Origin of the sequence: Streptomyces sp. NBC_00104, assembly GCF_045160825.1 — a bacterium.
In the GTDB taxonomy this organism is placed as follows: domain Bacteria; phylum Actinomycetota; class Actinomycetes; order Streptomycetales; family Streptomycetaceae; genus Streptomyces.
Window position 1 is genome coordinate 2,360,045 of sequence record NZ_CP108215.1, and the last position, 461,373, is coordinate 2,821,417.

Annotated in this window: 386 protein-coding genes, 1 tRNA gene, 3 rRNA genes, 11 pseudogenes and 1 riboswitch (2 of these 402 only partly in view); of the genes and pseudogenes, 165 read left to right on the top strand and 236 right to left on the bottom strand. The window is 70.7% G+C overall.

The features are described 5' to 3' along the window. The 3 genes and pseudogenes from OG272_RS10215 to OG272_RS10225 form a co-directional block, all read right to left on the bottom strand. Positions 1 to 1,163: the 5' portion of a hypothetical protein gene (locus OG272_RS10215; RefSeq protein ID WP_405893125.1), read on the bottom strand. The gene continues 541 nt to the left of window position 1, outside the view; only the first 1,163 of its 1,704 coding nucleotides appear in the window; its start codon is at positions 1,161 to 1,163; its stop codon lies beyond the left edge, outside the window. Next, positions 1,163 to 2,620 (bottom strand): site-specific integrase, encoded by a 1,458-nt coding sequence (locus OG272_RS10220; RefSeq protein ID WP_405893126.1) that lies wholly within the window; start codon positions 2,618 to 2,620, stop codon positions 1,163 to 1,165. Before OG272_RS10220 ends, OG272_RS10215 begins: the two co-directional genes overlap by 1 nt. A 110-nt stretch (positions 2,621 to 2,730) precedes the next feature. Next, a pseudogene (locus OG272_RS10225) lies at positions 2,731 to 4,500 on the bottom strand (PHP domain-containing protein); the annotation flags it as partial. 184 nt (positions 4,501 to 4,684) lie between these two features. Here OG272_RS10225 and OG272_RS10230 point away from each other — a divergent pair. Continuing rightward, on the top strand, positions 4,685 to 5,776 hold the full coding sequence (locus tag OG272_RS10230) for a DUF3533 domain-containing protein (protein ID WP_327730416.1): 1,092 nt from the start codon (positions 4,685 to 4,687) through the stop codon (positions 5,774 to 5,776). A 74-nt stretch (positions 5,777 to 5,850) separates the two neighbouring features. On the opposite strand, the gene OG272_RS10235 is transcribed toward OG272_RS10230, so the two are convergent. From OG272_RS10235 to OG272_RS10265, 7 genes and pseudogenes are all read right to left on the bottom strand, one after another. After that, positions 5,851 to 6,930, bottom strand: a complete 1,080-nt coding sequence (locus OG272_RS10235; RefSeq protein WP_327730415.1) for a S1 family peptidase — start codon at positions 6,928 to 6,930, stop codon at positions 5,851 to 5,853. Positions 6,931 to 7,437: 507 nt separating this feature from the next. Next, positions 7,438 to 8,307 (bottom strand): slipin family protein, encoded by an 870-nt coding sequence (locus tag OG272_RS10240; protein ID WP_326585889.1) that lies wholly within the window; start codon positions 8,305 to 8,307, stop codon positions 7,438 to 7,440. Positions 8,308 to 8,553: 246 nt separating this feature from the next. Next, positions 8,554 to 9,456 (bottom strand): S1 family peptidase, encoded by a 903-nt coding sequence (locus OG272_RS10245; RefSeq protein WP_326583849.1) that lies wholly within the window; start codon positions 9,454 to 9,456, stop codon positions 8,554 to 8,556. 463 nt (positions 9,457 to 9,919) lie between these two features. Continuing rightward, positions 9,920 to 10,125: pseudogene (locus OG272_RS10250) on the bottom strand (hypothetical protein); the annotation flags it as partial. A gap of 128 nt (positions 10,126 to 10,253) precedes the next feature. Continuing rightward, positions 10,254 to 11,360, bottom strand: a complete 1,107-nt coding sequence (locus OG272_RS10255; RefSeq protein ID WP_327730414.1) for an LLM class flavin-dependent oxidoreductase — start codon at positions 11,358 to 11,360, stop codon at positions 10,254 to 10,256. 389 nt (positions 11,361 to 11,749) lie between these two features. Then, entirely contained in the window at positions 11,750 to 13,516 is a 1,767-nt protein-coding gene (locus OG272_RS10260; RefSeq protein ID WP_405896005.1) for an FAD/NAD(P)-binding protein, read from the bottom strand. 471 nt (positions 13,517 to 13,987) lie between these two features. Then, positions 13,988 to 15,196, bottom strand: coding sequence for a DUF5685 family protein (locus OG272_RS10265; RefSeq protein ID WP_405893127.1), 1,209 nt, complete (start codon positions 15,194 to 15,196; stop codon positions 13,988 to 13,990). Positions 15,197 to 15,499: 303 nt separating this feature from the next. Between OG272_RS10265 and OG272_RS10270 the strand changes: the two genes are divergently transcribed. Next, positions 15,500 to 15,943: a cell division protein SepF gene (locus tag OG272_RS10270; protein ID WP_326583845.1), complete on the top strand. Its 444-nt coding sequence runs from the start codon at positions 15,500 to 15,502 to the stop codon at positions 15,941 to 15,943. A 61-nt stretch (positions 15,944 to 16,004) separates the two neighbouring features. On the opposite strand, the gene OG272_RS10275 is transcribed toward OG272_RS10270, so the two are convergent. Both OG272_RS10275 and OG272_RS10280 read right to left on the bottom strand, forming a co-directional pair. Then, positions 16,005 to 17,174: an acyl-CoA dehydrogenase family protein gene (locus OG272_RS10275; RefSeq protein ID WP_328222667.1), complete on the bottom strand. Its 1,170-nt coding sequence runs from the start codon at positions 17,172 to 17,174 to the stop codon at positions 16,005 to 16,007. A 229-nt stretch (positions 17,175 to 17,403) separates the two neighbouring features. Next, a complete protein-coding gene (locus tag OG272_RS10280) occupies positions 17,404 to 19,014 on the bottom strand; it encodes an MFS transporter (RefSeq protein WP_326583843.1) in 1,611 nt (536 codons plus the stop codon). A 325-nt stretch (positions 19,015 to 19,339) separates the two neighbouring features. On the opposite strand from OG272_RS10280, the gene OG272_RS10285 reads away from it, so the two are divergent. Continuing rightward, entirely contained in the window at positions 19,340 to 20,533 is a 1,194-nt protein-coding gene (locus tag OG272_RS10285; RefSeq protein WP_405893128.1) for a glycosyltransferase family 39 protein, read from the top strand. A 237-nt stretch (positions 20,534 to 20,770) separates the two neighbouring features. Next, positions 20,771 to 21,811: a phosphatase PAP2 family protein gene (locus OG272_RS10290; protein WP_326583841.1), complete on the top strand. Its 1,041-nt coding sequence runs from the start codon at positions 20,771 to 20,773 to the stop codon at positions 21,809 to 21,811. 106 nt (positions 21,812 to 21,917) lie between these two features. On the opposite strand, the gene OG272_RS10295 is transcribed toward OG272_RS10290, so the two are convergent. After that, positions 21,918 to 22,133, bottom strand: a complete 216-nt coding sequence (locus OG272_RS10295) for an I78 family peptidase inhibitor (RefSeq protein ID WP_326583840.1) — start codon at positions 22,131 to 22,133, stop codon at positions 21,918 to 21,920. Positions 22,134 to 22,514: 381 nt separating this feature from the next. Here OG272_RS10295 and ctaD point away from each other — a divergent pair, with 381 nt between their 5' ends. Then, complete coding sequence (gene ctaD, locus OG272_RS10300) at positions 22,515 to 24,245, top strand: cytochrome c oxidase subunit I (protein WP_327730409.1); 1,731 nt, start codon at positions 22,515 to 22,517, stop codon at positions 24,243 to 24,245. Here ctaD and OG272_RS10305 read toward each other — a convergent pair. The 5 genes from OG272_RS10305 to OG272_RS10325 form a co-directional block, all read right to left on the bottom strand. Beyond that, positions 24,154 to 25,164 (bottom strand): YafY family protein, encoded by a 1,011-nt coding sequence (locus tag OG272_RS10305; RefSeq protein ID WP_326583838.1) that lies wholly within the window; start codon positions 25,162 to 25,164, stop codon positions 24,154 to 24,156. The genes ctaD and OG272_RS10305 overlap by 92 nt on opposite strands. A gap of 106 nt (positions 25,165 to 25,270) precedes the next feature. Continuing rightward, a complete protein-coding gene (locus OG272_RS10310) occupies positions 25,271 to 26,104 on the bottom strand; it encodes a hypothetical protein (RefSeq protein WP_327732294.1) in 834 nt (277 codons plus the stop codon). After that, complete coding sequence (locus tag OG272_RS10315) at positions 26,104 to 27,366, bottom strand: glycosyltransferase family 4 protein (protein WP_327730408.1); 1,263 nt, start codon at positions 27,364 to 27,366, stop codon at positions 26,104 to 26,106. The genes OG272_RS10310 and OG272_RS10315 overlap by 1 nt, the downstream gene beginning before the upstream one ends. Before the next feature lie 172 nt (positions 27,367 to 27,538). Continuing rightward, entirely contained in the window at positions 27,539 to 28,831 is a 1,293-nt protein-coding gene (locus OG272_RS10320) for an ABC transporter substrate-binding protein (RefSeq protein WP_327730407.1), read from the bottom strand. Then, positions 28,806 to 29,393 (bottom strand): hypothetical protein, encoded by a 588-nt coding sequence (locus tag OG272_RS10325; RefSeq protein WP_328222668.1) that lies wholly within the window; start codon positions 29,391 to 29,393, stop codon positions 28,806 to 28,808. Before OG272_RS10325 ends, OG272_RS10320 begins: the two co-directional genes overlap by 26 nt. Before the next feature lie 132 nt (positions 29,394 to 29,525). On the opposite strand from OG272_RS10325, the gene OG272_RS10330 reads away from it, so the two are divergent. From OG272_RS10330 to OG272_RS10340, 3 genes are read left to right on the top strand one after another with little or no spacing between them, the layout of a single operon-like run. Continuing rightward, positions 29,526 to 30,023: a hypothetical protein gene (locus OG272_RS10330; protein WP_326583833.1), complete on the top strand. Its 498-nt coding sequence runs from the start codon at positions 29,526 to 29,528 to the stop codon at positions 30,021 to 30,023. Then, complete coding sequence (locus OG272_RS10335; RefSeq protein ID WP_405893129.1) at positions 30,023 to 33,163, top strand: ABC transporter permease subunit; 3,141 nt, start codon at positions 30,023 to 30,025, stop codon at positions 33,161 to 33,163. Before OG272_RS10330 ends, OG272_RS10335 begins: the two co-directional genes overlap by 1 nt. Continuing rightward, positions 33,160 to 33,801 carry an ATP-binding cassette domain-containing protein gene (locus tag OG272_RS10340; protein ID WP_326583831.1) on the top strand — a complete coding sequence of 214 codons (642 nt, stop codon included), beginning with the start codon at positions 33,160 to 33,162 and terminating at the stop codon, positions 33,799 to 33,801. The genes OG272_RS10335 and OG272_RS10340 overlap by 4 nt, the downstream gene beginning before the upstream one ends. Before the next feature lie 159 nt (positions 33,802 to 33,960). On the opposite strand, the gene OG272_RS10345 is transcribed toward OG272_RS10340, so the two are convergent. Further along, positions 33,961 to 34,689 carry a transglycosylase family protein gene (locus OG272_RS10345; RefSeq protein WP_327730404.1) on the bottom strand — a complete coding sequence of 243 codons (729 nt, stop codon included), beginning with the start codon at positions 34,687 to 34,689 and terminating at the stop codon, positions 33,961 to 33,963. A 538-nt stretch (positions 34,690 to 35,227) separates the two neighbouring features. Between OG272_RS10345 and OG272_RS10350 the strand changes: the two genes are divergently transcribed. Together OG272_RS10350 and OG272_RS10355 are read left to right on the top strand one after the other, a co-directional pair. Continuing rightward, positions 35,228 to 35,998: a hypothetical protein gene (locus OG272_RS10350; RefSeq protein WP_326583829.1), complete on the top strand. Its 771-nt coding sequence runs from the start codon at positions 35,228 to 35,230 to the stop codon at positions 35,996 to 35,998. Between the two features lie 178 nt (positions 35,999 to 36,176). After that, the gene (locus tag OG272_RS10355) at positions 36,177 to 36,596 is read left to right on the top strand and encodes a hypothetical protein (RefSeq protein ID WP_327730403.1); all 420 of its coding nucleotides are present in this window, start codon (positions 36,177 to 36,179) and stop codon (positions 36,594 to 36,596) included. A 113-nt stretch (positions 36,597 to 36,709) separates the two neighbouring features. On the opposite strand, the gene der is transcribed toward OG272_RS10355, so the two are convergent. The 5 genes from der to aroH form a co-directional block, all read right to left on the bottom strand. Further along, positions 36,710 to 38,170, bottom strand: a complete 1,461-nt coding sequence (gene der / locus OG272_RS10360; RefSeq protein ID WP_326583827.1) for a ribosome biogenesis GTPase Der — start codon at positions 38,168 to 38,170, stop codon at positions 36,710 to 36,712. Positions 38,171 to 38,278: 108 nt separating this feature from the next. Continuing rightward, positions 38,279 to 39,013: a lysophospholipid acyltransferase family protein gene (locus tag OG272_RS10365; protein WP_405893130.1), complete on the bottom strand. Its 735-nt coding sequence runs from the start codon at positions 39,011 to 39,013 to the stop codon at positions 38,279 to 38,281. Beyond that, on the bottom strand, positions 38,971 to 39,648 hold the full coding sequence (gene cmk / locus OG272_RS10370; protein WP_327730402.1) for a (d)CMP kinase: 678 nt from the start codon (positions 39,646 to 39,648) through the stop codon (positions 38,971 to 38,973). The genes OG272_RS10365 and cmk overlap by 43 nt, the downstream gene beginning before the upstream one ends. Positions 39,649 to 39,942: 294 nt before the next feature. Further along, the gene (locus OG272_RS10375; protein ID WP_327730401.1) at positions 39,943 to 41,028 is read right to left on the bottom strand and encodes a prephenate dehydrogenase; all 1,086 of its coding nucleotides are present in this window, start codon (positions 41,026 to 41,028) and stop codon (positions 39,943 to 39,945) included. Next, a complete protein-coding gene (gene aroH / locus OG272_RS10380) occupies positions 41,025 to 41,387 on the bottom strand; it encodes a chorismate mutase (protein ID WP_327730400.1) in 363 nt (120 codons plus the stop codon). Before aroH ends, OG272_RS10375 begins: the two co-directional genes overlap by 4 nt. Before the next feature lie 299 nt (positions 41,388 to 41,686). Between aroH and OG272_RS10385 the strand changes: the two genes are divergently transcribed. The 4 genes from OG272_RS10385 to OG272_RS10400 all read left to right on the top strand — a co-directional run bounded on the left by OG272_RS10385 (position 41,687) and on the right by OG272_RS10400 (position 44,360). Next, positions 41,687 to 42,343, top strand: coding sequence for a hypothetical protein (locus OG272_RS10385; protein ID WP_328222669.1), 657 nt, complete (start codon positions 41,687 to 41,689; stop codon positions 42,341 to 42,343). A 127-nt stretch (positions 42,344 to 42,470) separates the two neighbouring features. After that, positions 42,471 to 43,061, top strand: a complete 591-nt coding sequence (locus OG272_RS10390; protein WP_326583821.1) for a DUF6529 family protein — start codon at positions 42,471 to 42,473, stop codon at positions 43,059 to 43,061. Continuing rightward, the gene (locus OG272_RS10395; RefSeq protein WP_326583820.1) at positions 43,058 to 43,504 is read left to right on the top strand and encodes a Rieske (2Fe-2S) protein; all 447 of its coding nucleotides are present in this window, start codon (positions 43,058 to 43,060) and stop codon (positions 43,502 to 43,504) included. Before OG272_RS10390 ends, OG272_RS10395 begins: the two co-directional genes overlap by 4 nt. 22 nt (positions 43,505 to 43,526) lie before the next feature. After that, positions 43,527 to 44,360 carry a DNA polymerase beta superfamily protein gene (locus OG272_RS10400; RefSeq protein WP_405893131.1) on the top strand — a complete coding sequence of 278 codons (834 nt, stop codon included), beginning with the start codon at positions 43,527 to 43,529 and terminating at the stop codon, positions 44,358 to 44,360. Here the strand turns inward: OG272_RS10400 and OG272_RS10405 are convergent. From OG272_RS10405 to OG272_RS10460, 12 genes are all read right to left on the bottom strand, one after another. Continuing rightward, complete coding sequence (locus OG272_RS10405; protein ID WP_405893132.1) at positions 44,277 to 45,038, bottom strand: DNA polymerase beta superfamily protein; 762 nt, start codon at positions 45,036 to 45,038, stop codon at positions 44,277 to 44,279. The two genes, OG272_RS10400 and OG272_RS10405, sit on opposite strands and share 84 nt — an antisense overlap. Before the next feature lie 3 nt (positions 45,039 to 45,041). Next, entirely contained in the window at positions 45,042 to 46,064 is a 1,023-nt protein-coding gene (locus OG272_RS10410; protein ID WP_327730394.1) for an ADP-ribosylglycohydrolase family protein, read from the bottom strand. After that, a complete protein-coding gene (locus OG272_RS10415; protein WP_326583816.1) occupies positions 46,064 to 46,789 on the bottom strand; it encodes an NUDIX domain-containing protein in 726 nt (241 codons plus the stop codon). The genes OG272_RS10410 and OG272_RS10415 overlap by 1 nt, the downstream gene beginning before the upstream one ends. 177 nt (positions 46,790 to 46,966) lie before the next feature. Continuing rightward, complete coding sequence (locus OG272_RS10420) at positions 46,967 to 48,088, bottom strand: pseudouridine synthase (protein ID WP_326583815.1); 1,122 nt, start codon at positions 48,086 to 48,088, stop codon at positions 46,967 to 46,969. Next, positions 48,088 to 48,744, bottom strand: coding sequence for an SMC-Scp complex subunit ScpB (gene scpB / locus OG272_RS10425; RefSeq protein WP_326583814.1), 657 nt, complete (start codon positions 48,742 to 48,744; stop codon positions 48,088 to 48,090). The genes OG272_RS10420 and scpB overlap by 1 nt, the downstream gene beginning before the upstream one ends. Further along, positions 48,741 to 49,877, bottom strand: coding sequence for a segregation/condensation protein A (locus OG272_RS10430; RefSeq protein ID WP_326583813.1), 1,137 nt, complete (start codon positions 49,875 to 49,877; stop codon positions 48,741 to 48,743). Before OG272_RS10430 ends, scpB begins: the two co-directional genes overlap by 4 nt. Positions 49,878 to 49,895: 18 nt before the next feature. Then, complete coding sequence (locus OG272_RS10435; protein ID WP_326583812.1) at positions 49,896 to 50,471, bottom strand: hypothetical protein; 576 nt, start codon at positions 50,469 to 50,471, stop codon at positions 49,896 to 49,898. Continuing rightward, complete coding sequence (locus OG272_RS10440) at positions 50,456 to 51,583, bottom strand: ParA family protein (protein WP_326583811.1); 1,128 nt, start codon at positions 51,581 to 51,583, stop codon at positions 50,456 to 50,458. The genes OG272_RS10435 and OG272_RS10440 overlap by 16 nt, the downstream gene beginning before the upstream one ends. Positions 51,584 to 52,029: 446 nt before the next feature. After that, positions 52,030 to 53,154: an alanine dehydrogenase gene (gene ald / locus OG272_RS10445; RefSeq protein WP_326583810.1), complete on the bottom strand. Its 1,125-nt coding sequence runs from the start codon at positions 53,152 to 53,154 to the stop codon at positions 52,030 to 52,032. 165 nt (positions 53,155 to 53,319) lie between these two features. After that, positions 53,320 to 55,410, bottom strand: a complete 2,091-nt coding sequence (locus tag OG272_RS10450) for a tetratricopeptide repeat protein (RefSeq protein WP_326583809.1) — start codon at positions 55,408 to 55,410, stop codon at positions 53,320 to 53,322. Between the two features lie 171 nt (positions 55,411 to 55,581). After that, the gene (locus OG272_RS10455) at positions 55,582 to 56,208 is read right to left on the bottom strand and encodes an NUDIX hydrolase (protein ID WP_327730389.1); all 627 of its coding nucleotides are present in this window, start codon (positions 56,206 to 56,208) and stop codon (positions 55,582 to 55,584) included. 97 nt (positions 56,209 to 56,305) lie between these two features. Next, the gene (locus tag OG272_RS10460) at positions 56,306 to 57,964 is read right to left on the bottom strand and encodes a CTP synthase (protein WP_326585888.1); all 1,659 of its coding nucleotides are present in this window, start codon (positions 57,962 to 57,964) and stop codon (positions 56,306 to 56,308) included. Positions 57,965 to 58,540: 576 nt separating this feature from the next. Here OG272_RS10460 and OG272_RS10465 point away from each other — a divergent pair. From OG272_RS10465 to OG272_RS10475, 3 genes are all read left to right on the top strand, one after another. Continuing rightward, complete coding sequence (locus OG272_RS10465; RefSeq protein WP_326585887.1) at positions 58,541 to 60,343, top strand: glycoside hydrolase family 15 protein; 1,803 nt, start codon at positions 58,541 to 58,543, stop codon at positions 60,341 to 60,343. Positions 60,344 to 60,566: 223 nt separating this feature from the next. After that, positions 60,567 to 61,949, top strand: a complete 1,383-nt coding sequence (locus tag OG272_RS10470) for an FAD-binding oxidoreductase (RefSeq protein ID WP_405893133.1) — start codon at positions 60,567 to 60,569, stop codon at positions 61,947 to 61,949. A gap of 21 nt (positions 61,950 to 61,970) precedes the next feature. After that, the gene (locus tag OG272_RS10475) at positions 61,971 to 63,623 is read left to right on the top strand and encodes a PucR family transcriptional regulator (protein ID WP_405893134.1); all 1,653 of its coding nucleotides are present in this window, start codon (positions 61,971 to 61,973) and stop codon (positions 63,621 to 63,623) included. Between the two features lie 22 nt (positions 63,624 to 63,645). On the opposite strand, the gene OG272_RS10480 is transcribed toward OG272_RS10475, so the two are convergent. The 5 genes from OG272_RS10480 to OG272_RS10500 form a co-directional block, all read right to left on the bottom strand. Then, a complete protein-coding gene (locus tag OG272_RS10480; protein WP_327730387.1) occupies positions 63,646 to 64,782 on the bottom strand; it encodes a glycosyltransferase family 4 protein in 1,137 nt (378 codons plus the stop codon). A 361-nt stretch (positions 64,783 to 65,143) separates the two neighbouring features. Further along, on the bottom strand, positions 65,144 to 66,862 hold the full coding sequence (recN, locus tag OG272_RS10485) for a DNA repair protein RecN (protein ID WP_326585886.1): 1,719 nt from the start codon (positions 66,860 to 66,862) through the stop codon (positions 65,144 to 65,146). 173 nt (positions 66,863 to 67,035) lie between these two features. Then, positions 67,036 to 67,941: an NAD kinase gene (locus tag OG272_RS10490; RefSeq protein ID WP_060885261.1), complete on the bottom strand. Its 906-nt coding sequence runs from the start codon at positions 67,939 to 67,941 to the stop codon at positions 67,036 to 67,038. Beyond that, entirely contained in the window at positions 67,938 to 68,753 is an 816-nt protein-coding gene (locus tag OG272_RS10495; protein ID WP_326583804.1) for a TlyA family RNA methyltransferase, read from the bottom strand. The genes OG272_RS10490 and OG272_RS10495 overlap by 4 nt, the downstream gene beginning before the upstream one ends. Before the next feature lie 17 nt (positions 68,754 to 68,770). After that, positions 68,771 to 69,034: a hypothetical protein gene (locus OG272_RS10500; protein ID WP_326583803.1), complete on the bottom strand. Its 264-nt coding sequence runs from the start codon at positions 69,032 to 69,034 to the stop codon at positions 68,771 to 68,773. A 42-nt stretch (positions 69,035 to 69,076) separates the two neighbouring features. On the opposite strand from OG272_RS10500, the gene OG272_RS10505 reads away from it, so the two are divergent. After that, the gene (locus OG272_RS10505; protein ID WP_326583802.1) at positions 69,077 to 69,424 is read left to right on the top strand and encodes an SCP2 sterol-binding domain-containing protein; all 348 of its coding nucleotides are present in this window, start codon (positions 69,077 to 69,079) and stop codon (positions 69,422 to 69,424) included. Here OG272_RS10505 and OG272_RS10510 read toward each other — a convergent pair. From OG272_RS10510 to OG272_RS10525, 4 genes are all read right to left on the bottom strand, one after another. Then, the gene (locus tag OG272_RS10510) at positions 69,408 to 70,271 is read right to left on the bottom strand and encodes an ABC transporter ATP-binding protein (protein WP_326583801.1); all 864 of its coding nucleotides are present in this window, start codon (positions 70,269 to 70,271) and stop codon (positions 69,408 to 69,410) included. The two genes, OG272_RS10505 and OG272_RS10510, sit on opposite strands and share 17 nt — an antisense overlap. Further along, positions 70,268 to 71,317: an iron chelate uptake ABC transporter family permease subunit gene (locus OG272_RS10515; protein WP_326585885.1), complete on the bottom strand. Its 1,050-nt coding sequence runs from the start codon at positions 71,315 to 71,317 to the stop codon at positions 70,268 to 70,270. The genes OG272_RS10510 and OG272_RS10515 overlap by 4 nt, the downstream gene beginning before the upstream one ends. Positions 71,318 to 71,328: 11 nt before the next feature. Then, positions 71,329 to 72,372 carry a FecCD family ABC transporter permease gene (locus OG272_RS10520; protein ID WP_405893135.1) on the bottom strand — a complete coding sequence of 348 codons (1,044 nt, stop codon included), beginning with the start codon at positions 72,370 to 72,372 and terminating at the stop codon, positions 71,329 to 71,331. A gap of 152 nt (positions 72,373 to 72,524) precedes the next feature. Next, on the bottom strand, positions 72,525 to 73,553 hold the full coding sequence (locus OG272_RS10525) for an HAD hydrolase-like protein (RefSeq protein WP_327730384.1): 1,029 nt from the start codon (positions 73,551 to 73,553) through the stop codon (positions 72,525 to 72,527). Positions 73,554 to 73,646: 93 nt separating this feature from the next. Between OG272_RS10525 and OG272_RS10530 the strand changes: the two genes are divergently transcribed. After that, positions 73,647 to 74,939, top strand: coding sequence for a DUF1015 domain-containing protein (locus OG272_RS10530; protein ID WP_327730383.1), 1,293 nt, complete (start codon positions 73,647 to 73,649; stop codon positions 74,937 to 74,939). An 82-nt stretch (positions 74,940 to 75,021) separates the two neighbouring features. Here the strand turns inward: OG272_RS10530 and OG272_RS10535 are convergent, their stop codons facing one another. The 5 genes from OG272_RS10535 to OG272_RS10555 all read right to left on the bottom strand — a co-directional run bounded on the left by OG272_RS10535 (position 75,022) and on the right by OG272_RS10555 (position 83,765). Further along, the gene (locus OG272_RS10535; RefSeq protein WP_327732293.1) at positions 75,022 to 75,933 is read right to left on the bottom strand and encodes a hypothetical protein; all 912 of its coding nucleotides are present in this window, start codon (positions 75,931 to 75,933) and stop codon (positions 75,022 to 75,024) included. Positions 75,934 to 77,387: 1,454 nt separating this feature from the next. Continuing rightward, positions 77,388 to 77,504: ribosomal RNA gene (rrf, locus tag OG272_RS10540) — 5S ribosomal RNA — on the bottom strand. A gap of 104 nt (positions 77,505 to 77,608) precedes the next feature. Then, positions 77,609 to 80,730 (bottom strand): 23S ribosomal RNA (locus OG272_RS10545). A gap of 307 nt (positions 80,731 to 81,037) precedes the next feature. After that, a 16S ribosomal RNA gene (locus OG272_RS10550) occupies positions 81,038 to 82,564 on the bottom strand. Together the 16S, 23S and 5S rRNA genes form the textbook arrangement of a ribosomal RNA operon. 559 nt (positions 82,565 to 83,123) lie before the next feature. Further along, positions 83,124 to 83,765, bottom strand: coding sequence for a DNA-3-methyladenine glycosylase (locus OG272_RS10555; protein WP_327730382.1), 642 nt, complete (start codon positions 83,763 to 83,765; stop codon positions 83,124 to 83,126). 210 nt (positions 83,766 to 83,975) lie between these two features. On the opposite strand from OG272_RS10555, the gene OG272_RS10560 reads away from it, so the two are divergent. The 3 genes from OG272_RS10560 to OG272_RS10570 all read left to right on the top strand — a co-directional run bounded on the left by OG272_RS10560 (position 83,976) and on the right by OG272_RS10570 (position 86,008). Continuing rightward, complete coding sequence (locus OG272_RS10560) at positions 83,976 to 84,758, top strand: sporulation protein (RefSeq protein WP_326583796.1); 783 nt, start codon at positions 83,976 to 83,978, stop codon at positions 84,756 to 84,758. A 52-nt stretch (positions 84,759 to 84,810) separates the two neighbouring features. Then, entirely contained in the window at positions 84,811 to 85,350 is a 540-nt protein-coding gene (locus tag OG272_RS10565; protein WP_327730381.1) for a YbhB/YbcL family Raf kinase inhibitor-like protein, read from the top strand. A 151-nt stretch (positions 85,351 to 85,501) separates the two neighbouring features. Further along, on the top strand, positions 85,502 to 86,008 hold the full coding sequence (locus OG272_RS10570) for an HNH endonuclease (protein WP_216590898.1): 507 nt from the start codon (positions 85,502 to 85,504) through the stop codon (positions 86,006 to 86,008). Positions 86,009 to 86,135: 127 nt separating this feature from the next. Here the strand turns inward: OG272_RS10570 and OG272_RS10575 are convergent, their stop codons facing one another. The 3 genes from OG272_RS10575 to OG272_RS10585 form a co-directional block, all read right to left on the bottom strand. Beyond that, positions 86,136 to 87,083: an SPFH domain-containing protein gene (locus OG272_RS10575; RefSeq protein ID WP_326583793.1), complete on the bottom strand. Its 948-nt coding sequence runs from the start codon at positions 87,081 to 87,083 to the stop codon at positions 86,136 to 86,138. Positions 87,084 to 87,242: 159 nt separating this feature from the next. Further along, positions 87,243 to 87,674 carry an NfeD family protein gene (locus tag OG272_RS10580; RefSeq protein WP_327730380.1) on the bottom strand — a complete coding sequence of 144 codons (432 nt, stop codon included), beginning with the start codon at positions 87,672 to 87,674 and terminating at the stop codon, positions 87,243 to 87,245. A 145-nt stretch (positions 87,675 to 87,819) separates the two neighbouring features. Further along, positions 87,820 to 88,611 (bottom strand): ABC transporter ATP-binding protein, encoded by a 792-nt coding sequence (locus OG272_RS10585; protein WP_326583791.1) that lies wholly within the window; start codon positions 88,609 to 88,611, stop codon positions 87,820 to 87,822. A 150-nt stretch (positions 88,612 to 88,761) separates the two neighbouring features. Between OG272_RS10585 and OG272_RS10590 the strand changes: the two genes are divergently transcribed. Next, positions 88,762 to 89,547 carry a hypothetical protein gene (locus tag OG272_RS10590; protein WP_327730379.1) on the top strand — a complete coding sequence of 262 codons (786 nt, stop codon included), beginning with the start codon at positions 88,762 to 88,764 and terminating at the stop codon, positions 89,545 to 89,547. 225 nt (positions 89,548 to 89,772) lie between these two features. On the opposite strand, the gene chpE is transcribed toward OG272_RS10590, so the two are convergent. From chpE to OG272_RS10605, 3 genes are all read right to left on the bottom strand, one after another. Further along, positions 89,773 to 90,021 carry a chaplin ChpE gene (gene chpE / locus OG272_RS10595; protein ID WP_033529228.1) on the bottom strand — a complete coding sequence of 83 codons (249 nt, stop codon included), beginning with the start codon at positions 90,019 to 90,021 and terminating at the stop codon, positions 89,773 to 89,775. A 157-nt stretch (positions 90,022 to 90,178) separates the two neighbouring features. After that, entirely contained in the window at positions 90,179 to 90,820 is a 642-nt protein-coding gene (locus tag OG272_RS10600) for a response regulator transcription factor (protein WP_327730378.1), read from the bottom strand. Further along, positions 90,813 to 91,958 carry a GAF domain-containing sensor histidine kinase gene (locus OG272_RS10605; protein WP_326583788.1) on the bottom strand — a complete coding sequence of 382 codons (1,146 nt, stop codon included), beginning with the start codon at positions 91,956 to 91,958 and terminating at the stop codon, positions 90,813 to 90,815. The genes OG272_RS10600 and OG272_RS10605 overlap by 8 nt, the downstream gene beginning before the upstream one ends. Before the next feature lie 247 nt (positions 91,959 to 92,205). On the opposite strand from OG272_RS10605, the gene OG272_RS10610 reads away from it, so the two are divergent. The 4 genes from OG272_RS10610 to OG272_RS10625 all read left to right on the top strand — a co-directional run bounded on the left by OG272_RS10610 (position 92,206) and on the right by OG272_RS10625 (position 96,036). Then, positions 92,206 to 93,159, top strand: a complete 954-nt coding sequence (locus OG272_RS10610) for an IS481 family transposase (protein WP_405893138.1) — start codon at positions 92,206 to 92,208, stop codon at positions 93,157 to 93,159. Between the two features lie 118 nt (positions 93,160 to 93,277). After that, complete coding sequence (locus OG272_RS10615) at positions 93,278 to 93,973, top strand: SDR family NAD(P)-dependent oxidoreductase (protein WP_327730377.1); 696 nt, start codon at positions 93,278 to 93,280, stop codon at positions 93,971 to 93,973. Further along, positions 93,970 to 95,070, top strand: a complete 1,101-nt coding sequence (locus tag OG272_RS10620; RefSeq protein ID WP_327730376.1) for an S-adenosylmethionine:tRNA ribosyltransferase-isomerase — start codon at positions 93,970 to 93,972, stop codon at positions 95,068 to 95,070. The genes OG272_RS10615 and OG272_RS10620 overlap by 4 nt, the downstream gene beginning before the upstream one ends. Before the next feature lie 297 nt (positions 95,071 to 95,367). After that, positions 95,368 to 96,036 (top strand): transglycosylase SLT domain-containing protein, encoded by a 669-nt coding sequence (locus tag OG272_RS10625; RefSeq protein ID WP_326583785.1) that lies wholly within the window; start codon positions 95,368 to 95,370, stop codon positions 96,034 to 96,036. A 77-nt stretch (positions 96,037 to 96,113) separates the two neighbouring features. Here OG272_RS10625 and OG272_RS10630 read toward each other — a convergent pair whose 3' ends face one another. Beyond that, complete coding sequence (locus OG272_RS10630; protein ID WP_326583784.1) at positions 96,114 to 98,633, bottom strand: FHA domain-containing protein; 2,520 nt, start codon at positions 98,631 to 98,633, stop codon at positions 96,114 to 96,116. 242 nt (positions 98,634 to 98,875) lie between these two features. Between OG272_RS10630 and OG272_RS10635 the strand changes: the two genes are divergently transcribed. Both OG272_RS10635 and serB read left to right on the top strand, forming a co-directional pair. Next, positions 98,876 to 100,726: a streptophobe family protein gene (locus OG272_RS10635; protein ID WP_328222682.1), complete on the top strand. Its 1,851-nt coding sequence runs from the start codon at positions 98,876 to 98,878 to the stop codon at positions 100,724 to 100,726. A 349-nt stretch (positions 100,727 to 101,075) separates the two neighbouring features. After that, positions 101,076 to 102,284, top strand: a complete 1,209-nt coding sequence (serB, locus tag OG272_RS10640; RefSeq protein ID WP_326583782.1) for a phosphoserine phosphatase SerB — start codon at positions 101,076 to 101,078, stop codon at positions 102,282 to 102,284. A gap of 164 nt (positions 102,285 to 102,448) precedes the next feature. Here the strand turns inward: serB and OG272_RS10645 are convergent, their stop codons facing one another. From OG272_RS10645 to OG272_RS10660, 4 genes are all read right to left on the bottom strand, one after another. Beyond that, positions 102,449 to 102,967, bottom strand: a complete 519-nt coding sequence (locus OG272_RS10645) for a histidine phosphatase family protein (protein WP_326583781.1) — start codon at positions 102,965 to 102,967, stop codon at positions 102,449 to 102,451. A 97-nt stretch (positions 102,968 to 103,064) separates the two neighbouring features. Further along, positions 103,065 to 103,280, bottom strand: a complete 216-nt coding sequence (locus OG272_RS10650) for a hypothetical protein (RefSeq protein WP_327730373.1) — start codon at positions 103,278 to 103,280, stop codon at positions 103,065 to 103,067. Positions 103,281 to 103,482: 202 nt separating this feature from the next. Next, positions 103,483 to 103,599, bottom strand: coding sequence for an SGM_5486 family transporter-associated protein (locus OG272_RS10655; RefSeq protein WP_005477623.1), 117 nt, complete (start codon positions 103,597 to 103,599; stop codon positions 103,483 to 103,485). Positions 103,600 to 103,648: 49 nt separating this feature from the next. Then, entirely contained in the window at positions 103,649 to 104,962 is a 1,314-nt protein-coding gene (locus OG272_RS10660; protein WP_405893139.1) for a CynX/NimT family MFS transporter, read from the bottom strand. An 82-nt stretch (positions 104,963 to 105,044) separates the two neighbouring features. Between OG272_RS10660 and OG272_RS10665 the strand changes: the two genes are divergently transcribed. Beyond that, entirely contained in the window at positions 105,045 to 105,740 is a 696-nt protein-coding gene (locus OG272_RS10665; RefSeq protein WP_328222687.1) for a FadR/GntR family transcriptional regulator, read from the top strand. Here the strand turns inward: OG272_RS10665 and OG272_RS10670 are convergent. The 3 genes from OG272_RS10670 to fabG (OG272_RS10680) form a co-directional block, all read right to left on the bottom strand. Further along, complete coding sequence (locus OG272_RS10670; protein WP_327730370.1) at positions 105,715 to 106,059, bottom strand: hypothetical protein; 345 nt, start codon at positions 106,057 to 106,059, stop codon at positions 105,715 to 105,717. The genes OG272_RS10665 and OG272_RS10670 overlap by 26 nt on opposite strands. A 181-nt stretch (positions 106,060 to 106,240) precedes the next feature. After that, positions 106,241 to 107,008: an enoyl-ACP reductase FabI gene (fabI, locus tag OG272_RS10675; protein ID WP_326583776.1), complete on the bottom strand. Its 768-nt coding sequence runs from the start codon at positions 107,006 to 107,008 to the stop codon at positions 106,241 to 106,243. Between the two features lie 5 nt (positions 107,009 to 107,013). Next, entirely contained in the window at positions 107,014 to 107,718 is a 705-nt protein-coding gene (fabG, locus tag OG272_RS10680; protein ID WP_327730369.1) for a 3-oxoacyl-[acyl-carrier-protein] reductase, read from the bottom strand. Positions 107,719 to 107,969: 251 nt separating this feature from the next. On the opposite strand from fabG (OG272_RS10680), the gene OG272_RS10685 reads away from it, so the two are divergent. From OG272_RS10685 to tyrS, 3 genes are all read left to right on the top strand, one after another. Then, positions 107,970 to 109,493 carry a TldD/PmbA family protein gene (locus OG272_RS10685; RefSeq protein WP_327730368.1) on the top strand — a complete coding sequence of 508 codons (1,524 nt, stop codon included), beginning with the start codon at positions 107,970 to 107,972 and terminating at the stop codon, positions 109,491 to 109,493. Beyond that, positions 109,490 to 110,905: a metallopeptidase TldD-related protein gene (locus OG272_RS10690; protein ID WP_326583773.1), complete on the top strand. Its 1,416-nt coding sequence runs from the start codon at positions 109,490 to 109,492 to the stop codon at positions 110,903 to 110,905. Before OG272_RS10685 ends, OG272_RS10690 begins: the two co-directional genes overlap by 4 nt. A gap of 79 nt (positions 110,906 to 110,984) precedes the next feature. Continuing rightward, positions 110,985 to 112,253, top strand: coding sequence for a tyrosine--tRNA ligase (tyrS, locus tag OG272_RS10695; protein ID WP_327730367.1), 1,269 nt, complete (start codon positions 110,985 to 110,987; stop codon positions 112,251 to 112,253). Between the two features lie 80 nt (positions 112,254 to 112,333). Here tyrS and OG272_RS10700 read toward each other — a convergent pair whose 3' ends face one another. Beyond that, the gene (locus OG272_RS10700) at positions 112,334 to 112,612 is read right to left on the bottom strand and encodes a GlsB/YeaQ/YmgE family stress response membrane protein (protein WP_326585883.1); all 279 of its coding nucleotides are present in this window, start codon (positions 112,610 to 112,612) and stop codon (positions 112,334 to 112,336) included. Between the two features lie 245 nt (positions 112,613 to 112,857). On the opposite strand from OG272_RS10700, the gene OG272_RS10705 reads away from it, so the two are divergent. Continuing rightward, positions 112,858 to 113,280, top strand: a complete 423-nt coding sequence (locus OG272_RS10705; protein ID WP_326583771.1) for a DUF3099 domain-containing protein — start codon at positions 112,858 to 112,860, stop codon at positions 113,278 to 113,280. A gap of 222 nt (positions 113,281 to 113,502) precedes the next feature. Further along, positions 113,503 to 113,742 carry a hypothetical protein gene (locus OG272_RS10710; protein ID WP_327730366.1) on the top strand — a complete coding sequence of 80 codons (240 nt, stop codon included), beginning with the start codon at positions 113,503 to 113,505 and terminating at the stop codon, positions 113,740 to 113,742. 5 nt (positions 113,743 to 113,747) lie between these two features. Here the strand turns inward: OG272_RS10710 and moaA are convergent, their stop codons facing one another. From moaA to OG272_RS10725, 3 genes are all read right to left on the bottom strand, one after another. Continuing rightward, positions 113,748 to 114,737, bottom strand: coding sequence for a GTP 3',8-cyclase MoaA (gene moaA / locus OG272_RS10715; protein WP_326574324.1), 990 nt, complete (start codon positions 114,735 to 114,737; stop codon positions 113,748 to 113,750). Positions 114,738 to 114,959: 222 nt separating this feature from the next. Next, on the bottom strand, positions 114,960 to 116,585 hold the full coding sequence (locus OG272_RS10720) for a cation acetate symporter (RefSeq protein WP_326583769.1): 1,626 nt from the start codon (positions 116,583 to 116,585) through the stop codon (positions 114,960 to 114,962). Then, positions 116,582 to 116,938, bottom strand: coding sequence for a DUF485 domain-containing protein (locus OG272_RS10725; RefSeq protein WP_326583768.1), 357 nt, complete (start codon positions 116,936 to 116,938; stop codon positions 116,582 to 116,584). The genes OG272_RS10720 and OG272_RS10725 overlap by 4 nt, the downstream gene beginning before the upstream one ends. A gap of 387 nt (positions 116,939 to 117,325) precedes the next feature. Between OG272_RS10725 and OG272_RS10730 the strand changes: the two genes are divergently transcribed. The 4 genes from OG272_RS10730 to OG272_RS10745 all read left to right on the top strand — a co-directional run bounded on the left by OG272_RS10730 (position 117,326) and on the right by OG272_RS10745 (position 123,145). After that, positions 117,326 to 118,855 (top strand): S8 family serine peptidase, encoded by a 1,530-nt coding sequence (locus OG272_RS10730; protein ID WP_326583767.1) that lies wholly within the window; start codon positions 117,326 to 117,328, stop codon positions 118,853 to 118,855. Positions 118,856 to 118,986: 131 nt separating this feature from the next. After that, positions 118,987 to 120,504 (top strand): S8 family serine peptidase, encoded by a 1,518-nt coding sequence (locus OG272_RS10735; protein WP_327730365.1) that lies wholly within the window; start codon positions 118,987 to 118,989, stop codon positions 120,502 to 120,504. A gap of 92 nt (positions 120,505 to 120,596) precedes the next feature. Continuing rightward, positions 120,597 to 121,970 carry a CoA transferase gene (locus tag OG272_RS10740; RefSeq protein WP_405893142.1) on the top strand — a complete coding sequence of 458 codons (1,374 nt, stop codon included), beginning with the start codon at positions 120,597 to 120,599 and terminating at the stop codon, positions 121,968 to 121,970. A gap of 239 nt (positions 121,971 to 122,209) precedes the next feature. Next, a complete protein-coding gene (locus OG272_RS10745; RefSeq protein ID WP_405896006.1) occupies positions 122,210 to 123,145 on the top strand; it encodes a CopD family protein in 936 nt (311 codons plus the stop codon). Between the two features lie 75 nt (positions 123,146 to 123,220). Here the strand turns inward: OG272_RS10745 and OG272_RS10750 are convergent, their stop codons facing one another. From OG272_RS10750 to OG272_RS10760, 3 genes are all read right to left on the bottom strand, one after another. Further along, positions 123,221 to 123,937 carry a lysoplasmalogenase gene (locus OG272_RS10750; protein ID WP_327730361.1) on the bottom strand — a complete coding sequence of 239 codons (717 nt, stop codon included), beginning with the start codon at positions 123,935 to 123,937 and terminating at the stop codon, positions 123,221 to 123,223. Continuing rightward, the gene (locus OG272_RS10755) at positions 123,934 to 124,827 is read right to left on the bottom strand and encodes a sterol desaturase family protein (protein WP_327730360.1); all 894 of its coding nucleotides are present in this window, start codon (positions 124,825 to 124,827) and stop codon (positions 123,934 to 123,936) included. The genes OG272_RS10750 and OG272_RS10755 overlap by 4 nt, the downstream gene beginning before the upstream one ends. Before the next feature lie 681 nt (positions 124,828 to 125,508). Continuing rightward, complete coding sequence (locus OG272_RS10760; RefSeq protein WP_326583761.1) at positions 125,509 to 125,673, bottom strand: hypothetical protein; 165 nt, start codon at positions 125,671 to 125,673, stop codon at positions 125,509 to 125,511. A 194-nt stretch (positions 125,674 to 125,867) separates the two neighbouring features. Here OG272_RS10760 and OG272_RS10765 point away from each other — a divergent pair, with 194 nt between their 5' ends. The 4 genes from OG272_RS10765 to OG272_RS10780 all read left to right on the top strand — a co-directional run bounded on the left by OG272_RS10765 (position 125,868) and on the right by OG272_RS10780 (position 132,186). Continuing rightward, the gene (locus OG272_RS10765; RefSeq protein WP_405893145.1) at positions 125,868 to 129,722 is read left to right on the top strand and encodes a HEAT repeat domain-containing protein; all 3,855 of its coding nucleotides are present in this window, start codon (positions 125,868 to 125,870) and stop codon (positions 129,720 to 129,722) included. Between the two features lie 203 nt (positions 129,723 to 129,925). Beyond that, positions 129,926 to 130,921 carry a DEDDh family exonuclease gene (locus OG272_RS10770; protein WP_326583759.1) on the top strand — a complete coding sequence of 332 codons (996 nt, stop codon included), beginning with the start codon at positions 129,926 to 129,928 and terminating at the stop codon, positions 130,919 to 130,921. 149 nt (positions 130,922 to 131,070) lie between these two features. Next, on the top strand, positions 131,071 to 131,304 hold the full coding sequence (locus OG272_RS10775; RefSeq protein ID WP_326583758.1) for a hypothetical protein: 234 nt from the start codon (positions 131,071 to 131,073) through the stop codon (positions 131,302 to 131,304). A gap of 81 nt (positions 131,305 to 131,385) precedes the next feature. Then, on the top strand, positions 131,386 to 132,186 hold the full coding sequence (locus tag OG272_RS10780; RefSeq protein WP_327730358.1) for an SURF1 family protein: 801 nt from the start codon (positions 131,386 to 131,388) through the stop codon (positions 132,184 to 132,186). 48 nt (positions 132,187 to 132,234) lie between these two features. On the opposite strand, the gene OG272_RS10785 is transcribed toward OG272_RS10780, so the two are convergent. The 4 genes from OG272_RS10785 to OG272_RS10800 all read right to left on the bottom strand — a co-directional run bounded on the left by OG272_RS10785 (position 132,235) and on the right by OG272_RS10800 (position 136,194). Further along, a complete protein-coding gene (locus tag OG272_RS10785; RefSeq protein ID WP_405893147.1) occupies positions 132,235 to 133,194 on the bottom strand; it encodes a hypothetical protein in 960 nt (319 codons plus the stop codon). Between the two features lie 289 nt (positions 133,195 to 133,483). Continuing rightward, entirely contained in the window at positions 133,484 to 133,681 is a 198-nt protein-coding gene (locus OG272_RS10790) for a YbdD/YjiX family protein (protein ID WP_326583755.1), read from the bottom strand. After that, positions 133,678 to 135,831, bottom strand: a complete 2,154-nt coding sequence (locus OG272_RS10795) for a carbon starvation CstA family protein (protein WP_327730356.1) — start codon at positions 135,829 to 135,831, stop codon at positions 133,678 to 133,680. The genes OG272_RS10790 and OG272_RS10795 overlap by 4 nt, the downstream gene beginning before the upstream one ends. Before the next feature lie 105 nt (positions 135,832 to 135,936). Further along, the gene (locus OG272_RS10800) at positions 135,937 to 136,194 is read right to left on the bottom strand and encodes a DUF3311 domain-containing protein (protein WP_327730355.1); all 258 of its coding nucleotides are present in this window, start codon (positions 136,192 to 136,194) and stop codon (positions 135,937 to 135,939) included. Positions 136,195 to 136,379: 185 nt separating this feature from the next. Here OG272_RS10800 and OG272_RS10805 point away from each other — a divergent pair, with 185 nt between their 5' ends. The 5 genes from OG272_RS10805 to OG272_RS10825 all read left to right on the top strand — a co-directional run bounded on the left by OG272_RS10805 (position 136,380) and on the right by OG272_RS10825 (position 141,584). Next, positions 136,380 to 137,936, top strand: coding sequence for a sodium:solute symporter (locus OG272_RS10805; RefSeq protein WP_327730354.1), 1,557 nt, complete (start codon positions 136,380 to 136,382; stop codon positions 137,934 to 137,936). Between the two features lie 167 nt (positions 137,937 to 138,103). Continuing rightward, positions 138,104 to 138,664 (top strand): SigE family RNA polymerase sigma factor, encoded by a 561-nt coding sequence (locus OG272_RS10810; RefSeq protein ID WP_327732292.1) that lies wholly within the window; start codon positions 138,104 to 138,106, stop codon positions 138,662 to 138,664. Further along, positions 138,661 to 138,954 carry a hypothetical protein gene (locus OG272_RS10815; RefSeq protein WP_319363818.1) on the top strand — a complete coding sequence of 98 codons (294 nt, stop codon included), beginning with the start codon at positions 138,661 to 138,663 and terminating at the stop codon, positions 138,952 to 138,954. The genes OG272_RS10810 and OG272_RS10815 overlap by 4 nt, the downstream gene beginning before the upstream one ends. A gap of 66 nt (positions 138,955 to 139,020) precedes the next feature. Continuing rightward, positions 139,021 to 140,823, top strand: a complete 1,803-nt coding sequence (locus tag OG272_RS10820; protein ID WP_326583751.1) for a glycoside hydrolase family 15 protein — start codon at positions 139,021 to 139,023, stop codon at positions 140,821 to 140,823. 5 nt (positions 140,824 to 140,828) lie between these two features. Next, the gene (locus OG272_RS10825) at positions 140,829 to 141,584 is read left to right on the top strand and encodes an SDR family oxidoreductase (RefSeq protein ID WP_326583750.1); all 756 of its coding nucleotides are present in this window, start codon (positions 140,829 to 140,831) and stop codon (positions 141,582 to 141,584) included. Between the two features lie 14 nt (positions 141,585 to 141,598). Here OG272_RS10825 and OG272_RS10830 read toward each other — a convergent pair. Beyond that, a pseudogene (locus tag OG272_RS10830) lies at positions 141,599 to 141,939 on the bottom strand (transposase); the annotation flags it as partial. 276 nt (positions 141,940 to 142,215) lie between these two features. Here OG272_RS10830 and OG272_RS10835 point away from each other — a divergent pair. Then, entirely contained in the window at positions 142,216 to 142,905 is a 690-nt protein-coding gene (locus OG272_RS10835) for a hypothetical protein (RefSeq protein WP_405893151.1), read from the top strand. Between the two features lie 50 nt (positions 142,906 to 142,955). Here OG272_RS10835 and amaP read toward each other — a convergent pair whose 3' ends face one another. From amaP to OG272_RS10860, 5 genes are all read right to left on the bottom strand, one after another. Continuing rightward, positions 142,956 to 143,534 carry an alkaline shock response membrane anchor protein AmaP gene (gene amaP, locus OG272_RS10840; protein ID WP_326583748.1) on the bottom strand — a complete coding sequence of 193 codons (579 nt, stop codon included), beginning with the start codon at positions 143,532 to 143,534 and terminating at the stop codon, positions 142,956 to 142,958. A gap of 7 nt (positions 143,535 to 143,541) precedes the next feature. Further along, positions 143,542 to 144,267 carry a DUF6286 domain-containing protein gene (locus OG272_RS10845; protein WP_327730352.1) on the bottom strand — a complete coding sequence of 242 codons (726 nt, stop codon included), beginning with the start codon at positions 144,265 to 144,267 and terminating at the stop codon, positions 143,542 to 143,544. Continuing rightward, positions 144,264 to 144,638 (bottom strand): hypothetical protein, encoded by a 375-nt coding sequence (locus OG272_RS10850; protein ID WP_327730351.1) that lies wholly within the window; start codon positions 144,636 to 144,638, stop codon positions 144,264 to 144,266. Before OG272_RS10850 ends, OG272_RS10845 begins: the two co-directional genes overlap by 4 nt. Beyond that, a complete protein-coding gene (locus tag OG272_RS10855) occupies positions 144,635 to 144,820 on the bottom strand; it encodes a hypothetical protein (RefSeq protein ID WP_326583745.1) in 186 nt (61 codons plus the stop codon). Before OG272_RS10855 ends, OG272_RS10850 begins: the two co-directional genes overlap by 4 nt. Before the next feature lie 94 nt (positions 144,821 to 144,914). Then, a complete protein-coding gene (locus tag OG272_RS10860) occupies positions 144,915 to 145,400 on the bottom strand; it encodes an Asp23/Gls24 family envelope stress response protein (RefSeq protein WP_326583744.1) in 486 nt (161 codons plus the stop codon). A gap of 88 nt (positions 145,401 to 145,488) precedes the next feature. On the opposite strand from OG272_RS10860, the gene OG272_RS10865 reads away from it, so the two are divergent. Further along, on the top strand, positions 145,489 to 146,238 hold the full coding sequence (locus OG272_RS10865; RefSeq protein ID WP_327730350.1) for a nucleopolyhedrovirus P10 family protein: 750 nt from the start codon (positions 145,489 to 145,491) through the stop codon (positions 146,236 to 146,238). A gap of 47 nt (positions 146,239 to 146,285) precedes the next feature. On the opposite strand, the gene OG272_RS10870 is transcribed toward OG272_RS10865, so the two are convergent. The 3 genes from OG272_RS10870 to OG272_RS10880 form a co-directional block, all read right to left on the bottom strand. Further along, entirely contained in the window at positions 146,286 to 147,077 is a 792-nt protein-coding gene (locus OG272_RS10870) for an enoyl-CoA hydratase/isomerase family protein (RefSeq protein ID WP_326583742.1), read from the bottom strand. A gap of 125 nt (positions 147,078 to 147,202) precedes the next feature. Beyond that, entirely contained in the window at positions 147,203 to 147,424 is a 222-nt protein-coding gene (locus OG272_RS10875) for a helix-turn-helix domain-containing protein (RefSeq protein WP_006123601.1), read from the bottom strand. A gap of 348 nt (positions 147,425 to 147,772) precedes the next feature. After that, positions 147,773 to 149,371, bottom strand: a complete 1,599-nt coding sequence (locus tag OG272_RS10880) for an ABC-F family ATP-binding cassette domain-containing protein (protein WP_326583741.1) — start codon at positions 149,369 to 149,371, stop codon at positions 147,773 to 147,775. Between the two features lie 288 nt (positions 149,372 to 149,659). Here OG272_RS10880 and OG272_RS10885 point away from each other — a divergent pair, with 288 nt between their 5' ends. Next, positions 149,660 to 150,073 carry a VOC family protein gene (locus OG272_RS10885; protein WP_326583740.1) on the top strand — a complete coding sequence of 138 codons (414 nt, stop codon included), beginning with the start codon at positions 149,660 to 149,662 and terminating at the stop codon, positions 150,071 to 150,073. Between the two features lie 27 nt (positions 150,074 to 150,100). Here OG272_RS10885 and OG272_RS10890 read toward each other — a convergent pair whose 3' ends face one another. From OG272_RS10890 to OG272_RS10900, 3 genes are all read right to left on the bottom strand, one after another. After that, positions 150,101 to 151,498: a hypothetical protein gene (locus OG272_RS10890; protein WP_405893154.1), complete on the bottom strand. Its 1,398-nt coding sequence runs from the start codon at positions 151,496 to 151,498 to the stop codon at positions 150,101 to 150,103. Between the two features lie 223 nt (positions 151,499 to 151,721). Then, positions 151,722 to 152,849 (bottom strand): alpha/beta fold hydrolase, encoded by a 1,128-nt coding sequence (locus OG272_RS10895; protein WP_327730349.1) that lies wholly within the window; start codon positions 152,847 to 152,849, stop codon positions 151,722 to 151,724. 373 nt (positions 152,850 to 153,222) lie between these two features. Then, positions 153,223 to 153,954 carry a class II aldolase/adducin family protein gene (locus OG272_RS10900; RefSeq protein ID WP_327730347.1) on the bottom strand — a complete coding sequence of 244 codons (732 nt, stop codon included), beginning with the start codon at positions 153,952 to 153,954 and terminating at the stop codon, positions 153,223 to 153,225. 197 nt (positions 153,955 to 154,151) lie between these two features. Between OG272_RS10900 and OG272_RS10905 the strand changes: the two genes are divergently transcribed. From OG272_RS10905 to OG272_RS10925, 5 genes are all read left to right on the top strand, one after another. Next, entirely contained in the window at positions 154,152 to 154,901 is a 750-nt protein-coding gene (locus OG272_RS10905) for a lysozyme (protein WP_326583736.1), read from the top strand. A gap of 191 nt (positions 154,902 to 155,092) precedes the next feature. After that, positions 155,093 to 156,355 (top strand): anion permease, encoded by a 1,263-nt coding sequence (locus tag OG272_RS10910; protein WP_327730346.1) that lies wholly within the window; start codon positions 155,093 to 155,095, stop codon positions 156,353 to 156,355. A 31-nt stretch (positions 156,356 to 156,386) separates the two neighbouring features. Next, positions 156,387 to 156,608: a hypothetical protein gene (locus OG272_RS10915; protein ID WP_326583734.1), complete on the top strand. Its 222-nt coding sequence runs from the start codon at positions 156,387 to 156,389 to the stop codon at positions 156,606 to 156,608. A 221-nt stretch (positions 156,609 to 156,829) separates the two neighbouring features. Further along, positions 156,830 to 157,687: a helix-turn-helix transcriptional regulator gene (locus tag OG272_RS10920; protein ID WP_326583733.1), complete on the top strand. Its 858-nt coding sequence runs from the start codon at positions 156,830 to 156,832 to the stop codon at positions 157,685 to 157,687. A 41-nt stretch (positions 157,688 to 157,728) separates the two neighbouring features. Beyond that, a complete protein-coding gene (locus OG272_RS10925) occupies positions 157,729 to 158,226 on the top strand; it encodes a hypothetical protein (protein ID WP_326583732.1) in 498 nt (165 codons plus the stop codon). On the opposite strand, the gene OG272_RS10930 is transcribed toward OG272_RS10925, so the two are convergent. Both OG272_RS10930 and OG272_RS10935 read right to left on the bottom strand, forming a co-directional pair. Beyond that, complete coding sequence (locus tag OG272_RS10930) at positions 158,168 to 158,413, bottom strand: hypothetical protein (protein ID WP_326583731.1); 246 nt, start codon at positions 158,411 to 158,413, stop codon at positions 158,168 to 158,170. The genes OG272_RS10925 and OG272_RS10930 overlap by 59 nt on opposite strands. A 97-nt stretch (positions 158,414 to 158,510) precedes the next feature. Beyond that, positions 158,511 to 158,705 carry a DUF397 domain-containing protein gene (locus OG272_RS10935; RefSeq protein ID WP_327732291.1) on the bottom strand — a complete coding sequence of 65 codons (195 nt, stop codon included), beginning with the start codon at positions 158,703 to 158,705 and terminating at the stop codon, positions 158,511 to 158,513. Positions 158,706 to 158,973: 268 nt separating this feature from the next. Beyond that, positions 158,974 to 159,116, top strand: a riboswitch (cobalamin riboswitch). A gap of 108 nt (positions 159,117 to 159,224) precedes the next feature. Here OG272_RS10935 and OG272_RS10940 point away from each other — a divergent pair. The 5 genes from OG272_RS10940 (at position 159,225) to OG272_RS10960 (ending at position 165,894) form a co-directional block, all read left to right on the top strand. Then, complete coding sequence (locus tag OG272_RS10940; protein WP_327730345.1) at positions 159,225 to 160,196, top strand: cobalamin biosynthesis protein; 972 nt, start codon at positions 159,225 to 159,227, stop codon at positions 160,194 to 160,196. After that, positions 160,193 to 161,743 (top strand): cobyric acid synthase, encoded by a 1,551-nt coding sequence (locus OG272_RS10945; protein WP_327730344.1) that lies wholly within the window; start codon positions 160,193 to 160,195, stop codon positions 161,741 to 161,743. Before OG272_RS10940 ends, OG272_RS10945 begins: the two co-directional genes overlap by 4 nt. A 79-nt stretch (positions 161,744 to 161,822) precedes the next feature. After that, a complete protein-coding gene (locus tag OG272_RS10950) occupies positions 161,823 to 163,904 on the top strand; it encodes a putative cobaltochelatase (RefSeq protein ID WP_327730343.1) in 2,082 nt (693 codons plus the stop codon). Next, on the top strand, positions 163,905 to 164,516 hold the full coding sequence (gene cobO / locus OG272_RS10955) for a cob(I)yrinic acid a,c-diamide adenosyltransferase (protein ID WP_326583726.1): 612 nt from the start codon (positions 163,905 to 163,907) through the stop codon (positions 164,514 to 164,516). It begins immediately after the preceding gene. 4 nt (positions 164,517 to 164,520) lie between these two features. Then, a complete protein-coding gene (locus tag OG272_RS10960; RefSeq protein WP_327730342.1) occupies positions 164,521 to 165,894 on the top strand; it encodes a cobyrinate a,c-diamide synthase in 1,374 nt (457 codons plus the stop codon). A 44-nt stretch (positions 165,895 to 165,938) separates the two neighbouring features. Here OG272_RS10960 and OG272_RS10965 read toward each other — a convergent pair whose 3' ends face one another. Further along, positions 165,939 to 166,667, bottom strand: a complete 729-nt coding sequence (locus OG272_RS10965; protein WP_327730341.1) for a ZIP family metal transporter — start codon at positions 166,665 to 166,667, stop codon at positions 165,939 to 165,941. 175 nt (positions 166,668 to 166,842) lie between these two features. Between OG272_RS10965 and OG272_RS10970 the strand changes: the two are divergent. The 3 genes and pseudogenes from OG272_RS10970 to cobC form a co-directional block, all read left to right on the top strand. Further along, a pseudogene (locus OG272_RS10970) lies at positions 166,843 to 167,298 on the top strand (cobalamin biosynthesis protein); the annotation flags it as partial. Positions 167,299 to 167,520: 222 nt separating this feature from the next. Continuing rightward, positions 167,521 to 168,462 (top strand): sirohydrochlorin chelatase, encoded by a 942-nt coding sequence (locus OG272_RS10975; RefSeq protein WP_327730340.1) that lies wholly within the window; start codon positions 167,521 to 167,523, stop codon positions 168,460 to 168,462. Next, the gene (gene cobC / locus OG272_RS10980; RefSeq protein WP_327730339.1) at positions 168,452 to 169,549 is read left to right on the top strand and encodes an Rv2231c family pyridoxal phosphate-dependent protein CobC; all 1,098 of its coding nucleotides are present in this window, start codon (positions 168,452 to 168,454) and stop codon (positions 169,547 to 169,549) included. Before OG272_RS10975 ends, cobC begins: the two co-directional genes overlap by 11 nt. A 65-nt stretch (positions 169,550 to 169,614) precedes the next feature. Here the strand turns inward: cobC and OG272_RS10985 are convergent, their stop codons facing one another. The 6 genes from OG272_RS10985 to OG272_RS11010 form a co-directional block, all read right to left on the bottom strand. Further along, positions 169,615 to 170,265 (bottom strand): hypothetical protein, encoded by a 651-nt coding sequence (locus OG272_RS10985; protein ID WP_326583721.1) that lies wholly within the window; start codon positions 170,263 to 170,265, stop codon positions 169,615 to 169,617. 104 nt (positions 170,266 to 170,369) lie between these two features. Beyond that, complete coding sequence (locus tag OG272_RS10990; protein WP_405893160.1) at positions 170,370 to 172,271, bottom strand: DUF2264 domain-containing protein; 1,902 nt, start codon at positions 172,269 to 172,271, stop codon at positions 170,370 to 170,372. 102 nt (positions 172,272 to 172,373) lie between these two features. Then, on the bottom strand, positions 172,374 to 173,630 hold the full coding sequence (locus tag OG272_RS10995) for a LacI family DNA-binding transcriptional regulator (protein ID WP_405893161.1): 1,257 nt from the start codon (positions 173,628 to 173,630) through the stop codon (positions 172,374 to 172,376). Positions 173,631 to 173,674: 44 nt separating this feature from the next. Then, positions 173,675 to 175,324, bottom strand: a complete 1,650-nt coding sequence (locus tag OG272_RS11000; RefSeq protein WP_327730337.1) for a sugar ABC transporter substrate-binding protein — start codon at positions 175,322 to 175,324, stop codon at positions 173,675 to 173,677. Positions 175,325 to 175,391: 67 nt separating this feature from the next. Continuing rightward, positions 175,392 to 176,252, bottom strand: coding sequence for a carbohydrate ABC transporter permease (locus OG272_RS11005; RefSeq protein ID WP_326585880.1), 861 nt, complete (start codon positions 176,250 to 176,252; stop codon positions 175,392 to 175,394). 65 nt (positions 176,253 to 176,317) lie between these two features. Beyond that, positions 176,318 to 177,172, bottom strand: coding sequence for an ABC transporter permease subunit (locus OG272_RS11010; protein ID WP_326583718.1), 855 nt, complete (start codon positions 177,170 to 177,172; stop codon positions 176,318 to 176,320). A gap of 433 nt (positions 177,173 to 177,605) precedes the next feature. On the opposite strand from OG272_RS11010, the gene OG272_RS11015 reads away from it, so the two are divergent. Further along, the gene (locus tag OG272_RS11015) at positions 177,606 to 184,661 is read left to right on the top strand and encodes a DddA-like double-stranded DNA deaminase toxin (protein WP_405893163.1); all 7,056 of its coding nucleotides are present in this window, start codon (positions 177,606 to 177,608) and stop codon (positions 184,659 to 184,661) included. Positions 184,662 to 184,696: 35 nt separating this feature from the next. Beyond that, entirely contained in the window at positions 184,697 to 185,242 is a 546-nt protein-coding gene (locus OG272_RS11020) for an Imm1 family immunity protein (RefSeq protein WP_326583716.1), read from the top strand. 1 nt (position 185,243) lies between these two features. On the opposite strand, the gene OG272_RS11025 is transcribed toward OG272_RS11020, so the two are convergent. The 4 genes from OG272_RS11025 to OG272_RS11040 form a co-directional block, all read right to left on the bottom strand. Further along, the gene (locus tag OG272_RS11025; protein ID WP_328222711.1) at positions 185,244 to 186,335 is read right to left on the bottom strand and encodes an amidohydrolase family protein; all 1,092 of its coding nucleotides are present in this window, start codon (positions 186,333 to 186,335) and stop codon (positions 185,244 to 185,246) included. 64 nt (positions 186,336 to 186,399) lie between these two features. Then, entirely contained in the window at positions 186,400 to 187,236 is an 837-nt protein-coding gene (locus tag OG272_RS11030) for an amino acid ABC transporter ATP-binding protein (RefSeq protein ID WP_405893165.1), read from the bottom strand. After that, positions 187,233 to 188,066 (bottom strand): amino acid ABC transporter permease, encoded by an 834-nt coding sequence (locus tag OG272_RS11035; protein ID WP_328508215.1) that lies wholly within the window; start codon positions 188,064 to 188,066, stop codon positions 187,233 to 187,235. Before OG272_RS11035 ends, OG272_RS11030 begins: the two co-directional genes overlap by 4 nt. Before the next feature lie 2 nt (positions 188,067 to 188,068). After that, on the bottom strand, positions 188,069 to 188,923 hold the full coding sequence (locus tag OG272_RS11040) for a transporter substrate-binding domain-containing protein (RefSeq protein WP_327730333.1): 855 nt from the start codon (positions 188,921 to 188,923) through the stop codon (positions 188,069 to 188,071). Between the two features lie 253 nt (positions 188,924 to 189,176). Between OG272_RS11040 and OG272_RS11045 the strand changes: the two genes are divergently transcribed. From OG272_RS11045 to thpD, 5 genes are all read left to right on the top strand, one after another. Further along, on the top strand, positions 189,177 to 190,274 hold the full coding sequence (locus OG272_RS11045; protein ID WP_328222715.1) for an aminotransferase class V-fold PLP-dependent enzyme: 1,098 nt from the start codon (positions 189,177 to 189,179) through the stop codon (positions 190,272 to 190,274). Positions 190,275 to 190,614: 340 nt separating this feature from the next. After that, complete coding sequence (gene ectA / locus OG272_RS11050) at positions 190,615 to 191,145, top strand: diaminobutyrate acetyltransferase (protein WP_326583711.1); 531 nt, start codon at positions 190,615 to 190,617, stop codon at positions 191,143 to 191,145. Positions 191,146 to 191,205: 60 nt separating this feature from the next. Further along, on the top strand, positions 191,206 to 192,477 hold the full coding sequence (gene ectB / locus OG272_RS11055) for a diaminobutyrate--2-oxoglutarate transaminase (protein ID WP_328222717.1): 1,272 nt from the start codon (positions 191,206 to 191,208) through the stop codon (positions 192,475 to 192,477). A 49-nt stretch (positions 192,478 to 192,526) separates the two neighbouring features. Then, positions 192,527 to 192,931 carry an ectoine synthase gene (locus OG272_RS11060; RefSeq protein ID WP_326583709.1) on the top strand — a complete coding sequence of 135 codons (405 nt, stop codon included), beginning with the start codon at positions 192,527 to 192,529 and terminating at the stop codon, positions 192,929 to 192,931. A 7-nt stretch (positions 192,932 to 192,938) separates the two neighbouring features. Beyond that, positions 192,939 to 193,853 carry an ectoine hydroxylase gene (thpD, locus tag OG272_RS11065; RefSeq protein ID WP_326583708.1) on the top strand — a complete coding sequence of 305 codons (915 nt, stop codon included), beginning with the start codon at positions 192,939 to 192,941 and terminating at the stop codon, positions 193,851 to 193,853. A gap of 107 nt (positions 193,854 to 193,960) precedes the next feature. Here thpD and OG272_RS11070 read toward each other — a convergent pair whose 3' ends face one another. The 4 genes from OG272_RS11070 to OG272_RS11085 form a co-directional block, all read right to left on the bottom strand. Beyond that, entirely contained in the window at positions 193,961 to 195,091 is a 1,131-nt protein-coding gene (locus tag OG272_RS11070; protein WP_405893168.1) for a maleylpyruvate isomerase family mycothiol-dependent enzyme, read from the bottom strand. Between the two features lie 76 nt (positions 195,092 to 195,167). Then, positions 195,168 to 195,776 carry a sigma-70 family RNA polymerase sigma factor gene (locus OG272_RS11075; protein WP_326583706.1) on the bottom strand — a complete coding sequence of 203 codons (609 nt, stop codon included), beginning with the start codon at positions 195,774 to 195,776 and terminating at the stop codon, positions 195,168 to 195,170. Positions 195,777 to 195,830: 54 nt separating this feature from the next. After that, positions 195,831 to 196,880 (bottom strand): aminotransferase class V-fold PLP-dependent enzyme, encoded by a 1,050-nt coding sequence (locus OG272_RS11080; protein WP_405893169.1) that lies wholly within the window; start codon positions 196,878 to 196,880, stop codon positions 195,831 to 195,833. A 130-nt stretch (positions 196,881 to 197,010) separates the two neighbouring features. Then, a complete protein-coding gene (locus OG272_RS11085) occupies positions 197,011 to 197,724 on the bottom strand; it encodes a DsbA family oxidoreductase (RefSeq protein WP_405893171.1) in 714 nt (237 codons plus the stop codon). A 790-nt stretch (positions 197,725 to 198,514) separates the two neighbouring features. Here OG272_RS11085 and OG272_RS11090 point away from each other — a divergent pair. Next, complete coding sequence (locus OG272_RS11090) at positions 198,515 to 201,709, top strand: helicase-related protein (protein ID WP_405893173.1); 3,195 nt, start codon at positions 198,515 to 198,517, stop codon at positions 201,707 to 201,709. A 57-nt stretch (positions 201,710 to 201,766) separates the two neighbouring features. Here the strand turns inward: OG272_RS11090 and OG272_RS11095 are convergent, their stop codons facing one another. The 5 genes from OG272_RS11095 to OG272_RS11115 form a co-directional block, all read right to left on the bottom strand. Continuing rightward, complete coding sequence (locus OG272_RS11095) at positions 201,767 to 203,437, bottom strand: Hsp70 family protein (protein ID WP_405893175.1); 1,671 nt, start codon at positions 203,435 to 203,437, stop codon at positions 201,767 to 201,769. A gap of 64 nt (positions 203,438 to 203,501) precedes the next feature. Further along, positions 203,502 to 205,526 (bottom strand): hypothetical protein, encoded by a 2,025-nt coding sequence (locus OG272_RS11100; protein ID WP_405893176.1) that lies wholly within the window; start codon positions 205,524 to 205,526, stop codon positions 203,502 to 203,504. 190 nt (positions 205,527 to 205,716) lie between these two features. After that, positions 205,717 to 206,190, bottom strand: coding sequence for a hypothetical protein (locus OG272_RS11105; protein WP_405893177.1), 474 nt, complete (start codon positions 206,188 to 206,190; stop codon positions 205,717 to 205,719). After that, positions 206,190 to 208,619, bottom strand: a complete 2,430-nt coding sequence (locus OG272_RS11110) for an AAA family ATPase (RefSeq protein ID WP_405893178.1) — start codon at positions 208,617 to 208,619, stop codon at positions 206,190 to 206,192. Before OG272_RS11110 ends, OG272_RS11105 begins: the two co-directional genes overlap by 1 nt. 91 nt (positions 208,620 to 208,710) lie before the next feature. Continuing rightward, on the bottom strand, positions 208,711 to 209,271 hold the full coding sequence (locus tag OG272_RS11115; RefSeq protein WP_405893179.1) for an ATP-binding protein: 561 nt from the start codon (positions 209,269 to 209,271) through the stop codon (positions 208,711 to 208,713). A gap of 148 nt (positions 209,272 to 209,419) precedes the next feature. Here OG272_RS11115 and OG272_RS11120 point away from each other — a divergent pair, with 148 nt between their 5' ends. Together OG272_RS11120 and OG272_RS11125 are read left to right on the top strand one after the other, a co-directional pair. Next, a complete protein-coding gene (locus OG272_RS11120; RefSeq protein WP_405896007.1) occupies positions 209,420 to 210,355 on the top strand; it encodes a helix-turn-helix domain-containing protein in 936 nt (311 codons plus the stop codon). Beyond that, the gene (locus tag OG272_RS11125) at positions 210,352 to 210,567 is read left to right on the top strand and encodes a DUF397 domain-containing protein (RefSeq protein WP_405893181.1); all 216 of its coding nucleotides are present in this window, start codon (positions 210,352 to 210,354) and stop codon (positions 210,565 to 210,567) included. Before OG272_RS11120 ends, OG272_RS11125 begins: the two co-directional genes overlap by 4 nt. Before the next feature lie 59 nt (positions 210,568 to 210,626). Here the strand turns inward: OG272_RS11125 and OG272_RS11130 are convergent, their stop codons facing one another. The 4 genes from OG272_RS11130 to OG272_RS11145 are packed head-to-tail and all read right to left on the bottom strand — an operon-like array spanning position 210,627 to position 218,876. Then, entirely contained in the window at positions 210,627 to 213,902 is a 3,276-nt protein-coding gene (locus OG272_RS11130) for a type I restriction endonuclease subunit R (RefSeq protein ID WP_405893182.1), read from the bottom strand. Further along, positions 213,899 to 215,092, bottom strand: a complete 1,194-nt coding sequence (locus OG272_RS11135) for a restriction endonuclease subunit S (protein WP_405893184.1) — start codon at positions 215,090 to 215,092, stop codon at positions 213,899 to 213,901. Before OG272_RS11135 ends, OG272_RS11130 begins: the two co-directional genes overlap by 4 nt. Then, positions 215,089 to 216,708: a type I restriction-modification system subunit M gene (locus OG272_RS11140; RefSeq protein WP_405893185.1), complete on the bottom strand. Its 1,620-nt coding sequence runs from the start codon at positions 216,706 to 216,708 to the stop codon at positions 215,089 to 215,091. The genes OG272_RS11135 and OG272_RS11140 overlap by 4 nt, the downstream gene beginning before the upstream one ends. 17 nt (positions 216,709 to 216,725) lie before the next feature. Then, a complete protein-coding gene (locus OG272_RS11145; protein WP_405893187.1) occupies positions 216,726 to 218,876 on the bottom strand; it encodes a hypothetical protein in 2,151 nt (716 codons plus the stop codon). A gap of 233 nt (positions 218,877 to 219,109) precedes the next feature. Between OG272_RS11145 and OG272_RS11150 the strand changes: the two genes are divergently transcribed. Both OG272_RS11150 and OG272_RS11155 read left to right on the top strand, forming a co-directional pair. Further along, positions 219,110 to 219,757, top strand: a complete 648-nt coding sequence (locus OG272_RS11150) for a hypothetical protein (protein WP_405893189.1) — start codon at positions 219,110 to 219,112, stop codon at positions 219,755 to 219,757. 117 nt (positions 219,758 to 219,874) lie between these two features. Then, a complete protein-coding gene (locus OG272_RS11155) occupies positions 219,875 to 220,888 on the top strand; it encodes an EcsC family protein (RefSeq protein WP_405893191.1) in 1,014 nt (337 codons plus the stop codon). Between the two features lie 68 nt (positions 220,889 to 220,956). Here the strand turns inward: OG272_RS11155 and OG272_RS11160 are convergent, their stop codons facing one another. Together OG272_RS11160 and OG272_RS11165 are read right to left on the bottom strand one after the other, a co-directional pair. Continuing rightward, positions 220,957 to 221,565, bottom strand: a complete 609-nt coding sequence (locus OG272_RS11160; protein ID WP_328222724.1) for a DUF1349 domain-containing protein — start codon at positions 221,563 to 221,565, stop codon at positions 220,957 to 220,959. Between the two features lie 146 nt (positions 221,566 to 221,711). Then, a complete protein-coding gene (locus OG272_RS11165) occupies positions 221,712 to 223,241 on the bottom strand; it encodes an aldehyde dehydrogenase (NADP(+)) (RefSeq protein WP_327730325.1) in 1,530 nt (509 codons plus the stop codon). Positions 223,242 to 223,376: 135 nt separating this feature from the next. Between OG272_RS11165 and OG272_RS11170 the strand changes: the two genes are divergently transcribed. After that, positions 223,377 to 224,150 (top strand): IclR family transcriptional regulator, encoded by a 774-nt coding sequence (locus OG272_RS11170; RefSeq protein WP_037691381.1) that lies wholly within the window; start codon positions 223,377 to 223,379, stop codon positions 224,148 to 224,150. 95 nt (positions 224,151 to 224,245) lie between these two features. Further along, a complete protein-coding gene (locus OG272_RS11175) occupies positions 224,246 to 225,697 on the top strand; it encodes a penicillin-binding transpeptidase domain-containing protein (protein ID WP_326583700.1) in 1,452 nt (483 codons plus the stop codon). A gap of 90 nt (positions 225,698 to 225,787) precedes the next feature. Here the strand turns inward: OG272_RS11175 and OG272_RS11180 are convergent, their stop codons facing one another. Beyond that, positions 225,788 to 227,239, bottom strand: coding sequence for an NCS2 family permease (locus OG272_RS11180; protein WP_327730324.1), 1,452 nt, complete (start codon positions 227,237 to 227,239; stop codon positions 225,788 to 225,790). A 269-nt stretch (positions 227,240 to 227,508) separates the two neighbouring features. Here OG272_RS11180 and OG272_RS11185 point away from each other — a divergent pair, with 269 nt between their 5' ends. The 4 genes from OG272_RS11185 to OG272_RS11200 all read left to right on the top strand — a co-directional run bounded on the left by OG272_RS11185 (position 227,509) and on the right by OG272_RS11200 (position 231,608). After that, positions 227,509 to 228,111, top strand: coding sequence for a SigE family RNA polymerase sigma factor (locus OG272_RS11185; RefSeq protein WP_326583698.1), 603 nt, complete (start codon positions 227,509 to 227,511; stop codon positions 228,109 to 228,111). Beyond that, positions 228,108 to 228,980, top strand: coding sequence for a hypothetical protein (locus tag OG272_RS11190; protein WP_326583697.1), 873 nt, complete (start codon positions 228,108 to 228,110; stop codon positions 228,978 to 228,980). Before OG272_RS11185 ends, OG272_RS11190 begins: the two co-directional genes overlap by 4 nt. An 84-nt stretch (positions 228,981 to 229,064) precedes the next feature. Continuing rightward, positions 229,065 to 229,895 carry a pectate lyase gene (locus OG272_RS11195; RefSeq protein WP_327730323.1) on the top strand — a complete coding sequence of 277 codons (831 nt, stop codon included), beginning with the start codon at positions 229,065 to 229,067 and terminating at the stop codon, positions 229,893 to 229,895. 30 nt (positions 229,896 to 229,925) lie between these two features. Further along, positions 229,926 to 231,608, top strand: coding sequence for a rhamnogalacturonan lyase B N-terminal domain-containing protein (locus OG272_RS11200; protein ID WP_327730322.1), 1,683 nt, complete (start codon positions 229,926 to 229,928; stop codon positions 231,606 to 231,608). Positions 231,609 to 231,770: 162 nt separating this feature from the next. Here OG272_RS11200 and OG272_RS11205 read toward each other — a convergent pair whose 3' ends face one another. Beyond that, positions 231,771 to 232,925 carry a right-handed parallel beta-helix repeat-containing protein gene (locus OG272_RS11205; RefSeq protein WP_327730321.1) on the bottom strand — a complete coding sequence of 385 codons (1,155 nt, stop codon included), beginning with the start codon at positions 232,923 to 232,925 and terminating at the stop codon, positions 231,771 to 231,773. A 248-nt stretch (positions 232,926 to 233,173) separates the two neighbouring features. Here OG272_RS11205 and OG272_RS11210 point away from each other — a divergent pair, with 248 nt between their 5' ends. Next, on the top strand, positions 233,174 to 235,402 hold the full coding sequence (locus OG272_RS11210) for a family 43 glycosylhydrolase (protein WP_405893194.1): 2,229 nt from the start codon (positions 233,174 to 233,176) through the stop codon (positions 235,400 to 235,402). Here OG272_RS11210 and OG272_RS11215 read toward each other — a convergent pair. The 20 genes from OG272_RS11215 to OG272_RS11310 all read right to left on the bottom strand — a co-directional run bounded on the left by OG272_RS11215 (position 235,380) and on the right by OG272_RS11310 (position 259,775). After that, positions 235,380 to 236,999 carry a hypothetical protein gene (locus OG272_RS11215; RefSeq protein WP_326583692.1) on the bottom strand — a complete coding sequence of 540 codons (1,620 nt, stop codon included), beginning with the start codon at positions 236,997 to 236,999 and terminating at the stop codon, positions 235,380 to 235,382. The genes OG272_RS11210 and OG272_RS11215 overlap by 23 nt on opposite strands. A gap of 121 nt (positions 237,000 to 237,120) precedes the next feature. Next, complete coding sequence (locus tag OG272_RS11220; RefSeq protein ID WP_326583691.1) at positions 237,121 to 238,239, bottom strand: right-handed parallel beta-helix repeat-containing protein; 1,119 nt, start codon at positions 238,237 to 238,239, stop codon at positions 237,121 to 237,123. Between the two features lie 53 nt (positions 238,240 to 238,292). Further along, complete coding sequence (locus OG272_RS11225) at positions 238,293 to 239,543, bottom strand: dienelactone hydrolase family protein (protein WP_405893196.1); 1,251 nt, start codon at positions 239,541 to 239,543, stop codon at positions 238,293 to 238,295. Next, positions 239,530 to 240,567 carry a pectinesterase family protein gene (locus OG272_RS11230; protein ID WP_327730318.1) on the bottom strand — a complete coding sequence of 346 codons (1,038 nt, stop codon included), beginning with the start codon at positions 240,565 to 240,567 and terminating at the stop codon, positions 239,530 to 239,532. Before OG272_RS11230 ends, OG272_RS11225 begins: the two co-directional genes overlap by 14 nt. Before the next feature lies 1 nt (position 240,568). Beyond that, the gene (locus OG272_RS11235) at positions 240,569 to 241,684 is read right to left on the bottom strand and encodes a pectinesterase family protein (protein WP_405893198.1); all 1,116 of its coding nucleotides are present in this window, start codon (positions 241,682 to 241,684) and stop codon (positions 240,569 to 240,571) included. Continuing rightward, positions 241,684 to 242,991: a polysaccharide lyase family 1 protein gene (locus tag OG272_RS11240; protein ID WP_327730316.1), complete on the bottom strand. Its 1,308-nt coding sequence runs from the start codon at positions 242,989 to 242,991 to the stop codon at positions 241,684 to 241,686. The genes OG272_RS11235 and OG272_RS11240 overlap by 1 nt, the downstream gene beginning before the upstream one ends. A gap of 141 nt (positions 242,992 to 243,132) precedes the next feature. Further along, positions 243,133 to 243,939 carry a rhamnogalacturonan acetylesterase gene (locus tag OG272_RS11245; protein WP_327730315.1) on the bottom strand — a complete coding sequence of 269 codons (807 nt, stop codon included), beginning with the start codon at positions 243,937 to 243,939 and terminating at the stop codon, positions 243,133 to 243,135. A 193-nt stretch (positions 243,940 to 244,132) separates the two neighbouring features. Beyond that, on the bottom strand, positions 244,133 to 245,476 hold the full coding sequence (locus OG272_RS11250) for a sugar ABC transporter substrate-binding protein (protein WP_326583685.1): 1,344 nt from the start codon (positions 245,474 to 245,476) through the stop codon (positions 244,133 to 244,135). Between the two features lie 71 nt (positions 245,477 to 245,547). Continuing rightward, positions 245,548 to 247,572, bottom strand: coding sequence for a pectinesterase family protein (locus tag OG272_RS11255; RefSeq protein WP_327730314.1), 2,025 nt, complete (start codon positions 247,570 to 247,572; stop codon positions 245,548 to 245,550). Positions 247,573 to 247,610: 38 nt separating this feature from the next. Beyond that, the gene (locus OG272_RS11260; RefSeq protein WP_405896008.1) at positions 247,611 to 249,182 is read right to left on the bottom strand and encodes a family 43 glycosylhydrolase; all 1,572 of its coding nucleotides are present in this window, start codon (positions 249,180 to 249,182) and stop codon (positions 247,611 to 247,613) included. A gap of 41 nt (positions 249,183 to 249,223) precedes the next feature. After that, positions 249,224 to 250,069, bottom strand: a complete 846-nt coding sequence (locus OG272_RS11265; RefSeq protein ID WP_326585877.1) for a PmoA family protein — start codon at positions 250,067 to 250,069, stop codon at positions 249,224 to 249,226. Further along, on the bottom strand, positions 250,069 to 251,268 hold the full coding sequence (locus OG272_RS11270; protein WP_405893201.1) for a Gfo/Idh/MocA family protein: 1,200 nt from the start codon (positions 251,266 to 251,268) through the stop codon (positions 250,069 to 250,071). Before OG272_RS11270 ends, OG272_RS11265 begins: the two co-directional genes overlap by 1 nt. Continuing rightward, positions 251,265 to 252,572: a polysaccharide lyase family 1 protein gene (locus tag OG272_RS11275; RefSeq protein ID WP_405893203.1), complete on the bottom strand. Its 1,308-nt coding sequence runs from the start codon at positions 252,570 to 252,572 to the stop codon at positions 251,265 to 251,267. The genes OG272_RS11270 and OG272_RS11275 overlap by 4 nt, the downstream gene beginning before the upstream one ends. Then, positions 252,569 to 253,471 carry a carbohydrate ABC transporter permease gene (locus OG272_RS11280; protein WP_326583681.1) on the bottom strand — a complete coding sequence of 301 codons (903 nt, stop codon included), beginning with the start codon at positions 253,469 to 253,471 and terminating at the stop codon, positions 252,569 to 252,571. Before OG272_RS11280 ends, OG272_RS11275 begins: the two co-directional genes overlap by 4 nt. After that, positions 253,468 to 254,403, bottom strand: coding sequence for a sugar ABC transporter permease (locus tag OG272_RS11285; protein WP_326583680.1), 936 nt, complete (start codon positions 254,401 to 254,403; stop codon positions 253,468 to 253,470). The genes OG272_RS11280 and OG272_RS11285 overlap by 4 nt, the downstream gene beginning before the upstream one ends. Positions 254,404 to 254,596: 193 nt before the next feature. Next, positions 254,597 to 256,369, bottom strand: coding sequence for an L-arabinonate dehydratase (gene araD / locus OG272_RS11290; RefSeq protein WP_405893206.1), 1,773 nt, complete (start codon positions 256,367 to 256,369; stop codon positions 254,597 to 254,599). Then, the gene (locus OG272_RS11295; RefSeq protein ID WP_326583678.1) at positions 256,366 to 257,277 is read right to left on the bottom strand and encodes a dihydrodipicolinate synthase family protein; all 912 of its coding nucleotides are present in this window, start codon (positions 257,275 to 257,277) and stop codon (positions 256,366 to 256,368) included. Before OG272_RS11295 ends, araD begins: the two co-directional genes overlap by 4 nt. A gap of 97 nt (positions 257,278 to 257,374) precedes the next feature. Then, positions 257,375 to 258,049 carry a GntR family transcriptional regulator gene (locus tag OG272_RS11300; RefSeq protein ID WP_328222732.1) on the bottom strand — a complete coding sequence of 225 codons (675 nt, stop codon included), beginning with the start codon at positions 258,047 to 258,049 and terminating at the stop codon, positions 257,375 to 257,377. A 148-nt stretch (positions 258,050 to 258,197) separates the two neighbouring features. Next, positions 258,198 to 258,947 (bottom strand): MBL fold metallo-hydrolase, encoded by a 750-nt coding sequence (locus OG272_RS11305; RefSeq protein ID WP_326583676.1) that lies wholly within the window; start codon positions 258,945 to 258,947, stop codon positions 258,198 to 258,200. Positions 258,948 to 259,070: 123 nt separating this feature from the next. After that, positions 259,071 to 259,775, bottom strand: a complete 705-nt coding sequence (locus OG272_RS11310; protein ID WP_405893208.1) for a TIGR03086 family metal-binding protein — start codon at positions 259,773 to 259,775, stop codon at positions 259,071 to 259,073. A gap of 82 nt (positions 259,776 to 259,857) precedes the next feature. Between OG272_RS11310 and OG272_RS11315 the strand changes: the two are divergent. Both OG272_RS11315 and OG272_RS11320 read left to right on the top strand, forming a co-directional pair. Continuing rightward, a pseudogene (locus OG272_RS11315) lies at positions 259,858 to 261,489 on the top strand (IS200/IS605 family accessory protein TnpB-related protein). A 193-nt stretch (positions 261,490 to 261,682) separates the two neighbouring features. Continuing rightward, a complete protein-coding gene (locus OG272_RS11320) occupies positions 261,683 to 262,876 on the top strand; it encodes an MFS transporter (protein ID WP_327730308.1) in 1,194 nt (397 codons plus the stop codon). 189 nt (positions 262,877 to 263,065) lie between these two features. Here the strand turns inward: OG272_RS11320 and OG272_RS11325 are convergent, their stop codons facing one another. Then, positions 263,066 to 264,367: an RNA-guided endonuclease InsQ/TnpB family protein gene (locus OG272_RS11325; RefSeq protein WP_405893209.1), complete on the bottom strand. Its 1,302-nt coding sequence runs from the start codon at positions 264,365 to 264,367 to the stop codon at positions 263,066 to 263,068. 272 nt (positions 264,368 to 264,639) lie between these two features. Here OG272_RS11325 and OG272_RS11330 point away from each other — a divergent pair. Further along, positions 264,640 to 265,007 (top strand): annotated as a pseudogene (locus OG272_RS11330) (dihydrofolate reductase family protein); the annotation flags it as partial. A 27-nt stretch (positions 265,008 to 265,034) separates the two neighbouring features. Here the strand turns inward: OG272_RS11330 and OG272_RS11335 are convergent. Then, a complete protein-coding gene (locus tag OG272_RS11335; protein ID WP_405893211.1) occupies positions 265,035 to 266,201 on the bottom strand; it encodes a hypothetical protein in 1,167 nt (388 codons plus the stop codon). Next, positions 266,198 to 267,190 carry a 5-dehydro-4-deoxyglucarate dehydratase gene (locus OG272_RS11340; RefSeq protein ID WP_405893213.1) on the bottom strand — a complete coding sequence of 331 codons (993 nt, stop codon included), beginning with the start codon at positions 267,188 to 267,190 and terminating at the stop codon, positions 266,198 to 266,200. The genes OG272_RS11335 and OG272_RS11340 overlap by 4 nt, the downstream gene beginning before the upstream one ends. A gap of 223 nt (positions 267,191 to 267,413) precedes the next feature. Between OG272_RS11340 and OG272_RS11345 the strand changes: the two genes are divergently transcribed. From OG272_RS11345 to OG272_RS11360, 4 genes are all read left to right on the top strand, one after another. Continuing rightward, on the top strand, positions 267,414 to 268,223 hold the full coding sequence (locus OG272_RS11345; protein ID WP_326583671.1) for an NAD(P)-dependent oxidoreductase: 810 nt from the start codon (positions 267,414 to 267,416) through the stop codon (positions 268,221 to 268,223). Positions 268,224 to 268,512: 289 nt separating this feature from the next. Further along, entirely contained in the window at positions 268,513 to 269,274 is a 762-nt protein-coding gene (locus tag OG272_RS11350; protein WP_326583670.1) for a DeoR/GlpR family DNA-binding transcription regulator, read from the top strand. 94 nt (positions 269,275 to 269,368) lie between these two features. Then, complete coding sequence (locus OG272_RS11355) at positions 269,369 to 269,602, top strand: hypothetical protein (RefSeq protein ID WP_326583669.1); 234 nt, start codon at positions 269,369 to 269,371, stop codon at positions 269,600 to 269,602. Positions 269,603 to 269,675: 73 nt separating this feature from the next. After that, a complete protein-coding gene (locus OG272_RS11360) occupies positions 269,676 to 270,887 on the top strand; it encodes a TerD family protein (RefSeq protein ID WP_327732286.1) in 1,212 nt (403 codons plus the stop codon). Positions 270,888 to 270,990: 103 nt separating this feature from the next. On the opposite strand, the gene OG272_RS11365 is transcribed toward OG272_RS11360, so the two are convergent. From OG272_RS11365 to OG272_RS11385, 5 genes are all read right to left on the bottom strand, one after another. Continuing rightward, entirely contained in the window at positions 270,991 to 272,010 is a 1,020-nt protein-coding gene (locus OG272_RS11365) for a 1-aminocyclopropane-1-carboxylate deaminase (protein ID WP_327730304.1), read from the bottom strand. Between the two features lie 83 nt (positions 272,011 to 272,093). Continuing rightward, a complete protein-coding gene (locus OG272_RS11370; protein ID WP_405893215.1) occupies positions 272,094 to 272,819 on the bottom strand; it encodes a GntR family transcriptional regulator in 726 nt (241 codons plus the stop codon). 88 nt (positions 272,820 to 272,907) lie between these two features. After that, positions 272,908 to 274,521, bottom strand: coding sequence for a TROVE domain-containing protein (locus tag OG272_RS11375; protein ID WP_327730302.1), 1,614 nt, complete (start codon positions 274,519 to 274,521; stop codon positions 272,908 to 272,910). 501 nt (positions 274,522 to 275,022) lie between these two features. Beyond that, on the bottom strand, positions 275,023 to 276,513 hold the full coding sequence (locus OG272_RS11380; protein WP_405893217.1) for an alkaline phosphatase PhoX: 1,491 nt from the start codon (positions 276,511 to 276,513) through the stop codon (positions 275,023 to 275,025). 414 nt (positions 276,514 to 276,927) lie between these two features. Further along, positions 276,928 to 278,409: a hypothetical protein gene (locus tag OG272_RS11385; protein ID WP_326583664.1), complete on the bottom strand. Its 1,482-nt coding sequence runs from the start codon at positions 278,407 to 278,409 to the stop codon at positions 276,928 to 276,930. Positions 278,410 to 278,901: 492 nt separating this feature from the next. On the opposite strand from OG272_RS11385, the gene OG272_RS11390 reads away from it, so the two are divergent. Next, positions 278,902 to 280,725, top strand: coding sequence for an endonuclease/exonuclease/phosphatase family protein (locus OG272_RS11390; protein ID WP_327730299.1), 1,824 nt, complete (start codon positions 278,902 to 278,904; stop codon positions 280,723 to 280,725). A gap of 16 nt (positions 280,726 to 280,741) precedes the next feature. On the opposite strand, the gene OG272_RS11395 is transcribed toward OG272_RS11390, so the two are convergent. The 3 genes from OG272_RS11395 to OG272_RS11405 all read right to left on the bottom strand — a co-directional run bounded on the left by OG272_RS11395 (position 280,742) and on the right by OG272_RS11405 (position 283,198). Beyond that, on the bottom strand, positions 280,742 to 281,485 hold the full coding sequence (locus OG272_RS11395; RefSeq protein WP_326583662.1) for an SRPBCC domain-containing protein: 744 nt from the start codon (positions 281,483 to 281,485) through the stop codon (positions 280,742 to 280,744). 91 nt (positions 281,486 to 281,576) lie between these two features. Then, complete coding sequence (locus OG272_RS11400) at positions 281,577 to 282,203, bottom strand: winged helix-turn-helix domain-containing protein (RefSeq protein WP_328507498.1); 627 nt, start codon at positions 282,201 to 282,203, stop codon at positions 281,577 to 281,579. 290 nt (positions 282,204 to 282,493) lie between these two features. Continuing rightward, positions 282,494 to 283,198 (bottom strand): antibiotic biosynthesis monooxygenase, encoded by a 705-nt coding sequence (locus tag OG272_RS11405; RefSeq protein ID WP_405893218.1) that lies wholly within the window; start codon positions 283,196 to 283,198, stop codon positions 282,494 to 282,496. A gap of 119 nt (positions 283,199 to 283,317) precedes the next feature. Between OG272_RS11405 and OG272_RS11410 the strand changes: the two genes are divergently transcribed. Beyond that, positions 283,318 to 284,406: a YihY/virulence factor BrkB family protein gene (locus tag OG272_RS11410; protein WP_326583659.1), complete on the top strand. Its 1,089-nt coding sequence runs from the start codon at positions 283,318 to 283,320 to the stop codon at positions 284,404 to 284,406. A 1,081-nt stretch (positions 284,407 to 285,487) separates the two neighbouring features. On the opposite strand, the gene OG272_RS11415 is transcribed toward OG272_RS11410, so the two are convergent. Both OG272_RS11415 and OG272_RS11420 read right to left on the bottom strand, forming a co-directional pair. Then, a complete protein-coding gene (locus tag OG272_RS11415; protein ID WP_405893219.1) occupies positions 285,488 to 285,733 on the bottom strand; it encodes a DUF3618 domain-containing protein in 246 nt (81 codons plus the stop codon). After that, positions 285,730 to 286,191: a phage holin family protein gene (locus OG272_RS11420; RefSeq protein WP_405893220.1), complete on the bottom strand. Its 462-nt coding sequence runs from the start codon at positions 286,189 to 286,191 to the stop codon at positions 285,730 to 285,732. Before OG272_RS11420 ends, OG272_RS11415 begins: the two co-directional genes overlap by 4 nt. Positions 286,192 to 286,470: 279 nt before the next feature. Between OG272_RS11420 and dapA the strand changes: the two genes are divergently transcribed. Beyond that, positions 286,471 to 287,409 (top strand): 4-hydroxy-tetrahydrodipicolinate synthase, encoded by a 939-nt coding sequence (gene dapA, locus OG272_RS11425; protein WP_326583658.1) that lies wholly within the window; start codon positions 286,471 to 286,473, stop codon positions 287,407 to 287,409. Here dapA and OG272_RS11430 read toward each other — a convergent pair. The 3 genes from OG272_RS11430 to OG272_RS11440 all read right to left on the bottom strand — a co-directional run bounded on the left by OG272_RS11430 (position 287,390) and on the right by OG272_RS11440 (position 289,578). Further along, positions 287,390 to 288,616 (bottom strand): WD40 repeat domain-containing protein, encoded by a 1,227-nt coding sequence (locus OG272_RS11430; RefSeq protein ID WP_405893222.1) that lies wholly within the window; start codon positions 288,614 to 288,616, stop codon positions 287,390 to 287,392. The two genes, dapA and OG272_RS11430, sit on opposite strands and share 20 nt — an antisense overlap. After that, positions 288,613 to 289,170: a SigE family RNA polymerase sigma factor gene (locus OG272_RS11435; protein WP_405896009.1), complete on the bottom strand. Its 558-nt coding sequence runs from the start codon at positions 289,168 to 289,170 to the stop codon at positions 288,613 to 288,615. Before OG272_RS11435 ends, OG272_RS11430 begins: the two co-directional genes overlap by 4 nt. A gap of 183 nt (positions 289,171 to 289,353) precedes the next feature. Continuing rightward, positions 289,354 to 289,578 carry a hypothetical protein gene (locus tag OG272_RS11440; protein WP_326583656.1) on the bottom strand — a complete coding sequence of 75 codons (225 nt, stop codon included), beginning with the start codon at positions 289,576 to 289,578 and terminating at the stop codon, positions 289,354 to 289,356. 227 nt (positions 289,579 to 289,805) lie between these two features. Here OG272_RS11440 and OG272_RS11445 point away from each other — a divergent pair, with 227 nt between their 5' ends. Continuing rightward, complete coding sequence (locus OG272_RS11445; protein ID WP_326583655.1) at positions 289,806 to 290,432, top strand: hypothetical protein; 627 nt, start codon at positions 289,806 to 289,808, stop codon at positions 290,430 to 290,432. Between the two features lie 389 nt (positions 290,433 to 290,821). On the opposite strand, the gene OG272_RS11450 is transcribed toward OG272_RS11445, so the two are convergent. The 6 genes from OG272_RS11450 to OG272_RS11475 all read right to left on the bottom strand — a co-directional run bounded on the left by OG272_RS11450 (position 290,822) and on the right by OG272_RS11475 (position 295,785). After that, entirely contained in the window at positions 290,822 to 291,784 is a 963-nt protein-coding gene (locus tag OG272_RS11450; protein ID WP_327730292.1) for a DUF2332 domain-containing protein, read from the bottom strand. A gap of 293 nt (positions 291,785 to 292,077) precedes the next feature. Beyond that, positions 292,078 to 293,067, bottom strand: a complete 990-nt coding sequence (gene dapD, locus OG272_RS11455; RefSeq protein WP_328222738.1) for a 2,3,4,5-tetrahydropyridine-2,6-dicarboxylate N-succinyltransferase — start codon at positions 293,065 to 293,067, stop codon at positions 292,078 to 292,080. A 140-nt stretch (positions 293,068 to 293,207) separates the two neighbouring features. Then, positions 293,208 to 294,179: a CU044_5270 family protein gene (locus OG272_RS11460; RefSeq protein WP_326583652.1), complete on the bottom strand. Its 972-nt coding sequence runs from the start codon at positions 294,177 to 294,179 to the stop codon at positions 293,208 to 293,210. A gap of 1 nt (position 294,180) precedes the next feature. Further along, the gene (locus tag OG272_RS11465) at positions 294,181 to 294,783 is read right to left on the bottom strand and encodes a sigma-70 family RNA polymerase sigma factor (protein ID WP_327730289.1); all 603 of its coding nucleotides are present in this window, start codon (positions 294,781 to 294,783) and stop codon (positions 294,181 to 294,183) included. A gap of 121 nt (positions 294,784 to 294,904) precedes the next feature. Then, a complete protein-coding gene (locus OG272_RS11470) occupies positions 294,905 to 295,465 on the bottom strand; it encodes a TetR family transcriptional regulator (RefSeq protein ID WP_327730288.1) in 561 nt (186 codons plus the stop codon). Next, complete coding sequence (locus OG272_RS11475; RefSeq protein WP_326583649.1) at positions 295,465 to 295,785, bottom strand: multidrug efflux SMR transporter; 321 nt, start codon at positions 295,783 to 295,785, stop codon at positions 295,465 to 295,467. Before OG272_RS11475 ends, OG272_RS11470 begins: the two co-directional genes overlap by 1 nt. 294 nt (positions 295,786 to 296,079) lie before the next feature. Between OG272_RS11475 and OG272_RS11480 the strand changes: the two genes are divergently transcribed. Next, a complete protein-coding gene (locus OG272_RS11480) occupies positions 296,080 to 297,003 on the top strand; it encodes an AbfB domain-containing protein (RefSeq protein ID WP_326583648.1) in 924 nt (307 codons plus the stop codon). Positions 297,004 to 297,086: 83 nt separating this feature from the next. Here the strand turns inward: OG272_RS11480 and OG272_RS11485 are convergent, their stop codons facing one another. The 8 genes from OG272_RS11485 to OG272_RS11520 form a co-directional block, all read right to left on the bottom strand. Then, complete coding sequence (locus tag OG272_RS11485) at positions 297,087 to 297,419, bottom strand: metal-sulfur cluster assembly factor (protein WP_020130530.1); 333 nt, start codon at positions 297,417 to 297,419, stop codon at positions 297,087 to 297,089. Then, complete coding sequence (gene sufU / locus OG272_RS11490) at positions 297,416 to 297,886, bottom strand: Fe-S cluster assembly sulfur transfer protein SufU (protein ID WP_326583647.1); 471 nt, start codon at positions 297,884 to 297,886, stop codon at positions 297,416 to 297,418. Before sufU ends, OG272_RS11485 begins: the two co-directional genes overlap by 4 nt. A gap of 16 nt (positions 297,887 to 297,902) precedes the next feature. Further along, positions 297,903 to 299,159: a cysteine desulfurase gene (locus OG272_RS11495; protein WP_326583646.1), complete on the bottom strand. Its 1,257-nt coding sequence runs from the start codon at positions 299,157 to 299,159 to the stop codon at positions 297,903 to 297,905. Further along, the gene (sufC, locus tag OG272_RS11500; RefSeq protein WP_326583645.1) at positions 299,156 to 299,920 is read right to left on the bottom strand and encodes a Fe-S cluster assembly ATPase SufC; all 765 of its coding nucleotides are present in this window, start codon (positions 299,918 to 299,920) and stop codon (positions 299,156 to 299,158) included. Before sufC ends, OG272_RS11495 begins: the two co-directional genes overlap by 4 nt. A gap of 7 nt (positions 299,921 to 299,927) precedes the next feature. Further along, a complete protein-coding gene (locus OG272_RS11505) occupies positions 299,928 to 300,248 on the bottom strand; it encodes a non-heme iron oxygenase ferredoxin subunit (RefSeq protein WP_326583644.1) in 321 nt (106 codons plus the stop codon). Then, positions 300,245 to 301,438: a Fe-S cluster assembly protein SufD gene (gene sufD / locus OG272_RS11510; RefSeq protein ID WP_327730286.1), complete on the bottom strand. Its 1,194-nt coding sequence runs from the start codon at positions 301,436 to 301,438 to the stop codon at positions 300,245 to 300,247. The genes OG272_RS11505 and sufD overlap by 4 nt, the downstream gene beginning before the upstream one ends. Positions 301,439 to 301,500: 62 nt before the next feature. Further along, positions 301,501 to 302,925 (bottom strand): Fe-S cluster assembly protein SufB, encoded by a 1,425-nt coding sequence (sufB, locus tag OG272_RS11515; RefSeq protein ID WP_326583642.1) that lies wholly within the window; start codon positions 302,923 to 302,925, stop codon positions 301,501 to 301,503. Further along, complete coding sequence (locus OG272_RS11520) at positions 302,922 to 303,656, bottom strand: ArsR family transcriptional regulator (RefSeq protein WP_326583641.1); 735 nt, start codon at positions 303,654 to 303,656, stop codon at positions 302,922 to 302,924. The genes sufB and OG272_RS11520 overlap by 4 nt, the downstream gene beginning before the upstream one ends. Before the next feature lie 161 nt (positions 303,657 to 303,817). Between OG272_RS11520 and OG272_RS11525 the strand changes: the two genes are divergently transcribed. The 4 genes from OG272_RS11525 to OG272_RS11540 all read left to right on the top strand — a co-directional run bounded on the left by OG272_RS11525 (position 303,818) and on the right by OG272_RS11540 (position 307,444). Continuing rightward, positions 303,818 to 304,651: an AAC(3) family N-acetyltransferase gene (locus OG272_RS11525; protein WP_326583640.1), complete on the top strand. Its 834-nt coding sequence runs from the start codon at positions 303,818 to 303,820 to the stop codon at positions 304,649 to 304,651. A gap of 10 nt (positions 304,652 to 304,661) precedes the next feature. After that, positions 304,662 to 305,585 carry an ABC transporter ATP-binding protein gene (locus OG272_RS11530; protein ID WP_326583639.1) on the top strand — a complete coding sequence of 308 codons (924 nt, stop codon included), beginning with the start codon at positions 304,662 to 304,664 and terminating at the stop codon, positions 305,583 to 305,585. Next, positions 305,582 to 306,361 carry an ABC transporter permease gene (locus OG272_RS11535; protein WP_327730284.1) on the top strand — a complete coding sequence of 260 codons (780 nt, stop codon included), beginning with the start codon at positions 305,582 to 305,584 and terminating at the stop codon, positions 306,359 to 306,361. The genes OG272_RS11530 and OG272_RS11535 overlap by 4 nt, the downstream gene beginning before the upstream one ends. Before the next feature lie 69 nt (positions 306,362 to 306,430). After that, positions 306,431 to 307,444, top strand: a complete 1,014-nt coding sequence (locus OG272_RS11540; RefSeq protein ID WP_326583637.1) for a COX15/CtaA family protein — start codon at positions 306,431 to 306,433, stop codon at positions 307,442 to 307,444. A gap of 1 nt (position 307,445) precedes the next feature. Here the strand turns inward: OG272_RS11540 and OG272_RS11545 are convergent, their stop codons facing one another. From OG272_RS11545 to OG272_RS11560, 4 genes are all read right to left on the bottom strand, one after another. Further along, positions 307,446 to 308,213, bottom strand: coding sequence for a nucleotidyltransferase domain-containing protein (locus OG272_RS11545; protein WP_328222743.1), 768 nt, complete (start codon positions 308,211 to 308,213; stop codon positions 307,446 to 307,448). Positions 308,214 to 308,231: 18 nt separating this feature from the next. Beyond that, complete coding sequence (locus tag OG272_RS11550; RefSeq protein ID WP_326583635.1) at positions 308,232 to 309,338, bottom strand: amidohydrolase family protein; 1,107 nt, start codon at positions 309,336 to 309,338, stop codon at positions 308,232 to 308,234. A 58-nt stretch (positions 309,339 to 309,396) separates the two neighbouring features. Further along, positions 309,397 to 309,753: a hypothetical protein gene (locus tag OG272_RS11555; protein ID WP_326583634.1), complete on the bottom strand. Its 357-nt coding sequence runs from the start codon at positions 309,751 to 309,753 to the stop codon at positions 309,397 to 309,399. Between the two features lie 168 nt (positions 309,754 to 309,921). Further along, positions 309,922 to 310,878 carry a heme o synthase gene (locus OG272_RS11560; RefSeq protein WP_327730282.1) on the bottom strand — a complete coding sequence of 319 codons (957 nt, stop codon included), beginning with the start codon at positions 310,876 to 310,878 and terminating at the stop codon, positions 309,922 to 309,924. A gap of 375 nt (positions 310,879 to 311,253) precedes the next feature. Between OG272_RS11560 and tkt the strand changes: the two genes are divergently transcribed. The 5 genes from tkt to pgl are packed head-to-tail and all read left to right on the top strand — an operon-like array spanning position 311,254 to position 318,035. Beyond that, positions 311,254 to 313,341, top strand: a complete 2,088-nt coding sequence (tkt, locus tag OG272_RS11565) for a transketolase (protein WP_405893225.1) — start codon at positions 311,254 to 311,256, stop codon at positions 313,339 to 313,341. Positions 313,342 to 313,376: 35 nt separating this feature from the next. Next, positions 313,377 to 314,495, top strand: coding sequence for a transaldolase (gene tal, locus OG272_RS11570; RefSeq protein WP_326583631.1), 1,119 nt, complete (start codon positions 313,377 to 313,379; stop codon positions 314,493 to 314,495). Positions 314,496 to 314,500: 5 nt separating this feature from the next. Next, entirely contained in the window at positions 314,501 to 316,024 is a 1,524-nt protein-coding gene (gene zwf / locus OG272_RS11575) for a glucose-6-phosphate dehydrogenase (RefSeq protein ID WP_326583630.1), read from the top strand. Continuing rightward, complete coding sequence (gene opcA / locus OG272_RS11580; protein ID WP_328507493.1) at positions 316,021 to 317,256, top strand: glucose-6-phosphate dehydrogenase assembly protein OpcA; 1,236 nt, start codon at positions 316,021 to 316,023, stop codon at positions 317,254 to 317,256. Before zwf ends, opcA begins: the two co-directional genes overlap by 4 nt. Further along, positions 317,253 to 318,035, top strand: coding sequence for a 6-phosphogluconolactonase (gene pgl / locus OG272_RS11585; protein ID WP_326583628.1), 783 nt, complete (start codon positions 317,253 to 317,255; stop codon positions 318,033 to 318,035). The genes opcA and pgl overlap by 4 nt, the downstream gene beginning before the upstream one ends. Before the next feature lie 275 nt (positions 318,036 to 318,310). On the opposite strand, the gene OG272_RS11590 is transcribed toward pgl, so the two are convergent. Continuing rightward, positions 318,311 to 319,675, bottom strand: a complete 1,365-nt coding sequence (locus OG272_RS11590; protein WP_326583627.1) for an MFS transporter — start codon at positions 319,673 to 319,675, stop codon at positions 318,311 to 318,313. A 505-nt stretch (positions 319,676 to 320,180) separates the two neighbouring features. Between OG272_RS11590 and OG272_RS11595 the strand changes: the two genes are divergently transcribed. The 14 genes from OG272_RS11595 to fabG (OG272_RS11660) all read left to right on the top strand — a co-directional run bounded on the left by OG272_RS11595 (position 320,181) and on the right by fabG (OG272_RS11660) (position 335,408). Beyond that, a complete protein-coding gene (locus OG272_RS11595) occupies positions 320,181 to 321,014 on the top strand; it encodes a class I fructose-bisphosphate aldolase family protein (protein ID WP_326583626.1) in 834 nt (277 codons plus the stop codon). Next, positions 321,011 to 322,249, top strand: a complete 1,239-nt coding sequence (locus tag OG272_RS11600) for a 3-dehydroquinate synthase II family protein (RefSeq protein WP_326583625.1) — start codon at positions 321,011 to 321,013, stop codon at positions 322,247 to 322,249. Before OG272_RS11595 ends, OG272_RS11600 begins: the two co-directional genes overlap by 4 nt. Positions 322,250 to 322,255: 6 nt before the next feature. Next, the gene (locus OG272_RS11605; protein ID WP_405893227.1) at positions 322,256 to 323,671 is read left to right on the top strand and encodes a class I adenylate-forming enzyme family protein; all 1,416 of its coding nucleotides are present in this window, start codon (positions 322,256 to 322,258) and stop codon (positions 323,669 to 323,671) included. A gap of 63 nt (positions 323,672 to 323,734) precedes the next feature. Next, positions 323,735 to 324,019, top strand: a complete 285-nt coding sequence (locus OG272_RS11610) for an acyl carrier protein (protein WP_234361230.1) — start codon at positions 323,735 to 323,737, stop codon at positions 324,017 to 324,019. Beyond that, positions 324,016 to 324,369, top strand: a complete 354-nt coding sequence (locus tag OG272_RS11615) for an acyl carrier protein (protein WP_326583623.1) — start codon at positions 324,016 to 324,018, stop codon at positions 324,367 to 324,369. Before OG272_RS11610 ends, OG272_RS11615 begins: the two co-directional genes overlap by 4 nt. After that, on the top strand, positions 324,359 to 325,543 hold the full coding sequence (locus tag OG272_RS11620; RefSeq protein ID WP_326583622.1) for a beta-ketoacyl-[acyl-carrier-protein] synthase family protein: 1,185 nt from the start codon (positions 324,359 to 324,361) through the stop codon (positions 325,541 to 325,543). Before OG272_RS11615 ends, OG272_RS11620 begins: the two co-directional genes overlap by 11 nt. Next, complete coding sequence (locus OG272_RS11625; protein ID WP_326583621.1) at positions 325,540 to 326,415, top strand: hypothetical protein; 876 nt, start codon at positions 325,540 to 325,542, stop codon at positions 326,413 to 326,415. The genes OG272_RS11620 and OG272_RS11625 overlap by 4 nt, the downstream gene beginning before the upstream one ends. Further along, a complete protein-coding gene (locus tag OG272_RS11630; RefSeq protein ID WP_326583620.1) occupies positions 326,402 to 328,072 on the top strand; it encodes a class I adenylate-forming enzyme family protein in 1,671 nt (556 codons plus the stop codon). The genes OG272_RS11625 and OG272_RS11630 overlap by 14 nt, the downstream gene beginning before the upstream one ends. Beyond that, complete coding sequence (locus OG272_RS11635) at positions 328,069 to 328,623, top strand: hypothetical protein (RefSeq protein WP_326583619.1); 555 nt, start codon at positions 328,069 to 328,071, stop codon at positions 328,621 to 328,623. Before OG272_RS11630 ends, OG272_RS11635 begins: the two co-directional genes overlap by 4 nt. A 3-nt stretch (positions 328,624 to 328,626) precedes the next feature. Beyond that, positions 328,627 to 329,547 (top strand): NAD(P)-dependent oxidoreductase, encoded by a 921-nt coding sequence (locus OG272_RS11640; protein WP_326583618.1) that lies wholly within the window; start codon positions 328,627 to 328,629, stop codon positions 329,545 to 329,547. Beyond that, positions 329,544 to 331,544 carry an FAD/NAD(P)-binding protein gene (locus OG272_RS11645; protein WP_405893230.1) on the top strand — a complete coding sequence of 667 codons (2,001 nt, stop codon included), beginning with the start codon at positions 329,544 to 329,546 and terminating at the stop codon, positions 331,542 to 331,544. Before OG272_RS11640 ends, OG272_RS11645 begins: the two co-directional genes overlap by 4 nt. After that, positions 331,541 to 333,079 (top strand): adenylosuccinate lyase family protein, encoded by a 1,539-nt coding sequence (locus OG272_RS11650; protein WP_405893232.1) that lies wholly within the window; start codon positions 331,541 to 331,543, stop codon positions 333,077 to 333,079. The genes OG272_RS11645 and OG272_RS11650 overlap by 4 nt, the downstream gene beginning before the upstream one ends. After that, a complete protein-coding gene (locus OG272_RS11655) occupies positions 333,076 to 334,677 on the top strand; it encodes an MFS transporter (RefSeq protein ID WP_328507487.1) in 1,602 nt (533 codons plus the stop codon). The genes OG272_RS11650 and OG272_RS11655 overlap by 4 nt, the downstream gene beginning before the upstream one ends. Continuing rightward, positions 334,674 to 335,408, top strand: a complete 735-nt coding sequence (gene fabG / locus OG272_RS11660) for a 3-oxoacyl-ACP reductase FabG (RefSeq protein WP_326583615.1) — start codon at positions 334,674 to 334,676, stop codon at positions 335,406 to 335,408. Before OG272_RS11655 ends, fabG (OG272_RS11660) begins: the two co-directional genes overlap by 4 nt. A gap of 122 nt (positions 335,409 to 335,530) precedes the next feature. On the opposite strand, the gene pgi is transcribed toward fabG (OG272_RS11660), so the two are convergent. The 16 genes from pgi to OG272_RS11740 form a co-directional block, all read right to left on the bottom strand. Then, positions 335,531 to 337,186 carry a glucose-6-phosphate isomerase gene (gene pgi / locus OG272_RS11665; RefSeq protein ID WP_326583614.1) on the bottom strand — a complete coding sequence of 552 codons (1,656 nt, stop codon included), beginning with the start codon at positions 337,184 to 337,186 and terminating at the stop codon, positions 335,531 to 335,533. A 115-nt stretch (positions 337,187 to 337,301) separates the two neighbouring features. Further along, complete coding sequence (locus OG272_RS11670) at positions 337,302 to 338,564, bottom strand: MFS transporter (RefSeq protein ID WP_327730272.1); 1,263 nt, start codon at positions 338,562 to 338,564, stop codon at positions 337,302 to 337,304. Between the two features lie 154 nt (positions 338,565 to 338,718). After that, positions 338,719 to 339,054, bottom strand: coding sequence for an RNA polymerase-binding protein RbpA (locus OG272_RS11675; RefSeq protein WP_010352468.1), 336 nt, complete (start codon positions 339,052 to 339,054; stop codon positions 338,719 to 338,721). A gap of 229 nt (positions 339,055 to 339,283) precedes the next feature. Further along, entirely contained in the window at positions 339,284 to 339,514 is a 231-nt protein-coding gene (gene secG, locus OG272_RS11680; RefSeq protein WP_029181151.1) for a preprotein translocase subunit SecG, read from the bottom strand. Positions 339,515 to 339,645: 131 nt separating this feature from the next. After that, positions 339,646 to 340,434, bottom strand: coding sequence for a triose-phosphate isomerase (gene tpiA / locus OG272_RS11685; RefSeq protein WP_327730271.1), 789 nt, complete (start codon positions 340,432 to 340,434; stop codon positions 339,646 to 339,648). 6 nt (positions 340,435 to 340,440) lie between these two features. Next, entirely contained in the window at positions 340,441 to 341,652 is a 1,212-nt protein-coding gene (locus tag OG272_RS11690; protein ID WP_327730270.1) for a phosphoglycerate kinase, read from the bottom strand. Between the two features lie 135 nt (positions 341,653 to 341,787). Then, entirely contained in the window at positions 341,788 to 342,798 is a 1,011-nt protein-coding gene (gene gap / locus OG272_RS11695) for a type I glyceraldehyde-3-phosphate dehydrogenase (protein WP_326583609.1), read from the bottom strand. 269 nt (positions 342,799 to 343,067) lie between these two features. Then, on the bottom strand, positions 343,068 to 346,022 hold the full coding sequence (locus OG272_RS11700) for a M14 family zinc carboxypeptidase (RefSeq protein WP_405893235.1): 2,955 nt from the start codon (positions 346,020 to 346,022) through the stop codon (positions 343,068 to 343,070). A gap of 176 nt (positions 346,023 to 346,198) precedes the next feature. Next, the gene (gene whiA / locus OG272_RS11705; RefSeq protein WP_326583607.1) at positions 346,199 to 347,188 is read right to left on the bottom strand and encodes a DNA-binding protein WhiA; all 990 of its coding nucleotides are present in this window, start codon (positions 347,186 to 347,188) and stop codon (positions 346,199 to 346,201) included. Then, positions 347,179 to 348,249, bottom strand: coding sequence for a uridine diphosphate-N-acetylglucosamine-binding protein YvcK (gene yvcK, locus OG272_RS11710; RefSeq protein WP_326583606.1), 1,071 nt, complete (start codon positions 348,247 to 348,249; stop codon positions 347,179 to 347,181). Before yvcK ends, whiA begins: the two co-directional genes overlap by 10 nt. Beyond that, entirely contained in the window at positions 348,246 to 349,316 is a 1,071-nt protein-coding gene (gene rapZ / locus OG272_RS11715; protein WP_326583605.1) for an RNase adapter RapZ, read from the bottom strand. Before rapZ ends, yvcK begins: the two co-directional genes overlap by 4 nt. Next, positions 349,313 to 351,394, bottom strand: a complete 2,082-nt coding sequence (gene uvrC, locus OG272_RS11720; RefSeq protein WP_327730268.1) for an excinuclease ABC subunit UvrC — start codon at positions 351,392 to 351,394, stop codon at positions 349,313 to 349,315. The genes rapZ and uvrC overlap by 4 nt, the downstream gene beginning before the upstream one ends. A gap of 83 nt (positions 351,395 to 351,477) precedes the next feature. Beyond that, positions 351,478 to 352,149: a response regulator transcription factor gene (locus OG272_RS11725; protein ID WP_326583603.1), complete on the bottom strand. Its 672-nt coding sequence runs from the start codon at positions 352,147 to 352,149 to the stop codon at positions 351,478 to 351,480. Between the two features lie 307 nt (positions 352,150 to 352,456). Continuing rightward, complete coding sequence (locus tag OG272_RS11730) at positions 352,457 to 355,144, bottom strand: PAS domain S-box protein (protein WP_327732283.1); 2,688 nt, start codon at positions 355,142 to 355,144, stop codon at positions 352,457 to 352,459. 135 nt (positions 355,145 to 355,279) lie between these two features. Further along, complete coding sequence (locus tag OG272_RS11735) at positions 355,280 to 356,584, bottom strand: extracellular solute-binding protein (RefSeq protein ID WP_326583602.1); 1,305 nt, start codon at positions 356,582 to 356,584, stop codon at positions 355,280 to 355,282. A gap of 98 nt (positions 356,585 to 356,682) precedes the next feature. Then, on the bottom strand, positions 356,683 to 358,077 hold the full coding sequence (locus OG272_RS11740) for a sugar ABC transporter substrate-binding protein (protein ID WP_327730267.1): 1,395 nt from the start codon (positions 358,075 to 358,077) through the stop codon (positions 356,683 to 356,685). A gap of 204 nt (positions 358,078 to 358,281) precedes the next feature. Between OG272_RS11740 and OG272_RS11745 the strand changes: the two genes are divergently transcribed. From OG272_RS11745 to OG272_RS11755, 3 genes are all read left to right on the top strand, one after another. Then, positions 358,282 to 358,656, top strand: coding sequence for a response regulator transcription factor (locus tag OG272_RS11745; protein WP_327730266.1), 375 nt, complete (start codon positions 358,282 to 358,284; stop codon positions 358,654 to 358,656). 219 nt (positions 358,657 to 358,875) lie between these two features. After that, positions 358,876 to 359,841 (top strand): hypothetical protein, encoded by a 966-nt coding sequence (locus tag OG272_RS11750; RefSeq protein WP_327730265.1) that lies wholly within the window; start codon positions 358,876 to 358,878, stop codon positions 359,839 to 359,841. Between the two features lie 123 nt (positions 359,842 to 359,964). Next, on the top strand, positions 359,965 to 360,876 hold the full coding sequence (locus tag OG272_RS11755; protein ID WP_327730264.1) for a carbohydrate kinase: 912 nt from the start codon (positions 359,965 to 359,967) through the stop codon (positions 360,874 to 360,876). 148 nt (positions 360,877 to 361,024) lie between these two features. On the opposite strand, the gene uvrA is transcribed toward OG272_RS11755, so the two are convergent. Next, entirely contained in the window at positions 361,025 to 364,123 is a 3,099-nt protein-coding gene (uvrA, locus tag OG272_RS11760; protein WP_327730263.1) for an excinuclease ABC subunit UvrA, read from the bottom strand. A gap of 225 nt (positions 364,124 to 364,348) precedes the next feature. On the opposite strand from uvrA, the gene OG272_RS11765 reads away from it, so the two are divergent. The 5 genes from OG272_RS11765 (at position 364,349) to OG272_RS11785 (ending at position 368,677) form a co-directional block, all read left to right on the top strand. Further along, entirely contained in the window at positions 364,349 to 365,077 is a 729-nt protein-coding gene (locus OG272_RS11765; protein WP_328222754.1) for a maleylpyruvate isomerase family mycothiol-dependent enzyme, read from the top strand. Positions 365,078 to 365,113: 36 nt separating this feature from the next. Further along, the gene (locus OG272_RS11770; protein WP_327730261.1) at positions 365,114 to 365,770 is read left to right on the top strand and encodes an MBL fold metallo-hydrolase; all 657 of its coding nucleotides are present in this window, start codon (positions 365,114 to 365,116) and stop codon (positions 365,768 to 365,770) included. Positions 365,771 to 366,084: 314 nt separating this feature from the next. Further along, entirely contained in the window at positions 366,085 to 366,984 is a 900-nt protein-coding gene (locus OG272_RS11775) for an ABC transporter substrate-binding protein (protein WP_327730260.1), read from the top strand. Then, positions 366,981 to 367,898 (top strand): amino acid ABC transporter permease, encoded by a 918-nt coding sequence (locus OG272_RS11780; protein ID WP_327730259.1) that lies wholly within the window; start codon positions 366,981 to 366,983, stop codon positions 367,896 to 367,898. Before OG272_RS11775 ends, OG272_RS11780 begins: the two co-directional genes overlap by 4 nt. After that, positions 367,895 to 368,677 (top strand): amino acid ABC transporter ATP-binding protein, encoded by a 783-nt coding sequence (locus tag OG272_RS11785; protein ID WP_327730258.1) that lies wholly within the window; start codon positions 367,895 to 367,897, stop codon positions 368,675 to 368,677. Before OG272_RS11780 ends, OG272_RS11785 begins: the two co-directional genes overlap by 4 nt. A gap of 25 nt (positions 368,678 to 368,702) precedes the next feature. Here the strand turns inward: OG272_RS11785 and aroQ are convergent, their stop codons facing one another. Next, on the bottom strand, positions 368,703 to 369,176 hold the full coding sequence (gene aroQ, locus OG272_RS11790) for a type II 3-dehydroquinate dehydratase (RefSeq protein ID WP_327730257.1): 474 nt from the start codon (positions 369,174 to 369,176) through the stop codon (positions 368,703 to 368,705). A 102-nt stretch (positions 369,177 to 369,278) separates the two neighbouring features. Here aroQ and OG272_RS11795 point away from each other — a divergent pair, with 102 nt between their 5' ends. After that, positions 369,279 to 370,325: a S66 peptidase family protein gene (locus tag OG272_RS11795; protein WP_328222755.1), complete on the top strand. Its 1,047-nt coding sequence runs from the start codon at positions 369,279 to 369,281 to the stop codon at positions 370,323 to 370,325. A gap of 124 nt (positions 370,326 to 370,449) precedes the next feature. Further along, positions 370,450 to 371,727, top strand: a complete 1,278-nt coding sequence (locus OG272_RS11800; RefSeq protein ID WP_327730255.1) for an MFS transporter — start codon at positions 370,450 to 370,452, stop codon at positions 371,725 to 371,727. Between the two features lie 139 nt (positions 371,728 to 371,866). Here OG272_RS11800 and OG272_RS11805 read toward each other — a convergent pair whose 3' ends face one another. From OG272_RS11805 to OG272_RS11830, 6 genes are all read right to left on the bottom strand, one after another. Next, complete coding sequence (locus OG272_RS11805; RefSeq protein WP_405893238.1) at positions 371,867 to 372,967, bottom strand: calcium:proton antiporter; 1,101 nt, start codon at positions 372,965 to 372,967, stop codon at positions 371,867 to 371,869. A gap of 111 nt (positions 372,968 to 373,078) precedes the next feature. Next, entirely contained in the window at positions 373,079 to 374,080 is a 1,002-nt protein-coding gene (locus tag OG272_RS11810) for a TerC/Alx family metal homeostasis membrane protein (RefSeq protein ID WP_326583587.1), read from the bottom strand. A gap of 281 nt (positions 374,081 to 374,361) precedes the next feature. Then, positions 374,362 to 376,425 (bottom strand): TerD family protein, encoded by a 2,064-nt coding sequence (locus OG272_RS11815; protein WP_326583586.1) that lies wholly within the window; start codon positions 376,423 to 376,425, stop codon positions 374,362 to 374,364. A 47-nt stretch (positions 376,426 to 376,472) separates the two neighbouring features. Beyond that, positions 376,473 to 377,051, bottom strand: a complete 579-nt coding sequence (locus OG272_RS11820; protein WP_037693164.1) for a TerD family protein — start codon at positions 377,049 to 377,051, stop codon at positions 376,473 to 376,475. 171 nt (positions 377,052 to 377,222) lie between these two features. After that, positions 377,223 to 379,352, bottom strand: a complete 2,130-nt coding sequence (uvrB, locus tag OG272_RS11825; protein WP_327730253.1) for an excinuclease ABC subunit UvrB — start codon at positions 379,350 to 379,352, stop codon at positions 377,223 to 377,225. 40 nt (positions 379,353 to 379,392) lie between these two features. After that, positions 379,393 to 380,262, bottom strand: a complete 870-nt coding sequence (locus OG272_RS11830; RefSeq protein ID WP_326583584.1) for an MHYT domain-containing protein — start codon at positions 380,260 to 380,262, stop codon at positions 379,393 to 379,395. 280 nt (positions 380,263 to 380,542) lie between these two features. On the opposite strand from OG272_RS11830, the gene OG272_RS11835 reads away from it, so the two are divergent. Then, positions 380,543 to 381,412, top strand: a complete 870-nt coding sequence (locus OG272_RS11835) for a glycerophosphodiester phosphodiesterase family protein (RefSeq protein WP_326583583.1) — start codon at positions 380,543 to 380,545, stop codon at positions 381,410 to 381,412. An 86-nt stretch (positions 381,413 to 381,498) separates the two neighbouring features. Further along, on the top strand, positions 381,499 to 382,053 hold the full coding sequence (locus OG272_RS11840; protein WP_326583582.1) for a methylated-DNA--[protein]-cysteine S-methyltransferase: 555 nt from the start codon (positions 381,499 to 381,501) through the stop codon (positions 382,051 to 382,053). A gap of 126 nt (positions 382,054 to 382,179) precedes the next feature. On the opposite strand, the gene OG272_RS11845 is transcribed toward OG272_RS11840, so the two are convergent. Continuing rightward, positions 382,180 to 382,614 carry a VOC family protein gene (locus OG272_RS11845; RefSeq protein WP_326583581.1) on the bottom strand — a complete coding sequence of 145 codons (435 nt, stop codon included), beginning with the start codon at positions 382,612 to 382,614 and terminating at the stop codon, positions 382,180 to 382,182. A gap of 93 nt (positions 382,615 to 382,707) precedes the next feature. Here OG272_RS11845 and OG272_RS11850 point away from each other — a divergent pair, with 93 nt between their 5' ends. Both OG272_RS11850 and OG272_RS11855 read left to right on the top strand, forming a co-directional pair. Further along, positions 382,708 to 383,619: a pseudouridine-5'-phosphate glycosidase gene (locus OG272_RS11850; protein WP_327730252.1), complete on the top strand. Its 912-nt coding sequence runs from the start codon at positions 382,708 to 382,710 to the stop codon at positions 383,617 to 383,619. A gap of 16 nt (positions 383,620 to 383,635) precedes the next feature. Then, positions 383,636 to 384,580, top strand: a complete 945-nt coding sequence (locus OG272_RS11855; RefSeq protein ID WP_327730251.1) for a PfkB family carbohydrate kinase — start codon at positions 383,636 to 383,638, stop codon at positions 384,578 to 384,580. Positions 384,581 to 384,812: 232 nt separating this feature from the next. On the opposite strand, the gene OG272_RS11860 is transcribed toward OG272_RS11855, so the two are convergent. After that, positions 384,813 to 385,610, bottom strand: a complete 798-nt coding sequence (locus tag OG272_RS11860) for a methyltransferase domain-containing protein (RefSeq protein ID WP_326583578.1) — start codon at positions 385,608 to 385,610, stop codon at positions 384,813 to 384,815. Positions 385,611 to 385,848: 238 nt separating this feature from the next. Between OG272_RS11860 and OG272_RS11865 the strand changes: the two genes are divergently transcribed. Next, positions 385,849 to 386,976: a magnesium and cobalt transport protein CorA gene (locus tag OG272_RS11865; protein WP_326583577.1), complete on the top strand. Its 1,128-nt coding sequence runs from the start codon at positions 385,849 to 385,851 to the stop codon at positions 386,974 to 386,976. A gap of 28 nt (positions 386,977 to 387,004) precedes the next feature. Here OG272_RS11865 and OG272_RS11870 read toward each other — a convergent pair whose 3' ends face one another. Together OG272_RS11870 and OG272_RS11875 are read right to left on the bottom strand one after the other, a co-directional pair. After that, positions 387,005 to 387,433 (bottom strand): CBS domain-containing protein, encoded by a 429-nt coding sequence (locus OG272_RS11870; RefSeq protein ID WP_326583576.1) that lies wholly within the window; start codon positions 387,431 to 387,433, stop codon positions 387,005 to 387,007. 307 nt (positions 387,434 to 387,740) lie between these two features. Next, complete coding sequence (locus tag OG272_RS11875) at positions 387,741 to 388,382, bottom strand: uridine kinase (RefSeq protein WP_405893240.1); 642 nt, start codon at positions 388,380 to 388,382, stop codon at positions 387,741 to 387,743. Positions 388,383 to 388,474: 92 nt separating this feature from the next. On the opposite strand from OG272_RS11875, the gene OG272_RS11880 reads away from it, so the two are divergent. The 3 genes from OG272_RS11880 to OG272_RS11890 all read left to right on the top strand — a co-directional run bounded on the left by OG272_RS11880 (position 388,475) and on the right by OG272_RS11890 (position 391,441). Further along, positions 388,475 to 389,158, top strand: a complete 684-nt coding sequence (locus tag OG272_RS11880; RefSeq protein ID WP_327730249.1) for a DUF2293 domain-containing protein — start codon at positions 388,475 to 388,477, stop codon at positions 389,156 to 389,158. 155 nt (positions 389,159 to 389,313) lie between these two features. Continuing rightward, entirely contained in the window at positions 389,314 to 389,793 is a 480-nt protein-coding gene (locus tag OG272_RS11885; protein ID WP_326583573.1) for an anthrone oxygenase family protein, read from the top strand. Positions 389,794 to 389,953: 160 nt separating this feature from the next. Beyond that, entirely contained in the window at positions 389,954 to 391,441 is a 1,488-nt protein-coding gene (locus tag OG272_RS11890; protein ID WP_327730248.1) for a glutamate synthase subunit beta, read from the top strand. Between the two features lie 70 nt (positions 391,442 to 391,511). Here the strand turns inward: OG272_RS11890 and OG272_RS11895 are convergent, their stop codons facing one another. Continuing rightward, positions 391,512 to 392,114: a carboxymuconolactone decarboxylase family protein gene (locus OG272_RS11895; protein WP_405893241.1), complete on the bottom strand. Its 603-nt coding sequence runs from the start codon at positions 392,112 to 392,114 to the stop codon at positions 391,512 to 391,514. A 41-nt stretch (positions 392,115 to 392,155) separates the two neighbouring features. Here OG272_RS11895 and OG272_RS11900 point away from each other — a divergent pair. Then, positions 392,156 to 393,567 (top strand): annotated as a pseudogene (locus tag OG272_RS11900) (PLP-dependent aminotransferase family protein). Positions 393,568 to 394,189: 622 nt separating this feature from the next. On the opposite strand, the gene OG272_RS11905 reads toward OG272_RS11900, so the two are convergent. The 3 genes from OG272_RS11905 to OG272_RS11915 form a co-directional block, all read right to left on the bottom strand. Continuing rightward, the gene (locus tag OG272_RS11905) at positions 394,190 to 395,005 is read right to left on the bottom strand and encodes an SAM-dependent methyltransferase (protein ID WP_405896010.1); all 816 of its coding nucleotides are present in this window, start codon (positions 395,003 to 395,005) and stop codon (positions 394,190 to 394,192) included. A 79-nt stretch (positions 395,006 to 395,084) separates the two neighbouring features. Beyond that, positions 395,085 to 395,363: a DUF397 domain-containing protein gene (locus OG272_RS11910; RefSeq protein ID WP_326583570.1), complete on the bottom strand. Its 279-nt coding sequence runs from the start codon at positions 395,361 to 395,363 to the stop codon at positions 395,085 to 395,087. A gap of 9 nt (positions 395,364 to 395,372) precedes the next feature. Continuing rightward, positions 395,373 to 396,233, bottom strand: coding sequence for a helix-turn-helix transcriptional regulator (locus OG272_RS11915; RefSeq protein ID WP_327730243.1), 861 nt, complete (start codon positions 396,231 to 396,233; stop codon positions 395,373 to 395,375). 285 nt (positions 396,234 to 396,518) lie between these two features. Here OG272_RS11915 and OG272_RS11920 point away from each other — a divergent pair, with 285 nt between their 5' ends. The 3 genes from OG272_RS11920 to OG272_RS11930 all read left to right on the top strand — a co-directional run bounded on the left by OG272_RS11920 (position 396,519) and on the right by OG272_RS11930 (position 400,054). Then, a complete protein-coding gene (locus OG272_RS11920) occupies positions 396,519 to 397,322 on the top strand; it encodes an ATP-binding protein (RefSeq protein ID WP_405893242.1) in 804 nt (267 codons plus the stop codon). Then, entirely contained in the window at positions 397,313 to 397,783 is a 471-nt protein-coding gene (locus OG272_RS11925) for a hypothetical protein (RefSeq protein ID WP_326583567.1), read from the top strand. Before OG272_RS11920 ends, OG272_RS11925 begins: the two co-directional genes overlap by 10 nt. Positions 397,784 to 398,077: 294 nt before the next feature. After that, the gene (locus OG272_RS11930) at positions 398,078 to 400,054 is read left to right on the top strand and encodes an ABC transporter ATP-binding protein (protein ID WP_405893243.1); all 1,977 of its coding nucleotides are present in this window, start codon (positions 398,078 to 398,080) and stop codon (positions 400,052 to 400,054) included. 1 nt (position 400,055) lies between these two features. Here OG272_RS11930 and OG272_RS11935 read toward each other — a convergent pair whose 3' ends face one another. The 7 genes and pseudogenes from OG272_RS11935 to OG272_RS11965 all read right to left on the bottom strand — a co-directional run bounded on the left by OG272_RS11935 (position 400,056) and on the right by OG272_RS11965 (position 406,986). Then, the gene (locus tag OG272_RS11935) at positions 400,056 to 400,241 is read right to left on the bottom strand and encodes a hypothetical protein (RefSeq protein ID WP_086800852.1); all 186 of its coding nucleotides are present in this window, start codon (positions 400,239 to 400,241) and stop codon (positions 400,056 to 400,058) included. Positions 400,242 to 400,445: 204 nt separating this feature from the next. Then, positions 400,446 to 400,805: pseudogene (locus tag OG272_RS11940) on the bottom strand (DUF899 family protein); the annotation flags it as partial. Positions 400,806 to 400,871: 66 nt separating this feature from the next. Next, entirely contained in the window at positions 400,872 to 402,281 is a 1,410-nt protein-coding gene (locus tag OG272_RS11945) for an amidohydrolase (protein ID WP_405893245.1), read from the bottom strand. Positions 402,282 to 402,508: 227 nt separating this feature from the next. Further along, positions 402,509 to 404,932, bottom strand: coding sequence for an FUSC family protein (locus tag OG272_RS11950; RefSeq protein WP_405893246.1), 2,424 nt, complete (start codon positions 404,930 to 404,932; stop codon positions 402,509 to 402,511). 466 nt (positions 404,933 to 405,398) lie between these two features. Then, positions 405,399 to 406,270, bottom strand: a pseudogene (locus OG272_RS11955) (3'-5' exonuclease); the annotation flags it as partial. Between the two features lie 177 nt (positions 406,271 to 406,447). Beyond that, positions 406,448 to 406,813: pseudogene (locus OG272_RS11960) on the bottom strand (hypothetical protein); the annotation flags it as partial. Positions 406,814 to 406,815: 2 nt separating this feature from the next. After that, entirely contained in the window at positions 406,816 to 406,986 is a 171-nt protein-coding gene (locus tag OG272_RS11965; RefSeq protein WP_328222763.1) for a hypothetical protein, read from the bottom strand. A gap of 311 nt (positions 406,987 to 407,297) precedes the next feature. On the opposite strand from OG272_RS11965, the gene OG272_RS11970 reads away from it, so the two are divergent. After that, positions 407,298 to 408,317 (top strand): NucA/NucB deoxyribonuclease domain-containing protein, encoded by a 1,020-nt coding sequence (locus OG272_RS11970; protein WP_328222764.1) that lies wholly within the window; start codon positions 407,298 to 407,300, stop codon positions 408,315 to 408,317. A gap of 84 nt (positions 408,318 to 408,401) precedes the next feature. Further along, a complete protein-coding gene (locus OG272_RS11975; protein WP_328222765.1) occupies positions 408,402 to 409,271 on the top strand; it encodes a DUF6924 domain-containing protein in 870 nt (289 codons plus the stop codon). A 262-nt stretch (positions 409,272 to 409,533) separates the two neighbouring features. On the opposite strand, the gene OG272_RS11980 is transcribed toward OG272_RS11975, so the two are convergent. Then, positions 409,534 to 410,010, bottom strand: coding sequence for an ATP-binding protein (locus OG272_RS11980; protein WP_405893248.1), 477 nt, complete (start codon positions 410,008 to 410,010; stop codon positions 409,534 to 409,536). A 160-nt stretch (positions 410,011 to 410,170) separates the two neighbouring features. Between OG272_RS11980 and OG272_RS11985 the strand changes: the two genes are divergently transcribed. After that, a complete protein-coding gene (locus tag OG272_RS11985) occupies positions 410,171 to 411,061 on the top strand; it encodes a helix-turn-helix transcriptional regulator (RefSeq protein ID WP_328222766.1) in 891 nt (296 codons plus the stop codon). Then, positions 411,058 to 411,261: a DUF397 domain-containing protein gene (locus tag OG272_RS11990; protein WP_326583560.1), complete on the top strand. Its 204-nt coding sequence runs from the start codon at positions 411,058 to 411,060 to the stop codon at positions 411,259 to 411,261. Before OG272_RS11985 ends, OG272_RS11990 begins: the two co-directional genes overlap by 4 nt. A 384-nt stretch (positions 411,262 to 411,645) precedes the next feature. Here the strand turns inward: OG272_RS11990 and OG272_RS11995 are convergent. Continuing rightward, a pseudogene (locus OG272_RS11995) lies at positions 411,646 to 412,248 on the bottom strand (nucleotidyltransferase domain-containing protein); the annotation flags it as partial. 349 nt (positions 412,249 to 412,597) lie between these two features. On the opposite strand from OG272_RS11995, the gene OG272_RS12000 reads away from it, so the two are divergent. Together OG272_RS12000 and OG272_RS12005 are read left to right on the top strand one after the other, a co-directional pair. Continuing rightward, positions 412,598 to 412,876 (top strand): SDR family NAD(P)-dependent oxidoreductase, encoded by a 279-nt coding sequence (locus tag OG272_RS12000; protein ID WP_405893250.1) that lies wholly within the window; start codon positions 412,598 to 412,600, stop codon positions 412,874 to 412,876. Between the two features lie 174 nt (positions 412,877 to 413,050). Continuing rightward, positions 413,051 to 413,464, top strand: a complete 414-nt coding sequence (locus OG272_RS12005) for a RidA family protein (protein WP_326583556.1) — start codon at positions 413,051 to 413,053, stop codon at positions 413,462 to 413,464. A 116-nt stretch (positions 413,465 to 413,580) separates the two neighbouring features. On the opposite strand, the gene OG272_RS12010 is transcribed toward OG272_RS12005, so the two are convergent. Further along, positions 413,581 to 414,330: an aspartate/glutamate racemase family protein gene (locus OG272_RS12010; RefSeq protein WP_405893253.1), complete on the bottom strand. Its 750-nt coding sequence runs from the start codon at positions 414,328 to 414,330 to the stop codon at positions 413,581 to 413,583. A gap of 2 nt (positions 414,331 to 414,332) precedes the next feature. Next, positions 414,333 to 415,841 (bottom strand): NCS1 family nucleobase:cation symporter-1, encoded by a 1,509-nt coding sequence (locus tag OG272_RS12015; protein WP_328222770.1) that lies wholly within the window; start codon positions 415,839 to 415,841, stop codon positions 414,333 to 414,335. 194 nt (positions 415,842 to 416,035) lie between these two features. Between OG272_RS12015 and OG272_RS12020 the strand changes: the two genes are divergently transcribed. Next, positions 416,036 to 416,749, top strand: coding sequence for a GntR family transcriptional regulator (locus tag OG272_RS12020; RefSeq protein ID WP_326583553.1), 714 nt, complete (start codon positions 416,036 to 416,038; stop codon positions 416,747 to 416,749). Between the two features lie 542 nt (positions 416,750 to 417,291). On the opposite strand, the gene pip is transcribed toward OG272_RS12020, so the two are convergent. After that, positions 417,292 to 418,254, bottom strand: a complete 963-nt coding sequence (gene pip / locus OG272_RS12025) for a prolyl aminopeptidase (protein WP_328222771.1) — start codon at positions 418,252 to 418,254, stop codon at positions 417,292 to 417,294. A gap of 75 nt (positions 418,255 to 418,329) precedes the next feature. Continuing rightward, positions 418,330 to 419,058, bottom strand: coding sequence for a uracil-DNA glycosylase (locus OG272_RS12030; RefSeq protein ID WP_405893255.1), 729 nt, complete (start codon positions 419,056 to 419,058; stop codon positions 418,330 to 418,332). 64 nt (positions 419,059 to 419,122) lie between these two features. Here OG272_RS12030 and OG272_RS12035 point away from each other — a divergent pair, with 64 nt between their 5' ends. Beyond that, positions 419,123 to 419,635, top strand: coding sequence for an RNA-binding S4 domain-containing protein (locus tag OG272_RS12035; protein WP_327730229.1), 513 nt, complete (start codon positions 419,123 to 419,125; stop codon positions 419,633 to 419,635). Positions 419,636 to 419,735: 100 nt separating this feature from the next. Here OG272_RS12035 and OG272_RS12040 read toward each other — a convergent pair whose 3' ends face one another. From OG272_RS12040 to OG272_RS12050, 3 genes are all read right to left on the bottom strand, one after another. Next, positions 419,736 to 420,203, bottom strand: a complete 468-nt coding sequence (locus OG272_RS12040; RefSeq protein ID WP_327730228.1) for a DoxX family protein — start codon at positions 420,201 to 420,203, stop codon at positions 419,736 to 419,738. A 132-nt stretch (positions 420,204 to 420,335) separates the two neighbouring features. Continuing rightward, on the bottom strand, positions 420,336 to 421,016 hold the full coding sequence (locus tag OG272_RS12045; RefSeq protein WP_326583548.1) for a methyltransferase domain-containing protein: 681 nt from the start codon (positions 421,014 to 421,016) through the stop codon (positions 420,336 to 420,338). Positions 421,017 to 421,146: 130 nt separating this feature from the next. Then, positions 421,147 to 422,136: an acyltransferase domain-containing protein gene (locus OG272_RS12050; protein WP_327730227.1), complete on the bottom strand. Its 990-nt coding sequence runs from the start codon at positions 422,134 to 422,136 to the stop codon at positions 421,147 to 421,149. Between the two features lie 92 nt (positions 422,137 to 422,228). Between OG272_RS12050 and OG272_RS12055 the strand changes: the two genes are divergently transcribed. Beyond that, positions 422,229 to 422,495 carry a DUF6343 family protein gene (locus OG272_RS12055; protein ID WP_327730226.1) on the top strand — a complete coding sequence of 89 codons (267 nt, stop codon included), beginning with the start codon at positions 422,229 to 422,231 and terminating at the stop codon, positions 422,493 to 422,495. Between the two features lie 22 nt (positions 422,496 to 422,517). Here the strand turns inward: OG272_RS12055 and OG272_RS12060 are convergent, their stop codons facing one another. From OG272_RS12060 to rpsA, 5 genes are all read right to left on the bottom strand, one after another. Continuing rightward, the gene (locus OG272_RS12060) at positions 422,518 to 422,898 is read right to left on the bottom strand and encodes a tetratricopeptide repeat protein (RefSeq protein ID WP_086747400.1); all 381 of its coding nucleotides are present in this window, start codon (positions 422,896 to 422,898) and stop codon (positions 422,518 to 422,520) included. Between the two features lie 49 nt (positions 422,899 to 422,947). After that, positions 422,948 to 423,577 carry a dephospho-CoA kinase gene (gene coaE, locus OG272_RS12065; protein ID WP_326583545.1) on the bottom strand — a complete coding sequence of 210 codons (630 nt, stop codon included), beginning with the start codon at positions 423,575 to 423,577 and terminating at the stop codon, positions 422,948 to 422,950. Positions 423,578 to 423,703: 126 nt separating this feature from the next. Beyond that, positions 423,704 to 424,642: a PAC2 family protein gene (locus OG272_RS12070; protein ID WP_327730224.1), complete on the bottom strand. Its 939-nt coding sequence runs from the start codon at positions 424,640 to 424,642 to the stop codon at positions 423,704 to 423,706. Positions 424,643 to 424,875: 233 nt separating this feature from the next. After that, entirely contained in the window at positions 424,876 to 425,019 is a 144-nt protein-coding gene (locus OG272_RS12075; protein ID WP_405893259.1) for a hypothetical protein, read from the bottom strand. 156 nt (positions 425,020 to 425,175) lie between these two features. After that, positions 425,176 to 426,678 (bottom strand): 30S ribosomal protein S1, encoded by a 1,503-nt coding sequence (rpsA, locus tag OG272_RS12080; RefSeq protein ID WP_326583542.1) that lies wholly within the window; start codon positions 426,676 to 426,678, stop codon positions 425,176 to 425,178. Between the two features lie 317 nt (positions 426,679 to 426,995). Here rpsA and OG272_RS12085 point away from each other — a divergent pair, with 317 nt between their 5' ends. After that, positions 426,996 to 427,913: a class I SAM-dependent methyltransferase gene (locus OG272_RS12085; RefSeq protein ID WP_326585867.1), complete on the top strand. Its 918-nt coding sequence runs from the start codon at positions 426,996 to 426,998 to the stop codon at positions 427,911 to 427,913. A gap of 121 nt (positions 427,914 to 428,034) precedes the next feature. After that, positions 428,035 to 430,686, top strand: coding sequence for an ATP-dependent helicase C-terminal domain-containing protein (locus OG272_RS12090; RefSeq protein ID WP_327730223.1), 2,652 nt, complete (start codon positions 428,035 to 428,037; stop codon positions 430,684 to 430,686). 25 nt (positions 430,687 to 430,711) lie between these two features. On the opposite strand, the gene OG272_RS12095 is transcribed toward OG272_RS12090, so the two are convergent. The 3 genes from OG272_RS12095 to OG272_RS12105 form a co-directional block, all read right to left on the bottom strand. Continuing rightward, entirely contained in the window at positions 430,712 to 431,704 is a 993-nt protein-coding gene (locus tag OG272_RS12095) for a DUF3068 domain-containing protein (RefSeq protein ID WP_328222774.1), read from the bottom strand. 21 nt (positions 431,705 to 431,725) lie between these two features. Then, on the bottom strand, positions 431,726 to 431,860 hold the full coding sequence (locus OG272_RS12100) for an SPW_0924 family protein (protein WP_326583539.1): 135 nt from the start codon (positions 431,858 to 431,860) through the stop codon (positions 431,726 to 431,728). A gap of 167 nt (positions 431,861 to 432,027) precedes the next feature. Then, positions 432,028 to 433,818 (bottom strand): lytic transglycosylase domain-containing protein, encoded by a 1,791-nt coding sequence (locus OG272_RS12105; protein WP_405893260.1) that lies wholly within the window; start codon positions 433,816 to 433,818, stop codon positions 432,028 to 432,030. Between the two features lie 388 nt (positions 433,819 to 434,206). Between OG272_RS12105 and OG272_RS12110 the strand changes: the two genes are divergently transcribed. Continuing rightward, positions 434,207 to 435,058 (top strand): DUF4184 family protein, encoded by an 852-nt coding sequence (locus OG272_RS12110; RefSeq protein WP_327730220.1) that lies wholly within the window; start codon positions 434,207 to 434,209, stop codon positions 435,056 to 435,058. A gap of 739 nt (positions 435,059 to 435,797) precedes the next feature. On the opposite strand, the gene polA is transcribed toward OG272_RS12110, so the two are convergent. Continuing rightward, on the bottom strand, positions 435,798 to 438,524 hold the full coding sequence (gene polA, locus OG272_RS12115) for a DNA polymerase I (RefSeq protein WP_327730219.1): 2,727 nt from the start codon (positions 438,522 to 438,524) through the stop codon (positions 435,798 to 435,800). A gap of 246 nt (positions 438,525 to 438,770) precedes the next feature. On the opposite strand from polA, the gene OG272_RS12120 reads away from it, so the two are divergent. The 10 genes from OG272_RS12120 to OG272_RS12165 all read left to right on the top strand — a co-directional run bounded on the left by OG272_RS12120 (position 438,771) and on the right by OG272_RS12165 (position 450,224). After that, positions 438,771 to 439,985 (top strand): IS110 family transposase, encoded by a 1,215-nt coding sequence (locus OG272_RS12120; RefSeq protein WP_405893262.1) that lies wholly within the window; start codon positions 438,771 to 438,773, stop codon positions 439,983 to 439,985. A gap of 220 nt (positions 439,986 to 440,205) precedes the next feature. Then, a complete protein-coding gene (locus OG272_RS12125) occupies positions 440,206 to 442,485 on the top strand; it encodes an FdhF/YdeP family oxidoreductase (protein ID WP_327730218.1) in 2,280 nt (759 codons plus the stop codon). A gap of 67 nt (positions 442,486 to 442,552) precedes the next feature. After that, positions 442,553 to 443,041, top strand: coding sequence for a hotdog fold thioesterase (locus OG272_RS12130; protein WP_326583534.1), 489 nt, complete (start codon positions 442,553 to 442,555; stop codon positions 443,039 to 443,041). An 81-nt stretch (positions 443,042 to 443,122) separates the two neighbouring features. Next, the gene (locus tag OG272_RS12135; RefSeq protein WP_327730217.1) at positions 443,123 to 443,584 is read left to right on the top strand and encodes a hypothetical protein; all 462 of its coding nucleotides are present in this window, start codon (positions 443,123 to 443,125) and stop codon (positions 443,582 to 443,584) included. Further along, the gene (locus tag OG272_RS12140) at positions 443,581 to 444,213 is read left to right on the top strand and encodes a Tat pathway signal sequence domain protein (RefSeq protein ID WP_326583532.1); all 633 of its coding nucleotides are present in this window, start codon (positions 443,581 to 443,583) and stop codon (positions 444,211 to 444,213) included. The genes OG272_RS12135 and OG272_RS12140 overlap by 4 nt, the downstream gene beginning before the upstream one ends. Before the next feature lie 280 nt (positions 444,214 to 444,493). After that, positions 444,494 to 445,723 (top strand): branched-chain amino acid ABC transporter substrate-binding protein, encoded by a 1,230-nt coding sequence (locus OG272_RS12145; RefSeq protein WP_326583531.1) that lies wholly within the window; start codon positions 444,494 to 444,496, stop codon positions 445,721 to 445,723. A gap of 108 nt (positions 445,724 to 445,831) precedes the next feature. Beyond that, positions 445,832 to 446,764 (top strand): branched-chain amino acid ABC transporter permease, encoded by a 933-nt coding sequence (locus tag OG272_RS12150; protein WP_326583530.1) that lies wholly within the window; start codon positions 445,832 to 445,834, stop codon positions 446,762 to 446,764. Positions 446,765 to 446,769: 5 nt separating this feature from the next. Further along, the gene (locus OG272_RS12155; RefSeq protein ID WP_327730216.1) at positions 446,770 to 448,596 is read left to right on the top strand and encodes a branched-chain amino acid ABC transporter permease; all 1,827 of its coding nucleotides are present in this window, start codon (positions 446,770 to 446,772) and stop codon (positions 448,594 to 448,596) included. A 3-nt stretch (positions 448,597 to 448,599) separates the two neighbouring features. Then, complete coding sequence (locus OG272_RS12160; RefSeq protein ID WP_326583528.1) at positions 448,600 to 449,511, top strand: ABC transporter ATP-binding protein; 912 nt, start codon at positions 448,600 to 448,602, stop codon at positions 449,509 to 449,511. Continuing rightward, a complete protein-coding gene (locus OG272_RS12165; protein WP_326583527.1) occupies positions 449,508 to 450,224 on the top strand; it encodes an ABC transporter ATP-binding protein in 717 nt (238 codons plus the stop codon). The genes OG272_RS12160 and OG272_RS12165 overlap by 4 nt, the downstream gene beginning before the upstream one ends. A gap of 100 nt (positions 450,225 to 450,324) precedes the next feature. Here OG272_RS12165 and OG272_RS12170 read toward each other — a convergent pair whose 3' ends face one another. Then, a complete protein-coding gene (locus tag OG272_RS12170; RefSeq protein ID WP_326583526.1) occupies positions 450,325 to 450,975 on the bottom strand; it encodes a response regulator in 651 nt (216 codons plus the stop codon). A 95-nt stretch (positions 450,976 to 451,070) separates the two neighbouring features. On the opposite strand from OG272_RS12170, the gene OG272_RS12175 reads away from it, so the two are divergent. Together OG272_RS12175 and OG272_RS12180 are read left to right on the top strand one after the other, a co-directional pair. Beyond that, a tRNA-Leu gene (locus OG272_RS12175) sits at positions 451,071 to 451,154 on the top strand. Between the two features lie 82 nt (positions 451,155 to 451,236). Then, complete coding sequence (locus OG272_RS12180) at positions 451,237 to 452,025, top strand: helix-turn-helix domain-containing protein (protein WP_327730215.1); 789 nt, start codon at positions 451,237 to 451,239, stop codon at positions 452,023 to 452,025. A gap of 4 nt (positions 452,026 to 452,029) precedes the next feature. On the opposite strand, the gene pyk is transcribed toward OG272_RS12180, so the two are convergent. Next, a complete protein-coding gene (gene pyk / locus OG272_RS12185; protein ID WP_328222780.1) occupies positions 452,030 to 453,466 on the bottom strand; it encodes a pyruvate kinase in 1,437 nt (478 codons plus the stop codon). 145 nt (positions 453,467 to 453,611) lie between these two features. After that, positions 453,612 to 454,331, bottom strand: a complete 720-nt coding sequence (locus tag OG272_RS12190; RefSeq protein WP_327730213.1) for an SIMPL domain-containing protein — start codon at positions 454,329 to 454,331, stop codon at positions 453,612 to 453,614. 194 nt (positions 454,332 to 454,525) lie between these two features. Between OG272_RS12190 and OG272_RS12195 the strand changes: the two genes are divergently transcribed. Then, entirely contained in the window at positions 454,526 to 456,334 is a 1,809-nt protein-coding gene (locus OG272_RS12195) for a 5'-nucleotidase C-terminal domain-containing protein (RefSeq protein WP_327730212.1), read from the top strand. Positions 456,335 to 456,381: 47 nt separating this feature from the next. On the opposite strand, the gene OG272_RS12200 is transcribed toward OG272_RS12195, so the two are convergent. The 4 genes from OG272_RS12200 to pepN form a co-directional block, all read right to left on the bottom strand. Beyond that, on the bottom strand, positions 456,382 to 457,545 hold the full coding sequence (locus tag OG272_RS12200; protein ID WP_327730211.1) for a GDSL-type esterase/lipase family protein: 1,164 nt from the start codon (positions 457,543 to 457,545) through the stop codon (positions 456,382 to 456,384). A gap of 64 nt (positions 457,546 to 457,609) precedes the next feature. Continuing rightward, positions 457,610 to 459,046, bottom strand: coding sequence for a lysine N(6)-hydroxylase/L-ornithine N(5)-oxygenase family protein (locus OG272_RS12205; protein ID WP_405893266.1), 1,437 nt, complete (start codon positions 459,044 to 459,046; stop codon positions 457,610 to 457,612). Further along, positions 459,043 to 460,479: an aminotransferase class V-fold PLP-dependent enzyme gene (locus OG272_RS12210; protein WP_326583519.1), complete on the bottom strand. Its 1,437-nt coding sequence runs from the start codon at positions 460,477 to 460,479 to the stop codon at positions 459,043 to 459,045. The genes OG272_RS12205 and OG272_RS12210 overlap by 4 nt, the downstream gene beginning before the upstream one ends. Before the next feature lie 208 nt (positions 460,480 to 460,687). Further along, a protein-coding gene (gene pepN, locus OG272_RS12215; protein WP_405893268.1) for an aminopeptidase N crosses the window boundary here: on the bottom strand, positions 460,688 to 461,373 show its 3' end. The gene runs 1,819 nt beyond the window's last position; the window shows 686 of its 2,505 coding nt (coding positions 1,820-2,505); its start codon lies off the right edge, out of view; the stop codon is at positions 460,688 to 460,690.

The following is a 461,373-nucleotide window of genomic DNA, read 5'->3' on the forward strand; positions in this document are numbered from 1 at the left end:
CGCTCCGCCTCCGTCTGAGGCGAATGGTTGGGGTCGATGGTTGCTCTGTCGCTGCCGTGCCAGTGGCTACGGTCCCGTAGCGCTTCGAACGTCGTGCGCACTCGTGGCGCTGACACTCGTACCGGTAGTCGCAGGCTCTGGAGCCGGAGATACTCCGCGTTGCGGATGGGTCTCGAAATGATCAGGCCCGGTGCACCTCGTCTACATCGGATCCACAAAGCTCCGCGCGTCTCGGGGCTAGCGAAGTTCCGCAGGAACTCAGAATGCTTCAGCCACTGCTGGAGGATGGTTACGGCCGGCTTGGGCAGGTTGTTGCTCTCGCGCGAGGTGCGCCCCTTGAAGTAATTGAGCAGGACGGTTTTATCTCCCGCCCAATCGATGTCCCCAAGCCCCAAATCCTCGATGCCGTCTGGAACGATTCCACTACGCGCAGCGAACAAGGTCCGGTAGGCGAAAGTTGTCTCCACAGATGGGAACAACCGCACACTTGTTGGTCCGACCTGCAGGGCCGATTGCCTCACCGAGTTTCTGATCCCGAAATGTTTACAGATCTCCCCGGTGGTAGCTGGACCATTTCGGGCGAGGAGCCGCAGCACTCCTGCCGGCGTTGGCTCCAGCAGGACGGATCCGTCAGTCGCCTCCAACTCCTGCAGGGCAGCCTGATGGTCGGCATAGGCGGCATCGACGATCTCCTGGCATCTTGCCTGCAGGGCGGCCCACTCCTCCTCCGTATACGGTGCGAGCGGCTCCGACCGGCTCACACGATTGAACTTTCTTCCCTCCGCGAACCGTTGCGCCTCGCTCCGCAGCCCAGCCCCGCTTTCTTCCAACCCGAGAAGCATGGCCCTGGTATGCCGCTCGGCTCGATTGGAATGCGAGAGCCAGAACTCGGAAAGCATCGCAACGGTCAAATCCCGCGCGCCGCCTGGAGTCCGTCCACCAAACGCATCGACCATGAGCCTGATCGACAGAACATAGTCCCTCACCAACCCTGCGGAATCGACCCGGCCATGCGGATGGACGAGGGAAACGAGCCCGTTCAAAAGGTCTTCGGCAAGAGCACCCTGGTAGCTCTCCGCGAGTGTGATAGTCAGCGATCTGATGCGGCCCTTGCTGAAGGTACAGGTCACGCCCAGCGGGGCTTTCACCAAACGTGCGGGCATCAGTCGCCCTCCTCTTTGAACTCGGCTTCTACTTCAATTTCTGCCTTGGTTAGTTGATGCGAACTTGCACGGGCTTCATATGAGGAGGCATATGCCTGCTTATAAATGCGCGACACATCAAGGCGCTTGACGTACATTTCCGTGGTCAGGACGCTGCTGTGGCCAAGAAGATCGCGCAGAATCAGCAACGGCTCATTGGCAGTCAGGAAGTGCAGCCACACCGCATCTGCGTCGCCCGAACCTAGTTGGGCGGCACTCGCGTAGTAGCCACGCGCGAGCTTTTCCAGGGTCCGCATGGCAAACGTGTGCCTGCACCGGTGCGGATACACGTGGGGAAACCGCGGGTCCCATCGTTTGGCGATTCGCTGGGAGGTTCGTTCGAAGACGGTGGACCAAGCGGTGAACGGGGCTCCGCGGCTTTTGAGCCAGAGCAGGCACGAACCACCTTCGGGGGCAACGAGTCTCATACGTTCAGCCGGCGTCAGCGCACCCCACAGGACGCGAGTGCCGTTCACCCGGCCACCGCGCACATCCGGCTCGGTCACGTGCAAAGGCTCTCCCCACGACCGCGGGGGCGTCCACGTAGATCCGACTCCGGTCATCTGCCGGTCCAGGCGGACATGTCCGTGCACCCGCTCAAGGTCCTCGAAAGTGATCCAAGTCCGCCTGAACTTCCGCCCCTTCGCGAGTGGTGCCGGCACGGGGAACTCGATCGGCACCTCGGTCGGGCGCCTTGGCAACGCGGGAAGTTCGTAGACCAGCAGCATGCTGAATTCCCTACGACGCATCCCCGTCCCCAAGGCCAACGCCCCACCCGCGCCATTCCTCGACAACTCCCGGCCGTGGAAGTTCATATCCGCAGCGCCATCGGGACCAAGTCCCCCCAGCCCCTTGAGGAAAAGATCCTCGAACTCCGGTTCCAGGTAGCGGACCGTCACATGAGGCTTCCCGACCCGCCTCGTGGCCAGGTTCGTCATCACCGTGGTTTTGGTACCACCAAACGCAGCGGTTGCCTGCTTGTAGGTGAACGGAACGGCACTGACTCCGGCTTCGGCGACCGCCCACTGGTAGAAACCGGACAGGATACTTACCTGCTGGTTCCAATAAGTCGCCTGCCAACGCTCGCCGATCGGGCCGGACTCATGAAAAGCGGCGTAAGTACTCAACGCGTCTTTCAATCGGACACGCGTGTCGAACAATTCGATTCCATGGACATGCAGGTGCTCCATCCAAGCCTTCACAGCTCGCCCGTATGCCCACCAACTTCCAGCCGAGGCAACCTTGTTATTCGGCAAGTCCCTAAGCCATCGGTTCACCACCGTGGCCGGACGCCGCGAGACACCGTCGGCGAACAGTAGATCGTCGTCAACCAAGATCGGCATCCCGTCAGGGATCGCCGGAAGCCGTGGAACGTCCCACTGTTCCCACCCGGCCGCGTTGAACCTCTCAAGCAGCATGCGCCCCAGCGTACTTATGACACACGAGGAAATGCATAGAACAAGAGATTCGATGCCTCACTCGAGTGCCTGTTCAGGTACTTATAGCGACACACAAAGTAAGCGGCGAAAACGCCCAGCACATCGAGCTTGAGCAGCCCGAGGTCCTCGACGTCGTCCTTGTCGAACTGGGACATGGGGAACCCCTCGCCGCTGGTCGGCATCACCGGCGTACGGCGGAGCAGGGACGCGTCGGAGAGGAGCACCCCGCACGGGTGCATGGCGACTCCGCGCGGGAGGGCGTCGAGCGCCTCGACCAGCTCCCACAGCCGGCCGTACTTCGCTCCTTCCCGCTGAAACTCCCCCGCCAACTGCCGCAGCTCGGGCAGCTCTTCGAGCGCCGCCCGCGCGTCCCGCGCCCTGATGTGCGGAAAGGACTTGGCGATCCGGTCGATGTCGGCGGGGTCCAGGGAGAGGGCCGCGCCCACGTCCCGGACGGCGTGGCGGACGCGGTACGTCTCCGGCATCGCGACGGTCGCGACCCGCTCGGTGCCGAACCGGTCGATGATCGCGCGATAGACCTCCAGCCGCCGCGCGGACTCCACGTCGATGTCGATGTCGGGCAGCGCGACCCGCCGTTTGGACAGGAACCGCTCCATCAGCAGACCGTGTTCGACGGGGTCGGCGTGTGCGATGTCCAGGAGGTGGTTCACCAGGGAGCCGGCGCCGGAGCCGCGCGCCGCGACCCGGATGCCCATCTTCCTCACGTCGTCGACGACTTGGGCGACCGTCAGGAAGTAGGAGGCGAAGCCGTGATAGGCGATGACGTCCAGCTCCTGGTGCATCCGCTCCCAGTACGCGCGCCGGGTGTCGTAGCCGTGCCGCACCATCCCGGCCGCCGCCCGTGAGGCCAGCACCCTCTGGGCGGTACGGCGGTCCGCGCCGACGAGACGCGGCTCGGGGAAGTGGACGGTGCCGAGGCCCAGGTCGTCCTCCGGGTCGACCAGGCACTCGGCGGCCGTGGCCCGGGTCTGCTCCAGCAGGCGGTGCGCGGTGTCGCGGCGGTACCCGGCGGCCTCGACGACCCGCTCGGCGACGGCCAGCATGGCGTCCGCGCCCTTGAGCCAGGCCTCCCCGGAGTCCAGCTCACCCCGGGGGTCGACGGGGACGAGCCGCCGGGCCGCGTCCAGCACATCGGCGACCGGGCCCATGCCGGGGTCGGCGTACCGGACGGCGTTGCTGAGCACGGGCCGTACGCGCTGCTCGGCCGCGAAGCCGACGGTGCGAGCGGCCAGCCGCAGCGAACCGGGGCCGGTGCCCTCGCGGCCGTGCCACATCGCCTCGAGGCGCAGGGCGTCGCCGTACCTCTCCCGCCAGGGCACGAGGAGCTTCGCGGCGCGGTCGGGGCGCCCGGCGGCCAGTGCGCGCCCCACGTCGGAGGCCGGGCCGAGGAGCACGGTCAGGCCCTCGGCGGCACACTCCGCCCAGGGCAGCAATGGCGGAACCTCGCTTCTGCCCCCGCCCGGTCCGCCGCCCGCATGCGCCGCCGAAACGATTCTGCAGAGCTCGGCCCAGCCGGTCGCGCCCTCGCGCGCGAGGAACGTCACCCGAGGAGTCGACTCGTCGATGAAGGCACCCCCGCGCACGGGAGCACGTCGCCGCGCCTGTCGTACGGCGGCGGCGGGCACCTCCACCGCCAGGTCCACCCCGAACAGCGGGCGGATCCCGGCCCCGGCGCAGGCCTTGGCGAACCGGACGGCACCCGCGAGGGTGTCCCGGTCGGTGAGCGCGAGGGCGTCCATCCCCCGCTCGGAGGCGCGCTCGGCCAGCCGCTCCGGGTGCGAGGCGCCGTAGCGCAGGGAGAACCCGGAGACGGTGTGCAGATGCGTGAACCCCGGCACACGCACCTCCCGCACTCGATCAACCACTCGACCCGATCGATCACCGGGCCGGTCAAACACTCGACTCGAACATCAGTTCACAGCCTTCCCGCCTCCACCATAGACCACTTTTCGAACTTCTGTGCGATGACCATTCGGCCCCATCCCACCTGCGCAAACGCCACCCGCACCGGACCGTGGGGACATGACACAGACGGCCGATCCCGCCCGCAGATCCTTCGTCGACGAACTCAAGGACGGGGTCACCCCGCGGGCCACTCTGCTCGTCATCGGGGTGCTCGCCCTGCAGCTTCTGTTCATCGCCTCGTACGTGGGGGCACTGCACAGTCCGAAGCTCAGGGACGTGCCGTTCGGCGTGGTGGCGCCGGGGGCCGCGGCGGCCGAACAGGCGGTGACCCGGCTGGAGCGGCTGCCGGGCGAGCCGCTGGACCCGCGCACGGTGGCCGACCGGGCGGCGGCGCGCGAGCGGATCGTGGACCGGGAGATCGACGGCGCCCTGCTGATCGACCCGGCCGGCACCACCGACACCCTGCTGGTCGCCTCCGGCGGCGGCCGGACCCTCGCGGGCGCGCTGGCCACGCTCGTCACCGGGCTGGAGAGGTCCGAGGGCCGCGCGCTACGAACGGTGGACGTGGCCCCGGCCGGCACCGGCGACGCCAACGGGCTCACGTCCTTCTATCTGGTCGTGGGCTGGTGCGTGGGCGGCTATCTGTGCGCGTCGGCGCTGGCGATGAGCGCCGGGGCGCGGCCCACCAACATCCGGCGCGGGGTGATCCGGCTGGCCGCCCTGGCGCTGTTCGCGATCCTCGGCGGACTCGGCGGCGCGGTCATCGCCGGGCCGGTCCTGGGGGCCCTGCCGGGGAGCGTGGCGGCCCTGTGGGGGCTGGGGGCGCTGGTCGTCTTCGCGGTGGGCGCGGCCACGCTGGCGCTGCAGTGCGTCTTCGGCATCGCCGGCATCGGGGTGGCCGTCCTGCTGGTGGTGATCGCGGGCAACCCGAGCGCGGGCGGCGCGCTGCCACCGCCACTGCTGCCACCGTTCTGGGCGGCGATCGGCCCGGCGCTGCCACCGGGCGCGGGCGTGTGGGCGGCCCGCTCGATCGCTTACTTCGAGGGCAACGACATCACCGGCCCGCTGCTGGTGCTCTCCGCCTGGGCAATGGCGGGGGCCGCCATCACGGTGGTGATGGCGGCCCTGAAGAAGAAGCCGGAGCGCCGACCTTCGGAGCGTGCGCCTCGGCCTTCCGAAGCACCCTCCGAGGCGCCGTCCGAAGCGTGAGCCTCGCTCTTCCGGCTCCTCAGCCTTCCGGCTCTTCGACGTTCCGGCTCCTCGGCCTTCCGGCGTTTCGAACCTCAGCCGATCTGCGTACCGGTCGCCGACAGCGCCTCGGTGACGGGCTGGAAGAAGGTCTCGCCGCCCGAGGTGCAGTCGCCGCTGCCGCCCGAGGTGAGGCCGATGGCCTTGTCGCCCGAGAAGAGCGAGCCGCCGCTGTCGCCGGGCTCGGCGCAGACGTCGGTCTGGACGAGGCCGTTGACGATGTCGCCGCTGCCGTAGTTCACGGTGGCGTCGAGGCCGGTGACCGTGCCGCTGTGGACCTGGGTGGTCGAGCCGCTGCGGGTGACCTTCATGCCGACGGTCGCCTCGGCGGCCCCGGAGATGGCCTGGGTGGAGCCGTTGTAGAGGTTGACCTCGCTGGGGTGGTCGACGTCCGCGGTGTACTTGACCAGGCCGTAGTCGTCGCCCGGGAAGCTGGAGTCCTCGTTCTCGCCGATGACCTGGCCGCCGGCGGACCACGTGGAGATGCCCTCGGTGCAGTGACCGGCCGTCAGGAAGAACGGCTCGCCGCCCTTGACCACGTTGAAGCCGAGGGAGCAGCGGCCACTGCCGCCGGTGATGGCGTCGCCGCCCGCGACGAAGGGCTTGTACTCGCCCTTGGTGCGCTTGAGTTCGGCCTTGGCCCCGAGGCCGTCCACGACCTTCGTGAGTCTCGCCAGCTCGGCCTTGGAGACGGTGCGGTCCGCGGTGACGACGACCTTGTTGGTGGTCGGGTCGGTGGCCCAGGCGGTGCCGGGGATGGTGGCGTCCGCCTTGAGGGTCGTCCGGGCGCTCTTCAGCTCGGCGAGGGAGTTCTCGACGATGCGGGCCTTGGCCCCGGCCGCCTCGACGGTCTCGGCGGCGGCCTCGTCGAGCACGTTCACGACGAGGAGCTTGCTCTTCGCGTCGTAATACGTTCCCGCGGCGTCGGCGCCGAGGTCCGTGTCGAGGGTCAGGGCGAGCTTTCCGGCCGCCGTGATGGAGAGCGCTTTCGGCGTGGGGGCCGGCGCGGTCTCGCTCGCGTTCGCAGTCTGGAAGGTCACTCCCGCGGCGACCAGTGCGGCGATGCCCGCACCCGTCACGACGGCACGGCGCCTGGGTATGCGTCGGTGCTTCAACTTACGTCCTCCTGTGGGGGGTTGGCCGACAGAGGCGTGAGGGCCCCGTTCGACCGGAAGGCGTACGGGCAAGGAGGCGACAGACGATAAAAAACGCCGCGTCCATGCCAACTGTGCGGCGCCAACTATTCCTAGGCGCGCAGGGGGCACACAAGGTCGACTTCAGGCCGAGCACACGACGAGGGCGCACGCCCCCTATGTCATTACCGTCCGGTAACGCCCCACCGCTCGGCCACGGGAATTCACACTGCAAACACAGGAAGCAACGACCTCCTACGCAACGGGTGAGGTCTAGTCCTGTCTGAAAATCGCCCCACGGAGGTCCGGATTCAAACGGGTCTCGTGGGGCGGCAGTTGCTTCCGCATCGACTTCTGGGGCATGCCAGGCGGCCATGGCGGGCGGCCACGGCGGAACATCGTCGCAAAAAGGCAGGGGCGCAGCCCCGGCTTTTCAGGGGCGCGGGGAACTGCGCGAGAAGCCCCACCGGCCCGCAGACGACTCACCGACTACGGCGCGCCGTGCGGCGGCGGCACGGCATGGGGCGGCGGCGGCACAGCATGGGGCGGCGGCGCACTGTGCGGCGGCGGTTGGGATACCCCCGGAGCCGGCGGAGCCCCTTGCTGGGCCCGCTCCAGGAACCGCAGCAGCTCCACCGGGAACGGCAGGACGAGCGTGGAGTTCTTCTCGGCCGCCACCGCCACCACGGTCTGCAGCAGCCGCAGTTGGAGCGCGGCGGGCTGCTCGGACATCTGCTTGGCGGCTTCCGCGAGCTTCTTGGAGGCCTGCAGCTCGGCGTCGGCGTTGATGACCCGGGCCCGGCGCTCCCGGTCGGCCTCGGCCTGCCGGGCCATGGACCGCTTCATGGTCTCGGGCAGCGACACGTCCTTGATCTCGACCCGGTCGATGGTGACGCCCCACTCCACCGCCGGACTGTCGATCATCAGCTCCAGCCCCTGGTTGAGCTTCTCCCGGTCGGCGAGCAGATCGTCCAGCTCGCTCTTGCCGATGATGGACCTGAGCGAGGTCTGGGCCATCTGGGAGACGGCGAACCGGTAGTCCTCCACCCGCACGATCGCGTCCGCCGCCGAGGTCACCTTGAAGTAGACGACGGCGTCCACCCTCACCGTGACGTTGTCCCGCGTGATGCCCTCCTGCGCGGGCACCGGCATCGTCACGATCTGCATGTTGACCTTCTGGAGCCGGTCGACGAACGGCACGACCATCGTGAAGCCGGGCCCACGCACCGCCGGCCTCAGCCGGCCGAGCCGGAAGACCACCCCCCGCTCGTACTGCTTCACGACCCGTGCCGCCGACACCACGTACACCGCGCCGACGGACGCGAGGGCCACCCCCGCCGTCACCAGCTCCTCGACCATCACGGCCCCCAGGGTCCGAAGTGGGCGTATGAGAGGGAGTACTCCGTGGGCGTCCGTGGGCGTATGAGAGGGAGTACTCACGGGCGGCGCACGCGCCTCGGCGCGCACCCGCACGCATCTCGAAGGTAACCCCGCCGCCCGAACGAGGGCGAGCCCCCGCACATCATGCGTGCGGGGGCTCTCCTGCTGCTGGCCGCAGCTGGGTGGGGCCGGTGCCGGGGGGAAGTGCGCCGGTTCCCGTTCGGCCTAGTAGACGCTGACGCCGTACGCGCTCAAGGCCTCGGTGACCGGCTGGAAGAAGGTCGTGCCACCGGAGGTGCAGTTGCCACTGCCGCCGGAGGTGAGACCGTACGCCACGCCGTTGCTGCCGTAGAGCGGGCCGCCGGAGTCGCCGGGCTCGGCGCAGACCGTGGTCTGGATCATGCCGTAGACGACGTCGCCGCCACCGTAGTTCACGGTCGCGTTGAGAGCGGTCACGCGTCCGGTACGGGTACCGGTGGTGGAGCCGGTGCGGATGACATTGGTGCCGACACTCGGGGTGGCCGCGCTGGTGATGTCCACGCTGCCCGCGGTGCCGTCCTTGGCGATGGTCGTGTTGCTGTAGCGCACGAGGCCGTAGTCGTTGGTCGGGAAGCTCGACCCGGCGGTCGGGCCGAGGACCGTGGTGCGGCCGGAGTTGGAGTACCAGGTGCCCGCGCCGTCGGTGCAGTGACCGGCCGTCACGAAGTAGTAGGTGCTCCCGCTGCGGACGTTGAAGCCGAGGGAGCAGCGCCAGCTACTCGCATAGATGGCGTCCCCGCCCTTGATCAACTTGTTGAACTTGCCCGGGGTCCGCTTGATCGTCAGGGCGCCGGCGTTCTCGCCCGCCGCCTCCTTGATCTGAGCGAGCTCGCCCTGGGAGACGGTGCTGTCGATCGTGACGACGACCTTGTCCGTCGCCGGGTCGATGGCCCAGGCGGTGCCCGGGATATCGGCCTTGAGTACCGATGAGCTGGCACTCTTGAGCTCGGATGCGCTGAACGTCTGGGTGCCTGCCGCGTTGGCGGTGGGGACCGTGACGGCGGCCGCGGCCGCGAGTCCGGCGGTCACGGCGATCAGCCGGGTCCGTCTCGCTATACCGCTGCGGGGGGTGGTGCGCTTGATCCTCACTAGTCGTTCCCTCCAAAGGGAAGTCGGGGGCCCGCGTGGGGTCGGGGCCCGTGAGGCGCAGATCAGGGGCATCGGTCCGGATTCCGGACACGCCGTGCCCCTGACAAGGCGCTGGGGGGAAGTATTCGGCCGTACCGCCGACCCACGCAAGGGTGCCTTTCGGCCTCTCGGAATCCAACCGGCGTTCCTTCCACGACAGTTGATTCCACCAGGCCATATGTGGGGGTTGTGTGTGAATCCTGATCGGCTCCCGGAGGAATCGGCTGACGGGTCGTCGGAGCAGGCCGCAGGGCCCGGAAGCTTCGATCACCACTATCGTCGGACGCGACCGCGGACACCGCCCGAGGCGGCCGGTCGGAGTATCCGGGTCCACCGCCCGGGGGTGTCCGGAAGTCATGTGTTGGGCCGTTCGGCCGGTCGGTCCCGCCGCACGGGCCCGAGCCCGACCCGGTTCGGTCCGCCGCACGGGCTCGGGCAGTCCGAGGTGCGAGCGCAGCGTCGTGCCCGGTACTCCGTACGGAAGACACCCCCTCTCCTGGGGCAGCGGCACGACCGGTCCACGAAGTCGTCGAGCCCGCCGGGCGTCGGATGCGGGACGAGGATGACCGCCACCGGCCGACGGCCGCCCCGGCGGCCGGCCGTCGGGGCGGCACCGGCCCGCACGAACTCCTCCCCCCACGGCGGCGAGCGCCTCCGGCCCTCCGGCTTCACTCCCTTTCGCTCCCTGGACGGAGGTGTGGTGGACACCGGGAAAGTACGCCGCTGATGCACCTGGACCCGCTTCGGTGCCCGTACGGTCACGACGCTCCCCCTGTCGCTCCCCCTGCCACGGCGTACCGGTGGGCCGGCCGGGCGAGGCCGAGGTGTTCCCGGAGCGTGCTGCCCGGGTAGAAGGTGCGGAACAGTCCGCGGTGCTGGAGCAAGGCCACCGTCCCGTTGACGAGTCGCTCCAGGTCACGGTGCGGTTCGATGGGGACGAGGTGGAAACCGTCCGCGGCCCCGGCCCGGTGCCAGGCGATGATCAGCTCGGCGAGGTCGACGGGCCCGCCCCGGTACAGCGGACCGTGCGCGGACTGGCGCGGACCTCCCCCACCGTGCCCCGGCTCGGCCGCGTACTCACCACCGCCGAGATCCACTCGGAGGCTCACCAGAACCCGCAGCTCATCGGGGTCCCGCCCGAACCCGGCTGCCGCGTCCCGCAGTTCCTTCCGTACGGTGTCGGCGTGGGCCGGGTCGGCGACCCGCAGGAGTGCGACATCCGCGTACCGGGCGGCGGTCCCGCGACTGTCCTCCTCGGTCGCGTCGACGACCCGCACCGGATGGCCCTGCGGCGGCCGGGGCACGATCGAGGGCCCCCGGACGGAGAGCCCGATGCCCTCGACCCCCTCGAAGTCGACGTGACGCACCTTCTCCCGGTCGACGAAGCGCCCGGTCCCGACTTCCCGGATCCCGGCGTCGCCCTCCCGGCTGTCCCCCAACCGGGCGGCCAGATCGGCCACTTCGCCGGCCTCCCCCCACAGCACGTCGCCGGACCCGGCTCGCCGCCGCCCGAACGGCCGGGCCCCGTCCTCCGTGCCCGACACCTCGATCCACCACCCGGCCCGTCCCAGGCTGACCCGGTCGAGCGTCGCCACGGCCGCCCGCACGCGGAACGGCTCGGTGTGCGTCGTCGCCACGACCGGCACCAGCCCGATCCGCGCGGTCTCCGGCGCCACCCGCGCAGACACCGCCAACGCCTCCGGCCCCGGACCCGGCCGCCCGGACGCATCCCCCACCGTCACGAAATCCAGCGCGCCACGCTCCGCGAGCCGAGCGAGTTCGACAAACGCCCCCACGCCGCACACCGCCTGCTGATCAATGGCCGCGGCCAGGTGCAATCGCCCTCGCCCGTACGCCGATCCCATACCGACCAACCTCTCCACCACTCCGACCACACGCCCCGGGGACGCCCGCCCCGACACTTACGCAAACCCACTCAATTCCCCGACCCCGGCACTTCGTTCGCGGACGGGCCCAAGAGGCTCTTCGCTCCGTTCGCGGACGGGCCGAAGAGGGTCTTCGCTCCGTTCGCGGACGGGCCGAAGAGGGTCTTCGACGCGAAGACCAGCCCCCTCACCTCACCTCACCGCCACCATCGGCTCGACCTGGACGAGACCCTCTCTCCGCCCCCCGCCTCGCCCTTCTCCTCCGCCGCGACGGCGATCCGCCACGACTGCGATCCGCCACGGCGTCGCCGCCCGGCGGTCGCGAACGGCCGCAACCCCCTGTCGGCCCACCCCTCATCCCGCACCCCTCACGCGGCCGCGCGGCACCCCAGGTCGCACAGAAACGCGAGGACGGCCCGAGCCGTCGCGTCGTTCTGCCGGAAGGCGGGGCCACCCGTTCGCGGCCGGGTGAAGGCGCCCGGCGTACGGCTGTTCGTGTAGGGCCCGAGGGCGAAGCGTCGAGGGTGGGGGCGCCCGGACCGGTCCAGCACACGCCCGTCCGCGGCGTCGACGGCGACCAGCCCCTCCGCCGTCTCGACGACGCCCCCGTCCTCGTACAGCTCGCGCAGCATCCCGTCGCGGACCCGCGCGAGCGTCGGCTCCGGCAACCGCGCCTCGACCAGCGCCCTCGCCTCGACCGACTCCCCGGGCACGGTCGCACTGGACGCCCGGAACACCCCGCCCTCGGCGGTCACGCCCATGTCCGCCCCGACGAAGTGCAGGACGCCGGCCCGTGACAGGGCGAGCATCTGCCGCAGCCGGGGCCCGGGCGGCCCGGAGGCTAGGTAGCTGAAGAACCCGTGCCACCAGGACCCGACGTCACCGAGCCGGATCAACTGCCCGTAGACGGACAACAGCCCGAAGAAGATCCCCAGGTCAGCACTGAACGACCGGTCGTGACGGCGCGACAGGTCGGCCGCGACATAGCCGCGCAGGCCGTCCTGGAACTCCTCGTACGACCCGTACCGCACCCCCTCCAGCGGACGGTCCAGCGCGGCCAGGTCCAGCCGGTCGGCCGCGTCCGGCACCGCCGACGCCACCAGCACCGCCCGCTCCCCCGCGTCCATCGCCGCGTACTTCTCCTCGAAGTCCGCCCAGGCCATGGCCGTCCGCTCGGGATGAGCCGTGAACAGCCGGTGGTAGTGCGCGAAGCCCAACTCCTTCTCCACCAAGGGCCACACATCACGCCGGAAGTCGAACCCGCCCACTCTGTGCAGCAGTTCGTCGACCTCGGCCGGGCCGAAGAACCTCGGCAGCGGCGGCCGTTCCCCCTCCAGCTCGTACCCGATCTTCGAGTGGTACGGCACCCCGCGCCGCGACCCGACGTACAGCACGGGCTCCCGCCCGGACGGGTGATACGTCACCTCCCCGTCCGTGTCCGCCGCGTCCCCCTCGTACCGCCCGCCGCGCCCCTCCGTCAGCAGCACCATGAGGTCGACGAAGGCGAGCCCGAAGCCCCGCACGAGCACCGGCTCTCCGAGGGCCAGCGAAGACAGGTCACTGTCCGCGGTGAAGTCGGGCGGCAGATGGACGAGTCCGTGGGCGCGGGCGTACTCCGCCAATTCCCGCTGTTCGTCCTTGAGTTCGGCGTCCAGATGACCGAGCGCGAGGACGACGAGGTCCGCGAGCAGCGGACGCGGGCGCCCCTCCAGCCACACCTGCTGACGCCCTTCACGCGGACCACTGACCCGCAGCGCCCGCAGCGGGTGGTGGTGGACGGTGACCCCCTCGGGCAGGTCGGCCACGGCACTCTCGTGCACCCAGCGCAGATACTCGCCCTGGGTCCGCCGGTCCGAGAAGACCCGCCCGTCGAGGCCCGCCCACTCGTGCAGGGTGGGCCCCTCCCGCACGGGCCCCTCCATCCGCACCGTCTCGTCCGTGAACATGGTGATGTCCTCGGCCTGCGAGTTCATCCACAGCAACGACGACTGGTCCGACCGCCAGATACGCCCGGCACCCGGCGCATGAGGATCGACGAGATGGATGTCGAAGCCCACGCCCCCATACAACTCACCGGCGTTGGCGGCGAGCCGCTCGATCAGTCCGGTACCACGCGGCCCGGCCCCGACGATCACCAGGGACGGCCGCACGGAAAGCGGGGACAGGGGGGAAAGGGAGGGGTGAGGAGAAGAGGCAGACGGCATGCGAAGGGCTCCGTGATGTCCGAGTCGAACACGGGTGCCTTCACACGGAGCGCGTCCGTGGGAGTGGACGCGGGCGACCGAGCCCCTCAGCAACGGTCTGCGCCGAGAGTACGGCGGACTTTCCCCTCGCTGTCAAGGTGGTCCGAACTGTGAGCGCTACGTCTCAGGCCGGTTGACGCACAATCGGATGCCTGTTCCACTTAACCCCATGCATCCGCAGCAGTGGCTGGTCACGCGCTCCCACATCGACTTCGGTCGAGTGTGGTCCTCGTCCTGTTGAGCTGACCCGACCCCACTGCGCGCCCCGATTCCGAGGGGCGCCGTTCGCGTTCTCTCCCGGCCTTCACACGCGCACCCCTCCCCTCGCGTTCCCCGCTTGCCCGATCACGCCCGGCTGCCGTCTCAGCAGTCACACCCGCAGCACTCGCACGCCTCACAGCAGTCACAGTCCCGGCAGCAGCCCTCGCGCTTCTTCCGGGACCAGGGGCCCTCGTACTCCTTCGCACAGCACAACTGGCAGGTGCAGCACAGCAGCGAGAACATCCCGCATCCCGCCCAGAACCCCCGCCGCTGCGGTGGCTGCGGCGACGGCACCCCACCGAAGCCTCCGCCACCACCGCCATGACCACCACCCGAAGGAGCCCCACCGCCTCCGGCGTACGGATTCCCACCGCCCGCGTACGGATCCCCGGCCGCGCCCGCGTACGGATTCCCCGGCACCGGCGCCCCACCCTGCTGATGCGCCGAACACGCCGGCACCGCCCCGAACGCCCGGTCCACCGACCTGCGCAGTTCGTGCACGAGCAACAGATGGGCCAGCTTGCCGTCCACGAAGTCGGCCTCACGCAGGGCGAGCCGGATGCCGTGCAGGGCGTCGTCGGCGAGCCGCCGGGCCTCGGCGAGGGAGGTGCCCGTGGCGGTCAGCGGGTTCCACGCGCCGGCGGCGGCGTCGGCGGCCCGGTCCTCGACCGCGTCCAGCAGATGAGCGAGCCGCCCGAAGAGGCGCCCGGCCTCGGCGAGCGGTTCGGCGTTGCCGGGGCGGCCGGCCAGGATCGCGGTGTGCGCGAAGGCCGCCGCGGTCGCCGTCTCCGTCGGTTCGGTGACCGTCAGGAGCGGGGTGCCCGGCCCGGCGAGCGCCTCGATGCCGAGCTGCCGGTCCACGGCGTCGACCAGCACCGCCGTGTCGAACCCGATGTCCGATCCCGTACGCGCCCCCGCGCGCCCCCAACTCGTCGCGATCCGGCGCGCGGCGCGCGCCACCGGCTTGCGCGCGAGCATTCCATCCCCGTCGGCCACATGGTCACGCACCTTGGCCGAGGCGAGCACCAGCGAGACGGAGGCGGCGAGCCGCGCGCCCTCGCCCTGCGCGACGGAGGCGGTGCGCATCCCGCGCAGCGGACAGGGGCCGGCGGTGCGCCGCCAGTCGGTGGTGCGCTCGGCCTGAGCCTCTGTCAGAACCGAGACCAGCAGACCGTCGTAATTAGTGACAACCCGGGCGAATTGCCCGTGGTCTCCGCGCAGCGCGAGACAGAGCCCGCACAGATGCGCCATCCATTGCGTCCGCAGCCCTTCACCCAGCCGATGGCTACAGGGCCTCACTATTCCGAACACGACACTCCCCCGTGGCTCCCCGTGTCTCCGCGCGCTCGCCGGAGTCGCCGCATCGTAGCCGCCGGAACGTTCACCCGGACGTACCAGGACTCACCCAAACGCCGTGAACAATATTATTTCACTCCCTGTCAGCAGGTGTGTACAGCGGAGCCCTTGGGGCACATGGACTCTCGACGAATTCGTTCTGCACCAGTACCGTCACGAAACCCCCGTGCGGCGCCTATCCACTTGGCGAGACATCCGCATCATGGACGACGATAGGGATGCGGAAAGCACGAAAGACCGCTGCGAGAGGAGGCGTCCATGGGATCGGTGCGCAAGGCGAGTGCCTGGCTTGGCCTCGTCGACGACAACGATGACGAGCGTTACTACGACGACGACTACGCCGATGAGCGGGAGTCCGGCTCCGGCGAGGCCTGGGTCACCGACCCTCGCGTCAAGGTCGCGTCCGAGTCCGCGCAGGACCAGGGCCGCCGCATCGGCACGGTCACGCCGGACAGCTTCCGTGACGCCCGGCACATCGGCGAGCTGTTCCGGGACGGCGTCCCGGTGATCATGAACCTCACGAACATGGAGGCCGCCGACGCCAAGCGCGTCGTCGACTTCGCGGCCGGCCTGATCTTCGGTCTGCGCGGTTCGATCGAGCGGGTGTCCAACCGTGTGTTCCTGCTGACCCCCTCCGACACGGAGATCGTCAGCGGCGAGGTCGCGAGCCGCCCGGTCGACGGCTTCTTCAACCAGAGCTGAGGCAAGGTCGCTCGCCGGCCCCGCCCTCCGGCGCGCGGTCGGACGACCCGTACGACGCGCTTCATCGGAAGGCGTCGAGACCGGTGAGCGCCTTGCCCAGCACGAGTTGGTGCATTTCGACGGTGCCCTCGTAGGTGAGCACGGACTCCAGATTCGTCGCGTGCCGCATCACCGGGTACTCCAGGGAAATCCCGTTCGCGCCGAGAATCGTGCGGGCGGTACGGCAGATCTCGATCGCCTCTCGTACGTTGTTCAGCTTGCCGAAGCTGATCTGCTCGGGACGGAGCCGTCCCGCGTCCATCCGCCGCCCCAGATGGTGGGCGAGCAGAATCCCCTTGTGCAACTCGACCGCCATGTCGGCGAGTTTGGCCTGGGTGAGCTGGAATCCCCCGATCGGCTTCCCGAACTGCTCCCGCGTCCTGGCATATTCGACGGCCGACTCGAAACACGCCCGAGCGGCACCCATCGAGCCCCACACGATTCCGTAGCGGGCGTGCGAAAGACAACTCAGTGGGCCTTTCAGCCCCTTGACCTCCGGCAGTACGGCATCGGCGGGCAACCGTACGTCGTCCAGGACGAGTTCACTGGTGACGGAGGCGCGCAGAGACCATTTGTGCTTGATCTCCGGCGCGGAGAACCCGGCGGTGTCCGTGGGTACGACGAACCCCCGAACGCCGTCCTCGGTCTGCGCCCACACCACGGCGACCCCGGCGACGGACCCGTTGGTGATCCACATCTTCCGCCCGTCGAGAACCCAGTCGCCGCCGTCCCGCTTGGCGTACGTACGCATCGACGCCGGGTCGGAGCCGTGGTCGGGCTCGGTCAGCCCGAAGCACCCGATCACCTCACCGGAGGCCATCCGCGGCAGCCACGCCTGCTTCTGCTCCTCGCTCCCGAACCGGTGAATGGCGTACATCGCGAGCGATCCCTGCACGGACACGAGCGACCGGATCCCCGAGTCCGCCGCCTCCAGCTCCAGACAGGCGAGCCCGTACTGCACGGCGCTCGCCCCCGCGCACCCGTACCCCTGGAGCGACATCCCCAGCGCCCCGATCGCGCCCAACTCCCGCGCCAACTCCCGGATCCCGGGCAACTCCCCCTGCTCGTACCACTCGGCGACCTGCGGCAACACCCGATCCGCCGCCCACCTCCGCACGGTGTCCCGCACGGCGAGATCCTCGGGTTCGAGCAGATCGTCGAGGCCGAGAAAATCGGCGGGGTCGAAGCTCATGGGTGCACCTCCGGCTCACAAAACTAGCGACGCTAAGCACACTACCCAGCCGTCCCTGGCTGCGGGCAGTCGTGCGGCCAGGGGCGTTGGGGATCCCTCCCGTTCGAGCGGAGCCGAGAGCGGGGGAGGGGGAGGGCGGGCGCAGCGGCACCCGGCAAGCGCAGGTCAGCGAGACCCCGCCCCGAGCTCAGCCCCGAGCCTCAGCCCCGACGAAGGGCGCCCCGGCGACTCAGCGCACCGACTCCGCCCGTACAGGCGTCGCCGTCTTGGCCTCCCGAGGCCCCGGCACCTCCGCAGGGCCCCCGCACTCCATCCCCCGTGGCAACCGCAGGGCCATCACCGCGCCGAGCACCAACAGCGCCGCGCTCACCAGCAGCGTCACATGCAGCCCGTGGACGAAGGAGTCGCGGGCGGCATGCCGCAGGGCCTCGCCCGCGGGCCCGCCCAGCCGGTCGGCGACCTCGTAGGCCTCGCCCAGCGAGTGCCCGGCGGCGTGGGAGGCCGAGCCGGGAACCCCGGGCACGGACGACAGCCCGGGAGCGTACGCCGCGTTCATCACGCTGCCGAGGAGCGCGATACCGATGCCGGCGCCCAGCTGGTAGGAGGTCTCACCGATCGCGGCCGCCCCGCCCGCGGACGACGCGGGCGCCTCGCTCAGCATGGACTCGTAAGCACCGAAGAGGGTGGTCTCCAGACCGAAGCCCAGCAGGACGAACCCGGCGAGCAGCAACCCCGCGTTGTCATGGCGCCCCATGGCCGTCAGCAGGACCACCGCGACGGCGGTGAGGCAGAAGCCGAGGGAGACCATGCGGCGCGGCCCGAAGCGGTGCAGCAGATGGGAGCCGACGAGCCCGGCCGCCATCGCGGCGATGGTCAGCGGCAGCAGCCGTAGGCCCGTCTCCAGCGGGGACAGTCCGAGGACCAGTTGCAGATACTGCGCGGCGATCAGCTCCAGCCCCACCAGCGCGAGCATCGCCAGGACGATGCAGCCGACGGAGGTGCTGAACGCGGGGCGCGCGAACATCCGCAGGTCGACCAGCGGATGCGTCCGGCGCCGCTGCCGTCGTACGAACGCGATCAACAGTCCGCCGCCGCAGAGCAGCGCGAGCGCGGTGCCCGGGTCGAACGGCGGGTGCCCGCCGCCGAGCCGCTTCACGGCGAAGACGACACCGAAGAGGCCGACGGCGGCCATCAGGGCGCCGACCACGTCCCAGGGGCCGTCGCGGTCGCCCGTCGACTCGGGCAGCAGCAGCCGTCCGATCGGCAGGCTGACGAGCATCAGCGGGATGTTGACGAGGAAGACCGAGCCCCACCAGAAGTGCTCCAGCAGGAACCCGCCGAGCAGCGGTCCGACAGCCGCGCCCACGGCGGCGACCGCGCTCCAGATGCCGATGGCGAACGCCCGTTCGCGCCGGTCGGGGAAGACCTGGCGCAGGATCGACAGCGTCGCGGGCATGATCATCGCACCGCCGACGCCGAGCAGGGCGCGGGCCGCGATCAGGACCTGGGGGTTGTCGGCACAGGCCGCGAGGGCGGAGGCGACGCCGAAGAGGGCGTATCCGAGGAGGAGGATCCGTCTGCGGCCGACCCGGTCGCCGAGGGTGCCGAAGAGGATCAGCAGCGAGGCGCAGACCAGCGGGTAGACGTCGACGATCCAGAGCAGCTCCATGCCGCTCGGCTTGATGTCCTCGGTGACGGCGGGTACCGCCACATGCAGCACGGTGGCGTCGACGGCGACGAGCAGCAGGCTGACGCAGAGGACGACGAGGACGACCCAGCGGTTGGCACCGGCCCCGGCCTCCCGGCGGCGTCGCACAGCGGCCGTGGGCGTCCCGGACATGTACGTACCTCCCAGATGCTCTCGCGTTCGGCGGTACCAACGGGGTGGGGACTCCCCGACAGCCACGGCCCGGGAGGAGCGGCGTCCCGGACCCGCGCAACGAAAGGCGAGCGAGCCGACAGCGTACGCGAGTCCCGGCCGGTGAAAAGTGGCGGGTGTCTCATGGAACCCTCATGTGACGTGTGGCATACGCCACGCCCCGAGCCGCGCACCGGTCCTCCATGACTCCTTCATCACTCGTCCGTGGTTCGCCCGTCACCGTCCATCACGGACCACCACGTGACCGCGTCCCGGCCGGTTCCCGGCTCCGCCGATAATCGAGCGCGTGACCGATCTTGCTACGCGCCCGGCGCCGCCTCTCCTGAGACGGGCCGCCCCCGCGCTCCTCGGGTACATCGCCGTGCGCGCCCTGGGCCTCGTCGCCCTGGCCGTGTGGAGCGCGGCGCGCGACAAGAGCGCCCTGACGCTGCTGTCGGCCCGCTGGGACTCGCTCTGGTACACCCGCGTCGCCGAACTCGGTTACGGCTACGAGGTGCGCCTGCCGAACGGCGACGTCCACTCGAACCTGGCGTTCTTCCCGCTGCTGCCGTGGCTGGAGCGGGCGGTGTCGGCGGTGACCCCGCTGTCGTACGCCCATGCCGGTCTCGTCGTCGGCACGCTCGCCTCGCTCGCCGCGGCCTGGGGGATCTTCGCGGTCGCCGACCAGGTGTACGGGCGTCGGGTCGGGGTGTGCGCGGTGCTGCTGTGGGCCGTGCTGCCGGTCGGGGTCGTGCAGTCGATGGCGTACACGGAGTCGCTGTTCACCGCGCTGGCCGCCTGGTCGCTGTACGCGGTCCTCACCGGCCGCTGGGTGACGGCGGGCACCCTGGCCGCCCTCGCCGGGCTGACCCGTCCGGTGGGGCTCGCGGTGGTCGCGGCGGTCTGGGCGGCGGCGATCGCGTCGTACCTCCGGGAACGGCGACACGCGCCCGCTCCCCCGTTCGTACGGAACCGGAGTGCGGAGGTATCGAACAGCGCTCACCTCTGGCCGCGCGCCCTCGGCATGCTTCTCGCACCCCTGGGTGCCACCGGCTATGTCCTGTGGGTCGGCCGTCGCACCGGCAAGGGCCCGCTGGGCTATCTCGACGTCCAGGCGGGTTGGCGCAACGGCTTCGACGGCGGCTACGCCTTCGCGCGCTTCGTCGCCGACAAGTTCACGTCGTTCCCGTCGGCTCTCGCGGGTGTCGGACTGATCATCGGGGTGGCGTCGATCATTTGGCTGTACGCGGTGTGCGTACGACAGGGGCACCCGCTTCCCCTGCTGGTCTACGCGGGGGTCGTCACCGCGCTGGCCCTGTGCGCGTCGAGCTACTTCGGCTCGAAGCCGCGCCTGCTGATGCCCGCCTTCCCCCTGCTGCTGCCTCTCGCCCGGACCCTCGCCGGAGCGCGTACGCCCAGGTCAGCGACGGTTCTCAGCGGTGTCGCGGTGGTGTCGGCGCTCTACGGGGCGTTCTGGCTGAATGGCTCCGGTCCGCCATGACCGCCCGCGACGGACAGCGAGCGGGCGGGTAATTCCACGCGAGCATTCGGTGAACGAATTCAAAAGGGCCGTAAACGACCGCCCCGTATGAGGCCATGGAATTGAAGGCCGAGTGGCGCAACGATTCGTCATTCAGCAGAAATAAACATCATTCTGAGAGCAATCCCACATCACGGCGTCATCACAAACCCGGTGATTCACGCCGCGTCGGAGCTCACTCGCTGTAACGTCGATTGAGTGCGTACCGAACTAAAGCCGACCCGTCTGGACCGGGTCTTCTCCAGGCTGGACCGTGAGCCGGAACGACCGGCCCACATCGATGTGCCGGTGATGACCTGGCACCGGGTGGTGCTCTTCGCCTCCACCCTGGCCTTCTACGTGGCCATCGTGTGGGCCGTCGTGATCACCTCGTGGCTGGTCCGGCTCGACTGGCAGATCATGTTCTTCCGGCCGTACCAGCAGTGGCAGCAGATCCACGCCTTCCTGGACTACTACGTCGTCCTGGGCCAGCGCGGCCCCACCGCCGTGATGGTCGCCGCCTGGCTGGGCTGGCGCTCGTGGAGACAGCACACCCTGCGCCCGATGCTCGCGCTCGGTGTCTCGCTGCTGCTGCTGAACATCACGGTCGGCGCCGCCAAGATCGGCATGGGCCGGCTCGGCCCGCACTACGCCACCGAGATCGGCTCCAACGAGATGTGGCTGGGCGGCGACATATTTCCTTCGGGACACACCGCCAACGCCGTGGTGACCTGGGGCATCCTGGCCTATCTGGCGTCGACGCCCAGGGCCAGGCGCTGGCTGTCCGCGCTGTCCGCCGTGATCTCGCTCGGTGTCGGTCTCACCACGGTCTACCTCGGTACGCACTGGTTGAGCGACGTCCTGCTGGGCTGGGCCGCCGGTCTGCTGATCATGCTGGGGCTGCCCTGGTTCGAGCCGCTGATCGCCCGCGCCGAGGCCTGGCTCTTCTCGCTGCGGGACACCTGGCGCGACCGTCGTACAGCGCCCGTGCCGGCGTCTGCGCCCGTATCCGCGCCGACGCCCACCACCGTGGGCACGGCCTCGCTGCGCAAGCCCGGCGAGGAGCCCGCGAGCGTCCGGGAGACCGGTATCGCGGCCCGCGCCGCCCACCCCCCGATCGTGCCGCTGCATCTGCCTCCCGGGCCGCATCTGACCAGGTCGGAGCGGAGCCCGGTGACCCCGCTCGGGACCCGTCGACCGCCCCACGCGGACCGGGTGGCACGCAACGCGCCCTCGGCCCGACCGGTCGCGGGCGGCTGACACGAGACAGCGGGGCCGGTACGCACAGCCCATGCCCCGCACGGCGAAGGCCCGGCTCCGAAGTGAGCCGGGCCTTCGCCCGTCCCGGGCCTGACGACGCTTCTGTTCAGCCCTTCCAGGCGCGCCTCACCCGGCCGTCCTCGACCTCGAGGTTCAGCCGGCCGAAGCGGTACTCCATGGTGATGATCGCGCCCGGTGGCAGCTTCCTGACAGTGGACCAGCCGTGTTCCAGGGCGCGGCGCTCGGCGCTCGGCGCCTCCAGTCCGACGTAGGTGTCGGGGTCGTCCCGGGGCTCTTCGGAGGGGGTGGGAATGGGTGCCATGACCGCCACGGTAGGCGGCCGGAGGTCCCGCTGTCCTCCCGCAGTCACGCTTCTGTCACAGAACCACGACACGCGTTTCGGCCCAACTCAGTCACACGTACGAGCGGTTCCTTACGCCTTCCGCGCGCTGCCGAACGTAATTCCCGACCACTTCGACACCATCGCGAATAGCCCGTCGGAAAGCATGTCCGGGGCCGTGTCCGTCCGGTGCATGTCCAGCCTTTTCCCACTGATTCCCGGACGGCTCCCGGAAGCCCCCACCTCATGGGAAATACACGGTTCCCGCACACTTCCCCCGTACGCCTCCTGTCGGGAGCGGCCGGGGCACGAGCATCATGACGTGCATCACGGGCCCAGGACGCGGCAGCGAAGGGGCGAGCGATGGGGACCGAGACCGTACAGGCGCCGGCACGACCCGTAGGGGCGAAGGCGCCGGGGCGGCTGGTGGTCGACTGGCTGACCACGACGGACCACAAGAAGATCGGCCATCTCTACCTGGTCACGTCGTTCCTGTTCTTCCTGGCCGCCGGTCTGATGGCGCTGGTGATGCGCGCCGAACTGGCCCGGCCGGGCACCCAGATCGTGGACAACGAGCAGTTCAACCAGTTGTTCACCCTGCACGGAACGATCATGCTGCTGCTCTTCGCGACGCCCACCTTCGCCGGGTTCGCCAACGAGATCATGCCGTTGCAGATCGGCGCGCCCGATGTCGCCTTCCCGCGTCTGAACATGCTGTCGTACTGGCTGTTCCTGTTCGGCGGGCTGATCGTGCTGGGCTCGCTGCTGGTGCCGTCGGGGCCCGCCGCCTTCGGCTGGTTCGCCTACGCGCCGCTGAACAGCCTGGAACGGTCACCGGGCATCGGGGCCGACATGTGGATCATGGGGCTGGCACTGGCCGGCTTCGGGACGATCCTCGGCGCGGTGAACTTCCTGACCACGATCATCGCGATGCGCGGCCCCGGCATGACGATGTTCCGGATGCCGATCTTCACCTGGAACACGCTGTTCACGTCGATCCTGATCCTGATGGCGTTCCCGGTGCTGGCGGCCGCGCTGCTCTGTCTGGAGGCCGACCGGCGGTTCGGATCGCACATCTTCGACGCGGCCAACGGCGGCGCGCTGCTGTGGCAGCACCTGTTCTGGTTCTTCGGGCATCCCGAGGTCTACATCATCGCCCTCCCCTTCTTCGGGATCATCACGGAGATCATCCCGGTCTTCAGCCGCAAGCCGATCTTCGGCTATCTGACGCTGGTCGGGGCGACGATGGCGATCACCGGGCTGTCGGTGGTGGTGTGGGCGCACCACATGTTCGCCACGGGCGCGGTGCTGCTGCCGTTCTTCTCGTTCATGAGCTTCCTGATCGCCGTGCCGACGGGAGTGAAGTTCTTCAACTGGACGGGGACGATGCTCAAGGGCTCGCTGTCGTTCGAGACACCGATGCTGTGGGCGACCGGCTTCCTGGTGTCGTTCCTGTTCGGCGGTCTGACGGGGGTGATCCTGGCCTCGCCGCCGATGGACTTCCACGTCACGGACTCGTACTTCGTAGTCGCGCACTTCCACTACGTCGTCTTCGGCACGGTCGTCTTCGCGACCTTCGCGGGCTTCTTCTTCTGGTGGCCGAAGTTCACCGGGAAGATGCTCGACGAGCGGCTCGGCAAGATCCAGTTCTGGACGCTCTTCGTCGGCTTCCACACCACGTTCCTGGTGCAGCACTGGCTGGGCGCCGAGGGCATGCCGCGGCGGTACGCGGACTACCTGGCGGCCGACGGCTTCACGGCCCTCAACACGGTCTCGACGATCGGCTCCTTCCTGCTGGGCCTGTCCACGCTCCCGTTCCTCTACAACGTCTGGAAGACCTCCCGGTACGGCGTCAAGGTCGAGGTCGACGACCCGTGGGGCTACGGCCGGTCTCTGGAGTGGGCGACCTCGTGTCCGCCGCCGCGCCACAACTTCGTGACGCTGCCCCGGGTCCGCTCCGAGGCCCCGGCGTTCGACCTGCACCATCCGAAGTTCGCGGCGATCACGCCGCCCCAGACCCGGCAGGGCCAGGAGAGGACGCCGCATCCCCGGTTCGGTCAAGAGCGGCCGACAGGCGGTCCCGAAGAGTCCTGATCGCCCCGGTCAGCTCCGCCGGTTCGACGACCTCGAAGTCGACGCCGGTCATCATCACGTGAATGGCCATCACATCGAGGTTCGGAGCCCCGGTGCGCAACAGACAGCTGTGCTCGTCGTAGGCCTCCAGGGTGCCCGCCGAGGGCGAGATCCGCTCGGCGGCCTCGTGGAGGGGCACCAGCAGCCGTACGACGGCGTGCGAGGCGTACACGCGCGTGGATACGCCTTTGGAGACGTACGCGGCGAGATCCTCGGCCGGTGGCTCGCGGGGGGTGAAGCGCGGGCCGTGCGGCGGTCTGGGCGTGACCCGGTCCACGCGGAAGGTGCGCCAGTCGGCGCGGTCGACGTCCCAGCCGACCAGGTACCAGCGGCGCTCGGTGCACACCAGGCGGTGCGGCTCGACGGTACGGCGGGTGGCGGCGCCGCCGTGGTCGCGGTACTCGAAGCGCAGCCGCTCGGCGTCCCGGCAGGCGTTGGCGAGTTCCGTGAGGACGCCCGGGTCGACCGCGGAGAGCTGCGGCCCGCGCAGCAGAGGCACGGTGAAGGCGTTCAGGGCGCCCACCCGGCGGCGCAGCCGGCTCGGCAGCACCTGTTCGAGCTTGGCGAGGGCGCGTACGGAGGACTCGCCGATGCCGTCGATGCCCTGCCCGGCAGCCGAGCGCAGCCCGACGGCGACCGCGACCGCCTCCTCGTCGTCGAGGAGCAGCGGCGGCAGTTCGGCCCCGGCGCCCAGCTGGTAGCCGCCGCCCGTGCCGGGGCTGGCGTTGACCGGGTAGCCCAGCTCGCGCAGCCGGTCGACGTCCCGGCGGACCGTGCGCGCGGTGACGCCGAGCCGGCCGGCCAGTTCCGAGCCGGACCATTCGCGGTGGGACTGCAGGAGCGAGAGCAGTCGCAGCAGCCGTGCCGATGTCTCCAACATGGGGCGAGTCTGCCAGCGGTCGAGGACAGGGTGTGTCCTCGACCGCCGAAGTCCGCTCGGCTCAGCTCGGCTCGGCTCGGCTCAGCTCAGCTCGGCTCAGCTCCGCTCAGTTCACGGCGACGACCGTGACGGACAGGTCGTTGTCGGCCGTGTAGGCCGGCTCGGCCTCCACGGGGCCGTGCTCGGTCTCGACGCGCGTCCTGGGGTAGACGAAGACCGGGGTCTTCTCGACGATGTCGTCGAGCAGCCGCGCGACGCGCACCCGTGGGCCCAACTCGCCCCGGGGGCGCAGCCACAGGTCCCAGGTGCCGGGCCGCAGTTCGCCGTAGGGCACGGTGAAGCGGAGGCCGCCCCGGTCGTCCGGGGTGAGGCCGGCCCGGACGGCGGGCGTCGCCTCCTCGCGGTCGGTGACCTCGGCGTACGCCTCGGGCGTGGGCTCGGCGCCGTACGGCCTGACGGTCACCTCCAGTGCGCCGTCGCCGATGTGGAGCTCGCCCGCCTCGGCGTGTGGGGAGCGCTCCCAGCTGCGGATGCTGAGGTTGCCGTGCTTGGTGCCGTACGGGATGCGGACGGCGACCCGCTCGGCGGTGGCGGTGGGGGCGCGGTCGACGAGGGAGCGCAGGTCGTTGAGGCCGGGGGTCAGTCGGCGGGGCTCGCCGCCTACGACCTGGAGGTAGGCGTCCCAGCGGCCCTCGGGGACCTCCACGCTGCTCGGGAGCGCGGCCCTCAGACGGCCGCCGCCGGCCGGGGTGAGCGGCAGGCGCACCTCCTGGTCGCTGTCGCGGAGGAAGAGGACCAGATGGGCGGGGTCGGACACGCCCTGGTCGGCGATGTCGAAGGTCAGGCCGCCGGCGAAGTCGGCGACGCAGTCGGTGCGCGGGGGCGTGGCCCTGTCCTCCTGGTCGTCGCGGTGCGTGGGCTGCTGCGGAGCCAGCGTCATCATGCGGTGCGCCCCTTCTTGAAGGCGGAACGTCCGGCATCCCGAACGGCGTACGCGCCGCCGAGCAGGGCGCCCCGGGTGCGGTGCAGGGAGCCGCGCATCCGGCCCACCGACGAGGTGCCGCCACGGGCGATGAGGTCGCCGAAGAGCGTCTCGTAGCGCTCGGCGATGCGGGACGGGTCGAAGCGCTCGGAGTCCTCGAGCGCGGCGTGCGCCATCCGCTGCCGCTTGTCGTCGTCGTTGATGAGTTCCAGCAGGCCGTCGGCGATGTCCTTGACATTGCCGACCTTGACCAGGCGGCCGTCGACGCCGTCGTCGATGATCTCGCCGGGGCCGTGCGGGCAGTTCGTGGAGACCACCGGCAGACCGCAGCGCATGGCCTCGACGATCGTCATGCCGAACGACTCCAGGCTGGAGGTGACGGCGGCGATGGAGCCCTTGGCCCACTCGGGCTCGATGGGGTTGGCGGGGCCCATCAGGTACACGTGGTTGTAGAGGCCCAACTTGTCGACGAGGGCGCGGAGTTTGTCCTTCTGCTTGCCGCCGCCGTAGATGCGCAGGCGCCAGTCGGGCCGCTCTTCGCGCACTTTGTCGAAGGCCTTGATGAGCAGGTCGTAGCGCTTCACGGGCGCGAGCCGCCCGGCGGCGACGACCCACTTGCCGGTGCCGTCGGCCGGGTCGATGCCCGGCGCGGGCACCGGGTTGGGCACGGCCTCCAGGCGGACGCCGGGCAGCCGCATCTTCGAGCCGTACGCGCGCGCGTCGGCCTCGGTGGTCGTGGTGAGCGCGTCGAGCCTCGGGTAGACGCCGCGCAGGGTGGCGCGCAGGGCCGGGGAGTGGCTGTCGAGCGTGAGGTGCTCCTGGCCGACGCGGACCGGGCCGCGGCGGGTCTGCCGGGCCATGTGCACGTTCAGCCCGGGACGGGTGCCGATCAGGACGTCGGCGTCGACCGAGGCGAGGTGTTCGGCGATACGCCGGTCGGTCATGGCGCTGTACTGCGCGTACCGGCCCTCGGCGCGCGGGAAGACCTTGGCGGGGCGCTCCAGGTCGGCATGGCCCTTGTCGGCGCCGCCTTCCCGGATGTCGACGAGGCCCCGCAGCCGGACCCTCGGGTCGACGTCGAAGACCGGCTCGTCACGGTGGCGGAAGACGGAGACGATCTCCACGTCGTGCTGTTCGGCCAGGGTGTTCGCAAGGTTGTACGTCGTCCGGATCGTTCCCCCGATCCCGTATGCGTTGTGTATCAGGAAAGAAATATGCATGCGTCCCCCGAGCCCCCTGTTTTACCTGGTCATCCGTCAATGGCGGTGCTGGTCCACCGCCATACCGTCAGACCCGGAATCCCTGGGAATGGTTGGACATCATCATCAACTTGTTTTGGAACGGTTGCGCGATCGATAGGCGGATGAGGGAACCTGTTCGCCCCGAAACGCATCAGGGCCTGTAGGGCAGTTGGGGAACGTCGAAGCAGGTGTCGTTCATGTCTCCCTGGCTCACCCACCCCTTCCCGTCCCGCCAGCGGGCCACCGACACACAGGTCCGGCGCGTCCTCGGGGGCTCGGTCAGCCGCTCGAAGCGGACGGGGACGAGCAGTCCGTCGGCGTCGTAGGGCTCGTCGCGGTTCATGAACCGGTCGACACACGCGCGTGTGACGCCTTCCCCGCTCCCCGCACACGATCTCGCCGCGTCCGTGAACCACATCGCGGCCGCCCAGCCCTCCAACTGCCACTGGGAGTGCGTCTTCAGACCCTTCGTCGCGTCCCGGAACTCCCGTACGGCCTCGTCGCCGTCGTCCTCGTGGTTGCGGCTGGAGCCGGTGGCCCACAGGGCGTTGCGGCAGCGCGGGGCGTCCTCGTAGTCCTCGGCCACGGTGGAGGTCCAGTTCTGCACATGGGTGACCTTGGCGGTGAGTTCGACGCCCGCCTCGTCCATCGCCTCGCAGAGCCGGGCGTTGCCGTGCCCGTCGATGGCGTCGAAGACCAGGTCGGCGCCCTGTTCCTTGATGTCGGCGGCGGCCGCGCGGAAGTTGGGCAGCGCGAAGTCGACCTGCTCGGTGACGACCTCGTACCCCTCGGCCCTCAGCCCCTGGACGACCAGCCGCGCGTACGCGGCCGACGCGGACTGGTTGTACGAGACCACGGCGGCGGTCCGGGCGCCGTGGTCGCGCTTGAAGTAGCGGTAGACCTCCGTGCCGCCGTACTGCTTCCCGTCCCAGCCGGTCGTGCCGTTCCGGGGCGCGAGGCTGCCGTAGACGCTGTACAGGTGCGGGTACGTGTCGTAGGCCGGGCCGATGGGCTGGCCCCCGATGTCGGGCACGCGCGCGCGTGCGACCCGGGAGGCGCCCGCGTAGTCGAGGGCGCTGGTGGCGACGAGGGCCACCACGTCGTCCTCCTCCACGAGCCGGTGAACGCACTCGTTGTTGCCGACACCGCTGCCCCCGTCGTCGCACTCCCGCACCTCGACGCGGCGGCCGTCGATGCCGCCGCGCGCGTTGAGCGCGGCGAAGTAGGCCTTGGCCCCGTCGCGCGGCCCGGTGAACGCGGCACCGCCGACCGGGCTGGTGACGCTGGTGATGATCCCGACGCGCAGGGGCTCGGCGCTCGCCGGTGCCGTGCTGGTGTCCCGGCGCTCGAAGTCGCTCTCCGGAAGCCGGCTGCCGCAGGCCGTGGCCAGGAGGAGCAGCAGGGCTGCGGCGGCCGTCTCAGCAGCCCGGGCCCGGTGTCGCATTGCCGCTCAGCGCGACCAGTCCGCAGAGTGTCTTGACGGAGACCTTCCAGGTGCCGTCCTGCTCGACGGCCGTGCCCGCCGCGTCCGGCAGAGCGGTGGCGCCCTCCAGGAGCAGGGTGTAGGTCACGTCGGCGTCGGTCGCCGAGGTGAACACGACCTTCTGGACCTCGGCCTCCACCTGCCCGCCGCGCTCGTCCCCGCTGAACGCCGCGAGGACCGGGCCCATCTCGTCGCCGTTCTCCAGCACGGCCTGTTTCTCCTTGGTGGAGGTGGCCGGGTCGAAGAACGTCTTCCAGTTCTCCTTGATCTGCTTCTCGGCCGCCGCCGTGTCCGCGGGCCCGCTCGCGCTCGTGGCCGATTCGGCGGGCTCGCTGGTCGTCCGTTCCACGGACGGTGTGGGCGGCGCCGTGTCGCCGCCGCCACCGCTGTCGTCACTGCATGCCGCGAGGGCCGGGGCGAGGAGGAGGACCAGGGTGGCCGCCAGGGCCGCACCCCGTCCCGCCGCCCGTGGGCCGCGGCCCCGCCGTCCGTTCGCCCGCCTGAGGTCGCTCCCGAGAACCATCTGGCTCACCACCGGGTGTCGGTCCGGGCGGCACGCGCCCGGTGCTTTCAGGGTCAGCTTGCAGGAGGCATAGTGCAAGCCATCGGCTGGGATGGACAGACACACGACGTGTGGGAGCCCTGGATGCCCCGGATGCGGACAGCCCGACTGCGGACCGTGCACCCCGTCCTCTGGGCCGGCTGGGCCGCGCTCGCCGGCGGCGCGGTGCTGTGCGTGGTCGGCTGGTACGGCATCTCGGGTGAGCGCTTCGCCGAGCGGCAGCTCCCCTACCTGGCCTCCTGCACGGTCCCCGGCGCCGCGCTGATCATCGCGGGCGCGGTGCTCCTCGCCCACGGCCGGAACGCCCTGGCCGCCACGCGGGTCGAGGAGCTGTACGGCCTCCTGGTGGCCCCCGAGCCCGCCGACGCCGACAGGTCCGGGCAGCCGACGGACCTCCCCCTCGCCACCAGCGGCAGGCTGCTGATGGTGCCCGGCGGCACCCTCTGGCACCGCGCGGACTGCCCGCTGGTGGCCGGCAAGGCGGAGGCGGTGCCGGTGGACTCCCGGGTGCTGGCGAGCGGCGAACTGCGGCCGTGCCCGATCTGTGAAGCACCCTCCGGAAGTGACTCGGCCGAGCCCGCGGAGGGCTGATGGCGTCGCTGACGTACGACCTCACGCTGGCCGGGCTCTCGGTCGGCAGCGCGGCTGCCCTGACCGGAATCGGCCTGATCGTGACGTACCGGGCGACCGGCGTGCTCAACTTCGCGCACGGGGCGATCGCGATGGTGTGCGCGTATCTGCTGCGCCAGTGCACGGTGGAGTGGGGGTGGCCCCTCTGGCTCGGTGCCCTCGTGACCCTGCTGCTGGTCGCCCCCGCCATCGGCCTGGCCCTGGAACGCTTCGTCTTCCGCCCGCCGGCCGTGCTCGGCGGCGACCCGGCGCAGACCCTGGTCGCCTCGATCGGCGTCTTCGTCCTCCTCGTCGGCGGGGCCGCGCTGCTGTGGGGCCAGGGGGCGCGGGACGACGCGCCGACGCTCGTGCCGGGCGACCCGTGGGGCCAGCTGACGGTGGCCCTCGCCGTCGCGGCGGCCGTGGGCGCGGTCACGCACCGGACGCGCTTCGGCCGGGAACTCCGCGCCGTCGTGGACGACCGTTCCCTCGCCGTCCTCGGCGGCATCGACGCGGACCGGGTCGCCGCCACGGGCTGGGCGTTCGGCTCCTTCACGGCGGGCCTCACGGGCGTCCTGCTGGCCCCCTACGTACGCCTCGACCCGTACGGCATGCCGCTCCTGGTCATGGAGGTGGTCGCCGTGGCGGTCGCCGCCCGGATGCGCAGCCTCCCGGTGGCCGTGGTGGTCGCGCTGGGCATCGGGATCGCCCAGAGCCAGCTGACCCGGTTCCACCCGTCGGGCTGGGCGGAGCCGCTGCTCCAGGCCGTGGGCGCCAACCTCTTCGTCGTGGCCCTCCTGATCGCGGCCCTCGTCCTGCCGGGCGTGGGCACCCGCGACGCGCTGCCCCGCACGGCGACCGCACGGGTCGACACCCCCGCCGGCGCGTGGATCGTGGCGCTCCTGCTCTTCCTGATCCCGCTGGGCTTCGCGGGCCAGGACCTGCACACGGCCGTCCAGGTGCCGGCGCTGGGCGTGATCCTGCTCTCCCTGGTGGTGGTGACGGGCCGGGGCGGCCAGATCTCCCTGGGGCAGGCGGCGTACGCGGGCCTCGGCGCGCTCTTCACGGCACTCCTGACAGCCGGCCGCTTCCCCTTCCTCCCCGACCTCCCCGAACTCACCGCCCTCCTGGTGGCCGTGCTCCTGGTGGCCCCCCTCGGCCTGCTGACCGGCTGGCCCGCCATCAGCCGCCACGGTCTGGCGCTGGCCCTCGCCACGTTCGCCGTGGGCATCGGCGTGAGCCGCTTCGTCTTCGCCCAGCCGTACGCGACCTCGGGCCTCACCCTCACCCGCCCCCCGGGCTTCGAGGGCGACCGCGCGTACTACGTCCTGGAGTTGGGTCTGCTCTCCTCGGCCCTGCTGGCCACCCACGCCCTGCGCCGGGGCCGCACCGGCCGGGCCCTCGCCGCCATGCGGGACCACGAGTCGGGGGCGTCGGCGGCCGGCGTACGCGTCCCGTCGCTGAAGCTGGCGGCGTTCGTGACGGGTGCCGCCCTCGCCGCCCTCGGCGGCGGCATGCTCGCCATGGGCGTCCGCGCCTTCGACCCCGCCGCCTACGACCCCGTCCGCGGCCTCCTCTGGTTCGCCGCGATCGTCGTCCTGGGCGCCGACAGCACACTCGGCGCCCTCGCGGCGGCCGCCCTGCTGGTCGGCCTGGACGCCGGCACCAAGGGCGGCGTGGCCGCCGCGGTCATCGGCGTCCTGGCACTCCTGGTGGGCCGCTTCCCCGGCGGGCCCTACGAGGCGGTACGGGCGGGGGTTCTACGACTACGGCAGACCGCCGAACACCGAGGTGAGCTGAGCCCCGCCGGGGTACGGGCTCGGGAGCGGGTACGCGCGGGCACGCCGGTCGGGGCGGCCCGACAGCTGCCGAGCGCCCTGAGCGGGGTCACGGCGCCGACGACCGACTCGACAGGCAACCTGACATCGCCGAACGACTCGGAGCCGGGTGGGGCGAAGGCTGGTGGGGCGAAGCCGGGCAAGATGGAGCCCGGTGACGCGGAGTCCGGTGGGACGGAGCCGGGCACGGCGAAGCCCATTGACGCGAAGCCCCATGACGCGAAGCCCGGTGGGGCCAGGCCGGGCAAGGCGAAGCCCAGTGACACCGAATCCGGCGGGACGAAGTCCGGTGGAACGGAGCCTGGTGGGACGAAGCCGGGCAAGGCGAAGCCCGGTGACGCTAAGCCCCGTGCCGCGCAGTCCGGTGGCACGCAACCCGGCGTACACGGCAGGGAGTTGTCCGGCACGTCGGAGCAGCACCCGCCGGCTCCGGCTCCTGCCCCTGCCCCTGCCCCTGCCCCTGCCCCCAACGCTCCCGCCGGGCACCGACTCGAAGTCGACCCCACCTTCCCCTCACGGCCTGCCCCCGTACCCACCCCGGCCGACAGCAGCCGGCGCTCCCCGTCTCCCTCCCCCTCCCTCCGAGCCCGACGCCTCCAGCTCCGCTACGGCGAGTTCACGGCCCTCGACGGCGTGGACCTCGACGTCCTCCCCGGCCGCGTCAGCGCCGTCGTGGGCCCCAACGGGGCCGGAAAGAGCACCCTTTTCCACTGTCTCGCCGGTACGCTGCGGCCCGGTGCCGGCCAGGTGCGCCTCGGCGGGCGGGACATCACGCGGCTGCCGGCCCACGCCCGCACCCGGCTCGGCATCGCTCGGACGTTCCAACAACTGGCGGTCTTCCCGTCATTGACCGTGGCCGACAACGTACGGGTCGGCGCTGAGCAGGGACGGGTCGCCGATCCCGGAGCCGTGGAGCGGGCGTTGCGGCTGTTCGGGCTGGACGGGCCGGTGCGGACCGCACCGGCGGCCGGGCTGCCGACCGGGACGCTGCGGCGGGTCGAGCTGGCGCGGGCGCTCGCCGGGAGCCCCCGCGTGCTGCTGCTCGACGAACCCGCCGCCGGCCTCGACACGGCCGAGGTGACTGCCCTCACCCGCGTGCTGCGCGCCCTGGCCGACGACGGCATGGCCCTGCTGGTCGTCGAGCACGACCTCGACCTCGTCGTGGACCTCGCGGACGTCGTGCACGTCATGACGGCGGGCCGGATCGTCACCTCCGGCCCCGCCGACCACGTCCTCCGTTCACGGGGCACGCTCCACCCGTTCGACCCGGCGGCCGAACGATGACCCTCATCTCCCTCCGCCACGCCCGCGTCCGCTACGGCCCCCTGGAAGCCCTGCACGGCCTCACCCTCGCCGCCCCGGGCCCCGGCCTCACCGTGCTGCTCGGCCGCAACGGCTCCGGTCGTACGACCGCCCTGGGTGCCCTCGCCGGCACGGTCCCGCTCTCCGGCGGTGCCGTGATGTGGGACGGGGCCGACGTCACCCGGACGCCCGCGCACGAGCGCGCCCGGCGGGGCCTCGTCCTCGTGCCGGAACGGCGGGCCGTCTTCGGCTCGCTCACCGTGCGCGAGAACCTCGAACTCGCCGCGCCGGACCTCTCGTACGCCCTGCACGCCTATCCGTGGCTCGAACCCCTGCTCCCCCGCCGCGCCGGCACCCTCTCCGGTGGTGAGCAGCGCATGCTCGCCCTCGCTCGTGCCCTGTCGGCCCACGCGCGTGTCGTCCTCGTCGACGAACCCACCCAGGGCATGTCACCCGCGGTCGCGGCCCGCACGTACGAGCTGCTGAGCGGCCTCGACGCCTGCGTGGTCGTGGCCGAACAGCGTCTGCCGCCGGGTCTGCGCGACGCTCGGGGCGTCTTCGTGTACGAACTCTGGCGCGGCGCACTGGCGTTCGGCGGCGAGGCGGCCGAACTCACCTGAGCCGACATGGGCTTTCGCCGTCCTGCATGGCTTTCGCCGTCCTGCTGTATGGCTTTCATCGTCCCGTGTGGGCTTTCGCCGCCCGAGGAGACACGGGTCCCACCCGGTGGATGTGCCGGGTGGGACTTCGGTGTCCGGAGCTCGGAAAGAGCGGTCCCGTCAGAGGTCGAGTCGCTGGCCGGGCACGATCAAGTGGGGATCGCCGCCGATGACGGCCTTGTTGGCGGCGTAGACCTGCCGCCAGGTGGTCCCCTGCCGGGCCGCGATGGCGCTCAGCGTGTCGCCCTGCCGGACGGTGTAGTCGCCGCGGGACGCGCTGCGGTCCGGGTGGCCGGCCGGGCGCGACGGCGTCTTCGGCGGGGCCGACCTGGCGGACTTCCCGGTCCCGGCGGGTTTGGCCGGCTTGGTGGACTTGGTGGACTTGGTGGCGGACGAGCCGTCGGAGGGCGCCACGGGCGCGCTGCCGGACGCTCCGGCGCGGCCGGCGCAGGTGGGCCACGCTCCCCAGCCCTGGGCGCGCTGGACCTTCGCGGCGATCGCGATCTGCTGGTGCTTGGAGGCCTTGTCGGCGGTGGCCGCGTAGGCGGTGCCGCCGTAGGCGCGCCAGGTGGAGGCGGAGAACTGGAGGCCGCCGTAGTAGCCGTTTCCGGTGTTGATGTGCCAGTTGCCGCCGCTCTCGCACTTGGCGATGCGGTCCCACACTCCGCTGTCGGCCGCCGAGGCGCTGCCGGTGACGGCCAGGAGTCCGAGCGGGGCGAGCAGTGCCGCCCCGGCGAGGACCGCCGTCGTGCGCGTCCTGCGAGCGTCCTGTGTCCTGGCGACGTCCCGCTCAGCGGCGCTCCGCGTCCTGCGCGTGTTCTCGCGAGTGTTGTCGGCACATGCGGACATGTATTTCCCTCTCCAAGGACCCGGGGTCCCCCAAGGCGGGGCGCGACGCGCGTCGCACAGGACGCGGTGACGCGCTCAGCCCCGTCCGCCGACGGTGGTGCTGCTCCGGACTGACTGTGGAGCGGCCGGCGGACGTACCCGAGCGGTGCTCGTTGCACACGGCCGGGAATGTATGGAGGTTGACGGGTTGTCAGCAAGCGATCGCTTGTCATACGAGGCCAGTTCGCCGTTACCGCAGGTAGCGACCAATTCCGGACACCCACTTCATTCCCTGATTTCCTGATATGTCGGCCACGTGCATCGACGATCTGTGACCCACTTCACCGCCCCAACTTCGCCGGACCCTCGGGAAGTTGGCGCGGAGTAACCGATTCCGCCCAGGGATTCACCCTGCGCTCCGGTTGGTTCGATTCCGTTCGTCTTCGGGCGTGACTCCGGCCACAGATCACCCGTTGTCTTCTTCATGAGCCGGAACCTCCGTGCTCATGGGCCGGACGTCACCCGGCACCGACACGCACCGCATCCCGAGGAGCCACCCGTGCCGCGCATGCTCGAGGTCAGCGACGAGGTACGCGCCGAGATCGGCGACGAAGAAGCCGACCGGCTGCTCGCCGGAGAGAACGCCCCCGGCGGCTACGACTGCACGTCGTGCCGCACCCCCGGCGACTCCGAGCAGGAGCGCACCAGCACCGTCCTCTTCGTCGGCGACGAGACGGCCGTGCTCGCGTTCGCCCACGCCACCTGTCTGCCCTCCCAGGTCGTCCAGGTCACCGAGGAGCAGTTGCGGGGCGCCGCCCGTTCCATCGCCGGGGACAGCCCGGCCCAGGCCGCGCCCGAGCAGGCCGTGCTCGGCGTCACCAGCGGACTGATCCTGCTCAGCGGGGAGTTGCACCCGGCGCTGGTCGTGGAGCCGACCGCCCCCATCGCGCGCCCGGGCACCACCGGCGTGGGCGACGACTTCCTGCCCCTGCTCATCGAGCAGGGCTTCATGCCGCTCCCCCAGATCGACTCCGTACCGCCCGTGCTGCACGGCTGGTCCGTCCTGCTCGCCATGGGGCAGCTGCACGCCATCCTGCAGCCGGGCGCCTCCGGTGGTTCACCGGTCGCGTGGTGGCAGGCCCATCAGGCGCTGCAGGTCGCCGACCCGTGGCGGGCGGCCGCGAACAAACATCAGCAGGTGCTGATGTTCGCGGCGCCGGTGGGATCGATCGGCCGGCAACCGCGGGAGGATCTGCTGCGGGACGCGCTCGACAGGGCCGCGGCGAACGGGAAGTTGGTGGCCGCCACCCTGCCGCTGGCCGGCACCTGATCGCTCCCTCGGAGAGCCGCCGTGACAACCCGCCGTAGCGACGCGGCTGGTCAGGTGGGCGCGGGCCTCGTGGGGCCTGTCGCGCGGTTCCCCGCGCCCCTCCGGGGCACGATCCCTCCCCGGAGGCTGAATGGTTGAGGGAGCGCATCCCTTCCGGGGCGGGGTCGTTGGCACAGACGTGCACGCATATGACGTTCCCCGCCGCCAGTCCTATCAGTCGATCCCGTCCATGCGGCCGGCTCAGGATCCTTCGGGCGGCCCATCGGCCACACCCATCTACGACATGCTCTACGCGGAGTGGGTCAGGACCTATCGGTCCCTGCCGGGTGACCGGCACGGTGAGGAGGATCTGGGGTTCACCGGTTTCGGGAACCTCCCGCACGGCTCGGGCTCACAGCGCGGTACGGGCTCGTACAACTCCGGCTCGTACGGCGCCCGGCACGCGGCGGGGCACCTCGCCACCCAGCTCGAGACCCAGCCCGGTCACACGGCCACGACGACGGCCGTGTGGCAGCCGGTGGGGCGGATTCCCACCGGCCACACGGGGATGCACCACATCCCGTCCCCCCTGCCCCCGAACCCGCGCCGGGGTCTCTGACCACGAAGAGACTCGAAGCGGCGCGCAGGGACACATGAGGAGGGCGGCTGCCCGAGGTCACCGGACCTTCGGGGAGCCGCCCTCCTCATGCGCGTGTACCGCCGTCTCCGCCGCTACTTCTTCTTGCCGCGCTTCTCGCGCACCCGCACCGAGATGTGGATCGGGGTGCCCTCGAAGCCGAACTCCTCGCGCAGCCGGCGCTCGATGAAGCGGCGGTAGCCCGCCTCGATGAAGCCGGAGGCGAAGAGGACGAAACGCGGGGGCTTGGTGCCGGCCTGGGTGCCGAAGAGGATGCGGGGCTGCTTGCCGCCCCGGATCGGGTGCGGGTGGGCGGCGACCAGCTCGCCGAGGAAGGCGTTCAGGCGGCCCGTCGGGACGCGGGTCTCCCAGCCGGCGAGGGCCGTCTCGATCGCGGGGACCAGCTTCTCCATGTGCCGGCCGGTGCGCGCCGAGACGTTGACCCGGGGCGCCCAGGCGACCTGGCCGAACTCGGTCTCGATCTCCCGCTCCAGGTAGTAGCGGCGCTCCTCGTCGAGGGTGTCCCACTTGTTGTAGGCGATGACCAGCGCGCGGCCCGCGTCGACGGCCATGGTCACGATGCGCTGGTCCTGGACCGAGATGGACTCCGAGGCGTCGATGAGGATGACGGCCACCTCCGCCTTCTCGACGGCGGCGGCGGTGCGCAGCGAGGCGTAGTAGTCGGCGCCCTGCTGGAGGTGGACGCGCTTGCGGATGCCCGCCGTGTCGACGAACTTCCAGGTGACACCGCCGAGTTCGATCAGCTCGTCGACCGGGTCACGGGTGGTGCCCGCGATCTCGTTGACGACGACGCGATCCTCGTTCGCCACCTTGTTGAGGAGGGAGGACTTGCCGACGTTCGGGCGGCCGATCAGGGCGATGCGGCGGGGGCCGCCGACGGCCGTGCCGAAGCTCTGCTCGGGCGCCTCCGGCAGGGCCTCCAGGACGGCGTCCAGCATGTCGCCGGTGCCACGGCCGTGCAGCGAGGAGACCGGGTGCGGCTCGCCGATGCCGAGGGACCACAGGGCGGTGGCGTCGGCCTCGCCGCTCGGGCCGTCGACCTTGTTGGCGCACAGCACCACGGGCTTGTTGGCCTTGCGGAGCAACCGGACGACGGCCTCGTCGGTGTCGGTGACGCCGACCTTGGCGTCGACGACGAACACGACCGCGTCGGCGGCGTCGATGGCGTACTCGGCCTGGGCGGCGACGGAGGCGTCGATGCCGAGGACGTCCTGCTCCCAGCCGCCGGTGTCGACGAGCTTGAAGCGGCGGCCCGCCCACTCGGCCTCGTAGGTGACGCGGTCACGGGTGACGCCGGGCTTGTCCTCGACGACCGCCTCGCGGCGGCCGATGATGCGGTTCACGAGGGTCGACTTGCCGACGTTCGGGCGGCCCACGACGGCGAGAACGGGCAGCGGGCCGTGGCCCGCCTCCTCGATCGCGCCCTCGACGGCCTCGATGTCGAAGCCCTCTTCCGCGGCGAGCTCCATGAACTCCGCGTACTCGGCGTCGCCAAGCTCTCCGTGCTCGTGCTCGGAGGGAAACTGGTCGTTCATGAAGTCCGTACCTCGTAGTTCATCGTGGTGATCGGTGGGTCACCCGGCCTGTCGGCAGGTTGCCCCACTACTGAGTGTCGCCCAGCGCCCGATCGGACGCCCGGCGTTTTACCGGCGGCCGGTGAGCCGCCGGGCATGGTCCAAGTGCGCGTTGAGCTGCTTCTGGATGCGCACGGTCGCCTCGTCGAGCGCCTTGCGCGTACGCCGTCCGCTGCCGTCGCCCGCCTCGAACGGGTCGCCGAAGACGACGTCGACGCGGGAGCGCAGCGGGGGCAGCCCCTTTATCAACCGTCCGCGCCGCTCCGTGCTTCCCAGTACGGCGACCGGAACGATCGGCGCTGCGCCGCGCACGGCGAAATAGGAGAGCCCGGCGCGCAGTGAGGCGAAGTCCCCCTCGCCCCGGGTGCCCTCCGGGAAGATGCCCAGCACACCGCCGCCTGCCAGGACGGCGAGCGCCTGGGTGATGGCGGTGCGGTCGACGGTCGAACGGTCCACCTTCACCTGCCCGATGCCGAGCAGGAACGGGTCGAGGGGACCGATGAACGCCTCCTTCTTGATCAGGAAGTGCGTCGGGCGGGGTGCCACACCCATGACCATCGGGCCGTCGATGTTGTGGGAGTGGTTGACTGCGAGGATCACCGGACCGGCCACGGGGACCCGCCAGGCACCCAGCACGCGCGGCTTCCACAGCCCGTACATCAGGCCGACGCCGATGCGCCGGCCGACCTCGGCACCGCGCAGCGAAGGAGCCTCGGCCGAAGGTGTCCCCGCCGAGGGCGTCCGTCCCGCTGAGGCCTCGCTCACTTCCCCGCCCGCTTCTCCTCGACGAGGGTGACCACGCACTCGATGACCTGCTGGAGGGTGAGGTCCGAGGTGTCCACCTCGACCGCGTCGTCCGCCTTGGCGAGCGGGGAGGTCTTGCGGCTGGAGTCGGCCGCGTCCCGCTTGAGGAGCGCCTCGCGGGTCGTGTGGACGTCGGCGCCCTTCAGCTCGCCGCTGCGGCGGGCGGCGCGGGCTTCCGGGGAGGCGGTGAGGAAGATCTTCAGGTCGGCGTCCGGCAGTACGGTCGTGCCGATGTCCCGGCCCTCGACGACGATGCCGTCCTCGGCGCCCGACGCGATGGAACGCTGCAGCTCGGTGATCCGGGCCCGCACCTCCGGTACGGCGCTCACCGCGCTGACCTTGGAGGTGACCTCCTGGGTACGGATCGGCCCGGCGACGTCCGTGCCGTCGACGGTGATGGTCGGCCCGGACGGATCGGTGCCCGACACGATCTCCGGCTTGCCGGCCACGGCGGCGATCGCCGTGGGGTCCTCTATGTCGATGCCGTTGTTGACCATCCACCACGTGATCGCACGGTACTGGGCGCCCGTGTCCAGGTAGCTCAGCCCGAGCTGCGCGGCCACGGCCTTCGAGGTGCTCGACTTGCCCGTGCCGGAGGGGCCGTCGATGGCAACGATCACTGTGGCGCGTTCCACTGGGGAGCACCTTTCCTGGTCCGAGGTGGTGGGGCGAGACGGAAGACGCCCCGCACAAGGGTACTGGGTGCGCGTGGCCCGCCCGGCCGCCCCTCCAGCCGCCCGGCCGCCACCTCTCCAGCCCGTCCGGCGTTTGAGGAGAGGCCGTTCAGGCCGAAGCGGGGACCAGGGGGCGCAGCCCCCGCCGGGGTCCCGGGGCGGAGCCCGGGGATGGGACGGGTAGGGGCGGCGGGGGCGAGAAAACCACGACGGCCCCCACACCCCCGATACCGCGCACCCGCCCCTTCCCGCCCCCTACTGCCGAATCGCCCAGCCCCGCTCCCGCAACGCCCCCGTCAACACCACCGCCGCCTTCGGCTCCACCAACAGCTGCACCAAGCCGGCCTGCTGCCCGGTGGCGTGCTCGATGCGCACGTCCTCGATGTTGATCCCGGCGGCCCCCGCGTCGGCGAAGATACGGGCCAGCTGGCCCGGCTGGTCGTCGATCAACACCGCCACCACCTCGTAAGCCCGCGGAGCGGACCCGTGCTTGCCGGGGACCCGGACCTGGCCGGCGTTGCCCCGGCGCAGGACGTCCTCGATGCCGGTGACGCCCTCGCGCCGCTTGGCCTCGTCGGAGGCCTGGAGGGCGCGCAGGGCCTGCACGGTCTCGTCGAGGTCGGCCGAGACGTCGGTGAGGAGGTCGGCGACCGGGCCGGGGTTGGCGGAGAGGATGTCGATCCACATGCGCGGGTCGGAGGCCGCGATCCGGGTCACGTCCCGGATGCCCTGCCCGCACAGCCGTACGGCCGACTCCTCCGCGTGCTCCAGCCGCGCGGCGACGAGGCTGGACACGAGGTGGGGCATGTGCGAGACCAGGGCGACGGCCCGGTCGTGGGCGTCCGCGTCCATGACCACCGGGACCGCCCGGCAGTGCGAGACCAGCTCCAGCGCCAGGTTCAGGACCTCCGTGTCGGTGTCCCGGGTCGGGGTGAGCACCCAGGGCCGGCCCTCGAAGAGGTCACCGGTGGCGGCCAGCGGGCCGGACTTCTCACGGCCCGACATGGGATGCGAGCCGATGTAGGCGGAGAGGTCGAGGCCCAGCTCCTCCAGCTCCCGGCGCGGGCCGCCCTTGACGGAGGCCACGTCCAGGTAGCCGCGCGCGAGGCCCCGGCGCATGGCGTCGGCGAGGGTCACGGCCACGTGCGCGGGCGGGGCCGCGACGATCGCGAGGTCCACCGGGCCCTCGGGCGCCTCGTCGGTGCCGGCGCCGAGCGCGGCGGCCGTACGGGCCTGCTCGGGGTCGTGGTCGGTGAGGTGGACGGTGACCCCGCGCTGGGCCAGGGCGAGGGCGGCGGAGGTGCCGATCAGCCCGGTGCCGATGACGAGTGCCGTTCTCACTGGGCGATGTCCTTGCGGAGTGCGGCGGCGGTGCCCAGGTAGACGTGCGCGATCTCGGAGCGCGGCCGGTCGGACTCGATGTGCGCGAGGATCCGTACGACCTTGGGCATGGCGCCCTCGATGTCCAGCTCCTGCGCGCAGATCAGCGGTACGTCGACGATGCCGAGCTTGCGGGCCGCGGCGGCCGGGAAGTCGCTGTGCAGGTCGGGCGTGGCCGTGAACCAGATGCTGATCAGGTCGTCCGGGGTGAGCCCGTTGCGCTCCAGGACCGCGGTGAGCAGCTCGCCCACCTGCTCGTCCATGTGCCCCGCCTCGTCCCGCTCGAGTTGGACGGCGCCCCGGACCGCTCGTACCGCCACGGCTCTGCTCCTCGCTGATGTACATCCCGGCTCTCTGTACAACCAGCCTAGTCAGCCCGCCCCGGGCCGGTGCGCGGCGCCCGCCTGCCGAGACGGCCGGCCCGGGAGGCGTCCCCGGTGGCGGATCACCGTCGCAGATCATGACAAGGTCACGCGAACGTCACTGTCCCGCCACTTGGGGCGAAACACCTCCGTACGCCCCTGGACGCCGCCCCCTGCGTCCGCTTGCATGGGGAGGCCGTCCCCTGCGTCCGCTCGCATGGGGAGGCCGTCCGCGCCACGCCTCGGGGGAGGCTCGTATGAAGCGCTCCGGACCACTTCTCACCCTTCTCGGCGGGCTGGTGCTGGCCCTGGTCCTGCTGTCGCTCAACGCGACGACCGGGACTCGTGCCACCTCGTCCTCCACCACGAACGACCCACCGCCCTCCTCGGCGCCACCGAGCCCGTCGCCGACGAAGACCTCGAAGTCGCCGAGCCCGACACCCACCCCGCCGCCGGACGCCGACTACGCGGGCCGTACCGACGACGACTCCGCCGCGATCGCCGTGACGCTGCGCGACGGCAAGGCGGTCGCCTACTTCTGCGACGGACGTGACAAGGAGTCGTGGCTCAAGGGCGACGTCGCGGACGACGGCGGCATGAAGCTGACGAGCAAGGACGGCGCCGAGCTGAACGGCACGCTGAAGGGCGGGAGCGTCAGCGGCACGGTCGACGTCGGCGGTCAGGAGTACGGCTTCACCGCGGACCGTACGGTCAAGCCCTCGGGGCTGTACCGCGCAACGGCCAACGTACGCGGGGCCGAGGTCGACGGCGGCTGGATCGTGCTCCCGGGCGGCCGCCAGGTCGGCATCCTCACACGCGACGGCAAGCCCTCGACGGCCCCGGAGATCGACCCCGGGACCGGAGCGGTGACGGTGGACGGCGAGAGGCTCACGGCCCGCCCCGTCACCCCGTGACCGTCCCGCGTCCGCAAAGCCCCAGAGCCCCAGAGCCCCAGAGCCCGCAAGGTCCGCGCCCGCAAGGTCCGCAAAGTCCGCAAGTCCATGACTCTCCTCGGAAACCGCTCACGGCAGGGAGCAGTTCATGACCGTCGACCCGAACGCCGCCACCCAGGACTTCCCGTCCCCGCGCCCCACCCCCGCCCGCGCCCCCGGCGGCGCCTCCCGCTATCTGATCCCGGCCCTCGTGGCCTGCGCGGTGGCCGTCGGCCTCGGCGCCTACGGCAAGGTGCACGACCCTGCGGGCACCGTGTTCAACCTCGCGGGCTTCAGCAGTACGGGCGCGGTGAAGTCGTGGCTGGCGACGGTGTCGTTCGGCTTCGCGCTCGTGCAGCTGACGTCGGCGCTGATGCTGTACGGGAAGCTGCCGGGCCCGAGTTGGGCGGGGGCGCTGCACCGCTGGTCGGGGCGGGCGGCCTTCCTGAGCGCGGTGCCGGTGGCCGTGCACTGTCTGTACGCCCTCGGCTTCCAGACCTACGAATCGCGCGTTTTGTGGCACTCCCTCCTGGGTTGCTTCTTCTTTGGCGTTTTCAGTGCAAAGATGCTGCTGCTCCGCTCGGAGCGACTCCCCGGCTGGCTCCTGCCGATCGTCGGCGGTCTCGTGTTCTCCGCTCTCACGGTCGTCTGGCTGACCTCCGCCTTCTGGTTCTTCCGCACGTTCGGAGTGACGACATGACGATGGGTTCCACGCGGCGCACGGTCCTGGCCACCGGCGCGGCGGGCACGGCGGCGCTGCTCATGGGGTGCGGTGAATCCGGCGACGACAACGGCGGCGACACCGCGCAGGAGTCCTCGCCCGAGGACGCCGGCACGGACGGCGGCACGGGCGTCGGCGAGGAACTGGCGAGGACGGCCGACATCCCGGTGGGCGGCGGCAAGATCTTCAAGGATCAGAAGGTCGTCGTGACCCAGCCCGAGGAAGGCGCCTTCAAGGCCTTCTCCGCGGTCTGCACACACCGGGGCTGCATCGTCAGCAGCGTCTCGGACGAGACGATCAACTGCGCCTGCCACGGCAGCCAGTTCAAGATCGCGGACGGTGCGGTGGCACGGGGCCCTGCCACCAAGCCGCTGCCCGCCGAGGAGATCACGGTCGCGGGAAATTCGATTCAGCTGGCCTGAGCCACCCCGTACGCTCCCGGGCATGCAGCCCCCGCACCCGCACACTCTGGTCCGCGACCACACGATCTACGCCTGTGTGATGGGGTCGCGGGCCTTCGGTCTCGCGACGGACGACAGCGACACGGACCGGCGGGGTGTCTTCCTGGCCCCCACCGAGCTGTTCTGGCGCTTCGAGAAGCCGCCCACGCACGTGGAGGGGCCGGCGGAGGAGCAGTTCGGCTGGGAACTGGAGCGCTTCTGCCATCTGGCCCTGCGCGCCAACCCCAACATCCTGGAGTGCCTGCACTCCCCCTTGGTGGAGCACGTCGACGCCACCGGCCGTGAACTGCTCGCCCTGCGCGGGGCGTTCCTGTCCCGGCAGGCCCACGAGACGTTCGCCCGGTACGCCCTCGGCCAGCGCAAGAAGCTCGACGCGGACGTCCGCACGCACGGCGCCCCCCGCTGGAAGCACGCCATGCATCTGCTCCGCCTCCTGATGAGCTGCCGGGACCTGCTGCGCACGGGCACGCTGATCGTCGACGTGGGCGACCAGCGCGAGCCCCTGCTGGCGGTGAAGCGCGGCGAAGTACCGTGGACCCAGGTCGAGTCCTGGATGGCCCGGCTGGCCACGGAGGCCGAGGAGGCGGCGCACCGCAGCCCGCTGCCGCCGGAGCCGGACCGGGCCCGCGTCGAGGACTTCGTCGTCCGGACCCGGCGCGCGTCGGCCCTTCAGACCGTCTCAGCCCTTCAAACCGCCTCAGACCTTCAAACCGTCTCAGCCCATCAAGCCGCCTCAGGCCTTCAGGCCGTCCAGACGGACCCGGACGACGAAGTCGTGCAGGGCATCGTACGCGGACGGGTTCTCCGGCAGCATTGACAGGGCCTGCTCCTGGTCCAGCACCCCCTGCAGCCGCTCCACGTCCTCCGCCACACGTTCCTGGTCGACCTCGGCCTTGCCGTGCTCCCGCTCCGCCTTCGCCGCGACGAGGTCCGGCAGATACGCGGGAGCCTCGTCGATCTCCGGGAGCAGGGTGGGCAGATGGGCCTGCACCGCGCCGCTACGCATCAGGTGGATGCCGGTGAGCAGCACCCGGAACGTGTAGAGCAGCGGCTTGAGTTCACCGGTCTTCTCGAAGAGCCGCCACTGGGTGATGGCGAATCCCCGGTAGTGGTGGGCGTGATGGCGGGTGAGGACCCCGGGGGCGAGCGCGATCAGTTCGCGGTGCGCCTCGCTCGTGTGCACGACGAGCGGGGAGAGCAGCTGCTCCAGCACATAGCCGTTGCGGCGGAGCATGAGCCGGGCGAACTTGCGCAGGTCGTGCGTGACGAGGTCCATCTCGACACCGTCCCGGTCCCACATCTTCGACCGGGTCTCCTCCGGCTCGCGCAGCCCGACCAGTTCCGCCGTGGGCAGCAGATGCACACCACGCAGGTCGACGTCCGAGTCACGCGAGGGGAAGCCGTACAGATGCGCTCCGGAGACGGTCGCGAACAGCAGCTTGTCGGGCTGTTCGGCGACCACCGGGGCCAGGTCGATGTCGAGGGGGTCGGTCATCCCTCAAGCGTCCCAGAGGGCTCCCAGCGAGACGAGGTCGCCCTGGTACTCGATCCGGTCGGCCCACTCCGCGGGCCAGGCGTCCGGCCCGTGGTAGGCGCCCGCGAAGGCACCGGTGAGGCAGGCTATGGAGTCCGAGTCGCCCGAGGTGCAGGCGGCGCGGCGCAGCGCGGTGACGGGCTCGTCGACGAAGAGCAGGAAGCACAACAGCCCGGTGGCGAGGGCCTCCTCGGCGATCCAGCCCTCACCCGTGGCCAGGCAGGGGTCCGTCTCGGGCGACGGGAGCCGCAGGGCGTCCCGGACACGGTCCAGGGCCTCCAGGCATTCGTCCCAGCCCCGGGCGATGTACTGCTCGGGTGAGGGGTCATGGCTGTAGGTCCACAGGTCGCCGAGCCAGCGCGCGTGGTAGCGGGCGCGGTTCTCGAACGCGTAGGAGCGCAGCAGGCCGACCAGGCCCATCGGTTCGGTGCCCTGGGCGAGCAGCCTTATCGCGTGGGCGGTGAGGTCGGAGGCGGCCAGGGCGGTGGGGTGGCCGTGGGTGAGGGCGGCCTGCAACTGGGCGGCGCCCGCGCGCTGTTCGTCGCTGAGCGGGCCGATCAGGCCGAGGGGCGCGACCCGCATGTTGGCGCCGCAGCCCTTGGAGCCGATCTGGCTGGCGAACTGCCAGGGGTTGCGCTCGACCGCGAGAAGGTCACAGGCGACGAGGCAGGTGCGGCCGGGGGCGCGGTTGTTCTCCGGGGAACGGGACCAGTCCACGAACTCCTTGCGGACGGCCCGCTCCAGCGCCTCGGCGCCCAGCGACCCGCGGTCCATGGCCGCCCGCAGCCCGTGCGCCAGAGCCAGCGTCATCTGTGTGTCGTCGGTGACGATCGCGGGCCTCGGCAGCTCCATCTTCCGCCAGGGGCCGCACTTGGCGAGGATCGCGGGCACGTCGTTGAACTCCGTCGGGAAGCCGAGGGCGTCTCCGAGGGCGAGTCCGATCAGGGAGCCGGTGGCGGAGCGCTTCGTACGCAGCGTCATGGTCATCAGGGCCGTCCTTCCGTGGTGGGTCGCAACAGCGGCGGGTGCAGGGCGGTGGCCCCACCCGCGCGGTACAGCGCTGCGGGCTTGCCGCGACCGCCGGTCAGGCGGGCGGCGCCGGGCACCTGTTCGACGAAGCCCGGCGTGGCCAGCACCTTGCGCCGGAAGTTGGGCCGGTCGAGCGGAGTGCCCCACACGGTCTCGTAGACCTGCTGCAACTCGCCGAGCGTGAACTCGGGCGGACAGAAGGAGGTGGCGAGACAGGTGTACTCGAGCTTGGCGCCGACGCGGTCGTGGGCGTCGGCGAGGATGCGGTCGTGGTCGAAGGCGAGCGGCCCGATGGCGTTGAACCGCAGCCACTGGGCCTGGGCCGCGTCACCGCCGCCGTGCGGGACGGGCAGGTCCGGGAACAGCGCGGCGAACGCGACGGTGACGACCCGCATCCGCGGATCCCTCCCCGGCTCGCTGTAGGTCCGCAGCTGTTCCAGGTGGAGGCCGGGCACGTCCGTGACACCGGTCTCCTCCGCGAGTTCGCGCCAGGCGGCCTCCTCCGCGGACTCGTCCGGCAGCACGAATCCGCCGGGCAGCGCCCAGCGCCCCGCGTACGGCTCATGCCCGCGCTCGACGAGCAGCACCTGCAGGGTGCCCGCGCGGACGGTGAAGACGGCCAGGTCGACGGTGACGGCGAAGGGTTCGTAGGCGTACTTGTCGTAGCCCTCGGGTGAGGCCATGCCCGTCGCCCCCTTTATGGTCACCATGACTAATAGTCATAACGACCATAAACGCGCGAGCGCCGGGGCACAACCCTTTTACGGGGAAAGGAAGGCCAAGAACGCCGCCGGGAACGGCAAAGGGCCGGCCCCGAAGGCAAACCCGGAACCGGCCCCTGCTCGAACGCGACGGAGACCCTAGAGGTCGACCTCCTGCATCAGCATGCCGACCTCGGTGTTCGACAGGCGGCGCAGCCAGCCCGACTTCTGGTCGCCGAGGGTGATCGGCCCGAAGGCGACGCGCACCAGCTTGTCGACCGGGAAGCCGGCCTCCGCCAGCATCCGGCGCACGATGTGCTTGCGCCCCTCGTGCAGGGTCACCTCGACGAGGTAGTTCTTGCCGGTCTGCTCGACGACCCGGAAGTGGTCCGCGCGCGCGTACCCGTCCTCCAGCTGGATGCCGTCCTTGAGGCGCTTGCCCAGGTCGCGCGGGATCGGGCCCACGATGTGCGCGAGGTAGACCTTCTTCACGCCGTACTTGGGGTGGGTCAGCCGGTGCGCGAGCTCACCGTGGTTGGTGAGCAGGATGACGCCCTCGGTCTCCGTGTCGAGCCGTCCGACGTGGAAGAGCCGCGTCTCGCGGTTGGTCACGTAGTCGCCGAGGCACTGACGGCCCTCGTTGTCCTCCATCGTGGACACGACACCGGCCGGCTTGTTCAACGAGAAGAACTGGTACGACTGCGTCGCGACCGTCAGCCCGTCGACCTTGACCTCGTCCTTCTCCGGGTCGACGCGCTTGCCCTGCTCCAGGACGATCTCGCCGTTGACCTCGACGCGCGCCTGCTCGATCAGCTCCTCGCAGGCCCGCCGGGAACCGTAGCCCGCGCGCGCGAGGATCTTCTGCAGCCGCTCGCCCTCCTGCTCGGCGCCCGGGAAGGTCTTGGGCGGCTTGACGTCCTTCTTGCCCGCGTACCGCTCCCGGTTGCGCTCCTCGGCCCGCGCGTCGTACTCACGCGAGGTCGCCGGGGCCCACCGGCCGCGACCGCTGTTCGGGGACTGCTTGGGGCCGCCCTTGGCACCGCCGCGGGCCGCGCTGCCACGCCCGGACTTCGGTCCTTCGTGGGTGGCGCCGGGGCCCACGTCGTAGCGGCGCTCCTCGGGACGGGGCTTGCCCTCGCGCTTCGGCCTGTCGTCGCGCCCTCCCCCGCCCTTCGGCTGGGAGCCGCTTCCACCGGTCCCGCGGGGGTTGCCGCCCCCACCGCTTCCCCGGGGGTTGCCGCGCCCGTTGTTCCTGCCACTGCCGCTGCCACTGCTTCGCATCAAAGTTCCGTCGTCGTCGTGTCGTCTGCATCTGCATCCGGTGCATCCGGATCGAACGACGGGACCCCTTCCAGCGTCTCGGCCTCGATCGCCTCCGCCTCCGGGAGGAAGGGCGCGAGCTCCGGGAGCTCGTCCAGGCCGCGCAGGCCCATCCGCTCCAGAAAGTAGTTCGTCGTCCTGTACAGGATCGCACCTGTTTCGGGTTCCGCGCCCGCCTCCTCTACCAGACCGCGCTGGAGGAGGGTGCGCATGACCCCGTCGCAGTTGACTCCTCGTACGGCCGAGACCCTGCTCCGGCTCACCGGCTGCCGGTACGCGACCACGGCCAGCGTCTCCAGCGCGGCCTGGGTGAGCCGGGCCTGCTGCCCGTCGAGCACGAACCGCTCGACGGCGGCGGCGTACTCGGGCCGGGTGTAGTACCGCCACCCGCCGGCGATCAGCCGCAGCTCGAAGCCGCGCCCCTGCGCGGCGTACTCGTCGGCCAGGTCCCTGAGCGCCTTGGCGATCTGCCGCTTCGGCCGCTCCAGGATCTTGCTCAGGTGCTCCACCGTCGCGGGCTCGTCCACGACCATGAGGACGGCCTCCAGCGCGGGCTTGAGGTCGAGGTCGGCGACGGTACGCGGCCCCGTGGGCGTCTCGGTTCTCTCCTCGCTCACGCCTTCTCCTCCTTGGGCCGCTCCGGCGGCTCGGGCGGCCGGTCGAACTCGTCGGTGACCACGGGCTCCGTGTCCCCGTCCCCACCGGTCCAGCGCACGGTCAGATCACCGAGCGCGGTCTCCTGGTCGAGGGTCACGGCCTTCTCGCGATAGAGCTCCAGCAGCGCGAGGAACCGGGCCACGACGGTCAGCGTGTCGTCGGTGTCCTCGACGAGCACCCGGAAGGACGCCTCCCCGAGCTCCCGCAGCCGCGCGACGACGATCTGGGCCTGCTCCTGCACGCTGACGAGGGGCGCGTGAATGTGATCGACGTAGACCTGGGGCTTCGGCTTCGGCTGCATCGCCTTCACCGCGAGCTTGGCGAACCCTTCCGCCCCGATGCTGATGACCACCTCGGGCAACAGCGCGGCATGCTGCGGCTCCAGCCCGACGGTCCGCGGATACCGCCGCGCCTCCTCGTCCAGCCGCCGGTTGAAGATCTCCGCGATCTGTTTGTACGCGCGGTACTGGAGCAGCCGGGCGAACAGCAGATCCCGAGCTTCGAGGAGGGCGAGGTCGCCCTCGTCCTCGACCTCGGCGGAGGGCAGCAGCCGCGCGGCCTTCAGATCCAGCAGCGTCGCGGCCACGACGAGAAACTCGGTCGTCTCGTCGAGGTCCCAGTCCGGCCCCATCGCCCGGATGTGCGCCATGAACTCGTCGGTCACCTTGGACAGCGCGACCTCGGTGACGTCCAGCTTGTGCTTCGAGATCAGCTGGAGCAGCAGATCGAAGGGCCCCTCGAAGTTGGAGAGCCGGACTTTGAAAACCCCGCCGTCGGCGTCTTCGGCTTCGGCCTGCCCCGAGCCGTCCGGCACACCTTCGGCTTCGGCTTCGGCTTCGGCTTCGGCTTCGGCCGGAACGACAGCGGACGGCTCCTCGTCGCCCCCGCGGGCGTCATGGGCAGGCGTTCCGCAGGGCGGAACCGGTGGGCGCAACGCCCCACCGGCATCGACCGAAGCACGCTCCTCAGCCGGAGACTCACCCTCGACCGACTCGACCGGCTCGACCGGCGGAGCCGACGGCCCTCTCCCCAGCGCACGCCGACGACCGCCCGAACCGCCGGAGGCCGCCGCAGAGGAGTCATACGAGGTCATAACCCCCGCAGGCTACCTCTACCGCCCACGAAGCCGTCGTACGAGGATGCTCGCGTCCCCTCGGGACTCCAGATCCGCCAGCACCACGGCGACAGCCTCCCGCACGATCCGCCCACGGTCGACGGCCAGCCCGTGCTCCCCACGCAGTACCAGCCGCGCGTGTTCGAGGTCCATGAGTTCCTCGGCGGAGACGTACACGGTGATCTTCTCGTCGTGCCGCTCCCGCCCACTGGGCCGACGCCCGGAACCCCGCCCCCGCTTGCGCGGTGCGGCGGCAGAACCTTCCTGCGGCTTGGGCTGACGCCCGGCGGCGGCGGCCCGCTCGGCGCCTGCCGCGGCGGAGCGACTGCGCGGCTGTTCGCCGTCGGACTCGGCGTCCGCGGCCACATGCTCGGACCCCTCGCCGTCACCGCCCTGCACGGGCACGGACGTCGGCGCGTCCTCCGCGCCCACGGCCCCGTCGCTGTCCCCCGCGGGAGCGGGCACACGGGCTTCTCCGTTCGGCCCCCGCCGGGGAGTGGACGGCTGCAGCGCCATTCCCCCTGTCGTACGGAAGAGTTCGTCGGCCCCCGGCAGACTCACTCGGCGTGACACCGGGCGAGCACCTCCCTGGCGAGCTGGCGGTAGGCGGCTGCGCCGACGGAGTTGGAGGCGTACGTGGTGATCGGCTCACCGGCGACCGTGGTCTCCGGGAAGCGGACCGTGCGCCCGATGACCGTGTGGTAGACGTGCTCGTCGAAGGCCTCGACGACCCGCGCGAGGACCTCACGGCTGTGCACGGTTCGCGAGTCGTACATCGTGGCGAGGATGCCGTCGAGCTCCAGGTCGGGGTTGAGCCGCTCCTGGACCTTCTCGATGGTCTCCGTCAGCAGCGCGACACCGCGCAGGGCGAAGAACTCGCACTCCAGCGGCACTATGACCTTGTGGGCGGCCGTCAGGGCGTTCACGGTGAGCAGACCCAGCGAGGGCTGACAGTCGATCACGATGTAGTCGTAGTCGGCCAGCAGCGGCTTGAGTGCCCGCTGCAGCGTGGACTCGCGCGCGACCTCGGAGACCAGCTGGACCTCGGCCGCCGACAGGTCGATGTTGCTCGGCAGCAGGTCCATGTTGGGGACCGCGGTCTTCAGCAGGACCTCGTCGGCCGACATGCCCCGCTCCATGAGCAGGTTGTAGACCGTGAGGTCGAGCTCCATCGGGTTCACGCCGAGGCCGACCGAGAGGGCGCCCTGCGGGTCGAAGTCGACGAGCAGGACCCGGCGGCCGTACTCCGCGAGCGCGGCACCCAGGTTGATGGTCGACGTCGTCTTGCCGACGCCGCCCTTCTGGTTGCACATCGCGATGATCTTCGCGGGGCCGTGGTCGGTCAGCGGGCCCGGGATCGGGAAGTACGGCAGCGGGCGACCGGTGGGACCGATGCGCTCACGGCGCTGGCGGGCCGCGTCGGGCGCGAGCGTGGCCGCGTACTCCGGATCGGGCTCGTACTCGGCGTCGGGGTCGTAGAAGTGCCCGTCGGGCAGCTCGTCGTAGTCGGCGAAGTGGTTGTGGACCCCGCCACTTCCGTCGCCGGCCATGGCGTTCACGTGTAGGCCATCCATGCTCTGGAGTGCTGTCGGAGTTGCCTGCGGACTCTGGTGGGCTGCGAAGGTGCGGACAGCGACGGAGCCGACAGCCGCGAACCCCGTGGGCCCCGAGACCGGCGCAGGCATTCCTGGTTGACCACCCCCGGGAGTAAATGTCGACTCATTCACAAGTCGTCTTACCTCCTTGGTGACCAGGAAACTTCTAGATAGGTCAGCGTGGCACCATGCCGACAGCTGGCGACTCTATGGCGTGTCGGCGGTCCGCAGCAACACAATCCGCCGGACCCGGCCCGATGTGTCGGCAATGAAACATGCGGCTGTCAAGGGCGTAGGGCCGTCGCACGGCAGGTTTCACCGGTGCGCGAAACATACGAACGGTTACGTTCGAGGCGAGTTGCGCGTGTGTCGCAAAGTGACCATACACACATCCGGCCGGACCTTGTCGGGCAAGATCCGGCCGGGAAGGTGCTGTTGACGACCTGTGTTGACGTATCGCCTTTTACCGAAAGGTGACTTAAAGCAGCCGGTCAGCAGCTGGCCGGCGGCCGGTCGGCGGCTTTCCCGACGGCTGGTCAGCCGAGCAGCGACGCCAGGTCGACGTGCTCCAGGCCGTGCGCCTCGGCGACCTCACGGTAAACGACCCGGCCGTCATGGGTGTTGAGCCCCCTGGCCAGCGCCGGGTCGCGCCGCGACGCCTCGACCCAGCCGCGGTCGGCGAGTTCCACGATGTACGGCAGCGTCGCGTTGGTCAGCGCGTAGGTGGAGGTGTTGGGCACCGCGCCGGGCATGTTGGCGACGCAGTAGAAGACCGACTCGTGGACCGGGAAGGTCGGCTCGGCGTGGGTGGTGGGCCGGGAGTCCTCGAAGCAGCCGCCCTGATCGATCGCGATGTCGACAAGGACACTTCCCGGCTTCATCCGCGACACGAGCTCGTTGGTGACCAGCTTCGGGGCCTTGGCGCCCGGGATGAGGACGGCGCCGATGACGAGGTCGGCCTCCAGACACGCCTTCTCCAGCTCGAAGGCGTTGGAGACGACGGTCTGGATCTTCGTGCCGAAGACTTTGTCGGCTTCCTTGAGCTTGTTGATGTCCTTGTCGAGCAGGGTCACGTGGAAGCCCATGCCGATGGCGATCTGCGCGGCGTTCCAGCCCGACACGCCACCGCCGATGACGACGGCCCGGCCGGCCAGCACCCCCGGCACACCGCCGGGAAGCACACCGCGACCGCCGTTGGCCCGCATCAGGTGGTAGGCGCCGACCTGCGGAGCGAGCCGCCCCGCCACCTCGGACATCGGCGCGAGCAGCGGCAGCGCGCGGTTGGGCAGCTCGACGGTCTCGTACGCGATCGCGGTCGTGCCCGACTCGACGAGGGCGTCGGTGCACTCCTTGGAGGCGGCCAGATGGAGATAGGTGAAGAGCGTCTGGTCCTTGCGGAGGCGGTGGTACTCCTCGGCGATGGGCTCCTTGACCTTGAGCAGCAGGTCGGCGACGGCCCAGACCTCGTCGGCCGTGGCCAGGATCTCGGCGCCGGCGGCGATGTACTCCAGGTCCGGGATCGACGATCCGACACCGGCGCCCTGCTCGATGACGACCTGGTGGCCGTGGCGCACCAGCTCGTGCACGCCGGCGGGGGTGATGGCCACCCGGAACTCGTTGTTCTTGACCTCGCGGGGGATGCCGACCTTCACGTCGATCACGGTCCTTGGCTCGGAGGGTTGTGGGGCTCGCGCACACGGGCGGGACATGCCCCCACCATGCAGGGCATACCCGTACGCATCGGAGCGCACCGGGAGACACCGCAGGAGAACCGGCGGCGCAGCCAGTCTAATGAAGGCATCCCCGCTGTCTAGCCTTTCAATGCATCAATCTTTCGCGGATGCACTACGGATTTCGCAGGCGTTAGCCCCGTGTTCCGGCTCGATCTCATGGATTTCGGGGTCCGGGGCCCCGTCGCGCAGCAGCCGCTCGGCGGCCGCCCGGTGCAGCCGCGCCGCCGCCGGGTCGCCGAGCCGCTCCAGGGTGTCGGCGATCCGGAGCTGGATCGCGGCCTGCAGCCGGGTGTCGTCGGCACGCCGGGCCCACTCGGCCGCTTCCTGACAGGTCCGCAGCGCCTCCTCGGGCCGTCCCGCGTACTCCTGGACCCGCGCCATCTCGCTCAACGCCCTTGCCTGGCCGCCCACATCGCCGAGACGGCGATGGCCGGTGAGCGCCGAGCTCCAGTTGCGCAGCGCCTCGCCGTAGCGGCCCGCGTAGGTGTGCGCGGCGGCGATCCGGCCGTACAGCCGGACGGCGTCCTCGCGCTCGTCCCGGGCGAGCCGCTGGGCGAGCGCCCTGCCGTACCAGTCGGCGGCCCGTTCGTAGTCCTCCAGCTCCTGGTGGGCGCCGCCTACGGATTCCATCGCGCGGCCGGTCGCGTACGGGTCGTTCGCCCGCCGTCCGGCGTCGAGCGCGGCCCGGTAGCGGGCCAGCGCCGCCTTCGTACGGCCGGTCCGGGCGTCCAGGTCGCCGAGGTTCAGCAGGGCCGCCGCCTGCTCGCGGGGCAGGTCGCGGCGCTCGGCGACATCGAGGACGAGTCCGTGGACGTCGTACAGGTCGGGGGCCGCGGCCTGGGTGCCGAAGTGCGCCACCATGGCCCGGACCAGCTGGGACATCAGCCGTCGGGCGAGGGTGTCCAGCTCCCCGTCGGCGACCGCGTGCCGGACCGCGGCCAGCAGCGCGGGCCGACGCACGCGCAGCCACTCCTCGGCGGCCCGGGGGGTCGGGAACCGCAGCGCCTTGGGCATCGCCAGGAGTTTCTCGCGGGCCGTCGGGCTGTCGGTCTCGGTGATGGCCCGGCAGGACTGCAGCAGCCGTACCGACCGCTCCAGCATCCGCGCCCGGGCCAGCTGCAGCTCACCCGGCCGCTCCTGGCTCTCGGCGAGGGACCACAGCAGCGGCTGGAGGCAGCCGGGGACCTCGTACTGCGGCAGCGGCGACTCGACCTCGTGCAGGAACCCCAGGGCCACGAGGTCGTCCAGCGTGGTGCGGGCCGAGCCGACCGAGCAGCCGGCGAGCCCGGAGGCGATGTGCGGGTCGACCAGACCCGCCGGGGCGAGCGCGAGGAGGCGCAGCATCCGGGCGGCGCCGGTCGGCAGCGAGGCATGGGACAGCTTGAAGACCCGGGCGAGCGGCGGGCTGTCGTCGTCCTCGGCACGCAGCTGTTTGGCCAGGTCGGAGACGGCGACGGCGGGCCGGGCGGCCAGCCAGCCCCCGGCGAGCCGCAGCGCGGCGGGCTGGGCCCCGCACACCTCGGCGAGCCCTTCCGCCGAGCGCGGGTCCACGGTGATGCGCACCGAGCCGCTGAAGCGTTCCAGCAGCTCCACGGCGGACTTGGTGTCCAGTCCGCCCAGGGTGCACGGGCGGACGTCGGAGATGCCCGTCAGCGGCCCCTCGGAAACTGCCACGACGAGGGAGTCGGGGGTGTCCGGCAACAGTGCGTCGACCTGCTCGGCATCGGCCGCGTCGTCCAGCAGGAGGACCACCCGGCGGTCGGCCAGCGCCTCGCGCAACGCCTCACTGAGGTCGTCCTCGTCGGCCCCCGCCGGCGCCGGCAGCCCCAGCTCCCCGAGCAGTTCCCGTGCCGCGCGTTCGGCCGGCACCCGGGTGCCGTCGGGCTCGGTGAGCCGGGTCCGCAGCACACCATCGGGGTAACCGTCGGTAACCTGCCGGACGAGTTCCTCGGCGAGCGCGGTACGGCCGAAGCCGGGCCGGCCCGCGATGAGCAGCACGCGCGCGTGGGGCGCCTTGCGGCCCGCGAGGGTGTTGAGCCCGGCCCGGCCGATGTCGGCCCGCAGTTCCTTCAACTCTCTTGTCCGGCCGAGGAACTGACTGTCCGTGGGGGCGGCCTCGACAGCCGGGGGCCGCCCTGTTCCGGACACCCGGGCACCCCCGAGGTCCACCGCCTGATCCGCCACGGGCCACACTCCCGTCCCACCGCACGAGCAAGCCCGCCGGGACTCCGGTTCGGGCGTTTCCCGAGCCTAGTTCACGCTCTGCGACGATCTGGGCGGAGCACGGCGGGCAGGTCGCTCGATCGGATCAAACGATCGTAGGACTGGTGGTGTGAGGCTGCCGTGAGGAGGGCGTCAGGACTCGAACGGCCGCGCAGGCCACGGTGCCCCGGCCGGACGCAGCGCGTCCACGCCGTCCCCGCTCCTCGCCGCCACCAGCGAAAGCACCCCCACCACCAGGCAGTTGTTGTGCAGCTCCCCGGCGAGAACCCCTCGTACCAGCTCGTCCAGAGACACCCGGGCCACCTCCATGTCGGCCTCCTCGTCCTCCACCACGAACCGCTGCCCGTCGGCCTCGGAGAGGTTCTGGGCCAGGAAGATCCGCACGGCCTCGTCGCAGCCACCGGGCGTGGTGTAGACGTCGGTCAGCACCCGCCAGTCCTCCGCCTTGACGTGCGCCTCCTCGTACAGCTCGCGCTGGGCGGCGTGCAGCGGATTCTCCCCCGGCACGTCGAGCAGGCCCGCCGGGATCTCCCACAGCTTCTCGCGGACGGGGTGGCGGTACTGCCGGATGACCAGGACCCGGTCCTGGTCGTCCACGGCGAGGACGGCGACCGAGCCGGGGTGCACCTGGTAGTCGCGGCGGACGACCGACCCGTCGGGCATCACCACGTCGTCCGTGCGCACGGAGGTCTTCTTGCCGACGAACGGCGTCTCACTCGCCCGGACCTCCCACTCCTCGGCGGTGTCCTTGATCGTCATGTCGACTCGTCCTCCCACACGTGCAACAAAGAAACCGGGGCACACATCCCGAAAGACGCGCACCCCGGTCACCGTACAGCTCTCGTGTCGCTCGGTTTTACTTACCGGTCTTGCGCTCCACCGCGGCCTTCACCAGCCCCGCGAACAGCGGGTGCGGCCGGGTCGGCCGGGAGCGCAGCTCGGGGTGCGCCTGGGTCGCGACCAGGTACGGGTGGACCTCACGGGGGTACTCGACGTACTCGACGAGCTTGCCGTCGGGCGAGGTACCCGTGAACTGCAGACCGGCCTTCTTCTCCAGTTCCCCGCGGTAGGCGTTGTTCACCTCGTAGCGGTGGCGGTGGCGCTCCTCGACGTACTCCTTGCCGTCGTACACCTCGCGCACGATCGAACCCTCGGCGAGCTTCGCCGGGTACATGCCCAGCCGCATCGTGCCGCCCATGTCGCCCTCACCGGCGACGATGTCGAGCTGCTCGGCCATGGTGGAGATGACCGGGTGGGCGGTCGCGGAGTCGAACTCGGTGGAGTTGGCGTCGGGGATGTCGGCCAGGTTCCGCGCGGCCTCGATCACGATGCACTGCAGGCCGAGGCAGAGGCCGAGCAGCGGGATCTTGTTCTCGCGGGCGTACCGGATGGCGCCGACCTTGCCGGAGACGCCCCGGTCGCCGAAGCCGCCGGGGATGCAGATGGCGTCGACGTCGGCGAGCTGGGCCGCGGCGCCGGCCGGGGTCCTGCAGTCGTCCGAGGTGACCCACTTGATCTTCACGCGGGCCTTGTTGGCGAAGCCGCCCGCGCGCAGGGCCTCGGTGACCGACAGATAGGCGTCGGGCAGGTCGATGTACTTGCCGACGAGCGCCAGGTTGATCTCGTGGAGCGGGTTGTGGACGCGGTCGAGCAGGTCGTCCCAGGTCGTCCAGTCCACGTCGCGGAACGGCAGGTCCAGCTTGCGGACGACATAGGCGTCCAGGCCCTCGCCGTGCACGGTCTTCGGGATGTCGTAGATCGAGCGGGCGTCGGGACAGGCGACCACGGCGGCCTCGTCGACGTCGCACATCAGGGAGATCTTGCGCTTGATCGCGGCGGGCACCTCGCGGTCACAGCGCAGCACGATCGCATCTGGCTGAATACCGATGTTACGCAGAGCCGCAACCGAGTGCTGGGTCGGCTTCGTCTTCAGCTCTCCCGACGGCCCGATGTACGGCAGGAGCGAGATGTGGACGACGAAGACGTTGTCGCGGCCGACCTCGTGACGGACCTGGCGGACGGTCTCCAGGAACGGCAGCGACTCGATGTCGCCGACCGTGCCGCCGACCTCCGTGATGACGACGTCGACCTCGTCGGAGGCCATGCGCCGGATGCGGTGCTTGATCTCGTTGGTGATGTGCGGGATGACCTGCACGGTGTCGCCCAGGTACTCGCCGCGCCGCTCCTTGGCGATGACCGTGTTGTAGACCTGGCCGGTGGTGACGTTGGCCGAGCCGTCCAGGTCGCGGTCGAGGAAGCGCTCGTAGTGGCCGATGTCCAGGTCGGTCTCGGCGCCGTCGTTGGTGACGAACACCTCACCGTGCTGGAAGGGGTTCATCGTGCCGGGGTCGACGTTCAGGTAGGGGTCGAGCTTCTGCATCACGACGCGCAGGCCACGGGCCTTGAGCAGCATGCCGAGGCTGGAGGCGGTCAGACCCTTGCCGAGCGAGGAGGCGACACCCCCGGTGACGAAGATGTGCTTGGTCGTCGTGTTTCGAAAAGCAGCGGGCGGCATGGCCAAGAGGGGGCTCCCGTGGTCGCGGTTCGGTGTGCGGGTCGGCCGCCGCCCGATCTCATCCGTCGGGGGTGCCTTCGCTGCGGTTCGGGGGTCCCTCTTACGAATTTTCGACGTGGGGCGCCCACCGGTCCACGGGCTACCAGGGTATCAGCGACAGGACACGATCGCTTCCGGCCACGCTCCGCGCACGGGCCGACACGGAGCTCGTACGACAGTCGGCGAATCTCGGTCGGCCTTCACCCTTGGCTCACCCGTTCGGCCCACTCGCGTTGCCTGGAGCGGCACGCGGAGCCCTCCGGTGCGTCGTATCCTCTTCGGACACTCGCTGCCGAGCGCGGCCGGCGCGACGGCACCACCCCCGCCCGTCTCCGGCAATCACAAGAGCTTGTCAGTCCGTTGAGCAACGATCGCCTCATTTGCGTTGAGGATCGTTGAGCGACATCGCATGACACCGTCCCTTGGATCACTCTGGAAACATGGTTCCTTTGTCGTTCCCTTGGGTCCCTTGACCGCACACCGCACAGCGACCGCCCCTCGGGGGGCGACGACGTGGCCGTTCGACTGGAGTTGCACGTGGCCGGGCGCATCGAAGACTACGCACTCATCGGAGACATGCAGACCGCAGCGCTGGTCTGCCGGGACGGCACGGTCGATTGGCTGTGCCTGCCCCGCTTCGACTCCCACGCCGTCTTCGCGGGACTGCTCGGCACCGAGGAACACGGGTTCTGGAGACTGGGCCCCGCGCACGCGGCGGACGCCGAGCCGCCGACGGCATCCCGCCGCCGGTACCGCGGCGACTCGCTGATCCTGGAATCCGAGTGGGACACCTCACGCGGCACGGTCCGTGTGACGGACTTCATGCCGCCCCGTGACGGCGCCCCTCAGCTGATCCGGATCGTGGAGGGCGTCAGCGGCCGGGTGCCGATGCGCTCGGCGCTGCGCATGCGGTTCTCGTACGGCCGTGTGGTGCCCTGGGTGCACAAGCACGAGGGGCGCACGGTGGCCGTCGCCGGGCCGGACTCGGTGTGGTTCGACACCGAGTGCGAGACGTACGGCAAGGCGCTGACCACGTACGCCGACTTCACGGTGACGCCGGGCGACCGGATCGCGTTCACGATCTCCTGGGAGCCCTCGCACAAGCAGCCCCCGCCGCTGCCGGAGCCCGAGCCGTCGCTGCAGGCCACCGAGGAGTTCTGGCACGACTGGGTGGAGCAGTGCACGTACCACGGCCCGTACCGCGAGGCCGTGATCCGCTCGCTGATCACCCTCAAGGCCCTGACCTACGCCCCGACCGGCGGCATCGTGGCCGCGCCGACCACGTCGCTCCCCGAGCACATCGGCGGCGTCCGCAACTGGGACTACCGCTACACCTGGCTGCGCGACGCGGCCATCACCCTCTCCTCGCTGCTGCGCACCGGCTACCGCGACGAGGCCCGCGCCTGGCGCGAGTGGCTGCTCAGGGCCGTCGCCGGCGACCCGGAGAACCTGCAGATCATGTACGGCATCGCCGGTGAGCGGGAGCTGGGCGAGGCCGAACTGGAGTGGCTGCCCGGGTACGAGAACTCGGGCCCGGTCCGGGTCGGCAACGGCGCCGCGCACCAGCTCCAGCTGGACGTCTACGGCGAGGTCACCGAGGCCCTGCACCTGGCCCACATGACGGGCCTGGCCCGCAACGACTACGCCTCCCTCCTCCAGCTGAAGCTGATCCGCTACCTGGAGGACCACTGGGACGAGCCGGACGAGGGCATCTGGGAGGTGCGCGGTCCGCGCCGCCACTTCGTGCACTCCAAGGTCATGGCCTGGGTCGCCGTGGACCGCACGATCAAGCTCATCGAGTCCGGCGACGCGGACGGCCCGCTGGAGAAGTGGCGCGAGCTGCGCGACGACATCCACCGGGACGTGTGTGAGAAGGGTTACGACAAGGAGCGCAACACCTTCACACAGTCGTACGGCTCGAAGGAGCTGGACGCCTCGCTGCTGCTGATCCCGCAGATGGGCTTCCTGCCGCCGGACGACAAGCGGGTCATCGGCACCATCGAGGCGATCCAGCGCGAGCTGTCGACCCCGGACGGCTTCATCCTGCGCTACCCGACCTCCGGCGAGGACGAGGGCGTGGACGGCCTGCCGGGCGACGAGGGCGCGTTCCTCGCCTGCTCGTTCTGGATGGCCGACGACCTGGCGATGATCGGCCGGGTGGACGAGGCCCGCAAGCTCTTCGAGAAGCTGCTCTCCCTCCGCAACGACCTGGGACTCCTCGCCGAGGAGTGGGACCCGGTGCTGAAGCGCCAGGTCGGCAACTTCCCGCAGGCGTTCAGTCACGTGCCCCTCATCGACACGGCCCTGCGGCTGACCGCCTCGGGGGCGTACGGCGGCTGAGCGCGCCCCCGAATCCGCCGCGCACGGCGGCGGATCGGGGCGTGGGCAGGCGCGCGCGGCAAGCGCTTGCGCCTGCCGATACGGATACTCGCGCCCGCCGGGCGCGGGTGTTCGCGCCCCCGGGCGCGGGTGCTGACGCCCTTCCTCGCGAACAGGACCGATCCACCGCCGCCGCCTAGCCTGGAAGTAGTCCTGTCCCCTGGCCGAAAGGGGGCGGCTCGCCATGGCTCCCCTCTCGAAGGCGCACGCGGCCCTCGCCGCACTGCGCGAGGATCTGACCGGTGACGTGTTCGCACCGGGGGATTCGGGCTACGACGGCGCCCGCACGGTCTTCAACGCCATGATCGACCGGCGCCCGGCCGTGATCGCACAGTGCGCGGACGAGACCGATGTCGTCCGTTCGGTGCGCTTCGCCCGCGACCTCGACCTGCCGATCGCGGTGCGCGGCGGCGGCCACAGCGTGGCCGGAATGGCACTGAACGACAACGGCCTCGTCATCGACCTGCGCCGGATGCACGGCGTCACGGTCCATCCCGGGTCCAAGAGCGTCCGGGTCGAGGGCGGCGCCACCATGAGCCATCTCGACCGCGCCACCGAGCCCCACCGGCTCGCGACCACCGGCGGCCGGGCGTCGACCACGGGCGTGGGCGGCTTCGTCCTCGGCGGCGGCAGCGGCTGGCTGGACCGCACCTTCGGCCTCGCCGTCGACAATCTGCTCGGCGTCGAACTGGTGACCGCCGACGGCCACCTGGTCCGGGCGAGCGCCGAGGAGAACCCGGACCTGTTCTGGGCGCTGCACGGCGGCGGCGGGAACTTCGGTGTCGCCACCGCCCTCACCCTCCGCCTGCACGAGCTGCCCGCGTTCGCCATCGCCCTGCTGCTCTACCTTCCGGAACACGGCCCCGACGTGATCCGCGTGTACCGCGAGGTCATCGAGACCGGCCCACCGGAGGCTAGCGGCGGTGTCCTCTATCTCACCGGCCCACCCGAGGAGTTCGTCCCCGAGCATCTGGTGGGCAGACTCGTGTGCGCCGTCCTCCTGACGTACGCGGGCACCGAGGACGACATGCGCAAGATCGCCCAGCCGCTGTTGGCGATGCCGCACGAGGCCGAGGTGGTCGGCGCGATGCCGTACGCGGACGTGCAGTGCATGATCGACGATCCGCCGGGCATGCGGAACTACTGGTCGGCGGAGTACCTGACCGGTCTGCCGGACGAGTTGGTGGACGTCCTGGGCACCCGTGCCTGGACGATGCCCGTGCCGACCGGCACCCAGCACGTGCTCTTCCCGCTGGGCGGCGCGATCACCGAGGGCCCCGACCAGTACCCGGTGCCGTACCGGGACTCCCCCTGGGTCGTGCACCCCTTCGGTGTCTGGGAGGACCCCGCGGACGACGAGCGGTGCGTCCGGTGGGTACGCGACGTCCGCGCCGACGTACGGCCGTGGAGCACCGGCGCGGTCTACCTGAACTTCGTCGGCGACGAAGGCGCCGACCGGGTGGTGGCCGGCCTCGGTGTCGACAACTACCGGCGGCTGACCGCGATGAAGACCCGGTACGACCCCGACAACGTCTTCCGCTACAACCACAACATCCCGCCGGCCTGACGACCCGGTACCGTCCGCTCCATGGACACCCGTGACAGCCGCGAACCAGGTGACGGCCGTGAGGCGCAGGGCGGCATCACCGTGCGGCGGGCGCTGGAGCTGCCGGGGCTGCGGGGCGGGCTGCCGGAGGTCCTGGCCGGCGCCGACCGGCTGCACCGGACCGTGCGCTGGGTGCACGCGGGCGAGGTCCCGAACATCGCCTCGCTCCTCAAGGGCGGCGAACTGCTGCTGACCACCGGGTACGGGCTCGGCACCCGCCCCGCCGACCAGCGCGCGTTCGTCCGGACCCTCGCCGAGCGTGGCATCTCGGCCCTCGTGATCGAACTGGGCCCGCGCTTCACCCGGCTTCCGTCAGCCCTCGTCGAGACGGCGCGCTCGGCCGGTCTCCCCCTCGTCCAACTGCACCGCGAGGTGGCCTTCGTGACCGTCACCGAGGAGATCCACACCGAGATCGTCAACGGCCACTACGCGCTCCTCCAGCAGGCCGAGGAGGTCCACCGGCGCTGCACCGAGGCCCTGCTCGGCGGTGGCGGGGTCCCCCAGGTCCTCGGCATCCTGGCCGACTTCAGCGGCAACCCGGTCTTCCTGGAGACCGCCGACGGACAGCTCCTGTACGCCGCCGGGAGCGGCCCGGCCGCCACCGATCCGCTCCAGGTGTGGGAGGGGCTGCGCGACCGGCACCAGGACGAGCCGCCGGCCGGGACGGCCATCGTCGACGTACCGGGCGGCGGTCCGGGCACCGGTGCGGTACGGGCCCGTCTGGTCCTGCTCCCCGTCGTCGCCCCCTTGGCTCCCGTGCACCGGATGGCAGCCGAGCGCGCGGCGGGCGTCCTCGCCGTCGTCCTGATGCAGGCCCGGCAGGAGGAGGAGCTGGCGGCACGCGGACGCGGCGACTTCCTCACCGACCTCGCCGAGGGCCGCGTCCGGGCCGAGGACGCCCCCGCGCAGGCCCGCGTCCTCGGCTTCAAGCCGGGCGGCGGCCCCCTGCTCCCCGTGGTGATGGGGCTCGCCGAAGGCCTGTCCCCCGAGGGGGGAGGCTGGGCCGTGCTCGCCCGCGCGGTGGCCGAGGAGCTGGCCTCCGTGGGCGTGCCCGTCCTGCTCGGCGTACGCCCCGTCGAGGGCCGCGTCCCGCTGCTGCTGGGCCTGCGCGCGGAGTCGGAGCGCCCGGCGGCGGCCGACAAGGTCGCGGCGGCGCTGCGGGCGGGTGCGGAGCGTGCCGGGATGCGGCGGCCGGGTGGGCGGCCGCCCGTGGTGGTCGTGGCCGCGCCCGGCGGGTGGGCGGCCGCCTCGGCGGGCCTGAGACACGCCGCTGAGGCGGCGACGGCCGCGCAGGGCCTGGCCGACCGCCCCTGGTACGACGCCCGGCGTCTCGACATCGACCTGCTGCTGTGGCGGCTGCGCGACCACCCCGATCTGGCCGCCTTCGTGGACCGCGCGATCGGTCCCCTCCGTGACCACGACGACCGCGCCAAGCCCCCGCTGCTGCCCACGCTGGAGACCTATCTGGCCCACGCCGGCCGCAAGGCGGAGACCGCCCGCGAACTGCATCTCAATCGCCAGACCCTCTACAACCGCCTCGCCCGCATCGGCGAACTGCTCGGCACCGACCTGGACGACCCTCAGGCGGTCCTGGCCCTGAGCCTGGCACTCCGGGCCCGCAGACACGTCGTCTGAGGCCGGGCCGCCGCAGGACCCGTCAGGTGAGAGGCCTCAACCGCGTCAACTCGTCGTAGACGCTGAGCACCTGGGCCACCGTCTCGTCCTCGGTCGGCCAGGTGGCGGCCTGCCGGGTGCCCCGTTCCCTCAGCGCCTCACGGAGGGCGGGGTCGTCGAGGAGGCGTACGACGGCCATGGCGAGCGCCTCGGCGTCGCCGTACGGGACGAGTTCGGCGCCGTCGCCCACCAGGTCGGGCAACGAACCGACGGCGGCCGCGACGAGCGGCACACGCGCGTGGAGCGCCTCCTGGGCGAGGACCGAGCGGGCCTCCGGGCCGCCGGGCAGCAGCGCGAGATCGGCGGCCGCGATCAGCTCGGAGACGTCGTCGCGCCGCCCGACGAGCCGGACGGGCAGTTCCTCGTCCTCGATGCGCCGCTGGAGTACGCCCCGCAGCGGCCCCTCGCCCGCGACGACGAGCAGCGGCGCCGGGTCGAGGCCGCGCCACGACCGGGCGGCGTCGAGCAGCGTGTCGTACCCCCGGTGGCGGTCGAGCGTGCCGACCGTCATCAGCAACGGGCGTGCCGTGGCGCCGAGTTCGGCCCGGACCTTGGAGGCGGGCCGGTCCGGGTCGGCTCCGGGGTCGGCCCGGCGCGGCACGGGCAGCGCGACGGCGGCGAGCCGGGCGTCGCGCGCGCCCCGGCGGCGGGCCCGGTCGACCAGGTCGGAGGAGCTGCCGAGGACCACGGCGGCGGCCTTGGCGACCCGCCGCTCCAGCAGCCGCAGCAGATGCGCCCGCGCCCCCTCCGCGTACGAACGTGTGTGCCAGGTGACGACGAGGGGGGTGGTGCGCCGGCCGAGCGCGAGGGTGGCGCGGAAGCCGGCGTGCAGTCCGTGCGCGTGCACCAGGTCGGCGTCCGCGCAGGCGCTGCGCAGGCTGGCCACCGAGGCCGGGTCGCTGCTGCGGGGCACGTGGACGTGGTGGGCGCCGACGCCGGTGAAGTCGTACACCCCGTCGGTCTCGCCGGGGGCGCACACGGTGACCCGCACGCCCCGGGCGACCAGACCCGAGGCCAGCGACCGCACATGCGCGCTGCTCACCGCGCTGCCGCCGCCGAGCACTTGTACGGTCCGCAGCGGCGACTGGCCGGGGGGTGAGTGGCTGCTCACGTGGCTCACGTGGCCGAGGCTCCTGGTTCGGGGTCGGACGGTCACGAAGAAACGTGCAGAAGGATCCCGCGGCGGGGGTGGACCACCCGAAGCGCTACCGCGCGATCCACGCGGCACATCCTGCTACGTCGTTTCCTGTTCAAGGATGCCAGGCCGCAAGGGTGTTCCGGGACAGCCGGACGGGGCGAGTGCCGGAGGGCCGGGCAACCCCGGCCCCAGGGTCACCCACACGGGTGAACACCCGCACGGGGTTGCCCCTCTGTACGACTCCCGTCCCGCTCCTTCCCGCCGTGTTTCCCCGCCATATTCCCCGCCGTGTTCATCGCCGTGTTCACTCACAGCCGACGAAGACAGCGGTCCCGGCACCGCCCTACGCGTCCGCGCGGGCCGCCGCGAGCAGTTCCTCCGCGTGTGCCCGTGCCGTCTCGGAGTCCTCCTGGCCGGCGAGCATGCGCGACAGCTCGCGCACCCGGTCCTCGCCCTCCAGGATCTTCACACCGGACCGGGTCACCGAACCGTCGTTGGTCTTCTCCACCAGCAACTGCCGGTCGGCGAAGGCGGCCACCTGGGGCAGATGGGTGACCACCACGACCTGGGCCGACCTGGCGAGCCGGGCGAGCCGCCGGCCGATCTCGACCGCGGCCTTGCCGCCGACTCCGGCGTCGACCTCGTCGAAGAGATACGTCGGCACGGGGTCCGTCCCCGCGAACACCACCTCGACGGCCAGCATCACCCGCGACAGCTCACCGCCGGACGCGCCCTTGGCGATGGGCCGGGGCGGCGCCCCCGGGTGCGGGGCGAGCAGCAGTTCGACCTCGTCGACACCGGACGGGCCGTACGCGACCGTGCGTCCGTCCACCTCGACGCCCTCGGGATCGTCGGTCCGCCGGATCTCGAACGACACGCGCGCGTGCGGCATGGCGAGCGAGGCCAGCTCGGCGGTGACGGCGGCGGCGAACCGCTCGGCGGCCTCCGCCCGGGCATCGGTCAGCGCCTGCGCGAGGCCGCCCAGTTCGGCTCGCAGCGCGTCCCGCTCGGCGGTCAGCTCGTCGATCCTCTCGTCGTCGCCGTCGAGTTCGGTGAGCCGCTGGGCACCCTGCTCGGCCCAGGAGAGCACGGAGGCGATGTCCACGCCGTACTTCCGGGTGAGCGCGGTGAGCGCGGCCCGCCGCTCCTCGACGGCAGCCAGCCGCAGCGGATCGGCGTCCAGGTCGTCGGCGTATCCCGCCAGTTCCCCCGCCACATCGCCCAGCAGGATCCCGATCTCCCCGATCCGCTCGGCGAGCGCGGCCAGCGCCGGGTCGTGCGACCGCACGGCCTCCAGCGCCCGGTGTGCGCCCGCGACGAGCGTCGTGGCGTCCACGCCCTCCGGGTCCTCGGGATTGCCCGCGAGCGCGGCGTGCGCGGCCGTGGCGGCGGACGCAAGCGCCTCCGCGTGGCCGAGCCGCTCGGCCTCCTCGGCCAGCTCCACGTCCTCGTCGGCCCGCGGCTCGACGCCGGCGATCTCGTCGAGCCCGTACCGCAGCATGTCGGCTTCCTGGGCCCGCTCACGCGCGCGCGTGACGATCTCGTCGAGTTCGGTGGCCACGGCCCGCAGCCGCCGGTAGGCCTCGCCGTACTTGGTGAGCGGCACGGCCACCGCGTCGCCCGCGTACCGGTCGAGCGCCGCCCGCTGCCGGGACAGCTTCAGCAGCCCCTGCTGGTCGGTCTGCCCGTGCACGGCGACCAGTTCGTCGGCCAGCTCCGCGAGCACGCCCACGGGGACGGAACGCCCGCCCAGGTGGGCCCGCGACCGTCCCTCGGCGGAGACGGTCCGGCTGATCAGCAGCGCCCCGTCGTCGAGTTCGGCCCCGGCCTCCTCGGCCCGGACGATCGCCGACGCGCCCTCGGGCACGGCGATCCGGCCCTCCACGACGGCGTTCTTCGCGCCGATCCGCACGAGCGCCGGGTCCGCCCGCCCGCCGAGCAGCAGGCCGAGGCTGGTGACCACCATGGTCTTGCCCGCGCCCGTCTCACCCGTCACGGCGGTGAAGCCGGGCGACAACTCGACGACAGCGTCGTCGATGACTCCGAGCGACCGTATCCGCATCTCCTCCAACACGGACACGACCTTACGAGGTCGAGGAGGGCGACCGCGACGCCCCCCGTCCCCCATGTCACTCCCGGGAGGTACAGCGCGCCCTTTCAGGGGCGCGGGGAACCGCGCGAGCGACCACAGCCGACCCGCGGCGATGACGGTCCCCCGCCGTGCCCCGCCTCGCGCTAGTGCCGGGCCCCCCGCCACCCGGAAACAGGCAGAGCGAACTTCGCCACGAGCCGGTCCGTGAACGACGCGTGATGCAACCGCGCCAGCCGCACCGGCACCGCCCCCCGCCGGACCTCGACCCGGGCCCCCGGCGGCAGCTCGACGGTCCGCCGCCCGTCACACCACAGAACCCCCGGCGGGATGTGCGGCAGCACCTCCACCGCCAGCACCGAATTCGGCGACGTCACCAACGGCTTCGCGAACAGCGCGTGCGCGCTGATGGGCACCATCAGCAACGCCTCGACCTCGGGCCACACCACGGGCCCACCCGCCGAGAACGCGTACGCCGTGGACCCGGTCGGAGTCGACAGGACGATTCCGTCACACCCGAACCCGGTCACCGGCCGGCCGTCGATCTCCAGAACGACCTCGAGCAGCTTCTCGGCACCGGCCTTCTGCACGGCGGCCTCGTTCAGCGCCCAGTCCGTGTGGACGATGTTTCCGTTCTGGTGCACGACGACATCGACGGTCATCCGCTCCTCGACCTCGTACGACCTGGTCACCACCCGGTCGACAACCTTGTCGAGGTCGTCCCGCTCGGCCTCCGCGAGGAAGCCGACGCTGCCGAGGTTGACGCCCAGCATCGGCACCCCGGAGGCGCGGGCGAACTCGGCGCCGCGCAGCAGCGTGCCGTCACCGCCGAGGACGATGAGCAGCTCGCACCCGTCGAGGCACTGCGGGGTGGCCTCCTTGACGAGTTCCACCTCCTCCGGCAGCGGGATGTCCTCGGCCTCGTACTCCAGGACACGCACGACGATGCCGTGGTGCAGCAGCCCCTTGACGACGAGTTCGGCACTGCGGATGGCCGCCGGCCGCCCGGTGTGGGTGAGCAGGAAAACAGTTCGAGATCGGTCCTGAGTCAACGCGGCCCCTCCGCCACTGCTCGGTCGACGTCGGCCGGGTCCAACGCGGGTGCCCCGGCTCGCAACCACAGAAAGTACTCGACATTGCCCGAGGGTCCGGGCAGCGGACTGGCCGTCACACCCTTCACCCCGAGCCCCAGCTCCCCGGCCCGCCGGGCCACCCCGCGCACCGCCTCGGCGCGCAGCTCCGGACTCCGTACGACTCCCCCACTGCCCAGCCGCTCCTTACCCACCTCGAACTGTGGCTTGACCATCATCACCAGATCGGCGTCCGGCTTCACGCACCGCACCAGGGCGGGCAGCACCAGGCCGAGCGGGATGAAGGACAGATCCCCCACGACAAGATCCACAGGCTCCCCATCGATCGCTTCGAGCGTCAACTCGCGTACGTTCGTACGGTCCTTGACGGTGACGCGTTCATCACTCCTGAGAGTCCAGGCGAGTTGTCCGTATCCGACGTCCACGGCCACGACGTGCGCGGCCCCGGCCCGCAGCAGCACGTCGGTGAATCCGCCGGTGGAGGCGCCGGCGTCCAGGGCCCGCCGCCCTTGTACGGCCAGCCCCTGCGGGACGAAGGCCTCCAGGGCGCCGGCGAGCTTGTGGCCGCCTCTGGACACGTACTCCGGGTCGCCGTCGTCGGTCGCCACCACGATCGCGGCGGCGGTCTCCACCTGTGTGGCGGACTTGGTCGCGACGTTCTTGCCGACGGTGACCCGCCCGGCGGCGATCAGCTGGCTCGCGTGCTCACGCGAGCGCGCTAGCTTCCGCCGGACCAGTTCGGCGTCCAGACGGCGGCGTGCGACTCCTGCCACGGGGTTTAGCTCCTGCTCTAGTACGGCCGAGGGGGCGCCGGAGGTCCCGGGCGGGCGTCGAGCGCGGTGAGCGCGTCGCGCAGCCCCCGGTGTACATCCTCGTACACCTCCACATGGCCGTCGGTGGCGAGGTGGTCGGCGTCGGCCAGCCGGTCGAGGGTGGCGTCCACCTCGGGGTGGCCGGTGGCGGTGCGGGGCACGTTCAGCGGGGCCGGCCCGGCCTCCGCCTCCGGAACCACTGCTTCCACCCCGGCCTCGACCTCGGGCAAAGAGTCGCTCATGCCCAGACGCTACCGCGAAGCTCTGGGGTACCGTCGATCGCGATGGCAACGATTGAGGAGTGCCGCGCCGCGCTCGAAAAGCTCTCGGACAACATGGCAGGCGCCGATGGACACGTGCGCGAGGCGACGGCCCTCGACCGCTCGGTGAGCTGCCACATCAAGGACCTCGACGTCTCCTTCATGGGCCGGATGCGCGAGGGCCGCATCGAGGTGCGCGACACCCTTCAGGGGCCGCCGCCGGAGAAGGCCCAGATCCGGCTCGCCATGACCGGCGACGATCTGGTGGCCCTCGTCGCCGGCGAACTGAACTTCGCCAAGGCCTGGGGTTCGGGCCGGGTGAAGCTGGAGGCGGGCTTCCGGGATCTGCTCCAGCTCAGGAAGCTTCTGTAGCGGCCACCTTCTCGATTCCGGTCCGCGCCCTGCGCGCCGCCGGCACCACCAGCGGCGTCCCCGTCTCCGGGTCGTCGATCACCTGGCAGCGCAGCCCGAAGACCTCTTCGACCAGCTCGGCCGTGACGATCTCGGAGGGGGCGCCCTCGGCGATCACCGAGCCGTCTCGCAGGGCGATGAGATGGGTGGCGTAGCGGGCGGCGTGGTTGAGGTCGTGCAACACCGCGACGAGCGTGCGGCCCTGCTCCTCGTGCAGCTCGGCGCACAGGTCGAGCACGTCGATCTGGTGCTGGATGTCCAGGAAGGTGGTCGGCTCGTCGAGCAGCAGCAGCGGGGTCTGCTGGGCGAGTGCCATGGCGATCCAGACACGCTGGCGCTGACCGCCGGACAGCTCGTCGACATAGCGGTCGGCCAGCTCGGCGACCCCGGTCGACTCCATCGACTCCCGGACGATCCGCTCGTCCTCGGTGGACCACTGCCGCAGCAGCCCCTGGTGCGGGTACCGGCCGCGGCCCACGAGGTCGCCGACGGTGATCCCGTCGGGCGCGATCGACGACTGCGGCAGCAGGCCGAGGGTCCGGGCGACCTTCTTGGCGGGCATCGACTGGATGACCTGCCCGTCGAGCAGCACCCGCCCCTGTGACGGCTTCAGCATCCGTGAGAGGGCACGCAGCAGAGTGGACTTGCCGCAGGCGTTGGGGCCGACGATCACGGTGAACGAGCTGTCGGGGATCTCCACCGACAGCTGCTCGGCGATGACCCGCTGGTCATAGGCGAGGGTGACGTTCTCGGCGGACAGGCGGTTCACGGTGCTCCTCTTGTCGTTCTCGTTCGCCGACGCGCTCATATCCGCCCGGCCTTGCGCTCGGTGACCAGCAGCCACAGCAGATAGACACCGCCGAGTACGCCGGTGACCACGCCGACGGGCAACTGGTCGGCCCCGAACGCCCGCTGCGAGGCCCAGTCGGCGACGATCAGCAGGGTCGCGCCCATGCACATCGCGGGCACCAGGTTCGGGCCCGGGGAGCGGGTCAGCCGCTTGGCGAGCTGGGGCGCGGTGAGGGCGACGAAGCCGACCGGCCCGGCGGCAGCGGTGGCCCCGGCGGTGAGCAGCACGGCCGACACCATCAGCAGCAGCCGGACGCGCTCGACGCTCACCCCGAGGGCGTACGACACGTCGTCGCCCATCTCCGTCATCCGCAGCCCGCGCGCGTTGCCCAGCACCAGCGGCACGAGGATCGCGCACATGATCAGCAGCGGCCAGACCTGGGCCCAGTCACGGCCGTTGAGGGAGCCGGTCATCCACACGACCGCGCGGGCCGCGTCGACCAGGTCCGCCTTGGTGATCAGATAGCCGTTGACCGCCGTGACGATCGCCGAGACGCCGATGCCGACCAGCACGAGCCGATAGCCGTGCACGCCCCTCTTCCAGGCCAGCACATAGATCGCCAGGCCGGTGACCAGACCGCCGACGAGCGCCCCGAGGGCCACCTGGTTCGCGCTGCCGGAGAACAGCACGATGACGACCAGTGCGCCGGCGGTGGCGCCCTGCGAGAGGCCGAGCACGTCCGGACTGCCCAGCGGATTGCGGGAGATGGACTGGAACAGCGCCCCGCCGAGGCCGAGCGAGGCCCCGACAAGGAGCCCGACCAGAACTCTTGGCAGCCGCAGTTCGTTGACGATGAACTCCTGGCCCGCGTCGCCGTTGCCGAGCAGCGTCTTCAGGACGTCGCCGGCCGGGATGGGGAAGTCTCCGGTCCCGATCAGTACGACACTCGCGGTCAGCGCCGCCACCAGCAGCAGGACGACGACGGTGAACGCCCGTACGTCCAGCCGGACGGACAGCCCACCGGGCGTGCGGACCGCGCGAGTGCGGTCGGCGGGCTTGCTCATGACCTGCGTCTTCACAGCTGCGCCGTCCTCCGCAGTCGTACGAGAAAGATGAAGACCGGCCCGCCGAGGATCGCGGTGACGATGCCGACCTGGAGCTCCGCGGGCCGTACCACCATGCGGCCGATGACGTCGGCGCCGAGCAGCAGCACGGGCGACAGGACGGTCGCGTACGGCAGGATCCAGCGCAGGTCGGGCCCGGTGAAGGACCGCACGGCATGCGGGACCATCAGCCCCACGAAGACGATCGGCCCGCAGGCGGCGGTCGCGGCACCGCACAGCACGGTGGCGGCGGCCATGGAGAGCGCCCGGGTGCGGTTGAGGCCGGCGCCGAGCGCGCGGGCGGTGTCGTCGCCCATGGCCATCGCGTTCAGCGGCCGGGCGAGCAGCAGCGCGATGACCGTGCCGACGGCCAGGAACGGCAGTACCTGGGTGATGGTCTCGTCGGTCGCCGAGGCCAGCGAACCGACCGTCCAGAAACGCATCTTGGAGAGCGCCGCGTCATCCATGATCATCACGGCCTGCAGATAGCCGTAGAGGGCGGCGCTGATGGCCGTGCCCGCGAGGGCGAGACGCACCGGCGTCGCACCCCGGCTGCCCCCGAGGAACCAGACCAGCGCCCCGACCATGGCGGCACCGGCGAACGCGAACCACACGTACCCGGCCAGCGAGGTGACGCCGAAGTAGGTGATGGCGGTGACGACCGCGGCGGACGCGCCCGCGTTGATGCCCAGCAGCCCTGGGTCGGCCAGCGGGTTCCGGGTGAGCGCCTGGAGCACGGCACCGGCGAGCCCGAGCGCGGCCCCCGCGAGCAGTCCGAGGAGGGTGCGCGAGATCCGCTCCCCGACGACGGCGTCGCCGTAGGTCCCCGTGTCCTCGAACAGACCGTGCCAGACCTGCTCCGGAGACAGTTCTTTCGCGCCGATCGCGATACTCGCCAGGGCGACCAGGACGAGAAGGACGAGGGACACGAGGAGCCCGACGGCTCGTATCGCCCGGCGGTTCGGGGGCGCGGGGGCGGTCTCCGCGCTCGGTTCAGGAGGACTGTCGACCAACACCCGGTTAGGTTAGCCTATCCTCTTCTTTTGCTCGATCGTGTCCACGAACACCGCACAGACGTACGGGCCGTACGGGTGGAAGCCCCGCTCGCACAGACCACGGCCGCCGCACCGGCCCCCGGGAAGCCCGAGGGCCCAAAAGACCCGGCCGCTCACAACCCCAGCCGGGCCAGCGCCTTCCCCCCGTCCAGCTCGCACACGCCCGCCCCGGCAGCCGTCCAGGCCGCCGCGCACAGCGCCCGCAGTCCGTCCAGGGCCTCGCCCTCGCCGACCAGTTCCAGCCGTTCCGCCCCTGCCGTCGCCGTCCAGCCGCCGCAGCGGAAGCCCGCGCCCGCCTCGACGACCTCCGGCTGCCCGGTGAGCATGCCCCGCAGATCGGCGTCGACATACGTCGGCCGGTGCTGCGGGGGCGCGGCCAGCAGCTGCGCGCCGTCGGTCACGCCGGTCAGTACGAGCAGCGAGTCGACCTCGCCGTTGAACGCGCCCTCGATGTCCGTGTCCAGCCGGTCCCCGACCACCAACGGCCGCTCGGCACCCGTCCGCAGGATCGTCTCGCGGTGCATCGGCGGCAGCGGCTTGCCCGCCACCTGCGGCTCGGCCCCGGTCGCGATCCGGACGACCTGCACCGCCGCCCCGTTGCCGGGAGCGATGCCCCGCGCGCTGGGAATCGTCAGGTCGGTGTTGGACGCGAACCATGGCACCCCGCGCGCGATGGCATAGCTGGCCTCCGCGAACCGCGCCCAGGGCAGCTCGGGACCGCCGTACCCCTGCACCACGGCCGCCGGGTCGTCGTCCGCCGACTCGACCGGCTCGAGCCCCCGCTCGCGCAGCGCCACCCGCAGCCCCTCACCGCCGATGACCAGCACGCGCGCGCCGGCGGGCAGCTGCTCGCTGATCAGCCGGGCCACGGCCTGCGCCGAGGTGATGACATCACCGGCCTCGGTCGGTATCCCGAGCTCGGTGAGATGGGCGGCCACCGTGTCGGGCGTACGCAGCGCGTTGTTCGTGACGTACGCGAGGTGCATACCGCCCGCCCGCGCCGTACTCAGGGACTCCACCGCGTACGCGATCGCGCTGCCGCCCGCGTACACCACCCCGTCCAGATCGAGCAGCGCCGTGTCGTACGCCTCGCTCAGGGCCTGCCCACTGCCGTCGGGCCGCGTCCTGACTGCCTGGCTCATTACACTCGCTCCTCGTCGGTCGGTCGGTCAACAATCGGTCAGCTCGCTTTCCCCGATCATCCCTCACCGCACTGACACCCATACGATGCCCCAATGAACTACGCAGGTCCCGCGGAGGAGATCCCGGCGCGCAGCGGCCTCGAACTGACCCCGTTCCGGGGGCTTCGCTACGACCCCGACCGGGTCGGCAGCCTGGCCGCCGTGACATCACCGCCGTACGACGTGGTCGTACGGCCGGACGGTCTGCTCCACCTCGAGTCCGCCGACCCTCACAACATCGTCCGCCTGATACTCCCCCAGGCCAGAACGCCCGCCGCCCGCGACGAACAGGCGGCCGCGACCCTGCGCCGCTGGCTCGCCGACGGCGTCCTCGCCGCCGACGCGGAGCCGGGCCTCTACGTCTACGAGCAGGCGGACGGCAGCATCCTCCAACGCGGCCTCATAGGCGCCCTGCGCCTCTCGGAGCCCTCCGCCGGCGTGGTCCTCCCTCACGAGGACGTCATCCCCCACGTCATCGCGGACCGTGCGGCCCTGATGCGCGCCACCTCCACCAACATGGAGCCCCTGCTCCTCACGTACCGGGGCGACGACGCCACGGCAGGGGCGACACCCGTGGTCGAGCGCACCACGGAACGCGCCCCTCTCCTCGCCACGACCACGGAGGACGGCTTCAGCCACCGCCTCTGGGCGGTCACCGACCCCGCCGACCTCGCCGAAGTCCAGTCGGACCTCGCGAACCACCAGGCCCTGATAGCCGACGGCCACCACCGCTGGGCGACCTACCTCCGGCTCCGCACGGAGCACCCCTCCCCCAGCCCCTGGGACTACGGCCTGGTCCTCCTCGTGGACACCGCCCGCTATCCCCTGCGCGTCCGCGCGATCCACCGTCTCCTGCACCAACTCCCGCTCCCGGACGCGCTGACCGCCCTGGACGGCCTGTTCCGCGTTCGCCGCCTCGACGTCCCGCTCTCCGAGGCCCTGGACGCCCTCGCTGACGCGGCAGCCACCGGCAACGCCTTCCTCCTCGCGGGCGACGGCGCCTTCCACCTCGTCGACCGCCCGGACCCGGACCTCCTCACACGTACGATCCCCGCCGACCGCCCGGCGGCCTGGCGCACCCTCGACGCGACGGTCCTGCACGCGGTCCTCCTCGACCACGTCTGGCACATCCCCGAGGACTCCCCGGCACACGTCGCCTACATCCACGACACGGCCGCCACCGTCGAGAAGGCCGAACGCGACGGCGGCACTGCGGTCCTCATGCACCCGGTCCACGAGGAGGTCGTACGCGACCTCGCCCGCCAGGGCGTCACCATGCCCCGCAAGTCCACGTCGTTCGGCCCGAAGCCGGCGTCGGGGCTGGTGCTGCGCGCACTGGATCTCTGAGGCGACGCCTCCTCCGGGGGCGACATGCGAAAGGGCGGGATCCCCTGTACGGGATCCCGCCCTTCAGCGTCTCAGCCGGACGTCAGTCCTTGTCGCCCTCGACCTCCGCGTCGCCCTCGACCTCCGCGTCGCCCTCGACGTCGGTGCGGTCTTCGACGTCGGTGTCGTCGTCCTCGTCGCCCTCATCGGTGTCGACGTCCTCATCGGTGTCGATGTCCTCGCTGTCCTCGACGAATGCGGGGTCCGCGACCGTGGACGCGTCCTGCGGCGCCTCGTCACCCTCGTGCCCGCTCGCGACGTCCTCGTCCTCGTGCTCGACAAGGGCGTCGACGAACTCGACACCGTCCATCTCCGCGAGGCGGTCCGACGCGTCCGTGCTGCCGTCCTTGTCGGCCTCGACGGCCTTGGCGAACCACTCCCGCGCCTCGCCCTCACGGCCGGCCGCGAGCAGCGCGTCGGCGTACGCGTACCGCAGGCGCGCCGTCCACGGCTGTACGGAGTTGGAGGCCAGCTCCGGGCTCTGCAGCGTCACGATGGCCGCGTCGAGCTGGTCCATGTCACGCCGAGCGCCGGCCGCCACGAGCCGCATCTCGACCTGACCGGCCTTGTCCAGCTTGTGCACCTCGGGCGCACCGGCCATGTCCAGCGTCTTCTCGGGCCGCCCGAGACCACGCTCACAGTCGGCCATGACGGGCCACAGGTCGACGTTGCCGGTCATCCGCCGCGCCGCCCGGAACTCCGCAAGGGCCTCGCTGTACTTCTGGGTGGCGTACGCGGCGAAGCCGGCCGCCTCCCGCACCGCGGCGACACGAGACGCCAGCCGCAGGGCCACCCTGGAGTAGCCGTACGCGCCTTCGGGGTCCTCGTCGATGAGCCGCGCGACCATCACCAGGTTCTTGGCGACATCCTCGGCGAGCGTCTTGGGCAGGCTCTGCAGTTCCTGCCGTACGTCCTTGTCGATCTCCTCGCCGGTGACGTCCTCCGGGATCGGCAGCCGCTTGATCGGCTCACGGTCCCGGTCGCGCTCGTCACGGAAACGCCCGCCACCGCGCCGGTCGTCGCCGCCGCGCCGGTCGTCCCGGCCGTGGAAACCACCGGGCCGACCCCCACGGTCGTCCCGACGGGGACCATGGCTCCGGTCGTCACGGCCACGATCGTCACGCCCACGGAATCCGCCACGCTCACCCCCACGGCTGTCGTCACGGCGGAAGCCACCGCCGCCGCGCTGCTCACCACGGCTGTCGTCGCGCCGGAAGCCACCGCGGTCGTCGTCCCGGCGGTACGAGGGACGGTCGCCCTCACGACGGTCGGGGCGGTCGGTGCGCCGGTCGTCACGTCGGTCGTCGCGACGGAAGGCGGGCCGGTCCCCGTCCCGGCGGAAGGCAGGGCGGTTCTCGTCTCGGCGGTCGTCCCGCCGGGAGTCGTCGCGTCGGTCGTCCCGCCGGAAGGGCGGGCGAGCACCGCGGTCGTCCCCACGCCGGTCGTCGCGGCCACGATCGTCACGGCCACGGAATCCACCGCCGCCGCGCTGCTCACCACGGCTGTCGTCACGCCGGAAGCCACCGCGGTCGTCGTCCCGACGGTACGAGGGACGGTCGCCCTCACGACGGTCGGGGCGGCTCGGGCGGTCGGTACGGTCGTCCCGGCGGAAACCACGATCCCGGTCACGGTCGTCCCTGCGGAATCCGCCACGGTCCCCGCTGTCGCGCCGGTCGTCCCTGCGATCATCGCTACGGTCGTCGCGGCGGAACGCGGGACGGTCATCGCGGCGGCCGTGGCCTCCACGGTCGTCGTCGCGACGGAACGGGGGACGGTCGCCGTCACGACGGACGGGACGGTCGTCACGCCGGTCGTCGCGACGGAAGGCCGGCCGGTCCCCGTCCCGCCGGAAGCCACGGTCGCGGTCCCGGTCGTCGCGGCGCGGACCTGCGGGACGGTCGTCGCGGCGCGGACCTGCGGGACGGTCGTCACGGCGCGGGCCCGCCGGACGGTCATCGCGGCGGGGGCCCGCCGGACGGTCGTCACGGCGGAACGCGGGGCGAGGCCCACGGTCGCCCTCGCGGCGGTCGTCACGGCCGCGGAATCCACCGCCGCTGCCGCGCTGCTCACCACGGTTGTCGTCACGCCGGAAGCCACCGCGGTCATCGCGGCGATCGTCGTGACGGAACCCCCCACGGTCGTCACCTCGACGGTCGTCGCTACGGCGGTCGTCCCGCCGGCCGTTGCCGCCACGGTCCCCGCTGTCGCGCCGGTCGTTGCCCCGGGGCGGTCCACCGCGATAGCCGCCACGGTCACCACTGCCCCGTCGCCGCTCGTCGCGCTCCGGTCGATCGTCGGGAGAGTTGGTGGACATGGTGACTCCTGTCTTCGGTACTGCAAGCATTCTAGAAACAAAAAAGGACCCCTGGCCCCAGCTGAACGCTGGGACCAGGGGTCCTTCCAAAGATTGTTCGGCGGCGTCCTACTCTCCCACAGGGTCCCCCCTGCAGTACCATCGGCGCTGTAAGGCTTAGCTTCCGGGTTCGGAATGTAACCGGGCGTTTCCCTCACGCTATGACCACCGAAACCCTAATGGGTTCGAGCGAACAAGCACACTCTTTAGTTATGCGTTCTGCTCAAAGCCGACAACGGTCGTTGTCTCAGAACTAACACAGTGGACGCGAGCAACTGAGGACAAGCCCTCGGCCTATTAGTACCAGTCAACTCCACCCGTTACCGGGCTTCCATATCTGGCCTATCAACCCAGTCGTCTACTGGGAGCCTTACCCCATCAAGTGGGTGGGAATACTCATCTCGAAGCAGGCTTCCCGCTTAGATGCTTTCAGCGGTTATCCCTCCCGAACGTAGCCAACCAGCCATGCCCTTGGCAGAACAACTGGCACACCAGAGGTTCGTCCGTCCCGGTCCTCTCGTACTAGGGACAGCCCTTCTCAATATTCCTGCGCGCGCAGCGGATAGGGACCGAACTGTCTCACGACGTTCTAAACCCAGCTCGCGTACCGCTTTAATGGGCGAACAGCCCAACCCTTGGGACCGACTCCAGCCCCAGGATGCGACGAGCCGACATCGAGGTGCCAAACCATCCCGTCGATATGGACTCTTGGGGAAGATCAGCCTGTTATCCCCGGGGTACCTTTTATCCGTTGAGCGACGGCGCTTCCACAAGCCACCGCCGGATCACTAGTCCCGACTTTCGTCCCTGCTCGACCCGTCGGTCTCACAGTCAAGCTCCCTTGTGCACTTACACTCAACACCTGATTGCCAACCAGGCTGAGGGAACCTTTGGGCGCCTCCGTTACCCTTTGGGAGGCAACCGCCCCAGTTAAACTACCCATCAGACACTGTCCCTGATCCGGATCACGGACCCAGGTTAGACATCCAGCACGACCAGACTGGTATTTCAACGACGACTCCCCCTGAACTGGCGTCCAGAGTTCACAGTCTCCCAGCTATCCTACACAAGCCGAACCGAACACCAATATCAAACTGTAGTAAAGGTCCCGGGGTCTTTCCGTCCTGCTGCGCGAAACGAGCATCTTTACTCGTAGTGCAATTTCACCGGGCCTATGGTTGAGACAGTCGAGAAGTCGTTACGCCATTCGTGCAGGTCGGAACTTACCCGACAAGGAATTTCGCTACCTTAGGATGGTTATAGTTACCACCGCCGTTTACTGGCGCTTAAGTTCTCAGCTTCGCCACCCCGAAGAGTGACTAACCGGTCCCCTTAACGTTCCAGCACCGGGCAGGCGTCAGTCCGTATACATCGCCTTACGGCTTCGCACGGACCTGTGTTTTTAGTAAACAGTCGCTTCTCGCTGGTCTCTGCGGCCACCCCCAGCTCGAGGAGCACGTCCTCTCACCAGTGATGGCCCCCCTTCTCCCGAAGTTACGGGGGCATTTTGCCGAGTTCCTTAACCATAGTTCACCCGAACGCCTCGGTATTCTCTACCAGACCACCTGAGTCGGTTTAGGGTACGGGCCGCCATGAAACTCGCTAGAGGCTTTTCTCGACAGCATAGGATCATCCACTTCACCACAATCGGCTCGGCATCAGGTCTCAGACTATTGCCAGGCGGATTTACCTACCTGACGTCCTACACCCTTACCCCGGGACAACCACCGCCCGGGATGGACTACCTTCCTGCGTCACCCCATCACTCACCTACTGCAAGTCTGGTCCGTCGGCTCCACCACTTCCCTTTCCCCGAAGGGTCCGGGACGGCTTCACGGACTTAGCATCGCCTGGTTCAATGTTTGACGCTTCACAGCGGGTACCGGAATATCAACCGGTTATCCATCGACTACGCCTGTCGGCCTCGCCTTAGGTCCCGACTTACCCTGGGCAGATCAGCTTGACCCAGGAACCCTTGGTCAATCGGCGCACACGTTTCTCACGTGTGTATCGCTACTCATGCCTGCATTCTCACTCGTGAACCGTCCACAACTCGCTTCCGCGGCTGCTTCACCCGGCACACGACGCTCCCCTACCCATCCCAGCCCCCGTTGGGGGTATGTGCTGGAATGACACGACTTCGGCGGTACGCTTGAGCCCCGCTACATTGTCGGCGCGGAATCACTAGACCAGTGAGCTATTACGCACTCTTTCAAGGGTGGCTGCTTCTAAGCCAACCTCCTGGTTGTCTGTGCGACTCCACATCCTTTCCCACTTAGCGTACGCTTAGGGGCCTTAGTCGATGCTCTGGGCTGTTTCCCTCTCGACCATGGAGCTTATCCCCCACAGTCTCACTGCCGCGCTCTCACTTACCGGCATTCGGAGTTTGGCTAAGGTCAGTAACCCGGTAGGGCCCATCGCCTATCCAGTGCTCTACCTCCGGCAAGAAACACACGACGCTGCACCTAAATGCATTTCGGGGAGAACCAGCTATCACGGAGTTTGATTGGCCTTTCACCCCTAACCACAGGTCATCCCCCAGGTTTTCAACCCTGGTGGGTTCGGTCCTCCACGAAGTCTTACCTCCGCTTCAACCTGCCCATGGCTAGATCACTCCGCTTCGGGTCTTGAGCGTGCTACTAAAGTCGCCCTGTTCGGACTCGCTTTCGCTACGGCTACCCCACCCGGGTTAACCTCGCAACACACCGCAAACTCGCAGGCTCATTCTTCAAAAGGCACGCAGTCACGAGATATGTGCAAGCACATATCCGACGCTCCCACGGCTTGTAGGCACACGGTTTCAGGTACTATTTCACTCCGCTCCCGCGGTACTTTTCACCATTCCCTCACGGTACTATCCGCTATCGGTCACCAGGGAATATTTAGGCTTAGCGGGTGGTCCCGCCAGATTCACACGGGATTTCTCGGGCCCCGTGCTACTTGGGTGTCTCTCAAACGAGCCGTACAGATTTCAGCTACGGGGGTCTTACCCTCTACGCCGGACCTTTCGCATGTCCTTCGCCTACCCATACGGTTTCTGACTCGCCGACCAGCCGGCAGACTGATCAAGAGAGATCCCACAACCCCGTATACGCAACCCCTGCCGGGTCTCACACGCATACGGTTTGGCCTCATCCGGTTTCGCTCGCCACTACTCCCGGAATCACGGTTGTTTTCTCTTCCTGCGGGTACTGAGATGTTTCACTTCCCCGCGTTCCCTCCACTTGCCCTATGTGTTCAGGCAAGGGTGACAGCCCATGACGACTGCCGGGTTTCCCCATTCGGACACCCCCGGATCAAAGCCTGGTTGACGACTCCCCGGGGCCTATCGCGGCCTCCCACGTCCTTCATCGGTTCCTGGTGCCAAGGCATCCACCGTGCGCCCTTAAAAACTTGGCCACAGATGCTCGCGTCCACTGTGCAGTTCTCAAACAACGACCAACCACCCGTCACAACCCGCTCACACGGATTTTTACCGGGGTCGGCACTGAAGGCAGCCATACGGCCATACCCTCAGACACCCAACAGCGTGCCCGACCCGATCGACGTCGGGAGATCATGCTTTCCACGCCCTTGCGGACAGTACTCACAGCCTCCGACCCGTGAACCGGTCGAATAATCAACGTTCCACCCTTGAGCTGACCACCGCAGAACATTTGCCTGCGTAGTGGCTCTGGATCTCTTGCGAGACCTAGATGCTCCTTAGAAAGGAGGTGATCCAGCCGCACCTTCCGGTACGGCTACCTTGTTACGACTTCGTCCCAATCGCCAGTCCCACCTTCGACAGCTCCCTCCCACAAGGGGTTGGGCCACCGGCTTCGGGTGTTACCGACTTTCGTGACGTGACGGGCGGTGTGTACAAGGCCCGGGAACGTATTCACCGCAGCAATGCTGATCTGCGATTACTAGCAACTCCGACTTCATGGGGTCGAGTTGCAGACCCCAATCCGAACTGAGACAGGCTTTTTGAGATTCGCTCCGCCTCACGGCTTCGCAGCTCATTGTACCTGCCATTGTAGCACGTGTGCAGCCCAAGACATAAGGGGCATGATGACTTGACGTCGTCCCCACCTTCCTCCGAGTTGACCCCGGCAGTCTCCTGTGAGTCCCCATCACCCCGAAGGGCATGCTGGCAACACAGAACAAGGGTTGCGCTCGTTGCGGGACTTAACCCAACATCTCACGACACGAGCTGACGACAGCCATGCACCACCTGTACACCGACCACAAGGGGGCGACCATCTCTGGCCGTTTCCGGTGTATGTCAAGCCTTGGTAAGGTTCTTCGCGTTGCGTCGAATTAAGCCACATGCTCCGCTGCTTGTGCGGGCCCCCGTCAATTCCTTTGAGTTTTAGCCTTGCGGCCGTACTCCCCAGGCGGGGAACTTAATGCGTTAGCTGCGGCACCGACGACGTGGAATGTCGCCAACACCTAGTTCCCACCGTTTACGGCGTGGACTACCAGGGTATCTAATCCTGTTCGCTCCCCACGCTTTCGCTCCTCAGCGTCAGTAATGGCCCAGAGATCCGCCTTCGCCACCGGTGTTCCTCCTGATATCTGCGCATTTCACCGCTACACCAGGAATTCCGATCTCCCCTACCACACTCTAGTCTGCCCGTATCGAATGCAGACCCGGGGTTAAGCCCCGGGCTTTCACATCCGACGCGACAGACCGCCTACGAGCTCTTTACGCCCAATAATTCCGGACAACGCTCGCGCCCTACGTATTACCGCGGCTGCTGGCACGTAGTTAGCCGGCGCTTCTTCTGCAGGTACCGTCACTTTCGCTTCTTCCCTGCTGAAAGAGGTTTACAACCCGAAGGCCGTCATCCCTCACGCGGCGTCGCTGCATCAGGCTTTCGCCCATTGTGCAATATTCCCCACTGCTGCCTCCCGTAGGAGTCTGGGCCGTGTCTCAGTCCCAGTGTGGCCGGTCGCCCTCTCAGGCCGGCTACCCGTCGTCGCCTTGGTGAGCCGTTACCTCACCAACAAGCTGATAGGCCGCGGGCTCATCCTTCACCGCCGGAGCTTTCCACACTCATCGGATGCCCGAGAGTGTTGTATCCGGTATTAGACCCCGTTTCCAGGGCTTGTCCCAGAGTGAAGGGCAGATTGCCCACGTGTTACTCACCCGTTCGCCACTAATCCCCACCGAAGTGGTTCATCGTTCGACTTGCATGTGTTAAGCACGCCGCCAGCGTTCGTCCTGAGCCAGGATCAAACTCTCCGTGAATGTTTTCCCGACTGTGCTTAATGAAAAGCGCGGGTCGACACCACGAGAGCGGAACAGTCAGGCGGAATAAGCCCGACCGTTCACAGCGTCCTCGCTGTGTTTTACTTCAAAGGAACCTCGCCCCAACCGGAAACCGGCCGGGAACGGGGTATCAACATATCTGGCGTTGATTTTTGGCACGCTGTTGAGTTCTCAAGGAACGGACGCTTCCTTTGTACTCACCCAAGCTACTCTCGGGCTTTCCTCCGGGCAGTTTCCCTTCGGTCTTGCGTTTCCGACCCTATCAGATCGTTTTCCGATCCGATTCCCTGTCGGGGGGATTTGCCTTTCGGCTGTCTTTTGACCTCTCGGTTTCCCTTGCGGCCTTTCGACATTCACTACGTTAGCCGATTCCCTCGGCAACTCATAATTGAGTGCTGCGGGCTGGAATCAGGGCATGCCTGAATCGCCCCCGCTGAGGGGATGTCGTAGGTAGTGGGTTGGCCGCTCTCGGCTGCTGGCTGATCGCCGTAACCGGTTCAAGCGGCTCGGGCTACGTTACGGACCGGCCAGGAGCGAGTCAAGTTGAGCGCCGCCGGGGGGCGTGGGCCCGATAGGGGCTGACGGTCGGGTCGTTGGCGATCCAGAAGCGCCAGGGGTGGACGCCCCCGTCCCCGGAGACGCCGGTGCGGGGACCGTTCTGTACCTGGTCAGGACTGACGGGTGTGCCGGTCAGGACCGTCAGGGGCGGGGCGTCGGAGGCGCAGGCGTCCGTGCCGTCCAGGGCTCGGTCCACGTCCAGGGCAGTGGCCAGGCGGGCGGGCCCTTTGGCTAGTTCCTTGTCATTTCGGGCCGAGATTCGACGTTTGCGGGCGAGGTCGGCGCCCTCGGTGATCTCGCCGGCGCGCAGCAGAACCGCGCTCGCCCGGCCCTCCGGACCGCACACCAGGTTCATGCAGTGCCACATGCCGTAGGTGAAGTAGACGTACACGTGTCCGGGCGGACCGAACATCACGTCGTTGCGGGCGGTGCGACCGCGATAGGCATGCGAGCCGGGGTCGTCCGCACCGTCGTAGGCCTCGACCTCCGTGAGGCGGAGTTCGATCGGACCGTCCGGTGTGGTGCGTACGAGGACGCGCCCCAGGAGGTCCGGCGCCACCTCCAGTACGGGGCGGTCGAAGAACTCGCGGGCGAGGGGCGTACGGTCGGTGCTCGCGATCATGGCGTACGAGCGTAGTCCAGACGGGTGCGTGCCGACGGGTGGCGAGGCGGCGTCCTCCTTGGAAGGGTGGGGAAGCGGGAGGGCGCGGAACCGGTCGCCGTCGGTTTGCGTTTGTAGGGATCAAGGATCCACGCCACGCAGAGCGATCCACACCAGATACAACACAGAACCACACAGATACGCAGGCGTTGCCTGACGGGAGGAACAGACATGGGGTTCAAGCGGCTGCTCGCGAGCCTGGGGGCCGGTGGCGCTTCGGTCGAGACGGTGTTGACCGAGGTCAATGTCGTCCCGGGCGGTGTCGTCCAGGGTGAGGTGCGGATCCAGGGCGGCTCCGTGGACCAGCAGATCGAGGCGCTGTCCGTCGGTCTGCAGGCCAAGGTCGAGGTCGAGGGCCAGGACTCGGAGTACAAGCAGGACATCGTGTTCACCAAGCAGCGGCTCGGTGGCGCCTTCGAGCTGAAGGCCGAGGCGGTCCATGTGGTGCCGTTCGGGCTGGAGATCCCGTGGGAGACGCCGGTCACCACGATCCAGGGACAGACGCTGCCGGGCATGAACATCGGTGTGACCACCGAGCTGGAGATCGCGCGTGCGGTCGACTCCGGTGACCTGGACCCGATCAACGTGCACCCGCTGCCGGCACAGCAGGCCATCCTGGACGCCTTCATCCAGCTGGGCTTCCGCTTCAAGAACGCGGACCTGGAGCGCGGTCACATCCGGGGCACGCGGCAGAAGCTGCCGTTCTACCAGGAGATCGAGTTCTTCCCGCCGCAGCAGTACCACGGTCTGAACCAGGTCGAGCTGAGCTTCGTCGCCGACGAGCGCGAGATGGACGTCGTGCTGGAGATGGACAAGAAGCCGGGGCTGTTCAGCGAGGGCAGCGACTCGTTCCGCTCGTTCAAGGTGGGGCTGCACGACTACCAGGGCACGGACTGGGCCGCGTACCTGAACCAGTGGCTGTCGGAGGTCGGCAGCAAGCGCAGCTGGTTCTAGGCTCGACGTATCTGGAACCACACCTACCCCGGATCCATCAGGAGGTACCGAGGTGACCGAGCCGAAGAGGCCGCCGCTCCCCCACGATTTCCACCCGGTCGTACCGTCGTTCACGGTCGCGAGCGAGGACGTCGAGGCGGGCGCGACGCTCAAGGACGCTCAGGTCTACGCGGGCGGGAACACCTCGCCGCAGCTGCGCTGGGAGGGCTTCCCGCCGGAGACCAAGAGTTTCGCCGTGACCTGCTACGACCCGGACGCCCCCACGGGGAGCGGATTCTGGCACTGGGTCGTGTTCGACATCCCGGTGTCGGTGACGGAGTTGCCGACGGGTGCGGGCTCGGGGAAGTTCGAGGGGCTGCCGGAGGGCGCCGTCCACGTGCGCAACGACTACGGGTCGAAGGACTTCGGTGGGGCCGCGCCGCCGCCCGGGGATCCGGCGCACCGGTATGTGTTCACGGTGTACGCCGTGGATCAGGAGAAGCTCGGCCCGGATGCCGACGCTTCGCCCGCCGTGGTCGGTTTCAACCTGCGGTTCCACACCCTGGCGCGTGCTCAACTCCTCGGTGAGTACGCCGCCGTGGCGGAAAAGTAACGAAGCCGGACGTTCATTGAACGTTTGCCCGTCTCTGGTCTTGGAAGTGATCAGAGACGGGCATTTTTTATTGCGTTGTCCATCTCGGCGTGCCCGGCCAGAGTTGATCCAAGCCCGCCGGGGGGTGGGCTGGCACAGGAGGTGGGCTGGAATGCGGGACACGCTGGTACTGAACGCGAGCTTCGAGCCGCTGTCGACGGTGACGCTCAACCGAGCCGTCGTTCTGGTACTGCAGGACAAGGCCATCGTCGAGCAGACCCACCCCGAACTGCGCATGCGCGGAGCCGCGGTCGATATACCGGCTCCCCGGGTGATCAGGCTGTGCAGGTATGTCAGGGTGCCGTTCCGAAGACAAGCGCCGTGGTCGAGGCGGGGTGTCCTGGTACGCGACCGGCACAGGTGCGCGTACTGCGGCAGGCGGGCGACGACCGTCGACCATGTGGTGCCGCGGTCGCGGGGCGGTGGTGACACCTGGCTGAACACGGTCGCGTCGTGCGCCGAGGACAATCACCGCAAGGCTGACCGGACACCGGAGCAGGCGGGTATGCCGCTGCTGCGGCAGCCGTTCGAGCCGACGCCGGCGGACGCGATGCTGCTGTCTCTGGGGCACGACGACTTCGACGCGCTGCCGGCCTGGCTTTCGCAGGGAGCCGCGTAACGCGGTTGGGGTTGCTGTGGTGTGCGGGCTGCGGGTGCGTTGTGGCTGATCGCGCAGTTCCCCGCGCCTCTGAAAACGTCTGGGCCCGCCCTTCTTGCGAAGGCGGGCCCATTGTCGTGTGCTCAGCTCAGTCGATGGCCGGCTTCTCGCGGCGTTCGTTGCCGCCGTCGCTGGGCCGGGGGACGGACGGGCCGCCGCCCAGGTTGCCGAAGTTGCCCATGGCGCCGGAGAGGCCCTTCAGGGCGTCGCCGATCTCGCTGGGGACGATCCAGAGCTTGTTGGCGTCGCCCTCGGCGATCTTCGGGAGCATCTGGAGGTACTGGTAGGAGAGGAGCTTCTGGTCCGGGTCGCCGGCGTGGATGGCCTCGAAGACCGTACGGACGGCCTGGGCCTCGCCCTCGGCGCGCAGGGCGGCGGCCTTGGCCTCACCCTCGGCGCGGAGGATCTGGGACTGCTTCTCACCCTCGGCGGTGAGGATGGCGGCCTGGCGCGTACCTTCGGCGGTGAGGATCGCGGCGCGCTTGTCACGGTCGGCGCGCATCTGCTTCTCCATCGAGTCCTGGATGGAGGTGGGCGGCTCGATGGCCTTCAGCTCGACGCGGTTGACGCGGATGCCCCACTTGCCGGTGGCCTCGTCGAGGACGCCGCGCAGGGCCGCGTTGATCTCCTCGCGGGAGGTCAGGGTCCGCTCCAGGTCCATGCCACCGATGATGTTGCGGAGGGTGGTGACGGTGAGCTGCTCGATCGCCTGGATGTAGCTGGCGACCTCGTAGGTCGCGGCGCGGGCGTCGGTGACCTGGTAGTAGATGACCGTGTCGATGTTCACGACCAGGTTGTCCTGGGTGATCACCGGCTGGGGCGGGAACGGCACGACCTGTTCACGGAGGTCGATGCGGTTGCGGATGGAGTCGATGAACGGGACGACGATGTTGAGGCCCGCGTTGAGTGTGCGCGTGTAGCGGCCGAACCGCTCGACGATGGCCGCGCTGGCCTGTGGAATCACCTGGATGGTCTTGATCAGGGCGATGAAGACCAACACCACCAGAATGATCAGGACGATGATGATCGGTTCCATCGTTTGCTCCCCGTGCCCTTCTCTGCCGTGGCGCTTCCTGAAGATCTTATGCCTGTAGAGACTGTTGAAGATCTTGCTGGTTGAGTCTGGCAGAACACCGCCTGCCAGGTGGGTCGTTCAGGTCATTGCGTCATCGCCTCGTGACCACATCGTGCGAGGTCACATGACGATCGCCGTGGCTCCCTCGATCTCCACGACGTCCACTTCCTGACCCACCTCGAAGGCCTGACCGGTGTCGAGCGCGCGGGCGGACCAGACCTCGCCGCCCAGCTTGATACGGCCGCCCGAGCCGTCGACCCGTTCCAGGACGACGGCGTGCTTGCCCTTCAACGCGTCGATACCGGTCGCGAGTTGGGGCCGCCCGGATCTGTGCCGGGCCGCGATGGGCCGTACGACGGCGATGAGCGCGACCGAGGCGATCGCGAAGACGACGACCTGGAGTACGACGCCACCGCCCAGCCCCGCGGTCACGGCGCCGGCGACCGCACCCAGGGCGAGCATGCCCAACTCGGGCATCGCGGTCACGACGAGGGCGACCCCCAGCCCGGTCGCGCCGATCAGCCACCACACCCATGCGTCGATGCTGTCCACATCCGCAATGGTAGAACCGCGATCGTCCCGCCGAACAGAGCGCACGGTCAAAGATCGCGTACAAAGGGCTCCCAAGTCGGGTGCGCCCGGGCCGGGTTGTGGCCCCGGGGCGTCCGACCGGCGGGAGATCGGGAGAAGTTGGAGGTCAGGTGAGCGGCAGGCCGTGGGCGGTCCAGCGCTCGCCCACCTGCTCGACGACGAGCGGAAGGCCGAAGCAGAGGGAGAGGTTGCGCGAGGTGAGTTCCAGCTCCAGCGGGCCCGCGGCGAGGACCTTGCCCTGACGGATCATCAGGACGTGGGTGAAGCCCGGGGGGATCTCCTCGACATGGTGCGTGACCATGATCATGGAGGGGGCGATCGGGTCGCGGGCGAGGCGGCCGAGCCGGCGTACGAGGTCCTCGCGGCCACCGAGGTCGAGGCCGGCTGCGGGCTCGTCGAGGAGCAGCAGCTCGGGGTCGGCCATCAAGGCGCGGGCGATGAGGGTGCGCTTGCGCTCGCCCTCGGAGAGGGTGCCGAACTTGCGGTCGACGTACTCGGTCATGCCGAGGCGGTCGAGGAAGGCGCGGGCGCGCAGCTCGTCGACCTCCTCGTAGTCCTCGTTCCAGGTGGCCGTCATGCCGTACGCAGCGGTCAGCACGGTCTGCAGGACGGTCTGGCGCCTGGGGAGCTTCTCCGCCATGGCGATGCCGGCCATGCCGATGCGGGGACGCAGTTCGAAGACGTCGACCTTGCCGAGGGTGTCGCCGAGGATCGTGGCGGTGCCCTTGCTGGGGTAGAGGTAGCTGGACGCGATGTTCAGGAGGGTGGTCTTGCCGGCGCCGTTCGGGCCGAGGATGACCCAGCGCTCGCCCTCCTTGACCGACCAGGAGACCTGGTCCACCAGAGCCCGGCCCTCCCGGACCACGGATACGTCCTCCAGCTCCAGAACATCGCTCATGAGCGCGCTGTCTCCCCTTGCAGTGTCGGCCTGTCTCGGCTGTCGCGTACGCCTGTGGTCGGAGCCACCGCCGGGTGGGCGCAGCCCTCAGGGAAATCTACGCCACCGGTCGGGCCGTCCATCCCCTCGGTCGGTCCTTAGGGTGGGGGCATGCTCTCGGAACCACGCTCAGGGCGCCTCGCCTCATGGGGAAATGCCCTTCTTGCCGGACTTGTCTCGCCGGATGACGCGGTGCTCGCGATCGTCGGGGAGGACGCGGTGCACCGGGTGGAGGGGTTGCCCGGCGAGTCGGGGCCCGTCGGGCTGACGCTCGGGCTGGGGCGGTTGCGGGCGCTCGGGGTGACCGGACTGCGGGTCGCGCTGCCCGCGCCGGGGCATCCGCTGGGGCTGAGCGGGCCGCCGGAGTTCAACAAGCGGGCGCTGGAGGCGGAGGAGGCGGTCGTCTGCCACGGGGGTGCGCTGGGGCTGGTGCCGGAGGTGTACTCGGTGGGGCCCGCCGGGGACGAGCATGTGGAGGTCGTCTGGCACTGCCTGGAGGTGCGGGAGGCTCCGCCCGCCGATGTGCCGTCCCTCGGGGAGGCCGAGCGGGAGTTGGCGGAGGCGTTGCGGGAGGCCACCGCGGTGTTGTCGCGGCTGGACGTCGCGGCGTCCGGGCCGGTGGCCGAGGCGGCGCTCGACGCGTATCGGGCGCGGGCGGAGCGGGGGCGGGAGGTGTTGGCGCCCGGGTATCCGCCGCGTGCGGTACGGGTGCTGGAGCTGGCGCAGCGCATCGGGCTGCTGATCTCCGTGGCCCACGAGAACGGCCACGGCGCCGCCGTGAGCGCCTCCGAGATGGCCTCGCGGACGGAGGCGCTGCGCCCGGTGGAGCGGACGGCTCGGCGGGCCCAGGTGGCGGCGTACAACGCGTTCGTGGAGGAACGGGAGCGGGGGCGCTAGCGGGCGGGGGTGCGCTGCCCTCTTTTCGGTGCGCTGTCGCCCGGCGGCTGCGGCCGGGCGACGGCGAGAGCGGGTTACGCTCACCGGCGCTTGCCGGGTGCCGCCGCGCCCACCCGTGCCGCCCCTGCGGCACGGCTGCCCGCAGCTACGAATGGTGGAAGCCTGACCGGCCTCCCAGGGGGCTCCTGGAAGGCCGGTGGTCACTGGTGCTCCGGGGCGGGAACGTCAGTGGTTGACACCCAGGTTGCCGAAGGCCGGGTTCAGGATGCCGACGACGTTCACGCTGTTGCCGACCGCGTTCACGGGGATGTGGACCGGGGCCTGGATGACGTTGCCCGAGACGACGCCCGGCGAGCCGATGGCCTTGCCGTCGGCGTGCGCCCCGCCGTCCGTGGCGGAGGCCATGCCGGCACCGGCGGCGACGAGGCCACCGGCCACCATCGTGACAGCGGCGGCCTTCTTCAGGTTCTTCACTTTGAGCCCTTCCTTGCGAACACTGCGGCGGTCGCACGCAGCACGCACTGAAGAACGGCGGGGGTCATCCGAGGATGCGCCATCTGGGGGACATACACCCGACAGTATGAATCTCAGCCCGGAGCGGAACCCTCCATGTTGTCGGACGATCTGTACGTCATCCGGCCACACCGTTGCGTACCGCCCACAGCGCGGCCTGTGTACGGTCCGCCAGGTCGAGCTTCATCAGGATGTTCGAGACGTGGGTCTTCACCGTCTTCTCGGAGAGGACCAGCGCGCGGGCGATCTCGCGGTTGGAGCGGCCGTCGGCTATCAGACCGAGCACCTCGCGCTCCCGCTCGGTGAGTGAACCTCCTCTCCCCTGGCCGGAGTTGGCCTGCTCCTGGGACAGGAGCGCGTCGGCGACCTCCGGCTGGAGGAGGACGTGCCCGGCGTGCACCGAGCGGATGGCGCCGGCCAGGGCGTCGGGGTCCACGTCCTTGTAGACGTATCCGGCGGCGCCGGCGCGCAGGGCCGGGACGACCGTGCGCTGCTCGGTGAAGCTGGTGACGATGAGCACACGCGCGGGGTTGTCGAGTTCGCGGAGCTTGCGCAGCGCGTCGACGCCGTCCATGCCCGGCATCTTGACGTCCATGAGGACGACGTCGGGCCGGAGCTCCTCGGCGCGGGCGACTCCCTCGGCGCCGTCGGCGGCCTCCCCCACGACCTCGATGTCGTCCTGCACCTCCAGGAAGGTGCGCAGGCCGCGCCGGACCACCTGGTGGTCGTCGACCAGGAGCACCTTGATTGCGTCAGCCACCGGGGACCTCCATCTCGATCGTGGTGCCCTTTCCGGGCGCCGATTCCACGGTCAGCCGGCCGCCGACCCCGCTCGCCCGGTCCCGCATGGAGACCAGGCCGAGGTGGCGTCCGGCGCGGCGTATGACCTGGGGGTCGAAGCCGGCGCCGTCGTCCGTGACCCGCAGGACGGCCCCGCCGCCGTGCCGGTCGAGGGTGACATCGACCCGCTCGGCGCCCGCGTGCCGCAAGGCGTTGTGCAGGGCCTCCTGGGCGACGCGCAGCATGGCCTCCTCCTGGGCGGCGGGCAGCGCGCGGGCGCCGCGGCCGGAGAAGGTGACACGGGCGCTGTGGGCGCGGTCCAGGACATGGATCTGGGTGCGCAGGGTGGCGACCAGGCCGTCCTCGTCGAGCCCCGCGGGGCGCAGCTCGACGACGGCGGCACGCAGCTCGTCCGCGGCCTCGGCGGCGAGCGCGGCGACCTGCTGCAGTTCGCCCTTGGCGCGCGAGGGGTCGCGGTCGACCAGGGCGGCGGCGGCCTGGGCGGTCAGGCGCAGGGAGAAGAGTTTCTGGCTGACCGCGTCGTGGAGTTCATGGGCGAGCCGGGAGCGCTCCTCGGCGATGGTCAGCTCGCGGCTGCGTTCGTAGAGGCGGGCGTTGGTCAGGGCGATCGCGGCGTGCTGGGCGAGGATCGCCAGCAGGTCCTCGTCCTCCTCGGTGAAGCCGCAGCCGCCCTCGGGCTTGGGGCATCGCTTGTTGGCGAGGAAGAGGGCGCCGATGACCTCGTCGCCGTCGCGGATGGGCAGGCCCAGGAAGTCGACCAGATCGGGGTGGGCGCTCGGCCAGCCCTCGAAGCGGGGGTCCTTGCGGACGTCGGCCAAGCGCTCCGGGGTGGCCTCGCGGAGCATGGCGGCGAGGATGCCGTGCTGGCGCGGGAGGGGGCCGATGGCCTTCCACTGGGCGTCGCTGACACCGTCGACGACGAACTGGGCGAAGCCGCCGTGGTCGTCGGGGACACCGAGCGCGGCGTACTCCGCGTCGAGCAGCTCACGCGCGGAGGCGACGATCGTCTTGAGGACGTCGCGCACCTCCAGGTGCCTGCTCATGGCCAGCAACGCGGAACTCACCGCCGCGAGGCCGGACCGTGGACCTTGACTCATGACCTCACCGTACCGGCGGGGTCCGACACCGCGGATCGGACCGCCGGAGGCCTCGCCCGGGCCTTCGGACCTAGGCCGGAGGCCTACGACCGGGCCCAGGCCCGGGGACCGGCCCGGCGGCCTAGGTGTTCTGTCCCGGGAGGTTGTGGACGGTGACAGGGATCACGGCTGATTGATCTTGAAATGGGTGAGGGCCTTCTGGCCTGGTGTGGATTGCGACATCTGCACCAGCAACAGAAAGGCCCTCGTGCCCCACCGTAATGCACCCCTGACCGAGACCGGCCGTCTGCGTCTGGCCCGCTGCGTGGTCGAGGACGGCTGGCCCCTGCGCCGGGCCGCCGAACGCTTCCAGGTCTCGCCGACCACCGCCCGGCGCTGGGCCGACCGCTACCGCCGACTCGGCGAGGCAGGCATGGCCGACCGCTCCAGCCGTCCCCACTCCAGCCCGCGCCGCACCCCGACCCGCACAGAACGGCGGATCATCAAGGTCCGCGTGCTGCGCCGCTGGGGACCGGCCCGCATCGCGCACCTGCTCGGCCTGGTGCCCTCGACCGTGCACCGCGTGCTCACCCGCTACCGGCTGGCCCGCCTGACGCACCTGGACCGGACCACCGGCCGTGTCATACGCCGCTACGAACGCGACAGGCCAGGCGAGCTGGTGCACGTCGACATCAAGAAGCTCGGCAACATCCCCGACGGCGGCGGACACAAGATCCTGGGCCGCCAAGCGGGCCGCAAGACCCGCTCGAACGCCGGCTACAGCTACCTGCACACCGCCGTCGACGACCACTCCCGCCTCGCCTACAGCGAGATCCTCACCGACGAGAAGAAAGAGACCGCCACCGGCTTCTGGACCCGCGCCCAGGCGTTCTTCACGGCGTGCGGGATCACCGTCGAACGCGTCCTGACCGACAACGGCTCCTGCTACCGCTCACGCGACTGGCGCGACCTGCTCACCACGGCCGGGATCACCCACAAGCGAACCCGGCCCTACCGGCCGCAGACGAACGGCAAGGTCGAACGCTTCAACCGCACCCTGCTCGACGAGTGGGCCTACGCCCGCCCCTACCGCTCAGAAGCCGAACGACGCGACGCCTTCCCCGACTGGCTGCACACCTACAATCACCACCGCGGACACACCGCGCTCGCAGGCAAACCACCCGCCAGCCGCGTCCCCAACCTCACAGGGCAATACACCTAGGGCAAAGGGCCCCGGCTCTCTGCGGCCCGCGCACGAGGCGGCGGGGGCGGTCCCGTTCCTACGTTGGGATCACCGCCGACCGGGTCGGGAGGCGGCCGAGGACGAGGGGACGGATGTCATGCCGGTAGCGATCATCACGGGGGCTTCGAAGGGGCTGGGCCGGGCACTCGGCGCGGCGCTGGCGGAGCGCGGGTGGGACCTGGTGCTCGACGCCAGGACCGCCGGGGCCCTGAAGGAGACGGCGGCACAGCTGTCGGAGTACGGGACGCGGGTGGAGGCTGTGCCGGGGGATGTCACGGACGCCGGGCACCGGGCCGCGCTGGTGGCGGCGGCGCGCGGGCTGGGCGGGGTCGACCTGGTGGTGAACAACGCGAGCGCGCTGGGCGCCGAGCCGCTCGTACGGCTGGAGGGGCTGGCCCTGGACGGGCTGCGGCGGGCCCTGGAGGTCAACGTGGTCGCGGCGCTGGGGCTGGTCCAGGAGGCACTGCCGCTGTTGCGGGCCTCCGGGGCGGGCACGGTGATCGACGTCAGCTCGGACGCGGCGGCCGAGGCGTACGAGACGTGGGGCGGGTACGGGGCCTCGAAGGCGGCGCTGGACCATCTGTCGGCGGTGCTGGCCGAGGAGGAGCCGGGGCTTCGGGTGTGGGCCGTCGATCCCGGGGACATGGGTACGGACCTGTACGCGGCGGCCGTACCGGACGACGACGATCCGCGGCCGAGCCCGGAGAGCGTGGTCCCGGCCTTTCTGCGGCTGCTCGACGAGCGGCCGGCCAGTGGCCGCTACGGGGCGCCTTCCCTGCTGGAGGGGCGATGACGACGGCGGCGGTGGGCGTCCCGGAGGAGTTGCACGCACGCGTGCCCGCCGAGCAGCGCGGGCCGGGCCTCGACCGGGACGACGTACGGCTGCTGATCTCACGCGGTACGGAGGTGTCGCACCACGGGTTCGCGGAGCTGCCGGGGCTGCTGAGGGCGGGGGACCTGCTGGTCGTCAACACCTCGCCGACGCTGGCGGCGGCGGTGGACGGGGCGGTCGGGCACGCGCGCGTGGTGGTGCACTTCTCCACGCGGGGTGACGACGGGCGGTGGGCCGTGGAGCTGCGGGATCCGGACGGCGGCGGCACCACGCGCGCGCGTGCGGGCGGTCCCGCGGGGACGGAGGTGCGGCTTCCCCGTGATGTGCGGCTGGTCCTGGAGGAGCCGCTGAGCGAGCGGGGCGAGCGGCTGTGGTGGGCCCGTACGTCCTCTTCGGCCCTCGCCGGGGTGCTCCGGGAGCACGGGCGTCCGATTCGTTACTCCTACACGGAGCGGGATCAGCCGTTGTCCGTCTATCAGACGGTGTTCGCGCTGCCGTCGGAGGACGGGGCGGGGAGTGCGGAGATGCCGAGTGCGGGGCGGCCGTTCACGGCGCGGCTGGTGGCGGAGCTGGTGAGCCGGGGTGTGCAGTTCGCGCCGGTCGTGCTGCACACCGGGGTGGCGTCGGCGGAGGCGCACGAGCCGCCGTATCCGGAGCGGTTCGCGGTGCCGGAGGCGTCGGCGCGGCTGATCAACGCGGCGCGGGCGGGTGACGGCCGGGTCATAGCCGTGGGGACGACGGCGGTGCGGGCCGTGGAGTCGGCCACCGGGTCCGACGGCGTCGTACGGGCCCGGGAGGGCTGGACGGATCTGGTGGTGACGCCGGAGCGCGGCGTGCGGGTGGTGGACGGGCTGCTGACCGGGCTGCACGAGCCGGAGGCCTCGCATCTGCTGATGCTGGAGGCGGTCGCGGGGCGGGCGGCGATCGACCGCGCGTACGAGGCGGCGGGCGGCGCGCGCTACCTGTGGCACGAGTTCGGGGACGTGCACCTCATCCTGCCGGAAGTCCTGCCGTCGAAGGGGCCTCACACAGAGCATTGCGGCAGCAACTGCCGGTGAGCTCCATGCCCGGCCCGTGTGAGCCCCCCCATAGGGCGCGCATCACGTACGAACGTCCCTAGGAGAGAGATAAGGGCGGTTTGAGCGGGAGAGACAGGTTGGTCTGTCCCGTTTTGCCGTTTCTGTTTCTACTACCAAGGATCGTACGTCACACCTTTGCCACGCGATTTTGCGGCCGCTAAGAATGGCAACTGTCGCTCGACGCCGTGGGTTCTTCCGCGGCGTTTCCGCTGGAAGAGCAGTGTCCTGAACCGGCCCGAGAGCGACCTCCGCGCTATTCGAAGAGGTCCATCACTCATGCCCATGAACGCCAACATCCTCCGCAACCGCCTCGCGCTGACCAAGACCCACAAGCTCTCGTTCGCCGGAGTGGCCGCCGTCGGCGCCGCCTCCCTCGCGTTCTCGCTGGTGCCGGCCGAGGCTCAGACCTCCGCGCAGACGGTTTCCGCGGCGCCGGTGGCGTTCAGTCAGAGCGCGACCCAGGCCGCGAAGGCGAGCGTCACGGACCAGGCGGCCGACGCCGACAAGAAGGCCGCCGCTGCCGCCGCCGCGAAGAAGGCCGAGCAGGAGCGCGCGAAGAAGGAGGCCGCGAGCCGGTCCGCCAAGCGCGCCGCCCAGGTCAAGGCCGCCGCCGCGAAGTCGTACCCGAACAACCTGGACGGCTGGATCCGCGAGGCGCTCGACATCATGAAGAAGCACAAGATCCCGGGCACCTACAACGGCCTGCACAAGAACATCATGCGGGAGTCCTCGGGCAACCCGAACGCCATCAACAACTGGGACATCAACGCCATCAACGGCGTCCCGTCGATCGGTCTGCTCCAGGTCATCAAGCCGACCTTCGACGCGTACCACGTCCCCGGCACGGCCAAGAGCCAGTACGACCCGGTCGCCAACCTGACGGCCGCCGCGAACTACGCCGCCGACCGCTACGGCTCGATCGACAACGTCAACAGCGCTTACTGAGGCCCGCGGGACCTCTGAGAACGCGGAAGGGCGGCACCCGGTGCGGGTGCCGCCCTTCGTACGCCGGTGCCCTGGGGCTACTTCCGCATGACCTCCGGCTCGTGGCGGCGCAGGAAGCGGGCCACGAGGACACCGCAGATCACGCCGAGCACGATGAGGGCGATCATGTCGAGGCTGTAGGCGCCGACCGTGTGGTCCCACAGCGGGTCCGTGTCGCCGGCCTCCTTGGGCGGGCTGATGTTGTTGAAGTCCAGCGTGGCACCGGCGGCGGCGACCGCCCAGCGCGACGGCATCAGGTACGAGAACTCGTTGACCCCGGGGCTGCCGTGCAGGGCGAAGAGGCAGCCGGTGAAGACGACCTGGACGATCGCGAACATCACCAGCAGCGGCATCGTCTTCTCGGCGGTCTTCACCAGCGAGGAGATGACCAGGCCGAACATCATGGACGTGAAGCCGAGCCCCATGATCGGGATGGAGAGTTCGAGCATGACGGCGAACTTGCCGGTGCCGAAGATCAGGGACTCGTCCGGGATGGTCCGGCTGGAGAAGCCGATCGCGCCGACCATGGCGCCCTGGAACACGGTGACCGCGCCGAGGACGATCACCTTGGACATCAGGTACGCGGAACGCGACAGGCCGGTCGCCCGCTCCCGCTCGTAGATCACCCGTTCCTTGATCAGTTCTCGGACCGAGTTGGCGGCTCCCGCGAAGCACGCGCCGACCGCGAGGATCAGCAGCACCGTGGTGGCCGTGCCGTTCGGGATGGGCAGGCCGGTGGCCTTGTTCACCCCCCGGACCAGCAGGTCCTTGTCCGGGTCGATGAGCAGGCTCACCGCGCCGAGCACGGCCGGCAGGATCACCGTCAGCGCGAGGAAGCCCTTGTCGGACGCGATGACGGAGACATAGCGCCGGACCAGGGTGCCGAGCTGGGAGAACCAGCCCTGAGGCTTCGGCGGGCGCATCGACTGCGGCGGCGGCATGTGCACCGACTGCGGGGCGACGGCGTCGATGTCCGCGGCGTACATCTGGTAGTGCTGCGAGCCCTTCCAGCGGCCCGCCCAGTCGTAGTCGCGGTAGTTCTCGAAGGCGGAGAAGACATCGGCCCAGGTGTCGTAGCCGAAGAAGTTCAGGGCCTCCTCGGGCGGACCGAAGTACGCCACCGAGCCGCCCGGGGCCATCACCAGGAGCTTGTCGCAGATCGCCAGCTCGGCCACGGAGTGGGTGACCACCAGGACCGTACGGCCGTCGTCGGCGAGGCCGCGCAGCAGCTGCATGACGTCGCGGTCCATGCCCGGGTCGAGGCCGGAGGTCGGCTCGTCCAGGAAGATCAGCGACGGCTTGGTCAGCAGCTCCAGGGCGACCGAGACGCGCTTGCGCTGGCCGCCGGAGAGGGAGGTGACCTTCTTGTCCTTGTGGATGTCGAGCTTCAGCTCGCGCAGCACCTCGTCGATACGGGCGTCGCGCTCCTTGGCCGTGGTGTCGGCGGGGAAGCGCAGCTTGGCCGCGTACTTGAGGGCCTTCTTGACGGTCAGCTCCTTGTGCAGGATGTCGTCCTGCGGGACCAGACCGATGCGCTGGCGCAGCTCGGCGAACTGCTTGTACAGGTTCCGGTTGTCGTAGAGGACGTCACCCTGGTTGGCGGGGCGGTAGCCCGTGAGCGCCTTCAGCAGGGTGGACTTGCCGGAGCCCGACGGGCCGATGACCGCGATGAGCGACTTCTCCGGGACGCCGAAGGAGACGTCCTTCAGGATCTGCTTGCCGCCGTCGACGGTGACCGTCAGGTGGCGTGCGGAGAAGGAGACGTCACCGGTGTCGACGAACTCTTCGAGGCGGTCGCCGATGATGCGGAACGTCGAGTGGCCGACGCCGACGATGTCGTTCGGGCCGAGGAGCGCCGTGCCGCCCTTGGCGATCGGCATACCGTTGACGAACGTGCCGTTGTGCGAGCCGAGGTCGCGGATCTCGAAGCGCCCGTCGGGCGTCGCGTGGAACTCGGCGTGGTTGCGCGAGACCTGGAGGTCGGAGACGACCAGTTCGTTCTCCAGGGCACGGCCGATGCGCATGACGCGGCCGAGTGACAGGTGGTGGAACGTGGTCGGGCTGCGGTCGCCGTAGACCGGCGGCGCCCCCGCGCCACCACCGGGGCCCTGCTGCGGGAAGCCCTGCTGATGCGGGACCTGTGCCGCTTGCGGCTGCTGCCAGCCCGCCTGCGGGGCCTGCTGCTGCGGGGCCTGCTGGGCGGCGTATCCGGCGCTCGCGCCCTGCGCGGCGTACGGCTGCTGCTGGGGCTGCGCGACGGACGCGGCGGCACCGGAGAGGTTGAGTCTCGGGCCGTCGGTCGCGTTGCCCAGGTGCACGGCCGAGCCGGGGCCGATCTCCAGTTGGTGGATCCGCTGGCCCTGCGCGAAGGTGCCGTTGGTGCTGCCGTGGTCCTCGATCACCCAACTACGGCCGCTGAAGCTGATCGTGGCGTGACGCCAGGACACCCTGGCGTCGTCGAACACGATGTCCCCCTGCGGATCACGTCCGAGGGTATATGCCCTGGACGGATCGAGCGTCCAGGTTTGTCCGTTCAATTCCAGTACGAGTTCCGGCACTCCATGCCCCACTGAGTTGTCCCCCGAAATTACCCCCAACACAGGGAGTCTAGGGATGTCGAACATCGGGGGGAACTATTTCAGGCTCGACCCCCTGACCGAAAGTCGGGCCTTGTGAAGAGAACGTACGGGGGCATCACCCCATCCCGTTGACGGGGTTGAAACCGGGCCGGAGAGTGGTAATCCCACGCGAGGGGGACATCAGCGGTGCAACGCCGCGATGTGGATCGGGGGGTCCGACCATGAGCGACCGGAATGTTGGCCGTGGCAGGAGCGTGCCGTGGGGGGATGTACTGTTCTCCGCGATCGCCGCCGTGAGCTGGGCGTTGATCGGAATGGCGGGTACGGCGGCGCTCGGTCTGCATCTGCTGGAGGCCGACTCGGCGGGTGAACTGGGGCCCATGACCGCGGCGGTTGTGGCGCTCGGGGCGGGTGGGTCGGTGACCCCCTCCGGCGATGTGTCCGTCTTTGGCCTGGAAGGAGCGCAGGCGACCACCGCCATCGAGATCACGCCACTGGGTGTCGGCCTGGTGGGAGCGCTCCTGCTGTCCTGGTTCTTCCTACGGTCCTTGCGCGGCGCGGGAGTTGTGATCTCCTCCGTCGAACTCCTCGCGCGCGCGGGCACGGTGCTCGCGCTCTTCGTGGCGTTGATGGGCGGACTGGCCTGGGCCGGGAACGCCGTCATCACCCTCGACGGCAGCCGCCTGGGGATCGACGGACAACTGCCGGGCGGCGGCGACCTCGACGACGTGGAGATCCCCGGACTCGGCGACATCGGGGACATCGGCGGCGGTCTGCTGCCGGACCGGCTGGGCGACCTCGCCGACGCAGGCGCCGAGGTGGGCTTCTCGGTCGACACCGTGCCGACCCTGCTCGGCGGCCTGGCCTGGTGCGTCGGTGTGCTGCTCATCGCCCTGCTGGCCTCGCGCCGCACTCCCCTGCCGCCCGCCCTCGACGTGGTGCACCGGGTCGTACGGCCGGCCGTCTCCGCGGTGGTCACCGTGCTCCTGGTGGCGGTCCTGGCCGGGCTCGCGGCGGCGGCGTACGCGGCGGTCAGCGACCCCCACCCCGAGCGGATCGCCGGCGCGGCGCTCCTCGGCGCGCCCAACGGCGTCTGGCTGGGCGTCCCCCTCGGCCTCCTCGTCCCCTGGGACGGCAAGGCCACCGGGCAACTCGCCGACCTGCTGCCCGACCCCCTCGACGAGTTGCTGCGCGTCGGCGCCGATGAGCCCGTCACCCTCGGTCGCCTCGCCGAACTGGACGGCCGGGTCTGGCTGTTGGGCCTCGCCGCCGCGCTGATGATGGTGTACGCGGGGGTCCTGACCGCCGTACGTACGCCTTTCGCACGGGGCTCGGCTGCCACCGCTGCCGGGGGTGCGACCGGTGCGGACGGACGGGGCGGGGGCGCGCTCGGCTTCGTGGGGCGCTGCGCGCTTCGGCTCGGGCTCGCGACGGCGGTGGCACTGCCGCTGCTCGTCCGGTTGACGGAGGTGTCGGTGGACGCCTCGCTGGCCCTGTTCGGCATCGACGCGTTCGACGCGGGCATCGAGCTGCGCGGGCAGCCGGCGACGGCCTTGGTGCTGGGCGCGCCGTGGGGCGCGGGTGCGGGGGCCGCGGGGGCGCTGCTGGCGTGCGCGGCGGGGGCCGCGGGGCGGCGGGCCTCGCCGTGGGCGCGGGGGGACGCGGGGGGCGGCTGGGCGAGCACCGCGACCTCCGAGGCCCACGCGACCGACTCCTCCTCGGGACCGTACACGCCGGGCACGCCGTACCGGCCGCCGAACCCGGACACCAACCCGTATCTGCGACTGCCGGACGAGCTGCGGAGGCCTCGGGGAGCCCTGGGGGCGCGGGAGGGCCGGGAGCCCAAGGGTCCCCGGCCGCCCGACGTCAACGGGGCGCCGACGGTGATGCGGCGTTTCACGCCGCCGCCCCGCCGGCCGGGACAGCGGCCGGGAGCGGGCCCCGGATCAGGGTCGGGGCCGCGATCCGGGTCCGGTTCGGGTACCTGGCCCGCACCGCCGCCACCACCGGAGGAGGGGCCGCCGCCACCGCCACCGCCACCGCCGGGGCCGCCGGGGCCGCGCGGGCGTTGAGCTGCCGGGGAACGGGGGCGAGGTCCGGGTCGGGTCGGGTCGGGTCGGGTCAGGGCGGTTCGGGTCGGGTCGGGTCGGGTCAGGGCGGGGCCACGATCCAGGTCCGGGCGGGCTACCCGGCCCGCACCGCCACCACCACTACCACCGGAGGAAGGACCGCTACCGCCACGTCCGCCGCCAGGGTCGTGCGGGCGTTGAGATGCCCGGGAACGGGGGTGATGCGAGGGAGATCTTCGGGACGTCGTACACGGTCCGGGTGCGCTTTCCTCACTGGTAACCCAGTGTTCTCCGTCCGCTGGGCGGACCTCAGGGGCAAAAGGCACGGGGCGCCGGATACGGTTGGCACATCATGAGCGCTTCGCAGACCTCCTCTGACGTCCCCACCCTCCTCGTCAAGATCTTCGGCAAGGACCGGCCGGGCATCACCGCCGGGCTGTTCGACACCCTCGCCGCGTACTCCGTCGACGTGGTCGACATCGAGCAGGTCGTCACCCGTGGCCGGATCGTGCTGTGCGCGCTCGTGACCGAGCCGCCCGCCGGGCAGGAGGGCGACCTGCGGGCGACCGTCCACAGCTGGGCGGAGTCGATGAAGATGCAGGCGGAGATCATCTCCGGCCTGGGCGACAACCGGCCCCGTGGCCTCGGCCGCTCGCACGTCACCGTGCTGGGACACCCGCTGACCGCCGAGTCCACCGCCCGGATCGCCGCCCGGATCACCGCGACCGGCGGCAACATCGACCGTATCTTCCGGCTCGCCAAGTACCCGGTGACGGCCGTCGAGTTCGCGGTGTCCGGTACGGAACCGGAGACGCTGCGGACCGCGCTGGTCACCGAGTCGGTGGCGTTGGGCGTGGACGTGGCCGTGGTCGCCGCGGGTCTGCACCGGCGGGCGCAGCGGCTGGTGGTCATGGACGTGGACTCCACGCTCATCCAGGACGAGGTGATCGAACTCTTCGCCGCGCACGCCGGGTGCGAGAAGGAGGTCGCCGAGGTGACGGAGGCCGCGATGCGCGGGGAGCTGGACTTCGAGCAGTCGCTGCACGCGCGGGTGGCGCTGCTGGAGGGGCTCGACGCCTCGGTGGTGGAGAAGGTGCGCAGCGAGGTGCGGCTCACGCCGGGGGCGCGCACGCTGATCCGTACGCTGAAGCGGCTGGGCTTCCAAGTCGGTGTCGTCTCGGGCGGATTCACCCAGGTCACGGACGACCTCAAGGAGCGGCTGGGCCTCGACTTCGCACAGGCCAACACGCTGGAGATCGTCGACGGCAAGCTCACCGGCAAGGTCGTCGGTGAGATCGTGGACCGCGCGGGCAAGGCGCGGCTGCTGCGCCGGTTCGCCGCCGAGGCGGGGGTCCCGCTGGTCCAGACCGTGGCCATCGGCGATGGCGCCAACGACCTCGACATGCTCAACGCGGCCGGTCTGGGCGTCGCCTTCAACGCCAAGCCGGTCGTCCGCGAGGCCGCGCACACCGCGGTGAACTTCCCCTTCCTCGACACCGTCCTGTACCTCCTCGGGGTGACCCGGGAAGAGGTCGAGGCGGCGGACACGCACGACGCGTAGCGAGGGCGGACGACGAAGGCCCGGCACCGAGGTGGTGCCGGGCCTTCGCCCTGACGAGCCCCTGGGGTGGCGGGTGCCCGGGAAGCCGTACGCCATACGCCGGTGGGGTCGCACCCGCCCGTGGGCGCCCTACGCCGGGTGCCGGCGGGGCCGCACGGCCGGGGTCACTCCGTCGGCGCCCAGTAGTCGGCCAGCGTGGTCACGCCCGGCTCCAGGCTCTTCCAGGGGCCCTCGAAGGAGAGCACGGCGAAGGCGGCGGCCGGGAAGCCGAAGCGGTTCATGCGCTCGCGGGCGTCGCCCTCCGCGCTGCCGGCGAGAATGTCGGCGAGGCCCTGGATTCCGGGGTTGTGGCCGATCAGCACGACGTTCTGCGCGTCGTCCGGGGTTTCGTTGAGCAGAGCGATCAGCTCGCCGGGCGAGGCCTCGTAGATCCGCTCCTCGTAGACCGTTTTCGGCCGCTCGGGCAGTTCGTGGACGGCCAGCTTCCAGGTCTCAAGGGTCCTGACCGCCGTGGAGCAGAGGGCAAGGTCAAGGGGGATGCCGGAGTCGGCCAGCTTGCGCCCGGCGACGGCGGCGTCCATGCGGCCCCGGTCGGCGAGCGGCCGCTCGTGGTCGGAGACCTGGGGCCAGTCGGCTTTCGCATGCCGGAAGAGGACAATCCTGCGGGGTTCTGCGACGCTCATGCGTCCCAGCTTCGCACGAAACAGGCCATGGGGCGCAGGGAGTTGAAGTGCGGATACCCGGCACCGGTACATGTGCTTCCGGCGGGCTGGCCGCTCGTCACGGTGTGTGGTTCAGCAGTGCCTGGTGTATGCGCTCCAGGAGGTGGGCGACCGTGGGGTCACCGCTCGCCGCCTGGGCCTGCGCGGGGTTCAGGATCAGCAGCAGGAGGGTGACGAAGCCGAGGGCCGGCAGGGCCACCGCCCACCAGGGCAGCCGGGTGTCGACGCGGCTGGTGGTCGCCGGGTGGGGCCGGGTGTGCGTACGGGCCGACATGCCGCCTCCGTGGTCTGCGAGTCCTCGTGGCCCGGTCCTCCGTGGGCCCTCGCGGGTCCCCTGCGGCCACGATCTCGACGTTACGGAACGCGGGCGGCCCGACCCATCCGGTGATCCACCCACTTCACCCTGAGACTCGTCCCCTAGGGGACGGGGGGGTTATCCCCACCCCGCGAGGGGCCACCCCGCGAGGGGGCGAGGGTCACGGTGACGCGATGGCCGCGATGATCCCGATGACGACGAAGATGGCGAGGAACGAGCCGAAGACCAGGAGCATCTTCTTCTGGCCGTTCTGGGGGTTCGGGTCGAGCACTGGCATGCGGCCAGTCTCGCACCCCTGACCCGCCGGGGAGCCGCCGGGGTGCGGCTCAGCGGGCCGCCTCGTCCTCCACCACCCGGTCGCGGCCGGCCAGGACACCCGCGGCGATCTGCGGGAGCAGCAGGGCGGCCATGAGGGCGAGGGGCAGGCCCCAGCCGCCGCTGTGCTGGTAGAGGACGCCGACGACGAGCGGGCCGGGGATCGAGATCAGGTAGCCCGCGCTCTGCGCGAAGGCGGACAGCTTGACCACGCCCGCGCCGGTCCTGGCCCGCATGCCGACCATGGTGAGCGCGAGCGGGAAGGAGCAGTTGGCGATGCCGATCAGCAGCGCCCATGCCCAGGCGCCCTCCGCCGGGGCGAGGTAGAGGCCCCCGTAGCCGAGGAGGCCGCAGACACCGAGGAAGGCCGCGATCGGCCCCTGGTGGGGCAGCCGGGTGGCGAGCCGGGGGATCACGAAGGCCAGCGGTACGCCCATCACCATCGTGACGGCCAGCAGCAGCCCGGCCGTGCCGGCCGGGACCCCCGCGTCCCGGAAGATCTGCGCCATCCACCCCATCGTGATGTAGGCGGCGGTCGCCTGGAGCCCGAAGAACACGGCGAGGGCCCAGGCGGTACGGCTCCGGGTGATCCGCAGGGCGGGCCCTTCGCCTCGTACGGGGGCCGACGGTGCCCCGGCCCGCTCCGCGGTGCGCGCGCCCCGGTCCCCTGCGAGCGGCAGCCACGGCAGCACGGCCGCCGCCGCGAGGACCGCCCACAGGGCCAGCCCGGGCCGCCAACTCCCGCCCAGCGCCTCGGTCAGGGGCACGGTGACGGCCGCCGCGGAGGAGGTGCCGAGGGCGAGGGCCATGGAGTAGAGGCCCGTCATGGAGCCGACCCGGTCGGGGAACCAGCGCTTGACGATGACCGGCATCAGGACGTTGCTGACGGCGATACCCATCAGGGCGAGGGCGCTCGCGGCCAGGAAGCCGGCCGTGCCGCCGACGTACGGCCGGATCGACAGGCCGCCGGTGATGGCGACCATGCCCGCGCAGACGACGGCGGCCGGGCCGAAGCGGCGGGCGAGCCGGGGCGCCATGACCCCGAAGAGGGCGAAGCAGAGTGGCGGTACGGAGGTGAGGAGGCCGGCGACGCTGCCGCTCATGCCGAGCCCGGCGCGCACCTCTTCGAGGAGGGCTCCGAGGCTGGTGATGGCGGGGCGGAGGTTGAGGGCCGTCAGGACGATGCCCACGATCACCAGTCGCGTCGTCCACGCGCGCGTGCCTCGCGCCCGGGCTTCGACCTCGCGTTCGGCCTGGGCCTGGGCGGGTGCGGGTGCGACTCGATCGGGTGCGGCTGTCGACGTCAGGGTTTCCTCGCTCACCATGACACTCATCATAGAATCATAGGATGATTGGTTGTCCAGGGCCCGGCTCTTCCCGGTCGCCCCGTCCATGCGAAGGTGTGCCATGCCGCTGAGCCATCCCCGCCGATCGGCGCTGTCCGAGCAGGTCATCGCCGCGCTGCGGAACCAGATCACCTCGGGCGAGTGGCCGGTCGGGTCGCGGATCCCCACCGAGCCCGAGCTGGTCGAGCAGCTGGGCGTCGCCCGGAACACGGTCCGTGAGGCCGTCCGCGCGCTCGCGCACAACGGTCTGCTGGACATCCGGCAGGGTTCCGGCACCTACGTCGTGGCGACCAGCGAACTCGCCGGCGTGATGCACCGCCGCTTCGCGGACGCCGACCCGACCCATATCGCCGAACTTCGCTCCGCCCTGGAGTCGAGCGCCGCGAAGCTCGCCGCCGAGCGGCGCACCGACAGGGACCTGAGGCAGCTGGACACCCTCCTGGCGCGTCGCGAGGAGGCATGGGCGTCGGGCGACGCGGAGGCCTTCGTGACCGCCGACGCGACCTTCCACATGGCGGTCGTGGCCGCGTCCCACAACGACGTCGTGACGACCGTCTACGCGGACCTGGGCGAGGTGCTGCGGGACTGGCTGCGCGGGGACGTGGGCGAGGAGCTGACCCCGGAGACGTACATGGACCACGCCCGGCTCGTGGACGCCCTCCGCGCGGGCGACGCGGAGACCGCCGCGGCGGAGGCGGCCGGCTATCCGTTCCACTGCCGTCCCGGGCGGGTCAGCCCACCCCCCGCTGGTGGCTGAACCACACCGAGCGGACTTCCTTCCAGCAGCGCCCGGTGAGCCGTACGGTCCGCGCCGGACCCGTCTCGACCGCGGCGCTGTCACTGTCGATGTCCCACCAGCGCGCGCACTCGATGTGCAGCCGGACGCGGTCGACGGCCACGTACGGGTTGTAGCAGTGCGCGATCACCTGGGAGCCGGTGACGGTGCTGCGGCAGGCCGCCCCGAAGGGATCGGGTTCGTCGGCCACGACGCGCGCGTGCGGTGCCGACTCGGACGGGAGGGTGAGTACGAGAGCCAGGGCGACGACAGCTGGGGCGATGCTGCGGGAGATGCGCACAAGGGGGACCTCCTCGGCCGAGTGGCTGAGCGGTACACGTCCAGCGTGCGCGGCACCCGGCCCGGGCGGCCCGTCCAATGAGCCGAACGAGTGATCGTCGCGGCGGAGAGGAGTACGGCGAGGGCGCACACCCGGATGGATGCGCGCCCTCGAAACGGCCGTCGGACCTCGGTGTCGGCGCTCACGCCCCGATCGCGTGCAGCCCGCCGTCCACGTGGATGATCTCGCCGGTGGTCTTCGGGAACCAGTCGCTCAGCAGGGCGACGACGCCCTTGCCGGCCGGCTCCGGGTCCTTGAGGTCCCACTCCAGGGGAGAGCGGTCGTCCCACACGGCGGCCAGCTCGCCGAAGCCCGGGATGGACTTGGCGGCCATGGAAGCGAGGGGGCCGGCGGAGACGAGGTTGCAGCGGATGTTCTGCTTGCCCAGGTCGCGGGCGACGTAACGGCTGGTGGCCTCCAGGGCGGCCTTGGCCGGACCCATCCAGTCGTACTGCGGCCAGGCGAACTTCGCGTCGAAGGTGAGGCCGACGACCGAGCCGCCGTTCTGCATCAGCGGCAGGCAGGCCATGGTCAGCGACTTCAGCGAGTACGCCGAGACGTGCATCGCGGTGGCGACGGACTCGAACGGCGTGTTGAGGAAGTTGCCGCCGAGGGCGTCCTGCGGGGCGAAGCCGATGGAGTGGACGACACCGTCCAGGCCGCCGAGCTCCTCGCCGACGATGTCGGCCAGGCGCCCGAGGTGCTCGTCGTTGGTGACGTCGAGCTCGATGACCTTGGTGGGCTTGGGGAGCTTCCTGGCGATGCGCTCGGTCAGCGTGGGCCGGGGGAAGGCCGTGAGGATGATCTCGGCGCCCTGCTCCTGGGCCAGCTTGGCGGTGTGGAAGGCGATGGAGGACTCCATCAGCACACCGGTGATCAGGACGCGCTTGCCCTCGAGGATTCCGCTCATGGTGATCAGTGACCCATTCCCAGTCCGCCGTCTACGGGGATGACGGCTCCAGTGATGTACGAGGCGTCGTCCGAGGCGAGGAACCGCACCGTCGCGGCGATCTCCTCGGGCTGCGCGTACCGGCCCAGCGGCACCTGCTTCACGATGCCCGCGCGCTGCTCGTCGGTGAGCACCTTGGTCATGTCGGTGTCGACGAAGCCGGGGGCGACGACGTTGAAGGTGATGTTGCGCGAGCCCAGCTCACGGGCGAGGGAACGCGCGAAGCCGACCAGGGCGGCCTTGGAGGCCGCGTAGTTGGCCTGGCCGGGCGAGCCGTAGAGGCCCACGACCGAGGAAATGAGGACGACGCGGCCCTTCTTGGCGCGCAGCATGCCGCGGTTGGCGCGCTTGACGACGCGGAAGGTGCCGGTGAGGTTGGTGTCGATGACCGAGGTGAAGTCCTCCTCGGTCATGCGCATCAGGAGCTGGTCCTTGGTGACGCCGGCGTTGGCGATCAGGATCTCGACCGGGCCGTGCTCGGCCTCGATCTCCTTGTAGGCCTGCTCCACCTGCTCGGGGTCGGTGATGTCGCACTTGACGGCCAGGAAGCCGGCCGGCGGCTCCCCCGAGCGGTACGTGATGGCGACCTTGTCGCCGGCGTCGGCGAACACGCGGGCGATGGCGAGGCCGATGCCCCGGTTGCCTCCGGTGACGAGAACCGAGCGGCTCAACGGATCACCCTTTCCTTAGCGGTCTGAACGCCTGCCTGAATGCCTGGACGGCAGGTGCCTTCCTCGAAAACCTATCGGTCCGGTCCGCCGGGTGGGCATTGGGGCAGTGACAGTGGCTCGGGGGTGTCGCTGTCGGATCCCTACAGAAAGCCGGCCGACCACAGCCGGAAAGATGTGGTCCGGCCGCCCGCGGGCGCGACATGATCGGACCCGACAGACCACGACAACCGCTCGGCAACAGGGAGACCTCGGTGCCTCATTCGATCGACGAAGCCTTCACGGCACTACCGCTAAGGGCTCTGGCCGACGCCGCGCTCGCCCGCGCCCGTGCCCTCGGCGCCGACCACGCGGACTTCCGGTTCGAGCGGGTGCGCAGTGCGTCCTGGCGACTGCGGGACGCGAAGCCGGCCGGGTCGTCGGACACGACGGACCTCGGGTACGCGGTGCGGGTGGTGCACGGCGGGACCTGGGGGTTCGCGTCCGGGGTGGACCTGACGATGGACGCCGCCGCGAAGGTCGCCTCGCAGGCGGTGGCGATGGCCAAGCTGTCCGCGCAGGTCATCAAGGCCGCCGGGTCCGACGAGCGGGTGGAGCTGGCGGACGAGCCCGTACACGCCGAGAAGACCTGGATCTCCTCGTACGAGATCGATCCGTTCACCGTCCCCGACGAGGAGAAGTCCGCGCTGCTGACGGACTGGAGCACGCGGCTGCTGGCGGCCGACGGGGTCAACCATGTGGACGCCTCGCTGCTGACGGTGCACGAGAACAAGTTCTACGCGGACACCGCCGGGACCGTGACCACCCAGCAGCGCGTACGGCTGCATCCGTCGCTGACCGCCGTGTCGGTCGACGAGTCCAGCGGTGAGTTCGACTCGATGCGGACGCTGGCGCCGCCGGTCGGGCGCGGCTGGGAGTACCTGACGGGCACCGGCTGGGACTGGGACGACGAGCTGGCGCGGATCCCGGAACTGCTCGCCGAGAAGATGCGGGCGCCGAGCGTCGAGGCGGGCGTCTACGACCTGGTCGTCGACCCGTCCAACCTGTGGCTGACCATCCACGAGTCCATCGGCCACGCCACCGAGCTGGACCGCGCGCTCGGCTACGAGGCCGCCTACGCCGGTACCTCCTTCGCCACCTTCGACAAGCTCGGCAAGCTGAGGTACGGCTCCGAGCTGATGAACGTCAGCGGCGACCGCACCGCCGAGCACGGCCTGGCGACCATCGGGTACGACGACGAGGGGGTGGAGTGCCAGAGCTGGGATCTCGTCAAGGACGGGACCCTCGTCGGATACCAGCTCGACCGGCGCATCGCCCGGCTGACCGAGCTCGGGCGTTCCAACGGCTGCGCGTACGCCGACTCCCCCGGGCATGTGCCCGTGCAGCGCATGGCCAACGTGTCGCTGAAGCCGGACCCTGCCGGGATGTCGACCGAGGATCTGATCGGCGGGGTCGACCGGGGGGTCTATGTGGTCGGGGACCGGTCGTGGTCCATCGACATGCAGCGGTACAACTTCCAGTTCACCGGGCAGCGGTTCTTCAAGATCGAGAACGGGCGGATCACCGGGCAGCTGCGGGACGTCGCGTACCAGGCGACGACGACCGACTTCTGGGGCTCCATGGCGGCCGTGGGCGGGCCGCAGACATACGTCCTGGGCGGCGCCTTCAACTGCGGGAAGGCCCAGCCGGGCCAGGTCGCCGCGGTGTCGCACGGCTGCCCGTCGGCCCTCTTCAAGGGCGTCAACATTCTGAACACCACGCAGGAGGCCGGTCGATGAGCGGGCGGAACAACAGCGCGCGGAACAGCAAGGCGCACAAGCCGCACGAGATCGTCGAGCGGGCCCTCGAACTCTCCCGGGCCGACGGCTGTGTGGTGATCGCCGACGAGTACTCGACGGCGAACCTGCGCTGGGCGGGCAACGCGCTGACCACGAACGGCGTCACCCGGGGCCGGTCGGTGACCGTCGTCGCCACCGTCGACGGCAAGGAGGGCACCGCCTCCGGGGTCGTGTCGCGGTCCGCCGTCACCGCCGAGGAACTGGAGCCGCTGGTGCGGGCCGCCGAGGCGGCGGCGCGCGGCGCCGGACCCGCCGAGGACGCCCAGCCGCTGGTCACGGGCGTAAAGCACTCCCCCGACTTCACGGAGGCTCCCGCCGAGACCTCCTCCGCGGTGTTCGCCGACTTCGCGCCGGCCCTCGGCGAGTCGTTCGCACGCGCGCGTGCGGGCGGCCGCGAGTTGTACGGCTTCGCCAACCACGAGCTGGTGTCGAGCTATCTCGGTACGTCCACCGGGCTGCGGCTGCGGCACGACCAGCCGAACGGCACGCTGGAGGTGAACGCCAAGTCCCCGGACCGTAAGCGCTCGGCCTGGGCGGGGCGCTCCACCCGGGACTTCAAGGACGTCGATCCGGGCGTTCTGGACGCGGAGCTGGCCGTGCGGCTGGGCTGGGCCGAGCGGCGGGTGCCGCTGCCCGCCGGGCGGTACGAGACGCTGCTGCCGCCCACGGCGGTGGCGGACCTGCTGATCTACCAGATGTGGTCGGCGTCGGCGCGGGACGCGGCCGAGGGCCGGACGGTGTTCAGCAAGCCCGGCGGCACGCGGATCGGCGAGCGGCTGACGGAGCTGCCGCTGAGCCTGCGCAGCGACCCGAACGAGCCGGGCCTGGAGTCCGCGCCCTTCGTGCTGGCCCACTCCTCCGGCGGCGACAGTTCGGTGTTCGACAACGGGCTGCCGCTGAAGGCGACCGAGTGGATCCGCGAGGGCGAGATCGCGAATCTGCCGACCACCCGGCACAGCGCGGGCCTGACCGGGCTGCCGGTGGTACCGACCATCGGCAACCTGATCCTGGACGGCGGCGAGGACCGCTCCCTGGAGGAGATGGTCGCGAACACGCGGCACGGGCTGCTGCTGACCTGCCTGTGGTACATCCGCGAGGTCGACCCCGCGACGCTGCTGCTGACCGGGCTGACCCGGGACGGCGTCTACCTCGTGGAGAACGGCGAGGTCACGGGCGAGGTCAACAACTTCCGGTTCAACGAGTCGCCGGTGGACCTCCTCGGCCGGGCCACGGAGGCCGGGCGCACGGAGAAGACGCTGCCGCGCGAGTGGAGCGACTACTTCACCCGGGCCGCGATGCCCGCGCTGCGGGTGCCGGATTTCAATATGAGTTCTGTCAGCCAGGGCGTATAACCTCGTAGGCGTTCGTGGTCGGCTGTCACCCGACTGCCGGGCGAACACCTGCGAAGACCATCGAGGAGACACGAGAACCGTGACGGACATCGTCGACGAGCTGAAGTGGCGGGGGCTGTTCGCCCTGTCCACCGACGAGGACGCTTTGCGCAAGGCGCTCGCGGACGGTCCCGTCACGTTCTATTGCGGTTACGACCCGACCGCGCCGTCCCTGCACGTCGGGCACCTGGTGCAGGTGCTCACCATGCGCCGGCTCCAGCAGGCCGGGCACCGGCCGCTGGCGCTGGTCGGCGGCGCGACCGGCCTGATCGGCGACCCGCGCCCGACGGCGGAGCGCACGCTGAACGACCCGGAGACGGTGGTCGGCTGGGTGGGCAAGCTGCGCGCCCAGATCGAGCCGTTCCTGTCCTTCGAGGGCGAGAACGCGGCCGTCATGGTCAACAACCTCGACTGGACCGAGGGCCTGTCCGCCATCGAGTTCCTGCGGGACATCGGCAAGCACTTCCGCGTCAACAAGATGCTGACGAAGGACTCCGTCGCCCGCCGGCTGGAGTCCGACCAGGGCATCAGCTACACCGAGTTCAGCTACCAGATCCTCCAGGGCATGGACTTCCTCCAGCTCTACCGGAGGTACGGCTGCACCCTCCAGCAGGGCGGCAGCGACCAGTGGGGCAACCTCACGGCCGGCCTGGACCTGATCCACCGGCTGGAGCCCGGCGTGGAGGCGCACGCGCTGGCCACCCCGCTGATGACCAAGGCGGACGGCACGAAGTTCGGCAAGACCGAGGGCGGCGCCGTCTGGCTCGACCCGGAGATGACGACGCCGTACGCGTTCTACCAGTTCTGGCTGAACGTGGACGACCGGGACATCACCCGGTACATGCGCATCCTCTCCTTCAAGTCCCGTGCGGAGCTTGAGGAGTTGGAGCAGCAGACGGAGGAGCGGCCGCAGGCGCGGGCGGCGCAGCGCGCGCTGGCCGAGGAACTGACGACCCTCGTACACGGGGCCGACCAGACCGCCGCCGTGATCGCCGCGTCCAGGGCGCTCTTCGGTCAGGGCGAGCTGGCGGAGCTGGACGAGAAGACGCTGGCCGCGGCGCTGTCCGAGCTGCCGCACGCGAAGGTCGCCGAGCTGGCGCCGGTCGTGGACCTCCTCGCGGAGGTCGGGCTGGTGCCGAGCAAGTCCGCGGGGCGTCGGACCGTGAAGGAGGGCGGGGCCTACGTGAACAACGTGAAGGTCACCGCGGAGGACGCGGTTCCCTCAGGGGAAGAGCTCCTCCATGGGCGGTGGCTGGTGTTGCGGCGAGGGAAGAGGAACCTGGCCGCCGTCGAGGTGACCGGGGCCTAGACGCCGTAGGGGCGTGGGGATGCCGGCGGCTGCGGATCGTTCGTGGTCGCTCGCGCGGTTCCCCGCGCCCCATTCGGGGCTCAGGTCCGCTGTTTTCTCTTGCCCAGGGTCGCCATGTACGCCATGTCGCCCAGGGCCACGATGGCGATCGCGGCGATCAGCTGGAAGATGTGGCGGCTCCAGTCGATGCCGGAGGTCTCTTCGACGCCGAAGCCGCGCGCGATCGCGTTGCCGACGACGGCGCCCAGCATGCCGAAGATCGTCGTCAGCCAGAGCGGGCTGTGCTGCTTGCCCGGAATGATCGCCTTGGCCAGCAGGCCGAGTACGAATCCCACGATGATCGCCCACAACCAGCCCATGGCTGCCTCCTCGTACGGCTCGACGTGAGCATTACGCCCAGTGTCGGCCTGCCTGCGGTACGACGCATGTCGGGCACTGCCGTACGCGCTACGGCGCATTTCCTCCCCTCCCTGTGGAAGGTGACCCGGTCTCGTAGGCGGCGCGGACGCGGCGTAACGTTGGGCTTGTCCGTACCGCGTTCGCTAGCGGGCGGGGGCGGGGCACGGGCCGGGGAGCGTCCGATACAGGCGGGTGGTGGAACGTGATGCGGAAGCAGAGCAACGCCGAGGTCTTCCGGATCACAGGAGCCCGGCAGGGCCTCGCCGACGACGTTCGCGGCCGGCAGCGTCGCTACATCATCTCGATGTCCGTCCGCACCCTCGCGGTGATCGCCGCCGCGGTTCTCTGGAACGTGGAACGGCACGTCGCGGTCGTCGCACTGGTGCTCGGCGGGATACTGCCCTACATCGCCGTGGTGATCGCCAACGCGGGCCGTGAGAACGCGCCCTCGCTGCCGTCCACGTTCGTCCACGCCCCGACGCGTCCGATGATCACTCCGCCCCGGGAGACGGACGCCTCCTCCTCGGCCGAATTCGGAGCCGAGGCACGCTTCGCGGAATCCGTCCCGGAAGACGCCGCGGCCGATCCCGCGGACGGTCGGCGGAGTGAACCGCGCGAGCGGGCCTGAGCACCGGGAATCCGGTCGAAGCGGAATCGGACCACCCGCCAAGCTCAAGAAATGCTCAGATCAATCATGTAGTTCCTGTGCCGGGCAGAGGCCCACCCGTGACATACTTCGTACGCGCTCCGCATCCCCCGTCGGAGCGACAGACCGACGCCGGGCAGCTCCCCCCGTGGCTGCTCGGCGTCGCCTTTTCCGGGACTGGTTTTCTGAGGCTAGGGTCGACGTGTGAACATCCTCAACGTCCCCGGCTCCGACCCCTCCTCCCCCATCTGTTCGGCCAAGGGCTGTCGTGCCGACGCGGTCTGGGTGCTCGCCTGGAACAACCCGAAGCTGCACACGCCTGAGCGCCGCAAGACGTGGCTCGCGTGCGACGAGCATCGGGAGCACCTGTCCCAGTTCCTGGGTGTGCGGGGGTTTCTGAAGGATGTCGTGAAGCTGGCGGAGTGGGAGGGTCGGGCGTCGTAGGGTGCTCAGCCCCCGATTGCCGACATGGGCCTGTCGGGCTGGACGAAGGACGGGTCGTCCAGGCCCGCTCCCGCCTTCTTGCCCCACATCGCCAGGCGCCAGATGCGGGCGATCTCCTCGTCGGGGGCGCCGGAGCGCAGGGCGGCGCGCAGGTCGGTCTCCTCGCGGGCGAAGAGGCAGGTGCGGACCTGGCCGTCGGCGGTGAGGCGGGTGCGGTCGCAGGCCGAGCAGAAGGGGCGGGTGACGGAGGCGATGACGCCGACGCGGTGCGGGCCGCCGTCCACCAGCCAGCGTTCCGCCGGGGCCGAGCCGCGCTCGTCCTGGCCCTCGGGGGTCAGGTCGAAACGGGTGCGCAGTGACGTCAGGATGTCGCCCGCCGTGACCATGCCGTCGCGCTTCCAGCCGTGCTGGGCGTCCAGGGGCATCTGCTCGATGAAGCGCAGCTCGTAGTCGTGCTCCACGGCCCAGGCGAGGAGGTCCGGGGCCTCGTTCTCGTTCAGGCCCGGCATCAGGACCGAGTTGACCTTGACGGGAGTCAGGCCGGCGTCGCGGGCGGCGGCCAGGCCTTCGAGGACGTCCTTGTGCCGGTCCCGGCGGGTGAGGGTCTTGAAGACGTCCGGGCGGATGGTGTCCAGGGACACGTTCACCCGGTCCAGGCCCGCCGCCTTCAGGGCCGTCGCCGTGCGCTTGAGGCCGATGCCGTTGGTGGTCAGGGACATCTGGGGGCGGGGGGCGAGAGCCGCCACGCGCTCCACTATGCCGACCAGGCCGGGGCGCAGCAGCGGCTCACCGCCGGTGAAGCGGACCTCCGTGACGCCCAGGACGCGGACGGCGATGTCGATGAGACGGACGATCTCGTCGTCGTCGAGCAGGTCGGGCTTGGCCAGCCACTGCAGGCCTTCCTCGGGCATGCAGTACGTACAGCGCAGATTGCACCGGTCGGTCAGCGAGACCCTCAGGTCGGTGGCCACTCGGCCGTAGGTGTCGATGAGCACGTGGGCCCCCTCCCTCGTCGGACCGATCGACGAACGTGGTTCCGCTCGTGGATCGCTGATGATTCCTTCTCCGGACACCTGCGAGCCTACGTGACCCCTCCGACAACATCACAGGCCCGATTCCACAAGACCTGGCGCGAAGTCGCCGTAGATCCCTACGACCCGGCACGACGCGGGGCCGTCGTAGGTGACCTACGACGGCCCCGGGCGCAGTCGGCCGGATCAGTGGGCGCCGGTGCCCGTGAGGGAACGTACCTCCAGCTCGGCGTACTTGGCGGTGTCGGGCTCCTCCTTGGACAGGACGGTGCCCAGCCAGCCCATGAGGAAGCCGAACGGGATGGAGATGATGCCCGGGTTCTTCAGCGGGAACCAGTGGAAGTCGACGTCCGGGAACATCGCCTTCGGGTCGCCGGAGACGACGGGCGAGAACAGCACCAGGCCGACGGCGACGATCAGACCGCCGTAGATCGACCACAGCGCGCCCTGGGTGGTGAACTTCTTCCAGAAGAGGCTGTAGAGGATCGTCGGCAGGTTGGCGGAGGCCGCGACCGCGAAGGCGAGGGCGACCAGGCCGGCCACGTTCAGGTCGCGGGCGAGGGCGCCGAGGCCGATGGAGACGACGCCGATGAAGACGGTCGCCCAGCGGGCCGCGCGGACCTCCTCGGCGCCGGATGCCTTCCCCTTGCGGATGACGTTGGCGTAGATGTCGTGCGCGAAGGAGGACGACGAGGCGAGGGTGAGGCCCGCGACCACGGCGAGGATCGTCGCGAAGGCCACCGCCGAGATGGTGGCAAGCAGGATCGCGCCCCAGGCCGAGTCGACGCCGCCCAGGTGCAGGGCGAGCAGCGGGGCCGCCGTGTTGCCCGACGGGTTGGAGGCGATGATCTCGTCCTGGGAGATCAGCGCTGCGGCGCCGAAGCCGAGGGCGATGGTCATCAGGTAGAAGCCGCCGATGATGCCGATCGCCCAGTTCACGGACTTCCGGGCGGCCTTGGCGTTGGGCACCGTGTAGAAGCGGATCAGGATGTGCGGCAGACCGGCGGTGCCGAGGACCAGGGCGATGCCGAGGGAGATGAAGTCCAGCTTGGAGGTGCCGGTGGCGCCGTACTGGAGGCCGGGCTCCAGGAAGGCGGCGCCCTTGCCGCTGTTCTCGGCGGCGGTGCCCAGCAGATCGGAGATGTTGAAGTTGAACTTCAGCAGCACCAGGAACGTAATGAGGATCGTGCCGCCGATGAGGAGCACGGCCTTCACCATCTGGACCCAGGTGGTGCCCTTCATGCCGCCGATGGAGACGTAGACGATCATCAGGATGCCGACGAGGGCGACGATGAGGATCTTGCCGGCGTCGGACGTGATGCCGAGGAGCAGCGAGACGAGGACGCCCGCGCCCGCCATCTGGGCCAGCAGGTAGAAGATCGACACGACGATCGTGGAGGTACCGGCGGCGGTGCGGACGGGGCGCTGGCGCATGCGGTAGGCGAGGACGTCGCCCATCGTGTAGCGGCCGGAGTTCCGCAGGGGCTCGGCGACCAGGAGGAGGGCGACCAGCCAGGCGACCAGGAAGCCGATGGAGTAGAGGAAGCCGTCGTAGCCGAAGAGGGCGATCGCGCCCGCGATGCCGAGGAACGACGCGGCGGACATGTAGTCGCCGGAGACCGCGAGGCCGTTCTGGAAGGCGCTGAACTGCCGTCCGCCCGCGTAGAAGTCGGCGGCGTCCTTGGTCTGGCGGCCGGCCCAGATGGTGATGGCGAGCGTCGCCAGGACGAACAGCCCGAACAGGGTGATGATGAGCGGCCGGTGCTGGCTGGCCTCGTTGGCCGCGAGGAAAGTCTGCTGTGCGGGGCTCATGCGCCGCCCTCCATCCGGGACTTGATCGCCTCGGCCTTGGGGTCGAGCTTCGCGGCGGCATGCCGCGAGTACCACCAGGCGATGAGGAACGTGGTGACGAACTGGGCGACGCCGAGGACGAAGGCGATGTTGATGTTGCCGAAGAGCTTGGTGCCCATGAAGTCGCCCGCGTAGTTGGAGAGCAGGACGTACAGCAGGTACCAGGCGATGAAGCCCACGGTCAGCGGGAAGGCGAACGAGCGGTAGGAGCGGCGCAGTTCAGCGAACTCGGCGCTCTCATGGACCGCGGCGAACTCCTCGGGGGAAGGGAGATGATGCTCTGCCTTCGCGGGGGGCGGTGCGTCGGTTGCCACGGAGTCTCCTCGCGTCTCCGCCGCGGTCGCGACGGTGGATGGTGACTTTTTCGCCGTCGGATCGGGGGACGGGTTGGGTACGGACATGGGGTCGGCTCTGTTCCTTCGGTGACGGGTGCACGATCGTGCTCGGGCTCCCTGCACAACGTCACGGCGGCGCGTGAGGACCGGTTCAACCGTGCGTGTTTCTTTCGAGAACCGATGCCGAAGCGGCCTGGAAGTGCGGTGACTTCGAGGGTTACCCCTCTACTTCGGCCTCCCGCCCATGAAGTCATTGCTGGCCGGTGACGACCAGGGATAGCTTCGGGCTGCACCACCAACGTCATGTACCTGCCCGGGCACCCGTGTGTCTCGGGCCGGTTTCTTTGAGGATGATGTGGAGAATCCATGGCTCATCTGCGCTCCAGACGACGGCTCGCCCTCGCGGTGCCGGTCGTCCTGTCGCTGACCGCCTCGCTCGGTTTCCTGCCGGGTGTCGCCTCGGCGGCCCCGCTCGTGGAGTCCACCGCCGCGACCGCGGAGGGCCCGAACCTCTCGTACGTCGTGAACACGAAGACGGACAGGCACACGATCGCCTCCGTGCAGAAGGCGATAGCCGAGGCCGGCGGCAAGGTCGTGATCACGTACGACAGGATCGGCGTGATCGTGGTCCACTCGACCGACCCGGCGTTCGGCGCGACGATCCGCGCCGTGCGCGGTGTGCAGTCCGCCGGTGCCACCCGGACCTCGCCGCTGACGCCCGCCGGTACGACGGACCTGGGTGCCGTCGACTACCTGACGGACGCGGAGGCCGCGAAGGTGAAGGCCGCTTCGGCCGACATTCCCGACGCCGAGCCCCTCGAGGCGGACCAGTGGGACCTGCGGTCGATCGGCGCCGACAAGGCGGCGAAGATCAACGACGGCAGCAGCAAGGTCACGGTCGCCGTGATCGACACGGGTGTCGACGACACCCATCCGGACCTCGCGCCGAACTTCTCCGCCTCCCAGTCCGCCAACTGCGACGGCGGTGTCGCGGACACCAGTGAGGGTTCCTGGCGGCCGTACACCCCGCAGGACTACCACGGCACCCACGTGGCCGGTGAGATAGCCGCGGCCCGCAACGGCGTCGGTGTCGCCGGTGTCGCTCCGGGTGTGAAGGTCTCCAGCATCAATGTGACCGACCGCAGCAGCGGCCTGTTCTACGCGGAGAGCGTCGTCTGCGCGTTCGTCTTCGCCGCCGACCGCGGCGTGGAGATCACGAACAACAGCTACTACGTGGACCCGTGGCTCTACAACTGCGTGGACGACCCGGACCAGAAGGCCATCGTCGACGCCGTCAACCGGGCCCAGAAGTACGCCACGAAGAAGGGCACCCTGCACCTGGCCTCGGCGGGCAACTCCAACCACGACCTCGCCTCCGACGCGATCCTGGACGCGTCCAGCCCCAACGACACCACGCCGGTCGAGCGCACCATCGACCCGAGCGAGTGCTTCGACGTTCCGACGCAGCTGCCGGGCATCGTCACGGTGAGCGCGACGGGCGTGAAGAACGAGAAGTCGTACTACTCCACGTACGGCAACGGTGTCGTCGACATCGCGGCGCCGGGCGGTGACGCCCGCTACCAGCTCCCGGACACGCCGTCGAAGAACGGCCGCATCCTGTCCACCATGCCGAACGGCGCGTACGGCTTCCTGCAGGGCACGTCGATGGCGTCGCCGCACGCCGCCGGTGTCGCCGCGCTGCTGAAGTCCACGCACCCGTGGGCGAGCCCGCAGCAGCTGCAGTGGCTGCTGAAGGCCCAGGCGGACGAGCAGGCCTGCCCGACGTCGTACGACCAGAACGGCGACGGCACCCAGGACGCGGTTTGCGAGGGCAGCCCGCGCGTGAACGGTTTCTACGGGTTCGGCATCGTCAACGCCCTGAAGGCCGTCAAGTAGTAACCCCGTCGCCCGGGGAGCACCACGACCTCGCGGGACCGGTCTCCGCACAGCCGGGACCGGTCTCCGCACAGCTCGCACCGCTTCGTACCGCTTCGTACCGCTCGATTCGCGAACGAACTGGAGACAGCATGACAGCGCCTCACCAGCGCTCGCGCCGTCTGGTGGCTCTCCCGCTCGGGATGGCCATGGCGACCGCGCTCGCCGTCGTACCGAACGTCACGGCCTCCGCCGCCGAGACGACCGGGCGGGCGGCGGCCGACGCGACGCCGCTCAGCTATGTGGTCAACGTGAGCCCCGGGCACGGTCCGTCCGGCCGGGTGAAGAAGGCGATCGCGGAGGCCGGCGGCACGATCGTGACGTCGTACGACCGGATCGGCGTGGTCGTCGTCCACTCCTCGAACGCCGGCTTCGCCGCGGAGATCCGTGATGTGCGGGGGGTCCAGTCGGCCGGTGCCACGCGCACCGCGCCGCTGCCCGCGCAGTCGACCACCGACGTGGGCACCCCGCAGGTCCTGACCGCCGATCAGGTGGCGGACGTCCGGGCGGCGGACGGGCAGGACCCGTTGGAGCCGCTGCAGTGGGACCTGCCGGCCATCAAGGCGGACAAGGCGCACGAGGTGTCGCTCGGCAGCCGGGACGTCACGGTGGCCGTCATCGACACGGGTGTCGACGACACGCATCCGGACATCGCGCCGAACTTCGACCGCGACGCCTCGGTCAACTGCGTGACGGGCAAGCCCGACACGGCCGACGGCGCCTGGCGGCCGGGGCCCACGGAGAGCGCGCACGGCACGCACGTGGCCGGTGAGATCGCCGCCGCGAAGAACGGCGTCGGCATCACGGGCGTGGCGCCCGGGGTGAAGGTGTCCGGCATCAAGGTGTCCACGCCCGCCGGCTACTTCTACACGGAGGCCGTGGTCTGCGGCTTCATGTGGGCCGCCGAGCACGGTGTGGACGTCACCAACAACAGCTATTACACCGACCCCTGGTACTTCAACTGCAAGGACGACCCGGACCAGAAGGCGCTCGTCGAGGCCCTCACCCGGGCGACGAGGTACGCGGAGAAGAAGGGCGCGGTCAACGTCGCCGCGGCCGGCAACGAGAACTACGACCTCGCGGCCGACGAGATCACCGACCCGGTCTCCCCGAACGACTCGACGCCGTCGGACCGGGTGATCGACCCGTCCGAGTGCCTCGACATCCCGACCCAGCTGCCGGGAGTCGTCACGGTCGCCTCGACCGGCGCCAAGGGCATCAAGTCGTCCTTCTCCAACCACGGTCTGGGCGTCATCGACATCGCCGCACCCGGCGGCGACTCGACGCGCTTGCAGACTCCTGCCCCGCCCGCCACCAGCGGCCTCATCCTGGGCCCGCTGCCCGGCGGCACCTGGGGCTACATGGCCGGTACGTCGATGGCGTCCCCGCACGTCGCGGGCGTCGCCGCCCTCATCAGGTCGACCCACCCGCGCGCCCCGGCCGCCCTGGTCAAGGCCCTGCTGTACGCCCAGGCCGACGCCACGCCCTGCACCGACCCGTACGACATCGACGGGGACGGCAAGATCGACGCGGTCTGCGAGGGCCCGAGGAACTACAACGGCTTCTACGGCTTCGGCACGGCGGACGCGCTGGACGCGGTGACGAGGTAGGGACGGTCCTCGTAGGTAGGGACTGTCCTCGTGCGAGGTCGTCGGGCCGGGTGGTGTCGCACCGCCCGGCCCTTTCGTTGCATAGTCCCGTCATGACAGAGACGGAACAGGCGTGGGCGGCGCTCGGCGGCGATCCCGTGCTGCCACGGCGGATCTCGACCGTCGTACGGGACGGCGTGCTGGACTCCCGGCTTCCGGTACGGGAGCTGGCGCGGGCCTGCGTCGGGGTGTGCGCGCTGGCGGCGGCCGAGTTGGGGGCGCGGCGCGCCGGGCGCACCGAGGTGCCCCGGGTACGCGTGGACGACGGGGCGGTTGGCACCGCCTTCGTGAGTGAACGTCATCTGCTGGTCGACGGGCGTTCGCCGGTCACCTTCGCGCCGCTGTCGCGGTTCTGGCGGACGGCGGACGGGTGGGTGCGGACGCACGCCAACTATCCGCATCACCGGGAGCGGTTGCTGTCCGCGCTGGGGGTGCGCGCCGCCGATGTGGCCGCTGTCGAGTCGGCGCTCGTCGAGCGGTCGTCCTGGGAGGTCGAGGAGGCCGTGTACGCGGCCGGGGGCCTGGCGGTCGCCCTGCGGACGGCTGAGCAGTGGGCGGCGCACGAGCAGGCGCGGGCCATGGCGGCTCGGCCGTTGGTCGAGCACGAGCGGCTGGACACGGCCCCCGCGCGCGTGCTCGCTCCGATCGACGACGGGCCGCTGTCGCCCACCGCCGGGATACGCGTCCTGGACCTGACCCGGGTCATCGCGGGCCCGGTCGCCACCCGCACGCTCGCCCTGCTGGGCGCGGACGTCCTGCGCGTCGATCCGCCGGGGATGCCCGAGATCCTCGACCAGCACGCCGACACCGGTTTCGGGAAACGGTCGACGGCCCTCGACCTGGCCCGCACCGCCGACCGGCGCGCCTTCGAGGAGCTGCTGTCCGCCGCGGACGTCGTCCTCACCGGCTACCGCCCGGGCGCGCTCGACCGCTTCGGGCTGTCGGCGGACGCGCTGGTCGCCCGACGGTCCGGGCTGGTCGTGGCGGAGCTCTCGGCCTGGGGCGCGTACGGGCCGTGGGCCGGGCGGCGGGGGTTCGACAGTCTGGTGCAGGTGGCGACGGGGATCGCGGCGATCGAGGGGGCGAAGGAACGGCCGGGCGCGCTGCCCGCGCAGGCGCTCGACCACGGGACGGGGTATCTGCTGGCGGCGGCCGTGCTGAGGGCGCTCACCGAGCAGCCGGAGCAGGGGTACGGCCGGGTCGTTCGGTTGTCGCTGGCGCGGACGGCGGCTTGGCTGACGGGCGGGATCGAGCGCGCCCCGGGCGAGGGCGAGGCGCTCGGCGGGCCGGAGGCGTGGCTCGCCGAGCGGGACAGTCGGCTGGGGCGGCTGCGGTACGCGCTGCCGCCGGTGTCCTTCGAGGGCGGGCCGGATGACTGGGCACGGCCGCCGGGGGTGTGGGCAGCGGACGAGGCGCGCTGGGGTTGAGTCACCGGAAGCCCTGAGCCGTAGGTATGGGCGGAATATCGAACTGCCAGTTGTTTTCCGGCACTTGCCCGGTTCTGGTGCGACTGGTGAACTTTTCGGGGGTGGGTCTGACGAGACGGACGGCGGGGGCGACGCAAACGGGGGCGACGCAAACGGGGGCGGACGAGCCCGAGGGGCGAGCCGAGCGGCGGTCCGGGCGGCCCGGGCAGCCCGGTGGTGGGACCGGTCGGGCCGTCGTCGTGCTCGTCCTGGTGGCCGTGGGCGCGCTGATACCCGTGTTCGGGCCCCGTGTCGCGCTGGACGGTACGGGTGAGGCCGGGGCGCCCGGGGCCGGCGGCATCGCCCTGTTGCGGGCGGTGTCGCTGGCCGCGCTGTGTGTGCCGGTGGGTGAGCTGTTCGTGGCGTGGCTGGTGCGGTGGGCGCCGGGCGCGCCCGGGGAGGCGCCGAGCGGGTGGGGACCGTGGGCGGCGGGTGCGGGTTTCGTGGCCTCGCTGGGGCTGGCCTCGGTCGTGGCCACGGGCAATCTGGTGCCGGACTCCCCCGCCGACATGGACGTCGGCGGTCTCTACGAGACCCGGGACGGCAAACTCGCCCTCCTGGAGGTCAACGCCTTCGCGGCGGCCGGTCTGCTCGCCCTGTCCCGCCGTCCGGCCGCCCAGGCGCTGCCCCTGGCCGCGATCGTCGTCGCGGAAGCGCTGCGCGCCCACCCCGGCACGGAGTACAGCCCGCTGCTCGGCACCGGTCTGACCCTGGTGCACCTGACGTGCGCGGCGCTCTGGGCGGGCGGGCTGCTCCAGGTCCTGCGGACGCTGGCCACGCGCGCGTGGCGGGCGACAGGGGCGGGCGCCGCGTTACTGGGTCTCTACGCGCGCGTGGCCGTGGTTCTGCTCGCCGCCATCACCGCCACCGGGGTAGGGAGCACCCTGCGCCGGATGCCACCGGACACGGTCCTCGACCAGCTGACGGAGACGGCGTACGGGCGCGCCCTGCTCGCCAAGGTGCTCCTCGTGGCCGTCGTCGCCGCTCTCGCCCTCTGGGCCCGACTGCGCTTGCGCCGCGCGACCGACGACGTGCTCGGCGCCTGTGCTCCCGCGCGCGCGGAGGTCGCGGTGCTGGGCGTGGTCGTCGCGGTGTCGGCGCTGCTGACGGCGCTGCCGGTGCCCATCCGCTGGTGAGCGGCGAGTCGCTGAGCCGCGAGTGGGTGAACGGCGTCGGGTGGCCGTGGTCCGACCGGTGGTGCCGTCGGCTGGTCAGGCCGTGCTCGTGGTCACCTCGCCGTCCGCCGGGGTGGGCGCGGGCCGCGTATCGGGGGTGTCGAGGGTGCCGAGGACTCCTTGGACCAGCAGGTACTGGGCCGCCAGATAGGTGAGCATGATCCACAGGTCGGGGCGCGGCGGCTGCGGCCACTCGGCGACACCGGTCGCGATCAGCATGTCCGACACCACGAAGAGCGCGCCTCCGAGCCCCGCGACGAGTCCCGGCCGGGTGGCGGACCACGCCATCGCGGTCAGCAGGGTGCTGTATCCGGCGACGGGGAGCCGTAGATCGGCCGGCAGACCGGGCCACAGACTCACGACGGCGGCGACCAGGGCGAGGCCGTACGCGACGCCGTACGCGAGCCGCCCGGGCCTCCCCAGCCGCCCGGGCCTTCCGGGCCTGCGGGACTTGCCGGACCTCCCGAAGAGCACGAGATAGCTGACGTGCCCCACCGCGAAGGACCCCATCCCGGCGAGGAAGGCCGGCTCGGCGTCGGAGAGGAGCAGCACGTCTCCGCCCCAGCCGAAGAGCAGCGCGGCGACCAACAACCGGGGCGCGCCGCGCGTGTACGCGTACGCCGCGAGCAACGGCATCAGCAGGGGCTTGGCGACGACGTGCCCGGGGGTGAGACCGAGGGCCAGGGACCCGAGGTCGACGGCGGCGGCGAACCCGAAGGCGAAGAGCAGGAGAGGCCCTCTGTCCGGTCTCACGCGACGGTCTCCGTGACCGTGGCCGTGCCCTCGTCGGTCACCGCGGGCCGCTCGGGCGGCCGCGCCGGCTTCCAGCCGGGGCCCATGAGGACCCGTCCCGCCCGCTCGCCCCAACTCTCCGCGTTCTTCAGGTCCTTGGCGATGGCGACGTACTCGTGGGTGGCGACCCGCAGCGGGTTGTACGTGTCGATGTTCTTCGTCAGCCCGTACACCGGCCGCTCGGTCTCCTCGACGAACGACCCGAAGAGCCGGTCCCAGACGATGAGGATGCCGCCGAAATTGCGGTCCAGGTAGCCGCCCTGGGAGGCGTGGTGGACCCGGTGGTGGGACGGCGTGTTGAACACGAACTCGAACGCGCGGGGCAGCTTCCCGATCCGCTCGGTGTGGATCCAGAACTGGTAGACGAGGTTGACGGAGGAGCAGAAGGCGAGCGCGGCCGGGTGTACGCCGAGGGCGATGAGCGGGACGTAGAAGGGCCACACGGTCCAGGTCGTCCAGGGCTGCCGCAGGGCGGTGGTCAGGTTGAACCTCCGGCTGGAGTGGTGGACGACGTGGCAGGCCCAGAGGATCCGGACCACGTGGTGGCCGCGGTGCGACCAGTAGTAGAAGAAGTCCTGTGCGAGCAGCATCAGCGGGACCGTCCACCACAGGACGGGCACGCGCAGCGGGGTCAGCTCGTGGATCGCCGTGTAGACCGCGACGATCGGGATCTTCCAGAGGAAGTCGAAGGCGAGACTCCCGAGCCCCATACCGACGCTCGTCGCGGCGTCCTTCGCCTCGTACCCCGCGTCATCGTCGTCCGGATGGATCCGGACACTGATCACCTCGATCACGGTGAGCAGCACGAAGGCGGGTATCGACCACAGCACGACATCGGGCAGGTTCGGCATGTGGGCACGGTAGAACCGCTGGTCGGCGGGGGCTAGACGTTGTTACCGACAAGTATTTCCGGTGGTACGCGCTTGCTTCTTGGCGTCCTCCACCAATCCGAGGGGCATGGAGGGGGCATTGTCAGTGGGTCGGCCCACGCCGGGGGTCCCTTGCTCATCCGCTGTACGGCCGTGTGGTCATCCTTGCGGGGGTTACGGGGAGGTCGCGATGCGGGGGAGGCCGATCCCGTACGGCCGCTGCCGAAGCCGCCCGCCCCGGACAGGCCGGCCCGGGTGTCGGCCGACCGGATCGCCGGCGGGTACGCGACTCTCCCGCCTGCTGCGGACCCGGCCCGGACCGTCGATCAGCACGTCGGCCGGGGGCTCCGCCGGGGTTCGCGGAAAGGTCGTCGGAGGGGTGGCGGTGCTGGCTACGATCCGCTTCGTGCCAGTGGAGTTTCCGACTGATGAGCGGGCCGCGGCGCTCGACGCGCCACCAGCTCGGCTTCGCGCTCCAGATGTGCACCGGCGCGACCGAGCCCTTCAGCGGGAGAGCGAAGAGGGGCTGAACGTCGTGGAGTCCTGGAACGCTGCGAACGCCGTCACCCCCGCCGATCGCCGCGGCCTCGGTTCCCGCCTCGCCATCGGCCCAGCGGCGGCGGGCCGATGGCTGTGAGGCGGTGGGCCGCCGGGCCTGGATCGTCATCGTCGTCCGTGAAGTCCCCGCACGAATGCCGCGACGGCGCGCAGGATGCCGGCGCGGTCCTGCGAAGCGGTGTCCTTCAACGCCATGCCGGTGATGGTCACCAGGGCGATCGCGAGGATCGCGAGCCCGGCCAGGAGCACCGCCGCCCACCAGATGTCCATGTGTCAGTCCTTCCCCAAGCAGCCTCGACCGCCCCGGACGGGGTGGCCACGAGCACCTTCTCCAGGACCCTTGGGGGTCGGCCATGGATACCGGATCACCGGATTTCCGGCCGCGAGCTGCCAGGTCGCAGGACCGTGATCCTGGGGCGCCGGATCAACCGGATCAGAACAGCACCCGAGCGGAAAGGCAGGAAGTGAGCGCGAGGAAAGAGCACGCGGGACGGCAGGCGCTGGCGCAGCAGCTCGGGCAGCTCGGGCAAGCGCTGCGCAAGAAGCGGAAGACGCAGAAGGCCGCGGTCGAGGAGGTCAACCGGCGCCGGCGCAAAGCCGCGGGCCGCCCGGAAGACGTGCCCTGCCCCTGGCCGTACAAGGAAGGCGGCGACCTGCGCTCCTCGACGGTCAACGACTGGTTCCCCAAGGAGAAGGGCTCGAAGGAGCCAAGCGTGCCGCAGTACTTCGAGGAGCTGTGGTCCGTGGTCGCCGTGATGCTCGAATGGACCCACGGGAAGGACAAGCGGTACGTGGAGGGCAGGTTCCGCCCCGCCTGGGTGGAGCTCTACGAGGATGCCCGGCGCGCGACCGGCATGGACGAGGAGGTGCGTGGCTACCTTGAAGCCGCCCGGAAGGCCGCCGAGAAGCACCCGTACCCGGACATTCCCGAACCGCCTTCCCTGGCCGAGGTCTACGTGCGCCAGCGCAGCCACGCTGCGGCCCGGGACGGGCACGCCGTACCCGGCGACGGCTCTGCCGCCGGAAGGAGCGGTACCGGCCTCGCCGCTCCCTCCGAGCCGGCCGAAGCGGTCTTCCGCAAGGCCGACCGGGTGTGCGTACTCATCGCCGGCCCCGGAACCGGTAAGTCCACGCTGCTGCGCGCGCGGCTGCGCGACGCGGCCGGTGCATTGCTCGACACCACGCACAACCCCGGGAACTCCGGTCCGGCCGTCCCGGTATGGGTGAGCGCGCACGCCCTCACCGGAGAGGAGACGCACGTACCCGACGTGCTCGCCGCCGCCACCGGAAAGCTCAGCCAGTTCGGACCGCACCCGAAACTGACCCGAGACCACTTCCTGCAGCGGCCGTGGACCGGCGCGCACTGGCAGCTTCTCGTCGACGACCTCGACGAACTCCCCAACGCGGACGAGCGCCGCGCCGTGTTGGAGAAGCTGGCCAACGCCGTCGCGGCAGACCCGCCGCTGTACCGGTGCGTCGTAGCGACCCGCCCTCTGGCCGAGGGCGAACTCACCGTCCTCGACCAGGTCCTCGGCCTCAAGGCGCCGCACTACGAACTGCAGCCTTTCGCGCCTCACGATCTGCGCACCTACATGGAGAAGTACTTCAGCACCCGCTGGCCGCGACAAGAAGCCACCCGCCGCGCCCGCCACTTCGCCGGTGCGCTCCGCAGCGCCTCCCTGGACGAGCTGGCCCGTACCCCGCTGATGGCCTTCATGCTGTGCCGGCTCTACCTCGCCGAGCCCGAGCGCCCACTGCCGGACGGCCGCACCGCGGTGTATGAAGCATTCACCGACCTGGTCTACGAGAACAACCGGAGCAAGCAGGTCGCGAAAAGCCACGAAGAATCCATCAGGCACCTCGTGGAAAACGTCCAGAGTCCGCGGGCGCGCAAGGAAGCCGACGCCGCCGCACGGCATGTCCACGAACGGCTGCCCGAGCTGATCAACCACCTGGCCTACCGAAGGCTTTCGGACCACAGGACCCCGGTCACCGAGGCACTGGCCTCGCACGAAGCCGTGCAACGCCCCGGCAAGATCCGCCCAGAGCGCTGGGAGGCGTTCCTGGAGAACCTTCTCCGGCACACCGGACTGCTGGTCCACCGCGCCGACGGCCTCGGCTTCCCCCACCAGACCTTCCTCGAATACCACGCCGCGGCGGAACTCCGGCACCGGCTCACCGTCGAGCACAGCCTGACCGGGGATGCCCTCATCCACCAGGTGTACGGCAAGCACTGGGCGGACCCCACGTGGCACGAAACCCTCGTCCTCGTCGCGGGAATGGTCGAACCGCGCCTCACAGGCCAGATCGTCGACCACCTCCTCGCGGCCGATCCGCTGTGGTTCATTCGGCGGCCCGGGTCGTCCTCGGGCGAGACGCCGCACCACATCGTGCTCGCCGCTCGGTGCCTCGGCGAGGTCCGTGACCCCGGCAGGCTGAGCGACCAGTGTTCCGCCGTCGTCAACGCGGTGATCGCGCTGATCGAGCACATGGTCGCGGAACGGGCGTTCCTCGGTTCCCCGGTCACCCGCGCGGTCGAGGAGACGCTGCCGCCCGTGCTCGGCCGGCTCGGCGCACGCGACTCCGCCATCCGTGCCCGCTACCACGACTGGTACCGGGCACGCGGCCAGTTCCTGAGCGTCACGAGGTTCGGGGAGGACTTCGTCTCGGTCCAGGTACCGCCGGCCGGGCGGGTCGGCGCCGCGCTGCTACGCGACAACAGCGAGTTCCGCGAGAGCCTGGTCAGCCAGGCGGTCTTCGGCCCCGGTCCCGCCCACAGGGAGGAGGCGCTGCGCGCGCTCATCCAGGAATGGCCCGACGATCCGCAGGTCGCCGGTCTGCTCCGCGAGTTCGCCGAGACAGACCCTGATGGAAACGTCAGGAGAGGCTCGCTCCAGCTCTTCGCGATGACCCGTCACCAGGACCGGTCCACCAGGGACTGGCTGCGGACAGGCCTCACCGACCACGACCGGTACCTACGGCAGGGGGCGCTGGCCGCGCTCGCCGACGGCTGGCGCGACGAGCCTGAGACGTTCGCCGTGGTACGCCGATCCGCGACCGATGACCGCGACCACTCGGTCCGCCTCACCGCGGTGAAATCGCTCGCGGACAGCTGGCCGCGCGACCCGGACGCAGCGGCCGTGGTACGCGACCGCGCCGCCCGCGATCCGGACCCGTATCTGCGGTGGAGGGTGTTCGACATCCTCGTCGAGGGCTGGCCCGACGATCCGCAGACCGTGGCGCTGCTGCGTTCGGTCACCGCCGACGCCGGAACCGAGGGATGGGTGCGAGAGGCCGCGAAGCGGGCGCTCGCCCGCACCGAGCCCCGACCCGCCGACCCTGCCCCGGCCCCAGCCCCAGCCCCAGCCCCAGCCCCAGCCCCAGCCCGGTCGACGTCTCCGCCCGCCGCGGAGGATCCGCGACATGCCGCGCTGAAGCCCCTCGTCGTGGACGGGCGCACCGATGCGCAGACCCCCATGCTGCTGCGCGAACGGGCCGAAACCCACCCCGACGACACGGTCCGGGTGGCTGCGGTGCGGGCGCTGGCCACAGAATGGCGCACCCATCCTCCAACGCTGTCGTGGCTGTGCGAGCTCGCCACCTCCGACGCGAGCGAGCCGGTGCGACAGGCCACACTGTGGGCCGTCTACTCCGTCTGGCCCGACCATCCCGACGCCAGGGCACTGCTCCGCGGCGTCGCCGAAGGCACGGGCCGGTCGCAAGCCCGCGAGGTGGCCGTCCTCGCCCTCGCCGCCGGATGGCGCAACGACCCGGCGACCGGATCGCTGCTTCGCAGACTCGCAGTCGACGACAACGTCGAGTTCGTACGCGCGGCGGCGGTACGGACGTTGGGAACCGGCTGGCGCGACCACCCCGACACCGTCGAGCTGTTGCACGACAGGGCCGAGAACGACCCCGAACCCCACGTCCGCAGGACCGCCGTCCATGCCCTCGTCACGAACTGGCGCACCCTGCGGACCGCCGTCCTGCTTCGCCGGCTCGCCGTCGACGACCCCGACGACCGCCTGCGCGCAGCCGCCGTATACGACCTGGCGGCGGGCTGGCGCGACCCGGAGACCGGCGAGTTGCTCCGGCGCATCGTCGCCGGCCAGACCGACCCGACCAGCCGAGGCGCGGCGATCCAGGCACTGGCAGGCGGCTGGCGCGACGACCCCGTCACCGAGGAGCTGCTGCGCGAGCGGGCCGCCGACGACTCCGACTGGACCCTGCAGCGGGCGGCCGTGATGGCGCTCGCCGACCGCTGGCCCCATGACCCGGAGATCCAGGCGCTCGCCGACCGCCTCTCCGACGACTGGTAGCGGCCAGGACCCGGCGGGCCGTCAGTTCGGCACGGGGGCCGAGGGCGCCGTTCGAGCGCCGGCGGGAGACGCCGAACTCCGGTCGGCACACGGGGACCCGGACGGTGTCGTACTGCTCGACGGCCCAGGACGACACCGCTCCCCCGGGACCGTCCCACCGTCGGGTAACTGGCTGTCAGCCACGGCCCGTATCCTCATGGACCATGCTCGAAGACCACACGACCGCAGCGTCGCAAGCGCCTTGGCCGGCCGCGTATCCGCAGGGGTACGCGGTCGTGGACGTGGAGACCACCGGGCTGGCCCGGGACGACCGGATAATCTCCGCGGCTGTGTACAGACTGGACACGCGGGGCGAGGTCGAGGACCACTGGTACACGCTGGTCAATCCGGAGCGGGATCCGGGACCCGTGTGGATCCACGGTCTGACGAGCGATGTGCTCGAAGGGGCGCCCCTTTTCCAGGAGATCGCGCAGGAGTTCTCCTCCCGGCTCGCGGACCGCGTACTCGTCGCGCACAACGCGGTGTTCGACTGGTCGATGATCGCCCGGGAGTACGCGCGCGCGGAGAGCGAGGCGCCGGTGCGGCAGCGGCTGTGCACGATCGCGCTGTCGAAGGAGCTGGGACTGCCGCTGCCGAACCACAAGTTGGAGTCGCTGGCGGCGCACTTCGGGGTCGTACAGCAGCGGGCGCACCACGCGCTGGACGACGCGCGGGTGCTGGCGGAGGCGTTCCGGCCGAGCCTGCGGGTCGCCGCCGCGCGTGGCGTACGCCTGCCCCTGCACGAGTGCCGACCGCTGACCGAGTGGCGGGACGGCGCCGCCGCGCCCCGGATCGGGCAGCAGGCGGGCCCCGGCGGCTACAGCGGCTATCGACCCACCAGTTGGCGGCCCTCGCGGAAGCGGCCCGCGTGCCCCTATCCCAACCCCGGGCGTTACGAGGACGGCAAACCACTCAAGCAGGGCATGCGCGTGGCGTTCTCCGGGGACACGTCGATCGAACGCGATCTGCTGGAGGACCGCGCGATCGAGGCCGGGCTGCATGTCGCGACGAGCCTGTCCCGGGTGACCAGTCTGCTCGTCACCAACGACCCGGACTCCCACACGTCGAAGGTCGTCAAGGCCCGGCAGTACGGGACGCCGGTCGTGGACGAGGCCGGGTTCGGCCAGTTGCTCCGCGATGTCGAGCCCGCGGACGAGTGACCGATCCGCAAGGCAGGCCGGAAGACCCGTGCGCGTCCCGCACGAGCGGCGCGGACGGTCGTGCGGGTGGCCGTGCGGATGGGTGATTGGCGGGCGACTCGCCCGCCGCCCACTCGCCCGCACGGCGGTGACGGCTCACCCTGTGGCGCATGGCGAGATGCGAAGTTTGCGGCAATGACTATGGAATGACCTTCGAGATCCATGCCCAGGGAGCGGTGCACGTCTTCGACTGCTTCTCCTGCGCGATCCACCGCATGGCCCCCATCTGCGAGCACTGCCGGGTGCAGATCATCGGCCAGGGCGTCGAGGTCGACGGCCACTGGTACTGCGGCGCCCACTGCGCGCGGGCCGAGGGGAAGGCGGGGATCGTGGACAAAGTCTGACCACGTCCTCGGCAGAGCCCCACGAGGCCCGAGCGCACACCCGCCCGAACACACCCCACGACCGAGTTGTACGGTCGTGGGGTGTACCGCTTCCTGTTGTCCCGGCAGTGGGTGATCCTCACGCTGCTCGCACTCGTCCTGATCCCGACCATGGTCAGGCTGGGTATTTGGCAGATGCATCGCTACGAGGAGCGCAGCGCGCGGAACCAGCTCGTCGCCGACGCCCTGGCCGCGAAGCCGGTGCCCGTGGAGCGGCTGACCTCCCCCGGGCACACCGTCACCAGCGCCGAGCGCTACCGCACGGTGACCGCGAAGGGCCGGTTCGACACCGAAGACGAGGTCGTCGTCCGCCGCCGTACCAACGCCGACGACGAGGTCGGCTTCCACGTCCTGACCCCGTTCGTGCTCGGCGACGGCAAGGTGCTGCTCGTCAACCGGGGCTGGATCCCCGCGGACGGCCCGAGCCAGACCGCGTTCCCCGAGATCCCCGCGCCCGCCGAGGGCGAGGTCACCGTCACCGGGCGGCTGATGCCCGACGAGACGACCGAGGCGAGCGGCATCAAGGATCTCAAGGGGCTGCCGGACCGGCAGATCATGCTGATCGACAGCGAGCGGGAGGCGGATCGCCTCGGCGTCCCGGTGCTGGGCGGCTACCTCGCGCAGACGGCGCCCGAGCCCAAGGGCGACACCCCGGAACAGCTCGGCAGTCCCGGCGACGAGAACGCCGCGCTGAACTACGCCTACGCCCTTCAGTGGTGGCTCTTCTCCCTCGGCGTACCCATCGGCTACGTCATCCTCGTCCGCCGGGAGCGCCGCGACCGTGCGGAGGCCGCGGCCGCCACGGCGGAGGAGGAGAAGGAGACGGCGCCCGCACCGGCGTAGTCGGAGTTGCAGCCGGAGCCGGAGTTGCAGTCGGAGTCGGAGTCGGCCTCAGGTCCGGCCGCGGCCGCCGGTCGATCTCTCCCGCCAGTACACGAACGTGCGTTCCGGCTCGGGGAGCAGGTCCCATGGGTGGCGTGTCATGTGGCGGCCGAGGCGCTGGAAGACGGGTGCGGCCTCGGCGGGCCGGTGGGCACGCGTCAGGGCGAAGGCGAGGACGTTGAGGTCGGTGACGGCTTCGGCGTGGGGTGCGGTGCGGGCGTCGAACCAGCCCTTGAGCGCCAGGTCGATCTCGTGGACGGACCGGGGCTCGTTCCAGTTGCCGCCGCCCGAGCCGAGGGCGTCGAAGGGCGTCGCGCCCCGGCGGTGGGCCATGAGTTCGACGCGGGCCGCCACGGGGAGCAGGGCCAGTGGTGATCCGTGCGGTGCGCGGGCGGCGGCCTGCCAGGCGAAGTCCATCATGTCGGGGACCGTCCCGTGTCGGCGCGGCGACAGGTAGCGCAGCAGCCGGTGGTAGGACGTCCGGAGCCAGGGGGCCCGGTTGACGGCCTCGGTCCACGCGGGCACGGCGTCCTTGACCGGTACGGCGCAGGTGTCCATCAGGGTCAGCAGTGTCAGCCAGGGCGTGGGGTCCTCGGGGCAGGCCTCGGCGGCGCGGAGGCAGGAGTGTTCGGCGGCGCGGACTGCGGTGGTGTCGGTGGCGGAGGCGCGGTTCGACGCGACGAAGGCGTGCAGGGTGAGGGCGTCCCCGTCTCCCGGGCGGTCGGCGGCCCAGCGCTGTGGGATCGCGGCGGGCAGGCGCTCGGCCAGTACGGCGATGCGGTGCGCCCGGCGGTCCCAGTCGCGGCCCGTGGCGCGTAGCAGGTCGGCCACCGGTTCCCACGGGGGGCGAGTGCGGCCCGCGCCGAGGCCGTGCAGCTGTTGGGTGGGGCGGAGTTCGGTGAGGGTCGTGTGCAGCGGGGCGTCGTCGAGTTCGGGGCGGATCAGCAGGGAGGGGCGGCGTCTCAGCATCTCTGGATCCGGTCGGGTCGGGGGTGGCCGGGGAAGGGGCGCCGTGGGGTTGCCGGGCGCCCCGCGGTGGGGGCTGGGCGGGGGGGCTGGGCGGGGGTGGGTCTCGCTCACCGGCGCTCACCGGGTGCCGCCGCGCCCACCCGTGCCACCCCTGGCGGCACGGGTGCCCGCGCTCAGGACGACCGGGTGGGCAACCGTCCGAGCGGGCAACCGCCCTGGCCGCGGGGCTACCCGCAGCCAGGGGCTGGGTGAGCGGCAGCGGACCTGTGCAGGTCCTCGCGCCGCGGCCTCAGCAGCAGCGGCCCTCCGGGTGTTCCTCTCTGCGCAGGGTCCGCAGCACGTCGTACTCCCGTCGGGTCGGTACCGGTGCCTTCGGGTGGTGGCGGCGGTGCCGGTCGCAGTAGCGGTCGTACTCCGCCTCTCCGGTCAGCTCCCGCAGGTACCAGCGGACGGTCCGTACCCAGTGCCGGACGCTGCGGGCGGTCACTGGCGGGCCCCCACCAACTCGTCGTCGGAGCGCTCCACCGCGTCGATGCGCGACTCGACGTACGGTGCCTCGGTCGACGGCAGCGGGACCGGGGAGCGTACGGCGCGGACGCACACCACGGTGCAGTTGACCAGGACGGTGAGGACCAGGAGCAGGAAGATCGCCATGATCACGCCGTCGACCGTGTTGTTGAGGACGATCGTGTGCATGTCGTCCATGTTCGTGGCGCCCGGCAGGAGCTCACCCTTGTCGATGGCGGCCGCGTACTTGTCCCGCAGGGCGAAGAAGCCGATCGCCGGGTTGTCCGAGAAGATCTTCTGCCAGCCGGCGGTGAAGGTGACGGCCACGTCCCAGGCCAGCGGGATGCCGGTGACCCAGGCCCAGCGCAGTTTGCCGGTCTTGATGAGCACGGTGGTGGTGACGGCGAGGGCGACCGCGGCGAGCAGCTGGTTGGCGATGCCGAACAGCGGGAACAGCTGCTTGATGCCGCCCAGCGGGTCGGTGACACCGGCGTAGAGGAAGTAGCCCCAGGCGCCGACGACGATGGCGCTGGTGATCCAGATGCCCGGCTTCCAGGTGACGCGGCCGATCGGCTTCCAGACGTTGCCGAGCATGTCCTGGAGCATGAAGCGGCCGACGCGGGTGCCGGCGTCCACCGTGGTCAGGATGAACAGCGCCTCGAACATGATCGCGAAGTGGTACCAGAAGGCCTTCATCCCGGCGCCGCCGAAGACTCCGGCGAAGATCTCCGACATGCCCACGGCCAGGGTGGGCGCACCGCCGGAGCGGCCGACCAGGGTCTCCTCCTCGACGGCCTTGGCCGCCGCGGTGAGCTGTTCCGGGGTGATGGTGAAGCCGAGGTTCTTGACCGCCTCGGCGGCGGTGTCGACGGTCGGGCCGAGCAGCGCGGCCGGGGAGTTCATGGCGTAGAAGAGGCCCGGTTCGAGGACGCAGGCGGCGATCAGGGCCATGACGGCGACGAAGGACTCCGTGAGCATGGAGCCGTAGCCGATCATCCGGACCTGGGACTCCTTCTGGATCAGCTTCGGTGTGGTGCCGGAGGAGACCAGGGCGTGGAAGCCGGACAGGGCGCCGCAGGCGATGGTGATGAAGAGGAAGGGGAAGAGGGAGCCGGCGAAGACCGGTCCGGCGCCCGTGTGGGCGAACTCCGTGACCGACTCGGCGCGGAGGTTCGGGGCGGCGACCACGACGCCGACGGCCATCAGGGCGATGGTGCCGACCTTCATGAAGGTGGAGAGGTAGTCGCGCGGGGCGAGCAGCATCCAGACGGGGAGCACGGAGGCGACGAAGCCGTAGCCGACCAGGCAGAAGACCAGGGTCTCGGGGCTCCAGACGAAGTACTCGGCCAGCGAGGAGTCCTGGATCCAGCCGCCGCCGAGGATGGCGAGCAGCAGCAGGGCCACCCCGATGAAGCTGGTCTCGACGACCCGGCCGGGGCGCAGATAGCGCAGGTAGAAGCCCATGAAGAGAGCGATCGGAATGGTCATGGTGACCGAGAAGGTGCCCCAGGCGGAATCGGCGAGGGCGTTGACGACGACCATCGCCAGGACCGCGAGCAGGATGATCATGATGGCGAAGACGCCGATCAGCGCGGCGGCACCGCCGACCTTGCCGATCTCGTCGCGGGCCATCTGGCCGAGGCTCTTGCCGTCCCGGCGCATGGAGAGGAACAGGACGATCATGTCCTGCACCGCACCGGCGAATATCACGCCCGCGATGATCCAGATGGTCCCCGGCAGATAGCCCATCTGGGCCGCCAGCACCGGTCCGACCAGCGGGCCCGCGCCCGCGATGGCCGCGAAGTGGTGGCCGAACAGCACCCGCTTGTCGGTGGGGTGGTAGTCGACACCGTCTTCGAGGCGTTCGGCCGGGGTGGCGCGGGTGTCGTCGAGCTGGAGGACCCGGCGGGCGATGAACCGCGAGTAGAAGCGGTAGCCGATCGCGTACGAACCGAGGGCCGCCATGAGCAGCCAGACGGCGGAGATCTCCTCGCCCCGGGACAGGGCGAGCACGGCCCAGCCGATCGCGCCGACGAGGGCGACGGCGATCCAGAGCGCGATCGACTGGGGCGACATCCGGGATTTTTCCGGCACCTCGGGGCCGGTTTCGGGCATGACTGACGTAGGCATGGCGGCTCCTGACTTCAACGGGTGTGCGGCGAGAAAGACAGAAAGAAGGACGGAGAAGGAGAGAAGAGGAGAGTGAAGGAAAGGCAGACAGAGCGACGGTGCGGCTCAGCTATGTCGGTCCGAACCGCGCCGGTCCGAACGGTGCCGGTCCGGGCGATGTCGTGCCGTCAGCGCGTACGCGGCCAGCAGGCAGAGGCCGCATCCCGGTACCCAGGCGAGCTGGTACCAGTAGAAGAACGGCGTGCCCGCGAGCCGTGGCTCCGCACCGGCGTACCAGGGGACCCAGAGCAGTCCCGCGGCGGGGGCGAGGAGCAGTACGGCGATCGCGACGCGCCGTAGCCGCTGGTGACCGTTGCGTGCCATGGGCTGTGCTCCTCTCCCGATCGCTGTGGGTCTGTGCAAGAGTTGCCCACCCGCCGGATCCGGTTGACACCGAATTTCCAGAAGATTTCCCGCCGATTCGTGTCCTCCGAACCGGCCACCCGCGCAACCAACACGCGAGGGCCCGGGCACAACCGGGGGCTTAGGCACACCAAGGACGGTGACCCATGGCGGACGCTGCCATGACCGCGACGTTTCTCGCCGTGATCGGCGGAGCGTCGCTGCTCGCCGTCACCGCGCGCCGGCTGCGCCCCAGTGACCGGCTGCCCTCACTGGAGGGCTGGGCGCTGGCCGACCGCAGCCTCGGACCGGTGTGGACCTGGCTGCTGCTCGGCGGCACGATCTTCACCGCGTACACCTTCACCGCCGTGCCCGGACTGGCGTACGGCAACGGGGCGCCCGCCTTCTTCGCGGTGCCGTACACGGTGATCGTCTGCCCGCTGGCCTTCGTCCTGCTGACCCGGCTGTGGGAGGTGGCCCGGCGGCACGGCTACGTGACGGCCGGGGACTTCGTGCGCGGCCGGTACGGTTCGGCGCCGCTGGCCCTGGTGGTGGCGCTGACCGGGATCCTCGCGACGATGCCGTATCTGGCGCTGCAACTGCTCGGTATAAGGGCGGTGCTGACGGCCGGGGGTGTCTACCCGAAGGGCGCGGCCGGTGATCTGGTGATGGTCGCCCTGTTCGCGGGGCTCGCGGTGGCGACGTACCGGCACGGGCTGCGGGCGCCCGCCGTGATCTCGGCGCTGAAGGCGGTGGCCGTGTTCGTGTCGCTGACCGCCGTGTGCTGGCTGGTCCTGGAACGGTTCGGCGGTCCGGGCGCGGTCTTCGAAGGAGCCGCCCGGCGGCTCGGCGGAACCGAGGTCGAGCAGTCCGCCCTGCTGCTGGCCCCCGAGCAGCAGCCCGCCTACGCCACCCTCGCGCTCGGCTCGGCGCTGGCCCTGCTGATGTATCCGCACGTGCTGACCGCCGGGTTCGCCGCCGACGGACCGCACACGGTGCGCAAGGTCGCGGTGGCGCTGCCCGCCTGGACGGGACTTCTGGCCCTCTTCGGTTTCCTCGGCATCGCGGCGCTCGCGTCCGGGGTGCGGGCGCCCGAGGGCGGTGCGGAGGCGGCCGTACCGATGCTGGTGGACCGGCTGATGCCGGGGCCGCTGGCCGGACTGGTGTTCGGCGCGATCACCGTGGGCGCGCTGGTCCCGGCGGCGGTGATGTCGATCGCGGCCGCCACCGGCTTCGTCCGCAATGTGTATGTCGAGTACTTCCAGCCCACGGCGACCCCCAAGCGGCAGGTGCGCATCGCCAAGGTGGTGTCGCTGACGGCGAAGGTGGGGGCGATTGCGTTCGTGTTCGGACTGCGCGACCAGGACGCCATCAACCTCCAGCTCCTCGGCGGGGTGTGGATCCTGCAGATCTTCCCGGCCGTGGCGGTCGGCCTGTTCACCGGTCGGCTGCATCCCCGGGCGCTGCTCGCCGGGTGGGGCGTGGGCATGATGACCGGCACGTTCCTGGTGGTGCGCGAGGGGTTCTCCTCCATCGTGCTCCTGGGCGGCGGCTCGCTGGAGATCTACGCCGGCCTGCTCGCCCTCCTCGTCAACCTGACCGTCGCCGTCCTCGGCACCACGGTCCTCGAACGGCTCGGCGTCCCGCGCGGCGTCGACGCGACCGACCTACCGTCCCGCCTGACCGTCAGGCGGCGCCCCGAGACGGGAGCGAGCAACCCGTGAGACGCAGACAGCACATGGGCGTGCCGGGCCGGCACCTGGCACCGGCCGCCGCCGAGCCGCTGGGCCTGAAGACCGCACCGGCCGCCGCCGATCCGCTGGGGCAGGTACCGGCTCCGGCACCCGCCGGGTCACTGGGGCAGGTACCGGCTCCGGCCGCGGCCGGGCCGCTGATCCCGAACCCCGCGCCGGTGCCGAACCCCGCGCTGCCGCCGGGCGCCCTCGGCGACCCCGCCGACGTGGAGCGCGAGGCCGGGGTCGCCCGGCTGTTCGAGCTGCACTACTCCTCGATGCTGCGGCTCGCGGTGCTGCTGGGCGCCGACGACCCCGAGAACGTGGTGGCCGAGGCGTACTACCAGATCTACCGCAAGTGGCGGCGCCTGAGGGACGCCGAGGCGGCGGAGGCGTACCTGCGTTCCACGGTCTGCAATCTGACCCGGATGCGGATACGGCACCTCCAGGTCGCCCGCAGGCACGTGGAGACCCCGGCGGCGGAGGAGCCGGTCGCCTCCGCCGAGAGCACCGCGCTGCTCCACGACGACCAGCGGGTGCTGATCGGCGCCCTGCAGCAGTTGCCCGCCCGGCAGCGGGAGGCGCTCGTGCTGCGCCACTGGCTGGGGCTGAAGGAGAGCGAGATAGCGGCCGCGATGGGCATCTCCTGCGGCTCGGTCAAGACCCACACCGCACGCGGCCTCGCCGCCCTGACCCAGGCGATGGAGGCCCGGCGATGAACGACACCACCGGCAACGACACCGGGCGGGACCGCACCGAGCGGGAGCTGGCCGAGGCGCTCGCCGCGCTGGCGGGCGGGGTGCACGCCGCTCCCGACGCCTACCGCACGGCCCGCGGCGACTGGCTCCGCCGTGAACGCCGCCGCCGCCTCGTCCTCGCCGTCCTCGTCCTGCTCGTCTTCGCCCTCGCCACGCTCCTCGGCCTCTGGGTCCTCAACCAGGCCCCCTCCGGCTCCGGGGTGATCTTCTCGGGGGTGGGAGGGACGACGGCGGGAACGGGTCCGGGCTGAGCCGCACCCGACCGCGGGGCGGATCCCGTCGGACTGATCACCCCCGGCTCCGGGAACCCGACCCTCGTGCACCCCCACATCGAGGACTACGCGCTGATCGGCGATCACCAGACGGCCGCGCTGGTGAACCGCCACGGTTCCATCGACTGGCTCTGCCTGCCCCGGTTCGACTCGGCCGCCTGCTTCGCCGCGCTGCTCGGCGGCGAGGAGAACGGGCATTGGAGGATCGCGCCCGGAGAGGGCGGGACCTGCACCCGGCGGGCGTACCGGCACGACTCGCTCGTCCTCGACACGGAGTGGGAGACGGACGAGGGCGCGGTGCGCGTGACCGACCTGATGCCGCAGCGCGATCGCGCCCCCGACGTCGTACGGATCGTCGAAGGCCTGAGCGGCCGGGTCACCATGCGCAGCACGATCCGCCTCCGCTTCGACTACGGCTCGGTCGTGCCCTGGATGCGCAGGTCGGACGGCCACCGCGTGGCGGTCGCGGGCCCGGACGCGGTGTGGCTGCGCTGCGAACCCGAGGTGCGTTCGTGGAGCGAGGACCGGGCCACGTACGCGGAGTTCACGGTGGAGCCCGGCGAGAAGGTCGCGTTCGTGCTGACCTGGCACCCCTCGCACGAACCCCGTCCCCGCCTCGTCGACCCGTACGAGGCGCTGCGGTCGAGCCTCCACGACTGGCGGGCCTGGGCGGCGCGCTGCCGGTACGACGGGCCGCACCGGGACACCGTGGTCCGCTCCCTGATCACCCTCAAGGCCCTCACCTACGCCCCGACCGGCGGCATCGTCGCGGCCGCCACCACCTCCCTCCCCGAGGAGATCGGCGGCGTCCGCAACTGGGACTACCGCCACTGCTGGCTCCGTGACTCCACCCTCACCCTCGGCGCGCTGCTGTCCTGCGGCTACCAGGAGGAGGCCGAGGCCTGGCGTGACTGGCTGCTGCGCGCGGCCGCGGGCGACCCGGCCGACCTGCAGATCATGTACGGCCTGGCCGGAGAGCGCCGCATCCCCGAGTACGACCTGCCCTGGCTGTCCGGCTACGAGGACTCGAGCCCGGTCCGGGTCGGCAACGACGCCGTACGGCAGTTGCAGCTGGACGTGTACGGCGAGGTCATCGACTCCGTGTTCGTGTCCCGGCGTTCGGGACTGCCCGACAAGCCGGACATGTGGCGGATGCAGTGCGCGCTGATGGAGTATCTGCGGACGGCCTGGCGGAAACCGGACGAGGGACTGTGGGAGGTGCGCGGGCCGCGCCGCCACTTCACCCACTCCAAGGTGATGTGCTGGGTCGCCGCCGACCGTGCCGTGCGCACCCTGGAGGACGATCCGACGCTGACCGGCGGTGACCTCGACGGCTGGCGGGCCCTGCGCGACGAGATCCACCGCGAGGTCTGCGAGCGCGGCTACGACGCCGAACGCAACACCTTCACCCAGTCGTACGGCTCCCGTGAACTGGACGCCGCGCTGCTGCTCATCCCCCAGATGGGCTTCCTGCCGCCCGAGGACCCCCGCGTCGTCGGCACGGTCGACGCGATCCGCGAGGAGCTGAGCCACGAGGGGCTCGTGCGCCGCTACAGCGCCGACCACCTCACGGCCGCGACCGCCTCCGTCGACGGGCTGCCGGGCGGCGAGGCCACGTTCCTCGTCTGCTCGTTCTGGCTGGCGGACGCGCTGCACCTGACCGGCCGTACGGAGGAGGCGCGCGAACTGTTCGAACGGCTGGTGGGGCTGGTCAACGACGTGGGGCTGCTCGCCGAGGAGTACGACCCCGTCGCGAAGCGGCAGCTCGGGAACTTCCCGCAGGCGTTCAGCCATGTCGGTCTCGTCGGCACCGCCCTCGCTCTCTTCGACGGGGAGGAGGCAGGATAGGGGCCATGGATCTTGGGCTGAAGGACCGTGTCTACATCGTCACCGGGGCGACCCGCGGACTGGGCAACGCGGTCGCGCGGGAACTCGTCGCCGACGGCGCGAAGGTGGTCGTCACGGGCCGCGAGGAGGAGAGCGTGGCCGCGGCCGCGGCAGCGCTCGGGGCGAACGCGGTGGGTGTGGCCGCGGACAACGCGGACCCCGAGGCCGCCGAGCGGCTGATCGCCGCCGCCCGTGACCACTTCGGGGGCTTCGACGGCATCCTGGTCAGCGTGGGCGGGCCGGCGCCGGGGTTCGTCGCCGACACCACGGACGAGCAGTGGAGCGCCGCGTTCGCATCGGTGTTCCTGGGGGCGGTCCGCCTGGCGCGGGCGGCCGCCGAGGAGCTCGGTGAGGGCGGCGTCATCGGGTTCGTGCTGTCCGGGTCCGTGCACGAGCCGATTCCGGGGCTGACCATCTCGAACGGGCTGCGGCCGGGGCTGGCCGGGTTCGCCAAGTCGCTCTCCGACGAGCTGGGGCCGCGCGGGATTCGGGTGGTCGGGCTGCTGCCGGCTCGGATCGACACGGATCGGGTGCGTGAGCTGGACGGGATGTCGGCGGATCCGGAGGCGACCCGGGCTGCGCACGAGTCCCGGATCCCGTTGCGACGGTACGGGAGGCCGGAGGAGTTCGGGCGTGCGGGGGCGTTCCTGCTGTCTCCGGCCGCGTCCTATCTGACGGGCATCATGCTGCCGGTCGACGGTGGGATGCGGCACGGGTTCTGAGCTGGCCCTTCGTGGCCGCCGGGCAGGCGGTCGACCTCTTGATGCGGATCAACGTGCCCTCGATGAGGGGGAGTTCGCCGGTGTGGTCGATCCACGCCGATCGGGTGGTCGGACGAGGACGGACGAGGTTCCAGGCCATCGCGCGAGCGGTGGCCCCATCAAGCGGTGCCCCAGCGGTCGGTGACCTGCTCGGCGCCGCGGCAGGCTCGCCGCGGGTGACGGGCTCGGCGAAGCGGACCTCCCTGCCGTGCTTCGGCGGGCGTCCGCCCCGGGACGGTGAGATCCACGGCATGGGGACCGGCTGGCGCATCACCCGGTCCGTACGCATCCGCCCGAGGAACTCCGCCGGCGTGCCGACTGGCCACGTCGATGGGGTCCTTGACCCCGCGGCGGACCTGGTCGGCGGGTGACCTCGGCAACGTCCTCGGTTGGTTCCGGCCGCAGAGCGTCCAGCATCCTCGACCCGCCCACGAACATCTCGGCGGCCTCACCCGCTGGGTCGACAGCGCAACCGCCCCGGTGGCCGACCGCCGCCCGACGGTGGGCTCCGTCGTCATCTCGCGTCTCCCCCTTGATCAGCGGATCCGCTGTCACCCTGTACGGCTCCGCCTGACGTTGATTTACTCGGGGAATGCGCCGGCGAGGCAACGACAGTTCATGGTGGGTCGCCGGCATCGTCGTGGGGTTGCTCCTCGCGGGTCTGGGCGCCGGCCGCATCGGGGCGGCGTACCACCACGAGCGCCAGGAGCGGGGCGTTTCGGCGTGTATCGCCGAGCGGGGTGTCGAGCAGTGCCTGCCTGTACGGACCGCCGCCATCACGAAGACAACCAAGGTGCAGGGCACGTTCGGGGACGGGCTGGACGTGTATCTCGACGGGGCATCGGAGCCGTCGTTCACGGTCTCGCTGGACTGGAGCGAGCGGCTACGCTCGGAGCTCGTCGTCGCCGATTGGCAGGGCCAGGTGTGGGCCTGGCAGGAGCCCGTGCACCATCGGTGGGAAGAACGGAACGACACCCCACTGCCGCTCCGGACGCTCACCTATCTCTCGGTGATCCTTTTCGGCGGCTGGTTGGTACTGCACTTCGGGAGCTACCTGCTGATCGAGGGGCCCAGTCGGTACACCGAACTGGCCGAACGGTTGGTCGCCGCGTACAGCGGGCTGAGCCTTGCGGGAGTGGGGATCCTTTTCGGGTTCGGCTTCGGCCGGCTCTTCGGGCTGCTGTCCATCGCCTGCGTGGTGGGGGCCATCGGTGTCAATGGCGTGGAACACCGGCGCTCTTGGCGGAGCGCCTGGCGCCGTGCCCGCCGTCTACCGCGTTGACCGCATCCGCGTCGGCGGAACGCCTGGAGGCGGGACAAACCGATCGGCGCTCAACTCACCCTTCCCGCTCGGTGCTTGGCCCCTTGCAGTCTGACCTCCGCCGGTAGGGCCGCCAGACCGGCCGAGTTCCGGGCGTGGGTGAGGGCCTCCGTCGTGAGGGTGTGGAGGGCGTCGGCAGGGTTCACATGGGGCTGGAGGAGGAGGCGGACTCGGGCCTCGGGGGCGTTGCGGCGGCCGGTCAGGCGGGCGTGGGCGCGTTCGACGCCGTCCGACTCGGCCGCCTCGCTGGTGAGTACGCCTTCCAGCGCCCGCCCGCGCAGCAGTGCTCCCTCGCCGTCGCCGGTGTCGACGAGCACCTCGGCGAGACGGTGGCGGCGCAGGACCGCCGTCAGCCACCACAGGGCCAGCAGGACGAGGACGGCGAGCCCGGCGATGACGGCGGGCCACCACCAGCCGGAATCACGCCAGCGCGTCCGCTCGGCGTCGCTGAGCAGGACGTCGTCGGGGCCGTCGTGCAGCCACCAGGAGGGCGGGTCCACGCCGAGTCCGACGGCGAGGACGGCGCCGCCGATACCGACCAGGACGAGTCCGACGACTCCGAGCAGCACCCGGTTGACGATCCTCAGCATCGAACACTCACCCCTTCCGGCCGGGCCGGCGTACATGCACCGACAGGGCGGGCGGCCGGGACAGGCCCAGCCCCCGGATACCGTCGGCGAGCGTGGCGTCCAGGTCGGCCCGTACCTCGTCGAGTTCCCGGAAGTGGGACACCGCGCGGACGTCGACCCGCTTGCGTCCCGCCCGGACCCGTACGGACTGCACGCCGGACACCTCCATGGCCCGGTCGCGCAGGGCCAGCGCGGCGGCACCCCGGTGCAGTCCGGCCCGTACCCGGGGGTGGACGCGCCGCATCGGCAGGACGTCGCGCAGTCCGGGGGTGGCGGCGAGCAGGAGCAGCCAGAGGCCGAGGAGTACGGCGACCGAAGCGCCGACGAGCACCCAGACGTCGTCGAGGGGACGCTCGGCGAGCTGCCGGGCCAGCGAACGGCGCCATGCCATGGCGGGCCGGTCGGCGCGGACGGCGACGATGTCGTACAGGAAGAGGCCCGCGCCCGCGAGGAGCAGCGCCGCGAGGACGGCCGCGGGGACTCTGCGCGCGGACCAGAAGCGCTTCTCCCCGCCGTTGTCGCCGTCGAGGTCGGGCGGCGGGTCGTAAGCGGCGGCCGAGGCCGACTGATCCGGCTCGCGGTCGGCCGCCTTCCCCCCGGCCGTCGCGTCGGCCGCGTCGTGGGCCTTCTCGTCGGCCTTCTCGATGACGGGTAGTCGTTGAGTGGTGCCTTCGGAGCGCTGGGGTTCGCTCATCGCGTCCTCCCCTGTGCCGCGTCGTGTGCGTGCGCCAGGTGCAGCCGTTCCACCTGGACGGCCACCTCCGATACGTGCATTCCCGCCAACGTCCCTACCCGCTCGGCGACATGACGACGCACCGCAGCGCATTGGCCACCGATGTCCGAGGGGTACGGGAGTCCGAGGGTGACACGGACGCGCGCGGTCTCCTGACGAAGGACGACGGTGGCGTTCGGGGGCGCGGAGGCAGACGTCGGCGCCACCAGTGCCTCGCGCGCCGCCTGCGCGGCGATCTTCGCGACCACCCGGTCGGCGATCCTGGTCGCCCCGCGCTCACCGGGCGGAACGGCCTTCGTCTCCGTGGGACGGCCGCTGTCCACCGGGTTCACCGGCGTCGGTCGTCACGCCGGCGGAAGAAGTCGCCCAGCTCCAGGTCCCCCTCCAGGACCCGGCCGACGACGAAGCCGACGGCGCCCAGCGCGGCCACCAGCAGGAAGGCGCCGAATCCGCCGAAGTATCCGGCGAAGCCGAGGGCCATCCCTGCGATCATGCCGGTCACGGCCAAGCTCATGCTGCGCTCCTAGGGACTCAGGGACTCCTGTCGCGTGCCATCGGGCTGACGCGTTCCGTCGAACTGTGGTGTCTCATCGGGGCCGGGGCTCCGCTCATTGCAGCCGGGACTCCGGCTCCTCGTCCTCCTCGTCCGGCAGCTTCACATCGCTGACCGCGATGTTGACCTCGACGACCTCCAGGCCGGTCATCCGCTCGACGGCCGCGATGACGTTCTCACGCACATCACGGGCCACGTCGATGATGGACACCCCGTAGTCGACGACGATCTCCAGGTCGAGCGCGGTCTGCACCTCGCCGACCTCGACCTTCACACCCCGGGTCACGGACTTGGCCCCGCCGGGGACCCGGTCCCGCACGGCCCCGAAGGTCCGTGACAGCCCGCTGCCCATGGCGTGCACGCCCACCACTTCCCGCGCGGCGAGCCCGGCGATCTTCTCCACGACGCCGTCGGCGATGGTCGTACGCCCCCGACCTCCCGGATCGCCGCCGCCGCGCCGGGTCGTCCTACGCCCGACCTGCGTCGACTCCTTGGTGGTGTCGGGTCCTTCCGTCCGGTTCCGCTCCGTCATGTCAGTCATGCCGTACGTCCCTTCCGGTCGTCCCCCCTCTAGCCCACAGTAAGCGCGGTTGCGGTGCCGCGCGCCAGGGATGCGGCAGGCTGGAGCAATGACGGCGGACGGATGGACGATGGCGGTACGTCAGCGGCTCGGGCTCGGCCGCGTGCTCCCCCTGGGGGGCCCGCACGACGGCGCGTGGATCACGGAGAGCGCGGCCCGGGCGGCACTGCGCCGTACGGCCGCGTCGCTGCGCGGGGTCGCCCTGGGCCCCCTCCGCATCTCCCTGGCCGACCCGGAGGCCTCTCCCGGCTCCACCGAAACCGCCGTGCCCCCTCCCCCGAGCGCCCTCCCGCCCGGCCCCCTGCGCGTCACGGCCGACTTCGCCGCCTTCTCGGGCCCGGCCGCCGAGCCCATTCCGGTCACGGCGGCCCGCCTCCGTACGGCGCTCTCCACCACCGCCACGGAACGCCTCGGACTGACGGTGACGGAGATCGACCTCCGGGTTACCCATCTGCTGGAAGACGCGGTGGAGGAGGAGGAGCAACCCGCCTCACCGGCCCCTGAACCCGTGCCCGCCGCCGCGCCCCGGCCCACCGGCGACGACGAGGAGTCCCGTGTGGCCGCCGCGGCGCTCTCGGTCCGCGGCGTCAGCCACCTCACCAGCGCTCTCGGCGGCCCGGGCCGAGCCGTGGACATCGCCCCGGGTCCCGCTCTCCCCCGCCGCCACGTCCGGGTGGAACTGGCGGTGACGCGGGAGAGGCGGGTCCTGGACGTGGCGCGCGACGTGCGACGAGCGGTGGGCGAGGCGCTACCGGACCGCCCCTCGGTGGCGGTACTCATCACGGCCGTCGGCCGCTGAGCACGGCGGACTCCACGAGCGACTCCACGAGAGCTCCACCGAGTCGGCTACTCCCCGACCCCCGCCAGGTCCCGCAGCCGCCGAGCCTGGGCCGCCCGTTCCGCCGCCCGCTGCTCGTCGTACCCCCGGCCTCCGGCTCCCCGCAGCAGCGCCTTGGTCTCGATCACCGCTTCCCGCGGCGCCGTCACCAACGCCCCCGCCAGATCCCGCACGGCGTCGTCGAGTTGATCGACAGGCACCGCGAGATTCGCGAGCCCGACCCGCTGCGCCTCGTCCGCCTGGACGAAACGCCCGGTGAGGCAGATCTCCAGGGCGCGGGCGTACCCGACGAGGCTCACCAGCGGATGGGTCCCCGTGAGGTCGGGCACGAGCCCGAGACTGGTTTCGAGCATGGCGAACTGCACGTCGTCGGCGACGACGCGCAGATCACAGGCGAGGGCAAGCTGGAAGCCCGCACCGACGGCGTGCCCCTGCACGGCGGCGATGGACACGATGTCGTTGCGCCGCCACCAGGTGAACGCCTCCTGGTACTCGGCGATGGTCGAGTCGAGCCCGGCGTCGTCACGGCGCGCGAGCTCGATGAACGACGGCTCCCCTTCGATGCCTTCGGGCGCGAACATCTGCCGGTTGAGCCCGGCGGAGAACGATTTGCCCTCGGCACGCAGCACGACCACGCGGACGGAGCCCGGCACCGACCGCCCGGCCTCGGTGAGCGCCCGCCACAGAGCGGGGCTCTGCGCGTTGCGCTTGGCCGGATTGGTCAGCGTCACCGTGGCGATCGCGTCGTCAACGGTAAGCCGTACGCCGTCCTTGTCGAGCAGCGGTTCGAGCGAAGCCATGGGGCGCCTCCGATGAGTGCGGTCAGCAGAGCGATGGAGCGATGCTAAGTGACTGCACAGTAACCACCCGGTCGATCAGCCGACCGACCGGGTGGCCACCATCGAAGCCGATGGGCCGCCCGGCGTCAGGCCGAGGCGGCTTTCTTGCCCCGCGTCGCGCCGCCACGCCCTCGGAGCGTGACACCCGACTCGCTGAGCATCCGGTGTACGAAGCCATACGAGCGGCCGGTTTCCTCGGCCAGCGCCCGAATGCTCGCACCGGAGTCGTACTTCTTCTTCAGGTCTGCCGCGAGCTTGTCGCGCGCGGCGCCGGTAACCCGGCTGCCCTTCTTCAGAGTCTCGGCCACCCGGTCCTCCTCATGGGAAGTGCGCTCTGGTCTCCTCATGATCACCCCTCCGGCGCGCGATGGCCACCCATTCGGCAAGGTCCGTGAGACAAGGTTTTGACGACAGGAGCGCGTACTCACGAGTGGAACCTGTGATTCCGCCCAGCGGCGTCCGTACGGCCGAACGGGTTGTTCCGCGAAGTGCCAGGTCAGAGACGCGCGACGGCCGAGCCCTTCACGGAGAAGGGCTCGGCCGGGAAATCGATGTAGGACACACCTCGGTACGAGGAGATCTCACACAGATGATGGATCACGGATGGGCCGAATGATCCATACGCAGTTGATCAACCCATTCGGCCGGTCACTCGCTCAGGCGAGCGCGACGAGATCCGCGTAGTCCGCGCCCCACAGGTCCTCGACGCCGTCCGGCAGCAGGATGATCCGCTCCGGCTGGAGCGCCTCGACCGCGCCCTCGTCGTGGGTGACGAGGACGACCGCGCCCTTGTAGGTGCGCAGCGCGCCGAGGATCTCCTCGCGGCTGGCGGGGTCGAGGTTGTTGGTCGGCTCGTCGAGGAGGAGGACGTTCGCGGACGACACCACGAGGGTCGCGAGCGCCAGACGGGTCTTCTCGCCGCCGGAGAGGACCCCGGCCGGCTTGTCGACGTCGTCGCCGGAGAACAGGAACGAGCCGAGCGTCTTACGGATCTCGACCAGGTCCAGGTCGGGGGAGGCGGAGCGCATGTTCTCCAGGACCGTGCGGTCCGGGTCGAGGGTCTCGTGCTCCTGCGCGTAGTAGCCGAGCTTGAGGCCGTGGCCCTCGATCACCTCGCCGGTGTCGGGCTTCTCGACGCCGCCGAGGAGACGGAGGAGGGTGGTCTTGCCGGCACCGTTGAGGCCGAGGATGACGACCCGGGAGCCCTTGTCGATGGCGAGGTCGACGTCGGTGAAGATCTCCAGCGAGCCGTACGACTTCGACAGTCCCTCGGCGGTGAGCGGGGTCTTGCCGCAGGGCGCGGGGTCGGGGAAGCGCAGCTTGGCGACCTTGTCGGAGACCCGTACCGCGTCGAGGCCGGCGAGCAGCCGGTCGGCGCGCTTGGCCATGTTCTGCGCGGCGACGGTCTTGGTGGCCTTGGCGCGCATCTTGTCGGCCTGCGAGTGCAGCGCGGCGGCCTTCTTCTCGGCGTTCTGCCGCTCGCGCTTGCGGCGCTTCTCGTCGGCCTCGCGCTGCTGCTGGTAGAGCTTCCAGCCCATGTTGTAGACGTCGATCTCGGCGCGGTTGGCGTCCAGGTAGAACACCTTGTTGACGACCGTCTCGACCAGGTCGACGTCGTGGGAGATCACGATGAAGCCGCCGCGGTAGGTCTTGAGGTAGTCGCGCAGCCAGACGATCGAGTCGGCGTCGAGGTGGTTCGTCGGCTCGTCGAGGAGCAGGGTGTCCGCGTCGGAGAAGAGGATCCGGGCCAGCTCGATACGGCGGCGCTGACCGCCGGAGAGGGTGTGCAGCGGCTGGCCGAGCACCCGGTCGGGCAGGTTGAGCGCGGCGGCGATGGTGGCGGCCTCGGCCTCGGCGGAGTACCCGCCCTTGGTGAGGAACTCCGTCTCCTGGCGCTCGTACTGCTTCAGCGCCTTCTCCCGCGTGCTGCCCTGACCGCCTGCGATGCGCTGCTCGTTCTCGCGCATCTTGCGGATCAGTACGTCGAGGCCGCGCGCGGACAGGATGCGGTCGCGGGCGAGGACGTCGAGGTCGCCGGTGCGGGGGTCCTGCGGGAGGTAGCCGACCTCGCCGGAGCGGGTGATGGTGCCACCGGCCGGGATGCCCTCGCCGGCCAGGCACTTGGTGAGGGTGGTCTTGCCGGCGCCGTTACGGCCGACCAGACCGATGCGGTCGCCCTTGGCGATGCGGAAGGTGGCGGACTCGATGAGGACGCGGGCACCGGCGCGCAGCTCGACGGCGGAGGCGGAGATCACGGACAGGCTCCAGGGCGGATCGGTGTGGCGGGTGGGCGGCTGAGGACGTTCCCGCCGTCTAATGCGCGAGGAGAATGGCCATGGGCCGATTCTAACTGGGGGCGGCAAGCGGTTTTCCGCCCGTATGACAAGGGATCACGTGGCCTCGGTCACCGGTGCGGTCATCCGGTGCGGTCGCCGGTGCGCCCGGCATCGGTCCGGGTCGTTCGCTCGGCAGGGCGTTGTCGGTGGTGGGTGCAAAACTGAGCAGCGGGTCGTATTCCGGACGACGGAGAGGTCGTGATCGGTATGACGAGCAGGAGCGACGGACGTCCGAGCATCTATCCGACGCTGCTGTACGCGGACGCCAAGGCCGCCATCAGGCAGCTCACGGAGGCGCTGGGCTTCACCGAGCTCTCGGTGTACGAGGGCGAGGACGGGGTGGTGCAGCACGCCGAGCTGACACAGGGCAACGGCGCGGTGATGGTCGGTTCCAAGGGCAGCGGCAGCGTCTTCGACGGCGCGATGAAGGGCGCGGGGCCCACCGGGGTGTACATCGTCGTGGACGACGTGGACGCCCACCACCGGCGGGCCGTGGAGCACGGCGTGGAGATCCTGACGCCCCCGACGGACCAGGACTACGGTTCGCGGGACTACCTGGCCCGGGACGCCGAGGGCAATGTGTGGAGCTTCGGCACGTACGCCCCCGAGACAGGCGGCTGACGCCCTCCCCGGTGCTCCGTCTCCCGGTCAGCTGCCTCCGGTGTGCACCTGGAAGGCGGCGCGGCGGACGGCCTTGGCGAGGGCCGGGTCGGGGTGGGCGGCGGCCAGGGCGACCAGGACCTGGACGGTGCGGGGGTGGCCGACGGCGCGGACCTCGGCGAGCAGCGCGGGGACCGTGGGCTGCACCGCGGACTCCAGGTGCCGGACGAGGAGGGGGGCCTCGCCGTGGTCGGCGACGGCGGCGGCGGTGTCGACCCAGAGCCAGGTGGCCTCCTCGCGGGTGAGGACCTCGTGCGCGTCCTCGGGGTCGGCGCCGTCGTGCACGGCGAGCCAGAGCAGGGCGTAGGGGCGCAGCGGGGTCTCGTCGGCGACGGTGCGGACGTCCGGCTCGGCGGGGGCGCCGACGACGCGCAGCGCCTCGAAGGCGAGGCCCCGGATGAGGGCGTCCTCGCCGCGGGCGGCGTCGATGAGCTCGGTGACGGCGCCGCCGACGGGGCGGGCGGCGAGCCAGGCGCGGTACTCGGCGCGGGCCGCGTTGGGGCGGAGCTGGGCGCAGCCTCTGAGCATGTCCTCGGCGGAGACCTCGATGTTCCCGGCGGGGCTCTGCGCGGCGACGCAGATCTGCTCCAGCTTGACCCAGACCGCCCAGCTGCCGAGCGGGGTGAGGGTGGCCTGGGCGTCGTCGTAGGTGAGGGCACCGACCGAGGCGAGGGCGCGCAGGGACCAGTCGAGCAGCGGGGCGAGGGGGGTGTCCTCGGCTCCGGGCTCCGGGCTCGGCTCGGGCTGCGGACCGTAGGGGACCTCGCAGCGTTCGGTGCGCAGTTCGGTGACCCGCTGCTCCAGGAGGTCGAGGAGCTGCTCCACGGGGACGGGCCCGGCGGAGAGCTGGAGGAAGGAGAGCACCTGGGGCATGGCCGAGACGACCTCGGCGACGGCCGCGGGCTCCCGGTCCTCGGGCTCGGGATAGGCGATGGACCAGGCGTCGAAGAACGCGACCCAGCCGCGCAGTACGGCGCTGTCGTCGCGGTTCCAGGCACGCAGCCGCCAGCCGGGGCGCGCGCTGTCGCCGTGCACCTCGACGAGGCCGGCCAGCCGTGCCGTGTCCCAGTCGTGGCGGACCTGATCCGGGGTCAGCCCGAGGTCGGCGGCGGCCCGTTCGGCGGTCACGGCGGAGAGGGTGCCCTTGCCGTCGGGGTTCGCCCCCTCGCGGCCGGGGCGCAGGGCGGCATCGGCCCAGTGGGCGACGCGAGCCGCGTCCGCCAGGACGGCGCGGGCCATGCGGGCGAGTTCCACGGGCGGCGGTGTGCCCTCCGGGGGCCGGGGAGCCGGTCGGCGACGCTGGGTCACTGCTGCTCGGGGAGCGGCGGCCAGGGTTCGCGGGCCGACGAGTCGGAGCCTGGAGTCGCGCGGGTTACGGGACGTCACGGGGGCAGTCTTCCGGTTGACGGTCCGAAAACCCAAACGGAATGTCACAGCGGGCGACAGGGGTGGCCAAGGCACGGGTTCCCCACGGGGTTGACATTGATGGGGATCGCCTTGGTACGGAACTAAACGGAATGTGGCGTACCTCTCGCGGTGGAGAGGTTTCGCGGCCCTTCCGTCGGTGGGCGGTGGAGCTGGTGCGGGACCTCTCGCGGCCCATGGCTGCCTACATCAGCGGAGTGAGGAAGCGGCGGAGGGCTTCTTCGTAGGCCTTGGGGTCGGCGTTCCACATGGCGCCGTGCGGGGCGTGGCGGACCGTGCGGAGGGTGACCCGGTCGGGGCGGTGGGCGGCGAGGCGGCGGGAGGGGCCCCACGGGGCGACGGCGTCGTCGGGGCCGTGGAAGAGCAGGGTCGGCGTCCTGAGCCCCGGCGGGACGGTGTCCTGGTCGACGGGGACGGCGCGCAGTCCCGTGCGGCCCTGGGCGGCGCGGACCGCGAGGGGCAGCAGGGCGCCGGGGGTGCGGCGGGCGGCGGCGAGGGCGCGCAGGGTGGCCGTCCAGTCGAGGACCGGTGAGTCGAGGACGAGTCCGGCGACGCGGTCGCGCAGCGCGGAGTGCGTGGCGGCGCGCAGGGCCATGGTGGCGCCGGTGGACCAGCCGAGCAGGACGACCCGCTCGGCGCCGGACCTGACGGCGTACCGGATGGCGGCGTCCACGTCGCGCCACTCGGTCTCGCCGAGGTGGTTCAGGCCGTCCGGCGAGCGGGGTGCGTCCGGGTCCCCGCGGTAGGCGAGGGCGAGCACCGGGAAGTGGTGGCGGTGCAGGAACTCCATGACGTTCATGGTGTGTTCGCGGGTGGCGCCCAGGCCGTGCACGGCGATCACCCAGGTGTCCCGGGCCGCGGGCACGAACCAGGCGGGCAGGGTGCCGAGTTCGCCGGGGATCTCGACGTCGTCCTGGTCGAGCCCGAGGGCGGTCCGTGGGTCGCCGATGTGGAGGGCGGGGGTGAACCACACCTTGTCGCCCGGCTCCAGGGTGCCGTGGGTGACGCGCTCCAGGCGGCGTACGACCGCGTCGGGGGCGTGCGGTGCGCTGTTCAGGACGTCGCCGACGACCGCGTGGGTGCCGTTGCCGGTGAGTCCGTAGGTGCCGGGGCGCTGTGAGGCGAAGGCCCGGGTCAGGGCGATGCGGCCGGCGGCGGTGGCGTGCACGGTCAGCCGGGGTTCCGTCGGCAGCGGTGCGCCCGGCGGCGCCTTCAGCGCGACGTCGCTCGCCAGGCGGCCCGCGGCGACACTGGCCGCACCGGCCGCGAACGCGAGGCCGACGGCCGCGACTGCTGCTTTGACTGCACCCACGGGTCCAGTGTCCTGGCGGACCGCGTCGTGGGCCAGTGGGCGTGGACGTCGGGGTGACCGGGAGGCGGGGCGGGGCAGCCGTGGGGCCGGGGGGACTGGGGTGCTCTCCGCCCCCACCCCTGGCGTTCGCATGGGCGCACGCGGGCTCGACATCACCGAGAAGGCCCGGTCGGCTGAGCGCCGTCGCGGCGGAGAGCCGACAACCGGCGGGAGCAGGGGCAGCCGACCGGAAGAGCCACGCTCGGGGGCAGAACCGGGGGTGGGCGGCCGGGAGCGGAACCGAGGTGCACGGCCAGAGGCGAACCGGCACGGCGGTGAGCAGCCTTGACGGCCTGTCCGGCCGTGTCGGGCGTGGCGTGGCACCCGAAGTCCGCTACCCCGGCTGGCCGTACCCCCGAAACCGTTCGCCCGCCTCCGCGAGTTGCTCGGGCGTGAGCAGGTGCGGGGTGAGGCCCGGGATCGAGGACGCCGTCAGCCAGACCCGGGACATCCATTCGAGTTGGGTTGTGCGGTCGTAGGCCTCGGAGAGGGTGTTCCCGTAGGCGATCGTGCCGTGGTTCTGGAGGAGACAAGCGGTGCGCCCTGTCAAAGCGCGGAGCATGTTCTCGGCCAACTCCGGGGTGCCGTAGGTCGCGTAGGGGGCGACTCGGACGGGTCCGCCGAGGACCGCGGACATGTAGTGGATCAGCGGCAGCTCGCTCACGAGGGTGGAGACGGCCGTCGCGTGGACGGCGTGGGTGTGGACGACGGCACGGGCGTCCGTGGTCGTCTGGATCGCCAGGTGCATGGGGAGCTCGCTCGTCGGCCGGAGCGTGCCGAGGACCTGTCGGCCGGAGAGGTCGACGCCCGTCACGTCGTCCGGGGTCAGACGGTCGTACGGCACTCCCGTCGGTGTGACCAGGACGGTGTCCCCGACGCGCACGGACACGTTCCCGGAGGTGCCCACGACCAGCCCGTCGGCCACCGTCCGGCGGGCCGTCGCGACGAGCTCGTCCCACGCGCGCGCCACGTCGTCCGGCACACCCCGCCGCCGTACGTCGCGCGCATCCCGTGCACCCGCACCCGCGCCCCGCTCGTCCCGGGTGTTCCCCTGCTGCTCAGCCATGCCGTGATCCTGCCAGGCGGCCCGCGGCGGCGGGTCCCCGGCGCGGGCACGGCAGGGCGGGAAGCGGTCCTTCGGAAGAGCCCATATCCGCATACGTCACCCCGAGTTGGCGATTGGCTGGTGATCGACCGGGATTCGGTGATCTTCCAGTAGCCTCCGGATGTTTTGTCGCACACGTCGCCATTCCGGGGGGAAGCATGGCCCGTGCTCTCAAGCCGTCCCGTCGTCGCCACCGCGTGGTCGCCGCCTCCGTCGCGGCGCTCGCCCTGGGCGGGACCGCTCTCGCCGAGATCTCCGCCTCGGCCGCCGCCAGGCCCAAGGGGCACGACGTCTCGTCGCACCAGAGGAAGGTGAACTGGTCGAACGCGAAGTCGAAGGGCGCCCGGTTCGTCTACGTCAAGGCGACCGAGTCCACCACCTACCGCAACCCGTACTTCGGCCAGCAGTACAACGGCTCGCGCGACGCGGGCCTGATCCGCGGCGCGTACCACTTCGCGATGCCCCACCAGTCCTCCGGGAAGGCCCAGGCCCGCTACTTCGTGAACAACGGCGGCGGCTGGCGCGCGGACGGCTGGACCCTGCCGCCGGCGCTCGACATCGAGTACAACCCGTACGACAAGAAGAGGAAGTGCTACGGCCTGAGCAACAGCAGGATGGTCGGCTGGATCACGTCGTTCAGCAACGAGATGAAGCGCCTCACGGGCCGCCGTCCGGTGATCTACACGACCACCCACTGGTGGAAGACCTGCACCGGCAACAGCACGGCCTTCGGCGGGAACCACGCGCTGTGGCTGGCCCGGTACGACTCCGCGGGGGCGGGAGAGCTCCCGGCGGGGTGGAAGTTCTGGACGATCTGGCAGTACGACAACGGCAGCGGAAGCCTGCCGGGTGACCAGAACCTCTTCAACGGGTCGACGAGCCGGCTGAAGAAGTTCGCCCGGGGGTAGCGGACCTCGGCATTCCGCCTCAGTTCGAAGGCCTGTCCCGCCGCTCCGCCGGGCTCGACCCGTCCGTCGACACACAAGCGGAGCGGCGATACCCCCTTCACTACACCCGTGCGCCCGCCCCAGTTCATCTTCCGTTCACCCAGGTTGCTTACGGTCCTCATGCCACTGACGTCCGAAAGAAGCTCAGGTAAATGGAAAACTTCTCGCTGATCCTCGCGATCGTGGTCATCACCGCGCTCGCGTTCGATTTTACGAACGGTTTCCACGACACCGCCAACGCGATGGCCACCACCATCTCGACCGGCGCAATGAAGCCCAAGGTCGCGGTGGCCATGTCCGCCGTGCTCAACCTTGTCGGCGCGTTCCTGTCCATCGAGGTCGCCAACACCATCTCCAAGGGACTCGTCGACGAGTCCGGCATACAGCCAGAGGTCATATTCGCGGCGCTCGTCGGCGCCATCCTCTGGAACCTGCTGACCTGGCTCGTCGGGCTCCCCTCCAGCTCCTCGCACGCCCTGATGGGCGGCCTGATCGGCGCCACCATCGCCTCGGTCGGCGTCGGCGCGGTGCACGGCGACGCGCTCGTCACCAAGGTGCTGATCCCCGCCGTCGCGGCCCCGCTGGTCGCCGGCATGGCGGCGATGCTGGCCACCCGGCTGACGTACAGACTGGGGCAGCACACGAGCGAGAAGGCCTCCGGCAAGGGCTACCGCGCCGGTCAGATCGCCTCCGCGGGCCTGGTCTCGCTGGCCCACGGCACGAACGACGCCCAGAAGACGATGGGCATCATCACCCTCGCCCTGGTGGCCGGCGGCGCCCTCGCGCCCGACTCCGACCCGCCGGTGTGGGTCATCGTCTCCGCCGGTACGGCCATCGCGCTCGGCACCTACCTGGGCGGCTGGCGGATCATCCGCACGATGGGCAAGGGCCTGACCGACCTCCAGCCGCAGCAGGGCTTCGCCGCCCAGACCAGCGCGGCCACGGTCATCCTGGCCTCCTCGCACCTCGGCTTCTCGCTCTCCACCACGCACTCGGTCTCCGGTGCGGTGATGGGCGCGGGCCTCGGCCGCAAGGGCGGTGTGGTCCGCTGGTCCACCGCGACGCGGATGTTCGTCGCCTGGGGTCTGACCCTGCCGGCCGCCGCACTGGTCGCGGCGCTCGCGGAGTGGGTGACGTCCTTCGGCACCTGGGGCACGACGGCCGTCGCGGTCTTCCTCGTCGCCTCCAGCGTCGCGATCTGGATCGTCTCGCGCCGCGAGGTGATCGACCACACCAACGTGAACGACACCGAGGAGTCGCCCGGCGTGGTGACCACGGCGATGGCCGCCGTGACGCCGCCGCCGACCGGCACCGTGAACGAGGACCTCACGGCGACCATTCCGGCCCTCTCGGCCCCGGCCGCCGCCGAGACCACGGCCTCGGCCAGCTCCTCCACGCCGACGCCCGCCGTCTGAGCCCCGCGACTCCCTGAGGAAGATCACCACCATGCACATCGACTGGGCAGCCCTCGGCTCCGTCTTCGGAGTCAGCCTCGTGGTCACCGTGGCCCTCGTCGGCCTCTTCACCCTGGGGATCGTCGGCCTCTCCAAGCGGGAGACCGCGACCGCCGCCGGCACCTCGCCGGCCCTCGCCACGACAGCGGCGTACGCCTGCTTCGCGGCCTGCACGGCGGCGGTGGGCTACGGGATCTACCTGATCATGGCCTGAGGCCCCGTTCACCCCTCCCACCTCGCACGACGCGCCACGACAAACCCCCTGTACCGATTTGACCGGTACAGGGGGTTTGTCTATTGTTCACGGCAACTGTGACCTCGTCGAAATGACACATGTCATTTAGGCGATGGCTATACGACGGTACCCGATCGGCGTAAGCTATCAGATTGTCGCCGTTCGACGATGGCCACCTGACATGTAGACAGGGGAGCGCCATGCCCAGGGATCTCGATCCGAGCCTGAATCGACGCAGACTCCGCGTCGAGTTGCGTAAAGCCCGGTACACGTCCGGGCTGACCAAGCAACAGACGGCGGACGCCCTGGACTGGTCACTCTCGAAGATCATGCGCATCGAGGCCGGCACGGTCGGCGTCAGCGTCACCGATGTACGGGCGTTGATGCAGCAGTACGAGGTCACGGACCCCGAGCTGGTCAGTGAGCTGGAAGAGGCCGCGCGGGGCTCGAAGGGGCCGTCGTGGTGGGCGCCGTGGGGCAACCTGGTGTCCCAGCCGTTCGCTCAGTACCTGGGATACGAGGGGGCCGCGACCTCCATCCGCATCTACAACCCCATCGTGCTGCCCGGCCTCGTCCAGACCGAGGACTACGCCACCGCCCTTCTCTCGCCGACGACCGAGGGCACGGACGTACGGCGGTCGGTGGAGCTTCGCACGGCGCGACAGGAGCGGTACCTCGACTCCGAGACCGGGCCGCGCGTCGAGATCGTCCTGGACGAAGCCGCCGTACGGCGCGTGATCGGCGGCCCCAGGGTGATGCGCCGGCAACTGGAGCACATCACGACCCTGTCCCGGCGTCCGCAGATGGGCATCCGGCTCCTGCCGTTCACGGTGGGAGCCCACTTCAGCACCCTCAGCCCGTTCATCCTGCTCGGTTTCAAGGACGACGACGACCTGCTGTACCTGGAGGGCCCCAGCGGCGGGTTGTCGAACCGTGACGACCTCGACCTCACGGTGCGCTACCAGGAGTGCTTCGCGGACATCAGTGACAAGGCGTACGACGGTGACCGGATGATCGAGTTCCTCGACACGGTCAAGGAGAGCCTGGACAACGACTGAGCCCCGGGACGGGACGCCCGGGCGGACACGGGGGAGGGCCGATGGCGGTCTTCGGACGAGAATGGTGGAGGCGGCTCACCGCGCGCCGCGCCGCGCCCGGCAACGGAGATCCGGGCGGTTCTCCCCCACCGGACTCCCCCGATCCCGAGGGGACGACCGCACTGGACGACTGCACACTCAAGTCGTACGCCATGCAGCGACAGGAGTGGGCGGAGGCGCTCATCCGGGTGGAGAGCGCCCGGGTCGACGGCGAGATACGGCTCATGTCGGTCCGTATGCTGCTGGGCACGTTCTGCGCGAGCGTGCTGTTACTGAGCATCGCCGTGGCGGGCCGGGTCCTGCCCACCACTCAGCTGGGAGCCGCGGCACCACTCACCACGGCGATCACCGGAGCACTCGGCGCCGCCCTGCTGACCTCGCTCGCCGCAGGGCTCGGCAAGGCACTGCGCGCCCGCGCCGACGCCTCGCGGCCCACCGGACTCAGTGCCGCTCCGGATCCCGCGGCCGAACCCCGGCCAGGGCCCGGTCCAGCACCCTGAGCCGCTCCGTGACCGGAGTCAGCCCCCACCACAGACCCGCTCCCGCGGCGATGAGGGCGGTCACCGTCAGCCAGACGAGGCCTCGCGCCTCCGCCCCCGGCACCAGCAGAGCGGCGAGCGCGCCGACTCCGACGGACAGGACGCCGGCCACCATGCTGAAGAGCGCCAGGGGGGCCGCGGCGGACAACCGCGTCCGCCTGTCCCTGGATGTCCTCGCATGCGCCGAGGCGGATCCCTTGGTCCGATCTTCCATCGCGTGTACCTCCCGTCCCCCGAACGGTTCTTCAAGAACCGTCCGCTCCCGGGTCCACAAGCCCCGCCAGAAAACCACACCACGCGGCGTGACGGAAGGAGAGCACAGCGTTCTTCTTCGAGTTTGAGTCACGCACCAGAATCCGGCTCTCCTCGAACGACGCTTCCACACAGAGGCTGGGATCGCCTGAATGGCTGCTCTTGATCCAAGTCCGCGTCTCAGACATCCTCTCGAACACTCCGGCCTCCACTCAAAGGTCAGCACACCGACACGGCGTCCGTCTCGACGACCCGAGCGCCTTGCCCAGCCGCCGCGCGGACGTGACGGAGGGCCGGCCGTACCAGGCGCTCAGTCTTCGTACTGCCGTTCCCTCAAGTGTTCCCGTCTTACTCGCCGTGGAAGAGCGCGGAAAGAGCCGATTCGGGCGTCTGGCGATATTTCGGCGGTGTGGGGCTGAGCACACCGCTGCGCCGCAGGTCAACAGCAAGTTGACGGGTCTTCCAGGGGCGTGGTGGACTGCCGGGGCCATGTACGACGGCAGGAGAGGAAGCCGGTGCGAGTCCGGCGCGGTCCCGCCACTGTCACCGGGGAAGAACCCCCCGGGAGCCAGGAACTCTCGCCGTCGGTCTCGTCGAACCAGGGCGTGGACACCCTGAGTGAGGACATATCGCCATGTGCGCCCTGTGCGGCTGCCCGTCGGGTCTCAGCGCCCGCTCATTGCCCGACCCCGTGATCGGCTGAACCGGTGTGTGCCGATCGCGTGTTCGCGTACGGCGCCGCCGCCGGGCTCCTCGGTGATCTGCTGCTCGGCGATCCGCGCCGGGGGCATCCGGTCGCCGCGTTCGGGCGAGCCGCCGGCGCGGTGGAGCGGGTGCTGTGGCGGGACCACCGGGGGTGGGGCGCGCTGCACACCGCGGTGTGCGCGGGTGGCGCCGTGGCACTGGGGGCCGTCGCGGCGGCCGCCGTACGACCGTCGCGGGTCGCCTCCGTCGGGTTGACCGCCGCCGCCACCTGGGCCGTCGTCGGGGGGACTTCGCTGGGGCGGGAGGCGCGGGCGATCGGGCGGTCCCTCGAAGCGGGGGACGTCGAGGGCGCGCGGACGCGGTTGCCCCATCTGTGCGGGCGGGATCCCCAGGCACTCGACGCGGACGGGATCGCGCGGGCTGTCGTGGAGTCCGTCGCCGAGAACACGTCGGACGCGGTCGTGGGGGCGCTCGTGTGGGGCGCTGTCGGCGGGGTGCCCGGGCTGGTGGGGTTTCGGGCCGTCAACACGTTGGACGCCATGGTCGGGCATCGGTCGGAGCGGTACCGGCGGTACGGGTGGGCCTCCGCGCGGCTGGACGACGTGGCGGGATGGCCGGGGGCTCGGCTGACCGCGGTACTGGCCGCGGGCGCCGGCGGGGATGCCCGGGGGGCCGTTCGCGCCTGGCGGGCGGACGCGGGGAAGCATCCGAGTCCCAACGCGGGGCCGGTGGAGGCGTCGTTCGCGGGGGCGCTCGGAGTGCGGTTGGGGGGCACGTTGTCGTACGGGGGGCGGGTCGAGCACCGGCCTGTGCTGAATGGGGAGGGGCGGGCTGTGCGCGTGGCGGACATCGAGCGGGCTGTTCGGTTGTCCCGGCGGGTGAGTTGGCTCGCCTGGGGGGTCAGTGCGGGTGCGGCGGCGCTGCGGGGCCGGATGTCACGGCTCGCGGCACCGAAGGTGAGGAGTCAGGGATGAGTGGCGGACTGCTCGTCGCCGGGACCACTTCCGATGCCGGGAAGAGTGTGGTCACCGCCGGGATCTGCCGGTGGCTCGTGCGGCAGGGTGTGAAGGTCGCGCCGTTCAAGGCGCAGAACATGTCGCTCAATTCCTTCGTGACGAAGGAGGGCGCCGAGATCGGGCGGGCTCAGGCCATGCAGGCGCAGGCCTGTCGTGTCGAGCCCAGCGCGCTCATGAACCCCGTGCTGCTGAAGCCCGGGGGTGAGCGGAGCAGTCAGGTCGTGCTGCTGGGGAAGCCCGTGGGGGAGATGAGTGCGCGCGGGTATCACGGGGGGCGGCAACAGCGGCTGCTCGGGACCGTGTTGGAGTGTCTCGCCGAGTTGCGGGGCACGTATGACGCGGTGATCTGTGAGGGGGCCGGCTCCCCCGCCGAGATCAATCTGCGGCGGACCGACATCGTCAACATGGGGATCGCCCGGAACGCCGGGCTTCCCGTGCTCGTCGTCGGTGACATCGACCGTGGCGGGGTCTTCGCGTCCTTCTTCGGGACCGTCGCGCTGCTCTCGCCCGAGGATCAGGCCCTCGTCGCCGGGTTCCTCGTCAACAAGTTCCGGGGGGACGCCTCCCTGCTGGAGCCGGGGCTCGACATGCTGCACGGGCTCACCGGGCGGCGGACGTACGGTGTGCTGCCGTTCCGGCACGGGCTCGGGATCGACGAGGAGGACGGGCTCCGGATCTCGCTGCGCGGGACGGTCCGGGAGTCGAACGTGGCGCCGCCCGTCGGGGAGGACGTGCTGCGGGTCGCCGTGTGCGCGGTTCCGCTGATGTCCAACTTCACCGATGTGGACGCGCTCGCCGCCGAACCCGGTGTCGTGGTGCGGTTCGTGGACCGGGCCGAGGAGTTGGCCGACGCCGACCTCGTCGTCGTTCCGGGGACCCGGGGCACGGTCCGGGCGTTGGAGTGGCTGCGGGAGCGCGGTCTCGCCGACGCCCTGGTGCGCAGGGCCGCCCAGGGGCGGCCGGTGCTCGGCATCTGCGGTGGGTTCCAGCTGCTCGGACAGCACATCGAGGACGACGTCGAGAGTCGGCGGGGGCACGTGGACGGGCTCGGGGTGCTTCCCGTGCGCGTACGGTTCGCCCGGGAGAAGACGCTCACGCGGCCCGTCGGGGAAGCCCTCGGGGAGCCGGTCCAGGGGTACGAGATCCATCACGGGGTCGCCGAAGTCCTGGGCGGAGAGGCGTTCATCTCCGACGACGACGGACACGGCCTGGACGGCTGCCGGGTCGGGCAGACCTGGGGCACGCACTGGCACGGGTCGCTGGAGTCGGACGGCTTCCGGCGGGCCTTTCTGCGTGAGGTGGCGGCCGCCTCGGGGCGCCGGTTCGTGCCGGCCGCCGACACGTCGTTCGCCGCGCTGCGCGAGGAGCAGCTGGACCGGCTCGGCGATCTGATCGAGGAGCACGCGGACACGGACGCGCTCTGGCGGCTCATCGAGTCGGGCGCGCCGGCGGGACTTCCCTTCGTGCCGCCCGGAGCACCGGGAACACCGGGAGCACCCGGATGAGCGCGGCGTACGGACGGGACGAGCGAGCGGCCACGGGTCATCTGCCCGGGCCGGAGGGTGACGTGGAGGGCGACGAGAAGTGACTGTTCCATTTCCGTTCACGGCCGTCGTCGGCCAGGACGACCTGCGGCTGGCGCTGCTGCTGAACGCGGTGTCGCCGGCGGTCGGCGGTGTGCTGGTGCGCGGTGAGAAGGGGACCGCGAAGAGCACCGCCGTGCGGGCGCTCGCGGCGCTGCTGCCGGAGGTGGAGGTCGTCGCCGGGTGCCGGTTCTCCTGCGATCCCGCGAAACCGGACCCCGCGTGTCCGGACGGGCCGCACGAGCCGGCGTTCGAGACACGGCCGTCGCGCATGGTCGAACTGCCCGTCGGCGCCTCCGAGGACCGGCTCGTCGGCGCGCTCGACATCGAGCGGGCGCTGTCCGAGGGCGTGAAGGCGTTCGAGCCCGGCCTGCTCGCGGACGCGCACCGGGGAATCCTCTACGTCGACGAGGTGAACCTGCTCCACGACCACCTGGTGGACCTGCTGCTCGACGCGGCCGCGATGGGCGCCTCGTACGTGGAGCGCGAGGGTGTCTCCGTACGGCATGCCGCGCGGTTCCTGCTCGTCGGGACGATGAACCCCGAAGAGGGCGAGCTGCGACCGCAGTTGCTCGACCGGTTCGGGCTGACCGTCGAGGTCGCGGCCTCGCGGGAGCCGGACCAGCGGGTGGAGGTCGTGCGGCGGCGGCTCGCCTACGACGACGACCCGGCGGGTTTCGTGGCCCGTTGGGCGGACGAGGAGTCCGACGTACGGCAACGTGTCGTGGCGGCCCGGGAGTTGCTGCCGTCCGTGGTGCTGGGCGACGGGGTGCTGCGGCAGATCGCGGCGACCTGCGCGGCCTTCGAGGTGGACGGGATGCGGGCCGACATCGTGATGGCCCGGACGGCGACCGCGCTGGCCGCGTGGGCCGGACGGACCGAGGTGCTCGCGGAGGACGTGCGGCAGGCGGCGCTGCTCGCGCTGCCGCACCGGCGGCGGCGGAACCCGTTCGACGCGCCGGGGCTCGACGAGGACAAGCTCGACGAGACGCTGGAGGAGTTCGCGGAGCCGGAGGATTCGCCGGATGCGGCGGATTCATCGGATGCGCCGGAGTCGTCGGATGCGTCGGGGGACGAGGATCCGGATCCCGGTCCGGACGGGCCCGGTGGCGGTGGGCAGCCACCGTCCTCGGAGCCCGACGGGCCGCAGGGCGGTGACACCGGGGCGCAGCCCGAGAGCGGGGAGAGCGTGCCGGCGCAGGCTCCGGCCGCGGGTGAGCAGTCCGCCGTACGGGCCGCCGAACCCTTTCGTACGAAGGTGCTGAGCGTGCCGGGGCTCGGGGAGGGCGCCGCCGGGCGGCGGTCGCGGGCGCGGACCGAGCACGGGCGCACGACCGGGGCGCGCCGGCCGCGCGGCACGCTGACCAAACTGCATCTGGCGGCGACGGTGCAGGCCGCCGCGCCGCATCAGCGGACGCGGGGGCGGTCCGGGCCGGGGCTGGTCGTCCGCCGGGACGATCTGCGGCAGGCGACCCGGGAGGGGCGTGAGGGGAACCTCGTGCTGTTCGTGGTGGACGCCTCCGGGTCGATGGCGGCGCGGCAGCGGATGAGTGCCGTGAAGGGCGCCGTGCTCTCGCTGCTCCTCGACGCGTATCAGCGGCGGGACAAGGTGGGGCTGGTGACCTTCCGGGGGTCGGCCGCCGAGGTGGCGCTGCCGCCGACCTCGTCCGTGGACGCGGCGGCGACCCGGCTGGAGTCGCTGCCGACGGGTGGCCGGACGCCGCTCGCGGCCGGTCTGCTCAAGGCGCACGACGTGCTGCGGGTGGAGCGGCTGCGGGACCCCGCGCGCCGGCCGCTGGTCGTGGTGGTGACCGACGGGCGGGCGACCGGTGGGCCGGAGCCCGTGGCCCTCGCCGGGCGGGCGGCGCGGCTGTTCGCGGCCGACGGCACCGCGTCCGTGGTCGTCGACTGCGAGTCGGGCCATGTCCGGCTCGGGCTCGCCGGGCAGCTCGCGGGTGAACTGGGCGGTACGGCGGTGACGTTGGACGAGCTGCGGGCGGACTCCATCGCCGGGCTGGTACGGGATGTGCAGGGACCGCAGGGAACTCAGGGACCGCAGAGGACTTCGAGGAGGGCCGCGTAGATGCCGCAGGGACAGCCGAGTGTCGTACCGGACGACGGACTGACGACTCGTCAGCGCAGGAATCGTCCGCTGGTCTTCGTGCACACGGGCATCGGCAAGGGCAAGTCCACCGCCGCGTTCGGGCTCGCGCTGCGCGCCTGGAACCAGGGGTGGCCGATCGGGGTGTTCCAGTTCGTCAAGTCGGCGAAGTGGAAGGTCGGCGAGGAGAACGCGCTGCGCGTGCTCGGGGCGTCCGGTGAGGGCGGGTCCGTCGACTGGCACAAGATGGGCGAGGGCTGGTCGTGGGTGCAGCGCGACGTCGTGCAGGGTGACAACTCGGCCAACGAGGACAAGGCCCGGGAGGGCTGGGAGCAGGTCAAGCGGGACCTCGCGGCCGAGACGTACAAGCTGTATGTGCTGGACGAGTTCGCGTACCCCCTGCACTGGGGGTGGATCGACACCGACGAGGTGATCGACGTGTTGCGCAACAGGCCGGGGACCCAGCATGTCGTCATCACCGGGCGGAACGCGCCGGAGAAGCTGGTCGACTTCGCGGATCTGGTGACCGACATGTCCAAGGTCAAGCACCCCATGGACGCTGGCCAGAAGGGCCAGCGGGGCATCGAGTGGTGACGCCGTGACCTCCTCCCCTTCCGCTCCTCTGCCCTCCGTCCCCCGGCTGGTGATCGCCGCGCCCTCCTCGCGCAGCGGCAAGACCACCGTGGCCACGGGGTTGATGGCCGCGTTCACCGAGCGCGGGCTCGCCGTGTCCCCGCACAAGGTGGGGCCGGACTACATCGACCCCGGGTATCACGCGCTCGCGAGCGGCCGGGTGGGGCGCAACCTCGACGCGTACCTGTGCGGACCGGAGTTGGTCGCGCCGCTCTTCGCGCACGGGGCGCGCGGGTGTGACATCGCCGTCGTCGAAGGTGTGATGGGGATGTTCGACGGGGCCTCGGGGCAGGGGGAGTTGGCGTCCACCGCGCATGTGGCGAAGCTGCTGCGGGCGCCGGTGGTGCTGGTCGTGGACGCGTCGTCGCAGTCTCGGTCGGTGGCGGCGCTGGTGCACGGGTTCGCCTCCTGGGATCCCGAGGTGCGGATCGGGGGCGTGATCCTCAACAAGGTCGCCTCGGACCGGCACGAGGAGCTGCTGCGGGACGCCCTGGAGTCCACCGGTGTGCCCGTGCTGGGGGTGCTGCGGCGGGCGCCTCAGGTGGACACGCCGTCCCGGCATCTGGGGCTGGTGCCGGTGGCCGAGCGGCAGAACGCGGCGGTGGAGGCCGTGGCGGCGATGGCCGCGCAGGTGCGGGCGGGGTGTGATCTGGAGGCGTTGGTCGCGCTCGCCCGGACCGCCGGGACGTTGTCGGGTGCGGCGTGGGAGCCGCCCGTCGCCACCGGCACGGGCAAGCGCGAGGTGGTCGCCGTGGCCGGCGGGCCCGCGTTCACCTTCTCCTACGCCGAGCACGCCGAGCTGCTGACCGCCGCCGGTGCCGAGGTCGTCGTCTTCGATCCGCTGCGCGACGAGCAACTGCCCGACGGAACACGCGGGTTGGTGATCGGCGGCGGGTTTCCCGAGATGTACGCCGCCGAGCTGTCCGCCAACGAGCCGCTGCGGAAGGCGGTCGCCGAGCTGGCGTTCGGCGGCGCTCCGGTGGCCGCCGAGTGCGCCGGCCTGCTCTACCTGTGCCGGGAGCTGGACGGGAGGCCCATGTGCGGGGTGCTGGACGCGACGGCGCGGATGGACGAGCGGCTGACCCTCGGCTACCGGGACGCCGTGGCCGTCGGCGACAACGTGCTCGCGCCGGCCGGCACCCGGATGCGGGCGCACGAATTCCATCGGACGGTCGTCGAGCCGGGGGCCGGGCCGGCTCCCGCCTGGGGGATACGGACCCCGGGGCCGCGGGTGGAGGGGTTCGTGCAGCGAGGGGTGCACGCGAGCTATCTGCACACGCACTGGGCGGCCGAGCCAGACGTCGCCCGACGGTTCGTGGAGAGATGCCGGACGTCATGAGTGGCGGCCCGCTCGAAGCCCCGCCCGGCTTCGCGCCCTTCCGCTCACTCCGCCACGCCCACCACCAGCCAGATGAAGGCCGCCCCGGCGATCGTGCACAGCAGGGTGGAACGGGCCGGGTGTTCGTGGTGGGCCTCGGGGAGGATCTCGGCGGCGGCGAGGTAGAGCAGCCCGCCGCCGAAGAAGCCGAGATAGCAGCCGAGGGGCTGCTCGGGGATCGTGACGAGGAGCGTGGAGGCCGCGCCGACCACCGGGGCCGCCGCGCCCGCGAACAGCATCGCGAGCGCGCGGCGACGGGCGTTGCCGTACACGCGCGTGAGCGTGTACGTGTTGAAGCCGTCCGCGAAGTCGTGGGCGATCACCGCGAGCGCGACCGCGATGCCCATGCCCTCGCCGATCTGGAAGGCCGCGCCGATCGCGACGCCGTCCATGGCGCTGTGTCCGACCATGGCCGCCGCGGCCGTCAGGCCCACCTGGGGCGTACGGCCGTTGTGCTCCTCCGCCCCGTGTGCCGCCTGGCGGGCGGCCAGCAGGCGTTCCACCAGGTGGGCCAGGAGGAAACCGGCGACGAACAGCAGCAGGGCGGCCGGTACGCCGAAGACCTCGTCGCCGGCGGCCTCCAGTGCCTCGGGGAGCAGGTCGAGGCCGACCACGCCCAGCATCAGGCCGCCGGCCAGGCCCAGCACCAGGTGACGGCGGTCCGTCACCCGTTGTGCCGTCCAGCCGCCGAGCAGCGTCATCAGGAACGCGCCGAGTGCCACGAAGACCGCCATGTGTCCTTGCTACCGGAAGAGCGGGGTGTGGTGGCTGCGGCGCCCCGGGTGAACGCGGAGTGGGGTGACCGGGTTCTGGCCGCGGGTTCGGTGTGGCCGGTCGCGCGCACGCGGCGGAGCCGCATGTGCCACCGCCCCGCGCCCCTTGTGAGGCGCGGCCGTGGCTGACCATGTGCCCGGCTCCCTGGTCGTGGGTGTGGGCGCCTCCAGGGGCGCGCCGGTGGCGGAGGTCCTCTGTCTGATCGAGGACGCCCTGCGGGAGGCCGGTCTCCCGCCCGAGTCGCTCGCCGTGCTCGCCACCGTCGACGCCAAGGGCGCCGAACCCGGCATCGTCGAGGCCGCCGAACGCCTCGGCGTTCCCCTGGTGACCTACTCCGCACAGGAGTTGGCCGGGGTGGAGGTGCCGAACCCGTCCGGCGCGCCCCTCGCGGCCGTGGGCACCCCGTCCGTCGCGGAGGCCGCCGCGCTCGTACGCGGTGGTGAACTCCTCGTCCCCAAGCGGAAGTCGCGGCGGACGGAGGGGCGGCCTGCGAGGGTGACGTGTGCCGTCGCGACGGCCGGGGTCGTGCGGGACGCCGCGCCGCCGGACGAGTCGGGCCGGCCGGCGGCCCCTGGTTTCACCGGACCCGGCGACGGTCGGCATGATGATCACCGTGACCAGTGACCGTGGCCCTGAGAGACACGATGACGGTGACCGCCGCCGACCCGCCCTGAACACCCCCGCGCACCAACCACTTTCCGCTCCGCACCCACCTTCCGCTCCGCACCCACCGTCCGTTTCGCACCCACCGTCCGTTTCGCACCCGCACCCGCCTTCCGCTTCGCACCCGCCTTCCGCTTCCGAGGAGACACCGTGACCACCCCGCCGCCCGCCCTGCTCCTCGCCGGTCATGGCACCCGGGACGACGCCGGGGCCGAGGCGTTCCGCGACTTACTGCGCGAGCTGGGGCGCCGCCACCCCGGGCTGCCCGTCGGGGGCGGTTTCGTCGAACCCTTCCGGCCGCCCCTGGGCGAGGCCGTGACCGAGCTGGTGGAGCGCGGGGTACGGCGGTTCGTCGCGGTCCCGCTGACGTGGGAGCCCGCCGGTCGCGCCGAGGCGGACGTCGCGGCGGCACTGGCCCACGCGCAGGAGCGGCACCCGGAGATCTCGTACAGCTGGGGCCGTCCGCCGGGCCCGCACCCTGTGCTGCTGAACCTCCTGGAGCGGCGGCTGGAGGAGGCGCTGGGGTCGCCCTTGCCGCGGATGCCGGGCGACCGGGCCGATGTGACCGTGCTGCTCGTCGGACACGGGTCGACCGACCCGGAGGCCAACGCCGAGGTGTCCAGGGCCGCCCGGCTGTTGTGGGAGGGGCGCGGGTACGCCGGTGTGGAGACGGCGTTCGTGTCGTCGGCGGCACCGGACGTGCCGAGCGGTCTCGACCGGTGCGTGAGGCTGGGCGCGCGGCGGATCGTCGTGCTGCCGTACTTCCCGCTCACCGGCCTGGCGGCGGACCGGGTGCGGCAGCAGACCGAGGGCTGGGCTGCCGCGCGTCCGGAGATCGGGGTACGGTCGGCCGATGTCATCGGACCGGATCCGGAACTGCTCGATCTGGTCGTGGAGCGGTACCGGAAGGCGCTGGAGGGCGACCCGCACATGACCCACGAGGCGCGCGACTCCTCCGGCCCCGGCGGCACCCCGCCCGGCGTCGGGAACACCACGGGGCTGCCGCGACAGCCGCACGTCCGTCCGGACGACGACGGGCACCACGGTCACGATCATCACCACTGGGGACACACACACTCCCATGCACACTGAATCCGGCTCCGGGAGCAAGCACGACCTGCGGCACGCGGGTCACGATCTGCGGCATCACGGCGACGCCGAGGTGCGGGACGACGGGGCGAGGCTCATCGACCTCGCCGTGAACGTCCGGGCCGACACGCCGCCCGCCTGGCTGCGGGAGCGGATAGCCGGGTCGCTGGCCGGGCTGGCCGCCTACCCCGACGGGCGGGCCGCCCGGGACGCGGTGGCGGCCCGGCACGGGCTGCCGGCGGAACGGGTACTCCTCACGGCAGGAGCCGCGGAGGCCTTCGTGCTGCTCGCCCGCGCGCTGAAGGTCCGTCAACCCGTGGTCGTGCATCCGCAGTTCACGGAACCGGAGGCCGCGCTGCGGGACGCCGGGCACACCGTGGACCGGGTACTGCTGCGGGAGGAGGACGGCTTCCGGCTGGACCCGGCGGCCGTGCCGGAGGACGCCGACCTGGTCGTGATCGGCAACCCGACCAACCCGACGTCGGTGCTGCATCCGGCGGAGTCCATCGCCCGACTGGCCCGGCCGGGGCGGACGTTGGTGGTCGACGAGGCGTTCATGGACGCGGTGCCGGGCGAGCGCGAGGCGCTGGCCGGCCGGACGGACGTACCCGGTCTCGTCGTCCTGCGCAGCCTCACCAAGACCTGGGGGCTGGCCGGACTGCGGATCGGCTACGTCCTCGCCGCCCCCGGGACGATCGCCGAGCTGGAGCGCGCCCAGCCCCTGTGGCCGGTGTCGACGCCCGCCCTCGCGGCGGCCGAGGCGTGTGTGTCGGACCGGGCGCTGGCGGAGGCGGCCGAAGCGGCCGAGCGCGTCGCCGCCGACCGGGCCCATCTGGTCGCCGGGCTCAAGGAGTTCGGCCCCGACGGCCTGCTCGTGGCCGAGCCGGCCGAGGGCCCGTTCGTGCTGATCCGGCTGCCCCGTGCGACAGCCGTACGACGGCATCTGCGCACCCTCGGCTACGCCGTCCGCCGCGGCGACACCTTCCCGGGGCTGGACGAGGAGTGGCTGCGCCTGGCGGTCCGCGACCGGATCACGGTCAACGGTTTCCTCCAGGCGCTGGACCGGGCGATGACGCTGGCGGACCGCTGAGCGGAGGGGCTCAGCGGTCCGCGTGTCAGGGCGTCAGGGCGTCAGGGCGTCAGGGCGTCAGGGCGTCAGCAGAGTGAGCTGTGCTTGCAGTGCATCTTCACGCCCATGTTGTGCGCGAAGTCCTGCCACTTGCCGCGCGCGAACGACTTGTTGACGCTGTCCGGAACGGACGGCTTCGCGACGTAGGCCCAGACGTGCAGTGCCAGGTAGCCGGTCTTCTTCTCGTTGTAGAACTGGAAGTAGACCTTGGAGCCCTTGCCGTCGAAGTGGCCCTTCTCCGCGGTGAAGTACCAGCCGTTCTTCACGCCCCCGTGGAAGCGGACGGGCGCGTTCCGACAGCCGAAGGGACCGGCCGCACAGGCCTTCAGCTTGATCAGCTGGTTCTCCTTGGGGTACTTCTTCGGCGCGTTCTTGACGGGGAACGTGCAGTTGAAGCACTTCTTCAGTTCCTGGATCGGCTCACTGGCCTTCCAGGGGCGGCCGAGGTACTTGGCGTTGTTGGGCTTCACTCGGAGGCGGAAGTCGTAGAGCTTGCGCAGCTTCACGGCGGCCGCGGCCTCGGTGTTCTTCTCCGCGACCGTCGCCTGGGTCTTCTTGGCGACGGCGGCGTTGCCGCTGGCGGACGCGGCACCGGCCGGGGCGAGGACCGCGAGCATGGCGGCCCCCGCGACCGCCAGGTTCGAGAGTCTGCGGATGAGGGGTGAACGGGTGAGCACTGAGGTCTCCCTGCTGGTGGACGGACGTCTGGGACGGACGTGCGGTGCGCCACCAAGCTAGGGATTTCACAGGTTTCCGAACATTGTCCCTTCGGTCACTGCCTCTAAGGGAGCGTCAACGCTGAGGACATATACGGCGTTTCGCCGCGCCGTACGCGCTCCCGGGTGCCGTCCGGGAAGCGGATGTCCACGTCTCCGGCGGCGTCGACCGTCGCGCTCGCCCCGGTGTGCGGGGTGTGCGGGTCGCCGCTGAGCAGGACGAGGGTGACCAGGACCGGCCCGCTCCCGCCGGACCCGTGCAGTACGGGTGTCGCCGAGTGGTGCCCGTACGCGTTCGCGCCGACGGCCCGTACGACGGCACCGGGCGCGTCACCCCAGCCGTGCAGGCCCACGATCGCGCTGGTCAGGCCGTCCGCTCGGCGGGCCAGCGCCCAGCCCGGCCCGGACGCGCCCACCGGCGGCTCGGTGTCGTCGGCCACGGCCCACCCCCCTTCCCGTACGGGCGTGCCGGTCGGGGCGTCGACGCGGTGCACCCTGATCTCCCACGGTCCGTGCACCACGCTGACCGTCTCGATGCCGTCGCCGTACCGGGACGCGGCGCGTCGGCCCTCGGTGCCCAGGGGGTGGATGCGGCCTCGTGGGGAGGGCGTGCCGTCGGGTGCGAGCAGGGCGAGGTGGTTGTCGGGGCCGGGGGTCTCCGGTGCCGTGGCGCTGGAGTAGGCGAGCCGGGCGTAGTGCGGGCTGTCGTCGACCGTGGCGGGTGGCGGCGGTAACCGGTCGCTGCCGTGGTTGACGAGCCGTACGAGTCCGTCGGCGGCGGTGGAGTGCAGCAGCCAGCCGGGGCCGGGCAGGGCGAGCGTGGTGTCGGCCTCGTCGACGGGCGCGGGCTCCTCGGGCGCGGCCCACACGGGGTGGCTCTCGGGCAGGAGCAGCCCGAGGAAGGCCTTGCTCGCCCAGTAGGGGGAGGCGGGGCCCGAGTAGCGCTGGGTGACGGGGAGGAAGGGCCGGTACCAGCCCAGCGTGAGCAGGCCCCGTTCGTCGGGCACGCCCCGTTCCGCGAAGTGCTTCAGGGCGCCGGAGGCGAGCCGGCGGGTACGGCCGGGTGGCAGGGGTGTGGCGTCGGCGAGGGCACCCGCCCACAGCGGGGCGGTGGTCGCGAAGCGGTAGGTGAGCGAGCGGCCCTGGTGCACCGGTGCCCCGTCGGCGCCGAAGAAGTGCTGGTGGGCGCCGAGGAACTCGCGCAGCCGCCCGCGATGCCGGGCCACCAGCCCCGCGTCCGCGCGGGGGCCCGCGATCCGCTCCCACAGCACCGGATACAGGTGCAGGGCCCAGCCGTTGTAGTAGTCGAACTTCTGTCCGTCGCCGTCCGTGTACCAGCCGCCGCCCCGGTACCAGTCCTCCAGCCGGGCGAGCCCCGCGTCGATCTCGGCGCGGCTGTGCGGGGCGTCGACCGAGGCGAGGAACTCCTCGGTGATCACCTGGAAGAGCCGCCAGTTGGAGTCGTTGACGTCCGCCCCGACGAACCCGCCCAGCCAGTCGACCACCCGGCCGCGCACGCCGTCGTCGAGGTGGTCCCACAGCCACGGGCGGCTCTCGTGCAGGGCGATCGCGATCGAGGCGGCCTCCACCATGGGCTGCGCCCGGTCCGTGATCGCCGGCCACCGCTCGTCACCGCCCCGCGGATCGGTCCCGGCGGCGAGCCCGGCGGCGTACCGCTCGATCAGGGCGGGCCCCACCCGCCCCTGTGAGCCCGCGATCCGGAACGCGGCGAGCAGGAAGGAGCGCGCGAACCCCTCCAGACCGTCGGACAGGGGGCCGGAGTGACTGGCCCGCCCGGGCAGCCGGTACTGCGCGAGCCCCGGCGAGGCATACGGCACGAGCCCGTCGAGCAGCCGATCGGCGACCGCCTCCCAGTGGGCGCGGGTCCAGCCGGTGAGGGGGGAGAGAAGGAGATCGGCGGGCGGGAGCGTGGAGCTGTCAGCGGGTGACACGTGCGGCGCGGTCATACGGGAGTGAATCCTCCGTGAGTTGTAGACGGGGAGCAGGGCAGCGCGCCCCGAAGGGGCGCGGGGAACTGCGCGACCAGCCACGAATCACCCGCAGTCGCCCTACGGCCTTACCGGCGGAGCACTTGGCGGAGCACCTGGCGGAGCACTCGACGGAGCCTTTGGCGGAGCCACACTGCGGCGCACGACGATGTGCGTGCCCAGCACGTGGTGGCTCCCCGCCGCGTGCTCCGGATCCCGCAGAGCGATCCGCACGGCCGCCCGCCCCAACTCCTCCGCGGGCGTGCGCACCGTGGTGAGCGGCGGATCGAAGTCCTCGGCCAGGGGAATGTCGTTGTAGCCGACCACCGAGATGTCATCGGGAACCTTCAGCCCCGTCTCGGCGATCGCGCGGAGCGCCCCCGCCGCGACCATGTCGTCCCCCGCGAACACGGCCGTGAACTCCCGTGTCTCCTTGAGAAGTTCGGTCATCGCCCGCAGCCCGGCCGCGCGCCCGAGCCCGCAGTCCACGACCCGCGCGGCCGCCGGAGGCAACCCGTGCTCGGCCAGCGCCGCCCGGTACCCGGCGACGCGGGCGTCGAGCGCGGTGTTCCCGGGCAGCCCGCCGAGGAAGACGATCCGGCGGTGCCCGGCGGACAGCAGATGCCCGGTGATGGCACGGGCCCCGGCCTCGTTGTCGAACTCGACGACGAGCGCGGGAACCTCGGGCCCGGGGGCCGGCCGGCCGCACAGCACCAGCCGGGCGCCGGACGCGTCCAGGGCCTGCGCGTACTGAGCGACACGCTCGCGGTACGCGTCGTCCTCGACGACCCCGCCGACCAGGATCACCAGCCGCGCCCCCTCCTCCCGCATCAGCCGTACGAACTCCATCTCCCGCTGCGGGTCTCCCCCGGTCGCGCCGACCACGCAGAGCCAGCCCCGGTCGGCGGCCTCGGCCTCCACGCCCTCGGCGACCTGGGCGTAGAAGGGGCTGGTGACCTGGCGGACGACGACGGCGGCCATCTTGCGGCCGCCGCCGACCAGGGCGCGGGCGTGCGCGTTGGCGACGTAGTCGAGTTCGCGGGCGGCGCGCAGGACGCGGGCCCGGGTGGCGGCGGGCACCGGATGGTTGCCGCTGAGCGCGCGGGAGGTGGTGGCCGTCGACACCCCGGCCCGCTCGGCGACCTCACGGATCGTGACCCGCCCCTTGGACACCGGGTCCTTGGCGGCCGATTCCCTGAACACCCGTTTCCCGGCGGCCGATTCCCCGGACCCCGACGTCTCGGACACCGACATCTCGGGCACCGACGACCTGCGCACCAGCCCCTCGGGCATCGGCTCCGTGGATTCCGTCTCCTTGGGCGCCATGTCGTTCCCCATCCCCCGCGTCTCCTGTTCCGCTGCCGCCGCCGGCGGGCCGCTGCTCACGTATTGGCCGCGTAGTCCTTCGCGAACTCCTCGGCCATTCTGTCGCCGCCCCGCTCACGCCACTTCTTCACGGTCGCGTCCCATGCGGAGAGCGGGAGCCGTCCGGCGATGATGCCGGTGACCGTGTCGTCGACGAGGGCCTTCAGGGTGGCCCCCTGGGAGTTCTTCGTGGCGGACTGGAGTCCGAAGGAGGCGTTGCGGATGGCGTGCGGCACGACCTTCCGCTGCCAGCTGTGCAGGGCCCGTACCGCGTCCGGCATGCCCGGTACGAACAGCACCTGGGGGCCTTCGGCGAGGTACTTCAGCGGCAGGTTGGTGTTGTTCTCGACCTCGCCGAGCTTGGTGGCCTGCGGGGAGCCGTCCGCGGCGCGGGTGAAGTGGGTGCCCTCGACGCCGTAGTGGACGAGTTCCCACTCCTCGCTGCCGAAGGGGGCGGCGAGGTAGTCGAGGATGCGCAGCAGCAGCTCGATCCGTTCCTTCTTCGCCTTCTTCAGCACGGTGTAGCCGAAGGAACGGCGGGCGGCGATGATGCCCCCGGGCTCACCGCCGACGCTGTACGGGAGGGCCGCCGCCGGGGTCAGCTTGCCCTTGCTCTCCCGGTACTTGGGGAGATACGCGCCGAAGCCGTCCTGCATGGAGCCGACCGTGCCGTTGTAGTACAGGGTGGTCAGGTCGATCTGGGAGACGGACGTGGCGTCGGGGTGGTACGAGCCGTCCGCGCGCAGCCGGCTCTGGAAGGCGATCGCCGCCTTGTAGCGTTCGTCGGCCCAGGCCGGCTGGAAGGTGCCGTCCTCGGTGACGGCCCACTCCTGGGGTGCGTTGTGGGCGGCGCCGTGGAAGGCGTTGCCGAAGTTGGAGCCCGCGGCGGCGCCGAGGGCGTAGGTGCGGCCGCCGGTGGCCCGCTTGGCGACGGCGGCGAAGTCGTCGGCGGTCCAGCCCTCCTTCATACCCGCGTCGGTGAACATGCCCTGGTTGAGCCAGAGCGTGGAGCCGGGCAGCGGGCGCTCCAGCGGGATGCCGTAGAGGAGACCGCCGATGCGGCCCATGTCGCGCCAGGCGTGGGTGGGGATGTTCGCGAGGTTCGGGTAGTCGGCGATCGCGTCGCCGGAGAGGTACGGGGTGAGGTCCTCGGCCCGGCGCCGGACGAACTCGGCCTCGCGGGGCAGGACGAAGCCGGAGAAGACGTTGATGATGTCCGGCAGGGTGTCGGCGTCACCGGCCATCACCGTGGCCATCTTCTTCTGGTAGTCGGCCTGGGGGACGATCGTGTACTCGATCTTCACCCCGAGGGCCTTCTCGACCGCCGCCCAGAACCGGTTGGCGGAGGCGGGCTTCGGCGGCGTGCCGAACGACACGGACATGACCCTGACCGTGGAGCCGTCGCCCGGGGTGCGGGAGACCGACCTGGCCAGGTCGGCGGGGTAGGAGGTGTAGCCGGCCTGGACGCCGGCCTCGCTGGGCGCGAGGTCCGGCTTCGGGCCGCTTGCGGGGGTGTACTTCGGCCAGGGCGCGAGCTTCTTGCCCGCGTTGGAGACGTCGCTGTCACCGGAGCTCGTGGAGCAGGCGGTCAGCAGGGCGGGGGCCGCGGCTGCGGCGCCCCCGACGGCCATGGAGCGGAGCAACGTACGGCGGGACATGCTGGGCATGAGCGGATGACCTTTCCGTGCACGGCTCTTGATGGAGTGTCGGCTCTCGGGAACTGCTGCTCCCGGGTCAGCTCTTGATGGCGCCGGTGAGCACGCCCTTCGTGAAGTACTTCTGCAGGAACGGGTAGACGAGCAGGATCGGTACGGTGGCGATCACCAGCACCGCCATCTGCACGGTCTGCGGCGCGGTGACGGTGCCCTCGCCGGTCGTCGCGTCGGTGAGTCCGGAGCCGGCCACCACATAGGTGCGCAGGACCTGTTGGAGGGGCCAGTGGTCGCTCTCCAGGTACAGCGAGGCGTAGAACCAGGAGTTCCAGTACGCCACCGCGTAGAACAGTCCGACGACGGCGAGTGCGGCCTTGGACAGCGGCAGGACGACCGAGAACAGCACCCGCCAGTCCCCCGCCCCGTCGAGCCGCGCCGCCTCGTACAGCTCCTCGGGGATGCCCTGGAAGAAGCCGCGCAGAACGACGAGGTTGAAGACGTTCACGAGGACCGGCAGGACCAGCGAGGCGTAACTGTCCAGCAGGCCCAGCTCCTTGACCAGCAGGAAGCTCGGGATCATGCCGGGCGGGAAGAGGAAGGTGAACAGGATGAGCAGCAGCACCGGCCGGCCGCCGAAGACGCCGGGGCGGGACAGCGCGTACGCGAGGGTGACCGTGCAGGCGAGGCTGAGCAGGGTGCCGGCGAGCGTGACCGCGGCGCTGACGCCGAGGGCGTGGGTGACGATGCCGCCGTCGAGGATGTCGCGGTACGCGTCCAGGCTCGGCTCGGTCGGCCACAGTACCCAGCCGCCGTTGGCGACGACCTCGTCGGTGGAGGCGAGGGACGTCGACACGATCACCAGGAACGGCACGCACACCAGGAGGACGACGACGGCGAGGGCGACGGCCTTGGCGGCCTGGGTCAGCGGCCTCGGTTTCTCCATCCAGCCGGGCCGGACGGCGGTACGGGGGGTCCCGCGACGAGCGGTCCGGGTGGTGGTGCGGGCGCTCACTTGTAGACCCCCTGTTCGCCGAGACGGTGGGCGACCTTGTTGGCGGCGTAGACGAGCAGCGCGCCGATGACGCCCTTGAACAGGCCCGCGGCGGCGGCGAATCCGTAGTCGCCGCCGACGATGCCCTGGTAGTAGACGAAGGTGTCGATGATCTCGGCGGCCTCCGGGCCGACCGCGTCGCGCTGGAGCAGCATCTGCTCGAAGCCGACGGAGAGGATGTCGCCGAGCCGCATGATGAGCAGCAGCACGATCACCGGGCGGATGGCGGGCAGGGTGACGTGCCAGAAGCGCCGCCAGGGGCCCGCCCCGTCGATCGCGGCGGCCTCGTACTGCTGCTCGTCGACCTGGGCGAGGGCGGCGAGGAAGATGATCGTGCCCCAGCCGGCGTCCTTCCAGATGACCTGGGCGACGGTGAGCGACCGGAACGCGTCGGGGTTGCCGATGATGTCGACGGTGCTCAACCCCATGCCGTCCAGCGAGGAGTTGAGCAGTCCGGTGTCGCCGAGCAGCTGCTGGAAGAGGGCGACGACGATCACCCAGGAGATGAAGTGCGGCAGATACGCCACCGACTGCACGAAGCGGCGGACGCTGCTGCGGGTGAGGCTGTGCAGCAGCAGGGCGAGGGCGAGCGGCACGGGGAAGTAGAAGGCGAGCTGGAGGACGGCGATCCAGAGGGTGTTGAGGACGGCCGCCCAGAACGCCCCGTCCTCGAACATCCGTTGGAAGTTGCCCGTGCCGACCCAGGGGCTGCCCCAGATGCCGTCGAACGGCACGTACTCCTTGAACGCGATGAGGTTGCCGGCCAGGGCGCCGTAGTGGAACAGCAGGAAGTAGGCCAGGCCGGGGAGCATGAGCAGGACGAGTGAGCGGGAGCCCCGGATCCGGCCCTTGCTCTGAAAACCTTTTCGTCGCGGTGGCGCATCGCCCGTCCGACCGCGCGCCGACCCAACCTCCTCTGCACCTGCGCGTTCCCGTAGTACAGCGGCCACGGGTCCCCCTCACATCTCGTAGTCGGAGTGAGGGGAAGTTAAAACGTTTTCAGCAGTCGGTCAACACTCCTGACACACAAAGGCAGCTGATGGCGTGACCGATACCGGTCGCCCCGTTCCTGCGGCTTCACATCACCCCACGCATCCGTGCAGGACTTCTCCTCATCGTTCGCAGTCCGAAACTCGCCCGTCCATTTGACATGTTCATTGACACGCCTTTGGGGGGTGTTGGTACACAGATGGGCCCGGCGAATCCTGTGCGACCCCTGTGCCCACGGGGAACAAGGAGCCCTTCATGGCAGCCTTAGACCACACCCGCGTCCGTATCCGCCTCCGCCGCGTCCGTCTCCGCCGTTTCCGTCTCCGTGCCGCCATGGTCGGCGCCGTGGCGACGGCCCTCATCATCGGCACCGCGCCCGCCACCCCCGCCGGAACCGGCGAGGCAAGACCCGCGGCCGCGGTGGAACCCGACACCAGCGATCCCCGCGAGGGCTGGAGACCCGCCAGCGAACTCGCCGAGGACAAGGACGACCCCGGCTTCCTGGACCGTCTCTTCGGCGACGACGAGGACGACAAGAAGATCGACCGGGGCGACGACCACAAGCCGCCCCGCATCGAGCTCGACCGTGCCCGGGGCAGCTCATCGCTCACCCACCGGGGAGTCTCGGGCGCCGCCGCCGACGTCCGTATCGCGGCCCCCCGCACCACGCACGCCGGCGGCGCCGACCTGGCCTGGAGCGCGTACCGGGGCAAGGACCTGCGGGAGTACGAGGTCCACCGCTCCACGAAGAAGGACTTCACCCCCACCGACGAGACCCTTCTCTCCCCTGTCGACCGCGGCACCCGGACCTTCGCCGACCGCACCGCGCCCCCGGCACTCGACGGCGAGGGCAAGGGTGAGGGCCGCACCTACCACTACCGGATCGTCGTCCGCACCCAGCAGGGCAAGCTGCTGGCAGGCCCGGCGCGCACGGTCGAACTGCCCGCCGTCGGCACGGTGGTGAAGGGCGAGAAGCCGCTCGCCGCCGCCGAGGGCGAGACCTACTTCCTGCCGTACACGCCGGCGCGGATGATCCCCGGCGAGAAGGCCACCGTCGAGGCGACCCTCACCAACACCACCGGCACGGTGTGGAAGAAGGGCGAGCGCGTCCTGTCGTACCGCTGGACGCTGGACGGCAAGGACGTCACCAACCTCCTCAACAAGGACGCGACCCCGCTGCCGAAGGACGTGGCGCCCGGCGAAACGGTCACCTTCGACGCCGAGTTGAAGGCCCCGGTCCTGGTCGATCCGCTCGACAAGCGGCTGACCTTCGGCCTGGAGTGGGACCTGCGGGAGAAGGCCACCGGCGACTGGCTGTCCGAGACGGACGGGGTGCCGCCGTCGAAGCACGAGGTGACGGCCGAGTACCCGACCTCCGACCAGCTCGGCCTGGAGGACTTCCACGCGTACGCCGGGAAGAACACGGGCGCGGGTTCGGCGCTGATGAGCAACCTTCACGCCGGCAACGCTGTGTGGTCGTACAGCTCCTTCTCGAACCCGTCGCTCGGCTTCTCGACCTTCCTGCGGCTGGCCTACAACTCGCAGGACGCGTCCAGCACTCCGGCCGGATACGGCTGGTCGCTGCAGGCCTCCTCGCCGGTGCGACTCGGCACGCCGCTGGACTTCCACCCGTCCGCGCTGCTGCCCAAGCAGATCACGCTGACCGACGGCGACGGCACCAGCCATGTCTTCAGTAAGAACAAGAAGGGCGAGTGGGACTCACCCGCCGGAGTCCACTTCCGCGTCAAGCAGCTGGAGAAGGACTGTCTGCTCAAGCCCCACCAGCGGGAGGCCTGGGAGTTCCTGCGCCCGGACCGCACCCGGTTCCTCTTCGACTGCCAGGGCTATCCGAGCGCCCAGGTGGACAAGAACGGCAACCGGATGGAGTTCACGTACGAGGAGCGGCTGCTCGGGCACCCGTCCAAGCTGCTGAAGTACGTCACCGACGCCGAGGGGCGGCGCACGCTCACCGTCGACTACTGGGAGAAGGGCGAGGCGTACTCGTACGTCGACAAGGACGGCGAGGTCCGTGAGGGCAAGCATCTCCTCAACCCGTTCATCATCGACAAGGTCCGCTCCGTCACCGACGTCTCGGGGCGGCGGATCGACTTCACGTTCACCGAGAAGGGGTTCCTGGCCCGGCTGACGGACGGTGCCAACGCCGCCGAGAAGCTCCGCAAGGTCTTCAGGTTCGACTACGGCAAGGAGTTCGACCACCCCGGCCTGAAGCTGGTCAAGGTCACCGACCCGCGCGGGCACGCCACCGAGGTGGACTACGTCGGCCCGCACGACGACAAGGATCAGCTGCACTACCTCGGGTACACCAAGGGGATCACCGACCGGCTCGGCGGCCTGACCAAGTACCGCTACGCGGACCCCGACGGCCACGACGGCAAGGGGACCCGGACGGTCGTCACCGACGCCGAGGGCAACCCCTCCACGCAGCTGATGGACGGCTACGGCCGCCCGGCGAAGCTCACCGACGCCAAGAAGCGGACCACGAAGCTGGGTTGGGACGCGGACAACAACGTCACGCGTCTGGAGGAGAACAACGGCGCCGCCCGCACCTGGAAGTACGACCCCAGGACCGGCTACCCGCTGGAGAGCCGGGACGCGGAGTCGGTGAAGAACGACCGGCCCGCCGCGACCCTCACCTACGCGACCGGCGAGAACGGCTACATCGCCGACCTGGTGCGCCGTGTCTCCCCGGAGGGCCGCACCTGGCAGTTCGGCTACGACGCGCGCGGCAACATGACCTCGGTCACCGACCCGAAGGGCGTGCAGAGCGAGCCCGAGGGTGACTACACCTCCACCAACGCCTACGACGCGCGGGGCAGGATCACCTCCGCCACCGACGCAGGCGAGCACACCACGAAGTTCGCGGACTACGACCCGTCCGGCTACCCCCGGGTGATCGAGGACGCCCTCGGCAACCGCACGGTGACGACGTACGACGTACGCGGCAACGTCACCGAGGTCCAGGAGGCCGACGGGGCGACGACCACGCAGACGTACGACGTGTTCGCGCGTCCGCTGGAGAACCGCAGGCCGAAGGACCAGCAGGCCGGCGAGTTCATCGTCACGCCCGCGCCGGAGTACGACAGGAACGACAACACGCTCGTCTTCACCGCCCCCAACGGGGTGGCGAGCAGCAGCGGGTTCGACGCGGCGGACCAGCTGCTGAAGTCCACGCAGCCGGGCGACGAGGAGGGCTCGCCCGCACGTGTCTCGACCTTCACCTACGACAAGGTCGGCAACCAGCTCACCTCGACGGAGCCGAAGGGCAACCTGACCGAGGAGCCCGGCGACTTCACCTCGACCACGAAGTACGACGAGGTGTACCAGCCGATCGAGGCGGTCAACGCGGCCGGCAAGCGCGCTTCGGCCGTCTACAACGACGTCGGTGACCTGGTGAAGGTCGTCGACGCCCGCAAGAACGAGACCGAGGACCCCGACGACTACACCAGCGGGTTCCGCTACGACCTCGACCACCGCCTGCTGGTGACCACCGACGCGGCCGGCGCATCGACGACCAGCACCTACGACTGGGACGGGCTGACCGTCGCCACCACGGACGCCGACGGCAACCGCACCGATCTGGTCCTGGATGCCCGCGCCGCACTGGTCGAGGCACACGTCCCGCACGACGACGGGCCTGTCCGCAAGACCCGCTTCGAGTACGACGAGGTCGGCAACCAGACCCGGGTCATCACCCCGCGCGGCATGGAGACCGGCGGCAACGACAAGGACTTCGCCTCCGAGACCGTCTACGACGAACTGAACCGCGTCAAGGAGACCCTGACCCCGTACGACCCGGACGACGACCGCTACAACACACCGGACCGGACGACGTACGAGTACGACGCGCTGAGCCGGGTGAAGAAGGTCAGTGCCCCACCGTCCGAGGGCCAGAGCGTCCGCAGCGAGACGGACTACACCTACTTCGACACCGGCTGGATCAAGACCTCCGTCGACGCCTTCGACATCAAGAACACCTACAAGTACAACGATCTCGGTCAGCAGATCCAGAACACCCTGAGCAGCGCGGGCGGTTCGGTCAGCCGCACCCTCGACTCCGCCTTCTACCCGAGCGGCGCCCTGAAGTCCCGCTCCGACGACGGGGTGCCGATCGGCCTCCAGGTCGCGCTGGTCGACAACAGCGACGTCAACAACACGGCGACGCAGGGCACCTGGGCGGAGGTCGACCCCGAAGGCTCGTACGGCTACAACGCGCAGACTCACGCGCCCGGTTCGGGTGAGGACCGCTTCGTCTGGCAGCTGACGATCCCGCAGTCCGGGGACTACACGGTCTACGTCCAGTACCCGGAGGTCGACGGGGCGGCGAAGGACGCCGCCTACGAGATCAAGCACAAGGACGGCACGGAGACCAAGACTCTCGACCAGTCCGAACTCCCCGGCGAATGGCGGTCGTTGGGCAAATACGCCTTCAGCGAGGACACCGGCCAGGCCGTCACCCTCACCGACAAGGCGACCGGCACGGTGGTCGCGGACGCGGTCCGGCTGGTCCGGGACAACACCGGCGACACCGACAACGAGAAGAAGGACTTCTCCTACCGGTACGACGCCAACGGCAACCAGACCGAGATCACCGACACCAGCCCCGGTGTGGAGACCGACCGCTACACCCTCGACTACGACGAACTCAACCAGCTCACCAAGGTCGTCGAGCACGACGGTGACACCGTCCGCAACACGACCGCGCTGACCTACGACTCCAACGGCAACACACTCACCACCACCCACGACCTGACCTGGAGCAAGCTGGAGTACGACGCCCTGGACCGGGTCGAGCGGATCACCAACGCGGCGTCGCCGACGGCGGACGACCGTCAGGTCACCTCGGTCGAGTACACGGCCCGGGGCGAGCTGGCGAAGCAGACGAAGCCCAACGGCAACGTCCTGTCGATCGACTACTACCTCGACGGGGCGACGAAGAAGACCACGGAGAAGAAGTCCGACGGGTCGGTGGTCGCCGAACACGCCCTGAAGTACAACGCCAACGGACACAAGGCCCAGGACGTCCTGAAGCTGATGGACGCCGACGACCACGGCGAGACGATCGACAACACGTACGCGTACACCTACGACCCGCAGGACCGCATAGCCAAGGTCGTGAAGTCCGGCGACGACGAGAAGACGGAGGAGTACCGGCACGACTCCGCGGGCAACGTGGTCTGGCAGACGGTGGACGACACGACCACCACCCACCGCTACGACCGCAACCGCCTCCTGACATCGACGGCGGACGGCGCCTCGTCCACGTACAACTACGACCCGCTGGGCCGCCTCGACACGGTCTCCTTCGGCGGCGAGACGATCCAGAAGTACCGCTACGACGGCTTCGACCGCCCGGAGTCGATCACGGCGGGCAGCGGGGAGTCGGCGAAGACGACCCGCATGACGTACGACGCGTTCGACCGCACGGTGAAGGAGACGGTCGGCGGGGACGACGCGAAGACGACACTCTTCACGTATCTGGGCATCACCTCGAACTCCCTGAAGGAGGAGGTGACGGACGAGGGCGTCACCTCCTTCCAGTACGCCTCCTGGGGCCAGAAGCTCACCCAGATCAAGGACGAGGAAGACGATGAGGGCGCGTCCCCGGAGACCACGCAGTACCTCTACCACCCGCACGGTGACGTCGAGGCGCTGACCGACAAGGACGGCGACACCAAGACGACGTACGGGTACACCGCGTACGGCAAGAACGACACGGCCCAGTTCACGGGCGCGGACAAGCCGGGAGCGGGCGGCGGGGAGCCCTCGGAGCCGTACAACTCGTACCGCTTCAACTCGAAGCGCTACGACACGACGTCCGGCACGTACGACATGGGCTTCCGCAGCTACGACCCGGGCCTGAACCGCTTCCTCACCCGTGACATGTACGGCGGCGCGCTGGCGGACATGGGCCTGACGATGGACCCGTACACCGGCAACCGCTACGCGTTCGCCGGCGGCAACCCGATCTCGTTCATCGAGATCGACGGTCACCTGTTCGGCCTGTCGTGGTCGGACATCGGGCACGCGGCGCTGGACGTGGTCGGCCTGATCCCGGTCGTCGGCGAGGTCGCGGACCTGGCCAACTGCGGCTGGTACGCGGCCGAGGGCGAGTACGTGGACGCCGCCCTGTCCTGTGCCTCGGCGATCCCGTTCGCGGGGTACGGGGCGACTGCGGCGAAGGTGGCGAAGTACGGGGACGAGGCGCTGGAGGCCTTGGACACGGCGAGCGACGTGGGCCGCAACGTCCCGTCGGGTGCGGCGACACCGTCCACCGGGGGCGCCAATCCACCGTCGGCAGGCGCGGCCGACGCACCGCCCACGAGCGCGGCCAACCCACCGGCGGCCAACCCGGCCCCCGCTCCGGCTCCGGCCCCGCCGAAGGTCCCTGATGCGCCGCCGGCCACCGGTGCCTGCAAGGTCGGCAACAGCTTCGTGCCGGGCACCGAGGTCCTGATGGCCGACGGCTCCACGAAGCCGATCGAAGACGTCGAGATCGGCGACAAGGTCGCGGCGTCGGACGTGGAGACGGACGACGCACAGTCCCGGACAGTCACGCGCACGATCGAGGGGGAGGGCACCAAGCACCTGGTCACGCTGACGGTCGACACGGACGGCCGAGCGGGCGACAAGACCTCCACGATCACGGCCACGGACGGCCACCCGTTCTGGCTGCCCGACGTCGGCCAGTGGGTCGAGGCCGGAGAACTGGAACCCGGCCAGTGGCTCAGCACGGGCAGCGGCAGCTGGATCCGGATCACGGCGGTCGCGACGCGCACCACCGCGGCGACCGTCCACAACCTCGGCGTCGCGGGCGTGCACACCTACCACGTGCTCGCCGGGGCCACCCCGGTCCTGGTCCACAACTGCGGCTTGGAGGATGTCGCCGGCAGCCTGGGGTCTCGCGGCCCCGGTGACCCCACCAGAGGACAGGTCGTCAACATCGGCGACAGTGGTGTGTCCCGGGTGGGACAGCCCGTCCAGAGCGGCAGGAGCGGTGTCACCGATGACATCAACGATTTCCTGATGGACTCCCCCGACATCACGAACCCGATGTCCGGTCCCCATGCGTCGGCCACACACGTGGAGACAACCGTCGCGTGGTTCATGCGGCAGCGTGGGGTGACGTCGGCAGACCTGGTGATCAACCATGCCGGCGGCCCATGCACGGGTCCGTTCTCCTGCACCAACGCAGTCGCCGCCATCCTCCCCCAGGGCTCGACACTCAATGTGTGGTTCCCGAACGCGGCAGGCGGAATGTCGAACGTACCGTTGAGGGGCCGGGCCCGATGAGGGCCGAGTCAGCGCCACCGGGGAGTCGAGCCACCGTGATTCTGAACGTTTCGTACGGCCGTGCCTGGCACCACGCCGAGACCTGGGAGGAGAAGGCCCGCCTCATCACTGAGGTGCTGGAGAACCTGGAATCGGAGGGCCGGACGGGTCAGTGGTACAACCCGGGCCAGGACGCATGGTTCAGTCTGTCCGAGGAACGGCACGACGACAGTCGTCCGGTGGGAGACAACTACCTGCGCGTCGCCGTCAACAGGTCGACCGGGTACGGAGGCCTGGTCTGGGGAGTCACCGAGGACAGTCCCAGGAAGGGCGGCATCCACGAGTCCGTCTGGGTGTCCGACAATCCCCAGCCGCCGGACTTCGACCCTCGGGTCGTGTCGGATCCCGGTTACCCACTGTTCCATGATCCGTGCAGCACTCTGCCCGTCCCGCAAGTGCGGGCGGCGGTCGAGGAGTTCTGCCGCACGGACACGGGAGACAGACCGCGATGCGTCCGCTGGGTCCAAGGCCACCTGAACGGCGAACGTCTCGACAAGGCCCCGCTGGTGGACCTCGTCGAGAATGCCGACCCGTTCGCCTGACCTAGCCCACGACCCGCCCGTTCAGCACCACCCGCAGCGGGACCCCCAGCACGCGTACATCGGTGCGGGGGTCCCGTTCGTACACCACCAGGTCGGCGGGGGCGCCCTCGGTCAGGCCGGGGCGGCCCAGCCACTCGCGGGCGCCCCAGGTGGTCGCCGCGAGGACCTCGACGGGTGGGATTCCGGCGGTGACCAGTTCCGCGACCTCGGCGGCGACCAGGCCGTGCGGGAGGGAGCTGCCGGCGTCGGTGCCGACGTAGACGGGGATTCCGGCGTCGTAGGCGTTGCGGACGGTGTCGTAGCGGCGTTCGTGGAGGCGGCGCATGTGCGCGGACCAGCGCGGGAACTTGGCATCGCCGCCGGCCGCCATGGACGGGAACGTGGCGATGTTGACGAGTGTGGGGACGATGGCGACCCCGCGCGCGGCGAAGAGCGGGATCAGGTCATCGGTCAGCCCCGTCGCGTGCTCGACGCAGTCGATGCCCGCCTCGACGAGGTCGCGCAGGGAGTCCTCCGCGAAGCAGTGGGCGGTCACCCGGGCGCCCAGCACATGGGCCTCCGCAATGGCCGCCTCGACGGCCTCCCGGGGCCAGCACGCGGTCAGGTCTCCGACACCGCGGTCGATCCAGTCCCCCACCAGCTTCACCCAGCCGTCGCCGCGCCGGGCCTCCTGGGCGACGTACGCGACGAGTTCCTCCGGCTCGATCTCATGGGCGAAGTCGCGGATGTAGCGGCGGGTGCGGGCGATGTGGCGGCCGGCGCGGATGATGTTCGGGAGGTCGTCGCGGTCGTCGATCCAGCGGGTGTCGGAGGGGGAGCCCGCGTCACGGATCAGCAGCGTGCCCGCGTCGCGGTCGGTCAGCGCCTGTTTCTCCGCCACGTCGACGTCGACCGGGCCGTGCGTGCCCAGGCCGACGTGACAGTGCGCGTCGACCAGGCCGGGCAGCGCCCAGCCCTCGACCGTGCGGATGTCGCGGGCGGCGGCGGGACGGTCGTAGGAGATACGGCCGTCCACCACCCACAGTTCGTCGCGGACGTCCTCGGGTCCGGCCAGGACCCGGCCCTTCACATGCAGCACCGGCTCATCGCTCATGGACCGCACCCTAGTGCCGCGGAAGGCAACGTCTGCGACGGGGCGGACGTCGCCTGCCGCGGCACTAGCCGTCCGGCTGCTCGGCCTTGCCCACCTGGTCCGGCGTCTCCTCCTCCACGTCCGCCATCGCCGGGTCCAGGAGGCGGGACAGGAAGTGACGGGTGCGCTCGTGCCGGGGGCTGCCGATGACCTGGGCCGGGGCGCCGTCCTCGACGACGACGCCGTCGTCCATGAAGACGACACGGTCGGCGACCTCGCGGGCGAAGGTCATCTCGTGGGTCACCACCATCATGGTCATGCCCTCGTTCGCCAGCATGCGCATGACCGCCAGGACGTCGCCGACCAGTTCCGGGTCCAGCGCCGACGTCGGCTCGTCGAAGAGCATGACCTCGGGGCCCATCGACAGCGAGCGGGCGATGGCCACACGTTGCTGCTGGCCGCCGGAGAGGGAGGCGGGGTAGGCGTCCGCCTTCTCCGACAGGCCCACGCGTTCCAGGTTCTCGGCGGCCACCCGCGCCGCCCGCGCCTTGTCCCGCTTCAGGACCCGGCGCTGCGGCAGCGTGAGGTTCTCGGTCACCGTGAGGTGGGGGAAGAGGTTGAACTGCTGGAAGACCATGCCGATCCGGCGGCGTACGGCGTCGATGTCGACGTCCGGGTCGGTCAGCTCGGTGCCGCCGACGAAGACCTGGCCCTTCGTCGGCTCCTCCAGGAGGTTCACACAGCGCAGGAGCGTCGACTTGCCGGAGCCCGACGGGCCGATGACGCAGACCACCTCGCCCCGCCGGATCTCCAGGTCGATGCCCTTCAGCACCTCGTTGGCGCCGAACGACTTGTGCAGGCCGCGTACTTCGATCTCCGGGCGCCCGCCGAGGGACTTCTCGCCCAGGGTCTTCTCGGTCATTTCACGGCCTCCTGGGCCTTCGCCTCCATACGGCGTACGACGAAGCCGAGCGGGATGGTCACCAGCAGGTAGCACAGGCCGGCGACCAGGATCGGCGTGGAGTTGGCTGTCGTGCTGGCCAGGTCGCGGCCGTACTTGGACAGTTCGCGCTCCTCCAGCGTGACGCCGAGGAACAGGACGAGCGAGGAGTCCTTGAACAGGAGGACCAGTTCGTTGGTGAGCGGCGGGAGGATGATCCGGAACGCCTGCGGAATGATGATCGAGATCATCGCGCGCGCGGGTGAGAAGCCCAGCGAACGTGCTGCCTCCATCTGTCCCTTGGGGACCGCCTGGATGCCGGCCCGGATCGTCTCCGCCATGTACGCGGCGGCCACCAGGCCGAGCGCGAGGGCCACCTTGCCGTACGTGCCGCCGGGGATCTCCGTGCCGGGGAAGGCCAGTGGCACGGCGACGCCGATGAAGATGAAGATCAGCAGGGCGGGCAGGCCCCGGAAGATCTCGATGTACACACCGGCGAACCAGCGGTACGGGCCCACCGACGACAGCCGCATCAGCGCGATGACCATGCCGAGGACGAGTCCGAACACGAAGCCGGACAGCGTGTACAGCACGGTGTTCTTCAGCGCCAGCGTGATGACGTCCGGGAACATCTCCTCGGCGATGTCCCACTGGGCGAACTGGTTCTTCAGCCGGGCCCAGTCGGCCGACACCGCGAAGGCGACGACGGCCGCGACGAACAGCGCGTACTGCGCACCCTGGGAGAGGGCGCGCCTGCGGCTCCGGCTCAGGCCCTTCCGCCTCGGCTGGAGCGGTGTGTCCGGGTCGGTCACGCTCATGAGGCGGACGGGGAGGCGGAGGCGGCGTCCTCGTCGTACGGGCCGATCCACTGCTCGTACAGCTTCTTGTACGTGCCGTCGGACTTCGCGTCCGCCAGCGCCTTGTTGATGGCGGCGAGCAGCTTGGTGTTGCCCTTCTTCACCGTGATGCCGTACTCCTCACCGGTGTTGACCTGCTCGGCCACCGCGTAGGTGTCGGCGAGCTCGGCGTCCTTCAGCCAGCCCTGGACGACCGGGTAGTCGATGACGACGGCGTCGACCTGGCCGGCGCGCAGACCGTTGAGGACGGCGTCGGAGGACTCGAAGGAGACCGGGTCTAGGCCCTGGCTCTTCGCGTAGTCCTCGCCGGTGGTCTGCGCCTGGGTGCCGACCTTCTTGCCCTTGAGGTCCGCGAAGGAGCGGATGTCGGTCTTCTTGGCGGCGAGGACGGCCTGGGTCGCCTCGAAGTACGGGTCGGAGAAGTCGACGTTCTTCTTGCGCTCGTCGGTGATCGTCATGCCGGCCGCGGCGAGGTCGCACTCGCCGGAGTTCAGGAAGGCGCCCGTCTTGAAGTTCTCGAACGGGGTGTCGAGGATCTCCTGCTTCACGCCCAGGTCCTCGGCGACGAGGTCGATCAGCGACACGTCGAAGCCCTGCACCTTGCCGTCGATCTCCGACTGGAACGGCGGGTACGGGAGGTGGGTGCAGGTCGTGAGCTGACCGCCCTTCACCAGTTCGACCCCGCCGGCCGCGGTCTTGGTGCCGCCGCCGCCTCCGTCGCCGTCCGAGGAACAGCCGGCCACGAGCAGTACCCCGGCCGTCGCGGTGGTGGCGGCCAGGATGCGGGTCCGGCGTCCGAGGACCGAGTTCACGGGGAGACCTCCAGTGGGGAACTGATGAAACGATGACACACAGACATCCGATTATAAGGAGATGTTTGACTCTCTCAAACCATTCCGATGGTTGCTGAGCCGTTCGGCCTCAGAAGTCATCGGCAGAGGAGTGAGGGGGTCGGTTCGGTCGGTGGGCGCAGGGTGCTCGGGGACGCCGATGACGCTCGACTCACGTCGATCCGCCTCGGCCTACCCTCGACACCATCTACCCCGTGAGCGAAGAGAGCACCCCGTGACGCACCCGTTTCTGGATCTGGCCCCGTTGAGCGCGGCGCGCTTCGCGTCGATCGAGGACCGGGTGGCCCGGCTGCTCTCCACCGAGCAGGACGTCGTGATCACTCAGGGCGAGGCGCTGCTGCCGCTGGAGGGCGCGATCCGCGGGGCCGCCGGGCCCGGCACGACCGCGCTGAACGTGATCACCGGGCCGTACGGGCAGACCTTCGGGAACTGGCTGCGGGACTGCGGGGCGACGGTCGTCGACCTGGCGGTGCCCTTCCACACGGCGGTGACGGCCGCGCGGATCCGGGAGGCCTTCGCCGAGCACCCGGCGATCGACTTCGTGTCGCTGGTCCACGCGGAGGCGGCGACCGGCAACACCAACCCCGTGGCGGAGATCGGCGAGGTCGTCCGCGCGCACGGCGCCCTCCTCTACCTGGACGCGGTCGCCTCCGTCGGCGCCGAACCGGTACTGCCCGACGCCTGGGGTGTCGACCTCTGCGTCATCGGGGCGCAGAAGGCCATGGGCGGGCCGGCCGGGGTGTCGGCGATCTCCGTGAGCGAGCGGGCGTGGGCGCGGATGGCGGCCAACCCGCGGGCCCCGCGCCGCTCGTACCTCTCCCTCCTGGACTGGAAGGAGCGCTGGATCGACGGTGGCCGCCGCACCCTCCTCCACGCTCCCGCCCAGCTGGAGATGCTCGCCCTGGAGGCCTGTCTGGAGCGCATCGAGGCGGAGGGGCCGGCCGCGGTGATGTCCCGGCACGCGTCCGCCGCCGCGGCGACCCGGGCGGGGGCGCTCGCGCTGGGCGGCGGCCTGGAGCCGTACGTCCACGAGGCGGCCGACGCCGCGCCGGTCGCCACGACCCTGCGGGTGCCCGCCGGGGTCGACGCGTCGGAGCTGGTCGCCAAGGCGCTCGCCGCGGACCCCGCCCTGCCGCTGGCCGCGGGCGGCGGCGCCCTCGCCTCGGAGATGGTCCGCGTGAACCACTACGGCCCCGACGCGACCCCGGGGGCCGTGCACGCCTGCCTCGCGGGGCTGGGGGCGGCGCTGACGGAGTTCGGCGCGGGGGTCGACCTGGAGGGGGCCCGTCGTGCGGCGGCGGCCTGGACGTAGCCGTACCGCTCGGCCGAGGGAATTGCGGGCCGTTTTCCCGGGAGGAATTCAGTGGAATTCCCAGAAGAGAATCCCGTATTCTTCTGCCCGCTATCCCCTCACCTAAACGCAAAGGTTTCGCGAACACTGACGGGGCTGATTCGAGCAGATCTCGTGAGGGTTACGCGCGTGTGACCGACTCCACAACGCACCCCTTTTGTGCGGTAATTTACGGGCAAACACCATCACATCGACCACGTATCCCTGGGTCACTCACGCCCGCGTGATAACACATGGGCGACCGATACGTAACCCCGCGCGGCGATGCAATTCGAAATTCCCATCGGTAAATTCAAGCCCCATGACTGCCGCACAAGCAGAACCACTGACGGAAACCGCGAAAGGGATTCGCATCGACCGCCCGGACGTGTCGGACGGCGCTGCGCTGTGGCGCATCGCCGGGGACTCCGGAGCGCTGGACCTGAACTCCTCGTACAGCTATCTGCTGTGGTGCCGGGACTTCGCGGACACCTCGGCGGTGGCGCGGGACGAGACCGGGGAGCCGGTCGGGTTCGTGACCGGGTACGTGCGGCCGGAGCGGCCGGACACCCTGCTCGTGTGGCAGGTGGCCGTCGACGAGGCGCACCGGGGGCTCGGGCTCGCGGCCGCGCTGCTGGACGGGCTCACCTCGCGGGTCGCGCGACGGCACCCCCTGACCACCGTCGAGACCACCATCACACCGGGCAACACCGCCTCCGAGCGCCTGTTCGCCGCGTACGCCGAGCGTCATGGCGCGACCGTCGAGCGCACGGTCCTGTTCGAGGCGGATGACTTCCCGGACGGCCCGCACCAGCCCGAGGTGCTCCACCGCATCGGCCCGCTCTCCCCCTGAGCCCCACCAGCACTCCCCCTCCCCTCTTCCCTCCCCCCACGCATCGAGGAGCGATTCGACGTGACCATCACCCAGCCCGACCTGAGCGTCTTCGAGACCCTGGAGTCCGAGGTGCGCAGCTACTGCCGCGGCTGGCCCACCGTCTTCGACCGCGCGCAGGGCAGCCGGATGTTCGACGAGGACGGCCACGCGTACCTGGACTTCTTCGCCGGCGCCGGGTCACTCAACTACGGCCACAACAACCCCGTACTCAAACGCGCGCTGATCGACTATCTGGAACGGGACGGCGTCACGCACGGGCTCGACATGTCGACGACCGCCAAGCGTGCCTTCCTGGAGTCGTTCCAGAACCTGGTGCTGCGGCCGCGCGATCTGCCGTACAAGGTCATGTTCCCGGGGCCGACGGGTACCAACGCGGTGGAGTCGGCGCTGAAGCTGGCCCGGAAGGTGAAGGGGCGCGAGGCCATCGTGTCCTTCACCAACGCCTTCCACGGCATGTCACTCGGGTCGCTCGCCGTCACCGGCAACGCCTTCAAGCGGGCCGGCGCGGGGATTCCGCTCGTCCACGGGACGCCGATGCCGTTCGACAACTACTTCGACGGGCAGGTCCCGGACTTCCTGTGGTTCGAGCGGCTGCTCGAGGACCAGGGTTCCGGACTGAACAAGCCCGCCGCCGTGATCGTCGAGAGCGTCCAGGGCGAGGGCGGCATCAACGTCGCCCGCCCGGAGTGGCTGCGCGCGCTCGCCGGACTGTGCGAGCGGCAGGACATGCTGCTGATCGTCGACGACATCCAGATGGGCTGCGGTCGTACGGGCGCCTTCTTCTCGTTCGAGGAGGCGGGCATCACGCCCGACATCGTCACCGTCTCCAAGTCCATCAGCGGCTACGGGCTGCCGATGTCGCTCTGCCTGTTCAAGCCCGAGCTGGACATCTGGGAGCCGGGCGAGCACAACGGCACGTTCCGCGGCAACAACCCGGCCTTCGTCACGGCCACCGCCGCCCTGGAGACGTACTGGGCGGACGGCTCCGCGATGGAGAAGCAGACCCGGGAGCGCGGTGAGCAGGTCGAGCAGGCGCTCATCTCGATCACCGAGGAGAACCTCGCGGACGTGAAGGAGTACCGGGGGCGCGGGCTGGTGTGGGGCATCGAGTTCCACGAGAAGGCGCGCGCGGGACGCATCGCGCAGCGGGCCTTCGAACTCGGGCTGCTGATCGAGACGTCCGGCCCGGAGAGCGAGGTCGTCAAACTGCTGCCCGCCCTCACCATCACCCCCGACGAGCTGGACGAGGGCCTGCGCGTCCTCGCCCGCGCCGTGCGGGAGACCGTCTGAGGCCCCGACGGATCATCCGAAACACCTATCGAGGAGGCATCGCAACACCGTGATCGTCCGTTCGTTCAAGGACATCGAAGGAACCGACCGGCACGTGAAGTCGGCGTCCGGCACCTGGGAGAGCAAGCGGATCGTCCTCGCCAGGGAGCGGGTCGGCTTCTCCCTCCACGAGACGGTCCTGTACGCGGGTACGGAGACGTCGATGTGGTACGCGAACCACGTCGAGGCCGTCGTGTGCGTCGAGGGCGAGGCCGAGCTCACCGACCAGGAGACCGGGCGGAGTTACACGATCACGCCCGGAACCATGTACCTCCTCGACGGCCACGAGCGGCACACGCTGCGGGTCAAGGAGGACTTCCGCTGCCTCTGCGTCTTCAACCCGCCCGTCACCGGACGGGAGGACCACGACGAGAACGGCGTCTATCCGCTGATCACCGAGCCCGAGGAGGTGTGACATCACCATGACCACGACCACCACGATGAACACTGCCACCACCGTTCCCGACCTCTACCCCAGCCGCGGGGCCACCGAAGTCTCGGTCCCGCGTCAGGACCCGGTCGTCTGGGGCTCCCCCGCCACGCCCGGCCCGGTCTCCCTCGCCGAACTCCAGGCCTACGAGCGCGACGGCTTCCTCCCCGTCGAGCAGCTCATCGCGCCGGACGAGGTCGCCGTCTACCGGCAGGAGCTGGAGCGGCTCGTCGCCGATCCGGCGATCCGCGCCGACGAGCGCTCGATCGTCGAGCCGCAGTCGCAGGAGATCCGGTCGGTCTTCGAGGTGCACCGGATCAGCGAGCTGTTCGCGCGGCTGGTGCGTGACGAGCGGGTCGTCGGGCGGGCCCGGCAGATCCTCGGGTCGGACGTCTACGTCCACCAGTCGCGGATCAACGTGAAGCCGGGCTTCGGCGCGTCCGGGTTCTACTGGCACTCCGACTTCGAGACCTGGCACGCCGAGGACGGTCTGCCCCACATGCGGACGGTGTCCGTCTCGATCGCCCTGACCGAGAACCACGACACCAACGGCGGGCTGATGATCATGCCCGGCTCGCACCGGACGTTCCTCGGCTGCGCGGGGGCGACCCCGAAGGACAACTACAAGAAGTCGCTGCAGATGCAGGACGCCGGCACGCCGTCCGACGAGGCGCTGACGGCCATGGCCTCCGAGTACGGCATCAAGCTGTTCACGGGCAAGGCCGGTTCGGCGACCTGGTTCGACTGCAACTGCATGCACGGCTCCGGCGACAACATCACGCCGTTCCCGCGCAGCAACGTCTTCATCGTCTTCAACAGCGTGGAGAACACGGCGGTCGAGCCGTTCTCGGCGCCGGTGCGTCGGCCGGAGTTCATCGGCGCACGGGACTTCACGCCGGTGAAGTGAGCCCGCAGTCCCCCTGACGGGGCCGGACGGTCGCCACCCCTGGGCGACCGCCCGGCCCCTTCCGCGCGTCCCGGCCGGCTACGGCTCAGGCGCGCCCCCTCTCACAGTCACAGCCACGCCAGTGAAGCCGCCCTCTCCAGTACGGTCCTCGCGGCGCCCTCGTCTCCCGTGATCCCCCTCGGTACCTCGTCCGCGGCGTAGCGGCCGCCCACCAGGAGGCAGAAGTCGACGGGGTCCAGGGTGAGTTCGGCGTGCACCGGCCCGGTGTCGGAGCCGAGGATCCAGCTGGTGTCGGTGGGCCCGGTGACCTCGAAGAGGACGGGGGGCGCGTCGTGGAGGGCCAGCCCGAGGATCCGGACGGCCAGGCGGACGAGGGACCAGAGGTGTTCGCCGGGGGGCGGGGGGACGGCCAGGCCGAGGGCACGGCCGATGTCGTCCGTGTGGATCCAGGCCTCGAAGGCGCGGATCACGAAGTGGTCGGCGACCGGCAGCCGCAGACCCATCACCGTGACGGCGCGGGCGGCGAGTTCGGGATCGGCGGCCTCCGGGGTGGCCAGCAGCGCGGCGGCCTGTGCGGCCCAGGTGGCGAGCGTCTCCGCGGGGGTGCGCCCGTGCTCGTGGGCGATGACGTCGGCGGTGCGCCGGGCCCAGGCCTCCCCGGCGGGGATCCCCTCCGGGATGTGCGAGGCGGGCAGGCGCGCGTCGACGCCGAGGCGTACGGCGAGGTGCTCGTCGGCGGCGACGAGGTGCGCGACGGTGGCGTGCGCGTCCCAGTCGTGCACCACCGGGGTGCCCCAGCGGCCGGCCAGCTCCGGGACCAGCGCCTGGAGTCCGGCCACGGCTGCGGCGTAGGGGGCCGCGTGGTGGGCGATCTCGGCGGCGCGGGGGCGGCGGGAGCGGAGGGCGAGCGCGAGGACGCCGTCGGCGCTCCCGTTCACGGCGCCGCCCGGTGCGGCCCCGGCACCGTCGGAGGGACCACCTGCGGCTCCCTCCGGTGCGGCTCCCGCGGCGCCGTCCCGTGCGGTGCCCGGAGCACCGCCCCACAGGGGACGTGCCCCCGGCGCCGGCCCGAACGTGCCGTCCAGCAGGCGTACGGTGTCGCGAAGCCGTTCCGCCTCCGCCGCGCACGACTCGCAGTCGGCCAGGTGCAGGGGGACCGCCCGCCGGTCGCCGGGTGGGAGCGCGCCGACGGCCCAGGCGGCCAGCAGCTCCCGTACGCCGTCGTGGTCGTTGGTCATCGCGCGCCGCCCTTTCGCCCTGCCCCGTCCACGATACGCAGGACCCGCGCGGTCCGGACGGTCCCGTGCGCCCCCATCACGCGCCCCTCACCGCCGCGGGGTCCGGTGGGTCCGCCAGGGACTCCGCCAGTTTGCGCAGGGCCGAGCGCAGCCGGGTCTTCGCGGTGCCCTCGGGTATGCCCAGTTCGACGGCGGCCTGGCGGTAGGTGCGGCCCGCGAAGTAGGCGAGGTGGACCACCTCCCGCTGGGGGCGCGGGAGTTCGGCGAGGGCGGTGTGCAGCAGAAGGGAGCGCTCGCGGTCGACGACCGCGTCGTCCGGGCCCGGCCCGGTGTCGGGGATGGCGTGCAGTTCCGAGTCGTCCGCGCGGGCGTCCTTGCGGTGCCGGGCCTCGCCGCGCACCCAGTCCACGGCCCGCCGGTGGGCCACCATGGACAGCCAGGTGCGCAGCGAGCCACGGCGCGCGTCGTAGCCGTACGGCCTGCTCCACAGCTGTGCGAAGACCTCCTGCGCCACGTCCTCGGCGGCCGCCGGGCTGCGGGTGACCCGGACGGCCACCCGCCGGACGAGTCCCCCGTACGCCGCGTACACCTCACGCAGCGCGGACTCGTCCCCGTACACCAGCCGCCGATGCAACTCCACATCGATGGACGGCTGTTCGAGCGTCGGCTCCACCGGCACCACCACCTCGTGATGCCTTCCTAGCGTCCTGGCGCGGTCCGCGCCAGTGGGTCCGGTAAGTCAGCCGGACAGGACGTCCAGGAGCCGGTCGACATCCGTGCCCGTGTTGTACAGGTGGAAGGCGGCCCGCAGATGGCCCGCGCGGTCGGAGACCTCGACCCCCGCGCGGCTCAGTTCCGCCTGGCGGTGGCCCAGTCCGGGCACCGACACGATGGCCGACCCGGGCGCCGGAACCGGCTCGTGGCCGAGCCCGGCGAGCCCGGCACGGAACCGGTCGGCCAGCGCGAGGTCGTGATCCCGTACGTTCGCCACACCCAGCTCCTCGATCAGCGCGAGGGAGCGGCGGGCACCGGCGTACGAGAACAGGCTGGGGCTCTCGTCGAACCGGCGGGCGGAGCGGGCCGGTTCCTCGACCGGGCCGTAACAGCTGTCCCACGGCTCCTCCCCCGCGACCCAGCCGGCGAAGAGGGGGGTGAGGCCGCCGAGGTCCTCCGGGACGACGAGGAAGGTCACCCCGCGCGGGCAGACGAGCCACTTGAAGGCGACGGAGACGACGTAGTCGTAGGCGTCCGCCTCGATCGGCAGCCAGCCGGCGGACTGCGACGCGTCGACGTACGTACGCGCCCCCTGTACCCGCGCGGCCTCTCGGATCGCGCCCAGGTCGGCGACCCGGCCGTCGGCGGACTGCGCGGCGCTCACCGCGACGAGCGCCGTGCCGGGCCGCACCGACTCCGCGACGCTCTCCAGCGGCACCTGGCGCACCTTGAGGTCGTCGCGCACATGGAAGGGGTTGACCAGGGACGCGAAGTCGGCCTCGGCGGTCAGCACCTCCGCGCCCTCGGGCAGCGAGGCGGCGATCAGCCCGCTGTAGACGGCGACCGAGGCCCCGGCCGCCACCCGGCGGTCCGGCACCCCGACGATCCGCCCGAACGCCGCCCGCGCGGCCTCCACGTCGGCGAACATGTCCTGCGGCTGCCCGGCCGCCACGGACTCCACCGCGGCCTTCATCGCGTCCACCGCGCGGGCCGGCAGCAGCCCCGTGCTCGCGGTGTTCAGGTAGGTGTTCTTCGGGGCGAACTCGGTCCGGACCAGGCTCTCGAAGGTCTCCATGACACCACTGTGGGGTCGCGCGGACCCCACGTCCATGGAGATGTTTCGCGCGCCTTCCCCAAGCATTGCTTATACATGGCGGCTGACCTGGACGGCAGCTCCCTCAGGGGGCGCGGGACGGCCTCTCGAACTACTGGGGCACGGCACATCCATCCGGCCCGCAAGCCTCCGCGCCCTCCGCCCGCACCAGCTTCAGCGGCGGCCGCTCCCCCCACGCCTGGGCGAGAGCCTTCTCGAACACCTCCGCGGGCTGAGCCCCGGACACCCCGTACTTCCGGTCCAGTACGAAGAAGGGCACCCCGTTGGCGCCGAGCTCGGCGGCTTCCCGCTCATCGGCCCGGACGGCGTCCGCGTACGCGGCCGGATCGGCGAGCACCTTGCGCACCGCGCCCTCCTCCAGCCCCGCCTCGACGGCCAACTCGACCAGATAGCCGTCCGCGTCGGCGTACACGGACCGCTCCTCGGCGAAGTTCGCCCGGTAGAAGGCCTGGAGCAGCGCGCTCTGCCGTCCCTGCTCCTTGGCGAAGTGGAGCAGGCGGTGCATGTCGAAGGTGCTGCCGTGGTCACGGCCCTCGGCCCGGTAGGCGAGCCCCTCGGCGGCGGCCTGCTCACGGAGGTTGCGCTCGCCGGCCTGGGCCTGGGCCTCGCTCATCCCGTACTTCTTGGTCAGCATGGTGAGGACCGGCTGGATGTCGTCCTTGGCGCGGCCCGGGTCGAGCTCGAAGGAGCGGTGCACGACCTCGACGCCGTCGCGGTGCGGGAAGGCCTCGAGCGCCTTCTCGAAGCGGGCCTTGCCCACGTAGCACCAGGGGCAGGCGATGTCGCTCCAGATCTCGACGCGCATGGTGTCAGCTCTCTCCAGGTCGTACGGGTACGGAGACGGCCTCCGCCTCTACGGTTGGTGAACGTTCAAGCAGCCTGGCTCATTCCCCGACACGCTCATTCCCGGACACGCTCATTCCCGGACACGCTCGAAAGCCGTCCGTGACCAGGTCGAAGGATGTCGCTTCGTATGCCTGCTCGGCAGGCCCGAGGCAGAGGACGACAAGTGCTGGCAGTTCTCGCAGAGGGGACGGGTAGCCACTGAGTGTTACCAAGTAGTCTTGCGCGGGCCAAAACGGCTTTGTGATGAGGCTTTGGCTCATGCATGAGCCCGGCAGCAAGGGGATCGCGATCCCTCTGTTGGCCAGCTCGACAAGCTGGACCACTCGGGCCCCGCCCAGGCGGCGGGAACTGATCCGCTTGAGGGCCCGGGCAGGGGGTCCAGCAGACAGGGGAGCGGGATGAGGGAGACATCAGCAACAGCGGCAGGGGCGCCGCTCGATGACGACCGGCTCCAACTGCGGTACATCCCCTGGGGGGATCCGACCGGAGGGACGGCGTTGGAAGCGCTCAGCGAGGCGCAGCTTTTCTTCTACGACAGCCCGGAGTACTCCGAACGGATCCCGGTACCCGCGGCACGACAGCATCCCGTGCCGCGAGCACTTGGCGGCGACACCCGGAGCAGGCTGCCCCGCGGCATCTACCTCTTTGAGTCGCGAGCCGGCGGGGTTCTCGTCGGATTCGCGTTGGGTAGCGGTGGAGATGCCGTTGCTCCCCAGCGGAAGCGTCTCCGTGACATAGACGACGGTCACATGCTTCACCGGGCCCTTCTCCAGTACCGGGAATGGTGCGCCGCTGTCCCCGACGAGGTCACACCCGCTTTCGCCCGCAGCGACCTCGTGCGTCTGGCGGGGAGGCGAGAGACCTTCACCGTACTCAAGGCGACGCCGACGCGGGACGGAAGCGTCCAGTACCGGTTGCAGGACGCGACCGGCGGTCGCCGTATGGCGTTCGAGGAGGATCTTGAGGCGCTTCCGCCCAGCGCGGATGAGCCCGAGGACTGGATTTTCCGTCCGCCCGCTCCCGCTGACCGGACCGCGCTGGCTCTCACCCTCGCCAAGCTGAGCACACCGCTCACGGATGTTGTGTACTCGTACCAGTCGAGCCGCACGGTGTTCCGGCCCTATCAGTTCCGGCCCGTGCTCAAGTTGATGAGTTCGGACCGCCAGCGTTTGCTGATCGCGGACGAAGTCGGTCTCGGCAAGACCATCGAAGCGGGCTTGATCTGGAACGAATTGGAGCAGCGTACCCACCTGCGGCGGACCTCGGGACGACGTGGTGGCACGCACTTCCGAGGGCTCGTCGTGTGCCCCGCCGCACTCGTCACCAAGTGGCAGAACGAGATGCGCGACCGCTTCGACCGACACCTGCGTGTCCTCGACAAGGAGGGCATGACGGAGTTGGTGGAGCTGGTCCGCAGCGGGGACACCAGTGAGCCGTTCGCCGGAGTGGTGTCCCTGGAACGACTCCGGCGGGCCGGGCAGCTCGATGAGCTCGCCGACCTCCAGCCCAGGTTCGACCTCGTGATCGTGGACGAGGCTCATTACTTGCGCAACGCGAGCAGCCGGAGCCATGCCGCGGCAGCCCTGCTCGCCGACTGGGCGGATGCCCTGATCTTCCTCTCCGCCACTCCGCTCAACCTCGGCAACCAGGACCTTTACAACCTCGTTCACCTCCTCGACGAGGCGTCCTTCCCGGATCCCAAGGTCTTCGAGAACCAGCTAGAGCCCAACCGCCACCTGAACGCGGTCGCCGTCGGCCTCTCCGAGGGCGGCGCGGACGCTCCGGACGGCGCTCGGGCCCTGCACTCCCGGCTCATGCGGGTCCAGACCTCCGCGTACGGCAAGATCACCGCTCGACGGCCGGAGTTCCGGCGTCTGCGGGAGCTCTTGAGCACCGGCGCGCCGCTGGCCCCTCAACAACGCGCCGAGGCACGGCGGTGCATCGCCGAACTCAACGCCCTGGCGGGTGTCGTCAACCGTACGCGCAAGGCCGACACACCCGACCGCAAGGCTCTGCGCGAGGCCGAGGACATCGCGGTCACCTGGACCTCGCAGGAGCGCGCCTTCTACGACACCCTGCACAGATGGTGCCTGGAGCGCGCCGCCCGCAGCGGCACGGCCGCCGGCTTCGCCGCGCAGATGTGGCTGCGGCAGGCGGCCAGCTGCATCCCGGCAATGCAGCAGCGACTGAGGGAGCGTTTCTCGCCCCGGCCAGCCGAAGAAGAGGCCGTCGAGGAACTCCTCTACGAGTCGGGGGTCGTCGACGACGCCGAGGACACCCCGAACGACAACGCCAGGAGATCGGCCGCCTCCCCCGAGAAGCTCGCCCGTGAACTTGCGGAGCAGGCCGACGATCTCTCGGCGCTGCGCTCCCTGCTGCGGGAGCTCCCCGTGGACACCAAGTTCGAGCGGTTCGCGCAGATGCTACAAAGCGCCCGCGCCAAGGGCATGCGGCAGGCAATGGTCTTCTCCTTCTTCACCCGCACCCTGGAGTACCTGAAGGAGAGGCTGGCTCCTGAGTTCAAGGTGCGGGTGATGCACGGGAAGACCCCGCCGGTCGAGCGGGAACGCATCATGAAGGACTTCCGTGCCGGCGCGTTCGATCTGCTCCTGGTGAGCGAGGTGGGCAGCGAGGGCCTGGACTTCGAGTTCTGCAACGTCCTGGTCAACTACGACCTGCCCTGGAACCCCATGCGGGTCGAACAGCGCATCGGACGCCTCGACCGGTTCGGCCAGCAGCACGAGAAGATCTTCATCTTCAACATGCAGGTCCCCGGCACCATCGAGACCGACATCTTCCAGCGCCTCTACATGCGCATCGGGGTCTTCCAGGATTCCATCGGAGAACTCGAACCGATCCTGCGCGGACACCTCAAGGAGTTGCACCGCATCGTCCTGGACCCTCAACTCACGCCGGAGCAGCGGCGCCGCCAGGTCGACCGCATCGCGGTCGCGCGGGTGGACCGGGAGAAGGACCTGGAGACACTGAACGACGCGCAGGCTCTCCTCACCGGCCTGGACGGCCTGCTCATCGAGGGCTTCGACGAGACCAGCCCGGGCAAGGGGCGCTACCTCGGCCCCAAGGAGATCCGCGGACTCGTCGAGTCCTTCCTCATGGACAGCGGGTATGGCCTGCTGCGTGAAGTCCCCCACGAGGACGACCTGGTGGACATCACTGGCAGCAGCGACCTGCTGAAGGCGATGTACGAGGCGATGGACGCGGGCGCCTTCCCTCACCCCCGCGGCGATCTGCTGGCCCGACTCAAGAGCGGCTCACCGATGCGCGCCTGCTTCACCGCGACCACCTCGTCGGCGAGCGGGGTTCCGCTGCTCAGCATCCGCCATCCGCTGGTGCGCGCCGCCCAGTGGTGGTACGACCAGCGCCCGGAGCTGCTTCTGCGCTACGGACGGGTACGGCTGCCGGGCCTGCCACCCGGCTCCCGCTATCTGGTGGAGGTCCGGCTGGCGCGTACGGACGGCACACGTTCGCGCCGCGAGCTGTGGACCACCGCGGTCGACACCGGGACTTTGCGAGAGGTGCCCGAGGTCGGCACCGCGCTGCTGACCTCCCTCGCCCGCGGTGAACTCACCCACGCCGACGAGCCGCTGCCCGCCGGTATCGACGAGTTGCTCGCCGAGACTCTGGCAGAAGTACAGGCCCTCGCGGCCGTGCAGGAGCGCACGACCAAGCGGCTCTACGAGGCCGAGAACACGCGGCTCGCCGAAGGCCGACTCGCGACGGTGCGGGACACCTTCCACGTGAAGATCGCGCGGGCCCGTCGTCTCGCCCACGACGTGGACCACCCCTCGATCCGCCGCCTCCACGAGAGCCGGGTGACTCACCTGGAGACCCGGCGGGACGCCCTCCTGGCGCAGATGGAGCGGGAAGCCCGCTTCAGCCTGTCCACCGAGACGGTCGCCCTCGTTCTGGTCGAAGGGGACTGACCGGACGCCGGACGCCGGCGGTGGTCAGGTACACACCCGGGGCCACCGCCGGGCGCCTCACTGCCACGGATGGGAATACAGGTCAGTGAAGGACAGCCGCTGGTTTTCCTGGACGCCCCTTCGCACACGCGTCAGACGGATCGCCCCCTGCTCTCCCGCCCGGAGCACAGGCCATCTCTCCACCCTGAACGTCATGGGCTGGGCGGAGGAATCATGCACGATCATTTCGCCGTTGAGCCGCAGTGCGAGGGAGAACGCCGTCCTCGGGTGAAGTACGACGGGCAGATGCGGATGTGTGCTGCCCTCCACCGAGAAGTCCATCGGTTCCCCGTCCACCGCCATGGCCCGAATCCGGGCCTTCGTGACCCTTTGGACATCCGGTGTCCCCCTCCAGCGATGGGCCAGTTCCTCGCGGCGCATCACCTGATGCGGGGTGTAGAGGGGTTGGAAGGCGGGATAGAGCAGTTCGCTGCGTAGGCCTTTGTCGGAGTCGTCCCACTCCAGCACCAGGTCGAAGCCGGGCCGGGGGAGGTTGAGCCGGTGGTAGTTGTGCACCACCAGGCCGGTCACGACCGACTGCTCCGGTGATTCCAACGCTCTGTCGAACCCCACCTCGGCATGGGGGAACTTCTCCTCGAAGGCCTGACGCACCAGAGGCACCTGGGACATGCCGCCGGCGAGCAGCACGTGCTGCACGTCGGTCGCCAGTTCCGACAGCGGCATACGGGCCAGACGCGCGATGTCGGGCGTCGTGCGCCTGCGCAGCCGCGCCTCGCACAGGGCGGCCCTGACGTGTTCCAGGGCTTCCTCCATCTGGGGCCGGAAGGCCTCCTCCAGCCGTTGGCGCGTATAGGTGAGCAGCGGCAGGTTGGTGTATCCGCCGCCGACGGGAACCGCCTGTTCGTCGTACCGCGTGTCGGACAGCAGCACCTTGAGCCGTCGAGCCGCCGCCACGAGCAGCGCCCTGAGGGTGGAGGGATCAGTCATCCGGTTCACTGATATGCCCGTGGCCTCCAAGTCCTGTTCCAGATCCCGGGCGATCCGGAGGTCCAGCGCGTCACCTGCCCTGGCCACACCGCGTGCCGAGAGCACGGTGAGCTCGGGGGCGCTGTCCTGGAGTGATTCGGTGACCTCCACCACGGCGATGTCGAGGGTGCCCCCGCCGAAGTCGAAGACCAGCGTGGTTCCGTCGGGCCGGTCCTCCCCGAGTTCCCAGTAAAGCCCCTCCGACCAGGCGAGTCCGGCGGCCACGGGCTCGTCGACGATGTCCCCGACAGCCACCGGAATGCCCGCGGCCCTGGCCAGAGTGGCGAGCCGCCTGCGCTGCGGTCCGTCCCAGATGGCTGGGCAGGCAAGGCGGAAATGGGCATCCTCCGTGTCCGCTCCGGCCGCCCTGGCACGCAGCAGCACATGCTCCAGCAGCTGCTTGATCAGGGTGTCCGCCGACTGGCGGACCCTGCTGCCCCGCTCCTGGCCAGGCAGCGCATTGGGCGTCAGGCCGAGGGTGATGCACTGCTTCACCGACCGCAGCGCCGAGGCCCCGGCCGCCGCCTCGGCGCCTTCGCCGAACAGGAGCTCACCAGAGGGGGAAACGGCGATCACGCTCGTCATCCAGGCCGTACCGTGACCGATCGGCACGTTCTCCGGCGCACCACCGGGGAGCCGCTGACTCACCAAGGTGGTCGCGGTACCGAAGTCGATACCGATCAAGGTCTTGTCATGCTGCACCGATGTCCTCCATGGCCCCTGGCTGCCGGGCTTCCGTCCCGGCAGCGGAAATCGACTGTCCTGCCTACTGCTCAGCCCTGCGGACGATCGCCTGTTCCAACACGACGGGCCCGGGTTCACGAGGGCCCTGCCACACGAAGCCGGGCCGTTCCACGAGCACCCGCGGCGCCGGTCCGCCCGGGGCCCGGTGAACCGCCGGGTCGTAGTCCGTCTCCTCGCCGAGCACGCCGATGTCCAACACCCCGGCGGCTGCCGCACGCGCCAGCACCCTCCGGTAGAGAGCGTTCGCCGGCCCTGTCTCCTCTGCCTCGTGGACGGCCTGGTCGGCGACTTCGGCGAGGACCGCGGCGAGCACGCGCAGCGTGTCGATCCTGGCCTGCCGCAACTGCGCCTGGGACGGACCGCGCGCGGCCTGCCGGGACTGCCGCAACTCGTCATCCCGCCGCTGCAGCTGACGTGTCATTGCCTCAGCACGCTCAGCCGCCTCTTCCAGCTCCCGCCGAGCCGATTCCCACTTGGCCTCGGTGGCGTGGGCACGCTCCTCGGCCTCGGCACGGTGCTTCTCCTCGTCCTCGACGCGGAGCCGCAACCGGTTCGCCGCTGCTTCCGCCTCCGCCAGTGCGGCCGAGGCGGCCCGGCGGTGCTGCTCTTGCTCGCCCCGGGCCGCGGCAGCGCTCCTCCGTTCCTGCTCCAGCAGGCGGGTCAGGGCGGCGATCTCGGCCTGCGGGTCCCGCTGGGGCTCCTGCGCCGCGTCCGGTGTCTCGTCCGGGACGTCATTCGTCGCGTCCTGAGGAGCATCGCCGGCCGCGACCGCGGCGTCCTCAGACGCGAAGGTGGCGGCTTGGCCCACCTCTGCGTCGGCGTCGCTTTTCTCTTCAACGCCAGTGGGCTTCGTCTGCTCAGCTTCCCCTGCGAGCGTTTCGCGTGCGGCCTCGACCTCCCGGCTCTCCTTCGTCTCCTCGCCGATACCCGTGCCGTCCGCATCGGCGGCTTCGACCGCCTCGACGGCCTGGACGGTTCTGGCTGCTTCTCGAAGCTCAGCGGGAATGGCCGGATGGGCGGCCACGTGTTCGGCCCATGCCCGCACGAGTGCGTTCGGCTGCTGCCGGGTCCGGGGGTCTGCCATCAACGCACAGGCCCGGGAGGCCATCTCCTCCGCGAAATCCAGCCAAGAAAGGTCGTCCTCCTTGGGCCGCCTCATCAACACCGTCTTCAGAAGTTCTCTGGCCCTGGCCGAGAGGGGTGCCAACCGTCCTTCCTGGTCCAATGTGTCCTTGCGGTCGGAACCCAGGGACAGCGCCTGCTCGAAGCAGTCCATAGCAGCGCGCAAGGCGTTCCACGCGTGCTCGCCACTCAGTGCCCTGGCCGCCTTGTCCGCCGCGAGGCTCGAAGCGGGCATCGCCACAAGGGGGACGAGCAGCGGGAGGAGACCGAGGGAGGACGGGATCTCCGCGGCCTTCAGCGCGACCGGGCTGGGTTCGGATCCGGGTAGGACGATGCGGCTCTTGGCGCGCGACATCTCGGTGATGTGCTCGACAGAGACCAGTCGGATCTCTTCAGGCACTTGCTCGGGACGAGGCTCCGTCCAGTGCTGCGGCCACTCGGTCACCGGCACGTCGAGCGCATGCGCTGCGAGCAGTTCGTACGGCGACAACTCCTTGAGCCCGGCGGACACGGCAGCGGACAACGACAACGACTGTTTGGTTGTGGCCTTCATACGGGGCCTACTCGCCAACTCGCGGAGCGCTTCCGGCGCCGCCTTTGGCCGACTGTGGCTTTGGGACTTGCTCCTGCCCTTGACCCATCGAAAGCTGCTGCTTTCCCCGACTTGCCGAATCTGAGGTTCAGCCAGAAGCAACTGCCGCATCTGACCCCACTCATCGAGCGACATGCTCGCGGCGATCCCCATGCTCTCCGCGCACTTCCGAAGCGCGGTGATGGTGACCCGCTCGCCCAGTTCGCGGACCAGCCCGACCAGCACCTTCACAGGGTCGCTCTCGAACTCACCCTGAAGCGCGGCGAGGTCGGTGGCGGCCTTGTACCGGATCGTTCCCGGCACGAGAGCCCTCACGGACTCCGGTACGGGCATGGGCAAATGCTCACTCTCGCCCCCCTCCCACTCGACGACGACTTCCGTCTCGTCCAGCGCACGAACGGTACCTACACGACGTACGGCACTGCCGTCACATTGCTCAACCAAAGATCCGATTTCCACAGCGCGAAACCCTATCGGCCGTCGCGGCAGTTCCGGCGGGCCAGAGCCCGTTTGCTGCCGGTCCTTACGTGTGCTCACCGTCGTAAGCCGCCATCGTCACCTCAGCCTGCGGACGCTGCGGGGCCCGACTGCTAGGGAGGTTCAGGTCCGTCCCCGGCACGGCGAGCTCCGTGACGAGCGTCTCGACGGCTGCCTGCCAGGCGCGTACCTGGGCGTGGCTCGGTCCGAGCTCGTCGTGGTGGTACTTGCAGCCCGTGCTGAGCCCGCTCCACAGAGCGCTGACGCGACGTGCCAGGTCGGGGCCGGCGTAGTGGCGCAGGCAGAGCAGTTGCGCTCGCATGGTGACCTGGCGGAGTCCGGCTTCCTCGGCGGTGAGGACCGCGTCGACGGTCGCTTCCAGGGCGATCCGCAGGGCGTAGGCCGCGCCGCGGGCACGGCCGCCCGGGGTCAGCGGGCCGCCCAGGCCAGCCGTGAGGAGGCTGTCGGCGGTCGCGAGGAGTCCGGCGACGGTGCCGGCGCTCGTGCGGGTGGCGGGCATCAGGCGTTCACCTCCGGCTTGCGGATCCGGTTGGCGAGGGCCTCGACCTTCCTGACGAAGGCGACCGGGTCGGGCGGGAGGAACCCGTCGGGGTGGGCGCCGCGCTGGCACTGGCCGATCAGGCTCGTGCTCTCGCCTCCGTACAGGGCGCGCAGACGGCTCCTGACGTCGTCGTCGGGGTGGACGAGACCGTCGTCGAAGAGGGCGAAGGACGCGAGCGGGATGAGGCGTTCGGTCTCGTCGATGGCGGCCTGCAGACGGTCGGCGGGCTGTCCGGTGCGGCTCCGGCGGATCCAGGCCGCTTCGACGATCGCCTTGGTCAGGGCCTCGCGGCACAGGGACGGCAGGACGTTGCGCAGTGCCGTGTCGGGGCAGTTGGCGGTCTTGGCGAGGGCCATGGCGTCGTCGATGGCCTCCTTGACCGGGTCGGTCTCGGAGGTGACGTTCACCTTGGACTTCTCGCCGCGCTCCACCTTCAGCACGGTCACGGGCAGGCCCTGACTGCGGAAGGCGTGCGGGAGCCGGGTGTCGTGGGTGAAGACGACGACCTGCCGGTCACGGCCGAGTTCGTCGAGCACCTGGGCCAGGCCGTCGACCTTCGCCGGGTCCATGGACTGCACGGGGTCGTCGATGACGACGAAGCCGAAGGGGCTGTCGGCCGTGACGGCCCTGGGCAGGAACAGGGAGAGGGCGAGCGAGTGCAGTTCGCCCTGGCTCATGACGCTCAGAGCCGGGGCCTCGGTGTCGTCGACGGTGACGTCCATGATCAGCTTGCGCACGGTCGCCTTCTCGCTGCCGTGCATCTTGACGGGCTTCAGGTCGACGCTGCTCTGGCGGCGGAGCTTCTCCCAGATCCGCTGCGTGTGGTCGGCGAAGGCGTCGACGCGGAGGTCGCGGATCTCGGTCGTCACCTTCTTGATCCAGGTGAGGGCGGCGCCGATCTCCGTTCTGCGCGGCTTGGCGGCCTCGGCCTGCCGGGAGAGCTTCGTCCACTCCGTCAGCAGCTCGACGACCGCACGCCAGCGTTCGTCCTTGGCCGCCAGTTCCTCACGCGCCTTCCTGGCCACGACCTCGCACGCGTCCGCCAGGGTCACCGCGGCCTTGAGCGCGCGCTCGGCGAGTTCGGCGGGGTCCGTGATCCGCCGGCAGTCGCTCCAGTCCTGCCAGGGGTCGGTGAGCACGGCCGGGACCTCCCGCGGCGGGAGGATCAGGTCGTGCAGGGTCCGCGTCGCGGTCCGCAGGCCGGCCTCGCCCTCGCGCACCGCTTCGGCCTCGCGCAGGAGCGCGGCGATCTGCGTCTCGGCGCGCGAGGCCCACTCCCGGTCCAGGACCTGTTCCGTACCGCAGACCGGGCAGGCCGTGTCGTCGGCGTGGCGGTCGCTGTGCCTCAGGGCCGCCTGGAGCAGCTGGGCCCTGCTGTGGGCGTCGGCGGCCGCGGTCCCCTTCAGGTCGTCGATGTCGGCGAGGGCGTGCCGCAGTGCGTCGACGGCGGCACCGACCCGGTCGAGGTCGGGGCCCTCCGCGGCGGCCTCCAGCCGTGCCTCGCCCAGCCGGCCCTCGTCGGCCGTGGGCACACCGGCGATGAGGGCGTCGAGAACGGCGTGGTCGGGACCGCCCTTCTCCTCCATCGCCAGGAGGGCCTTGAGCGCCCGGTCGTCGTGCCCCACGTTCTCCAGGGCCGCGTGGAGAAGCGGCTTCTTCTCCTTCTCGGCGTTCACGGCCGCGTCGAGTTCCTTCTTCGCGGCCGTCAGCCGTCGCGCGGCGGCGTTGAGGTGGTCGAGTCCGAGGATCGCGGCGATGTTGTCGTACATCTCGGACGGCTTGCCGTTGATCAGGTTGCCCAGGTCGACGTACGACAGGAACGGCCGGTAGGCCCGCGTCGCCTGCTCCCAGCCGACCTGCGCCAGCGGGACGGTGCCGTGTCCCGGCCGCCTGAGCACGGCTTGGGAGTCGGTGAAGGCGTCGCCGGTCCACGTGCGGGTGAGGGTGCTCGGGGCCGGGTCGCCCTCGACGGTCAGCTTGGCCTCGACGGCGGTCTGTTCGCCCTGGTGCAGGTTGCGCCAGCGGACGGCGCGGTTCGGGTGCTGCTCGGCGCAGTGGGCGTTGGTACCGGTGAACAGGGTCTCGATGGCCTCGGCGATGCTCGACTTGCCGGAGCCGTTGCGTCCGACGACGAGGGTGACTCCCGGCTTCGGCCGCAGGTTCAGCCGCGCCTGAGAACCGACGCCGCGGAAGCCGGTGACCGTGACCTTCCCCAGGTAGACGGGGCCGGGGAGGGTGTGGGACTCCCCTGCGTCCTCGGAGTCGCCGAGCGCCTCGCGGATGCGGCCCTTCACTCCGTCGGTGAGCTTCGGGTCCCCGGCCAGCCGCGCCTCGACAAGTTGGGGCAGCGGCAGCGCGCTGCCGTGGTGCTTGTGCGTTGCGTCCATGTGGTGCCTCCTGTGGTTCCGGCGCTGATGTGGTGGAACCGTAGGAGTGGGGCTTGCCGTTGGGGCTGCATCGACCCGATAACCCTAGTTATCAAGGAAGTTGCAGCGCCAAGCACATGTCACGGGGAGCCGTGTACTCGGCCCATACGGTCTTGCCCGGGCCGTCGGAACGCGGGTGCCAGTCCCAGCGGGTCGCGAGGTGCGACACGAGGACCAGCCCGCGGCCGGCCTCCTCCTCACCTGAGGCATCTGCGTGGACGGCAGGGCGGTGGGGGCGGCCGGGGCGACGGGGGTGGCGTTCGCCGCGAGTGTCGGTGACCTCGACCCGCACGGTACGGCCGTCGGGCGCGGTGTGAAGGCGGAGGTGGAAGTCCCGGCCGGGGACGTGTCCGTGCTGCACGGCGTTCGCGGTGAGCTCCGCGAGGATCAGCACGATCGCGTCGTGCGGGTCGGTGCCGTACGGGATGCCCCACGCGTCCAGACGTACGGCTGCGAGGCGGCGGGCGAGGCGGGCTCCGCGGGGTGTGGAGGTGAAGCGCATCTCGAAGGTGTGGTCCGGGGTGATGCGGTCCGGGGCGGGGGCCGCCTTCAAGGGAGCGCAGGGGATGGAGGGTTGGGTGGTGCCGGTGGGGTTTGTGGGCTTGGTCGTCATGCCGACCACGGTGCCGTTGGTCGCGTAGCGTGACCAGCGGTGACGCAGCGACAAGGAGCGGCTGTACGCGAGGTGTAAGCGCGCGTACGCGTTACGCGCCGTGACGGCGTTCCGTTCGGGGCGTTGGGGCAAGGAGGCGGTGATGGACATGGCGGAGCGTGAGGGCGCGGCGGCGGGGGCCGAGGCGGTTCCCGGGGAGCGTGAACACGACGGTGTGGGCGCGGTCGTGAGTCTGGGGGACGGCTGGGACAACGACGACGGGGCAGGGCGGCGACCGGAGGACGAGGGTGGGCGGGGCGTAGTCGTCGCGTTCGGGCAGACCATGAAGACGCTGCGGGTACGGGAAGGGCTGGAGCGCGAGGAGTTCGGGAGGCGGATCGGGTACTCGGCGTCCACGGTCGCGTCGTTCGAGCAGGGGCGGAGGATTCCGTCGCCCCGAGCGATCGAGCGGGCGGACGACGTGCTGGGGGCGGGTGGGTTGCTGTGCCTGTGGAAGGAGCAGGTGGAGCGGGCGCAGTATCCGGGGTTCTTTCAGGGGATGGCCGCCTTGGAGAAGGAGGCCATTGAGCTGCTCTCCTACAGCACACTCGTGTTCAACGGCCTGGTGCAGACCGAGGAGTACATGCGCGCGGTGTTGGGCATGCGGTGCCCAATCCTGGACGAGGAGACCATCGAGCAGCGGGTCGCGGCGCGACTGGCCCGCCAGGACATCTTCGACCGCTGGCCCGCACCACTCCTCAGCTTCGTGATCGGGGAGGCAGTGCTGCGGCACCCCTATGGTGGAAAGCACGTGCTTCGGGGGCAGTTGGAACATCTGCTCTTGATCGGCCAGAAGCGAAACGTCGCCATCCAAGTCATGTCGCTCGACTGCGAGGTCAACGCAGGCGTGGATGGGCCGTTCACGATCGTCACGCGCAAGGACGGCAAGAGGTTCGTCTATGCCGAGGCGCAAGGAACCAGCGCTCTTCAGACCGACCCGGAACAGACAGCTCTCGCCGCCGCACGCTATGGGATCATCCGATCACAGGCTCTCACTTCGCGAGAGTCACTGGAGCTCATCGAAGGGGTGCTGGGATCGCTATGAACAACGCTGAGTCCTCGACCGTCGCCTCGGGCCTCGCCTGGTTCAAGAGCAGCTACAGCGGAGCCGAGGGCGGCGAATGCCTGGAGGTCGCATCCGGTACGGCAGCTGTGCACGTCCGGGACTCCAAGGCCGTCGCCGGGCCCGTACTCACGGTGTCCCGTTCGGCGTGGACGGGGTTCGTCGGGCTGGCCTCGTCGGAGCGGCGCGTGTGACGCTCGTACGGCCGTGAGGGCCCCGCCGACCTGGATCTCGGTCGGCAGGGCCCTCACGTTCAGTCCTCCGGGTCGCCGTTCTGGGACCACTCGTTGGCGAAGTGTTCCATCTGGCGGAGGACCAGGTCGATGGCCTCCTTCTGCTGGTCCGGCGGGTAGTTGTTGCGGGCCAGGAGGCGCTTGATGGTGCTGCGCAGGCGGGCCTGGACAGGCGGACGGGAGATCCAGTCGGGCTTGAGCTGACGGCGGACCTCGGTGACGAGCTCGCGGGCGATGCCCGCCAGGACCTCGTCGCCCATGAGCGAGCGGGCCGTGCCGTGGTCGGCGACGGCGTCGTAGAAGGCGAGCTCGCGCCAGTTCAGGGGCGGGTCGAACTTCTCGCCGCGGCGGGCGTCGGCGGCGACCTCCTTGGCCATCTCGACCAGCTTGGCGATGAGTTCGGCGCTGGTGTACTGCTGGCGCATGTAGCGCACCATCAGGTCCTGGAGGCGCTCGGAGAACGTGGTCTGCCGGACGATGTTGTGCCGGGTGACCTCGCGCATCTTCCGCTCGACGAGCCGACGCAGCGCCTCGGCCGCCAGGTGCGGGGTGTCGCTCTGCTGGAGCTGGGCGACGAAGGCGTCCGTGAGGTGGGTGAGGTCGGCGGTCTCCAGCCCGGCTTCGGCGAACAGGTCCGTCACCCCGCCCGTCTCCACGACGGACGACGTCAGCTGGGCGAGGTACAGCTCGACGTCGCGGGCGACCGGGAGGCCACGCGCCTCGCGGTTCATGGCGTCCAGCTTGGCCATGTAGGCGCGGACCTCGACGAAGAACTGGATGTGCCGCTTCCAGGCCGGTCGGTCCGCGAAGCGGTTGCCCACCTCCTTCGAGGTGCCGGCCAGCGCCCAGAAGCGTTCTAGGCGGTAGGCGTGGTCGCGGAAGCGACGGCCCAGGGTCTGGCGCGGATCGTCGAGCTGCTCGGGGTTATTGCCGGGCGTGACCGGATCGAGCAGGTAGTTGGCGGCGCGCAGGGCCGCGTCGACGAACGCGCGAGGGCCGGGCCGGTCGAGCAGGGGCTCCCACGCGAAGCCGCGCAGGATGCCGGTGAGGACGTCGTACTCGTTGCGCAGCTCGTCCAGCGCCCGCTCGACGTCCTGGCCGAGGGTGCGGTCGCGCTGGTCGGCCTCGGTGTACTCGACGATCGCCTTCTGGAGGTTCTCCGTCAGGGGCGCGTAGCCGACGAGGAGGCCGTCCTCCTTGCCTCGGAAACGGCGGTTGACGCGGGCCAGGGCTTGCATCAGGTTGGCGCCCTTGAGGGGTCGGTCCAGGTACATGGTGTGGATCGGCGGGGCGTCGAAGCCGGTCAGCAACATGTTGTTGACAATGAGGATCTCAAGCTCGTCGTCGGGGTCCTTGGCACGGTTGATGACGGCTTTGCGGCGGCTGTCCGTCAGCGCGTGGGCGAGCAACGCGTCCGAGTCCTTACGGGAGTTCGACGAGAAGACGATCTTCATGACGCCCTTGTCGAACTCGTCGCTGTGCCACTCGTCCCGCAACTCGCGCAGTTCCTTGTACACGCTTACGCAGATCTCGCGGGTCGCGCATACCACCATCGCCTTGCCGGGCGCCCCGCCCGACTCGGAGGCACCGACGAACGGCCGCATCCGTTCCCGGCGGGCCTCCCAGTGCTCTACCAGGTCGGCCGCGAGGTCCCGTATGCGGGCCGGGGCGCCGTACATGGCGTTCATCGTCGCCGCTGCCTGTTCGACGCGGCGGCGCTCGGTGTCGTCGAGGCCGTCAGTTATGCGGTCGGCCTCCTCGTCGATGGTGGTCGGGTCCACTTCACGATCCAGGACGAGCTGGATGACGCGGCTCTCGTGGTAGACCTTCACGGTCGCGCCATCGTCGGCGGCCCGCTTCAGGTCGTAGACGTCGATGTAGTCGCCGAACACCTCACGGGTGTTCCGGTCGGCCTCCGAGATCGGTGTGCCGGTGAAGGCGAGCAGTGTGGCGTGCGGGAGCGCGTCGCGCAGGTGGCGGGCGAGGCCGTTGAGGTCGTCGTAGTGGCTGCGGTGCGCCTCGTCGACGATCACGACGATGTTCCGGCGGTCGGAGAGCATCGGGTGGTCGGTACCCGCCTCCCGCTCCTCCTTCGTCTTGCCGAACTTCTGGAGCGTGGTGAAGAGGATCCCTCCCGTCCTCTTCGCCGCGAGCTCCTCGCGCAGTTCGGCGCGGGTGACGACCTGCCGGGGCGACTCCGGGAGGATCTCGCTCTCCTGGAACGTCGAGTAGAGCTGGTCGTCGAGGTCCGTTCGGTCGGTGACGACCACGACGGTGGGGTTCAGCAGGGCCGGATCCCGCATCACCAGGGTGGTGGTGAGGACCATCTCCTCCGACTTGCCGGAGCCCTGGGTGTGCCAGACAACACCGGCCTTGCCGTCACTGGCCGAGGCCGTGCGGACGGCTTCGGCGGCGCGAATCACCGCGTGGTACTGGTGCGGCTTCGCGCTTCGCTTCATCCGCTTCGACGGGACGAAGTTGATGAAGGAGTGGATCAGTTCGAGGAAGCGGGGCTGAGTGAACAGGCCGTGGATCGCCAGGTTCTGCCCCGACTCCAAGAAGCCGTCCGCGGTCAGCGGGTCGACGCGGGCGCCGAACTCGTCGGTGTTCCAGGGGGCGAAGTGCTCGTACGGGGTGAACGGCGTCCCGTACTTCGCGGTGATGCCGTCGGAGAGCAGGACGACGGTGTTGTAGCGGAAGGCGGTCGGGAGCTCCTGGACGTACCGCGCCACTTGGGCGTGGGCCGTCTGGAGCGTCGCGTCCTCGTCACCGGCGCGCTTCAGCTCCACGACGGCGAGGGGGAGGCCGTTGACGTACAGGACGACGTCGAAACGGCGGTTTTTGTCGCCGTCGATGACAGTGACCTGGTTCAGGGCGCGGTAGGTGTTCGCGTCCGAGTCGGCCAGGTCGACGAGGCGGATCGTGGGGTTGTGCTCGGCGCCGAAGGAGTCGGTGTAGGCAACGGACCGTATGCCGGAGGTGAGGTGGCGGTGGGCGGTCCGGTTCTCCTCGTACGTGTCCTGGGAGCCGGGGGTGACGGCGGCCGTCATGGCCTCCCGGACGGCGTCCGGCGGGAGGCCCGGGTTCAGGCGCTCGATCGCCTCCTGGAGGTCCGGGTAGAGGATCAGGTCATCCCAGGACTTCCGATGCCCGGACCCGGGCGCGAACTCGTTGCCGCGGCCCGGCAGCCAGGCCAACTCGGCCAACTCGTCGAGGGCGAGCAACTCCCAGTCGGCCTCGGTGGGGCGGCGGTGGGTTCTGTCGTCGGACTCGCTTCCGTCGTGATGCGTCGTCATGTGGCGTCCTCGACAATCTTCTCGGCGTCCTTGACGCGGAGGCGGCCGGACATGAGTTGGGGGAGGAGGGTGTCGCGGAGGGTGACAAGCTGCCGCGATTCCCGGAGGTGGCTCACGATCAGTTGATGCAGTGACGCGAGATCGCCGTTCAGGGTTTCAAGAACATCAGCAGGCAGGTCCGGGATCTCTACGTGATCGAACGTCTTCATGTTCACCGTGGAGAAAACGGTTCCGTGCGCCATGCCGAGCATGCTCTCCGAGGCAGAGCGCACCATGTGGAAAAGCACAGCAGCCGGCACGCGTCCCGGTTCGAACGCGTAGCAGGACTGGTTGATCGCTGACGGCACCGCCAACCGAGCGACAGCACCCACGGTCCCCCGGGCCGTGAGCACTACCGAGCCGGGCCGCATCGTCTTTGCACGCGAATTCTGCGTAGCCGCCTCGGTGATGTACTCCTCAGTGGACGTTACGACACCGACGGTGGCGTTTACCACATCTTTGGCCGAAGCCCAGGGGATGATTCCACCCCAGTAGGATTCGTTCTTTCGGTCGGGTGTACCACCCAAGATCGGCTGAAGAAGCTGAGACATGGGAACACTGGTGTGCTGCTGCGCGCGACTCTGAAAAATCAGGTCACACATGGAGTCAGCAGTCGTCGCAATGCGCTCGTTGACGACGATCTTGTCATCCAGCGCCCCGAGCACAGCCCCGATCCGATGCTGCTCTGCCACCTCTGGCACCCTGGGAATCCGCAGATCGCGTACCTGACCAACGCGCAGGTGCGCCACGGTTGACCCCGAGGCCTGTGCGTGCAACAGACCCTGGATATGCGGGCTCAGCAGGAAGTAGTGCAGAAACCGGGAGTCCGCGCGCCGCTCATTCGGACGCAGAAGCATTGTCCGTTGCCCGAGGCATAGACGCATGCCGTCTTCAACGCGCCCAACTCGTCCAACTGGAGCCTCGCGCGTGAGAACGATATCCCCGGCCTGCGGAATGGCCCGCGCTGTCCAAGTCTCAAAGGCCTCGCGACTAACAGGCTTGGCATCTGACAACTGGATACGGCCGTTTACGATATTCGGGGTACCGATGGCAAATCCTGCGATGTCCTCACCAGGAAGGGCCCCCGGAGGTGTGCGGTTTTTGCAGTCTACGACCAGCGTACAAAGGTCAGCCAGAGTCAGATCCTTCATCGGACACTCTCCAACTGCTCGCGCACCGTCTTCTCCAGCTCCGCCGACTTGTCGAACAGCTCGTATAGCTCCTCGGTTAGCTTGCTGATCCGCTCGGCGATCGCCTCCGCGTGCTCTACCTCCGCCTCGACGGCCCCCACGTACCGCCCCGGCGTCAGTACGTACCCGTGCTCCCGCGCCTTCTCCAGGTCTGCCGAGTAGCAAAAGCCCGGCACGTCCTCGTAGGTCAGACCGGCCTCGCGCGCTGACGCCGTGCCGCGCCATGCGTGGTACGTGTCAGCGATTTTCCTGAGGTCGGTCTCCGAGAAGATGCGTTCCGTCCGGTCGGCCATCTCGCCCATCGCGCGAGCGTCGATGAACAGGATTTCACCGCGTCGATCGTCCAACCGCCGAGCACCCTGAGGCGTCTTGTCCTTGGACAGAAACCACAGACACGCCGGAATCTGCGTCGTACGGAAAAGCTGCGAGGGCAGCGCCACCATGCACGCCACCAAGTCCGCCTCCACCAGCGCCTGCCTGATCTCCCCCTCCCCGCTGGACTGGGAGCTCATCGAGCCGTTGGCCAACACAATGCCCGCCGTGCCCCTCTCCCCCAGCTTGGAGATCATGTGCTGGAGCCATGCATAGTTCGCATTGTTCTTCGGCGGGACCCCGTACTTCCACCTCGGGTCCGTCTCGTCCCTCGCCCAGTCCTTGATGTTGAAGGGCGGGTTGGCCATTACGAAGTCGGCCTTGAGGTCCGCGTGCTTGTCGTCGGCGAAGGTGTCGCCCCAGCGGGCGGCGAGGTTGCCGTCGATGCCGTGGATGGCGAGGTTCATCTTGCCCAGGCGCCAGGTGCGCTCGTTCAGCTCCTGGCCGTAGACAGCGATGTCGGACTTGTGGCCGCGCCCCTGGTGCGCCTCGATGAACTTCGCGGCCTGGACGAACATGCCGCCCGAGCCGCACGCCGGATCGTAGACCCGCCCCTCGTACGGCTCCAGGATCTCGACGATCAGGCGGACGACAGAGCTCGGCGTGTAGAACTCGCCGCCCCGTTTGCCCTCCGCCCGCGCGAAGTTGCCGAGGAAGTACTCGTACACCTCGCCGAGCAGGTCCTGTGCCGGCTTGTCCCCGCCGCCGCCGAACCGGGCGTCGCTGATGAGGTCGACGAGTTCGCCGAGGCGCTTCTGGTCGACGCGGTCCTGGTTGAAGATCTTAGGGAGGACGGTCTTGAGGGACTCGTTCTCCCGCATGATGGCGTCCATCGCATCGTCCAGGAGCTTGCCGACGCCCTGGGCCTTGGCGTGCGTGGCGATCCAGGACCAGCGGGCGGTCTCCGGGACCCAGAAGACGTGCGCGCCGGTGTACTCGTCGCGGTCCTCCAGGAAGTCGTCGAGGCGGTCCTCGGCGATGCCCTCCTCCATGAGTTCCTTGGCGAGTTCGGTGCGTCGCTCGTCGAAGGCGTCCGACACGTACTTCAGGAAGATCAGGCCGAGGACGAACTCCTTGTACTGGGCGGCGTCGATGGAGCCGCGCAGCTTGTCGGCCGCCTTCCAGAGGATGTCCTGGATCTCCTTGGCGGTGGATGCGCTGAACAGCTCCGCCTGGTCGGCGGGCTTCTTCTGGCGTGGAGGCATCGGGTGGACCGTCTCCTTCAGTGAGTGCCGATATCGGCGTTGGTGTGCGGGAGGTGCTGGATGGTGAGCGTGCCGTCGGCCATGCCGGCCGCCATCACGCGGGTCAGGTCGTCGAGCGCGGCGGTCTGCTCGCGCAGCAGCGCCGCCCGGCCCTCGATCTCGGCGAGTACGGCCTCGTAGAGGTCGGCCTCGGCGCGGTTCAGGTCGGGGACGACCAGGTCCTCGATACGGCGGGACGCGCGCACGGCGCCGCTGGTGCGGGCGTGCTCGGCAGCCGCGGCACGCAGCAACGCGGCGAGCACCCGGGGCCGTAGCGGCGGGTCGGCGTCCGGGTGGACGCGCAGGATGCGGGCCGGGGCCGCGACCAGAGACACGCCCTCCGTGTCGACGTGGACCCCGAAGTGCGGGTGGGCGGTGACGACGAGGTCGCCGGGCTCGGTGAACTGGGCGTGCCCGTAGGCCGTGAGGAAGATGCCACGGTCGATGCGGCGGCCGCCGATGCGGGCGGTGCCGAGGATCTCCTCGGGGGTGAGGACCGTGTAGTGGCCGTCGGGGGTGAGGTGTTCGGGGGCGAAGCGGTGGCCTGGGCGGCGGCGCAGGCGGCGGGTGCGCAGGAGGCGGGCGACGGACGTACGGCGTACCGGCTGGTTCTCGGGACGCAGTTCCGCCTGGGCGCGCAGCCGCAGTTCGCCCGTACGCGAGCGCTCCTGAAGGTCACTCAGGCGGCGTTCCAGGTCGGAGATGACCACCGGGCGTTCGACGACCGTCCGGGTGTGGCGGGAGTCGGGCGTGCGGTGCTGCGGAGTGAACGCGGCGCCGGGGCGGTCGTCGAGGTCGGTGCCGAGGACGATGGCGGCGTGGCGTGGGTCGTGGAGCCGGTCTGGGGTCCAGCCGGAGGTGCGCCAGATGGCGATGTCCTCGGCGAGGGTGTCGAGGACGGGTTCGGTGAGAGGCTGGGCGGAGTAGTCGGCGAGGAGGACGAGGCCGGTGCGCTGTTCCTCGGGTACGCGGGCGAGGAGCCAGACCGCCGTGCGGTAGCCGGGACGGTAGGCGTAGGCGCCGTCGGGGAGGCTGATCGCCGCCTTGAGTAAACCGGGCTTCAGGAACGAGCGGCGCAGGCGGTCGGCGTCGCCGTGCCGGGCGAGCGGGCCGGTGAGGACGTCGGCGGGGCCGAGGACGACGGCGGTGGCTCCGGTGTCGAGGTAGTCGGTGAGGGCGGCGACCCGCTCCAGGACGGTCTTCGGGTCGCGGGTCTCGGCGGCCTCGTAGGGGAGGGCGCAGACGAGGAGGTTCGGGTAGCCCCATTCGTCGGCGGTCAGTTCCTCGCCGTCGACGACGTCGAGCCGGAACTCGTACACCCCGCGCACCAGCATCCGCCGTCGTACGAGACGTACACGGGCCGGGTCGGGGTCGGCGGCGAGGTAGACGTGGGCGGAGTCCTCGGCGGCGTGGTCGTGCAGGGCGGCCGGGAGGGCGCCGGTGCGGGCGTGCGGGACGGCGATCACCGAGCCCTCGGCGAGGGTGTCGACGCCGGACAGGGCGGCGAGAGCGCGGACGACGGCCGGGGCGGGTTCGTCGGCGGCGAGGTCGCGGGAGCCGAGGCGATGGCGTGCCTGGAGGATCCAGTCGAAGGCCTCGGCGGGGTTGTAGGCGGCGTCGATCAGTTCGTCGGCAAGTGCGGCTAGGGCCGGGCCGGTGCGGTCCGGGTCGGGCAGGGCGCGCAGTTCGGAGACGAGGAAGCGGTCGTCGGGGTCGAGGTCGGCGGCCCTGTCCAGGACGGTGTCCCAGGGGCGGCCGTCGGCGACGGGGGCGTCGAGCTGCTGGTGCAGGCAGACCAGGGAGGTCAGCGCGCCGATCAGGACGGCCGCAGGCAGCGACGGGGTGCGCCAGGCGGCCAGCGTGTGCAGGGCGAGCTCGGCGCGCAGCCGGCGGGCGTCGGTGTTGCCGCGGCCGGTCGAGGCGAGCCAGTCGACGACGGCACGGGCGTCGAACAGGGGACGCCCGTCCTCGTGGGCGACGGGGATGGGGAAGTCGGGGTGCCGGCGGGCCCACGTGGTGGGGACCGGGCGCTTGACCTGGGCGAGGGCAGCGATCTCGGCGTAGGTGATCCGCCAGGCCGGCGTTTCGGGCAGGATGGGAGGCGTCTTCGAGGCCGTGTGCGTCGCCATCGGACGTGCTTCCCCCCTCTCCCCCTGGGCCGTCGAGGCCGGCGTCCTCGCCTTCGCGGTTCGCGGTCCACCCCCTTCGGCGGGGCAGGAGTCAGCAATCTACCGCCATCCCAGGTGGCTGTGCATAGCCTGCCTGATAATACGGGTTATCAGCGGTATCTCATCTCAGAAGGCGGAGCGGCAGGCACCTTGTGGCGACCAAGTGCCACGACGCCGACCGGAGGATCACCGCGATGAGCCACACGCCCTCGATACCGCCCAACAACCCGCAGTTCCCCGGCCCCGGCGGTGCACCGGGTGGGCCCAGCGGGCCCGGCGGGCCTTGGAACGCCGTACCGCCCTTCCCGCCGGCCGGTGGCGGGCAGCCCGCCATGGGGCAGCCGATGAGACCGAAGCCGTCGCGCCGCAAGGCCTGGCTCACCCACGGCGCGACCGCGTTCGTCGCGCTCATGATCGGCGCCGGTATCGGCGGTGACGGGGACTCCGGCAGTACGGACGACACCGCCGCTCCCGCCCCGACGGTCACCGTCACCAAGACCGCGACCGCCCCCGGGGGCGATGAGCCCGAGCCCGCCGTGACCGTCACCGAGAAGGTCACGGTCACACCGAAGCCGACCGAGAAGCCGGGGCCCGCCACCACGGTGGAGGGCGACGGCCAGTACCTCGTCGGCGAGGACATGCGGGCCGGCACCTACAAGACCGCCGGGCCCGACAAGAGCGGCTTCGTCGACAACTGCTACTGGGCCCGCACCAAGGACGCCTCCGGGGAGTTCGACGCGATCATCGCCAACGCCAACCTCCAGGGCCAGGGCCGCGTGACGGTCAACAAGGGCGAGTACTTCGAGACCACCGGCTGCCAGAAGTGGACCAAGGTCGGCTGACGGGCCACCGGGCTCGAAGTCCCTGCGCACCTCCCCCTTTTTCAGAACTTTCCTGTACCTCGCCCATACGTCAGGGCATCGTGGACCCAGCAATCACCGTCGAAATGGAGAACCTCAGTGAGCACTTACGCCGACCCACTCGTCGACGGTGCGATCCCGATGAGCACGTACGAGGCACAGGTCTGGGACACGCTCAACGAGCACTGGGAGCAGCGCAACAACCGCCGTGGTCTGCCGAACTGGGCGAGTGCCGCGCTCACTCGCACCGGTGAGGTCGCGGGAAACGCCGCGAGACGGGTTACGGACGCCGTGCCAGAGGCGGTCACGGAACCGATCCGTCGCGCAGGCGACGCGGTCGCCGACAAGGCCATGCGGCCGGCGCTCGCAGGCGCCGCAGCATTGCTCGAACTGGTCAACGACTCGGCCCTGGAGCTCAACGACCCGAAGAACGTCGAGAAGCTCGCCCGCAAGCGAGGCCTCGAACTCGACAGTTTCACCGAACTACGGCAGCAGGACCTCAAGGTCTGCGACCGGCTGCTGACCCGCAACACCCTCAAGTGGCGGGCCACCGGCGCGGTCGAAGGCGGCGCCATGGGCCTGCTGGCCATGGTCCCCGTCGCCGGTATCCCCGCCGCGATGACAGCGGACATCCTCGTCATTCAGGTCCTGAGCACGTCGATCGCAGCGCGCATCGCGTACTCCTACGGCTACGACGCCAAAGACCCCAAGGAGCAGGACTTCATCCAACGCCTGGTACAGCGGTCCTTCATGGCACAGGCGGCCAAAGCCAAACCGTTGCAGGAGACCGCACGGGCGGCGAACGCGGTCAAGGGACGCATAAACTGGTCACAGAAGCTCCGCAACGACCACCGGCTCCTGGCCGCCCTTGAGAAGCTGATGCAGCAGCTGGGCCCGGCCGGCTCCAGGGTGCCCGTCAAGAACGTCGCCAAGGTCGTGCCGTTCGTGGGTGTCCTCATCGGTGCCGGCATGAATGCCGCGGTCCTCGGCAGGGTGGCCGCCGACGCCCAGCGGTACTGCCAGACCCGCTTCCTGTGCGACAAGTACGGGCTGCCGCTGCCTACCGCACTGGCGACCGACTGGGAGGACGACCCCCAGACCGACGCCACGTAACGCGTGCCGTGCCGCAGCGGTTCACCGCGCGGCATGGCACGCGTGCATTCGGCCCCTCGGCAGAGCCGTCAGCTGCCGTTTCTCAGGTCCTTCGGCCAGTTCGGGCGGAATTCGATCTCGTCGTACGTGACCACGCAGCCCTCGCCCATCGGGGACTGGGTCATGAAGCCGATGAGGGCGGCGCCGCTCTGCTGCTCGCCCGCGAGGGTGAAGAGGCGGACGAAGGTCCACTGCTTGCCGTCGCGCGAGGCGTGGAAGGCGAAGGCGCGGCCGGTGCGGCTCACCCGCAGCCACACCGAACTGCCCTGCACCGTGAAGGAGTTGGCGTCGTCCGAGTGCCCCCGAGTGACCACCGTGCAGACGGTGGGCACGTCCGGCGAGTACTCCAGGCAGAGCTTGGCCCAGGCCCGTTCCCCCACGTGCACATACAGAACGCCCGCGTCGAACCCGGCGGCGAAGCCGACCGTGACCCGGGCTATCAGCTGAAAGTCCCCCTCCGGCGCGCCCAGCAACCTGGGCGCGTCCGAAGCGGGATCCAGTCCCTCGTCAGTGGGCGGCACGAACCGGTCCTGCCGAGCACCGGCCCATCCGGTGAGCACCCCGTCCTCGTAGGACCAGTGCCCATCGGGGCCGTATGTGCGGAGAGAGAACGGGAGTTCGGGAATTTCGACGTCCATTGGGGGATTCTTGCAGCTCCCGCCCACAACAGCAGACCTTCAGGGGTGCGGGGGGACTGCGCGAGCGACCACGACGCACGCGCAGCCCGAAACGAACCGAACCCCTACGGCGTTCCCCGCCGTTCCCCGCCGTTCCCCGCGGAGCGCTACCGCTCAAGAACCCCGTTGAACCGACGCGGCAGTCCCAGCGGGTTCTCGTCCCGCAGCTCCGCCGGCAGCAGCGCCTCAGGAGCGCCCTGGTACGCCACCGGCCGCAGCCAGCGCTCGATGGCCGTACCGCCCACCGACGTGGACGTCGAGGTCGTCGCCGGGTAGGGACCCCCGTGGTGCTGGGCCGCGGCCACGGCAACCCCCGTCGGCCACCCGTTCACCAGCACCCGTCCGGCCAGCGGCGTCAGCTCGGCCAGCAGCTCCGGCCCGCGCCCCTCCCCGGCGGCCTCTGAACCGGACACGTGCACCGTGGCGGTGAGGTTGCCCGGCAGACGGGACAGGACCGACTTGGCCTCGTCCTCGTCCTCGTAGCGCGCCACGACCGTGAGCGGCCCGAAGCACTCCTCCAGGAGCAAGTCGTGCTCGCCCTCGGCCGCCAGCTTGCCGGCGGGGACCGTCAGGAACCCGGGGCTGACGGTGTGCTCGCCGCCCGCGCCCGCGGTCACCGGCGACTCCACGTCGGGCAGCTCGGCGCGCTCGGCGACACCGGCGAGGAAGTTGTCGCGCATCCGGTGGTCCAGCAGGACCCCGGAGCCGATGTCGCTGACCGCGTCGGTGAGCGACTTGAGCAGCCGGTCACCGGCGTCGCCCGCGGGCGCCAGCACAAGGCCCGGCTTCACGCAGAACTGGCCGACACCGAGGGTCATGGAGCCGGCGAGGCCGGTGCCGATGGCCTCGGCGCGCTCCTCGGCGGCGGCCGCGGTGATCAGGACGGGGTTCAGGGAGCCCAGCTCGCCGTGGAACGGGATCGGCACGGGCCGCGCCGCCGCCGCGTCGAAGAGGGCGCGGCCGCCGCGTACCGAGCCGGTGAAGCCGGCGGCGGTGACGAGCGGGTGCTTGACGAGTTCGACGCCCGCCTCGAAGCCGTGGACGAGGCCGAGGACTCCCTCGGGGATGCCGTGCTCGGCGGCGGCCCGGCGCAGCACGATCGCGACCAGCTCGGACAGCGCCGGGTGGTCGGGATGGGCCTTGACGACGACCGGGCACCCGGCGGCCAGCGCGCTCGCGGTGTCGCCGCCGGGCACGGAGAAGGCGAAGGGGAAGTTGGAGGCCGAGTAGACGGCGACGACGCCCAGCGGCACCTTGTAGCGACGCAGGTCGGGAATGGGCGGGGTGGCGGTGTCGTCGGGGTGGTTGATCACCACGTCGAGGAACGCGCCCTCGTCCACGATGTCGGCGAAGGCCCGCAGCTGATAGCAGGTGCGGGCGAGTTCGCCGGTGAGCCGGACCGGGCCGAGCGCGGTCTCCGCGTCGGCGACCTCCACGAGCTGGTCCTTGGCCGCCTGGAGCTGGTCGGCGGCGGTGCGCAGGAAGGCCGCGCGGACCGTGCGGTCGGCCAGGGAGCCACGGGCGGCGTGCGCCGCGCGGACGGCGGCGTCCACCTCCTGGGCTGTGGCCTCCACCGCAACCTGCTCGCGCTGCTTCCCGGTTCGGGGGTCGACACTCCAGACTGGTGCTGCTGCCACCGGGGGTTCCTCCACTGATTCCTGAGCGTATTTCTGGGTCCATTCACCAGGGTCGTTCGATATGCTGAACGCTGTCTCTGATGATGAATATGCTGTCTGAGACTATTTCCCGTCGAACGATAGGGGTCAAGGGCGATGTCGGCAGTCGAGACGGGCGGCGGAGCACAGGTCAAGTCGGCGGTGAGGACCGTTGAGCTGCTCGAATACTTCGCCGGGCGCCCCGGTATGCACTCCCTGGCGGCGGTCCAGGAGGCCGTCGGTTACCCCAAATCCAGCCTGTACATGTTGCTGCGCACCCTCGTGGAGCTGGGCTGGGTCGAGACGGACGCGACGGGCACGCGGTACGGCATCGGCGTGCGGGCGCTGCTCGTGGGCACGTCGTACATCGACGGTGACGAGGTGGTGGCGCTGGCCCGGCCGACGCTGGACCGGCTGTCGGACGACACGACGGAGACCATCCACCTGGCCCGCCTCGACGGCACGAACGTCGTCTATCTGGCCACCCGCCAGTCGCAGCACTATCTGCGTCCCTTCACCCGGGTCGGCCGTCGGCTGCCCGCCCACTCCACCTCGCTCGGCAAGGCCTTGCTGGCCACCCACACCGACGAGCAGGTCCGCAAGATGCTCCCGGAGACCCTTCCGGCGCTGACGGAGCACACGATCACGGACCGGGAGCAGCTCATCGAGGAGCTGCGCCAGATCCGCGAGCAGGGCTTCTCCGTGGACCGCGAGGAGAACACGCTCGGGCTGCGCTGCTTCGGCGTGGCGATCCCGTACCGCACACCGGCCCGCGACGCCATCAGCTGCTCGGTCCCGGTGGCCCGGCTGACCCCGGCCCACGAACAGCTCGTCAAGGACGCCCTCTTCGACGCGCGTGACCGGCTCACACTGGCGACCCGCAGACTCTGAGGCGGCGAGGTGGCAACCCCGTTTTCATGAGGACCCCATGAGAAAGCCGGGCGAAGGGAACGACTGATCGCGTCCCGCTCGTCCTTTCGGGTGCGATGAACAAGACGATCAGGCGCTCCGCCGTCCTCACCCTGCTGCTCGTGCTCGCCCTGCTGGTCAGGGCGACCTGGGTGCAGTTCTACGAGGGCACGGCGCTCGCGGACGACCAGGACAACCGGCGCAACGCGATCAAGACGTACGCGGACCCGCTCGGGAACATCATCGTGGCCGGCGAGTCGATCACCGGCTCGGCCCGCACGAAGGGCAGCGACCTCGCGTACAGACGCACGTACACGGACGGCGAGCTGTACGCGGCGGTCACGGGCTACGCCTCGCAGGCCTACGCGCCGACGCAGCTGGAGGGCATCTACCAGGACCTGCTCGACGGCACGGACCTGCGGCTGAACACCGTGATGGACACGGTCACCGGCAAGCGGGCCGACCCGGGCAATGTGATCACCACGATCGAACCGGCCGTGCAGAAGGCGGCGTTCGAGGCGCTCGGCGACAAGAAGGGCGCGGCCGTGGCGATCGACCCGACGACCGGGAAGATCCTCGCGGTGGTGTCGACCCCGTCGTACGACCCCTCCTCGCTGACCGACGCCAACACCGCCGGCACGGCCTGGAAGAAGCTCAACGCCGACGAGGACAAGCCGCTGACCAACCGGGCGCTGCGCCAGCCGCTGCCGCCGGGGTCGACGTTCAAACTGGTCGTGGCGGCGGCCGCGCTGGAGGACGGGCTGTACGCGTCGGTGGACACGAAGACCGACAGCCCGGACCCGTACACCCTGCCGGGCACGACCACGGAGCTGTCGAACGAGAACCCGAGCGCGCCCTGCGAGAACGCCACGATCCGTACGGCGCTGCAGTACTCGTGCAACAACGTCTTCGCGAGGATGGCCGTCGCCCTCGGCCAGGACAAGGTGAGGGCGATGGCCGAGAAGTTCGGCTTCGACGACAAGGCGCAGGACGTGCCGGTGCGGGCGTACGAGAGCGTCTACCCGTCGGACATGGACGAATCCTCCACCGCGCTGACGGGCATCGGCCAGTACGACGTCACCGCGACGCCGCTCCAGATGGCGATGGTGTCTGCGGCGATCGCCAACGGCGGCAGGCTGGTCTCGCCGCACATGGTGTCGCAGATCACCAACGGTGGCGGCGACGTCCTGGAGGACTACGACGCCGACGCGGACACCAAGGAGATCCTGAGCTCCGACACCGCCGAGCAGTTGCAGTCGGCGATGCGGACGGTCGTCGAGGACGGCACGGGCACGAACGCGCGGATCAGCGGGGCGACCGTGGGCGGCAAGACCGGTACGGCCCAGCACGGCGAGAACAACAGCAAGACGCCGTACGCCTGGTTCACGTCCTACGGGAAGGCCGACGGCAAGGAGGTCGCCGTCGCGGTCGTCGTGGAGCAGTCGAACGCGGCGCGGTCGGAGGTCAGCGGCAACGGGTTGGCCGCGCCGGTGGCCAGGGCCGTCATGGAGGCGGCGCTGAAGGGCTGAGGGACCACCTCGAAAAGGACCACCTGAATAAGAAGGGCCGCCCTCTCTCCCCCCGGAGGGCGGCCCTTCGCCGTCAGCGCACGGACGGCGTCACTTCACGCCGAACAGCTGCTGGATCGGGTTGATCGCGAAGTACACCAGGAACAGGGCCGAGGTGCCCCACAGCAGCCAGTGGACCTCCTTCGCCTTGCCGAGGACCGTCTTGATGAGGACGAAGGCGAGGAAGCCGGCGCCGATGCCGTTGGTGATGGAGTAGGTGAACGGCATGACGGCGATGGTGAGGAACGCCGGGATGGCGATCTCGTACTTGTCCCAGTCGATGGACTTGACCTGGGTCATCATCAGGAAGCCGACGGCGACGAGCGCGGGGGCGGCGGCCTGCATGGGGACGATGGTCAGCAGCGGGGTGAGGAAGAGCGCCACCGCGAAGAGGCCGCCGGTGACCAGGTTGGAGAAGCCGGTGCGGGAACCCTCGCCGACGCCGGCCGCGGACTCGATGTAGGAGGTCGCGGAGGACGAGGACGAGGCGCCGCCCGCGACGGCCGCGGCGCCGTCGATGAGGAGGACCCGGCCGAGGTTCGGGACCTTGCCCTCCTCGTCCAGCAGGCCCGCCTCGGCGGTGATGCCGACGACCGTGCCCATGGTGTCGAAGAAGTCCGAGAGCAGCAGGGTGAAGATCAGCAGGACGACCGTGATGACGGTGGTCTCGCCGAACGAGCCGAACAGGCTGAAGTCGCCGATCAGTCCGAACTCGGGAGCGGCCACGATGTCGTCGGGGACCTTCGGGGTGGTCAGGCCCCAGCTCTTGATGTCGGCCACCGAGTTGGTCACGATCGCAACGACCGTCATCGTCAGGATGCTGATGAGGATCGCGCCCTTCACCTTGCGGGCGAGCAGCGCGATGGTCAGCAGGACACCGAGGCAGAAGACCAGGATGGGCCAGCCGGACAGCGCGCCGGTGGCGCCGAGCTGCACCGGAACCGTGGTGCCGGCGATGTCCGGGATCCGGCTGACGAACCCGGCGTCGACGAAGCCGATGAAGGCGATGAACAGGCCGATGCCGACGCTGATCGCCTGCTTGAGCGCCTGCGGAATGGCGTGCATGACGGCCTCGCGCAGGCCCGTGACCACCAGCACGCAGATCAGCAGGCCTTCGAGGACGACCAGGCCCATCGCGTCGGACCAGCTCATCAGCGGGGCTATCTGGAAGGCGACGACCGCGTTGAGTCCGAGGCCGGCGGCGAGCGCGAGCGGCAGGTTGCCGCCGACGCCCATGATGATCGTCATCACGGCGGCCACGAGGGCGGTGGCGGTGACGAGTTCGGCGCCGTCGAGGGTGTGGCCGTACTTGTCCTTGGCGTTGCCGAGGATGATGGGATTCAGGACAAGGATGTACGCCATCGTGAAGAACGTGGCGAGGCCGCCGCGTATCTCACGGGCGAAGGTGGATCCCCGGGCGCTGATCTTGAAGAAGCGATCGACGCTGTTCGCCCCGGGTGGCTCGGCTGCGGGCCGGTCGGCCACCTTCTGTGCGTCGGACATGAACGGTGCTCCTAGTGACGGGCGTGGACTACGCGCGGATGCTGGCTGGATTGTTCCCCTGTTGAACCCGATTCAGGTTTTCTCCGTGTTACGGAATCGGAGTTCTCCCTGCAAGACGGCGTTCGAAGCCGCGTACGAACCCCTTTCACGATCACTGCTACTCTTCCGGATCTCGTCGGGGGTCGACCCCGGATGATCACATGTCATTCACATGACACGCACAGGCAGCCGGCTCGGCTGCTGTGGCCGCAGCGAGAAGAGAGGTCCCCGTGGGCACTGTCGTCGACGACGCAGCCTCCGTGGAGTTCCACGCCTTCTTCGAACGGCACTATGCCGAACTGTCGCGTCTGGCACACCTGTTGACGGGTGAGGCGGACGCCGCCGACGACCTGGCCGCGGACGCGCTGCTCGCGATGTGGCACCGCTGGGACCGGGTCCGCGCGGCGGACCATCCGGTGGCGTACGCCCGCGGCGTCGTCGCCAATCTGGCCCGGACCCGGATCCGCAGCGCGGTCCGTGAGCGCCGCAGGATCACACTGTTCTGGTCGCAGCGCGAGGAGAAGACCGAGAATCCCGATGTGGCCGGCGTGGTCGACGTCCAGTCGGCGCTGCGCAGGCTGCCGTTCCGCAAGCGGGCCTGTGTGGTCCTGCGGCACGCTTTCGACCTCTCGGAGAAGGACACGGCGCTCGCCCTCGGGGTCTCGGTCGGTACGGTGAAGAGCCAGACGTCCAAGGGGATGGCCGAGTTGCAGAAGCTGCTCGGCACCGAGGACGCTCCGAAGCGTATGCATGCCGGCATCACGAGCGGGGGCGTGACGGGCGCGAGGGTGACCGGTGCGAGCGCTCCGGGCAGCGGAGGAAGGGACCGATGAGGGACGTGCACGAGGAGCTGCGTGCCCGGCTGCGCGAGTCGGCCGAGGCGCACGAGCCCGACCGCGCCCGCATCCTGGCCCGGATCGAGCGCGGGATGGCCACCCCCGAGGTGCGCCGCGTCCGCGAGGCGACCCGGCCGCCGCTGTGGGGCTGGGTGCGGGTGGTCACCGCCACCGCCGGTGTCGCGGGGGTGCTCGCGGTCGGCGGTTACGCGGTCGCCTCCGCGGTGAAGGGCGAGGAGCGGCCGCCGGCCGACCAGACCGTGGCGGTCTCCCCGAACCCGGTCGAATCCCCGGCCGCGACGAGCCGGGCCCCGGCCCACCCCGACCACCCGAGCCCGAGCACCGGGGGCGGCGGGACGAAGAGCGAGGCCGGCTCGACCCCGTCGAAGAGCCCGTCCGCCAAGGTCACGACCGCGCCGGAGCTGCCCACCTCGGGGAACGAGGAGGACGGTCCGCTCTGGTCGGACGGCTCGGTCGACCCGCACAGCAACGACTTCTGGGCGCAGAGCAATCTCACCCTGAAGGCGAGCGAGCAACTCACCGAGCTGACCGTCCAGTTGCGGATCGCCCAGACCGGCGGGGTCACCTCGGCCGGTGCCTGGCGCTCGCTGCCGGAGCAGGACTTCGACCTCACGGTCGAGGAGGACGACGGCTTCCTGGTCTACACCTGGGTGCTCAAGGACGGCCGTACGGTCCCGAAGGGCGAGTTCGTCTTCGCCGGGCAGTACAACCACGAGCGCGGTGGCCGTGACGCGGGCGACGACCGCTACGCGATGACGGCGAAGGCGAAGGGCGAGGACCTCGCGGTGGCGGGGGACTTCGAGGGCCGCGACGACAACGACTCCACAGACGAAGGCGATTCGTAAAGAAATCCCGCTCGGGCGGCAACCCTTTCCTCACCGGTGGCGACCAGTAGGCACAAGTGTCACCACCGGCAAGGAATCGGGTACATGACCGCACCTGCAGAACAGCGCCTCCGGCACCGCCGTCGGGTCACCGGCCGACGGGCCGTGATCGGCTCGATCGCCGCCCTCGCCCTCACCGGAGGGGCGGTCGTCACGACGTCGCTGCTGTCCACCGCCGGCGCCGCCGCCACCTGGCCGACGGCCAAGGGCAGCAAGGCCGTCGCCAAGACGATCAAGGTCTCGGGCACGTACGACGGCAGGCTGAAGAAGTTCTTCGGCAAGGGCGCGCTCGGCGACGGCAGCCAGGACGAGGGCCAGGACCCGATCTTCGAGCTGGCGGACGGCGCGGTCCTGAAGAACGTGATCATCGGCGTCCCCGGGGCGGACGGCGTGCACTGCAAGGGCAGCTGCACCCTCAAGAACGTGTGGTGGCTGGACGTCGGCGAGGACGCCGCCAGCTTCAAGGGCAAGTCGTCCAAGGCCGTCTACAAGGTCGTCGGGGGCGGTGCGAAGAAGGCCTCGGACAAGGTCTTCCAGTTCAACGGCGCCGGGAAGCTCAGCATCACCGGATTCCGTGTGCAGAACTCCGGCAAGCTGGTGCGTTCCTGCGGCAACTGCTCGAAGCAGTACAAGCGCACGATCGTGCTGAGCGACATCGACGTCGTGGCACCCCTGAAGGCGATCGTCGGCGTGAACGCCAACTACGGCGACACCGCCACGCTGTCGAAGATCCGCATCCACGGCGACCCGAAGAAGAAGGTCAAGACCTGCGTGCGCTTCAAGGGCAACAACAGCGGCAAGGAGCCGACCCAGATCGGTGTCGGCGCGGACGGAACCACCTGCAAGTTCCCGTCATCCGCCATCACGTACAAGTAAGCCAATATCCGACCATCCCGGAGTACCCCCTTGAGCACCCACAAGAGACGCCTCACACGCCGGCGCGTGCTCGGGGCCGGCGCGCTCGGCGTCGCCGCCACCGGCGCCGCCGTCGCGGGCGGCACCGGCCTCCTGTCCACCGCGTCCGCCGCCGGCTTCGGCCACTCCGACGACGGCAGGAACTTCGTCGTCGACACCGGGGCGAACCTGGTCTTCAAGGTCTCCAAGACCACCGGCGACCTCACCTCGCTGAGCTACCGGGGCAAGGAGTACGAGGGCTACGGCGGCAAGCACTCGCACGTCGAGTCCGGCCTCGGCGCCTCGACGGTCACCGTCAAGCAGTCCGGGTCGACGATCCTGATCAAGGCCGTGCACGGCGCGATCACCCAGTGGTACGCGGCCCGCAGCGGCCAGAACCACGTCTACCTGTGGACGAACAAGGCGGACGCCTCCTTCACGGCGACCCGCTTCCTCGTCCGCCTCAAGCCCGGGATGTTCCCGGGCGAGGGCCCGGACTCCTGGATCGAGGCCTCCGACAAGGTCATCGAGGCCGGTGACGTCTGGCGGCGCGCGGACGGCACGACCCACTCCAAGCACTACTCGGGCAAGCGGGTCATCGACTACGACCACATCGGCTTCACCACCGGTTCGGTCGGTCTCTGGATCGTCCGCTCCAACCACGAGAAGGCCTCCGGCGGCCCCTTCTACCGCTCCCTGCTCCGCCACTCCAACGACCTCGGCGCCGGCCTCTACGAGATCCTGCACTACAACCAGGCCCAGACCGAGGCGCAACGTTTCGGCCTCCAGGGCCCGTACGTCCTGGCCTTCACCGACGGCGGGGCGCCCTCCTCCTCCCTGTCCCACGACAAGCTGGACACGTCCTGGGTGGACGGCCTCGGCATCACCGGCTGGGTCGGCAGGGCAGGGCGCGGCAAGGTGGCCGGTGTGGGCCTCAAGGGCATGGACGCGAAGTACGCCTACACGGTCGGCTTCGCGGGCGCGGACGCCCAGTACTGGGCGAGGGCCGCCTCCGGTACCGGTGCCTTCTCCTGCAAGGGGATGCTGCCGGGTACGTACACACTGACCGTCTACAAGGGCGAGCTGGCCGTGCACACCCGGGAGGTGAAGGTGACGGCGGGCGGTTCGACCGCGCTGAACAGCATCACCATCACCGGCGACCCGTCCGCCGCGAAGACCGTCTGGCGCCTCGGTGACTGGGACGGTACTCCCGGCGAGTTCAAGAACGCCGAGCTCATGACGTACGCGCATCCGTCCGACGGCCGCGCGGCGAAGTGGACGGGCGACGTCACGCTGGGCAGCGGGGACCCGGCGGCGTCCTTCCCGGCGTACATCTGGCAGGACGTCAACGACAGCATCCGGATCTTCTTCAAACTCACCGCCGCCCAGGCCGCCGCCGCGCACACCCTGCGGATCGGCGTCACGGACGCGTTCTCGAACGGGCGCCCGCGGGTATCAGTCAACGACTGGGTGTCTCCGGTCCCGGCGGCCCCGAAGCAGCCTTCCACCCGCTCGCTCACCACGGGTTCGTACCGGGGGAACAACCACACGTTCACCTACAGCGTCCCTGCCAGTGCGTGGAAGTCGAACACCAGTGAGTACAACGTACTGAAACTCGACATCGTCAGTGGTTCGAGCGGCACGGCCTTCCTCAGTCCGGGCACCTCGTTCGACTGCGTGGACCTGCTGGCCTGAGCCCCCCTCGGCCGGCAGCAGTGCCGACCAGAGCCCCCCTCGGGGTCGGCACGACACAGACCGCCCCCGCCGGTGACGACCGGCGGGGGCGGTTCTTTCGCCGCCGGTGACGACCGATGGGGCGGTTCTCTCGGGTGCCGCGAGGGCCCGGGTTCGTGGCGGTCAGTTCATCGTCGAGCCGACGGCCGTGGAGCCCGTGGTCAGAAACGTCGTGACCGGCAAAGCCCCGTCCGCCCGCCGAGCGGCGTACGCGTCGGCCGCGTCCGTCGACTTGAAGGCCGGCGCGGTCACCCCGCTGTCCCAGTTGTTCGCGGCGGACACCGTGGAGGGACCGAGCTCGGCCTTCCCCCTACCGTTGCTCACCGCGAGGTTCCGCGCCAGCCGGGCCTTGCCGGTCGCGAAGGAGAACCCGTTCCCCTGGTTGGCGTACGCGGTGTTGCGGTTCAGCAGGATCGCCCCGGTGTTGGAGTTCTCGGTGAACCCGTGCGACGTGTTGTCCCAGGCCGCGTTGTGGTGGACGGAGTGCGCGACCGAAGCCCCTCCCCCACCCAGCTTGAACCCGTTGCCGTTGCCCTCGAACGCGGAGTCCTTCCAGCGGTTCTCGCCGTTGCCGAAGGCCCAGGAGCGCTCGATGGTGACGGGCGAGGAGAACTGCCAGAGGTCGAGCCCGTCATCCGCGTTGTCGTAGAGGCGCGCGCCGGTGATCCGGTTGCCGGTGCCGGAGCCGAACTTCACGGCGATGCCGTCGGCGTTCTGGCCGTGGTTCGCGGCGTCGTAGTTGCCGTGGCTGTCGAGGTTCTGGACGAGGTTGTCCGCCGTGCCGTCGCCGCGCAGGGTGAAGCCGGAGTCGCCGTTGTCCGCGGTGACGAGGTTCTTGAACACCCCGCCGACGGAGGAGGTGGCGACGAATCCCTGGGCCGGGGAGTTCTGGAAGGTGATGCCGAGGACCGTCCAGTAGTCGCCGTAGATCCCGGCGAGCCAGGACCCGGCCGCCAGCTCGGACCCGTCGATCCTGACCTTCTCGCCGCCGTACGCGGCGAGCGTGATCCGGGCCGAGGCGGTGCCGTTCGCCGTGGACTTCAGGGTCTTCCTCGGCCGGTAGGTGCCACCGCGCACCTGGATGGTCGTACCGGCCACGGCGTTCGCGACGGCCGACTCCAGCGACGCGGTGCTGGAGACGGTGACCGTGGTGCCCGCGGCCTGGGCACCGTCGTGCGAGAGACCGAGATGGACGCCGCCCGCCCCCGCGGCGACGGACACGGCTGCGGCGATCGACAGGGTGCGGGTTCGTCGATGGCGTCCGATGGGCTGACGCACGGGTGTTCCTTTCGCAGGGGACGCGTCTCGGGGAGACGAGGAACGAAGCGGACCGGAGGGGCCGCCCCGGCCCGCTTCTGATCACTGGTCGCCGCCCGGCGGAAAAGGGTTGCCGCGCCCCCGCGAAATCGTTCGAAAGTTTCGCCCTGAGTCTTCACACGCACACCGATTGACGCCCCGTACCGCACTGATGAGACTCCGAGGGCGACTTGGCAAACAGAATCCACCAGACTCCCACAGGATGTGTCATGCGCCCCACCGCCCGTACGCTCCTGCTCCCCCTCCTGGCCCTCTTCCTCGGCCTGCTGGCCGCCCCGCCGGGCGCGGCCCAGCCAGAGCCAGGACCCGCACCACAGTCCGTGCCGACATCCGGGCGGAAGACGGAGTACGCCGGCTATCTCTTCGCCTACTTCACCGGCGAGGGCACCGCCGACGGCGAGCAGATCCGCTACGCCCTCAGCCGTGGCAACGACGCGCTGCACTGGCGGGAGCTGAACGCCGGCCAGCCGGTTCTCACCTCGACCATCGGCGAGAAGGGCCTGCGCGACCCCTTCGTGATCCGCCCTCCCGAGGGCGACAAGTTCTACATGATCGCGACCGATCTGCGCATGTACCGCAACAGCAGCGGCAGTTGGGACCAGGTCCAGAGACACGGCAGCAAGTCGATCATGGTCTGGGAGTCCACGGACCTGGTGCACTGGACCGACCAGCGCCTGGTGAAGGTCTCACCCGACAACGCGGGCAACACCTGGGCTCCGGAGGCGTACTGGGACGACAGCCTCGGTGAGTTCGTCGTCTTCTGGGCGTCGAAGCTGTACGCCGACGACGACCCGGACCACACCGGCTCGACGTACAACAAGATGCTGTACGCGACGACGAAGGACTTCCGCACCTTCAGCGAGCCGAAGGTCTGGAACGACCCGGGCTACTCGGTCATCGACTCGACCGTCGTCAAGCACGACGGCACGTACTACCGCTACACCAAGGACGAGCGCGACCCCACCTCCTCCAGCCCCTGCGCCAAGTTCATCACCGGCGAGAAGTCGACCAGCCTGACCTCGACGACGTACGACTTCGTGGCGGACTGCATCGGCAACGGCGCCATGGACCGCGGCGAGGGGCCGACGGTGTTCAAGTCGAACACCGAGGAGAAGTGGTACCTGTTCATCGACGAGTACGGCGGCCGCGGCTACCTCCCCTTCGAGACGACCGACCTCGACTCCGGCGAGTGGACCCCGTCGACGAACTACCAACTGCCCGCGAGCCCTCGGCACGGCACGGTCATCCCGGTGACGCAGCGGGAGTACGACCGACTGCTGGCCGCGTATCCGGTGAGTCCCACCTCGGTGGTGGACGTGACGGCGAAGGGCCAGGAGGGGCACGCGATCGTCACCGAGGACTCCGCGAAGGTCGTCCTGCCGATGGAGCCCGGCGCGAACCTCGCGCGGCTCGCACCGAGGCTCCAGGTCGGTGAGGGCGCTTCGGTGAGCCCGAGGTCGGGCACGCGCCGCGACTTCCGCAAGCCGCAGAAGTACACGGTCACGGGGGCGGACGGTACGCGGCGCGTCTGGACGGTCGAAGCGGTGCCGACCCGCAGCCCGGTCCTGCCGGGCCTCTACGCCGACCCCGACGTCAAGTACATGAACGGCCGGTACTGGATCTACCCGACGACGGACGGCTTCGCGGGCTGGAGCGGCACGCGGTTCAAGGCGTTCTCGTCGAAGGACCTCGTCCACTGGAAGGACCACGGACAGATCCTCGACCTGGGGCCCGACGTGACCTGGGCCGACAAGAACGCCTGGGCCCCGGCGATCGCCGAACGCGACGGCACGTACTACTTCTACTTCTGCGCCGAGGGGAACATCGGCGTCGCGGTCGCCGACTCCCCCGCCGGCCCGTTCAAGGACCCCCTCGGCAAACCCCTGGTCGCCAAGGGGCGGTTCGGCGGCCAGGCCATCGACCCGTCGGTCTTCGTCGACGACGACGGCCAGACGTATCTCTACTGGGGCAACGGGCGCGGGTACGTCGTCCCGCTGAACGACGACATGGTGTCGTTCGACCCGACCGCGGTGAAGGACATCACCCCGGACAACTACCGGGAGGGCTCCTTCGTGATCAAGCGGAAGGGCACGTACTACTTCATGTGGTCCGAGGACGACACCCGCAGCGAGAACTACCACGTGGCCTACGCGACCGGACCGTCCCCGCTGGGCCCCTGGACCAAGCAGGGCACGATCCTCTCCAAGCGTCCCGAGTACGGCATCAAGGGGACCGGCCACCACTCGGTGGTGAACGTGCCCGGCACGGACGACTGGTACATGGTGTACCACCGGTTCGCCCTCAACGGCCCCGGCAGGCCCGGCGGGGACGGCACCCACCGGGAGACGACCGTCGACCGCATGGAGTTCGCGGCCGACGGCACGATCCGGCCGGTGGTACCGACCCTGGAGTCGATCAGGCCGGTGCGGCGCCCGTAGTCCGTTCGTCGGTCACCGTCAGCAGCAGGTCCGCCGTGAAGCCGGTCCCACCGACCTGGAAGGTCCAGGTGCCTGGCCCACCCTTGTCGGTGGGCCTCATCGGCCACACCTCCGACACCTGCTCGTCCTCCGCGGCGGCGTGCCCTTCCTCGGTGCTCACCCCCGGCGCCAGGAAGCGCTCGCCGGTGTGGAGGTACAGCGACCACTCCCCCGCGCCATCGGGCACCGCCTGGACGTAGTACTGCTTGCGGAAGACGAGGTTGTCGGAGAATCCGATGCCGAGGCTGTCCCGCTCGTACACCTGGACGTCGAGGCGGAGCACCACGCTCCGGTCCACCGCCCCCTCGGGTTTGGCGGCGGCGTCGACCCAGCCCTCCCAGATCAGCCGGTTCTCGCCCGCCCACCCGGTGGTGGCGTCACCCGGTTCCGAGAGCGGCTTGCTCAACTCCGCGGCGAGATCGGGCAGGTCGTCGGTGAAGTCGTCCTTGCGGAAGGGGCCGTAGTGGTTCTCGGCCTCGCTGCTCTGATGGCACAGGTCGAAGTCGACGAACCGGGGTTTGACGGACACCCCGAGATAGAACTCGCTGCGGCCGAAGAGGTCCCGGCCACGCGTCACCTCGGCCCTGTCCAGTCGCAGCTGCACGTGGTGCGTGCCGTGGAAGAAGCGCATGGCGATCTCGTAGGCCTCGCGCGATGTCACCAGGGAGTCGTCGCCGCCGTGGCATTTGTGGACGAAGGTCCGGGGAGCACCCGGGATCTGGGCGGAGGCCTGCTTGACCAGGCCGTCGCTGCGGTTGTAGGTGAGCGTGCCCCCGTCGATCAGGCCGGCGATGCGATTGCCCAGGGTGGCGAACTTGTTGCTGTAGGAACGGTGGTCCGTGCCGACCACCGTGAGGATCCGCCTGACGGGGAACGGGATGGCCCGGATGTCCGTGCGGTCCGGGTCGAAGGCGGCGATCTCGTCCGCGACCGCGTCGGGCAGGCACTTGACCAGCGCGTCGGGCAGATACTGGAACGCGATCCCCCGGTGCGGTGTGCCCAGGGTGACGATGCGGTGGACGAGGTCCGCGCTGCTGTCCCCCAGCCGGCTCAGGGCGGCCCGGGTGACGAGCCCGCCCATGCTGTGCGCGACGATGTCCACACCGGTGAACTCCTCGTCCGGGCGCATGCCGTGCCGGATGATCTCGATGAGCCTGACCAGCCCTTCCCCGAAGCGGTCGATCTTCCGGGGAAGGAGGTCGTAGTAGCGGTAGATCCACAGGGTCCCGAGGGCTCCCTGGCCCAGCACCTCGCGCGCCATGGGGACGTCCACCACCATGGTGCCGGTGAGCAGGTGCTCGGGCCATCCGTCGTGCTCGCCCGGTCTGGGCTTCTGCTCCTTCTCGTAGTAGCCGACGACGTTGGTCGCGTCCCGGTACGGGTGGAGCCGCGACTTGAGGGCGCGCAGGACGAATCCCTCGTAGATGTAGTTCTCGCCGTAGCGCTCCGCGTAGACGCTGCCGTTGTTGAATCCCTGATACGCGTCACGCCGCTCGTCCGACACACCGGGACCGCCGAATCCGCGAATCAGGATCAGCGGGCGAGGACTACCGACCACGAGGACCACTCCACTCAGATGCGCATGCGCTGTTCGTCGCGCAACACTGTGTGGGGTCGCACCGGCTCCGTGTCGACAGAATCGTTTTGCCCGGCGTGCCGGACGAGCACCGCGCCGGTCGTCAGTTCATCGTCGAGCCGATCGTCGTACTGCCCGTGGTCAGGAAGGTGGTCGCGGGCAGCGTGCCGCTCGACGAACGGGCGTTGTACGTCGAGGAGGCGTCGGTGGAGCGGAACGACGGGGTCGAGATGCCGGAGTCCCAGTTGTTGCCGGACGACACGACGGACGAACCCTTGTTGACCGAGCCGCCGCCGTTACTGACCGCCAGGTTCTTGCCGAGGCGGGCCGCGCCGGTGGCGAAGTAGTAGCCCCACTTGGCGTTGGCGTAGGCGGTGGTGCGGTTGATGACGATGGCGCCCTTGTTGCTGTTCTCGGTGAAGCCGTTGCCCGCGTTGTCCCAGGCGGCCGAGTTGTTGATGACATGGGCCACGGTCTCGCCGTCGCCGCCCAGCTTGTAGCCGTTGCCGTCGCCCGCGAACGCGGAGTCCGACCAGCGGTTCTTGCCGTTGCCCATCGCCCAGGTGTGCTCGACGGTGACGGGCGAGGAGAAGGACCAGAAGTCCAGGCCGTCGTCCGAGTTGTTGTAGAGGCGGGCTCCGGTGATGAGGTTGCCGCTGCCGGAGCCGTACTTCACTGCGATGCCGTCGGCGTTCTCCCCGTGGTTGGCCGGGTCGTAGTGGCCGTAGGAGTCGATGTTGCGGACGGTGTTGTTGGTGGTGCTGTCGCCGGTGAGCGTGAAGCCGGAGTCGCCGCCGTTGATGGTCTTGATGTTGTCCCAGACCGTGGAGGCGCAGGACTGGCAGACGACCGCGCTGTCCGGGGAGTTCTGGAAGGTGATGCCGGAGACGGTCCAGTAGTCGGCGGTCAGCTTGAAGATCCAGTCGCCGTCGGGGAGGTTCGAGCCGTCGATCTTCACGGTCTCCGAGCCGTACGGCTGGAGGTAGATCCGGCTGGACGAGGTGCCGTTCGCCGTCGACTGGATGGTCGCCGTCGGGTAGTACGTGCCGCCGCGCACCTGGATGGTGGTGCCGGCGGTGGCGTTCTTGATGGCGTTCGACAGGTCGGTGGAGTTGCTGACGACCACCGTGGCGGCCTGGGCGGGGGTCGCCAGGATGCCGAGGCCGGCGGCGGTCGCGGCGACGGTGGCGAGAGCGGTGAGGGAGATCCTCGTACGACGCATGGTGTGCGGGTCCTTTCGTCGTGACGCAGAGGGGACGGACGAAAACGGACGTGCTACAGAACGGCGTCCAGCCATGTGAAGGCGTCGTCCTGCACGGGTGCGGTGAACACATGGCCGAGGTCCGGCCGGATGCGGAGGTCCAACCGCTCCCCGGCGTGGCGCGAGCGCCAGACGGCGCGCAGCTTCTCGTGCGCGACCCGGACGCCCTCACTGGTGAAGAGGGGGTCCTGGCCGCCGTGGAGGAAGAGCATCGGCTTGGGGGCGCCGATGCTCGCCACGTCGGGGAAGTCGAGGTACCGGGCGAGCCCGGGATGGAGCATGTAGTAGGAGGACTGGCCGCGCAGGATGTTGTTGCCGGGGACCATGACCTCCTTGAGGCCGGTCATCCAGCACACGCTCGCGGCGGCCGCGATGTCGTCGCTGAGCGCCGCCGTCTGCCAGGCCCGGAACGCGCCCATCGAGAAACCGAGGGCCGCGACCCGGCGCCGGTCCACCCGGTCGAGCCCGGCCAGGAAGGCCGCCGCGCGCACGTCCTCCCGGGCCATGAGCCCGGCGAGCGACGAGCCCAGGTGGTAGAGGTTGCTCGCGAGGGCCTGCTGTTCCTCGTACGTGACCGGGCCCCGGTCGCCCCAGCCGAGCGCGTCGACGGCGAGGACGACGTATCCGCGCCGGGCCAGTTCGTCGCCGACGAACCGTCCGCTGAAGTACCGGTCGGCCCAGCCCTGCGCCGAGGCCAGACGGCTCTCGTCGAACCAGGGCCGGACCAGCTTCTCCTTCCCGATGTCGAACTTGGCGCCGTGGTCGTGCAGGAGGAGGACGGCCGGGAACGGTCCGGTGCCGTGCGGGGTGAGCAGGGCGCCCCTCACCCGGCCGTACCGGGTGAGCGAGAAGGTGACCAACTCCCGTGTGTAGCCCTCGCCTTCGGTCCGCCGCTCACCGAACTCGGGGGCGTAGGGGGTCTCGTCCCGGGCGACGAACAGATGCTCCTCGACCTTCGCCCGGGCCACCCGCCGCCAGGTGCGGAAGTCCCGGATCGGCGAGGTGCCCCAGGCGAGCGGGAAGCGGAGCTCGTCCTTGAGGAGGGGGTGGAAGTCGGGGAGGGTGCCTTCCAGCGCGGCGGCCTCGGTGGCGGCCGCGGCGACGGGCAAGGGCTCCGCCCCGGCCGCCGCCGTTCCCGCCCCCGCGAGGAGCGCCGCCGCCCCGGCGCCCACGACGAACGCGCGGCGCCCCACGGGTCCATGGGCCCCCGGCGAGCCGGGGGCGCCCACCGGCTCGCGACCGACTGTCGGTTCACCGGCGGCCATACGGCCTCCACTCCCCCAGATACGTCCGCCGCGTGTGGGCCCCGGCTTCGGCGACCGTCAGCTGGGGCCGGTTCTGCGGCACCGTGATCACCGCGCCCGGACCGGAGTTGCCGTACTCGCGAAAGCGCATGCTCTGCCAGGGGTAGGCCTCGCGCATGTTGGTGTAGGGCTCGACGGCGTCGATACCGGGGCCGATCCAGGTGTCCCGCACGACCAGCGAGGGCCAGGCGGTCGTCTCGTACGACGGCACCCAGGGGCGGGCGATCTTGTAGGCGGCGTCCTCGGCGCCGGAGGTGATCCGGCCGCGCAGGGCGAGGAAGCCGTAGGGGTTGGCACGGGCGGTGGCGGGGGCGAAGACCATGCCCTTGGGGGTGAAGGACACGTCCCGCTGGAGGGTGTGGAAGTGGCAGGCGTCGAAGACGGCCCTGGCCCGCCCGAAGACGAAGTCCACGTCACCCTCGATGTAGCAGTGGCGGTAGTACTGCCGGTCGAAGGCGTCGAGCGCGGTGGTGTCCGCGAAGAGGGTGTCCTGGTGGGCGAGGAAGCGGACGTTCTCGAAGTGCGAGCGGTCCCCGGTGACGTACGCGGCGACCGCCTGCGTCCCCGTGTAGTCCGGGTGGTCGGCACGCAGCCAGTCGTTGGCGAGGGTCAGGTCGCGTACGGTCAGGCCGGGCGCCGCCGAGGTGAAGGTGGCGGAGCCCGCGGTGCCGTAGGTACCGCCCTCGGGCCTGGGCGTGCCGTTGGCGCGGTCGAAGACGACGACGGCGGCGCGGGGGTCGCGGGACGCACCGCGCACGGTCAACTCCCCCTTGTGCGCGGGGATGTTGACGACCTCCCGGTAGGTCCCCGGGTGGACGACGATCGTCCACCCGGGGCCGGTGACGGCGTCGACTGCGGCCTGGACCGACCCGCCGGGCCGGACGTGCAGGACCCGGCGGCCCTGGGTGCCCCGGGCGAGGGCGGGGGTCGTGCCGACGGCCGCCAGGCCGCCGGCGATCCCGGTGAGCAGTGTGCGCCGGCGCATCTCAGCACCTCTCCCACGGGGTCCAGTCGCCGAGGTACGCCTCACGGGTGGCCGACTCGGCCTCCGCGGCCGTCAGTTGGGGCCGGTTCGCGGGGACGGAGACGACGGCCCCCGGTCCGGTGTTCCGGTACTCGGCGAACCGCTGGTCCTGCCAGGGGAAGCCGGCCGCCATGTTGGTGTAGGGCGCGACCGCGTCGATCCCGGCACCGAGGCGGCTCTCGCGCACGGTGAGCATGGGCCGGGCGGTGGTGTCCGAGCTGGGCACCCAGGGGCGGGCCAGCTTGTAGTGGGCTTCCGGGGCCTCGCTCGTGATGCGGCCGCCGGTGACCAGGTAGCCGCGCGGGTTGGCGCCGGCCGTGGAGGGGGCGAACACGAACCCGTACGGGGCGGACGCCAGATCGGTCCTGGTCAGCGTGTGGAAGTGGCAGCGGTCGAACACGGCCGTGGCCCGTCCGAAGACGAAGTCCACGTCACCCTCGGCGTAGCAGTCGCGGAAGTACTGCCGGGCGAAGGTGCCAAGTGCCATCGAGTCGGCGTACAGGGTGTCCTGATGCCCGAGGAACCGGCACCGCAGGAACGCCGACCGGTCGCCCTGCACCTTGATGGCGACGGCCTGGGTGCCGCTGACGCCGGGGTGGTCGGCGCGCAGCCAGTCGTTGGCGAAGGTCAGGTCCCGCGCGGTGAACCCGTCGGCCTGCACCAGGGTCGTGGCGGACCCGGTGGTGCCGTAGGTGCCGCCGCCGGGCTTCGGGGTGCCGGCCGCGTTGTCGTACACGACGACGACGTCCCGGGCGTCCCCGGAGGCCCCGATCCAGGTCATCTCCGTACGGGCGACACCGACGGCGACCGTCTCCCGGTACACGCCCGGCGCGAGGACCAGCGTGTATCCGGTGCCGCTCGCGGTCACCGCGGCCTGGACGGTGGTGAAGTCACCGGCGCCGCCGGCGTCCACGTACAGGGTCTGCTCGCTGAGCCGGGCGGACGGCGACCCGTACCGCCCGAAGACCCGGCGCCCGCGGGCGGCCTGGGCGTGGGGCGCGACGCCGAGCGCGAGCGCGGCGCCGACACCGGCGACGACGAACGACCGCCTGCCGAACGTCCGGCCGGAACCGGTCATCAGCAGACCTTCCCGGCGCCCGCGCCGCCCGCGACGATGCCCGGCACGGCACGCGGCGAGTCGACCTTCGTCCGCAGGGTGGGCGTCCACCCGGCGCCGGACTGGAGGGTCTCGGCGGGGATCTCGGCGTTGTGGACGGCGATGAGGTCCGTCAGTCTGCCGTTGACGTAGTTGTTCTGGGCGGTGAGCGGCGACTCGTTCCACTTCTTCAGGGCCTTGCCGACACTGGCACCCGCCGGCAGGGAGATCGCGTTGTCGCTGGCGTGGAGCTGCGAGGAGATGCCGACACCGAAGATGTAGTAGTCGTCCTTCTGCTCGTCGGTGATCACGTAGTGGTTGTTGTAGACGTCCACCTGTCCGAACCGCACGCGCGGGGAACGCTGGAGGATCCCGTCGAAGCGGTTGTGGTGCATGGTGACCTTGAGCTTGCCGGAGTCGGTGGTGGCGAGGCCGTCGCCGTTCCCGATCAGCATGTTCTTGTCGTGGTCCTGGAAGCGGTTCCAGGACACGGTCACGTAGTTGGAGCCGCGCACGATGTCCGTCAGCCCGTCGTGCTGCTGGAAGACCTTGCCGAAGTAGACCGGCCGCTCGCTGTCGGGGTAGCGCCCGTCGGTGAACGTGTTGTGGTCGAGCCACACGTGGTCGGTGCCGTAGACGACCACGGCGTCGTACTCGGAGTTCCAGTTGCCGGTGTTGTTGTCGTCGGTCGGGTCCCACTTCGGGAAGCAGTCGAGCGGGGCCTCGATGGTGAGGTTGCGCATGATGACGTTCGAGACGCCCTTGATCTGGAGGCTGCCGCCGAGGATGCCGGAGTTCTTGCCGACGCCGACGATGGTGGTGTTGCTGGGGATGTTGGCCTTGATCTCCGAGTCCTGGTTGGCGGCGGAGGCGACCCGCGCGTCCTCCTGGGGGCCCATGGCGACCTTGTCGTTGCCGTAGACGGCCGGGTCGTAGTCCTTGAGGTACTGCTGGAGGTCGTAGCCGCCGGCGACGAAGGCCTCGCATCCCTCGGAAACGGCGTCGATCATGCCCTTGACCTTGATGATCTTCGGCGCGTCACCGCCGTCCTTCAGCGCGGCCTTGAACTGCGCCCAGGTGGTCACGGTGTACACGTGCTCGGCACCGGCCGTCGAGCCACCGGCCGTACCACCCTCCGCCGACCCCCAGCCGTCACCTGTACCGAGGACCTGGCGACCGAGGTCACGCCCCTGGGACTGGGCGACACCGGTCCCGGTGACGCCGAGCACGAGTGCGGTGCAGCCGACGACGGCGGTGATGGCATGGGCATGCCAGATACGAGGACGCATGAGTGCGAGTTCCTTTCGAAGCAAAACGGGGGAGGTGGCGCCCCGTCAGGGGCGCGGGGCCATGTCGATCCGCGGCCGCGCCGCATGGAAGCGACCAGCCGCGACGGGGCCGTGGTCAGAAACCGGCCTGCGAGCGGAGAGCTACGCCTCGGGCCACGTGATCCAGGAGTCGGGGATCTCGTCGCCCAGACGCCGCACATCCCGCGGAGCGAGCACCCGCCGCCGCAGCAACTCGGAGGCGACCAACCGCGCCACGGCGATCGCCCCCGGCGGGTTGAAGTGCGTGTTGTCCTGCTCGGTCCCGGTCCAGTTGAAGTACTTCTTGGTCTCCTCGACCCCGAGCTTCTGCCACAACGCGATCGACAGCGCCTGGATGTCGAGGAGCGCGACACCCTCCTCCGCGGCGAGAGCGATCGCCGCTGCCGGATAGTCGCCGTGGGTCGGCACGGCGTTGCCGCCCGAGTCGAACTTTCTGCGCTCGACGGAGGTCGCGAGAAGGGGCCGGGCCCCTCGGGCCCGCGCACCGTCGATGTACTGGCGCAGATAGTCCTGGTAGGTCGTCCACGGCTCGGTGTACCGGGTGGGATCGGCGACCTTGGAGTCGTTGTGCCCGAACTGGATGACGAGGAGGTCCCCGGGCCGAAGGGCGTCGAGGATGACGTCGAGCCGTCCCTCGTCGATGAAGCTCTTCGAACTACGGCCGTTCACGGCGTGGTTGGAGACCTTCAGCCCCGACCGGAGGAAGAACGGGAGCGCCATGCCCCACCCCGTCTCGGGAGCGGCGTCGGCGTACTTCTGCGCGGCGGTGGAATCACCGGCGATATAGATCGTGCGCTCCCGACGGGCCCCGCCGGGCGAGGCCGCGGCGGACGCGGGCCCCGTGGCGGCGACGGCGAGCGGAACAGCGGCGAGCGCCGCGGTGGTGACCTGTCTACGGGTGAGTGACACGTGCGGGTGCCTTTCTCAACAGGCGTGCGGGATAAGGAGGTTGTGCGGTGCCTTCCGAGTGGGGGGTGCCACCCGCGCCCCCGTTTCCTCGGGGGCGCGGGCTGTTGCGAAGTGCGGCTCCGCCGCGTGGGCGCGACCGGCCACGAACCCGCAGCCGGCCACGGACGAACCGGACCGAGCTCTCAGCCCTTCTCTAGCCCTTCTGCTTCTGCCACTCCGCCTGCGCCTTGTTCAACTGGTCGGCCAGCGAGTCCAGGAACTCCTTCGCGCTCGTCTGCCCGTCCATCACCTTCTGGAAGGCCGGCTCGTTGTCGGCCTTGGAGATCGTGTTCCAGTCCGGCAGGTAGTACGGCAGCTGCACGATCGTCGTCGACCCGTCGGTCAGCGCGGCGGCGGCCAGCTTCGTCGGCTCCGCCTCGGAGATCCACGTGTCCTTCGCGGCGTCGTTGTTCGACGGCACCTGCCCGGCCGACTTGTTGAACTTGGAGTTCTCCTCGTGCGAGGTCGCGAACTCGATGAACTTCCAGGCGGCTTCCTTGTTCTTCGAGCTCTTGAACATGCCGAGCCCGTCGACCGGGTTGGACACCTGGACCCGCTTGCCGCCGGGGCCGGTCGGCTGCGGGATGCCCCGGAACTTGTCGCCGAACGCCTTCACATGGTCCTGGTACGAGCCCAGGTTGTGGTTCAGCATCCCGATCGTGCCGGAGTCGAACTGCGCGACCATCTTGGTGAAGTCGTTGTTGAGGTCGGCCGCGGGCGTGACCTTCTTGTAGAGGCCGACGTACTTCTCCAGGGCCTCGACGTTCTTCGGGTCGTTCACGGTGGTCTTCTCACCGCTCGCGTCCCAGAACTCGGTGATCCCGGACTGCCCGTACATCGCGTCCAGCGCCTGCGCGATGGAGCCGGCGCCACCGCGGATGGTGTAGCCGAACTTGTTCTTGTCCTTGTCGGTGAGCTTCTCGGCGGCCTCGTAGAACGTGTCCCAGTCGGTCGGCTCGGCCAGGCCCGCCGCCTTGAACAGGTCGGTGCGGTAGTAGAGGACGCCGTTGTTGGCGGAGGTCGGGATCGAGTAGAGGGCGTCGCCGCCGCCGGCGGACTTCAGCGACTCGACCATCGACTCGTTGAGCTTGCCGCTCAGGGAGGACTTGGAGAGCCGGTCGTCGAGCGGCTCCAGCGCGCCCTGCGCGGCGAAGCCGGCGGCCATGGCCGCGCCGACACCGCCGACGTCCGGCAGGCCGCCGCCCTGGATGGCCGTGTCCACCTTGGACTGGTACTCCGTGGAGGCGATCCCGACGTACTCGACGTCGATGTCCGGGTTGGCCTTCTCGAAGTCGGCGATGACCTCCTTCCAGATGTCGGTGCGGACACCGCCGTTGTTGTCCCAGAAGACGATCTCGCCCTTGCCGCTGCCCTCGGAGCCCTTGTCGCCGCCCGCGCCACTGCCGTCGTCACCACAGGCGGTGGCGGTCAGCGCGAGTACGGATCCCAGGGCGATGGCCACGGCGGCGCGCCTGCTTCTGCGATTGCTGATCTTCATTGAACGGCTCTCTTCTTCTGGATACGAGGGTTATGAAGTTGTGGGGGGTCTGTGCTGTCCCCGGAGCGGACTCAGTGGCCGGCGCGACCGCGATGCGGTGCCCAACCGTCCGTCCCCGCGAGGTACTTGGCGACCGTGTGGGTCGAGGCGTCCGCGCCGTCGAGCTGCGGCCGGTCGGCGGTGACACCGGATCCCGGCCCGTACGTCCGGTACTCCGCGAACCGCGCGTCCTTCCACGAGAAGCCGCTCATGTCCGTCCACGGCGACGACTTGATCGCGGCGGGCAGTTCGGTCTCCCGGAAGAGCACCTGGGCGACGGCGTTCGGCTCGCCGCCCGGGTGCCAGGGCCTGCCGAGGTGGTACGTCCCGGCGGGCGCGTCGCTGACGACCTTCGACCTGGTGATCAGGAACCCGTAGGGGTTGTCCTTCCAGGTCGAGGCGGCCGTGATGTAGCCGTTGTTGCTGTCCGAGCCCCGGCTGAGCGCCTTGATCAGGGAGCGCTCGATCACCGTGGTGGCGCGGCCGTAGACGAAGTCGACATCGCCCTCGATGTACGAGTCGCGGATGTAGACCCGGCTGATGACGTCGAGCTTGGGGCTGTCGGTCATCAGGGTGTCCTGGTTGCCCAGGAAGGCCGTGTTCTCGAAGACGATCCGGTCGCCGGTGGTCTTCACCGCCAGCGCCTGCTCGCCCTTCAGCTCGTGCGCGGCCTCGTCGAAGTCGTTGCTGAAGGTGAGGTTGCGGGCGGTCACGTCACTGGCGACGATCCGCACGGTGGCGCTGCCGGTGGAGCCGCCGTACTCGGCGGGCGTGTCGTAGACGATGACGGTGTCCGAGCGATCTTGTCCAGTCCCCTGCAGCACCAGGTTCGGCTTGTTCGCGGGGACGAGGACCTTCTCGCGGTAGGTGCCGGGCGCGATGCGGATCGTGACGGTGCCGTCGTTGCCGGCGGGCACGGCGTCGACGGCGGCCTGCACGGTCGCGTAGTCGCCGGGGACGTTCAGCGCGGTGTTCGTACCGATGGCCTTCTGGGGGCCCGAGAAGCGCGTGACCAGCGCGGGCACGGCGGCGGCCGGGTCGAGCCGGTAGGCGTAGAAGTCCTTGGGGTCGAAGGCCGTGCCCCAGGCGTCCCGCCGTCCGTCGACGTTCTTCAGGATCGACCCGCGCTGCACCAACTCGGCCGTGGCGTCGGCCTGGTAGGGGTGCTGGACACCGTCGTAGTAGCTGTTCTCGATGACCATCTTCGTCCTGCCGCGCGACCAGTTCCCGTACGTCCACACGGGGTCGCCGTCGGCGACCTGCGCCGAGAGGTAGTTGTTGTAGAGGTGGGCGTAGGCGCAGTTGTCGGCGGAGGGGTTGCGCTGTTTGGTGCCGGTGAACCAGTTGTGGTCGATGGTGATCTCGGTCTGGACGTTGGTCGTCCAGCCGATGCCGAGGGCCTTGTTGTGGTTCTTGAACTGGTTGTGGGAGACGGTGACGTACCGGCTGTCCTTGCGGATGTCGAGGAGTCCGTCGCCCATGTGCTCGAAGCGGTTGTGGTCGATCCAGACGTGGTCGACGGTGTCCATCTGGATCGCGTCGAAGTCGGTCGTCTTGCCGTCCCAGTCGCCCTCGACGTAGGAGTCCCGGATCGTCAGGTTGCGGATGACGACGTTGCTGGTGCCGGGGTTGAGGTGCAGCTCCCCGTGGACGATCTCGCCGGTGTCGCCGACGCCGATGAGCGTCTTGTTCGAGGTCACGACGATGTCCGAGCCGAAGGGCGCCACGTCGATCGCCCCGGCGACGCGGATGACGTACGGCTCCTCGGCGGACGCGTACCTGGCGAGCGAGGCCTGGTCGGTGACCGTGACCACCTTGCCGCCCGCGCCACCGGTGGTCCCGCCGTCGAGGGAGGCGAAGCCGTGCGGCCGGTCGGACCACCGGGGTGCCGCAACAGTCCGGCCGGACTGGGCGGCGATCTCGGCGGACTCGGGGGCAGACCCGGCCGCGGCCTCCGCCGGGGTGAACGCGCCCACGACGAACGAGGCGATCAGGGCGGTGACGGCGGCTAAGGCTCTCCCTCGGTGCGGCAGGCGCTTGCTACGGAGGTGCGTCATTGCGGCTCCCAACAGGCGTACGGGTGACGTGAGTCGAGCTACGAGCAGGTGATCCGGAACTGCGTGAACGTGGCGGCCCCGGCGTGGCCCCCGCCGGTGGGCGCGACCGCGAAGAGGCCGAGCAGGGCACCGACCCAGCGCCAGGGGGTGGCGGCGAAGACCTGTCCCGAGGACTCCCACCCCTCCCCCACGTCGTAGGAGAAGCGGCAGCGCGCCCCGGCCGAGGTCTCGATCCGCAGCCGGGCCCGCCCCCCGGGCGCGGGACGCGGATGGTCGGCGTCCCGCTCCCGCTCGGCAACGGTCTCGGCGAACCGATGGACGAGGTGCACGGTTCCGTCGGCACCCCGCTGGAGTCCGATCCAGCGGAACGCGTCCCCGAGCACCGCGAGTCCCGCCCGCGCCCCCGGCTCCTCGCTGTCGAGCCTCAGCCCCACCTCGATGACGGCCGGGATCCCCGGCAGCCGCTGTGTGAGCACATTCGCCAGTTTCCGCAGGTCGTGCGCGTGCACGGAGCGCACGCACGTCAGCCGCAGCCCGTCGCCGGAGTGCTGGGTGGCCCAGCCGTCCTGCGGGTTCGCGGTCCACTGCCACTGGCGTCCGAAGCGGCCGCCGGGGAAGTCGTCGTCGGTGGCGGGCGCGGCCGGCGGCTGCGGCGGCAGCTCCGGCTTGCGGTGTACGGCGACGGGGGCGCCCTCGTCACCGAGCACGGGCCAGCCGTCCGTGCCCCAGCGCATCGGCTGGAGATGGACGACCCGGCCGTACGCGCCCCGCTGCTGGAAGTGCGCGAACCAGTCCTCGCCGGCCGCCGTGCGCACCCAGCCGCCCTGGTGGGGCCCGTTGACCTCGGTGTCCTTCTGTTCCAGGGCGATCCGTTCCTCGTACGGGCCGAAGAACCCGCGGGAGCGGAAGACGCCCTGCCAGCCGGTCTCCACTCCCCCGGCGGGGGCGAAGATCCAGTACCAGCCGTCGTGGCGGTAGAGCTTGGGGCCCTCCAGCGTGAACCAGCCGGGGAGCCGGTCCGCGTCGACGATGACCTTGCCCTCGTCGAGCAGCCCGGTGCCGTCGGGCCGCATCCGGTGGCCGGTGAGCCGGTTCTTGATGCCGGAGCGGGACCTGGCCCAGGCGTGCACGAGGTACGCCTCGCCGGTCTCCTCGTCCCACAGCGGGCAGGGGTCGATCAGCCCCTTGCCCTCCTTGACCAGGTGCGGCCGGGTCCAAGGGCCCCTGATTCCGGGGGCGTTGACCTGGAAGATGCCGTGGTCGGGGTCGCCCCAGAAGATCCAGAACCGGTCGTCGAAGTGCCGCAGCGAGGGCGCCCACACCCCGCAGTCGTGGCGCGGGACCTTGAACTCGGCTGCCGGTTCGAGGAGTGCGAGCGCGTGGCCGACGAGCGTCCAGTTGACCAGGTCCCGGGAGTGGAGCAGGGGAAGTCCCGGGGCCCGGCCGAAGCTGGAGGCCGTCATGTAGAAGTCGTCGGCCACGCGCAGGACATCGGGGTCGGACCAGTCGGCGTCGAGGATCGGGTTGCGGTAGGTGCCGTCGCCCCGGTCGGCGGAGAAGGCGGGCGCCGAGGTGGCGCCGGCCGCCGTGGTGAGGGCGGCCCCACCCACGGAGGGAGCGGCGGTGGTGGCGGACGCGCCGGGTGTCCCGCTCACTGGCTCACCGCCTTGCGGACGAGAGCCGCCGCCTCGCCCCGGTCGGGGGTGCCGTCGGCGACGACGGTGACGACCCGGCGTACGGCGGTCTCGCCCGGCTCGATCGGGAGGCGGTCGGTGTGGGCGAGGGAGGAGCCGACGCCCGGGTATTCGCCGGTGCGGACGAACCACGGGTCGCGGCGGGTGGTGTCCGTGGCCCCCGCGAAGACGAGCGTCCAGTTGCCGCCCGCCAGGGCGAGCCAGTCGGCGCGGCGGCCGTGGACCTCCGACTCGCCCTCCGTGTCGGCGGTGAAGACACGGGGGGCCGCGGCCTCCTTGCGGGCCCGCCAGAAGAAGCCGCCGTACGCGGCGCCGGGGCGCCCGTTGGTGGCGGGGCTGCCGATCGACACCGGGGCGTCGGTGATGTTGGTGAGGGAGAAAGTGAAGTCCAACGCCCAGGCGGAGTCGGTCAGTTCGGTGGCCGCGACCGTGCGGCGCTCGCGCAGCAGCTCGGTGCCGGACGCCACCCAGCGCAGCTCCTCGACGAAGCCGTCGGGGTCGCGCAGCTGGAAGGCGGTGTGGCGCTGGGAGCCGTGGTTGTCGAGCTCGGTCGGACCCTGGTCGCGGACATAGGTCCGCCCGCCCCAGAAGTTGTGCCCCTCGACGTCGGGAACGGCGACACCGACGCCGAGGTGGTGGAGGTGGTCGGCGGGACTCAGTTCGGTGACCGCCGTACCGGAGAGGGTGGTGACGGGATGCAGGTAGGGGCGCGGGGAGAGCCGCTCCGGCAGTTCGGGCCGGGTGAGGTAACGGCCCACCGGACGGCCCGCCACCCGCAGGACCAGGGACTCGTCGGTCGTCATCATGTGCTCACCTCTTTCGCTGGAGCTTCCGGGAGCGCCCAGGAGGCACCCAGCTCGGAGTAGAGGGCGAGGGTGTCGGCGGCGGCCGCGACCAGGCCGTCGATGCCGTCGACCACCCGGCGGTCCTCGTCGGGCAGCCTGTGCCAGGCGTCGGCCGGCAGCGCGATCGGGTCGGGGGCGGTGCGGATCGCCTCGACGACCTTCATGAACGCGCCGGTCGCATCCGGCGGCACGAGCAGCTCGGTGCCGTCGACGAGGTGGTCGACGAGGTTCTCCAGCAGGTCCGTGCGGTCGTACTCGAGCTCCTCCGGGCCGTGTCCGGCCCGCTGGACGAGCACGCGGTCCTGCTTGTACCAGAAGGTGATCCGGCCGCTGGTGCCGTGCACGACGTTGTACGGCTCGTCCGGGTCCTCGGCGCACAGCGTGACGGCGACGGTGATCCGGCCGCCGTCGGCGGTGGTGATCCGTACGCACGAGGTGTCGTCGGACTCGATGTCGTTGGCGCGCAGCAGCTCGGTCTCGATGGCGGTGACGTCCTCGGCGCGGCCCGCGCCGCCGAGCGCGAGCCCGGTGGCGACGGCGTGCGCGAGGGGGTTGGTGAGCGCCCCGTCGATCACGTCCACGCCGTTCAGGCGCCGCTTGCCGGCCCAGGGCGCCCGCCGGTAGTAGGCCTCGGCGCGGGCCCAGGCACCGGCCCCTCCGATACCGACGACCTCGCCGATCAGGCCCTGCTCGACCATCTTCCGGATCGCGGGTACGGCGTGCGAGCCCAGCGACTGGAAGCCGATCTGGCAGACCGCGCCGGCTTCCGCGACCCCGTCCGCCATCCGGCGGAACTCGGCGTACGACGGGGCCGGCGGCTTCTCCAGCAGCACGTGCACGCCCCGCCGGGCCGCCGTCAGCGCCAGGTCGGTGTGGGTGGGGATCGGGGTGCAGATCACGGCGATCGCCGCGCCCGTGGAGTCGAGGAGCGCCCCGAAGTCGGCGGACTGTTCGGGCGTGCCGAGGCCGTCGGGGATCTCGTCCGCGCCCAGCGGGGTCAGCTCGCAGATCCCGGCGAGCCGGACGATCCCCTTGTCCGCCAGCCGCCGGATGTTCTCCAGGTGCCAGCGGCCGTGGCCCCGGGCGCCCGCGAGGACGAGCGGAAGCGGGGTGTCGTACGTGACGGTGTGCGGGTTCTTCTGGTTCGTCGGGGTCATCGGATCCTCCCTGCGCCCGCGCCGCGTGCCACCTCTCGGTCGGCCCTCCCGGCGCTGTCGATCTTTTGGTGCAGGGTAGGCGTCCAGCCCACGTCGGCCGTGAGATCGCGCTCGCTGCCGGAGTTGTAGGCGTTGTGGATGGCCAGGAGATCCACCGGATAGCCGTTGAAGAGGGTGCCCGTCTGGTGCAGGGCGGTGCCGTTCCAGCTCTTCACCAGGTCGGCGGCCTCGACATGGCCGGGCGTGGTGAAGGCGTTGTTCTCGGCGTACACGGCGGACTCGGTGGAGACGCCGAGCGAGTAGCGGTAGTCGTGGGCGTCGGCCGGGACGACGTACCGGTTGTTGTAGAGGTGCACCTGTCCGAAGCGGACGCGCGGCGCGCGCTGTACGACGTTCTCGAACTGGTTGTGGTGCAGCGTCACCCGGAGCTTGCCCCGGTCGCCGGTGGCCGTGTCCCCGTTGCCGATCAGGATCCCCTTGTCGTGGTCGGCGAAGCGGCTCCACGAGACGGTGACCAGGTCGGAGGCGTTGGTGATGTCGAGCAGGCCGTCGTGCCGGAGGTAGTTGCGGCCGAAGTGGGTCGGCTCGTCCTCGTCGGGGTGGCCCTTGTCGGAGATCGTGACGTGGTCGATCCAGATATGGCTGGAGCCGCGCACCCAGATGTTGTCGTACGCCGTCTTCCAGTCGCCGAGGCCGCCGGTGTTGGGCTGCCAGACCGGGAAGCAGTCGTAGGCGTCGCGGAGTTCCAGGTTACGGATGATCACGTTGTCCGCGCCGTTGAGCTGGAGGCTGGCGCCCTTGAGGACCGCCTTGTCGCCGAGCCCGACGATGGTGGTGCGGGAGCCGACGGCCAGCACGACCCGCTCGGCCTGCTTCGCCGCCGATGCCTGCCGGGCCTCCTCCTGGGGTCCGCCGGGCCTGGCGGAGCCCCAGGTGCGCGGGTCGTACGCGGCCAGGTACTTCTTCAGGTCGTAGCCGTCGGTGGCGTAGTCGGCGCAGTCGAGCGTGGCGCCGTCGTCGGCGGTGTTCGCGTCGATGGTCCCCGCGATCCGGATGATCTTCGGGGTGGCGCTGCCGCCGTCGAGCGCGCGGACCAGTTCGCTCCGGGTGCGTACGGTGAAGACATGGGCGTCGTCTGCGGTGGAACCCCCCGTGGTACCACCGTCGGCGGCCGCCCAGCCGTCGTCCGTCGCGAGCGCGTCCCGGCTGATGTCCCGGGACTCGGCCCCGGCCGGGGTGGTGAGCGTGGCGCCCAACACCCCCGCGAGGGCGACGAGTTGAACCGCTCTCCTGCGTACGGTCATCCCTTCACCGCCCCGGCGCTGAAGCCCGTGATCAGCCACTTCTGGATGAAGGCGAAGACGATGACCACCGGTACGGCGGCGATGATGCCGCCGGCCGCCAGTGCGCCCAGGTCGACGCTGTCCGCGCTGAGCAGGGTGTTGAGGCCGACCGGGATGGTCTGCTTGTCCTGGTTGCTGAGGAACATCAGGGCGAACAGGAAGTGGTTCCAGGAGTGCACGAAGGCGAAGGAACCGACGGCGATCAGACCGGGCCGCAGCAGCGGCAGCACGACCACCCGGAACGCGGTGAACCGGTTGCAGCCGTCCACCCAGGCCGCTTCCTCCAGCGTGTACGGGACGTTCTTGATGAAGTTGCTGATCAGGATGATCGACAGCGGCAGCTGGAAGACCGTCTCGGCGAGGATGACACTGAAGAGCGAGTTGATCATCCGCAGCTCGGCGAAGATCTGGAACAGCGGGACGAGGAGCAGCGCGCCCGGGACGAACTGGGAGCACAGCAGCGCCAGCATGAACCCGCGCTTGATCTTGAAGTCGAAGCGGGCGAGGGCGTAGCCGCCGGCCAGGGCGACGAGCGTGGTCATCAGCAGGGTGACGACACCGACGAGCACGCTGTTCTGGAAGTAGACCCCGAAGCTGCGCTCGTTCCACACCTTCTCGAAGTGCTCGAACGTGATCGGCCACGGCACGAGCGAGGTCGAGCCGGGCTTGCGCAGCGCGAAGAGCAGGATCCAGTAGAAGGGGACGAGGGTGAAGACCAGGTAGATCCCCAGCGGCAGGTAGATCTGCCAGCGCGGGACCTCGTCCCAGGCGCGGTGGACCTTGCCCGGCTTCTGCGGGGGCTCCTCGGCCGTGGGCGCGGGTCGCGGCGGAGCGACCTTCTCGGCGTCCTTGGTGATCACTTGGACTCGCCTCCGAACTTGCTCAGCCGCAGATAGACCATCGAGCAGAAGAGCAGGATCACGAACGCGACCGTGGTCAGGGCGGACGCGTAGCCGAAGTTGTGGGCGTCGACGGAGGTGTTGGCGATGTACAGCGGGAGGGTGGTCGTCTCACCCGCCGGCCCACCTCCGGTCAGGGTGTAGAGGAGGTCGACGTTGTTGAACTCCCACACCGCGCGCAGCAGCGTGGAGAGGATGATCGCGTCCTTCAGGTGCGGCAGCGTGATGTGCATGAACTGCCGGACGCGGCTGGCGCCGTCGACCTCGGCGGCCTCGTACAGGTCCTTCGAGATGGACTGGAGGTCGGCGAGGATGAGGATCGCGAAGAAGGGGACACCGCGCCACAGGTCGGCGACGATCGCCGCCGAGAAGACGGTGGAGGTGTCGGAGAGCCAGCTGGTGCCGTACTCGCCGATGCCCATGTCCGCGAGGTAACGGGTGATGCCCGTCTGGGAGTTGTAGAGGAGCACCCAGATCGCGGAGGTCAGCACGCCGGAGACGGCCCAGGGCGAGAAGACCAGGGCGCGGCCCAGGGATCGCCCGACGAACGTCTGGTTGACGATGAGCGCGAGGGCGAGACCGAACAGCAGCTGCAGCGAGACCTCGACGATCACCCACTTGGCGCTGAAGACGAGGGTGTCCCAGAACAGGGGGTCCTCGGTGAAGGCGTGGACGAAGTTGTCGAAGCCGGCGAATCCGTTCCGCCAGGGTTTCGTGGGGTTGTAGTTCTGCAGGCTGTAGTAGAAGACGCTGATGACCGGGTAGGCGATGAAGCCCAGCATGAGCAGGGCGGCCGGGGCGATCAGCAGGTACGGCAGCCTGCGCGGTGTCGCGGAGGCACGGCGCCGCCGGGGTGGCGCGGGCGGTTTCGCCACGGCTGCGGCTTGGGCCATGACTGGGGCTCCGTTTCTGGTACGTCGTGCGGTGTGTCGTGCTCTCGTGGTGCTCTCGTCGTGCAGGAAGCGCTTTCTCGATGTGCAGGGGTGTGCCGGTCGCGCGATACGGGGTGCCTCTTGCGGTCGTGCGGCGTGTGCGGGTGCGTTTCCGTCCGGTCGCGCGGTTCCCCGCGCCCCTGATGGGGCGCGGTCAACCCGCGTACGGGTCCGGCACCTTGCCCGGCCTGGCCAGGAACTCGAAGTCGCAGCCGGTGTCAGCCTGGGTGATCTGGTCGTTGTAGAGCGCGCCGTAGCCGCGCTCGTAGCGGGTGGGCGGCGGGGTCCACTCCGCCCGGCGGCGCTCCAGCTCCTCGTCGTCCACGTCGACCCGGAGGGTGCGTGCCTCGACGTCGAGGGTGATCGAGTCGCCGGTGCGCACGAGGGCGAGGGGCCCGCCGACGTACGACTCCGGCGCGATGTGCAGGGCGCAGGCGCCGTAACTCGTTCCGCTCATCCGGGCGTCGGAGATCCGCACCATGTCCCGCACGCCCTGCTTCAGCAGATGGTCGGGGATGGGCAGCATCCCGTACTCGGGCATGCCCGGTCCGCCCTTGGGGCCGGAGTTCCGCAGGACCAGCACACTGTCGGCGGTGATACCCAACTCCGGGTCGTTGATGGTGCGTTGCATGGTCCTGTAGTCGTCGAAGACGACCGCCGGACCGGTGTGCCTGAGCAGGTGCGGCTCGGCGGAGATGTGCTTGATGACCGCGCCGTCCGGACAGAGGTTGCCGCGCAGGACGGCGACCCCGCCCTCGGTGGCGACCGGGTTGTCCCGGGTCCGGATCACGTCGTCGTTGTGCACGAGCGCGCCGTCGAGTTGCTCGCGCATCGTGTCGTACGAGACGGTCGGCCGGTCCAGGTGCAGCAGGTCGGTGATCCGGGACAGGAACCCGGGCAGCCCGCCCGCGAAGTGGAAGTCCTCCATCAGATACGTCTGACCGCCGGGCCGGACGTTGGCGAGCACCGGGACCGTCCGGGCGATGCGGTCGAAGTCGTCGAGGGTGAGCTTGACGCCCGCGCGGCCGGCCATGGCGATGAGGTGGATGACCGCGTTGGTGGAGCCGCCGAGTCCGAGGACGGTGGTGACGGCGTCCTCGAAGGCGTCGGCGGTCAGGATGTCGCTCAACTTCCGGTCCCGGTGGACCAGTTCGACGATCCGCAGGCCGGCGGCGGCCGCCATGCGGTCGTGCCCCGAGTCGACGGCCGGGATGCTGGACGCGCCCGGGACCGTGACCCCCAGCGCCTCGGCGGCGGCGGTGAGCGTGGAGGCCGTACCCATCGTCATGCAGTGCCCCGGCGAGCGCGCGAGACCGGACTCCAGCTCGGTCATCTCGCAGTCGCCGATGAGACCGGCACGCTTGTCGTCCCAGTACTTCCACATGTCGGTGCCGGAGCCGAGGACCTCGTTGCGCCAGTGCCCCGGCAGCATCGGCCCGGCGGGCACGAACACGGCCGGCAGGTCGACGCTCGCGGCGCCCATAAGAAGCGCGGGCGTCGACTTGTCGCAGCCGCCCATCAGGACAGCCCCGTCGACCGGGTACGAGCGGAGCAGCTCCTCGGTCTCCATCGCGAGCATGTTGCGGTAGAGCATGGGGGTCGGCTTCTGGAAGGTCTCGGAGAGGGTCGAGACCGGGAACTCCAGCGGGAAGCCGCCCGCCTGCCACACGCCCCTCTTGACCGCCTGCGCGCGATCCCGGAGGTGCACATGACAGGGGTTGATGTCGGACCAGGTGTTGAGGATCGCGATGACCGGCTTGCCCAGGTGCTCCTCGGGGAGGTAGCCGAGCTGGCGGGTGCGGGCGCGGTGACTGAAGGAGCGCAGGCCGTCCGTGCCGTACCACTGGTGGCTCCGGAGGTCCTCGGGGCGCTTGCGCGGCTGCTCGGCCTGCCCCCGGCTCGTCTTCTGGTGCTCGGTGTTCGTCATAGGGACCACCCGGCGGCTATGGCGGCGACCTCGGCGCGTTCGTCCTCGGGCAGGTGCCTGCTGGGGGCCCGGACGTCGCGGCGGCAGAGGCCGAGGGAGGCGAGGGCCTCCTTGACGACGGTGACGTTGTTGGCGGAGCCGTTGGCGGCGCGCAGCTCCTCGAAGCGGCGGATCTGCTCCCAGGTCTTCATGGCGCCCGGGAAGTCACCCGCCCGAAGCGCTTCGATCATGTTCAGCGAGACGGCCGGGGCGACGTTCACCAGTCCGGAGGTGAAGCCCGTGGCGCCGGCCGAGAAGTAGGAGGGCGCGTACGGCTCGGCGAGCCCGGCCACCCAGACGAAGCGCTCCAGCCCGGCGTCACGGGCGAAGGCGGCGAAGCGGGCGGCGTCCGGGACGGCGTACTTGACCCCGATGACGTTCGGGCAGGCGTCGGCGAGGTCGGCGAGCCGTTCGCCGGTGAGCTGGGCGTTGCGGATGTAGGGCACGACGCCCAGTTCGGGCACCGCCTCCGCGATCGCCCGGTGGTAGTCGACCCAGCCGCTCTGCGAGACGTACGGGTGCACCGGCTGATGGACCATCACCATCTGGGCGCCGGCCTCGCGGGCGTGCTCGGCGGAGGCGATCGCGGTCGGCACGTCGTGCCCGACACCGACCAGGATCACGGCCCGGTCGCCGACCTCGTCCATGGTCACCTCGGTGACCAGGCGGCGCTCGTCGGGGGTCAGGGCGTAGAACTCGCCGGTGTTGCCGTTCGGGGTGAGGGTGGTGATCCCTCCGTCGAGCAGCCGACGCAGCAGGGCCCGGTGGGCGTCCTCGTCGACGGAGCCGTCCTCGGCGAACGGAGTCACCGGGATGGCCACCACGTCGGCCAGAGCCGTCCGTTGGGTCTCGAACGTCACGCTGCTCATTGATGACCTTCCTCTGCAAGGACTTCTTGGAGGACTGCGGAGGGCCGGCGGGTCCGCCGCGTCGTGCGGGCTCGCCGTGCCTCGTGGACTCGGGGGCTTACTGGGCCTGCTGAGTTTGCTGGGCCTGCTCTTCCTCGCGGGCCCCGGGGAAGGCCCGTTCGACGAACGAGGCGATGTGCGCGTGCAGGGCGGCGGCCGCGCCGTCGGCGTCACCGTCGAGGGCGAGCCGCAGGATCTCCCGGTGCTCGGCGGCCTCCCGTTCCCAGGAGGGGTCGGCGGCCCAGGCGACGGCCGAGACGAGCGCCGCCTGGTCGCGCACCTCGTCGAGCATCCGGCCGAGCAGCGGGTTGCCGCACGGTACGTACAGCGCGCGGTGGAACTCCCGGTTGGCCAGCGACCGTTCGGCGGTGTCCGTGGCCTCGTCGGCCCTGGTCAGCGCGTCGCTCGCCGCGTTCCACGGGACACCGCGCCGCACCGAGCGCCGCAGGGCCTCCGGTTCCAGGAGCAGCCGTACGTCATAGACCTCGCGCGCCATGTCCGCGTCCACCATGCGCACCGTGACGCCCTTGTACTGGTTCATCACGACGAGCCCGGTCCCGGCGAGCGTCTTGAGTGCCTCGCGCACGGGCGTCTTGGACACCCCGAACTGTGCGGCCAGGTCGGTCTCGACCAGGGCCTGACCGGGCGTCAACTGCCCGGTGAGGATGCGGTGCTTGATCCCCTCCAGCACGAACTGCGTGCGGGACGGGATCGGCGTGGGCACAGAGGTCATGCGCGCCTCTCGGATCTCACGTATGCGATCTCACGTATGGGATCTCCCATATCGCGTCTCATATATGACGTACGAAGTACGACGCGTTGAAGGTAGGAGGGGCTGCGTGTTTCGTCAATGCTTCCGACAAAAGAAGATGTGCGCGCCGTCACACGATCTTGGTGTCGCCCTCACGCGCGCTCTCGGTCGGACCGCCGAAGACGACGGCCGCCCGCCCGGTCGCCCCCTCCGGGGTGAGCGTGGGCCCCACATGCGTGATCAGCAGCCGGCTCGCGCCCTTGGCGTACCTCCCGGCCTCCTCCGGCGTGAGATGCACCCGGGGTTCGCCTTCGCGATGCGTGTCGACGTCCGCCTCGCACAGGAACAGGTCGGCGCTGCCCGCCAGTCGGCTCAGCGCGTCGCACGGACCGCTGTCCCCCGAGTACGCGAAGACCCGCCCCTGGCACTCGGCGCGCAGCCCGTACGACTCCACGTCGTGGACCACGGCCCGGGCGGTGAGGGTGAGGTTCCAGTGCCGGACGGTGTGGCCGTCGTACAGGGGACGGAAGTCGAACACACCGCTCAGGAAGGACGTGTCCGGCCGTCCGAAGAACCCAGCGAGGCGCTCCGCGCAGTCGCCGGGCGCGTAGACGGGCAGCGGCGCGGGCAGGGTGAGGCCGCCGTACGCGAACCCGTACACCGCGGCCACCAGATCCGCGCTGTGGTCCGCGTGCAGATGGGAGATCCAGATCGCCGTGAGCCGGGTGGGATCCGTGTGCCGCTGCAACTCGGCGAAGGTGCCGAACCCCGCGTCCACCCATATCTCGGCGCCCCCGCCGCGCAGCAGATAGCCGGAGGCGGGCCGGCCCGGGCGGGGATGCGGTGAGGCGGTGCCGAGGACGGTGAGGCTCAGGGGCATGGTCGGGAGCGTACGGACGCGGGCGGGGGCGCGCGCCGAGTTTGTGCGTTCTTTCGTGGAGAGGCACGTTCGGCCTCCGGACGGTCCGCGCACGGCCCGCCTTGATCGTTCCGTCGCGGGAATCTACGGCTTCCAGATCGGATCGCGTCCGCTCAGCCCGATGACCCCGTCCAGCAGCGGCGCGTCGTCCGGCACGGGCACGACGGGGCCGAAGATCTCGCCGCGCGAGGGATCGTCGACCGAGGCGGCGAGGAAGGTGTGCGTCGCCGCGAGGGCCGCCGGATCGGGTTCGTACGCCTGTCCGGTCGCCCGTGCGAGGTCCCAGCCGTGCACGACCAGCTCGTCCGTCGCCACGGCCCCGGCGACGGCCCCCGGCAGCGGCACCCCGCCGGCCCGGGTGTCGCCCGTCCAGGCGGCCGGGTCCCGCCAGGCCTCGGCGACCTCGTCGAGCGCCCGCGGCAGAGCTTCACGCCAGCCCGGCCCGATGTCGGGCACCGCCGCCTGCGGGTCGGTGTCCGTCGTGGGTCCGAGCTCCTTGCGGCCCGCGTCGCGGAAGGCGACGGCGAGCCCGAGCAGATGCCCGAGAAGGTGGTGCACGGCGTACTCCGGGCACGTGGTGGGGTCGGAGAGCTGGTCGTCGCGGACGGCCTGGGCCAGGCGCGCGACGACACGGGCCTGGGGGGTGAGGTCGAGGGGGTTTGGAGCTGCTGGCGCCGGAGTGCGTTCAAGAGTGTTCTGGTGAGCGGGAGTGAGTGTGGGTGGGGGGGTGTCGTGTCGCGTATCTCGGCGGTGGGGTTGCTTCGCGGCAGGGAACTGACGTTCTCGCATCGAATGCGTGACCTTCCTGGGTGGTGCTCGTTTGTCATGGCGGCAGGGTTCTTCGGTGGCATCGGGCGGGGGGGGGGACGGGGTGGGTGGGCTGAGGAGTGTGGCGGAGTCGTTCGTCGCGTCCGGCCCGAGCGGTGTGGCTGTCCGGACCCGCCTCAAGCACCTGACGCCCGGCGATGAGCAGGCGCTGCGTCTGGTGGGTGCGCATCTGGGGTCGCTGGCCTCGAAGGACCTCAAGACACGGTGTCGGGACGGCCTGGAGCATTCCTGCGAGACGTGGGCAGTGCGTAAGCGGGAGCTGACGCCACTTTCGTCGTCGCGGTGGGCGGGCAGCATCACCAAAGCCTCGCACGAGCAGTGGGCGCTGGCCCGCCGCTGCCAGCTCGCGCACATCCAGAGCCTGGAAGCCGGTGTTCGCACCATCGAGGACCGGCTGTCCCGGCCGGTCGGACAGAAGGGCACGAAGAAGACGCCCGGAGGTTACCGGTCGCAGCGGGAATGGCACGCCAAGTCGCGGCGCCTGCGGGTGCTTCAGGACCGGCTGACCGCCGCACGGGCGGACCGGGAGGCCGGCATCGTGCACGTCGTGCGCGGCGGCAAACGACTGGCCCGCACCCGGCACCACCTGGAGACGGCCGGGCTGTCGGAGTCGGCGTGGCGCCGAGGTTGGGAGGCGGAGCGCTGGTTCTGCCAGGCGGACGGTGAGTCCGGCAAGCGCTACGGCAACGAGACCATCCGCATCAGCCCCGACGGCGAGGTGAGCATCAAACTCCCCGCACCGCTGGCTCATCTGGCGAACGCCCCGCACGGCCGGTACGTCCTCGCAGGCCGGGTCGTGTTCGCGCACCGGGGCACCGAGTGGGCGGACCGCGTCGCGGCCGACCGGGCGATCGCCTACCGCATCCACTACGACACCGGCCGGGACCGCTGGTATCTGACCGCGGCCTGGCAGCTCCCGCCCAGCCCCGCCATCCCGATCGAGGCCGCGCTCGCCCACGGGGTGATCGGCGTCGACATGAACGCCGACCACCTCGCCGCCTGGCGCCTCGACGTCCACGGCAACCCCACCGGCGCCCCGCGCCGCTTCTCCTACGACCTGACCGGCACCGCCGGACACCGCGACGCCCAGGTCCGCCACGCCCTCACCCGCCTCCTGCACTGGGCCCGCGCCTGCGGTGTGAAGGCGATCGCGGTGGAGGACCTGGACTTCGCCGCGGAGAAGACCCGGGAGAAACACGGCCGCCGCACACGCTTCCGTCAGTTGGTCTCCGGCATGCCCACCGGCAGACTCCGCGCCCGACTGTCCTCGATGGCGGATCAGACAGGTATCGCTGTCATCGCCGTCGACCCGGCCTACACCAGCTGCTGGGGCGCCCAACACTGGCAGAAGCCCCTCACCAACACGACTCGTAAGAGCACTCGCCACGATGCTGCCGCCGTGGCGATCGGAAGGCGCGCCCAGGGACACCCGATCCGGCGACGGACGACACCGCCCCCACAGCACCGGAGTGATGCGGTGGGGCATCGGACCGTCCAGGCCGGACCAGGTGTTCCTGGGCGTGAGGAACCCCGCCGCCGCATTCCCGGACCACGGACACGATCCGTGCCGCCCGGACGCGGAGTGAACGCGGGCCACCAGAACGCCCAACACCGTCCGGGGCGTTCGGCCGAGCATGGGTTCTGGCAACAGGACGCACTCCCGCTCAGTCTTTAGGAACGGTCGGGCCGTGGTCGGTCATGCGGGGCTCCTCGAAGTTGTACCGGAGGGCGAGGGGATCTCTCTTGTCCGGTAGACCCTCGGCGGCCCAAGAACTCATCGCCCGCCACGCCCCCACCCCTCCCGGCGACGATTCCTAGGTCATCCGCCCGATCCGTCCGGCGGGGCCTTAGCACCACGATCACCAGCCATGACATCCACGACATGGGCGGCGGGACGGGTGCTCGGCGACCGCGACGCGAGGCTGTACCTGGCCGCGGTGGTGGTCTCGGGCCTCGGTTCGTCGGCGATGTGGCTGGTCGCGGGCGTCTGGGCCAAGGACCTCACCGGCTCGGACGGGCTGGCGGCCCTGTGCGCCCTCGCCCTGTGGGCGCCGCTCCTCGCCGGGCCCGTCCTGGGCACCCTCGCGGACCGGCCCCACCGCCGCACCCTCCTCGTCACCACCGACCTCCTCCTCGCCGCCCTCCTCCTCACCCTCTTCGCCGTGACCACCCCGGGCGACCTGTGGCTCCTCTACACGGTCCTCCTCGTCTACGGCGCGGCGGGCGTCGTCCACGACGCGGCCGAGTCGGCCCTGGTCACCACGGCCGTCGACCCGTCCCTCCTCGGCGACTTCAACGGCCTGCGCATGACGGCGAACGAGAGCATGAAACTGGTGGCTCCGTCGGCGGGGGCGGGACTCTACGCGGCGTACGGCGGGGCGACGGTGGCGCTGCTGGACGCGGTCACCTTCGTCGCGGCGGCCGGGTTGTACGGACTGGTGCGGGTACGGCGGACGCGGCCCCGCCCCGCCGGACGCCCCGCCCCGGGCCTGCGCGCCCGCACGACCGACGGCGCCCGCCGCCTGCTCGCCGACGGACGCCTGCGCCCCCTCCTCCTGGCCGGCGGCACGACCATGCTGCTCTCCGGCGTGAACGGCGCCCTGATCTTCGCGGTGGTCGAGTCCCTCGGTCACTCCCCCGCGTACACCGGCCTCCTCCACGTCGCCCAGGGCATCGGCTCGATCACCATCGGCCTGGCCACGGGCCCCCTCCTCCGCCGTCTGGGCGAATCCACCTTCGCGGCGTACGGCATCGCCCTGACGGGGGCGGCGGTGGCGCTCCGCGCGATACCGGACGACGTCGTCGCCCTGACCTGCGGTGCCGCGATCGGTGTCGGCCTCCCCTGCGTCCTGACCGCCACCCTCACCGCGGTCCAGCGCGCGACCCCGGCCGAGCTGCTGGGCCGCACCACGGCCACCGCCCACACCCTCCTTCTCGCCCCGACGGCGGTGGGCATGGCGATCGGCGCGGGCCTGGTGGAACTGGTCGACCTCGTGGTGCTGTTGCCGACCGTGGGGACGATGTGTCTACTGACAGCGGCCGGGCTGCTACGCCATCGCTGACGACCGGGGAGTTCCTTCACACATGGGCAAGGTGACCTGCGACCTCACGATCTCGGCCGACGGCTACGCGGCGGGGCTCGGCCAGACCGAGGAGCGCCCGTTTCGGCGACGACGGCGGCGACGGCTCGGGCGACCGGCTGCACGCCTGGATGTTCGAGACGCCCGACGAGAACCGGGCCGAGATCGAGCTTAAAAGAGGGGGATTCCAACCCGTTCGGGCTGAGGTTCACGGACGCTCGACCGCTGGTGGGGCGGTGTCGTCCCTCCGGCACCGGCTGTCCGCCGGGGGCGGGGGATCCCGCCCTGTCCTGCCGCGACGTTGATACTCGCGTTGGTGTCCGCGTTGCAGGCGAAGCCGCAGGAGGAACAGACGAACTCGGCTTGGCTCTTGCGCGAGTTCTTGTCGATCCATCCACAGGCACTGCACCGCAGAGACGTGTAGGGGGCGGGAACGTCTTCGACCCGGCCGGGCGCTTTGTGCCCGGTGCGCTGCCGAAGCAGGCCCCAGCCCTGGGCGAGGATCGACCGGTTCAGGCCGGACTTCTGCGCCACGTTCTGGCCGGGCCGCTCCACGGTTCCCTTCGCGGAGCGGGTCATCGTCTTGATGTTCAGCTTCTCGAACCGGACCAGGTCATAGCAGCGGGCGAGCATGGTGCTGGTCTTCTCGCACCAGTCCTTGCGCCGGTTCGCCTCCCGGGCCTTGAGCCTGGCCACCTTCGCGTACTCGGCCGCCTTGGCGGCGCTGCCTTTCGGGGCTCGTGCCGCCCGCCGCTGGTGCTTGCGGACCTGGCCGCGTTCCTTGACGGTGAGCTGTGGGCAGTTCAGCTTCCGTCCGTCGCAGAGGGCGGCGGTGACGGTGACACCCCGGTCGATGCCGGTCACCTCACCCGTGCCCGGCCCCTCGACCGGGTCGGGGATGACGGCGAACGCGATGTGCCACTGCCCGTTGCGGAAGGTGCCCCGGAACGTCTTCGCGTCGGGCAGCTTCGCACCTTTGCCCCTGGCACTGAGGCGGAAGCGGACCCAGCCGCAGCCGGGCACCCCGACCTGCGCCCACCGCCCATTCAGCCTCCGCACGACCACCGACCGGCCCATGACCTGCCTGCCGGTCTTCGCGTTCAGCTTCGGCGACCCGTCCGCGTGGTACTCCGGCACGCGGTCGGTGCCGATGACCCTAAAGCCCTCGTGCACGTGCTTCCTGCGCCAGGTCGGCTCACCGAACCCGGACGTGAACCGGGCGTTCCTGGCCCTGGCGAAGTCCTGTAGGGCCTGCTGCTGCACGTCCGCGTTCCCCGAACCCAGCCACTCGTTCTCCCGCCGGGCCTCGGTGAGCTGACGGCACTGCTCCGCGAAACCGGGCGCGGACCTGCGCCACCGCCGCCAGTGCGCATGCTGCTCGACAGCGAGATTCCACACGTACCGGGCGTGCGCGCAGTGCGTGAGCATCCGCTCGGCCTGCGCGCGCGACGGATACATCCGGAAACGTGACATGCCACGAACCTAGACACCCCGTTCCCCTCCCGCGCACGACTTCGACCAACATCACCCGTGCGAGTGACCGGCACGCTCTTGCCTTCCAGGACCCCCGCCCACCGGGCCCTCAACCCGCCGGCACCACGAACCGCTCCGGGCCGGCCTCACCACCGTCTCTCCCGACACGCCGAATCACCCTGACGGCGATCCGGCTCTCCCCTGCCCCGCTACGCCGGAACGGGCATTCACCCCAGCCCTGAAGGACCGGGCACCCTGCCCGGCAAGCAAGGTGGAACGGCTGGTGGGGCGACGATCCGCCGTTCCACGCGCCGGTGTTCATCCTCACCCACCACGCGCGCGTGCCGCGGCCGATGGTCGGCGGCACCACGTTCCACTTCGTCACCGACGGGATCGCCCCGGCACTGGCACAGGCACGCGCGGCGGCCGGCGACGGCGATGTCGCGGTCCAGGGCGGCGCGACCACCATCAACCAGTACCTCGCCGCCGGCCTGATCGACGAGCTGCGGCTGCACATCGTGCCGCTCACGCTCGGCGCCGGCACGCGGTTGTTCGAAGGGTCCCGCCGCTGCGACTGGAGCAGGTGAGGTCGCGGGCGGCGAGCCAGGTCACGCACGTGACCTACCGCGTGCTGTCCTGAAAGACGCGGCCAGGGCGCGCCCTCGGCTCACCCCACCGCCGTCAACGCCTCCCGCACCGCCGCCAGATCCTGGTCCGACGCCAGCCCCGCGTGATACAGCCGAAGTTCCGTCGCCCCCAGCTCCGACGCCCGCCCCGCGTCCTCGGCCAGCGTCACCGGACTGCCGCCCATCCCCGACACGATGCCGAAGTTGGCGGCCAGCACGGCCCCCTCCGCCCCGACCTCGGCGAACGCGGGCAGCAGCCCCGGTCCGCCCGCGCAGGGCACGACGACCCCGTCCGCCACGCCCAGGATGTGCGCGGGGTCGACCCCGGGGTTCGCCCCGCAGTGGTACGTCACCGGGTCCGCGTGCAGCAGTACCTGGAACCCCGCGGGCGCGGCGGCCCGTACGGCCCCGACCGCCTGCTCCTGGAGCGAGCGCGCGATCGTGTCGCGCCACACCCGGGTGGCCGTCGCCCGCTCCGCGCCGAGGAGCTTCTCGACGGCCGGCCAGCCCTCGTCGACGGCCTCGCCCCGCCACAGCGGCTCCAGCCCGTCACGGACGGCCGCCGCCAGCTCGTGGGGGTCCTGCCCGGCCCCGGCGTACCCGCCACGGCAGGTCTCGCAGAAGCAGAGCGACATCAGGTACTGCCCGGCGTCCCCGAGCCCGACCCCGCCCGTCTTGTCGTGGGCGTGCAGGTGGGAGATCCCGTACCAGCCCAGCGACTCCAGCTCCGTCCCCCGGGCGCCTGGCCGGACCGCCGCCTCCACGGCCAGGTCCACCAGGTACTCGCGGGTCGCCTCCTGCGCGACACACGGTGCCCACGGATACCGGTCCCCGTACGCGTTGACCACGGAGGTCGAGGGATGCTCGGCGCCGAGGCGGGAGTTGTGCGCGAGGACCACCCAGGTGTGCACGTCGAGACCGGCGTGCGCGAGCGCCGTCGCCGCCTCCCCGAACGAGTCGCCGGGCGCCCACTCGCCCGCCGCGTACGGCCGCAGCGTACGGCCCTCCCAGCGCACGCCCGGCGGATACAGCACGGCCGCGTGCTCGGCGGTGACGATCCGCTGCCGGGGGTGGCGGGGGGTGAGCGCGCGGGTGGAGTGGTACGCGGAGGCGAGCGTCACCTGCCGCACGCCCAGTCCCGCGATGCGCTCCGCGGCGGCCGGATCCCCGTTGACGTCCCACGGGTAGACGAACGTCGACGCCTTCACTTGCCCTCCAAGTACTCCTCGTGCCTCGCGGACTCCGCGTACGGCCCGGACTCCGCCAGCAGCGCGTACCCGCGCTCGATCAACTGGCCAAGCTGCTTGACGTGTTCCTCGGCCGGCTCGTGCAGCGGCGGCCGTACCTCTCCCACGTCCAGTCCCCGTAGCCGTACCCCGGCCTTGACCAGTGACACGGCATAGCCACGACCCTGGGCGCGGAGTTCGACGAAGGGGCGGTAGAACCCGTCGAGCAGCCGTTCCACGATCGCATCGTCCCCCGTGCCGAGCGCCCGGTGAAACGCGAGGGCGATCTCCGGTACGAAGCAGAAGACGGCCGACGAGTACAGGGGGACGCCGACGGCCCGGTAGGCGGGCTGGGTCAGCTCGGCCGTCGGCAGGCCGTTGAAGTACAGGAAGTCGTCCCGGACCGCCGGCTCACCGCGCACCGCGCTGACGATCCGCGTCATCAGGTCGAGGTCGCCGAGGCCGTCCTTGAGGCCGATGATGCCTTCCGTGCGGGCCAGTTCGACGACGGTCTCCGGCGTGAACACGGCGTTGTCGCGCTGGTAGACGACGGCGGGGAGGGAGGTCGCCGCGGCGAGTTCCCGGTAGTGCCGCAGCAGGCCTTCCTGGGCGGCCACGACGAGGTACGGCGGCATGGCGAGCAGGCCGTCGGCGCCCGCCTCCTCGGCGAGACGCGCGTAGCGCACGGCGAGGGCGGTGCCGTAGCCCGCGCCCGCCACGACGGGCACCCGGCCGGCCGTCTCCGCGACGGCGGCCCGGACGCACCTCTGGAACTCCTCGGGCGTGAGCGCGTGGAACTCGCCGGTGCCGCAGCAGGCGAAGACCGCGGCCGCCCCGGCCTCGACGCCTTGACGGACATGTGCGCGATAGGCGTCGAGATCGACCGCGCCGTCCGGGCCGTACGCCGTGACGGGGAAGAACAGCGGTCCGCTGGGGACCCTGAGCCGGGCGGCGAGAAGGGCTGACGTCACGGGCTCTCCCAAGTCCATGTCGCTGATCAGTGTTTACATTTCTGAACAACAGCACGCTAAGGCGCCTCCTTGCGACCGGTCAAGCCGGGCAACCCGCACCACACCAGCGATTTCTCGCCGCGGCGTCCCACTTGACGCACACGACCCACACTCCCTAGCGTGTCCATGAATGTGAATGTCGGACGCCCATGTGTACGGCTGGCGATGCAAGGAGATCCCACGGATGCCCGCTCCCCGCACCGTTCTGCTCACCGGCGCCGCCGGTGGACTCGGCACCCTGATGCGGGACCTGCTCCCGGCCCACGGCTACGAACTGCGCCTCCTGGACCTGATGCCCGTCGAGGGCGAGCCGGACGCGATCACCGCCGACCTGGCCGACAGGGAAGCCCTGCGCGAGGCCGTACGGGGCGTCGACGCGATCATCCACCTCGCGGGCATCTCGCTGGAAGCCTCCTTCGAGAAGATCCTCCGGGCGAACATCGAGGGAACGTACAACCTGTACGAGGCCGCCCGCGAGGAGGGCGTGCCCCGTATCGTCTTCGCCTCCTCCAACCACGCGGTGGGCTTCGCGCCCCGCCCGCAGGGCCAGGATCCGCTGATCCCGATCGACACCCCGCACCGCCCCGACACCTTCTACGGCCTGTCCAAGTCCTTCGGCGAGGACCTGGCCCAGTTCTACTGGGACAAGCACGGCCTGGAGACGGTCTCCGTGCGCATCGGCTCCTGCTTCCCCGAGCCCACCAGCGTCCGCATGCTCTCGCTCTGGATGAGCCCGGCCGACGGCGCCCGCCTCTTCCACGCGGCCCTGACCGCCGAGGACGTCGGCCACACCGTCGTCTACGGCTCCTCCGCCAACACCCGCCTGTGGTGGGACCTCTCCACCGCCCGCGCCCTCGGCTACGCACCCCAGGACGACTCCGAGCCGTACGCCGAGAAACTGATCGCCGAACAGGGCGAACTCGACCCCGAGAACGTGGCCCACGCCCACCTGGGCGGCCACTTCGTGAGCGACCCGCCCATCTGGCCGTACTGACACCACGGGTTCGTACGTCATACGGGAAACGAGGGCCGTACGACGTACGGAAGGAGCGGGCGGGCACCGAACGGGCCCGCCCGCTCCCGTATGCGGGCACACCCGCTGCCCGCTCCGCCCTCCGCCCCAGGTCCGCGACGGACCGCCGCGACGCGAAACGGTCAGGGACGGGCGGCATCGGTCGCGCAACAGGCCTGGTCGGCGCCGCGCACCCGCTGTAGAACTTCCCCCAGGGCCCCCACGGGGCCCGAACGGGCAGCACTACGGAGAGGGAGAGCAGGTGTCGGCCATGAGCTCGGAGGAAAGGCAACGCGAGATCGTCAGGGCCGCCCGCCGCACGGGCGCGGTCGACGTCGCCGAACTCGCCGTCGAACTGGGTGTCGCCAAGGAGACCGTACGACGTGACCTGCGCGCCCTGGAGGACCACGGACTGGTCCGCCGGACGCACGGCGGGGCGTACCCCGTGGAGAGCGCCGGGTTCGAGACGACACTCGCCTTCCGCGCCACGAGCCATGTGCCCGAGAAGCGCCGGATCGCCGCCGCCGCGGCCGAACTGCTGGGCGACGCCGAGACGGTCTTCGTCGACGAGGGCTTCACCCCCCAGCTCATCGCCGAGGCCCTGCCCCAGGACCGGCCGCTGACCGTGGTCACCGCCTCCCTCGCCACCGCGGGCGCCCTCGCCGAGGCCGGCAACACCACCGTGCTGCTGCTCGGCGGCCGGGTCCGCCCCGGCACCCTCGCGACCGTCGACCACTGGACGACGAGGATGCTCGCCGGGTTCGTCATCGACCTGGCGTACATCGGCGCCAACGGCATCACCCGCGACCACGGCCTCACCACCCCCGACCCGGCCGTCAGCGAGGTCAAGGCCCAGGCGATCCGCGCCTCCCGGCGCACGGTGTTCGCGGGCGTCCACACCAAGTTCGGCGCGGTCAGCTTCTGCCGGTTCGCCGACGTCGGCGACCTGGACGCGATCGTCACGAGCACCCTGCTCCCGGCCTCGGAGGCCCACCGCTACTCGCTCCTGGGCCCCCAGGTCACCCGAGTCTGACCACCGGGAGCCCGCGCCCCGACGTGCCTCCCGCCGGGGTGACGGCGCGAAATCCGATGGGCCCGGCCACCCCTGGGCCCGTACGATCCCCGCCATGCCCCGACCCCACGGCTTCGCCTACACCGCGCTCCCGGCCGGCACCGTACTGATCACCCACCACGGCCGGCCCGCGGGCACCCTGCGGGGGCCCCGCGCCGACGCGTTCCTCACCGAGGTGACCAGCGGCGACCCCCAGCTCGTCATGGCCCGCTGGACCGGCAACTACAAGCGCGGCAACGAGCGCACGGCCCGCGACCACCCCCGCAATCACCACCGCGACCGCCGCTGACCCGAACGGCCCCCCGAGCGGCTCGGTAAGGGAACGGTAAAGCGGCCCGGATCGTTCACCCGGCATGACCGCTATGACCCCCGGCTCGAACATCCCGCTGCCCGTCACCCGCGTCGCGGTGGACGTCGCCGCGCCCGTGCGGCTCGACGTATCGGGCCTGCTGCTCACCGCCGACGGCAAGGTGCGCTCGGACGACGACTTCATCTTCTACAACCAGCCGACCGGCCCGGGCGTGACGTACCGCTCCGGCGGCGGTGCGACGCCCGACTCGATCACGGTGGACACGACGGCCGTCCCCCCGGGCATCGAGAAGATCGTCGTCACGGCCAGCCCGGACGCGGCGGGCCAGTCCTTCCAGGGCGTCGAACCGACCGCCACGATCCGCGACGCGGCGAACGGCTCGGTGATCGCCACGTTCACCCCGCCGCAGCTGGGCACGGAGACGGCCCTGGTGATCGTGGAGGTCTATCTGCGCAACGGCGCGTGGAAGGCCCGCGCGGTCGGCCAGGGGTACGCGAACGGCCTCGCGGGCATCGCGACGGACTTCGGCGTCACCGTGGAGGAGCCCGCCCCGGCCCAGCCCGTCGCCCCGCCCGCGCCCACGGCGCAGCCCCCGGCCACCCCGCCGGCCCCGCCCGTGGACCCCCGCGTCGCGGCCGCGCCCCCGGCCCCCGCCGCCCCTCCGGCCGCGCCCGCCCCCGGCGCCGGGAAGATCAACCTGGACAAGGGCCGCGTCAGCCTCCAGAAGAACCAGACGGTCTCCCTCGTCAAGGGCGGCCGCCCGCTGCTCTCGCAGGTCAAGATGGGTCTCGGCTGGGAGCCGGCGTACCGGGGCAAGGACATCGACCTGGACGCGTCGGTCATCGCGTACGGCCCGCAGCGCAACCACATCGACAGCTGCTACTTCGGCAAGCTCTCGATCGTGAACGGCTCGATCAAGCACTCCGGCGACAACCTCACGGGTGAGGGCGGAGGCGACGACGAGGTCATCGTGGTCGACCTCGGACGGCTTCCGCAGGAGGTCACCGGACTGGTCTTCACCGTCAACTCCTTCTCCGGCCAGAAGTTCACCGAGGTCGCCAAGGCCTACTGCCGCCTCCTCGACGCCGCGACCGGCGAGGAGCTGGTCCGCTTCGACCTCACCAACGCCGAGGCCCAGACCGGCGTGATGATGGCCAAGCTGATCAAGCAGTTCTCCGGTGAGTGGGAGATGACCGCGATGGGCGACTTCGTGAAGTCCCGTACGGTCCGGGGGATGGTGAAGCCGGCGGCCCAGTCCCTGTGAGGTCACGTACGTACGCGGCACCGGGCGCTCCGCACGAGGGCGCCCGGCCGTGCGCCGCCCCCGGCGTCTCTTCCGGGTCAGCCCCGGAGCAGGGCCTTCGACGTCACTGAATCACTCCGCTGTACGCGTTCAGCGCGGGCTGCCCGCCCAGGTGGGCGTAGAGGACGGTGGACTCCGGGCCGATCTCGCCGCGCTCGATCAGGTCGATCATCCCGGCCATCGACTTGCCCTCGTACACGGGGTCGGTGACCATGCCCTCGGTGCGCGCGGCGAGCTGCATGGCCACGAGGGTGGCGTCGTCCGGCACGCCGTAGATCCCGGCGTGGTAGCGCTCGTCCAGTTCGATGTCCGCCACGGTCAACTCCCGCTTGAGGCCGATGAGTCGGCCGGTGTTGTCGGCGATGCGGGCGATCTGCTCACGGGTGGTGGTCGGCTTGGCCGAGGCGTCGATGCCGACCACCCGGCGCGGCCGTCCGCCCGCCTCCTCCAGCGCGGCGAAGCCGGCGACCATGCCGGCCTGGGTCGAGCCGGTCACCGAGCAGACGATCACCGTGTCGAAGAAGACGTCCAACTCCTTCTCCTGCTCGGCTACTTCGTACGCCCAGCCCGCGAAGCCGAGGCCGCCGAGGGGGTGGTCGGAGGCGCCGGCCGGGATGGCGTACGGCTTGCCGCCGCCGTCCTCGACCTCCCGGAGCGCCAGTTCCCAGCTCTCCTTGAAGCCGATGCCGAAGCCGGCCCGCACGAGCCGTACGTCGGCGCCGGCCAGCCGGCTGATCAGGATGTTGCCGACCTTGTCGTACACGGGGTCCGGCCAGTCGACCCAACTCTCCTGCACCAGCACGCACTTGAGCCCGGCGTGAGCGGCGACGGCGGCGACCTGGCGGGTGTGGTTGGACTGCACTCCGCCGATGGAGACGAGGGTGTCGCAGCCCTGGGCGAGCGCGTCTGCGACGAGATACTCCAGCTTGCGGGTCTTGTTGCCGCCGTAGGCGATGCCGGAGTTGCAGTCCTCACGCTTGGCCCAGACGGAGGCGCCGCCGAGGTGCGCGGTCAGCCGCTCCAGCGGGTGGACCGGCGAGGGCCCGAAGAGGAGCGGGTAGCGCTCGAAGGAAGAAAGGGACACGGGTCCTCCCGGGTGGAGTGGGGCGGGATGGAGCGGGGGCGGGGCAGAGCGAGCGGGGGCAGGGCGGGGCGGGGCGGGGCGAGTCAGTGGTCCGCTTCGAGCACGGGCGCGTCGACGGCCGGGTGGGCGAGCTCGTGAGCCGGCTCGCCGGTCGGCTCGTCGGTCGGCTCGTCGACGAGTGCGGCCAGGCCGCGCCAGATCTCCGCCGTGACGCGGACCGCCTCGTCCGTGTCACCGGCCCCGCAGGCCTCGATCAACTGGTCGTGCAGGCCGGCCGACCGGCAGTTGCCGCCCTCACCGAAGCGGCGTCGCTCCAGCCGGCGGATGAGCGGGGTGTAGCGGGCGATGGTGGCGGCGGCCGCGCGGTTGCCGCTCACCCGGACGAGGACGTCGTGGAGTTCGTCGTCGGCGACCAGGGCGGCGTCGACGTCGCCCGTGCGGACGGCCGCCGCGAACCGCTCGTTGGCCGAGCGCATCGTCTCGACGTCCGCCGCGAACAGCCGGGGTACGGCGGTCCGGGTGGCCAACTCGTGCATGGCACCGACCACCGCCGCCGCGTCCCGCACGTCGGCGGCCACGACGGCCGTGACCCGCGTGTAGCTCTGCGGCTTGCTCTCCAGGAGCCCCTCGTCCACCAGCCGGGAGAACGCCTCCCGCACCGGCGCCCGCGACAGCCCCAGCAACTCCGCGAACTCGGCGTCACGCACCACCGCGCCCGGCTCGATCTCCCCGGCCACGATGGCGTCCCGGATGGCTTGGTAGGCGCGATCCCTGAGCAGGGTGCGACTGACCGGTCGTATGGCCTCCATGGACTGAAATGTTAGATGTCAGCAAGGGCCGCGAACAAGGGTGTGGCCCGTACCCCCACTGGGATACGGGCCACACTCACCCCGCTCGTCAGCCGCGGCCGACACCGGACTGCCGCCCTCGGCCGACCCACGGCCAGTCGGCGTCCCGTGCCGCCTCAAGCAGGGGCACCATCCGGAAAGCCGCGTCCGAAAGGCCGCCGAAGGTGTGGCGGTTCGCCTTGCCGGAGGGGCCGTGGCCCGCCCGGTAGCCGGCGAGGTTCCAGGTGTAGACCGGCACGTGGGCCGGGATCTGCTGGGTCGGGTCGCCGTAGTGGCTGAAGGCGGCCTGCTCGTCGGTGACGATCAGCACCCGGTCGTGCTTGCGGTAGTGGCGGCGGACGGCCTCGGTGGTGTCGGTGCCGCCCAGGTCGCCGAACCGGCCGATGATCTTCAGCACGGACTCGCCCGCACCGAACTTCACCACCCGGCTCGTGCTCCCGAACTCGACGAGGTCCGCGTCCGCCGCCCGCAGCGCGAGCGCCGTGCCGAAGACCGCCGCCGCGTCGGCGTAGGTGAGCGAGGAGCGGTCGGTCAGCCGGGAGCAGAACATCGAGCCCGAGCGGTCGACCAGGACCAGGGTCCGGCCGGGCAGCGCGGGCACGTTGGCCAGCGAGTGGCCGAGCGCCTGCTCCAGCGGGTACGCCCAGCGCAGCGAGGGCGCGTGCCGGTACGCCGAGAGGTACCGGAACGGGAACTGCCGCGACCGCGCGACCTCCGCCGGGTCACTGATCCGCGCCGCCACCCGCGCCGCGACCTCGTCGGAGACGCCCGTCTCGTCGAAGTTCCGCAGGTTCCTCGTCAGGGCCATGACACCCATGGAGGGGATGACGGCCTCCCAGGCCGCCTTGTCCATCGGCCCCTGCAGCCAGCCCGCCAGCGCCTCCCAGGTGATGCCCGCGTCCGCGAGGCGCCGGGCGCCGCCCGCGCCGGTGACGACCCGGCGCCGCTTCGCGGGCCGCAGCTCCATCAGGTCGCGGTGGGCCGCGAGGACGGGCAGCGACCTGGGCACGACCGCCGTGTCCGGGTTGTGGCGCCGGTCGAGGGCGTACTGGAACAGGTCCCCCTGCCACGGCTTGTCCGGGTCGGGCGCCGCGTGCACCAGGTTCAGGATGTCGCCGAAGCGGTAGCCCTTGGACGCGGTGTCGTACTTCAGCAGCGACTTGGGGTTGTAGAGCCGTCGTACGGCGTCGGCGATGCCCCGCTTCACCGGCTTGGGGATGGTGCGGCCGTACCGCGAGGTCCAGTAGGCGAGCAGTTCGCCGGGCTCGTCCGGACGCCGCAGCACCGAGTCGACGACCTGGCGGTTGGTGGGCCCGTCGGTGACGCCGGCGTCGAGCCGTGCCTTCACGTACTCGGCGGCGCCCACGAGGGAGGCCGTACGGAGGTTGCCCTCGCCGCGCAGCCAGCCGAGCAGGCCGGCCGTCCACGCCGGGTCGGTGACGGCGAGCCGGCGCACGAGCGCGGCGAACCGGTCGTCCCGGTCCTCGCCGCTCTCGTAGGAGGTCTTCTGCGCGACGAAGTTGGCGATCGATAGCAGGAACAGCTCGGAGCGCTCGTCCCGCTCACGGCCGCGGCCGCCCTCGTATGTACGGAGCACTCGCCCCGTGGAGGTGACCCGCGAGGTGGGCTGCGCCTTGCCGGCCTTCGTGTTGAATCGCGCCATGGTGAATTCCCCCGAATTCTTCAGCACTTCGTGCGTGGAATTCCTGTTTCAGGTTTCAGGGGGAGGCGCGGCAGAGGGAAGGTGCCCGAGGTCGAAGTCGGCGGCGGTTCTTATAACTGGCGCGTCTTCCATTCCGCCACACCGACCGTACGTCGATGACGGGATTTGAACCCGCACGAGGATTTCTCCCCACCAGTTCCCGAAGTATCCGCTGCCTGCGCACCGGGCATCCACCATCTGCCGCGCCTCCCGAGATCGAAGAGCGCACCGGGAGGTGCGTGAAGCTTTGGGTGTCCAGAGATCGAAGCCGGCGGAACCGACGTAGGTGCTCTAACCCCTGAGCTACACCGGCGTGTTGGTACCGGTGACGGGACTCGAACCCGCGGCCGCCCCATTATGAGTGGAAGTAGGTCCTGCCTTCGCACCTGGACAGGCATCACTCTAGGAGGCGCGCCGCGGGCCGGGCGAACGAATTAACTCACGGCCTGGTCGCGACTGTTGTCACCGCTTGTGCCGCTTCCACGGGCCGGTGATCGCGAGCAGGATTCCCGGGGTCTGGATGTTGGCGTACAGGGTCTTCCCGTCGGGCGAGAAGGTGACGCCGGCGAACTCGCTGTACTCCGGCTCGTCCTCGGTGCCGATGTTGAGGTCGTTGCGGGCGATCGGGTACGTACGGCCGCTGTCGGTCGCGCCGAAGAGGTGCGAGACGCCCTCGCCGTCCTCGGCGAGGACGATGCCTCCGTAGGGGGAGACGGTGATGTTGTCGGGGCCGTCGAGGGCGCCGTCGACGGACGGGTCCGGGTTGACGCCGAGCAGCACCTTCAGGGTGAGGGTGCGGCGCTTGGGGTCGTAGAACCAGACCTGGCCGTCGTGCGCGGCGCCGGGGCTCTCCGTGCGGGCGTACGAGGAGACGATGTACGCGCCGCCGTCGCCCCACCACATGCCCTCCAGCTTGCGGGCGCGGGTGATCTCGGTGTCGGCGAACTGCTTGCGCACGGCGACGGTCCCGGCGTCACGGTCGGGGACGTCGATCCAGTCGACCCCGAACACCGTGCCGATCTTCGTGGCGCGGGACAGGTCGTCGACGAACCGGCCACCGGAGTCGTAGCAGCGGGGCGCCTGGAGGACGCCCGCGTCGTCGGCGAGGGTGCGGAACTTCCCCGACCCGTAGGCGAATCCCTTGGGCGGGGTCCAGCGGTAGAACAAGCCATTGGGGCCGGCGGCGTCCTCGGTGAGGTAGGCGTGGCCTCGCCTGGGGTCGATGACGACGGCCTCGTGGTCGTAGCGGCCGAAGAACTTCAACGGCTTCGGGGCGCGGTTGGCGCGGCGGTCGCAGGGGTCGACCTCGAAGACGTAGCCGTGGTCCTTGGTCATGCCGTTGACGCCGGCCCGGTCGGAGTTCTCCTCACAGGTGAGCCAGGTGCCCCAAGGGGTGCTGCCGCCCGCGCAGTTGGTGGATGTGCCCGCGATCCCGACCCACTCGGCGACGCGCCCGTCGGGCCGCACCTCCACCACCGTGCAGCCGCCGGCCGCCGCCGGGTCGTAGACGAGTCCCTCGGTGAGCGGCACCGGGAACTCCCAGTTGGCCCGGGGTCCCTTCAGCTCGTGGTTGTTGACGAGGAGGGTGGTGCCGCGAGGGCCGGAGAAGGCGGCGGTGCCGTCGTGCTTGCCCGGCGTGAACTCGCCCGACTCCAGCTTGGTCTTCCCGCTGTACGTGATGATCCGGTACGTGAACCCGGCGGGCAGCGCCAGGATGCCCTGGGGGTCGGGCACGAGGGGGCCGTATCCGACTCCACCGTGACGGTCCGCCCCGCGCTCGGTGCCGTTGTCGGTCGCGTTGTCGTCGTCGGTCGCGTTGCCGGTCCGGGTGTCCGTGTCCGTCGACGCGAGGGCGTTCGGCGCGGTGGCGAGGGCGCCTACGCTGCCGGCCAGCGCGACACCGGCTCCGGTGACCGCGGATCGTCTGGCGAAGTCCCTGCGGGTGAGCGACATGCTGTCTCCTGCGTGCGGTGGGCTGACCGTGGGGGGCGGACCCGAGTTGTCGCGCCACGGTTGCGCTCACGCTTGAACGCCGGTTGAACGAGGGGAGAAGGAAGCCCCCCGCCTTCGGTGAACCCACCAAGGGGCTGCGCGCCCCTTCGCCCCCCTTGAGCGCCTGATAGCGGGGGGTGCGGGTGCGTCGGGGAGTGCGGCTGCGGGTGCGTCGTGGTTGCTCGCGCAGTTCCCCGCGCCCCTAAAAGCCCAGGCCTCCGCGCCCCTAAAAGCCCAAGCCCCTGCGGGCCTGAACGCCCAGACCCCTGCGGGCCTGAAAGCACGGGGCGCAGCCCCTGCCTTTCAGGGGCGCGGGGAACTGCGCGAGAAGCCCCACCGGGCCGCACCCGCCGAGGGACCCGCACCCCCGAGCTGTCAGGCGCCCCCAGGCCCCTTCTGAGACCGCGCCTTGAACGCCGCCTTGCGGGCCTCCTTCGCCACCCTCTTGTCGGGGTGGATCCTCCCCATCGCCTCAAGGACATCGGGCGTGGCCGGGTGGTCCACCCGCCACGCCGCCGCGAAGAACGAACCGTGCTGCGCGGCCAGCCCCTCCACCAGCGCCCGCAGCTCCGCGGAGTTCCCTTCGGCCGCCAGCTGCGCGGCCACCGTGTCGATGGTCAGCCAGAAGACCATGGCCTCGGACGGCGCGGGCACGTCGACGGCACCGCGCTCGGTCAGCCACACCCGGGCGAGCCCGCCCAGCTCGGGGTCGTCCAGAACCTCCCGGAGGGCCGGCTCGGCCACGGCCCCCACGAGGGACAGCGCCTGCTGACACCGCAGCCGCCGCAGCGGCGCGCCTGCATCGGAGCCACGCGCGGCCGCGAGCAACTCGCGGGCCGCGTCCAGCGACTCCCGGCGCGCGAGCCACTGCTCGGTCTCGGCCTGGGCCGCCGCCGGCGGGAACCCGGCGGTGCCGTCCAGCAGCACGTCCGCACCCTTGTCGACGAGGTCCCCGACCGCGGGCGCGGACACGCCCGCATCCTGGAACCGCGCCCGCATCCCGTACAGCCCGAGCGGGGTGAGCCGGACCATGCCGTAGCGCGTGACATCGGTGTCGTCGACGGAAGGCCCACTCGGCCCTTCGGCGCCCTCGGCGGCGACGGCCTCCTCCACATCCGTCATCAGCGCCTCGTCCACGGGCTGGTACTCCACCAGCCCGACCGGCTCCAGCACCCGGAACTGGTCGTCGAGCCGCATCATCGCGTCCGAGACCTGTTCCAGTACGTCGTTGGTGGGCTCGCCCATGCCGTCCGGGACGATCATCGACGCGGCGAGGGCGGGCAGCGGCACCGGCCCGTCGGGGCCGTCCTCGCTGACGGTGAGGTGGTAGAGGTTGCCGAGCACACCGTCGAGGAACGCGGCCTCGGCCTCGGGGTCCCAGTCCAGCCCGGAGAAGTCGATCTCGCCGCCGGAGTCCATGGCGTCGACGAGGCCGTCGAGGTCGGGCACGCTCGCGTCGGCGAGGGCGGTCTCCAGGGCCGTGAGCCAGATGCCGAGCACGTCCTGCGGGCCGCCGGAGACGAGGAGCGCGAGGTCCTCGCCCACGGCGACCGTCCCCTCCCCTTCGTCGGGGTTCACGATCTCGACGAGCCCGGTGTCCAGGGCCACCCGCCAGGCCTCGCTGGCCGACGCCGCCGCCTCGGCGCCGTCAAGGCCCTCGCCGGTGAGCCCGAGCGCCTCGGCGGCGGCGGGCAGTTGCTCGTCGACGAGTTCGCCCCCGGTGCCCACACGCGTGTCCGGCCCGGCCCAGCGGGCGAGGCGTACGGCGCGCGAGAGCAGCGGCGTGGCGAGCGCCTGCCGCGCCAGCTCCGCTTCGGGGAGAAGCCGCACCGGCGGCAATGGCGAGCTGTCTGACATCGGCGGAGTTCTCCTCGCAACGAGCGGTGGCGGCGGTGACGGTAACGGTGGTGGTGGTGACGAGCGATACGGGTGGTGGCAGTAGTACGGGTGGTGGCTGTAGGCGGTGTCCGGCACGCGGTACGCCTATGGGTACGGGTACGAGCACGCGTACAAGTACGAACGGAACACGGCCTCCGATCACGCCCGGCACCTGTACACGTACGCAGCCGCTCAGCCTAGACGGATTTCCACCCATGCCGCCCGGTTCATGTACCTGCCAGGAGTCGGACGTGGCTGAAACCTTGACAAGTGGCCTGACCAGGCTGGAGATTGACGCGCGTAGAAACTCACGGGTAGCTCTGGGGTGACTCCGGGGCCGTCCACCGGCATGACCATCGGAGCTCATCGGTGCCCGTCGGAGTTCTACGCGCGTCGCACCGCCCCACCGGTCGCAGGCCACCCCCGTCCACTCTCGTCCCGGCGCTCACATACGTCCCCGGAGGGATCCCCTTGCCGAGCAAGAGAACCGCGCGCATCGGCGCGCTGACCGTCGCCGCCATCTGCTCCACGGTGTCCGCCGTGGTCCTGACCTCGCCCGCCGAGGCGGACTCGATACGCATCCACGACATCCAGGGCACCACCCGGACGTCCCCGCTCGCCGGCCAGCAGGTCACCGGCGTGGAGGGAATCGTCACGGGCGTACGCACCTACGGTTCGCGCGGCTTCTGGATCCAGGACCCCAAGGCGGACGCCGACCCGGCCACGAGCGAGGGCGTGTTCGTCTTCACCAGCTCCCGGCCGACGGTCTCGGTGGGCGACGCGGTGACGGTCTCGGGCACGGTCTCCGAGTTCGTGCCGGGCGGTACTTCGTCCGGAAACCAGTCCGTGACGCAGATCACCCGCCCGACGATCACGGTGGTCTCCACGGGCAACGCCGTCCCGGCCGCGACCGTCATCGACGCCAAGTCCGTGCCGAACAGGTACGCCCCGGTCGGCGACACCGCCGCCGGCGGTTCGGTCAACGGCCTCACGCTCGCCCCGGCCACGTACGCCCTGGACCGCTACGAGTCCCTGGAGGGCATGAACGTCCAGGTCGCCGACACCCGTGTGGTCGGCGCCACCGACCCGTTCACCGAGCTGTGGGTCACGGTGAAGCCCCGGGAGAACGCCAACCGGCGCGGCGGCACGGTGTACGGCTCCTACACCTCGCAGAACACCGGCCGGCTGCAGATCCAGTCGCTGGGCGCGGTCGCCGACTTCCCGAAGGCGAACGTCGGTGACGTCCTCAAGGGCATCTCGGCCGGCCCGCTGGACTACAACCAGTTCGGCGGCTACACGCTCGTCGCCAACCAGATCGGCACCCTGAAGCAGGGTGGCCTGGAGCGCGAGACGACCCGCAAGCAGAGGCGCGGCGAGCTCGCGGTGGCGACGTACAACGTCGAGAACCTGGACCCCTCGGACGCCACCTTCGCGGACCACGCGGCCGCGATCGTGCACAACCTCCAGTCGCCCGACATCGTGACCCTGGAGGAGATCCAGGACAACAACGGTGCCACCAACGACGGTACGGTCGCCGCCGACCAGACGATGAAGAAGCTGGTCGAGGCGATCACGGCGGCCGGCGGCCCGACGTACGAGTGGCGGTCCATCGACCCGGTGAACCTCGCGGACGGCGGCGAGCCCGGCGGCAACATCCGCCAGGTCTTCCTGTTCAACCCCGAGCGGGTCTCCTTCACCGACCGCGCGGGCGGCGACGCCTCGACCGCCGTCGGTGTGACGAAGGCGTACGGCAAGGCGCGGCTGACGGTCTCCCCCGGCCGTATCGACCCGGCGAACGCCGCCTGGACGAACAGCCGTAAGCCGCTCGTCGGCGAGTTCTCCTTCCGCGGCAAGTCCGTCTTCGTGATCGCGAACCACTTCGCCTCCAAGGGCGGCGACCAGTCGCTGCACTCGGAGTTCCAGCCGCCGAAGCGCGGCTCGGAGACCCAGCGCCACCTCCAGGCGACGGCCGTGAACTCCTTCGTCAAGGAGATCCTGGCGAAGGAGAAGAACGCGGACGTGATCGCCCTCGGCGACATCAACGACTTCGAGTTCTCCGACACCGCCGAACTCCTGGAGAACGACGGCGCCCTGTGGTCGGCGTTCAAGTCGCTGCCGAAGAGCGAGCGTTACTCGTACGTCTTCCAGGGCAACACCCAGGTCCTCGACCAGATCCTGATCAGCCCCTCGATCCGGCGTTCCTGCGAGTTCACGTACGACAGCGTGCACATCAACTCGGAGTTCAACGACCAGATCAGCGACCACGACCCGCAGGTGCTGCGGTTCGAGCCGTAACCGGCGGCTGTGGTTCTCAGGGCTGGCTGAACACACCGTTCAGCCAGCCCTTCCACGTGGTCTCGTCGGCCTCGGCGTCGGCGCCCGGGGCGAAGTCGTGGACGCTCATGCCGACGCGGTGGCCCCAGTGGTTGCGGCCGAAGAAGCGGATGAGGGCGTCGTCGGTGCGCAGGCCGATGAAGTACGGGTCGCGGTAGTCGACCACGGCGTCGAGGAGTTGCCCGTCGGGGCCCTTGGCCTGGACCCGGGCCCCTTCGGGGGTGTCGTCCGCGAGGCCGAGCGCCCGTCCGACGGTGGTGAGCGCGTCGGGGGTCCCGGACGTCTCGGGTCCGTCGAAGGTGGCGAACGCGGTGACCGGACGGCCCGCGAAGCGCGTCAGGTACTGGCACAGGGTGTGCAGATAGAACGCCGTGTGCTTGGCGGCGCCGTCGTACTGGTTGTCCCAGTCGTCGACGAAGATGCCGCTGTGGACGTACCGCACCCAGGCCCGTCGGCCTTCGTCGCGCGGTTCGATCGTGTAGTCCAGCTGGTTGAGGGTCTGTTCGGAGATGCCCTCGACGTCCTCGACGCGGTTGGTGTAGCGGTGCGGTGGATCCCACGCGATCACCGCGGAGCCGAACGGCCCCTTGCCTCCGACGCGCGGCTCGGGCGCCTCCATCGGCCACAGCCAGCCGCCGGTCCCGGCGGTGACCGCCTCCCACACCTCCTCGGGGGTGGCGTCGACCTCGAACTCCCGGGCGATCTCGAATTCCTTGGACATGGTGTGCTCCTCAACGGGTCTTACTGGTCGGACAGTTCGGGGTGTTCGGGGTGTTCGGGGTGTTCGGGGTGTTCGGGGGAGGTCGGGGGTTCTACCGGTCGGGCAGTTCGGGCCGGTCGGGCGCTTCGACGGTCTGCGGCTTGACCGTGGGGTGTACGGCGACGACAATCCGGTGGCCTCGGCCGCTCTCGGCGTCGGGGGCGTCGTACTTGCGGATGAGCGCGCTCATCCCGGCCGTCAGCTCCTGGATGAACGCGGCCCGGTCGGCGGCCGTGGCGAAGGTGACCTCGCCGTCGAGCGCGTAGGTCGCGAGCCGCTTGCGGGCCTTGGCCGCGCCCGTGATCAAGGACCCGACGTCCCGGACCAGCCGGGCGCCGAGCGCGAGCAGCCAGCGCGCGGAGAGCTGGTCCTTGAAGCGGTCCGGGTCGGGCTGGACGGCGGCGAGCGCGAGTGGTGAGATCACGTACGACGCGGCGGTCGCCCGCATCAGCCGCTCGGTGACATTGCCCTTGCGGCGCTCTCCCGCCAGCTCGACCAGACCGTGCTTCTCCAGCGCCTTGAGGTGGTAGTTCACCTTCTGGCGCGGCAGCCCGACCTTTCCGGCCAGCATGGCCGCCGACGCCGGCCCGGCGGCCAGCTCGGCGAGCAGCCGGACCCGTATGGGGTCCAGCGAGACCGCCGCTGCCTCGGGGTCCTCGATCACGGTGACGTCCAACATGGCTCCACCGTCTCACCGAAAACTTTTTTTGTCCAGACGATTGAAGTGTTCGGTGGGTCGGGGAGGCCGGAGAGGTCGGTGGATGGGCGGGAGAGGCTTGCGGGCCGGGGGCCCGGCTCATTGGGGCCGGGGGCCCGGCTCGTTGGGGCCGGGGGCCCGGCTCGTTGGGGCCGGGGGCCCGGCTCGTCGGGGCGGGGGCCCGGCTCGTCGGGGCGGGGGCCCGGCTCGTCGGGGCGGGGGCCCGGCTCGTCGGGGCGGGGGCGTCCGGCCGGTGGAGAGTGTGGCTCGGGTCAGTCGGGGACGAGGCCGAGGGCGTACTCGTAGCGCTGGACCGTGCTGCCCTTGAGGCCCGGCCAGGTCTGGACGCGCCGCCAGAGCGGCGAGGACGAGCCGACGCCGTCGCCGGGTGCGGCGAGGGCGTCGATGTGGTGCTGGGCGGTCTCCCACTCGGCGTAGTTGAGGACGCGGGTGCCGTCGGTGCCGAGGTGGAAGTGGGCGGAGATACCGCCGGGGTGCGGGTTCGGCTCGGCGACCAGGGCCTCCTCGACGGCGTCCACCCAGGCGCGCTGCCGTGCCGGGTCCGGCCCGTCGAACTCGACGTCGACGATCACGACGCACCCGGGCACCCGTGCGGCGCGGTCGTCCCCGGTGAGGCTGCGGTACCGCCGATAACGCCCGAGCCCCACCCGCTCGATCCCCGGCACGGCCGTGTCGATGGCGTCGTTGCGCTCCTGTCGGCGCGTCTTCAGGAAGGCCTCGTACGCCTGCTCGTCGACCCACTGGGAGTAGTGCAGCAGGCCGGAACCGTCCTCCGCCGTGTAGACGAAGTACCCCAACAACCCTTCCGTGGGCCACGGCCGCCGCTCCCAGGTGTCGGCGACGGCCTCGACGGTCTGCCGCTGCCGCAGGGGCGTGCCCACCTGCCAGGTGCTGAAGAAGGGCGCCCCGACGTCGGGGCGGTCGACGACGGGATGGAGGTCCGTACGACGGGTCATGCCGCTCTCCCATGATCATGATCGTGCTCGAGGTCTGCGGACCGACCACTTTTCAACCTCAACCAAGATTCAGGTCAAGTCCGCGATTCGGGGCCCGGTTTCGGGAGACCCGCCCGGTCATGGACGAGAAGCGGCCCGAGGCCGAGCGGGTGGGGAAGGATCCGGAAACCGAGACGGGGACCGGGGCGGAGACAGAGGCACAGACCGAGGGGCGGACCGGGGCGGACGGTCCCACCGGACTGCCGAGGCGTTCGTGGTGGGCGGTGGTGCGGCGCACGGTCAAGGAGTTCCAGGACGACGAACTGTCCGACCGGGCGGCGGCGTTGACGTACTACGGCGTGCTCTCGCTGTTCCCCGCGCTGCTGGTGCTGGTGTCCATGCTCGGGGTCGTCGGACAACGCGCGACCGACAAGATCCTGGACAACATCGGCGACCTGGCGCCCGGCCCCGCGCGGGACATCCTGCGGGACGCGGTCGTCCAGCTGGGCGACAGCGGCGGTACGGGCGGGGTGCTGGCGATCGTCGGCCTGCTGGCGGCGGTGTGGTCGGCGTCGGGGTACGTGGCCGCGTTCATCCGTACGTCCAACGCGGTGTACGACCTGCCGGAGGGGCGTCCGGTGTGGAAGGTGACGCCGCTGCGGATCGGACTGACGCTGGTGCTGATGCTGATGCTGGCGGCGAGCGCGTTGATCGTGGTGTTCACGGGTCCGCTGGCCGAGCGGGCGGGCACGACGATCGGGCTCGGTGACGCGGCGATCGCGATCTGGGGCATCGCCAAGTGGCCGGTCCTGCTGGTGCTGGTGACCCTGATGATCGCGCTGCTGTACTGGGCCGCGCCCAACGTCCGCGGCCGGGGCTTCCGTTGGGTCAGCCCCGGCGGTGTCCTCGCCACGCTCATCTGGCTCGCCGCGTCCGCCGGCTTCGCCGTCTACGCCGCCACCTTCGGCTCCTACAACAAGACCTACGGCACGCTCGCCGGCGCGGTCGTCTTCCTCGTCTGGCTCTGGCTCACCAACCTCGCGATCCTCCTCGGCCTCGAATTCGACGCGGAACTCTCGCGCGAACGCGCCATCACCGAGGGCCGCTCCGCCACCGACGAGCCCTACGTCGAGCCCCGCGACACCCGCAAGTGGCCACCCCGTCTGCGGGCCCTGCGAGAGGCCCGCACCCGAGCCGCGGGCGGACCGGACGCGATGAGCAAGGGATGAGGGCGAGGCCGCGCGGGGATGAGAACGAGGCCACGCGGAATCGAGCGAGGCCGCGACCGGATCGCGAGCCGTGCCGGACCGAGCGGGCCGCACCGGATCGTGAGCCGCACCTCGGCAAGGGAGGGCCTCGCCCCCACCACCACCCCGCTGACAAGCGGCCAAGACCAACCGCCCTCAGCATGGACGAGCCGCGCCCCCATACGGCCGTACAGCCCGAGCCGCCCGTCGGCCCAGTCGGCGACCCGCTCCCCCCTTGCCCGGCGCGGCGCCCCGCAGCCCGCAGCCAACCACTGCGGGTGCCAACCACTGTCGGCCCCTACACCCCGAAACGGCCGCCATCGACACCTGCGGCGCACGCCTCCACCACCGGTCCACCACCGGCCCGACCGGCCGGGCACGTCACAGCCGATCGCCTTCCAGCGCATGCAGAACTGGCGCTTCCACCACCAATCCGGGGAAGGGCCTGCAGCAGCCGGACCAGTCGGCGCCTGCGCCCCGGATCCGACACCATCGACGCCTCCGGGACCCACGCCTCCACCACCGGCCGGGCTGGCCGGGCCCACGGCCAGCCGGCCAGCCGGCCAGCCGGCAACGACGGCAACGACGGCGGGCACGTCACAGTCACTCGCCGTCAGCCCCGGCGCCGCCGGATGCGGTCGCCGTCAACGCAGGCGGAAAGGACGCCTCCGCCACCGTTCCGGTGGGGGGCGTGCCCACGGTTCATCGTTCATCAGCCGGTCGGCGGGTGCGCCCGGCAGCCGACCGTAGCCGGCGCGCCCCACAGACAAGGCCGACCGCCACCGGCGTGGGCGGACCGCGGCCGGACGTTGGCCGCGTGTGCGCCCCACGCAACCGGCCGCATCGTCCGACCGCGGGCGGCCGCCGTCAGGGCATGCGAAACGGCCGGTGGAGCCGGCCCTCAGCGAGCTGGCTCTCAGCAAGGCCTTCGAGCGCCGAGCCCCTTCCTCGGCTCTTCGAGCAGGGCTGGCCCTGCTCCACGCCTTGTGAGCCGGGCTTGCCACCTGGGCGAGTCGGGTGGGCGGGTGGGCAATCCGGGTGGCAAGGAACGGGGCCGCGCAGGCTAGTGGTAGTGGCGCCAGACCAGTACCCCCGCCGTGGCCACGGCGACACCCGCGCCGCCCACGACGACCGCCTCCCGGGGCACCCGCTCCCATGCCGAGTGCACCCTCGCCTTCACATCGGCCTTGGCGGCCAGTTCCTCCACCGTGTCGCCGAGCTGCGCCCGGGTCACCTCGATCTGCCGTCGGAGTTCGTCGGGCCCCTTGGCGCCCACCGAGCCGTCGGCCCTGCCGGATGCGTGCGTCATCGCCGAGCCCTCCCCTTGATCTCGTCCATGTCCGCCTTGACACTGTCGAGCGCCAGCTCAGGCCTCGGAGGGGTGGCCCGCCGGAGTTGCGCGCGCCCGACCGCGGCCAGCACGGCGGCGATCACGAACAGCACGCCCATGACGATCAGCGCAGCGGCCCACACGTCCAGCACGAGGGACAGCGCCCCGACCCCGGCGGCGGCGAGGGTCATGAACCCCACATAGGCGACGGCACCGGCCGCGCCGAGGAGCCCGCCGCCGCGTCCCGCGCGCCGCCCCTTCTCGGCCAGCTCCTCCTTGGCGAGAGTGATCTCCTGTCGTACGAGCTGGGAGAGCTGTTCGGTGGCCTGCCCGACCAGCTCGCCCACGGAGTGATGGTTTTGTTCGTCCGGCCCCGGACGCGCGGATCGCGCGGAGCGCACGAATCGCGTGGGCCTGGTCTCGGTGGTCCCGGTCACGGTGTCGCCTCCTCACACATCGGGACGCCACGAGTACCCGGCCCGGCCCGCGCTACCCCTGCGGTGACATCCGGGTCCCCCGCTCGCCGAGCCCGGTCGGCCGACTCGGGAACCAGTCCGGCCGAGTCCGCGGCAGCGCCGCCTCCGCGACAGGCTCGGGCAGCCCGGGATCACCGGGCGACCCGGCGGGACGCACCCCTCATCCTCGTAGCAAAGCTCCCTCATATCTCGTAGAAGAATTAAGTGGAGCTTCACAATGGCGGCGTCGAGACTACCTCCATGACTCTCACCCACCGCCCCGCCCCCTTCGGCCGCGCCCTCTGCGCGATGATCACGCCCTTCACCGCGTCCGGCGCGCTCGACCTCGACGGGGCCCAGCGGCTGGCCGACCGGCTGGTGACGGCAGGGTGCGACGGGCTGGTGCTGTCCGGTACGACGGGTGAGTCGCCGACGACGACGGACGAGGAGAAGGCGGAGCTGATCCGCGCGGTGCGCTCGGCGGTCGGCGACCGGGCCGCGATCGTGGCCGGAGTGGGCACCGCCGACACCCGGCACACCGTGGAGCTGGCACTGGCGGCCGAGAAGGCGGGCGCGGACGGCCTGTTGGCGGTCACGCCGTACTACAGCAGACCCCCGCAGGACGCGGTCGAGGCCCACTTCCGCGAGCTCGCCGACGCCTCGGGACTGCCCGTCGCCCTGTACGACATCCCCGGCCGCACCGGCACCCGGATCGAGCCGGAGACCATGATCCGGCTCGCCGCCCACCCCCGGATCGTGGCGGTGAAGGACTGCGCGTACGACCTCCTGGGCACCCAGAAGGTGCTGGCCGAGACGGAGTTGGCGTACTACACGGGCTGCGACGAGTACGTTCTCGCGCTGTACGCGATCGGCGGGTCGGGATACGTCGGCACGGTCGCGAACGTGGCACCCCGCCACTTCCGGTCGATCATCGACGCGTTCGACAGGGGCGACACCGGCGAGGCGGCCCGGCTCCAGCGGCGGACCGTCCCGCTCACCGAGCTGATGATGTCCTCCGGCCTGCCCGGCTCCGTCACGGCGAAGGCGCTGCTGGGGCGGCTCGGCCTGCCGTCCGGGCCGGTTCGCGCACCGCTGCGGCCCGCCGGCCACGAGGTGACCGACGGGCTGCTGACGGCGTACGAGGAGTTGGTCGGCTCCGGTGCCCGGTCGGAGGGATCGGTCAGCCCCAGCGTTCGGTGAACACCGGAACCCAGCGGCCGGGGTACTCGGCCGAGGCCTTGCGGAACCCGCTGAGCTGGACGACCTTGTCGCTGCCGACGGTCAGGAGGATGAGCTGGTTGCGGAACTCGCCCTTGCCGCTGCACCTCTTGGGGTCGCAGCCCCAGGCGATGATCCGCTTGTCGTCCGCCCAGGCGAGGAGTTGCTGGCCAGGCACGGTCGTGACCCTCTCGCCGGTGCGCGAGTCGACGATCTCGGAGGAGATCTCGTCACCGTCACCGGCGAATTCGCCCCCGATCAGCTTCCCGTTGGGTGACAGACCGGCTTCCGCATAGCTCACGTACTTCTCGGATGCGGGCATGTCGATCTTGTCGCCGTTCAGGTCGTAGTACTGCCGGAACGGCTTCTCCCCGATGTCCGCGAAGACGGACCTGCCGTCCTGGCTCCACTCCAGGTCCTCCCGGCTGTTGTAGAAGAAGCCCCACTCGTCCTTCCACTGCGGTGCCTTGTGCCAGTTCTCCTCGCCCGAGTCCAGGTCCACGACGGAGAACCCGGTCCGGCTGGCGACGGGGCCCGGCACCTCCTTGCCGTTGACGTTCTGCGGGTGGTCGGCGAAGCTGCGATCGGGGTTCTTGGAGTAGGTCGTCGCGAGGAGCTTGGTGCCGTCCGGGGAGAACTCGACGGACGCGACGCCGTGGCCCACCGGGATCCAGCGGTCCACCTTGCCCGTGATCATGTCGAGCAGTCCGATCCGCTCGGCGGGCAGTTCGCCCTCCAGTACGGCCGCGGTGCGCATACCGGGTGCGACGTCCAGGAACGCCCACTTGGTCTTGCGGTACTCGGCCGTCTTCTGGTCGAGGAGCCCGTACACGCGGGTTCTGACGATGTCCCCGCCCGGCTGCTTGACCTCCTTGTGCACATAGAACGCGGAGAGCGCGGTGTCACCCGCGGCGATCATGTTCCTCGGCGGTGACTGGTCGGGGTGCGCGATGATGTCGCTCTTGTTCATCTCGCTGGCGGGCCGCACCTCGTCCCCGTCTCCCGTCAGCGCGGGCACACCCACCGCGACAGCCACGACCGCGGCCGTGGCGGCGGCAGTGCACGCGATCGTGCGGTTCCTGCGACGCTGCCGGACGGTCAGGACCCGGTCGGCGAAGCCCGGTGCCAGGGGCGGCTGTTCGGCGGCCTGCTCCCGCAGGGAGTCGCGCACCAGTTCATCGACGTTCATGGACGCACCTCCACGGGCGAGAAGTCACGGGACGGCTTCTGCTCGGCCGCGGCGGGGCCGAGCGCGGCCAGCTCGGGCGCGAGTTCACGCAGTCGGGCAAGCGAGCGGTGGGTCGTGGACCGGACGGTTCCGACGGAGCACCCGAGGATCCGGGCGACATCGGCCTCGGGCAGGTCCTCGAAGTAGCGGAGCACGAGCATGGTCCGCTGCCGGTCGGTCAGCCGGGCCAGCGCCCCGCGCATCACCAGCCGCAGCTCCACCCCGGCCACACCGTCGCCTCCGCCGCCGCTCTCGGGCGGCTCGGCGACGGTCAGCTCCCGGCGCCGCCATTTCAGCCGCCACCGGCTGACCTGCTGCCGGTACAGGATCTGCCGTACGTAGGCCTCCGGCTCGTCGATCCGCTGCCAGCGCCCGGCGGCCTTGATCAGCGCGTTCTGCAACAGGTCCTCGGCGGCGTGCCGGTCCCCGCCGCTCAGCAGCACGGCCGTCTTCAGCAGAGCCGACGACCGCCCGGCCACGAATTCCCGGAAACTCTCCTGCCCCGCGGCATCCATCGTCACCTTCTCTTCTCCGGCGGGCCCCGTGTCCCGCCCCCTGTGCCCCTTGTGACGCGGCGACCCGCGTCCGGCTATGCCGCCCCGGAGAAGAAAGTCGTGCGCGGAGCGGAAAACGGTCCGGGCCCGTACGCGCGCGTGCGCGTACGGGCCCGGATTCACGACAATACGACGACGGCCGGGTCAGCCCCAGCGGTACCCGTCACCGAACAGCAGGGTGTGCTCCAGCACGTCCTCCATCGGGTCGTCGACCTGCCCGACGTTGACAAGTCCGATCCGGGGACCGTTGTGCGAGTCCTTGTTGGTCTCGTCGGCGTGCGCGGCTCCGGCCGACACCCCGCACACCAGCACCGTGGCCAGCCCTGCCGTGACCACTCGTGCCACGGTCCTCGCCCGGTCGTTCCTCATCCCTCGGTCCCTCATCTCATCGGTTCGGCGACTCATCGGACACTGCGTCCGACAGTTCATCTGCCTGCACCGCGTGGAGGTCACGCCGAGCAACCCTTACGGGGTCAGTTGTGGCTGCTCTGAGCAACGAGCGTGTGCCGCCGCGTCCTGGCTAGATCGCCCCCTTGTGTGCCCTTCGTGTACGTGTCACACAGTTCAGAGGCGTGACCTGGGGAGAGGAGCACTGCATGTCGGTGTTGGGTGGCTATCCGGTAGGGCCGTCGGCCTGGGCCGTCGAGCGGTTTGGGCGGCATGCCGGCGCGCTTGCCGCTGCGGTTCCGGTGCAACTGGCCAAGGCGCATGGGAAGGCTCATGCCGCGCACCTCGCTGCGGGGCTGAAGAAGCGGAGTCCGTACGGTGTCGCCCTTGCGGGAGTGGTGCGCGAGAGCCTGGCGGAGACGGCGCGGGAGCTCGGGGAAGCCGTGCGCGACGTGCGCGGCTACGAGTATGCGGTGATCAACGATCACGCGCTCTTCCCTTTCCGGTACGCGGACAGGCCGAGGCCCCTGGACAGAGCACGGCTGCCCGCCAACGCGTCGCCCACTCGGCACCGGCTGTTCCGGGCACATGGGCCGCAGCCTCCGGAAGGCCTGTTCGACGTCGATCAGGACTTGGCGACCGAGGAGTACCTGGGGCTGCACGAAGCGTTCGAGGAACTGGGAGCGTCCACCAAGCTGGTCTGTGTGTTCTTCACGGCCGACGCCGAAAACGGCATCCATGCCATCCACTGGGGGGACGCTCACCTCGAACCCGACCGCACCTTTACGTGGCCCTATAGGGAACAGCTCCCGGTCGCTCCCGTGCAGATGGAGTGACGGGCAGTGGCGCCGCTGCCTGGGCACATCTGGTCGGGGCTGACCGACTGGGCCGTCCCTGGGCCGTGCGAGGCCGACCAACGCCGGCAGTCGGCACCCACGGGTGACCACCCCCACCTCCACCCCCACCTCGCTCTGGCCTGGGCCACCAGAGTTGATCTGCGACACCGGGAGGGTTATGCCCGCACCCGGAGAACTGGCAGTGGCTGGGCAGCAGCAAACCCCCTATCAGCGCGTTTGGCGCGGAATAGGGGGCCTGGTATGGGTCACGGGGGATGTCGGGACACCGGGGGTCGGCACCGTCCCGGGTGCCGGGAGGCGGGTGCCGGGAGGCGGGTGCCGGGAGGCGGGTGCCGGGAGGCGGGGATGCGCGATGCCGACTGCGCGTGCTACATCCAGCGGATCCAGTCGCCGTGCGGGTGGGTGAAGGCGGCAGGTGCGCCGTCGACGGTGAGGACGAACGGCGAGGTCTCGAACCGGGGCGGCGTGACGTCGGCGACCACGCCCGGCGCCTCGTTCGCGATCCATACGACGTCAAGCTCGCGGGCCAACCCGGCAAATTCGGCGCGGAGCCGCGGCCCGACGTATGCCAGCACCGCCGAGTGGAAGACCACAACGCGCGTGTCCCGGGGCGCCTGCTCGACGAGGGCCGGCAGCGCTTCGAGCAGGTCGCCCTCGTGCACAGGCACAGGATGGCGCTGCGCGGTTGCCAATGCGGAAACGAGGCGTTCGCGACGGGCCGTCTGCCCCGGCCACACCAGACACTCGAGCCAGGACCGGTCCCCGGGATCCGACGGATCGAGCGGGTTGAGGTCGATGCCGGCCGCCCATGCCACCTCGGGCATCCGCAGTTCCGGGTGCGGTCCCTCCGCCCGGCACCGGAGTGTCGGCGCCTGTGGGTCACGGCCGGTCAGGTGCGTGTGGCCGTAGTCGTAGGAGTACCGGTCGACGTGCAGGCACAGTCCGGCGCTCGCGCCGACCTCGATCAGGGCAAGCGGCCCATCGACCGCGGCCAGCGCGGGCAGAAGCGTTGCACAGCGGCCCGGTTCGTTGGTCTGGGTGCGCCGCGACAGGACCATCGCCCGCAGCTCCCCGGCCCGCGTGGTGGCCAGCTCCCGCAGCGCGTCCGCGTCGGGCACCATGCACAGCATGTGGCGGGCCGCGGCGAACAGCAGGTTCGGCTGGCGCTTGTCGGCGGGCAGGGTGCCCAGGAAACCCAGCACCTCCGGGTCGGACGCCACCGCGAGGGCCAGCGCCTCGTAGGCGGGGGATCGTCCCGCCGCCTCGCGCTCGGCGAAGCGATGGTAGTTTTCCGCCGTCGTCATCCGGTCGTCCAAGCCCGTCATCGCCATGGCGTGATCATATGGGCCGCTCCGGAGGTTCCGGTAGATGCACAGACCACGTAAACACGGGAAACCGCCACATCACCGCGTTGAGTAGCTGCAGGTCAGGGATCGATCCGAACACTCCCGGCAGCAGGTGCGGCTCGATCAATTCCACGTCCCCCACGCACGAGCGCCCTCCCGGGCCGTCCTCGGGCCGTGGAAGGGCGCTCATCCATGACCAAGGTCGACAACTGCCGACAGCTCAGCAACAGGTCAGGATGTTGATCGATTAGGCAGCCGCAGGTCACGGCCGCCGGTGATCAGTTGTGGCTGTGCAGGATCTCGTTCAGGCCGCCCCAGACCGCGTTGTTCGGGCGGGCCTCGACCGTGCCGGTGACCGAGTTGCGGCGGAAGAGGATGTTCGAGGCGCCGGAGAGCTCGCGGGCCTTGACGACCTGCCCGTCGGGCATGGTGACGCGGGTGCCCGCGGTGACGTAGAGGCCGGCCTCGACGACGCACTCGTCGCCCAGGGCGATGCCGACGCCCGCCTCGGCGCCGATCAGGCAGCGCTCGCCGATGGAGATGATGACGTTGCCGCCGCCGGAGAGCGTGCCCATGGTGGAGGCGCCGCCGCCGATGTCCGAGCCGTCGCCGACGACGACACCGGCGGAGATACGGCCCTCGACCATCGACGTGCCGAGGGTGCCCGCGTTGAAGTTGACGAAGCCCTCGTGCATGACCGTGGTGCCCTCGGCGAGGTGCGCGCCGAGGCGGACGCGGTCGGCGTCGGCGATGCGGACGCCCTTGGGGGCCACGTAGTCCGTCATGCGCGGGAACTTGTCGACGGAGGTGACCTGGAGGTGCAGGCCCTCGGCGCGGGCGTTGAGCCGCACCTTCTCCAGGTCGTCGACGGCGACAGGGCCGAGCGAGGTCCAGGCGACGTTGGCCAGGAGGCCGAAGATGCCGTCCAGGCTCTGGCCGTGCGGCTTGACCAGGCGGTGGGAGAGCAGGTGGAGGCGCAGGTAGGCGTCGTGCGTGTCGACCGGCTTGTCGTCGAGGGAGGAGATGACCGTGCGGACCGCGACGACCTCGACGCCCCGGCGCGCGTCCTGACCCGTCGCGGCGGTCGCGCCGCCGCCCAGCAGCTCCGCGGCCCGCTCGGCGGTCAGCCGCTCGGTGCCGGAGGGGCCCGGCTCGGCGGAGAGCTCGGGCGCGGGGAACCAGGTGTCGAGAACGGTGCCGTCGGCGGCGATCGTGGCGAGGCCGGCGGCCACGGCGCCGGTGGTACGAGGAGCAGTCGTGTCGGTCATGAGGGCAACCTAACTGTCCGGGGGCTGTGCGGGCCAACCGGCGGCGGGGGCGTCTCAGCGGCCGGGCACGTGGCGGACATACGGCGCCGAGCGGCCCGCCCACCCCCGTGGAGCGGGCCGCCGGTGCTCAAGGGCCCGGGTCAGCCACGCTCACCGGGCTCGTCGACGACGGCGGTGTCGACGACCACGCCGCCGCCGGTCGTCCTGCCGTCCTTGACCTGCTGTGTGCCGAGTACCTGGTACGTCTCCGGGTCGATCAGCCACCGCGTACCGCCGCGCCTGCCCGTGTTCAGCGCGACGAGCTTCCGCCCGGAGGCGTCCTCGACCATGTGGTCGACCACGGAGAGGTCCGGCAGGGTGGCCAGCGCGCGGTACAGGCCCGCCAGTCCCTTGGGCGGCTTGACCTCGGCACCGAGCAGATGGGCGATCTCGATGTAGTCGTTCTCCGTCCGCGTGGCGCCCTTCTGGTCGATGAGGGCGTTCTCCTCCCGGAGGGCCTTCAAGGCTCCCGGGCCGTCGGTCGGCAGGGTGGACAGTGCGCGGTACATCTCGATGGGGGTGCGAGCCGCGCCCTCCTCGTACTCGGCGTCGTTGACGTGCACCTTGATCGGCTTTCCGTAGGGGTCGCGCTGCTGGAACGCGCGCTCGGCGCCGTCGAAGCGGGTCCAGTCCTCGAAGTAGAGGGACCAGTCTCCGTATTCCTCCAACGTCTTCTCGTCCAGTTCCGCCGCGGCTCCCTCGTCCGTCGTCCTGGTGTAGATCCACTGCCTGGGCCCCGGCTCGGGAACCTTCGGCTGCCGCTCCAGCGCCTCCGCCGCCCGCTCCAACAGCTCACGCGCGCTCATCCTCTTCAGGTCCGCGTTCGTCAGCGCCGCCGGTGTCGTCAGCTCGTGGGCGTCGTCGCGGCCCGACAACAGCGACGCGGTCACCGCCACCGCGGTCACGGTCGCCACGACCCCGGCGATCACGAACCCCGGCCGCGCCCACATCCGGTGCCGCCGCTCGCCGGTCCGCGCCGCGTCCAGCAGCCGGGCGCGGCCCGGCGCGACGCGGGCGCGGTCGGGGGTCGGCGCCCCGGAACGCAACTCGCGTACCTCGGTCAACTCGTCCACGTCAGACCACCTCCGCCGCGTCACCGACGAACGCCGGATCGGCTCCCAGCGCCGTACGCACCTTGCGCCGCGCGCGGTTGAGCCGCGAGCGGACCGTTCCCACGGGGATGTCCAGGGCCTGGGCGACCTCCTGGTAGCCGAGGTCGGCCCAGGCGACGAGCAGCAGCACATGCCGGTCCCCCGCAGACAGCGCCGCCAACGCCCCGGCGAGCGGCCCCTGCGCCGCCACCCGGCTGTCGGTCCGCTCGACCCAGGTCTCGCTCCAGGAGGCGGCGACCGGATCGTGTCCGGTGCGGGCCAGCGCCCTGAGCGCCCGGACCTCCGAACGGCGGTGCCTGCCGATGAGGTTGCCCGCGATGCCGTACAGCCAGGGGCGGGCGTTGGTGTGGGCCCGGTCGTAACGGCCGCGGATGCGGAACGCCGTGAGGAAGGTGTCCGCGGTGAGGTCGTCGGCCATGCCGTCGCCGAGTCGCCGGGCCACGTACCGGTGGATGTCCGGCGCGTAGCGGTCGTAGAGCCGCGCGAACAGCTCTGGCTCTTCCAGCGACTGGGCGACGATCTCGGCGTCGTCGTCGGCCCGCGCCTGTGGCGGTGGTCCGCTCACCGGGTTCTCCCCCTGCTCGTCACAAGCTCACCCTCTGCTTCACCGTGTTCCTGTCACCGCCTGTTCCCCGATGGACGGCAGAAGGTTCACGACTCGCGTTCCCCGATGGACGGCAGAAGGTTCACGACTCGCGCCGCCGGGTCCCTCGGGGAACGACCCGCGCCAGCACCTCCCGCGCGTACTCCTCGTCGTACGGCGCCCCGGTCAGCAGTACCTGCAGACAGATGCCGTCGATCAGGGCGACCAGCGCCCGCGCGGTCACCGGGTCGGTGCGGCGGGTGAGCCAGTCGGCGAAGCCCCGGCCCCACTCGTCGGCGACGGGGCGCAGGGCGGGCCGGCGCAGGGCGGCGAGGTAGAGCTCGTACTCCACCTCCAGTCCCGTACGGTCGCCGGCGAACCACTCGCCGCCCAGCGCGGCCAGCTCGGTGGCGAGGTCGGTGCCGGGGTCCCGCAGGGCGTCGCGCGCGGCGACCGTCTTGGCGAAGCGCTCGTTGGCCTGCCGCAGCGCGGCGACCATCAGGTCGTCGAGTGTCTTGAAGTGGTACGTCGTCGAGCCGAGCGGTACGTCCGCCTCGGCGGCCACGGTCCGGTGGCTCAGCCCGGCGATGCCCCTGTCCCCCACCACCCGGATCGCCGCGTCGATGATCCGCTGCCGCCGCTCGGGATCGTAGCGCCGGGCCATCAGTGGGCGCCTCCCAGGTTCAGCACCACGACTCCCGCGATGATCAGCACGATCCCGGCGACCTTGGCGAAGCTCAGCCCCTCCCCGAAGAGCACCAGGCCGAGCGCGGCGACGGTCGCGGTGCCCGCCCCGGACCAGATCGCGTACGCCGTGCCGATCGACATCGACTTCAGCGCCTGGGCGAGCAGGACGAAGGAGACGAGGTACCCCACGCCGGTGACCAGCGACGGCCACAACTTGCTGAAGCCCTCGCTGTACTTCATGGCGGTGGTGGCGGCCACTTCGGCGGCTATGGCACCGGCGAGCAACAGATATCCCATGTGTACGATCGTACACATCATGCGTACACCTGTACACATCGCGCGTACGGGCGTACTTATGGGCGGAATTGAGCATCATCGATGGTCAAGAGGCCCTTGTTTCGGGGCCGTTCTGTTATGGAAGCGCTCTCGGAAAGGGCTCCCCGGACACCACTTGGTCCACTACTGTTTCAACGGTCAATCTCCCGGATGCGTGACGACCGCCAGGGTTTTCACACACCGGTGACACGTACCACCCTCCCCGATCCGCATGACGAATTGCGTCCGCCTTGGGCGACGCCGAGGGAACCGCGCATGCCGCCGAACAAGCCCGGACCTGATCCGGACCAGACCCCGCCCAGCCTTCCGGTGCTCAGATCCGCGAAGGTGTGGGAGACGGGTGTCGCCCCGAACGACGCCCGAATACCGGGCACGCGCCGCCTCTGGCTGGCCGGCGCCCTCGCTCTCGCCGTGGTCTCCTCCTGCGTAACCGCGATCACCCTGCAGGGCACTGGACCTGACGACTCGTCACAGAAGAACGGCCGCACGACCGCCGCCGACGACGACCGGGTCCCCTTTGTCTCCCTCCCGCCCGCGTCGCCGCCCGCGACCTCGGCGCCGGACGGCAAGAGCGGCCTGTCGGAGCCGCAGGGCTCCGAGGACGACGCGAAGAACGACGGGGGCAAGGGCAAGGGCTCCACCTCCGACGACAAGGAGGACTCCGACTCCTCGGAGAGCCAGCAGGGCGGCGCCAAACCGACGACCGCACCCTCGAAGTCGACCTCGCCCACGAAGAAGCCGTCCACCTCCACCGCGCGCAAGTCGGTACAGGCCGTCAACTACCCGGACCGCTACTGGCATCTGCGCAGCGGTGTGATCGGGCTGGACCAGGTGAGCTCCCGCAGCGGAAGCGAGACCAGGGAGGACTCCTCCTTCAAGGTCGTCTCCGGCCTCGCCAAGTCGTCCTGCTACTCCTTCCGGATGTCGGACGGCCGCTACGTCCGGCACCAGAACTTCCGGCTCCGCGTCGGCGGCGACGACGGCTCGGCGCTCTTCAAGCAGGACGCCACCTTCTGCCCGGTGACGTCCCCGTACTCGGACGCCGTGATGCTCCAGGCGGTGAACTATCCCGACCGCTACCTGCGCCACCGGAACTTCGAGCTGGTCCTGGATCCGTACGGCTACAACACGACCGGCCGGCAGGACTTCTTCTTCCGTATCGTGAAGGGTCTCGACTGAACGGTCTCGACCGAACGGCGTGACACCCGCACGCGCGTGTGGCCCCCGGCGAATCGCCGGGGGCCACACGCATGTCAGGGATCTCAGACGTTGAACCCGAGCGCCCTCAGCTGCTCACGGCCGTCGTCGGTGATCTTGTCGGGGCCCCACGGGGGCATCCAGACCCAGTTGATGCGGAGCTCGTTGACGAGGCCGTCCGTGGCGGACTTGGCCTGGTCCTCGATGACGTCCGTCAGCGGACAGGCCGCGGAGGTCAGGGTCATGTCGATCGTCGCGATGTTCGCGTCGTCGATGTGAATGCCGTAGATGAGGCCGAGGTTGACGACGTCGATGCCCAGCTCGGGGTCGACGACGTCGTACAGGGCCTCGCGGACCTCCTCCTCGGAGGCCGGCTTCATCTCCAGGGTCTCGCTCATGCCGTCTTCCTTTCGACGTCGGCGTCGGCGCCCAGCGCCTGGGCCGTCGCGTCCTTCCACGCCATCCAGCTGAGGAGGGCGCACTTGACCCGGGCGGGGTACTTGGAGACACCGGCGAACGCCACCGCGTCCTCCAGCACCTCCTCCATCGCGTCGTCCGGTTCGACCTTCCCCTTGGACTGCATCAGCTCCAGGAAGGTCTCCTGGATCTTCTGCGCGTCCGCCAGGTCCTTGCCGACCAGGAGGTCGTTCAGCACGGAGGCCGAGGCCTGGCTGATCGAGCAGCCCTGGCCCTCGTACGACACGTCCTCAATGGTCGTGCCGTCGTACTTCACTCGCAGCGTGATCTCGTCGCCGCACGTCGGGTTCACGTGGTGCACCTCGGCGTCGCCATCCCGCAAGCCCCGCCCGTGCGGGTTCTTGTAGTGGTCCAGGATGACTTCCTGGTACATCGAGTCCAGCTTCATGCGATCGCTCGTCCCATCAGCCGAAGAAGTTCCGTACGTGCTCCAGGCCTTCGACCAGGGCGTCGATCTCGGCCGGCGTGGAGTACAGATAGAACGACGCTCGGGTGGTCGCGGGAATTCCGTACCGCAGGCAGACGGGGCGGGCGCAGTGGTGGCCGACCCGGACCGCGATGCCCTGCTCGTCGAGGACCTGGCCCACGTCGTGCGGGTGGATGTCGCCGAGGGTGAAGGAGATCGCCGCGCCCCGGTCCTCGGCCGTGGCGGGACCGATGATCCTGAGGTCCGGGACCTCCGTCAGCCGCTTCACCGCGTATTCGGTGATCGCGTGCTCGTGGGCGAGGATCTTGTCCATGCCGATCGAGTTCAGGTAGTCGATCGCCGCCCCCAGGCCGACCGCCTGCGCGATCGGCGGGGTGCCCGCCTCGAACTTGTGCGGGGCGGGAGCGTACGTCGACGAGTGCATCGACACCGTCTCGATCATCTCGCCGCCGCCCAGGAACGGGGGCAGGTCCTCCAGGAGCTCCTGGCGGCCCCAGAGCACGCCGATGCCCGTCGGACCGCACATCTTGTGGCCGGTGAAGGCCACGAAGTCGGCCTGGAGGGCCTGGACGTCCAGCGGCATGTGCGGCGCGGCCTGCGACGCGTCGATGCAGACCAGGGCGCCGACCTCCTGTGCCCGGCGCACTATCGCCTCGACGGGGTTGACCGTGCCGAGGATGTTGGACACCAGCACGAAGGAGACGATCTTCGTCTTCTCCGTGATGATCTCGTCGATGTTGGAGAGGTCGAGGCGGCCGTCGTCGGTCAGCCCGAACCACTTCAGCTTCGCGCCCGTGCGCTGCGAGAGCAGCTGCCACGGCACGATGTTGGAGTGGTGCTCCATCTCCGTGATGACGATCTCGGTCTCGGCGTCCACCCGGTAGGGGTCGTCGGCCCAGCCGAGCATGTTCGCCACGAGGTTCAGCGACTCGGAGGCGTTCTTGGTGAAGATCACCTCGTCGCGGCTGGGCGCGTTGATGAACGACGCGACCTTGTCCCGCGCGCCTTCGTACAGCGCCGTGGCCTCCTCGGCGAGCACATGCACACCGCGGTGGACGTTGGCGTTGTAGCGCTCGTAGTACTCACTCAGGGCGTCCAGTACCTGGCGCGGCTTCTGCGACGTCGCCGCGTTGTCCAGGTACACGAGCTTCCGGCCGTCGTGGACCTGACGGTCCAGGATGGGGAAGTCCTTGCGGATCGCCTCGGTGTCGAGGAGGCCCGGCAGCTGTGTCACGCGGATGCGCCACCCTTCGTGTATACCTCGTAGCCCTCGTTCTCCAGCTTGTCGGCGAGCTCGGCGCCGCCGGACTCGACGATACGGCCGCCGGAGAAGACGTGGACGAAGTCGGGCTTGATGTAGCGCAGGATGCGCGTGTAGTGGGTGATCAGCAGGGTGCCGACCTCGCCGGTCTCGCGGACGCGGTTCACGCCCTCCGACACGATGCGCAGCGCGTCGACGTCCAGACCGGAGTCCGTCTCGTCGAGGATCGCGACCTTCGGCCGGAGCAGTTCGAGCTGGAGGATCTCGTGGCGCTTCTTCTCACCACCGGAGAAGCCCTCGTTGACGTTGCGCTCGGCGAAGGCGGGGTCCATGTTGAGGCGCTGCATGGCCTCCTTGACCTCCTTCACCCAGGTGCGGAGCTTGGGGGCCTCGCCGCGGATGGCGGTGGCGGAGGTCCGCAGGAAGTTGGAGACCGAGACGCCGGGGACCTCGACCGGGTACTGCATCGCCAGGAACAGGCCCGCGCGGGCGCGCTCGTCGACGGACATCTCCAGGACGTCCTCGCCGTCGAGCAGCACGGTGCCGCCGGTGATCGTGTACTTCGGGTGACCCGCGAGCGAGTAGGCGAGGGTCGACTTGCCGGAGCCGTTCGGGCCCATGATGGCGTGCGTCTCGCCCTGCTTCACGGTGAGGTCGACGCCCTTGAGGATCTCCTTCGTGGCGTTGTCGGCCTCGACGGTGACGTGCAGGTCTCGGATTTCAAGCGTTGCCATGGGTGCCTCAGGACTCCTGGGTGAGGGAGACGAGCACGTCGTCCCCTTCGATCTTTACGGGGTATACGGGGACGGGGCGCGTCGCGGGAAGGCCGGACGGCTTGCCGGTGCGGAGGTCGAAGCTGGAGCCGTGCAGCCAGCACTCGATCTGACAGTCCTCCACCTCGCCCTCGGAGAGCGAGACGTTCGCGTGGGAGCAGATGTCGTGGATGGCGAACACCTCGCCCTCGGTCTGTACGACCGAGACCGGCGTGCCGTCGAGTTCCACCCGCTTCGGGGTGTCCTCCTCCAGCTCGCTCAGCCCACAGGCGCGTACGAACGGGGTCATCGGCCCGATCCAGACACAGTCTCCAGCTCCTCGTCGATCTTCACGAGAAGGCGTTCCTGGATGTCGTCGACACCGATCTGCTGGACCAGCTCGGCGAAGAAGCCGCGGACCACCAGGCGACGGGCCTCGTCGGCCGGGATGCCTCGGGCCATCAGGTAGAAGAGCTGCTCGTCGTCGAAGCGGCCGGTCGCCGAGGCGTGGCCGGCGCCGACGATCTCACCGGTCTCGATCTCCAGGTTCGGCACCGAGTCGACCCGGGCGCCGTCCGTGAGGACCAGGTTCCGGTTCAGCTCGTAGGTGTCGGTGCCCTCGGCCTTGGCCTCGATCAGCACGTCGCCGATCCACACGGCGTGCGCCGCCTCGCCCTGGAGCGCGCCCTTGTAGACGACGTTCGACTTGCAGTGCGGGACGTTGTGGTCGACCAGGAGGCGGTGCTCCTGGTGCTGGCCGGCGTCCGTGAAGTACAGCCCGAACAGCTCGGCCTCGCCGCCGGTGCCGGCGTAGGAGACGCGCGGGTGGATGCGTACGACGTCGCCGCCGAAGGTGACCACGACGGACTTGAAGGAGGCGTCCCGGCCGATGAGGGCGTTGTGCTGGGCCACGTGCACGGCCTTGTCGTCCCAGTCCTGGACGGAGACGACGGTCAGCCTGGCGCCGTCGCCCAGGATGTAGTCGACGTTCGCGGCGAGGACGGCGTCACCGGTGTGGTCGATGACGACGACGGCCTCGGCGAAGGCGCCCAGCTCGACGACCTGGTGGGCGAAGGCGGTGGCGCCCTCGCCGTGCACGGCGATCCGGATCGGCTCGGTGAGGACCGTCTCCTTGGGGACGGTGATCACACCGGCCTTCTCGAACGCCGAGTAGGCCTGGGCGGCGACGCGGTCCACGGGGGCGCCGGCCCTGCCGAGGCGCGCGTCGTCACGGCCGACGGTCTCGATCGTGACGCCCTCGGGCGCCACGATGTCGACCTTCAGGCCGTCGCCGGTGGCGACGGCGGTGCCGTCGTGCAGCCCGCGCAGCCGCTCCAGCGGGGTGAACCGCCACTCCTCCTCGCGGCCGTGCGGCACGGGGAAGTCCGCCACGTCGAAGGACGGGGGCGCGCTCATGCGCGTGGCGACGGTCGACTCTGCGGCCACCGCGATCTGGCCGGCGGTGGTCGAGCCCACCGGGATGTTCTGAGCCTCAGCCATGGCTGTCGGTCTGCTCTCTTCCTACGTCAGATTTCGCTAGCTGTATCCGAAAGGGGCGGGGGTTAACCGACCGCGCCTTCCATCTGCAGCTCGATCAGCCGGTTGAGCTCCAGCGCGTACTCCATCGGCAGCTCCTTCGCGATCGGCTCGACGAAGCCGCGCACGATCATCGCCATCGCCTCGAACTCGCTCAGGCCGCGGCTCATCAGGTAGAAGAGCTGGTCGTCGGAGACCTTGGAGACGGTCGCCTCGTGGCCCATGGACACGTCGTCCTCGCGGACGTCCACGTAGGGGTACGTGTCGGAGCGGGAGATGGTGTCGACGAGCAGCGCGTCGCACAGCACGTTCGACTTGGAGCCGTGGGCGCCCTCGCCGATCTCGACGAGACCACGGTAGGAGGTACGGCCGCCACCGCGCGCCACCGACTTGGAGACGATGTTGGAGGAGGTGTTCGGCGCCATGTGGACCATCTTGGAGCCGGCGTCCTGGTGCTGCCCCTCGCCCGCGAAGGCGATGGAGAGGGTCTCGCCCTTGGCGTGCTCGCCCATCAGGTAGACGGCCGGGTACTTCATGGTGACCTTGGAGCCGATGTTGCCGTCGATCCACTCCATGGTCGCGCCCTCGTAGGCGACGGCGCGCTTGGTGACCAGGTTGTAGACGTTGTTCGACCAGTTCTGGATGGTCGTGTAGCGGCAGCGGGCGCCCTTCTTCACGATGATCTCGACGACCGCGGAGTGCAGGGAGTCCGACTTGTAGATCGGAGCCGTACAGCCCTCGACGTAGTGGACGTAGGCGTCCTCGTCGACGATGATCAGCGTCCGCTCGAACTGGCCCATGTTCTCCGTGTTGATACGGAAGTAGGCCTGGAGCGGGATCTCCACGTGCACGCCCTTCGGCACGTAGATGAAGGAACCGCCGGACCACACGGCCGTGTTCAGCGACGCGAACTTGTTGTCGCCGACCGGGATGACGGTCCCGAAGTACTCCTTGAAGAGCTCCGGGTGCTCCTTGAGGGCCGTGTCGGTGTCCAGGAAGATGACGCCCTGCTCCTCCAGGTCCTCGCGGATCTGGTGGTAGACGACCTCGGACTCGTACTGGGCCGCGACGCCCGCGACGAGGCGCTGCTTCTCCGCCTCGGGGATGCCGAGCTTGTCGTACGTGTTCTTGATGTCCTCGGGCAGGTCCTCCCAGGACTCCGCCTGCTTCTCCGTGGAGCGCACGAAGTACTTGATGTTGTCGAAGTCGATGCCCGACAGGTCCGAGCCCCAGTTCGGCATGGGCTTCTTCTCGAACAGGCGCAGGCCCTTGAGACGGAGCTTGGTCATCCACTCCGGCTCGTTCTTCTTGGCGGAGATGTCGCGGACGACGTCCTCGTTGATACCGCGCTTGGCAGATGCACCGGCCACGTCGGAGTCGGCCCAGCCGTATTCGTAGTTGCCCAGACCCTCGAGCTCGGGGTGGGCAGTCTCCTCGATGGGGAGCGTCATGCGGGGTTCCTCCCGGCGGTACGTGCAGATGCGGTGTCGTTGGCTGTCTTTGAAACTCTGGGGATGAACGTCGTGCAGACGCCGTCGCCGTGGGCGATGGTGGCCAGCCGCTGGACGTGCGTACCGAGCAGTTCGCCGAAGAGCTCGGTCTCGGCCTCGCAGAGCTGCGGGAACTGCTCGGCGACATGGGCCACCGGGCAGTGGTGCTGGCAGAGCTGTTCGCCCTGGTGGGGGTGGGGGGCACTGCGTGCCGTAGCAGCGTACCCGTCGGCGCTCAAGGCCTTGGCCAGGGCTTGAGTCCTGTTTTCGGGGTCCGCCGCCTCGACGGCCTTGCGGTAGGCGCCGGCCTGGGCGGCGACCCGGGCCCGGGCGAAGGCGGCGACCGCCTGCTCCCCGCCCTCCTGGTCCGCGATCCAGCGGAGCGCGTCGGCGGCGAGCTTGTCGTACGACTGGTCGAAGGTGTCCCGTCCGCAGTCCGTCAGGGTGAACACCTTGGCCGGGCGCCCGCGCGTTCGCGCGCCGTAGACGCGCTGCTCACGCGGTTGTACGACGTCGTCGGCGACCAGTGCGTCGAGGTGCCGGCGGACGGCCGCCTGGGTCAGCCCGAGGCGCCCGGCGAGGTCGGCCACGGTGGACGGGCCATGGGACAGGATGGACCGCGCGACCCGGTTGCGTGTCGACCGCTCCCCGGTCGCGAGTTCCTCCTGCGGAGCCTCGCCAACGTTTTTCACAACGCCATTGTTGCGTAATTCCTCAGAGAGGGGCAAGCCGCGTCCGGACGGGCGGGCGGTGCCGTGCATCACTTAGGCATACCTAAGATGACCTGCGGGAACGATCACTGATCGATCAAACGGGTGGCGCCGCGAGAGCCGCTCCGGAAGACTGCCACACCATGTCGACAACCCCTCCCACCGGCCCTCTTGTCACCCGCGCCGGCTTGGTGGCGGACCTGCGCGCCGCCGGGGTCGAGCCTGGCGAGACCCTCCTTGTGCACTCCTCGCTCAGCGCGCTCGGCTGGGTCTGCGGAGGCACCGTCACGGTCGTCGAGGCGCTGCTCGACGTACTCGGTCCGGACGGCACCCTCGTCGTCCCCAGCCAGACCGGCCAGCTCTCGGACCCGGCCCTGTGGGCGTACCCGCCGGTGCCCGAGGAGTGGTGGGAGCTGATCCGCGCGACCATGCCCGCGTACGACCCGCGGACCACGCCCACACGGGGGATCGGCGTGATCCCCGAGACGGTGCGGACCTGGCCGGGCGCCCTGCGCAGCGCGCATCCCCAGACGTCCTTCGCCGCGATCGGCCCGGGCGCGGCGGCGATCCTCGCGGACCACGCCCTCGACTGCCGCCTCGGCGAGCGCAGCCCCCTGGCCCGGCTGGAGAAGGCGGGCGCCCGGGTGCTCCTGCTCGGCGCGGGCTACGAGTCGTGCACCAGCTTCCATCTGGCGGAATACCGGATCCCCGCACCGCTGGTCGAGGTCGGCCGGCCCGGTCCGGACGGCTGGGAGGTGGTGACCGAGGTGTCGATCGACTCGGACCGGTTCGACGAGCTGGGGTACGACTTCGAGCGCGACCACCACATCCTCCGGGCCAGGGTGGGCGCGGCGGACGTACGCCTGTTCCCGGTGGCCGACGCGGTGGCGTACGCCGAGCGCTGGCTCCCGTTGCACCGGCCCCGGGAGGAGGAGATCTCCGGACCCCCTGGCCTCGGCACCCGGCCGCGTACCTAGACTCGGGCCCATGCGAAGTGACCCCGTGGTCCAGGTCCGGTCCCTGGTGAAACGGTACGGCGACAAGACCGCGGTGGACGGCCTCGACCTGGCGGCCGGAGCGGGCGTCACCGCCGTGCTCGGCCCCAACGGGGCGGGCAAGACGACCACGATCGAGACCTGCGAGGGTTACCGGAGGCCGGATTCCGGCTCGGTGTCCGTCCTCGGGCTCGACCCGGTCCGCGAGGCCGCCGCGCTGCGCCCCCGGATAGGCGTGATGCTCCAGTCCGGCGGTGTCTACTCCGGCGCCCGCGCCGACGAGATGCTGCGCCACGTGGCCAGGCTGCACGCCCACCCCCTCGACGTGGACGCCCTCATGGAGCGCCTGGGCCTCGGCAGTTGCGGCCGTACGACGTACCGGCGGCTGTCCGGCGGCCAGCAGCAGCGGCTCGCCCTCGCGATGGCCGTGGTCGGCCGCCCCGAGCTGGTCTTCCTCGACGAGCCGACCGCCGGCCTCGACCCGCAGGCCCGCCGGGCCACCTGGGAGCTGGTCCGGGACCTGCGCGCGGACGGCGTCTCGGTCATCCTCACCACGCACTACATGGACGAGGCCGAGCAGCTCGCGGACGACGTCGCGATCATCGACGCCGGCCGGGTCATCGCCCACGGCACGCCCGAGGAGCTGTGCCGGGGCGGCGCCGAGAACACCCTGCGCTTCACCGGCCGCCCGGCCCTCGACGTCGGCTCCCTGCTGAAGGCACTCCCGGCGGACTCCGCCGCCGTCGAACTGACGCCCGGTGTGTACCGGGTGACCGGCAAGGTCAACCCGCAGCTCCTCGCGACCGTCACCTCCTGGTGCGCCCAGCACGGGGTGATGCCGGACCGCATCTCGGTGGAACGGCACACCCTCGAAGACGTGTTCCTCGAACTGACCGGCAAGGAGCTGCGTTCATGAGCGCGAGTACCAGCTCGGGCGCCTACACGCCGAAGCCGGGCGCCGCCCCGCTCTCCCGCATGATCGCGGCGCAGGCGGCCCTGGAGACGAAGATGCTGCTGCGCAACGGCGAGCAGTTGCTCCTGACGGTCGTCATCCCGACGCTGCTGCTGGTGCTGTTCGGCTCGGTGGACATCGTCGACACGGGCGGGGGGAAGGCGGTCGACTTCCTGGCGCCCGGCATCCTCGCGCTCGCCGTGATGTCGACGGCGTTCACCGGCCAGGCCATCGCCACCGGCTTCGAGCGCCGCTACGGCGTACTGAAGCGGCTCGCCGTCTCGCCGCTCCCCCGCTGGGGGCTGATGGCCGCGAAGACGCTGTCCGTGCTGGTCACGGAGATCCTCCAGGTCGTCCTGCTCACGGTGATCGCCTTCGCGATGGGCTGGAACCCGCACGGCAACCCCTTCGCCGTGCTGCTCCTGCTCATCCTCGGCACGGCCGCCTTCTCGGGCCTCGGTCTGCTGATGGCGGGCACCCTGAAGGCGGAGGCGACGCTGGCGGCGGCGAACCTGGTGTTCCTGCTGCTGCTCGTGGGCGGCGGCGTCGTCATCCCGTTGGACAGGTTCCCGGACGCGGCGCAGAGCGTGCTCGGGCTGCTGCCGATCTCGGCGCTGTCGGACGGGCTGCGGGACGTCCTCCAGCACGGGGCCGGGATGCCGTGGGGCGACCTCGGGATCCTCGCCGGGTGGGCGGTGCTCGGGCTGGGCGCGGCGGCCCGCTTCTTCCGCTGGGAGTAGCCGCAGGTCACGAGGGTGGTGACAGGACGGCCGACCCCTCGTGAATGTGTGCACAAGCGGCGGCCTACCATGGTGCGCGTGCCGAAAGTGACCCGCGACGACCTCGTCTCCGCTGCGCGCAACCCGCTCGCCTTCATCGCCGAACGCTGGACCCCGGACCCCAGAACGGTCCGGCGCGCGGCCCTCGCCGCCCTCGTGATGGCGGTGGTCATCGTGGTGACCGGCGGTGCCGTCCGGCTCACCGGGTCGGGCCTCGGCTGCCCGACCTGGCCCAAGTGCACCGACGACTCCCTCACCGCCACCCGTGAGATGGGCGTCCACGGCTACATCGAGTTCGGCAACCGCCTGCTGACGTACGTGCTGTGCGCGGCGGTCGGCTGGGCGATCATCGCGGCGCGCTCGCAGAAGCCGTACCGCCGTAGCCTCACCCGGCTGGGCTGGACGCAGTTCTGGGTCGTGATGAGCAACGCGGTGCTGGGCGGCATCGTCGTGCTGGTCGGTCTCAACCCGTACACGGTGGCCGCGCACTTCATGCTCTCCACCGCGCTCATCGCCGTCGCCGCCGTGATGTGGCACCGCACCGGCGAGAGCGACACCGCGCCCCGTCCGCTGGTCGGCAAGGCCGTGCGGCAGTTGGTGTGGGTCCTGGTGGGCGTCACGCTGCTGCTGATCGCGGTCGGCACGGTCGTCACCGGCGCCGGCCCGCACGCCGGTGACTCCAGCAAGGTCGAGCGCATCCCGCTGAACTGGGAGAACGTCACCAAGCTGCACGCGGTCCTGGCCTGGATCGTGGTGACCCTGGCCTTCGCCCTGTGGTTCGTCCTGAAGGCGGTCGACGCCCCGCGCGGACCGCTGAACCGCACCCGCGACCTGTTCCTGGTCCTCCTCGCCCAGGGCGCCATCGGTTACGTGCAGTACTTCACCGACCTGCCCGAGGCCCTGGTCGGCGCCCATATGTTCGGCTCCTGCCTGGTGTGGATCGCCACCCTCCGGGTCCTGCTGTCCCTGCGGGAACGGCCGGCCGACGAGGTGGACGTGCCCGCTCCGGCGGCTGCGGGGACACCGGTCGCCACGCGCGGCTGAGTCAGCCGTACGTCCGTACGAGGTCGTCGATCGCCGGGCCGAGGAACACCCGGGTCAGCTCGCCCCGGTGCGGCACCTCCTCGGCCCGCTGCCCGTACCGGCGGCGCCTGATGTCCCCGACCACCTCGGCGGGCGCTCCCAGGGCGGGCAGCAGGTCCAGGGCGTCGCGCTTGGAGATCAGGCGGCCGTCGCGCAGGGTGGCGGTGGCGCGGGCGAACGTGAGCAGTCCGAGGTCGACCCAGACGTCCTGGTCCCAGAGGCGGGCCCGGTCGACCGCCGGCCGCCAGAACTCCTTCTGGTCGCGGACGACGAAGGCGTCCAGCTCGATGTCGGAGACCGGCGGCAGCAGCGCCGTGGGCGGTTCGCCGTGCAGGAGCAGGCCGAAGGTGTGCAGCTCGCGCCGGGTGACCGGGGTGACCGTCCGCCGGAACAGCTGCCGGTGGGCCCAGGTGAGGTGCTTGCGCTCGGCGTCGTCCGCCGTGCCGGGGGTCAGGTAGGTGCAGTGCAGCTGGGCGGCGAGCGGATCGTGGCGCAGGCGGGCGTGCAGCCGCGCCGCCCGCCAGGCGGTCCGGGCGGTGACCGGACCGTTCAGGACGGCGATCAGGTCCAGGTCGCTGCGGCCCTCCTGGTAGTCGCCGCCGCCGAGGGAGCCGTGGGCCCAGACGGCGAGCGGGGCGAGTTCCCGGAGTTCGTCGAGGAAGCGGCCGAGCAGGGCCTCGGTGTCGGTGGCGGAGCCGGGTAAGCCGGCGGTCGCGTCGCTGCGTGTCATGCGCCCAGTCTTCACAGCTCACTCCAGCCCGTACACCCGCCGCGCGTTCCCCGCCGCGATCAGTCCCGCCACGCGCTGCGCGTCCGTCGGCGACCAGGCGCCCTCCGCCACCCAGGTCCCCAGCACCCGCGCCAGCGCCTCGCGGAACAGCCGGGCCCCGACCACATGCAGCTCGGGCAGGCCGTGGGCGCCGCTGGAGAAGAGGAGCTTGCCGAACGGGGCCAGTTCGAGGACCTCGGCGAGTACGGCGGTGGCCCGGGCGCCGGTGCGGACGAGTTCGGCGCCCAGGTCGGCGTAGACATGCGGGAAGACACCGGCGAGGTGGGCCGCGTGGCGGTGGTAGGGGTAGCCGTGCAGCAGGACCAGGTCGGTGCCGAGGCCCGCCGTGGCGCGGGCGAAGTCGGTGAGCAGGGCGGGGTCGGTGGCGTCGATGCGCGGACCGGGTTCGCCGAGGCCCGCGTGGAGTTGGAGGGGGCGGCCCGAGGCGACGGCGATCCACAGCAGGTGGCGCAGGAGCACCGGGTCGCAGAGCGCCCCGCCGACCGGCCGGTGCGCGAGCCAGCGCCCGACCGCGCCCCGCACCTCCCCCGGCCCGGGTGGTTCGGGCGCGAATGCCAGGCCGTGCCGTACGCCCGCCACCGACGCGAAGGCGACGGCGTTCGCGGCGGCCGCGTGCACCGACTCGGCGAGATTGGCCAGGAACGACTCGACGGTGCCGGAGGTGTCGGCGACCTGTTCGGCGAGGAGTTCGAGGCGGACGATCTCGTGGGCGTCCGCGTCTCCCGTCGAGGCCATCTCGCCCGGTCCGGTGAGGTCCCCCGGCAGCCCCGTGTCGACGAGGTAGGTCGTGATGCCGCTGCCCCGCAGGAGTCTGCGGCCGGCCTCCAGTACGCCCAGTTCACGGCGCCGGGCGAGATAGTGGGCCGGTGGGCAGTGTGGTTCCAGGCCCAGCAGGGGCGGGCACCAGCGGCGTACGGCGAATCCCGTCTGGGTGTCGAAGAAGGTGGTGCCCGGGGCCGGCGGGCCCTCGCTGCGGGCGAGGTGGGCCTCGAAGGTGCCGAGGCCCAGCTCCGTGCGTAGGACGCCGTGGCAGTACTGGTCCACGAGGGACGGCGTTTCGATCATCCGGGCTCCCCGAGGCTGGACCTGTGAACTCCCACAGGTCCTAACGGGTGAGCCGGGCTCAGGTGTTGCTGGGGCCGCCGATCTGGATTCCGGCCATCCGCGACCACTCGTACGGGCCGGTCTTCACCTTGGCGGCGAACTCACCGTCGAAGTCCTCGTGAACGGTGACGCCGGCCTTCTGTACGGCCTGTTCGGCGATGGCGTAGGTGGGGGCGACGAGGTCGCCCCAGCCGCCGTCCTCGCCGACCAGGACGATACGGGCGCCCTGCTCGCCGATGTAGGCGACCTGGGCCTCGGCGCCTCCGTGGGCCTTGGCGAAGCCGCCGATCTGCTTGGCCAGCCGGGTCGCTCGGCGCTCGGCCTTCGCGGCGGCCTTGGTTGCCTTGGCCTCGTCTGCCTGCTTGGTGTCTGCCATGGTCAGGATGCTACCGATGGGTATTCGCGGCGGCGACGTGCGGGGTGAGTGGGGTTGGCCACTCGCCGTTGTGCGTCGATGTAAAGGGGCGCGTGCGGGTGCGTCGTGGCTGCTCGCGCCCACGCGGCGGCGCCGCACATCGATACAGCCCCGCGCCCCCTACGGGCCTCAGCGGAGGAAGGGGTCCACCGCCACCGCCACGAACAGCAGCGACACGTACGTGATCGACCAGTGGAACAGGCGCATTTCCTTGAGCTTGCCGCCGGTCGCGCCGCTCTTCGCGCGGTTCTGGAGGGCGTGGGCCTCCCAGAGCCACCAGCCGCCGGTCACCAGGGCGACCGCGGTGTAGAACCAGCCCGTGTAACCGAGGGGGGTCAGCATCAGCGAGACCGCGACCATCACCCAGCTGTAGAGGACGATCTGCCGCGCGACGACCTTGTTGGAGGCGACCACCGGGAGCATCGGGACGCCGACGCGGGCGTAGTCGTCCTTCACCTTCATGGAGAGGGGCCAGTAGTGCGGCGGCGTCCAGAAGAAGATGACGAGGAAGAGGATGACCGCGGCCCATGACATCGAGTTCGTCACCGCGGACCAGCCGATGAGGACCGGCATGCAGCCGGCGATGCCGCCCCAGACGATGTTCTGGGACGTACGCCGCTTGAGGATCATCGTGTAGACGACGACGTAGAAGAGGAGCGCCCCGAGCGACAGCCAGGCGGACAGCCAGTTGACGAGGACACCGAACCAGGCGGTGGAGACGACCGCGAGGGTGATACCGAAGACCAGGCCCTCACGCGGGGTGACCAGGCCGGTGACCAGCGGACGCTGCGAGGTGCGCTCCATGAGCGCGTCGATGTCGCGGTCGATGTACATGTTGAGCGCGTTGGCGCCGCCCGCGGAGAGGTAGCCGCCGATGCACGTGGCGAGCACCAGCCAGAGGTCCGGGACACCCTGCTCGGCGAGGAACATCACCGGAACGGTGGTGATCAGCAGCAGTTCGATGATCCGCGGCTTCGTCAGCGCCACGAACGCCTTGACGCGGGCCCCGATCGGCCGCTGACCCCGGCTGCTGTTCGTGTTGCTCGCGCCCAGCACTCCCGGTGGACGGGATTCGACGGCCGTCACGCACACCCCTGACAGAGACTCCCAGCGAGCCCCCAGGTGGTGAACTCCCCGTGACGGCTCGCGCGTACCACGCCACTGTAGACGTTGCCCAGAGTCAGCCTTTCAAGGGGGTGGGGTCGTGTTGACAGGGGCCTCGCGGCGAGCCGAACACACTTCGGTTGAGCAGTCGGATGAGCGGCTCCGTATTCAGATGTCGACCAGCGGAACCCCCAGGTCTCACCATGCGGAATCGCGGGTCGGGAGGCGGACCGGACACAGTCCCGGCAGTCTGGAATGACTCGAAAAATTGCGCGTTCCCACGGGGGTAGGCTCGACAACGGCCGGTGCCGTTGAGAACACCGGCACGAGACATGTGGAGAGGAGCCCTGACCCAGGGTGAGCACCAAGCCGACCACTACAGACCTCGCGTGGACCGAATTGGACCAGCGGGCCGTGGACACCGCCCGCGTCCTGGCCGCCGACGCCGTACAGAAGGTCGGCAACGGCCATCCGGGTACGGCGATGAGCCTGGCGCCCGCCGCGTACACCCTCTTCCAGAAGGTGATGCGGCACGACCCGGCCGACCCCGACTGGGTGGGCCGTGACCGGTTCGTCCTGTCCGCCGGTCATTCCTCCCTGACCCTCTACATCCAGTTGTACCTGGGCGGCTTCGGCCTGGAGCTGTCGGACCTGGAGTCCTTCCGCACCTGGGGTTCGAAGACCCCGGGCCACCCCGAGTACGGGCACACCAGGGGTGTGGAGACGACGACCGGTCCGCTGGGGCAGGGTGTGGCCAACGCGGTGGGCATGGCGATGGCCGCCCGCTACGAGCGTGGTCTGTTCGACCCGGAGGCCGCCCAGGGCGACTCCCCGTTCGATCACCACGTGTTCGTGATCGCCGGTGACGGGTGTCTGCAGGAGGGCATCTCCGCGGAGGCGTCCTCGCTGGCCGGTCACCAGAAGCTCGGCAACCTGGTCCTGCTGTGGGACGACAACCACATCTCGATCGAGGGTGACACCGAGACGGCCGTGTCCGAGGACACCGCCAAGCGGTACGAGGCGTACGGCTGGCATGTGCAGCGTGTGGAGCCGAAGCCGGACGGCGACCTCGACCCGGCCGCGCTGTACGCGGCGATCGAGGCCGCGAAGGCGGTCACCGACAGGCCGTCGTTCATCGCGATGCGCTCGATCATCGCCTGGCCCGCCCCGAACGCGCAGAACACCGAGGCCGCGCACGGCTCGGCGCTGGGTGCGGACGAGGTCGCCGCCACCAAGCGGGTCCTGGGCTTCGACCCGGCCAAGAACTTCGAGGTCACCGACGAGGTCATCACGCACACGCGCGCCCTGGGCGAGCGTGGCCGTGAGGCCCGGGCGGCCTGGGAGAAGCAGCTCCAGGAGTGGCGCAACAACAACGCCGAGCGGGCGGCCGAGTTCGACCGGATCAGCGCGGGTGAGCTGCCGACGGGCTGGGAGTCGCATCTGCCGGAGTTCGAGACGGGCAAGGGTGTCGCCACCCGTGCCGCGTCCGGCAAGGTCCTGCAGGCGCTGGGCGCGGTGATCCCGGAGCTGTGGGGCGGCTCGGCGGACCTGGCCGGTTCGAACAACACGACGATCGACAAGGCCAGTTCGTTCCTGCCGGCGGACAACCCGCTGCCGGAGGCGGACCCCTACGGCCGCACGATCCACTTCGGTATCCGTGAGCACGCGATGGCCGCGGAGATGAACGGCATCGCGCTGCACGGCAACACCCGTATCTTCGGCGGCACGTTCCTGGTGTTCTCCGACTACATGCGCAACGCCGTCCGTCTCTCGGCGCTGATGCATCTGCCGGTGACGTATGTGTGGACGCACGACTCCATCGGTCTGGGCGAGGACGGCCCCACCCATCAGCCGGTGGAGCATCTGGCCGCGCTGCGGGCGATCCCGGGTCTGAACGTGGTCCGTCCGGCCGATGCCAACGAGACGGCGATCGCCTGGCGCGAGATCCTCAGGCGCTGGACCAAGGAGTTCGGCAAGGGCGCGCCGCACGGTCTGGCGCTGACCCGTCAGGGTGTGCCGACGTACGAGGCCAACGAGGATGCCGCCAAGGGTGGTTACGTCCTGTTCGAGGCCTCCACCGGAAGCCCGGAGGTCGTGCTGATCGCGACCGGTTCCGAGGTGCATGTGGCCGTCGGGGCGCGTGAGCGGCTCGAGGCCGGCGGGGTGCCCACGCGGGTCGTCTCGATGCCGTCGGTGGAGTGGTTCGAGGAGCAGGACCAGGGGTACCGGGAGAGCGTTCTGCCGCCGTCCGTCAAGGCGCGTGTCGCGGTCGAGGCCGGGATCGGTCTGACCTGGCACCGGTACGTCGGTGACGCCGGTCGCATCGTTTCGCTGGAGCACTTCGGTGCTTCGGCCGACGGCAAGGTCCTCTTCCAGGAGTTCGGCTTCACCGCCGAGAACGTGGCCGCGGTCGCGCAGGAATCGCTCGCGGCCGCTCAGCGCTGACGCTCTACAAACGACACGTAGGAGATGGAATTTCCATGACAGACGCACTCAAGCGCCTCTCCGAGGAGGGCGTCGCGATCTGGCTGGACGACCTGTCGCGCAAGCGCATCACGTCCGGCAACCTCGCCGAGCTGCTCGACCAGCAGCACGTCGTGGGCGTCACCACCAACCCGTCGATCTTCCAGAAGGCGATCAGCAGCGGTGACGGCTACGAGCAGCAGGTCTCCGACCTCGCCGCCCGCAAGGTCACCGTCGAAGAGGCCATCCGCATGATCACGACGGCGGACGTCCGCGACGCCGCCGACATCCTGCGCCCGGTGTTCGACGCCACCGGCGGCCAGGACGGCCGGGTCTCCATCGAGGTCGACCCGCGCCTGGCGCACAACACCAAGGCGACGGTGGCCGAGGCCAAGCAGCTGGCCTGGCTGGTGGACCGCCCCAACACCCTGATCAAGATCCCGGCGACGAAGGCGGGCCTGCCCGCGATCACCGAGACCATCGGTCTCGGCATCAGCGTCAACGTCACGCTGATCTTCTCGCTGGAGCGCTACCGCGCGGTCATGGACGCCTACCTGGCCGGTCTGGAGAAGGCCAAGGAGCGCGGCCTGGACCTGTCGAAGATCCACTCGGTGGCGTCCTTCTTCGTGTCCCGCGTGGACACCGAGATCGACAAGCGCATCGACGCCCTCGGCACCGACGAGGCCAAGGCCGCCCGCGGCAAGGCCGGTGTCGCCAACGCCCGCCTCGCCTACCAGGCGTACGAAGAGGTCTTCGACGGCGACCGCTGGAGCACCCTGGAGAGCGCGGGCGCCAACAAGCAGCGTCCGCTGTGGGCCTCGACCGGCGTCAAGGACCCGGCGTACAAGAGCACGCTGTACGTCGACGAGCTGGTCGCGCCGAACACGGTGAACACCATGCCGGAGGCCACGCTGGAGGCCACCGCGGCGAGCGGCGAGATCCGCGGCAACGCGATCGCCGGGACGTACGAGCAGTCGCGTGCCGAGCTGGACGCGGTCGAGAAGCTCGGGATCTCGTACGACGAGGTCGTCCAGCTGCTGGAGGACGAGGGCGTCGAGAAGTTCGAGGCGTCCTGGAACGACCTGCTCAAGTCGACCGAGGCGGAGCTTCAGCGCCTCGCACCCTCGGAGGGCTGAACACCTTGTCGAGCAGCAATCCGCTGCGTGACGCCGCGGACCGACGGCTCCCGCGTATCGCGGGGCCGTCGGGCCTGGTCATCTTCGGCGTCACAGGCGATTTGTCACGTAAAAAGCTGATGCCTGCCGTGTACGACCTCGCCAATCGCGGACTGCTGCCGCCGGGCTTCTCGCTCGTCGGTTTCGCGCGCCGGGAGTGGGCGAACGAGGACTTCGCGCAGGAGGTGCACGACGCGGTCAAGGAGCACGCGCGTACGCCCTTCCGCGAGGAGGTCTGGCAGCAGCTCATCCAGGGCATGCGGTTCGTCCAGGGCACCTTCGACGACGACGAGTCCTTCGAGCGGCTGCGCGACACCATCGAGGAACTGGACAAGGCACAGGGCACGGGCGGCAACTTCGCCTTCTACCTCTCGGTGCCGCCGTCCGCGTTCCCGGTCGTCATCCAGCAGCTGCGGAAGCACGGTCTGGCCGACCAGTCGCGTGGCTCCTGGCGCCGGGCGGTCATCGAGAAGCCGTTCGGCCACGACCTGGCGTCGGCCGAGGAACTCAACACGACCGTGGAAGAGGTCTTCGCCCCGGACCAGGTCTTCCGCATCGACCACTACCTCGGCAAGGAGACCGTCCAGAACATCCTGGCGCTCCGCTTCGCCAACACGATGTTCGAACCGATCTGGAACCGGTCCTTCGTCGACCACGTGCAGATCACGATGGCCGAGGACATCGGCATCGGCGGCCGCGCGGGCTACTACGACGGCATCGGCGCGGCCCGTGACGTCATCCAGAACCACCTGCTCCAGCTGATGGCGCTGACCGCGATGGAGGAGCCCGCCTCCTTCGACGCGGACGCGCTCGCCGCGGAGAAGACGAAGGTCCTCGGCGCGGTGAAGCTGCCGAACGACCTGGGCCGGAACACCGTGTTCGCGCAGTACGCGGCCGGCTGGCAGGGCGGCGAGAAGGTCATCGGCTACCTCGAAGAGGACGGCATCGACCGCAAGTCGAAGACCGACACGTACGCGGCGATCAAGGTCGAGGTCGACAACCGGCGCTGGGCGGGAGTGCCGTTCTATCTGCGGACCGGCAAGCGCCTCGGCCGCCGCGTCACGGAGATCGCGGTCGTCTTCCAGCGTGCCCCGCACTCCCCCTTCGACTCCACCGCCACCGAGGAGCTGGGCCAGAACGCGATCGTCATCCGCGTCCAGCCCGACGAGGGCGTGACGGTCCGCTTCGGTTCGAAGGTCCCCGGCACGTCGATGGAGATCCGGGACGTGTCCATGGACTTCGCGTACGGCGAGTCCTTCACGGAGTCCAGCCCCGAGGCGTACGAGCGGCTCATCCTGGACGTCCTGCTCGGCGACTCGAACCTCTTCCCGCGCACCGAGGAGGTCGAGCTGTCCTGGAAGATCCTCGACCCGATCGAGGAGTACTGGGACAAGCACGGCAGGCCCGCGCAGTACCAGGCGGGCACGTGGGGTCCCGTCGAGGCGGACGAGATGCTCGAGCGAGACGGACGGAGCTGGCGTCGGCCATGAAGACAGACCTCACGGACACCACGGCCAGCAAGATCAACAAGGCGCTGGTGAAAGCCCGGCGGGCGATAGGCACCCCGGCCGTCGGCATGGTGCTGACGCTGGTCATCGTGACGGACGAGGAGAACGCGTACGACGCGCTCAAGTCCGCCAACGACGCCTCCCGCGAGCATCCCTCGCGCACGATCGTGGTCATCAAGCGCGTCTCCCGCTCCCCCCGCGACCGCACGAAGTCACGCCTCGACGCCGAGGTACGGGTGGGCGCGGACGCGGGCACCGGCGACACGGTCGTGCTGCGTCTGTACGGTGAAGTCGCGGACCACGCCCAGTCGGTCGTGCTTCCGCTGCTGCTGCCGGACGCGCCGGTGGTCGTCTGGTGGCCGGTGAACGCGCCGCTCGACCCGGCCCGCGATCCGCTGGGCGCCCTCGGCCAGCGCCGGGTCACCGACAGCTACGCCGCCGAGAAGCCCATCGAGGAGCTGCGGACCCGCGCCGACAACTACGAGCCCGGCGACACGGATCTGGCGTGGACCCGGATCACCCCGTGGCGCTCCATGCTGGCCGCCGCGCTCGACCAGGTGGACTGCGAGGTCATCTCCGCGGAGGTGCAGGGCGAGCAGTACAACCCGAGTGTGGAACTGCTGGCGATGTGGCTGGCGGACCGGCTCCACGTCCATGTACGGCGTGGGGTGTCGGCCGGGCCCGGCCTCAACGAGGTGCGGATGCTGACCAGCACCGGTCCCATCCGGCTGTACCGGCCCAACGGGGGCCTCGCCCTGCTCACGCTGGAGGACCAGCCGGACCGGGCGGTCGCGTTGAAGCGCCGTGAGACGTCCGAGCTGCTGGCGGAGGAGCTGCGCAGGCTCGACCCCGACGACACGTACGCGTCGGCGCTGCGGTTCGGGGTGGATCGGTTGGGGAGCGCGCCGGGCAGTGCGCTGACGGCTGCCACGGCCGGGGCGACCACCCCGACCTCGACGACCGCCCCGACCTCGACGACCTCCGCGGCCGACGCTCCGGGGGCCGCTTCGGCCTCGGCTCCCGCTGCCGGGTTCGAGCCGGGTTCGGCCGTCGCTCCGGCTGATCCCGCGGCCCGTCCGTCCGCGCCGGCGCTGCCGCCCGCCCCGTCCGGGTCGGTGGGGTCGGTGGGTTCTACGGGGCCGGCCGATGACGGGGACGCCGAGCGGCCCACTCCGGCGCAGATGCCGCCCGTGAAGAAGGCGACCGCGCCATGAGCACTCCGCAGCTGGTCGTGCACCACGACAAGGAGCTGATGGCGCAGGCCGCGGCGGCCCGGCTGATCACCAAGGTCGTGGACGCGCAGGCCTCGCGCGGCTACGCCTCGGTGGTCCTCACGGGTGGCCGCAACGGCAACGGGCTGCTCGCCGCGCTGGCGGCGGCGCCCGCCCGGGACGCGATCGACTGGGCTCGGCTGGACCTGTGGTGGGGCGACGAGCGGTTCCTGCCGGAGGGTGACTCCGAGCGCAATGTCACCCAGGCCCGGGAGGCGCTGCTGGACTCGGTGCCGCTGGACCCGAAGCGGGTGCACGCCATGCCCGCGTCGGACGGGCCGTGGGGCACCGATGTCGACGCGGCGGCCGCGGCGTACGCGGAGGAGCTGGCGCGGGCGGCGGGGCCCGAGAACCACGGCTCCGTGCCGACGTTCGACGTGCTGCTGCTCGGGGTCGGGCCGGACACCCATGTGGCCTCGCTCTTCCCCGAGTTGCCTGCCGTGCGGGAGACGGAGCGGACGGTGGTGGGGGTGCATGGTGCGCCGAAGCCGCCGCCGACTCGGGTGACGCTGACTCTGCCGGCGATCCGTGCGGCGCGTGAGGTCTGGCTGCTCGCCGCCGGTGAGGACAAGGCGCAGGCCGCGGCCATCGCGTTGTCCGGCGCGGGTGAGATCCAGGCTCCGGCGGCGGGGGCGCAGGGCAGGTCCCGGACGTTGTGGCTGCTGGACTCGGCGGCGGCTTCGCAGCTGCCGCGCTCGCTGTATCCGCCGGCGTCGCCCTGAGGCGTTGATCCCGCCCCCGCCGCCCCTGCCCATTCCCATCCCCCGGGGCGCCGCCCCTTCGCGCAGTTCCCCGCGCCCCTGAAGGACACGGCCCCTGCGGGCCGAAAGGCACGGGGCGCAGCCCCTGCTTCTCAGGGGCGCGGGGAACTGCGCGAGCAACCACGACCTACCCGCACCCGCCGCATGAACCCACCCCCCGAGCTCTTGGGCGTTGCGGGGTCGACGGGGCGGCAGCCCCTGGGGAAGGGAATGGGCAGGGGCGGCGGGGGCGAACCTCAGGCCGCGAACTCCTCCTCGCGGGTCTCCGGCAGCGCCAGCAGGCACAGCAGACTGATCAAGCACAACCCACCCGTGTAGAACCCGAGCACCAGCGGCGACGACCACTGGCTGTTCAACCACGTGGCGACGAGCGGTGCGAAACCGCCACCCAGCGTGTTGGCCAGAATGAACGCCGCCGAAGCCCCCGTGTAGCGCAGCCTCGCCGGGAACAGCTCCGCGAGGAACGCGGCCACCGGGGAGAACATCAGGGCGAGCAGCATGAGGCCCACGGTGTACGCGCCGGTGATGACGAGCGCGTTGCCCGTGCTGAGGGACGCGTACATGGGGACGGCCCACACGACGCAGCCGGCCGCACCCGTGAGCATGATCGGCCGGCGTCCGATCCGGTCGGCCAGCCGGGCGACGGGCAGGGTGATCGCTATCCCGGCCGCTGCCCCGACACTCGCGGCGGTGAGCATCGTGTTCTGCGGGATGCCGAGCGACTTCGGCCCGTAGGACAGGCTGTAGACGATCGTCAGGTAGTACACGGCCGACCCACCGATCGCCGCGCCCGTGCCGAGCAGCAGCCGGCCGGGGTGGCGCGCCACGAGCGTACCGAGCGGGAAGCGCGGCGCCGATGGCTCCGGGGACGTCGCCGCCGGGGACGAGCCCTTGAACACCGGCGACTCCGACACCGTCGCCCGCACCCACAGCCCGACCACGACGAGCACCGCGCTGAGCAGGAACGGCAGGCGCCAGGCCCAGTCGGTGAAGCCGTCGCGGCCCACGATGTCGAGGGTGGGCAGGATGACGGCGCTGGAGAGCAGGAAACCCAGGGAGGGGCCGACGTTCGGGACGGCGGCGTACAGCGCCCGGCGGCCGGGCGGGGCGTGCTCGGCGGCCAGGAGCACCGCGCCGCCCCACTCGCCGCCCATGCTGACGCCCTGCAGCAGACGGAGGGTCACCAGCAGGACGGGGGCGAGGAGTCCGGCGGTCTCGTAGGTCGGGAGCAGGCCGACGCCGACCGTCGCGACGCCCATGAGCAGCAGCGACGCGACCAGGGCGCGGCGGCGGCCCAGCCGGTCGCCGATCGTGCCGAAGAGCACGACGCCGAGAGGGCGGGACAGGAAGGCGGCGGCGAAGGTGAGGAACGCGGCGAGGGAGGAGACGGTCGCGTTGCCGGAGGGGAAGAACGCCGGGCCGAGGACGAGCGCGGAGGCCGTGCCGTAGACGGCGAAGTCGTAGTACTCGATCGTGGTGCCGATGAGGCTCGCGGCGGCGATCTTGGGCGCCTTGCTCGACTCGGCCGGCGGCGAGGACGGTAAGGAGACCGGTCTGGGGCCCGCGGCCTCGGCGACGGTCTCGGACGGGGATTCGGGCATGGGGGGCTCACTTCCGGTACGCCCGGACACGAATGGTCCGGGCCCAGAGGGGGACGGCCACGCATGAAACACGAACCGGAGTGCGGCTGTCACCCTAGGCCGGGAAATTCGATTCCCACAAGGAAGCTCCGGAGAAGAACACCCGGAGGCTTCGTCGAATTGTTTCGACGGAAGAATAAGCGTCGATTACGCAGGACAACGACATTTAAAACATGTGATCCCGCTATGCGTGCGGACAGGTCGCCAAAATACGCCACGAACACCACCCTCGGGCGCCGTCAACCCGGGGATTCCTGTCAAGTAGCTGTCAATATTCATGTGTTCACTCGCATAAAAATTTGCCGATGGTCACGCCTTGCCAACTCCCGATCACGCACGGAATGCTGACGTCCGGCTGAACTTGAAAGTTCTACGACCATCGATTTTCGGACATGGAGACCGCATCGGGTTGCCGCGGTTCGACTTTTCCGAAATGCGGCCTCAGAGCCGGGAAGGCGCTTTGCCCATGCTGAAAACTGGCAAGCCATTACGTTGGAGAAGACTTTCCCTGGCCGGCGACGACCGGCACTTGCTCATACCGCTCGATCACAGCGTCTCGGACGGTCCGGTCGCCCCTCCGGGGCGGTGGGAAGACCTGTTGAAGGCACTGGTGGCCGGCGGGGCCGACGGAATCATCGTCCACAAGGGGCGGGCCCGGACACTCGCCCCGGACCTCCTCAAGAACTGCGCGCTGGTGGTGCATCTGAGCGCCAGTACGGCCTGCTCCGCCGATGTCGACGCCAAGGTGCTGGTCGGCGACGTCGAGGAGGCGGTGACACTCGGGGCGGACGCGGTCAGCGTCCATGTGAACATCGGCTCGGACACCGAGGGGCGGCAGCTCGCCGACCTGGGCGCGGTGGCCCGCTCCTGCGACACCTGGGGCATGCCGCTGATCGCGATGGTCTACCCGCGCGGCCCCCGGATCGAGAACCCGCACGACCCCGTCCTCCTCGCGCACATCGTGAACGTCGCCGCCGACCTGGGGGCCGACATGGTGAAGACCTCCGTCGCCCTGCCGCTCGACCGGATGGCCGAGGTGGTGGCCCACAGCCCCATCCCCGTCCTCGCGGCCGGCGGACCACCGGACGGCTCCGACCTCATCGAGTACGGCACCGCCGTGATGGCCGCCGGCTGCCGGGGACTGGCCGTCGGCCGCCGGATCTTCTCCTCCCCCTCCCCCGCCTCCCTGGTGTCCCGGCTCGCCGCCGTGGTGCACGGGCACGGCGACGACGGCATCCCTAATGACATGAGCATGACTACCGATACCCATTACTCGACGATCGTGGCAGGTGTCGCATGAGGTTCGCGTGGATCGATCTCCGTGAAGTCCCCCGTCCGCAGCTCCAGTCGGTGGTGGACGCGGCCGTCCACGCCCGGATGGCCGGGGTGGTCTCCGCCGACGCCGACCTGCTCGGCACTCTGCCGCCGACGGTGACCCGGGTGCTGGCCACCGGAGCCCCGGCCGCGACTCCCGCGAAGAAGTCCGCCGACAAGGGCGACAAGGGTGACAAGGGCGACAAGCAAGCGAAGACCGCGGCCGACGCCGAGCCCGAGGGCAGGGGCTCCGCCGGCGCCGGATTCGACGTCCTGCTGCGAAGGTTCGGCACCCAGGACGAGCTGGACACCCTCGCCGCGGAGAACCGGGCCGCCACCCGTGCGCCCGCCACGGGGACACCGGCGACCGGCACGCCGGTCGCCGGCTTCGTCGACGTACGGGACGACCGCACTCTCCAGCTGTCGTGCGTCGGCGCGATGGCACTGCCGTACACGGTGATCCACTTCGCCGATCCGACGAAGATCCCGCTGGAGATCGTGCTCGCGGCGGCCGAGTCGGCCGAGGGGCAGCTCGTGACGGTCGTCGGGGACCTGGAGGAGGCGGCCATCGTCTTCGACGTGCTCGAACGCGGTTCGGACGGCATCCTGTTCACGCCCCGTGGCGCGGACGACGTGTTCGCGCTGGCCCGGCTGCTGGAGGCGACGACACCGCAGCTGGAGCTGTCCACGCTGACCGTCGAGAGCATCCGGCACGTCGGACTCGGTGACCGGGTCTGTGTGGACACCTGCTCGCACTTCGAGGAGGACGAGGGCATCCTCGTCGGCTCGTACTCCTCCGGTTTCGTGCTCTGCTGCAGCGAGACGCACCCGCTGCCGTACATGCCGACCCGGCCGTTCCGGGTCAACGCCGGCGCCCTGCACTCGTACACACTGGGCCCCGACAACCGCACCAGCTACCTCAGCGAGGTCGGCTCCGGCAGCGCCCTGCTGGCGGTCGGCGCCGACGGCCGCACCCGGCGGGTGGTGGTCGGGCGGGCCAAGCTGGAGTCCCGGCCGCTCCTGGAGATCCGCACGCACGCGGAGGACGGGCGGCTGGTCAGCCTCACCGTGCAGGACGACTGGCATGTGCGGGTGCTCGGCCCTGGCGGCAAGGTCCTCAATGTCACCGAGCTGCGGACCGGTGACGAGCTGCTCGGCTATCTGGCCCAGGACAAGCGCCATGTGGGCCTGCCCATCGGCGAGTTCTGCAAGGAGGTCTGAGGCCTCATGGGCGAACTCGTGGCGGCCGCGGCCGGCGAGGACGGGATGGGCGTCCTGGTCCAGCGGCTGTTCGACGCGCGGGACGACGGCCTGCCCTATCTGACGCATCAGCGGGAGACCGTCACCCGCGGGGAGTTACGGGAGCGCGTGGCCAAGCAGGCCGCCGTGTTCGCCGGTTACGACATCGGGCCCGGCAGCACGGTCGGACTGCGGACGCCGCCCAGCTTCACCCAGGTCGAGGTGCTCCTCGCGCTGTGGCGGCTGGGCGCGCAGGTGATGCTTTTCGACTTCCGGCTGAAGCCCGCCGAGGTGGACGCGCTCTGCGCCACCTGCAGGCCGCAGTTCATGGTCCGGGCCGGGTCCAACGTCCGGGCGGCCTTCGGCTTCCGGCCCGAGTACGAGGTCGCCACCGAGTGCCGCAGGGCCGGGCGGCCTGCCGCCGGAGACCATCGGCTGGTCCAGTTCAGTTCGGGCTCCACCGGGCGGCCGAAGGTGATCGGCAGGACCGCCGGGTCGATCGCCGCCGAGGTCGAGTCGTTCGCGGCGGTCCCCGGTATGCCGGGCGAGGGCGACCGGCTGCTGCTGCTCAGCTCGACGGCGCACAGCTTCGGGCTGCTCGGCGGGCTGCTGCACTCACTGGCGGCCGGAGTCCGCGTCGTCTTCGCGCCCCGGGTCTCGGCCCGCGACATCCTGCGGACCTCGGTCGACCACCGGATCACCACCCTGTTCGGGGTGCCGATGCACTACGAGCTGCTCGCCGCCGCCCTCGATCCGCCCGAGCTGCCCGCACTGCGGACCGCCGTCTCCGGCGGCGAGCTGATGCCCCCCGAGGTCGCCGCGCGGTTCGCCGAACGGTACGGCGTCACGGTCGGCGAGGCCTACGGCACCACCGAGACCGGCATCGTCGCCATCGACGTCGGCGGCACGCTCCGGCCCTCGGTCGGGCGGCCCGCGCCGGGAGTGGTCGTCCGGGAACACAAGGGCGAACTGGACGTCGCGCTCGCCGAGTCGCCGTATCTCTTCGACTCGGGCGGCACCCAGTACGCGGACGGCTGGCTGCACACCCGTGACCGGGCCACGGTCGGCGCCGACGGCACGGTCACCGTGGGCGGCCGCGCCGACTCCCTCGTCGTCATCGGCGGCCTCAAGGTCGACCTGACCGAGGTCGAGCACGTCCTGCGGGCGCACCCGGCCGTCGAACAGGCGGTCCTGGTCCACGAGGACGTCACCGAGGCGTACGTGGCGGTCGCCGCCGGGGCCGGGAGCCCGTCGGCGGAGGAGCTGCTGCGCTGGTGCCGGGAGCGGCTGGCCGACTACAAACTGCCCCGCGTGATCCGGCTGCTGGAGGCCCTGCCCCGTACGTCGAACGGGAAGCTGGTGCGCCAGGCGGCGACCCTTCAGGCGGCGGCGAGCGGCGCCTAGCCGCTCGCCGGGCGGCCCCCGTCCGACTTTTCGCATGACCCTCGCACGACATTCCCCATGGAGATGGCGATCATGAGCACGTCCACCCTGGACAACGAGATCCGCGAGTTCGTCCTGACCACGGTCATCGACGAGATGAACATCCTGCTGAGCCGTGACGGCATCACGGACGAGAGCCCGGTGACCGTCGGCGGCCTGGAGCTGGACTCCCTGAGTCTGATCGAGCTGACGCTGCGGCTGGAGTCGCGGTTCGGCGTGGAGATCCCGGACACCGACATCGAGCCGCTGGCTTCCCTGACCCTCGGCGGGCTCGTCACCGAGGTCGTCGGGCGCGGGGCGAAGGCATGAGCGCGGAAGCCTCCGCGCCGTCCGTCACGGAGGTGTCCGCCGTCACGGAGGTGTCCGCCGTCACGGAGGCGTCCGTGCCGTCCGTCATCACCATCGCCACCGTCCGGGAACTGCTGTCCGACCGCAAGATCTTCCCCGGTGTCCCGGACGACCTCGGCGACGACGCCGAACTGGTCCTGGACTCCCTGGGGTTGGTGTGGCTGCTGCATGTGGTGGAGGAGCGGTACGGCCTGGTGGTGGAACCCGGCGACGAGGACATCGCGGGCCTGACCTCGCTCCGACGGCTCACCGAGTTCCTGGGCGCGGCCGGGGCGGGTGCGGCGGACGGGGGTGGCCGCGTTGAGCGCTGACGTGACGGTGACCGGCTTCGGCGTACGCACCGCCTTCGGCACGGGCGCGGACGCCCTCCGGCGCGGTGTCTTCGCCGGTGTCCCCTCCTTCGTCCCCACCTCCCGCTTCGACACCGGCCCGTACCGTACGCCGATGGCCGGCGCCGCCCCGGACGGCCCCGACGCGGTCGAGGGCTGGGCCCTGCGTCACGCCCTCGACCAATGCGGCGGGGAGGCCCTCGACATGGCGGGCCTGCCCCGGGGCACCGAGGCGGCGGTCCTGCTGGGCATCGCGGGCGACTGCACGAGCATCACCCGGTACTGGCGGGAGGCGGCGGAGCCCGGTCGTGACACCGAGGGGTCGGCGGCCCTTCTCGCCGACGCCGTCCCCGCGCACCTCGCCGAGTCGCTCGCCGCGGGCCTCGCCCTGACCGGACCCCGGCTCACCTTCACCAACGCCTGTGTGGCCTCCGCCGCCGCGATCATCCATGCCTGCCGGCTGATCTCGTCCGGCCGGATCGACGTGGCGGTGTGTGCCGGCGGCTATCTCGTGGAGGAGGAGACGTTCGGGAAGTTCGACTCGGGGCGGGCGCTGTCCCGTGACGGCATGGTGCGGCCGTTCAGCGCCGACCGTACCGGGCTGCTGCTCGGCGACGGGGTCGCGGCCGTGGTGCTGGAGTCCGCCGGGCACGCGCGGCGGCGCGGGGCCCGGCCGCTGGCGGGCGTGACCGGCTGGGGCGCGGCCACCGACGCCCACCACATCGCCCAGCCGCACCCGGAGGGCGTCGGCCTGGCCCGCGCGGCCCGGCAGGCGCTGCGGCTGGCCGGGGACCCCGACGGGTCGGGCCTCGGTTATGTCAACGCCCATGGCACCGGCACCAAGTACAACGACGGCGCCGAGACCCGGGGGCTGCGCGCCGCCCTCCCGGAGCGGGCCGAGTCGGTCCCGGTCAGCTCCACCAAGAGCACCACCGGCCATCTCCTGGAGGCGGCCGGAGTCGTGGAGTTCGTGATCACGATGCTGGCCCTCATGGACGGTGTACTGCCGCCGACCGCCAACCTCACACGGGCGGACCCGGAGTGCGACCTCGACTACGTGCCGAACCGGCCCCGGCAGGCCGACCTCCGCCGGGCCCTGACCATCAACGCCGCCTTCGGGGGCGCCAACACCGCACTCGTCCTGGAGCGGCCGTGACGACGACGGAGAACACACGGACGACGGACCCCGCGCACACCCCCGCGCCGGCCGAGAAGGCACCCCTCCGTTCGCCGCTCGGCGTCCTCACCACCGCCTCCGCGACCCACGGCACCGGGCGGGACACCGACATCCCGCTGCCGCGGCTGCCGGGGTTCGTGGAGTCGGCGTTCAGCCCGGTGGCGTACGAGGTCGCCGCACGGTGTCTGACCGAGCGGCCCGGGCTCGGTTCCCGTACGGCCGTCGCGCTGGCGAGCCTGATGGGCGACACCACCACGGCCGATCTGGCGAGCCGGCGGGTGGTGTCCGGGCGGGTCCACAACCCGCTGCTGTTCATGCAGGCCACCGCCAACTCCGTGCTGGGGCACATCAGCCGGGAGTTCGGGATCACCGGGCAGATGTTCAGCCTTTCCACCCTCGACGACCCGGTGACCGAACTGCTGGCCATGGCGGACCTCCTCCTGGAGGACCCGGAGCTGGACCAGGTCCTGGTGATGGGCGTGGAACTGGGCGGTGGCGAACGGCTGGCCGCCGTGCACCGGGAACTCTCCGCCGGCACCGGCCGTCCGGCACAGGACCTCCCCGGATCCGCCGCCCTGGCGGTGGCCGTCCTGCTGGGCCGTCCGGGTGCCGACGCGCTCGTGACCGTCCGGTCGACGCGGACGTACGACGGCGAGCGGCCGGTGGCCTCCCCGCACCCCGGCAGTGTCCAGGGCCTGTTCGACCTGGCCGCCGCCCACCGGCGGCTGCTGCGGGACGGCGGCACCCACCTCCTGGTCACCGGGCCCCGGGCGCCCGCCTTCCTCCTCGGCGCCGAACGGCTCCCGGAACCAACGGAAAGAGACGAGACGGAGACCCATGCTCATCAGTAGGCAGGAGCGGGCGCGGATCTGTTCCGACACCGAACTCGGCGCCGGCAACATCCTGGGCCGCCTGCGCGCGTACGAACGCCCGCTCGACGAGCCGGTGTTGCGGACCGACGGCACCTGGCGGGCCCCCGACGGCAGCCGCCCCGAGGTGCTGACGCTCGGGCAGCTGTACGAGACGGTCGAGACGTACGCGGGCTGGTACGCGGCCCGGGGTGTGCGGCCCCGCGACCCGGTGGCCGTCCACTCCTTCTCGGCCGCCGAGTTCGCGGTGAACTTCCTGGCGCTGACGTCACTCGGCGCCGTCCCGTCGTTCGTCAACGGCAATCTGTCCCCGGAGATCGCGCGGGAGTACGTGCGCCGGCAGGGCGCGGTGGGCGCCTTCACCGACGAGGCGCACCGCGCGGTGCTGACCGGGGACCCGGAGATCGGGCTCGGCTTCTGTGTGACCGCCGACGAGATCCGGCCGGAGCACCGCGCGTCGCTCCCGCCGTCGTACCCCTACCGGCACGACCCGACCGACCCGGTACTCATCTCGCACTCCTCCGGCACCACCGGCCTGCCCAAGGGCGTGCCGCACACGCACCGGACGCTGATGTACGCCCAGTTGCACCGGCTGCGCTTCTCCACCGGCGCCGACATGGAGCGCACGCTGGTGGGACTGCCCGGCGCGCACAACGCGATGGTGGCGACGCTGCTGTACTGCCTGCTGCTGCGCACGGACATCAAGCTGCTCTCCAGCCAGCGCGGCCCGGATGTGCTGGACGCCGTCGAGGAGTTCCGGCCGACGACCGTGCTGGCCTTCGCCGGGACCTTCGGCGAGATGGCGGCGGAGGATCTGACGGCGCGTGATCTGTCCAGCGTGCAGGTGTGGTTCAACACCGGGGACGCGGCGCACGAGGCGCACATCCGGGCGCTCGTGCGGCACGGGAGCCGCCTGGAGATCCGGCGCGACCTGAGCCGTGTCCGGGTCGACGGCTCGGTCTTCGTGGATGGGCTCGGTTCGTCGGAGGCCGGCTACTCCGTCTTCCACAACCGGCACACCAAGGACACCTCGGCCTACTCCCGCCGTGTCGGCAAGCCGATCAGCTTCGCCGAGGCCGCGGTGCTGGCCGAGGACGGCACCCCGCTGCCGCCCGGGCAGATCGGCCGCCTGGGCCTGAAGTCGCCCACGCTCACGCCCGGTTACTGGAACGACTCGCTGACCTGGAACCGGATGCGGCTCGGCGGCTACTGGCTGACCGGCGACCTCGCCCACCAGGACGAGGAGGGCAACTTCTACCACCTCGACCGGGTTCCGGACGCCGTCCGTACCCGCGCCGGGATCGTCTTCAGCACCCGCACCGAGGAACTGCTCCTGGCCGAACTGCCCGAGCTGGCCGACTGCACGGTCGTCGGCGTCGCCCCCGACGGCGTACGCGCGGACTGGGACGGCGACGGCGAGGCGGAGGCGTACGCGCTGCTCCAGTTCGTCGACGAGCCGAGCGGGAGCGATGACGAGGCGTGGACCGGGTGTGTCAACGCGGTACTGACGACGGCCGGGTTCCCGCCGGTGGCCCGCGCCCTGCGGATGAAGCCCGACGACGTGGCCAAGGGCGCCACCGGCAAGGTTCTCAAACGAGTGATGCGCGACCGGTTCGCCGCCAAGGAGCGACAGGCATGACCACGAGCACCGACGCCGACGGCGTCAATCACCGCGCCCGCGCGAGTGAGGCGTACCGGCTGTGGTGGCAGCACGACGCCAACTGGTACCAGGGGGTGGCCGCGCGGTTCGGGCAGGAGGCCGCGAACGAGATCAACGCGGAGGCGATGGGGAAGGTCGCCCTGCACGTCGGGCAGCGGGTCTCCCGGCTGTACGGCCCGCTCCCGGACACCGGCGACGGCCGCAAGGACCTGGAGGAGCTGCGCCGCCGCTACGACGACTGCGGCGACCGGATGTTCCCGCCGGAGCTGCGCAACGCCTCCACCGAGGTCGAGGACGACGATCTGATCGTCCTCACCCTGCGGCGGAACTTCGCGATCACCATGGTCCGGATGGCCGGTTCGCTGGAGGGCTACCGCTGCCCGTGTACGGCCATCCACGCCGGCTGGTCCGAGGGGCTGGGCGTGGCGCTGACGGAGAACCGCGCCGAGAGCTGTCTGCGGGAGGGCGACAAGGCGTGCCGGCTGCTGATGCGGGTCGCGACCCCGGTCACCGCCGACGGGGAGGGCTGAGACATGCGCGTACTCGTCGCCGGGGCCACCGGAGTGGTCGGGCATCCGCTGGTGGGCGCGCTGCGGGCGCGGGGCCACCGGGTGAGCGCGCTGGTACGGCAGGGGTCCCGGGGCCGGGCCCCCGAGGCGGACGAGGTCGTGGTCGCCGACGCCCTCGACCGCGACGCCGTGCTCGCGGCGGTGTCGGCGGCCCGGCCCGAGGTGGTCGTCCACCAGATGTCGGCGCTGCGGCTGCTGCGCGACGACCCGCCGGGAGCCTTCGCCCTCACCGCGCGGCTGCGCACCGAGGGCACCGCCCATCTGATCGAGGCGGCCCGCGCGGCCGGTGCCCGCCGACTGGTCGCCCAGTCCATCGCCTTCGCCGCGGCCCCGGCGGGCGACCCGGTCCTCGACGAGGACGCGCCCCTGTACGTGGACGCGCCCGACCTCGGCTGGGCCTCGACCGTACAGGCCGTCGCCGAGCTGGAACGGCAGGTGACGCACAGCGGCCTGGAGGGCGTGGTGCTGCGCTACGGCACGCTGTACGGCCCCCGTACCGCGTACGCCCGCACAGGCGGAACCGCCCAGTCCGTGCTGGCCGGACGGCTCCCGCTGCCGGGCGGTGGGGCCGGAATCATGTCGTTCCTGCACGTCGAGGACGCCGTGGGGGCGGCCGTGGCGGGCGTCGAGTCCGAGGCCACCGGGGTGTTCCACGTGACGGACGACGACCCGGCCCCCGCCGCGCAGTGGCTGCCGCACCTGGCCCGCATGCTCGCCGCCCCCTCCCCGCGCACGGTCCCCGCGGCCCTCGCGCCCCGGCTCCTCGGCTGGTTCATGGCCCACCAGTTGATGTCCGCGCACGGCGCGGCCAACGACCGGGCCCGTACGGCACTGGGCTGGAAGCCGGCCAGACCGAGCTGGCGCGACGGGCTGGGCCAGGAATGACCGGTGCCGACGACACCCTCGCCGTCTGTGTGATCGGCGCCGGTCCGCGTGGCCTCTCCGTACTGGAGCGGATTCGCGCCAACGCCGGCGGGACCTTACGGCCGGTCGAGGTCCACCTCGTCGATCCGTACCCGCCGGGCGCGGGCGCGGTCTGGCGTACGGACCAGCCGGGCGAGCTGCTGATGAACACGGTCGCCTCCCAGGTGACCCTGTTCGCCGACGACAGCGTCGACTGCGCGGGACCGTCGGTGCCGGGACCCAGCCTGTACGAGTGGGCGTGTGCGGTCCGCGACCGGGCCATCGACCAGGACCTGCCCGCGCGGGCCGTGGACGAGGCGCGGCGGCTCGGCCCCGACACCTATCCGACCCGCGCGTTCCACGGCCACTACCTGGAGTGGGTCTTCCGGCACCTGTTACGCACGGCCCCCGCCCATCTGACGGTCCACACCCACCGGACGACGGCGGTCGCGCTGGACGACGACGTTCCGGGCGGGCCGCAGACCGTGACCCTGGCGAACGGCGACCGGCTGGCCGGGCTGGACGCGGTGGTGCTGGCCCTCGGCCACGGCGACCTGACCCCGTCGCCGGAGGAACGCGCGCTGCGCTCCTTCGCCGACCGCCACGGCCTCACCTACGTGGCCCCGGCCAACCCGGCCGACACCGACCTGAGCGGTATCGCGCCGGGCGCCCCGGTCGCCCTGCGCGGACTGGGCCTGAACTTCTTCGACTGCCTGGCCCTCCTCACCGAGGGCCGCGGCGGTACGTTCAAGGAGGGCCAGTCCGGTCTCGTCTACCTCCCGAGCGGCAACGAGCCCGTGCTGTACGCCGGTTCGCGGCGCGGCGTCCCATACCACGCCCGGGGCGAGAACGAGAAGGGCGCGCTCGGCCGCCACGAGCCGCGCTTCCTGACCCCGGACGTCATCGCGGAACTGCGGCGCCGCGTGGCCGGAGGGCGCTCCCTCGGCTTCCGCCACGACCTCTGGCCGCTCGTCGACCATGAGATACGGACCGTCCATCACGAGGCGTGGATCCGTGCCGCCCGAGGACCGGAGGCGGCCGAGGAGTTCGTACGGTCGTGCCTGGTGGGTGAGGACGGGGAGGAGACGGCCCTGCTCGACCGCCACGCCGTCCCGCCCGCCGAGCGATGGGACTGGACGCGGATCGAACTCCCTTACGGCGAGCGGAAGTTCATCGACCGCGCCGACTTCCGGCACTGGCTGCTGACCTACCTGCGCCGCGATGTCACCGAGGCCCGCCTCGGCAATGTGAACGGACCGCTGAAGGCCGCGCTGGACGCCCTGCGGGATCTGCGCAACGAGATCCGGCTCGTCGTCGACCACGGCGGAGTCTCCGGTGAGTCGTACCGCGCCGAACTCGACGGCTGGTACACCCCGTTGAACGCCTTCACCTCGATCGGCCCGCCCGCCTTCCGGATCGAGCAGCTGATCGCGCTGATCGAGGCGGACGTGCTGCATGTCCTCGGCCCGGGGATGCGGGTACGGGCCTGGGCGCCCGGCGGTGACACCGAGGAGGGCATCGGTGAAGGGGACATCGGCGAAGGGGGCGTCGGCAAAGGGGGTTTCCTCGTGGACGCGGAGCTGGTGGACGAACCCCCGGTCCGGGTCGAGGCCCTGATCGAGGCACGGCTGCCCGCCGTCGATCTGCGGCGGAGCGCCAACCCCTTGCTGCGGGCGCTGTTCGGGGCCGGTGCGTGCGCACCGTACCGGCTGGGGGGCGACGCGGGCCACGAGCCCGGCGGGCTGGCGGTGACCGACGGCGCGCCCCGGCTGGTGGACGCGGCGGGCCGGCCGCACCCGCGCCGGTTCGCCTTCGGGGTGCCGGTGGAGGGCGTGCGCTGGGTGACGGCGGTCGGCATCCGGCCGGGCGTCGGCTCGGTGACGCTGGAGGACGCGGACGCGATCGCGCGGGCCGCCCTGGGGCTGGGGCCGGGCCCAGCCGCACGTCGGACATCAGGCACAGGGAGTCGGGAAACGTGAACGCGATGTCCGTGGGCACCGACGCGGGCCTGCTCGCCCCCACCTGGGCCGGTACGCCCGTCGCGGCCGAGGTGACCGACGAGGCGTGGCTGCAGGCCATGCTGGACGTCGAGGTGGCGCTGGCCCGGGCCCAGCACGCGGTCGGGCTGACTCCGGCCACGGCGGTGGAGGCGATCGCCTCGGCGGCCCGGGTGGAACACCTCGACCTGGTCGCCCTGGCGCACGCGGCCCGGGCCACCGCGAATCCGGTGGTCGCACTGGTGACCGCCTTCACGGAGGTCGTCGCCTCGGGGGATCCGGCCGCCGCGGAGTATGTGCACCGCGGGTCCACCAGTCAGGACATCCTCGACTCGGCGGCCATGGTGATCGCGCGCCGGGTGCTCGGCCTGATCGCCGCGGATCTGTCGCGGGTCGGTGCGGCCCTCGCGTCCGTGGCCGACACCCATCGCGGCACCGTCCTGGCCGGGCGCACCCTCGCCCAGCACGCCGTGCCGACGACCTTCGGTCTGAAGGCCGCCGGGTGGCTGGAGCTGGTGGTCGACGCGTCGGTCCGGGTGCGGGCGGTGGCGTCGGGGCTTCCGGCCCAACTGGGGGGAGCGGCGGGGACGTTGGCCGCGTATCGGGAGTACGCCGTGGTGGATCGCAGGGCCTCGGATGTGGATGTCCGCGGGCCGGTGAGGGCTGATCGCGCCCGCGCGGCGGAGCCGCGAGTGTCACAGCCCCGCGTCCCTGAAGGGGCGCGACAGCGAGCCGGAAGCGACAGTGACGGCGGACTGGAGCTGCTCGGCCCCTTCTCCGCCGCCCTCGGCCTCGCCGAGCCCACCCTCCCCTGGCACACCGTCCGTACCCCCGTCGCCGAACTCGGGGCCGTGCTCCAGCTGGTCACCGGGGCGCTCGGGAAGTTCGCGCTCGATGTGCAGACGCTGTCCCGTACGGAGATCGGCGAGGTGTCCGAGCCTGCCGGGGTCGGGCGCGGTGCCTCCTCGGCCATGCCGCAGAAGCGGAACCCCGCGCTGGCCACGCTGATCGTGTCGGCCGCCCGGCAGGTCCCCGCGCACGCGCTCGTGCTGGCGCAGTGTCTGCTCGCCGAGGACGAACGGCCCGCCGGGGCGTGGCACGCCGAGTGGCAGCCGCTGCGGGAGGCGTTGCGGCTGGCGGGCGGCGCCGCGCACACCGCCGTCGAGCTCGCGGAGGGGCTGATCGTCCACCCGGAACGCATGCGGGCCAACCTCGACCTGACCGGCGGTGCCATCGTCACCGAACGGCTGGCCGTGGCCCTGGCCCCGATGCTCGGCAAGGTCCGCGCGAAGAAGCTCCTGACCAGCGCCTCCGCCGAGGCCGCCGACACCGGCCGCCCCCTTGGTGAGGTGCTGTCCGCCGACCCGGAACTGTCCGCCCGGTTCACCCCCGCCGAGCTGTCGGAGCTGCTCGACCCGGCCCACTACACGGGTGCGGCCCACACACTGATCGACCGGGCGCTGCACAGATACGAAGACGCGCGCGGCCACGACGAGAACAACGGAGGCACGCTGTGAGCACCGTGAGCCGGACGCCCGAGGACCCGGCCGCCGCACCCACCCGCTCCTGGCCCGTCCTCGTGGTCGTGGTCTGCGCGCAGATGCTGATCTGGCTGGACACCTCGATCCTCAATGTCGCCGTCACCACCCTCGCCGACCCCGTGGAGGGCCTGGGCGCGAGCCCCGGCGAACTGGAGTGGGTGGCGAGCGCCTACACCCTGGTCGTCGCCGGCACCCTCTTCGCGGGCGGCGCGCTCGCCGACCGTTTCGGCCCCCGGAACACGCTCCTCGCCGGACTCGCGCTGATCGGAGTGGCCTCCGGCGCGGGCGCGTTCGTGGACAGCCCGGCGTGGCTGATCGTGGCGCGGGCCTTCATGGGGGCGGGCAGCGGCCTGTTGATGCCGGCGACGCTGACCGTCATCGTGCAGAGCACCCCGGAGGAGAAACGCACCCGGGCGATCGCGATCTGGAGCTCGTCGAGCGGTCTCGGCGTGGCCATCGGCCCCGTCGCGGGCGGCGCGCTGCTCAGCCACTTCTGGTGGGGCTCGGTGTTCCTGGTCAACGTCCCGATCGTCGCCCTGTGTCTGCTGGCCGTCGTGGCGGTCGTCCCCGACCTGGGCGGTTCCCGCCGCCGCGTGCTCGACCTGCGGGGCCTCGCCCTGTCGGTGCTCGGGCTGGGCGGTGTGGTCTACGGCATCATCGAACTCGGCGGCGGCCGCACCTGGTACGGCCCCCACGTGCTGCTGCCGCTGCTGCTGGGCGGTGTCGTGCTGGGCGTCTTCGTCGCCGGCCAGCGCAGGTCCAGGGCGCCCAGCCTGGACCTGCGGCTCTTCCGGCAGCCCGGCTTCACGGCCGGCAGCGTGGTCCTGCTGATCGCCTTCATGGCGCTGGCCGGCCACCTGTTCTACGCGGCCTTCTATCTCCAGGGCCCCCGAGGCCTCTCCCCCGCCGACGCCGGCACCGTCATGATCGCCGCCGCGGTCGGCATCGTCCTGGGCAGCCAGGCCTCCCCGGCGCTGAGCCGCCTGCTGTCGGCCCGCTGGACGGTCGCGTCCGGCGTCCTGGCCACCGCCGCCACCTACGTCGCCTACGCCTGGCTCGACGGGCGGACCCCCCTCTGGGTCGTCGCCGCGCTGCTGTGGATCCAGGGCTTCGGCATGGGACTGGTCGGCACCCCGGTCACGGCCGTGATGATGCGCGGGGTGCCGCCGCAGCTGGCGGGCGCCGGCGCCGCCGTCAACAGCGTCACCCGCCAGGTCGGCGGCACCCTCGGTGTGGCGATGGCCGGCTCGATCCTCTCGGCCGTCTACCGGGACCGGATGGCCGACGCCGAACTCCCCGGCACCGCACAGGGCCTGTCGCCGGCCGCCGAGGAACAGGCCCGTACCTCCGCCGAAGCCGCCCGTTCCCTGGCCGATTCCCTGCGCCTGCCCGAACTGGCGACCACGGCCGACCGCGCCTTCCTCGACGCCATGTACGCCGCCACGCTCGCCGTCGCCGCCCTCGCCCTCCTCGGCTGTGTGGTGGCGGTCGTGGGCCTGCGCACCCGTGGGGCGCCCGAAAGCCCGGAGCACGCAAGGCCGTTGGACGCGGCAGGGAAGGGGAACGCACGATGACACAGCCCACGCTCCCCCAGCAGGCCGCGGCCCGTTCGGTCTTCGTCACCGGCGGGAACAGGGGCATCGGGCTGGCCATTGCCCGCCGTTTCGCTGCTGCCGGGGACCGGGTCACGGTCACCCACCGGGGCACCGAGCCCGCGGCCTCCGAGGGATTCCTCGCCGTTCGGTGCGATGTGACGGACAGCGGGCAGGTCGACCGGGCCTTCCAGGAGGCCGAGGCGGCCCACGGCCCGGTCACCGTGCTGGTCGCGTGCGCGGGCGCCGCCCAGGACCGGCTGCTGGTGCGGATGACCGAGGCGGACTTCACCTCCGTCATCGACACCAACCTCACCGGAGCCTTCCGCGTCGCCCAGCGCGCGGTGCGCGGCATGCTCCGGGCGGGCCACGGCCGTATCGTCCTGATCTCCTCCACGGCCGCCCTGCACGGCGCCCCCGGCCAGACCAACTACGCGGCGGCGAAGGCCGGCCTCGTCGGCTTCGCCCGCTCCCTCACCCGGGAGCTCGGCGCCCGCGACATCACCTGCAACGTCGTCGCGCCCGGCCTCACCGAGACCGACATGAGCCGCGCACTCACCGCGGACCAGCGGCGCGAACTGCTGCGCGCCACGCCCGCCGGACGCCTGGGCCGCCCCGAGGAGGTCGCCGACGCGGTGGCCTTCCTGGCCGCCGCCGGTTATGTACGCGGCGCCGTGATCCCGGTCGACGGGGGCGCCGGGCTGGGGCACTGAGATCCGGCGAGACCCCGGCCACCGCGGAGACGGAGATCCCGCGGTGCCCGGGCGGCCGGGCCACCGGGACCGGGTGGGGAAGCGGACGTCGCGCGGCCGCCCGTTTCCCCGCCCCCGCGGGACTACCGTCGCCCGCGCAGCGCCCGGTACTTGGCGACCAGCGCCTTCGTCGACCCGTCCAGCCCCGGCACCTCGGCCCCCTCCGTGAGCGCCGGCTCGACGCGCTTGGCGAGGACCTTGCCCAGCTCGACGCCCCACTGGTCGAAGGAGTCGATGTTCCAGACGGCACCCTGGACGAACACCTTGTGCTCGTACAGCGCGATCAGCTGGCCGAGGACCGACGGGGTCAGTTCCTTCGCCAGGATCGTGGTCGTCGGGTGGTTCCCCTGGAACGTCTTGTGCGGCACCAGTTCCTCCGGTGCCCCCTCCGCCCGCACCTCGTCCGGCGTCTTGCCGAAGGCCAGCGCCTGGGTCTGGGCGAAGAAGTTGGCCATGAGAAGGTCGTGCTGGGCCTTGAGCGTCTCGCCGAGCTCGGCGACCGGCTCGGCGAAGCCGATGAAGTCCGCCGGGATCAGCTTCGTGCCCTGGTGGATCAACTGGTAGTACGCGTGCTGCCCGTTCGTCCCCGGTGTGCCCCACACCACCGGCCCGGTCTGCCACTCCACCGGCACCCCGTCCCGGCCCACGTACTTGCCGTTGGACTCCATGTCCAGCTGCTGCAGGTAGGCCGTGAACTTGGACAGGTAGTGGCTGTAGGGCAGCACCGCGTGCGACTGCGCGTCGTGGAAGTTGCCGTACCAGATCCCCAACAGGCCCAGCAGGAGAGGCACATTGGACTCGGCGGGCGCCGTACGGAAGTGCTCGTCGACCAGGTGGAACCCGTCGAGCATCTCCCGGAAGCGGTCCGGGCCGATCGCGATCATCAGCGACAGGCCGATGGCCGAGTCGTACGAGTAGCGTCCGCCGACCCAGTCCCAGAACTCGAACATGTTGGCCGTGTCGATGCCGAAGTCCGACACCTTCTCGGAGTTCGTCGACAGCGCCACGAAGTGCTTGGCGACGGCCTCGGAGCCCGCCTTCAGCTCGGTGAGCAGCCAGTCGCGCGCGGACGTCGCGTTGGTGATCGTCTCGATGGTGGTGAACGTCTTCGAGGCGATGACGAAGAGCGTCTCGGCCGCGTCCAGGTCCCGTACCGCCTCGTGCAGGTCGGCCCCGTCCACGTTCGACACGAAGCGGACGGTGAGATCGCGGTCGGTGAAGGAGCGCAGTACCTCGTACGCCATCGCCGGGCCCAGGTCGGAGCCGCCGATGCCGACGTTCACGATGTTCTTGATGCGTCGGCCGGTGTGTCCGGTCCACTCGCCGGAGCGGATGCGCTCGGCGAAGCCGGCCATCTTGTCGAGCACCTCGTGGACACCCGGCACCACGTTCGCGCCGTCGACCTCGATCACCGCGTCACGCGGAGCGCGCAACGCGGTGTGCAGGACGGCGCGGTCCTCGGTGGTGTTGATCTTCTCGCCGCGGAACATGGCGTCCCGCAGCCCGAACACGTCGGTCGCGGCGGCCAGCTCGCGCAGCAGCCGCAGCGTCTCGTCGGTGACCAGATGCTTGGAGTAGTCGACGTGCAGGTCGCCGACCTCCAGCGTGTACCCGGCACCGCGCCCCGGGTCGGCCGCGAACAGCTCACGCAGCTGGACATCACCCTGCTGCTCCCGGTGCTCGGCCAGCGCGGTCCACTCGGGCGTCTGGTTGAGCCTCGTACGGCTTCGTGCGTTCATCTCGGACTTCAGCCTTCTTTCCTACCTGGTCCTGCGTACGAAGCGGTGCCGGGGAGAGACGGACACGCCCCTCCCCGGGGCCGCTCGGCCCCGCTGCCGGTTCCAACCTAATTGATCACGACGGAACACGAGCCGTCGTCCCATGGTCGTCCGGTTCGACAACAGATACGTCCGCCTTGAGCGTCGGTATCAGCGCGGCGACGGACAGGGCGAAGAAGGCGGCGGCAAGGAGCGCCGGGGTGTTCGGGCCCCAGGCCGTGGCGACCGCTCCGCCGAGCAGAGCGCCCAGGGGCGCCCCGGCCACCCCGAGGGTTCGGAAGGCGGAGCCGACGCGGCCGAGCATGTCGGCGGGGGCACGCCGCTGCATCAGCGTCGTGGTGTTGACGTTCCACACCATGCCCATGGCCCCGAACACGGCGAGGCTCACCGCGAGCGCCCACAGGCTGCGCACCGAGCCCATCACGACGAGGGCCACGATCTGCGCCGCGCCGGCCAGCAGCACGGCACGCACCCGCCCCGCGCGGGCCACCAGCCGTCCGTTCACCGCTCCCCCGGCGAGGCCGCCGACCGTGTACGCGGTCGTCACCGCCGCGAACCCGGCGTTGCCCGCGTCCAGCCAGCCGGTCACCAGCAGCACCAGCGTGGCGATGAGGGCGCCCATGCCGACGTTGCACAGAGCGGTGGCAGCGCACAGCCCGCGCAGGGCCCTGTCCCGCCACAGCGTCCGCAGCCCGGCGGCGATCTCGGCGCGCAGGGTGCTGCCCGCGGGACGGGGCTCCCGCTCGGGCGCGGCGGCACCGAGCGAGGCCACGAGGGCGGCGGCGAACAGGTAGGTCAGGGCGTCCGCCGCGAAGGGGACGGCGGCTCCGGCGGCCAGCAGCAGGGGGACGAGCGGCGCGGCCACCAGCCCGCCCGCGATCCGCTGGCCGGTCATCAACCGGGCGTTCGCGTTGCCCAGGGCGTCACGGCCCACCAGGGCGGGCAGCAGGGCCGTGGCCGCGTTGTCGAAGAGTGTCTGAAGGGTGGTCAGAGCGAAGGCCAGGGCGATCAGCAGGGCGATCGAGGCGTGATCGAGGGCCACGGCCACCGCGAAACCCGCCACCAGCAGACCGCGCGCCACGTCCACCGTCCACATGGCCCGCCGCTGGTCCACCCGGTCGGCGACGGCCCCGCCGAACAACCCGAACACCAGCCACGGCAGATAGCCACAGGCCGTGACCGAGGCGACGAGAAGCGGCTCGTCCGTCAGCGTCACCGCGAGCAGCGGCAACGCGGCCGTACGCAGCGCGTCCCCGAAACTGGAGAGCACGGCCGCGCTCCACAGCCGTAGGAACGCTCCGCGGTACGCGACCGCCGCCCCCTGCTCAGCCCCCGTCACGTGTCCCCCTCACGATTCGTCGATGCGCAAACCGTAGGGGGACCCACTGACAATCAGCCCGACCAGCGGGAACGCGAACATCGCGGGAATCGCGAGCCACCCGCCCGAAACGCTTCCGGCCAGGCACCCCTCGGTGCCCGGCCGGTGTCAACTCCTAGATCTCGCCCCGCAGTTTGGCGAGCGCCTCGGCGAGGATCGCCTCGCCGTCCGCGTCGCTGCGGCGCTCCCGCACATAGGCGAGGTGCGTCTTGTAGGGCTCGGTGCGTGGTGGGGCCGGGGGGTTGTCCCGGTCCTGTCCGGCCGGGAAGCCGCAGCGCGGGCAGTCCCAGGTGTCGGGGACCTGTGCGTCGCTGGCGAAGCTCGGCTGGGTCTCGTGTCCGTTGGAGCACCAGAAGGAGATGCGCAGCCGGGGTGCGGACTCGCCGCGCTCGGCTTCGCCCATCGGCCCCGCCCCGACCCGGCTTCCTCGGATCGCGTTGCCACTTGCCACGGTCGTAACTCCCTGCGTGATGGTGCGGCGAAGCGAGTCGGCGTTTCGCTTCGCTGCGAGCGCCTCAGTCTACGTAAGGCCCAACGCGCGTCCAGTGATTGGAGTTACATCCTGTCCCCAGACGCAAGCCCCATGATAGGCCGCGCTCGAAGTCGCGTACCCAGCATGGGGCTTTACGTGCGGATTGGTGCGTCCGTGACGCGTTGTTTCGCCGGTGTCGGCCCGACGGTCAGTTGTTGACCTTCATCAGGATGCCGAGTACGACAATGCACGCGAACCACAGCAGACCGACCACGACGGTGATCCGGTCGAGGTTGCGCTCGGCGACCGAGGAGCCGCCGACGGAGGACTGCATACCGCCACCGAACATGTCGGAGAGGCCGCCGCCCTTGCCCTTGTGCATCAGCACCAGCAGCATCATCAGCAGGCTGAACACGATCAGGGCGATCGAGAACCCCATAACCACGGCTGGACCAACTTCCTCGGATCTGGATAGACGACAAGAGGGCCGGGACCGGTCGGCAAGCTCGACACTCGCCTACTGGGCCTCGGCCCCCCGCAAGAGTACGACGTTACGCCGCTAAGGCCTACTCACTGGTCGCGGAAGCGCACGATCTTGACGAACTCGTCCGCGTCCAGGGAGGCGCCGCCGACGAGGGCGCCGTCGATGTCGGCCTGCGCCATGATCTCGGCGACGTTGCCGGCCTTGACCGAGCCGCCGTACTGGATGCGGATCTGGTCGGCGGTCTCCTGGGAGTACAGCTCGGCGAGCTTGCCGCGGATGGCCGCGCAGACCTCCTGGGCGTCCTCCGCTCCGCAGACCTTGCCGGTGCCGATGGCCCAGACGGGCTCGTAGGCGATCACGACGGTCTCGGCGTGCTCGGCGGGGACGTCCTTGAGGCCGCCCTCGACCTGGGCGAGCGTGTGGGAGACGTGGTTGCCCGCCTCGCGGACCTCCAGTTCCTCGCCGACGCACAGGATCGGGGTGAGGCCGTGCTTGTAGGCGGCCTTGACCTTGGCGTTGACGATCTCGTCGGTCTCGTCGTGGTACTGGCGGCGCTCGGAGTGGCCGATCGCCACGAACGTGCACTTGAGCTTGGCCAGCATCGGACCGGAGATCTCGCCGGTGTAGGCGCCGGAGTCGTGGGCCGAGAGGTCCTGGGCGCCGTACTTGATCTTGAGCTTGTCGCCGTCGACCAGGGTCTGGACCGAGCGCAGGTCGGTGAAGGGCGGCAGGACCGCGACCTCACAGGCCTCGTAGTCCTTGTCGGCGAGGGCGAAGGCGAGCTTCTGGACGTGCGCGATGGCCTCGAGGTGGTTGAGGTTCATCTTCCAGTTGCCGGCCATCAGGGGCATACGGCCCTTGTCGGAAACGGTCATTGAGGGTCAGTCCTCCAGTGCGGCGAGGCCGGGGAGCGTCTTGCCCTCGAGGTATTCGAGGGAGGCGCCGCCGCCGGTCGAGATGTGGCCGAATGCGTTCTCGTCGAAGCCCAGGATGCGCACGGCCGCGGCGGAGTCGCCGCCGCCGACGACCGTGAAGGCCCCCGAGTCGAGGAGTGCCTGGGCGACCGCCTTGGTGCCCTCGGCGAATTCGGGGTGCTCGAAGACGCCCATGGGGCCGTTCCAGAAGACGGTGGCGGCGTCGGCGATCTTCGAGGCGTACAGCTTGCGGGACTCCGGGCCGATGTCCAGGCCCATCTGGCCGGTCGGCATGGCGTCCGCGGCGACCTCGGTGGCACCGGCCGGAGCCTTGCCCTTGAGGTCCGGGAACGCGGGCGCGACGACGGCGTCGACGGGGAGGACCAGCTCGACCCCGGTCTTCTCCGCGCGCTCCAGGTACTCGGTGACCGCGCCGAGCTGGTCCTCCTGGAGGAGCGAGCCGCCGACCTCGTACCCCTTGGCCTTGAGGAAGGTGTACGCCATGCCGCCGCCGATGAGGATGCGGTCGGCCTTGCCGAGCAGCTGGTCGATGACGGCGAGCTTGTCGGAGACCTTGGCGCCGCCGAGCGCGACCACGTAGGGGCGCTGGACGTCGTCGGTGAGCTTCCTCAGGACGCCGACCTCGGTGGCGATGAGGTACCCGGCGTAGTGCGGCAGGCGGGCCGGCAGGTCGAGGACCGAGGCGTGCCCCCGGTGCACCGCGCCGAAGCCGTCGCCCACGTAGACGTCCGCGAGGGCGGCCAGCTGATCCGCGAAGGCGCCGCGCTCGGCGTCGTCCTTGGACGTCTCGCCGGCGTTGAAGCGGAGGTTCTCGACGACCGCGACCCGGCCGTCGGCGAGGCCCGCGACCGTGGCCGTGGCGGACTCGCCGACCGTGTCCGTCGCGAACGCCACGTCGGCGCCGAGGAGTTCACCGAGGCGCGCGGCGGCGGGGGCGAGGGAGAAGGCCGGGTCCGGGGCGCCCTTGGGGCGGCCCAGGTGGGAGGCGACGACGACGCGCGCGCCGGCCTCGGCCAGCGCCTTCACGGTGGGCAGCACGGCGCGGATACGGCCGTCGTCGGTGATGGTGGTGCCGTCCAGCGGCACGTTGAGGTCGGCGCGGACGAAGACCCGCTTGCCGGCGACTCCCTCGGCGAGGAGTTCGTCGATCGTCTTCATGGAGAGGGCTCCCGAGGAGGACTTGTGGTGCTCGTGGTCGTGGGAGGGGCGCTTTCGTACGTGAGTCAGGGCCCGGGCGGCGCGTCCCTGCGCCGCCCGAGCCCTGCTGTCACATGGAGGTGCCTGCTCTGTCGGTCAGAGCTGGCCGCCGACGAAGACCGTGAGGTCGACGAGGCGGTTGGAGTAGCCCCACTCGTTGTCGTACCAGCCGAGGATCTTCACCGTGTTGCCCTCCTGGACCATGGTCAGGGAGGAGTCGAAGGTGCAGGAGGCCGGGTCGCTGACGATGTCCGAGGAGACGATCTCGTCCTCGGTGTAGGCCAGGTAGCCCTTGAGGTCGCCGTCCTCGGAGGCCTTCTTGAACGCGGCGTTGACCTCGTCCTTGGTGACCTCGCGCTGCAGCGTCACGACCAGGTCGGTGGCCGAGCCGGTCGGGACCGGGACGCGCATCGCGATGCCGTCCAGCTTGCCCTTGAGCTGCGGGAGGACCAGCGCGGTGGCCTTCGCGGCACCCGTGGTGGTCGGGATGATGTTCTCGGCGGCGGCGCGGGCGCGACGCAGGTCCGAGTGCGGGAAGTCCAGGATGCGCTGGTCGTTGGTGTACGCGTGGACCGTCGTCATCAGGCCCTTGACGATGCCGAAGTTCTCGTCGAGAACCTTGGCCATCGGCGCCACACAGTTGGTGGTGCAGGAGGCGTTGGAGATGACGTGGTGGTTCGCCGGGTCGTACTTGTCCTGGTTGACGCCCATCACGATGGTGATGTCCTCGTCCTTGGCCGGAGCCGAGATGAGGACCTTCTTGGCGCCGCCGGCGAGGTGCTTCCCGGCGTCGGCCTTCTTCGTGAAGATGCCGGTGGACTCGATGACGATGTCGACGCCCAGCTCGCCCCACGGGATGTCGGCGGGGTTGCGCTCGGAGAGGACCTTGATGGTGTGGCCGTCGACGGTGATCGTGTCGGCGGTGTGCGACACCTCGGCCTTGAGGCGGCCCAGGATGGTGTCGTACTTCAGGAGGTGTGCGGTGGTCGCGGTGTCACCCAGGTCGTTGACAGCCACGATCTCGATGTCAGCACCCTGCTCCAGCAGCGCGCGGAAGTAGTTACGACCGATGCGGCCAAAGCCGTTGATGCCTACGCGGATCGTCACGAACCGATCTCCTCGTTGGTACGCCGGCTCAGTGCCGGCGAGCTGTATGGGATGTCCCCGACCGCCTACGACCCTACCTCCCCGGCGCCCGTCGAGTGACATCGAGATGCCCTATACATGCCGGTGCGGTCCATACTCGCCAGTAGGGGTACGGACCGCCCTGGTTTTGCAAGGTGATTACCTTTTGAGCGGCCCCCCGATCATCTGATTTCAGACGTCCGGAGGGCCGCTCACGAGGCTTTTTCTCAGCCGTTCGGCGCAGCCGGCTCTCAGTTCCTCAGAGCCGCCAGCGCCTTGCCGAGCAGTGCCTTGCGGTCGGCCGCCGCGGGGACCTGCTCCAGACCGAAGCCCAGCAGCACGGTGTCGTCCGTGGTGACGGCGCCGTAGGTCTTGAACAGTTCACCCGACAGGCCCCAGTCCTTCACGACCGCCGGGCTGCCCGCGGGCGGTCCGGGGGTGCTCCAGGCACCGAGCGACGTCTCGAAGCCCTCGATCGCGCCGGCCGTGCCGCCGATGACCACGGTGGCGTTGTCGGCGAGGACGCCGCGACCGCCGGAACCGGGGTCGGTGACATAGCTGAGCGACACCTCGACCTTCTTGCCGGCGTACGCGGACAGGTCGAACTCGACCTGCTGCCAGCCGTCCGAGGCCCCGGTGAAGCTGTTCCAGGAGCCGCTGGTGCCGCTGGGCGTGCAGCCCCCGGAGCCCAGGGTCAGGTACCGCTTCAGTGCCGGGTGGCCCTGGATGAAGTACCCGGCCTCGCACTCGACGGGCACGGTGGTGGAGGTGGCGCCGCCGGCCTCCGGCAGCGTCGTCCAGTCGTCCGCCCCGGCCGTGTGCGCCTCCAGAAGGGCGTGGTCGTAGCCCTCCTCGGTGCTCCACAGGAGCTGGGTGCGCAGGGTGGGCTTGTCGGCCGCGCCCACCGAGGTGAGGTCGATGGTGCGGGTGAGGCGGTTCCAGGCGTAGTCGGTGTGCGTGGCGGCCGCCATGGACGCGCCCTCGTACGGGCCGTACGGGTTGACGGTCCCGGGGTACTGGCCCGCGCCTTCGCTCGCGAACTGCGGGAACGTCTCCACGGGCAGGGCGTCCGAGGTGACGCCGAACGATCCGGCGGTGTTCAGCGGGTTGCCGGGCGCGTCGCCGAGCGCTCCGGTGAAGCCGTCGAGCTTGGCGAGACCCGCGAAGGCGGTCGCGTTCGGCAGGGAGGTACGGCTGTAGGCGCCCAGGTAGTACTGGCTGAAGTCGTTCGACAGGGTGCCGCCGCCGAGGTCGACGGCGCCGCCGGCGCTCTCGCCCGCCTCGATCAGCTTGCCGCCCTCGTTGAGATAGGCACGCAGTTCGAGCTGGGTGGCGACGCCCGGCCGGACGGCGCCCGTGTAGTGCACGACGGTCTTGAAGTGCTTCAGTACGCCGAGCGCGTCGGGCGCGCCGAGGGTCGCGACGTCCCAGACGAGCGCCTTCTTGCCGTTGGCCTTCAGCGCGTCGACGTAGGCCTGTGTCTGGGTCGCGGTCGCGCCCTCCTCGGCGACGACGAGGGTGTCGGCCTTGGGGCGTTCGGCGATCGTGTACGTGAAGCGCTCGCTGGTGGTGGGTCTGCCGCTCTTCGTCTCGCCGGTGAACCAGATCTCGACCTTGTCGCCCGGCTCGCCGTCCTGCACCTTGGCCCGGTACTCGTCGAACCAGAGGTTGTCCTCACCGCCGAACGTCTCGCCGCCCTTCCAGGCCTTGAGCGTCTGGTCGTACGTAGGGCCGCGGCCGTTGATCCGGTACTTCAGCTCCTTGTCGCGCACCGACTTGCGGGCCACGACGGAGATCTCCTGGTCGGCGCCGCGCGAGTACGACGTGGTGAAGCCGGCCGGGGTGAAGTCGGGGGCGTCGACGCCGACCGAGGACTTCGGCTGGTCGGGCTTGACGGCGGACTCGGCGACGGAGAGCGCGAACGGGATGTTCTTCTCGAACTCCTGCTTGATCAGCTTCTCGTCGTCCGGGAACGTGAAGACGGAGGCGCAGTCCTCGGGCTTCCAGGCGTCGTCCGGGTCGATGCCCGACACGGTCTGGCAGGTCGACATCTCGGGGGTGAACATCGCCGTGCCGTTGACGTTGGACGCGTGACCGTCCGCCTCGCCGTTGGTCGTGTACAGCTCGGAGGAGAGCTGGGGGTGGTAACCGGGGACCGCGGGGTTCTCCGGGGTGCCGGCCAGCGACTTGTAGAGCACGTCGTCCGGGGTGGGGCTGGCCACCTGCCAGCCGACCCCGTAGAGGATGAGTTCGGCGGCCGAGTGGTAGTTGATGCCGTACTCGAAGCCGATGCGCCTCTCGAAGGCGTCCAGGGCCTTTGTCTCGGGCTCCGAGTTCGGGCCGCCGCCGCGGTAGGTCTCACTGGTGGGGAACGGGGACGAGCCCTCGTTGTCGTAGCCCCACTTGTAGGCGAAGTTGCGGTTGAGGTCGACGCCGTCGCCGACGGTGATGGCACCGTCGCCGTTGACGTCCCGCACGTTCTTGCGCCACTGGCGGTTGGCGGCGTCCCGGTGCGTGAAGTCGTAGCCGTCCGGGTTGGCGGAGATCACGAACCACAGCTCGGTGGTGTCGACGATCTTCTTGATCCGCTTGTCCGTCTTGTAGTTGTCCAGGTAGTGGTGCATCAGGCGCCGGGTCATCTCCGGCGTGATCCACTCACGCGCGTGCTGGTTGGACATGTACAGCACGGAGGGCTTGGCGCCGTCCTTGGTCTTCTTCGCGTTCTTGGTCAGCTTGAGCGCGAGGATGTCCTGGCCCTGGAGGGACTTGCCGAGGGAGACCACCTTGGTCAGGGACGGGTTCTCCTGCCCCGTCCGGACGATCTCCTCCTTGATGTTGCCCGCACCGCTGTAGGGCCGGTAGACCCCGTCGCCGGCGGCGGCCACACGCGCCTCCGCCTTGCTGGTGAGCCGGTGCTCCTTCAGCTCGACGCCCTGCCCCTCCAAGGCGTCCGCCTGCTTGTCGGTGAGGTAGACCTCGACCGACGCGGTGCCCTTCTCCGGCGCCTGCTCGCTGAGTTCGTGACCGTCCTGCCCGGCCGCGAGCAGCAGCGGTATCTGCTTCTTCGTCACCTCGGCGCGGAAGACCTTGACCTCCTCCGCCTCGGCACCGTCGTTCTCGGCCGCCTGGGCGAGCGGCGCCAGTCCCGCGCCTCCGCCCAGCAGGAGCGCGCCCGCGGCGAGGATCGATCTCGCTCTTCGTCTCATGAGCCCCCCTTGCAGTGGTTCGCCACAGCGGCGAACAGACGCCAGGCTCATGTCAGACATGGGTCACGTCAAGGGTGCCTCACCGGCCATCCACGGAATTCACACGGACATACGAAAGCCGGTGCCGACGGCCCCTCAAGTGGGCGTCGGCACCGGCGAGTTGACCTGGTGTCCTGTCACCCCACCAGGTTCTCGGCCATCTCCTCGGTGATGCTGGACTCGGTGCTCGGGATGCCGAGGTCCGACGCACGCTTGTCGGCCATGGCGAGCAGCCGGCGGATCCGGCCCGCGACGGCGTCCTTGGTGAGCGGCGGGTCGGCGAGCGCGCCCAGCTCCTCCAGGGATGCCTGCTTGTGCTCCATGCGCAGCCGTCCGGCGGCCGCGAGGTGCTCGGGGACGTCGTCGGCGAGGATCTCCAGGGCGCGGCCCACGCGGGCGCCGGCGGCGACGGCGGCACGGGCCGAGCGGCGCAGGTTGGCGTCGTCGAAGTTGGCGAGCCGGTTGGCGGTGGCCCGGACCTCGCGGCGCATCCGCCGCTCCTCCCACGCCAGCACGGACTCATGGGCACCCAGGCGGGTCAGGAGCGCGCCGATCGCGTCCCCGTCCCGTACGACGACCCGGTCCACGCCCCGTACCTCGCGGGCCTTCGCCCCGATCGACAGCCGGCGGGCGGCGCCGACCAGTGCGAGAGCCGCCTCCGGGCCCGGGCAGGTCACCTCCAGGGAGGACGAGCGGCCGGGCTCGGTGAGCGAGCCGTGGGCCAGGAACGCGCCGCGCCAGGCCGCCTCGGCGTCACAGGTGGCCCCGGAGACGACCTGCGGAGGCAGGCCGCGGATCGGGCGGCCCCGGCCGTCCACCAGACCGGTCTGCCGGGCCAGCTGGTCACCGCCCGCGACCACCCGGACGACGTAACGCGAACCCCGGCGCAGTCCGCCGGGTGCCATCACGATCAGTTCGGAACTGTGGCCGAAGATCTCCAGGATGTCCCGCTTGAGTCTGCGGGCCGCCATCGCGGTGTCCAGCTCCGCCTCGATCACGATGCGTCCGCTCACCAGGTGCAGCCCGCCCGCGAACCGCAGGATCGCCGAGACCTCCGCCTTTCTGCAGCAGGTCCGGGTGACGGGTAGCCGGGAGATCTCGTCCTTCACCGCTGCCGTCATCGCCATGGGCCGATCCTTCCATGCATCCGAAAAATACGGTCGTACGCGGCGGCCAACAGCTCCGGGTCGTGCCGCGGAGATCCATCGGTCCGGGCCACCGGCGCCAGCTCGACCGCGGCCCCGAACCGTTTGGCGGCGTCGGTCAGGGAATCGCGGTCGGGCACGGCGGCCTCGTCGGCCAGCACCACGTCCAGGGCGAGTTTAGGGGCGTGTCGTGCCAAAACCTCCAAATGACGCTGCGGGGAGAAGCCATCGGTTTCTCCCGGCTGCGGGGCGAGGTTCAGTGACAGCACGAGTCGGGCCTTGGTCTCGGTGAGGGCGTCGAGCAGTTCGGGCACGAGCAGGTGCGGGATCACCGAGGAGAACCAGGAGCCCGGGCCGAGGACCACCCAGTCGGCGTCGCGGACCGCCGCCACGGCCTCGGGCACGGCGGGCGGGTCGTGCGGCACGACGTGCACGGACTGCACCTCGCCGGGGGTGAGCGCGACGGTCGCCTGCCCCCGGACGGTGTCGACGTCGTCCGGGCGCGCCGGATCGTGCCCCTTGACCAGGGCCTGGAGCTCCAGCGGTACGGCCGACATGGGCAGCACCCGGCCCTGGGCGCCCAGGAGCCGGCCGACGAGGTCGAGGGCCTGGACATGGTCGCCGAGCTGTTCCCACAGGGCGACGATCAGCAGATTGCCGACCGCGTGTTCGTGCAGGTCGCCCTGGGACTGGAAGCGGTGCTGGATGACGCGGGCCCAGGTCTGGCCCCAGTCGTCGTCGCCGCACAGCGCGGCCAGCGCCTTGCGCAGGTCGCCGGGCGGCAGAACGCCCAGCTCGTCGCGGAGGCGTCCGCTGGAGCCTCCGTCGTCGGCCACGGTGACGACGGCGGTGAGGTCGCCGGTGATCCGGCGCAGGGCGGCGAGCGAGGCGGACAGGCCCATGCCCCCGCCGAGCGCGACGACCTTGGGCTGGGCGCCCCGGCGGCGCGGCTTGGCCCCGCGGGCCTCGGCGGGCTGGCCCGCGCGGCCCTCGGGGGTGACGCGGCGCAGTCTGCCCAACCGCAGAGCAGCACGTCCGGTCACTCGCGCCCCATGTCACGGTGCACGACCACGGTCTCGACGCCCTGGGAGGCGAGGCGGGCGGCGAGCTTCTCGGAGGTGGCGACCGAGCGGTGCTTGCCGCCGGTGCAGCCGACCGCGATGGTCACATACCGCTTGCCCTCGCGGCGATAACCGGCGGCGATCATCTGGAGCAGCTCGGTGTAGCGGTCGAGGAACTCCTTGGCGCCGGGCTGGTTGAAGACGTACGCGGAGACCTCCTCGTTGAGGCCGGTGTACGGGCGCAGCTCCGGGACCCAGTGCGGGTTGGGCAGGAAGCGCATGTCCACGACCAGGTCGGCGTCGACCGGGAGGCCGTACTTGAAGCCGAAGGACATGACGGTGGCCCGCAGCTCGGGCTCCTCGTCGCCGGCGAACTGGGCGTCCATCTTGGCGCGCAGCTCGTGCACGTTCAGGCTGGAGGTGTCGATGACCAGGTCGGCGTCGCCGCGCAGCTCGCGCAGCAGCTCCCGCTCGGCGGCGATGCCGTCGGTGATGCGGCCGTCGCCCTGGAGGGGGTGCGGGCGGCGCACCGACTCGAAGCGGCGCACCAGGGCGTCGTCGGAGGACTCCAGGAAGACGATCCGCCGGGTGACGTGCTTCGTCTCCAGGTCGGCGAGGGAGTCACGGAGATTGTCGAAGAAGCGGCGGCCGCGGACGTCGACGACGACCGCGATCCGGGCCACGTTCCCCTGGGAGCGGGCGCCGAGCTCCACCATGGTGGGGATCAGCGCGGGTGGCAGGTTGTCGACGACGAACCAGCCGAGGTCCTCCAGACACTTGGCGGCCGTGGACCGTCCGGCGCCGGACATGCCGGAGATGATGACCAGCTCGGGGATGGCCGCCTCGGGGACCCCGGCTGTTTCGATGCCCGTACTCACGTGTGCTCCGTCTTCCTGTGGCGCTGGGTGCTGCGGGGTATCGTCGCCCGCCGCGCTGTGGGCTTCCCCGCGCTCCGCTGTGTGCTCGTGGTGCTGTTCTTCTGGACGCGCCGAGCGCTCCGGGAGTTCTGGGTGCTCCGGGCGTTCGGGACGCTCTTGGTGCTCGGTCATGTCTCCTGCCCTCGCCGCCGGTCCGGGGAACCCGCGGCCACGGGCTCCCCAGAGGGGTCCGCCGTCGTACCGGGCTCCTCTTCCTCCATGATCTCTCCAGTGGCCGTGTTCACTGCGGGTGCGGCCGGAGCCGCCTGGGCGAGGGCCACGGCGATCGTCTCGGCCGTCTTGCGGCCTATGCCGGGAACCTCGCAGATCTGGTCGATCGTCGCGGAACGCAGCTTCTTCAGGGAGCCGAAGTGCTTCAGCAGTGCCTGCTTGCGAGCCTCGCCGAGCCCGGCCACCTCGTCCAAGGGGCTCGCCCGGAAACGCTTGGCCCGTTTGGTCCGCTGGTAGGTGATGGCGAAGCGGTGGGCCTCGTCGCGGACGCGCTGGAGCAGATAGAGGCCCTCGCTGGTGCGGGGCAGGATCACCGGGTCGTCCTCGCCGGGCACCCAGACCTCCTCCAGGCGCTTGGCGAGGCCGCACACGGCGATGTCGTCGATGCCCAGCTCGTCGAGCGCCCGCCGCGCGGCGGCCACCTGCGGCTGCCCACCGTCGACGACGACGAGCTGGGGCGGGTAGGCGAACCGCTTGGGACGGCCGTCGTCGTCCCTTGCACCGATCGCGGGAGCGCCGAGACCGTCGCCGGCGTCACCGGGCCCGGCGGAGTCGTCCTCCACCCACTCGCCGGTCTTCTCCTTCTCCGCGAGATACCGCCGGAAGCGGCGGGTGATGACCTCGTGCATGGAACGGACGTCGTCCTGGCCCTCGAAGCCCTTGATCTGGAAGCGGCGGTACTCGCTCTTGCGGGCCAGCCCGTCCTCGAAGACGACCATGGAGGCCACGACGTCGTCGCCCTGGAGGTGGGAGATGTCGTAGCACTCGATCCTGAGAGGGGCGCTGTCCAGGTCGAGGGCCTCGGCGATCTCCTCCAGCGCGCGGGAGCGGGTGGTGAGGTCGGAGGCGCGCTTGGTCTTGTGCAGGACGAGGGACTGCTGGGCGTTGCGCGCGACGGTCTCCATGAGCGCCTTCTTGTCGCCGCGCTGCGGGATGCGCAGGGAGACCTGGGCCCCTCGGCGCCCGGTGAGCCACTCCTGGACGGGCCCCACGGGGTCGGGCAGCGCCGGGACGAGGACCTCCTTGGGCACGGAGTCGCCGGTCTCCTCGCCGTACAGCTGCTGAAGCGCGTGTTCGACGAGGTCACCGGTGGTGACGGCCTCGACCTTGTCGGTGACCCAGCCGCGCTGACCGCGCACCCGTCCGCCGCGTACGTGGAAGATCTGGACGGCCGCCTCCAGCTCGTCCTCGGCGACCGCGATCAGGTCGGCGTCGGTCGCGTCGGCGAGCACGACCGCGTTCTTCTCCATGGCCTTCTTCAGGGCCTCGATGTCGTCGCGCAGCCGGGCGGCCCGCTCGTACTCCATCTCCTCGGCCGCGTCCGTCATCCGCTTCTCGAGGCGACGGATGTACGTGCCCGTGCGCCCCGCCATGAAGTCGCTGAACTCGTCGGCCAGTTCGCGGTGGTCCTCGGCGGAGATCCGCTCGACGCAGGGGGCCGAGCACTTGCCGATGTAGCCGAGCAGACAGGGCCGCCCCGTGCGGGCCGCGTTCTTGAACACTCCGGCCGAGCAGGTGCGCACGGGAAAGACGCGCAGCAGCAGATCGACCGTGTCCCGGATCGCCCACGCGTGCGCGTACGGCCCGAAATAGCGGACGCCCTTCTTCTTGTGACCGCGCATCACCTGCACGCGCGGGTACTGCTCGTTCATCGTGACCGCGAGGTACGGGTAGCTCTTGTCGTCGCGGTACTTGACGTTGAACCGGGGGTCGAACTCCTTGATCCAGGAGTACTCCAGCTGAAGCGCCTCGACCTCCGTGGACACCACGGTCCACTCCACGGAGGCGGCCGTGGTGACCATCGAGCGGGTGCGCGGGTGGAGGCCGGCCAGGTCCTGGAAGTAGTTGGCCAGGCGCTGGCGCAGGCTCTTCGCCTTCCCGACGTAGATCACCCGCCGGTGCTCGTCACGGAACTTGTACACCCCGGGAGAGTCCGGAATCTGCCCCGGACTGGGGCGGTAGCTGGAGGGATCGGCCATGCTCCACACCCTACTGGCGCCCGCCGACATCGCGGGGGGCCCGCACCCCCGCAGGGGCGCGGGGCCGTCTCGGGACCGAGCCCTCAGCGCGTCTCCAGGAACGTCAGCACGGCCAGCACCCGCCGATGATCATCCGGCTCCTCGGGCAACCGCAGCTTCCCCAGGATGCTCCGCACATGCTTCTCGACCGTCCCCTCGGTGACCCACAGCCGACGACCGATCCCGGCGTTGGACCGCCCCTCGGCCATCAGGCCGAGAACCTCCCGCTCGCGATTGCTGAGCATCGACAGCGGGTCGTCACGACGCTGCGCGGCCACCAGCTCCTGCACCAGCGACGGATCGACCACCGACCCACCCCGGCGGATGCGGTCGAGGGTCTCCAGGAACTCGTCGACGACGGTGATCCGGCTCTTGAGCAGGTAGCCGATGGCGCGCCCCCCGGCCAGCAGCTCCAAGGCGTCCTCGACCTCGACGAAGGCCGACAGGACCAGGATCCCGACCGACGGATACCGCTCCCGGATGGTGCTGGCCGCCTTCAGCCCCTCGGTGGACTGCGTGGGCGGCATCCGGATGTCGACGATCGCGATGTCCGGGAGCTCGGTCTCCACCAGCTCCATGAGCCCGGCGGCGTCGCCGGCCTGCCCGGCCACCTCGTAGCCGACGCGCTCGCAGAGGCTCGCCAGCCCCTCCCGCAGGAGCACGTCGTCGTCCGCGAGCACCACCCGCCCGCGCACCGGATGCTGATCGGCCTGCATGGTCTCGGTCTCCCCCTTGCCCGACCTGTCCCGTTCGTCCCAACAGCCTGCCCGAACACGGGTCTTACGGCTAGCAGGAAGCCTAGTTGGGGGCGGGCCATGAAGACACCTGGACGTTTGCCCGCAATGCTCGGAGAAGTGCAGCCGCGGGTGGACCGACGCCTCAAACACGAGACGGCGAGACATCCGCCTGCCCCAGAGCCGGACGGCCGTCTCCGCCGTCCGATTCGACCGCCCGGAACGTACGCCCGTACCGGGGCCCGGACTCCCCCCTTTGAACGGGCCTCACCGCGTACGCTTCGGGCGGTCACGTACGCGGCAGTGCTACCGCCTCGGCCTCGTCCGGCGGCGTCAGCGGCAGGCGCACGGTCAGCGTCGTACCGCTGCCGGGAGGGCTGGCGAGCGTCAACCTGCCGCCGATCGCCTCCACCCGGTCGATGAGCCCGATCAGGCCCGAACCCTTGTCGGGTTCCGCTCCCCCGACGCCGTCGTCGCGGATGACCAGCTCCAGGACGCCCGAGCGCTCCGCGGCCGCCACGGTCACCACCGTCGCGCGCGCGTGCTTGACGGCGTTGGTGAGGCTCTCGGAGGTGACGTAGTACGCGGCCACCTCGACCTGTTCCGGGAAGCGGGCGCGGGTGAACCCGAGGTCGAGTTCCACGGGGATGGCGGCGCGGCGGGCCAGAGCACGCAGGGCGGGGCCCAGGCCGCCCTTGGAGAGGACGGACGGGTGGATGCCCCGGGCCACCTGGAGCAGGTCCTGGAAGGCGTCGTCGAGGCCCTTGGCCAGATGGTCGAGCCGCTGGGCGAGTTCCGAGGAGGGGTCCTCCACCAGGGTCTCGGTCATCCGCAGCTCCAGCTGGAGGGAGACCAGGCGCTGCTGGACGCCGTCGTGCAGATCGCGTTCGATGCGCCGCCGGGAGGCGTCCCCGGCGGCGACCACGCGCGCGCGAGAGGCGGTCAGCTGGTCGCGGCTGTCGGCGTTGGCGATCGCGGTGGCGATCAGTTCGGTGAAGTCGACGAGCCGGGACTCGGTGCCCTCGGGCAGCGGATCGAGCAGCGAGGCCGCCACGACGGCTCCCCACAGCCGGCCCTCGACCACGATGGGGGCACCCACCGAGGTGTCCGACCGGGCGGCGCCCCCGGTCCGGGCCACCTCCTCGATCGCCTTGCGGGCCGCCTCCCGACGCGTCGTACGGGCGGCCTCGGCGGTCGCGTCCACGCGCGCGTGCGCGATCCCCAGGACCTTGACGCTGCCGTCGGGCTCGTACCGCAGGACGGCCGCGGCCGTCCCCAGCAGGGATCCCACTTCCTCGGCCACCTTCCCGAACACCTCGGACGGCGGCACGCCGCGCGCGACCGCGGTGGCGACCCGGCGCAGCGCGCTCTGTTCGAGCGCGGCCCGGCGGCTCTCGGTGACGTCGCGGGCGGCGGCGTAGATGAGACCCTCCCGGGGGACCGGCCGGGCGCTCCACTGCAGCCAGCGCTCGGTGCCGTCGGCGCGGATGTACCGGTTCTCGAACTCGGCGACCTCGGCGCCGCCCGCCAGCAGCGCGATGGCTTCGCAGGTGCTGTCCCGGTCGTCCTCGTGGACGAATTCCACGAGCGGCCGGGAGGTCAGCGTCTCGATCGGATAGCCCAGGGTGCGTTCGAAGGCCGGGTTGACGCGCTTGAAGTAGCCGTCGACGCCGCTGATGCAGAGCAGGTCCAGGGAGAGGTTGAAGATGCCCTCCAGCTCCTGTTCGGCCCGTCTGCGCCGGCCGTGGGCGGCGGCGAAGGACGCCATGGTGCCGTTCATGCCGCCCAGCAGCTGGGCCCAGGTGCCGTCGAAGGAGTCGACGTCGGCCCGGTGTCCGAGCCGGCCCGCGTCGATCGCCGTGTTCATGTCCCGGATCTCGCCGGCCAGCCGTTCACTGGTCACCCGCAGCTCGCGGAACGTGTCGGCGACGTCGCCGAGTTCGTCGCGTCCCGCGTAGCGGATGTCGTACGAGAGGTCGCCGTCCGACAGGGCGCGGGCGCCCTCGGAGACCTGGCCGAGGGGGCGGGTGATCGAGCGGCGCAGGGCCAGCGCGAGGAGGGTGACGAGTGCCAGGACGCCGAGGGAGACGGCAAGTTCGGTGACGGCCTGGGTCCGGGTGGCGCGCAGGTCGCGGTGCGCGATGGCGTCGAGTTCGCGGGCGGCCCGGTCCTGGATGCCGCGCAGCGCGTCCACGTAGTCCTCGGAGTCGCTGAGCCAACTGTCGTACGAGGGCCGGTCGGCGGGCCGGGAGGCGGTGTCGGCGAGCAGGTCGCGGGCCTTGCGGACGGCGCGTCCGGGGGCCTGGAAGATCGCGGTGTGCAGTTCGGCGTTCAGCTCGTCCGAGGCTGTCTGCTGGAAGGCCCTGAGCTGGGCCTTCTCCAGTTCGGTCCAGCGGCCCGCGGCGGCGGTGGTCCGCCCCTCGCCGGGTGTGTGGAAGACGATGGCGAGTTCCGCCCGTTCGCTCTCGGCGGCGGCGGTGGCCCGCAGCATCGCGATGTGGGCGTCGGCCGCGCGGCCCGAGGCCCTGGTGGGACGGCCGGACTCGAGGGCGGCGACTATGTCGAGCACTTTGTTCTCGATGACCTCGTACCGCTGGGTCACGGCTTGCGCGTCCAGCGAGCCGGTGCCCGTCTGGACCCGCAGGGCGTGCAGTTGGCGGCGTACGGCGTCGAGGACCCCGGCGACGTCGGGCTCCGGCTGCCGTTCGACGGCTTCCCCGAAGGCCCGCCGCAGCGCGTCGTCGGTGATCCGCTGGGCCTCCGACCGGCCGCGCAGCGTGTCCGGTTCGGCGCTGAGCCGGGCCTCGACCGCGGCGATCCGCTCGCGGGCTATGGCGCCTGCGACCTCGCTGGTCACGAACGACACCTCGATCGCGGTGTCGAAGTCGCGCAGGGTCCGCGCCTCCTCCCACTGGGGCACGGCGGCGAGCGCGGTGAAGGCCAGCAGGACGGTGACCGGCAGCAGGACGAGCAGCATCAGCTTGGGGCCGACGCGCAGCCGTGCCAGGAACGGGACGCTGCCCACGGTCGCGGCGCGGCGGCGGACTCGCCCCGCGGAGGGACGCGGGGAGGGGACTCGTCCGCGAGGCGGTGGGCGGAGCACGGCAGGACCTCACGGTCCGGTCGGGGGGTAGTGCCCGTGGTCCGCCAGATCCTTGTCGACGGCACGCACCGCCTCGTCCAGGGCGGGCTTCACGGCCGCTCCCCGCATGATCTTCGCGAACGCCCCGGCGAAGGCCTCGGTGATCGCCGGGTAGGCGGGGGTCTGGGGCCGGGGGCGGGCGGCGCCGTCGCGCAGTTGTTCTATGTAGAGGCGTCCGGGGCCGCCCTCGGCGAACGCGTCGGTGCGTTCGATCGCGGTGCCGGTGGCGGGTATCCCGCCGTTGACGTCGGTCATCCGCAGGATTTCGTCGGGGCGCAGCAGGAAAGCCAGGAAGCGCCACACGGCGTCGCCGTCGGCCGCGCCCGCGGGGACGCCCCACTGCCAGGAACCCATCCCGGTCGCGCTGCCCGTGCCGAAGTCGGGCAGCGGCACGATCGCCACGTCGCCCGGGTGGGCCTCGCTGAACTCGCCGTACCTCCAGTGGCCGTTCCAGGACACGGGACTTCTGCCCTTCTGGAAGGCCCCAAGGTCCTCGTTCGCGTCCACATACCCCGCCTTCACCCAGCCCTGCAGCGTCGTCAGCGCCTCGACCGACCGCGGCCCGTTGAGGACGCCGTCGGCCGTTCGGTAGGTGGAGCGTTCGATCAGGTCGCCGCCCGCCGACCACACGACCGGCGCGAAGCCGTACGTTCCCCATTCGGTGCCGGCCCACGGCATCTGGAGGTCCAGCGGCCTCTCGTAGCCCAGGGCGCGCAGCTTCTTCAGGATGCCGGTGAACTCGTCGGCGGTCCAGGCGTCGCCGATGCCCTTCGGGACGCGTACGCCCGCCTTCTTCAGCACCGACGGCCGTACGTACAGACCGAGTCCGGAGTCGAACGTGCCCAGGCCCCACAGCCTGCCCCGGTAGGTGCCCTGTTCGAGGACGGAGGGGAGCAGGTCCGCGCGCAGGGACTCCGGGACGCAGGAGTCGATCGGCCGGAGCTCGCCGGCCCAGGCGTGGCTGAACAGTTTCGGGGCGTCGAAGTCGAGCAGGTCGGGCAGTTCGCCGTCGGCGGCCGCCGTACGGACCAGGTCGCCGTAGTCGCCCTCGGGGAGGCGGACGAGTCGGACCGTCACGTCGTCCTGGGAGGTGTTGAAGGCCCGAACCTGGGCCCGCACGGCCTCCAGTTCACCGCGCGCCGACGGCTCGTGGAACCACATCGTGATCTGTGCGGGGGCGTCGATCCGCCCGTCGCAGGTCGCGTCGGAGCCCCGCCGGGTGTTCTCGCCGCCGTCGTCCCCGCCCGCGTCGCAGCCCGAGAACAGCAGGGCCATGCAGAGCAGAAGGGCCGACCGGGCACGGCGGGGTGTCCTCGAAACGCTGCGCCGGCCGGGCGCCCGGGGAGTGCTTGGCCGGGGTCCGGCGGCGCGGGTCACGGCCCGCTCTTCGGGTAACCGTCGTGGGCGGCGAGATCCTGGTCGATTGCCTCGACCGCCTCGTCCAGCGTCTTCTTCGCGGGCGCTCCCGAGAAGACGACGTCGGCGACCGCCTGCGAGAAGGCGACGGTGACCGACGGGTACGCCGGTGTCTGTGGCCTGGGCCGGGCGGTCCCACTGCGCAACTGCTCGATGAACAACCGCTCCGCGCCGTCCTCGTCGTACCGAGGGGACAGCTTCACGGCCCCCTCCGTCGCCGGGATCGCGCCGTTGGCCTCGCTCATCCTGGCCACCTGCTCGGGCCGCAACAGGTACTCCAGGAAGCGCCAGACCGCGTCGCCGTCGGCGCCCCCGGAGGGGATGCCCCACTGCCAGGAACCCATTCCGGTGACGGTACCCGTGCCGAAGTCGGGCAGCGGCACGATCGCCACGTCGCCGGGGTGCGCCTCGCTGAACTCGCCGTACCTCCAGTGCCCCATCCAGGAGATGGGGCTGCGGCCCTTCACGAACGCGCTCCTGTCCTTCTCCTCGTCCCTGTCGACATATCCCTCCTCCACCCAGCGCTGCATGGTGGTGAGCGCCCCGACGGACTCCGGGCCGTTGAGGAACCCGTCGGCCGTGCGGAACTCCTCGGGGTCGATGAGGTCGCCGCCCGCCGACCACACGGCCGGCGCGAAGGCGTAGGTGTTCCACTCGTCGGCGAGCTTGGAGTCGGTGAAGTTCAGGTCGAGCGGCGCCTCGTAGCCCTCCGCGCGCAGCTTGCGCAGGATCTTCGTCAGCTCGTCGGCGGTCCAGGCGTCGTCGACGCCCTTCGGCACCCGGACCCCGGCCTTCTTCAGCACCGACGGCCGTACGTACAGGCCGAGTCCGGAGTCGAACGTGCCGACTCCCCAGAACCGCTTGTCGTACGTGCCCTGTTCACGGATGGAGGGGAGCAGGTCGCTGCGGATCCTCGCGGGGACGCAGGAGTCGATCGGCTTGAGGGTGCCGGACCAGGCGTAGCTGTAGAGGTTCGGGCCGTCGAAGTCGAGCAGGTCGGGCAGGTCGCCGCTGGCCGCCGCGGACAGCACGAGTTCGGTGTACGGACGCTGCTCGGGCAGGGTGACCAACTCGACCCGCACCTGCCGCTGGGACCTGTTGAACTCCTTGACCTGGCTCTTCAGCGTGGTCTGTTCGCCGCTCTGCCCCGCGTGGAACCACATCGTGATGTGGGCGGTGCCGTCGATCCTCCCGTCGCAGGTCGTGTCGCCGGCCGCCTTGCCCTCCTCGTCCGCCCGGCCGTCGTCGTCACCGCCACCGCACCCGGCCAGGAGCAGCGCGGCCACCGCCGCGCCCGACACCAGTCCACGGCGAACGGGACGTCTTCCCAGGTCCCGGCGTTGCGTCTTCATCGCACACCCCCACTCGACCGGACGGCACGGCCCCCGGAGCAGCGACATGCTACTCGCCGTGTCGCGTTCGATTCCCTGGGTGAGAGTGAACCCGTTGATCCGGCACAGGACCGCAGCACATTCCGGCTGACGGGAATCCGGCGGCGCCGACACTTTCCCGCTAGCCGGAATGTGCGCCCATGACCACCTTGGGAGGCTGTCACCATGTCCATGCGCTGTCTCCTCGTCGATGACAGTGCCCGGTTCCTGGAGGCTGCCCGTACGCTGCTGGAACGCGACGGGATCCGCGTCGTCGGCGTGGCCTCCACGGGCGCGGAGGCGCTGGCACGGGCCGTGGAACTGGCCCCGGATCTCGTCCTGTTGGACATCGATCTCAACGGCGAGAGCGGGCTGGACCTCGCGCCGAGGCTCGCGCGCACCGCCGCGTCCGTCATCATCCTGACCTCCACACACCCGCTGGACGACATGCAGGAACTGGTCGCCGCCAGCCCCGCCCGGGGTTTTCTGCACAAGTCGAAGCTCTCGGGACAGGCCCTTCGGAACCTGCTGGGGCCTGATCACGGGTCCCCGGCGCAGTGAGGATCTTGCCGTTGGTGTCCGGCCATGTCACGCGTCAGGTGTTGTCGGGACTTGGTCAACACGCTTCAATGCGGAGGAACCCGGGGCAAGGAACGCCGTCGTACGGATGTGAAGACGGACCCCCAAGGGCCCTGGAGCCCCGAGCGCCCACCGGGGCGCCCCGATCGGCCCGCGCGGTCCGAGCACACGTCGCGCACTCCCCTACAGAAAGGCCCCTGCATGCGGCAGGCCACAGAGCACGCGGACGTCGCCACGGTCACGGATGTCGCCACGGCGGAGCTGGAGTCGGTCCTGCGGGGCGGCCCCTTCCATGTCGCGCTGCGCGCCGCGATCGCCGCCCGCGGGCTGCCGCTGCAACGCGTGCAGCACCATCTGTCGCGCTACGGGGTCAAGGTCGGTGTCACGAGCCTCAGTTACTGGCAGCAGGGCGCCCGGCGTCCGCAGCGTCCCGAGTCGCTGCGGGCCGTGCGGGCCCTGGAGGAGATTCTCCAGCTCCCGGACGAGTCGCTGATCCGGCTGCTCGCCCGGGCCGACGAGCAGTCCGGCCCGGAACGCCCCGCCGGCCGCTCGTACCGCTCCGTCGTGGAGGCCTCCGGCGTCCTGGAACGGCTCCTCAGCGAGCTGGAGGTGCCGCTCGACGGCGGCGTGCACACCGTCGGCCACCACGAGCGGGTCCGCGTCGGCGCGTACCGGGAGCTGCTGGGCCGCGAGTCCCAGCACATCGTGCGCGCCCACAAGGACGGCGTGGACCGCTATGTGGCCGTCCACCACGGCGACCCGGGCTGCGCACCGGAGCGGATGGCCGTCCGCGCCCTGGAGAACTGCCGCAGCGGGCGGGTGCGCTGGGACCATGACACCGGTGTCCTCGTCGCCGAGCTCCTCTTCGACACCCGGCTGCGCAGCGGCGATACGTTCCTCTTCCGCTACGGCTTCGACGACGGCACGGCCGGTGTCTGCACCGAGTACGTCCGCGGCTTCCGCTCCTCGGGTGGCCAGTACGCGCTCCAGGTCCGCTTCGACGAACGCGCCCTGCCCCTGCGCTGCCACCGCTTCAGCCAGCACTCCGCCGCGGCCCCCCGCAGCGGCCGGCAGACCCTCCCCCTGAGCGGCCTGCACCGGTCGGTCCACCTCGTCGAACCACGGGTGCGGACGGGGATCGTGGGAATCGGGTGGGACTGGGGGTGACCTGCCGGATCTCGGAGCGGCGGGCGCGTGTGAGCGGGCCGGTCCTCCGGGACGGCGGATCGTCGCGGTGCGCGAGGCTTTGCGATACTTTCCGGCCGAGAGCCCCGAGAAAGGATCCGCCTCGTGATCGTCGTCGCCGGTGAAGCCCTGATCGACCTGGTCCCGCAGGGCGCGGGCCCGCTCGTGGATCTGCGGCCGGCACGCGGCGGCGGCCCCTACAACACGGCCGTGGCACTCGGCCGCCTCGGCTCCCCCACCGCCTTCTGCTCCCGGGTGTCGTACGACGCGTACGGCGAGGCCCTGTTGGGCGGCCTGCGGGACGCGGGGGTGGACGTGGCCGCGGTGCAGCGCGGCCCCGAGCCGACGACCCTCGCCGTGGCCTCGATCGGTGCGGGCGGCTCGGCCCGGTACTCCTTCTACGTCGAGGGCAGCGCCGACCGCCTGTTCGAGGCCCCCGAGCGGCTCCCCGACGGCACCCGGGCCGTCTCCTTCGGCACCTGCTCACTCGTGCTGGAACCCGGCGCGAGCGCGTACGAGGAGCTGATGCACGCCGGCGCGGCCCAGGGGGTGTTCACCGCCCTCGACCCCAACATCCGGCCCGCTCTGATCCCCGACGCGGACGCCTACCGGGCCCGCTTCAAGAGCTGGCTGCCCTCGGTGTCGTTGCTCAAGCTCTCCGAGGAGGACGCGGAGTGGCTGGGCGGCACCCCACGCCTGTGGCTGGACTCAGGACCCGCCGCCGTCGTCATCACCCACGGCGGCGACGGCCTGACCGTCCACACCCGGGTCGGCGCGGAGCACTCCGTACCGGGCGAGAAGGTCGACGTCGTCGACACCATCGGCGCCGGTGACACGGTCAACGCGGCCCTCCTCCACGGCCTGTCGGCCCGGGGCGCCCTCTCCGACGCGGCCCTCGCGGCCCTGGGCGCCGACGACTGGACCCGCCTGCTGCGCTTCGCCGCCCGCGCGGCGGCGATCACCTGCTCCCGAGCGGGCGCCGAGCCGCCGTACGCGGCGGAGGTGGGCGAGGTCTAGCCGGTCCCACGAGATCCGTGCCCAGGGTCAGGTGGGCTGACTGCCGCAGGGCCCGGGGCGGTTGAGGGGGAACGTGCGGCGGCCCGCGGGGAGTTCCCGCGGGCCGCCGTGTTTCTCCGGACTTGGCACGATCTGTCGTGCCGATGCCTCAGGCCTTGCGTGCCCGCGTGGTCTTCTTCGCGGGGGTCGCCTTCTCCGTGGTCGCGGCCGCCTTCTTCGCGGCCGTGGTCTTGGCGGCCGTGGTCTTGGCGGCCGTGGTCTTGGCGGCCGTGGTCTTGGCGGCCGTGGTCTTGGCGGCCGTGGTCGTCCGGGCCGTCGCCGTCGTCCTCGCCGGCGACTTGGCGGCGACCGTCCTCTTCGCCGCCGCCTTGCGCGGTGCCTTCATCGGGGCCGCGTCGCTGATCCGGTCGGCGCCGAGAATCTCCCGCAGGAACTTGCCCGTGTGGCTGGCCGGAACCCCGGCGACCTGCTCGGGCGTGCCCTCGGCGATGACGAGGCCACCGCCGGCGCCGCCCTCGGGACCCATGTCGACGACCCAGTCCGCGGTCTTGATGACGTCGAGGTTGTGCTCGATGACGATGACCGTGTTGCCCTTGTCCACCAGGCCGGACAGCACCGTGAGGAGCTTGCTGATGTCCTCGAAGTGCAGACCGGTGGTCGGCTCGTCCAGGACGTAGACCGTGCGTCCGGTGGAGCGCTTCTGGAGCTCGCTGGCGAGCTTCACGCGCTGTGCCTCACCGCCGGACAGGGTGGTGGCGGCCTGGCCCAGCCGGACGTAGCCGAGGCCGACGTCCTTCAGGGTCCTGAGGTGGCGGGCGATCGCGGGGACGGCCTCGAAGAAGTCCGTCGCCTCCTCGATGGGCATGTTCAGCACATCGGCGATGGACTTGCCCTTGTAGTGGACCTCCAGGGTCTCCCGGTTGTACCGGGCGCCGTGGCAGACCTCGCACGGGACGTAGACGTCCGGGAGGAAGTTCATCTCGATCTTGATGGTGCCGTCGCCCGCGCAGTTCTCGCAGCGGCCGCCCTTGACGTTGAAGGAGAAGCGGCCGGGCAGATAACCACGGACCTTCGCCTCGGTGGTCTCGGCGAACAGCTTGCGGACGTGGTCGAAGACGCCGGTGTACGTCGCCGGGTTGGACCGGGGCGTGCGGCCGATCGGCGACTGGTCGACGTGCACCACCTTGTCGACGAGGTCGTCGCCGTCCACGCGTGTGTGCCGCCCCGGGACGTTCCGGGCGCCGTTCAGTTCGCGGGCCAGGTGCGTGTACAGGATGTCGTTGACCAGCGTGGACTTGCCGGAGCCGGACACACCCGTGACGGCCGTGAAGACGCCCAGCGGGAACGAGACGTCGATGTCCTGGAGGTTGTTCTCCCGGGCGCCGTGCACGGTGAGCTGCCGGGTCGGGTCGAGCGGGCGGCGGATGTCGGGCAGCGGGATGGCCTTCCGCCCCGACAGGTACTGCCCGGTCTGCGACTCGGCGTTGTCGAGCAGCTCCTTCAGGGAGCCGCTGTGCACGACCTTGCCGCCGTGCTCGCCCGCGCCGGGACCGATGTCGACGATCCAGTCGGCCATCTTGATGGTGTCCTCGTCGTGCTCGACGACGATGAGCGTGTTACCCATGTCGCGCAGCCGGACCAGGGTCTCGATGAGCCGGTGGTTGTCGCGCTGGTGCAGACCGATGGAGGGCTCGTCGAGGACGTAGAGGACGCCGACGAGACCGGAGCCGATCTGGGTGGCCAGACGGATGCGCTGGGCCTCGCCGCCGGAGAGCGTGCCGGCCGCGCGGTTCAGCGAGAGGTAGTCGAGGCCGACGTCGACCAGGAACCGCAGCCGTTCGTTGACCTCCTTCAGCACCCGCTCGGCGATCTTCTTGTCGCGGGCGTTGAGCTTGAGCTCGCCCAGGAAGTCCGCGCAGTCGCTGATCGACATGGCGGAGACCTCGGCGATCGACTTCTCCATGATCGTGACCGCGAGGACGATCGGCTTCAGCCGTGTGCCCGCGCAGGTGGGGCAGGGCACCTCGCGCATGTAGCCCTCGAAGCGCTCACGGCTGGCGTCGCTCTCGGCCTCGCTGTGCCGCCGCTTCACGAAGGGGACGGCGCCCTCGAAGGCCGTGGTGTACACACGCTCGCGGCCGTACCGGTTGCGGTAACGGACCTCGATCTGCGTCTTGTGGCCGTACAGCAGGGCCTTCTTCGCGCGCTGCGGGAGACCGGCGAAGGGGATGTCGGTCCGGAATCCCAACGCGTCCGCGAGGGCTCCGATGAGGCGGCCGAAGTAGTCCTTGGTGTGGCCGTGCGACCAGGGGTGGATGGCGCCCTCGTCGAGCGACTTGTCCTCGTCCGGGACGATCAGCTCGGCGTCGACCTCCATGCGCGTACCGATGCCGCTGCAGTCGGGACAGGCGCCGAAGGGCGAGTTGAAGGAGAAGGAGCGGGGCTCCAGCTCCTCGAAGGACAGGTCGTCGTAGGTGCAGTACAGGTGCTCCGAGAACATGCGCTCGCGCTCGGGGTCGTCCTCGGGGAGGTCGACGAAGTCGAGCACGACCATGCCGCCGGAGAGGCCGAGGGCGGTCTCCACCGAGTCGGTGAGGCGGCGCTTGGCGGAGTCCTTCACCGTGAGGCGGTCGACGACCACCTCGATGGTGTGCTTCTCCTGCTTCTTCAGGGTGGGCGGGTTGGAGAGCTGGACGGTCTCGCCGTCCACCCGCGCGCGGCTGTACCCCTTGGTCTGGAGATCCGCGAAGAGGTCGACGAACTCGCCCTTGCGCTCACGCACCAGCGGCGAGAGGACCTGGAAGCGGCTGCCCTCGGGCAGCTCCAGCACCCGGTCGACGATGGCCTGCGGCGACTGGCGGGAGATCGGGCGGCCGCACTCGGGACAGTGCGGCTTGCCGATGCGCGCGAAGAGAAGCCGCAGGTAGTCGTAGACCTCGGTGATCGTGCCGACCGTCGAGCGCGGGTTGCGCGAGGTCGACTTCTGGTCGATGGAGACCGCCGGGGACAGACCCTCGATGAAGTCGACGTCCGGCTTGTCCATCTGCCCGAGGAACTGCCGGGCATAGGAGGAGAGCGACTCGACGTACCGGCGCTGCCCCTCGGCGAAGATGGTGTCGAAGGCCAGCGAGGACTTGCCCGACCCCGACAGGCCCGTGAAGACGATGAGCGAGTCGCGTGGCAGGTCGAGCGAGACGTTCTTCAGGTTGTGCTCGCGCGCGCCACGGACGATGAGACGGTCGGCCACGCCGGTCCGCACCTTTCTTGAGTGAAGTGACAGGGGCCGGAGCCCCCGTCTTCCACAGACTAGGGGGAGCCACTGACAGCGCCGGTCCTGTTTCCCCGTTCCACAACAATCCCGGGTCTTCCAGCATGCCCGACGCCGCACCCGACCATATAGCACGTGCATTCGATTTGCGGGCCTGACCGGACTCCTTCACCCGAAGGTGTGGCGGGGCTAGGGTCGGGGGTCATGATGGATCACGCGCGTGACCTGGCCTCTGTGTGCGAAGCGACCGACCGGCTACTCAGCGCGGTCGGCGAACTGGACAACGCCGCTGTGACCCAGCCGTCACGGCTGCCCGGCTGGACCCGCGGTCACGTCCTCGCCCACCTCGCCCGCAACGCGGACGCGCTCACGAACGTCCTCGAAGGGCGCCCCATGTACGTCTCCGGGGAGGCCCGGGACGCCGACATCGAGCGGGACGCCCCGCGCCCCCTGAAGGCCCAGCTCGCCGACGTACGCGACAGCGCGGGCCGCTTCCAGGACGCCGCCTCGGTCTCCGGGGACTGGTCCCGCACGGTCGAGCTGCGCAACGGGGTCACGGATTCCGCGTCCCGGGTGCCCTTCCGGCGATGGATCGAGGTGGAGATCCACCACGTGGACCTGGGGATCGGGTACGAGCTGGAGGATCTGCCGGAGGAGTTCGCCCAGCGCGAGATCAACTTCCTCACCGACCGATTCCGCAACCACCCCGGTGTCCCCGCACTGATGATCAGACAGGACGACGGGCGGATGATCCCCACCGGAGCCGTCGAGGGCGTCACCGAGGAGCAGCTCGACAGCGGCTACCGGCCGCCGCTCCCCGATCTCACGGTCACCGGCAGCCAGGCCGATCTCCTCGGCTGGCTCGCGGGGCGGCGCGACGGCAGCGCCCTGCACGTCGAAGGCGGTGCCCTCCCGGCGCTTCCCCCGCTGTAGCGGCCTCGTGGTCCCCCGCGTCCTAGACTGACGACCATGACGTACAGCGGAGCGGTGAAGGTCGGCGGCCCGGCGGATGTGCACGAGCTGGGGGACCTGATGATCTCCAAGGTCGCGGTCGGCCCGATGAACAACAACGCGTATCTGCTGCGCTGCCGGGCCACCGACGAGCAGCTGCTGATCGACGCCGCGAACGACGCCGGCACACTGCTCACCCTGATCGGCAACGACGGGATCGCGTCCGTCGTCACCACGCATCAGCACGGCGACCACTGGCAGGCGCTCGCCGAGGTCGTGGCGGCCACCGGCGCCCGTACGTACGCGGGCCGGGACGACGCCGAGGGCATCCCGGTGCCGACCGACGTACCCGTCGGCGACGGGGACACGATCCGGGTGGGGCGCGTGGAACTCACCGCGCGCCACCTGGTGGGTCACACGCCGGGTTCGATCGCCCTCGTCTACGACGACGCGCACGGGCATCCGCATGTGTTCACCGGAGACTGCCTTTTCCCGGGCGGCGTGGGCAACACCCGTAAGGACCCTGAGGCGTTCGCCCGTCTCATCCACGACGTGGAGACGAAGATCTTCGACGCGCTGCCCGACGAGACGTGGGTCTACCCGGGCCACGGCAACGACACGACGCTCGGCGCGGAGCGTCCGCACCTGCCGGAGTGGCGCGCGCGGGGCTGGTGAACTCCCGGGTGCCGTATGGCAGTTGGTGAGGCGACCGACAGGGGGCGCGGGCACGTCCGCACGCGCCCCGTGTGAATCGAACGCACGCGCCGATGTCACGCGCGCGCTCCCGGCGCACGCCGTGGCGTAGTCCACTGGAAGCAGGTCCGCACGGGATGACGGCTCCCGCGCGGATGGGCCGCCGGCCTCCCAATCCCCGCCCTCGGCCGGCGGCCCCGCCGAGCGTTCACAGGAATGCAACACACGTTCCCACAATGCGGACAATGACGCATGTGACCTCGACAAACAGGACGTCACGCTGTCAATCTCACGCCATGCGTCCTGTCCTGCGCGCCTCGCGCTCCCCGCGCCGTGCCGCCTCCGCCGCCCTGGCCGCCCTGCTCGCCACCGCCGCGGTGGGCTGCGCCCCGCAGCCGGAGGAGGACACCTCCGGCTCGGCCTCCGCCTCGGCGTCCGGAGCGTCCTGCGCCAAGGACGAGTTGAGCACGGAGGCCGCCGGCAAGCTGACGATCGCCACGGACTCACCTGCGTACGAGCCCTGGTTCAAGAACGACGACCCGAAGAACGGTGAGGGCTTCGAGTCGGCGGTCGCGTACGCCGTGGCCAAGGAGCTCGGCTTCGACAAGGCGGACGTCGTCTGGCAGAGCGTGCCCTTCAACAAGGCCTTCGCGCCGGGTGAGAAGACCTTCGACTTCGACATCAACCAGGTGTCGGTCAGCGACGAGCGCAAGAAGGCCGTGGACTTCTCGTCGGGCTACTACGACGTGCGCCAGGCCGTCATCGCGCTGAAGGACTCCGAGGCCGCGAAGGCCACCGGCATCGCGGACCTCAAGAAGCTGCACCTCGGTGCCCAGGTCGGCACCACCAGCCTGAACTACATCGACGACGTGGTGAAGCCGACCCAGGACGCCGCCGCCTACTCGAAGAACGACCAGGCCAAGTCCGCGCTGAAGAACGGCCAGATCGACGCGATCGTGGTCGACCTGCCGACCGCGTTCTACATCACGGCGGCCGAGGTGACGGACGCGACGATCGTCGGCCAGTTCGAGAACCAGGGCGGCACGCCCGAGCAGTTCGGACTCGTCCTCGACAAGGGCAGCGCCCTCACGTCCTGCGTGACGGGCGCCGTGGACGCCCTGCGCGAGGACGGCACACTGGCCAAGATCGAGCAGGAGTGGCTCTCCGACGCCGTCGACGCCCCGGTGCTCAAGTGACGGTCGTGAAGGAGGAGTCCGGCCAGGAGGACGCGGACGACAACGGCGACATGCTTGGCGAGGACGACGGCTACGTCCCCTCGCGGCGGCGGCTCGACCGGGAGAACTACAAGCGCTCCCGGGCCCGCCGCGCCACGGGCATCGCCGCCCTGTCGACACTGGTCACGGGCGTCGTCCTCTATCTCGTCGTCGTGAACGCGCCCGGCTGGCCGCGCACCAAGGAGACGTTCTTCAGCGCGGAGTACGCGCGCGAGGCGTTTCCCAAGGTCCTCGAAGGGCTCTGGCTCAACGTCCGTCTGCTGCTGATCTGCGGTGTCGCCGTGCTCGTCCTCGGCATGCTCATCGCCGTCGCGCGAACCCTGCGCGGCCCGGTGTTCTTCCCCCTGCGGGCGCTGGCCGCCGCCTACACCGACTTCTTCCGCGGTCTGCCGCTGATCATCAACCTGATGATCGTGGTCCTGGGCGTCCCCGCGCTCAGGCTCCAGGGCGTGACCGTCGACCCGGTACTGCTCGGCGGCACCGCGCTGACGCTCACGTACTCGGCGTACGTCGCCGAGGTGTTCCGCGCCGGCATCGAGTCCGTGCACCCGTCGCAGCGCGCGGCGGCCCGCTCCCTGGGCCTCACCAACCGGCAGGCGCTGCGGCACGTCGTGCTCCCCCAGGCGGTACGCCGTCAGGTGCCGCCCCTCCTCAACGACCTCGTGTCCCTGCAGAAGGACACCGGCCTGGTCTCGATCGGCGGCGCGATCGACGCGGTGCGCGCGGCCGACATCATCGTGGGCCGCAGCCTCAACTACACGCCGTACATCGTCGCGGGACTGGTCTTCGTCGCCCTCACCATCCCGATGACCCGCTTGACCGACTGGGTCACGGCCCGGATGGACCGACAGCGGGCGCAGGGAGGGACGACATGAGCGACACCCGAGAGACCGTGGACGCCTCGGAGGACTCCCCCGTGCTGCGGATGGAGTCCGTCCGCAAGACCTTCGGCGGTTCGGTCGTGCTGCGGGACGTCGATCTGGAGGTCCCCCCGCACACCGTGACCGCGCTGATCGGCGCCTCCGGGTCCGGCAAGTCGACGCTGCTGCGCTGCGCCAACCTCCTGGAGGAGATCGACGACGGGGCGATCTGGCTGGACGGCGAGGAGATCACCGATCCGCGCGTCGACCAGGACGCGGTACGGCGCCGTATCGGCGTGGTCTTCCAGTCGTACAACCTGTTCCCGCACATGACGGTGCTGGACAACATCACCCTCGCCCCGTGCCGGGTGCACGGCGTTCCCCGCGCGGAGGCCGAGGAACGGGCCCGTGAGCTCCTGGACCGCCTGGGACTGAGCGGGAAGGCACACGCCTACCCCGACCGGCTCAGCGGCGGACAGCAACAGCGCGTGGCGATCGTGCGCGCCCTGGCCGTACGCCCCCGACTGCTGCTCCTCGACGAGATCACCGCGGCCCTCGATCCGGAACTGGTCGGCGAAGTCCTCAACGTCGTCCGTGACCTGAAGGCTGACGGCATGACGATGGTGCTGGCCACGCACGAGATGGGCTTCGCCCGCGACGTCGCCGACCAGGTGTGTTTTCTGGACGGAGGTGTGGTGCTGGAACACGGCACCGCGGAGCAGGTCTTCGGCGACCCGCGGCAGGAACGCACCCGGCAGTTCCTGCGCCGGATCGTGGAGGCGGGCCGCCTGTAAGGGGCGCCCGCCTGGAGATCGGGGCTTACGCCTCGGTCTTCCCCGCCCCCGCCAGCGCGGCGACTCTCTCCACGCCGAACACATAGCCCTGCACGCCGCAGCCGGCGATGACCCCGTCGGCGCGCAGGGAGACGTACGAGTGGTGCCGGAACGTCTCGCGCTGGTGGATGTTGGAGATGTGCACCTCCAGCACCGGCAGCCCGTCACAGGTGTTGAGGGCGTCGAGGATCGCCACGGAGGTGTGCGAGTAGGCACCGGGGTTGATGACGATCCCGCTGTGGTGGAGCCGTGCCTCGTGGATCCAGTCGACCAGTTCGCCCTCGTGGTTGGACTGCCGGAAGTCCACCGTCCCCCCGTGCGCGGCCGCCGCCTTGGCGCACATCGCCTCGACGTCGGCGAGCGTGTCCGAACCGTAGATCTCGGGCTGGCGCTGCCCCAGGAGGTTCAGGTTGGGGCCGTTGAGAATCATGATCGGGGCGTTGGCCAGGCTGCGGGGCACGGTTCCTCCGGTCCGTCGGGGGTGCGCGGCCCAACCGGGACCGCTGCTCGCCCCCGGTTTATCACGGTGAAACCGCGGGGCAGGAGACCATACCCTCCCCGCATGACCACGCCTTCGTATCCGACCAAGCCCTCCCCCGGCGACCGTGTCGCCGTCCTCTCCCCCGGCGCCGGCCTGCCCGAGCTCTTCCCACGGCCCTACGAACTGGGCCTGCAGCGGTTACGTGAGGAGTACGGCCTCGAACCGGTCGAGTACCCGACGACCCGGAAGATGGACTCGACGCCGCAGCAGCGGGCCGACGACATCCACGCGGCCTTCGCCGACCCGGACATCAAGGCGGTGTTCACGTCGATCGGCGGCGACGACCAGATCACCGTGCTGCCGTTCCTCGACCGGGAGTTGCTGCGGGCCAACCCCAAGCCGTTCTTCGGCATGAGCGACAACACCAACCTGTTGGCCTTCCTGTACGGCACCGGCATCGTCGGCTACCACGGCGGGACCGTGATGACCTCGCTGGGCAGGTCCGTCGCCATGGACCCGCTGACCGCGGACTCCCTGCGTGCCGCCCTGTTCACCTCGGGGCCGTACGAACTGCGGCCCGCCGAGCACTTCAACGACGTCAACCGTGACTGGGCCGACGCCGCGACCTTTGACGCGGAGCCGGAGACCGTGCCCGGCGCCGGATGGACCTGGGTGAATCCCGACCGCGTGGTGGAGGGCCGGAGTTGGGGCGGCTGTCTGGAGATCCTCGGCTGGCTGCTGATGGCCGACCGTGAGGTGCCGCGCGACCTGTCCGTCCTCGACGGCGGCGTGCTCTTCCTGGAGACCTCGGAGGAACTGCCCAGCGGCGAGGAGGTCTTCCGCACCCTGCGCAACATGGGCGAGCGCGGCCTGCTCCAGCGCTTCCCGGCACTCCTGATGGGCCGTCCCAAGGCCTGGTCCTTCGAACAACCCAACACCCCCGGGGAGGCGGCCCGTTATGCGGCCGGACAGCGGGAGGCCGTTCTGCGCGCCATGCGGACGTACGCCCCCGACACCACGATCGTCTTCGACGTCGATCTCGGACACACCGATCCCCAGCTCGTCATCCCCTACGGGGGCGTGATCCGGGTGGACGGGCCCGCCCGGCGCATCACGGTGACCTACTGAGACCCGTTGACGCCTCCAGAGGCGCAGTGACCTCGAACGGGCCTCCGCACGCCCCCCGTAACCGCCCGTCACCGTGGGTAGTTGACGCGGCATGGAACCTGCACGCACCGTGAAACCGCCCTCCATGCTGCGACTCGCGTGCGCCTCGCTCGCGGGGACAGCCATCGAGTTCTACGACTTCTTCGTCTACGGGACGGCGGCGGCCCTCGTCCTGGGGCCGCTGTTCTTCCCGACGTTCTCGCCCCTGGCCGGGACCCTCGCGGCCTTCGCGACCTTCGGGGTCGGGTTCGTGGCGCGGCCGCTGGGCTCGGTGCTGTTCGGGCACATCGGGGACCGGCACGGGAGACGGCCGGTGCTCGTCGCCTCGCTGCTGCTGACCGGGGGCGCGACCGTGGCCGTCGGCTGCGTCCCCACGTTCGACTCGATCGGTGTGACCGCCCCCTTCCTCCTCCTCGTGCTGCGCTTCCTGCAGGGGCTCGGGCTCGGCGGGGAGTGGGGTGGTGCGGTGCTGCTGACGGCGGAGCACGCGCCGGCCGATCGGCGTGGACTGTGGTCGAGCTTCCCCCAGGTCGGGCCCGCGGTGGGGTTCCTGCTGGCCAACGGGGTGATGCTGGCGCTGTCGGCGAGCCTGACGGAGGCGCAGTTCGCCGCCTGGGGGTGGCGGGTGCCGTTCTGGGCTGCGGGCGTGCTCGCCGTCGCGGGGCTGTGGTTGCGGTCGTCGCTCGCGGAGAGCCCGCAGTTCCTGGAGATCGACGAGCCCGCGCGCGTTCCGCTCGCCGAGGTGGTGCGCGGCCACTGGCGTCTTGTCCTGCTGACGGCCGGGGCGCTCTCGATCGGGTACGCGGTGTTCTACTCGGTGACGACCTGGTCGCTGTCGTACGGCACGGAGAGACTCGGGGTGAGCCGCACGGTCATGCTGACCTGCATCATGGGCGCCGTGGTGGTGAAGGGGGCTCTGACGCCGCTGGCGGCGGTGCTCGGCGACCGGTACGGGCGGCGCCCGATGTGCCTGATCGGCTGTGCCGTCACCGTGCTGTGGATGTTCCCCATGGTCGCGCTGCTGTCGACCGGCGAACCTCTGCTGATCTTCTTCGGCTTCCTCGTGGCGATGCTCGCGTTCGTCACGATGTTCGCCGTCATCGCCGCGTACCTGCCCGAGTTGTACGAACCCCGGGTGCGCTGCACGGGGGCCGCTGTCGGCTACAACCTCGGCGGGGTGGTGGGCGGCGCCCTCACACCGATCGTGGCAACCGCCGTGGCCCAGGGCGGGCGGGTGCCCTGGGCCGTGGGCGCGTATCTGACCGGGATCGCCCTGCTGAGCCTCGGCTGCTTCGCGCTGCTGCCGGAGACCCGGCCGGTACCTCTGGCGACGACGGCGGAGGCGGAGGCCGCCACGGGGTGAGCACCGACGCCGTGGACTCACCGACCGCGTTGCCACGGGTTCCGGCACCCGGTCCACGGATCCACCGGCACCCGGTCCACGGGGCAACCGACCCGGCCTACGGATTCACCGACCGGGTCCACGGGTTCACCGACCCGCTCTACGGGTTCACCGCCAGCTCCAGATACGCCGCGAACAGCACCAGGTGGACGCCGCCCTGCAGTGGTGTCGCGCGCCCCGGGACCACGGTCAGCGAGGCCACCACGACGGTCAGGGCGAGCAGCACCATGTGGGTGGCGCCGAGGCCGAGGACGAGCGGTCCGGAGAGCCAGACGGAGGCAAGGGCGACGGCCGGGATGGTCAGACCGATGCTCGCCATCGCGGAGCCGAGGGCGAGGTTGAGGCTGGTCTGGACGCGGTCACGGCGGGCCGCCCGCAGGGCTGCGATGGTCTCGGGCAGCAGGACGAGCAGCGCGATGATCACACCGACGACGGCGGGCGGCAGACCGGCCGCCTCGACACCGGACTCGATGGTCGGCGAGACGCCCTTGGCGAGCCCCACCACGCCGACGAGCGCCAGGCCGAGCAGTCCGAGGCTGATCCCGGCGGTCCGGGCCGACGGTGCCTCGGCGTGGTCGTCCTCGGTGATCACCTCGCCCTGCCGGGTGATCGGCAGGAAGTAGTCCCGGTGGCGTACGGTCTGCGTCGCCACGAACAGGCCGTACAAGGCGAGTGAGGACAGTGCCGCGAAGGTGAGCTGGGCCGTGGAGAACTCCGGGCCCGGCTTGCTGGTGGTGAAGGTAGGAAGCACCAGGCTGAGCGTGGCCAGCGTCGCGACCGTGGCAAGGGCGGCACCGGTGCCCTCCGGGTTGAAGACCGCGAGTCCGTGGCGCAGTGAGGCGACGAGCAGGCAGATGCCGAGGATGCCGTTGCAGGTGATCATCACCGCGGCGAAGACGGTGTCGCGGGCGAGGGTCGAGCTCTTGTCCCCGCCGTCGGCCATCAACGTGACGATCAGGGCGACCTCGATGATCGTGACGGCGACTGCGAGGACGAGGGAACCGAACGGCTCGCCGGCCCGATGTGCGACGACCTCGGCGTGGTGGACGGCGGCCAGGACGGCTCCCGCGAGCACCAGCGTCACCAGGGCGACGCCCGCGGCGGGCAGATCACGTCCCCAGGTGAGAGCGAGCACGACGACCGCGGCCACCGGGACGACAGCAGTCCATCGCGTCGTGAGCGACCGGAGCCGAGCGAGCATGCGGTGATCCTTTCAGACGTGAAGGGGCCCCGCACTCCGGTGGACGCCGTGGATCTGCGTCTCCGTCGTACGGGGCCCCATCAGTTGATCGTTGTGCGGTGTCGGCCTCCGTCAGGCCTCGATGCTGTCCTTCTCGACGCCTTCGGCCTTCTCCTGCTCGGCCTCGGCCTGCGCCTGCTTCTTGGACGCGATCAGGCTGGTGATCGTGGTGACGACCAGGACCGCGCAGATCACACCGAGGGACACCGGGATGGAGATCTCGGGGACGTGGACCCCGGACTCGTGCAGTGCGTGCAGCACCAGCTTCACACCGATGAAGCCGAGGATGACCGACAGACCGTAGGAGAGGTGGACGAGCTTCTTCAGCAGGCCGCCGATGAGGAAGTACAGCTGTCGCAGGCCCATGAGCGCGAACGCGTTGGCCGTGAACACGATGTACGGGTCCTGGGTCAGGCCGAAGATCGCCGGGATGGAGTCCAGCGCGAAGAGGACGTCCGTGGTGCCGATGGCGAGCATCACGACCAGCATCGGCGTCATGACGCGCTTGCCGTTCTGCTCGATCCACAGCTTGGTGCCGTGGTAGCGGTCGGCGACACCGAAGCGCTTCTCGACGGCCTTGAGGAGCTTGTTCTCCTCGTACTCCTCCTCCGGCTCGTCGGCCCTGGCCTCCTGGATCAGCTTCCAGGCGGTGTAGATCAGGAACGCGCCGAAGATGTAGAAGACCCAGGCGAAGCTGGCGAGGATCGCCGCGCCCGCCGCGATGAATATCGCGCGGAGCACCAGGGCGATCAGCACACCGACGAGCAGCACCCTCTGCTGGTACTGCGAGGGCACCGAGAACTTCGCCATGATCAGGACGAAGACGAAGAGGTTGTCGACGCTCAGGGACTTCTCGGTGATGAAGCCCGCGAAGAACTCTCCGGCCGGCTGGCCGCCGCCGAAGACGAGCAGCCCGAGTCCGAACAGGGCGGCCAGGACGATCCAGACGACTGTCCAGATTCCGGCTTCCTTGATGGACACGTCATGGGGCTTGCGGCCGATGAAGAAGTCGACCGCGATGAGGGCGGCAAGGCCCACAACTGTGAGGACCCATAGGGTCGTTGAAACATCCACTGCGCCTCCGGCAGTACGTAACGGCAAAGTTCACTGTCGTCGCTACCGGAGGTCTCTTCCACCCGGTCCTCCAGGGCGTTCCACAACGCCTGGTGCCGCCGGGCCGACGCCCCGGGATCAGGATTGATCCGTATTGACGGGTACGCCGCAGCTAGTAGGGAGTACTCCCCTCCGCACGAAAAGAGTACCCAATCACCAAGAATAGGTAAAGGGCCAGGCAAAGAAAGCATCAAAACTGCTGGTCAGGCGGCTTTACGAGAGCTTGGTGCGGGGTGGGTTCCTCACCTGTTCCAGGAGCGGCGGGCCTCCGCGACCCGGGCGAGCACGTCGTGCATGACCCTGCTGCCGGGCGGGACGCTCGACGGCTCGTACGTCCACGCGTGCCCGACCCACGGGTCGGCGAGATGGTCGTCGGGCGTGGGCGTGAGTCGCATCAGCGAACGCCACAGCGGGTCGAGCAACGGCCCGTAGGCGGCGGCCTCCTGCCGGTCGGCGACCATCATCAGGTGGACGCCGACGGCCGGGCCCTCGTCCGCGAGGTAGCGGAGCTGGGTGACGGCGCGGTCGTCGAAGCCGTGCGGGAAGTCGTTGACGATCAGCAGTTGCTCGGCCGTGTCGAAGCCGGGGGGCAGTGCGTCGGCCGCGCCACCGCGCACCGCCATCTGCACGAGGTCGACGCGCTGGGTGAGCTGTCCCAGGACGTCCGAGACGCCGGCTGCTCCGGCGGCGGGCGGTCCGGCGAGCACGCCGGCCTGCATCAGGGGTGCCAGCGCGGACGAGCCGGCCCCGGCCGCGTCGACGACATGTACCGCGAACTCTCCGGGCGGGTAGACCGCGAGCAGGCGGGCGGCGAGAGCCACCGCCGTGTCCAGGGCGAGGCGGCGCAGCTCGTCGGTGTCGGCGAGCGAGTCGCGGGAGCCGGAGCGGCCGCTGTCGATCCACAGGCCACGCTCCAGCGGCAGCCGGACCAGCATCGGGATGCGCACGTCCTCGCCCTCCGGCAGATGGAGGTCGCCCAGGCGCAGGGCCATCGGGATCTCCATCGGCACCCGGTAACCGTGCCACACCGGGTTGTCCCAGCTCGCGTACGCCGGGGGCAGCGCCGGCTCGACGACATCGGACTCGGCCCTCAGCTGGGCGAGGTCCCGGTCGAGGGCGGCCCTCGCCTGGTCGACGAGCTGGGCGTGCTTGGCCCGGGCGGCCTCGCGCGCGGCGTCGCCCTGACCGCTGACGCGGCTGCGCGGGTCGGACAGGACCCTGTCCAGCTCCTGTTCCATGCGTGACTCGGCGAAGTCGACGGCGCTGCGGTACGCGGCGGCGGTGCGGGCGAGGTCCTCGAACATGCCCCACACCTGGTTGTAGAGCCGCTCCTCCATGGACCAGCCGGTCGCGTCGCCGGCGACGGGCTGCGCGGGCTGTCCCGGCTGGGCCGGGGGCGCGGTCGGCGGGGGCGGTGGCGGCGCGGTGGTCTGGCGGCCGGGGTGGCTGTAGTTGACGGGACCACCGGCGGTGGCCGCGGCGGGCTGGGCGCCGGTGGACGGGTCGGCCGGGGCGGGGCCACCGTGCTGCGCGGCCGCGTGGTCGGGCAGTGTGGCGTCGTGAGAGGAGCCGTACGGGGGTGTGGTGCCGTACGGGGAAGTGGGCTGGTGTCCCTGCTGCGGCGCGGTGTTCCCGGACAGGCCCTGGGGTGTCGTCCCGCCATGGGTCTGGTCGGGGCCTGTCGCGGGCGCGGCCGTCTGGCGGGGGCGGTCCGCGTCCGGCAGACGGGGCGGAGGCGCTGCCACCGAGCGGGCGAGACCCTGGGCGACGGCCTCGTGGACGCTGCCGGCGAGCTGCTGGGCCTGGGGCAGGCCCTGGTCGGTGAGCAGCTCCGCGAGGCCGCCCGCGTACCCCTGGCCGACCGCGCGGACCTTCCAGACGCCCTGCCTGCGGTACAGCTCGAGGGCGATGACGGCGGACTCGGCCTCGAGATCGGTGATGGTGTAGCTGGCGACCTCGGTGCCGTCGAGGCCGGTGACCGCGACGAAGGGGGCGGCCACGGCGCCGAACCGCGCGGGGCCGCCGTTGACGGGCGGCAGGGCGAGCAGGACGGTCACCCGGTGCACGGACGGCGCCAGGGCGTCGAGGTCCACGGCGAGGCGGTGGTCGGCCGCCGCCTGCTTGGGGACCTCGATGCCCGGCAGGGTGGGCGCGCCCGGGTGGGCGACCCACTCCACGCCGTGCACGCGGCCGTGCTCGTCGCCGAGGGTGGCCCCGGCCACGATCGGCGTGCCGGCCGAGACGCGGATCTCCAGTCGGACCTCGGGCAGCGGATGGTTCTGCCCCCGGACCAGCTCGGCCGTCATCGACTTCGTCCCCCTGTGTCGCTTGCTGCGTGGTGCGTCGTGCTGGGCTACAGGACCGGCAGGATCGCCGGCATCAGGTCCTGGAAGGTGCGGCCGTTGGCGGGCGTGCCGATGGCGGTCATCTGCCAGCCCGCGCCGGCGCGGTGCACCTTGGCCATGATCTGGGCCGTGTACTGGCCGCCGCCCGCGAGGGTGTAGCGCGCGAGTTCCTGGCCGTTGGTCTCGTCGACCAGACGGCAGAACGCGTTCTGCACTTCCTGGAAGGTCTGGCCCGTGAAGGAGTTCACGGTGAAGACGATCTGGTCGATGTGGACCGGGATCCGGGCCAGGTCGACGAGGATCGCCTCGTCGTCGCCGCCCTGGCCGACGCCGCCGACCAGGTTGTCGCCGGTGTGACGGACGGAGCCGTCGTCGCTCACCAGGTGACGGAAGAAGACGACGTCGACGGGCTGCTTGTCCGCGAAGAGCACGGCGGAGGCGTCGAGGTCGATCTCACGGGTGCGGGATCCGAACAGGCCGCGCCGGGGGGCAGCCTGCCAGCCGAGACCCATGCGTACCGCGGTCAGGCTGCCTCCGTCGTTCTTCTGCAGACTGATGGCCTGACCCTTGGTCATGTTGACGGTCACGCGCTGATTCCCCTCTCGAACTGTCCCCTGTTTCCGCGGCGTCCGCGGATGTCCAGCACCTTACGCAGCGGCACTGACATTGCCGCAGCCTGTGTCGCACTTTGTGTCGGTCTTGCAACACAGCGCGCCCGCGCCAGGGGCGGCCCTCTCCCCCGGCGCCCGCCGGGCCCGTCAGGCCTGGCCCGCCTCCTTCATCTGCCGCAGTTCCTTCTTCATCTCGGAGACCTCGTCACGCAGCCGGGCGGCGATCTCGAACTGCAGGTCGGCGGCGGCCGCGCGCATGCGCTCCGTCATCTCCTCGATCTGCTGGGCGAGCTCGGCCGCGGGGCGGTCGGTCGGGACGGTCTCCTTGGCCTTGCCCTTGGCGGACCTGGCCGCCTTGCCGCCGAGGGAGGGGACCGGGGCCTTGGCTCCCTTGCCCTCCTTCCCCTGGCGGTACCCCGTGCCGAGCAACTGCTCGGTGTCGACGTCCTCCCGGGCGATCCGCGCGACGATGTCGTTGATCTTCTTGCGGAGCGGCTGGGGGTCGATGCCGTGGGCCTTGTTGTACGCGACCTGCTTCTCCCGGCGCCGGTTGGTCTCGTCGATGGCCCTCGCCATCGCCGGGGTGATCTTGTCGGCGTACATATGGACCTGACCCGACACGTTGCGCGCCGCGCGGCCGATGGTCTGGATCAGCGAGGTGCCGGAGCGCAGGAAACCCTCCTTGTCGGCGTCGAGGATCGCCACCAGGGAGACCTCGGGGAGGTCAAGGCCCTCCCTGAGGAGGTTGATGCCGACCAGGACGTCGTACTCACCGGCACGCAGCTCGCGCAGCAGTTCGACGCGGCGCAGGGTGTCGACATCGCTGTGGAGGTAGCGGACCTGGATGCCGAGTTCCAGGAAGTAGTCGGTGAGGTCCTCGGCCATCTTCTTGGTGAGGGTGGTGACCAGGACGCGCTCGTCCTTCTCGGTGCGCATGCGGATCTCGTGCACCAGATCGTCGATCTGGCCCTCGGTGGGCTTCACGACGACCTCGGGGTCGACCAGGCCGGTGGGGCGGATGATCTGCTCGACGTGGCCGTCGGAACGCGACAGTTCGTACTGGCCGGGGGTCGCCGAGAGGTAGACCGTCTGGCCGACGCGCTCCTGGAACTCCTCCCACTTCAGGGGGCGGTTGTCCAGGGCGGAGGGCAGCCGGAAGCCGTGGTCGACGAGGGTGCGCTTGCGGGAGGCGTCGCCCTCGTACATCGCACCGATCTGGGGCACGGTGACATGGGACTCGTCGATGACGAGGAGGAAGTCGTCCGGGAAGTAGTCCAGCAGGGTGTTCGGCGGGGAACCGGGCTCACGGCCGTCGAAGTGCATCGAGTAGTTCTCCACGCCGGAGCAGGAGCCGATCTGGCGGAGCATCTCCAGGTCGTACGTCGTGCGCATGCGCAGCCGCTGGGCCTCCAGGAGCTTGCCCTGTTTCTCCAGCTCCGACAGGCGCTCCCCCAGCTCCTTCTCGATGTCGTTGGCGGCGCGCTCCAGGCGCTCGGGGCCGGCGACGTAGTGGGAGGCCGGGAAGACGTACAGCTGCTGGTCGTCGCTGATGATCTCGCCGGTGAGGGGGTGGAGGGTGGAGAGGGCCTCGATCTCGTCGCCGAACATCTCGATGCGGACGGCGAGCTCCTCGTAGACCGGGAAGATCTCGATGGTGTCGCCGCGGACGCGGAACGTGCCGCGGGTGAACGCCATGTCGTTGCGCGTGTACTGGATGTCCACGAAACGGCGCAGCAGCTCGTCCCGGTCGAACTCCTCGCCGACCCTGAGGGGGACCATGCGGTCCACGTACTCCTGTGGCGTGCCGAGGCCGTAGATGCAGGAGACGGAGGCGACCACGACGACGTCGCGGCGGGTGAGCAGCGAGTTGGTCGCGGAGTGGCGCAGGCGTTCTACCTCCTCGTTGATCGAGGAGTCCTTCTCGATGTAGGTGTCCGACTGCGGGACGTAGGCCTCTGGCTGGTAGTAGTCGTAGTACGAGACGAAGTATTCGACCGCGTTGTTCGGCAGCAGCTCGCGGAACTCATTGGCCAGCTGGGCGGCCAGCGTCTTGTTCGGCGCCATCACCAGGGTGGGGCGCTGGAGCTTCTCGATCATCCACGCGGTGGTGGCGGACTTGCCGGTGCCGGTCGCTCCGAGCAAAACGACGTCCTTCTCACCTGCTCCGACGCGCTGGGCGAGCTCGGCTATGGCCGTGGGCTGGTCGCCGTTCGGCTGGTAGGGGCTGACGACCTCGAAGGGCGCCACCGTGCGTTCGATCTTGGAAACGGGCCGCATGGAATCCACCGTACGACCCCGCACTGACAACGGGCTCCGATCAGCGGTTCTGTGGTGCGCGGGAACTCCGCTCGCGGTGCTCCGCGCCGGTGCGGGACTCCTGGTGCCGGCAGGTGTGCGCGGTGGCCTGGGCCGGGATGCCGGGCCGACGCTCGGCCGGGTACCCGTGGAACCTGCCCATGATCATGAACGGGTCGAACATCACGACGACGCCCGCGAGGAGCAGGAAGACCAGCGGCCCGATCATCAGCGGGGCGAGCAGGGCGGCGGACGAGGAGCCGTCGGCCGGGGCGGGGGCGGCGGCGCTGTGCAGATGGACGCTGAGGGCGGCCATGCCCGTGTAGTGCATGCCGCTGACGGCGATCCCCATGACGAGGCTGGCGCCCACGCTCCACAGGAACCCGCGGACCTGTCCGGCGGCCCACAGGGCGGCGATCGCGGCCACCACGGCGATGACGACCGACGCGGCCACGGTGAGGGTGTTGTATTCCAGCGTGCCGTTGAGGCGCATTCCGGCCATGCCCAGGTAGTGCATGGAGGCTATGCCCAGGCCGGTGATGGTGCCGCCGGTGAAGAGCGCGGCCCCGGTCGCCCCTTTGGAGCCGACCATGAAGATCCCGATGCCGACCATGACGATGGCGACGGCGAGGCTCACGAAGGTGGTCAGGGGGTCGTAGTGGATCGGGGTCCGCAGGACCTTGAACCCCATCATCGCGACGAAGTGCATGGTCCAGATGCCGGAGCCGATGGCCGCCGAGCCCAGCGCGAGCCAGCCGATCCGCCACCGGCCGTCGACGAGCATCGATCTGGTGGTGCAGCGCAGACCGAGCGCGCCACCGAGACAGGCCATGAGATAGGCCACCACCGGTGTGACGAGTCCGTAGCTGAAGCCGTCGACCGTGCCCTGCATTCGCGGCTGCCTTTCCCGCCCTGTCGCGTCCCTGGATTTTCTGCGATGCCCCCGGCCCCGGGACCGCCACAACGGTCAGGGGTGTCGCAGAGAGTATGACCCCCACCGGAATGGTCGAACGATTTTCCGGCAAAGAAACACGCCCTTGCCTCACTTGTGCGGTGCCCGTGAGCGGACTTGGGCAACTCCATTCAATTCATGGCCATCCCGCGCCCTCCTGCCGTTGACCCTCTGCTGTCACTCTTGAACTGACCGTGATCGATCGACGCGAGGAGTACGCATGCACGTGCGCGCAGTTGCCGCCGCGACCACCGCGTTCTTGGGGGCCACCGTCCTCCTGCTCCCCACTTCCGCCGCCCATGCGGCCGCCGACGCCGACAATCCGCTGGTCGTCGCGCACCGCGGAGCTTCCGCCTACGCGCCCGAGAACACCCTGGCCGCCGTCGACAAGGCCGACGAGATGGGCTTCGACTGGGTCGAGAACGACGTCCAGCGCACCAAGGACGGCAGGCTCGTCGTCCTCCACGACGCGACGCTTGCGCGTACGACCAACGCCGAGGAGCTCTATCCGGAGCGCGCGCCCTGGAGCGTGGCGGACTTCACCGCCGCGGAGATCGCGCGCCTGGACGCGGGCAGCTGGTTCAGCAGCAGCTACGCGGGCGCGCGCGTGCCGACGCTGGAGCAGTACATGCAGCGGGTGTCCCGCAACCACCAGAAGCTCGTCCTGGAGATCAAGAACCCCCAGCTCTACCCGGGTATCGAGCAGGAGACCCTGAAGGTGCTCGGCAACGAGGGCTGGCTCGGCCCGGCGCAGCTCACGAAACTGGTGGTCCAGAGCTTCAGCGCCGACACCGTACGGCGCGTCCACGAGCTGCGCCCGGCCGTGAAGACCGGCTTTCTCGGCACCCCGGACATCGCCGACCTTCCCGAGTACGCGAGGTTCAGCGACCAGATCAACTCCTCGTACACGACCATCTCCAAGTCCTATGTCGCCACGATCCACGCGCTGGAAGGTCCGCACGGGAACCCGTTGGAGATGCTCACCTGGACCGTGAACGACGCGGTCAACGCCCGCCAGGTGGCGGACTACGGCGTGAACGGCATCATCACCAACAAGCCGGACGTGGTCAGAGAGGCCACACAGGGCTGACGAGGCGATCCGCAGTCGGTGGCGTGCGGTCCGGGGGCGGAGCGCACGCCACGGTCGTTGTCGGTGGCGGCCCGTACGGTGTTCCCATGAACAGCCATGCGCAGGCCGAGCAGCAGGTGGTGTGGGCCGTCGTCGGCACGGACATCGGCCCACTGCTGCTGGCCGCGACGGACGACGGCCTGGTGAATGTCGTGTTCCACGCCACGGACGCGGTGCGCGACCGGACACTCGACCGGCTGGCCTCCCGCCTGGGCACCACCCCCGTGCAGGCCCCCGACAACCCTCAGCTGGCCGAGGTGATACGTCAGTTCGAGGCGTACTTCGCGGGCGAGCGGCACGACTTCGCGCTGCCGCTGGACTGGTCGCTGATCTCCGGGTTCAACCGTCAGGTGCTGCGCGAGCTCGCGTCCGGCGTCCCCTACGGCTCGGTCGTGGGCTACGGCGACCTCGCGCGCCGCGTGGGGCAGCCGGGTGCGGCCCAGGCGGTCGGGGTCGCGATGGGGTCGAACCCGCTCCCTGTCGTGGTGCCGTGCCACCGGGTGGTCGAGAGCGACGGCGGCATCGGAGGGTTCGGCGGTGGGCTGGAGACCAAGCGGAAGCTGCTGGCCCTGGAAGGGGTGCTTCCGGAACCCTTGTTCTGAGCCGGCCATGGGTGGCCTTTGCGTGCCCGTGTGTGGCCTTTGCAGATGAGGCACCGGAGGTGAGTACCACGGCGCGAATCGGTCATCGGTCGTCGTTCCGGCACACCGAGACCGGCCGGAAACCGCTCACGCCTGGTCGTAGTGGCGTGCCTCGAACACGTTGCCGTCCGGGTCCCGGAAGTAGAAGCTGCGCCGGGCCGCTCCACGCGCCCCGAAGGAGTCGTACGAGAAGTCCGAGACGGGGACCGCCCGTTCCTCAAGACGGGTGCGCAGTGCGTCGAAGGCGTCGGCGGGCAGGGCGAGGCAGACGTGATTGACCGGGTGGCCGGCGCTGCCGGCGGCGCCGGGCACCATTTTCATGGTCTCGGCCATGGCGAGCGGCATGAGGTCGAGGATGGTCTCGTCGTTGAGGCGTACGGAGGGGAAGGGGGCTTGTCCCGCCGCGTATGCGGTGACCCTCACGGGCTCCAGGCCGACGGCCTTCTCGTAGAAGTCGGCCGCGGCGATCGGCTCCTGGACCCACAGGACGACATGGTCGAGACGTGTCGTGTTCTCCTTCATGCACCTCAGGCTGGTGTCCTGCGCCACAAGGCGCAAGGGTTTGGCCGGACACGCCGTCCGCCAGGGATGAGGGAAGAACGACAGACAGGAGGCATGCACGTGCTGGTGGTGTCCGAAGAGGTGCGGGAAGCGGTCGACGCGCGTCGACCCGTGGTGGCGCTGGAGTCCACGATCATCGCGCACGGGCTGCCCCGCCCGCGCAATCTGCAGGTGGCGCTGGAGCTGGAGCAGGTCGTACGGCAGGAGGGCGCCGTACCCGCGACGATCGCCGTGCTCGACGGGCGGCCCCACATCGGCCTCGACAAGGAGCAGGTGGAGCGGGTCGCGAACGAGGACGGCATCCGCAAGCTCGGACACCGGGACCTGCCGCTGGCGGTGGCCTCGGGGGTGAGCGGGGCGACCACCGTGTCGGCGACCGCCCAGCTGGCAGCCCTGGCGGGCGTACGGGTGTTCGCGACGGGCGGGCTCGGGGGCGTGCACCGGGAGTGGACGGTGACCCAGGACGAGTCCGCCGACCTGGGCCTCCTCGCGCGCACCCGGATCACGGTGGTGTGCGCGGGCGTGAAGTCGATCCTGGACGTGCCGGCGACGTTGCAGCGTCTGGAGACGCTGGGCGTAGCGGTCGCGGGGTACGGCACGCGGCGCTTCCCCGGCTTCTATCTGTCCGACTCGGGTCATCCGGTGGAGTGGACGCTCGCCTCGCCCGGCGAGGTCGCGGACGTCATGCGGGCCCAGGACGCGCTCGACGGCCCCGAGTCGGCGCTGATCGTCGCCAACCCCGTGCCGGAGGAGGAGCAGCTCGACCCCGAGCTGCACGCGCGCGTGCTCGCCGAGGCGCTCCAGGCGTGCGACGCGGAGGGCGTCACGGGCCAGGCGGTCACACCGTTCCTGCTGGGCTATCTGGTGCGGCACACCGACGGCGCCTCCCTGAGCGCCAACCTGGCGGCGGTACGCGGCAACGTACGGCTCGCGTCCCGGATCGCGGCGGCCTGGGCCGGGGCGTGAGGTGGCGCGGCAGGGCGTGAACGGGCCCGAGGGTGGGGTGAGCGGGCCCGGTGGTGAAGCGGGCGGGGCGCTGCTCGTCGTGGGGGACGTCGTCACGGATGTCGTCGCCCGGCACCGCGGGCCGCTCGCGGCGGGCACCGACACGGCCTCCTCGATCCGGACGCTGCCGGGCGGGGCGGGCGCCAACGTGGCCTGCTGGGCGGCCCATTGGGGCTGCGCCGACGTGCGACTGCTCGGACGCGTGGGCACGGACGGGTCCGCGTGGCACGAACGAGAGCTGCGCGCTTCGGGGGTACGGCCCCACCTGGTCGTCGATCCGGAGGCGGCCACGGGGACGGTGATCTGTCTGGTGGACACGGGCGACGCGGCCGAACGCACGTTCCTCACGGACAGCGGTGCGTCTTTGCGGCTGGACCCTGACGACTGGTCGCCGTCCCTGCTCGACGGGGTCGCGCGGCTGCATCTGTCGGGCTATCTGTTCTTCTCCGAGCCGAGTCGCGCACTGGTGTCCGTGGCCCTGGAGTCGGCACGCGCGCGCGGGGTGCCGGTGAGCGTCGATCCCGCGTCGGCGGGGTTCCTCACACAGCTGGGCGTGGACCGTTTCCTCACGCTCGCCGAGGGCGTCGACGTGCTGCTGCCCAGCCGCGACGAGGCCTACCTGCTGACCGGACTGCCCGATCCGGCCGACGCGGCGGCCAAGTTGAGCCGTCTCGTTCCCCTGGTCGTGGCCAAGCAGGGGGCCGACGGTGCGCTGATCGCCCGCGGGGGCAGCGTCGAGTCACGGATTCCGGCGGCTCCCGCCGTGCCCCACGACACCACCGGCGCGGGTGACGCCTTCACGGGGGCGTTCCTGGCCGCACTGCTCGCCGGCGCGGAGGCCGAGGAGGCGGCGGCTGAGGGATGCAGGGCGGGGGCGCGGGCGGTGGAGAAGGTGGGCGGAAGGCCGCCGGGGGCCGGATGAGGTCTCGGCCCCGTGGCCGGCTGAAGCTGTGTCCGGTGGGCAGCTGCGACGATTCGCGGTACCCATGGGTCCGCATCGGGCCACCGCGTGCCGTGGTGCCGTCGTGCGGCTCCGTGGGCGTCGACGTGCGGGCACGCGACATCGACGCGGCGGCGCCGAGACGTCGATCGGGCAGCGCCGTAGGTCGTCGGGCGGTGGGTGCCCGCGCCCCGTCGTGGGGCGGGACATGCCGCTACGCCTTCCGTCCCCACGCCGAGATCAGCGGCGGGGCGACGACGTCCATCGTGCCGGAGGCCACGTTGGCCAGGTGCTGGTCGATCTCCTCCGCCGTGGCGTGGTGCGCCGTGACGAGCGCTTCGCGGAGCCGGTCGATGGTCGTCGCCTCCAGGGCGGCGCAGGCCGGTGCGGCGACGGGGAAGTACGCGTCGGCCTCCACCCCGCGCAGTCCCGCCGCACGCAGCAGGCGCGGGAGTCTGCGGCCGTGCGCCGGGTCGATTCCGCGTTCGGCGAGCAGCGCGCGGACGGCCTGGCGGAGCCGGTTGGCCAGCTGGTGCTCGGGGCCGGATTCCTCGAGACAGGCAAGGGGTTGGAGGGCGGTGTCGGCGTCCTCGATCAGGAGTCGTCCGCCGGGACGTAGAGCCTTGATCATCGACAGCAGCGCCTGCTCACGGTCCGGTGCGTGAGCCAGGGCGAGCCGGGCGTGGACGAGGTCGAAGCCGTCCCCCGGCGGCTGGTCGACGCCCAGATGGTGGACGAGGGCCTCCACCGGGGGGCGGGTGACCGAGGGAACGGCCCATGAGATGTCGGTGTCGGTCGCCATGACCTTGCCGGTCGGGCCGACCTTCTTGGCCAGCCAGGAGACCACGGAAGTGCCGCCCGCGCCGACCTCCCAGCAGCGCCAGCCGGAACCCAGGCCGAAGCCCTCCATGTGCCGGAACGTCGTGGCGTCGAAGAGCGCGGCGAAGGCGTCGGGGCCCTGCCCCGTCTCGGCCTGCCGGTGGTCGAGGAGATACCCGTCGGTTCGCATCATGCCGCGATCATCCCATTTGCCCGACTTGTCGCCGATGGCGACTCTCCCGCAGTCCTCCAGATCGCCCGGCGGCGACCGGACCCGAGGACCGGCTCGGAACGGCCGGGCAGATGGGACGTCTACAAGTGAAGCGGAACGCTCCGTTCCCACAGCCTTGTCCGGCTCTCGTGCGGCCCTGGCAAACTGGCGCGACAAGGCACGAAGTGCGGTGCGAGGAGATCCACGCAAGGAGATCCAGATGTCCATGGCAGGGAATCTGCGGAAGGTCACCGGCCTCGACAGGGTCGGCGGCCTTCGCAAGATGGCACGGCTGGCCCGACGGCGCCCGCGCGTCGACCTCAGCCACCCGGCCCGCTCCCCGCTGGGCACCTCGGTGGTGAACTGCGTGACGTACCACAAAGGCGTCCGCTCCCCCGGCGGCCGTGATGTCGTCGAGGCCGTCAAGCAGGTCCGCAGGCACGACCACGGCTTCGTCTGGCTGGGGCTGCACGAGCCGACGCAGCGGGAGTTCGCCGGCATCGCCGAGCTCTTCGACCTGCACCCCCTGGCGGTGGAGGACGCGGTCGAGGCCCATCAGCGCCCGAAGCTGGAGCGCTACGGCGACACCCTGTTCGCGGTGTTCAAGACGGTCTGCTACGTCGAGCACACCGAACTGACCGCGACCAGCGAGGTGGTGCACACCGGCGAGATCATGGTCTTCGTCGGCGCCGACTTCGTGATCACGGTACGGCACGGGCGGCACGGCTCGCTCGGCCCGCTGCGCGAGGAACTGGAGGCGAATCCGGAGCAGTTGACCAAGGGACCCGCCGCGGTACTGCACGCGATCGCGGACCACGTGGTCGACGACTATCTGAACGTCACAGACTCCGTCCAGACGGACATCGACCAGGTCGAGACCGATGTGTTCGCCGCGAACGGCGCGCGCGTCGACCCGGGGCGCATCTACCAGCTCAAGCGCGAACTGCTCGAACTGAAGCGGGCGGTGGCCCCACTCGCCCGTCCGCTCCTGGAGCTCACCACGCGACCGATCCGGGTGGTGGACCCGGAGATACAGGCCTACTTCCGGGACGTCTCCGACCACTTGCTGCGGGCCACCGAGCAGATCGCCGCATTCGACGAACTCCTGAACTCCATCCTGCAGGCGCATCTCGCGCAGGTCAGCGTGGCGCAGAACGAGGACATGCGGAAGATCACGGCATGGGCGGCGCTGATCGCCGTGCCGACCATGGTGTGCGGGGTCTACGGCATGAACTTCGAGCACATGCCCGAGCTGCACTGGAGGTTCGGCTACCCACTGGTCCTGGGAGTCATAGCCACCGGCTGCATCACCCTCTACCGGGGCTTCAAGCGCAACGGGTGGCTGTGACTGCCGCAGCGGGGAGTGATCGAGCGGGTCAGGGCGTCGCGCTCTTCGCGTAGACGCTCTCCACCCAGGCGGCGATCTGGTCGTCGGACAGATGATGGGCCAGGTCGGCCTCGCTGATCATGCCGACGAGACGCTTGTTCTCGATCACCGGGAGCCGACGGATCTGGTGCCCCTTCATCTCCTGGAGCACCTCGCTGATGTCGGCGTTCGCGTCGATCCAGCGCGGGGTGCCCTTGGCCAGCTCGCCGGCCGTGATCGTCGAGGGGTCATGGCCCAGGGCGACACAGCCGACGACGATGTCGCGGTCGGTGAGGATGCCACAGAGCCGTTCGTTCTGGTCGCTGATGGGGAGTGCTCCGACGTTCAGCTGACGCATCAGCTGGGCGGCGCGGTCCAGGGTCTCGTGGGCGGGGATCCACTGGGCGCCGCGGTGCATGACGTCTCCGGCGGTGGTCATGTAGTACCTCCCGGTGCCGGACGGCCGGCGCGGCGCAGGACGCACCGCTAGTCCCGGCGCCCTTCATTCTTGCCGCGACCGGGGTGAAGCGCACTCGGAAGGAGTCCTTCCCACCCCCGCACCGGACGTGGGTGCCTCAGGCGGCGAAGTGGACGATCCGCTCCGGGACGACCCGGATGATCACGCGGACCTCGTCGTCCCTCTCCGCCGGAGGGTCGATGCCGAGGTACGTGTGCGAAAGCTCGCGCGCAAGGCGTTTGTCCTCGTCGGGGAGTATCTCGGCGGTGTCGCCGAGGACCGCCGGTCGTCAGCCGTTCCAGGCCGGGTGCCGCGGGTCGTCGGCGCGCACCAGGACATCGGCGGTGGCGGCCGGGGCGGTTTCGGTCTCGTAGCGCTCGAAGGCGGGGAGGGTCCAGTGCTCGCCCTCGGGGGTGCGGCGGCGCAGGGCGCCCGGGGACAGGAGGACATGGACGGTCAGATCGAAGGGGAACCAGTGTTTGAGGAGGAGGGGACCGTGCGTCAGCAGGATCGCACCGGGCGGGAGCGGGACGTAGGGACTGCGGGTCGCGCGGTCGCTGGTGGGGTCCCAGAGGTCGGGCAGGACCCGGCCCGTACCGCCGGGATCGAGCGGGCCGAAGACCTCGCGCCACAGCGCGGCGGTGTCGAACCAGCCGTCGTAGTACGCCTCCACGTCCTCGTGGCCGTACTCGAACCGGAGCGAGGCGGGCCGGAGGAAGCCCTCGGTGCCCACGACGAGCGAGGACCGGCCGCGTATGCGCAGCGCCTCCGACACCCGGACGGCGAGGTCGCCCGGGCGGGCGGCCAGGGCGCCGTCGAAGGCGATGCGCGGCCAGGGCGAGCCGTCCTCCGGCTTCAGGTCGAGGAGGCGGTTGGCGAGGAGGTCGCCGAGCCGTTCCCAGGTGATCGCTTCGAATCGCACACGGCCCATGATGCCGCGCACGGCGAACCAGGCCCGAGTCGGCCGGGAGGCCGGCCCGACGACCGCGTGACCATGCGGCCACCCAGGGGAATGAACCGCGTATGGCAGCACTCGCTACTCCCCCGCCCCGTACCGGACTTGTCGTCGTGCAGGCACTCAGGAAGAAGCACTGCGCCGAGTGCCGGGGCGGCCCGGTGGCGATGCTGGTGCTGGAGGAGGGAGCGCCGCGCTGCCTCGACTGCGCGGACCTCGGGCACCTGGTGTTCCTGCCCCGGGGCGACACCGCGCTCACGCGGCGAGCCCGGGAGGAGAGTGCGCTGTCGGCCGTGGTCGTACGGTTCAACCGGCGCCGGAGCCGGTACGAGCGGCAAGGTGTCCTGGTGGAGGAGGCCGCGCTCGCCCGGGCCGAGGAACGATGCCTGGCGGACGCGGAGGCACGGCGCCGCCGTCGGCTGCGGGACGCACGGCGGCGGGCGGCGGAGGACGTGCGCTTCACGGACGCTTTCGCCACGGAGATACGGCGGCTGTTCCCCGCGTGCCCGGACGAGCGGGCCCGGGAGATCGCCGCCCACGCCTCGGTGCGCGGCAGCGGCCGCGTGGGCCGCAGCGCCGCGGGGCGCGCCCTGTCGGAGGCCGCGGTGACCTCGGCGGTCATCGCCTCCGTACGGCACGTGGACACGCCGTACGACCGGCTCCTGATGACCGGCATGGCCCGGTACGAGGCGCGACGGCGGATCGCGGGGGTGGTGGAGACGACGCTGCGGGGGTGGCGGGCGGCGGGCTGAAGCCCGGATGCGAGACCGCGGCAGAGCGGCGTGGACGCTCGCGCATGGGGCGCGCGTCTCGACCATGGTGACTGTGGCTGCACGGACGTTCGCTTGTGGTGACGGTGGGTGGAGTGCAGGATCTGTGGATTCGGGGGATCGAGGTGGGAGCGGACATGATCGATGGGCCGTACTTCGTACTGACGGTGCTGGGCCTGCTCGGGACGGCGATCGTGGCGGGTGTGTTCTGCGGGTTCTCGACGTTCGTGATGAAGGGGCTGGCGTCGTTGCCGCCGGCGCAGGGCGTGGCGGCGATGCAGGCGATCAACGTGAGCGCCCTGACACCCGCGTTCATGTTCGTGTTCGTCGGTACGGCGGTGCTCTGCGCAGTGCTGGCCGTCGTGACGTTCGTGCTGTGGCCGGACCAGGGAAGGGTGGAGCTGCTGCTGGGCAGCGTGCTTTATCTGTTCGGCTGCTTCGGGGTCACGATGGTGGCGAACGTGCCGCGCAACGAGACGCTCGCCAAGCTGGACGCGGGCACACGGGAGGCCGCGGCGTACTGGCGCGAGTACGTGAACCGGTGGACGACGTGGAACCACGTCCGGACGGTCGCCTCGGCCGCCGCGGCCCTGTCGTATCTGCTGGCGCTCGCCTGAGGCGGGGGCGGCGGACGCGTCGTATCGTGGCGGGAAGAGAGTGCCGCCGGTTGGCGTACAGCCACGCGCTTCGCGCCCTGCGCCCCATGCCCCGCCCGATCCGAGTCCGCCGGTGTACGGCCGTGCCCGTACGCGTACGCATCACGTGAGGGAGACGGCCATGGCCGATCCCAAGGGTTTTATGACCACGTCACGCGAGGAGTGGCCCCGTCGGCCCGTGGAGGAGCGGGTGCGGGACTGGGACGAGGTGTATGTTCCCGGGGCGCTTCTGCCGATCATCAGCAAGCAGGCCGACCGCTGTATGGACTGTGGGATCCCGTTCTGCCACGAGGCCTGTCCACTGGGGAACCTGATCCCCGAGTGGAACGACCTCGTGTCGCGGGAGGACTGGCGGGCGGCGAGCGACCGGCTGCACGCCACGAACAACTTCCCCGAGTTCACCGGGCGGTTGTGTCCCGCGCCCTGTGAGGCGGGGTGCGTGCTGGCGATCAACCAGCCCGCGGTGACCATCAAGAACGTGGAGGTGGCCATCGCGGACCGGGCCTGGGAGGACGGGTTCACGCCGCCGCGTCCGCCCGACCGACTGTCCGGGAAGACGGTCGCCGTCATCGGCTCGGGGCCCACCGGGCTGGCGGCGGCACAGCAGCTGACGCGGGCCGGGCACACGGTCGCCGTGTACGAACGGGCCGACCGGATCGGGGGGTTGCTGCGGTACGGGATCCCGGCGTTCAAGATGGAGAAGCGGCATCTGGACCGGCGGTTGGAACAGATGCGGGCGGAGGGCACGAAGTTCCGTACGTCGACCGCCGTGGGGAAGGACGTCGGAGCGGCGGAGCTGCGAGCCCGGTACGACGCGGTGGTGATCGCCACAGGCGCCACGGCGTGGCGGGAACTGGGCGTGCCCGGCCGGGAGTTGGACGGCATTCATCAGGCGATGGAGTATCTGCCGCTGGCCGACCGGGTGTGTGAGGGGGATCTGACGGTGTCGCCGTTGTCGGCGGCCGGGAAGCATGTCGTGATCGTCGGGGGCGGTGACACGGGGGCCGACTGTCTGGGGACGGCGGTGCGGGAAGGGGCGGCGTCGGTGACCCAGTTGGACATCTATCCGCTGCCGGAGGCGGAGCGCGACGAGGACGTCGATCCGTGGCCGACGTATCCGAAGGTCTATCGGCTCTCGGCGGCGCACGAGGAGGCGCGTGACCTTCGGTCGGCGCCGGCGGCGGACGCGGACGCGCGGCTCTTCGCGGCGTCCACGCTCCGCTTCACCGGGGACGAGACGGAGCATGTACGGGAGCTGCATCTGGTCGAGGTGGACGAACGGCGGCAGGCCCGGCCCGGTACCGGGCGGACACTGCCCGCCGATCTCGTCCTGCTCGCGCTCGGGTTCTCCGGGCCGGACCGTCAGGACGGACTCGTCGAGCAGCTCGGGCTGGCCCTCGACCCGCGCGGGACGATCACGCGGGGGCCGGACTTCGCGACGAACGTGCCCGGCGTGTACGCCGCCGGGGACGCCGCCCGTGGGCAGTCCCTCATCGTCTGGGCGATCGCCGAGGGGCGGTCGGTGGCCGCCGCGGTCGACCGCCGGCTGACCGGCGCGGACCGTCTCCCGTCACCGATCGGACCGTACGACCGCCCCATGACGGCGTAGCCGCCGACCGCGGGACGGGCCGCGACGGGATGAGGCGACCGAGGCGGGGAGGGCCGGCGGCGTCGAAGGCTCAGCGGGTGTCCGTGCCTGCTTGCTTGGCCGTGGAGAGGGCTATGCGGTTCCACGTGTTGATGGTGAAGATCAGGGCGAGGACGTGGGCCAGTTCGGTGTCGTCGAAGTGGGTGGCGGCTTCGGCGTAGACGTCGTCGGGGACGCCGCCGTCGGCGACGAGGGTGACCGCTTCGGTGAGGGCGAGCGCGGCCTGTTCGCGGGCGGTGAAGAAGTGCCGGGCCTCGCGCCAGACCGGGATCATGTGGAGCCGGTCCTCGCTCTCACCGGCCTTGCGGGCGTCGTTGGTGTGCATGTGGAGGCAGTAGGCGCAGTGGTTGAGGTGGGAAGCGCGGATCTGGATCAGTTCGACCAGGGCCGGGTCGATGCCCTCGCGAGCCGCCGCGTCGAAGCCGATGAGGGCGCGGAAGACGTTGCGGGCGGACTTCGCGAAGTCGAGGCGAGGGGGTGCGGCCACCGCCGGGGTTCCCACCGCCGCGCCGCTGTCGCTCATCCCGTTCGCCGCCATCCCGTTCGCCGCCGTCCCGTTCGTCGCTGTCACGTTCGCCGTTGTGGTGTTCGCCGTTGTCGTGTTGGTCGCTGTCGTGTTCGTCGTCATGACCATGAATCTATTCGATGGAAAGACCTGCCGTAGGGTGCATTTCTATGGTGGATTCATGGGTCAATTCGACGGAGCGGATCGGGGCCGATCTGCATCTCGAACTGTCCGGTGGGGGCGGGCGGCGGGCGGCGCTGATCCGGGCGCTGCGGGACGCGGTGCGCGGAGGCCGACTCGTCCGGGCACCCGGCTGCCCCCGTACCGCTCGCTCGCCGCGGACCTGGGCATCGCCCGCAACACGGTCGCCGACGCGTACGCGGAGCTGGTCGCGGAGGGCTGGCTGACGGCCCGGCAGGGGTCGGGTACCCGGGTCGCCGAGCGGGCCGAACCACTGGGCGCCCCCGCGCGCGTACCCCGGAAGGCGCCTCCACGCGCGCGGGGGCCCAGGCACCATCTGCGGCAGGGCACGCCGGACGCGTCGGCGTTCCCGCGGGCGGCCTGGGCCGCTTCGTACCGCAGGGCGTTGACGCAGGCGCCCAACGAGGCGTTCGGGCCGGGTGATCCGGCCGGCCGGGTCGAGCTCCGGGAGGCGCTCACCGCATACCTGGCACGCGCGCGTGGGGTGCGGACCGAGCCGTCGCGGATCGTGGTCTGCTCAGGTTTCGCGCACGCGCTGCGGCTGCTGTTCCACGGCCGGGTGCTGCGGGGGCCGCTGGCCGTGGAGTCGTACGGTCTGGGTTTCCATCGTGAGCTGCTGGCGGAGGCCGCCGTACGGACGGTTCCGCTGCCGCTGGACGAGGACGGTGCCCGGGTGGACGGGCTGGGCCGGGAGAGGGCCGTGCTGCTCACGCCCGCACACCAGTTCCCCACCGGTGGGCCGTTGCCTCCCGCCCGGCGGGCCGCTGTCGTGGACTGGGCACGCGCGCGTGGCGGGCTCATTCTGGAGGACGACTACGACGGGGAGTTCCGCTACGACCGCAAGCCGGTCGGGGCCGTGCAGGGCCTGGATCCCGAGCGGGTCGTGCACATCGGCTCGGTCAGCAAGAGCCTGTCGCCGGCGTTGCGGCTGGGATGGATGGTCCTGCCGGAGCGGTACGTCGACGCCGTACTGAAGGTGAAGGGCGAACGGGAGGCGTGGGCGAGCGGGCCGAAACAGCCGGCGCTCGCGGACTTCGTGGTCTCCGGGGCGTGCGACCGTCATGTGAGGCGTATGCGGCAGCGGTACCGGGCGCGGCGGGACCGGCTGGTCGCGGCCCTCGCCACGCACGCGCCGCGCATCGAGGTCACCGGGATCGCCGCCGGACTGCACGCCCTGCTGCGGCTGCCGCCCGGGACCGAGCGGTCCGCGGTGAAGGCGGCGGCCTGGCGGGGCGTCGTGCTCGACGGGCTGGCGGCGTTCCGGCATCCCGAGGCGACGGGGGACGCCCCGGACGGGCTCGTCGTGGGGTACGCGACGCCCCCGGAGCACGCGTACGGGGCGGCCGTGGAGGCGCTGTGCGGGGTACTGCCGCCCGGGTGAGCGGCTTGCGACGGTCGGCGGGCCGGAAGCCGGAGGCCTGCTGGCCTGCTGGCCTGGCGGCCTGGCGGTGACTCCCGGTCGACAGGAAATCGACGACGGTGGGACCAATGACGTCAGGAGGTACGTCACCGCTGTCACCGCTGTCACCGCAGGCGTCCACGATCCGGCGGTGCTCTGCCCCCATCCTTCGGTCCGTCGTCAGGCGTAGGGCCTCTCCCTCGCATCCCCTCCTGTTGGCGGCCGGTCCTGGAGGGTGCTCGATGACGACGCTCGACGAACGTCACGGAGAACACGGAGAAGGTGCGCACGGCGGGGCTCCGCCCCGGAGCGGCGGCACACTCCGTTCTCACGTCGTCGCCCTGAACCGGCCGACAGCCGCACTCCCCCTGCTCACGGGTTCCAAGGCCGCCCACCTCGCGCGAGCGGCCGGCGCGGGACTGCCGGTGCTGCCCGGCTTCGTGATCGCGCCCGGCGCACGCGCCTCGGACGGCTCACACGGGGGCGCAGGCGCCCGCAGACGCTCACAGACCTGATGACGCGGCGCAGACACCCGCAGTCATGATGACGCGGCGCAGGCCGAGAAGCCTGCGCCGCGCATGTCGTACGGCCGTCCACGCATGCCCTACGGCTTACGTGCCACCGCTCCGTATCCCGGGATGACCCCGTCGTCCTGTCCGGGGACGGGTTCGCCGAGTTCGGGGTGCCAGTGGTGGGGCACCTCGACGCCCGGGTCGACGAGTTCGAGGCCGTCGAAGAAACGGGCGAACTCCTCGCGGGAGCGCAGGGCCAGCGTGACGCCCGCGGCCTTGAGCTTCTCCACCGCCACCTTCGACTCCTCCGGAGTGAAGTCGGCGGTGGCATGGGTGACGACCAGGTAGCTGCCTGAGGGCAGTTCGGACATCAGCCGCTGGACCAGGGCGTGCGCGCCGTCCTCGTCGGAGACGAAGTGCAGCAGCGCGATCAGCGAGAGCGCCACCGGCCGGCCGAAGTCCAGCACCTTCTTGGCGCCTTCGATGACGGCGTGCGGGTCGCGCACGTCGGCCTGCAGATACTCGGTGCGCCCCTCGGGCGTACCGCGCAGCAGGGCCGCCGCGTGGGCCAGCACGATGGGGTCGTTGTCGCAGTAGACGACGCTCGCCTCGGGGGCGACCCGCTGGGCGATCTGGTGCAGGTTCGGCTCGGTCGGGATACCGGTGCCGATGTCGAGGAACTGGCGTACGCCGTTCTCCGCCAGCCAGCGTGTGGAGCGGTGCATGAAAGCACGGTTGACCCGTGCCATCACCGGCACCCGGGGGTCCAGGGCCAGCATCTGCCTGCCCATGGCCTCGTCGACGGGATAGTTGTCCTTGCCGCCGAGGTACCAGTCGTACATCCGCGCGGGGTGGGGTCTACTCGTGTCGATCTCGACGGGGGAACGCCCGCTCATGACGAACTCCATGGGGTTCTGCGGCAACAGGTGATCAACTCAGGGCCAACATAGGGAGATTGACTGAACAACAGGGAGTGCGCAACAAGCCTCACGACAGCAGGAAGTCGGCCACCCCCGCCTTGGCGCCCTGGATGAACGCGTTCATCTCGTCGGGCGTGTAGATCAGCGCCGGCCCGTCGGGGTCGGTGGACTGCCGTACGGCGATCCGGCCGTCGGCGAGCTTCATGGCCTCCAGGCAGTTGCCGCCGTTGCCCCCGCTCCAGGGCTTGTGCCAGCCCTCGCTGCCCAGCTCCCGGGCGGGCATGCCGTTGTAGACGCGTATGTGCGACTGCGTGCGCGTGCGCGACTGCGACTTGATGAATTCCATTCGGTGTCTTCAGAGCTCCTTGCGGAGATCCCGGAGGATCTCCTTCGTGCGTTGTGCCGTGGCGGCCTGCGCCGCCATGCGGTCCATGACCTCGAGGTGGGTCGCCACCTCGGAGCGGTCGTCCAGGTAGACGGCGCCGGTCAGGTACTCGCTGTAGACCATGTCCGGAAGTTCGGGCATGGCGAAACGGAACAGGACGAACGGCCCGTACGTGCCCGGGTGCGGTCCTGTGTCGAACGGGGCGACCTGGAGCGTCACATGGATCAGCTCCATGACCTCCAGCAGCCGGTCGATCTGGGCGCGCATGACCGCCGGCCCCCCGACGGAGCGGCGCAGGGCGGTCTCGTCCATCACGCACCACAGCCGGGGCGCGTCCTTACGGGTGAGCAGTTCCTGCCGTTGCATGCGCAGCGCGACATGGCGCTCGATGTCCTCGGGCTTGGTCTGGCCGATGGCGCCCGAGGTCATGACGGCACGCGCGTAGTCCTCGGTCTGCAGCAGTCCGGGGACGAAGTGGGGGTCGTAGCCACGGATCAGGGCGGCCGCGCCCTCCAGGCTGACGTACATGGAGAACCAGCCCGGCAGGATGTCGTGGTAGCGCTGCCACCAGCCGGGTTTGTTGGCCTCCTCGGCGAGCCGGACGAAGGTCTCGGCCTCCTCGTCCCCGACCCCGTACGCCTTCAGCAGGAGTTGGAGGTAGGGAATCTTGAGGGCGACCTCGGCCATCTCCATGCGGCGGACCGTGGCGGCGGCGACGTGCAGGATGCGCGCGGCGTCCTCGCGCCTGATGCCCGCGCGCTCGCGCAGGTCCAGCAGACGCCGGCCGAGCACGACCTGGCCGACCGTCGGCGCGGACCGCGGCTCGCTCATCTCGCTTCTCTCCCCTCTGACTCTGCGCTGACCTGCGGCGATTCCCGGCCTGTCCGGTCCGGACAGCCTTGCGGCGCCGTTCGGAGGCCTCGCGCGCCACGCAGGTCCGTGTACACAAACGAACACTGTGCGTGCATACGGACGATGTGCGAGGGATTTCCAACTGGCGCCGCTACACGTGCTGTTGCGTGCAGTGTGCCATGACCGTTCAGAGAGTCATACGGCACTCTGCAATTTTCAGAGTGACACTTGCCAAGTGTTCACGGCGGGGCGATAGTGGCAAGCGTGATTCCGCCCCCTGCGCCGTTAGGAACAGACGCCGCCGGAGACCGTGTCGGTCCCGGTCCGGCCGCCGGGGCGCGCCCCGAGACAATCGCCGAGCGCCGGTTTCGATTCGAGCTGGCCGCGCACCCGGGTGCCGTGGCCCAGGCCCGGCGCGTGACCCGTACCCAGCTCACCGGCTGGGCCCTCTGCGAGGACACCTGCGACACGGCCGCCCTGGTCGTGTCCGAGCTGGTGACCAACGCGATCGTGCACACCGCGAGCACCCAGATCGTCTGCGAGTTGCACGACGGCGACGACCTGGTACGCATAGCGGTACGGGACGAGGGCTGCGCTCCGGGCGAGCCGCACCCCTCGCCGCAGCGGCCCGAGGAGGAACACGGGCGAGGGCTGCTCCTCATAGAGTCCCTCTGTCGTTCCTGGGGGGCGCAGCCGGTCGGTCTGGGGCTTCTGGTGTGGGCGGATGTGCCACGTGGGCTCCTCACCGCCACCGTTCCGGCCGAGGTAGTGGTGGACATGGCAGCGGGCGCCGGCAGGGACAGGGATAGGGATAGGGACACGGCGGCTCGGTCCGATCTGGGCTGGGGCGCGAAGAAGCCGCCCTCGCAGGACCGGGACGGCGAGGCGGAGGCGTTCCGTTCGCCGGGCGCCGAGGCCTGTAGAGCCGCCGAAGCCCGCAGGGGCGCCGACGGCCGTGCGGTGGCCGGCCACCGTGCGGGTGCCGAACGCCGTACGGAAGTCGAACGCCGTACGGAAGTCGAAGTCCGGCCGGAAGTCGGACGGCGGACGGGGGCCGAATGGGTGTGAGCGGGTCGATCGGTCCCGCTCGGCCTCCCGGTGGGGGCAGAGTGGCCCGCGTGGTGAGCCTCGACACCCTGACCCGACTGCGCCGCGCCCAGCGTCCCGCCGCGCCGCCCCGCCCCATTCCCCTGCCCGACGGCATGACCGCGCCCATGGGGTGCGACGCGGTCGCCGTCCCGGCCCGCTTCGGGCCGATGGTCCTGCCCCGACTGCCCCGGGTGGGCTGCGTCTACGCCGACCGGGCGCACTGGTGGTGGATCGTGCCGGCCGACTCCGACTACGCGCTGGAGTGGCCGGCGCCGGTGCGCTACACCACCGGAGCGCTGGTCTCCGACGGTTCGGCCGTACCCGGGCTGATCCTGCGGCCGGAGGGGGCCATTCCCTATACGCCGCCGATACCGCTGTATCTGGCGTTGTGCCGGGCCACCGGGACCACGCCGTCCTGGTCCCGGACGATGACCGCGTAGAGCTCCGCTTCCGGCTGGGGGCGTCTTGTCAGGGGCTGCGCCCTGGATCCCCGTCGGCTTCGGGGACGTTCCGTTGTTTCGCGGCCGCGGGCGCGTGGGGGCCGGTCGCGCAGTTCCCCGCGCCCCTACGACGGGGCCTTCGGCCCGTCACAGGGGCGCCGCGGCGTACTTCCCGCTGCCTCTTCGCGCCCCGCGTGCTCCGGGCGGGTGGGGGCGGGGTTGTCGTGCGCCCTGGTGGGGGGTGGGGTGCGCCGGAATAGTGGCCTGTCGGCGACGACTCGGGGGAGGCCATGGGTGGGGAAGGCGCGTGACGAGGGCAAGCCGGAGACGTCGGAGTCGGAGCTGCTGCTGTTCGGGGGGCCGCTGCGGTACGACATGGGCTGGTCGCAGCATGCCAACGCGTTCCTGGAGCTGAACTTCCGCGCGATGGTGCGGCGGCTGCCGTCGCTGCTCGCGTCGAGCTTCCGGCTGGCCTGGCAGGCGGACCGGCGGGCCGCCCGGACCGTGCTGGCCGCCGAGACGGGCCGCGGCCTCGCCCAGGCGGTGAGCCTGCTCGCGGTGAACACGATCCTGGGCCGGCTGATGGCGGACGGCACGGTCGAGGAGCGGTTGCGCGGAGCCGGCCCCGCGCTCGTCACCATCGCCGCCGTGATGCTGGTGTCCACCCTGCTGCGCGCCGCGTCGACGTTCGCCACGGGCCGGCTGGAGCCCAAGGTGGAGCGGGTCGCGACCGAGCTGTATCTGGAGCGGGCGGCGGCCGTGGAGCTGTCCGCGATCGAGGACGACGGCTTCCACAAGCTGCTGGACACCGCGAAGTACGGCGCCCAGTCGGCCCGCCGGATGATCACCTACGCGGCGCGTGTGGTGAACGCGCTGATCTCGCTGATCGCGGCGGCCGGTGTGCTGACCGTGTTGCACCCCGCCCTCCTCCCGCTCCTCGTCACGATGACCCTGCCGAGCGCCTGGAGCGCGCTGACGATCGCCCGCCGCCGCTACACCTCCTTTCACGCCTGGGTGCAGCACGCGCGCGCGGGCTATCTGATCGGCTCCCTGCTGATCGAGCCGGAGGCGGCCCCGGAGATCCGGGTGCACGGCGTCGGCCCGTTCCTGCTGCGCCACTTCCGCCGTATGTCGGAGACGGCGGAGGCGGAGCAGGCGCGCCTGGCCCGGCTGGCGGCCCGTACGGGCCTGTACGCGGCCGTCTGGACCGGGCTGGCCACGGTGGCGACGTACGCGACGCTGGGTGGTCTGCTGCTCGGCGGCGCCATGGCGCTGTCCGTGGCGGGTACGGCCGTCATCGCGATCCGTACCGGCTCGTCGAGCCTGGACACGTTGGTCCTGGAGGTGAACTCCCTCCACGAGGAGGCCCTCTTCGTGGGCGACATGCAGCGGCTGTACGTGGAGGCCGCCAAGCGTGCGATCCCGGAAGGCGGTGATCCGCTGCCCGAGGACCCGCAAGAGATCCGGGTGGAGAACGTGACCTTCGCCTATCCGGGGAAGGCGGGCCGGCCCGCGCTCAGCGACGTCACCCTGACCGTGCCGCTGGGCAAGATCGTGGCGCTCGTCGGTGAGAACGGCTCGGGCAAGACGACCCTGGTCAAGCTGTTGGCCGGGCTGTACACCCCGGACCAGGGCAAGATCATGTGGGACGGTGTGGACGCGGCGAGCGCCGACCGGCGGCAGCTGGCCGAGCGCATCGCGATGGTCGCGCAGGACTTCAAGCGGTGGCCCTTCACCGCCCGCGTCAACATGGCGATCGGCCGCCCCTCGGCGCCACTGACCGAGGAGCGTCTCGCCACGTCCGTCGCGGAGGCGGGGGCGCAGGATGTGATGGACGACCTGCCGCGCGGCCTCGACACGCTTCTGGCCAGGGGGTTCAGTGGCGGGCACGAGCTGTCGGGCGGCCAGTGGCAGCGGCTCGGGATCGCGCGGGCCGCGTACCGGCGCGGACGCATCCTGATCGTGGACGAGCCGACGGCGGCCCTGGACGCCCGCGCCGAGCTGGAGGTCTTCGAGAAGATCCGCGCCCTGGCGGGCACCGGTCAGACGGTCGTCCTGATCACCCACCGGCTCGCGTCGGTCCGTCATGCCGACCTCGTGCACGTCCTCGACCAGGGCCGCCTCGTGGAGTCCGGCACCCCGGACGAACTGCTGGCCACGGGCGGGGTGTACGCGGAGCTCTATTCGCTCCAGGCGGAGCAGTTCGCGGCGAAGGTGCCGACGACAGGGCAGGCCTCCGCCGCGAAGGTGCCCGCGCCGAAGGCGGGGTGAGTCAGGCCGACGCGGTCGCGGCGGCCTCGGCGCCGCGCACGATGACCAGGAACATGTCCGTCGCGATGTCCATCACGACCTCGGCCTGCTGCCCCTCGAGGCGGGCCGCGTGCGCCAACTCCTCGGCCGGCCACGAGCCGCGCGGCCCACCGGCGGGAAAGCGCCCCAGCACCGTTCGCCCGTTCACCCTGCACCTCCATGTCGCGCTGCACCCGTGAGCCCGTAGCCCGCGGCTAGTCAGCTCGTAGATTTAAACGCCAACCATGGGGTGAACGGCTCGCGAAGTGACGGTACTGAGACGTAGTTGACACGAGGTCAACGGCGGATCGTGAGGTACCTCTCAGAAATCACACATTCCGGTGACCCTAAGTGCCAACACTTGCACTATTTGTCACTCCTCATACTTGTCGTGGTGCCTGTTCCGGTCGCCGCCCACCGCCCCCGACGCCGTGAGGGCCGGCAGTCCGGCCGTGGAGCCGAGCCCCTCCAGGCCGACGCCCGACCGCTCCACGACGTCGAAGTGATGGTTGAAAGTGTTGCCGTACGACGAGTACCAGGGCACCGGCGATCCCATGCGCGCCCCGAAGGGGAGAATTCGTGTGTACGGCGCCCGCGACACGACGGCGAACTCGGCGCCCCGCGCCCGCAGATGAGCCAGGTGCCCCATCTCGTCGAGGAAGGCCGCCCAGTCGCGTGATCCCGCGTCCCCCTCCGGGGCGAACACGAGGAGCTGCACGATCAGTTGGCGGCGTGAGGGCCCACTCCTTGGCGGCGGTTCCTGGAGGCGGACCTTTTTCGCTCACTGGGCGGCTTTCCCTCACTGGGGCGGCTCGTCGTAGTCCTGGATACGGCCGCCGTGGCTGCGGTCGGTGAGGGCGGCCAGGCGGCTTGTCAGTTCCCGTACCGTCCCGGGCACGTCGACGGTGAGCAGCTCGCGGTCGCGCATCAGGACCCGGCCGTCGACGATCGTGGTGCGTACGTCGGAGGAGCGGGCGCTGTGCACGAGCGTGGCGGCGAGGTCGTGCACCGGCTGGGTGTGCGGGCCGGTGAGGTCGACGAGGACGATGTCGGCGCGCCGGCCGGGGGCGAGGCTGCCGATCCGCTCTCCCAGCCCGACGGCCCGGGCGCTCTGCAGGGTGGCGTGGTGCAGGGCCTGGCGGGAGGTCAGCCAGCGCGGATCGCCCTCGGTGGACTTCTGCACCAGCGCGGTGAGGGCCATGGCCTCCCACACGTCGAGGGAGTTGTTGGAGGCGGCCCCGTCCGTGGCGAGCCCGACGGGGACGCCGATACGGCGCAGGGCCCGCACCGGGGTCGTGGGCCAGGCGAACTTCAGGTAGCCGCGGGGCGCGGTCGCGACGGCCACCGGCCCGGTCGCCCGCTCCAGGACCGGTAGGTCGCGCTCGACGATCCCGGTGCCGTGCGCGATGAGCACACCCGCGTCGACGCCGAGCAGCCCCGTGCGTTCCAGGACCTCGATGGGCGTGACGCCTTGCCGGGCGAGGCTGTTGTCGGTCTGGTCGCGGCTCTCCGCGGCATGCAGATGCACCGGGAGGCCGTGCTCGCGGGCGAGGTCGGCGGTCGCGGCGAGGTCGGCGTCCTCGACGGTGTAGGGGGCGTGCGGGGCGAGTGCGGTGGTGATACGACCGCCGGCCGCGCCCCGGCGCCGTAGCGCGAACTCCAGGGACCTCTCCCTGCCTTCGCGCCCTTGTGAGGAGAAGAACGCCTCCCCCAGATGCGCCCGCATACCGGTCTCCTCGACCACCGCGGCGACCATGTCCATCGAGAAGTAGTGGTCGGCGAAGCAGGTCACGCCACCCCGGATCATCTCCGCGCAGGCCAGCCGGGCCCCCAACGCCACGTCCTTCGCCGTCAGATTGGACTCGACGGGCCAGATGACGTCGTTGAACCACTCCTGCGCCGGCACATCCTCCGCGATGCCGCGCAGCGCCACCATGGGCGCGTGCGTATGGCAGTTGATCAGCCCCGGCATGGCGACCTGGCCGCGCGCGTCGATCCGTTCCCCGGTGGCCACGGGGGCCGTCTCCTCCGCCGGCCCGATGCTTGCGATCACCCCCTCCCGTACGACGATCGCGGCGTCCTCGACGAAGGCGATGCCCTCGTGTTCGTCGTGGACGAGGGCGGTGCAGCCGGTGATGACGAGATCGGCGGGAGACGGCGACGGCGACGAGGTCGAGGAGGAGGGGGACGAGGACGGAGGCGGCGTCATGCCGTCACGGTACGACCGTGGCGCGCTGGGGAGAGGAGCGAATCGGGCATCCGGGGGGGGGGCGAGGGGGTGGGATCCGGCCGCGCCCGGCGCGCCCCACCGCCCCGGCGCGCGGGCTCACGCGGGGTTGCCTGCGCGCGGACTCAGGCGCGCGGGCCCAGGCGCGCAGGCTCAGGCGCGCAGGCTCACGCCCACGGGCTCACGCCCACGGGACCACGCCCACGGGCTCAGGCGCTGAGGCCCTGCCTCGGCAGTACGTCGGCCACGTCCGGTGCGTCGGGGAGGCTGATGCCCGCGTGCCTCTGGTGGAGCGCGAGTTCGTCGAGGAGTGCGGTGATCCGCTCGGTGTGGTGGCGGCTGAGCCGTCCGGTGTCGTCGAGGTGCACGGCGCAGGCGGTTGTGGTGTCGACCAGTCGTTCGAGGACGGCGGCGACCTCGTCGGTGCCTTCGGTGTGCCGGGCCAGAGCGGGCAGTTCGGCTTCGGAGAGGGCGATCGCGGCGCGGGCCCGGGCGAGTGTGCGGTACGCCTCGCGGCGCAGGGTCCAGCGGGCGGCCCTGTCATCTGTCTCCCCCGGCAGGGCGGCCCCGACGGACACGGTCACGCCGTTGGGCGTGGACACACCGGTCGGCGTGGATGCGCCCGTCTGAGCGGATGCGCCGGTCTGCGCGGACCCACCCGCCTGCGCGGACGCGCCCGTCTGCGCGGATGTACCGCACTGCGGGGACGCGCCAGTCTGCCCGGATGTACCAGTCCGCGCGGACGCGCCGCCCGTCCAGGAGGGCTCGCTCGGCACGGACGGCCCGCTCGACCGGTGCGTGGCGCTCGACCGGGCCGTTCCTCTCGGCCCGGAATCGCCGCTCAGCCGGGGGTAGCCGCTCAGCCGGAACGGGCCGCTCGACAGGGAGCCTCCCTTCCGCCCGGCGGCTCCGTTCGGCCCGGCTCCCGCATCCGACCTGGCGGTCCCCCTCGACCTGACAGCACCGCTCGCCCCTGCCATCCCATCCGGCCCGGCAGCCCCATCCGACCCAGCGACCCCATCCGGTCCGGCAGCCCCATCAGACCTAGCAGCCCCACCCGGCCTGGCAGCCCCATCAGACCCGGCAGCCCCATCAGGCCTAGCAGCCCCATCCGGTCCGGCAGCCCTGTCCGACTCTGCGGGCCCGTTCGTCATGGAGACCCCCTCCAGCCTTGCGGTCCCGCCCGGCGCGCGCGACTCGTTCAGGACGTGGGCGAGGTAGGCGTGCGCCGCCGTTCCCGCTTCGGTGAGCCGGGCGCGTACGCCGCCGCCGCGCTGGCCCTTCGGCATCGGCAGGTGGCCGACGATCAGGACGATGGCGCAGGCCAGGAGTGTCTCGGCGATACGGCTCCAGGAGGCCTGGGGGTCGCCGCCGACCATGACGAGGGCGAGGACGAGGACGGTGACGACGGCGGTCTGGGCGGCGAAGTGCCGCGTGGCGACGGGTATCAGCGCCCCGCTGACCGCGACCAGCGCGATGAGCCCTTCCGGCCGGGGCAGCACGGCGGCGAACCCGGCGAAGAGCACGGCGCCCAGGACGGTCCCCGCGGCCCGGCACAGCACCCGGGACACGAGCGGCCCCAGGTCGGGCTTGACCAGGAAGACGGCGGTCGCGGGCAGCCAGTACCAGTGCTGGTGGTGCAGCACCTGGGCCACGGCCGCGCTGGCCCCGAACGACAGGGCGACCCGCAGCCCGTACTCACGTCCGCCGGACCCGAGGCCGAGCCGTACGAGCGATCCGAGGGTACGGCGGCGGGTGTGCAGGTCGTGTGCGTCGCCGCCCCGGTCGAAGGCCTCGGCGGCGCGCAGGAGCGCGTCGTCGAGGGCGCGCAGCGCGGGCGCGGAGCGGGAGGGAGCGGGCAGCGGCCCGGTGGCGGTGTTGCCGCGCACGGCGGCGGCGAGCCGCCGGGGCCCTTCGGAGGCCCGGCCGACGACGGCGTCCCCGGCCCAGGCCAGCGCGGTCGCCGCCTCGGCGAGCGGCAGCGCGGCGGCGTACTGGGCGTGCAGCCGCCGCTCGGACGACGAACTGGCGTACCGCCGCAGCCGAGGCCCGGCGAGCGCGTCCTGGGCATGGTCGAGGGCTGCGGTCAGCGCGGACCGCCGGGCGATCGCGTCCGGGGTGCCCACGGCGTCCAGCAGCCCGGCGATCGCGTCGTACACGGCGGCGACGGCGTCCCGTTCCCCGTCGAAGCGGTAGTCGCCGGCGGTGAGGACCGCGGGCGTGGGCAGGGCGAGGCGCAGCACGAGCAGCCACCCGGCGCCGGCGAGATAGGCGAGCGCCCGCTCCCACCCCGGCTCGGGCAACGGCATCCCGGCCCCGATCGCGGAGGCGACCAGCAGTTGCGTACCCGCTCCGGACGACACGGGCCCGACCGCGGTCATACCGCCGGCGAGCAGCCCGAGCGCGGTGAGCAGCAGGGTGAGGACGACGGCACCGGCGTACTGCCCGGTGTACGTCCCGGCGAGCAGCCCCACGGCTCCCGCGAGCGCGGGCACCCCGAGCCGCTGCACGGCGACGCGCCGGCTTCCGGGCCGGTCGTTGATCCCGGCGAGCATGGCGCCGAGCGCGGCGAGGACCCCGACGGTGGGCCGCCCCAGCAGCACGGCCGCGAGCAGCAGCGGTCCAGCGGCCAACGCCCCTCGCAGCACCGCGTTCCAGGGCACCGGTCCCCGTTGCGCACGCAGAGTATGAGCGAGCCAGGGAGGCAGGACGAGGGCAGCGGGGCGGGACACGGGGCTCCTGTCGTCGGGTGAGGGCGGGGGTGTGCCTTCGGGCGACGGCGGCCGGGGCGTTGGTGGTACCAGCGGCGGCAGTTGATGCGCCGGCTGTGCGCCGGCTGCTGGCATCAGGTGTTCGTGTTCTCCACCGTAGTTCCCGGATCTGGAGGATATGGAACGCTCGTATTACCGCGATGTGACGATCCTTGCAGAGGCCACGTTCTTTATGAACGCAACGGAAGAAGAGTCGACGGCACTCGACCCGGGCGACGGATGGACACCGGTCCGAGATCCGGATCAGCGGTCACGCTCTCGTACCTGACCGGCCACGACGGAGCGCAGCCGGGTTTCTCGTGGGTCGCCCTCCAAGCCGGGCCGGGGCTCAGGTTTTTCGGTCCGTGGCCCGCAACGGCTTCAGGAAACGGCTCGGTTCCCCGTTCCAGGAGATCGCCAGGGCGTCCCGGGCCCGGGTGGCGGCCACGAACAGCAGCGAGCGAGCACGCTGCAACTCCCGCCGGTGGCGCAGCGGGTCGGTGCGCTCCCACACGTCCACCGACGACCTCGGCACCAGCCCTTCCGCGACGCCCGCGATGATCATGCAGCGGTACTCGAGGCCTTTGAAGCGGTACATCGTGCCGACGTGCACACCCTCGTCGCTCCTCGGCCCGTCTCGGGTGATCTCCGTCGAGACGATGCCTCTCCGCCCCAGCCGCTGTATGACGTCGGCGACCATCTGGTTCGTCGGTACACAGATGGCCACGGACTCCCGAGGGACGTCGGTCCATGTCCTCAACTGCTCGATGACGAGGTCGAGTTCCTCGTCCCAGCTGTCGGCCTCGTCCCAGCTGTCGGCCTCGTCCCAACTGTCGGCCTCGTGCAGCGTTGGACGACGGAGACCGTGGAGAACGGAGCGATACCCGCCCAGCGTGTCCTGGTCGCCGTCGAGATCGTCGTAGTCGACGCCGTCCAGGACTCCCATGGCGGATCGGAGGATCTCCCAGGTCGTCCGGTAACTGAGGGTGAGCCGGGCCGACCTGCCGCGGATGTTGATGCCGAGGCTGCCGAGGGTGACCTGGTTGTCGTAGATCCGCTGGTGGGTGTCGCCGGAACCATCGCGCGCAGCATCTTCCAGTGGGCGGCGCTCAGGTCCTGGGCCTCGTCGACCACGATGTGCCGGTAGCGGTAGCGCAGGAAGGCCCCGGACCCGGACTCCACGTGGATGTTTCCGAGCCCGCCGCGGTCATCCTTCTGCTGCTGCCGTTCGATGTGGGGCGTGATCACCTCGACGCCCGAGCCGTTGGTGCTGCGGAAGAAGTGCACGACGGCCTGCTCGGACGTCAGCGGGCCCCGCTTGACGGCGAGACGGATGCCGTTGAGGACGTGGTCGCTGTGTGTCTCGACGACCAACTGCGCACCCTGGGCGGCCGCGGAAGCGGCGAGTTCGGCCATCTTGGTCTGCCCGTGCGGGTGCAGATGCGCCTCCGGGTTCTCCAGGAGGACCAGCCCGCCCGGCTGGGCGGTGAGGCAGGCGACGACGATGGGCAGGGCGTACGTCGGGCGAAGCCGACGCTGGTGGGGCGGCGACGCCGGATGGCGGTGAGGGCGTCGCCGAAGCCGTAGGAGAGACGGACGGTGTCGGTGCCCTCGATGGGGGCGGCCTCGATGTTCACGCCGGGGCACAACTCGCCCATCCAGGCGGCGGCTTGGTCGAGAAGGAGCGCGGAGTCGGCGCGGGGGTGCCGGCGCGAGGTCGACCTCCTTCTCCTGGAGCCTGGACAGCAGCGCCCCGACCGGCACGGTCAGGGATTAGATGCCATGCCCTTCGGGTCGAGCGGCATCGTCACCCGGTCGGGCTCGTCGGCGGGCAGTTCCAGTTCGACGCCGGTCGGCCGTCCGTTCGCACGGATCTCGACGGGACTCTCGAAGAGCGGCCCGCGCGGGTCGGCCGCGTCGTCCTCCAGCCCTGTCATGTCTCCTCGTCGCCCTCGCCTGTCGATGCCGCGCTCGTGTCGCCGCGGATGCGGCAACACTACCCAGCGCTTCGGCGAGGACGACGTGCGACAGGTCGGCCGAACAGGTCCACCGCCAACGCCTCGGTGGCCGCCAGGCCGAACGGGTACCGGAGAGCCTCCGGCAGCCCGCCCCGACGGCCCTACCCGCCCCACCGGGCAGTGTCCCAAGTGCCAATAGAAAAAGGGCAGTTGCGGCAAATAGCGTGTTCACCTCGGGACGGCGCCCCCCACGTGGCGCCGTTCTTCCACCAACGAGGGGACACACACTCATGCGCATCAGCGGGCCCAGACAAGTCGTCATCGGTGCCTCTGTCGGCACGCTCCTCCTCACCGGCCTCAGCGCCGCGACCGCGCAGGCCGCACCGGCGACGTACGACATCACCGCCGCCCAGGCCCCGGCCGTCAGGACCGTCTACGTCGACACGGCCGCCGCCGCGAGCTGCAAGATCAACACCATCACCGTCACCCGCACCAGCATGTGCCTGTTCGTCGACGCCCGCGTCGACGTGCTCAGGAACGGCAAGCCGGTCGGCTCCGCCTCCTTCGACATCAAGCACTCGATGACGCTGAAGACCAGCAAGCTGAAGTGGGCGGAGAGCTTCACCGTCGGCAAGGCCAAGCTCGTCAACGCCGGCGGCATCCGCATGAACGTTTCTGTCGGCGGCGGCAAGGGCGTCAAGACCGCCGTCAAGTTCCCGCAGGGGTCCACCCTCGGCCCGGCCCGCAAGGGAACCGTCGGCTACGCCGCCCGGGTGGCGAAGAAGAAGCAGCTGGCCAGTCCGGCCTCCTACCGCTTCACCTTCTCCAAGCCCGGCTACACGATGGGCGGCTTCACCTACAAGTCCGCCAAGTACCGCTGCGACGACACGTTCTGGGGCCCGACGAAGCGCACCAAGAACCCCGGCTGCGTCTTCCCGTCCGCGGCCCCCGTCTTCACCCTCTCCCGCAGCGACGCGAAGGTGAACGAGTCCGCCACCCACATTCTCGACGCCCAGCGCAAGATATCCGGTCACCCGGGCGCCTCCACCCCGCTGCACCGCATCACCAGCGCGAAGACCATCAACGCCCACCGCAAGGCCATGTGCGGGAAGGTGCACAACCCCGACCCCAAGAAGTACGACTGCGACGAGTACCCGTTCGCCGCCAGCAAGGAGGGCGGCAACCCGGCCCGCGGCAGCGCCCGCATCATCTCCGCCGGTGACAACCGCAGCGCCGGCGCCCGCCTCGGCGGCTTCTACAAGAACCAGCGCGTCCTCAACGGCGACGCCTACTACGTCCACATCCAGTAAGGCGCCGCAACGCGCCTTCCCGCGCGCCCGTCTACCCTTCCGAGACGTCACCGGCGGGCACAGCAAGCACGATGGGGGTTCTCCATGCAGCGTTCCAACTGGCCGCTCCTCGACGGCCGCACCCGGCCGCTCAAGTTGAAGGAGTGGGGCGACCTGGCCGTCATGGACCCCGACGCCGGCAAGCCGCCGCGCGGACGCGGGTTCCTGGCCGCCGAGAAGGACTGGCTGCACATCGACGCCGGGAGCGCCCTGGAGAACCCCATCGTCACCCTCTACGCCGGAGTGGACCCGGGAGCGGAGAGCGGCTGGGACGAGGTCGAGGAGATCACCGTGACCTCCACGACCGGCTTCCTCGCCCTGTGCGACAGCGGATACGAGCCATTGCGCAAGGAGAACCTCGCCACCGCGGGAGCCGGCCCCTACCTGGTCCGCGTCCACGCCAGTGACCGCTCGGCGGACGACAAGAGGCCCCGCTTCCTCATCCAGGTCATCCCCGGCGCACGTACGGGGGCCGCGACCGAGCCTCCTTCCTCGACGATCGAGGAGGCCGCCGGTCCGCTCCTGGTACGGACGTCCTTCGAGCGGCCGGACGCGTGGGCACGCCTGCTCCAGGCCCTCGAAGAGGGCTCCGAGCACTACGACTCGGTCACCGTCATCGACAACCGCGCCTACGCGGGCTTCACGGCGGATCAGATCCAGGCACGGATCGGGCGCGATGACGAGGACTGGCCCGACAGCACGCTCGTCCTCATCGCCGACGAGCGGGCACTGGCCTCCGCGGAGTTCCCGCTGCTGGCCGTGAACAACCTGCCCGACGATGACGACGCCCCGTTCCGGATCACCCTCGCGGCGGCCGGTTCCTTCGTCGTCAACATGGAGCTGGCGAACACGAGCTTCGGCGAGTGGAGCGGTGGCGTCGACACCGACGGCGTCTACCGCGAAGAGCACTACTGACATAGCTGACATAGCTGACGCCGCTGACGCCGATCGGCGAAGGGCGGCGCCGGATACGGGACGGGCACGGGCCCGAGTGATCGTGGAGCTCTCCGAGCTCTCCACTCCCAGTGATCACCGGAGGGCCCGTGCCCGCCGCACCGGCTTGCCTGCTCGCATCCCTGTGGACCGGTTCGGTTCGCCGCCCTGTCGGCGCACGAGGACTGCGTGCCGACCCACCCACCGGGCCCGGCGGAAGTGCGGAGCGGCGCGAAGCCGACCGTCAGTCTCGGGCCAGGTCCAGTTCGGCCCGGATCGTCTTGCCGAGGAGGACCGCTCCGCGCGCGACCCGGTCGACCACCTCCCAGCGGTCGGCGAGCGCGTCGACGAGGACGAGTCCACGCCCGGACGTGTCCAGCGCCGCCGGACACCCGAGGTCCTCGGGGTGGGGCGGTCGACATTCGGTGCGGGTGTCGGACACCTCGATGTGGAGGAAGCGGTCCGGGGCGTGCGCGAGGCGGAGTTCGAAGTCGCGGCCCGGCACGCGGCCGTGGGTCACGGCGTTGGCTGCCAGCTCGGCGACGATCACGGCGGCGGTGTCGGAGAGTGAGCTGCCGTGCGGGATGTCCCAGATGTGCAGCTGGACGAGGCTGAGGTGCCGGGCGAGGCGGGCGCCCAGTGGGGTCGAGCTGAAGCTTTGGGTGAACACACGTACGGTAACCGGGGGTTGGTGCGTGGAGGGTGGCGGAGGTGGCGTCATGGGGCCCAACCTGACCTCTGGGCAGAACCGTTCACCAGGTCAGCGACTCGTACTCTGGGTCAGCGTACGAGTACGAAGAGTGGACAGTGTTCATGACTGCGCGTGACCATGGGCGGGTTCGGAGTGTGCGGCGGGGCAGGTGCGCGGAAGGTGGGCTGGTATGGCGGACGGCTCGGGCGGGACGGGCGGCGTCGGTGGGGCGGGGTCGGTGGCCGGGGGGCCTCCGGGTGGGGGTGAGCCGGAGACGTCGGACAGCTTGAAGACGTTCGGGGCGGTGCTCAGGGCGTTCCGCAAGCGGGCCGGTCTGACCCAGGAGGAGCTGGCGGAGCGGGTGCGGTACTCGGTGCAGACCGTGGCCTCGATCGAGCAGGGGAGGCGTTTCCCGCAACCGGAGTTCGTGACGCGGGCGGAGGAGGTACTGGACGCGTTCGGGGCACTGCGCGCGGCCGCAAAGCATCTGTCCCGGCAGCCGGGGCTGGCGAGCTGGTTCCGGCAGTGGGCAAAGCTGGAGGCGGACGCGATCAGCCTCTACACGTACGAATGCCGGGTGGTTCCGGGGCTGTTGCAGACGGAGGCGTATGCGCGGGCCGTGTCGCTGAGTGTGCCGCCACGTCCGACTGACGAGGAGATGGAGGAGCGGATCGCCGCGCGGTTGGCGCGGCAGGAGCTTCTGTCCACGCGGAGGAAGCCGCCGGCGGGGTTCACCTTCATCGTGGAGCAGGCGGTGTTGGAGCGGCACACGGGCGGGGAGGCGGTGACGCGGGAGTTGTTCGACCATCTGTCGGAGGTGGTGGAGCGGCACTCGAACGTGGAGTTGCAGATCATGCCGTCGCGCCAGCCGGTGCATGCGGGCCTGGATGGCCCGCTTCAGCTGCTGGAGACGCCGGAGAACGAGTGGTTCGGGTACTCGGAAGGGCAGAAGAACGGCCGCCTCATCACTGACCGGAAGGAGATCAGCGTCCTCCACCAGCGGTATGCGAAACTGCGCTCGCAGGCTCTCACTCCGGCGGACTCCTTGGGCCTGCTGAAGCGAATGCGAGGAGCGCTATGAGCATGTCCGAACTGGCCTGGTTCAAGAGCAGCTACAGCGGCTCCGAGGGCGACAGCTGCGTCGAAGTGGCCGTCTCCTGGCAGGGCTCGGGCGCCGCCGAGGTGGTCCGAGTCCGGGACTCCAAGGAGAAGCGCGGCCCGCAACTGGCCCTCTCCCCCACCGCGTGGAACGACTTCGCCTCGTACGCCGCCCAGGTCTGACCAGCACGCCAAAGCGCCCCGCGCCGGTCGAATCCGGTGCGGGGCGCTCGCGTTCAAGCCGACAGTTCGTCGCGGGAGGGCGGCGGGGTCCACTCGCCCTTGGCGATCGCGTCGTTCAGCCGCTTCTCGAAGTGGGCGTGCGCGGTACGCATTTCCTCTTGGCGCTTGGCCTTGTAGAAGGGGCGGTGTAGCCCTCGGGAGGCTCGGTGCGCTCCTTGTTCTCGAAGGCCATGTACTGCTCGTAGTGCTCCTTGGTCTGGCCGTGACCGAACGCGTACGAGTCCTTCGCCAGCTGGCGCCCCTCCGCCTCGAACCACATCTCCGACTCCCGGTCCGCCAGGATCGCGTAACGGGCCTTGTGGATGGCGATCAGCTCGTCGGCACGATGGCGCCGGCGACCTCGGTGAGGCGGCCCTTCGGGGCGTGGTTGGCCTTCGCGTACGCGAGGGTCGCGTGGGCGGTGCCGTGCCAGCGTTCGGCGGCGGCCGTACGGAGCTTCTCCGGGTAGGCGGCCGGGCGGGGCAGGTCGCCACGCAGGACTTGGTTGATGGCCGGCTCGGCCACGAGGAGGTAGCTGGGGATGCCGGCGAGGTGGAAGAGGAGGGGCTCCACGTGGAAGCGCCCTTCCTCGGCCTCGGCCAACTCCCGTTCGACGACGTCCAGATCGCGGTAGTGGACGTCGACCCGGCGGTCGTCGACGGTCAGCCAGGCGCCGCCGTTGAAGACGCCACCGCCCCAGCCGCCGATCTCGGAGACCTCGCCCTCCCAGCCGACAGCTCGCAGATCCGCCGGGTCGAACGGGCCTCGGTAGTAGACCGCCAGGTCCCAGTCACTGTCCGGGCCGTCCGTACCCTCCGCCCGGGAACCGCCGAGGGCGACGGCGCGGACAGTGGGGAGGCCGGCGAGGCGGTCGGCCACGTGATCGAGGAACGCGGGGCCGGAGAACTCCCGGCCGGGACCGTCCTCGGCCGAGGGCGTCCAGCCGATGAGCGTCCTGTCGGAGGGCACCGCTTCGCCACCCGTGCTCATCGCCCCTCCTGGTCCGCCGCCGTCGCTTTCCCGGCCCCCGGTGCGGTCAACTCCGGGCACACCGGCCCCCTTGCTCGTCGTCGCCGTTCGCGTTCCCACCGTACCGTCACGCCGTGCGCGGACCTGGTGGCTGACGAGGAGGGAGGCGGGACCTCCTTTCGAGCGTCAGACGGTGGCCGCATGTGTCCGCCCACGCCCGTGGTCCCGTGCGCATCCCTCGGGGCCGTCCGAACTGCGGTCTGCTGTGTCGCGGCCGATGCTGGTGGTGGCGTGCCGATGACGCCGTACTCAGGAGCGGGAGGTCGTGATGGGACGTCTGAGCGAGCGGGTGGCCATCGTCACCGGCGGGGTCGGAGGGATCGGGTCCGTGGTGGCCCGGCTCCTCGCGGCCGAAGAGGCCGCCGTGATGGTCGCCGACGTCCGTGACGCCGAGGGGGCGGAACTGGCGGCGGAGCTCGGCGGGCGATCGCGCTACCTGCCCCTGGACGTCACCGGCGAGGACGGCTGGCAGCGGACGGTGGCAGAGGTGGAACGGGATCTGGGCCCGGCGTCGGTGCTGGTGAACAACGCCGGGATCGCCGAATGAGGCTCGATGGAGGCAAGCGCGTGATCAAGGAGTGGGTCCGCCTCTCCGGTGAAGCGGACGTTCCAGTGGGATCGTTCTCGGCGCGTGCGGCGTGGTGCGCCGCCCCGAATCTCGGATGCGGTCGGAGCGGAGAACCCGCATGATCGACAGGTTGTCCTTCTACCGGGAGCAATCATGATCCAGCGCACCACGGTCCCCAGCCTTTTCACGCCACCCGTCTACGCGCACGCGTCCGTCGTCGAGGCCGGGACGAAGCTCGCCTTCCTCGCCGGTTCCGTCCCGCTGGACGCCGACGGGAAGCTGGTCGGGGAGGGCGATCCGGTACGGCAGGCCGAGCAGGTGCTGGCCAATCTCGGGGAGCAGCTGCGGGCGGTGGGCAGCGACTTCGAGCATGTCGCCTACACGGACGTATACGTCGTGAGCAGCGAGCCGGCCGTCCTCTCCGCCGTCTGGGACGTCGTCGAGGCCTCCGGCCTCAGCATCGGCCCCCACTCGTCGACCCTGCTCGGCGTGGCCTGCCTCGGCTACACGGGCCAGCTGGTGGAGATCACGGCGACAGCGGTGGTCCCGGAGTCCCCGGTTCCGTAAGGGGCCCGGGAACCGCGCCCCAGCCACCGCGAGCCCGCAGCCGCAAGCCGCCGACACCGACGCTGACGCTGACACCGACGCCGACGCCGACGCCGACGACAAGGAGGCACCACCCCTTACGGCGCCTCCGTCCCCTCTATCCCCCACGCACCCGATCCCCCGGCCCCCCAGCTCCTCCTCTTGGGCAACGGCTTCGCATAACCCCCCGCCCGGCTGGTCGTCAGCCCCAACGCCACCAGCGACTCCGCGAGTTTCACGGCCGCCCCCACCCCGTCGACGACCGGCACCCCCAGCTTCTCCCCCACCGTCCGCTGCAGCCCGGTCATCCCGGCGCACCCCAGGATCAGCACCTCGGCCCCGGCGTCCCGGGCCCGTTGCCCGGCGGTGAGGAAGGCGCGGGTGGTGCGGTCGGCGTCGGCGAGGTCGAGGACACCGAGCCCGGTGCCGACGATCGCCGCGCAGTTGCGGCCGACACCGGCGGCGTCCAGGCTGTCCTCGATCTGCCCGCAGGAGCGTGCGAGCGTGGTGACGACGCCGTAGCGCCGTCCGAGCAGACAGGCGAGGTGGGCGGCGGCCTCGGTGATGTCGACGACGGGGACGTCCACCAGTTCGCGCGCGCCCTCGCGCCCGTGCTCGCCGAACCCGGCCATGACGACGGCGTCGTACGGCTCCTCGTAGGTCCGCAGGGTGTCGAGGACGGCGGCGGCGGACAGGTAGCTGTCGAGCCAGCCCTCCGCGGACTCGGGCCCCCAGGCGGGGGTCAGTCCGGTCACGGTGGTGCCCGGGCCTGCGGCGGCCCGGGCACCTCGCACGATCTCCTCGGTCATTCCCTGCGTCGTGTTGCAGTTCGTGACGACGATGCGCACGCTCAGCCCTCCACGGCCGCGGACCCGACAGCGCCGCCCGCACCGGCCGGCTCGGCAGCCGCGGGCTCCACCGCGGCCCGCTCGTCCCGGCACAGCACGGCGTACAGTCCGGCGGCCAGCGCCGTACCGATGAACCAGGAGTACGGCGCGACCGCGCTGAAGGTCGTGACCAGGGCGAGGACCGCCGAGACCGCGGCGGCCGGCAGGAACGCCCACAGGGCCTTGGGGTTGACACCCTTGCGGTAGTAGTAGCGGGAGCCGGGCTCGGCGTTGAAGAGTTCGTCGACGTCGATCCGGCCGCGCTTGACCCAGAAGTAGTCGAGCATGATCACGCCGAACAGCGGTCCGAGGAAGGCGCCCAGGCCGCCGAGGAAGTACTGCACGACCGTGGGGTTGGAGAAGAGGTTCCACGGGGTCACGACCAGCGCCGCGACCGTGCTGATCATGCCGCCGACCTTGAAGGTGATCTTCTGCGGCCAGACGTTGGCGAGGTCGTACGCCGGGGAGACGAAGTTGGCGACGATGTTGACGCCCATGGTGGCGATGGCGAAGGTCAGGGCGCCCAGGACGAGGATCCAGGTGTTGCCGATCTCGGCGACGAGGTGGGCCGGGTCGGTGATGGCCTTGCCGAAGACCTCGATCGATCCCGCTGTGACGATGACGGACACCACCACGAAGGCGGTCGAGTTGATGGGCAGGCCCCAGAAGTTGCCTCGCTTGACCGTCCGGTAGTCCGGCGCGAAGCGGGAGAAGTCGCAGAAGTTGAGCATCAGCGTGCCGTAGGTGGCGAGGACCAGCCCGATCGCGCCGAACCACTGCCGCCACTGCTCGCCGACGGAGACCGGGTTCGGGGTCGAGGTGAGGGAGATGGTCCAGCCGGCCTTGGCGAGGATCCAGACGGCCAACGCGATCATGACGAGCCAGATGGCGGGACCGCAGAAGTCCTGGAACTTGCGGACCGACTCCATGCCCTGGCTGATGATCAGCGCCTGGACGAGCCAGAGGGCGACGAAGGTGATCCAGCCGAGCTGGTGCAGGCCGAGGAAGGAGTTGTGGGTCCAGGACTCCAGGCCCGGCCAGGCGGCCAGCAGCATGATGTTGACCGCGACGGACGCGAGGTAGGTCTGGATGCCGTACCACATGATGGCGATCACGGCCCGGATGAGGGCCGGGATGTTGGCGCCCCAGACGCCGAAGCTGATGCGGCTGACGACGGGGAAGGGCACGCCGTGGCGCTGCCCGATCTTCCCCATCCAGTTCATGCCGATGTAGATGATCACGAAGCCGACGAGCAGCGATGTGAACACCTGCCAGACGTTCATGCCGAGGACGAGCAGGCCCGCGGCGAACGTGTAGTTGCCGAGGTTGTGGACGTCGGACATCCACAGGGCGAAGAGGTCGAAGACCTTCCAGTTCCGCTTCTCGGCGGGGGCGAGGTCTTCGTTGGTGAGGCGGGGGTCGGGGACGAACGCTGTGGTGCCGGTGGCTTCGACACTGTCGGCGAGGGACACGGGGCCTCCAGGAGCGAGAGGAGACGAGGGTAGGTGGAGGGGACGGGTGCGGGACCGGCGTGGGGGACCAGGAGGGCACCTCGGGTTGTTTGGTATACCAAACTGCGCTCATACTCCTCCCGTCAACCGTTCGGACCGATGTCGCCGTGGTTAACGCCCCGTAAAACACCCTCCGAGTCGGCGAAGATTGCTCCATGAGCTCTCTTGCTCCGGAAGGAGCGAAGATCGAACCCCTCGGGGCGGTGCGCGAGCGCGTCCTGGGCACCCTGCGGCAGGACATCATCGCGGGACGCCTCCGCCCGGGCGACCGGCTGGTGGAGCGTGAGCTGGCCGACCGCTTCGGGGTCTCCCGGGTCCCGGTCCGTGAGGCGATCCGCGCACTGGTCGCCGAGGGTTTCGTCCTCTTCGAGACCCCGCGCCGCACGGTCGTCCGCCGTCTCACCCCGGCGGACGTGGCGGAACTCTTCGAACTGCGCGAGGCGCTGGAGGTGTATGCCGCAGGCCTCGCCGCCTCCCGCGCCACCCCGGAATCCCTCGCGGAGCTGTCGGCCCTGCTCGACCGGGCGGCGGAGGCGACCCGCGCCGGGGACGCCGAGACGATCACCGACGTCAACACCCGTTTCCACGACCGCATCCTCGCCCTGGCCGGCAACAGCCTGCTCATCTCCGTCATGGAGCCGGTCGACGGCCGCCTGCGCTGGCTGACCCGCCAGAACACCGAATGGCCCCAACTCCTCACCGAGCACCGTGAGTTGTTCGACGCCATCGCCTCCGGCGACCCCGACCGCGCCCGCGCGCACGCCCTCACCCACGTCCGCACCAACTACCGGTCGACCGTGCGGCACCTGTTCGGCGAGGACAGCGCCATCGGCACCTACGGCGAAGGAGGCACGGGCGGCGGGCCGTAACTCCGGTGCCCCGTGAGCACCGCTCCACCTGCACTCTGCCGACCGTCGGCCCGGGTGTGCGCCAGAGCGGTCAGGAAGTGGGCACGGTCAGCAGACGTGGGCGATTGAGCGGGGACCGCAAGCGTGGGCGTCGACGCACTCAAGGCAGCGGCGCGGAGCCCGGACAGTGGCCCGTGGGCAGCGGCGCGGAGCGCGGGCAGCGGCGCGCGGGCAGCGGCGCGGCGCGGCGCGCGGGCAGTGGCGCGGCGGACCCCCCGCTGGACACTCCGTAACCCCCGTCACGGCACCGCACGTGGCGGACGCCGAGCGGATCGCGGGCGACTACGACGGCCGCACACCCGACAGCACCGGGCACATCGCGATGGTCGGGCAGGTCAGGAGGCTGGGGACACCGTGACCGGGGTGAAGAGCGGGGGCGACGCGGTACGCCGTCGAGGTCGTCGCCATGGCCCCGCCCCGCATGGCCCCTCTCGACGGGCCACGCCGTCTGCCCCCGGATACCGGACGCGCGTTCGGGACCGCCCCCGGCGTCCTCGCGTCCCTCAGCCCTTGGCGTACTTGTCCGTCGCCTCCACCAGCGCCGCCGCCAGGTCCGGCGCGCCCGCGTTGTGTCCCACGTCGTCGATGAGGACCAACTCGCTGCCGGGCCAGGCGTGGTGGAGGCGCCAGACGATGCCGAGGAGGTTGCCGGGGTCGAGGCTGCCCTGGACGAGGGTGCCCGGGATCCCGTTGAGCCGGGACGCGTCGCGCAGGACGGCTCCGTCGTCGCCGCCCTCGCCGAAGAAGTGGCCGTTGCCCCAGTAGTGGGTGACCGTGCGGGCGAAGGAGTAGCGGAAGACCGGGTCCTCGTAGCGTGGCACGGAGCGGGGCGGCTGCGCCGCGATGGCCGTCTCCCAGTCGGTCCAGGCGCGCGCCGCCCGGGCCCGTACCGCCGCGTCGGGCGACTCGAGCAGCCGGTTGTACGCGGCCGGCAGGTTCCCGTCCCGCTCGTCCTCGGGCAGCTCGGCCAGGAACCGTTCGAAGGCCTCCGGGAAGAACTGTCCGAGTCCCCTGGTCAGCAGGGCGACTTCGGCGTCGGACCCCGTGGCGACCCCCGTGAGGACCAGCTCCGTCACGGACTCCGGATGCGTCTGCGCGTACCGCAGGCCGAGCGCCGACCCCCACGACACGCCCCACACCAGCCACCGGACGATCCCCAGGTGCCGCCGCAACAGCTCCAGATCGGCGATCAGACGATCCGTCGTGTTGACGCTCATGTCGGTCTCGTACGCGCTCGCCGACGGCGTCGAACGTCCGCATCCGCGCTGGTCGAACAGGACGATCCGGTACGCCTCGGGGTCGAAGAGCCGGCGGAACCAGGCGTTCGCCCGGGACCCCGGCCCGCCGTGCAGCATGACAGCGGGCTTGCCCCGCGGATTCCCGCAGACCTCCCAGTACACGCGGTTGCCGTCCCCGACGTCGAGCATGCCGTGGTCGTACGGTTCGATCTCCGGGTAGAGGGGCATTGTGCGACCCTAACCGGCGTCCGACGGCTCGGCACCCGGCTTTGCGTCGGCCCGACCGCTCCCGGACCGCCCCGGCTACGGCGTGACGCCCAGCCCCGCCGACTTCCCCGCCGTACGCAGGACCTCGCGCAGCATGGCGGGGGTCAGCCGACCGGTGAAGGTGTTGCGCTGGCTCACGTGGAAGCAGCCGAAGAGGTCGAGCCCGTCGAGCGGCACGTGGGTGCCGTGGCCGAAGACGGGCCGGGGCCGGGGCACGTCCCACCCGGCCTCGGTGAGCGCGGGCAGCACGGCCTGCCAGCCGAAGGCCCCGAGCACGACCACCGCCCGCAGCGTCGGCCGCAGCAGCTCCAACTCCCGGACCAGCCACGGCCGGCAGGTGTTCCGCTCCTCGGGCGTCGGCTTGTTCGCGGGCGGCGCGCAGTGCACGGGTGAGGTGATCCGTACGCCGTACAGCTCCAGTCCGTCGTCCACGGCGACGGCCGTGCCGCGCGAGGCCAGCCCCACGTCGTGCAGCGCCGCGTACAGCACGTCGCCCGAGCGGTCGCCGGTGAACATCCGCCCCGTCCGGTTCGCCCCGTGCGCGGCGGGGGCGAGCCCGACGATCAGCAGCGCGGCGTCGGGCGGCCCGAAGCCCGGTACCGGCCGCCCCCAGTACTCCTCGTCGGCGAACGCGGCCCGCCTGGTGCGCGCCACCTCTTCCCGCCATTCGACCAGCCGGGGACAGGCCCGGCACCCGGTGATCCGCGCATCGAGCGCGGCCAGCCCCGTGGCCTCGCCACCACCACCACCGCTGCCACCGTCCATGGCTCCACGGTACGTCCGGTGATCGCCTCCCCTGTGCGGCCCGGCCGGGAGCTAAGGTCGAGGCATGGCTTCTGAACGTACGGAGGAGCGGACGGGCGGTCCGGAGACCACGCAGCGTGGCTCCGACGGCTCGGCGGCGGCGTCCGCCGAGGCCGCCCGGCCGGCGAACGGCGAGACCGTGCGCATCGACAGCTGGGTCTGGTCCGTCCGCCTGGTCAAGACCCGCTCGATGGCCGCCACCGCCTGCCGGGGCGGCCATGTCCGCGTCAACGGGGAACGCGTCAAGCCCGCGTACGCGGTGCGCGTCGGCGACGAGGTACGGCTCCGCCAGGCCGGGGGCCACGAGCGGGTCGTCGTCGTCAAGCGTCTGATCCGCAAGCGGGTCGGCGCACCCGTCGCCGCCGAGTGCTACGTCGACAACTCCCCGCCGCCCCCGCCCCGCGAGGCCACCGCCCCCGCAGGCATCCGCGACCGAGGCACCGGCCGACCCACCAAACGCGACCGCCGCGATCTGGAACGCCTCCGGGGCCTGGCCGAGGCCGCGAACGCCGAGCGCCATCGCCGCGAGCCCGGGTAGGCGCGCCGACCGGCCGAGGACATCGCCGAGGGGCTTCCCGGTGGTCGTCGGGAAGCCCCTCGGCGATGCCCGCCCGCCCGCGCGAGCGTGGCCGCAGCCGTCACGCCCCCCGTCGCACCCATCGCCTCAGCCCGGCCACGTCCTGGCGCCGTACCCAGGCGATCAGGGCGAGCGGAACGATCAGGATGAGCGGTGTCGCCGCGTACTCCCCGTCGAAGGCGGTGATCTGCGTGATGAACGCCCCCACCATCAGCGCGCCCAGCGACACCGCCGCGACCGGGGCCAGCGCGGGGATCAACAGGCCGATGGCACCGGCCAGTTCGAGCGCACCGATGGTGTACATCCCCGCGCTGCCCCAGCCGAGCGTGTCGAAGGACTCCACGGCCGACGGGTGCGCGATCAGCTTGGGCAGCGCGCTCGCGAACGCGTAGAACAGCGCGAGCACGATCTGCAGCGCGCGCAGCGAGATCCGTGCGCCCTTGCTGCGAGGGGTGTCCTTCGTACCGGCGGCCGAAGTGGTGACGGCCGTGACGGGAGCGGAGGTGACGGGAGCGGTGGTCTCGGACATGGGTTCTCCTGTGCGAAGCGGTTCCGTGGTGCTGTCGCAGAGGTAGACCGGGGCACTCCCCCGAACTCATCGCCGCCCGCCGAACATTCACGCCGGGATCCCCGGCTCCCCCCGCGCCCCGCCGTCAGCCGCTCATCCCGCCGGCACCACCTTCACCCACACCCGGTCCTCCGTCAGATACCGGTCCACCCTCAGCCCCGCCTCCCCCAGCGCCTCCTCGAACTGCTCCTTGGTCAGCGGTCGCGCCCGGAACGTCTGGGTCCATTCGCCGTCCGGGAAGAAGTACTCCACGAACACCGAGTTGACCCCGTCCCCGACCGGTTCGGCCGAGGCCACGCGGATGGTGAAACCTCGGGGGTCGACCCGCTCCCGGGGCACGTTCGTGTGGTAGTCCTCACCCTCGCGCTGGATCAGCACGAAGCCGTCGTCCGCGACATGCCGCAGACAGGTCGCGAGCATCCCGCGCCGCACCTCGGCGTCCCCGGTATGGACGAGGAACGACGCGAGCAGCACCACGTCGAACTTCTCGCCCAGGTCGAGCTCCTCGATCGGGGCGCATATCGTGCGGGCCCCCCGCACCCGTTCCAGCATCTCCGCCGACTCGTCGACGGCCGTGACGGTGAACCCCCGCTCGATCAGGGGGTGCGTCATACGGCCCACCCCGCTGCCCAGTTCGAGCATGCGCGCACCCGCGGGTGCCACGCCCGCGATCACCTCCGGCTCGTCCCCCACCGGCAGCCGCGCGTACAGCTCGACCGCGCAGCCGTCCGGGGTGATGGCGCCGGATCCGGTCCCCTCGTATCCCTCACGCATCTGAATGCTCATATCCGTCCAACGGCCGGGCGGACACGGGCCGTTCCTGTCACCCATCACTCGATGGGGTGAACATGACCGCCACTCCGCGCCACTCCGCGCCGGTCGCGCCGGTCGCGCCGGTCGCACCTCACCAGGGGAACCACCCGTGCCCGCTGTACCAGTGCCCACCCGCGCGCAGATGGTCGGCGACGGCCCGTTCCAGACGCGTGCCGCGCGGCAATGACTCCACCGGCAGGTCCGGGTCCCCGAACACGAAGCGGATCGGCAGGTCGTCCTCGGGTTCGCCGTTGCCGCGGGCGACCCGGAACCGGTCCTGGAACCGGACGATGTTGGAGTCCGCCGGCAGGTACCGCTTCAACTGCGGGTCGAGGAGCCAGGAGTGGCAGCAGCCCGCCGTGTAGCTCTCCTCGGGGAAGTGCCGCGCGAAGAAGGCGCGGGCCGACGCCAGCGACCGGTCACAGGCCTCCGGTGACAGGGGTCCGGCGTAGTCGGGTATGTGCAGGTCGAGGCACGGGTCCCCGGGCCGCAGCGCGAGGCCGGCCGCCGCCAGCGCGACACCCTCGCGTCCGCCCATCCGCGACCGCTGGTACTGGAGCCGGCCGAGCTGGAACAGCTCTCCGTGGAAGTGCAGCGAGAACCAGGTCGGCGCCATGAGCCCGCCCACGCCGTACCGCCGGCGGTGCAGCACCAGGCCGCGGCCGAGGTCCGCGAGGGTGCGCCGGGAGATGTCCTCGGGGATGCCGCGCTCGCGGTGGTACGCGCGCACGTACGGCAGGGCCGCGACGAGGACGTACACGTGGAAGTAGCGGCCGAGCGGCCCCGACTCCAGCGGGAGCGGCAGGAGCCTCAGCCCCTTGCCGATCTTCCCCATGTCCCGCACGAGACCGTCGACGCACCGCCCGAGCAGCCAGGCCGCGCCCTCGTCGGCCGTCAGCGCGCGGCTCAGCGCGACCAGGTCGTTGACGTCCTCGTACGGCACGGCGAGGTCCCCCAGCACAGCCGGCAACTCGTCGGCGTCCGGCAGCCGCGCCTCCGCTCCCGGGGCGCTCTCGCTCTCCTCCAGGCCCTTCAGCCAGTCGGCGAGCCTCTCCTCCGCCCGTACCGCGTCCAGCAGCACCGTCGCCTCCCCCTCGCACCCATCGGTCCCCTGGAGAACGCTCGGGACGGAGAGTACGTTTCCGAGTAGGACGACCAGGAAGCGGCGATCCGATGCGTACCGGCAGTGAACCGACGACAGCGCGCAGTCCCCTGCGGATGCGGCTCTGGCTGAGCGTCTGGGGCCTGATCTGGGCGATCGCCGGAACAGTGGCCTTCGCTTTCGCCGGCCGCCCGGGCTGGGCCGCCGCCTGCGGGGTGCTGTGGCTGATCGTCACCGTCGACCTGACGATGATCCTGCGCCACATCCGCCAGGGCCCGCACTACCAGCCGGGCCGCGACGTCCCGCCGTACCAACCGCCGAGGCACCACCATCCGTAGCGGCACGCGGCGCCCTTGTCCGTCAGGAGTCGAACCGTGCCGCTTCCAGGTACTGCGGGTTCGGGTCGAGGGCCGCGGCGAGCCGGAAGTGGCGTTTGGCCTGGTCGTCGCGGGCCTGGCGCTGATAGGTGCGGGCGAGGGCGAAGTGCGCGAACGCGTTGTCCGGCTCGCGCTCCAGGACGATGGTGAACTCCAGCTCGGCGGGCCGCAGTTGGGCTGCGGCGAAGAAGGCGCGGGCGCGCAGCAGCCGGGCTGCCGTGTTCTCGGGGTGCTCGGCTATGACTCGGTCGAGCAGCTTCACCGCGCCCCGCGGGTCTCGCGCGGCGAGCAGCTGCTCGGCGGCGCGGAAGTCGATGACGTGCGTCTCCGGAGTGCGTCCGGTGGAACCGCTGGTCTCGGGCACGGCTGAGTCCTTCCCTCGCTGCGACGGTTCAACGCCCCCCGAGCCCCCGCTATTCCTGCGCGTGTTCGGATCCCGCCCGGGCCGCGTGGGCCCGACGCACGAGGTCCGCCCATACCTCCCGGACCCGTCGCCGCAGGTCGTCCAGGGGTACGTCGTTGTCGATGACGATGTCCGCGATCTCCAGCCGCTTCTCGCGGGTCGCCTGGGCGGCCATGCGCGCGCGTGCGTCCTCTTCGGTCATGCCACGCAGCCGGACGAGGCGGTCGAGCTGGGTGTCGGGGGACGCGTCCACGACGACGACCAGGTCGTACAGCGGGGCGAGGCCGTTCTCGGTGAGCAGGGGGACGTCGTGGACGACGACGGAGTCCTCGGCGGCGGATTTCTCCAGCTCTCCGGAGCGGGCGCCCACCAGGGGGTGCACGATCGCGTTCAGCGCGGCGAGCTTCTCCGGGTCCGCGAACACGATGGAGCCCAGCTTGGGGCGGTCCAGGCCGCCGTCCGGCGCGAGCACGCCCTCGCCGAAGGTCTCGACGACCGCCGCGAGCCCGGGCGTGCCCGGTGCGACGACCTCGCGCGCGATGCGGTCCGCGTCGATCAGCACGGCGCCGCACTCCACGAGCAGCCGCGACACCTCGCTCTTGCCGGCGCCGATACCGCCGGTGAGACCCACTTTCAGCATGCCCGGCAGCTTAGGCCCTGCCGCTGACAGAGCTGTGGGAGACCCTGGTTTCCGAGCCTGTGACAGCTCGGAGAGCAAGGCCTCCCACAGCCCCGGAGACGACTCCGGAAGCGGGCTCGGGAGGGCTCAGCCCTCGCCTTCCCGCTCGGCCAGGAACTTCTCGAACTCGCGCCCGATCTCGTCGGCGGAGGGGATGTCGACGGGCTCGGCGAGCATGTTGCCCCGCGTCTCCGCGCCCGCGGCGGCGTCGTACTGGTGCTCCAGGCCCTGCACGAGGGCGACCAGTTCCTCGTCGCCCTCACGGATCTGCCGGTCGATCTCCGTCTGCGTGCGGTGCGCCTCCGTGCGCAGGGCGTGGGCGACGGAGGGCAGCACCAGGCCGGTGGCGGCCGTGACGGCCTCCAGGACGGTCAGGGCGGCGTCCGGGTAGGGCGAGCGGGCGATGTAGTGCGGCACGTGCGCGGCGACGCCCAGCACGTCGTGTCCGGCCTCCGTGAGGCGGTACTCCACGAGGGACTCGGCGCTGCCGGGCACCTGTGCCTCCTCGAAGGGGCTGCGGTGACCGGGGACCAGTTCGGCCCGGTTGCCGTGCGGGGTGAGGCCGACCGGGCGGGTGTGCGGCACACCCATGGGAATGCCGTGGAAGTTCACCGAGAGGCGTACGCCGAGCCGCTCCACGATCTGCTGGACGGCGGCCGCGAAGCGCTCCCACTCCACGTCCGGCTCGGGGCCCGACAGCAGCAGGAAGGGCGCTCCGGTGGCGTCCTGGACGAGCCGCACCTCCAGCGTCGGCTCCTCGTACTCGCTCCAGCGGTCGCGCTTGAACGTCAGCAGCGGGCGGCGCGCCCGGTAGTCCACGAGCCGGTCGTGGTCGAAGCGGGCCACCACCTGGTGGGGCAGTGTGCCGAGGAGCCGTTCGACGATCTGGTCGCCCGTCTCACCCGCGTCGATGTATCCGTCGAAGTGGTAGAGCATGACAAGTCCCGCCGACTCCTGGGCGAGCGCCATGTCGACGACGGCCAGGCCCTTCGGCTCCCATGCGTACAGACTCTGCGGATCAAGCACTGTGACCGCTCCTCCTCGTGTTCCTCCTCCACAACGCGGGACGGGGGCCGGGCATTCCCGCGCACCGCCCCCCGAATGCCGTATGTGCCACTGAGCACCGCTCCACGCGCGCGTGGAGCGGTCTCACGGCCTTCCGGGCGGACTCGAACCGCCGGGACCGCCGGGACCGTCGGGACCGTCGGGGACGTCGGGACCGTCGGGGACGTCGTCGTGCCGGTCCCCGCCCTCGTGCGTCAGGGTGTCGCCCAGTCGTCCGAAGTCCTGGAGAGCTCGACGGGCCGTTCCCGGTCCTCGGCCGTCAACTCCGCGTCCGGAGCGCCCTTGTCGGTGGCCTCGGCGATCAACTCCGGGACACGGCCGTGGACATCGGCCTTCACGGTCCGGTACCGCACCGGTTTCGTCAGGCCGGTGACGCGTCGAGGAGGTACGCGTCGGCATCGGCGTTCCCCGGCCGCGCCCGGACGCACTTCGGGCCCGCATCCGAGGTGGATGCGGGCCCGAAGTGCTATCGGCTAAGCCTCAGCGGTGAGCGTTCAGCTCTGGCCGCCGGCCAGCTTCTCGCGCAGGGCAGCCAGGGCCTCGTCCGAAGCGAGGGCACCGGAGGTGTCCGCACCCTCGGAGGAGTACGAGCCGCCGCCACCGCCCGCGGCCGGAGCCGCACCCGCGGCGTCGCCGCCCTCGGCCGCGGCAGCGGCGTCGGCCTCGCGGGACTTGATGACCTGGGCCTGGTGCTGCTCGAAGCGCTGCTGCGCCTCGGCGTACTGGCCCTCCCAAGCCTCGCGCTGGGTCTCGTAGCCCTCGAGCCAGTCGTTGGTCTCGGGGTCGAAGCCCTCGGGGTAGATGTAGTTGCCCTGGTCGTCGTACGACGCGGCCATGCCGTACAGCGTCGGGTCGAACTCGACCGAGGCCGGGTCCGAACCGAAGGACTCGTTGGCCTGCTTCAGCGAGAGGCTGATGCGACGACGCTCGAGGTCGATGTCGATGACCTTGACGAAGATCTCGTCGTTGACCTGGACGACCTGCTCCGGGATCTCCACGTGGCGCTCGGCCAGCTCGGAGATGTGGACCAGACCCTCGATGCCCTCGTCCACGCGGACGAACGCACCGAACGGAACCAGCTTCGTGACCTTGCCGGGCACGACCTGGCCGATCTGGTGGGTCCGGGCGAACTGCTGCCACGGGTCTTCCTGGGTCGCCTTCAGCGACAGGGAGACACGCTCGCGGTCCATGTCGACGTCGAGGACCTCGACGGTGACTTCCTGGCCGACCTCGACAACCTCGGAGGGGTGGTCGATGTGCTTCCAGGAAAGCTCGGAGACGTGGACGAGACCGTCGACGCCACCGAGGTCCACGAACGCACCGAAGTTGACGATCGAGGAGACGACGCCGGAGCGGACCTGGCCCTTCTGCAGGGTCGTGAGGAAGGTCTGACGGACCTCGCTCTGGGTCTGCTCCAGCCAGGCGCGGCGGGACAGGACCACGTTGTTGCGGTTCTTGTCCAGCTCGATGATCTTGGCCTCGAGCTCCTTGCCCACGTAGGGCTGGAGGTCGCGGACACGGCGCATCTCGACGAGGGAAGCCGGCAGGAAGCCACGGAGGCCGATGTCGAGGATGAGACCACCCTTGACGACCTCGATGACGGTGCCGGTGACGATGCCGTCCTCTTCCTTGATCTTCTCGATGGTGCCCCAGGCGCGCTCGTACTGGGCGCGCTTCTTCGAGAGGATCAGGCGGCCTTCCTTGTCCTCCTTCTGGAGAACAAGGGCCTCGATCTCGTCGCCGACCTTGACGACCTCGTTCGGGTCGACGTCGTGCTTGATCGAGAGCTCGCGGCTCGGGATGACACCTTCGGTCTTGTAACCGATGTCGAGCAGGACCTCGTCCCGGTCGACCTTCACGATGACGCCGTCGACGATGTCGCCGTCGTTGAAGTACTTGATCGTCTCGTCGATCGCGGCGAGGAAAGCTTCCTCGTTACCGATGTCGTTGACCGCAACCTGCGGGGTGGTGGCGGTGGTCTCGGTGCTGCTCGTCATGTGGGAAAGGGCTCCGGTGCGGACATTGAAGTCGTAGGTACTGCTACGCCGGGAGCCGGTATCGCTCTGAAGAAGCCGGACAGCCAATGAAGCGCCACATGACATGAAGCCGGTGGCGCCTCGAAAACCGAGGGGACATACGACAGATGCGAGCGCAGCCTGCTACGTCTGAGGTGCGCAGGCCCGCAGCGCAACTTGTAGCATACGGGGGCAGCCAGGCAGGGTCAATGCGCGAAGGCGCACACCCGGGGCGGAACGCCGCATACCCGGCACAAAACCTGTCCCTTGAGGCCACGCAGGCCTGCGAGACCCCTTTCGTGACACCACCGGAGCGGGTCGCGCCACGCAGGTTACGGAAGAGTACGACGAGGGAGCCGATCATCCAAGAGTCCGAAGTACACGAAGCCGTCGAGGTCCACGGGGCCCCCGGTTCACCCGAGGCCGACGAAGCGGAGGCCACTCGGCGCGACGCCGGAGTGACGGAGAGTTCCCGGGCCAACCGGGGCTGGTGGGACCGCAACGCCGACGAGTACCAGATCGAGCACGGCACGTTCCTCGGCGACGACCGGTTCGTGTGGAGCCCGGAAGGGCTCGACGAGGTCGAGGCGGAGCTGCTGGGGCCGCCCGAGGAGCTGAAGGGCAAGGACGTCCTGGAGATCGGGGCCGGGGCCGCGCAGTGCTCGCGCTGGCTGACCGCCCAGGGTGCCCGTCCGGTCGCCCTGGACCTCTCCCACCGTCAGCTCCAGCACGCCCTGCGCATCGGCGGAGCGTTCCCCCTGGTGTGCGCCGACGCCGGCGACCTGCCCTTCGCGGACGGCTCCTTCGACCTGGCGTGCTCGGCGTACGGGGCGCTGCCCTTCGTCGCCGACCCCGTGCGGGTACTGCGGGAGGTCCGCCGCGTTCTGCGCCCCGGTGGCCGCTTCGTCTTCTCGGTGACCCATCCGATCCGCTGGGCCTTCCCCGACGAGCCCGGCCCGGAGGGTCTGTCCGTCTCCGGCTCCTACTTCGACCGGACGCCCTATGTGGAGCAGGACGAGGAGGGGCGGGCCGTGTACGTGGAGCACCACAGGACGATCGGCGACCGCGTCCGGGACGTCGTGGCGGCGGGCTTCCGGCTGGTCGACCTGGTCGAGCCGGAGTGGCCCGCCTGGAACAGCTCCGAGTGGGGCGGCTGGTCTCCGCTGCGCGGGAACCTGATCCCGGGCACGGCGATCTTCGTGTGCGAGCGGGACTGACACGACAGCGGGCCCGGCGGACGAGAAGAAGGACGACAAGGACGATAAGGAAGGCGACGAGGAGCAAGGAAGGGGCACGCGCGCGTAGAGGGTGTTTTCGGGGGCGTACGACACTGGGGGCGTGATCCGTTACGACGCCCTGGACGCGCTGCCCGTGCGCGATGCCCTGCCCGCTCTGGACGACGCCCTGGAGGGACACGGCACCGCCGTCCTCGTCGCGCCGCCAGGGACCGGCAAGACGACGCTGGTGCCGCTGGCCCTGGCGGGGCTGCTGGACGGCGGGCCGGTACGACGCGTGGTCGTCGCCGAGCCTCGGCGGATCGCGGCACGGGCGGCGGCGCGGCGGATGGCGTGGCTGCTGGGCGAGAAGGTCGGCGGGAGCGTCGGCTACACCGTGCGCGGCGAACGGGTCGTGGGCAGGCACGCGCGCGTGGAGGTCGTCACGACCGGTGTCCTGCTGCAACGGTTGCAGCGGGACCAGGAGTTGCCGGGCGTCGACGTCGTCGTGCTCGACGAGTGCCATGAACGGCATCTGGACGCGGACACGGTGGCGGCGTTCCTGCTCGACGTGCGTGCGGCGCTGCGGCCCGAGCTGCGGCTGGTGGCGGCGTCGGCGACGACGGACGCGGAGGGCTGGGCACGGCTGCTGGGCGGGGCGCCGGTGGTCGCGGCGGAGGGGGTGTCGTACCCCGTCGAAGTGGTGTGGGCGCCGCCGGTCCGTCCGGTGCGGCCGCCGCACGGGATGCGGGTGGACCCGGCGGCGCTGACGCATGTGGCGTCGGTGGTGCGGCGGGCGCTGGCCGAGCGGCAGGGGGACGTCCTCTGCTTCCTGCCGGGGGTGGGCGAGATCGCGCGCGTGGCCGGGCAGTTGGGCGGGCTGGGTGACCTGGACGTGCTGCAGGTGCACGGGCGGGCGCCGGCCGCCGTGCAGGACGCGGTGCTGGCGGGCGGGGAGCGGCGTCGGGTGGTGCTGGCGACGTCGGTGGCCGAGTCCTCGCTGACGGTGCCCGGGGTGCGGGTGGTCGTCGACTCCGGGCTCGCGCGGGAGCCCCGCGTCGACCACGCGCGGGGGCTCAGCGCGCTGACGACGGTACGGGCCTCGCAGGCGGCCGGGAGGCAACGGGCCGGGCGGGCCGGGCGGGAGGCCCCCGGCGCGGTCTACCGGTGCTGGGCGGAGGCCGAGGACGCCCGTCTGCCGCGTTTCCCCTCGCCGGAGATCAAGGTGGCCGACCTGACCGCGTTCGCCCTCCAGGCAGCGTGCTGGGGCGACCCGGACGCCTCCGGTCTCGCCCTCCTGGACCCTCCCCCGAGCGGGGCGATGGCGGCGGCCCGGAACGTCCTCTCCGCGATCGGCGCGGTCTCCCCCGCCGGGCACGCCACGGAACGCGGCGCCCGCATGTCCCGCCTCGGCCTCCACCCCCGGCTGGCCCGCGCCCTCCTGGACGCGACGCCGCTGGTGGGGGCCGAGCGCGCGGCCGAGGTCGTCGCGCTGCTGAGCGAGGAGCCCCCGCGGGAGTACGGCGACGACCTGGCCGCCGCGCTACGGACCGCCAGGCGCGGGGGCGACGCCTACGCGGCCCGCTGGCGCACCGAAGCCCGACGCCTGCGGTCCGCGTCGGCGCCCGCGCCTCCGGCGCGGCCCCTTCCCCACTCGGAACCCACCCATGACGCCTTCCCGGGCGAACCGAGCGCCGATGCTCCGTCGGGCCGGCGGAAGACCGACGAGCGGGGCGGTGGCGGGGGGTTCGGCGAGCGGTCCTCCGCCGAGGCGGCCGGGGCGGGTGCGTGGGCCGGTGCCGGGGATGAGCGGGTTGCCGGGGTCGTGGCGGCGTTGGCGTTTCCGGAGCGGGTGGCGCGGGCCGACAGGGGGGCGTATCTGATGGTGTCCGGGACCCGGGCCGAGGTGGGGGAAGGCTCCGGGTTGCGCGGGGTGCCCTGGATCGCCGTGGCTGTCGCCGACCGGGCGGTGGGGGCGGGGCACGCGCGCGTGCGGCTCGGGGTCGCCGTCGACGAGGGGGTCGCTCGGGAGGCGGCCGGGAACCTGTACAGCCGGGGCGAGGAGGTCGCGTGGCGGGACGGGGACGTCGTGGCGCGGCGGGTGGAGCGGCTGGGGGCCGTGGAGTTGGCGGTGCGGCCGTTGCGGGAGGCGGCGCCCGGGCTCGTACGGGAGGCGTTGCTGGAAGGGCTGCGGGTCGAGGGACTCGGGCTGTTGCGGTGGTCCGAGGATGCGGCGCGGTTGCGGCAGCGGCTCGCGTTCCTGCGGGAACAGCTCGGCTCGCCCTGGCCCGATGTGTCCGACAGTGCCCTGCACGCGCGCGTGGAGGAGTGGTTGGAGCCCGAGTTGAGCCGGGCCCGGCGGCGGGCCGACCTCGGGCGGATCGATGCCGGGGAGGGGCTCAGGCGGCTGTTGCCGTGGGCCGACGGGGACGCCGTACGGCTGGACGAGCTCGCGCCGGAGCGGATCGAGGTGCCGAGCGGGTCCCGGATCCGGGTCGACTACACGCGGCCCGAACAGCCGGTGCTGGCGGTGAAGTTGCAGGAGATGTTCGGGCTGCGGGAGTCGCCCGCGCTGGCCGGGGTGCCCGTGCTGGTGCATCTGCTGTCCCCCGCCGGGCGGCCCGCCGCCGTCACCGCCGATCTCGCCTCGTTCTGGAAGGACGGGTACAGGGCCGTACGGGCGGAGCTGCGCGGGCGGTATCCCCGGCATCCGTGGCCGGAGGACCCGGCGACGGCCGAGCCGACCCGGTACACGAACGCGCGGCTCAGGCGTTGACCGGCTCGGTACACGAACGCGCGGCTCAGGCGCTGACCGGCTCGGACGCCGGGGGCCTGCTGGACTCCGGTTCGCCGGGCCCGCGGCCGCGGGCCTCGACGTAGAGGGAGAGGGCGAGGAGCAGGATGCCCAGGCCGAGGAAGCCCCAGGGCAGGTAGGCGGTCATGAGGAGGACGAGGAGACGCTGGGACTCGACCAGGTCGACGGTGTGCTCGATGTAGTCCTCGCGCATCTTCACGTGGCCGGCGAAGGCGGTCACCTTCTCGCGGTCGCCCAGCAGCGTGCCGCCGCGGAGTTCCTCCTTGTGGATCTCCTCGCCGTAGACGGGGGCCCCGGTGACGGGCTCCACCCAGAACTTGCGGACCGTGGTGTACCAGCGGGTCGTGCCCGTCCCGGCGACCGTCTCCCGGGTGATGCCCTCGACGGGCATGGTCCGGGGGAAGGGCACCTCGGTCCACGGGATGGTCTGTTCGAAGTAGTAGACCTCGACGCCGCGGAAGTCCTGGGTGCCCTTGTAGTGGATGGGGGCGGTGATCCGGGCCTGGGCGTCGAAGTACTCGTAGTCCCTCTTCTCCGTGAGGAAGGGCCACTTGAATTCCAGCCCCTCCCGCTTCACGGGGTCGCCGTCGACCATCTCGCCCTTGGCGTGCACGGGTTCCTGGGTGTGGGCGTCGAAGATGTAGCGCTCGGGGATCCTGGAGACCATCTCGCCGTCGGGGCCCTGGACGTACGACAGGCCGTCCCAGACGACGACGTCCCGGTCGGTCCTCTTCTCGATGTCCTCGGAGGCCTCCACGTTGCCCTTGAGGGTCTGCACGATGGTGACCTTCGGGACCGTCCGCGCGGTCATCGTGCCGTAGTCGAGGAGGGTGGCGTCCTTCGCCTCCAGGACCATGTCCTGGTACTGGTTCGCCGGGATCTTGGCCTGGTTCGGGAAGACGTACCAGCGCAGCAGTGGGGACAGCGCGGTGAAGAACACGGCGAGCGCGAGCAGGATCAGTCCGGTCCTCCGGCGCATCTCGGCCTCCCTCCCTGGCGGCTATGGATGTGCGGGGACGGTCGTCAGCAACGGCTTCGGTGACGTCTCCCCCGTCGGTGAGCCCAGCGCCGTGATCGTGAACGCCAGGGCGAAGGCGAGGGCGAGACCGGTCGCGGCTGCGATCAGGACGCGCATACGGACCTCCCGACTACGGGCCTTCCGACAGGAACTGATAGTTCGTCAGGTCCGGCACCGTAGCAACGGCCGGGCGAGATGAGAACACGTCGCGCACACAACAACGGCGGCGCCCCTCTCGGAAGAGGAGCGCCGCCGTGGGCCGCAGTACGGACGGCCGGTGTCGGCTAGGACTCGCTGGGGCTCGGTGTCACCGGCTCGGTCGGCTCGGCCGTCTCGGCCGGCGCCTCCACCTTCAGTTCGAGGGTGAGGGTCGCGCCGCCCTCGGTCTCGACGCGGAGCAGGAACGTGCCGGTGGCGTCGTCCGAGAAGAGCTTCGGGAGCTTGAGGAGGCCGCCCGCGTCGGTCTCCAGGGCCAGGGTCCGGACGGGCTTGCCGTCGGCGCCCTTGAAGTAGGGGCCCTTGTCGTTCTCGGTGACGTCGAGGAGCGACTTGATGAGGGTCGCCTTGACCGCGACCTTGTCCGCGATCTCGCCCCGGTAGGTGGCCTTGACCTCGACCTGCTCGGCGAACTCCCCGTTCGGCACGCAGGTCAGCGCGGTGGTGCCGGTGCGGGCGAGGGCGTCGGCCTGACGGGCGGTGACGGTGACCTTGTGGTCGAGGGCGGCCACGGACCGGCCCACGACGGTGGCGCGGATGGTGACGGCACCGGTCTTCTCGCCGGCCACGAGCGCGGGGGCGGTGGCCTTGCCCGTGCTGTCGGTGATGATGGTCGCGAACTTCTCGCCACCGGCGAAGGCGGTGTCCGTGTCGCCGATGACGGAGAAGCGGACCCGGACCTTCGCCACGGCCTTGCCCGCCTTGGTCTCCGTGCGCGCGACGAGCTTGCCGGTGAAGGTGTCACCGGCCATGGCCGTCAGGTTCGAGGGGCCCGCGTTCTCCAGGTGGTGCACCGTGTCGGTGGGCGTGCCCGGCGTCGAGGGCGGGGGGGTGGTCGGCGGGGGCGGGGTGGTGCCGCCGCCCGGCTCGTTGGTGGGCGGCTTGTTCCCCTTCGGCGGCGTGGGCTTGGGACTCGGCGTGGAGCCATCGTTGCCGTTGCCCTTGCCGTTTCCGCCACCGCTGTTGCTGTTGCTGTTGCCGGTTCCTGTGCCGGTGCCGGTGCCGGTGCCGGTGCCGGTGCTGTTGCCGCCGCTCGGCGTCTCGGGCAGGGAGCCGGTGCCGTCCGGGATCTCGTGGGTGCCCTTGCGGTAGTGCTCCAGCCACGACATGACGGTGTTGTAGTACTCCGTCGAGTTGTTGTAACTGAGGATCGCGCTCCGCAGGTTCGCGCTGTTCGACAGGTCCCAGTCGAAACGGCACAGGTAGTTGCCGGCCGCGAGGGCTGCGTCGTAGATGTTGTTGGGGTCCTTGGCGCCGTCGTCGTTGCCGTCGCGGGCCGCCCACTCCCAGGTGGAGGGGATGAACTGCATGGGGCCGACCGCCCGGTCGTGCCTGCTGTCGCCGTCGTAGGCGCCGTTGTCGGTGTCGCTGATGTTCGCGAAGCCGTTGCCGTTGAGCTGGGGGCCGAGGATCTTGCCGATCGTCGTGCCCTCGGCGTCGACCCGGCCGCCGCGGGCCTGCCCGGACTCGACCTTGCCGATGGCGGCGAGGAGCTGCCAGGGCAGATTGCAGCCGGGCTTGGACTCGCGCAGGGACGCCTCGGCCTTCTTGTAGGCGTCGAGGACGGTCGCGGGTATGCCGCTCTCGGAGCCGCCGGTCGTGCCCGACGCGCCGCCCGGGCCCGTCGTCGGGGTGGGGCTGTCGAGGGGCGGAAGGTCGGTGTAGTACTGCGAGTTGCCCGAGGCGGTGTCGTCGGCCCGGGTGGTCATGTCCGGCGAGGGCGCGCCCGCGGTCTGTCTGCCCGCGCTGTCGGTGGTCACTCCCGGGGCCTGGGAGGCGGCCAGCGCCGCTACCGTGGCCGCGGCCAGGGCGGTCGTGGCCGCCCCCTTGCGGAGCCTCAAACCGAACTGCGCCGCCATTGAGTGAACCCCTCCCCGGTGGTCGAACGCGTTGGCGTTCATTCCGTTTACTGATGTGTCGGGCTTTTTCCGGTTTCGCAGGACCGGCTCTCCTGCCCAGGTACACCGACTCCGAAGTTCCGGTTTTGGTTGCCCTGTTCCGGCATTCCCTTCCCAGAAATCCGGTGACCACCACACCAACCGGCGCGACGACCCAGGCGACCCTACGACAACTTCCTTTGCCCGGACACCCGTTCGTGCCCGATATTCACCGATTGGACATATCGGTTTGCTGTCGCGCGGCCACCCTTCGGAAGGGCGGACACGAGTCGCGCATACTGGCGACCGGTCACCGCCGGGCGGCCTGTCCGGCCACCGTCCGTCACAAAGTCCGTCACAGGGGGACGACTTGCCCTTCACGCTCAGCCACGCCGCCGCCGTACTTCCCGCCCTGCGCGGCGACGGGACCGCGCGCGGGCCGCTGGTGTCCTCCGTGCTCGTCGCGGGTTCGTTCGCGCCCGACCTGACGTACTACGTGGCGAGTGTGCTGCCCGAGGCCATGGAGTTCGGCGATGTCACACACTCCTTCGCCGGGGTCTTCACCGTCGATGTCCTCGTCACCTGGGCGCTGGTCGGGCTGTGGTTGCTGCTCCGGGAGCCGCTGGTCGCGCTGCTGCCGAGGGGGCGGCAGGGGAGGGTGGCCGCACTGGTGCGCTCCGGGACGGGGGCGCGGCGGTTCAGCCCCTCGCTGGCCCTGTGGTGGTACGTCTCCGCCGCGCTCGGCTCGCTGACCCATGTCGTGTGGGACGCGTTCACTCATCTCGACCGGTGGGGGATGCGGCTGTTTCCCGTCCTCGGCGAGGAGATCGCGGGCTCGCCGCTCTACTGGTACCTCCAGTACGGCGGTTCGGCGATCGCGGCGGTCGTGATCGCCGTCTTCGTCGTGCTGGCCCTGCGCCGGCAGCCGGCGGTCGAGCCCGTGGGCGTGCCCGTGCTCTCCTCGGCCGACCGGTGGGTGGCGGGTGCGGTCATCGGGGGCTGCGCGCTGGTCGCGGCGGCACAGCGGGTGGCCCGCTGGTGGGCGTACTGGGGGTCGGTCGCCAAACCGTACGAGGTGATCCCGACCATCTGTTTCGGGGCGGGCGCCGGGCTGGTGGTCGGCGTGGTCCTCTACGGCGTCGGCGTCAGGGTGCGGCGCCCGGCTCCTGCCGCTCCGGCGCCCGCAGCCGACGCGGAGGCGGACAACTCGGTCCGCCGCTGAGTACCGGGCGCCGGGTGGGGGGTCCGCTGGGGATGCGGGGTCTGGCGGCGCGGGGGGCGTACGGCGGTACGTGTCCGAGGAGGGCCGCCACGGGGTGGGTCATTGGCCAGGGGTAGAGGCTGTGCGGCCGCCGGACGCGTGGGCCGGCCCAGGAGGCCCGGGTGAGGCGGGTTCGCACCCCTGACAGGCGGGTGGCAGCTGTCGCTGTACGGCGGCGGAGCGTGCGTATGCCCATGCGGGCATCCTTACGGCTGCGCTCCGCCCGGGGCGCCTTGGTGGGGGCCAGCCGGGTGACACGGCGGGGCGGGGTCGAGGGGCACCGAAGGGCGCCGAAGGACGCCGAAAGGCACCGAAACGCGCCGAAACGCGCCGGCCGTGGGCTCGGTACCGCCGGCCGGCGATCGGCCCATGCCGTACGGCAGCGGATGAGGCGGGGCGCATCCGTCGGCTCGGCGCCGCCGGGCAGCGCCGTACCGGATGCTCGCCGTCGCGGCGGATTGACGTCGAGCGGTGGAGAAAAGCGGGCCATGGTGCACGGCGGCAGGCCTGGCAGTGTCCGCGATCTGCCGTATGAGGTGCCCGCCCGCGTCATCTGCGGGCGGTCGTGTGCGCGCGGCGTTTGCCCGGAGGCCTGGCGCAGTGGAGGCCCGGCGCCCGGGTGATGGGGTCCGGAGGACTGTGGCGGCCCGGCGCCCGGGGATGGGGCCCGAGCACTTCGGCCGGGCCCCGTCTCCAGTGGTCAGTGTGCCGCCGACTCCCAGTCCGGGCCGTGGCCCACCGAGACGTCCAGCGGGGCCCTCAGGTGGACGGCGCCCGCCATCTCGTGGCGGAGGATCTGCTCGGTGCGGTCGCGTTCGCCGGGGGCGATCTCCAGGACGATTTCGTCGTGGACCTGGAGGAGCATGCGGGAGGCGAGGCCCGCCTCGTCCAGGGCGCGGCCGACGTTCAGCATGGCGATCTTGACGATGTCCGCGGCGGTGCCCTGGATGGGCGCGTTGAGGGCCATCCGCTCGGCGGCCTCGCGACGCTGACGGTTGTCGCTGTTGAGGTCGGGCAGGTAGCGCCGGCGACCGAAGATCGTCGCCGTGTACCCCGTCGCCCTCGCCTCGTCCACGGCCCGGCGCAGGTAGTCCCGTACCCCGCCGAACCGCTCGAAGTACGCGTCCATCAGGGCACGCGCCTCACCCGCGTCGATGTTCAGCTGCTGGGAGAGGCCGAACGCGGACAGCCCGTACGCCAGGCCGTACGACATCGCCTTGATCTTGCGGCGCATCTCGGCGTCCACCGCCGACTGCTCGACCCCGAACACCTGCGCGGCCGCCGTGGTGTGCAGGTCCTCGCCGGAGGTGAACGCCTCGATCAGGCCCGCGTCCTCGGAGAGGTGGGCCATCACACGCAGTTCGATCTGGCTGTAGTCCGCGGTCATCAGGGACTCGAAGCCCTCGCCGACGACGAAGCCGCGGCGGATGGCACGGCCCTCGTCGGTACGGACCGGGATGTTCTGCAGGTTCGGGTCCACCGAGGACAGACGGCCCGTGGCGGCGACCGTCTGGTTGAAGGTGGTGTGGATCCGGCCGTCCGCGGCGACGGTCTTGATCAGGCCCTCGACGGTGACGCGGAGCTTCGCCTGCTCACGGTGGCGGAGCATGATGACCGGCAGTTCGTTGTCCGTCTGGCCGGCGAGCCAGGCGAGGGCGTCCGCGTCCGTGGTGTAGCCCGTCTTCGTGCGCTTGGTCTTGGGCAGGCCCAGCTCGCCGAAGAGGACTTCCTGGAGCTGCTTCGGCGAGCCCAGGTTGAACTCGTGTCCCGCCGCCGCGTGCGCCTCCTTCACCGCCTGCTGCACGGCGCCCGCGAACATCTGCTCCATGGCCTCCAGATGCGCCCGGTCCGCCGCGATGCCGTGGCGCTCCATACGGGCCAGGAGCGCGGAGGTCGGCAGCTCCACGTCACGGAGAAGCTCCGCCGCGCCGACCTCCCGCAGGCGCTCCCCGAAGGCCTCGCCGAGGTCGAGGATCGCGCGGGCCTGCACCATCAGCGCGTCGGCCTCGGCGCCCTCGTCCGCGCCGAAAGCCAGCTGCCCGTCGGCCGTGGCGGCGGGGGCCAGCTCGCGGCCCAGGTACTCCAGGGAGAGTGCGTCCAGATCGAAGGAGCGGCGGCCCGGCTTGACCAGGTACGCGGCGAGCGCGGTGTCCATGCCGACGCCCTCGACGGTCCAGCCGTGCTCGGCGAAGACCCGCATGGCGGCCTTGGCGTTGTGGAACACCTTCGGCCTGGCCGTGTCGGCGAGCCAGGCCGCCCACGCGGTCTCGTCCGCCTCGTCCAGCTGGGTCGGGTCGAACCAGGCGGCAGCACCCCCGGCGGCGGCGAGCGCGACCTCCGTGACCGAGCCGGTGCCGAGCGCCCAGGTGTCGACCGTGGCGACGCCGAGGACCTCCGTGCCGTGCTCGGCGAGCCAGGGGGCCAGCTCGCCGGAGCCGAGCACCGTGCCGTCCACCTCGACGCCCGGGGCGGCGGGCTGACCGGCGTCGGCCTCCTCGGCGCCCGGGTCGACGGCCAGCAGGCGCTCGCGCAGCGACGGGTTGCGGATCTCCAGGGTGTCCAGGACCATCGCGACGGCCGTGCGGTCGTACGCGGAGCGCTCCAAGTCGGTGACGCCCTTGGGCAGTTCGACCGTGCGCACCATCTCGGTGAGGCGGCGGTTGAGCTTGACGGCCTCCAGGTGGTCGCGGAGGTTCTGCCCGACCTTGCCCTTGACCTCCTCGACGCGCTCGACGAGATCCGCGAACGAGCCGAACTGGTTGATCCACTTCGCGGCGGTCTTCTCGCCGACGCCGGGGATGCCGGGGAGGTTGTCGGACGGGTCGCCGCGCAGGGCCGCGAAGTCCGGGTACTGGGCCGGGGTGAGGCCGTACTTCTCGAACACCTTCTCCGGGGTGAACCGGGTCAGCTCCGAGACACCCTTCGTCGGGTAGAGCACGGTGGTGTGCTCGCTGACGAGTTGGAAGGAGTCACGGTCGCCGGTGACGATGAGGACCTCGAAGCCCTCGGCCTCGGCCTGGGTGGCGAGGGTGGCGATGATGTCGTCGGCCTCGAAGCCGTCGACCGCGAAGCGGACGGCGTGCATCGCGTCGAGCAGTTCGCCGATCAGCTCGACCTGGCCCTTGAACTCGTCCGGGGTCTTCGAGCGGTTCGCCTTGTACTCGGTGAACTCCTCCGAGCGCCAGGTCTTGCGGGAGACGTCGAACGCGACCGCGAAGTGGGTGGGGGCCTCGTCGCGCAGCGTGTTCGCCAGCATCGACGCGAAGCCGTAGATCGCGTTGGTCGGCTGGCCCGTCGCCGTCGTGAAGTTCTCCGCGGGCAGCGCGAAGAACGCGCGGTAGGCCAGCGAGTGCCCGTCCATGAGCATGAGCCGGGGACGGCTGCCGCCGGGGGTGCTGTCGGTCTTCTTCGATCCTGTCTCTGCCACGAACCCGATCCTGCCACGTGCCACTGACATTGATACTCGTAAGCGGGTTCCGGTGGTCGTGGCTCTGCCACTGACTGACACCCTGCTGGGTTGTCTTCCGGCTGTACCGTCCGGCTGCCGGGGCCCGTTCTCCATGGCTCCGGCCAGGTGGAACATGACCTGATAGGAGCTTGGTCAGAAGCCCCCTCAATGTCCTGTCTGCCCCACCCGGCCGGTGCCGCCTCCGGCTAGGAAGGCATCTCCAGCATGACATCAGCGGGCACAGCAGACATGGCCGGCCAGTGGGTGTTCGGCGGCGTGGACTCCCATGCCGACACCGTTCATGTCGCGGTCGTCACCGGCAACGGCGGCCATCTCGCCGACGCCGAGTTCCCCACCACCTCCGCCGGATACGCGGCAGCCCTCGCGTTCCTGTCCGCACACGGAGACGTGGCCGCGATCGGCGTCGAAGGCACCGCGTCCTACGGAACGGGTTTCACCCGCGCCGCCCGCGCCGACGGTCTGACCGTCATCGAGGTCAACCGCCCCGACCGGGCCGAACGCCGCCGCAGCGGCAAGTCGGACCCCATCGACGCCTACGCCGCCGCCCGCGCCGCACTCTCCGGACGCGCATCGAGCGCACCCAAGGACGAGACCGTCACCGGCATACGAGCCCTCCACAACGCCGCCCGGTCCACGGTCAAAGCCCGCACCGCCGCCATGAACCAGATCGGCCACATCCTCATCGGCGCCCCCGACACCATCCGCGCCCGTTACCGGGCCCTCGGCGGCAAACCGCTGATCGACACCCTGGCACGCCTGCGTCCCACTGGAGACGCCGTCCACACCGCCGTCCTGACCGCCCTGAAGAGCCTCGCCCGACGCGTGAAGGCCCTGGCCGCCGAGCACGACGACCTCACCGCCGCCCTCGACGACATCGTCGCCGGACACAATCCGGGCCTGCGGGCCGCCTACGGCGTCGGCCCCGACACCGCGGCCCAGCTGCTGATCACCGCCGGCGGCAACCGGGACCGCCTGCGCACCGAGGCGTCCTTCGCAGCTCTGTGCGGCGTCGCCCCCGTGCCCGCCTCCAGCGGCAAAACCAACCGTCATCGCCTCTCACGAGGCGGCGACCGGGCCGCGAACGCGGCCCTCTACCGGATAGCCCTCGTCCGCATGTCCAGCGACCGCCGCACCCGCGACTACGTGGCCCGCCAAACCACAGCAGGCCGCACCAAGAAGGAGATCATCCGGCTCCTCAAACGGGCCATCGCCCGTGAAGTGTTCCGCTACCTCACCACCACAGTCACGGTCCCCGACATCGCGGACCTGCGGCCCGCACGCCAGGCCAAGAACATCACCCTCACCGCCGCCGCCCACCACTTCGGTGTCTGGCCCACCGTCATCTCCGGCATCGAACGCGGCACACGCCGCGACGACGACCTCGCCAACGTCTACCGCGACTGGCTCACCACTGCTTGACAGCCAATAGGAGCTTCAGCCGGACCCCAGGGACGTGCCCGGGCCCCCCGAGGCCCGGGGCAGCGGCCGCTTCGGCACCGCCCCCCGGCCTCACCACCACCCCACCTCCCCCACCGGCCGGTCTCGTTTCTCCGCGGTGACACGTGCGAGGATCGAAAGGCGTAGCCTCGCGCTCGAATCTGCACAGGTATCTGCACAGGTATGCGAATGGGGAGCAGCCATGGCCGGCAAGGCGCCGAAGAGTGATCCGGTTCAGGACGCGCCGCAGGTCGCGGAGCCCAAGCATGCCGCGGCGGGGCTGCCGGCGATCGGGCACACGCTGCGGATCGCGCAGCAGCAGATGGGTGTGAAGCGGACCGCGCTGACGCTGCTGCGGGTCAACCAGAAGGACGGCTTCGACTGCCCGGGCTGCGCCTGGCCGGAGCCGGACCACCGGCACGCGGCGGAGTTCTGCGAGAACGGCGCGAAGGCGGTCGCCGAGGAGGCCACGCTGCGCCGGGTCACCCCGGAGTTCTTCGCCGCCCACACGGTGGCCGATCTCGCCGGCCGGAGCGGGTACTGGCTCGGGCAGCAGGGGCGGCTCACGCACCCCGTGTATCTCCCCGAAGGGGGCGACCGCTACGAGCCGGTGTCCTGGGAGCGCGCCTTCGACATCGTCGCCGAGGAGCTGAAGGCCCTCGCCTCCCCCGACGAGGCCCTCTTCTACACCTCCGGCCGGACCAGCAACGAGGCCGCGTTCCTGTACCAGCTGTTCGCCCGCGAGTTCGGCACGAACAACCTGCCGGACTGCTCCAACATGTGCCACGAGTCGTCGGGCTCCGCGCTCAACGAGACGATCGGCATCGGCAAGGGCAGCGTTCTGCTGGAGGACCTCTACAAGGCCGATCTGATCGTCGTCGCCGGACAGAACCCGGGGACGAATCATCCTCGTATGCTCTCCGCGCTGGAGAAGGCGAAGGCGAACGGCGCGAAGATCATCACCGTGAACCCGCTGCCCGAGGCCGGCCTGGAGCGGTTCAAGAACCCGCAGACCCCGCAGGGCATGTTCAAGGGTGCCGCCCTCACCGACCTGTTCCTCCAGATCCGCATCGGCGGCGACCAGGCCCTGTTCCGTCTTCTGAACAAGCTGATCCTGGAGACCGAGGGCGCGGTCGACGAGGCGTTCGTCGGCGAGCACACCCACGGGTACGAGGAGTTCGCCGAGGCGGCCCGCGCGGCCGACTGGGACGAGACGCTCACCGCGACCGGCCTCACGCGCGAGCGGATCGACGAGGCGCTGCGCATGGTCCTCGCCTCGAAGCGGACCATCGTCTGCTGGGCCATGGGCCTCACCCAGCACAAGCACTCGGTGCCGACCATCCGCGAAGTGGTCAACTTCCTTCTGCTGCGCGGCAACATCGGCCGCCCCGGCGCGGGCGTCTGCCCGGTGCGCGGCCACTCGAACGTGCAGGGCGACCGCACGATGGGCATCTTCGAGCGGCCCGCCCCGGCGTTCCTGGACGCCCTGGAGAAGGAGTTCGGCTTCGCCCCGCCCCGGGAGCACGGCTACGACGTCGTGCGGGCCATCAGGGCCATGCGCGACGACAAGGCGAAGGTGTTCTTCGCGATGGGCGGCAACTTCGTGTCGGCGTCCCCCGACACGGAGGTGACGGAGGCGGCGATGCGCCGGGCCCGGCTGACCGTGCACGTGTCGACGAAGCTCAACCGCTCGCACGCCGTCACGGGCGCGCGGGCGCTGATCCTGCCCACCCTGGGCCGCACCGAGCGCGATCTCCAGGGCGGCGGCGAGCAGTTCGTGACCGTCGAGGACTCGATGGGCATGGTGCACGCCTCGCGCGGCCGTCTGGAGCCCGCGAGCGGGCAGCTGCTGTCCGAGCCGGCCATCGTGTGCCGGCTCGCCCGCCGGGTCCTCGGCGAGGACAGCCGGACGCCATGGGAGGAGTTCGAGAAGGACTACGCGACGATCCGCGACCGCATCGCGCGCGTGGTGCCCGGCTTCGAGGACTTCAACGCGCGCGTGGCCGACCCGGGCGGCTTCGCCCTCCCGCACGCCCCGCGCGACGAGCGGCGCTTCCCCACGGCCACCGGCAAGGCCAACTTCACGGCCGCGCCCATCGAGTACCCGCGACTGCCGGAGGGCCGCCTGCTGCTGCAGACGCTGCGCTCGCACGACCAGTACAACACCACGATCTACGGCCTCGACGACCGCTACCGGGGCATCAGGAACGGCCGCCGGGTCGTGCTGGTCAACCCCGAGGACGCGCGGGAGCTGAAGCTCGCCGACGGGGCGTACGTGGACCTGGTGAGCGAGTGGAGGGACGGCGTGGAGCGCCGGGCGGCCGGATTCCGGGTGGTGCACTACCCGACGGCCCGCGGCTGCGCGGCCGCGTACTACCCGGAGACCAACGTCCTGGTGCCGCTGGACGCCACCGCCGACACCAGCAACACCCCGGCCAGCAAGTCCGTGGTGATCCGTCTGGAACAATCGTCGACCGACTGAGCGTTTGCTCAGGAGGGCCGGCGTTCGACCGCCGGCGGCGCAGGCGATCGACGACGGACGGAGCCCCATGGGCGAGCAGCACCACGTGAAGTTCCCGCAAGAGGTCATCGACGAGTACGCGAACCTCGGCATCGACCTGGTCGCGATGTTCTCGGCCGGACACCTCGGCACCCGTCTGGGCGTGCGCATCGTGGAGGCGTCGGCGGACCGGGTCGTCGGGACCATGCCGGTGGAGGGCAACACCCAGCCGTACGGGCTGCTGCACGGCGGCGCGTCCGCCGTGCTGGCGGAGACCCTGGGGTCGGTCGGCTCCATGCTGCACGCGGGCAGCTCCAAGATCGCCGTGGGTGTGGACCTGAACTGCACACACCACCGGGGCGTACGGTCCGGGCTGGTGACCGGTGTCGCCACACCGGTGCACCGGGGGCGCTCGACGGCGACGTACGAGATCGTCGTCAGCGACGAGGCCGGCAAGCGGGTGTGCACCGCCCGGCTGACCTGTCTGCTGCGCGACGCCCCGGCCGCCCCGAGCGAGCGGGCCCGGACGTCGGACTGATGGGTGCGGACGAGGGGCGGGCGGGGACGAAGGTCTCTCCGCCTCTGGTCTCCCCGGGCGGAGAGGCCCTAGCGTCGGGGCATGGCAACGGGAGGAGCCCCCTGGCCGGGGGCGGTGCTCGGGCTGGCGCTGCTGACCGGCGTCCTGGCCACCGGGTGCACGGAGTCGGCCGCGACGCGTGGGCCGACCGCGAACGGCGGATCGTCGGCCGCGACGCGTGGGCCGACCGCGAACGGCGGATCGTCGGCCGCGCCGAGCGGCGGCTCACCGTCGCCGTCGGCCACCCCGCCCGAAGAACTGTGCGCGAAGGTCGTCGCGTACTGGTCGCAGGAGATGCTGGACGGCGACACCTACGGCGATTATCAGTCCATGGGGCTGTCGAACGGGCAGTACGAGATTCTGCGGGAGGTCGTGGACGCGGCCCGGGCCGAGCGCAAACGCGACGGCAGGGACGCGGCGGAGCGGCTGATCGACCGGCGGGCGCGCGCGGGCTGCGCGGAGTGGTACCGCGAGGGCGGTCCGGGCGAGGGGCCCTGGCAGTGAGCGGGGTCGGTCCCGTGGAGCCGGGCGAGGGCACGCGCGCGTGGGACGTACCGGAAGCGGACCTCACGCCCGTGCCGGAGCCTCCCCGCGGGCGGTTCACGCGGGCGCACGCCCGGCACCGCCGTGCCGTGCTCGCGGTGGCGGCGGCCGTCGTCGTGCTCGCGGGCGGCGGCTATCTGTACGCCACCCGGCCGAAGCCGGAGCCCGGGCCCGAAGCGCCGTACCCCTCCCAGGCGGTCGGTGTGCGCTATCTGGGCCCGGCGCCGCGGTCCGCCGGGGGGCCGCGCGGGAGCTTCGGCTTCGTGGTGGAGCTGAGCGTGCTGGACGGCCCCACGATCACGGTCCCCCGCATGACCCAGCCCTACGCGGGGCTCTCCGTGCGGACGGACCCGCGCACTCCGTTCCGGATCGGGACGGACGAGCCCCGGAAGATCGTCATCACCATGCGCGTCACGGAGTGCGGGAAAGTGCCGGAGAGCGCCGGACTGCCTTTCCTGGATGTAACTCTACGTAATACGCGTGCAATAGAAACGCACAGTTTCATCTTGGGTGAGCGCTACGCACAGGACCTCTCCGACGCCCTTCAAGTCGCCTGCAGCAACGACTCCGCGTCATCACCAAACGCCTGAACACTCCTGAACCTACCCGCGTCAACCCTGCACGTTCTCAACATGTGGACAGGGCGAATCGGCCTGAATTCCGCGCATCCACCCACTGAGTACCGCTCTGCATTACCTCGTGTCATAACAAGAGCGTCACAGCCTTGGCCAGAGTCTCCTACACGTTCCCCACACCCGCTTAGAGTCACGGCCAGTCACCGCGCCAACGGAATCGAAGTCACGTCTTCGGCCCAGCGCTCGACTCGGCCGCTTCCAAACAGGAAGGGCCGTGCCAGGGAAAGGACTGATCGTGCGTCAACGTTCGCTCATAGCCATCACCGCCGCGCTGGCGGCGGGAGCACTCACACTCACCGCCTGTGGCTCGCGCGACGAGGGCAAAAGCGGCTCGGACACCGGCAGTGGAACCACTGTCGTCATCGGCGTCGACGCCCCGCTGACCGGTGACCTGTCCGCGCTGGGTCTCGGCATCAAGAACTCCGCGGACCTCGCCGCCAAGACGGCCAACAAGGACAAGTACGTCGAAGGCATCACCTTCAAGGTCGAAGCCCTCGACGACCAGGCGCAGCCCTCCTCGGGCCAGCAGAACGCCACCACGTTCGTCGCCAACAAGGACGTCCTCGGCGTCGTCGGCCCGCTGAACTCCTCCGTCGCCGAGTCCATGCAGAAGGTCTTCGACGACGCCAAGCTCGTCGAGGTCTCCCCGGCCAACACCGGCCCGACCCTGACCCAGGGCGCCGACTGGCAGACCAAGAAGGTCCGCCCGTACAAGTCGTACTTCCGCACCGCGACCACGGACGCCATCCAGGGCCCGTTCGCCGCGCAGTACCTGTACAACGACGCCAAGAAGAAGAAGGTCTTCGTCATCGACGACAAGAAGACCTACGGCGCCGGCCTGGCCGCCACCTTCACCGACGAGTTCAAGAAGCTCGGCGGCAAGGTCGTCGGCACCGAGCACATCGACCCCGAGACCAAGGACTTCTCCGCGGTCGCCACCAAGGTCAAGAACTCCGGCGCCGACGTCGTCTACTACGGCGGCGAGTACCCGCAGTCCGGCCCGCTGACCAAGCAGATCAAGGCCGCCGGCGCCAAGATCCCCGTAGCCGGCGGCGACGGCATGTACGACCCGACCTACATCGAGCTCGGCGGCTCCGCCAGCACCGGCGACTTCGCCACCTCCGTCGGCGCCCCGGTCGAGGAACTCCCCTCCGCCAAGTCGTTCATCGCCGACTACAAGTCCGAGGGCTACAAGGAGCCCTACGCGGCCTACGGCGGCTACTCCTACGACTCCACCTGGGCGATCATCGAAGCCGTGAAGAAGGTCGTCGAGGACAACGACGGCAAGCTTCCCAGCGACGCCCGCGCGAAGATCACCGAAGCCGTGCAGAACGTCTCCTTCGACGGCGTCACCGGCAAGGTCTCCTTCGACGAATACGGCGACACGACCAACAAGCAGCTCACCGTCTACAAGGTCGAGGGCGGCGAGTGGAAGGCGGTCAAGTCCGGTACCTACACCGGTTGATCCCACCCGCACACACATGAGCCGCGCGGGGCGCTGCACCACAGCGCCCCGCGCGGACTCGCATCCGGTCACATTCGTCGAATATCCGAAAGTCTCGGAGGACATGCGGTGAACGAACTGCCGCAGCAGCTGGTCAACGGCCTGCTACTAGGATCCATGTACGGGCTGGTCGCCATCGGCTACACGATGGTCTATGGCATCGTCCAGCTCATCAACTTCGCCCACGGTGAAATCTTCATGCTGGGCGGCTTCGGCGCCATCACGGTCTACCTCTACGTGCTGCCCGACGGCACGAGCATGTGGGCCGCACTCCCGCTGATGCTCGTCGGAGGCATCATCGTCGCCGTACTCGCCGCCGTGGGAGCGGAACGCCTGGCCTACCGGCCCCTGCGCACCGCACCCCGCCTCGCCCCCCTCATCACCGCCATCGGCCTCTCCCTGGCCCTCCAGCAGGCCGTATGGGCCTGGTACCCGGACGCCAAGGAATCCATCAACTTCCCGCAGATCGAGGGCGGCCCCTTCGAGATCGGCAACGTCACCATCCAGACCGGTGACATCTTCCTGCTCGTCGCCGCCCCCATCAGCATGGCGGTCCTCGCCTACTTCGTCATGAAGACCCGCACCGGCCGCGGCATGCAGGCCACCGCGCAGGACCCCGACACCGCCAAACTCATGGGCATCAACACCGACCGCATCATCGTGGTCGCCTTCGCCCTCGGCGCCGCATTCGCCGCCGTCGGAGCCGTCGCCTACGGCCTCAAGTACGGCCAGGTCCAGTTCCGCATGGGCTTCATCCTCGGCCTCAAGGCCTTCACCGCAGCCGTCCTCGGCGGCATCGGCAACATCTACGGCGCCATGCTCGGCGGCGTCGTCCTCGGCCTCGCCGAAGCCCTCTCCACCGCCTACATCGCCGACATCCCCGGCATGGAGCAGTTCGGCAGCCAGTCCTGGGCCAACGTCTGGGCGTTCGTACTCCTCATCCTCGTACTCCTGGTCAGGCCACAGGGTCTGCTCGGTGAGCGCGTGGCGGACAGGGCGTGACACCGATGACCACACACACGACCGCATCCCCCGCACCCACCGCCAAGAACGACAGCACCCCCAGGGGCCTCGTCGGCATCCCGGAGAACATCGGCCGCGCACTCGCCACCGGCGGCGGCGCCCTCACCGTGATCTCCGCCTTCCTCGCCTGGACCTGGACAGCCGCCTTCCCCGGCAACCTCACCGTCTACGGCTACCCCGGCGGCCTCCAGGTCCTCGTCCTCATCGGCGGCGCCCTCACCACCCTCTTCGGCCTCGCCTCCTACGGCGTCAAGGGCCTGCGCTGGCTCGTCCCCGCCGGCGCCGACAGCGCCATCAGCCTCGCCGCGCTCGGCACCTTCGCCACCGCCTGGTACACGATCATCGCGATCACCGTCCAGCTCGGCGGAGTCGTCAACCTCGAACCCGGCGGCTACCTCGTGGCCGTCACCACCCTCGTCGCCCTGCTCGGCGCGCTCTCCCTGCCCTTCGAGCACCCCGAGGCCGAGACCCCCGACCCCGAAGACACCCCGCAGGAACGGATCGCCCGCGTCGGACGCCAGATCCGCGCCCTCATCAAGTCGGCCTTCGCCACCGGCACACCCACCCCGGCCCCGAAGCTGCCCGCCTACGTCGAGATCCTGATCATCGTCGCGGCCATGGCCGTCGGCCTGCTCGTCTTCACCTACGGCATCGGCACCGAATACGACGAACTCTTCGTCGGCTTCCTCATCACCGCCGGCTTCGGCTTCGGCGCCCTCGCCAAATCAGGCCTGGTCGGCCGAGTCTCCGCGGTCACCTCCAAGCACCGCACCGTCACCATGGCCGGCGCCTTCACCGCGGCCGCAGCATTCCCCTTCACCCAGTCCGACGACCAGTACGCGACCATCGGCGTCTACATCCTGATCTTCGCCACCGTCGCCCTCGGCCTCAACATCGTCGTCGGCCTCGCCGGCCTCCTCGACCTCGGATACGTCGCCTTCCTCGGCGTCGGCGCCTACACCGCGGCCATGGTCTCCGGCTCCCCCTCCTCACCCTTCGACATCCACCTGCCGTTCTGGGCCTCCGCCATCCTCGGCGCCGTCGTCGCCATGATCTTCGGCGTCATCATCGGCGCACCCACCCTCCGACTGCGCGGCGACTACCTCGCCATCGTCACCCTCGGCTTCGGTGAGATCTTCCGACTCGCCGTCCTCAACATGGACGGCACCTCCGGACCCGACATCACCAACGGCTCCAACGGCATCTCCTCGATCCCGAACCTCAACATCTTCGGCTTCGACTTCGGCCAAGAGCACACCATCGCCGGGTTCACCATCGCCCGATTCGCCAACTACTTCTTCCTGATGCTCCTCATCACGCTCATCGTCGTGGTGGTCTTCCGACGCAGCAGCGACTCCCGCATCGGCCGCGCCTGGATCGCCATCCGCGAGGACGAGACGGCCGCACTCGCCATGGGCATCAACGGCTTCCGGGTCAAGCTCATCGCCTTCGCCCTCGGCGCCGCCCTCGCCGGCCTCGCCGGCACGGTCCAGGCACACGTCACCTACACCGTGACACCCGAGCAGTACCAGTTCGCCCACGTGGTCCCACCGAACTCGGCATTCCTCCTGGCGGCAGTCGTACTCGGCGGCATGGGCACCATCAGCGGACCCCTCGTCGGCGCCGCACTGCTCTACCTCATCCCCGCCAAGCTCCAGTTCCTCGGCGACTACCAGCTCTTCGCCTTCGGCCTCGCACTCGTGCTGCTCATGCGCTTCCGCCCGGAAGGCCTCATCCCCAACCGGCGCCGCCAGCTCGAATTCCACGAAGACGCCGAAGCACCCACAGTCCTCAGCAAGGCAGGGGCCTGACCCATGACCACCGACACCACCACCAAGGACACCGCACCCGGCGCCAACGCACCCGGCGAGACCGTCCTCGACGCCCGCGGCGTCACCATGCGATTCGGCGGCCTCACCGCCGTACGCAACGTCAACCTCACCGTCAACAGCGGCGAGATCGTCGGACTCATCGGCCCCAACGGCGCCGGCAAGACGACCTTCTTCAACTGCCTCACCGGCCTCTACATCCCCACCGAGGGCGAAGTCCGCTACAAGGGCCAGGTCCTGCCGCCCAAGTCCTTCAAGGTCACCGCGGCCGGCATCGCCCGCACCTTCCAGAACATCCGCCTGTTCGCCAACATGACGGTCCTGGAAAACGTCCTCGTCGGACGCCACACCCGCACCAAGGAAGGCCTCTGGTCCGCCCTCCTGCGCGGCCCCGGCTTCCACAAGGCCGAAGCCGCCTCACGCGAACGCGCCATGGAACTCCTGGAGTTCGTCGGCCTCGACGCCAAGGCCGAACACCTCGCCCGGAACCTGCCCTACGGCGAACAGCGCAAGCTGGAGATCGCGCGAGCCTTGGCGAGCGAACCCGGCCTGCTCCTCCTCGACGAGCCCACCGCCGGCATGAACCCCCAGGAGACGCGAACGACCGAAGAACTGGTCTTCGCCATCCGCGACAAGGGCATCGCCGTCCTCGTCATCGAGCACGACATGCGGTTCATCTTCAACCTCTGCGACCGCGTCGCCGTCCTCGTCCAAGGCGAAAAACTCGTCGAAGGCGACAGCGCCACCGTGCAGGGCGACGAACGCGTCGTCGCCGCCTACCTCGGCGAACCCTTCGAAGACGCACCCGGCCAGGACGAGGTCGCCGAAGTCGAGGCCGCCGAAGCCAACGCCGAGCCCACGAAGGACGCCGCGCCCGGCAAGGAGAACGACCGATGACCGCACTGCTCGAAGTAGAGGACCTCCGGGTCGCCTACGGCAAGATCGAAGCCGTCAAGGGCATCTCCTTCAAGGTCGACGCCGGCGAGGTCGTCACCCTCATCGGCACCAACGGCGCCGGCAAGACCACCACCCTGCGCACCCTCTCGGGACTGCTCAAGCCGGTCGGCGGCCAGGTCAAGTTCAACGGCAAGTCGCTCAAGAAGACCCCCGCGCACGACATCGTCGCGCTCGGACTCGCCCACTCCCCCGAGGGGCGGCACATCTTCCCGCGCATGACCATCGAGGACAACCTCCGCCTCGGCGCCTTCCTGCGCAACGACAAGCCCGGCATCGAGACCGACATCCAGCGCGCCTACGACCTCTTCCCCATCCTGGGAGAACGCCGCAAGCAGGCCGCGGGCACCCTGTCCGGCGGTGAACAGCAGATGCTCGCCATGGGCCGGGCACTCATGTCCCAGCCGAAACTGCTCATGCTGGACGAGCCCTCCATGGGCCTCTCCCCCATCATGATGCAGAAGATCATGGCCACCATCGCCGAACTGAAGTCCCAGGGCACCACGATCCTCCTCGTCGAGCAGAACGCGCAGGCCGCGCTCTCACTCGCCGACCAGGGCCACGTCATGGAAATCGGCAAGATCGTCCTCTCGGGCACGGGCTCCGACCTGCTGCACGACGAGTCGGTCCGCAAGGCGTACCTCGGCGAGGACTGACACCGAGGACCCACGTCACGCCGAACACGACGAGGCCCGCGCCCCCTTTCAGGTGGGGGGCGCGGGCCTCGTCGTACGTCTACGTCCGGGGGTGGAGTGGTCAGCCCTTGGCGGACTTCTTCTCGTCGGCGTCCTGAATGACGGCCTCGGCCACCTGCTGCATCGACATCCGACGGTCCATCGACGTCTTCTGGATCCACCGGAACGCGGCCGGCTCCGTCAACCCGTACTCCGTCTGCAGAATCGACTTCGCACGGTCCACGAGCTTGCGCGTCTCCAGCCGGAGCGTGAGGTCGGCGACCTCCTTCTCCAACTCCTTCAACTCCGTGAACCGCGACACGGCCATCTCGATCGCCGGCACGACATCACTCTTACTGAACGGCTTCACCAGATACGCCATCGCACCGGCGTCCCGGGCCCGCTCGACCAGGTCACGCTGCGAGAAAGCGGTCAGCATCAACACGGGCGCGATGCGCTCCTCGGCGATCTTCTCCGCCGCCGAGATGCCGTCCATCTTGGGCATCTTCACGTCAAGGATCACGAGGTCCGGCCGGTGCTCCCGGGCCAGCTCGACGGCCTGCTCACCGTCGCCGGCCTCGCCCACGACGGAGTAGCCCTCCTCCTCGAGCATCTCCTTCAGATCGAGGCGGATCAGCGCCTCGTCCTCGGCGATGACGACACGGGTCGTCAGCGGAGGCACGTGGGACTTGTCGTCGTCGTCGACGGGCTGGGGCGACTCGGGGGCGGTCACGTGGGCTCCTCGTTCGGGGCAGGGGTACTGCTGACAAGAGGGTACCTAGCTGCGGGCGACTCCAGTGAACCGGTACACTCCTCTCGGGTCGCCCAGCCGGGTTGGCGGAATAGGCTTACGCGGATGTCTCAAACACATCTGTCCGAAAGGACATACGGGTTCGAGTCCCGTACCCGGCACCTAGGAAAGCGGATGTCCACGTTCTCGTGAACATCCGCTTTTTGCTGCACACGGTCGCGATCAGTCACACAGAGTGGCCGCATGAACTTCCATGGCACTGAGGTGCGACAGAAGGCCCTCACCCTGCTGCGCGGTGGCACGAAGAACGCGGACGTGGCCCGCAGGCTCAACGTGCCGCTGGGGACAGTCGGGTATTGGAAGCATCTCGACCGGGCAAAGCGCGGCGAGTGCCCCGGGCGCCACAGCCCGCCCTGCCCCCGTTGCGACGAACGGGAACTCGATGAGTCGGCGTACAGCTACCTGCTCGGGCTCTACCTCGGCGACGGTCACATCATCCAAAACCGCGCCATGCGAGTACCCAGCCTGTCCATCACCTGTGCCGAGACGCACCCCGGGCTCATGGACGAGTGCGAGAAGGCCATGCGAGCGGTGTTCCCCGGAAACTCGGTCTGCAGAGTCCGCCGAAAGGGATGCCGAGAGGTGAAGCTGTACTCCAAGCACCTCTGGTGCCTCTTCCCTCAGCACGGCCCCGGCATGAAACACAACCGCACCATCGCCCTCACCCCCTGGCAGCAGGAAATCGTCGACGCCCACCCCTGGGACTTCATCCGCGGCCTCATCCACTCCGACGGCTGCCGCATCACCAACTGGACGACCCGCCTCGTTGCCGGTGTGACCAAGCGCTACGAGTACCCGCGGTACTTCTTCACCAACAAGTCCGACGACATCCGGCAGCTCTACACCGACACTCTCGACAAGCTCGGCGTCGAGTGGACGCGCTGCACCCGCGACGGCAACCCGTACAACATCTCCGTCGCCAGGAAGGCCTCCGTCGCCCTCCTCGACACCCACGTAGGCGCGAAGTACTGACCCCCTACTTCGGGCTCTCGTCCTCCCCGATGTGATGCACGCGGACCATGTTCGTGAAGCCCGCGACGCCCGGCGGTGAGCCCGCCGTGATCACCACCACGTCGCCCTTGTTGCAGCGGCCGTACTTGAGCAGCAGTTCGTCCACCTGGTCGACCATCGCGTCCGTCGAGTCGACGCTCGGGCCGAGGAAGGTCTCCACGCCCCACGTGAGGCTCAGCTGTGAGCGCGTCGCCGGGTCCGGGGTGAAGGCCAGGAGCGGGATGGGTGAGCGGTAGCGGGAGAGGCGGCGGGCCGTGTCGCCGGACTGGGTGAAGGCGACCAGGAACCTGGCGTCGAGGAAGTCGCCGATCTCGGCTGCCGCGCGGGCCATGGCGCCGCCCTGGGTGCGGGGTTTGTTGTGCTCGGTGAGGGGTGGGAGGCCCTTCTCCAGCATGTCCTCCTCCGCCGCCGCGACGATGCGGCTCATCGTGCGGACCGTCTCCACCGCGTACTTGCCCACGCTCGTCTCGCCGGACAGCATCACCGCGTCCGTGCCGTCGAGGACCGCGTTGGCGACGTCGCTGGCCTCCGCCCTCGTGGGCCGGGAGTTGTGGATCATGGAGTCGAGCATCTGCGTGGCGACGATGACCGGCTTGGCGTTGCGCTTGGCGAGTTTGACCGCGCGTTTCTGGACCAGGGGGACCTGTTCCAACGGCATTTCCACGCCCAGGTCGCCGCGCGCGACCATGATGCCGTCGAAGGCCGCGACGATCTCGTCGATGTTGTCGACCGCCTGCGGTTTCTCGATCTTGGCGATGACCGGGAGTCGGCGGCCTTCCTCGTCCATGATCTGGTGGACGCGTTCGATGTCCCGGCCGGACCGGACGAAGGACAGGGCAACGATGTCGAAGCCCGTGCGGAGCGCCCAGCGGAGGTCTTCCTCGTCCTTCTTCGACAGTGCCGGTACCGAGACCGCGACCCCCGGCAGGTTCAGCCCTTTGTTGTCGGAGATCATCCCGCCTTCGACGACCCTGGTGTGGATCAGGGGGCCGTCCACCGCCGTGACTTCCAGGGTGACCTTGCCGTCGTCGACGAGGATGTGTGCGCCGGGGGTGACGTCGGCCGCCAGGCCGCTGTAGGTCGTGCCGCAGCCCTCGCTGTCGCCCTCCACGCCGTCCTCGACGCTGATGGTGAAGGTGTCGTCGCGTTCGAGGAGTACGGGGCCTTCGGTGAAGCGGCCGAGGCGGATCTTCGGGCCTTGAAGGTCGGCGAGGGTGCCGACGCTGTGGCCGGTTTCGTCGGCGGCCTTGCGGACGTGCTGGTAGCGCTCGTCGTGTTCGGCGTGGCCGCCGTGGCTGAGGTTGAAGCGGGCGATGTCCATGCCGGCCTCGACCAGGGCGTTGATCTGGTCGTACGAGGCGGTGGCGGGCCCGAGGGTGCAGACGATCTTTGCTCGGCGCATGGTTGGAGCCTATGGCTTACCCGCCGGTAGCGATTTGGTGGGGCGTGACTACTCAACGGCCTTTGTGTGAAGGGCAATTGACAAGTGGTCACAAGGGTTGAAGGGTGCTCCGGCCGGGCGCGGCGCGGAGCACCCGGGCGTCAGGTCACAGTCGTGGTGGCAGCATGGTGAAGCGGGCGTTGACCTGTGCGTAGACGCGTTGGCGTTGGGGTTCGAGGTCGAGGGGCGGGGCGTCGGTGTCGTCGGCGCCCTTGGCTCTGGCGGAGCGCATGAGGCCGCCGGGGGCTCCGGGGCGGGCGGGCTGGGGGGCTTCCGCGCCGATGTCGGCGAGTTCGACGAGGGCGGCGAGGGTGGTGCCGAGGGCTTCGGCGTATTCCCGGGCGCGTTGCACCGCTTCCTTCACCGCCTTCTGTCGGGCTCGTTTGTGGGCGGGTGAGTCGGGGCGGAGGGACCACCAGGGGCCGTCGACGCGTGTGAGGTCCAGGTCGGCGAGGCGGGTGGTGAGTTCGCCGAGGGCGGTGAAGTCGGTCAGTTCGGCGGTGATGTGGACGCGGCCGTGGTAGGCCTGGATCCTTTCGCCTCTGCTCTTCTCCTTGAGTTCGGGGGTGATGGAGAAGGCGCCGGTCTCCAGTCGTTCGACTGCTTCGCCGTAGGTTTTGACGAGGTCGAGGACGGTGGTGTTGCGGCGGGTGAGGTCGTCGAGGGCGGCGCGCCGGTCCTTGCCTCGGGCGAGGACGGTGACTCCGATGCGGGCTATTTCGGGGTCGACTTCGAGGCGGGCTTCGCCGCGGACGGCGATGCGGGGCGCGTCGGGGGTGCCGTAGGGGACGGCGGCGGGCTGGGCTTCCTCTGGACTGGTGGTCATACGTCCCACTCTGTCACCGGTGGCCTGGTCGGGGGGTCCGCAGGTCACCAGATCGAAACCTGTGGGGTCTGTTGCGGTGGGGGCGGTACGGGTCAGAATCTACGCGCGTTGTCGCATGTGGTCCTGTGTTTCGCCCACCACTGTCTACGCGCGTTGATCGTTGATGTCGTCCGTTCCTCCGAGGAGTACCCGAGATGCCCCTGAACCGCCGGAAGTTCCTGAAGAAGTCGGCCGTGACCGGTGCGGGCGTGGCCGTCGCCGGTACGGCCGTGGCTCCGAGTGCCCGGGCGGCCGAGGTGCGGGATGGCGGGAAGAAGGCCCCGAAGCGGTACAGGTTCACCGTGATGGGGACGACGGACCTGCACGGCAATGTCTTCAACTGGGACTACTTCACGGACAAGGAGTTCGACGACAAGGCGCACAACGACGTCGGTCTGGCGAAGGTCTCCACGCTGGTGAACCGGATCCGCGAGGAGAAGGGCCGCGGGAACACGCTGCTCATCGACGCGGGTGACACCATCCAGGGCACGCAGTTGTCGTACTACTACGCGAAGGTGGACCCGATCACCGCCAAGGGTGGTCCGGTGCACCCGATGGCGCAGGCGATGAACGCGATGGACTACGACGCGGCCGCGTTGGGCAACCACGAGTTCAACTACGGGATTCCGGTGCTGCGGAAGTTCCAGGAGCAGTGTCGTTTCCCGCTGCTGGGTGCGAACGCGCTGGATGCCAAGACGCTTCGTCCCGCTTTTCCGCCGTACAGCATGCACCGGCTGCGTACGCCGTGCGGGCGGGATGTGAAGGTGGCGGTCCTCGGTCTGACCAACCCGGGTATCGCGATCTGGGACAAGGCGAACGTGCAGGGGAAGATGACGTTCCCGGGGCTGGAGGAGCAGGCCGCCAAGTGGGTGCCGAAGCTGCGGTCGATGGGGGCGGATGTCGTCATCGTGTCGGCGCACAGCGGTTCCTCGGGTACCTCTTCGTACGGTGATCAGCTGCCGTACATCGAGAACGCGGCCGGGCTGGTCGCCGAGCAGGTGCCGGGGATCGACGCGATTCTCGTGGGGCACGCGCACACGGAGATCCCGGAGTACTTCGTCACCAACAAGGAGACCGGCAAGCAGGTCGTGTTGTCGGAGCCGCTGAAGTGGGGTCAGCGGCTGACGCTGTTCGACTTCGAGCTGGTGTGGGGCAAGGGCTGCTGGAAGGTCGAGAAGGTCGCGGCGCAGGTTCTCAACTCCAACACGGTGGAGGAGGACCCGAAGATCGTGAAGATGCTCGGTGACGAGCACGAGAAGGTCGTGGCGTACGTCAACCAGATCATCGGTACGAACGCGGCCGAGATGACGTCGGTGGAGGCGCCGTACAAGGATGTGGCGATCATCGATCTGATCAACCACATCCAGGCCGACACGGTGAAGCAGGCGCTGGCGTCGGGTGAGTACGGGTCGTTGCCGGTGTTGTCGCAGGCGGCGGCGTTCTCGCGGAGCGCGGTGATTCCGGCGGGGAACGTCACCATCCGGGATGTCGCCGGTCTGTATGTCTTCGAGAACACGCTGGAGGCGCGTCTGATGACGGGTGCGCAGATGAAGGCGTATCTGGAGTACTCGGCGAACTACTTCGTGCAGACGGCGGCGGACGCGGTGGTCGATCCGGCGAAGCTGACGAACGCGAACGGGACGCCGGACTACAACTACGACGCGGTGAGCGGTCTGTCGTACGAGATCGACATCGCGAAGCCGGCGGGGTCGCGGATCGTGAATGTGCGGTTCGAGGGTGCGGCGTTGGCGGACGACCAGAAGTTCGTGTTCGCGGTGAACAACTACCGGGCCAACGGCGGTGGCAACTTCCCGCATGTCGCCGCGGCCCAGCTGCTGTGGTCGAACTCGGACGAGATCCGTAACACGATGATCGCGTGGGTGAAGGCGAAGGGGTCGATCGACCCGGCGGCGTTCGCGTCGGTGGACTGGAGGCTGACGCGGAACGGTACGCCGGTCTTCTAGTGCTCGCGGTCTTCTGGGGCTCGCGGTCTTCTGGGGCTCGCGGTCTTCTAGAGGTTCAGGAGTGACAGGTCGACGGCGTCGGCGATGGCCTTCGCGCCGGCGTCGTTGACGTGGAGGCCGTCGCCGCTGTTGTAGTCGTCGCGGATGCGGGTGGGGTGGTCCGGGTCCGCGACGGCGGCGGCGATGTCGATGACGGCGTCGAAGGGGTGGCTGTCGCCGAGGAGCCAGGTGTTGACGTCGGCGCGTACGGCTTGGCCTTCGTCGGTGTCGTAGCCGGGGTAGACGGTGCCGGCGTAGGGGCCGATGGTGGCGCCGATGACGGTGAGTCCGGCGGTGTGGAGGCGGTCGGCGAGGGCGGTGAGTCCGGTGATCAGGTCGGCGGCCGTGGGGAGTTTGGCGGGTTCGGGGAAGGCGATGGCGCCGGGCAGGCCGAGGTCGTTGAGGCCGGTGTGGATGATGACGTGGCTGGCGCCGGGTATGTCGAGGACGTCGTGCGTGGCGCGGGAGAGCAGGTGGGCGCCGATCTCGTCGGTGAGGAGTCGGTTGCCGGAGATGCCGGTGGCGACGATCCAGCCGCTGGTGAGGCGGCGGTCGAGTTGGGCGGGGAAGCTGCCGCCCGTGCCGGGGGTGGTGGCCATGCCTTCGATCCAGGAGTCTCCGAAGGCGACGGCGATGCGGGTGTCCTCGGGGGCGAGGACGTCGATGCCGGTGACGAAGTGGCCGGTGATGAGTTCGTCGGATTCGTCGAGGGATTCGGCGGTGAGCTGGTCGCCGGGGACGGCGTGGCCGACGTCGTAGGGGATCGCGGAGTGTGTGGTGAGGCCGGTGTCGCCGGGGAGGTAGAGGCTGAGGGCGAGTTCCTCGCCTGCGGTGACGGGGCCTTCGAGGGGGTCGCTGACGATCTCCTCGCCGGGTGGGACGGTGACGGTTTCGGCGCCGGCGAAGAGGAGGGTGACGTCGGTGGTGGGGTCGATGGTGCTGCCTTCGATGCGGCGGGCGAGGTGGGCGCCGCCGATGTCGAGGGGTGTCGTGCCGTAGCGGTTGCTGAGGCGGACGCGTAGGGCCTCGCCGCCGCCGGCGGGGCGCAGGGTCTGGCGTACGGTCTGGTCGGTGAAGCCTCGGACCTCGAAGAGTTTGAAGGCTTCGTGGGGGTCGATCACGGCGGAGCGGTGGGCGGCGATCCAGGTGGTGCCTGCGCGGGTGCTGGTCATGGCCGAAAGGTAGGCAGCTTTCTTGCAGCCGTCACCACTCCTGCCCTACTTCTTTGCCTTTCGATTACCTGATGTCGACGAGCGGGGTCAGTGGGGTGGGGGTTTTCGCCTGCCGGGCGTGCGGGATCTGCGGCCGGGGTTCGAGGCCGAAGGTGGTGAAGGCGGTACGGCTCGGCAGGGGGTAGGGCTCCTTGCCGGTGAGGGTGTTGAGGATGGTGGCGCTGCGCCAGGCGGCGAGGCCGAGGTCGGGGGCGCCGACGCCGTGGGTGTGCAGTTCGGCGTTCTGGACGTAGACGTGGCGGCCGGAGGCGGTGATGGACGGGTCGAGGATCATCCGGAACCTGTCGTCGACGCGTGGGCGCTCGCGGCTGTCGCGCCGCATGTACGGGTCGAGGCCGGCGAGCACGCGGTCCAGGGGGCGTTCGTGGTAGCCGGTGGCGAGGACGACCGCGTCGGTGGTGAGGCGGGAGCGGGTGCCCTGTTCGAGGTGTTCGAGGTGGAGTTCGACCTTGGTGGTGGCGAGCCGTCCGGCGGTGCGGACGTGCACGCCGGGGGTGAGGACGGCGTCGGGCCAGCCGCCGTCGAGGGTGCGGCGGTACAGCTCGTCGTGGATGGCGGCGATCGTGTCGGCGCCGATGCCCTTGTGGAGCTGCCACTGGGCGGTGACGAGCCGGTCCCGGGTCGGTTCGGCGAGGGCGTGGAAGTAGCGCGTGTAGTCGGGCGTGAAGTGCTCCAGGCCCAGCTTGGAGTACTCCATGGGCGCGAACGCCTCCGTGCGGCCGAGCCAGTGCAGCCGCTCCCGGCCGGCGGGCCGGTGCCGGAGCAGGTCGAGGAAGACCTCGGCCCCGGACTGTCCCGCTCCGATGACGGTGACGTGTCCGGCCGCCAGGAGACGGTCGCGCTCGCCGAGGTAGTCCGTGGCGTGGATGACGGGCACGCCGGCTGCCTCGACGAGCGGCTTGAGGGGTTCGGGCACATGGGGTTCGGTGCCGACGCCGAGCACGATGTTCCGGGCGTAGGTGCGGCCGAGTGCCGCGACCTCTCCGTCGCCGTCCGGTTCGCTGAGGTCGACCTCGAACAGGTCCCGTTCGGGGTTCCAGCGCACGGAGTCGACCTGGTGGCCGAACCGTAGTCCCGGCAGGTTCTCGGCGACCCAGCGGCAGTAGGCGTCGTACTCGGTGCGCTGGATGTGGAATCGCTCGGCGAAGTAGAACGGGAAGAGCCGGTCGCGGGTCCTGAGGTAGTTCAGGAACGACCAGGGGTTCACCGGGTCGGCGAGTGTCACCAGGTCTGCCAGGAACGGTACTTGGACCGTGGCGCCCTCGATGAGCAGTCCCGGGTGCCAGTCGAAGCCGGGGCGCTGTTCGTAGAACACGGCGTCGAGTTCGGCGAGGGGGTGGGCGAGGGCGGCGAGGGAGAGGTTGGCGGGTCCGATGCCGACGCCGACGAGGTCGCGGGGGGCTTCGGGTTCCTGCTGGTCGTGCTGTGGGGGCGTGCTCATGCGGGGGTGTGTCCTTCGGCGAGTTCTGCGGGTCTTGCGGGTTCTGCGGGTTCTGCGGTGTCCACGGCTTCTGCTGTGTCCACGGGTTCCACGGGTTCCACGAGCTTCAGCAGGGCGGCGAGGTCTCCCGGCCGGGCGTGGGGGTTGAGCAGGGTGGCCTTGAGCCACAGGCGGCCGTCGAGTACCGCGCGGCCTATGACGGCCCGGCCGTCGTGGAGCAGTCGGCGGCGTACGGCGGCCACGGCGTCGTCGGACGCCTGGGCGGGCCGGAAGAGGACCGTGCTGATGGTGGGCCGGTCGTAGAGCTCGAAGCCGGGGTGTGCCTCGACGGTGGTGGCGAACTCCTGGGCGAGAGCGCAGACTTGGTCGACGAGTCCGCCGAGTCCGGTGCGGCCCAGGGTCTTGAGGGTGACGGCGGTCTTGAGGATGTCGGGCCGTCGGGTGGTCCGCAGCGACCGGCCGAGGAGGTCGGGCAGGCCGGCCTCGGTGTCGTCGTCCGCGTTGAGGTAGTCGGCGCGGTGGTTCAGTGCGGCGAGGTCCGGCGCGTCCCGTACGGCGAGGAGCCCGGCGGCGACCGGCTGCCAGCCGAGTTTGTGCAGGTCCAGGGTGACGGTGTGGGCGCGGGCGAGGCCGTCGAGGCGGTCTCGGTGCCGGTCGCTGAAGAGGAGGCCTCCGCCGTAGGCCGCGTCGATGTGGAGCCGGGTGCCGTGGGTCTCGCACAGGTCGGCGATCTCGGGCAGCGGGTCGATGAGCCCGGCGTCGGTGGTGCCGGCGGTGGCGGCGACCAGGAGGGGCCCTTGGAGGTGGGTGAGGGCGTCGTCCATGGCGGCGGGGTCCAGGGTGCCGGCCGGGGTGGGGATCACGACGGGGTCGGGGAGGCCGAGGAGCCAGGCGGCGCGGAGGAGGGAGTGGTGGGCGTTGGCCCCGCAGACGAGGCGTACTCCCGCGTGCGCCTCCCTGGCCAGCAGGACGGCGAGGTGGTTGGACTCGGTGCCGCCGGTGGTGACGAGGGCGTCGGCGGCGCCGGCCTCCTGTGCCAGTGCCCGGGTCACCAGGGCTTCGAGCGCGGACGCGGCCGGGGCCTGGTCCCAGGAGTCGAGGGACGGGTTCAGGACGGAGGCGGCGAGGTCCGCCGCGGCCGCCACGGCCAGGGGCGGTGTGTGGAGGTGGGCCGCGCACAGGGGGTCGGCCGGGTCGGCGGTGCCTGCCGCGAGGGCGCGGACCAGCCGCTGGAGGGCGTCCGGCTCGCCTTCGACGGGCAGTGGCTCACCGAGCGCGTCCCGCATCATGGCCGCGACGGCCTCCGGGCCACCGGCGGGGAGGGGTCCGCCCCGGGCCTCGGCCCCCTCGCGCAACGCGTCGAGCACCGTGTCGAGCAACGGGCGGAGCGCGCCGGGACCTTGGGGTCCTGAGGCGAGGGGTGCGGCGGTCATGGATTCCTCCGAGCACGGGGAATCCCATCTTGTACGCCAATCGGGTGCTGAGGCCGAAAAAGTCGTTCATTACAACCTAAAGAGGGTACGGTAAGCCGCCCTGAACGGCAGCGCGCCCCTGAGGGGCGCGGGGAACCGCGCGGCCGGCCACGAACGACGGCAAGCCCGCAGAACACCCGAGCCCCACGGCGGACCCCGGAAAAACCCCCTACGCTTCGCGCACCCGCAGCGCACGCGCGAGGTCGTCCAGCTGATCGACCAGCTTCCGTCGAAGTGCCGGAATCAGCTCGCCGTCCTGAAGACACCGCTCCCCCATACCCAGCGTCCCCGGGTCCACCGCATACACCGGGAACGCCCACCGCCCTGCCGCTTCCGCGATCGCGGGTCCTCGCCGAGCGGCCAGCGAACCCGCGTCGGCCCAGTAGCGCTCGACGTACTCCTGGAGGAGGTCCGCCTGCTCCGGCTGCCAGAACCCCTGGGCCGTGGCGGTGAACAGGTAGTTGGAGAGGTCGTCGGTGGTGAACATCGCCTCCCAGGCGGCCCGCTTGGCCTCCGGGTCGGGCAGCGCGGCCCGGCAGCGGGCGGCGCCTTCCCGGCCGCTGGCGCTGGGGTCGCGCTCCAGTTCTTCGGTGATCGCGGCGGCGTCGACCGCGCCGAGGACGGCGAGCCGTCCGAGGACGCGCCAGCGCAGCTCGGGGTCGAGCTCGGGGCCGCCCGGAACCGTGCCGTCGGCGAGCCAGGCGGCGATGGTCTCGGCGCGGGTGGCGACGTCGATGAAGTGGCGTACGGCGGTGAGGCGCAGGCCGGGGTTGTCGCCGTCCTCGGTGCGGCGGATGAGGTCGCGGCACAGGGAGCCGAGGGTGGCCAGGCCGGTGGCGCGCTGCTCGGGGGCGA

Coding starts and splice junctions, on each gene's coding strand:
- OG272_RS10920 (WP_326583733.1), top strand. CDS start 156,830: ATGCCCAGGGATCTCGATCCGAGCCTGAATCGACGCAGACTCCGCGTC.
- OG272_RS10855 (WP_326583745.1), bottom strand. CDS start 144,820: ATGAGCTTGGCCGTGACCGGCATGATCGCAGGGATGGCCCTCGGCTTC.
- OG272_RS11265 (WP_326585877.1), bottom strand. CDS start 250,069: ATGACGACCGACGAGTCCCTGGTCCTGCGGGTGGCGGGCCGTCCGGTG.
- OG272_RS10560 (WP_326583796.1), top strand. CDS start 83,976: ATGGGGTTCAAGCGGCTGCTCGCGAGCCTGGGGGCCGGTGGCGCTTCG.
- OG272_RS11505 (WP_326583644.1), bottom strand. CDS start 300,248: ATGACCCCGTTCGTACGCGCCTGTGGGCTGAGCGAGCTGGAGGAGGAC.
- araD (WP_405893206.1), bottom strand. CDS start 256,369: ATGACGAACACCGAGCACCAGAAGACGAGCCGGGGGCAGGCCGAGCAG.
- OG272_RS11370 (WP_405893215.1), bottom strand. CDS start 272,819: ATGGAGGCCATACGACCGGTCAGTCGCACCCTGCTCAGGGATCGCGCC.
- OG272_RS11070 (WP_405893168.1), bottom strand. CDS start 195,091: ATGACCAACGACCACGACGGCGTACGGGAGCTGCTGGCCGCCTGGGCC.
- OG272_RS11750 (WP_327730265.1), top strand. CDS start 358,876: ATGCGGCAGGCCACAGAGCACGCGGACGTCGCCACGGTCACGGATGTC.
- OG272_RS11210 (WP_405893194.1), top strand. CDS start 233,174: ATGCGCCCCACCGCCCGTACGCTCCTGCTCCCCCTCCTGGCCCTCTTC.
- OG272_RS10420 (WP_326583815.1), bottom strand. CDS start 48,088: ATGCGAAGCAGTGGCAGCGGCAGTGGCAGGAACAACGGGCGCGGCAAC.
- OG272_RS10430 (WP_326583813.1), bottom strand. CDS start 49,877: ATGACCTCGTATGACTCCTCTGCGGCGGCCTCCGGCGGTTCGGGCGGT.
- pip (WP_328222771.1), bottom strand. CDS start 418,254: ATGCCCCTCTACCCGGAGATCGAACCGTACGACCACGGCATGCTCGAC.
- OG272_RS11150 (WP_405893189.1), top strand. CDS start 219,110: ATGAGCCACACGCCCTCGATACCGCCCAACAACCCGCAGTTCCCCGGC.
- pgi (WP_326583614.1), bottom strand. CDS start 337,186: ATGAACGCACGAAGCCGTACGAGGCTCAACCAGACGCCCGAGTGGACC.
- OG272_RS11275 (WP_405893203.1), bottom strand. CDS start 252,572: ATGACCGTACGCAGGAGAGCGGTTCAACTCGTCGCCCTCGCGGGGGTG.
- ctaD (WP_327730409.1), top strand. CDS start 22,515: ATGGGGACCGAGACCGTACAGGCGCCGGCACGACCCGTAGGGGCGAAG.
- OG272_RS11160 (WP_328222724.1), bottom strand. CDS start 221,565: ATGGACGTCGAAATTCCCGAACTCCCGTTCTCTCTCCGCACATACGGC.
- OG272_RS11700 (WP_405893235.1), bottom strand. CDS start 346,022: ATGAGACGAAGAGCGAGATCGATCCTCGCCGCGGGCGCGCTCCTGCTG.
- OG272_RS10785 (WP_405893147.1), bottom strand. CDS start 133,194: ATGCTGAGACGCCGCCCCTCCCTGCTGATCCGCCCCGAACTCGACGAC.
- amaP (WP_326583748.1), bottom strand. CDS start 143,534: ATGCTGAGGATCGTCAACCGGGTGCTGCTCGGAGTCGTCGGACTCGTC.
- OG272_RS10390 (WP_326583821.1), top strand. CDS start 42,471: ATGACCGTCGACCCGAACGCCGCCACCCAGGACTTCCCGTCCCCGCGC.
- OG272_RS11475 (WP_326583649.1), bottom strand. CDS start 295,785: ATGGGATATCTGTTGCTCGCCGGTGCCATAGCCGCCGAAGTGGCCGCC.
- OG272_RS11945 (WP_405893245.1), bottom strand. CDS start 402,281: ATGACGCCGCCTCCGTCCTCGTCCCCCTCCTCCTCGACCTCGTCGCCG.
- tal (WP_326583631.1), top strand. CDS start 313,377: ATGACAGACGCACTCAAGCGCCTCTCCGAGGAGGGCGTCGCGATCTGG.
- dapA (WP_326583658.1), top strand. CDS start 286,471: ATGACTCTCACCCACCGCCCCGCCCCCTTCGGCCGCGCCCTCTGCGCG.
- OG272_RS10905 (WP_326583736.1), top strand. CDS start 154,152: ATGGCCCGTGCTCTCAAGCCGTCCCGTCGTCGCCACCGCGTGGTCGCC.
- OG272_RS12205 (WP_405893266.1), bottom strand. CDS start 459,046: ATGAGCACGCCCCCACAGCACGACCAGCAGGAACCCGAAGCCCCCCGC.
- OG272_RS11885 (WP_326583573.1), top strand. CDS start 389,314: ATGATCGATGGGCCGTACTTCGTACTGACGGTGCTGGGCCTGCTCGGG.
- ectA (WP_326583711.1), top strand. CDS start 190,615: ATGACTGCCGCACAAGCAGAACCACTGACGGAAACCGCGAAAGGGATT.
- OG272_RS11835 (WP_326583583.1), top strand. CDS start 380,543: ATGCACGTGCGCGCAGTTGCCGCCGCGACCACCGCGTTCTTGGGGGCC.
- OG272_RS10385 (WP_328222669.1), top strand. CDS start 41,687: ATGAAGCGCTCCGGACCACTTCTCACCCTTCTCGGCGGGCTGGTGCTG.
- OG272_RS10625 (WP_326583785.1), top strand. CDS start 95,368: ATGCCCATGAACGCCAACATCCTCCGCAACCGCCTCGCGCTGACCAAG.
- OG272_RS11190 (WP_326583697.1), top strand. CDS start 228,108: ATGAGGGACGTGCACGAGGAGCTGCGTGCCCGGCTGCGCGAGTCGGCC.
- OG272_RS10555 (WP_327730382.1), bottom strand. CDS start 83,765: ATGATCGCGAGCACCGACCGTACGCCCCTCGCCCGCGAGTTCTTCGAC.
- OG272_RS11220 (WP_326583691.1), bottom strand. CDS start 238,239: ATGCGTCGTACGAGGATCTCCCTCACCGCTCTCGCCACCGTCGCCGCG.
- OG272_RS11345 (WP_326583671.1), top strand. CDS start 267,414: ATGCCCGCTCCCCGCACCGTTCTGCTCACCGGCGCCGCCGGTGGACTC.
- OG272_RS11610 (WP_234361230.1), top strand. CDS start 323,735: ATGGCGATCATGAGCACGTCCACCCTGGACAACGAGATCCGCGAGTTC.
- OG272_RS10845 (WP_327730352.1), bottom strand. CDS start 144,267: ATGAGCGAACCCCAGCGCTCCGAAGGCACCACTCAACGACTACCCGTC.
- OG272_RS11925 (WP_326583567.1), top strand. CDS start 397,313: ATGGGTGTGAGCGGGTCGATCGGTCCCGCTCGGCCTCCCGGTGGGGGC.
- der (WP_326583827.1), bottom strand. CDS start 38,170: ATGAACGACCAGTTTCCCTCCGAGCACGAGCACGGAGAGCTTGGCGAC.
- OG272_RS12210 (WP_326583519.1), bottom strand. CDS start 460,479: ATGACCGCCGCACCCCTCGCCTCAGGACCCCAAGGTCCCGGCGCGCTC.
- OG272_RS11295 (WP_326583678.1), bottom strand. CDS start 257,277: ATGAGCAGCGTGACGTTCGAGACCCAACGGACGGCTCTGGCCGACGTG.
- OG272_RS10690 (WP_326583773.1), top strand. CDS start 109,490: ATGAGCGGGCGGAACAACAGCGCGCGGAACAGCAAGGCGCACAAGCCG.
- OG272_RS12160 (WP_326583528.1), top strand. CDS start 448,600: ATGACCACCGACACCACCACCAAGGACACCGCACCCGGCGCCAACGCA.
- OG272_RS11480 (WP_326583648.1), top strand. CDS start 296,080: ATGCCGCCGAACAAGCCCGGACCTGATCCGGACCAGACCCCGCCCAGC.
- OG272_RS10700 (WP_326585883.1), bottom strand. CDS start 112,612: ATGGGCTGGTTGTGGGCGATCATCGTGGGATTCGTACTCGGCCTGCTG.
- OG272_RS10470 (WP_405893133.1), top strand. CDS start 60,567: ATGGCTCCCCTCTCGAAGGCGCACGCGGCCCTCGCCGCACTGCGCGAG.
- OG272_RS12155 (WP_327730216.1), top strand. CDS start 446,770: ATGACCACACACACGACCGCATCCCCCGCACCCACCGCCAAGAACGAC.
- OG272_RS10230 (WP_327730416.1), top strand. CDS start 4,685: ATGACACAGACGGCCGATCCCGCCCGCAGATCCTTCGTCGACGAACTC.
- OG272_RS10860 (WP_326583744.1), bottom strand. CDS start 145,400: ATGACTGACATGACGGAGCGGAACCGGACGGAAGGACCCGACACCACC.
- OG272_RS11775 (WP_327730260.1), top strand. CDS start 366,085: ATGCGTCCTGTCCTGCGCGCCTCGCGCTCCCCGCGCCGTGCCGCCTCC.
- OG272_RS11735 (WP_326583602.1), bottom strand. CDS start 356,584: ATGGCCCTGCTGTTCTCGGGCTGCGACGCGGGCGGGGACGACGGCGGC.
- OG272_RS11000 (WP_327730337.1), bottom strand. CDS start 175,324: ATGCCCAGCATGTCCCGCCGTACGTTGCTCCGCTCCATGGCCGTCGGG.
- OG272_RS10995 (WP_405893161.1), bottom strand. CDS start 173,630: ATGGGGAACGACATGGCGCCCAAGGAGACGGAATCCACGGAGCCGATG.
- OG272_RS11870 (WP_326583576.1), bottom strand. CDS start 387,433: ATGACCACCGCCGGAGACGTCATGCACCGCGGCGCCCAGTGGATCCCC.
- OG272_RS11090 (WP_405893173.1), top strand. CDS start 198,515: ATGCTTCACCGGGCCCTTCTCCAGTACCGGGAATGGTGCGCCGCTGTC.
- OG272_RS10575 (WP_326583793.1), bottom strand. CDS start 87,083: ATGGAACCGATCATCATCGTCCTGATCATTCTGGTGGTGTTGGTCTTC.
- OG272_RS10965 (WP_327730341.1), bottom strand. CDS start 166,667: ATGGCGGTCTTCGTGGCACTCGGCGCGTTCCTGATGACGCTGCTCGGC.
- OG272_RS11850 (WP_327730252.1), top strand. CDS start 382,708: ATGCACGTGCTGGTGGTGTCCGAAGAGGTGCGGGAAGCGGTCGACGCG.
- OG272_RS11905 (WP_405896010.1), bottom strand. CDS start 395,005: ATGGAGTTCGTCATGAGCGGGCGTTCCCCCGTCGAGATCGACACGAGT.
- fabI (WP_326583776.1), bottom strand. CDS start 107,008: ATGAGCGGAATCCTCGAGGGCAAGCGCGTCCTGATCACCGGTGTGCTG.
- OG272_RS10945 (WP_327730344.1), top strand. CDS start 160,193: ATGAGTGGCGGACTGCTCGTCGCCGGGACCACTTCCGATGCCGGGAAG.
- OG272_RS10770 (WP_326583759.1), top strand. CDS start 129,926: ATGCTCGAAGACCACACGACCGCAGCGTCGCAAGCGCCTTGGCCGGCC.
- OG272_RS11015 (WP_405893163.1), top strand. CDS start 177,606: ATGGCAGCCTTAGACCACACCCGCGTCCGTATCCGCCTCCGCCGCGTC.
- OG272_RS11125 (WP_405893181.1), top strand. CDS start 210,352: ATGAACAACGCTGAGTCCTCGACCGTCGCCTCGGGCCTCGCCTGGTTC.
- OG272_RS11235 (WP_405893198.1), bottom strand. CDS start 241,684: ATGACCGGTTCCGGCCGGACGTTCGGCAGGCGGTCGTTCGTCGTCGCC.
- OG272_RS11800 (WP_327730255.1), top strand. CDS start 370,450: ATGCTGCGACTCGCGTGCGCCTCGCTCGCGGGGACAGCCATCGAGTTC.
- coaE (WP_326583545.1), bottom strand. CDS start 423,577: ATGCTGAAAGTGGGTCTCACCGGCGGTATCGGCGCCGGCAAGAGCGAG.
- OG272_RS11595 (WP_326583626.1), top strand. CDS start 320,181: ATGCTGAAAACTGGCAAGCCATTACGTTGGAGAAGACTTTCCCTGGCC.
- OG272_RS12125 (WP_327730218.1), top strand. CDS start 440,206: ATGGCCGGCAAGGCGCCGAAGAGTGATCCGGTTCAGGACGCGCCGCAG.
- OG272_RS10585 (WP_326583791.1), bottom strand. CDS start 88,611: ATGAGCGATGTTCTGGAGCTGGAGGACGTATCCGTGGTCCGGGAGGGC.
- OG272_RS11175 (WP_326583700.1), top strand. CDS start 224,246: ATGAACAAGACGATCAGGCGCTCCGCCGTCCTCACCCTGCTGCTCGTG.
- OG272_RS11325 (WP_405893209.1), bottom strand. CDS start 264,367: ATGTCACGTTTCCGGATGTATCCGTCGCGCGCGCAGGCCGAGCGGATG.
- OG272_RS10315 (WP_327730408.1), bottom strand. CDS start 27,366: ATGCATATTTCTTTCCTGATACACAACGCATACGGGATCGGGGGAACG.
- OG272_RS11635 (WP_326583619.1), top strand. CDS start 328,069: ATGACCACGAGCACCGACGCCGACGGCGTCAATCACCGCGCCCGCGCG.
- OG272_RS11865 (WP_326583577.1), top strand. CDS start 385,849: ATGTCCATGGCAGGGAATCTGCGGAAGGTCACCGGCCTCGACAGGGTC.
- OG272_RS11410 (WP_326583659.1), top strand. CDS start 283,318: ATGGACGAGAAGCGGCCCGAGGCCGAGCGGGTGGGGAAGGATCCGGAA.
- OG272_RS11860 (WP_326583578.1), bottom strand. CDS start 385,610: ATGATGCGAACCGACGGGTATCTCCTCGACCACCGGCAGGCCGAGACG.
- OG272_RS11890 (WP_327730248.1), top strand. CDS start 389,954: ATGGCCGATCCCAAGGGTTTTATGACCACGTCACGCGAGGAGTGGCCC.
- OG272_RS11310 (WP_405893208.1), bottom strand. CDS start 259,775: ATGCGAGAACGTCAGTTCCCTGCCGCGAAGCAACCCCACCGCCGAGAT.
- OG272_RS10815 (WP_319363818.1), top strand. CDS start 138,661: ATGAACGACACCACCGGCAACGACACCGGGCGGGACCGCACCGAGCGG.
- OG272_RS10915 (WP_326583734.1), top strand. CDS start 156,387: ATGCACATCGACTGGGCAGCCCTCGGCTCCGTCTTCGGAGTCAGCCTC.
- OG272_RS11980 (WP_405893248.1), bottom strand. CDS start 410,010: ATGACGCCACCTCCGCCACCCTCCACGCACCAACCCCCGGTTACCGTA.
- OG272_RS11115 (WP_405893179.1), bottom strand. CDS start 209,271: ATGACGACCAAGCCCACAAACCCCACCGGCACCACCCAACCCTCCATC.
- OG272_RS11025 (WP_328222711.1), bottom strand. CDS start 186,335: ATGAGCGATGAGCCGGTGCTGCATGTGAAGGGCCGGGTCCTGGCCGGA.
- serB (WP_326583782.1), top strand. CDS start 101,076: ATGAGCGCTTCGCAGACCTCCTCTGACGTCCCCACCCTCCTCGTCAAG.
- OG272_RS11895 (WP_405893241.1), bottom strand. CDS start 392,114: ATGGTCATGACGACGAACACGACAGCGACCAACACGACAACGGCGAAC.
- OG272_RS11305 (WP_326583676.1), bottom strand. CDS start 258,947: ATGCCCCTGAGCCTCACCGTCCTCGGCACCGCCTCACCGCATCCCCGC.
- OG272_RS11690 (WP_327730270.1), bottom strand. CDS start 341,652: ATGAAGACGATCGACGAACTCCTCGCCGAGGGAGTCGCCGGCAAGCGG.
- OG272_RS11535 (WP_327730284.1), top strand. CDS start 305,582: ATGAGCGCGAGTACCAGCTCGGGCGCCTACACGCCGAAGCCGGGCGCC.
- OG272_RS12100 (WP_326583539.1), bottom strand. CDS start 431,860: ATGCGCGTCCTGATCGCAGCCGCGACCGGTCTCGCCCTCGCCTTCGCC.
- OG272_RS10340 (WP_326583831.1), top strand. CDS start 33,160: ATGACCCTCATCTCCCTCCGCCACGCCCGCGTCCGCTACGGCCCCCTG.
- OG272_RS11770 (WP_327730261.1), top strand. CDS start 365,114: ATGACGTACAGCGGAGCGGTGAAGGTCGGCGGCCCGGCGGATGTGCAC.
- OG272_RS11430 (WP_405893222.1), bottom strand. CDS start 288,616: ATGAACGTCGATGAACTGGTGCGCGACTCCCTGCGGGAGCAGGCCGCC.
- cobC (WP_327730339.1), top strand. CDS start 168,452: ATGCACACTGAATCCGGCTCCGGGAGCAAGCACGACCTGCGGCACGCG.
- OG272_RS11540 (WP_326583637.1), top strand. CDS start 306,431: ATGGTGCGCGTGCCGAAAGTGACCCGCGACGACCTCGTCTCCGCTGCG.
- OG272_RS11440 (WP_326583656.1), bottom strand. CDS start 289,578: ATGAGGAACGACCGGGCGAGGACCGTGGCACGAGTGGTCACGGCAGGG.
- OG272_RS11355 (WP_326583669.1), top strand. CDS start 269,369: ATGCCCCGACCCCACGGCTTCGCCTACACCGCGCTCCCGGCCGGCACC.
- OG272_RS11450 (WP_327730292.1), bottom strand. CDS start 291,784: ATGGCGATGACGGGCTTGGACGACCGGATGACGACGGCGGAAAACTAC.
- OG272_RS11765 (WP_328222754.1), top strand. CDS start 364,349: ATGATGGATCACGCGCGTGACCTGGCCTCTGTGTGCGAAGCGACCGAC.
- OG272_RS10760 (WP_326583761.1), bottom strand. CDS start 125,673: ATGGACATCTGGTGGGCGGCGGTGCTCCTGGCCGGGCTCGCGATCCTC.
- fabG (WP_326583615.1), top strand. CDS start 334,674: ATGACACAGCCCACGCTCCCCCAGCAGGCCGCGGCCCGTTCGGTCTTC.
- OG272_RS10825 (WP_326583750.1), top strand. CDS start 140,829: ATGGATCTTGGGCTGAAGGACCGTGTCTACATCGTCACCGGGGCGACC.
- OG272_RS10415 (WP_326583816.1), bottom strand. CDS start 46,789: ATGGCCTCACCCGAGGGCTACGACAAGTACGCCTACGAACCCTTCGCC.
- OG272_RS10720 (WP_326583769.1), bottom strand. CDS start 116,585: ATGAGCCCCGCACAGCAGACTTTCCTCGCGGCCAACGAGGCCAGCCAG.
- opcA (WP_328507493.1), top strand. CDS start 316,021: ATGAAGACAGACCTCACGGACACCACGGCCAGCAAGATCAACAAGGCG.
- sufD (WP_327730286.1), bottom strand. CDS start 301,438: ATGGCTGAGGCTCAGAACATCCCGGTGGGCTCGACCACCGCCGGCCAG.
- OG272_RS11725 (WP_326583603.1), bottom strand. CDS start 352,149: ATGCAGGCCGATCAGCATCCGGTGCGCGGGCGGGTGGTGCTCGCGGAC.
- OG272_RS10310 (WP_327732294.1), bottom strand. CDS start 26,104: ATGACGCTGGCTCCGCAGCAGCCCACGCACCGCGACGACCAGGAGGAC.
- OG272_RS11785 (WP_327730258.1), top strand. CDS start 367,895: ATGAGCGACACCCGAGAGACCGTGGACGCCTCGGAGGACTCCCCCGTG.
- OG272_RS10330 (WP_326583833.1), top strand. CDS start 29,526: ATGCGGACAGCCCGACTGCGGACCGTGCACCCCGTCCTCTGGGCCGGC.
- OG272_RS10870 (WP_326583742.1), bottom strand. CDS start 147,077: ATGGCTTCGCTCGAACCGCTGCTCGACAAGGACGGCGTACGGCTTACC.
- OG272_RS12030 (WP_405893255.1), bottom strand. CDS start 419,058: ATGGACGGTGGCAGCGGTGGTGGTGGTGGCGAGGCCACGGGGCTGGCC.
- OG272_RS11740 (WP_327730267.1), bottom strand. CDS start 358,077: ATGAAGACGCAACGCCGGGACCTGGGAAGACGTCCCGTTCGCCGTGGA.
- pgl (WP_326583628.1), top strand. CDS start 317,253: ATGAGCACTCCGCAGCTGGTCGTGCACCACGACAAGGAGCTGATGGCG.
- OG272_RS11380 (WP_405893217.1), bottom strand. CDS start 276,513: ATGTCGCTCACCCGCAGGGACTTCGCCAGACGATCCGCGGTCACCGGA.
- OG272_RS10650 (WP_327730373.1), bottom strand. CDS start 103,280: ATGTCGGCCCGTACGCACACCCGGCCCCACCCGGCGACCACCAGCCGC.
- recN (WP_326585886.1), bottom strand. CDS start 66,862: ATGCGGATACGGTCGCTCGGAGTCATCGACGACGCTGTCGTCGAGTTG.
- OG272_RS11830 (WP_326583584.1), bottom strand. CDS start 380,262: ATGCAGGGCACGGTCGACGGCTTCAGCTACGGACTCGTCACACCGGTG.
- OG272_RS11640 (WP_326583618.1), top strand. CDS start 328,627: ATGCGCGTACTCGTCGCCGGGGCCACCGGAGTGGTCGGGCATCCGCTG.
- OG272_RS11350 (WP_326583670.1), top strand. CDS start 268,513: ATGAGCTCGGAGGAAAGGCAACGCGAGATCGTCAGGGCCGCCCGCCGC.
- OG272_RS10795 (WP_327730356.1), bottom strand. CDS start 135,831: ATGCCTACGTCAGTCATGCCCGAAACCGGCCCCGAGGTGCCGGAAAAA.
- OG272_RS11745 (WP_327730266.1), top strand. CDS start 358,282: ATGTCCATGCGCTGTCTCCTCGTCGATGACAGTGCCCGGTTCCTGGAG.
- OG272_RS10740 (WP_405893142.1), top strand. CDS start 120,597: ATGACAGAGACGGAACAGGCGTGGGCGGCGCTCGGCGGCGATCCCGTG.
- secG (WP_029181151.1), bottom strand. CDS start 339,514: ATGGGGTTCTCGATCGCCCTGATCGTGTTCAGCCTGCTGATGATGCTG.
- OG272_RS10935 (WP_327732291.1), bottom strand. CDS start 158,705: ATGTCTGAGACGCGGACTTGGATCAAGAGCAGCCATTCAGGCGATCCC.
- OG272_RS10220 (WP_405893126.1), bottom strand. CDS start 2,620: ATGCTGCTTGAGAGGTTCAACGCGGCCGGGTGGGAACAGTGGGACGTT.
- OG272_RS10460 (WP_326585888.1), bottom strand. CDS start 57,964: ATGCCGCCCGCTGCTTTTCGAAACACGACGACCAAGCACATCTTCGTC.
- rapZ (WP_326583605.1), bottom strand. CDS start 349,316: ATGACCGAGCACCAAGAGCGTCCCGAACGCCCGGAGCACCCAGAACTC.
- OG272_RS11120 (WP_405896007.1), top strand. CDS start 209,420: ATGGCGGAGCGTGAGGGCGCGGCGGCGGGGGCCGAGGCGGTTCCCGGG.
- OG272_RS10910 (WP_327730346.1), top strand. CDS start 155,093: ATGGAAAACTTCTCGCTGATCCTCGCGATCGTGGTCATCACCGCGCTC.
- uvrB (WP_327730253.1), bottom strand. CDS start 379,352: ATGCGGCCCGTTTCCAAGATCGAACGCACGGTGGCGCCCTTCGAGGTC.
- tpiA (WP_327730271.1), bottom strand. CDS start 340,434: ATGACCGTTTCCGACAAGGGCCGTATGCCCCTGATGGCCGGCAACTGG.
- OG272_RS10255 (WP_327730414.1), bottom strand. CDS start 11,360: ATGGGATCGGCGTACGGGCGAGGGCGATTGCACCTGGCCGCGGCCATT.
- OG272_RS10605 (WP_326583788.1), bottom strand. CDS start 91,958: ATGAGTCAAGGTCCACGGTCCGGCCTCGCGGCGGTGAGTTCCGCGTTG.
- OG272_RS11530 (WP_326583639.1), top strand. CDS start 304,662: ATGCGAAGTGACCCCGTGGTCCAGGTCCGGTCCCTGGTGAAACGGTAC.
- OG272_RS10395 (WP_326583820.1), top strand. CDS start 43,058: ATGACGATGGGTTCCACGCGGCGCACGGTCCTGGCCACCGGCGCGGCG.
- OG272_RS11100 (WP_405893176.1), bottom strand. CDS start 205,526: ATGCCCGTACCGGAGTCCGTGAGGGCTCTCGTGCCGGGAACGATCCGG.
- OG272_RS10530 (WP_327730383.1), top strand. CDS start 73,647: ATGAACTACGCAGGTCCCGCGGAGGAGATCCCGGCGCGCAGCGGCCTC.
- OG272_RS10925 (WP_326583732.1), top strand. CDS start 157,729: ATGGCGGTCTTCGGACGAGAATGGTGGAGGCGGCTCACCGCGCGCCGC.
- OG272_RS12195 (WP_327730212.1), top strand. CDS start 454,526: ATGCCCCTGAACCGCCGGAAGTTCCTGAAGAAGTCGGCCGTGACCGGT.
- rpsA (WP_326583542.1), bottom strand. CDS start 426,678: ATGACGAGCAGCACCGAGACCACCGCCACCACCCCGCAGGTTGCGGTC.
- OG272_RS11360 (WP_327732286.1), top strand. CDS start 269,676: ATGACCCCCGGCTCGAACATCCCGCTGCCCGTCACCCGCGTCGCGGTG.
- OG272_RS11135 (WP_405893184.1), bottom strand. CDS start 215,092: ATGAAGGATCTGACTCTGGCTGACCTTTGTACGCTGGTCGTAGACTGC.
- OG272_RS11630 (WP_326583620.1), top strand. CDS start 326,402: ATGCTCATCAGTAGGCAGGAGCGGGCGCGGATCTGTTCCGACACCGAA.
- OG272_RS12020 (WP_326583553.1), top strand. CDS start 416,036: ATGAGCTCTCTTGCTCCGGAAGGAGCGAAGATCGAACCCCTCGGGGCG.
- OG272_RS11615 (WP_326583623.1), top strand. CDS start 324,016: ATGAGCGCGGAAGCCTCCGCGCCGTCCGTCACGGAGGTGTCCGCCGTC.
- OG272_RS11400 (WP_328507498.1), bottom strand. CDS start 282,203: ATGTTGGACGTCACCGTGATCGAGGACCCCGAGGCAGCGGCGGTCTCG.
- OG272_RS10805 (WP_327730354.1), top strand. CDS start 136,380: ATGGCGGACGCTGCCATGACCGCGACGTTTCTCGCCGTGATCGGCGGA.
- OG272_RS10775 (WP_326583758.1), top strand. CDS start 131,071: ATGGCGAGATGCGAAGTTTGCGGCAATGACTATGGAATGACCTTCGAG.
- OG272_RS11140 (WP_405893185.1), bottom strand. CDS start 216,708: ATGCCTCCACGCCAGAAGAAGCCCGCCGACCAGGCGGAGCTGTTCAGC.
- OG272_RS10635 (WP_328222682.1), top strand. CDS start 98,876: ATGAGCGACCGGAATGTTGGCCGTGGCAGGAGCGTGCCGTGGGGGGAT.
- OG272_RS10475 (WP_405893134.1), top strand. CDS start 61,971: ATGGACACCCGTGACAGCCGCGAACCAGGTGACGGCCGTGAGGCGCAG.
- OG272_RS11005 (WP_326585880.1), bottom strand. CDS start 176,252: ATGGAGAAACCGAGGCCGCTGACCCAGGCCGCCAAGGCCGTCGCCCTC.
- OG272_RS10515 (WP_326585885.1), bottom strand. CDS start 71,317: ATGAGCAAGCCCGCCGACCGCACTCGCGCGGTCCGCACGCCCGGTGGG.
- OG272_RS11285 (WP_326583680.1), bottom strand. CDS start 254,403: ATGGCCCAAGCCGCAGCCGTGGCGAAACCGCCCGCGCCACCCCGGCGG.
- OG272_RS10280 (WP_326583843.1), bottom strand. CDS start 19,014: ATGTCCGGGACGCCCACGGCCGCTGTGCGACGCCGCCGGGAGGCCGGG.
- OG272_RS10440 (WP_326583811.1), bottom strand. CDS start 51,583: ATGCCTGCGCCGGTCTCGGGGCCCACGGGGTTCGCGGCTGTCGGCTCC.
- OG272_RS11805 (WP_405893238.1), bottom strand. CDS start 372,967: ATGCTCGCTCGGCTCCGGTCGCTCACGACGCGATGGACTGCTGTCGTC.
- OG272_RS12130 (WP_326583534.1), top strand. CDS start 442,553: ATGGGCGAGCAGCACCACGTGAAGTTCCCGCAAGAGGTCATCGACGAG.
- OG272_RS11965 (WP_328222763.1), bottom strand. CDS start 406,986: ATGACAGGGCTGGAGGACGACGCGGCCGACCCGCGCGGGCCGCTCTTC.
- OG272_RS10645 (WP_326583781.1), bottom strand. CDS start 102,967: ATGAGCGTCGCAGAACCCCGCAGGATTGTCCTCTTCCGGCATGCGAAA.
- OG272_RS12190 (WP_327730213.1), bottom strand. CDS start 454,331: ATGACCACCAGTCCAGAGGAAGCCCAGCCCGCCGCCGTCCCCTACGGC.
- OG272_RS11645 (WP_405893230.1), top strand. CDS start 329,544: ATGACCGGTGCCGACGACACCCTCGCCGTCTGTGTGATCGGCGCCGGT.
- OG272_RS10295 (WP_326583840.1), bottom strand. CDS start 22,133: ATGGCACCCATTCCCACCCCCTCCGAAGAGCCCCGGGACGACCCCGAC.
- OG272_RS10400 (WP_405893131.1), top strand. CDS start 43,527: ATGCAGCCCCCGCACCCGCACACTCTGGTCCGCGACCACACGATCTAC.
- OG272_RS11795 (WP_328222755.1), top strand. CDS start 369,279: ATGACCACGCCTTCGTATCCGACCAAGCCCTCCCCCGGCGACCGTGTC.
- OG272_RS12120 (WP_405893262.1), top strand. CDS start 438,771: ATGACATCAGCGGGCACAGCAGACATGGCCGGCCAGTGGGTGTTCGGC.
- OG272_RS11145 (WP_405893187.1), bottom strand. CDS start 218,876: ATGGCGACGCACACGGCCTCGAAGACGCCTCCCATCCTGCCCGAAACG.
- OG272_RS11525 (WP_326583640.1), top strand. CDS start 303,818: ATGTCGACAACCCCTCCCACCGGCCCTCTTGTCACCCGCGCCGGCTTG.
- OG272_RS11320 (WP_327730308.1), top strand. CDS start 261,683: ATGACATCCACGACATGGGCGGCGGGACGGGTGCTCGGCGACCGCGAC.
- OG272_RS10900 (WP_327730347.1), bottom strand. CDS start 153,954: ATGGCTGAGCAGCAGGGGAACACCCGGGACGAGCGGGGCGCGGGTGCG.
- OG272_RS11375 (WP_327730302.1), bottom strand. CDS start 274,521: ATGGCGCGATTCAACACGAAGGCCGGCAAGGCGCAGCCCACCTCGCGG.
- OG272_RS11105 (WP_405893177.1), bottom strand. CDS start 206,190: ATGCCCGCCACCCGCACGAGCGCCGGCACCGTCGCCGGACTCCTCGCG.
- OG272_RS12045 (WP_326583548.1), bottom strand. CDS start 421,016: ATGCGTGAGGGATACGAGGGGACCGGATCCGGCGCCATCACCCCGGAC.
- OG272_RS11990 (WP_326583560.1), top strand. CDS start 411,058: ATGAGCATGTCCGAACTGGCCTGGTTCAAGAGCAGCTACAGCGGCTCC.
- OG272_RS11030 (WP_405893165.1), bottom strand. CDS start 187,236: ATGACCGAGAAGACCCTGGGCGAGAAGTCCCTCGGCGGGCGCCCGGAG.
- cobO (WP_326583726.1), top strand. CDS start 163,905: ATGCCGCAGGGACAGCCGAGTGTCGTACCGGACGACGGACTGACGACT.
- OG272_RS10270 (WP_326583845.1), top strand. CDS start 15,500: ATGGGATCGGTGCGCAAGGCGAGTGCCTGGCTTGGCCTCGTCGACGAC.
- OG272_RS12165 (WP_326583527.1), top strand. CDS start 449,508: ATGACCGCACTGCTCGAAGTAGAGGACCTCCGGGTCGCCTACGGCAAG.
- OG272_RS10335 (WP_405893129.1), top strand. CDS start 30,023: ATGGCGTCGCTGACGTACGACCTCACGCTGGCCGGGCTCTCGGTCGGC.
- OG272_RS12135 (WP_327730217.1), top strand. CDS start 443,123: ATGGCAACGGGAGGAGCCCCCTGGCCGGGGGCGGTGCTCGGGCTGGCG.
- OG272_RS11975 (WP_328222765.1), top strand. CDS start 408,402: ATGCAGCGTTCCAACTGGCCGCTCCTCGACGGCCGCACCCGGCCGCTC.
- OG272_RS10660 (WP_405893139.1), bottom strand. CDS start 104,962: ATGGTGAGCGAGGAAACCCTGACGTCGACAGCCGCACCCGATCGAGTC.
- OG272_RS10505 (WP_326583802.1), top strand. CDS start 69,077: ATGGCAACGATTGAGGAGTGCCGCGCCGCGCTCGAAAAGCTCTCGGAC.
- OG272_RS11300 (WP_328222732.1), bottom strand. CDS start 258,049: ATGACCTCTGTGCCCACGCCGATCCCGTCCCGCACGCAGTTCGTGCTG.
- OG272_RS12005 (WP_326583556.1), top strand. CDS start 413,051: ATGATCCAGCGCACCACGGTCCCCAGCCTTTTCACGCCACCCGTCTAC.
- OG272_RS10510 (WP_326583801.1), bottom strand. CDS start 70,271: ATGAGCGCGTCGGCGAACGAGAACGACAAGAGGAGCACCGTGAACCGC.
- sufB (WP_326583642.1), bottom strand. CDS start 302,925: ATGACGCTCCCCATCGAGGAGACTGCCCACCCCGAGCTCGAGGGTCTG.
- OG272_RS10500 (WP_326583803.1), bottom strand. CDS start 69,034: ATGAGCGACTCTTTGCCCGAGGTCGAGGCCGGGGTGGAAGCAGTGGTT.
- OG272_RS10800 (WP_327730355.1), bottom strand. CDS start 136,194: ATGGCACGCAACGGTCACCAGCGGCTACGGCGCGTCGCGATCGCCGTA.
- OG272_RS12180 (WP_327730215.1), top strand. CDS start 451,237: ATGAACTTCCATGGCACTGAGGTGCGACAGAAGGCCCTCACCCTGCTG.
- OG272_RS11730 (WP_327732283.1), bottom strand. CDS start 355,144: ATGCTGCTCGTCCTGCTGCCGGTCACCGTCCTGCTGGCCTTCACCGCG.
- OG272_RS10620 (WP_327730376.1), top strand. CDS start 93,970: ATGACGACGGCGGCGGTGGGCGTCCCGGAGGAGTTGCACGCACGCGTG.
- OG272_RS11815 (WP_326583586.1), bottom strand. CDS start 376,425: ATGACGGCCGAGCTGGTCCGGGGGCAGAACCATCCGCTGCCCGAGGTC.
- OG272_RS11080 (WP_405893169.1), bottom strand. CDS start 196,880: ATGGAGACCTTCGAGAGCCTGGTCCGGACCGAGTTCGCCCCGAAGAAC.
- OG272_RS10755 (WP_327730360.1), bottom strand. CDS start 124,827: ATGCCGAACCTGCCCGATGTCGTGCTGTGGTCGATACCCGCCTTCGTG.
- OG272_RS10990 (WP_405893160.1), bottom strand. CDS start 172,271: ATGACCGCGCCGCACGTGTCACCCGCTGACAGCTCCACGCTCCCGCCC.
- OG272_RS11225 (WP_405893196.1), bottom strand. CDS start 239,543: ATGGCCGCCGGTGAACCGACAGTCGGTCGCGAGCCGGTGGGCGCCCCC.
- OG272_RS11880 (WP_327730249.1), top strand. CDS start 388,475: ATGGCAGCACTCGCTACTCCCCCGCCCCGTACCGGACTTGTCGTCGTG.
- OG272_RS11240 (WP_327730316.1), bottom strand. CDS start 242,991: ATGCGTCCTCGTATCTGGCATGCCCATGCCATCACCGCCGTCGTCGGC.
- OG272_RS11180 (WP_327730324.1), bottom strand. CDS start 227,239: ATGTCCGACGCACAGAAGGTGGCCGACCGGCCCGCAGCCGAGCCACCC.
- dapD (WP_328222738.1), bottom strand. CDS start 293,067: ATGACCGACACGACTGCTCCTCGTACCACCGGCGCCGTGGCCGCCGGC.
- OG272_RS11250 (WP_326583685.1), bottom strand. CDS start 245,476: ATGAAGATCAGCAATCGCAGAAGCAGGCGCGCCGCCGTGGCCATCGCC.
- OG272_RS12000 (WP_405893250.1), top strand. CDS start 412,598: ATGGGACGTCTGAGCGAGCGGGTGGCCATCGTCACCGGCGGGGTCGGA.
- OG272_RS11550 (WP_326583635.1), bottom strand. CDS start 309,338: ATGATCGAAACGCCGTCCCTCGTGGACCAGTACTGCCACGGCGTCCTA.
- OG272_RS11985 (WP_328222766.1), top strand. CDS start 410,171: ATGGCGGACGGCTCGGGCGGGACGGGCGGCGTCGGTGGGGCGGGGTCG.
- OG272_RS11255 (WP_327730314.1), bottom strand. CDS start 247,572: ATGACGCACCTCCGTAGCAAGCGCCTGCCGCACCGAGGGAGAGCCTTA.
- thpD (WP_326583708.1), top strand. CDS start 192,939: ATGACCACGACCACCACGATGAACACTGCCACCACCGTTCCCGACCTC.
- OG272_RS10275 (WP_328222667.1), bottom strand. CDS start 17,174: ATGAGCTTCGACCCCGCCGATTTTCTCGGCCTCGACGATCTGCTCGAA.
- OG272_RS10655 (WP_005477623.1), bottom strand. CDS start 103,599: ATGCCAGTGCTCGACCCGAACCCCCAGAACGGCCAGAAGAAGATGCTC.
- OG272_RS11840 (WP_326583582.1), top strand. CDS start 381,499: ATGAACAGCCATGCGCAGGCCGAGCAGCAGGTGGTGTGGGCCGTCGTC.
- OG272_RS10410 (WP_327730394.1), bottom strand. CDS start 46,064: ATGACCATGACGCTGCGTACGAAGCGCTCCGCCACCGGCTCCCTGATC.
- OG272_RS11130 (WP_405893182.1), bottom strand. CDS start 213,902: ATGACGACGCATCACGACGGAAGCGAGTCCGACGACAGAACCCACCGC.
- OG272_RS11385 (WP_326583664.1), bottom strand. CDS start 278,409: ATGTCAGACAGCTCGCCATTGCCGCCGGTGCGGCTTCTCCCCGAAGCG.
- OG272_RS10615 (WP_327730377.1), top strand. CDS start 93,278: ATGCCGGTAGCGATCATCACGGGGGCTTCGAAGGGGCTGGGCCGGGCA.
- whiA (WP_326583607.1), bottom strand. CDS start 347,188: ATGGCGATGACGGCAGCGGTGAAGGACGAGATCTCCCGGCTACCCGTC.
- OG272_RS11875 (WP_405893240.1), bottom strand. CDS start 388,382: ATGGGCCGTGTGCGATTCGAAGCGATCACCTGGGAACGGCTCGGCGAC.
- OG272_RS12035 (WP_327730229.1), top strand. CDS start 419,123: ATGGCTTCTGAACGTACGGAGGAGCGGACGGGCGGTCCGGAGACCACG.
- uvrC (WP_327730268.1), bottom strand. CDS start 351,394: ATGGCCGATCCCTCCAGCTACCGCCCCAGTCCGGGGCAGATTCCGGAC.
- OG272_RS10240 (WP_326585889.1), bottom strand. CDS start 8,307: ATGGTCGAGGAGCTGGTGACGGCGGGGGTGGCCCTCGCGTCCGTCGGC.
- OG272_RS10455 (WP_327730389.1), bottom strand. CDS start 56,208: ATGACGATCAAGGACACCGCCGAGGAGTGGGAGGTCCGGGCGAGTGAG.
- OG272_RS11470 (WP_327730288.1), bottom strand. CDS start 295,465: ATGGCCCGGCGCTACGATCCCGAGCGGCGGCAGCGGATCATCGACGCG.
- OG272_RS11395 (WP_326583662.1), bottom strand. CDS start 281,485: ATGTCCAAGGAATTCGAGATCGCCCGGGAGTTCGAGGTCGACGCCACC.
- sufU (WP_326583647.1), bottom strand. CDS start 297,886: ATGAAGCTGGACTCGATGTACCAGGAAGTCATCCTGGACCACTACAAG.
- OG272_RS11195 (WP_327730323.1), top strand. CDS start 229,065: ATGACCGCACCTGCAGAACAGCGCCTCCGGCACCGCCGTCGGGTCACC.
- OG272_RS10735 (WP_327730365.1), top strand. CDS start 118,987: ATGACAGCGCCTCACCAGCGCTCGCGCCGTCTGGTGGCTCTCCCGCTC.
- OG272_RS11485 (WP_020130530.1), bottom strand. CDS start 297,419: ATGAGCGAGACCCTGGAGATGAAGCCGGCCTCCGAGGAGGAGGTCCGC.
- sufC (WP_326583645.1), bottom strand. CDS start 299,920: ATGGCAACGCTTGAAATCCGAGACCTGCACGTCACCGTCGAGGCCGAC.
- OG272_RS12055 (WP_327730226.1), top strand. CDS start 422,229: ATGCGTACCGGCAGTGAACCGACGACAGCGCGCAGTCCCCTGCGGATG.
- OG272_RS12200 (WP_327730211.1), bottom strand. CDS start 457,545: ATGACCAGCACCCGCGCAGGCACCACCTGGATCGCCGCCCACCGCTCC.
- OG272_RS11845 (WP_326583581.1), bottom strand. CDS start 382,614: ATGAAGGAGAACACGACACGTCTCGACCATGTCGTCCTGTGGGTCCAG.
- OG272_RS11970 (WP_328222764.1), top strand. CDS start 407,298: ATGCGCATCAGCGGGCCCAGACAAGTCGTCATCGGTGCCTCTGTCGGC.
- OG272_RS11230 (WP_327730318.1), bottom strand. CDS start 240,567: ATGCGCCGGCGCACACTGCTCACCGGGATCGCCGGCGGCCTGGCGGCC.
- OG272_RS10320 (WP_327730407.1), bottom strand. CDS start 28,831: ATGCGACACCGGGCCCGGGCTGCTGAGACGGCCGCCGCAGCCCTGCTG.
- OG272_RS10305 (WP_326583838.1), bottom strand. CDS start 25,164: ATGTTGGAGACATCGGCACGGCTGCTGCGACTGCTCTCGCTCCTGCAG.
- OG272_RS12040 (WP_327730228.1), bottom strand. CDS start 420,203: ATGTCCGAGACCACCGCTCCCGTCACCTCCGCTCCCGTCACGGCCGTC.
- OG272_RS10325 (WP_328222668.1), bottom strand. CDS start 29,393: ATGGTTCTCGGGAGCGACCTCAGGCGGGCGAACGGACGGCGGGGCCGC.
- OG272_RS11110 (WP_405893178.1), bottom strand. CDS start 208,619: ATGGACGCAACGCACAAGCACCACGGCAGCGCGCTGCCGCTGCCCCAA.
- OG272_RS11010 (WP_326583718.1), bottom strand. CDS start 177,172: ATGCTCCCCGGCCTGGCCTACTTCCTGCTGTTCCACTACGGCGCCCTG.
- OG272_RS11600 (WP_326583625.1), top strand. CDS start 321,011: ATGAGGTTCGCGTGGATCGATCTCCGTGAAGTCCCCCGTCCGCAGCTC.
- OG272_RS11435 (WP_405896009.1), bottom strand. CDS start 289,170: ATGGATGCCGCGGGGCAGGAGAGTTTCCGGGAATTCGTGGCCGGGCGG.
- OG272_RS11555 (WP_326583634.1), bottom strand. CDS start 309,753: ATGGCAGACACCAAGCAGGCAGACGAGGCCAAGGCAACCAAGGCCGCC.
- OG272_RS11605 (WP_405893227.1), top strand. CDS start 322,256: ATGGGCGAACTCGTGGCGGCCGCGGCCGGCGAGGACGGGATGGGCGTC.
- pyk (WP_328222780.1), bottom strand. CDS start 453,466: ATGCGCCGAGCAAAGATCGTCTGCACCCTCGGGCCCGCCACCGCCTCG.
- OG272_RS11270 (WP_405893201.1), bottom strand. CDS start 251,268: ATGACCCCGACGAACCAGAAGAACCCGCACACCGTCACGTACGACACC.
- OG272_RS11085 (WP_405893171.1), bottom strand. CDS start 197,724: ATGCGCGTCGAGATCTGGAGCGACATCGCCTGCCCCTGGTGCTACGTG.
- OG272_RS10525 (WP_327730384.1), bottom strand. CDS start 73,553: ATGAGCCAGGCAGTCAGGACGCGGCCCGACGGCAGTGGGCAGGCCCTG.
- OG272_RS10665 (WP_328222687.1), top strand. CDS start 105,045: ATGCCGCTGAGCCATCCCCGCCGATCGGCGCTGTCCGAGCAGGTCATC.
- OG272_RS11415 (WP_405893219.1), bottom strand. CDS start 285,733: ATGACGCACGCATCCGGCAGGGCCGACGGCTCGGTGGGCGCCAAGGGG.
- OG272_RS12095 (WP_328222774.1), bottom strand. CDS start 431,704: ATGCGCCGGAGGACCGGACTGATCCTGCTCGCGCTCGCCGTGTTCTTC.
- OG272_RS10730 (WP_326583767.1), top strand. CDS start 117,326: ATGGCTCATCTGCGCTCCAGACGACGGCTCGCCCTCGCGGTGCCGGTC.
- OG272_RS10570 (WP_216590898.1), top strand. CDS start 85,502: ATGCGGGACACGCTGGTACTGAACGCGAGCTTCGAGCCGCTGTCGACG.
- OG272_RS11545 (WP_328222743.1), bottom strand. CDS start 308,213: ATGACACGCAGCGACGCGACCGCCGGCTTACCCGGCTCCGCCACCGAC.
- OG272_RS11910 (WP_326583570.1), bottom strand. CDS start 395,363: ATGGAATTCATCAAGTCGCAGTCGCGCACGCGCACGCAGTCGCACATA.
- OG272_RS11915 (WP_327730243.1), bottom strand. CDS start 396,233: ATGAGCGAGCCGCGGTCCGCGCCGACGGTCGGCCAGGTCGTGCTCGGC.
- OG272_RS10590 (WP_327730379.1), top strand. CDS start 88,762: ATGCTCTCGGAACCACGCTCAGGGCGCCTCGCCTCATGGGGAAATGCC.
- OG272_RS10705 (WP_326583771.1), top strand. CDS start 112,858: ATGCGGAAGCAGAGCAACGCCGAGGTCTTCCGGATCACAGGAGCCCGG.
- OG272_RS10865 (WP_327730350.1), top strand. CDS start 145,489: ATGACGGCGGACGGATGGACGATGGCGGTACGTCAGCGGCTCGGGCTC.
- OG272_RS11405 (WP_405893218.1), bottom strand. CDS start 283,198: ATGACCCGTCGTACGGACCTCCATCCCGTCGTCGACCGCCCCGACGTC.
- OG272_RS10345 (WP_327730404.1), bottom strand. CDS start 34,689: ATGTCCGCATGTGCCGACAACACTCGCGAGAACACGCGCAGGACGCGG.
- OG272_RS10405 (WP_405893132.1), bottom strand. CDS start 45,038: ATGACCGACCCCCTCGACATCGACCTGGCCCCGGTGGTCGCCGAACAG.
- OG272_RS12105 (WP_405893260.1), bottom strand. CDS start 433,818: ATGGCGGCGCAGTTCGGTTTGAGGCTCCGCAAGGGGGCGGCCACGACC.
- OG272_RS11445 (WP_326583655.1), top strand. CDS start 289,806: ATGTCGGTGTTGGGTGGCTATCCGGTAGGGCCGTCGGCCTGGGCCGTC.
- OG272_RS11590 (WP_326583627.1), bottom strand. CDS start 319,675: ATGCCCGAATCCCCGTCCGAGACCGTCGCCGAGGCCGCGGGCCCCAGA.
- OG272_RS10835 (WP_405893151.1), top strand. CDS start 142,216: ATGCGCCGGCGAGGCAACGACAGTTCATGGTGGGTCGCCGGCATCGTC.
- OG272_RS10885 (WP_326583740.1), top strand. CDS start 149,660: ATGACGAGCAGGAGCGACGGACGTCCGAGCATCTATCCGACGCTGCTG.
- OG272_RS11170 (WP_037691381.1), top strand. CDS start 223,377: ATGTCGGCAGTCGAGACGGGCGGCGGAGCACAGGTCAAGTCGGCGGTG.